A 344,174-nucleotide genomic window follows, 5' to 3' on the forward strand; every position below is an offset into this window, starting at 1 on the left:
CGCTCGCGCTCCGAGAGGCGAAGCCGGTGCCCGACCCGCGCCGGACCGATGGGGACAGCTTCTTCAACGCCCTTCTGAGCCCGGTTCGCAGCGGACTCGTCCTCACGCGCGCGGACCTCGCCAGGGCCGCGCGCGACCTCGGCCTCGGTCTCCGCGTGGGCGAACGCGCCTACATCCTCCGGTCCATGATGTCGCAGGGGCCGCGCGCGACCCTGGACTGGCTTGCGTGCGAGGCGCGGGACTGGGCGCATCTTCACGACCGCGGGGGGACCACGGCGCCGGAAGTCGCCGATTTCTGGACGCACCGCGTGACCGCGACAGGTCGCCTCCTCAGCGACCTCAGCGCCGACATCGACGTCGACCTCGACTCCGAGCTCAGCGCCGACATACAGAATGGCTGACGCCGGCGGGAGCCCGCCCCTTCATCCGGGGCGTTTCCGCGCCGTCTTCCTCCTCCTTCTCGTCGTCGGGATCAGCCTCCTCTTCCTCGAGATGATCCGGACGTTCCTCACGGCGCTCTTCCTGGGGGCCATCCTCAGCGGCCTCATGTACCCGGCCTACCGCACCCTCTGCCGCTGGTTCGGCGGAAGGGAGGGGCTGGCCTCCTTCGCGGCGGTCGGACTGTTCGTCATTCTCCTCATCGGACCCGTCACGGCGTTCCTCGGCATCGTCGCGAACCAGGCCGTGCAGGTCACCCAAACGGCCGGCCCGTGGATCGACAACATGCAGGCTCAACTGCGGCAACCCGGAGGACTCGACGAACTGCTCGACCGAATCCCCTGGCTGGATTCGCTACGTCCCTACCAGGAGCAGCTTCTCCAGAGGCTGGGCGAAGTCGCGGGGTCCGTCGGCGGTCTGGTGGTCGACTGGCTCGCCGACGTCACGACGGCCACCGTGAAGGTCGTCTTCCTCCTGTTGCTGATGTTGTACGCCATGTTCTTCTTCCTGAAGGACGGCCGCGGCGTGCTGCACAAGGTTCTCTACTACCTCCCTCTGTCCGACGAAGACGAGCGCCGCATGCTCGACCGCTTCGTCTCCGTGACGCGGGCGATGGTGAAGGGGACGTTTCTCATCGGCATCGTGCAGGGCGCGCTGGCCGGGCTCGCCTTCTGGGTGGTGGGGATTCCGTCCGCCGCCTTCTGGGGCACGGTCATGGCGGTCCTGTCGATCGTGCCGGGGATCGGGTCGGCGCTCGTGTGGCTGCCCGCCGCGATCTACCTCCTCGCGGCCGGCCAGGTCGCCGGCGGCATCGGGCTGATCCTGTGGTGCGGCCTCGTGGTGGGGACGCTGGACAACCTCATGCGCCCCTGGCTCGTCGGGCGCGACACCCGGATGCCGGACCTGATGATCCTGCTCGGCACCCTCGGCGGGCTCATCGCCTTCGGCATGGCCGGCGTGCTCATCGGCCCGATCGTCGCGGCGCTCTTCATCACCGTGTGGGAACTCTACGGCGAATCCTTCCGCGACATCCTGCCCGCCACGGCGTTCGGCGCGCGGGCACCCGCGGAGGCCGACGCCGCGGAGCTCGAGGCGGAAGCCGCGGCTGCCGAAGCCGCCGCACCGGAAGCCTCCCCGCCGGAAGCCCCGCCCGAGGCGTAGCCCGATCCGCCGAACGGCATGAGCGGGAGCCCGCTCGACCGGCTGCGCGAGAGCGGCGCGGCGCTCTCCCGCGTCACGGAGCGCTGGGTGCCGGACGCGTGGGTGATCCTCATGTTGCTCACCGTGGTCGCGCTCCTCCTCGCGGTCACGGGCGGCGGCGCTTCGATCCCGGAGGCGGGGCTGGCGTGGGGCGCCGGCGTCTGGACGCTGCTGGAACTGGCAATGCAGTTCTCGATCATCATGGTGGCGGCCCACGCGTGTGCCTCATCCCCCCCGATGTACCGGATGCTCGACCGCCTCGCGGGCCTCCCGAACCCCGAACGCCCCGTGCAGGCAGTGGCCCTCGCCGCCGGATTCTCGATGGCGGCCGGCTATCTCAACTGGGCGTTCGGGCTCGTAGGGTCGGCGCTCTTCGTCCCGTTCATCCTCAAGCGCAACCCACGGGCCGACGTGCGACTCGTCATCGCCGCGGCGTACATGGGCATCGGGACGGTGTGGCAGAGCGGCCTCTCCAGCTCCGCCCCGCTCATCATGGCCACGCCCGGCAACCCCCTGCTCGAGCCGGGCGCCGGCGCGCCCGTCGTGGACCGTCTCTATCCGGTCACCGAGACCCTCTTCCATCCCTTCAACCTCGGGTACGCCGCCGTCATGCTGCTCGTCGGTCTCGTGGCCGCGATGGCGCTCCACCCGCACCGCGACGCCGTCACCCTCACCGAGGCGGAGGTCGACGAGATCCTCCCCGCGCCACCGCCGCCGGCGCGCGCGGGCACGACGCCGGCCGAGCGCCTCGACCGCTTCCGCGGCTGGACGCTGCTCGCCGCCGTTCTGCTCGCGTATCCCCTCATCCACTCGATCGTCACCCGCGGCTTCGGCGCGAGCTGGACGATCAACGCGTACAACACCGTCTTCCTCGCCGTGGCGCTCGTCCTCCACGGCCGCCCGACGTCGTTTCTGAGGGCCTGCCGCCACGGAGTGGCCTCGGCGTGGGGGATCATCCTTCAGTTCCCCTTCTACGCCGGCATCTTCGGCGTCATCCAGAACACGAACCTGGGAAGCTGGCTCGGCGAGCAGTTCGCCGCGGTTGCCACGACCCGGCTCTACCCCCTCGTGGTCTACGTCTACTCGGGGATCATGAGCATGTTCATCCCGTCGGCGGGCTCGAAGTGGATGATCGAGGCGCCGTACGTGATCCCGGCCGGAGAGGCCCTCGACGTGTCCGTCATGACCGTGCTGCTCGCCTACGCGTACGGAGACTCCGCGTTCAACCTCATCCACCCGTTCTGGGCGCTCCCCATCCTCGCCGTGACGCGGCGGCGCTTCGGGGAAATCCTCGGGTATGCCTTCCTCCTCTGGCTGGCGACGATCCTCCTCGGCGTCGTGACCATGCTCGTGATCCCGATCCGGTGGTGACGCCCATGACGCCGGTGACCCCATGAGGACCCTGCTCATCCTCCGGCACGCGAAGTCCTCCTGGGAACACCCCGGGCTCCGCGACCACGACCGCCCCCTCAATCCCCGCGGCCGCCGCGACGCGCCCCGCATGGGGCGGTTCCTCGCGGGACAGAACCTCGTGCCCGACCGCATCGTGAGTTCGACCGCCGTCCGCGCGCGCACGACGGCAGAACTCGCGGCGGCGGAGTTCGACCGGGAGGTGGAGATCGAGACGACGTACGACCTCTACGGCGCTTCTCCCGACGGCTACATCGAGGTCGCGGAAGCGGCGGGGGGAACGGCGGAGCGCCTCATGCTCGTCGGCCACAACCCCGGCATCACCTCTCTCGTCTGGCACCTGACGGGCGCGGGCGAGTACATGCCGACCGCCGCCCTCGCCGCCGTGGAACTGGCCATCGAAGACTGGTCGGAACTGGGGTCGGCCCGCCGCGGCCGCCTGATCGGCCTCTGGCGCCCCAAGGCGCTCCCTCCCGGCTGACGCCCGTCAGCGTCCGCCGGGCTCCAGCGTGACCGAGAGCGTGTAGACGAGGTCGTCGAGCGGGGAGTCGTCCCCACCCCCCGAGTTCGCGGCGAGGTGGAGCACGACCGGCGTCTCCGCGTCGGGAGCACGCCACTCGAAGGTCCAGTCCACGACGCCGTCCGTCGGCGTAGCACCGGCGCCCGTGTGCTGGACGTATTCCGTGCCGTTCTCTCCCCGTACGACGGTGACCCGGTCGTCGAGGGGCCGGATCTCGCCGGCCCCGGCGCCGCGCCGGTCCCCGTCCGCGAAGCGGAACGAACCCTGGAAGCCGGCCGACAGCATGTCGAAGCTCTCGAACCGGATCGTCACGGGATGCCGTTGCCCCGGACGGTAGCCCCCGTGGAGTCCGAGCACCTCCAGGGTGGACCCCGGTTCGTTGAGCGGAGCCCCGAAGTGACAGGTGGCGCAGGTCGGCTCCCCGAAACCCCCCGTGTGGCCCGGAGGCGGTCCGTCGATGTGCGGTGGCATATGTGCCGATGGGCGCGACGCGACGCGCGGCCCGGCGCCGGGATCCTCCCCGGGGACCGCGGCGATCCCGGCCATCGCGAAGAGGCCCGCGGCGCAGAGCGCGGCCGCGGGCCCCGGGAGGGACATCAGCGCGAGCGCGGCGACACCACCGCCCGGCCGACCGTGTTCACGTCCGCCCCGAACCAGATCGAGTCCGTGGCCGGATCGTAGTACATGTGCCGGATCGTGCCGCCCCCGCTCGGCACGTCGAGCGTGCCCACGAACTCCTCCGTATCCGTGTCGAAGCCGACGAACCGGTTCGGCTGGATCCCCGTCTCTACGAGCCACACGACATCGTACTTGTCGATCGCCACGCCGTAGGGCCGGGACTCTTCGCCCGCCGGCAGGTCGTATTCCCGCTGGAATCCGCCGCCCTCCTCGACGAGGCCGATCTTCCCCCGGCTGTAGTCGACGTACCAGATCCGGTCCCTCGAGTCGATGACGAGACGGCGCGGCCGCGCCCCCTCGGGCAGGTCGTAGCCGATGAGTTCGAAGGAGGACGGGTCCACCATGCCGATGAGGTTCGTGTTGAAGTGCGCGATCCAGGGCCGGTTCTCCGAGTCCAGCTTGACCCCGTACGGCCGGCTCGAGCCCATGCCGCGGCGGGTCTCGACCTCGGGGGCCTCCACCAGCCGCACCTCCCTCGACTCCTTGTCGAGGAAGCCGATGAGGTTGCCGCCCTGCACGGAGAACCAGATGTCTCCGTTGTCGTCCCAGATCAGCGTGTGCGGATCACGCGCGCGCTCGTCCGGCATCATGATCTTGTCGATCTCGCCCGTGGCCGGATCGATGATCCCGATGTGGTTCGCGCGGTTCCCGGCGTAGTAGATCATCCCGTCATCGTCGACGATCAGGTTGTGGGGCCCCGTGCCGTCGTCCATGTCGTAGCGCGTGAACTCCCCCGTGGCCGGGTCCAGCACGGCGGCATAGTGCGCCGTCTGTCCCACGAACCAGACGCGGCCGTCCGGTCCCACGAACGGGTCGCGCGGACGGCTCTCGGGGTAGGGCACCGTCCATTCCTCGATGGCGAGAACGTCGGTGGCCGCGGTATGGTCCTGCGCCGCCACTCCGGCGGAGCCGACGACGGTCGACACCGCCGCGAACCCTGCCGCCGCCAGTGTCGCGACGCGAATTCGATGAATCATCTCCGTACCTCCTCGATCGCTGTTGCTGCTTCATGCCTCGCCGCCCGGACCTTGGGCGTCAGATAGATATTGGCGGTCAGACGGCCCAACAGAAAGCCGGTGAAGGCGGCGGTCGCGCCGACCCAGCCCAGCCCCCAGCCGACCGCGACGAACACGATGGCCACGGCCGTGATCTCTGCGGCGGTCCCGACGATGATGGGACCCGTCGTCCGGTGCCGGATCAGCGTGCCCCGCTGCAGCGAGAGGAGGACGCCGAGGAAGGGGACGGGGGTGAGCACCCGGGCGGCCGGAATCGCGAAGGAGGCGAGTTCGGGCGTGAGGCCGGACACGTGGACGAACCAGAGGTGGGAGAGCGGGGTGAACGCGAGGAGCGCGAGGACGCCGGAGAGCGTCGCGCCGAGCCCGATCGCGAAGCGGCGGATCGCCTCGTAGCCCTCGTTCCGCCGGCCCAGGAGCGCGATGACCGCGTCCTGGAAGCTGAGACCCACGGAGCGGAAGATGAACCCGAGCGAGTGCACGACCGGGAACACGGCGAGCGACTCGACCGGCGACGCGGCACGACCCATGAAGAAGGTGAGCATCGGCTGGATCGCGATCCCGATCAGCGACGTGAGCATCAGGGGCAGGTAGAAGCGTCCGATTTCACCGAAGCGCAGTTCGCCGCCTTCGGTCCCCGCGCCCGACGCCGGATCGGCGGTGGAGACACCCACGCGGCCGATCTCCGCGATGTCGTGCGGGTCCGACGAGACCGTGACGGGTTCGGTCGTATCCGCCGGCCGGCCCGCCGGGACGAGCAGGGCGCGGATGGCGTCCCGGGCCATCCAGCGCGCGACCGCCGCTTCCATCACCACGCCGAACGAAAGCGCGGAAGCCCCGACCGCGGCACCGGGGAGGTCCGTGGCGATGGCGAGCATGAGCGCGGCGACCGACATCGAGACGAGCCGCACGACCGTCCCGCCCGCCACGAGCCGCGTGCGCCCGGACCGGATGAGCACGCCCTGCCAGAAGCGCCGGTAGCCGATGGCGGCCGGCCAGGGCAGAAAGCACCACAGCGCTCCGTACGTCAGGCGCGCCAGGTCCTCCGGCAGCCCGAGCACCCCCAGCATGAGCCCGCGGTGCACCGGCGGCACGAGCACGACCAGGAGCATCAGCGTGGAGAAGGCGTTCAGCCCGTGCGCGAACGTCCGCAGCCGCCGGTAGGAGACGGCGTCCTCCACGAGCGCCGTCGAGGCGCTCAGCAGCATGATGACCGGCGCCTCCATCAGCACCGCCAGCGCGATCGCGACACCGTAGGCCGCCAGCCCCAGCGTGGGATCCGGCAGCCGCGCCACGACCGCCGCGAGATAGGGCCCCTCGACCGCCATCATCAACCATGTGGCGGCCAGCGGGGCCCAGAAGGCGAAGATCCGACGTGCGGAAAGGCCGGTGGAGTCGGTCAGCGGAAGAGACCTTCCAGGCGCTCCAGCGACCACGTCCACCCGAGGCGGTGTCCCTCCGCGGCCTCGGCGGCGGGGAAGCCCTCATGCGCGACGACGACCTCGGTCGACGCTCCGTCGGCGATGAACTCGACCGTGACGAGCGTTTCGCCGACCGCGGATTCCGGCTCCTCCCAGTCCCACGTATACACGAGCCGGTTCGGGGCATCGACCTCGCGGTACACTCCGAACGCCGTATGCTGCGTCCCCGCTTCCGCCTCGATGAGAAGGCGGTACGGTCCCCCGGGCACGAGGTCGACCTGCGAGTCGCGGATCGTCGCGCCCGGAGGGCAGGACCACTGCCGGATCAGCTCCGGTTCGGTCCAGGCGCGGAACACGGCCTCCAGAGGCGCGGGGATCACTCTCGTGACGCGGCACTCTCGATCGGCGGAAGCGGTCATCCGGATCTCCTTGGAATCTGGGGCAAAATCTGCGGCCGTTCGGCGTGGAATCTGGCGCGAGACGATTGGACGGGATCAGGTTGTCCCATTCGTAAATGATTAACGACTCACCGGGCAAGGAGTTCCGCCGTTCGTGAGACGTTCGTGAATTCGGCAAAGCTGATCGTTCCGGCGGTCGCCTTCGGGCTCCTGATGCCCGTGGCCGCCGCCGCCCAGGGATCGCCCTCGAACCGGGATCGGTTCGCCCTGTTTACGGCCTGTCGCCCCGTTCCGGTGGAGGTCTTCGTCACCAACATGGGCGGGCCGGCTGACATCACCACGCCATCCGTGGAGAGCATGGCCACGAGCCGGCTGCAGGCGGCCGGGATCGATGCCCCCGCCGGCCGGCCAGGCGGGTCCACGCTCCAGTTGTCCGTCTTCGTCAGTGCACAGAGACTCACCGCCAGCGCGGTAGTGACGGTCTACGTTATCCGCCTGCGCCTCCTGAAGCTCGTTTACGACCGCCAGAGCGATCCCGGAACGGGAGAGGCCGGGCGCGGCTCCGCGGACTCCCCCGGCACCGCGCCGGATTGGTTGAACTGGGCGCCGACGTGGGAAACGCCGCAGCAGGGAATCGGCTTCTATCTCGGGCGCGACGGGGATCCAGTCACGAGTCTGGTCGGCAGGATGCTGGACGAGTTCGTGAGCGAGTATGTGCGCGTCAACGCGGAGGCGTGCTAGCGGTCCGCGGCCCATCGCCGATTGCCGCCGGGCGAGGCCCGCACCTAGGTTGCTCGATTCCGCCGCGCGCCCGACCCTGGCTACGCGTGCACCCATTCCGAGAGGATCGCCGTTGCGCAAGCTCCGCGTAGGTATCGTGGACCTGGTCTCGAAGGGACCCACGAAGGCCCTGTACGCCAAGGTGATGCACGCGAACCTCGCGAGCATCATGCCGCAGGTTCTCGGCGCGTGGTGCGAGGAGGCCGGGCACGATGTGAGCCTCGTCTGCTACACCGGCTTCGAGGACCTCATCGAGGAACTCCCGCAGGACATCGACCTGCTCTTCGTGAGCGCGTTCTCACAGGGTGCCCAGCTCTCCTACGCGATCAGCGAGATGTTCCGCCGGCGGGGCGCCGTCACCTGTATCGGCGGTCCGCACGCGCGCTGCTATCCGCAGGACGCGCAGAAGTACTTCGACTACGTGTTCGGCTTCACCGACCAGGCGGTGCTGAACGAAGTCCTGGACGAGTGCCTCCCGCACCGTCCGCTCGGCCGCCACATGACGGCCGAGACGCAGCCGGTGTCCCTGCCCGGGGTGCGCGCGCGCTGGAAGTTCATCGAGCCGACGCTCCAGAAGGCGCCGCTGTTCAAGATCGTCCCGATGCTGGGCAGCCTCGGGTGCCCGTACACGTGCAGCTTCTGCATCGACTCGGTCATCCCCTACCAGCCGCTCGACTTCGACGAGATGCGGGACGACCTCCGCTTCCTCGCGAAGAAGATGAAGAGGCCGATCGTCGGCTGGCACGACCCCAACTTCGGAGTCCGGTTCGACGACGTGCTCGGGGCGATCGAGGAGGCCGTCCCCCCCGGCACGATCGAATTCATCGCGGAAAGCAGCCTCTCGCTCCTCGGGGAGCCGCGGCTCAAGCGACTCGCGAACGCCGGGTTCCGGGCCATCCTGCCCGGCGTCGAGTCGTGGTACATGCTGGGCAACAAGTCGAAGTCCCGGAACCGGCACGGGATCGAGAAGGTCCGCCAGGTGTCGGACCATTCCAACCTCATCACGAGCTACATCCCCTATCTCCAGACGAATTTCGTGATGGGTCTCGATTGCGACGAAGGTCCGGAGCCCTTCGAACTCACGAAACGGTTCCTCGATGCCTCGCCCGCCGCCTTCCCCGGCTATTCGTTGCTCACGTCGTTCGGCGAAGCGGCCCCGCTCAACCTCGAATACCAGCAGGAAGGGCGGGTGCTCGGCTTCCCGTTCCACTTCCTCAATAACAATCACGCGATGAACCTGAAGCCGAAGAACTACGAGTGGATCGAGTTCTACGACCACGTCATCGACCTCACGCAGTACAGCTTCTCGAAGCGGGCCGTCTGGCGTCGCCTGAGGGCCAACCGCGGGGGCATCCCGAGGCTCCTGAACGCCGTGCGCGCCCTCTCTTCGGAGGGGAACGGGAGGATCGCGTACTACACGACCGTGCGCGACAAGCTGCGGACGGACCGGAAGTTCCGGGACTACTTCGAGGGAGAGACGCAGGAGTTGCCGCAGTTCTACATCGACCGCGTGAAGCACGATCTCGGGCCGCTGTGGGAGTTCCTGCCGGAGGGAGCGATCGAGCACGACCCCTACGCCTACATCAAGAGCACGGGCGGCGCGGCCCCGGTGCAGGCGAGGGCCGGCGCGATCGTCCACTAGTCGAGGGACGGTCCGGCGGTCGGGGAGGCCGGTCCCGGGCAGGACCTTTGGAAGCCAGCCACGTCACGATGTCCCGAGCCTTCGTCAACGAGGACGCGACCCACGAACCCGAGCCGCGCTACGCCCTCCCGCCGCGCGAGTCGCCGCGCTTCGACGCTGCCGCGGCGCGGGCCCTCCTCGAAGGCGCCCACATCGGCAACACGCACAGCGCCGAGGCCGCGACCGGCTACGCCTGGGGCGACCCCGCGCTCGTCTCGCATATCGGGGACCTGATCCTCGAAGCGGAAGAACTCGGCGACGACCGCATGGCCCGCCTCGGCCGCCGCTACCTCCGCAAGGCAGGCCGCTGAGACCGCGACCGCGGGGGGAGGCGAACACTTGGATCGCATACCCGGGCTGATCGCCGGCATCACCGGAACCGCGGCCGCACTCTTCTATCGCGTCGACCGGCACGGGCCTCCGCTCCCCGAGGGCCCGTTGATCGTGGCGGCCAACCATCCCAACAGCCTTGTCGATGCGCTGCTGATCTTCCGCTGCAGCGGGCGGATCACGCGGCCGCTGGGTCGCGCACCGCTGTTCGACCGGCTCCTTCTGGGTCCGGTGCTGCGCGCGCTGGGCGGCATACCAGTCTACCGGAGGGAGGACGATCCCGAGGCGACCCACCGCAACGAGCGGATGTTCCGGTCCGCGGTCGACACGCTCCACGGCGGCGGCGCCATCCAGATCTATCCCGAGGGCCGGAGCCACTCCGAGCCGCACCTGGTGGAGTTCCGCACGGGCACCGCCCGGATCGCGCTGCAGGCGGAGGAGGCCGCCGACTGGGGGCTCGGGCTGTCCATCGTTCCCGTGGGGATCACCTATGCGGCCAAGGAGTTGGCCAGGACCGAGGTCGCCGTGCGCTTCGGCAAGGCGTTCGGGTGCGCGGACCTGAAACGGGCGTTCCGGGAGGATCCCGTCGCCGCCGGGCGCAGGCTTACCGAGCGGATCGAGAAGGGGATCCGCCGCCAGACGCTGAACTTCGACCGCCACCGCGACCGGATCCTGGTGGAGGTGGCGGAGCAGCTCTACGTGCGCGAGTCGCGGTGGGTCCCGTGGCGGGTCCGGGAACGGCTGGGTACGCGGTTCCCTCGCCTGCAGCGCTTTGCGAGGGGACTGGAATGGATCCGCACGGCGCACCCGGAGGAACATCGTCGCCTGATCGAAAAGGTGGAGCGATACGCGGCGCTCAGCGAAGAACTCCACGCCGGGGAAGGGGACGTGCCCCGCCGCTACAGCTTCCTCCCGGTCGCACAATACGTCCTCGTGCGCGGAACTCTCCTGGCGCTGGGACTTCCACTCGCGCTGGCCGGATCTCTGCTCTGGGTTCCCGTCGCCCGGCTTCCCGGCTTCGTCGTCCGACGCGTGAAGCCCCAGTTCGAGGTCACGGCGACCGTCAAGCTGGCGACGCTCCTCGGCGGAACGCTTGCGGCCTGGATGCTCTGGCTGGCGCTAGGCTACCTGGCGGGGGGCATCTCAGTCGCCGCGATAGCGGCCGTCGTGGCCCCCGTATCCGGCTTCGTGGCGGTGCGGTGGGTTGAACTCGCGCGCGAGGTCGGCGAGGACACCGCCCTCTTCCTCCGGTTGCGGGGCCGCCCCGACCTCCGCGAGCACTTCGCCGAGTTGCGCTCGGAACTCACGGAGACCTTCCGGCGACTGGAGAAGCAGTGGATGGAGGAACGGCAGGAGCGCCCACGGAAGGGATCATAGGTGGTTACCCGTTCGCTACCTGGTCACGCCGCGCGCTCGGATTCGAGGCGGATCGTCCGCCAGACGGCGGCGACGGCCGCGGCGCTGGCGAGGAGGTGGAGGGCGAGGCCGATCTGCTCGGCGGACTCCAGGGCGCCGGCGCGGTCCAGGAGAAGGCGCCAGTCGTTCGGGTGGTCGCCGAGCAGGGGGAGCGCGAGGCGGTTCGCGTCGCCCAGGTAAGCCGCCGTGTACATGAGGCTCTCCGCCGACCACAGGGCGCCGACCGCGGCGGGGATCGCCTCCCCCCGCCGCCACAGCCGGAACGTGATGTAGAGGGGCGCGGCGAGCTGAAGCGCGGGGCCGGCCAGCACGGCGAGCGTTTCGCCGCCGGCGGAGAGCCGGGCCAGCGGCGAGAAGATGAGGTGCCCGGCCTCGTGGATGAGGAGGTTGATCCCGTCCACCCAGTGGTAGTGATAGAAGAAGACGAGCCACGCCGCGTACACGCACATGACGACGAGCCCCACCCGCCGGGGCCCGATCGTCTTCCACAGGTACGAGAGGATCTTCACGCGGGGACGCCCGCCGGGTTACCGGGGCCGCCCCCGCGTGCGAAAGCCGGCACCTACCCGTTCGGCGGCCAGTCCGGGAGCGCGCGGCCCGTCGTCCACGGCACGCCGGCCGCCTCCAGCCGCTGCTCGAGGGCCGGCAGATCCGCCTCGATCAGTTGGCTCATGTCCGGATAGAGCGCGGTGAAGGCGTCGTTCGCGATCCGGTACTGCTCGCGGTGCGTCTGCGTGGGGCCGTGCAGGCCGTTCCAGTGGCCGCGCACGACCTGGTTCACGCGGGCCACGATCCCCGGCATCTCCGGCTCGGCGCGGGAGGCCCGCGTGCGGGAGCCGTTCAGCGTCTCCTGCAGGTCGAGGAGCCGCAGCTCCAGCGCGCGGGCCTCCTGCCGGAGGGCCGGGTCGGCCGACGGCCAGCGGTCCAGGGCCTGCTTCATGGCCGAGATGCGGGCCATCGCGGCCCCCGCCACACGCTGCGTCCCGGAGACGGCGCGGAGCAGCTCCCCGGTCTGTCGCTGGAAGGCGAGCACCGCCGCCCGGTCCTGGGGCGGGATCGCCGAGCCCCCCATGGGCGCGATCTCGAACGGCACCGGCCCGGCCAGCTCGGTCACCTCGCCGTCCACGCGCTGCGAGAGCGACACCGTGTAGCTCCCCGGCAGCGCCATGGGCCCGTTGCCGCCCCCGCCCCCGAACCCCCCGAAGCCGCCCCCGCCCCCACCGCCCGCCGCGACGGGATTGTAGCCGGGGTACCGGTAGTTCCACGTCGCCCGGCGCATGCCCTGCGACGTCGAACCGTTCACCGTGTTCACGACGTTCCCGTCCCCGTCCCGGATCGTGAGGAACACGCGCGGCGCCTCCTCCCGGTCCTCCGCCTCCAGCTCCTCCCACGTCGGGTACGGCGTGTCCTCCCCCCGCCGCTGCGCCCGCCGTTCCTCGGCCTGCCGCGCCGCCTCCCGCGTGCGCAGCGTCTCGCCCACGTAGTAGGTGAACGTGACCCCGAAAGCCGGGTTGTCCGCCGTGTAGAAGCTCGACCCGCTCGTCCCCCCGGGACTCCAGCGCAGGTACATCTCCCCGTCCTTCACGTCGAAGATGTGCCCGTCCGAGGCGAGGATCTCGTCCGACCGGGCCGCGAGTTCCCGGAGCGGCGTGTAGTCGTCGACCACGTAGAACGAGCGCCCGAACGTCGCCGCCACGAGGTCATCCTCCCTCTTCTGGATCTCCAGTTCCCGCACGGGAATCGTCGGCAGGCCGGTCCCCAGTTCCATCCACGACTCGCCCCCGTTCACCGACGCGAAGGCGGAGAACTCCGTCCCCAGGAACAGCAGGTCCGGCTCGACGTGGTCCTGCACGATGGAGAAGGCGGGTCCGTTCTCCGGCAGGTCCCCCGAGATCGAGGTCCACGTCACGCCGCGGTCCGTCGACTTCAGCACGTAGGGCCGGAAGTCGCCCCGCTTGAAGTTGTTGATGACGGCGAACACGGTGTTCGGATCGTGCAGCGACGCCTCCACGTCGTGCACGAAGCTCGTGTCCGGCACGCCCGGAAAGCTCTCCACCGCGCGCCAGTTCTCACCCCCGTCCTCCGTCACCTGCACGAGCCCGTCGTCCGTGCCCGCGTAGATGAGCCCCTCGACGAACGGCGACTCGGAGACCGACACGATGTGTCCGAACACCGATGTCGAGCGGTTCTTGCCCACCGCGTCCACGCTCCACACCCGCCCCATCACCTCCAGCTGGTTGCGGTCGAGGTTCCGCGTGAGGTCGCCCGAGATCGGCCGCCAGGTCGAGGCTTGGTCGTCCGACTGGAAGAGGATCTGCGCCCCGTAGTAGAGACGGTGGTTGTCGTGCGGCGACATGTGGAGCGCCGCGTCCCAGTACCAGCGCAGCGGCGGACCGTCCGCGTCTTCCTGCGGCTGGATGTCGAGCCGCTCCTTCGACACGCGGTCGAAGCGCGACAGCACGCCGTTCTGGAGCTGCGAGTAGATGATGTCCGGGTTCTCGGGATCGATGACGGGGTCAAACCCGTCGCCGCCCAACGTCACGTACCAGTCCGAGTTCCGGATCCCCGCGTTGTCAGCCGTCTGGGAGGGGCCGCCGAGCGTGTTGTTGTCCTGCGTCCCCCCGTACACGTAGTAGAACGGCTCGTCGTTCGAGGTCGCGACCTTGTAGAACTGGGTGAGCGGGAGGTTGGAGAAGAAGTGCCAGCTCTCCCCGAAGTCCCGCGTCTCGTACAGCCCGCCGTCGTTGCCGAGGATGATGTGCTCCGGGTCGTCCGGGTCGAAAACGATCGCGTGATGGTCCACGTGGACGCCCTGCGTGGGCAGCCGCCCCCACGTCTCCCCGCCGTCCTCCGACATCTGCACGAAGGTGTCGAGCGAGTAGATGCGGTCGAAGCGGTGCGGATCCGCGTACAGTTCGTGGTAGTACATGGCCGCGCCCGACTGGTAGCGCGACGTCCGCGACCAGTTCTCCCCCATGTTCTCGGAACGGAAGGTGCCGCCGGCGTCGCCGCCCGCCTCCACGATCGCGTACAGGACGTCCGGGTTCTGGGGCGAGATCGCGAACCCGATCCGTCCCTTGTCCCCCGAGGGGAGGCCGCGGTTGATCTCGCGCCAGGTGTTCCCGCCGTCCGTCGACTTGTGGATGCCCGAGCCCGGCCCGCCGTCGATCATCGTCCACTGGTGGCGCCGCCGCTGCCACGAGGTCGCGTACATCACGTCCGGGTTGCGCGGGTCGAAGTAGACCTCGTTCACGCCCGTGTGTTCGTCGATCTCGAGCACCCGCTCCCACGTCTCGCCACCGTCCGCCGTCCGGTACAGCCCGCGCTCGCCGCCCGCGTTCCACAGCGGACCCTGCGCCGCCACGAACACGACATCGGAATCGTCCGGATGGATCTGGATCTTCCCGATGTGCTCGGAGGTCTCGAGCCCCATGTTGCGGAACGAGCGTCCGCCGTCGATCGACTTGTAGACGCCGTCCCCGTACCCGACCGAGCGCTGCCCGTTGTTCTCCCCCGTCCCCACCCAGAGCGTGAGATGGTCGTTGGGGTCGAGCGCGATGGCCCCGATGGAGTAGGACCCGTAGTCGTCGAAGATCGGCGACCACGTCGTTCCCGCGTTCGTCGTCTTCCACACGTTCCCGGAGGAGGCCGCCACGTACCACACGCTCCGGTCCGTGGGATCCACCGCGATGTCCGCGATCCGCCCGGAGGCCAGCGCGGGTCCGATGCTCCGCCAGCGGATGCCGGAGATGAACCCGGCGTTCAGTTCGGGCGCGTCGTCCTCCTCGTCGTCTCCATCTTGGGCCGCAAGCGCCCCGGGAGTGCCGAGGACGGCGAGAGCGCCGAGACTCACAATCCCCGCGAGAAGAAGGGCGGGGAAGCGGGAGAGGACGCCGCGGCGGGCGTACGGGTTCGCGTGGAATCTCTCGAAATCAATCATGATCGCACCTTGTGAGTTCTGGCCGTGGCCTTGAAGCCTCGCCGCCGGGGGATTTCGCAGCTTGGGAAGGTCAGTCAGAGAGTGGGACAAGGGCAAGCCGTCAGCCGGAGTCGGCCTCGGAGTCGGGCCGGTGGACTCCGAACACGTGCCCTTCGACGCGGGCGACCCGGTCGGCCGTGTCCACTCGCGTCTCCACCAGTTCGGTACGGACGGCGTCGATGCGGTTGCCCAAACGCTCGTCGACCCCGCCGATTTCGGCGCGCAGTTCCTTGCGCTGATTGCGCGACAGGCCACAAAGGATGACGCAAACGCCGATCAGGGTTGCCGCCAGGATGAGGTCGGCGATCAAATCCGTTCCCATGGTGTCGCAAAGACTCCCGTAAAGGTTCGCGAGCGAGCGCTCCCGTGCCGAACCTGTGGTCGCCGGTCAACGTGCCATCATCTGGAGAGCGAATCGACCAGCAGGGAGACAGCGTTACGATCACGTCCTCGGGGACGAAGGGACACTCATGTTACAAGCGTTTGACGAGCGGAACCGCGATCTCATCGTCAACGTGAGCGGGACACTCGTTCACCGCGACGAGGCCGGCGTCAGCCCGTTCGACTCGGCGGTGCAGGGGGGCGACGCGGTCTGGGAGGGGCTGCGCCTGTACGACGGCCGCATCTTCAAGCTGAGGGAACACCTCGCCCGGCTCCGGTCCTCCGCCCTGGCGCTCGCCTTCGCCGAGATCCCTGCGGATGAGGAGATCATCGACGAGATCCGCCGGACGCTCGCCGCGAACGGCATGCGCGACGGGGTGCATATCCGGCTCACGCTGACCCGGGGGGTGAAGTTCACCAGCGGCATGGATCCGCGTCTGAACCGGTCGGGTCCCACGCTCATCGTGCTCGCCGAGCACAAGGCGCCGGTGTACGAGCGGTCGGGCCTCACGCTGATCACGAGTTCGCTGCGCCGCTTCGGGCCCGACACGCTGGATCCGAAGATCCACCACGCGAACCTCCTGCAGTCGATCCTGGCCAAGATCGAGGCGAACGCGGCCGGCGCAGATGACGCGCTGATGCTCGACGGCAACGGCTTCATCGCCGAGACGAACGCGACGCATCTCTTCTTCGTGCGCGACGGCGTCGCGTTGACCAGCCGGACCGTCGCCTGTCCCGAGGGGATCACCCGCGCCACGGTGCTCGAACTCTGCGCGGAGCACGGCATCCCGAGCCGGGTGACGGATCTCTCCCTCACCGAGGCCTACCGCGCGGACGAGGCGTTCTGCACCGGGACAATGGGGGAACTGGCGAGCGTGACGGAAATCGACGGGCGGGTGATCGGAGACGGATCGCCGGGGCCGCTCACGAAGCGGCTCAGCGGCCTCTACCGGGAGTTGACCGCGCGCGCAGGGGTCGTCGTGATCGCCCGCGAGACGTAGGTCCGGTTCGGTCCCGGCCCGCTTCCGCGACACTGATCGTGTGCCCTGCGCGCGGGAAAGTGTTGTCTCGCCATCCCCGGCGCGGAAGCATTATCATCCTCCGTGGAAAGGAGGAGTCCATGACGACTCCCGAATGGCGGGTTCCGGAGCCGCTCGACACCGTCGAAATCGAGGCGGCCGGCGGCGCCCTCATCATGCTCAGGCGGCACGGGGACGTGAAGGGCCCGCGGCTCGTCCTCAGCCACGACAACGGGCTCGCGATCGACCTCTACTACCCCTTCTGGTCGCGCCTCCAGTCCCGCTTCGAGTTGATCGTCTACGACCTCCGCAGCCACGGACGGAACCCGACGGCCGACCTCGCGCACCACAACGTCGCGACCTTCACGGCCGACGAGGAGCGCATCCGGGCCGGCATCGAAGAGCACTTCGGCGCGAAGCCCGCGGTCGGCGTGTTTCACTCGCTGTCGGCGATGGTCGCCCTCAACCACGATCCGCCGGGGCGCGGGTACGCGGGGCTCGTCCTCTTCGATCCGCCCATGTACCTGGCCGACGGCGACCACTACGGCATCGACACGCTCTGGCGGCGGCTGGGCATGCTCGCCCGGCATCGCCAGCCCCGCTTCGCCACGCGCGAGGAGTTCGCCGAGGAGTTCCGGCGTTCGTGGGTGTTCGAGTTCACGCGGCCGGGCGTGGAGCACCTCGCGGCCGAGACGTTGCTCCGCCCCGCGTCGGACGGGGACGGGTACGAACTCCGCTGTCCGCGGGAGTTCGAGGCGCAGGTGTTCGACTACGGCTTCGCGTACGCCTTCGAGCCGGACACGACCGACTTCGCCTGTCCCGTGACCGTGATCGGCGGCGACCCGGGCGTCGAGTTCTCCTCGCTGCCCAGCGTGGATCTGGAGGGACTCATCGGGTGGGACTACGACTTCGTCCCGCACACGACGCATTTCCTCCAACTGGAGAACCCCGAGGAGTGCGTCTCGACGATAATCGCGTTCCTCGAACGGGAGGGCCTCGCGTAGTTGGCCGGGCTGTTACGCCGCGTGGTCACGGGCGCGGAACCTCGCGGTCGCCACCCTCAGGTCGTCGAAGTCGTGCAGATATCGCTCGAGCGCCCGCTGAATGATCTCCTCGCGGCTCTGCTCCAGGGCCGCCGCCGTCGCATCGAGCGCCTCCAGCAGAGCGTCAGGTATGCTGATCTCGCCCATCCTAACCTCCTCCCGCTCACGTCCCGGTCGCGTCCGACGCGGGACAGATCCCCTCCCACATGACATTCATACCGCCTCAAGGCGCCACACGTTCCCGTCGTGACGACCTGCAAAGAGATCCTCCGGAGGTGACCTCGGTCGTCGTCTGGTTCCGGCGGGATCTGCGCCTTCACGACAACCCCGCTCTTGCCCGGGCCGCGGAGTCGGGAAGACCCGTCGTCCCTCTGTTTGTGCTGGATGAGGAGAGCCGCGACGTTCGGCCTCTCGGCGGCGCGTCCCGCTGGTGGCTGCACGAGAGCCTGCGCTCGCTGGCGGAAGGTCTCGCGCGGACGGGGCTCTCCCTCTGCCTGCGGCGGGGCCCGGCGTCCGATGTCCTCCCGGAGGTCGTGCGGGAGAGCGGCGCCGCCCGCGTGGTGTGGAACCGGTGCTACGAGCCGGCGTCCGCCGCGCGCGACGAGAAGATCGAGACGACGCTTCACGCCGCCGGCGTGGAGACGGAGAGTTACCCGGGGTCGCTCCTCATGGAGCCCTGGGAGATCGAGACCCGCCAGAAGGAGCCCTATCGTGTCTTCACCCCCTTCTGGCGGCGGCTCAGGGAGTCGTACCGGACGCCGAAACGTCACCCGGCACCCAGGGAGCCGACTCCCGGTCCCGCGACCGCCGGCGACCGTCTCGACGACTGGGGGTTACAGCCCACGGCGCCCGACTGGGCCGGGGGGCTCCGAGAGACCTGGGAGGTGGGGGAGGCCGCGGCCCGGCGCCGGCTGGCCGACTTCATCGAGGACGGCGTCGGACGATACGGAATCGACCGCGACCGGCCGGACCTGCGGGGAAGCTCACGACTCTCCCCGCACCTGCACTGGGGCGAGATCGGGCCGCACCAGGTGTGGCGCGCCGCGGCTCCCCTGATCGAGGCCGAAGCGCCCGGCGGAAGCGGCCCCGAAGCGCTCCTCCGCGAACTCGCGTGGCGCGATTTCAGCCATCATCTGCTGTTCTACTCTCCGCACATGGAAAAGGACAACTGGCGCCCCGCCTTCGACCGCTTCCCGTGGCGCGAGGATCCGAAGGCGCTCGCCAACTGGCAGGAGGGCCGCACCGGCTACCCGATCGTCGACGCGGGGATGCGCGAACTCTGGCACACCGGCTGGATGCACAACCGCGTGCGGATGATCGCCGCGTCCTTCCTGACGAAGGACCTGCTCGTCCACTGGCGGCACGGCGAGGCGTGGTTCTGGGACACCCTCGTCGACGCCGACCTCGCCAACAACGTCGCCAACTGGCAGTGGGTCTCGGGTTCGGGCGCGGACGCCCAGCCCTTCTTCCGCATCTTCAACCCGGTCAGGCAGGCCCAAAAGTTCGATCCGGCCGGCGCCTACGTGCGCCGCTGGGTCCCCGAGATCGCGCGCCTCCCCGACCGCTCGCTCCACCAGCCGTGGGAAGCTCCGCCGAACGCGCTCAGCGGAGCCGGCATCGAACTCGGCCGTGACTACCCGCTCCCCATGGTCGACCACACCGCAGCCCGCGAGCGGGCCCTGAGCGCCTACCAGCAGATGCGTCATCCGTAGTTACCGGAGTCGTGGCCGAATGGGAGGTGCGCGATGATCGAAGACATCAGGGCTGCCACAAGCGGCTTCGTCCTGCGCTGGACCGTTCTCTGCGGGCTCGGCTTGGCGGGCGGGCTGGCCGTCGGCCTGGGCCTGGCAGCACCGGTCGAGGCGGTCGTGGGCATGGTGTTGGTGACGCCCGTCACCTTGGCGGTGGCCGGTTCGATGTTCGGCGGCGCCCAGTGGCTGGCCCTGGGAAGGAGTCCGCGGTTCGGCGCGTCATGGGTCGGGACCTCGGGTCTCGGCCTCGGTGTCGGCATGACTCTCGGCATCGTGCTGGTCGAAACGCTCGGCCAGGCGTTGACCGGCGAGCCGGCGCGCCTGGCGGCGCTCGACATGCTCGGTCGAATCGGCGGCTTGACGTTCGTCGGGGCGTTTGCCGGCCTCGGGCTGGGCGCGGCGCAGTGGCTGGCGCTCCGCGCCGCGGCGCCCGTGGCCCGGCGGTGGGTCGTCAGGTGCGTCGTCGGATTCGGCGCCGGACTGCCCGCCGGCAGCCTGGTCGCGGAGTTCGTGGGGGGACTCCAGAGCCCGGTCGGGTTCGCCACCTTCCTGGGAGTCGCCGGATTGACACTGGGAGTGTTCACGGCCAGGGGCGGGGCGGCGATTGCCGCCGGACTCGCGCCTCGACGCGGGGACTGAGCCGGCGGCGCGGCTCGCGCCACGGCCGCGGCCTCTCCGCGTTCAGCCAGCCAGCGTCCGGCTGAGCCGGTCGAGCGCCTCGCGAGCGTCACGTAGCGCGCGCTCGGCATCGTGTCTCTCGCGGATGATCTCCACCACGGCTTCCTTGTGCCGTCGGCGGGGCAACGTGCCGGGTTCGGCGGCGTACGGCGCTTCGGGAGTATCCTCGTCGTACCGCGCCATGATGCGCCGAAAGACTTCGCCGGCCGACTCGCCCTTCCTGCCGCCCAGCCGGATGCCGTTCACGTACGTGTCGTAGGACCGGAGGCCCCGCTTCAACACCTCCGAGATCGAGTGGCCGGTCTTTTTCCGGAGATCCTCGAGGATCGCCTCTTCTTCTTCATTGAGTCGTACCGTCCGCAGGCCCACCGACCTTCCCCCGGCTGTCATGTAGTGTGACGGGTTGTAGTACACATGTAATACAACGTGTCGATGACCACAAATGTGACGAGCCCGGCCGATGGGCAACGATCGTCTGGCGGGCCTTGTTTCTAAGAGGGACACCTAACTGGTACGTTGAAGCCGCCGACAGAGACCGCGTTCGGAAGGGAAGGGTCAGCGACCGCGTGTTCGAGTTTCTCTTCAAATACAGACCCGTCGTGTTCGAACGCGGCGACCTCTCCCTCGCCGCCCCCTGGTGGGGGGTGATTCTCGTCCTCCTCGCGGTCGCCGCGGTCGTCTGGTTCGCGCTCGAATACCGCCGCGTCGGACCCACGGTGGAGGCGCGCGACCGGTGGGTGATGATGGGACTGCGGGCGACCGCGCTGGGCGTCCTCGCCTTCCTCCTGATGCGGCCCGTTCTCCTCGTCTCGACCGTCGTCCCGCGGCGGAACTTCGTGGCCGTCCTCCTCGACGATTCGCGCAGCATGCGCGTGGCGGACGAGAGCGGGGAAACGCGCGCGCAGCGGATGCTCGACCTCTTCGGTGGCGAGGAGGAGGATCCGGCGGGCGGAACGGGCGATCCGCCGGCCGATCCCCTGGCCGCCGACCCCGGCGTGTCGGGTTCCGCGGCCATGGAGCCCGCGACCGCGGACCCCGCCGACGGGCAGGCGTTCGCGACGCAGCGGGGCGAGGGCGCGCTCCGGCAGGCGCTCGAGGACCGTTTCCGCCTGAGGATGTACGGGTTCGACTCCGACGCCGATCGCATCGACGGGGCTGGCGAGCTGGCCTTCACGGGCCCCCGCACGAACCTCGCCGCAGGGCTCACGCGCGTGCAGCAGGAGATGGCCGGACTCCCGCTCTCCGGAATCGTCATCGTCACCGACGGCGCGAACAACGATGACGAAGCGACCCCGCCCCTGTCGGCGGCGCTGCTGTCGGCGCGCGCCGCGGGGATCCCCATCTACACGGTCGGGATGGGCTCGGAGCGCATCGCCCCCGACGTCGAGGTGCGTCGCGTGGAGGTGCCGCGGGCGGCGCTCGAGGGGACGACGATCGTGGCCGACGTCATCGTCTCGCACGCGGGCCTGGCCGGACGCACGGTGCGGCTCGACGTGGAGGACGAAGGGCGCATCGTGGGCACGCGCGATCTCACGCTCGGGCCGGACGGCGAGGAAGCCGTGCAACTCCAGTTCACCCTGGAGGAGTCGGGGCCCCGCGCGATCCGTTTCTTCGTGGACCCGCAGGAGGGGGAGGCGCTGACCGGCAACAACGAGCGCCAGGTCCTCGTCGAGGTCGGGGACACGCGCCGCAAGATCCTCTACTTCGAGGGCTCGCCGCGCCCGGAGAACAAGTTCGTGCGCCGCGCCGTGGCGGACGACGAGAACCTGCACGTCGTGACGCTCCTGCGGACGGCCGACGAGAAATACCTGCGGCTCGACGTGGAGGGCCCGGGCGAACTCGCCGGCGGGTTCCCGGACACGCGCGAGGAGTTGTACGAGTACGACGGGCTGATCCTGGGCAGCGTGGAGGCGAGCTTCTTCACGCACGACCAGTTGCAGATGATGGCGGATTTCGTGGGACAGCGCGGGGGCGGGCTTCTCGTGCTGGGCGGGCGGCGGTCGCTGGGAGAGGGCGGCTATACGGGGACGCCGCTGGCCGACGCCCTGCCCGTGGTGCTCGGGGGAGCCGGCGAGCCGGATGTGCTCGAGGTGTCGGCGGAACTCACCCCGGCGGGCCGCCGGCACGCGGCGATGAGGATCGCGGAGGCCGCCGAGTCTTCCGCCGAGCGCTGGACGGAGCTTCCGCCCCTCACCTCCGTGAACCGCGTGTTCGAGCTGAAACCGGGGGCCGTCGACCTCCTCCGGGGCGTACCGGCCGAGGGCGCTCCGCGCATGCTCCTCGCGCACCAGAGGTACGGACGCGGGACGTCCATCGTGTTCGCCGCCCAGGACTCGTGGCTGTGGCAGATGCACGCGGACATCCCGCTGGAGGACGAGACGCACGAGACGCTGTGGCGGCAGTTGCTCCGCTGGCTCGTGCACGATACGCCGGGGCGCGTCCGCCTCGACTCGGGCGAAGACGTCGTGCCGATGGGCGAGCCGCTGCGGATCCGGGCCGAGGTGGAGGACGAACGATACCTGCGCGTGAACGGAGCGGACGTCGTCGCCACGGTGACGGGACCGGGGGGCGTCGCGTCGGAGGTCCGGCTCGACTGGACGGTCGAGCGCGATGGTGAGTACGAAGGGCGTTTCGTGCCGGCGGAGCGGGGGCTGCACAGCGTGCAGGTCCGCGCGGCCGGAGCCCGGATCGGGGGCCCGGGGGCCGGGGCCGAGACGAGCCGCGATATCGCGGAAGGAGTGAGTTTCTTCCGGGCGGGGACGCCCCGGATCGAGGAGTTCGGAGCGGGCCGTCGCACGGAACTGTTGCGCCGGATCGCCGACGAGACGGGGGGCCGGTTCTACACGGCGGATGACGCGCAGGTGCTGGCCGACGAGATCCGCTACACGGAGAGCGGCGACACCGTGTACGAGGAGCGCTCGCTGTGGGACATGCCGATCCTCTTCCTGCTCCTGGCGGGTCTGCTGGGCGGGGAGTGGGCGTACCGGCGGCGGAAGGACCTCGCGTGATCCGCGGCGCGCGAGCCGCCTCGGTCTCCGCGGTCCTCGCCGCGGCGCTGCTCCTCGGCGCCGGCGCCGCGTCCGGCCACTCCGCCACGGCTCAGGCGGCTCCCGCCGCGCCGCGGACCCATGTGCTCGTCGTCACCGGCCTCGGGGGCGCCCCGGAGTACTCCGAGCAGTTCCGCACGGAAGCCGAAGCGCTGCTCGACGCGCTCGACAGCCGGCTCGGCGTGCGCGAAAACGTCGCGTGGCTCGCGGAGGACGAGGCCCTGTCCCCCCGAGTCGCGGGCCGGGCCAGCCTGGAAGCGGTCGAGCGGGAAGTGCTCGGCATGGCGAACCGGGCGGGGCCCTCGGACGTGGCGCTCATCCTTCTGCTCGGTCACGGGAGCGGCCGTGGCCAGGAGTCGCGCTTCAGCCTTCCCGGCCCGGACCTGTCGGGGGAGGCGCTCTCGATGTGGCTCCACGCGTTTCCGACGCAGACCGTGGCGGTGGTGAACGCGGCGAGCGCCAGCGGCGGGTTCGTGCCCGCGCTCGCCGGAGAGCGGCGCATCGTCGTGACGGCCACACGCTCCCCGCGCGAGCGCGAGCGGACCCACTTCGGCGGCTTCTTCATCAATGCTTTCGCGCTCGACGAGGCGGACGTGGACAAGGATGAACGGGTGTCGCTGCTCGAGGCGTTCCGCTACGCGACCGGCGAGGTCCGCCGCCGGTACGAGCGGGACAACGAGATGCTGACCGAACACGCCCTGCTGGACGACGACGGGGACGGCGAGGGGTCGCTCGAGCCGAGTCCGGACGGACCCGACGGGACGCTCGCGAGCCGGTTCTTCCTCGCCCAGGCGCCGGTGGCGATGGCGGGGGCCGCGGCCGACGACCCGGCCGTGGCCGCCCTCCTGGCGCGGAAGCGCGAGGTGGAGGACGGGATCGCCGCCCTCCGTGCGCGCCGCGACGAAATGGAGGAGGAGGACTACGACGCACAGCTCGAGACGCTCCTCGTCGAGCTCGCCCGCCTCAACCGCGCGATCCGCGATGGAGGGAGTGGCCCGTGCGCCTGACCCCGCGCCCGCCCCACCGGTCGAATGGGCGCGCGATGCGGGTCGCGTTACCGGCGCTGGCGCTCGTGCTCGCGGCGCCGCCGTCGGGGCGCGCGCAGGAGCGTACGGAGGCGGACGGGGGCGGCGGGCCGCTGGCCGCGGCGCTCGAGGCGCACCAGACCGGCGACTACGGGCAGGCGGTCGCGGCTTACCGGTCACTGGCCCGCTCCGGGCGCGAGTTCCCGGCCTCGGCGCGGGGGTGGGCGCGCTCGCTCGCCGCGACCGGCGAGTACGAGGCCGCGCTCGAAGCCCTCGACCGGGCCGCCGCGCGCGCCCCGGACGGAGCGGACGCGGACACCGAACTCGCCCGCGCGCGCGGGCGTCAGTTGTACGCGCTCGGACGCCTCGACGACGCCGAGGCGAACTTCCGCCGGGCCATCGAGGGCCGGGCCGGTGACGCCCAACTCGCACGGCTCGACCTGGGCCGCCTCCTCTTCGCCCGCGGCGCGCGCGAGGAAGCCGTCGCCCTGTTCGACGGGTTCATCGACTTCTACAACCGCGCGCGACGCCTCGAGCCTGCGGAGCTGCGCGCCGTCGGCGCCGCCCTGAGGTACCTCGGGGCCCGCGACCCCGACCTCTTCCACGACGCCGTACGCGCCTTCGAGGAGGCCATCGCGGCGGACCCGGGCGACCCCGAGCCGCGCATCGACCTCGGTTTACTCTTTCTCGACAAGTACGACAGCTTCGAGGCCGGGCCGCTGATCGAGGAGGCGCTGGCCCGGAACCCGGCCCACGCGCGCGCCCTCCTGGCGAAGGCGCGCCGCGCGAAGTTCGACGGCTCCTCCGAGGCGCTCGAACTCGCGCAGCAGGCGCTGGAAACGAACCCCCGCCTCACCGAAGCCCGCGCCTTCCTGGCGCGGCTCTATCTCGAGCTGGAGGACGTGGACGATGCCGAGGCGGAGGCCCGGCGCGCGTTGGAGACGAATCCCGTCTCCCTCTCCGCGTGGACGGAGATCGCGGCCGCCGCCCACCTCCGGGGGGACGCGGCCGCCTTCGCGGAGGCGCGCGACCGCGTGCTGCGGCTGGATCCCCGGCACGCCGACCTCTACGTCGCCCTCGCCCAGGTCGCCTACCGCACGCATCGGTACGGCGATGCGGTCGCGTTCGCGCGGCAGGCCGTGGCCCTCGATCCCCTGTCCTGGCCCGGCATGGCGGAACTCGGCCTCAACCAGCTCCGCGTCGGCGACCTGGAGGCGGGGCGCGCGACGCTCGCGGCCTCCTTCGAGGGCGATCCCTTCAACGTCTGGGTGTTCAACACTCTCGACCTGCTCGAGGAGCTGGCCGGGTTCGAGACGGTGGAGAGTCCACGCTTCGTGTTCTCCATGCACCCGGAGGAAGCCGGCGCCCTCTCCATCTACGCCACGGCGCTCGCCGAGGAAGCCTTCGACGCCATGCGCGCCCGCTACGGATTCGAGCCGCCGACGCCGATCTCGGTCGAGGTCTACGACCGGCACGCGGACTTCTCCGTGCGCACGGTCGGACTTGCCGGCATCGGCGCGCTCGGCGTGAGCTTCGGCTCCGTCCTCGCCATGGATTCCCCCGGCGCGCGCCCCGGAGGCGCCTTCAACTGGGGCTCGACGCTGTGGCACGAGATCTCGCACGCGTTCACGCTCGGCTACACTGAGCACCGCATCCCCCGCTGGTTCTCCGAGGGGCTCGCGGTCCTCGACGAGCGGCACGCGCGCGAAGGGTGGGGATCCGACGTGGACCCCGGCTTCCTCGCCGCCTTCAGGGACGAGCGGCTGCCCTCGCTCGAGCGCTTCAACTACGGCTTCGTGCGGCCCGCCTACCCGGGGCAGGTACAGCACGCCTACTACATGGCCTCCCTGCTGTGCGAGATGATCGAGACGACGCGCGGCTTCGACGCCGTGCTCGCCATGCTCGCCGGGTACCGCGACGGGCTGGAGACGCCGGAGGTCGTGGAACGGGCGCTGGGGACGACGCTGCCGGGCCTCGACCGGGAGTTGCGGGACTACATCGAGACCCGCTTCGGCCCGACGTTGCAGGCGCTGGGCGACCCCGAGGCCGGGGCGCCGCCCGGCCCCGACACCTTCGCCGGACTGCTCGCGGCGGCGGCGGAGGCTCACCGCGAGGGCCGCAGGGAGGAGGCGATGCGGTCGCTGGAAAGGGCGCACGAGATCTTCCCCGAGTACGCGGGGCTCGACGCTCCGATCCTCTTTATCGGGCACCTCCGCCGCGAAGCCGGCGACTTCGCGGGCGCCGCGGAGGCCTACCGGACGTACACCGCCCTCAACGAGAACCACTTCGAGGCGCACATGGCGCTCGCGGACCTCGAACAGGCGCTCGGCAACGATGCGGCCGCCCGCGAAACGCTGGAACGCGCGATCTGGATCGACCCCTTCCACCTCGACGTGCACGCGCGGCTCGCCGCCAGCCACGAGACGGCCGAAGCGTGGCCCGAGGCGGTCCGCGAGCGGCGGGCGCTGCTGGCGCTGGCGCCGGCGGATCCGGCGGAGGCCCACTATCGGCTCGCCCTCGCGCTCCACCGGGGCGGCGACGCGCGCGGCGCCCGGAGCGCGGTCCTCGACGCGCTGGAGATCGCCCCCAACTTCGAGGCCGCGCTCGATCTCCTGCTCGAAATCCGCGGCGACCCGGAGGGCGGGCGATGACCGCGCGGACCCGCCGCCTCGCGGCCCCGCCGCTCGTTGCCCGACCCCTCGCGACCGGCGGCCTGGCCGCCCTGCTCACGCTGCTCGCCGCCACCGACCTCGAGAGCCAGCGCCGGCGCGGACGCGGGGGCGGCGGGTTCGGGAACGACCTCGCCGCCTACCAGGAGTACAACACGCCCTACACCGGCGAATTTACCTTCGTCCGCCTCTACTACCACGGCGGGTGGGGCTGGAACCCGGGGTGGTCGCACGACTGGCCCGTAGCCGAGCGCAACTTCGCCGAGATCATGGACGCGCTCACGACGATCGGCCCGCGCAAGGGCGGCGGCAACGTGCTCGCCATGGACGATCCGGACCTGTTCAAGTTCCCCATCGCGTACCTGTCGGAACCCGGCGGCTGGACGATGAACCAGGTGGAGGCCGACAACCTGAGCAACTATCTGCGCAAGGGTGGGTTCCTCATCATCGACGACATGGGAGGCAGGCGGGACCTGGAGAGGACGAGGCAGGGGCTCGAAATCCTGCTACCGGGGCTCGAACTCGTGCAACTCGACGACAGCCACCCGATCTTCGACTCGTTCTTCCACCTGGAGCAGGAGAACATCGAGATGCCGCATCCCTACCGGGGCGGCGTGGCGAGCTACTGGGGGGTCTTCGAGGACAATGACCCCGACAACCGCCTTATGGTCATCGTGAATCACGACAACGACATTGGCGACTACATGGAGTGGTCGGACCGGGGGTTCGTCCCCATCGCCCTCTCCAACGAAGCGTACAAGCTGGGCGTCAACTATGTGGTATACGCCCTGACACACTGAACCCGTCACCGAACCCGGAAGGAGCCGGCATGGAAGCCGACCCCCGCTGGATCGACGCGCCGGACCGCACACCGGAGCAGGAGCCGGACGAGACTCTTGGCGCCGCGCCCGAAGCGACCCCGGACGATGCCGAATTCGCCGACCGCCTGCGCGAGAGCGCCGACGCCGTCCGCGCGGAGCTCAAGAAGGTCATCATCGGCCAGGACGATGTCGTCGAGCAGGTGCTGATCTCGCTCTTCGCCGGCGGCAACAGCCTCATCGTCGGCGTCCCCGGACTCGCGAAGACGCTCCTCATCCAGACGCTCTCCGACGTCCTGCACCTGAGCTTCAACCGGATCCAGTTCACGCCGGACCTCATGCCGTCCGACATCACCGGGACGGACATCATCCAGGAGGACCCGGAGACGGGACAGCGCAAGCTCGTCTTCATGAAGGGGCCGCTGTTCGCGCACGTCGTGCTCGCCGACGAGATCAACCGCACGCCGCCCAAGACGCAGGCCGCCCTTCTCGAGGCGATGGAGGAGAAGCAGGTGACGATCCAGGGCCGGACCTACGGCCTCCCGGAGCCCTTCTTCGTCCTCGCCACGCAGAACCCGATCGAGCTGGAGGGGACGTATCCGCTGCCCGAGGCGCAGCTCGACCGTTTCATGTTCCAGATCAACATCGGCTACCTGCCGGAGGACGAGGAGCTCGAGGTCATCCTCCAGACGACGACGACTGCCGGCGACCCTCCCGGGGCGGTGCTGTCGGCGGAGGCGATCGCGGGCTTCCAGCACCTGGTGCGGAAGGTGCCGATCTCCGAGCCGGTCGCGCGCTACGCCGTCCGGCTGGCCCGGCGCACCCGCCCCGGACGCGACGACGCGCCCGACTACGTGAAGCAGTACGTGGCCTACGGGGGGAGCGTGCGCGCGGCGCAGTACCTCGTGCTCGGCGGCAAGGCGCGGGCGTTGCTGCGGGGCGAGATCAACGTGTCGTTCGACGACGTGCGCGCCCTCTGCGCCCCCGTCTTCCGCCACCGCGTGCTGACGAACTTCCACGCGGAATCCGAGCGCGTCTCGACGGACGATCTCGTCGAACGGCTGCTTGACGACGTGAAACCGCCGAAGTCGGGGATGTAGGGGGCGGGCCGGATCATGCGGGCGCGAATCGCCTCCAGGACGGTGCCGGGAACGCAGTTCCTCGATCCGGCGGTGCTCACCCGGATCGGGAACCTCGAACTCGTGGCGCGTTCGGTGGTCGAGGGCTTCATCGCCGGGGCGCACGGGTCGCCCTTCGTCGGGCTGTCGCTCGACTTCGCCGCGCACCGCCAGTACCTGCCCGGCGACGACATCCGCAAGATCGACTGGAAGGTGTACGGCCGCACCGACCGCCACTACATCAAGGAATACGAGGCCGAGACCAACGCGAACATCTTCTTCGCCGTGGACGCTTCCCGTTCCATGGACTACGGCTCGCGCGGGATCACGAAGCTCGACTATGCCCGCTACCTGGCGGCGTGTCTCGCCTATCTTTCCGCGAGCCAGCGCGACCGCGTGGGCGCGGCGATCTTCGATGAGAAGTTGCTCGAGTACATCCCCCCCTCGGTCCGGCACCGCCGCCTGATCCTGGCGGCGCTCGACCGCGTCCGGGCCGAGACGGCGGGCGATCTGGCGCGGCCCCTCACGCAGGTGGCCGAAAGCCTGACCCGGAAGGGGATCGTCGTTCTCGTCTCCGATCTGTACACGGAGCCGAAGACGGTCCTCGACTCTGTGGGAGCGCTGCGCAGCAAGGGACAGGACGTGATCGTGTTCCAGATTCTGGACCCCGCCGAGGTCGACTTCCCGTTCGAGGCGGCGCGGTCGTTCGAGGATCTTGAGACGGGGGAACGGCTTCCGGTGACCCCCGACGTGATGCGCGAGGAGTATCTCTCCCTGGTGGAGGGGCACGTGGGCGAGATCTCGAAGCTGATGATCGAGCGCGCGATCGACCATGAACTCGTCGTCACCTCGACGCCGCTCGACGCCGTGCTCTTCCGTTACCTGTCGCACCGGTCGCGGCGCCTGAAGGGCAAGGACCGATGAGTTTCCTGACCCCGTGGTTTCTGGCCGGGCTCGGAGTGCTCTCCATCCCGGTCATCATCCACCTCACGCATCGCCAGCGCAGCCGGGTGACGGTGTTCCCGTCGCTGATGTTCCTCCGCAAGCTGCCCTTCAAGACGATGAACCGGCGCCGGATCCGGCATCCTCTGCTCTTCGCCCTGCGCTGCATCGCGGTCATCCTCCTCGCGCTCGCCTTCTCCCGGCCGTTCTTCGACTCGGTGGCGGAGGTGGAGGCGGGGTCGGCCCGCGACGTCGTCATCCTCCTCGACGTGTCGGCGAGCCTGGACTACGAGGGGCGCTGGGAGGCCGCGCTCGATTCCGCGCGCGCCGTGCTCGATGGTCTCGCCGAGGGGGATCGCGTCGCGGTGGCGACGTTCGATGAACGCGCGCGGGAGCGGGTGCCGCTGACGCTCGACCTCGTCGCGGCCCGTGACGCCCTCGCGGATCTGTCGACGACCGACCTCGGGACGCGGCTCGAAGCGGGGATCCAGCTTGCGGGGCGGATCCTCGCGGAGTCGGAGGACCGGACGCGGGAGGTGGCGCTCGTCTCGGACTTCCAGCGCACGGGATGGGAGGACGGCGGCCGCGTGCGGCTTCCCGACGGGGTCTCGTTGCGGGCCGCGAGCGTCGCGCCGGAGGAGGCCGCGAACGTCGCGCTGGCGGACGCGGCGGTGCGGGCCGCGGACGACGGGCGTGTCCGGCTCCTGGCCCGGCTCGCAAACATGGGCGACGCGCCGGTGGAGGGACTCCCGGTGTCGCTCGAGATCGCGGGGCGGACGGTTGCGACGGTCCCGGTGGACATGCCGCCGCGCGGCGTCGGCACGGCGGTGTTCGATGACCTCGCCCTCCCTGAGGGACGGAGCCGCGGGCGCCTCACGGTCCCGGGGGACGGGCTGGCCATCGACAACGAGTTCCGCTTCATGGCGGCGCCCGAAGCGGGTCTGCGCACGCTCATCCTGGAGAACAACCGCAGGGGATCGGAGGGGAGCCTCTTTCTCGAACGCGCCCTCGGCATCGGCGACGCGCCCCGCATCGAGACGTCGCGGACGCCGGCTGCGGATCTCGCCGCCGGCGCGCTCTCGTCGTCGGATTTCGCGATCCTCAACGATGCGGACCTCGCCGACGCGGGCCGGGCCGGCCGGCTGCGCGAGTGGGTGAGCGACGGCGGGGGCCTGCTCGTCGTCCTGGGGCGGGATGCGAGCATGAATCGGTGGTCCGACGCCGGACTGGCACTGCTCGGCGCCGGCCCCGGCTCCCTCGTGGATGCTGCGGACGGCCGTCGGCTGTCGTGGCTCGACTACGACCATCCCGTGTTCGAGTTGTTCTCCGGTCCTCGCAGCGGGGACTTCTCGGGCGCGCGCTTCGACCGATTCTGGAGCCTGGAGCCTGCCGAGGGCACGGCCGTGGTGGCCCGCTTCGACAGCGGGGAACCCGCCCTGTACGAACATCCGGTGGGCGAGGGCCGCGTGCTGGTCTGGACGTCGACTCTCGACCGCTTCTGGAACGACCTCGCGCTGCAGCCCGTCTTCCTGCCCTTCGTGCACCGGCTGGCGCTGCATGCCACCGGATACCGGGAGCCGGAACGCTGGATCGAAGCCGGGGGCGTGCTCGAACTCACGGCCCTCGTCGGATCAGGCGCGGCAGGTGTCGCGGGGCTCGCCGGGGACGAGGCCGAGTGGGTGCTGGTGGATCCGGACGGCGACCGGCAGCCGGTGGAAGTCGGCGAAGGGCCGACGTGGATCGAGTTTCCGCGCGCGGGCTTCTACCAGGTAGCGCTCCGGGACGACGCCGGCCGCGCGACAACCGTGGCGGTGAACCCCCGGATCACCGAATCTGATCTGACGCCGGTCGCGACGGAGCGCGTGACGGAGGCCGTGGCGGGCGTCGCGCCGACGGCGGCGGGAGCCGATGGCGACGGCTCGACGGCGGACGGGGAAACGGTGCCGCGGCGCGCCGAACTCTGGCGGGTGCTGCTGCTGCTCGCGGGGCTCGTGCTCGGAGTAGAAAGCGTGCTGGCGAACCGCTGGGCGCGCCAGCGTCCCGTGTCAGGGCTGGCGGGCGCCTGAAAGGGAGGATGACGATGCAGCGATGGGCGAAGAAGCGGAACACGGAGCAGCAGCTGCTGGAAGTCGTCCGCGATGTGAGGCGCCGCTGGCGCGTACGCCAACTCATCCAGGGCGTCGCCGTGACGCTGGGGATCGGTTTCGCCGTCTTCCTCATCGCGACCTTCGGGATCGACCGGCTGCGTTTCGACGACGGCGCCGTGCTCGCCTTCCGCATCCTGCTCTGGGCCGCCGCCGCGGGCCTCCTCGCCTGGTTCGTCGTGCGTCCGCTCCTGCGCCGGGTCTCGGACACGCAGGTCGCGCTCTACCTGGAGGAGCATGAGCCGTCGCTCAAGGCGGCGTTCCTCGCGGCCATCGAGCGCGCCGGGTCGCCGGGCGCCCGCTCCGGCCTCGATGCTCGTCTGCTGGAGGTCGCGGCACGGCGCGCCCGCCGCGTGGACCGGGGGCGCCGCGTCGAGCGCGACCGGCTGCGCCGCTCCACCGCCTGGTTCGCGGGCGTCGCCACGGCCGTGCTGCTCATCGCCCTCTTCGGTCCCGCCTTCCAGGGCACGGCGGGCTCGCTCCTCCTGAGCCCCTGGAAGACCGCCGACGCCGCCAATCCCTACGCGATCTCCGTGGACCCCGGCGATGCGCTCATCGCTCGTGGCTCGGATCAACTCGTGCGCGCGTTCCCGCAGGGGTTCGAGACCGACGAAGTGGAGATCGCCGTCCGGCGCGGCGAGTCGGAGGCGTGGGAACGCTACTTCATGACGCCGGCCGCGGAGGACGCCGCGTTCGAGATCCTCCTCTTCGACCTCGACGAGCCCACCGACTACACGGTGAGTTCCGAGGGCGTCCGGTCGCCCGTCTTCACGATTGAGGTTGCGGACCTTCCCTATGTGGACCGGATCGACCTCGAGTACCGCTTCCCCGCGTACACGGGGCTGAGCCCTCGGACCGTCGAGGACGGCGGCGACATCGCCGTGCTGCGGGGGACCGAGGTCCGTCTCCGGGTGACGCCGACGATGGCCACGGAGGCGGCGCGGCTCGCGTTCGACGGCGACGAGGAGGGCGCGGCGCTCGTACCCGTGGATGGTGCGTTCGAGACGAGCTTCACGGTGACCGGCGAGACCTTTTACCGCATCGAGTTCATGGGTCCGGGCAACCGCTTCGTCATCGGCTCGCCCGACTACCTCGTCGAGCCGCTCGACGATCAGTCGCCCGGAGTCCGGATCTCCGAACCCGGACGGGACACGCGCCTCACGCCGATCGAGGAACTGTACGTGGAGGTCGAGGCAGAGGACGACTTCGGGCTCGGGCAGGTGGAACTCCTCTACTCGGTGAACGGCGGGGAGGAATCGTCCCGCGTGCTCCACGGCACGACCCGTGGCGGGACCACGCAGCTCTCCGGCGGACACACCTTCTTCCTCGAGGAGTTCGGCCTCGCGCCGGGCGATGTTCTCTCCTACTACGCCCGCGCGACGGATCTGCGCTCCGGCGGGCCCGGCGGCGGGGTCGAGAGTTCGGACATCTACTTCGTCGAAATCCGTCCCTTCGACCGGAACTACCGCCAGGCCGAGCAGGGCGGGGGAGGGGGCGGAGGCGGCGGTGGGGCCGGCATGGGCGGCGAACTGTCCGAACAGCAGCGGCAGATCGTCGCGGCGACCTTCCGCCTGGACCGCGACGAAGACGAGTTCGACGAGGAGGAGATGTCGGAGAACCTGGCCACGCTGACGCTGTTGCAGGGGCGGCTGCGACAGCAGGTGGAAGAGCTGATCGCGCAGATGCGGCAGCGCGGCGTGGCGGGCGATCCGTCGCTCGAGACCGTGTTCCGCGAACTCCCGCAGGCGCCACCCGCCATGCTGGAAGCGGAGACGAGGCTCGGGGAGCGGCGGCTCAGCGAGGCGCTCGCGCCGGAACAGCGCGCGCTCCAGCACCTGCAGCGCGCCGAAGCCGCGTTCCGCGATGTGCAGGTGCAGCAGGGCGGCGGCGGAGGCGGCGGTACGCCCGGGAGCGTGGGGGCGGGGGCCGAGGAACTCGCGGACCTGTTCGAGCTGGAACTGGACCGCCTGCGGAACCAGTACGAGACCGTTCAGCGGGGCCAGCAGCAACAGCAGGATCAGGAGGTCGACGAGGCGCTGCAGAAGCTCGAGGAGCTGGCGAGGCGCCAGCAGCAGATGAACGAACGCGCGGCCGCGCAGCCGCGGGGCGCCGCGGGCGGCGGCCGGGGCCAGCAACAGCAGATGATCCAGGAGACGGAGGAGCTGGCCCGGGAACTGCAGCGCCTGGGTCGCGAGGGCGACCGGGCGGACGTCGAGGAATCGGCGCGCCGGCTGCAGCAGGCCGCGGACGAGATGCGGCGGGCGCAGGCGCAGGGTCGCCGCGGGCAGGGACAGGCGGAGGCCTCGAATGCCCTCGACCGGCTGCGCGAGGCACGCCGTCTGCTGGAGAACCGCCAGGTCGCGGCGGTGGAACGGGAGGTCGAGGACGCCGCGCGGCGGGCCGAGCGCATCGCGGAGCGTCAGCGGGAACTGCAGGGCGACGTGAACGAGGATCCGACGGGCAGCGACCGGGACCGCTTGACCGGGCTGCGCGAACGCAAGGCCGAACTCGCCCGCGAGGTGGACCGGCTGGAGACCGACCTCGACCGCCTGGCGCGCGAGGCGCGGCAGGATCAGCCGGACGCTGCCCGCCGCCTCGTGGAAGCCGCCGGCGAGATCCGCGAGAGCCGCTTGCGGGACAAACTGCTCTTCTCGCGAGGCGTCCTCGGCACCCAGACCGAGGACTATGTGCGGAACTTCGAGGAACAGATCACCCAGGACGCGGAGAACGTGCGGGCCCGCGTCCAAGCCGCGCGGGACGCACTCAGCGAGTCGGACCCCCGCCGCCTCGGTCGACAACTGGACGAGACGCGCGATCTGGTCCGCGGCCTCGAGTCGCTCCAGGAGCGCCTGCAACAGGGCGAGGATGGCCAGGGCCAGGAGGGGCAGGGTCAGCAGGAAGGCCAGGGTCAACAGCAGGGCCAGGAAGGGGAGGGTCAACAGCAGGGCGAGGGTCAGCAAGGCGGGCAGGGCGAGCAAGGCGGCGAGGGCCAGCAGGGCGGCCAGCAGCAGGGCGAGGGCCAGGGACAGGGAGGTCGTGGCGGGCAGCCGGGGCAGCCCGGCCAGGCCCCTCGTGGCGGCCAGGGGTTCGCGCCCGGCGGGGGCGGGGGAGGCGGCGGCGGACCGTGGCTGTCGCCCGAAGACGTCCGGCAGTTCCAGCGCGAATTCCGCGAGCGGGGACAGGACGCGCGTCGTCTGCGCGACGAACTTGGCCAGGAGGGCGTCGACGTCGGCGACCTCGACCGCGCCATCGCTGGGCTCGACCGCCTGCGGACCATGGGGGACTTCGACGATCCCGAGGAACTCGCGGCGCTCCAGGCCGATGTGCTGCGCGGCCTGAAGGACTTCGAGTTCGCCCTCCGCCGTGAACTCGGGTCGCAGATCGAACGCTTCTTCCTCTCCGGGTCGGACGACGTCCCCGAGGAATACCGCGAACTCGTCGAGGCGTACTACCGGGCGCTGTCCGAGGACCCACCGCCCTGAGCGATCCGCGCATCTACCTGTTCTCCGTCCTGGCCCTCTTCACGGCTGGGCTTCTCGTGGCGTGGGCGCGCGCCGCCACCGCGGCCACCAGGGCCGGACGGGCGCATGACGGCTGGCGGGGTCGGCCCAACGCGTTCGAACTGGCGGTAGGCTTCGGGACGAACTTCTTCGATACGCTCGGCATCGGCTCCTTCGCCCCGACGACCTCGCTGTTCAAGTTGAAGAAGGTCGTGCCCGACGAGGAGATCCCGGGCACGATGATGATCGGGCACACGCCCCCGGTCGTCATCCAGGCCTTCATCTTCATCGCGATCATCAGCGTGGAACCGACGACGCTCTTCGTCCTCATCGCGGCCGCCGTGCTCGGGGCGTGGCTGGGCGCGGGGATCGTGGCCCGGCTGCCCCGCTACCGGATCCAGGTCGGGATGGGGGTCGCGCTTCTCATCGCCGCCGCCACCTTCCTCATGGCGATCTTCGAGATCACGGCCGTGGGCGGGGAAGCGTCCGGCCTGTCGGGCGGGTCGCTCGCCCTGGCGGCGGGCTGCCTCTTCGTTCTCGGGGCGCTCATGACGATCGGGATCGGGATCTACGCCCCGACGATGATCGTCGTCAGCCTCATGGGCCTGAACCCGGCCGTCGCCTTCCCGATCATGATGGGCGCGTCCGCCTTCCTCATGCCGGTCGCGGGCCTGCGTTTCCTGAAGGCGGGACGCTACGGCCTCCGCGCGGCCCTCGGCCTCGCGATCGGAGGGATCCCGGCCGTGCTGATCGCGGCGTTCATCGTCCGCTCGCTCCCCCTCAACGCGATGCGCTGGCTCGTCGTCGTCGTCGTCCTCTACGCTGCGATCGCGATGCTCCGCTCCGCCGTCCACGAGCGCCGCTCCCGTGCCACGAGCAAGGGAGGCTGAGCGAGTGGTGATTCGCATTCTCTCGAGAAGCGACATCGAGCGGGCCGTGACGGCGAAGACGGCCGTGGATGCGATGCGGATCGCGTTCGGGGAGCTGTCCGGCGGGCAGGCGGTGGTCCCCGTGCGGGGGCACGTCGAGAGCCGGCACGGCATCACGCTCCTCATGCCCGCCTTCCTCGGCGGCTCCGGGGGGCTCGGGGCCAAGATCGTTTCGGTCTTCCCAGGGAACGTTTCCGCCGGTCAGCCGCCGATTCAGGGGGCGATCATCCTGCTCGACGCGGAGACGGGATGCACCCGCGCCCTCCTCGACGGCACCTCGCTGACGGAGATCCGGACGGCGGCGGGCAGCGGGCTGGCCACGGAGCTGCTGGCCGACCCCGCGGCGGATGTGCTCGCCGTATTCGGAGCCGGCGCCCAGGGCAGGGCCCATATCGAACTGCTGGCCGCGTGCCGGCCGCTGCGCGAGATCCGGATCGTCTCCGTCCCGCCCGAAGGCGCCGAAGAACTGGCCGTCGCACTCACGGAGAGGGCCGCCTCGCTCGTGCCGCCGGAAGGCGGGTCTCCACCCCGGATCCGAGCGGCCGCGACCCCGGCCGAGGCCCTCGACGGCGCGGATCTCGTCGTGACCGCGACCACGAGCGAGGCGCCCGTCTTCTCTCTCGAACACCTCGAACCCGGAGCCCACATCAACGCGATCGGCGCCTTTCAGCCTCACACGCGCGAGATCCCCGAGGAGATCGTTGCGCGCGCCCGCGTGATCGTGGACCAGCGCGAAGCGATCTGGGAGGAGGCCGGCGACCTCATCATCCCGGTGGAGAAGGGGGTCGTGGGACGCGACGTGATCGATGCCGAACTCGGCGAGATCGTCAACGGCCGGGTCCCCGGCGGCCGCGGCGACCACGACTGCACGCTCTTCAAGTCGGTGGGGAGCGCCGCGCAGGACGTCGCGATCGCGGAAGCGGCTCTGAGTCGGGCGGAGGACCTCGGCCTCGGCTCCGTCGTCCCCTTCTAGTCGGGCGCCGACGCGACCGCGCCCGCGATGGACGGCGCCACGCTCCACAGCGCCCTCGTGTGGGCTCTGCTTGCGGTCGCCCCGCTGGCGTTCGTCGGCCTGCTTCGCCTGAAGGTCCCCTACGGCCGCCACTACACCGGGCGCGGCTGGGGGCCGCACCTCCCGGATCGGGTCGGCTGGATTCTCATGGAGGTGCCCGCCCCGGTGTTCTTCGCCGTCGTCTATCTCGCCGGACGGTCGGCCGGCGACGCCGTACCGCTCGTCTTTCTGGGAATATGGCAGTGCCACTATCTGAACCGGACATTCATCTATCCCCTCCGCACGCGGACCAGGGGAAAGAGCATGCCGGCGGTCGTGGCGGCCTCCGGCTTCGTTTTCAATATGGTGAACGCGTATATAAACGCGCGCTGGATCTCGGAACTTGCACAGTACGGCCCAGAGTGGCTGGGCGATCCGAGATTTCTGGCCGGCCTGGGGGTTTTTGCGGCCGGGTTCGTCCTCAACCTCCACTCCGACCACACGCTGCTGAAGCTCCGGAAGCCCGGAGAGACCGGCTACTCCATCCCGCGCGGCGGGGGGTTCCGCTACGTCTCCTGTCCCAACTACCTGGGAGAGGTGATGGAATGGGCCGGCTGGGCGCTGGCGACATGGTCGCTGGCCGGACTCGCATTCCTCCTGTTCACGGCGGCGAACCTCGTGCCGCGGGCGCTCAGCCACCACCGCTGGTACCGGGAACGGTTCGAGGACTATCCCCCGGGGCGGAAGGCGATCATTCCGGGATGGATCTGATCCCGGAGAGCGCGAGCAGGCTGAGCGGGTCCACGCTCGTGCCGCCGTAGCGCACGACCCAGTGCAGGTGGGGGCCGGTAACCCGGCCGGTGGCCCCGACCCGTCCGACCGGCGTCCCCGCCGTGACCGTATCGCCCACGGACACCAGTTGCTCGCTGAGGTGGAAGTAGCCGGTGAGCAATCCTCCCCCGTGGTTGAGGTAGACGACGTTCCCTGCGAGCAGGAAGCCGTCGACGACGGCCACGACGCCGTCCGCCGCCGCCGTCACGGTCGCGCCGCGGGCGCCGGCCAGATCCAGTCCCATGTGGCGGCTCGTGATCTGCCCGTTGAACTCGCGGCCGGTGCCGAAGCCGCTCGTCACGCGGGATTCCCGCGGCAGCCGCACCGCGCTCCACATGCGCGGCGCGGCGTGCGCCTCGCGGGCGGCCCGCGCCGCCTTCTCGCGGTCGCTCCGCAGCCGCGCCTGGTCCTCCTCGTTCAGCGGCGATCCGAAGCGCGGCGCCACCGTAAGGCGCTCGTGCTCGTATTCGCCCGCCCGCACGGGAATGCGGAGCGAGTCGATCCGCGAGCGGCCGTCCGCGTAGTCCGCCCGCACCCAGGCGTCGAGCGTGTCCACCGTCGAAATCGGCACCGCCGCCAGGCTCTCGAGCACCGGACCGACGCGCCGGAAGTGCAGCGCCTCGCCACCCACCTCGCCGCCCGCCGAGATCACGCCGGACCCCGACGGCGCCGCCACGCCGATGACGAACAGGTGGCCCTGAACGGGCGCCGCCGGCGCCCACGCGACATCCAGCGGCGGAAGGGGAGACGGTGGGGAATCGCAGGAAGCGCCGAGCGAAAACGCCAGCACGAGCGCTGCGACGCCGACGCGGCTCACATCAGGGCCGGTCGGGGACGGGGATTCCGTAGCGCTCCAGGGTCTGCTTCACCGAGGGGCGGCCCAGGCGGACGCGGTCATCGTCGAGCAGGTAGGAGAACAGGTAGCCCGCGCCGAGCATGAGGATCCCGATCAGGAAGCAGTACATGACCGCGCGGTCGGGATAGCTGTCCTTCAGGTATCCGACGTAGAGCGGACCGCAGATTCCCGCCGCGGCCCAGGCGGTAAGGATCGCCCCGTACACCTTCGACATGTTCTTCGGGCCGTACACCTCGAGGATGAACGACGGCATGGTCGCGAACCCGCCGCCGAAGCAGAGCAGCACGTAGCACACGAGCGCGGAGAAGATCCACGGGTTCGACTCGGTCATGAGGACGCCGAACACGACCATCTGGCTCGCAAGCAGGATGCGGAACACGGCCACGCGCCCGATCCGGTCGGAGAGCCAGGCCCACAGGATGCGCCCCACTCCGTTACACACGGAACTCGCCGCGATGAGCGTCGCGCCGTACTCGGCGAGCACCGCCGGCTCGACCGTCGGATCGGCCAGTCCCCACACCTCCTGAAGGAGTTCGGACTGGAAGCTGATGACCGAGATCCCAGCGGCGATGTTGAAGAAGAAGACGATCCAGATGATGGCGAACTGGCTGGACTTCAGGTACGGGGCCACCTGCGCGGGCTGCTTCCACGGCGCCACCTGGGCGGCGGGCGGGTCGTCGATGACGAAGCTGCTGGGGATGAGGATGCAGGCGAAGACGATCCCGAGCCACAGGAAGACCTGCGGAAGATCCCCTTCCGTCTGCAGCACGAGCAGCGGTGCGAGCCCCTTGCTCAGGAGGAGCGCCCCGATCCCGAAGCCCATGACGACGATGCCGGTGACGAGCCCCTTCCGATCCGGGAACCACTTCGCGGCCGTGGTGACGGGCGTCACGTACCCGAGTCCGATGCCGATCCCCCCGATGAGCCCGTACCCGGCGTAGAAGAGCAGGATCGAGTCCATCCGCAGCGCGAAGCTCGCGATGATGTATCCGCCCGCGAATAGCGTGCTTCCGATGAGGGCGAGACGGCGCGGCCCGACCTTGGGCAGCAACTGGCCGGCCCAGGCCGCCGCCGTCCCGAGAGAGAAGATCGCGATGCAGAAGGCCAGCGATCCCTGAGTGAACGTCCAGCCGGCCTGCCGGACCAGCATCGTCTGGAAGAAGCTCCAGGCGTAGACGGTTCCGAAGCAGACCTGCAGGACCGTGCAGAAGAAGGCGATCGCGGTCCGAGGCGCCTTCCACCCCTCGGCGCTCACGTCAGTCCGTTCCCGAACCCGGGTTCGACGCCGCCCCCGACGCGTCACCCTTCACGGCGTGCAGCATGAGGCGCGCCATCTCCCCGATCTCGTCGTCGCGCGCCAGGACCTTGGCGTCGTTCAGCGCGTCCGCGTCGCGGCGCGCCAGCCCCACCACGTAGGAGAGCAGTTCCTCCAGCGGCGTGACCGCGAGCTTCACGAACCAGATCGAGCCCAGGACGCCGACGATGAGGATGATGCAAATGAGGTAGACCTGGTTGCCCGTGGCGCGCTGGATCTTGAGCCGCACGAGGTCGAGGTCCATCCCCACGTGAACGGTCCCGGCCTGGCCCGCCAGGATCGGACTCCCGACCTCGACGAAGTCCCCCATCCCGGGCAGACTGCGCTCGATCGGCTCGGTCGCGTGCGGGTCGCTCTCGCGGATCACGTCGGGGACGCCGGGGACGAAGGTGTGGGTCAGGATCTCGCCCGTGTCGCTCGTGATGTAGATGTACCGGATGCTCTGGATCTCGACGAACTGATCGATGAGCGACTGCAGCGTGGCGAGGTTGCGGTTGAGCAGGATGTCGACGCTCGAGTCGGCGATGTTCTTGGCGATGTTCGCGCTGTTGCTCTCGTACTCCTCCGACAGCTGGCTGGAGATCGTCAGGATGGAGAGCGTGGAGGTGGAGAACACGATGGCCCCGAAAAGCACGAAGATGCCGAAGCGTGTCTTGCGGAAGAGCCTCTTGATCCTGATCTCGTGCGTTTCCGGCTGGCTCACGAGGTCTCGTCACCCGTCGCGGCCAGGCCGAACTTGGCTTCCCAGTCGGCCAGCGTGACGAAGCGGCCATCCTCGACGACCGTGTAATAGACGCTCTGGAGCCCCTGCCGGCGGTCGGGCGCGAACGACACCATCTCGCCGATCCCCAGATCGTAGTTCCGCACCGAGAAGACCGCGTCGTTCAGCTTGCCGCGCTCGGGAGTGCCGTCGATCCGGCGCAGGATTTCCGCAAGCAGCTTCGCGTCCAGATAGCCCTCGAGGCTTGTGAAGCTGTACGGGAACGGGTCGTACGGCTCCACCACCAGCTCCTCCGGCACCTGGGGATCGTAGCGGTCCATCAGGTCCCGGTACTCGGGTACGGCCGGGATCGAGGTGTCTTCGTAGCTGGGCACGACCTGCGAGTTCACGAGCCACGGCGTGTAGTAGGCCGGGTCGTCCCGGCTCGCCCCCACGAGCAGCGAGAGCAGGTTCTCGCTCCCGACGAAGGAGAGGTTCGCGATGGGCACGTGCAGGCCCAGGTCCATTGCGTCGCGGGCGAAAGCCGCGCACGCGGCGTAGGCGCCCACGCAGATCACGGCATCGGGCGAGGCCTCCTGCAGAATCTCGACCTGCGGCCGCATCACGCTCGTGAACTGCGTGCCTCGCCGGTAGGTCGCCTCGCCGGCGATCGTCTCGCCGTGCCTCGCAAGCGCCGCCCTCACGCCGGCCCAGCCGCTGCGCCCGTACGCGTCGGCCTGGTAGAAGACCGCGATCCGCCGGCGCCCGATGCGCACGAAATTGTCGACCAGCCCGGCGGTCTCCTGCCCGTAGGAAGCGCGCAGGTTGAAGGCGAACTCCCCGTACGGCGGTTCCCGCTGCGGCTGGGCGCCGGTGAAGGGGAAGAAGATGTACATCTGCTGGTCCTGGAACTTCTTCAGGAGCGGCAGGACCCGCGTGACGGTTGGCGTGCCGACGTAGCCGAACAGCAGGAAAACCTCGTCCTCCAGCATCAGCTTGAGCGTGTTCTCCACGCACGGATCGGGCTGATAGCCGTCGTCGTAGAGCCTGGGGACGATCCGGCGGCCGTTGACGCCGCCCTGCTCGTTGACCTGTCCGAAACAGGACATCGCCCCGCGATACAGTTCGGTGCCCAGTCCCCGGGAAGGCCCGGAGAAGGCCGCGGACACGCCGAGGACGATCTCGTCGTCCGGCTGCGCGCCCTGCCTTCCGCTCCAGCGCAGGCCGGGAGCCAGCGGTCGTGCGGAGGTGGAGGCACCGAGCGATGTGGCGAACGGCGCGCCGAGCAGACCGGCCAGTCCAGCGCGGATCGCGGAGCGGCGCGTCAGGAGTCCGCCGGGTGGCGGCGGGACCTCCCGAGCCGGATCGCGGTTCGGAACCGGCGGTCCGTTGGGAGGCTGCGTCCCCTTTCGACTTCCGGACAATACCCTCTCCTTGCGTGCGGCGTGGCCATCCGCGTCGCCAAGGCCGGTCCATCGTATGGGGACCGCCCGGCATGGGAGTTTATTCGCAAGTACATTCATGTTCAACCTGACGCCCCGTTCTCCGGTCGATCCGGGGCCTCGGGTTCGATACGTTGCCACAGAGGAACAACTCTTCGCGGTCTCGATGAGGTCCACCATGTCCAACCTTCCCCATCTCGACTCCTTCGGCGCGCGCGCTTCGCTGGATGCTCCCGGCGGCCCCGTCGCGATCCGCAACCTGCGGGCAGTCGCCTCGGCCACCGGGGGCGACCTGTCGCGCCTTCCGTTCTCGATCAAGGTCGTGCTGGAGAACCTGGTTCGGCACGAGGACGGACAATCCGTGACGGCGGAGGACATCGCCGCCATCGCGGGCTGGGACGCGCAGACCACGCCGGGTCGCGAACTCTCGTTCCGCCCCGCGCGCGTGCTCCTGCAGGACTTCACCGGCGTGCCCGCCGTAGTGGATCTGGCCGCGATGCGCGACGCGATGGCGGAACTGGGCGGCGACCCCTCCTCGATCAACCCGCTCATGCCGTGCGAACTCGTCATCGATCACTCCGTGCAGGTCGACTCCTTCGGCACGGCGCGGTCGTTCCTCTTCAACGCCGAGCGCGAGTTCGAGCGGAACCACGAGCGCTACGCCTTCCTCCGGTGGGGCCAGACGGCGTTCGACAACTTCAAGGTCGTTCCGCCCGGCACGGGGATCGTCCACCAGGTGAACCTCGAGTATCTCGCCCGGGTCGTGTTCGACGACGCGACGGGGGGTGAGCGCGCCGCCTATCCCGACACCGTCGTCGGCACGGACAGCCACACCACGATGATCAACGGTCTCGGCGTCCTCGGGTGGGGAGTGGGCGGCATCGAGGCCGAGGCGGCGATGCTGGGGCAGGCGCTCTCCATGCTCGTCCCGCGCGTGCTCGGCTTCCGGCTCCACGGGCGGCTCCCCGACGGCGCCACGGCGACGGATCTCGTCCTCCGGGTCACGGAGGTCCTCCGCGGCGCGGGCGTCGTCGGCAAGTTCGTCGAGTTTTACGGGCCGGGCCTGGCCGGCCTCTCGCTCGCCGACCGGGCGACACTCGGCAACATGTCGCCCGAGTTCGGCTCCACCTGCGCGATCTTCCCGATCGACGCGGAGACGCTCGCGTACCTCCGCTTCACGGGCCGCTCGGAAGAACACGTGGCGCTCGTCGAGGCCTACGCCCGCGCCCAGAGCCTCTTCCACGACGCGGACACGCCCGCCGCGGAATACAGCGACCACGTGGAGCTGGACCTGTCGACCGTCGAGCCGGCGATCGCGGGCCCGAAGCTGCCGCAGCAGCGCGTGCCGCTGACGGAGAGCAAGCCGCGGTTCCTGGAGGCGCTCGACGGGCTGAAGGGGCCGGGCGCGGGGGGCGGCGGCCTCACGCAGATGACGGGCTGGTCGGGCGGGGCCGGCGATGGCGGCGTGGCGGTGGCGGAGGCCCCGGCCGGCGTCGCCGTGCGCCTGACGGACGAACAGGGCGACGCGCACGAGTTCTCACTTCACGACGGGTCCGTGGTCATCGCCGCGATCACGAGTTGCACGAACACCTCGAATCCGTCCGTCATGGTCGGAGCGGGCCTCCTCGCCCGGAAGGCCGTCGAGTCGGGCCTCAGGCAGCGTCCGTGGGTGAAGACGAGTCTCGCACCGGGCTCGATGGTCGTGACGGAGTACCTCGAGGAAGCCGGCCTCATGCCGTACTTCGAGCAGCTCGGCTTCCACGTCGTCGGCTACGGCTGCACGACCTGCATCGGAAACTCCGGACCGCTCCCGGCCGAGATCTCGAGCGCGATCCGCGAGAACGATCTCGTCGCCTGCTCCGTCCTCTCCGGGAACCGGAACTTCGAGGGCCGCATCAGCCCCGATTCGCGCGCCAACTACCTCGCGTCGCCTCCCCTCGTCGTCGCGTACGCGCTCGCGGGCCGGATGGACATCGATCTGTACAGCGAGCCGCTGGGGACGAACGACCGGGGCGAGGAGATCTTCCTGCGCGACATCTGGCCCGGGCAGGACGAGATCAACGAAGCGGTCCGCACCGCCGTGAAGACGGAGATGTTCCGCGCCAAGTACGCGGAGGTGTACGCGGGGGACGAGCGCTGGAACGCGCTGGAGATCCCGATGGGCGACCGCTTCGCGTGGGACGAGGCCTCGACCTACGTGCGGCAGCCGACCTTCTTCGCCGGCATGTCGAAGGAGGCCGCCGCACCCGGGGACATCGAGGGCGCACGCTGCCTCGCGCTCCTCGGCGACGCCGTGACGACGGACCACATCTCCCCGGCCGGCGGGATCGCGCCGACCTCGCCCGCGGCGGACTACCTCCGTTCACACGGCGTGGCCCTCCGGGACTTCAACTCGTACGGGGCGCGGCGCGGAAACCACGAAGTGATGATGCGGGGGACGTTCGCGAACGTCCGGCTCAGGAACCTGATGGTGCCGGGCGTGGAGGGTGGGTTCACGGTCCACGTCCCGAGCGGCGAGCAGTTGTCGATCTTCGACGCCGCCACGCGCTATCAGGAGGAGGGGACGCCCACGATCGTCATCGGCGGTGCGCTCTACGGTTCGGGATCGAGCCGCGACTGGGCAGCCAAGGGGCCCTTCCTCCTGGGCGTGAGGGCGGCGATCGCGGTGAGTTACGAGCGCATCCACCGCTCGAACCTCATCGGGATGGGGATCCTGCCCCTCCAGTTCCGCGAGGGGGAGACGGCCGCGACGCTGGGGCTCACGGGTAACGAGACCTTCCACATCACGGGCATCGCGGACGGCTTGAAGCTGAAGGACGCCATCCGGGTGACGGCGGTCTCGGACGACGGGTCGGAGACGCGTTTCGAGGCGATTGCGCGGCTGGACACGGAGGTCGAGGTGGACTACTACCGCAACGGCGGCATCCTCCAGACGGTCCTTCGGCAGCAACTGGAAGCCTGAGCCGGATCGTGGGTCGGGGGCGTCCGCGCAGGAACGTCCGCCGGCGCTCAGGACCCCCTGATCGCGGCCTCCAGCCACCTCCGGTCCGCCTTCCGCAAATGGTCCGGCGGCACGGGTTCGTCGCGCTCTTCCTCGTCGCGACGCCGGCCGCGCCGGATGCGGCGCGCAACGAGAAACCCGCCGAGGAGGAAGGCCAGGCCGGGACCGGCGTAGACGAGGAGGTTCATGCCTTCGGCCCGGGGCTTGAGGAGGATCCAGGGGCCGTAGGCCTCCACGAAATAGGCCTCGATCTCCTCGGCGGTGCGACCGTCCATGAGCATGTTGCGGATCACGTCCTGCATTTCGCGAGCGATGCGCGCGGACGACTCCGCGACGGACTGCTGGCGGCAGATGGGGCAGCGCAGGGTGGCGCCGATCTCCGCCGTCCGCTGGTCGATCTCGGCGCTGCGGACCGGCTCGCCCGGTGCGGCCGGCCGCTCGATGCCGTCGAGGGCTCCGTCTACCGTCTGCGCGGCGGCGGGCGCCGTCTGGAGGGCGACTCCGGTCAGGGCGAGGACGGCCCCGGCGAATGCGGCGCGCATCAGCTTCCCGCCGGACGGGCGGCGTCCCGGGCGACGAGCAGCGAGTCCACGTTCCGCTCGACGAGGTCCCAGGTCACCGCGAGGTCGTGCCGCAGCGCGACCACGCCGTCGGCGCCGATGAAATAGGTCTCGGGCACCCCGTACACGCCGTATTCGATCGCGGTCAGGCTGCCCGGATCCGTCACGAGCGGCCACTCCCCGCCCAGTTCCTCGATGAAGCGCATCCCGTTCTCCGGCGTGTCCTGGAAAAGGACGCCGATGAGCGCCACCTCCTCGGGATCGTACGTCTCGCGCAGGCGCACGAGCACCGGATGCTCGGCGATGCACGGGATGCACCACGACGCCCAGTAGTTGAGCACGACGACCTTTCCGTCGAAGTCGCTCAGGCTCACCGAATCGCTCGGGTCATATAGGTTCGCGAGCCGGAACGCGGGCGCCTCGCGCCCCTCGAGCGCGGACGGAAGCCGCCGCTGGTCCTGCCCCAGCCCCCAGTAGAGGAGCGCCAGTACGGGCAGCGCCGCCAGGGGCAGGGCCCACCGCCACCAGCCCTTCATGCCGCGGCCGCCGGATCGGCGAGCAGCTCGGCCCCCGCCGCCCGCACCCGGCTCCGGCCCCACGGCCAGATCGCGATCAGGGCGCCCACGCCCATGATCATCCCGCCGATCCAGAGCCAGACGATCCCCGGGTTCACAATCGCCCGCACCGTCGCGTGCGCCCCGCTCTCCGGGTCCACCGCCATCAGTGTGAGGTAGAGGTCGCTCGTGAGCGAACTCTTCACGGCAGGCGTCGCGATGTTCTGTCCCGTGGCGGTGTAGAAGTTGATCCGCGGCCGCTCCTCGCCGATCCCGCGCCCGTTACGGTAGGCCGCGAACGTCGCCCCGATGACGAACCGGTGCGGTTCCTCCCGTCCCCACACTTCAATGAGTTCCACCTCGTAGTCCTCGATCGCGAGCCGCTCGCCTGGCCGGAGCGTCATCTCCCGCTCCGTCTTCCATGTCCACGCGACGGAGATCGCGAGCGCGATGACGATCACGCCGACGTGCACGATGTAGCCTCCGTAGCGCTGTCCCGTGCGCGTGAACAGGTCCCGAAGCGCGCCGAGGAACGAGCGCTCCGCGATCCTCCGCCGCGCCGCGATCCCCTTGCGGAACTCGTCCGCGATCGTCGTCAGCACGAAGGCGGCGAAGGCGATCGTGAGGTTGGGGAGGAAGTCCCGCATGCCGAGCGCGAAAGTGAGGAGTCCGGCTGCGGCCCCGATGATGGCCGGCCACACGAACGACCGCTTCAACTGCTCCCGCCCCGCCCGCCGCCACGGCAGCGCCGGCCCGACCCCCATCAGGAAGATGAGCGCCAGTCCGATCGGACTGGCGACCTGGTCGAAATACGGCGGTCCCACGCTGATCCGGTCGCCTCGCAGCGCCTCCACGACGAGCGGCCACATCGTGCCCAGGAGGACCGTGAACGTGAAGCCGACGAAGAGGAGGTTGTTGAGGATGAAGGCGGACTCACGCGACGCGGGACTCTCCACCTGGCCCGGCGCGCGCAGCCGGTTGCTCCGCCAGCCGATGAGGGCCAGCGACGCGATCGCGACCACCGCGATGAAGGCGAGGAACACGGGCCCGATGACGCCCTCGGTGAAGGCGTGCACGGAGTCGATGACGCCCGACCGCGTGAGGAACGTCCCGAACAGGGTGAGGAGGAAGGTCGAGATCATCAGCGTGAGGTTCCACGTCTTCAGCATCCCCCGCCGCTCCTGGACCATCGCGGAGTGCAGGAAGGCGGTGGCCGTGAGCCACGGGAGGAAGGACGCGTTCTCCACCGGATCCCATGCCCAGGCGCCCCCCCAGCCCAGCACCTCGTACGACCACCAGCCGCCGCCGATGATCCCCATCGTGAGGAAGGCCCACGCCGCGACCATCCAGCGGCGGGCGTCCCGCAGCCAGCGCGCCTCGACGTTCCCCCGCAGGAGGGCCGCGATCGCGAAGGCGAAGGGCACCGTCATCCCCACGAACCCGAAGTAGAGCATGGGCGGGTGCAAGCCCATGAGCGGATGATTCTGGAGGAGGGGATTGGGTCCGGGGCCGTTGGCCGGCGCCGGGTCCACGATGCCGAACGGATTCGCCGCCCCCGCGAGGAGGCCGAAGAAGAAGAGCTGGACGACGGCGATGACGCCGATGACGAGGGGGGTCGTGCGGAGGCCGTGCGCGAGTCCGCCGCCGAGCGCGGTCAGCGGTTCGCCGGCGGCCCGCAGCGCCCCGAACTCGCGGCGCCGGGTGAAGGCGAAGAGCGCCCCGTAGCCGGCGAGGATCCAGCCCCAGAAGAGGATCGAGCCCTCGAGGCTGCTCCAGAGCGAGATCGCCGTGTAATAGGTCGGCGTCTCGCGGCTCCCCACGCGCGCCACGTACTCGACGCTGAAGTCGTGCGTGAGGAGGGCGATCTCCATCACGAGCATCCCGCCCGACATCGCGAAGAAGGCGAGGTAGGCGGCCCGCCGGGCCAGGGCCGTGGACACCTCCCCGCCGGAGCGTGACAGACCGGCCCAGCCGCCGGCCGCCGTGGCCACGATCGCGGCCAGTAACGCCGCGATGACGGAGGCGTAGCCGAGCGTGCTCAGCATTCTAGTTTTCGAGGAGGGACTTGTAGACCTGGCCCGCGTCGCCCGCGTGCTCCGGAGGGGCGTACTCGTTCGAGTGCTTCACCATCAGGTTCGTGGCGCGGAAGACGCCATCGTTCCCGTAGGCCCCTTCGACAACGACGCCCATCCCCGGCTGGAACATCGACGGGGGCGCGCCCGTGCTTACGACGGGGATCTCGATGTTCTCCTCGCCGATGACGAAACGCAGTTCGGCGGACTCGGGATTCCAGTCCACGCTCCCCGGCTTGACCTGGCCGCCGAGCCGGATCGGCTGGTCCACGACCTCGACTCCGCGGGCCTCGAGTTCGGCGGGCGTGAGGAAGAACACCATGTTCTCGTTCAACCCGCCCGCCGCGAGCACCGTGATCGCCACCGCGATCGCAGCGAGCCCCGCCAGCATCCAGAGTTTCCGTCTCAACGTCGCCTCGCCTTCAAAGACCATCGTGCGGCACGCCCCGCAAGATGCACGCTCCGCCGCGCGCTTGCCACAGGACCGCCGAGGCGCGAACCTCGCGGAGGTAGACCCGCGCTCGCCTCGAAGAAGGAGAAGCACTCCCCGTGATCCGCGTGACCCTCGCAGTGTGGTTCGTCTCGCTCGCCGCCTCCGGAGGGCTCGAGGGCCAGCAGGATGAGGCGGCCTGCCCCGAATACGGCGCGCGGCTCGGGACGCCGATGGAGACGGTGCGATACCTGGCGGACGACGCGCTCGGTGGCCGGTTCTCGGGGAGCGCGGGGGAGCGGTGCGCGGGCGACTACATCGCGGCGATGTTCGCCTCGCTCGACCTCGAGCCGGGCGGGGAGGACGGATTCTTCCAGGAACTTCCGCTCGCGAGCGCAGCGCAACCGCACGCGCCGCCGGGCCGGGGACGCAACGTCGTCGCGATCCTCCGGGGGAGCGATCCCGAGTTGCGGCAGAGCGCCGTCGTGATCGGGGCGCACTACGACCACCTCGGGCTGGGCGAGTTCGGGAGTACCGGGGAGGTGGGCGAGATCCACAACGGGGCGGACGACAACGCCTCGGGCGTGGCAGCCGTCCTCGCGGCGGCGCGCGCGCTGCGCGGCGGGCTCCGTCCGGCGCGGTCGATCGTGTTCATCGCCTTCACGGGAGAGGAGCTGGGGCTGATCGGCTCCGCATGGTACGCGAACCATCCGGCGATTCCGCTGGAGGAGACCGTGGCCATGATCAACCTCGACATGGTGGGGCGGCTCGAGGACGACGAGTTGATCGTGTACGGGACGGGAACGGCGCCCGAGTGGGAGGAGATCATCCCCGCGGCGAACGCGGATCTCGGGATTCCGCTCGCGTGGGAGGAGGCCGGGTTCGGACCCAGCGACCACACCTCGTTCTATGCGAACGACATCCCCGTCCTCCACTTCTTCACGAACGTCCACTCCGATTATCACCGGCACACCGATGACGCGGAGAAGGTCGATGCTTCGGGCCTGGAACGTGTGGCCCGCCTCACGGAGAACGTCGCGCGGGTGCTGGCGGAACGGCGCGACCGGCTGGCCGTCATCCCCGGCGTGGGCGAGCGTGAGCGGCGCGCCGGAGGCTACGGGGCCTGGCTCGGGACCGTGCCCGACTTCACGCCGGTGGACTTCGGCGTGCTCCTCGCCGGGGTCACGGAGGGGTCGCCGGCGGCGGGCGGCGGCCTCGCCAGAGGAGATGTCCTCATCGGTCTCGGCGATTACGAGGTCGGGGATCTGCAGGCGTTCACCGACGCCCTCGCGGCGTACCGGCCGGGCGACGAGGTCGTCCTCCGCTATCTGCGTGATGGCGACGAGCACGCGACGACCGTGCGGCTCGGCGACCGGGCCGACCGACCCCAATGAACGGCGCCGCGGCGTGCCCGCGCTGCGGGAGCCCCGCGTCGGGCAACTTCTGCGCGCAATGCGGAGCCCCGCTCGTGCAGCGCGCGGGATGTCCGGCCTGCCAGGCGCCGCTGCGGCAAGACGCCCTCTACTGCGCCGCGTGCGGTACGCCCGTGGGCGCTCCCCCGCGGAAACCGCGCTCGGCCCGGCTCCCGTGGGTCCTCTCGGGCCTCGGGCTCGTGGTCTTCTCGGTGATGATCGCGGTGCTCGTCCAGCGGGGAAGCGTGACGCGGATCGGAGACATGACGATGACGGGCGGCCTCCCCGGCGAGGCGGCGGGTGGCCCGGCGGCGGAGGGCCCTGCCGGGGGCGCCGGCATGCCGAGCATGGAGGAACTCGCCGCCATGGGCCCGCGCGGTGTCGCGGACCGGCTCTTCGAGCGCGTGATGCGGGAACATGAAGGCGGCGACTTCGAGCGCGCCGCCTTCTTCATCGACATGGCGCTGCAAGCGTACGACGCGGTCCCTCGGGAAGAGATCGATGCGGACGCGCGATTCCACGTCGGCCTCCTCCGTCTCCTCATGGGCGAGTCCGGCCTCGCCCGGGAGCAGGCGGATGAGATCCTGACCGCGCATCCGGAGCACCTGCTCGGGCTCCTGCTCGCCGCGCGCGCGGCCGACTTCGAGGGGGACGCGGACGCGGCGGAGGCGCTCAGATCCCGCATCCGGTCCCGAGTGGAGGAGGCCGGGGGGATTCCGGACCTCCCCGAGTACCAGGCCCACCGGACGCTGATCGAGGGAGTGATGCAAACGGATGGAGGAGAAGGAGGGGGCGGCGCGTGACCGGCTCCGGCGCGAACGGACACACGCCCGCGCAGGCCGTGAGCGGCCGAATGGCCGAACTGCGCGACGAGTTTGTCGATTTCATCTCCCAACTCGTGCTGGAGGAATCCCCTTCCACCGATCCGGAGGCCCAGCGCGGCATCGGCGCGATCCTCACGGAAACCTTGAACGACCTCGGTCTGGACGTAGAGCACATCCCGGGACAGGCGAGCGGCGGCCACCTGCTGGCGCGGAGCCCCGGGGCGGCCGACGGGCGGGCCGCGGCGGGCGGGGCACAACTTCTCGTGGGGCACATGGACACGGTGTGGCCCATCGGGACCCTGCGGGACATGCCGGTGCGGGTGTCGGACGGGCGCCTCTGGGGTCCCGGCGCCTTCGACATGAAGACGGGACTCGCGATCGGCGTGTTCGCGCTGCGGACGCTCCGGGACCTCGGGCTGGACGCGGGCGTCGCACCCGTCTTCTTCATCAACTCGGACGAGGAGATCGGGAGCCCGGAATCCGAGCCGTTGATTCGCGACCTGGCGCGTCGCGCGTCCCGGGCCTTCGTCCTCGAACCCGCGCTGGGTCCCGGCGGCCGGCTCAAGACGCGGCGCAAGGGGATCGGCCAGTACAACGTCGAGGTCGCAGGACGGAGTTCGCACGCGGGACTCGCCCCGGAAGAGGGGGCGTCGGCGATCCTCGAACTCGCCCACGCGATCCGGCAGATCGACCGCCTGGCGGACCCCGGGGCCGGGACGACGATGAACGTGGGGCTCATCGAGGGCGGCTCCCGCCCCAACGTGGTCGCGGCGAGCGCCAGCTGCGAGGTGGATGTGCGCGTGTGGACGGCCGCGGAGGCCGACCGGATCCGCGAGGGGATGTTCGGCTTGGAGCCCACCGTGCCCGGGACGCGGATCAGGGTCACGCAGGTGGCGGCCCGGGGGCCGCTGGAGCGTACGCCGCGCAACGTCGCTTTATGGGAGCGGGCGCTCCGGGTGGCGGACGAGATCGGCCTCGAACTCGAGGAGGGATCGGCGGGCGGCGGCTCGGACGGTAACTTGACGAGCCAGTACACGGCGACGCTCGACGGGCTGGGGGCGGTCGGCGACGGCGCCCACGCCCGGCACGAGTTCGTGTGGATCGACCGGGCCGTGGAGCGCGTCGCGTTGCTGGCGGGGCTGATCGCGGCGCCGTAGCGGCGGCCGGCCCGCCGGAGGGCTTCGAGAGGCGGCTTCGACGAGATGTTCTTTCGACAGGTTTTCGACGACACGCTCGCGCAGTACGCGTACCTCATCGGGTGCCAGCGTACCGGAGACGCGATCCTGTTCGATCCCCAGCGCGACATCGACCGCTACGTGGATCTGGCGGCGAGCGAGGGGCTGCGCATCGTCGCCGTGGCCGAGACGCACATTCACGCCGATTTCCTCTCCGGCGCGAGGGAGTTCGCCGAACGCTTCGGGACTCGGCTCTACCTGTCGGATGAAGGCGGCCCCGACTGGCGCTACGAGTGGGCCCGCGACGGGGGCTACGACCATGTGCCGCTCCGCGACGGCGCCCGCTTCGAAACCGGCGACGTCGACTTCCGGGCGCTGCATACGCCGGGGCACACGCCCGAGCACATGTCGTTTCTGGTCACGGACCGCGGTGCCGGGGCCGACGAGCCCATGGGCCTGCTCTCCGGGGACTTCGTCTTCGTGGGAGACCTCGGCCGGCCCGACCTGCTCGAGACGGCGGCGCGGGTCACGGGAGCGATGACGCCTGCCGCACGCCGGCTGTACGGCTCGGTGCGGAGCTTCCTCGACCTGCCCGACTACCTGCAGGTGTGGCCGGCCCACGGCGCCGGTTCCTCGTGCGGAAAGGCGCTCGGGGCGGTGCCGGAGACGACCGTGGGGTATGAAAGACGCTTCAGCCCGGCGATCGCGGCGGCGCTGAGAGGGGAGGACGCGTTCATCTCCCATATCCTCGAGGGTCAGCCCGAGCCGCCGATGTATTTCGCCCGCATGAAGCGTGACAACCGGGACGGCGCCCCCGTGCTGGGCGGCCTTCCGCGGCCGTCTCGGACCTCTCCGCGCGAGGCGGCGTCTCGCGCCCGGGCGGGTTCGCGCGCAGGCGAGGTCGTGATCGACACGCGGCCGGACCGGTCGGCCTTCATGGCGCGGCACCTCCCGGGGTCGGTCTACGTCCCACTAACGAAGTCGTTCTGCACCGCGGCGGGCTCGGTCCTGACGGAGGGCGCGGCGGTCACGCTCCTCATCGATGAGGCGGATCTCGAGTGGGCGGTGCGGCGCTTGGTGCGGATCGGGTTCGACGACGTGAGGGGCTTCGTGGAGCACGAAGCCGTCGAACGATACTTTCACGATGGCGGAGAGGCGGCCGCGATTCCCGAGATCGACCTCGAGGCGGCGAGCCGGCTCTCGGAAGATGGGCGGGGCGACGTCCTCGACGTGAGATACGCGTCGGAGTACGCGGCGTCGCACCTGCCCGGGGCGGTCAACGCCTCCTACACTCGGCTGCCCGACTACGCGGACCGGCTGCCGTCGAACGGTTCGCTGCTCGTACATTGCCTGAGCGGCGCGCGGGCCGCGGTGGCCGCGAGCTATCTGGCCCGCGAGGGGCGCGACGTGCACTACATCAACGACCTGTTCACCGCGTATGCGGGATCGCTGGAAACCGGAGGACCCTAAGCATGGTCACAGTCATGAAGATCCGATCGTTGGCCGCCACCCTGGCCGCCTTCACCGTCCTGGTCTCGATCGTCGGTCCCGCGGCGCTCGCCGCACAGGGATTCGGCACTTCGGTGCTCGTGGCCGGGGGCGGAGTTCTGGTGGGGGAGCCCACCTCCGAGCGTGAGCCCGGAAGCGTCCGCGTCTTCCGAGACGGCCGCTGGACGGAGGTCCAGGCGCTGTACGCGCCGGACTCGGCGGCACGAGATGGCTTCGGGGCAGCGCTGGCGGCCGGCGGTCCGCACCTGTTCGTGGGCGCACCGGGGGCGGGCGCCGTGCACGTGTTCGAGCGCGAGGGTGCCGAATGGCGGCACGCCGCGGAGATCTCCTCGCCCGGCCTGGAGGCGTTCGGGCGTTCGCTGGCCGCCGGGGACACGCACCTCCTCGTCGCGGCCGCGGACGGCGCGGGCGGGCAGGACGTCGTCGTTGCCTACCGGCGCGTGAACGGAGGCTGGGAGGAGGAAGCACGCCTGGCAGCGGATGGCGCGCCGGCGGGGTTCGGGGCTTCGATCGCGCTCGGCGGCGACCTCGCGCTGGTCGGCGCGCCGCTCGTCGCTGAGGGTCGCGGCGAGGCGTACCTCTTCGGCTTCGAGGCGGACGCGGGCTGGCAGCGCGTCGCGCGGCTCGGCGGCGAGGGCGGAGACGCGGGGCGCGCGTTCGGGTCGGCGGTCGCGTTCGCGGGCGAGGAGGCGCTGGTCGGCGCGGCCGGTCAGGATGCCGGGCTCGGCGCCATCCACCGGTTCGCGAGGGACGCCGCCGGGGAGTGGCAGCTCGCGGAGACCGTGGCGCCCGACAACGCGGCCCCCACCGCGTTCGGCGCCGCGCTCGCCGTGCACGGCGCCACCGCGTGGGTCGGCGCGCCCCTGGCCGGCGGAAGGGGTCTCGTGTACCGGATGGAACGCTCCGAGGACGGCTGGACCGTTGAAGCCGGGTTCGACATGCCGGGCCGGGAACCGGTCCAGGTGGGACGCGTGGTGGCCGCGGGGAGCGGCCGGGTGGTCGCGGGTCTGCCCGCCGACGACTTCGGGGCCGGGTCCGCCGTGCTCATGGACATCCGGTCCAGCAGGTTGGTCCGTCTCGCGAGCGAGCAGGTCGGGCTCTCCTCGATCTCGGGCGGCCAGATCGACTGCGAAGAGGGGCTCGCGGAGGGCTTCGACTGCGACCGCGTGGACCTCCTGTCCTTCATTCCGCGGGAAGAACTCGGCGCCCCCCGCGGCGTCCGCCTCAACGACGTGTGGGGCTGGACCGATCCGGCGACGCAACGGGAATACGCGCTCGTGGGCCGCATGGACGGCATCGCGTTCGTCGACGTCACGGATCCGTTCAACCCGCGGTATCTCGGCAACTTCGCCAAGACGCCCGGGAGCCGGTCGAACACGTGGCGCGACATGAAGGTGTTCGGGGATCACATGTTCGTCGTCGCCGACGGGGCGGGACAGCACGGGATGCAGGTCTTCGACCTCACCCAGTTGCGCGACGTCACGGAGCCCCGGGAATGGAAGCCCACGGCGCTGTACGAGGAGGTCGCCTCGGTCCACAACGTCGCGATCAACGAGGAGACGGGCTTCGCGTACCTGGTGGGCGCCTCCGGCGGAGGCGAGACGTGCGGCGGCGGTTCGCACATCGTCGACATCAACGACCCGCTCAATCCCGTGTTCGTCGGCTGCTTCGCCCACCCGAACACCGGACGCCGCAACACCGGGAACTCGCACGACACGCAGTGCGTGATCTACCACGGCCCCGACGAGGACTACGCGGGCCGGGAGATCTGCGTGAACGCGAACGAGACGGCGATTTCGATCGCCGACGTGACGGACAAGTCGAACCCCGTCGCCGTGGCGCGGGCCGAGTACGCGAACGTGGCCTACGCGCACCAGGGCTGGCTCACCGAAGACCACGCCTACTTCTACTCCAACGACGAACTCGATGAGGTGAGCGGGCAGGTGGACGCGACGCGGACCCTCGTGTGGGATCTGCAAGACCTCGACGATCCGCTCCTCGTCCGGGAGTACTACAGCCCGACGAAGGTCACGGACCACAACCTCTACGTGCGCGGCGACCGCCTCTACATGTCGAACAACCGCGCCGGGCTGCGCGTGCTCGACATCAGCGACCCCGAGAATCCGACCGAGGCGGGCAGCTTCGATACCACGCCCTGGGGCGAGGACGCGGCCGGCTTCGACGGCACGTGGAGCGTCTATCCGTACTTCGAGAGCGGGACGATCCTGCTCTCGAGCCGGCGCGAGGGGCTGTTTCTCGTGAAGGCGCGGGCAGAGCGGCTTGTCCCCTGACCCATGTGTTCCGTCCTCGGCATCTTCGAGATCGAACCCGGCGCGACGGGCCTCCGCCGCCGGGCGCTCGACCTTTCGCGGCGCCAGCGGCACCGCGGGCCGGACTGGAGCGGCATCTACGCGGGCGAGCGGGCTATCCTGGCCCACGAACGGCTCTCCATCGTCGACGTGGAGAGCGGGGCGCAGCCCCTGTTCGGCCCGGACCGCACGACGGTGCTCGCGGTCAACGGGGAGATCTACAACCACACGGAGCTGGAGCAGGGCGTGGCGCGCGGCTATCCGTTCCGCACCCGCTCGGACTGCGAGGTCATCCTCGCCCTGTACCAAGGGCGGCCCGACGCCGCCGCGGAGTGGCTCAACGAGCTGAGCGGGATCTTCGCCTTCGCGCTCTACGATGAGACGCGCGACCGCTACCTGATCGCGCGCGATCCGATCGGCGTCATGCCGCTCTACACGGGACGGGACGCCGACGGACGCTTCTACGTGGCCTCCGAGATGAAGGCGCTCATCGACACCTGTCCGGAGATCCACGACTTCCCGCCGGGCCACATGCTCGACAGCGGTGACGGTAACGGCCAGCCGGTGCCGTACTACCGGCCGGGGTGGCGCGAGTACGACCACGTGGCGGACGGGCCGACGGATCCCGCGCGGGTGCGCGACGCGCTGGAGGAGGCGGTGCACCGGCAGCTGATGTCGGACGTCCCGTACGGCGTCCTCCTCTCCGGCGGCCTCGACTCGTCCATCATCTCGGCCCTGGCCATGAAGTTCTCGCGCCGGCGCGTGGAGACGGGGGATGCGGAGGAGGCCTGGTGGCCGCGGCTGCATTCGTTCGCCGTCGGGCTCGAGGGGTCGCCGGACGTGGCGGCGGCGCGGGCGGCAGCGGACGCGATCGGCACGGTGCATCACGAGATCGTCTATACCCTTCAGGAGGGACTCGACGCGGTCTCCGAGGTCATCCGCCACCTGGAGACGTTCGATGTGACGACGGTGCGGGCGTCCACGCCGATGTACCTCATGGCGCGCCGCATCAAGGCGATGGGGATCAAGATGGTGCTCTCGGGCGAGGGCGCCGACGAGGTCTTCGGGGGCTACCTCTACTTCCACAAGGCCCCCGACGCGCGGGCGTTCCACGAGGAGACCGTCCGCAAGCTCGATCAGCTCCACAAGTACGACTGCCTGCGCGCGAACAAGTCGATGGCGGCCTGGGGCGTGGAGGCGCGCGTCCCCTTCCTCGACCGCGAGTTCCTCGATGTCGCCATGGCCCTCGATCCGGAGTCGAAGCGGCCGGCGGACGGACGCATGGAGAAACACATCCTGCGCGAGGCGTTCGAGGGACTCCTCCCCGACGAGATCCTGTGGCGGCAGAAGGAGCAGTTCTCCGACGGCGTGGGCTATTCCTGGATCGACAGCCTGAAGGAGATGGCCGAGGGCGAGATCGGCGACGGGCAGCTCGCGAGGGCGGCGGCGCGGTTCCCCACCAACACGCCGCTCACGAAGGAAGCGTACCTCTACCGCTCCATCTTCGCGTCGCACTTCCCGGGCGAGCCGGCCGTCCGCTGCGTCCCGGAGGGCCCGAGCATCGCGTGCAGCACGCCCGCTGCGATCGCCTGGGACCCCGCCTTCGCGGACATGGCGGATCCCTCGGGCCGCGCCGTGCAGGGCGTCCACGCCCACAGCTACTGACGGTCCATCGTTTGCGTGGCCCCTCGCGGGGCGGGCATCTTGAGGTCATCCCGGTGGATTCTCCCGACGACAAACTCCCGGATGACGAAGGTCGAACGATGAAGACCCCTGCCAGTCTTGCCGAACTCCGGTTGACCGCCCTTCTCGCACTCTGCGCCGGTGCGCTCGCGGTGAGTCCGCCCGCCGTGGCGCAGGAGGCGGTATCGGTCGAGATCGTGCCGGGTGCGGTGTCGCTCGACGTGGGGGAGGAGGTGACGCTCACGGCGCGCGTCCTAGATGCGGAGGGCAACACGGTCGATGCCCAGGTTCTGTTCTTCCCGTCGTTCGCGGACGGACGGAGCGGGAGCGCGCGGCAGAGCATCGACGTGGACCGGGCGACGGGCCGGATCAGAGCGGTCAAGGGCGGTGAGTTTCTGATCTCCGCCATCGTCGCGACGGCGCGTGGCCTGCGCGGGGAGGCCATGGTGAGCGTGGCCTTTCCGCCGCTCGACCGGATCGATGTGACGCCTTCCGGCGGGTCGACGTATGTCGGCGTCGCGACGCGTCACCGGGCCACGCTGCTCGACACCGCGGAGGACGAGCGTGACGGCGAGATCCGCTGGTCCACCTCCGACGAGGGCGTCGCGACCGTGGACCGCTTCGGCATCCTCACGGCGCACGCGCCCGGACAGGTCGTGCTGCAGGCGGAAGCGGAGGGGATCGCCGCGGAGGTCCGCTACGACGTCAGGGACAACCCCGCCGCTCGCCTGACGGTGTCCGGGAGCGCGGAGCGGGCGCGAACGGGCGACGTGGTGCGTTTCGAGGCGACGGTCGAGGATGCGATGGGCGGCGCGGTGGGCGACCTCCCGGTCACCTGGACCGTGATGTCGGATCCCTTCATCGAGGCGACGGCCGACATTCCTCCGGCGGAGATCGATGAGAAGGGCCGGTTCGTGGCCTACTTCCCCGGCGTGTACACGGTCGTCGCCAACGTGCCCGGCCGCGCCGCGCGCACCGCGCTGGAAGTCCATCCGCGGCACGCCTCGCAGGAAGTCACGTTCGTGGGGCAGGGACAAGTCAACAACGAGCGCACCTCGGACCTGTGGGTGTGGGAGGGAGTCGATCGTCGCGACTACGCGATCACCGGCACGCACGCCGCGGCGGGGGCCGTCTATTTCTGGGATGTGACGGATCCGGCGAGCCCCGTCCTCACGGACTCCGTCGTCGTCGATGCGCGCACGACGAACGATGTGAAGGTGAGCGAGGACGGGGAGATCTGCGTGATCTCGCGCGAGGGCGCCTCGAATCGGCGCAACGGGATCGTCATCCTCGACTGCCGGAACCCGCGGGACGTGACGACGATCTCCGTGTTCGACGACGAGCTCACGGGCGGCGTCCACAACCTCTTCATCCACGAGGGTCACGTGTACGCGGTGAACAACGGGCGCCGCTTCGACGTGATCAACATCGAGGACCCGGCCAGCCCGCACCGCGTGGGCCGGTTCGAACTCGACACGCCGGGGCACGCGATCCACGACATCTGGATCGTGGACGGGATTGCGTACACGTCGAACTGGGGCGACGGGGTCGTGCTCATTGACGTCGGGGGCGGCGACCGCGGTGGCTCGCCGTCCAACCCGGTGGAGATCGCGCGCTTCCGCGACATCGGCGGGCGGACGCACGCGGCCTTCCCGTACCGGAGTCCGACGGGACGCTTCTACGTGTTCATGGGGGACGAGGCGGGGCGCCCGGGCTTCGACGGACAGGACCCGGAACGCACGCCGCAGTTCATGTCGGGCTACATCCACGTCGTCGACTTCACGGATCCCGCGAACCCGGAGGAGGTCGCGCGCTACGAGATCCCCGAAGCGGGCTCGCACAACATGTGGATCGAGGACGACAAGCTCTACGCCGCGTTCTACAACGGCGGGCTGAGGGTGCTCGACATCTCCGGGGAACTGAAGGGGAACCTGGGCGAGCAGGGCCGGGAGGTCGCGCGCTACATGGCGTACGATCCGGACGGCGTGGTGGCGAACGCGCCCTTCACCTGGGGCCCCCAGATCCACAAGGGGAACCTCTTCTTCGCGGAGTACTTCAGCGGGCTGTGGGCGGTGAAGCTCCAGCCGCGCCAGGAACTCGTCCCGTAACGGGATTGAACTCCGTGAGAATATCCGCCCGGATCAACGGCATCGCGTGGTCCGGAGAGGTGGAGCCGCGGCTGCTCCTGTCGGACTTCCTGCGCGCCGAAGTCGGGCTTACGGGCACGCACGTCGGGTGCGAACACGGGGTGTGCGGGGCGTGCACCGTGCAGCTGGACGGGGAGCCCGTGCGGGCCTGCCTCATGTTCGCGGTGCAGGTCGACGGGCACGAAGTGACGACCGTCGAGGGGCTCGCCGCGACGGCGCCGGGGCAAGCGATCTCCGTCGAACAACTGCACCCGGTCCAGCAGGCCCTGCACGAGGCGCACGGTCTGCAGTGCGGCTTCTGCACGCCGGGGATCCTGATGACGGCGGAGGCCTTCCTGCGCGACAACCCGGCGCCTGCGCGGGAGGAGATCCGCGAGGCGGTGTCCGGCCACCTGTGCCGCTGCACGGGCTACCACAACATCGTGGAGGGGGTCGCGCTCGCGGCCGAGCGCCTCGCGGGGGACGGCCCCGGCGCCGACCGGGACGGTGGGGACCCTTGAGCCGGACGGACCGCGCATGAGCCGGGCGGGCGGGACGTGGGTCGGGGCGCGGGTGCCGCGCAACGAGGACGCGCGGTTGCTGACCGGCCGCGCGCAATTCGTGGAAGACGTGGAGCCGGCGGGGGCGCTGCACGCCGCCTTCGTACGCAGCGACCTGCCGGCCGGACGGCTGCGCGGACTCGACGTGGAGAGCGCGCGGGCGCACCCCGGCGTCCACGCCGTGTTCACGGCCGCCGATCTCGGTCCGCTCCTCCGGCCCGGCTCGGTACTCGTGCCGCCGCCGCCGCTCGAAGGATTGGTGTTCCACGCGCGCACCGCGCTCCCCCTCGTCCGCGAGCGGATCCGGCACCAGGGCGAGGCGCTGGCGATGATCGTCGCGGACAGCCGTTACGTGGCCGAGGACGCGGCCCAGCTCGTGGAGGCCGACATCGAACCGCTCGATCCCGTCGTGGATCTCGGGCGGGCGCTCGATGACGACGCACCGCGGATCCACGACGACCTTCCGTCGAACCTCGCGGCGCACGTCCGGCAGACGAAGGGGGACTACGCCGCCGCCCGCGCGCGGGCCGACCTCGTCCTGGAGCGCCGCTTCTCCTACGACCGGGGGATCGGGGGCGCGATCGAGAACCGGGCCGTCGTGGCGGAGTGGGATGCGCGGGCCGACCGGCTGCAGGTATGGGACACGACGCAGGCCCCCATTCCGGTGCGCAACGTCGTGGCCGCCGCCCTCGGCCTGTCGGAGTCGCAGGTGCGGTTCATCGCCCCCTTCGTGGGCGGCGGGTTCGGCCCGAAGATCATGTTCTATGCGGAGGAGATCCTCGTCCCCTGGGCCTCGATTCAACTGGGGCGACCGGTGAAGTGGGTCGAGGACCGCTACGAGAACTTCTTCGCCACCACCCAGGAGCGCGGACAGCTGCACGAGGCGGAGATCGCGGTGACGCGCGAGGGCCGGATCCTGGGCGTGCGGGACATTTTCATCCACGATTCGGGTGCGTACGACCCCTACGGTCTCACGATCCCGATCAACACCCAGTGCACGCTTCTCGGACCCTACCGGGTGCCGAGCTACGAGAGCGAGTTCCGGGTCGCCTTCACGAACAAGCCGATCGTCACGCCCGTACGGGGGGCCGGCCGGCAGCACGGCGTGTTCATCATGGAGCGGCTGCTCGACCTCGCGGCCCGCGGCCTCGGCCTCGATCCGGTCGAGATCCGCCGCCGCAACGTGATCGGCCCGGACGAGTTCCCCTACAACCACGAGATCATGTACCAGGACTTCGCCCCGCTCCGGTACGACAGCGGGAGTTACGAGGAGTCGCTGGAGGAGGCCGTCCGTCTCGTCGGCCACGAGACGTTCCCGCGGGAACGCGAGCGGTCGCAGGCGGACGGACGCGTGGTCGGCGTCGGCGTCGTCAACTACGTGGAGGGGACGGGCATCGGTCCCTACGAGGGGGCGCGGATCACGGTCGAGCCCGGCGGGACGGTCCGGCTCGCGACCGGTGTGGGCACCCAGGGCCAGGGCCACTTCACCGCCTTCGCGCAGATCGTGGCCGACGCGGTCGGAGTTACGCCGTCCGACGTGCGGGTCGTGACGGGCGACACGAGCGACTTCCACTGGGGAACGGGCACGTTCGCGAGCCGCGGGGCGGTCGTGGCCGGCAACGCGATCCACGCCGCGGCACAGTCCGTGCGGGAGAAGATCCTGCGCCACGCCGCGAAGGCGCTCGAGGTCGATCCCGATGACCTCGAACTCGCCAATGGCGCCGCCCGCGTGCGGGGCGCCCCGGACCTTTCCGTCGATCTCGGCGCGCTCGCGCTGAGCGCCAACCCGCTGCGCGGGGCCGTGGAGCCGGGCACCGAGCCGGGGCTGGAGGCGACCTCGTACTTCGGCCCGCCGTACGGGACGACCGCGAACGGAACGCACGCCGTCGTCGTGGCGGTCGACCCCGAGACGGCCATGGTCGAGATCCTGCGCTACCTCGTCGTGCACGACTGCGGGACGGTGATCAACCCGACGATCGTGGAAGGCCAGATCCACGGCGGCGTCGCGGCGGGAATCGGCAACGCCTTCTACGAGGAACTCGTGTTCGACGAGTTCGGGGGGACGAGCAACGCTTCGTTCATGGACTACCTGCTCCCGACATCGACGGACGTCCCCGCGATCGAGACGGCCCACCTCGAGACGCCTTCAACGCTGAATCCCCTGGGGACGAAGGGAGTGGGGGAGGGCGGCGCGATCCCGGTCGCGGCCGCCTTCGCGCAGGCCGTCGAGGATGCGCTGGCGGACGTCGCTCCGGGACTGGAGATCCTCGACATCCCGTTGAGCCCCGGCCGTCTGTTCGAACTTCTGCGGGCGCACCGCGAGCCACGGCCGGCGTCGCGTTCGGAGCCGGCGGGAGGGCCGTCGTGAAGCCGCCGGCTTTCGAGTACGTGGCGGCGGCCGACCTCGATGAGGCGCTGGAGACGCTCGCGGAACCGTCGCTCGAGACGCGGCCTCTCGCGGGCGGACAGAGCCTCGTGCCGATGCTCAACTTCCGTCTCGCGGCGCCGGAACGTCTCGTGGACCTGAACGGGATCGAAGAGTTGTCGCGAATCGAAGAGACGGGGGACGGAGGGCTGCGTCTCGGCGCCATGGTCCGGCATCGCCAACTGGAGTCCGATCCGCTCGTCGCGCGGCGGGTCCCGCTCCTGGCGGAGGCGGCGCCCTTCATCGCACACCCCCAGATCCGCTCGCGGGGCACCGTGGGCGGATCCGTGGCGCACGCCGATCCGGCCGCGGAACTGCCCGCCGTCCTCCTCACGCTCGGGGCGCGGGTCCGGATCGTGCGCCGCTCACGGGGCGGAGAGCCCGGCTCCAGGGTGGAGCGGACCCTCGATCTGGACGATTTTTTCCTCGGCCCGTTTTTCTCCGCGCTCGAGCCCGATGAACTCCTCACGGCCATCGACGTGCCTCCGTCCGCCCCGGGAGAAGGGACGGCCTTCGACGAGGTGGCCCGGCGCCGGGGCGACTACGCCCTCGCCGGCGTGGCGGCGCGCGTGCGGCTGAACTCCGGCGGGGTGTGCGAAGACGCCGCCATCTCGCTCGTGAACGGGGGATCCACCCCCTGTCTGATGAGAGAAGCCGCGCAGGCGCTCGTCGGCGCCGAGCCGACGCTCGAAGCGCTCGAAGCCGCCGCGGCCACGTGCGCGGAGACGTCCGAACCCGCCGCCGACATGCACGCGAGCGAGGCGTACCGCCGACACCTGATCCGCGTGCTGACGAAGCGCGTGCTGTCGCGCGCGGCGGATCGCGCCCGGACTTGACCGGCCCCGCGCTCTTCCACCCGTCTGCGGAGCGGTCGGATCGGGTCGCCGTGCTCTCGGGTGGCGCGGCCCGCACGTACGGCGAACTCGAAGCGCAATCGCGGCGGCAGGCCCGACATCTCCTTGCCGACGCCGATGCCGCCGATCTGGACGGGGCCCGGGTCGGTTTCCTCATGGAGCCGGGATTCGACTACGTCGTCACCCAGTGGGCCATCTGGCGCGCCGGCGGGATCGCCGTCCCCCTCTGCCCGGACCATCCCGCGCCCGAGATCGAATACGTGATCGACGACGCGGACTGCGCCGCGCTCATCGGGGCCGGAGGGACGGGACGTCGCATCGAGGGCCCCGCGCAGGCGCGCGGCATCCCGTTCCACGACGCAGCCGACTCGGACGCGGGCTTCTCCGCGTCCGACCCGCCCGACCCGCGTCCGCTGCCGCCGGTCGGGACGAATCGGCCGGCAATGATCCTCTATACCAGCGGCACGACCGGACGTCCCAAAGGGGTCGTGACGACGCACGGCCAGATCGAGGCGCACATCCGGTCGCTGCTCGACGCGTGGAGGTGGGGGCGCGACGACCGCGTCCTCCACGTCCTCCCCCTCCACCACACGCACGGGATCGTCAACGCGCTCTGCTGTCCGCTCTACGCGGGGGCCACGGTGGAGTTCGCCGGGCCGTTCAATCCGGCAGGCGTCTGGGAGCGGCTCGCCTCGGACGACATCACCGTGTTCATGGCCGTGCCGACGATCTACGCCAAGCTCCTGCGAGCCTGGGATGCCGCGGATGGCTCGACGCGCCGGCGATGGTCGCGGGGCGCGGGCGCGCTCCGGCTCATGGTGTCGGGGTCGGCGGCTCTCCCCGTGCGCGTGTTCGAGCGCTGGGAGGAGATCACGGGGCACCGTCTCCTCGAGCGCTACGGCATGACGGAGATCGGCATGGGGCTCTCGAATCCGTACGACGGCGAGCGGCGGCCGGGCACCGTGGGCCAGCCTCTTCCCGGCGTCGGCCTGCGTCTCGTGCGCCCGGCCACGGGGCGCGTGCTCGCGGAAGGCACGGAAGCCCTGGAACCGGGAGAATCGGGCGAGATCCGGATCCGCGGCGCCATGGTGTTCTCCGAATACTGGCGGCGTCCCGAAGAGACGGCGGCCGCCTTCGTCGACGGGTGGTTCCGGACCGGAGATGAGGCGGTCCTCGAGGACGGCTACTACCGTCTTCTGGGGCGCCGCTCCGTCGACATCCTCAAGAGCGGCGGCTACAAGATCTCGGCGGTCGAGATCGAGGAACTGCTGCGCACGCACCCGGCGGTGAGGGACTGCGCCGTCGTCGGAATCCCGGACGATGACTGGGGCGAGCGGATCGCCGCCGCGGTCGTCCCCGAGCCCGGCACGGCGTCGCAATCGGACTCGCTCCCCGAGCGGCTGGATCCGTGGGTCCGGGAGCGGCTCGCGCGCTACAAGGTGCCCCGCGCCTGGCTCTGCGTCGGAGACCTGCCGCGGAACGCGATGGGCAAGGTGCGGAAGCCCGCCGTGCAGGCCCTCTTCGACATCCCGTCCGCGCCGTCGTGACTCCTTGCCACGGGCCGCCGGCCCCCGGCATTGCGTTCCCCGACCGGATGGGGGAGCGTACGCCCGTTGGTCCTCGCCGCTTCAACCTCGAACCGAGTGGAGCCGATCGCCCATGAAACTCTACGATCTCTCGCAGCCCCTCAATCAGGACTGCTTCTTCTGGCCGTACTATCCCCCGTTCGAGGTCAAGTACATCAAGCGCAAGGTCGAACACGGCGTGAACGCGCAGTACATCCAGACCTCGAACCACATGGGCACGCACCTCGATGCGCCCCGCCACTTCGTGACGAACGGGATGACGATCGACGAGATCCCCTTGGAGTGGCTGTATGGCGACGGCGTCATCGTCGACCTGCGCGACGAGATGAGCGACCTCGCCGTGTACACGCCCGAGATGATCGAATCGAGGGTGGAGATCCGCGATGGAGACCTCCTGATCCTGCACACGGGCTGGGAGCGCTTCGCCCAGTTCGGCGCCGACGCGAACGAGGAGCGCTACGTCCATACCCACCCCGGCGCGCACCCGGACATGGTGCAGTGGCTCATCGACCGGAAGATCAAGGTCTGGGGCGTGGATGTGATCTCCACGGATCATCCCATGAACCTCCCCATCGGGAGATTCCTCGGAAAAGGCACGTTCGGACACTGCGACCGCGTGCGGGCAATGGCCGAAAAGGTGTTCGGCGGGGCCGAGGCCGTGGAGGAACTGTTTCCCGAGGAGCACTATCAGCTCACGCACAATGCGCTCTTCCCGCACAACTGCATGCACATAGAGAACCTCGGCGGCCGGATCGCCGCTCCGGAACTGCAGAACCGGCGGCTCACCATCGGGTGCTTCCCCTGGAAGTTCAAGGGAGGAGAAGCCGCCTTCTGCCGCGTGGTGGCGTTCCTCGAGGAATAGTTGGCAATGGACGGTCGGGCGGACACGAGTGCCCGAGGAAGTCTTAAGACGGAGAGGTGGAACATGACGATCGCCAACCGTGCGCGGACGAACGCATCGCCGCTGCTGTCGCTCCTTCTGTCGTTCGGTTTCCTGTCGCAGGCCGCGGCCCCGCTGGAGGCGCAGAGCCTCTCATGGGAGGGACTGCTCGACTACATGGAGCAGATCCGCAACGACAACGACCTTCCCGGGCTGTCCGTCGCGGTGGCGGTGGACGGGGAGATCGTCTTCTCCGAGGGCGTGGGCGTCGCCGAATTGGACAACCGCACGCCGGCAACAGGCCGGACCGTCCACAACGTGGGATCGGTGTCGAAAGTGCTGGCCGTGGTCGGTCTCATGCAGCTCGTCGAGCAGGGGAAGGTGGATCTCGACGCGACGCTCCAGACGTACATGCCCTGGTATCCGGAGCGGGCCTTCCCGATCACGGTGCGCCACATCCTCACGCACACCTCCGGCATCCGGCACTACAACGGCGTCGAGTTCGGCCCTCACGACCTGCTCAGTCTGCGGCACTACGACACCTTCGAGGAGGCGACGGAGCTGTGGCGCGACGACCCCCTTGCCTACGACACCGACTCCGGGTGGATGTACTCCTCGCACGCGCACAACCTCCAGCACGGGATCGTCGAGGCGGCCTCCGGAATGGACTACGAGGAATACCTCAAGCGCTACGTGTGGGAGCCGGCGGGGATGTTCGCCACCCAGTTCGACGTCCCGTCGCGGGTGGTGCAGAACCGCGGCCGCGGCTACGTCCGGGGCGAGTCCGGCCGCTTCATCAACGCCCCGCCGGAGGATCCGAGCTACAAGTACGCCGGCGGCGGCATCATCTCGAACGTGGAAGACCTCGTCCGCTTCGCGATCGCGATCAACGACGGGCGCCTGCTCGCGCCGGAGACCGTGGCCGAAATGCACCGGCCGCAACTCGAGCCGGGGATTCGGGAGATCGATCCGTCGTCGCCGGACGGACTGGGCGATCCGATCGCGCACGAACAGGCGCTCGCATGGTTCATCCGCACGGATCCGAAGGGACGCCGCTATCCGAGCCACACGGGAACGGTGAAGGGGACGCGGTCCTTCCTGGCGAACTTCGACGACTACGGCGTCGTCGTCGCGCTCCAGACGAACGCGCTCCCCTTCGACTCGGCGAGGTACGGGGAAGCGATCGCCCAGATGTTCCTGCCTTAGCAGCCCGTGGCAGGGAAAATTCGTCCGCCGTGACGGAACACCGCGATCCGGCGCTGCTGGCGGCCCGGGAACAGGCCCGGCGCATCCGCGCGGGCGCGCTCAGCGCGGCCGACCTGCTCCGCGCCTGCCTGACCCGCGTCGAACGGCACAACGGGGAACTCAACGCGGTCGTCACCCTGAACCCCGCCGCGGAGGCGGAGGCGGCCGCGGTCGACGCGGCCCTCGCGGACGGCACGGATCCGGGATCCCTCGCGGGGCTCGTCGTCGGCATCAAGGACGTGACCGAGACGGCGGACCTGCGCACGACGTACGGCTCGCCGCTCTTCGCGGAGCACGTGCCCAAGGAGGATGCGCTCGTGGTGCGCCGCCTGCGCGAGGCCGGCGCGGTGATCCTTGGCAAGACGAATACGCCGGAGTTCGCGGCGGGCGGAAACACCTGGAACGAAGTTTTCGGCGTGACTCGGAATCCGTGGAATCCCGCCCTCAGCGCGGGGGGGTCCACGGGAGGCGGAGCCGTCGCTCTCGCGACGGGAATGATCTCGCTCGCGCAGGGCACCGATCTCGGCGGCTCGCTGCGGATCCCGGCCTCGTTCTGTGGAATCGCGGGCCTTCGCCCCACGCCGGGGCTCGTCCCGACAGTGCCGGCGGCCTACCTGTGGGATGACCTGCAGTCGACCGGTCTGATGGCACGGGACCCCGAGGACGTCGCTTTCGGGCTCCGCGCGATCTCGGGATCCGATCCGGCCTCGCCGGTCTGCGCTCCCGAGCCGCCCTGGCCGGAACCCGGCACCGCCGATCTCGCCGGAGGCCGCTGGGCGTATTGCGGTGACATCGCGCGCATCGGAATCGACAGTGGCGTGGAGGCGGCATGCCGCGAGGCGCTGGCGTCGCTTCGCTCGGCGGGCGCGCAGGTCGAGGAGACGGATCTCGACCTCTCCTGGGCGTGGGATGCGTTTCTCGTCCTCCGCGGGCACTGGTTCGTGTCCCATTTCGAGGCGGAACTTCACCGGATCGACGCCTTCGGGCCCAACGTATCGGCGAATCTCCGCTCCGGACTTTCTCTGACCCCGGCCGAGATCGGGGCGGCCGAGAACGTGCGCCGCCGGGTGAGACAGGAGCTTCTCGCCCTCCTCGAACGCTACGACGCGCTCCTGACGCCGTGCATGGCGATCCCGCCCTTCCCGGCGGAGCAGAACTTTCCGGAGACGGTCGGAGAGCGGCCGATGAAGACGTACGTGGACTGGATCGCCCCGACCTTCCTGCTCTCGATGCCCGGTCTGCCCATCGCCTGCGTCCCGGCGGGTCTGGATTCGGCGGGGCTGCCGGTCGGGCTGCAGGTCGTCGGGCCTCCGCGCGGGGAGGGGCAGGTGCTTGCGATCGGATCCGCCATCGGCAGGGCACGCCCCATCGGCCTGCCGCCAGTGGTCGCCGACGACTGAAGCGGGCGGCGAGACGTTTCCGCGGGAACGTTCCGGGCTAGATTCCACGCTCGCGGCTGCCGCCGCCCATCACCCGAACCCCCGAGAATCGATCATGATGATGTCAAAAGACCGCGCCGTTTCGGAGTTGTCCGGCGAGGGACTCGACGCCTGCGTCCGTTTTCTTCAGCGGCTCATCCGCACGCAGTCGATGCCCGGCGAAGAAGGCGAACTGGCGATGCTCGTCGCCGCGGAGATGCGCGCGCTCGGCTACGACGAAGTCGAGCATGACGCGGCGGGCAACGTCATCGGTCTCCTCCGGGGAACCGGCGACGCCCCCTCGGTGATGTTCAACACCCACCTCGACCACGTGGACGCCGGGGATCCGGCGGACTGGCCCCATGATCCCTATGGCGGCGAGATACACGACGGCCTCCTGTGGGGGCGGGGCGCGATCGACATCAAGGGACCGCTCGCGGCGCAGGTGCACGGCATCGCCCGCCTCATCGCCGCCGGGCAGCGCCCTCCGGGCGACGTCTATGTGACGGGCACGGTTCAGGAAGAAGTCGGTGGTCTCGGCGCCCGCTACATGGCGGACACGCTGCGCCCCGACCTGGTCCTGATCGGCGAGCCCAGCCGGAACGAGGTCCGTCGCGGACACCGGGGCCGGATCGAACTCCGCGTCCGGGTGCGGGGGAAGATGGCTCACGCGTCGATGACCGACATCGGCCGCAACCCGCTGACGGTGCTCGGCCGGTTCCTCGCGGCGCTGGAAGACGTCGACCTCGCGTACGATCCCGATCTGGGCACCTGCTCGATCGCCCCGACGCTCATCGGGACCGACCAGACGAGCGGTAACGTCATCCCCGGCCTGGCGGAAGTCACGCTCGACTGCCGCACCGTGACCGGGCAGGACGCGGCCTCGCTGCGGGAACAACTCCTTCCGGTGCTGCGCGCGTGCGAGATCGAGGGGTCGAGCAGCGACATCCTGATCCCGCAGCACGAGCGCTCGAGCTATGCGGGATACGAGATGACGTATCCGGCCGACAACCCGGCCCTTTCGCTACCCGCCGACCACGACGCGGTCCGCACGGCGGTCGAGGTCCTGGCCGGCCCGCTCGGGGCCGAGCCGCCCGTCGACATATGGGACTTCGCGACCGACGGCGGACACTTCGGGCTCGCGGGCATGACCGTGGTCGGCTTCGGACCCGGAGACGATCGGCTGGCCCACACCGTCAACGAGCATATCGTGATCGACGAACTGGCGACGGGCATCCGCGGCAACGCGGCCCTCGCGTTCCGCTGGCCGGCCCAGTACGCAAGTGCGGCCTGATGCGCCGCCGAAGAATCCCGGCGCCAACGGTTTGTGACCCGCGGTCCGCCGGGGGCGTCTGGTATCCGGGTACACGCGAGTCAACCAGGAGGAGGTCTGGAATGAAGCGGCGGACAGTTGCGGGTGCGGCATTGGGGCGACGGGCTCTCGTGGCTTCGGCGGCGTTCCTGGCGCTTCACGGCGTGTCGGGCGCCGGGGCGTTGGCGGCTCAGGAGTCGCACACGTGTGAGGATCGCGCCGGGCTCCGCGTCGAAGTGCTGGACGCGACGGGAATGGTGCGGGTGAGCGGCGCCGACGTGCGGATTCGCTGGGTCGACGTGGTCCGCAGTCCCGTGCGCAAGGGTGCCGGCGATGACGGCCACGTGACGTTCTGCGCTCCGAGGGACGCCACGAAGGCGACGGTGTGGGCGGAGACCCGCGACGGGTCGAGCGAGCAGGCGTCCGTCGCGCTGATCCCCGGCGAGACGAGCGCGGTCGAACTCCGGATGCTGGGAGAGGACTATCCGGGGCGCCTCGAAGGGCGGGTGTTCGACGCCGTAACGAATGACCCGATCACGACCGCTGCCGTGACCGTGGCCGGTCGCCGGGCCGCCGTCGAGACGGACCGTTGGGGACGGTACATCCTCACGGGCATCCCCGCGGGAGCGAAGGAATTCCAGGTCCGCCGCATGGGGTACGAACCCCTCGACTACGTCGTCACGGTCAAACCGGGACTCACCACGCAGGTGGACATCGGCCTCGTTCCGGACCCCGTCGAGATGGAGCCTCTCGTGGCGACGACGGTCCGATCGGACAGGCTCGAGAGCAAGGGGTTCTACGAGCGGCAGTTTTGGGGCGAGATGCTCGGTGTCGGCGAATTCCTCACGCCGGAATACCTGGAGCGCTGGCGTCCGATTCGCATGAGCCAGCTGCTCGAGCAACACACGATGCTGCGTCCGCGACTCGTACGCGCGGGCAGGACGTCGGGCACCTTCGGCGAATGCCTTCAGGTGTATCTCGACAACATCAACGTGAGCAATCTCGACGACGGCAGCGTGAACAATTTTCCGCTCAACTCGGTCGTTCTACCCAGCGAGGTCGCCGGCGTCGAGGTGTACCGTGCCTCCACGTCACTCCCGGACGGCCTGATGCGATTCGGGGTCGGGCGGTGCGCCCTCGTCCTGATCTGGACGCGGTAGTCGACTGGCCGGGGCCCGCTAGCGGTCGATGAACTCGGCGACGTGCGCGGGGGCGAGGCGCGCGGTGTGGCGGGAGACCGCGATCATGACGATCACGTTTCCGACCATGCCGTAGATGCCGGGGTGGACGCCGGCGGTCGCGGCGGCTGAGACGAGGTCCAGCCGCAGGGCCAGATCGAGGCAGAACGCGATGCCGCCGCCCGTCACCAGACCCCACAGCGCCCCCGCGCGCGTGACTCCCCGCCACAGGAAGGTCACGACCGTCAGCGGGAAGAGCTGCGCGATGAACCCGTAGCTGAGGAGCAGCAGGTCCACGAGGCTGAGTCCGGGGATCAGCGCGAGCCCGTAGCTGGCGGCGCCCACGAGGATCACCATGAGGCGGATCCAGCGCCGTTGCGCCGCGTCGTCGAGCGCGCCCGGCCGAAGGTTGCCCCAGAAGTCGCGCACCGCCACGGACCCTGCCGCATGCAGGAGCGCGTCTCCCGTGGACATCGAGGCTGCGAGCGCACCGGCGCAGAAGAGTCCCACGATGAGCGGCGGCAGCCCGATCTGCGCCGACGTCACGATCGTGGGCAGGATGGCGTCCGACGGCTCGACGCCGGGGAAGGCGAGCACGCCCGAGAAACCGATGAAGAGGATGGGGACGAGGAAGAGCGCGAAGGTCGGATAGTAGACAACCGTCCGCTTGAGCGTGTCCACGTCGCGGGCCGTGTAGATCTTCATGAAATAGTGCGGCCACACGCTGAAGCCGAAGGCGGAGATGGCGACGGAACTCGAGTAGGCGCCCCAGCTCCACGGCTGTCCGTCCGCCCCGAGTCCCGGCCCCCGCAGCATGTCCGGAAGCCCGGCCGCGATCGCGTCGAACATGGGCCCCACACCCCCGTGCAGCTTCGCCGGCAGGTAGAGGCCGAGCCCCCACGCGAGCACCATCATGAACATCCCCTGGAAGGTGTTCGTCCAGCCGACCCCCAGGACGCCGCTCCGGAAGACGTAGACGAGGACGACCCCGTACGCGATCGCGGACCCGGCCCACTGGGGGACGCGCCCCTCGGTCACCACGTTGAAGACGTATCCCGCCCCCTTCATCTGGATCACCAGGTAGGGGACGAAGGCGAAGACGGAGAGGACCGCGAGGATGGCCGGGATCGCGCGGCTGTCGAAGCGGTGCGCGAAAAGTTCGGCCTGCGTGACGTAGCCGAAGCGCCGGCCGAGGGCGGCGACGCGCGGGCCGAAGAAATACCACGGGACGAGCCCGACCGAGGCATAAGCGAGGATGTAGAAGGCCGCCGCCCCGCGCGAATAGGCCCAGCCCGGCCCGCCGAGGAAGGCGAACGCGCTGAACACCGAGGCGCCCATGATGAAGTAGAGGACGAGGAAGTTCAGCGAGCGGTCGCCCGCGACGTAACCCTCCGTGCTGTCCGAGGCGTGGCGGCCGGAGGCGAGCCCGATGGCGAGCGAGGCGAGCAGGTATCCGATCGTGACGAGGAAGACGACCAGCCAGGCCGGCATCAGCGGCTCGCGCCGTTCGGATCACCGTCGGCGGTCTCCCGCTTCCGTTCCCACAGGTAGTACCCGAAGAGAACGAAGAAGGAGAAGAGGAGCCCGACGACGACGTAGAACAGCGAGAACGGCATCGCGAGCACGCGAGGCTCGATGGTGGCGAACCGCGGGTATATGGGCCACACGAGTGCCACGAAGAGCAGCACGTAGAACACCGCGACGGCGATGGCGACGGGGTTGCCGTCGGGAGGCGTGGAGCGGCGTGGTTCGTCCATCGCCGCAAAAGGCCGGCCGTGAAGGACCCGGTCAAGACTTGCGGCACGGTTGAGCGGCGGGCTCGATCGAACGATCTTACCGCATGTCCCGCACGAAGCGAAGCCGCATGCGTTCGGCCGTGACCTCCGGCCTGCTCGTTGTCTGTCTCGCGCTGGCGCTTACGGCGTGCGGCCCGGGGGAGGCTGCATCCGGCGCCGCCGAAACCCCCGGTGCTGGTGAAACGGTGCCGTCCGCCGCGGGCACCGCGGTTGGAGGCGCCGATCTCTCCACGGGGACGCACGTCGTGTTGCTGGGGACGGGGACGCCCAATCCGGAGCCGGAGGCATCGGGCCCCGCCACCGCGGTACTCGTCGACGGACGGGCCTACATCGTGGACGCCGGCGTGGGTCTCGTACGACGCGCGGCGGAGGCGGCCGACCGCTACGGAGCCGAGGGCCTCACGGCGGCGCGGCTGGACATCGCCTTCCTCACTCATCTGCACAGCGATCACACGATCGGGTTGCCGGACCTGATCCACACGCCGTGGGTGGCCGAGCGGGAGGCGCCGCTGAAGCTGTTCGGCCCCGACGGGACGGCGGCGATGGCCGCGCACCTGACGGCCGCGTGGGAGGCGGACATCGAGAACCGGCTCAGCGGCGCGCAGCCGGCGACGCCGGACGGGTGGCGCGTGGAGGCGGTCGAGATCGACCCGGGGGTGGTCTACGAGGACGAGCGCGTCCGCGTGACCGCCTTCGCCGTGCCACATACGGGGTGGCCGGAGGCGTACGGCTTTCGGTTCGACGGTGGGGGGCGCTCGGTCGTGATCTCCGGCGACACGGCTCCGACCGAGGCGATCGTCGAGATCTGCGCGGGGTGCGACGTGCTCGTGCACGAGGTGTACTCGGCGACGACGTTCCGTGACCGTCCGCCGGAATGGCAGTCGTATCACGCCCAGGCCCACACGTCGACCGTCGAACTGGCGGCACTCGCCGTGCGGGCGCGCCCGGGGATCCTCGTCCTGCATCATCAGTTGGGCTGGGGAGCGACACCTGAGGAGATGGTCGCGGAGATTCGCGCCGCCGGCTACGACGGACCGCTCGCCTACGGCCGGGACCTGGACGTGTACTGAGATGGGCCCGGGTTGGGGCATCCGGACCCACGCCTCCCGCGCGGCGCTTGCCTCGGCGCTCGCGGTCATCGTGCTCCCGGCGCCGGCGGTCCCCACGCCCGCGGCCCAATCCCGCGAGCCGCCCGTATCTCCCGATGCGACCTCGGCGATGCGGATGGCGCGCGACGCGCAGCGCGCATTCGAGCACGTCCGGCGCCGCAACTTCCCGCGCGGACCGCTCGTCAACCCGAAATGCGGCGAGGGGATCGGGCGCTTCTGTCTCGTCGAGGGATGGGACGACGACGATTGGGAGCCGGTCCCGGAGGAACCGGAGGTCATGGAGGAGCGGCACGCCCTGATTGCGGTCCTCGACAGCGCGGCCCGGGTCATCCCGGACGACGAGTGGCTCACGGGGCAGCGCGTCGCCTACCGGCTGGAGGCCGGCCGCGCGGAAGAGGCGCTCGCGCTGCTGGAAGCCTGCCGCATGGAGAGTGCGTGGTGCGCCGCGTTGGCCGGATTCGTCCTCCAGGAGCGCGGCCGCTATGCGGAGGCGGAGGCGGCCTTCGAGCGCGCGCTCGGCCGGATGAACGAGGCAGAGCGCTGTGGCTGGACCGAGCTCGGGCCGGTGCTCGACCGCCGGACGCGCGGCCGCTACGAACGCTTCGCCTGCGGAAGCTCGCCGCAACGCGCTGTGGAGCGCTCGTTCTGGCACCTCTCCGATCCCCTGTGGCTCGTGCCGGGAATGGAGCGGCGCTCGGAACACCTCGCCCGCCGCGTCCGCGCGGCGCTCCAGGCCGACGCCGCGAGCCCGTGGGGGATGCGGTGGGGCGACGATCTCACCGAGATCACGCTGCGCTTCGGCTGGCCCGCCGGTTGGGAGCGGGCGCGCCGCCGGTTCGTCGGCTCGCGCACCGACGAGATCGTGTGGTCGCACCGCCTTCCGGGGGCGCAGAAGTTCACCGTGTCCGGCCTCGGGCCTGCGGACGACGGGTCGCTCTGGGACTTGGATGAGCCGGAGGGACGTACAAGCTGGGCGCCGGTCTTCGGCGAAATCGCGAACCTTCCCCACCAGGTGGCCGGTTTTCGACGCGACGGCAGGCGGCAGGTGGTCGCGGCGTTCACTTGGCCCGACTCCCTGCCGTCCTGCGATCTGGAGAGCGGGCTCTTCCTCGCCGACGCCCACGGCGTGACGGCCTCGCGCACCGAGCGGGGCAGCGGGCCGCTCGCCGTCGCGGAGCCCCGGGGGTTCGCGCCCGCCACGCTGGTCGGCGTCGAAGCGCGCTGCGACGAGGGACCCGGCGCCGCACGCGCGCGGATGCCCCTCGCCGATGGCCATCCACTGCTGTCCGACATCCTGTTGCTCGACGCCGGCGGCCCCTCCCCCTCCACCCTCCCGGAGGCGCTCGCCCGCGCACGAGGCGCTCGCACCGCCCGGGCCGGCGAGACCCTGGCCGTCTACTGGGAGTGGTACGGCTCCCCCGCGACGGCGACCGCTCTCCAGGTGACGCTTTCGCTGGCGCGGGAAGGGAAGGGGTTCTGGCGCAGGGCGCTCGAATGGAGCGGTCTCGCCCGCGGCGACACGGAACAGGCGGGCATCCGCTGGCTCGAGTCGGCGACGAATCCCGCCGCCGAGGGCCGTACCGTCGAACTCCGCCTCCCCACCCTCGACGAGGGGCGGTATCGCCTTACGCTTCAAGTCGTTTCCCCGACACACGGGCCGGCCGAATCCAGCGTCGAAATCGAAATCAAGGAGTAGACCCGTGATGCACACCAGGATTTTCACAGCCGCCGTCCGCGGGGTCATTCCCGCCGTCGTTTCCGTCCTCACCGCCGCCGTGCTGGTCTCGGCGTGTGGCCAGGCCGGCGAACGTGCGGAACCGGATGCCGAGGTCACCACCGGGCGCACGCCCCAGTTCGAGAACGAGCACGTGCAGGTATGGAAGAGCGTCATCGCGCCGAACCAGCCGCTCGAGATGCACCGCCACGACAACCCCCGCGCCATCATCGCGCTCAAGGGGGGGACGCTCACCGTCGTCAGCGACGCCGGGGAACGGCGCGACATGACGTGGGAGACGGGCCGGGCCTATTGGCTCGACGCCGATCCTCCGGGCGAACTCCACGGCGACGTGAACCAGGGGTCCGAACCCGTAGAGGTCATCGTCGTACAGTTGAAGGGCGTCGGCGGAACGCCGGACACACCGTGACGGGCCCGCCCCCAGCGTGCATATTCCGCCCCCGCGCGACGACCGAATCGACTCGCAGCCGACACCGGAGGCCCCCATGAACCGCCGCCCGCAACTCTCGCGACGCCTCGGCCCCGTCCTGGCCCTTGCCCTCGCCACGGCCGCGGGCTGCGCACGGGACGACTCATCCCCCGCGGCCTCGACGGCCGCGCTCGAGCCCGATCAGGTGCTCGCAGATTCGCTCATCGGCACCTGGGTCGAGGCCGCGGGCGGGATGGAGGCCTGGCACGACATCGAGTCGGCCCGCTATACGATCACAACAGTGTGGTACGACTCCACCGGAGGAATCCGCCGCATGCGCCCGCGCCGTGTCGAGTACCGGAAGGTCGACGGCGTCGAGCAGACCCGCATCGAGCGCCCCGAGGCCGAAGGCCTCTACGTTCAGACCTTCACGGGCTCCGACATGTGGGCCACGCTCAACGAGCGCCTTCTCGAACCGGGAATCCGCGCCTGGGATGAGTCCGAATACGTTGGCCGGGACGTGGTCTACTGGTTCGGGCTCCCGTACAAGCTCTTCGACCCCGGCGTGAACCGGCGGGCCGGACCGCGGGAAGAGGGGGGATACGAGGTGCGCATCACCTTCGGCGACGGCGTCGGCCTCCAGTCCGGCGACCGCTACTTCTACTACTTCCTCGACGAGGATCCCTGGCCCGAGCAGGTCCACTACATCTCGCAGGGGAGGGGAGAGGAGAGCCGGGCGCGCATGTACTGGGACGGTTACCGGACGGCCGGTGACTTCACGTACGTCATCTCGCGGCTCTACCGGGATACGGAGATGAACCCGACCCGCGAACTCCGCCACGATGACGTGGAACTGAACCCCGTGCTGTCGGATTCCATCTTCCTGCGGCCGGGTTCGTGAAAGCCGGACCCGCGGACCCGAGCCGGGCGGTCGAAGACTACCTGAAGGCCGTCTACAAGCTCCAGCAGGCAGGCGACCCCGTGTCCACGACGGCGCTGGCCGAGGAACTCGATCGCTCCGCGGCGTCCGTCACGAACATGGTCAAGAGCCTGGCGACGCAGGGGCTTCTCCGGCACACGCCATACCGGGGGGTGCTCCTCACGGCCGCGGGCAGGGCGGCGGCGCTGCGGATCATCCGCAGACACCGGGTGATCGAACTGTACCTGATCGAGAGACTCGGCTTCTCCTGGGAGGACGTGCACGCCGAGGCCGAGCGTCTCGAGCACGCCGCCTCGGAAGCGCTCATCGACTGCATGGCGCAGGCGTTGGGGGAACCGTCGATCGACCCGCACGGAAGTCCGATCCCGACGCGCGACGGCGAACTCGAGCACACCGAGTGGATCCCCCTCGCCGAGTTGAAGAGAGGGCGCGGCGTCGTGCGCGAGGTCTCCGACCAGAGTCCGCGGACGCTGCGGGAACTCGCCGCGCTCGGGCTCTTCCCGGGTACGCGCATACGGTGTCTGGGCGAGCGGGCGGACGGCGTCGCCCGTCTCGAAGTGGACGACCGTTCCTTCGACGTCGAGCCCGTCCTCGCGCGCGCCGTCTTCGTCGAACGCGAGTCCTAGCGGGCTTTTACCGCGGGCTGCGGGTCCAGCAGGGCAGGGAGGATCGTTCCGGCCTCGCCACGCAGCGCGGCCGCGGCCACGTCCGTGAGTGCGGTTCGCCGCACGTTGACCTCCATGATGAGCCCGCCGGCCTCGCGCGTCGCGAGCGGAAGCGCGGCGGCCGGGTAGACGACGGCGCTCGTCCCGACGACGAGACACAGATCGGCCCGCTCCGCCAGCCGGCGCGCGCGGTCCAGCAGGCCGGCGTCGAGTGTCTCGCCGAAGAGAACGACATCGGGTCGCCGGAGACCCCCGCACGCGGAACACCGGGGGATCGCATCGCCGAGCGGCTCGGCGGGCCAGCGCGCCTCGCAGAACTCGCACCGGTCGCGACCCACGGCGCCGTGAAGTTCGAGCGGCAGCGCCGCCTCCGGGGGATCCTCTCCCGCTTCTTCGAGCGCGGCGCGCGTGTGGAGACCATCGACGTTCTGGGTCACGAGTCCGGCCTCTCCGCGCCGCAGGAAGAAGCGCGCGAGCGCCCGGTGCCCCTCGTTGGGACGGCACTCGGCGAGCGCCGAGCGCCGCCACGCGTACCACTCGAGCACGGTCCGCGGATCGCGCGCCAGCGCTTCGGGCGTGGCGAGTTCCTCGGGGCGATAGTTCCTCCACAGCCCGCCGGCGTCACGGAACGTCGGAACGCCCGATTCAGCCGAAATCCCCGCGCCCGTCAGCGCGATCACACGCCGGGCTTCGCGCACGAGTCGACGCGCCTTTCGCCATTGACCCTGTTCCATCGTCTCCCGATCTTGTGACCCCGACCTCAACCCGGGCCCGCATGCCGCGCCCGAGCCCGCAGCGCCGCCCCGAAGGACGACGAACCGGACAACGGACGATGAACGCGTGAGCATGAGAATCAAGGCCGAGGGAGACGTGTGGCGGGCGGAGCTCGCCGAGGAAGGAGGGGAGCGCGTCGTCGTGTTCTTCTGCCAGAGCACCGATCAGCGCCCCTACCGGGTGGTTCGCCTGGACCCGGACCGGCACGGCGGGAGCGAAGCTCTGGAGGAGATACCCGAGGAGGAACTCCAGGGGCTGTTCGAGTCCTCGCGTTCGATGGGAATCCCCCGCGACTATCCGACCTACAGCCGGTGACCGCACCCATCGCCGGACGGACCGTCCCGGGGCCCGGAACGGGTCCGTGCGTCGACTTGCACATGCACTCGACCGCCAGCGATGGAACGGTCGCGCCGGCCGACGTGGCCCGGGCCGCGGCGGACGCCGGCCTCGACGGGTTTTCCCTGACGGACCACGACACGACGCAGGGACTCGCCGAGGCGGAGACGGCGGCGCGAGCACTCCGTCTCCGCTTCCTGCCGGGGGCGGAGTTGTCGGCGAACGAACCCGGCCGGTCCGTGCACCTCCTGGCATACGGGTTCGATGTGGCCGATCCCGACCTGCAGGCCTTCCTCTCCCGCTATCGCGAGGATCGGCTGCGGCGCGCACGCGAGATCGTCGAACGGCTGCAGGCGGCGGGAGCCGCCGTGACCTGGGATGATGTCGAACGTCAGGCGGGCGCGGCGGCCCCCACCCGGGCCCACGTGGGCCGGGCGGTCGTGGCCTGTGGGGCGGCGTCCGATATCAACGACGCGTTCCGGCGCTACCTGTCGCGCGGGCGTCCCGCCTTCGTCGGCAAGGAACCGACGCCGCCGAGTGTCGTATTCGATTGCGTACACGCGGCGGGCGGCGTCGTCTGCCTCGCGCACCCGGGCACGATGCACGGCGAGGATGACGTCCGCCGCTGGGCGAGCGAGGGCCTGGATGGCGTCGAGGTCGTCCACCCCGCGAATTCCCCGGCCGTGCAGAGCCGCATGAACGCTCTCGCCGGCGAACTCGGTTTGCTTCGCTGCGGCGGTTCGGACTGGCACGGACCCGACGCGGGCCGGCGGGGTGTTCCCGGATGGGCGCACGTGCCCATGCGCTGGCTGGAAGAGATCGGGCGGCGGTCGTGCCGGAAGACCGATGCGGCAGCCCGCCTGAGGGCCTGAGGCCGGGTCGTGCCAGGTAGAGCCGTGCTAGGTAGAAGTGACGGAGTCGGTTATCTTGAAGAAGATGGACCGCGCCGGGAAACCGACGCGCCGAGTAGCGAAGCGATGCAGGCAAGGGCGGTATGAGCGAAATAGCAGAGGCCACGCGGTCGGCCGAACCCATCGTCACGCTGACGCCCGAGGCGGCCGCCAAGGTCAGGGAGTTCCAGGCCGGGACGGACGTCGAGACGGTCCTGAGGGTGAGCGTGATTCCGGGCGGATGCTCCGGCTTCGAATACGGGCTGGACATGGACACATCGGTGCGCGAGGACGATTTCACCTTCGAGTCCGAAGGGGTGCCCGTCGTCATCGATCCGTTCAGCGCGCAGTACCTGGCCGGCCTTTCCATCGGATACCACAGTTCGTTTCAGGGCACGGGGTTCACGTTCGAGAATCCGAACGCGACCGGGAGTTGCGGCTGCGGGACCTCCTTCGCCGTCTAGCAGACCGTGGCGGAAGCCCGGGTACGCGGGTGAATGGCACGATGCCGTTTCGCGTCGGACTGACCGGCACGGTGGCCGCCGGCAAGAGCGCCGTGGCCGGCCATCTGGCGGAACGCGGCGCCACCGTCATCGACTCCGACGAACTCGCGCGCGAGATCGTGCGTCCGGGATCCCCCGCATACGCCCGCATCCGCGAAGCCTTCGGGAGTGGGGTCATCAGCCCCGACGGGACCATCGATCGATCCTCGCTGCGGGAGGCGGCCTTCGCCGACAAGCAGGCCCGCGAACGCCTCGAAGAGATCTCTCACGCCGGAATCCGTGACCTCCGGGCCCGCCGAATCGCCGAAGCGGCCGCGGCCGGCGTACGCGTGATCGTCGAGGAAATCCCCCTGTTGTTCGAGGTCGGCCTGGAAGGCGACTACGACATGATCGTCGTCGTAGATGCCCCACGGGCGGTGCGCGAGGCGCGGGCGCTCGGGTCCCGAGGCTGGACCGCGGAGGAATTCGCCGCCATCGATGCCGCGCAACTTGCGGCGTCGGAGAAACGGCGTCGGGCCGACCGCGTGCTCGACAACCGGGGCGATCCCGCGGAACTGGATGACGCCGCGCGCGGACTCTGGCGGGAGATCCTCCGGGCAGCCGGCGAGGGCGGGCCTTGACCGTATCCTCGATGTCGCCGGCTCGTGCGAAGGCGCTCGAAGCGATCCGGCGCCGCCTGCGCGACGCCTCGTCCGTCGTGCTCACCACCCATGTGAACCCCGACGGCGACGGCATCGGCAGCATGGTAGCGCTGGCATCCCGACTGCTGCGGCACGGAGCCGAGGCCACGATCGTCACGCCGAGCCGGCCGCCCGCCTCGCTGCGATTCCTCCTCAGCGACATCCCGGCGCTCGTCGAAGAGGACCCGGCGGCGGCGGACCCGCTGAACGCAGCCGACACGATCGCCATCCTCGACACCGCCGAGCCGAAGCGTCTCGGCGGGCTGCCCGAGCACGCCGAGCGGACGGGAGGCGTCCTGATCGACCATCATCCGCCCGTGGGGTCTCCGCTCGTGAGACCGGAGATCCGCGATCCCTCCGCCTGTGCGACGGGTGAACTGGTCTACGATCTGCTCTCCCTCGACGACGAGGGACTGACGCGCACGGAAGCGGAGGCCATTTACGCGGCGATCTCGACGGATACGGGCTCATTCCGTTTCTCGAACACCTCCCCCCGCGCGCACGCGATCGCGAGCGTGCTGCTGGAGACGGGCGTGGACACCGGTGCGCTGTACCGTGAGCTGTACGGCGTGTACAGCCGGGGGCGGCTGGCCCTCATGCGGCTGGCCCTCGAGGGTCTGGAAGTCGATCCTCGCGCCCCCATCGCGTGGATCGCGCTGGACCGCAGGGCCCTGTCGAGGACGGGCGCGAGAAGCGAGGACATGGAGGGCCTTGTCGAGTTCCCGCGCCGGCTCGCGGGCATGGAGGTCGGACTCCTCTTCCGCGGCCTCGCGCGCAATCGAACGAAGGTGTCGCTGCGTTCGAACGGGGAGGTGGACGTGTCCGGTGTCGCGCAACTCCTCGGCGGCGGCGGACACGCGAAGGCTTCCGGCGTCCTCGTAGAACTCGACCTGGACGAGGCCGTGCGGGTTGTGCTGGATGCGTTGCGCCCGCTCGTGGAAGCGGCCGTCGCCTCGGAAAAGGACCGGTAGCGCCGGGCGCGTGCCGGGCTCTTCGAATTGCCTCCATCCGGGACAGCGGCGTATGTTGCGGAGGTGCCGTGCGTTCGGGGCTGCCGGTAGCGGGGCCCAGGGTGGGGATTCGGCGGGGAGGGTGAGATGGACGCGAAGGTCACGAAGGATATGCCGCGCGCAGCGAACGGGGTCGTGGATGATCCGGGTTCTCGCGCGGCACGGCTCGGCGACCTCGGCCGGCGCATCCCTCCGCCCCGCATTGCCGATGTCTGGCTGTTTCCGCCGCTCCCCCAGCTCGAGGATTCCTCCGAGTTCTTCCTCTTCACGAGCATCCTCGAGGACGGCGGGCGTGCCCTCTACAGCGCCCGCATGGTGCCGGCCAACGGCACGCCCGCCCACCAGGTGGTTGTGGAGCACGGACGGGCGCCGGCGAACCGCGTGCCCGGTCTGGTGGCCGGCCTGCAGCGGCGACTTGGACAGCCCTCGGCCGTCCGTCACGTACCGATCGAGGGTGACGGCGCGCGCTGGGAAGCGCTCCTGGAACAGTCGCGGGAGGCGGATGCCTGCGTTGATCCCGCCGCACAGGGTCGTTAGCTTCGGCGAATGCGAGGATCGGCCGCGAAGGCCGAGCGATGGCCCGTTCCCGACGGTGTGATGGTCAAGTGAGTCCTCCCGAAGCTCCACGCCGAGGCGTGTCCCGAGAAGAGTTGCGTCGCGCCCTGGAAGCCGGTGGACACCGGTTTACGACCCAGCGCGCGGCCGTGTATCGCGTGCTCTCCGGCACGTCCTCGCACCCGACCGCGGACGACGTCTTCACCTCGGTGCGCGAGCGGATTCCCGACATCAGTCTCGCCACGGTCTACAAGGCGCTCGAGGCGTTCGTGACCTGCGGGGTCGCGCGCAAACTCTCGCTCGGCGTAGGTCCGGCGCGCTACGACGGCCGAACCGATGATCACGAACATATCCGCTGTCTCTCCTGCGGCCGCGTGCAGGATATCGAAGGCCTGCGTCCGCGCGACTGGATGGAGGGTCTGGCCGAAATGACGCCGTTCAATGTCGTCGGCTACCGGCTCGAGCTGGAGGGCTACTGCCCCGACTGCCTGCACTGAACGAGGCTGATCTGCCCCGCACCCTCACGGGGCACGCCTGGACGGATCGCCACAACTTCCTCGATCTCCCGCCCGAACTGTGCCGTTGGGAAACGGCGGGCGCCGTCATCCTCCCCATCCCCTACGAGGCGACGACGAGCTGGGGGACGGGTACGCGCGACGGTCCGGCCGCGATCATCGAGGCGTCGCGCTACATCGAGTGGTATGACGAGGAACTCGACCGCGAGCCGTACGAGGTCGGCGTGTGCACGCTCCCGTCCATAGACCTCGGCACGGCCGGGCCCGAGCCCGCGATCACGAGGCTGCGGGCCCTGTACGACGATCTGCTCGAGGCCGCGGGGGACCGGTTCGTCATCGGACTGGGCGGAGAACATTCGATTTCCAGCGCTCCGGCCATCGCGTGGGCGGAGCGACTCGATGGCGACGTCACGATTCTTCAGTTCGACGCGCACACCGACCTCAGGGATCGCCACCACGACTCTCCGTGGAATCATGCCTGCGTCATGCGCCGGGTACTCGAGCACCGGTCGAGCGGCGCGAACCGGGGAAACGCGGCGGATATCGTGGCGGTCGGGATCCGCGCGCTCACGCGGGAGGAGCGGGACGTCATCCGCGAACACGGGATCGAAGTCGTGTTCGCGCATGAGATGCGCCGGCCGGGCTGGATCGAGCGGGCGGTGGAGGCGCTGGGGGAGAACGTCTACATCACGTTCGACGTGGACTTCTTCGATCCGTCGCTGATGCCGGCCACCGGCACGCCGGAACCCGGGGGTGGAAGCTGGTGGGACGCACTGGATCTGCTCTCCCGGGTCTTCGGCGAGCGCAACGTGGTGGGCGCGGACATCGTGGAACTCGCCCCCCGGCGGGGCGAGGAGGCCTCGGCCTTCACCGCGGCGAAGCTCGCCTACAAGATGATCGGGTTCTGGTCGGAGTACCGGTAACCGGGGGTCGCCGCCGCGGTCAGGCGCTCGCGACGCGCCGTTGCTCGATGCGCTCGAGTTCCTCGGCCACGAGCTGGCGGCGAAGCAGGCGCGCGTAGACGCCGTCGGCCGCGATCAGATCTTCATGGTTGCCGCGCTCGACGAGGCGTCCTTCGTCGAGGACCAGGATCACGTCGACAGTGCGCACCGCCGACACGCGGTGAGAGACGATGATGGAGGTGCGCCCGGACATGTATTCGCGCAGCGCCCCCAGGATCGCGGTTTCCGTCTCCGAATCCACGGCCGACAGGGCGTCGTCCAGGATGAGGACGGGCGCATCGCGGTGGACCGCCCGGGCCAGCGTGGCTCGCTGCTTCTGTCCGCCCGAGAGGTTGATGCCGCGCTCGCCCAGGCGCGTGTCGATCCCGTCGGGAAGGATGGCCAGCGTCTTCTCCAGTTGCGAGACGGCGAGCGCGCTGCGGAGTTCGTCCGAGACCGGCTCTCCCGCGTCCTTCCCTCCGCGCTGGAGTTCGATGTTCATCCTCAGCCGCATGCTGAACAGGAACGGCTCCTGTGGCACGAAGGCCATCGAATCGCGCAGCGAACCGAGGTCGAGTTCCCGGATATCCACGCCATCCAGACGAATCGTCCCCGCCGTCACGTCGTAGAGACGGGGGATGAGCGCGGCCAAGGTGGACTTGCCGCTCGCGGTTGCGCCGACAATGGCGACCGTCTGCCCGGGTTCGATTCGGAAGGAGATGTCCCGCAGCACATCGCGCTCAGTCCCCGGATAGCGGAAGGAAACGTCGTCGAACTCCAGCGCGCCCCGCACCGACGTGAGCGAGACCGGCGACTCCGGGTCCCGGACAGCGGGCACGATATCGAACAGTTCGTTGAGGCGGCCCATCGAGGCGGCGCCGCGCTGGAAGAGGTTCGTGACCCAGCCGAGCGCGATCATGGGCCACATCAGCATCGTGAGGTAGAAGGAGAAGGCGACGAAATCGCCGAGGGTGATGGTGCCGCGGACGACCTGTCCGCCCCCGAACCACAGTACGACGACCGCGCCGACGCCCGCGAAGAACATGAGTGACGGATGGAACAGCCCCCACACGCGGGCGAGGGAGAGATTGCGCGATTTGTAGTCCCGGTTGAGGGTCTCGAAACGTCGGGTCTGAGCCTCCTCCCGCACGTACGCCTTCACGATGCGGGTCCCCGCCAGATTCTCCTGGGCGAAGTTGGAGATCTCCGAGAACTGGGCCTGGATTCTCTCGAAGCGCTCATGAATCTGTCGGCCGAAGATGAACACGATGGGGGGGAGGACGACCATCGGGATCATCGCCCAGAGCGTGAGCATGGGATCGATCCAGATCATGAGCCCGAGCGCCAGCGTCGCGACGGTGGCCGTGTTCACCGCGTACATGATCGCAGGGCCGGCGACCATGCGGACCGCCTGGACGTCGTTCGTCGAGCGGCTCACGAGGTCGCCCGTGCGCCAGGCGTCGAAGAACTGCGGCGGGAGCCTGAGGAGGTGCGCGAAGAGGGCGCTCCGGATATCCGTCTCCATGCGGCGGCTCAGCCCGTTGAGGAGCTTGCGCATCCAGAATCTCGTCGCGCCGGCGACGACGGAAATCGCCGTGAGCACGAGAGCATAGCGCAGGATGAGGTCGGACCGGAGTTCCCTTTCCAGCGCGTCGACCGCCATCTTGAGCACCCATGGGCCCGCGACCGTGAACAGGTTGCTCACGATCACGAGCGTAAGCCCGGCCGCAATACCCAGGCGGTACGGGCGGAAGTAGGGTAGCAGCGCTCTGAGCGATCTCAAGATGTCTCCGCGGGAGTCGGCCGGGCGTTTATTTTGCGGGAGCGCACCGTTCGAACGTATGCGCGGGTTGAAGGCCGTACAACGACACACGGGAAGGAACAGGATGGAACGGACGACGTCAGCGATGCTCGTCGCGCTCGTTGCGATGACCCCGATGGTCTTGGGCTGCGCGCCGGAAATCGGCCCGGGAGCGGCGGGGAGCGGGGACGCGAACGAGGCGACGGCGGAGAGTGCGGTGCCCGCTTCGCCCGTGCGGCGAACGCCGGCTCCGCCCGTGGCCGGGAGGGCGGTGGCCGAGCCGGGCGGCGCGCCCGAAATGACGTATACGATGGTGACGGTTCAGACCGGCGCGGAGCTGGAGGTGGAACTCCTGGATCCGATCCGGCCGGCCGACCTTCGGCCTGGGGACGCCTTGAAGTTCGGCGTGACGCGGCCCTTGATCGAGAACCAGATGGTCATGGTGCCACTGAACTCGCTGATCAATGGTGAGATCACCGCGGTCGAGGCCGCGGCTGAGGGCGGGGACGACGATGAAGCCGCCGAGGCCGGCGAACGCGTGATGGTGAAAGTCCGCTTCGTCGATGTCTTCTTCAACGGCGAAGCCTGGCCCATATCGGCGTCCGTGGTGGAGATCCTGCGGGGGCCGGGAGGCGGCGCGGCGGCCGCAGGGGTGGCCCGCACGAATCTGGGCCGCGTCCTCGCCGGTGGCCGCCAGGGCGCGGTCACGGGCGCCGCGGCAGGAGCCGTGAGGGGTTCTGCCATCCTCCTCGCGGCCGACGAGGCGGAGCCGGCACTGCCGGTCGGGACGATCCTCCGGCTGCGGCTGGACGAGCCCCTGGTGTTTGGACTCCCGAACATCTGAGGACGGAAGCCCACGCCGGCGTGCGCGCCCTGTCAGACGCCGATTCTCGGACACTCGGATTCGAGAGGGCATTCCCCGCAGCGCGGGGCTCTGGCGAGGCAGAGCGAACGGCCGAACGTGATGAGCAGCATGTGCATGCGGAAGCGCTCGGAAGGAGCGACGATCCGCGAGAGGGCGGTGTAGGTCAGGTCGGCCGACGCTCGCGGCGGAACCCATGCGAGGCGCCGTGCGATCCGGAGGACATGCGTATCGACCGGGAGCACGGGCCGGCGGAGCGAGAAGCAGAGCACGCACGCGGCCGTTTTTACCCCGACTCCCCGGAAGGTCGTGAGATAGGCGATCGCCTCCTCATCGCTCATCTCCTCGAGGTGGTCGAGCGAGATCCGCCCCACCTCGGCCCGGAGCCGCTCGAGAGCGGCGTGGATGGCCGGCGCCTTCTGGTTTGCGAGGCCGGCGACGCGCACCGCGTCTTCCAGTTCGGCCGGCGGAGCTCCAAGCACGGCTTCCCACGAGATCGGCCCGGCCGGAGATGCTCGGTCCGCCGTCTCGCCGGCTTCCTCGGCCGGATACCGCGCCGCAAGAGTTCGCCAGGCGCGATCCCGATTCTCGTCGGTCGTCGACTGGCTGAGGATCGTGAGGACGAGTTCGTCCAGAGGGGCGAGGCGAGGCTTGTCGGGGACGGGAAAGCGGTCGGAAAGACGCCCGAGGACGAGGTCGGTCGCCGGACTCGGCGTCGTCTGAGGACCCGAACTCACGTGGCGCGTCTCTCCTTTTCGAACGGTGTGACTCCCGCCCCCCGGGCGAACCCTCTACGTTTGCGCCCGACAGTCCGTGGCAGAACACAATACGTACCCGGACGCCGCGAACTCCAGCAACGAGCCGCAGGGCTCCCGAGGACCTGACGCTTGGATCCCCGTCTAACCGAGGGGCGCAACCCTCGTACCCGCGCCATCGATCGCGCGGACAGCGCGACGATCGTCCATACGATACAGGCGGAAGATCGCGCGGTGCCGGAGGCCGTCGCCTCGCAGGCCGATGCGCTTGCACGCGTCATCGATGATGTCGTGGAGCGCTTCCGTCGCGGCGGACGTCTCGTCTACGTCGGCGCGGGGACGAGCGGCCGCCTCGGCGTGCTCGACGCGGCGGAGTGTCCGCCCACGTTCGGCGTCGACCCGGGCCTCGTGGAGGCGATCATTGCGGGCGGCTCCGGTGCGCTCGTGCGGAGCGCCGAGGGGGCGGAGGATTCCCGGCGGGGAGGAGCGGAGGCGGTGGGGGCGTTCGGCGTCTCGCCCGCGGACCTCGTGTTCGGGATCGCGACCTCGGGGACCACGCCGTACGTCCTCGGGGCGCTGGCGGAGGCGGCGTCGCGAGGAGCAGGGATCGGGTTTCTCGGCTGCACGGCACCGCCCGCGGAGGTCACGGAGGTGGCGGACCACCTCATCCTGCCGCTCGTGGGGCCCGAAGTCATCGCGGGTTCGACCCGCATGAAGGCGGGGACGGCGACGAAGCTCGTACTGAATACGATCACGACGGGGGCGATGATCCGCAGTGGCCGCGTGTTCGAGAATCTCATGGTCGACCTGCGGGCGCGATCCGCGAAGCTGGTCGACCGCGGGCTCCGCATTTTCGTCACGCTCACGGGCGCATCGCGCGAGGAGGCCCGCCGCGCTCTGATCCGCACGGGCGGCGCGGTGAAGACGGCGCTTGCAATGCACGCGTTGCGCGTCGACCGCGCCCTGGCCGAGCGATATCTCGACTGCGCGGACGGCTTTCTGGGCCTCGCGGTCGAGCGCTTCGGCGGCCGGGAGCGTCCCTGCTACGGCGGCTACCCGGCCGCGCCGGGCTGGCCGGACGGCGCGACGCTGCTCGCGCGGCTGAGCGCCGCGCCGGATCGTCTCGTCGCCGCGCGCGCGGCCGGCGCCGCGGCCGAAGCGCAGGGGCAGCGCATCGCGGCGCGTCGAACCGCGTGGACGCCGGGCCAGCACGCCGCGCACCTGGCGGACTTCGAGCGGAGCGCCGTGCGGCCGCGGGTCGAGCGGTGGCTCGAGGCCGCCGACCCGAGCCGATCCCTCCCGGCATTCGAAGACTGGACCGCGGACGCCCCTCCGCCCGAACGCGGCTTCGAGATCGAGACCGCCGGTTTTTCCGCGGAGCGGGCCCGCACGGTGGCGGCCGTAGCCGATGACCCGGAGCCGGTCGCCGCGGTCCTCTCTCGTCGCGCCCGCGTCGGCTCCGAGACGTTGACCCTGTATCAGTTTCTCCGAGGCGTCGCGCAGCACGACACCGCGCACGAAACGAGGCTGCGGGAGCGCGTGCACCCGGCATTGCTGGCGGAGGGGGGCGCGTGACCCTCTGGGTCGGTGTGATGTCCGGGACATCGCTGGACGGCATCGACGTCGCCGTCGTCGAGACGGCGGGTGACGGCGAGCAGCCGACGGACTGGCGCGTCGTCGCCTTCGAGACGGAGAGCTACGACAGCGCCGCGCGCGAACGGATCGCCATGGCCATCACCGCGGGGAGCGCCGCGGCGATCTGCGCGCTCGACTTCGAGCTGGGTGAGAGGATCGGCGCGGCCGTGAATCGGACGTTGGCTTCCGCCTCCCTCCTGCCGGCGGACATCGAAGCCATCGGCAGCCACGGCCAGACGGTATGGCATGAGCCTCCCGCGGGCGACCGGAGCGGGTCGACGCTGCAACTCGGCCAGGCGGCGGTCATCGCCGAGCGCACCTCGTGTGCAGTCGTCTCGGACTTCCGCGTGCGGGACGTGGCGGCGGGCGGGGAAGGCGCGCCCCTCACGGCCTATACCGACTGGCTCCTCTTCCGCGCACGGGAATCGCGCGCGATCCAGAACATCGGCGGAATCGGCAACGTGACGGCGCTCCCCGCCGAATCGAGTGAGGCGACGCCGCAGGCCTACGACACCGGCCCCGGGGTCGTGCTCATCGATGGCGCGGTCGAGTTCCTTACGGAGGGGCGATCCCGCTTCGACCTCGACGGAGGCATGGCGCGGCGCGGCGCGGTGAGCCAGGACGCCCTCTCCGATTGGCTGAGCGATCCCTTCTTCCGCCGGCCCCCGCCCCGGTCGACGGGACGCGAGCGCTTCTCGCAGGATCGCCTGCTCGAATGGCTGCGGAGACACGCCGCGCTTTCGCCCCGAGACACGATCGCCACCCTGACGGAACTCACCGCGCGCACGATCGCGGACGCCTACCGCTGGATCGAGGAGCCTCCGGCGGCGTGCTATCTCTGCGGCGGCGGAGCCCGGAACCCGGTTCTCGTATCGCGATTGGAGCGGCTGCTGGATCCCGTGCCCGTCCGCGATCTCTCCGCCCTCGGCCTCGACGCGGACGCCCGCGAGGCCGTGGCCTTCGCGCTCCTGGCGAGACAGCATGTCCTCGGGTATCCCGCCAACGCCCCGTGGGCCACCGGTGCGCGCGGTCCCCGCCTGCTCGGAGTGCGGACCGCCGCGTGATCCGGCCCGACGTGGACCCGGCCCGGGTCGTCATCGATGCGCTCCGGCTCGACCGCTGGTCGCCGGATGAGGTGGAGAGGCGCGCGGACCGGGCGCTCTCCCTCGGGGTGGGGGGCTTCATTCTGTTCGGCGGCGAAGCGGAACGCGTCGGTCGTCTGGTCGAACGGATCCGCGACGACGCGGCGCGGCCGCTCTGGATCGGGGCGGATCTCGAGCGGGGCGCGGGTCAGCAGATCCGGGGTCTGATCGAGCTGCCGCCGCCCGCCGCTCTGGCGGCGCCACCGGATCCCGGCGCAGCCGTCGCCGCGGCGGGTCGTGTGACGGCCCGGGAAGCACTGTCCGTCGGGATCAACTGGGTCATCGCACCGGTGCTCGATCTGGATGCGGAACCTGACAACCCGATCATCGCCACGCGCAGTTTCGGCGCGGACCCGCGGCGTGTCGGAGAGCTGGGCGTCCGCTGGATCGACGCCTGCCAATCCGCCGGAGCCGCGGCGTGTGCGAAACACTTCCCGGGCCACGGAAGGACGACCGAGGACTCGCATATCGGACTTCCCTCCATCGATGCCGCCGCCGAGCTTCTCGAGGAGGATCTCGCGCCTTTCTCCGCCGCCGCGGACCGGGTCGCAAGCGTGATGGTGGCGCACGTCGCCTATCCGGCACTCGGCGGCGAGCGGGCGGCGACGGTGGAGCCGAACATCGTCTCGGGACTTCTTCGCGGACGACTGGGCTTCGAAGGGGTCGTGACGACGGACGCCATGATCATGGGCGGCGCCGGCCCCGACGATGCGAGCGCCGCGGTCGAGGCGGTCGCCGCGGGCTGCGATCTCATCTGCTACCCGGCCGATGCCGGCGCGACCATCGCGTCGCTGGCGCGGGCCGCTCACGACGCGCGCTTTGCCGCCAGGCTCGAGGAGGCCGTGACCCGCTCGGCCCGTACGTGCCCGCCCTCCGCGCGGACGTCGCGGCCGGAGTTCGAGCCGGTCGCGTTCGCCCGGGACACGATCGTGGGGGATGCGGAGGTCCTGCGCGGCTGGACGCCGCGGACGCCGACGCGGGTCGTCGGAGTGTCGGACGACCCCGATGTCGGGCCGCCGGCCGGCCGGGCGGGAGCGTTGGGCACGATCGTCGCCGACGAGCTGCGCGCGACCGGCTGGCGGATCACGGACCGCTCAGATTGCGGGCAGTGCATCGTCGTGCTCGCCGCGACACCTCGCGGCTGGAAGGGCCGCGGCGCACCCGCGACGGAAGTCGTCGAGGAGACGCGCGCTCTCATCCGCTCCGCGCACCGCGGCCTCGTCGTGCTGCTCGGCCACCGCCGCTGGCTCGATGTGCTCGGCGTCCCCGGCATCTGCGCGTGGTCCACCGAGACGGTGATGGAACGAGCCGCCGCGGACTGGATACGCTCCGCGGTCGGCGCGGCTGCGGGGACGCGGCTCGGCGGGGCGGACCGTTGAGTCCGGCCGACTGGTGGATTGTCGCGATCTACCTCGCTCTCACGTTCGGCGTCGGACTGTGGCTCTCGCGCCGCGCACGCGGGAGCATCGTGGACTTCTTCGTCGGGGGACGCGCGCTGCCATGGTGGCTCGCCGGTACGTCGATGGCCGCGACCACCTTCTCGGTGGATACGCCGCTCTACGTCTCGGCCCTCATCGCGCGCCGGGGCATCGCCGGCAACTGGGAATGGTGGTCGTTCGGCCTCTCCCACCTCCTCCTCATCTACCTCTTCGCGCGCCTGTGGCGCCGCGCCGGGATCGTCACGGACGTGGAGCTGACGGAGCTTCGCTACGGCGGCCGCCCCGCCGCCGTCCTGCGGGCCACGCGCGCCTTCCTGTTCGCGGTGCCGATCAACTGCATCTCGATCGGCTTCGTGATGCTGGCCATGCGCAAGGTCGTCGAGGCTCTCGGGCTCCTCCCGGACCTGTCCGGCTGGATGCCGGGAGACGAGCGTCTATGGGCCGTCGTGGCGCTCTCGATCTTCGTGCTCGCCTACGCGGGCCTCGCCGGGCTGTGGGGGGTCGTCGCGACGGACTTCTTCCAGTTCTTTCTCGCCCTCTTCGGGGCCATTCTCGTGGCCGGCTTCGCCCTCGTGGAAATCGGGGGGATCGCGGAACTCAAGGCTCAGCTCGCGGCGGCGGGGCGAAGCGATGCACTACGGATGGTCCCCCGGCCGGGGTCCGATGCCCTCCCGTTCGGGACCTTCCTCGCCTACCTCGGCATACAGTGGTGGGCGTTCCGCCGCTCTGATGGCGGGGGCGAGTTCGTGCAGCGCCTCCTCGCCTGCCGCACGGAAGCGGACGCCGAGCGCGCCGCCTGGTGGTTCGTGTGGCTTCACTACGTGGTCCGCGCGTGGCCCTGGGTGCTCGTCGGACTCGTGGCCGTCGTCGTCTTTCCCGATCTGGCCGATCCCGATCTGGGATACCCGATGCTCATGCTGCGCTACCTTCCCGCCGGCCTCCTGGGGCTCGTCGTCGCGTCGTTCTTCGCCGCCTTCATGTCGACCGTCTCGACGCAGATCAACTGGGGCGCGAGCTATCTGGTGAACGACCTCTATGCCCGCTTCGTCGACCCGGACGCCTCGTCCGCGAGACTCGTGTTGCTGGGCCGGCTCGCCTCGGCCGGCATCGTCGCGGCCGCGACGGCGGCGGCGTTCTTCGCCAACGACATCGGGGCGCTCTTCCGCTTCATGATCGCCATCGGCACGGGGCCCGGGGCCGTGCTCATCCTGCGCTGGTTCTGGTGGCGGGTGAACGCCTGGGCCGAACTCGCCTCCATGCTCGCCGGTTTCGCCATCGCGCTCTGCTCCTATCTGCCGGCGTTCGGCGCGATGGAGTTCGGGACGCGGCTCGCAGTGACCGCTTTCGGATCGGCGGCGGTCTGGCTTCCCGTGATGTGGTTCACGCGCGCCGAGGACGAGGCGACCCTGCTGGAGTTCTATCGACGGGTGCGGCCCGCCGGGCCGGGCTGGCGCGCGATCCGCGAGCGCGCGGGCGTTTCTCCCGACCTTCCCCTCCGCGAGGCGCTGCTGCGGACCGCCGGGGCAACGCTGCTCCTGTTCGGGGCGATGTTCGCCCTCGGCGCCATGCTGCTGCTCGAGCCATGGACGGCCGCCCTTTCCGCCGGCGTGGCCGCTCTGGGCGGAGCCGGACTCTGGATCCTGCGCACCCGGCGGGCCGTCTAGCGCGGTGTCGCCACACCAGCCGCCCGGGAGGCCGTTTCCCGGCTTGACCACAACATATGGTGTAGTTATCATTTGAAGGCCACCACATATAGCGGTACGTGTGGAAAAAACACCGGTTTTGTGTGGAAAAGCTGTGGAGTCGTGGAAAACCGCCGACGGTCCACAGCGATCGCATACAAAGAACCAGAACGATGGGCGCGGAGTCATGTCGATCTCCGCGCCCGTCAGGCTTCCCGGCCTAGGCCGGCATTCGACTCGCGCGGTCGTCGGGTCCCGGCCGAAGCCGGTTTTTTCCGCGGATTGACCTGATTTGTGGACGGTCGAGAACAGGAAGGCGGGGGCGGCAATGAATCCACCGGATGTGGCGGTGCGGGAGGGCGCGTCGACGAGCGCCCCGGTGCGGGATGAAATGCGGGTGGGATCCAATGCCAGGCCGGCCGACCTCGCCGAGCCGGGACTTGCCGAGAACGCGCGGACGGTGCTGGCGCGCCGGTATCTGAAGAAGAACGACCGCGGCGAGCCCATCGAGGGGCCGCGCGACCTCTTCTGGCGCGTGGCCGATGTCGTCGCGTCGCAGGATGCCCGCTACGGGGCGACGGACGACGCGGTCCTCGAGCGCACGAAGCGCTTCTATCATCTGATGGCCGACGGCATCTTCGAGCCGAACAGCCCCACGCTCATGAACGCGGGGCGTCCGCTCGGGCAACTCTCCGCGTGCTTCGTGCTTCCCGTTCCGGACAGCCTCGACGGCATCTACGAGACGCTGCGCGACATGGCCCTCATCCATCAGAGCGGGGGCGGCACCGGGTTCGGCTTCAGCCGCCTTCGTCCTTCCGGTGACGTCGTCAAGTCGACGATGGGCGTGGCGAGCGGCCCGGTCAGCTTCATGGAGGTCTATGACGCCTCGACCGAGGCCGTGAAGCAGGGCGGGACGCGACGGGGCGCGAACATGGGCATCCTGCGCGTCGATCATCCGGACATCCGCCACTTCATCGAGTGCAAGGCGGACAAGACCCGGATCACGAACTTCAACATCTCGGTCGGGGTCACCGACGCCTTCATGGCGGCGGCCCGGACGGGCTCGGACTACGATCTCATCAGCCCGCGGACCGGCGATGTCGTGGATCAGCTGAACGCCGAGGAGGTGTTCTCGAGCATCATCTCCAGCGCGTGGCGGAACGGTGAGCCCGGGGTCTTCTTCATCGACGAGGCGAACCGCTACAATCCGGTCCCGCACCTCGGCGACTACGAAGCCACGAACCCCTGCGGCGAACAGCCGCTGCTCGCCTACGACGTGTGCAATCTCGGCTCGATCAACGTCGGCTACTTCGTCGACGATCAGGGCCGGATCGACTGGGACGGGCTCGGCGAGGCCGTCCACGAATCGACCCATTTCCTCGACAACGTCATCGATGCCAACCGCTATCCGCTCCCGAAAATCGAAGATCTGTCCCAGCGGATCCGCCGCGTCGGCCTCGGGGTCATGGGGTGGGCCGACATGCTCGTGAGGGTGGGCGAACCCTACGGTTCCGAGCGCGCCGTCGAACTCGCGCGCGAGTTGATGGAGTTCGTCGACGAGGAATGCAAGGTCGAGTCCGAACGGCTGGCCGCCGAGCGCGGCGTCTTCCCCGAGTGGGAACGATCGATCTGGGGGCCCGACGAGACGTGCGCGCGGGACGCCGACGGCAATCGGATCCGCCCCGAGCGCCGGCTCCGCAACTGCAACCTGACGACGGTCGCCCCCACGGGGACCATCTCGATCATTGCGGGGTGTTCAAGTGGGATCGAACCTCTGTTCGCGGTCGCATTCATGAGGAATCAGGCAGGCGTGCTGATGCCGGATGTGAATCCGGACTTCGTGCGCCGTGCGAAGGAAGGGGGTTGGTACTCCGAGGAGTTGATGCAGCGCATCGCCGACGAGGGCCACATCCACTTCGATGAAGTGCCGGGGGATGTCCAGGGGATCTTCGTCACGGCGCACGATGTTCCGCCCGAGCAGCACATTCGCATGCAGGCGGCATTCCAGGCGCACTGCGACTCCGCCATCTCGAAGACGTGCAATTTTGCGACGGCCGCCACGGAGGAGGACGTGCGCAAGATCTACGAGATGGCGTACGAGTTGCGGTGCAAGGGGGTCACCGTCTACCGCGATGGTTCGCGCGACGAGCAGGTTCTGTCGACCGGCAGCACGGCGAAGGATGTCCAGCGTCAGACGAGCGAGAGCGGCTCGGCCGTTGCGGCGGACGGCGTCCAGCTCGAAGCCGTCGATGTGGGGCCCGAGTTCGCCGGAGATCTCGCGGACACGCTGACCCGGCTCGCCGCCGCGGAGGCGCAGAACAGCGAACTGCAGGCGCACAACCGGAAGCTTGAGAATGCCGTCGAGGCGAAGCAGCGGCGGATCACCGAACTCGAGGGTTCCAGAATGCGCCGCGTCGAGAGGCGGCAACGGCCTGCCGTCCTGCGGGGCCACACCCGGCAGATCGAATCGCCGCTGGGTACGATGTACGTGACGATCAACGAGGACGATCAGGGTCGCCCGTTCGAGGTCTTCGTCGCCCTCGGCAAGACGGGAGGGGCGGCGATGGCGGATGCCGAAGCCATCGGACGGCTGTGTTCACTCGCCCTGCGCTCGGGGATCTCGCTGCGCGATGTGCACAAGCAGTTGCGCGGGATTTCTTCCGACCGGGCCGTCGGACTCGGGGCGAGCAAGGTGCTCTCCGGTCCCGACGCGATCGCCCAGGTCATCGAGCGCTACCTCGAGGAGAAGGAAGGGATTCAGCAGACGCTTCCCATCGAGGAGGTCGAGACCGCCCGGAGAAAGAACACGAACGGGGGCGCCCGGTCGGCGCAGCGCCCCGTGATCGAACGTTACCAGGAGTCGGCGGCCCGGCTCTTCCTCGGAGCGTGCTCGGAGTGCGGCAGCAGCCTCGCCTTTGAGGAAGGCTGCGCGAAGTGCTACGCTTGCGGCTACAGCGAGTGCGGCTGACGCCACAGGTTCATCCACGGCAGTAGATTGGGGGTGGGCCGGGGTTGGGTCGGCGCTCGGCCACCCGCGCACCGAACCGCCGGGGGACGCCCGTGAACACTCCCTCTTCTTCGCGTCGTTCGACGAGATCCGTCGATATCGGAGGCGTCCGGGTGGGCAGCGCCCATCCCATCGTCGTCCAGTCGATGACGAACACGGATACGGCGGATGTCGCGGCCACCGCGGATCAGGTCCGGGCGCTCTACGAGGCGGGCTCGGAAATCGTCCGCATCACGGTGAATACCCCGCGGGCCGCCAGGGCGGTGCCGCGGATCGCGGAACAGCTTTCCGGCCAGGGCATCGACGTACCACTCGTCGGCGACTTCCACTTCAACGGGCACATCCTCCTGCCCGGCCACCCCGACTGCGCCGCCGCCCTCTCCAAGTTCCGCATCAACCCGGGCAACGTCGGCCGAAAGCGGCGCGACGAGCAGTTCGCAACGATCGTCCGCTGCGCGATCGAGCACGACAAGCCGGTCCGCATCGGAGTCAACTGGGGCTCGCTGGATCAGATGCTCCTGACCCGGCTCATGGATGAGAACGCGCGCCGGGCGGAGCCGCTGGATGCGCACCGGGTGACCCTCGACGCGATCGTGGAGAGTGCCATGGCGTCCGCGGAAGCCGCGGAAGGCCTCGGTCTCGGGCCCGACCGGATCGTGCTCAGCGCGAAGGTGTCGCGCGTGCCGGATCTCGTGACCGTGTACCGCGAACTCGCGTCCCGCTGCGACTACCCGCTGCACCTCGGACTCACGGAAGCGGGGATGGGGCGCAAGGGCACCGTCGCGTCCTCGGCCGCCCTCGCGATCCTGCTCTCCGAGGGGATCGGCGATACGATCCGTGTGTCGTTGACGCCGGAACCCGGCGCCGACCGGACCGAGGAGGTCCGAATCGCGCAGCAGCTGCTACAGTCGCTCGAGTTGAGGAGCTTCAAGCCTCAGGTGACGGCGTGCCCCGGGTGCGGGCGGACGACGAGCACCTTCTTCCAGCAGTTGGCGCTCGATGTCGAAAGCCATATCGCGGACCGTCTTGCGGCCTGGCGGGAGCACTACCCCGGCGTGGAGGATCTCTCCGTAGCGGTGATGGGGTGCGTGGTCAACGGGCCCGGCGAGTCGAAGCATGCGGATCTCGGTATCTCGCTGCCGGGAGTGGCCGAGGCGCCGACCGCGCCGGTCTATGTCGACGGAAAGCACCACTCGACGCTGCGCGGCGATGGGATCGTGGAGGAATTCCTGCAGATTCTCGACGGGTACGTCGAACGCCGCTTTTCCTGAGACTGCGGGGAGAACTGCCGGTTGGCGGGGGGCCTCCGGCTAGCGGCGGGCCTCCGGGCTAGCGGCGGGCCTTCTGGCGACGCCGACGCCGACGCCGACGGCGTTCCGCCGCCTTCATCTTGCGACGCCGCGCCTCGCTCGGCTTCTCGTAGAACCGGTGCTTCTTGATATCCCGGAAGATCCCGGCTCGCTGGACCTTGCGGCGGAATTTCCGCAGCGCGCGGTCGAGTTCTTCGTTGTCGCGTAGCGTGTACTGCAAGTGTAAGCCTCCTGGCAGGGCAACTCTGACAGCCCGTAGACACAACGGGGCCGAAGTTTAGCGGCCCGCGCGGCGGTGCGTCAAATATCCCGCTCGCGCCCGTTCGGGGTCCGCTCCTCGTCCGGACGGTGTCCGGGGTCGGCACCCGGCACGGGATGGCGCGGACAGTTTGCATCGAGGGCACGTTCAAGCCTATAGTACGTTCTGGAAGCCCGAGGACCGTGCGGCTGGGATGAAGGGGAATCGTGGAGATTGTCCAACCTTCCGGCGGCACGGTCTTTTGCGTCTCTGGCTGCTACGTAAGGCGTAAGGAGGCTGAACATGGCAGGTCCCGTCGCCATCTCATCGGACGGCACCCTCGAACTCGAAGGTCACGCCTATCTGATCCCCGCCGAATTCTCCGCCCGCGAAGTCTACAGTTACCGCCGCCTCATGGAGCCGATCCCGGACATCCCCGGTGGAACGAGCCTCAACCCGGAACAGCGCCGCCGCCAGCGCGCTTACTTTCTCCGCCGCGCCGCCGCCTGTATCATCCCCGGCTTGCAGGTGAAATCCCTCGAGGGGCTCCCGCTCGGCCAGTTGCAACACATGCACGAGTGGATCGTAGCCCACCGACCCGATCTCTCGGAGGCTGGCCGGCTGCCTGGATAGGAACCGTGGCCTCCCACGCCATTTGGGCCACGGATGAGCGCAGGCTTCCGCAGAGCGAAGATCGTCAGCACGATCGGACCCGCCTCCTGGGACCGGGACGTGCTGCACGACCTGATTGAAGCCGGCACCGACGCAGTCCGCATCAACTTCACACATACGCCGACGGATCGCGCCGCCGGTCTGGTACGGAAGATCTCCGACGTGGCCCGCGATGTCGGCCGGCCGGTGGCGATCATCGGCGACTTGGGGGGACCGAAGATCCGGGTCGGGGACCTGCCCGGCGACCAACTCGATATCGAGCCTGAAGGCACGTACTGGTTCTTTCCCGAAGGGGAAGACGCTCCCGCGGGCAGTTCCCCGCGCCGACAGATTCCGACCACATATCCGGAGCTGGCCGAGGAGGTCGCGCCCGGAAACCGGATCCTGCTCGACGACGGTCACTTCGAATTCGCGGTGCGGGAAGTCTCCGACGACCCGCCGTGGGTTTCGGCCGTGGCCTTCAGTGCCGGCGTCCTGAAATCCCAGAAGGGCATCAACCTGCCGGGCGTGCGGGTCGGGGCGCCGGCCCTGACCGAGAAGGACATCGCGGACATCGAGTTCTCCGTCGAACAGGTCATCGACTACCTGGCGCTGAGCTTCGTACGGCAGCCGGCCGACCTCGAAACGACCCGCCAGAAAATGGACCGGGGGTGTCTGCTCATTGCGAAGATCGAAAAGTCGCAGGCGCTCGAGAACCTGGCGGAGATCCTGCCCCTGAGCGACGCCGTCATGGTCGCGCGCGGCGACCTCGGGGTGGAGTTGCCGTACGAGGAAGTGCCGATGATCCAGAAGCGGATCATTCGACTCGCGCAGGAACGGGCGCGGCCGGTGATCACGGCGACGCAGATGCTGGAGTCGATGATCGAGAGCCCGCAGCCGACGCGGGCGGAGGTGTCGGACGTCGCGAACGCGCTGCTCGACGGCACCGACGCGGTGATGCTCTCGGCGGAGACCGCCGCGGGCGGATATCCGGTACAGGCCGTCCTTACAATGGACCGGATCATCCGCCGTATCGAGCACGAGCGGCTGGGACGGACCGGGCGGGCCGGCAAGCAGGTGGAGGGCTTCTCGAAGATCCAGCAGACGACATCGGGCGCGATCGCGGCGTCGTCGCTCATCGCGGTTGAGCGCGTGGGTTCGCCGTTCATCGTGACGTTCACGCAGAGCGGCTATACGGCCCGCATCGTGTCGGCGCAGCGTCCCTCGGTCCCGATCCTGGCGATCACGGACCAGTGGAGGACGTACAACCAGCTGGCGCTCGTGTGGGGCGTGCAGCCGATCCTCTTCCACGGCGGCATCAGCTATTCGAGCATGCTCGACAAGGCCCGTGATGTGGCCCTCGAGCTGGGCATGGGCGAGGCGGGGCAGCGTTTCGTGGTGACGGCCGGAGTCCCCTTCCACGTCCCCGGCACGACCAACATGATGCGCGTCGAAGAGTTGTGATCCGCCTCTTCCGCCACTGACGCCCGGCCCGTGAGAGTCCGTTTTCTCGGTACCGGCACTTCCTTCGGGGTTCCGGTGATCGGCTGCGACTGCGCGACCTGTCGCTCGCCGGACCCCAGGGACCGACGCACGCGCCACGGACTCCTCATCGAAACCGGCCGGACCCGTCTCCTCGTGGACACGCCCCCGGAACTTCGGCTTCAACTGCTGCGGGCGGGCGTCGAGCGGCTGGACGCCGTCTTTCTTTCGCACGAGCACGCGGACCATACGCACGGGATCGACGATCTGCGAATCTTCTCGCTGCGTCAGCGCCGACCTGTCCCGCTCTACGTGGCGCGCGAGTTCGAGGCCGGAATCCGGAGCCGGTTCTCCTATATCTGGGGTGACGCCCGTCCCCAGCCCGGATCCGCCGTCCCCCGGCTCGATCTGCTGCTCTTCGAGGACCGCGACGTCATCGCGCCCGGCGGGCTCGAGATGCAAGTCGTTGCGCTGCCGCACGGCGTGTACCGCAGCTACGGGTTTCGCGCCGACGGTCTCGGAGTCCTGATCGACGCGAAGTCCTTACCCGAGGATGCCATGGAGGTGTTCGCGGGCGTCGACGTCCTCGTCACGAACGCGCTCTGGTTCGGCGACCCGCACCCGGGACACTTCTCAATGGAGGAGGCCGCGGCGACGGCGCGTCGACTCGGGGCCGGACGCACGTACATCACGCACATCGCGCACAGGACGAGGCACGAGGAGATCGAGCGCCGCCTCCCGGCCGGCGTGACGCCGGCGTACGACGGACTGGTGGTGGAGTTGTGACCGCGCCCCCGGCCACGGAGCGCATCCGGAATTTTTCCATCATCGCGCACATCGACCACGGGAAGTCAACGCTGGCCGACCGGCTCCTCGAGCGTACCGGCGCCGTGGATGCGCGCCGGATGCGGAAGCAGGTCCTCGACTCGATGGAACTCGAGCGGGAACGCGGGATCACGATCAAGCTCAACGCGATCCGCATGGCCTACGGGTACCGGGACGGGGTCGAGTATCAGCTCAACCTCATCGACACGCCGGGGCACGTCGACTTCGCCTACGAGGTGAGCCGGAGTCTCGCCGCGTGCGAAGGGGCCCTCCTCGTCGTCGACGCCACGCAGGGCATCGAGGCGCAGACGCTCGCGAACCTCTTCCTCGCGCTCGAAGCGGATCTCGAAGTTGTCCCGGTCATCAACAAGATCGATCTCCCGGCGGCCGACCCGGAACGCGTGGCGGCGGAGATTTCGGAACTGCTCGGCGTGGATCCCGCCTCGACGATCCACACCTCGGCGAAGGAAGGGGCGGGGATCGACGAGGTTCTCGACGCCATCGTCGAGCGCGTCCCGGCTCCGGACGGAGCCCCCGAGGCGCCGCTGCGGGCCCTGATCTTCGACTCGCAGTACGACCGCTATCGCGGAGCGATGCCCATGTTGCGCGTCGTGGATGGCGAACTGCGCGAGGGCATGCGCATCGGGTTCGGACGCCACGACGCCGTCTACGAGGTGGACGAGGTCGGCTTCATGCGTCTCGGGTTCGAGCGCACCGGCGCCCTCCGCTGCGGGGAGGTCGGGTATCTTACGGCCCAGATCAAGAACGTGGGCCATACCCGCGTCGGCGATACGGTGCTGGACGCCGGAGACCGCGCCGCGGAGGTCCTCCCCGGCTACCGCGAAGCGAAGCCGATGGTCTTCGCCGGCCTCTATCCGACGGATTCGGACCAGTTCGAGGAACTCCGAGAGGCGCTCGAAAAGCTCCAGTTGAACGACGCCAGCCTCCACTACGAGCCGGAGACATCGGGCGCGCTCGGCTTCGGCTTCCGGTGCGGCTTTCTGGGGCTCCTCCACCTGGAGATCGTGCAGGAGCGGCTCGACCGGGAATTCGGCGTCGACCTCATCACGACCCTGCCCAGCGTGGAGTACCAGGTGACGCTCACGAACGACGACGAGATCCAGCTCGAAAACCCATCGAAGATGCCGGACCGCGTCCACATCAGCGAAGTGCGGGAGCCCTTCGTCCGGGTTCGCGTCGTGTCGCCCGCCGACTACATCGGCGCGATCCAGAAGATCTGCCACGACCGGCGCGGGAGGTACGTCGACCTGCAATATCTGGATCCCACCCGGGTCGAGATCTCGTACTCGATGCCCCTCGGCGAGATCGTGCTCGACTTCTACGACAAGCTGAAGTCCGTGTCTCGCGGATACGCTTCGCTCGACTACGAAGTAACGGGCCACGAGCGCTCGGACCTGGTGAAGCTGGATATCCTCCTCAACGGGGCGCCCGTGGACGCGCTCAGCGTCATCGTGCACCGGAGCCGGGCCTACGACTTCGGGCAGAAGATGGCTCGCAAGCTCAAGGAACTCATCCCGCGGCAGCTCTTCGACGTGGCGATCCAGGCCGCGATCGGGCGGGACGTGATCGCGAGGACGACGGTGAAGGCGCTGCGCAAGAACGTGACCGCCAAGTGCTACGGAGGCGACATCACGCGCAAGCGAAAGCTCCTCGAGAAGCAGAGGGAAGGGAAGCGGCGCATGAAGCAGGTCGGGAGCGTCGAGATCCCCCAGGAGGCCTTTCTCGCCGTCTTGCAGGTCGAAAGCGACTAGTCCGGCGGCTGGAGCGGTTCGGCTTTTCCGCCTATGATTCTCCGAAGCGCGGTCGGCGGCGGATGATCCCACCAGCTCGAAGCGGGTAGGGGATGTGAGCGGAAGAAACCACATCATCGGTGTCGATCTCGGGGGAACCACGATCAACGTCGGCGCCGTCCCGGTGGACGGCGGCACCGTGCTCGGCATGCGTACGCTGCCCACGGACGCCCACATCGGCGCGAAATTCGTCGTGGACCGGATCGTGTCGCTGATCCGCGAGGTCAAGCGGGACGCCACGCGTGAGGGCGGATTCGGGGAGGATGCGATCGTCGGCGTCGGAATGGGGGCGCCCGGCCCGCTGGACCGTGACACGGGAACCGTGATCGAAACGCCGAATCTCGGGTGGCGGAACTTCCCGCTTCGCGACCTGATCGTAAAGGGAACGGGACTCGAGACCGAACTCGACAACGACGCAAACGCCGCAACGCTCGGGGAGTGGTGGCGCGGCGCGGGGCGCGGGGTCGACAACCTCGTGGGGATCACTCTGGGGACGGGGATCGGCGGCGGCATCGTACTCGACGGCGAACTCTACCACGGGGCGTCGGACGCGGCCGCCGAGATCGGACACATGACGATCGATTCCACGGGCCGGAAGTGCGCCTGCGGCAGCTACGGGTGCCTGGAAGCCTACGCCTCCGGGCCCGCGATTGCGGCCCGCGCGGTGGAAGGACTGCAGGCGGGCGCCGAAAGCATGCTCCTGGATCTCGTCGAGGGCGACCTGCGGGCGGTAACGGCCGAGGCCGTATCCGATGCCATCGTGGCGGGCGACGAGTATGCCGCCGACGTGATGCGGGAGACGGCGGGATACCTCGGGACCGGTCTGGCGAACCTCATCAACATCCTCAACCCCGGGATGATCGTCGTTTCCGGGGGAGTGACGCGCGCGGGCAAGCACCTCTTCGACCCCCTGCGCCGCGAGGTCAGGAAGCGGGCCTTCCGACCGGCGGCCGAGGCGTGCCGGATCGTGCGCACCGAACTCGGCGGTCTCGCGGGAGTCATCGGCGCCGCCGCCGTGTTCCGCGTCGCGCGGCTCGGACCCCTCTGAGTCGCCGATGCCGCGACTCGGAGTCGTGGGGACGATGGTGTGGGACACGATCCGCGCACGGGATGTCGGACGCGAGGAGCCGGTCGAGGAATGGGGAGGGATCGCCTATGCGCTGGCCGCCGCGGACGCCGCCGTGGCGGAGGCCGGGGATGGCTGGACCCTGTTTCCGATTCTCAAGATCGGAAAGGACATGCGCGAGGCGGCGGATCTCTTCCTCGGGGGACTCGAGCGGGTCGATTCCCTCGATGGGGTGTGGACCGTGACGGAACCGAACAACCGGGTCGAACTCATTTACCTCGACGACGCGCGGCGCTCCGAGAAGCTCACCGGCGGCGTACCGGGCTGGACCCGCGAGGAACTCGTGCCCCTCGCACGTTCGTGCGACGCGATCTACGTGAATTTCATCGCAGGCTGGGAGGTGGATCTCCCGGCCGCGGCGGCCCTCCGGACGGCGGCGGAGGGTCCGGTCTACGCGGATCTGCACTCGTTGATGCTCGGCGTGGGGACGGACGGAGGGCGCTCTCCGCGTCCGCTCGATGACTGGCGCGCGTGGCTTTCGTGTTTCGACGTCGTGCAGCTGAACGAGGAGGAACTCGGCACGCTGGCGGCCGGCTGGGAAGATCCCTGGGCGCTCGCCGCGGACGTCGTGGGTCCGGTGACGCGCGGCCTCCTCGTCACGCTCGGGGAGCGCGGCGCCGCCTGGGTTGCGACCCGCAGCTTCTGGACGGCGCCGACGGATCCTCGCCCGCCGCCGGGCGCCGTCGCGCCCGCGGAAGCGCTGGTGAGCGGGAGGGTCGAGCCCGAAGTCCCGGTATCGGGGGGCGACCCGACCGGCTGCGGTGACGTGTGGGGAGCGACCTGCTTCGTGACGATGCTGGGCGGTGAGGATCTCGAGTCATCCGTCATGGCGGCTACGCATGCGGCGCAACGGAACGCCGGTTTCCGCGGCGCGTCCGGACTCGGCGAATACCTGCGCTCCGAGACCGGCCTCCTGACCGGCAGGGCGGGGAGTCGGGCGCGGGGTTCCGCGTGAGCCGGGTCGTTCGGGTCCCCGGAAATCTGGATGAATCCTCCTTCGAGACGCTCGTCCGGCGGGTCCGCTCGGGGGGCAATCCGAAGGCGCGCCTCCTGCTCGACGCCCGGTCCGTCGGCTGGGTCTCGCCGTACGGGCTCATCGGCCTTCTGGCCGTCGGTCAGGAGGCGCGCCTGCGCACGGGGCTGCCTCCGCTGATCGAGCCTCCGCGAGATTCAGAGGTCCGCTCCTATATCAACCGCATGCGCTTCTGGCCCGCCGCAGCGCAGGTGTTCGACCTGAAGCAACTGCCGAAGCCGTCTCTCGAGATCTCCGACGCCCTCATCGAAGTCACGACGATCCGCTCCCACGACGACGTCCATTCGGTCGTCGAGGGTGTGCGGGACCGTGCCCAGCGCATCCTGCACGACCGTCTCGGCTACCCCCGGCCCGCCGTGATCCACTTCTCCATCATGCTGTCGGAGGTGTGCCAGAACATCCTCGAACACGCCGACTCGATCGGCTGGGTATGTGCGCAGCGATACCGGTGGCAGCGCCGCCTGGGCCGCGACGTCGTCGTGCTCGCCGTGATGGACGTGGGAGTGGGCTTCGAAGGCTCCCTGGGCGCCGAGCATGCACGCCGGTATGGAGAGCAGTGGTCGGCGGCAGCGGCCCTGGAGGCGGCCTTTCTGCGCGGCGAGTCGCGCTTCCCGGACCCCGGTCGCGGCCAGGGCCTGCAGGCGATCCGAAGCCAGATCATCAAGTGGAACGGCGCCATCCGTATCCGAAGCGGCGATGCGAGTATCGCCAGGGTGCCGGACTGGGATGAGGGCGAGCCGCTCAGCACGGATCTGCCCCGTTTTCCCGGCGCCCAGGTGCTGATCGTCCTGCCCGAACGGGTCGAAAGAGAAAGGACGTGATCGCGTGAGGCCGGAGGTCGCTCACACGACGCTGTTCAGCTACCTGGTCACGCGTCCCACCGGCCGAACGGTCCGGGCGACGGTCGAACGCCAGATCGCGGACGCGGGCCGCACGGTCCTGGCGGTACTCGACCTGCGCCATGTCCCCGTGATCGATTTTTCCTGTGCGGACGAGATCGTCGCGAAGCTCGTCCTCCTCGCGTCGGACGCCTCCACGCACCGGTCCTTCATCCTCTTTCGCGGGGTCGCGGAACACCACCTCGGACCGATCGACTCGGTCCTCCGGCGCCGGGGGCTCGCGGCCGCTGCCGAGAGCACCGAAGGGAAACCGCTGCTGCTGGGCGCGCTCGATCCCGGCGCCACCGCGGTGTGGCGCGAGATCTGGAGCCTCGGCCGCACCGGGGCATCTCCGCTCGCCGACCGGCTCGAACTTCCTCTCGACCGGGTGCGCGGGCTGCTTGATGACCTCGTCGCACGAGCGCTCGTGATTCGTGACGGCGAGCGCTACGTCTCGCTCCGCCGCGCCCTGCTCGACGCGGGACCGCCATCTCCCGCTCCCACCGACCGTCGGGACCCGTGAGCCTTCGGCGCCGCGCGGGAGTCGTACTGGTGGCCTGCTTTGTGGCCGGGGGGGCCCTCACCACAGTTGCGTGGTTCCATCTACAGCGGTCCATGCAGCCGCGATCCGGCCGGCACATCCTGCCGGGCCTGGTGGATCCCGTCACGGTAACGTTCGATGAGTGGGCCATTCCGTCCATCTCCGCGAGCACCGAACTCGACGCCATGCGCGTCCAGGGCTTCATGCACGCCTCCGACCGGTTGTGGCAGATGGAGCTCTTCCAGCGGGTCGCGCGCGGACGCCTGGCCGAACTCTTCGGTCCGGCTGCCATCGGCGCGGATCGCCTCGCGCGTACGCTGGACCTGTGGTCGGCAGCGGGCCGCGAACTCGACGACATGGCGGAGACGGAGCGGGCCCTCCTCGAGGCATTCACGGAGGGTGTCAACGGTCGCATCGCGAGTTGGCGGGGGCCGTGGCCCCCCGAATTCCTCATCCTCGGCATCGAGCCGCAGCCGTGGAGTCCGCAGGCGTCCCTTTCGATCGGCCGCATCATGTCGCTGGATCTCTCCGAGTGGCGGGAGGAACTGGACCGGATGACGGCGCTCGCGACGCTCGACGCGGATCATCGGCGGGCGCTGGGGGCCGGATACCCGGTCTGGGGGCCCACGATTCTCCAGGACACGCTCCCCTCCGGCACTCCGCCGGCGCGCATCGCCATCGCGGAGACTCCGGTTCCTGCGGATCCGCGCGCGGCGGCTTCGTCTCCCGACCCTCTGATCTATCTCTCCCGCTTCGGCTTTCACGCCTCGAACTCGTGGGCGCTGACGGGATCGCGCACCGCGGATGGCGTTCCACTGCTCGCGAACGACATGCACCTCGCCCTCCGGGCACCCTCCACCTGGTACCTCAACTCCATCGCGGCCGAGGATGCGGACCTGGCCGTCGCGGGCCTGTCGATCCCGGGAGCCCCCGGCGTCATCGTCGGACTCAACCGGGATGTCGCATGGTCCTTCACGAACGCGGAGGTGGACGACGCGGACTTCGTGGTCGAAGGCATCAACCTCGACGGGTCGATGTATCGCGACTCCGCCGACTGGCGGCCCTTCGAGACGCGGACGGAGGAGATCCGCGTGCGGGGGCGCGGCGAGCCGGAGACCTGGGTCGTGCGTTCGACGGTGCGCGGCCCGGTGATCACGGATGTCGTACCGGCCGGAGGACTCACGCTGTCGCTGTTGTGGACGGGGCTCGAACCCGGGGGTCCCTTCTCGGCTCTCCGCGAGATGAATCGGGCCTCCGACGTCGAGGCGTTCGTGGCGGCGGTCGCGCGCTTTCGTTCGCCTCACCAGAACGTGGTCTATGCGGCGTCGAGCGGGGAGATCGGCTACCGCATGGCGGGGTCCGTGCCCCTGCGCCCGGCCGGGGAGGGCGCCTCCCCGATCTCCTTCGAGCGCCTGCCCGCGGGCTGGCCGGGCTTCTGGCCACCGGAAGCGATGCCGGCGCTACGAGATCCGGAGCGGGGATATCTCGTCAGCGCGAACAACCTCCAGGCGCGGTCCCTGTTCGGACGGGTAGGCGCGTACTATCCGGCGCCGTTTCGGGCCCGGCGCATCGATGACCTCGTGTCTCGCGCGTCGGGCTGGACGGTGGAGGACATGCGCGAGACGCAACTGGACAGCCACAGCCTCTGGGCGGAGCGCTACCGGCCACGCGCCGTCCGGGCCGCCCGCCGCGCGGGCCTCGATTCGCTCGCGCTCCTGCTCGAGCGCTGGGATCTGCGCACCGAAACGGAATCTCGGGGCGCCGTACCCTTCTTCACCTGGCTCTACCGACTGCGCGAACTCATCGTTGCCGACGAGTTCGAGGGCGGAGACGGGTGGTTCCCCGATCTCGCGTTCATGGAGATCGTCGAGACCGGGGACAGCGCCTGGATCGACGATGCGCGCACGCCGGAAGTCGAGCGCCTCGAAGCGCTGGAAGAAGAGGCGGCTCGCACCGCGGCCGTCGCCCCCCGAAGCTCGTGGGGGGAGGTCCATCGCGAGCGATCGGCCCACCCGCTCGGAACCGTGGCGCTGCTCGACCGCCTGTTCGGGTTCCACGTCGGACCCTATCCGTCGCGCGGCGGGCCACACACCGTTCGCCCCGACGCCCCGTCGCTGAGATCGCGTCTCGACTCGACCGCGTGGAAGTTCCCGGTCGTGAGCGAGTACGGCCCCAGCGCGAGATTCGTCGCTCGCGCCGCGCCCTCGGACATGAGGGGCTACTTCCTGCTGCCCACGGGCCAGGCCGGAAACCCGCTCGATCCGCACTATCGAGACATGGGGGCCGTGTGGACCGAGAATCCGCTCATCGAACTCCGCCCGGGCCGGCCGCCCACGAGGGTGGAGAGGGCGCTCCTTTTTCTGCCCGGCTCGCGTTGACCGCCGGACGGCGGAATCCTACCTTTCTCAAGCCCTCCGGAACGTCGACTTCGAGGTTGCCGCGGGGCATGGAAACGCTCTCCCGACCCACGCCAGGATCCAGACGATTTGAGCACTGCCACCGTTGAGAGCACGCTCGACGAGATCGAGAGAGTCCTCGACGACATCCGTCCCGCGGTGCGCGCGGATGGAGGGGACATTCAGCTCGTTTCGTTCGATCCGGAGAGCGGGCGCGTCGCGGTTCGGCTCGTCGGCGCCTGCTACGACTGTCCCATGTCGACCGCTACGCTTCGGGCCGGGATCGAACAGCACCTTTGCCACGCGCTCCCAATCGTCCATTCCGTCGAGGCCGTGGCGTAGTCGAGCGTCAACCCGTGTCCGACACGCCGACCCGCGGCCCCCGGCCGCTTCCGATCATGGATCCCGCGCCCAAACGTCCCGGGCCGCCCCCGAAGGGGAACGACGGGGACGCCGCGCGACGCCATCCCTCGCAGGCGCCCCCCATGCCGGGCGTGGGGCGCGTCGTCGCCGTGAGTTCGGGCAAGGGTGGCGTCGGAAAATCCACCATCTCCACGAATCTCGCCGCAACCTGGACCCGGCGGGGCCATCGCGTCGGACTGCTCGACGCCGACATCTACGGCCCGGACATCCCGACGATGTTCGGCATCCAGGAGAAGCCCCGGATCGACCGGGAAGAAGTCGTGCCCCTGGAGGCGCACGGGGTAAAGCTCATGAGCATCGGATTCCTCATCGAGGAGGACGCTCCGGCGATCTGGCGCGGACCCATCATCATGGGGGTCATCCGCCAGTTCCTCCAGCAGGTCGCCTGGGGGGAACTCGACTACCTCGTGATCGACATGCCGCCGGGGACGGGTGACGCGCAGTTGTCGCTGTGTCAGCTCGTGCGCGTGGACGGAGCAGTCATGGTGACGACGCCGCAGGACGTGGCGGTCGGTGGCGTGCTGCGCGGTATCCGGATGTTCGAGAAGCTCGAGGTGCCGGTCCTCGGCATCGTCGAGAACATGCGCGGCTTCGCGTGTCCCGGGTGTGGCGAGACGCACGACATCTTCGGCGCCGGCGGCGGCGAGCGGCTCGCCGGCTCGATCGACGTGCCTTTCCTGGGTGCCGTGCCGCTCGGCGTGTCGGTCCGCGAGGAGAGCGATCGAGGGGTCCCGACGTCGATCGGAAGACCGGACGCACCGGAAGCTCGGGCTTTCGCAAGCATCGCGTCGGCGGCCGTCACTCGGCTGGAGGCGGTGGAAGCCGCGCGCGAGGAGGTGTAGCAGGCCCGGCAAGGCCTTGGCAAAACCCGGCGTCAGCGCCGAGAGGCTGCCTAGCCGTGCTCCACGATGACCGAGCCGAGCCCGGCGACCAGCGTGACTTCCAGCCGCACGCGTGCCGTCTCCCAGTTCGGACTCAACCAGTAATCTCCCACCTTCTCGAAGTTTGCCGCGCTCAGTGAGGCGAGTCCGCTGCGCCGAACGCGGACGCCGATATGCGCCGGGACCCGCATCAGGAGTTCGCCCAGCCCCATCCTGATCTCGGCTTCGGCGCTCGATCGCCAGGAGCCCGAGAAGTCCAGGACCACGTCGCCGACGACACCGTAGAACTCCAGCCGCCGGAAGCGGGCGTTGCCGAGGTTCTCGGCCATGAAGGCCGTCGCGCCCGACTTGATGGACAGCAACTCCATCGCCGCGCGGTTCTCGCGCGCGAAACCGACCTCCACATCACTGGCGCCGGTCATGAGTTCCAGCGCCGTAAGGTGGGCGCCGCCGAGGTCGAGGCGCGCTCGTCCGGCGCCGATCCCCAGCCGCAGATCCGTGGGTACCGAGGAGTTCAGCGACAGGTCCAACCTGCCGGCCGCGTCCGCGTCGCGAGGGAGGTCCTCGAGTTCGAGCTCCGGGTCGCCGAACCGCGTCGCATCGTCGGCATCGCGCCGGTCCTCGGGAGACGAAGACGTGGTCAGCCGAAGGTGTCCCGTGCCACCGGCACGACGCCATTCGCGATGGGGCAGGGAACGTTCGGCGTCGTAACGGAGGCGCGCGTCGTAAAGCAGATGTGTCTCCGAGGCGGATACGTCGAGCCGCCCGCCCGCGTACATCAGCTCGATTTCGAGCGCTTCCAGGTCGCCGGGTTGCCGCGCCGTCCGGAAGTCCCGCCAGTCCTGTGCCGCAACCGGCGTCACGCTCCCGCCGAGAGCGAGAGCCAGCGAAACGAGCAGACCCGGCAGCGTCCACTCCGCGGCGCGGGCTATTCGGGCATCAGGCATCGTCCACCGGGGCGGAGGGCGGATCGGTCCCGGCTCCCGGCATCGCACCGTCACCGGGAGCGTTGTCCGCCGACCAGTCGATCACGACGCTCCGTCCGCCGGCCCGCGTGAGCAGAACGCCCCCGAAACCGGCCGTGACGACGACCCAGGTGCCGACGCCGGCCACGAAGAGGATCAGGCCGCGCACGAAATCCGCCGCGCCGCCGAACACCCACAGGGCGGCGCCGGCGGCGAAGGGGAGCATCAGAAGCGCGAGTCCGCTGACGACGTAGTAATAGGAGTTCGAGCGGCGGAGTCTCTCCAGCCATTCGGAGCGGAAGCGGCGTCGCGCGAAGATCTCGCCACCGGCATGCGCCGCCGCGAGATATCCGAAGACCCCGGCGAGCCCCGCGGCGAGCAGGAAGAAGGGTATCACCAGCCACGTAATGACCAGCACGGTGAGGACGAGAAGCACGGGAAGGAACAGCACCTCCCCGGCGAGGCCCATCGCAAACGAGCGGGCGAACTCCAGCCGAACCGTATCCGAGACGGTTTCCAGCCGACGGCGCCCGACATACACGAACAGGAGGCCGAGTGCGGCGAGGACCATGAACGCGCAGCCCGCGGCGACCACCCCCTCGACGGCCCGCCCGAAGTTGCGCGCAAGACGGGTCCCGAGGCCCGGCTGTGAGGGCCGCATGTGCATGGGGGCGTCGAACGACTCGGCGCGCTGAACGGAAGGAGCGTCCGGCGCTGCCCGCGCGGAGGGTTCCGAAGGTGCCAGACGGATGTCGGACAGGATCTCCCCTTCGACCCTCGACGCATCTTCACCCAGGTCGATCTCGCCTCCCACCTGAAGCACGTCGCCTCGCACGCGCGCACCGCCGTCCAGCACGAGCGCACCGTCCAGCACGAGGATGTCGCCCTCGACGCTCCCGGCGAGTCTCAGGGTGCCGTCAAGGATCGCGATGTCGCCCGGAATCGTACTTTCGGCGAGCACCAGGTAGTCGCCGTGAACGATCATGGCCAGCCCATCTTCGATGAATTCACCGGAGTCGCCGAGCCGGCCGAGCGCGTCGCGCAGACGATCCAGTTCGCCGGTGACATCGAAACCAAGTCCGCCGGGGACGATCTGCATGGGTCCGCGCTGTCCCGATATCCCCGGCGCCGGTTCGCCCGACGGGAGGGCGGGCACCGCGTCGGCCGGCGACGGCGCGGCGAGCCCGAGAATCGCGTCGATCCGACCGGCAAGGGCCCGGGCCGCACCCCGGTCGGCGACCTCCTCCGATGAGCTCCACTCCTCCAGGAACCGTCGGAATTCGACCAGGCCTCCGCGCACCGCGGCAGCATCCTCTCCCGCGTGTTCACGAAGGAAATCGCGCCAGGCGCTCTCCAGACCGCCGCGCTCCGCGTAGGATCCGATTCCGATGCCGTCCACCTCGACGGTCTCGCCCTCGAAACGAAGTCGATGCTCGGTCCCGCCCTCCAGTTCGAACCACAATTCGGCCCGACCGCTGGCGGAGAGCGTGATCGCGGCGTCGGCGATGCCGACCTCCTGCGCGCCGACCGGAAGCGCGACCGCGAGACAGGCCAGGAACGCCAGCGCCCGGGTCATGCGGCCCTCTCGATGCGAACGCGTTGTGGGAGCGGCTGCCGGAACAGCCTGGCCATGAACCAGAGAGAGGCGAGTCCGACAAGACTCGACAGCGCCAGGCTGCCGAGCGCGGCGGCCGGGCTGACTCGGTCGACGATCGATCCGCCCGCGTCCACGAGTCCGAGACGGTACGCCAGGCGGCCCGCCGCGAGCATGGTGTCGACAAGAACGGTTCGCGCCCCGCCGAGGGCAACGGAAAAAAGCTGACCGGGCGCGAAGCCCTGGGCACCGAACAGCCAGGCCGCGGCGCCTCCTGAGACGGTGAGCATGGCCGCGCCCGCCGTGGCCAGCGCCGCACGGCGCCGCCGCGCGAAGCGCAGGAGGCGTTCGGGCCACGGGACCGGCAAGCGCACACGCGCCATCACGGCCGAAGCGAACGCCGGGGCGGGAGACCAGGTATGGAGCCTCGCGAGCGCGCGGTCGAGCGCGGGGTGAGGCAGGTCGACCTGCGCCAGGACGTCGCTGGCGAAGGAAGGTGCCGGGGACCACTCGGGCAACTGCGCCAACTGATGATCGAGCGCGGCACCGGCGACATCGACCCGCCGTGCGACGCCCTCCGCAAAACCGTCCGTCGGCCGATGCGGGGCCAGACCCTCGAGAAACGCGATGACGTCCCGGAGCGCCTCGACTTCCCTCCGGCAACGGGCGCACGCGGCCAGGTGGTCGGCCATCGTCCCGGGCGGCGGCGACGCCGAGCTCCGGCTGGCGAATCGCTCGATTTCCTCAGGTGTAAGATGCGGCAAGTTCACTCCTGTTCTCCCTGGAGGCGCCGGCAACACTCGGCAAAAGCAGCTGCGAGCTGCTACGGCTCCGTCAGATGTACGAGAGCGGCCTTCAATTCGTTTCTCGCCCGGTGGATATAGGTCTTCACGGTCCCGAGCGGGATCTCCATCACCTGGGCGATTTCGTCGTACGCGTAACCTTCGATGTGCCGCAGGAGGATCGCGGTTCGGTATTCGGGTCGCAGCTGCCCGATGGCCGCTTCGATCTCCGATCCGAGTTCCCGGGCCTCGAGGAGTTCATCGGGTCGTTCGTCACCCGAGACCAGCGTGATTTCCGTCGCGGCCTGGCGGTCCGGCGTCACGGCATCCGGCGCCCCGTGCATGGAAACGACGTCGAGTTCCTTCTTGCGCAGATGATCTATCGTCAGGTTGTAGCCGATCTTGAAGAGCCAGGAGGAAAATTTGTAGGAGGGATCGTACCGGCGAAGATTGTTCAACGTGCGGACGAACGTTTCCTGGGCCAGGTCCTCCGCCAGTTCACGGTCCCGCACCATCCGGAAGATGAGGGAGAAGACCGGACGTTCGAACCGGAGCACGATCTCGCGCGCGGCCCGTTCGTCGCCGCGGAGGCACATCTCCACCAGCGTCTGCTCGCTGTGATCCGAGTAGTTCACTCGATCCTGCCCCTCCGGGTCGCGGCGGCGCGCCGCCGGCGGCCGGGTCGCCGCGACCGACGCGGCACGCCGGGTTCCGGCCCACCCTACACGGCTCTGCGACCAATATGCGCACGGAAGGCCCTCACCGGCATGCGCTGATGCGGGGTTTGCCACGGGCCGCTAGCGCTGGCAGCCGGCGCAGAAGAACGAACTCCGTCCGGCCTGCACGATCCGACGGATCGGTCGGGCGCAAGCGGGGCACGCGGCTCCTTCGCGCTGGTAGACCTCCAGCCGCGTCTGAAAGGAGCCCGAGCGGCCGTTGACGGCGCGATAGTCCCGCAGCGTCGTCCCCGCGCTCTCGAGCGCCTCGCGCAGGACCGCCCGCACTGCGCGATGCAGTCGCCGCACCTCCTCCGCGTCGAGCGATCCCGCCGGTCGGCGCGGGTCGATCCTCGCGCGGTACAACGCCTCGCTGGCGTAGATGTTCCCGAGACCCGCGACGCGCCGCTGGTCCAGCAGCGTGTTCTTGATCGGCGCCCGCAGCGGCGCGACGATGGAAGCCAGCCGGGCGGCGGTGAACATCCGGCCGAGGGGCTCCGGTCCGAGCTCGGCCTCCCGGGCCCTCCACGCGTCGGGCGTCAGCAGGTCGAAGCCGCCGAGTCGGCGGACATCGTCGTAGAAGAGCGTCCGGCCATCGTCGAGTTCGAGGTCGAGGCCCGGGTGCCGGAACTCCGCGGAGTCCGGACGTTCCGGGGCGAGCGCGAAACGGCCGGTCATGCGGACCTGGACGCGCATCAACCGCTCGACCGGACCGTCGATGCCGTCCGCCGCATGAAGTGGGAAGAGCAGGTACTTGGCCCGGCGGTCCGCGTCTCCGAAGGTGCGCCCGAGCACGGCGCGCGAAAACGACCGCGCCGAAAGCCCTCCGAGGATCAGGTCGTCGTGATGGACCCGGGCGCGGCGGATCCGTCGGCCTCGGATGAGCGGGGCGAGATCCCGGCGCATCGTCTCGACCTCGGGAAGTTCCGGCACGATGACGCGCTAGCCGCCCGAGGCCGTCCCCGAGGGATGGATTCGCGCCGACTCTTCCGGCGCGAGCCGGCCGGGATCCAGTTCGTGCCAGCCGATGTCGGATCGCGAATGGGCGCCGTCGAATCGGATCCGGGCCGCGGCCGCGCGGCTGCGCCGCGCCGCTTCTTCGAGCGTCCCGCCGAACCCGGTGATCCCGAGCACACGCCCTCCGGCCGTGACCAGCCGCCCCTCCTTCATCGCGGTCCCGGCATGAAACACCCTCACCTCGCCGGGGTCGAAGGCCGGAATCTCGATCGGCCGCCCGGAATCCGCGCTTTCCGGATATCCGGCGCTCGCCAGCACGGTGACGAGCGCGTGCCCGGGAGCGGCTTCGGGGCGCCAGCCGGCGAGCGAATCGCCGTGCGCGACCCGGAGCATCGGCTCGAGCAGGTTCGAACTCGTGAGCGGGAGTACGACCTGCGTCTCCGGGTCTCCCATCCGACAGTTGAACTCGACGACGCGCGGACCCGTGGCGGTCAGCATGAGCCCGGCGTACAGGAAGCCCCGATAGGGAGAGCCCGACTCCGCCATCGCCTCGAGCACGGGTTGCGCGATCTCGCGCCGCACCTCGTCGACGAAATCGGGATTGGCGGGAGCCGCGGGGGAGTACGCCCCCATGCCGCCTGTGTTCGGGCCGCGGTCTCCCTCCCCGACCCGCTTGTAGTCCCGGGACGTGAGCAGCGGGACGGCGCGCTCCCCGTCCGCCACGAAGAACACGGACAGTTCCACGCCGCGCATGAACTCCTCGATCACGACCCGGCCGCCCGCGTCCCCGAACTTGCGGTCGACCATCATCTCCTCGATCGCCGTACGGGCTTCACCGCGCGTTTCGCAGACGATGGCGCCCTTGCCGGCCGCCAGGCCGGAAGCTTTCACCACGAGGGGTTCCTCGTGGCCCGCGACGTAATCCAGCGCCGCCGCGGCCTCGTCGAACGTCTCGTGATCCGCCGTCGGCACGCCGCAGTCGCGCATCAGTCGCTTGGCGAACGCCTTGGAAGCTTCGAGGCGGGCCCCCGCCCGGTCGGGACCGAACACGGGCAGACCGGCCTCGGCGAAACGGTCGGCGATGCCCGCCGCGAGAGGGGCTTCGGGGCCGACGACGGTGAGGTCGATGCGACGCGCCGCCGCGAAGTCGAGCAGGCCTCGGATATCTGCGGCCTGGATATCGACGAGTTCCGCCTTGCCGAGCATGCCCGGGTTGCCGGGGGCCGCGTAGATCGTGGCGTTCGGCGCGTCGCGGCGCAGGCAGTCCGCGAAGGCGTGCTCCCGGCCGCCGCTTCCGATGATGAGGAGGTTCACGACTAGTCTTCCGAGCGTCCCCTGAAGGCGCCGGTCAGCCGGTCCCGCAGTCGATCCACCGCGGCGTCGACCTCGTCGAAGAGGTCGCGCGCGCCCTCCTGATAGCCCTTCGCCGCCTCGCGAAGGTCCTCGCGATACGGGCGGTCGTCCTGCTCGTCCCGGTGCTGGTATTCGCCCGCCAGGATGCGGTCGTACGCGCCGCTCTCGATCCAGTCGCGCAGTTCGGCCACGCGGATGACGGCGAACGGATGGGTCTGGCCGAGCACGTTGAGCACCTTGTAGACGGCGTCGAGGAGATCGCCGCCGGCCCGGTACTCGTCGGACTGTGCAATGAACTCGTCGAGGTCGAGGGAGACGCCCCGCCCGCCGCCCGCAAGCTGCATCAGCGCGGACATCGCGACCTGCGGGTTCTGGACCGCGAGGAGCCCGGCGCGGTCCGATGAGAGTTCGCTCTTCCGGTACCACTCCATGAGGCCCATGTAGATCGGTAGAAGCGCAAGGCCGGCGAACGAATAGCGGAGAGCGACCAGGTTGAGCACCAGGATCAGCATGGTCCGGTAGAGCACATGCCCGGATACGATGTGTCCGACTTCGTGGCCGAGGACGGCCTCGACCTCGTCCTCGGACAGGATCTCGAGCATCGAGGAATTGAGGACGATGAACGGCTCGCCGAAGCCCACCGCTCCCGCGTTCACCAGGTGTGTCTGCGAGATGTAGCATTCCGGCGGGTTCTCTACGTCGAGTACTTCGCACACCCGCGCCAGGCGCGCGTGAACCCACGCGTACTGCCGCTCGGACGTGCGCACGGCGTTGGCCTTGAACGCTAGCCGGATCGCGCGCTCGCCGAACAGAGCGAAGATCTTGCGCAGGAGGAGATCGAACCCGGGGATCTTGCGCAGCGTATTCAGCGCCGCCCGGTCCGCCGGGTGCTCCCACGAGACCGCAGCGATCTGTGCGAGGATCCGCCTCTGGTGTTCGTCGCCTGCCGCCATCAATCACCCCCTGCGCGTCAAATCGCGCTCATGTGAGCCGGCCGATTCGCGGGGCCGGCTTCCGCGCTTCCGGCTCTACGTCCGGCCCCGATTCCCTGTTTCAACCGTCGGGACTTCCGAAGCCCCGCCGCTCAGAGACGGGCCAGGGCCTGCTCGATGTCCTCCGCCAGATCGTCACCGTCCTCCACGCCCACCGACAGTCGGACGAGTCCCGGCCCCAGTCCGATCTCCAGCTTCTTTTCCTCCGGCACCGAAGCGTGGGTCATCGAAGAGGGGACGCATACCAGGCTCTCGACCCCGCCGAGACTCTCGGCCAGTTGGAACACCTGCGTGAGGCCGGCGAAGCGGTTGGCCCGTTCCTCCGTCCCCAGGTCGAAGCTCACCATGGAGCCGAAGTCGCGCATCTGACGTCTGGCGAGGGCGTGCTGCGGATGGCTCTCGAGGCCCGGATAGCGGACGGATTCGACTTCGTCGTGCCCCTGGAGGACGTCGACGACCCGTCGGGCGTTCCGGCAGTGGGCCGGCATGCGCAGGTGCAGCGTCTTCGTGCCGCGGAGGACGAGCCAGCAGTCGAAGGGGCCCGGGACAGCCCCGCTCGTCTTCTGCTGAAAGTGAAACCCTTCGGCGAGCTCGCCGGAGTTCGTGAGCAGCGCGCCGCCGATCATGTCGCTGTGGCCGTTGAGGAACTTCGTCGTCGAGTGCATCACGACATCCGCGCCTTCGTCGAGCGGGCGCTGGAGAAAAGGCGTCGCAAACGTGTTGTCGACGGACAGTACGGCCTCCGCCTCGCGGGCGATCGCGGCGCACGCCGCGATATCCGTGATCGTCATCGTCGGGTTGCTCGGCGTTTCGACATGGATGAGGCGCGTCTCCGGGCGGATCGCGGCGCGAACCTGATCGAGATCTCCCGTGTTCACGAAATCGAAGTCGACCCCGAACCGCTCCCACACGTGGCGCAGCATGCGATCCACGCCCCCGTAGACGTCCGCGCCGCAGATGAGGTGGTCGCCCGCGTTGAGCACCGCCTTGACGATCGCCTCCGTCGCGGCGAGACCCGAGGAGAATGCCGCGCCGTACCGCCCGTTCTCGAGCGCGGCCAGATTTCCCTGAAGGGCTTCGCGCGTGGGGTTCCTGACCCTCGCGTAGTCATAGCCCTCGCGCGGCGCGCCAACGGCATCCTGGACGTATGTGGATGTCTGGAAGATCGGCGTCATGATCGCCCCGGTCGTGGGATCGGGGCGCTGCCCGGCGTGGATGGCCCGGGTTCCGAACCGTCGGGCGGCTGGGTCCACGTCTTCATCTCCGGCTCGGGTAGAGGCAGACGACGCGTGGTACGACGCATCGCGGGTCGAGTGCGCAAGGTATTCCCGCCGTGCGGGGAGGGCGACCGGAGCCGCCGCCGCAAGCCGCGCGGACGCCCAACCATTAACATCCCGCGTCCATCTCACGGTCTGTGGAGAACAGCGTGTCAAGGTCACTCATCGTTTCTGCTTCGGGCATTCGCGGAATCGTCGGACGCGGGCTCACGCCCGAGGTCGCGGTTCGCTACGGCGCCGCCTTTGCCACCCACATCGCCGCCGGGGCTCGCCGCCGGGGGCATGTCCTGATCGGCCGCGACAGCCGCGTCTCCGGGTCCGTGCTGCTCGATGCGGTGTCCGCGGGGGTCCGGGCCGTCGGGCTGGATGTATGCGACCTGGGGATCGTGGCGACGCCGACGGGCCTTCTCGCCGTCGAGGAGGATGAGGCCGCCGTGGGCGGACTTCTCGTTACGGCCTCCCACAACCCCGCCCCCTGGAACGGGTTCAAGCTGGTGGCGCGCGAGGGGCGGTTTCTCTCGCCGGCCGCCGGACGGGACGTCCAGCGAAGGTTCGAAGGGGAGATCGAATACGCGGGGTCTGCGCGCATGGGAGAAAGAAGCGCGCGGGAAGGCGCCGGCCGCGCCCATGTCGAGCGGATTCTGTCGCTGCCGATCATTGACCGCGAACTCATCGCGTCGAACGCGTTCCACGTCGCACTCGATTGTGTGCGCGGCGCCGGGGCGCCGATCATGCTCCCGCTGCTCGAGAGTCTCGGCTGCCGGGTGAGCGGTCTCGATCTGGAACCCGACGGCCGTTTCCCGCGCCCCCCCGAGCCTCTGGTGGAGAATCTCGGAAGGCTCTCCGAACGCGTGACGGAAGTCGGCGCGGATGTCGGCTTCGCCGTGGACCCCGATGTCGACCGCCTCGCCCTGGTGGACGAGAACGGGCGTCCCGTGGGCGAGGACTGGACCCTCGCGCTGGCCGTCGAACTCGTGGCGGCGCGGGAGCCCGCGCCGGTCGTGACCAACCTCTCCGCCAGCCGCCTGATTCAGGACGCGGCGGATCGCGTCGGCGTACCGCTGCTCCGCACGCCGGTCGCGGAAGCCAACGTCGTCGCCCGCATGCTCGAGGTGGGGAGTTCGATCGGCGGAGAGGGAAACGGCGGCGTGATCTACGGAGGACTGCACCTCACGCGGGACGCCCCGCTGGCCGCCGCCCTGATCCTCCAGTTTCTCGCGGAGAGCCGTTCCACGCTCGGCGCCGTCGTCGACGAGCGGGCTTCGTACCGGATCGTGAAGCGCACGATCTCCCGGGAGGGACTGGGCGTGGAGGAGGCGCTGGCCGCGATCGCGGCCGCGGCCCCGTCCGGAGCGGAGCTGGACCGGCAGGACGGGATCCGGCTCGAGTGGCCGGATGGATCGTGGATCCACGCCAGGCCGTCGGGGACCGAGCCGATCTTCCGCATTATGGCGGAGGCGCCCCGCGAAGCGCTGGCGGACGAACGCGCGGACTGGGTCGACGCCCTGGTGCGGCGCGCCGTCTGATCGCGGAATGTGCGGCATCGTCGGCTACGTCGGGACATCGGAGGCGATCCCCCTTCTTCTGAACGGGCTTCGCCGCCTCGAGTACCGCGGGTACGACTCGGCGGGCCTCGCCGTCCACACCGGTTCCGGGCTCGATCTCCACAAGTGCGCGGGCCGCATCGACGATCTGGCGGACCGGCTCATCGACGTCCCGCTGTCCGGAAAGGCCGGAATCGCTCACACCCGCTGGGCGACACACGGCGCGCCCACCCGCGCGAACGCCCATCCGTTGACGGACTGCCGGGGCGAGGTAGGGCTGGTCCACAACGGCGTGATCGAGAACTGCGACGCACTGCGGACGAAGCTCTCCGAACTTGGCCACCGCTTCACGTCGGAGACCGATACCGAGGTCGTCGCGCACCTGATCGAGGAAGCGTTCGAGGGGAACCTCGAGCGCGCCGTCGCCGCCTCGCTGACCCAGGTGGAAGGCACGCTCGGGCTGGCCGTCATGAGCGCGCACGACCCGGCGCGGATCGTCGTCGCGCGCCGCGGCGCCCCTCTGCTGCTCGGTCTCGGGGAGAAGGAGGAAGAAGGGACCTGGGTGGCTTCGGACGTGGCCGCGGTTCTCGAACACACCCGTAACATCGTGTATCTCGAGGACGACGAGATGGCCGTCCTCACCTCTTCCGGGCACCGGACCGTCGATCTCGGGAGAAAACGCGGCCACGTCGGCTGGGAGCCCGTTCCGAAGGAAGTCAGCCGCGTCGACTGGGACCTGGAGAAGATCGAAAAGGCGGGATACCCGCACTTCATGCTCCGCGAGATTCACGAACAGCCGCACACCGTGCGCGATGCGATGCGGGGCCGACTGCTGGCGGAGGAAGGCACGGCTCGGCTGGGCGGACTCGACGAGTTCCGCCCGGACATCGACGCGGCCGAGCGCATCGTCCTCACCGGGTGCGGGACGAGCTGGCATGCGGCGCTCGTCGGGGAGTACCTCATCGAGTCACTCGCGCGCCTTCCGGTCGAGGTCGAATACGCCTCCGAGTTCCGATACCGGAACCCGATCATCGCTCCGGGGACCCTGGTGGGCGGCATCTCCCAGTCGGGGGAGACCGCGGACACGCTCGCGGCCGTGCGCGAAGCCGGACGGCTCGGGGCCCCCACCTTTGGAATCGTCAACGTTGTGGGCTCGACGATCGCGCGGGAGACGCGCGCCGGAATCTACACGCACGCCGGTCCGGAGATCGGCGTCGCGTCCACGAAGGCCTTCCTGGCGCAAGTCGTTTCCCTCGCGCTCCTCGGCCTCATGATCGCGCGGCGCCGCGGGATGAGCCGCGAGGAAGGCCGCGGCTTCGTGCGCGCCCTGGACGGGCTTCCCGCCCTCATCGAAGAGGTTCTGGCAACGGAGGACCACATCCGGCAGGTGGCGGAGGAGTTCACGCCCGCGCGCAACTTCCTCTATCTGGGGCGGGGCCCGGACTTCCCGATCGCCCTCGAGGGGGCGCTCAAGTTGAAGGAGATCTCCTACATCCATGCCGAGGGTTACCCGGCAGCCGAGATGAAGCATGGGCCGATCGCGCTCATCGACGAGGACATGCCCGTCGTCTTCGTGGCTCCGCGCGGCGCCGTCTACTCGAAGGTGCTCGTGAACATCGAGGAAGTGAAAACGCGCGGCGGCCGCGTCATCGCGCTCGTGACCCGCCGGGACACCGATCTCGCCGGCAAGGTGGATCACCTGATCCCGGTGCCCGCGACGCTGCCTCTCTTGCAACCGATCGTCAACGTCGTTCCGCTGCAGCTTCTCGCCTACCATATCGCGGTCCTGCGGGGCTGCGACGTGGATCGTCCGCGGAACCTCGCGAAGACCGTGACGGTCGAGTAGCCCTGCGGACGCCGGAACCCCGCCACCGCGCGGAGTGAAGGGGTTACAGCGGGAAAGAGCCGGTGGTATGTTTGGGCGTCGCGTCCGCCGCCGGGCCGTGCCCACAAGGCTGGCCGCCCGGTTGCGCGTTCCACCGGGATCGGGATTGGAAGGGGATGCCAAGCGCCTACCTCCAGGGGATGAAGGATCAGGTCGCACGATACGCCGGCACGTTGCGTGACGTCGTCATCCTCGCGCCCGTCTACGGTTTGTTGATGTTCACCCTCATGAAGGACCCGCGCCTGACTCGGCAGCAGCGGATTCTGGTGGATGCGGCCATCGCCTACCTCGTGAGCCCGGATGATGTGATCCCGGAAGATGAGGTCGGGCCGTACGGTTTTCTGGATGATGTTTTCTGCTGTGCGTACGTGACGCACCGGATCGGAGAGGAGCTTGGCTGGGATGTGGTGGAGGAGCACTGGACCGGCGAGCGATCGGCGCTCGAGGTCTCGAACAACCTGCTCGCCCGCGAGCGGGAACTGCTCGGTGGGGCAGGCGATGACGTCCTCGAATTCGCGGGACTCCTCGACCGGCGGTCGGACGCTGAAGCGGAACGCCCCCAACTCGTCCTCACGGCGGCCGGCCGGTAGCGCGGGCGGTCGACCGCGGATCACTGCGGCGCTGGCCGTACTCGCCGGATTCCTCGGCGCGGAGTCGGTTGACGCCCAGTATCGCCTGACGGCCCCTTCGGGCAGCGTCGTGGAGTTCGAGGCCGACCTCCTCCTCCGCTTCCGGGATCATTCCGACTCCCTCATGACCGATCTCGTGGAGGATCCTCTCGTTCTCTACTTCCCGTCGTTCGGACGGGACCTCGACGAATCGGAGGCGCGGGACGCCTGGCCATGGAACGCGGTGGAAGTCGTGACGGATTCGAGCGCCGCGCTCGTGATGCCGGGGAATCTGAGGGAGGCCGGCCGGGCGTACGAGAGTTACGCGGTCCTGCGAATGCACGCCGTGCGTCAGGATCCCGACGTGGCCTGCGAGGTGCTCTTCTCACGGGAAGTCGAGGCCGTCGACGGGTTCATCGACGGATGGATCGCGGCGCGCCTCCTCTTCGGCGGGCCCGCGTACGAGCCGCTCGACGAACTCGCTTTCGCGCGGGAGGCCGGCGTCCTCGCGGGACTCATCCTCGACCGGTCGGACCGCCAACTGGGTGGTTGTCTGCAGGTCTCCCGCGAACGTCTCGCGGAGGAAATCGCCGCCTACCGTGCCTGGCGAACGGAACGCTACCTCTCTCCAGGTGGGCGATGAGTCTCCGGCTCTACGACTCCCTTACGCGGCGGCTCCGCGCGTTCAAGACCGTCGAAGCGGGCCGGGTGCGGATGTACAACTGCGGTCCCACGGTGTACGACCGCGCGCATATCGGGAACTTCCGCGCCTTCACGTGGGAAGACCTGCTTCGCCGCTACCTCCGCTTCAAGGGCTATGACGTCTGCCAGGTCATGAACCTGACGGATGTCGACGATCGGACGATCGCGGCGGCCTCCGCCCGGGGCGTGCCGCTGGCCGACGTCACCGATCCCGTGATCGAGATGTTCCTCGAGGACTGGGACACGCTGGGGCTCGAGGAACCGGAGCATCGGCCACGGGCGACCCGCTTCGTCGACGGGATGATCCGGCTCGTCGAAGCGCTCTCCGAGCGGGGACTCACCTACGAGAGCGAGGGTTCCGTGTACTTCGCGATCGGGCGTTCCCCCGAATACGGGCGGTTGGCGGGGATCGACGCCAAGGGACTCACGGCCGCCGGCAGGGCCGCGGGGGATGAGGAGTACGACAAGGATGACCCGAGAGATTTCGTCCTCTGGAAGGGCGGCGACCGAGATGCCGATGGAGCCGTGGCGGTGTGGGATTCTCCGTGGGGGCCGGGTCGGCCGGGCTGGCACCTCGAGTGCTCGGCGATGGCGATGCACCACCTGGGCGAAACGCTGGACATCCATACCGGAGGGGTCGACAACCTCTTCCCGCATCACACCAACGAGATCGCCCAGTCGGAAGGAGTGACGGGGAAGAAGTTCTCGGAGTTCTGGCTCCACGCCGAGCACCTGCTCGTGGAAGGCCGGAAGATGTCGAAGTCGCTCGGCAACTGCTTTACGATCCCGGAACTGGTCGACCGCGGACACGCGCCCTCCGCGATCCGGTATCTGCTGCTCAGCGGACATTACCGGGCCCAGCTGAACTTCACCTTCGACGGCCTGGAAGCCGCGGCGAAGGCCGTAACCCGCCTGTACGAGTTCAGGGACCGCGTACGCGCGGCCGGCGAGGCGGAGACCGATGCGTCGGCCGATCTCGAAGACGCCGCGACGCGAGCGCGCGCTGCGTTCGAGGCGGCGATGGACGACGATCTGAACGTGAGTGAAGCGCTTTCGGCGGTATTCGGGCTCGTTCGGGAGGCGAATCACCTGCTCGACCGCGTCCATCCTCGAGCCCCGGCGGGCGCGGAGACCGCCCTTGCCGTGATCGACGCGTTCGATCGCGTCTTCGGGGTGCTGGCCGTGCGGGGCCGCGAGTCATCCGGTGGCGATGACGAGCTCGTCGCGTGGGCCACGGCTCGCATCGGGGAACGTGAGCGCGCCCGTAAGAACCGGGACTTCGCGCGCGCCGACGCGATTCGCGCCGAACTCGAGGCCCGTGGCGTGATCGTGGAGGATCTGGCGGAGTTCACTCGCCTACGGATGGGGGGTCGCACGATCCAGGTGCCGCGCCCCCTCGGGGCGGCAAGATGAGGCGATGGCGCCCACGAACGGCAGCCGGATCGGGTGCCCGAAACCACCTTGACGGTCGGCCCCGCATGCCCCTATGTTAGAACGCTATTGTGCGGAAGGGTCGCTGGCGTAGCTCAACCGGTAGAGCGTCGGATTTGTAATCCGGAGGTTGTGGGTTCGAGCCCCACCGCCAGCTCGGTCGAGTCGGACGAACAGCCGCCCCGAAGCGGCGAACCCTGGAACTCATCGATCGGGCGTCGATCGGGCGCCAGGTACCGGCGGTGGGGTACCGAAGCGGCCAAACGGGGCAGACTGTAAATCTGCTGGCTTATGCCTTCGGAGGTTCGAATCCTCCCCCCACCACCTTCATGAGACCACTGACGAAACAAAGGGCGTAGCCCGCGCGCGAGCAAGAGGAGCGTCCGTCGCGGAGCCACTCCGCCGAACCCGTAGTCCGAGAGGAGAACGAGGGGCGATGGCGAAGGAAAAGTTCGAGCGAACGAAGCCGCATGTGAACGTGGGCACGATCGGTCACGTGGACCACGGGAAGACGACGCTGACGGCGGCGATCACGCAGGTGCAGGCTCAGAAGGGATACGGGGAGTACGTGGCGTTCGACCAGATCGACAAGGCTCCTGAGGAGCGTGAGCGCGGGATCACGATCGCGACGGCGCACGTGGAGTACGAGTCGGAGGGGCGTCATTACGCGCACGTGGACTGTCCGGGGCACGCGGACTACGTGAAGAACATGATCACGGGCGCGGCTCAGATGGACGGAGCGATCGTGGTGGTGTCGGCGGCGGACGGGCCGATGCCGCAGACGCGGGAGCACATTTTGTTGGCCCGCCAGGTGAACGTGCCGTACATCGTGGTGTTTTTGAACAAGGTGGACCAGGTCGACGACGAGGAGTTGCTGGACCTGGTGGAGCTGGAGGTTCGGGAGCTGTTGAGCGAGTACGAGTTTCCGGGCGATGACGTGCCGGTGGTACGGGGCTCTGCGCTCCATGCGTTGGAGAGCGGGGATCCGTCGGCTTCGGAGACGGCGTGCATCGGGGAGCTGATGGAGGCGCTGGACAGCTACATCCCGGTTCCGGAGCGTGCGACGGACAAGCCGTTCTTGATGCCTGTGGAGGACGTGTTCACGATCACGGGCCGGGGGACGGTGGTGACGGGTCGGATCGAGCGGGGGGTGGTGAAGACGGGCGAGGGCGTGGAGTTGGTGGGCCTGGGCTCGGAGAAGAAGACGGTGGTGACGGGTGTGGAGATGTTCCGGAAGATCCTGGACGAGGGCCAGGCGGGAGACAACGCGGGGCTTCTGCTGCGCGGGGTGGCGAAGACGGAGGTGGAGCGCGGGATGGTGGTCGCGCACCCTCAGTCGATCACGCCTCACCGGAAGTTTTCGGCGGAGGTGTACGTGCTGACGAAGAACGAGGGGGGACGGCATACGCCGTTCTTCAACGGATACCGTCCCCAGTTCTACTTCCGGACGACGGACGTGACGGGCTCGGCGGAGCTGCCCGAAGGGGTGGAGATGGTGATGCCGGGGGACAATGTGAATATGGCGGTGGAGCTGATCGCGCCGATCGCGATGGAGGAGAACCTCCGGTTCGCGATCCGCGAGGGAGGCCGGACGGTGGGCGCCGGGGTCGTCACCGCCATCCACGACTAGGAAACACAAATGAGGGTTCGGATTACGCTCGAATGTACGGAGTGCAAAGAGCGCAACTATTCGACGACGAAGAATCGGCGGACCCATCCGCAGCGGGCCGAACAGAAGAAGTACTGTCGCCGCTGTAACGGACACACAATGCACAAAGAAACACGATAAGGGGTTCGATTGGCCGGCATCGTCAGAAGAACCCAGGAGTTCGCGGAGCAGGTACAGGTCGAGATGCGTCGGGTCACGTGGCCCGACAAGGATCAGTTGCGCGGCGCAACGATCGGCATCCTGATCTTCGTCTTCATCATGGCCATCGTCATCGGGGCCATGGATTCGGTCTTCGCGGCGGCGGTGCGTTTCATCGTCCGGTCGTTCGGTGGTTGAGTCCGCGGGCGCGGGAGCCGCGCAGACCGGCCTTCCCGAGGACGCGCTGCGCTGGTACGCGCTGCAGACGTACTCGGGTCACGAGAAGAAGGTGAAGACGCTGCTGGAGCAGAAGATCCAGGAGTATGGGGATGAGCCTCCGATTCGCGAGGTCATCGTCCCCACGCAGGAGGTCGTCGAGATCAAGGGAGGGAAGCGCGTCAAGTCGACGAAGCGGCTCTACCCGGGCTACGTGCTGATTCAGATGCTGCTGGACCAGAACACGATGTACGTCGTGAACAACGTCCCCGGCGTCATCAAGTTCGTGGGGAGCGGGAAAGATCCCCAGCCGCTCAAGACCGAGGAGATGAACAAGATCCTCGGCATTGCGGATGAACTCGAGCAGGCGGGCCCGGAAACGGAGATCCCCTTCCGGCCGGGACAGGTCGTGGAAGTCATGGAAGGACCGTTCAGCGATTTCAGCGGAACGGTGGAAGAAGTGTTTGCGGAGAAGGGCAAGGTGCGCGTGCAGGTGAGCCTGTTCGGGCGCCCGACCTCGGTTGAACTGGACTACACGCAGCTGCAGGGGTTCTGATGCCGCCGACGAAACAGGTTACCGGATTCATCAAGCTGCAGATTCCGGGGGGGCAGGCGAATCCGGCCCCGCCCGTGGGTCCTGCCCTGGGCCAGCACGGCCTCAACATCATGGACTTCTGCAAGGCGTTCAACGCGCAGACGCAGCAGGAAGCCGGCACGATCATCCCCGTCGAGATCACGGTCTACAAGGACCGGACATTCAGCTTCATCACCAAGACGCCACCGGCGGTGGAGTTGCTCAAGAAGGAACTCGGTCTCGAGTCGGGCTCTCCGGTTCCGAACCGCGAGAAGGTCGGCAAGGTCACCGACGACCAGCTGCGCAGGATCGCCAGGATCAAGATGAAGGATCTCAACGCGGCCGATGAAGAGGCTGCGATGCGGATGATCGCGGGCACCGCACGATCCATGGGGATCGAGCGGGCCGACTGATCGGGAGAGATCGGGAAACATGCCGAAACGCGGCAAGAAATACCGCTCGGCCGTAGAGGCCGCTCCGTCGAACGGCGCCCTTGCGCCGCGCGAGGCGCTTGAGCGTGTGCGGAAAACGGCGTTCGCAAACTTCGACGAGACGGTCGAGGCCGCCGTGCGCCTCGGCGTGGACCCCCGCAAGGCGGACCAGATCGTGCGCGGCACGGTCATCCTGCCTGCAGGCACGGGACGCAAGGTGCGCGTGCTCGCCCTCGTGAAGGCGGACCGGGCGGCCGAGGCGACCGAGGCCGGCGCGGACTACGTGGGCACCGACTACATCGAGCAGATTCAGGAGGGTTGGCTCGATTTCGACGTGGCGATCGCGACGCCGGATCTTATGAAGGATGTTGCCAGGCTGGGCCGGATACTCGGCCCGCGTGGCCTCATGCCCACGCCGAAGGCCGGCACGGTCACCATGGACGTGAGTCGGGCCGTTCGCGAATCGAAGGCGGGCAAGATCGAATTCCGGGTGGACCGTACCGGCAACGTGCATGCGCCGATCGGAAAAGTGAGCTTCGAACTCGACCAGCTGAGCGAGAATCTCGATGCGCTCATGGACGAGATCGTGCGGTTGAAGCCCGCCGCGTCGAAGGGCCGGTATGTGAAGAGCGTGACCGTGACCAGCACGATGGGTCTCGGTGTTTCCGTCGACGAGGACCTGTACCGATAGATCCATGAGACTCGAAGAAAAGCAGCGCGTCACGCAGGAACTCACTGCGCAGATCGAAGAGAGCGGGACGATCTACCTGACCGACTTCACCGGTTTGAACGTGAAGGCGATCACGGATTTCCGAACGCGACTCCGAGACGAGGGCCTCAGCTATCGGGTCGTGAAGAACACCCTCATGAAGCGGGCGCTCGAGGATCTGGATCTCCCGGATCTGAGCGCTCACCTCGAGGGTCCGACGGGGCTCATCCTCAGCGACGCCGACCCGGTCGCGCCGGCCAGGGTGCTGAAGGAATTCGCGAAAGCGAACGAGGACCGGCCGGTGGTGAAGGTCGGCGTCATCAATCGGGTGGAAACGTCGCCGGAGGAAGTGAGGCGCATCGCCGATCTTCCCGCGCGCGAGGTTCTGCTCGGCAGCATCGCGGGCGGGCTCACGGCGAGCGTCGGCGGCATCGCCGGCGCGCTGAATGCGCTCTTCCGCGACATCGCAGACATGATCGAACAGGTCGGAAGGAAGAACGAGTCCGCCTGAGGTGGGGCGCATGCCCGTGACGTGCGGGCGTGCGGAATGCATACAGGATCCAGGGAACGGAAGAACATGTCCAAAATCGACGATCTTCTGCAGCAGATCGGCTCGCTGACGGTGCTCGAAGCCGCCGAGCTGAAAGACAAGATGGAGGAAACCTTCGGCGTGTCGGCCGCTGCGCCTGTCGCCGTCGCCGCCGCTCCCGGTGGCGGAGGGGACGCCGCCGAGGAGGAGCAGACGGAGTTCGATGTCGTCCTCACGGCGGTGGGCAGCAAGAAGATCCAGGTGATCAAAGTCGTGCGCGAAGTGACGAGCCTGGGTCTCAAGGAGGCGAAAGCCGTCGTCGACAACGCCCCCGGACCCGTCAAGGAAGGCGTGTCCAAGGAGGAGGCGGAGGAGATCAAGGCCAAGCTCGAAGAGCAGGGCGCCACGGCGGATCTCAAGTAGCCACGCTGAAGAGCGTGGCAGGCCCCGGCGTCGATCATCCGATCGGTCCCGGACTGCGGAGATGCCGCAGCCGAGCCGATGACGCGGGAGTCCGACCTCACACCGTGCACGGACCGGCGCGACCGCCCACGGGCGGTCCCCGGCATTTGCGCATCTCCCATGTACTCGCGGGGTTCCCCGCGGGAGGTACGATTTGACGGCCAACGGCAGACCTGCGGTCTCGTTCGACAAGCTCGCCCGCCCGATGCACATGCCGCATTTCCTGGATGTGCAGCGAGAGGCGTTCGAGCGTCTGCTGCAGTCGAAGGCGATCGAAGAGGAGCGCCGGGACCTCGGTCTCGAGCGTGTTTTTCGGGAGATCTTCCCGATTACGGACGTCAACGAGAACTTCTCGCTGGAGTTCGTCAGCTACTCTCTCGGAGAGCCGAAGTACGAGGTCGAGGAGTGCATCGAGCGCGACATGACCTACTCCGCGCCGCTGAAGGCGCGGCTCCGGCTGGTCATCTTCGAGACGGTCGGGAAGGACGACGAAAAGCGTCCGGGCGACATCCTGGAGAAGGAAGTCTATCTCGGGGATCTGCCGCTCCTGACGGAGCAGGGAACGTTCGTCGTGAACGGAGCGGAGCGGGTCATCGTGAGCCAGCTTCATCGTTCCCCCGGCGTCGTGTTCGAAGAGACGCTGCACCCCAACGGCACGCGGCTTTTTTCGTCCCGGATCATCCCGTTCCGCGGATCCTGGGTCGAATTCACCCTCGACATCCACGACGTGATCCACGTCCACATCGACAAGAAGAAGAAATTCCCCGCCACCGCACTGCTGAGGGCGTTCGGCTATGGGCGGGACGTGGACATCCTCGAATGTTTCTGCCGACGCCGGCTCGTGCGGATCGACGCGGAGAATGACGAGGAGTCGTCGACGCATCGCGAGGTCACGGGCACGCTGGTGGCTCGGAGCATCGCGAACCCCGACTTCGGGGAGGATCCAGAAGCGCTGGAACTGCGCGGCTACGAGCCCGCTCCGGACGCGCCGCACTGGCTGGCGGACGATCTTCCCGGCGCGGATGGCGGGGAGCCGGTTGCGGCCCTCGGCGATCGGCTCGACGCGGAGTTGATTCAGCGCATCCTCGACCAGGAGATCACAAGTGTCGAGGTGTTCGGAGAGGACGACGCCTTCATCGTGCGCCGCGGGGAGCTGTTGGGCGAGGAAGCCCTCGAACGCCTCGTGCGCGCGGGCGTGTCGGAGGTCGAGGTGTACTCGAGCGCGACGTTCGTACCGCTGCGCGGGACCTACGAGGATCTCGCGATGCGCCGCGACTGGAGTTCGAGTCCGCAACTCGCCGCCGACGTCGTGGCCGAGGACACCGGAGAAGTCCTGGCCGAGAAGGGCGCGCGCTTCGATTCGAGCCTGTTCGCCAAGCTCAAGGCGGAGAAGGCCCGCGAGGCTCTCGTGTTCACGGGTGGTCCGCGCGGGGAGTCCCCGCTGCTGCGCAATACGCTCGCGAAGGATCCGACGGCGAGCGAGGCGGCCGCGCTGCACTCCATCTATTCTCTCGTCCGGCCCGGCGAGGCGCCGAACCTGGCGACGGCCCGGGGCGCGCTCGATCGGCTCTTCTTCAACCCCAAGCGATACGACCTGGGTCGGGTGGGGCGACACAAGATCAACCACCGGCTCAAGGACGTGTACCGGCTGCTCGGCCTCGATATCCCCGCGGGCGATCTCGTGGTGCTGGACCCGTCCGACTTCGTGGCGATCGTCCGCTACCTGGTCGAACTGCACGAGGGCCGCGGATACACGGACGACATCGACCACCTGGGGAACCGCCGCGTACGGTCCATCGGCGAACTCATCGCGAACCAGTTTTCCGTCGGACTGTCGCGCATGGCCCGCCTGGTGCGGGAGCGGATGTCGATCAACAGCGACCCCGAGAAGATTTCCATCGACGACCTCGTGAACGCGCGCACGGTAAGCGCCGTCATCCAGGCCTTCTTCGGGAGTTCGCAGCTGAGCCAGTTCATGGACCAGACGAACCCGCTCTCGGAACTCACGCACAAGCGACGCCTGAGCGCGCTGGGTCCGGGTGGGCTGACGCGGGAGCGCGCGGGCTTCGAAGTGCGGGACGTGCACTACTCGCACTACGGTCGGATGTGTCCGATCGAGACCCCGGAGGGCCCGAACATCGGGCTCATCACCTCGGTGACCACATACTCCCGTCTGAACGAGCTGGGCTTCCTCGAAACCCCCTATCGCAGGGTGGTCAACGAGCGGGTCTCGCAGGACGAAATCGTCTGGCTCTCGGCGAGCGAGGAGGAGGAGTACTCGGTCGCGCAGGCGAACGCCGAACTCAACCCCGACGGGACGTTCGCCCGCTCGCTCGTCCTCTGTCGGCGGCGTGACGACTATCCGCTGCTGCCGCCGGACGAGATCGACTTCATGGATGTCGCGCCCGATCAGTTGGTGGCGGTGTCGCCGGCGCTCATTCCGTTCCTCGAGCACGATGACGCGAACCGGGCGCTGATGGGATCGAACATGCAGCGGCAGGCCGTGCCGCTTCTCTTCCCGGAGCGTCCGCTCGTGGGTACGGGTCTGGAGGGCAAGGTGGCCCGGGACTCCGGCGCAGTGGTGCTTGCTCGCCGCGCCGGGACGGTGACTCGGGTCACGGCGGACGAAGTCGAGGTCGACACCGGCAAGCCCCGCCGGGCGGCCGGCGAGATCCCTCTCGCCCGCCTTACGCAGTACGACTCCTATCGGCTCAGGAAGTTCTGGCGCACGAATCAGGACACGGCGATCAACCAGCGGCCGATCGTCCGGGTCGGGGACCGCGTGGAAGCGGGCGATGTGATCGCGGACGGCGCCGGCACCGACGGCGGTTCGCTCGCGCTCGGCCGCAACGCGCTCGTCGCTTTCATGCCATGGTTCGGACACAATTTCGAGGACGCCATCGTGATCAGCGAGAAGCTGGTCAAGGGAGACGTCTACACGTCGGTCCACATCCAGGAACTCGAACTCCACGTCCGGGACACGAAACGCGGGATGGAGGAGATCACGCGCGAGATCCCCAACGTGGCCGAGGAAGCGCTCGTCGACCTCGACGACCGGGGGATCGTCCGCATCGGCGCCGCGGTTCGCTCGGGAGACATCCTCGTCGGCAAGATCACGCCGAAGGGGGAGACCGAGCTTTCCCCGGAAGAAAAGCTGCTGACGGCGATCTTCGGGGAGAAGGCGAAGGATGTGAAGGACAGCTCGCTGCGCGTTCCCCCGGGCGTTGAAGGGACCGTGATCGACGTCAAGATCTTCTCGAGGCGAATCGACGATCCGCTGCTGGAACGGGAGCACGGCGAGCGAATCGCTGAACTGCGCGAAGGCGAGCGCGAAGAGATCGCACGGGTGATGGAGGCCCGGGACGAGGAGATCCTGGAACTGCTTCAGGGGGAGACGGTGGTGCTGTGCCTCGGCCGGGGCTCCCTCGAACCGTTGTTCGCCGAGGGCACGAAGCTGACGAAGACGAAGCTTCGGAGCATCGACCTGGGAGAGATTGACCTCTCGACGCTGAAGGTGAAGACGGAGAAGTCGAACGACCTGATCCGCCGCGTGGAGGCCGAGGCTCGCATGCGAGTGGAACGGATACGCGAGCGCACGGAAGAGGGAATCGACAAGATCTTCCAGCCCGACGAGTTGTCCCCGGGCGTCGTCCAGCTCGTGAAGGTCTACCTTGCGGAGAAGCGAAAGATCTCGGTGGGAGACAAGATGGCCGGCCGGCACGGGAACAAGGGCATCATCGCCCGCGTGGTTCCCGAAGAGGACATGCCGGTCCTGCCCGACGGACAGTCCATCGAGATCGTACTCAACCCGCTCGGCGTACCGAGCCGGATGAACGTGGGTCAGATTCTCGAGACCACGCTGGGTTGGGCGGCCCGGGCTCTCGGCTTCGAGGCGAATACGCCCGTCTTCCAGGGAGCGACCGAGCATGAGATCGGCGCTCTCCTGAAGATCGGGGGCGCCTACTGGGCGGCTCGCACGCTCGGATCGGACGTGGAACCGCCCGAACTCTCCTACGAGACGATTCAGACGCTCGTCAACGAGATTCAGGCCCGGGCCGGAGACGATCCGGTTTCGGATGACCCGGCCAGTCTCGGACGCACGCTCGACGCCTATCTCGAGGGAGGAGGCGAACTTGCCTCGTACCTGCGGAGCCTGGCCTCCTTCGTCCTGCGCGTCGTGCGCGATGTTTCGGGTGCGACTACGGCGGCGAAGCTGGAGTCCGAGGGCTGGCCGAAGACCGCCGCGCTCTCGGGGCGGCGCAGGATCACCTCGGGCGTGGACGCGGCCGTCGTCGAGCTCATGGAGCGCGCGGGGCTGCGTTCGAACGGCAAGATGAGGCTGCGCGACGGTCGCACGGGCGATGAGTTCGTGGCGGATATCGCGGTCGGCGAGATCTACATGATGAAGCTCTCACACCTCGTCGACGACAAGATCCACGCACGCTCCATCGGTCCGTACAGCCTTGTCACGCAGCAGCCGCTGGCCGGCAAGGCGCAGTTCGGAGGGCAGCGCTTCGGCGAGATGGAGGTGTGGGCGCTGGAAGCCTACGGCGCGGCCCACACGCTGCAGGAGATGCTGACCGTCAAGTCGGATGACGTGACGGGACGGAGCCGCGTGTACGAGGCGATCGTGAAGGGCGACAACCTGCCCAAGCCGGGGGTGCCCGAGAGCTTCAACGTGCTCGTCAAGGAACTACAGGCGCTGGGGCTGAGCGTGACGCTCGGCGGCGACGAGTCGGAGCCGCTGTTCTAGCGAACAAGAGGGTGACAGATGATCGATTTTCCGCGAAACCGCAGTGCCGGTTCGTCCGAGTTCGACTGGATTCAGATCAAGCTCGCCTCGCCCGAGGAAATCCGTTCCTGGAGCCACGGAGAGGTCACGAAGCCGGAGACGATCAACTATCGGTCGTTCAAGCCGGAGCGCGACGGCCTGTTCTGCGAGCGCATCTTCGGGCCGGTCAAGGACTGGGAGTGCCACTGCGGAAAATTCAAGCGGATCCGATACCGCGGCCACATATGTGACAAGTGCGGGGTCGAGGTCACGCTCTCCAAGGTTCGCCGCGAGCGGATGGGTCACATCGAACTCGCCGTGCCCGTGGCCCATATCTGGTTCTTCAAGACGCTTCCTTCCCAGATGGGCTACCTGCTCGGGATGAAGCTGCGGGATCTCGAGAAGGTCATCTACTACGCCGCGCATGTCGTCACCGAGCCCGGCCGGCAGGAGGTCGAGTTCAAACAGGTCCTGGAAGAGGATGAGTACTGGGAGCTGACGGACAAGGCGCGCGAGGAGGGAGATACCGAATTCCGTGCTGAAATCGGGGCGGAGGGGATCCGGACGCTGCTGGGACAGCTCGACGTCGACGAACTCGCCGAGCAGCTGCGCTACGAGGTCGTGCACGAGACCTCGAAGCACCGGAAGAAGAAGAAGCTCAAGCGGCTCAAGGTCATCGACGCGATCCGCAACAGCGACGACGAAGTCTCCAAGCGCAACAGCCCCGAGCACATGATCATGGATGTGATTCCGGTGATCCCGCCGGATCTGCGTCCCCTCGTTCCGCTCGATGGCGGACGGTTCGCGACGTCCGACCTCAACGACCTCTACCGTCGCGTGATCAATCGGAACAACCGGCTCAAGAAGCTGCTGGAAATGCGCGCGCCGGAAGTGATCCTGCGCAACGAGAAGCGCATGCTCCAGGAGGCGGTGGATGCGCTGTTCGACAACGGGCGCCGCGGCAAGGCGATTCGCGGAAGGGGCAAGCGGCCGCTCAAGTCCCTGTCGGACATGCTCAAGGGCAAGCAGGGCCGGTTCCGGCAGAATCTGCTCGGAAAGCGTGTCGACTATTCCGGCCGGTCGGTCATCGTCGTGGGTCCGGAACTCCGGCTGCACCAGTGCGGGCTGCCGAAGAAGATGGCCGTCGAGCTGTTCAAGCCGTTCATTATCCATGAACTCGAGCGGCGGATGCACGCCGAGACGGTGAAGCGGGCCAAGAAGCTCGTCGAACTCGACGACCCGACGGTCTACGAGGTCCTCGAGGACATCATCAAGGATCACCCGGTACTCCTGAACCGGGCCCCGACGCTTCACCGGCTGGGGATCCAGGCCTTCGAGCCGGTGCTCGTGGAGGGGAAGGCCATCCGCATTCACCCGCTCGTGTGCGCCGCGTTCAACGCGGACTTCGACGGCGACCAGATGGCGGTTCACGTGCCGCTGTCGTTCGAATCGCAGCTCGAGGCGCGAATCCTCATGCTGTCGAGCAACAACATCCTGAAGCCCGCAAACGGCCGGCCGATCGCGTCGCCGTCCCAGGACATGGTCCTCGGCTGCTACTACATGACGAAGGTCCGGCCGGACTTCGACGAATACGAGGCGGGAGGATCGGATCTCCCCCACTTCGCGAACGCGGCCCAGGTTGAAATGGCGCTCGAAGCGGGATACCTGCGCTCGCCGGCGGGGACGCCGGACTACCACCTGCCGATTCGGCTGCTCGTCGACGAAGAGGCCGACGACGGCCAGGTCGAGCGGAAGTGGGTCATGACGAGCGTCGGACGCGCCCTCTTCAACGCGATCCTGCCCTCCCGGGTGCCGTACGTGAACGAGACGCTGGGCAAGGGTGCGCTGGGAGACCTCGTCTTCCGGTCGTTCCGGCTCGCGGGACTCGAGGACACGACGGCGTTCCTCGATCAACTCAAGGACTTCGGGTTCCGCAACGCGACGAAGGCCGGCGTTTCCATCGGACTCGACGACATGGAAATCCCGGCCGAAAAGCAGGAGATCCTCGGAGAAGCCCAGGAGGACGTGAACCGGTTCACGAAGGCGTATCACCGCGGCGTGATCTCCTTCGGGGAACGGTACAACAAGGTGATCGATGCCTGGACCCACGCGAACAACGACGTCGCCGACGCGATGGTCCGCGGACTCCAGCAATCGAGACACGGCTTCAATCCGATCTTCATGATGTTCGATTCGGGGGCCCGGGGTTCCCGCGACCAGATCCGGCAGCTCGCGGGGATGCGGGGTCTGATGGCCAAGCCCCAGAAGAAGTTGACCGGCGGCATCGGCGAGATCATCGAGAGCCCGATCCGCTCCAACTTCCGGGAGGGCCTCAGCGTGCTCGAGTACTTCATCTCGACGCACGGCGCGCGGAAGGGGCTCGCAGACACCGCCCTCAAGACGGCGGACGCCGGCTATCTCACGCGCCGGCTCGTCGATGTGGCGCAGGATGTCACGATCATCGAGGAGGACTGCAACACGATCCTCGGGCTTGACGTCACGGCGCTCAAGGAGGGCGAGGACATCATCGAGCCGCTGTCGGATCGCGTCGCCGGCAACATCGCGGCGGAAGCCGTGATCGACCCCATCGACGACGAGGTCATCGTCGAGTCCGGGGATATGATCACGGAGGCTCGGGCACGGGCCATCGATGAGAGCGGTGTCCAGCAGGTTCGCATCCGCTCGGTCCTCACGTGCGAGTCCCGGCGGGGCATCTGTCAGCAGTGCTACGGGCGCAACCTCGCGACGATGGAACTCGTCGATCTCGGTGAGGCGGCGGGAATCCTCGCTGCGCAGTCGATCGGCGAGCCGGGAACGCAGCTCACGCTCAGAACCTTCCACATCGGAGGGACGGCGGCACGGATCGCGGCGCAGACCCAGCGGCGCTCAAAGCTCGAAGGCCGGATCGCATTCGAGCGCGTGACGACCGTCACGAGTCCGTCGGGCGATACGATCGTCACAAGCCGTGAGGGCGAACTCCTCATGAAGACGCCGGACGACCGCATCCTGTCGCGGCTCGCCATCCCCTACGGCGCGACGCTCTTCGTGGAGGACGACACCGACGTGGGGCACGGGGATCTGCTCTTCGGCTGGGACCCGTACTCCGAACCCATCGTGGCGGACAAGAAGGGGAAGATCCGGTTCACGGACATCGTGCCGGAAGAGACGGTTCGCGAGGAACTCGACGAAGCGACGGGGCGGCGTCAGCAGGTGATCATCGACGACCGGGAGAAGAAGCTCCACCCCGTCATCAACATCGTGACCGGCAAGGGCGCCAAGCTGCGCGAGTTCATCGTACCGGTGGGCACGCAACTGCTCGTGCAGGATGGACAGGCCGTCAACGCGGGGGAGACGCTCGCCAAGATCAGCCGCGAGGCCTACAAGACCCGCGACATCACGGGTGGATTGCCACGCGTTGCCGAGCTGTTCGAGGCGCGGAGGCCGAAGGATCCCGCGACGATTACGGAAGTCGATGGGCGCGTCTCGTTCGGCGGGATCAAGCGCGGGAAGCGCGAGATCATCGTGACCATGGATGACGGCGAGGAGATGGTCTACCAGATCCCCGTCGGCAAGCACCTTCGCGTGCACGAGGGAGATCTCGTGCGTGCGGGAGACCGGCTCTCCGAGGGTCCGGTGAATCCGCACGACATCCTGCGTGTCCGGGGACCCCGAGCGGTGCAGGAGTACCTGCTCAACGAAATCCAGGAGGTCTACCGCCTGCAAGGCGTACGGATCAACGACAAGCACATCGCGGTGATCGTGCGTCAGATGCTGCAGAAGGTCCGCATCACGGATCCGGGCGGCACGGAATTCCTCGAAGGTGAGCATGTTGATCGGATGGAGTTCCGCGACGCGACGCGCGAAGTTCTCGAGGGTGGAGGCAAGCCCCCGCGGGCCGAGCCGATCCTGCTTGGGATCACGAAGTCGAGCCTCACCACGGAGTCCTTCATCAGCGCGGCCTCCTTCCAGGAGACCACGCGTGTGCTTACCGATGCCGCTGTGCGTGGAGCGAAGGACCGCCTCAGAGGGCTCAAGGAGAACATCATTATCGGGCACCTGGTCCCGGCGGGTACGGGGACGCACCGATTCTCCGATATCGAATTCCTCGTGGACGACGCGCTAAAGGCGCAGATCGACTCCATGCGGCGCAGGGTCGTGCCCGAGGAGATGCCCCGGAGCCTCTTCTCGGACCTCCGGGACCAGGCCGAGGAAGACGAGGCCGCCGTGGCGGAGGAGGGCGCGGTCATGACGACCTGACGTCCGTCCGACCCCGAAGCGGGGGGTGCGTTTACGGGATCTCCGCACCCCCTCTCCGCGACGGAAGTTGCTTGACACCGAGGGGCCTCAAGACTACTCTCTCTCGTCTGTCGACCGACCGGTCGGCAGTCGCCGCGGGGGCGGTTCGGATCCGTCCCCGATTTTTTTACCCCCAACGGCCGGCCCCCGAGTTCGGTGATCGGCGCACCGGTGCGGCCGAAGGGAGCGATGGAGCGGGAATGCCGACCATCAATCAGCTGGTCCGCAAGGGCCGCAGGAAGGTCCAGAAGAAGAGCAAGGCGCCGGCGCTGGAGGGGAACCCCCAGAAGCGCGGCGTGTGCACGCGAGTGTACACCACGACGCCGAAGAAGCCGAATTCGGCGCTGCGGAAGGTCGCCCGCGTGCGACTCACGAACGGATACGAAGTCACCGCATATATCGGAGGCGAAGGCCATAACCTCCAGGAACACAGCATCGTGCTGATCCGGGGCGGACGAGTGAAGGATCTGCCGGGTGTGCGTTATCACATCATCCGCGGGACCCTCGACGCGTCGGGCGTGGACGACAGGAACCAGGGCCGGTCGAAGTACGGTTCGAAGAAGAGAAAATAGCTCGGGATCTTTCGGAAATTCGAGCGGGCCGAACACCGTTGGGCCCGGCCTCGGAGTCCGTGGCCGGGCTTTATTGCGAAGTCTCCGGATGAACCCGGAGCCGGATATGGCGAAACGAGATGCCACGACGAAACCGCGCCGAACAGCGTGAGGTGATTCCGGACTCCCGATACGGGAGCACGGAGGTCACGAAGTTCATCAACATGCTGATGCTGGACGGAAAGAAGTCCCTCGCCGAGAAGATCTTCTACGATGCGATGCAGAACATCGAAATGAAGACGGGACAGCCGGCGATGAACGTGTTCCGGCAGGCGCTTCAGAACGCGAAGCCGATCCTCGAGGTCCGCAGTCGGCGGGTAGGTGGCGCGACGTACCAGGTACCGATGGAAGTGTCGTACCGGCGGCGCGATTCGCTCGCGCGCCGATGGCTCGTGCAGCACTCGCGTGCCCGCTCCGGCAAGACAATGTCGCAGCGGCTCGCCGGTGAACTGCTCGACGCCGCCCGCGGCGACGGGGGCGCGGTGAGGAAGAAGGAGGACGTGCACCGGATGGCGGACGCGAACAAGGCGTTTGCGCACTACCGCTGGTAATGAGTCCGTCCGGCACCCGAGGTTCGACAGATAGAGACCAATAGATCGACTCATGGAGAGAAGAACGCCGCTCGAGCGGCTTCGGAATATCGGCATCATGGCGCACATCGATGCCGGAAAGACGACGACGACCGAACGGGTGCTGTTCTACACCGGCCGGACGCATCGCCTGGGCGAAGTGCATCATGGCGACGCGACGATGGACTGGATGGAGCAGGAGCAGGAACGCGGCATCACGATCACATCGGCCGCCACCACCTGTAACTGGACGCACGACGGCGAGCCCTACCGCATCAACATCATCGACACGCCGGGGCACGTCGACTTCACGGTGGAAGTGGAGCGCAGCCTTCGCGTGCTCGACGGCGCCGTGGCCCTCTTCTGCGCCGTCGGCGGCGTGGAGCCGCAGTCCGAGACGGTATGGCGGCAGGCCGACAAGTACGGTGTCCCGCGCATCGCGTTCGTCAACAAGATGGACCGCGTCGGCGCCGACTTCATGCACGTCGTCGGGATGATGCGCGACCGCCTGGGTGCGAACGCGCATCCGCTTCAGATCCCTCTCGGCGAGGGCGAACTCTATACGGGCATGGTCGACCTCATTCGCGAGGTCAAGGTCGTCTACGACGATGAATCCCTGGGCGCGCGCTGGACCGAAGGCCCCGTGCCGGACGCCCTGGTGGACCAGGTGGCGGAGTTGCGGAGCGCCCTCATCGAGGCGGCGGTCGAGTACGACGAACCCATGCTCGAGAAGTACCTCGAAGGGGAAGAGCTCACCGAGGAGGAAATCCGCGGTGCCGTGCGAAAGGCGACGCTGGCCAACGGGATCACGCCGATCCTGTGTGGCTCCGCCTTCAAGAACAAAGGCGTGCAGCGCCTGCTCGACGCCGTGATCGACTTCCTCCCCTCCCCCCTCGATGTTCCTCCCGTCACCGGCCACCTCCCGCAGCAGGATGAGACGGAGGTCGAGCGCACGGCCGACGAAGACGCGCCGTTTGCGGCCCTCGCGTTCAAGATCGCGACCGATCCGTACGTCGGACGTCTGACGTACTTCAGAGTGTACTCCGGCACGGCGAAAGCCGGCTCGAAGGCGCTAAATTCGTCCAGGGGGCGAAAGGAACGCTTCGGGCGGTTGCTCCAGATGCACGCGAACAAGCGCGAGGAGCGTGACGAAGTGTTCGCGGGCGACATCGCGGCCGCGATCGGACTCAAGCATACGCGGACGGGGGATACGCTCTCGTCGGCGACCGACCCGATCGTGCTCGAGTCGATGAGCTTCCCCGAGCCCGTGATCCGGGTGGCGATCGAGCCTCGGACGAAAGCGGATCAGGAGAAGTTGTCGGGGGCTCTCGCGAAGCTTGCCGAGGAAGACCCGACGTTCCGCGTCTACACCGACGAGGAGACGGGGCAGACGATCATCAGCGGGATGGGCGAACTCCATCTCGAGATCATCGTCGACCGGCTCCAGCGCGAGTTCAGGGTCAACGCGAACGTCGGCCGTCCGCAGGTGGCCTATCGCGAGACGATCCGCAAGGCCGTCCGCAAGGTGGAGGGCCGCTTCGTGCGGCAGTCCGGCGGCCGCGGGCAGTTCGGGCACGTGATCATCAACCTCGAGCCCACGGATCCCGGCGGCGGCTTCATCTTCGACTCCGAAATCCGGGGCGGAAACGTGCCCCGCGAGTACGTGCTCTCCGTGGAACAGGGGATTCGCGAGGCGCTGGATTCAGGGATCGTCGCCGGCTACCCGATCATCGACATCAAGGCCACGCTGATCGACGGTTCGTACCATGAGGTCGATTCCAGCGAGATGGCCTTCAAGATCGCGGGCTCGATCGCGCTCAAGGAAGGTGCGCGCAAGGCGCAGCCGGTACTGCTGGAGCCTGTCATGAACGTGGAAGTCGTTACACCCGACGACTATCTCGGGGACGTGATGGGCGACCTCTCGAGTCGGCGGGGCAAGATCGGCGGCATGACGCAGCGTTCGTCGGCCCAGGTCGTCGGGGCGTCCGTGCCGCTCTCGGAGATGTTCGGCTACGCGACTTCCCTGCGCTCGATCAGTCAGGGTCGCGCGGTCTACACCATGCAGTTTTCACACTACGAGGAAGTTCCGGGCTCCAAGACGGCGGAGATCGTCTCCGCCAACGGCTCGTAGCCGGCGAGGAGCCGGTCCGCGAGCAGGTCGCAGACGAGACACAGGAGAACGAGGGGCGATGGCGAAGGAAAAGTTCGAGCGAACGAAGCCGCATGTGAACGTGGGCACGATCGGTCACGTGGACCACGGGAAGACGACGCTGACGGCGGCGATCACGCAGGTGCAGGCTCAGAAGGGATACGGGGAGTACGTGGCGTTCGACCAGATCGACAAGGCTCCTGAGGAGCGTGAGCGCGGGATCACGATCGCGACGGCGCACGTGGAGTACGAGTCGGAGGGGCGTCATTACGCGCACGTGGACTGTCCGGGGCACGCGGACTACGTGAAGAACATGATCACGGGCGCGGCTCAGATGGACGGAGCGATCGTGGTGGTGTCGGCGGCGGACGGGCCGATGCCGCAGACGCGGGAGCACATTTTGTTGGCCCGCCAGGTGAACGTGCCGTACATCGTGGTGTTTTTGAACAAGGTGGACCAGGTCGACGACGAGGAGTTGCTGGACCTGGTGGAGCTGGAGGTTCGGGAGCTGTTGAGCGAGTACGAGTTTCCGGGCGATGACGTGCCGGTGGTACGGGGCTCTGCGCTCCATGCGTTGGAGAGCGGGGATCCGTCGGCTTCGGAGACGGCGTGCATCGGGGAGCTGATGGAGGCGCTGGACAGCTACATCCCGGTTCCGGAGCGTGCGACGGACAAGCCGTTCTTGATGCCTGTGGAGGACGTGTTCACGATCACGGGCCGGGGGACGGTGGTGACGGGTCGGATCGAGCGGGGGGTGGTGAAGACGGGCGAGGGCGTGGAGTTGGTGGGCCTGGGCTCGGAGAAGAAGACGGTGGTGACGGGTGTGGAGATGTTCCGGAAGATCCTGGACGAGGGCCAGGCGGGAGACAACGCGGGGCTTCTGCTGCGCGGGGTGGCGAAGACGGAGGTGGAGCGCGGGATGGTGGTCGCGCACCCTCAGTCGATCACGCCTCACCGGAAGTTTTCGGCGGAGGTGTACGTGCTGACGAAGAACGAGGGGGGACGGCATACGCCGTTCTTCAACGGATACCGTCCCCAGTTCTACTTCCGGACGACGGACGTGACGGGCTCGGCGGAGCTGCCCGAAGGGGTGGAGATGGTGATGCCGGGGGACAATGTGAATATGGCGGTGGAGCTGATCGCGCCGATCGCGATGGAGGAGAACCTCCGGTTCGCGATCCGCGAGGGAGGCCGGACGGTGGGCGCCGGGGTCGTCACCGCCATCCACGACTAGCGGACAGCCCCGGAAAACGAGACGGCGCACAGATATGGCGCAGAAGATTCGGATTCGGCTGAAGGCCTTCGATCCAGCCGTGATCGACCAGACGGCGGCGGACATCGTTCGGACCGCACAGAAGACAGGTGCGTCCGTCAGCGGGCCGATCCCGCTTCCGACGCGCCGCCAGTTGTTCACGGTCCTGCGGAGCCCGCACGTGGACAAGAAGTCGCGGGAACAGTTCGAACTGAAGACGCACAAGCGGCTCATCGATATCCATGACTCCCGTCCGCAGACGATCGACGCGCTGACGAAGCTGGATCTCGCGGCCGGCGTCGATGTGGAAATCAAAGTCGAGTAGCGAGATGCCCGGGTTGATCGGCCGCAAAATCGGCATGACGCAGATCTTCGACGACGACGGAAAGGCCGTCGGTGTCACCGTGCTGGAAGTCGGACCCTGTCCGGTGGTCCAGATCAAGACCGCCGAGCGCGACGGATACGATGCCGTGCAGCTGGGCTTCGGTCGCGTGAAGGAGGGTCGCGAGCGGAAGCCGGCCGCAGGCCACGCCGCGCGCGCCGGACTCGACTACGTACCGCGCGTCCTCGCGGAGTTCGACTTCGAAGGCGAGAAGCTCGAGCTGGGCCAGGAACTCACGGTCGGCATGTTCGATGTCGGATCGCGGGTGAACGTGACGGGAACGACCAAGGGTCGCGGGTTTCAGGGCGTGGTGAAGCGGCACGGCTTCGGCGGTGGTCGCGGTTCCCACGGCGGAACGTCCATTCTCAGGTCTCCCGGCTCGATCGGGGCCGGCACGGACCCGTCCCGTGTCATCAAGGGGCGGAAAATGGCGGGCCGCATGGGGGGGACGCAGCGCATGGCGATGAGCCGGAAGATCATTCGGGTCGACGCCGAAAAGAACCTCCTGATCGTTCAGGGTTCCGTCCCGGGCGGACGAAACAACCTCGTCATGGTGAGGCCGGGCCGATGAAGGTCGCGACGTACAGTTCCGACGGCACGGCAGGGGCCGAGCGGGTCCTGCCCGAGACGCCCTTCGACGGCGTGGTCAATGAAGACGTGCTCCATCAGGTCGTCACCGCCGTGCTGGCCAACCGTCGACAGGGGACCGCGTCGACGAAGACCCGCTCCACCGTTCGCGGAGGGTCGCGGAAGCCCTGGCGGCAGAAGGGGACGGGACGTGCCCGCGCCGGCTCGATCCGGTCGGCGCTGTGGCGCGGCGGCTCGGTCGTCTTCGGTCCGCAGCCGCGCTCCTATCGCGTCCGCGTGCCGCGGCGGATCCGCCGGCTGGCGATTCGTTCCGCACTCAACACGAGAGCCATGAACGGCGATCTCGCGCTCATCGAGCCTCTCGATTTCGATCCGCCGAAGACGCGGCGCGTCGCCGCTCTGCTGGCCAGCATCGGCCGCGGTTCGGGGAACATCCTTTTCCTGACGGCGGGCCACAAACCCGACGTCCACCTGTCGGCCAGAAACCTGCCCGGCGTGCGCGTGCTCCCATGGGGAGAGGCGTCGGCGTACGACATCCTCTGGTCCGACCTGGTGCTCGTCGAGTCGTCGGTCTTCGATGCGGTGGGGGACTCCGCCGGGGAAGGTGACGCATGACGCGCCCGCCGAACGAGATCATCCTGCGTCCGCTCTTCACGGAGAAGACATCCACGAGCCTCCAGTCCGAGGGGACGGACGGGGTGGGCCGGCGTCTTCAGGCACGGATCGACCTCGGCGAGGTGGAACCGCGTCCCAAATACACCTTCGAGGTGGCGCCGGACGCGAACAAGATCGAGATCCGCCGCGCCTTCGAGGCGATCTTCGAGGGAAGGCGGGTCACCTCCGTGCGCACGATGAACGTGCGGGGAAAGAAGAAGCGCATGGGGCGCACGATGGGCCGTCGGCCGCATTGGAAGAAGGCGATCATCGAAGTTGCGGATGGTCCCGTCGACGTGCTGGAGGGAGCCTGATCGATGCCGATTCGCAAATTCAAGCCGGTCACGGCGGCCTCTCGATACCGCAGCGTATCGACGTTCGAGGAGATCACCCGCAGCGAGCCGGAGAAGTCGCTGACGGAGGGTCTGCCGAAGAAGTCCGGCCGCAACCATCACGGACATATCACGAGCCGGAGGCGCGGGGGCGGCCACAAGCGGCGTTACCGGCGCATCGACTTCAAGCGCAGGAAGGACGGCGTGCCCGGCGTCATCGCGGAGATCGAATACGATCCGAATCGCTCGGCCCGCATCGCGCTCATCCACTACGCGGATGGGGAGAAGCGCTACATCCTCCACCCGCGTGGTCTCGGTGTCGGTGACACCATCCTCTCCGGGTCGGGGATCGATCCGAACGTGGGTAACTGCCTTCCGCTGCGGGAGGTCCCGCTCGGGACGGTCGTACACGGCGTGGAGCTCGTGCCCGGCAAGGGCGCGCAGCTCGCCCGCTCGGCCGGTGCGTCGGTCCAGGTCGTCGCGAAGGAGCGGGGGACGGTCACGTTGCGGCTCCCCAGCACCGAGATGCGCATGGTGCCGGAATCGTGCCGGGCCACGGTCGGGCAGGTGGGCAACGTCGACCACGAACTCATTCGAGCCGGGAAGGCGGGCCGCTCGAGGTGGAAGGGCCGGCGGCCCAAGGTGCGCGGCGTGGCGATGAATCCCGTGGACCATCCCCTCGGGGGTGGGGAGGGGCGCAGTTCCGGCGGCCGTCCACCCGTCTCGCCCTGGGGCAAGCCGGAGGGCCGCAAGACGAGGAAGAAGCACAAGCCGAGCGACAAGCAGATCGTGCGCGGCCGCAAGCGCGGCAGGGCCACGAAGTAGGAGCGAGAGATCCGATGCCGAGAAGCGTGAGGAAGGGACCGTACATCGATGAGAAGCTGCTGATGAAGGTGCAGCGGATGAACGATTCCGGAGACAAGTCGGTCATCAAGACGTGGGCCCGGGCTTCGACCATCAGCCCGGATTTCGTCGGACACACGCTAGCGGTGCACAACGGCAACAAGTTCATCCCGGTCTACGTGACGGAGAACATGGTGGGGCACAAGCTCGGAGAGTTCGCGACGACGCGAACATTCCGCGGGCACGCCGGTTCCGCGCGGGACCGGAGGGGCAGGGTCTGATGCAGGCGACAGCGAGGGCGAGGAACCTCGGCATGTCCGCCCGGAAGATGCGTCTGGTCATCGACCAGATTCGCGGGCGAGACGTCAACGAGGCCTACGCGATCCTGCAATTCTCCAAGAAGAAGGCGGCGCGCTCGATCGGAAAGGTGCTCCGTTCGGCCGTCGCCAATGCCGTCTACAGGGCGGACGAGGGCGGGGAAACGCTGGACGTGGACGAACTCTACGTGCGCGAAGCATACGTGGACGAAGGCAGGACGCTTCGGCGCTGGCGGGCACGCGCCTACGGAAGAGCGACCCCCCGGCTCAAGCGGAGCAGTCACGTGACAGTCGTCGTGGACACGAGAGACTAATGGGCCAGAAGACACACCCGTACGGATTCAGGCTCGGCGCGGTCAAGCCGTGGCGGTCGCGCTGGTACGCACAGGGCAAGGAGTTTCCGAAGCTCCTCGCGGAAGACGAGAAGCTGCGGAAGTACCTGAACGCGCGGCTCGGGCACGCGGCGATCGCCCAGGTGGAGATCGAGCGCAAGCCGTCCAAGATCGTCGTCACGATCCACACGGGTCGTCCCGGCGTCGTCATCGGCAAGCGCGGGGCCGAGGTCGACAAGCTGCGTGACGAACTCGCTCTGCTGACGGACGCGGAAGTTTCCGTCAACGTCGAGGAAATCCGTCGCCCGGAGACCCAGGCTCAACTCGTCGCGGACAACGTGGCTCATCAGTTGACGCAGCGGATCAGCTTCCGCCGCGCGATGAAGCGAGCCGTGCAGGCGGCGATGCGAGCGGGCGCCGGCGGCATCCGCATTCAGTGCGGCGGGCGGCTCGGCGGGGCCGAGATCGCGCGCTCGGAGGGCTACCACGAAGGGCGCGTGCCGTTGCACACGCTGCGCGCGGACATCGACTACGCGGAGCGACAGGCCCGGACGACGTTCGGCACGATCGGCGTGAAAGTGTGGATCTTCCACGGCGAGATCGTGGAGGACCGCCGTGGTCAGACGTATACCGCGGGCGGGCGCCGCCGTGCGGGTCGCGGGCGAGGATAGGGACACATGCTGCAACCGAAGCGGATCAAGTACCGGAAACAGCAGAAGGGGCGCATGCGCGGCGCAGCGCATCGCGGCAACAAGGTTTCGTTCGGCGACTACGCGCTTCAGGCCGTGGAGCCGGGCTGGATCACGAACCGTCAGATCGAAGCCGCTCGAGTCGCCATGACGCGGCACATCAAGCGTGGCGGAAAGGTCTGGATCCGCATCTTTCCGGACAAGCCGCTCACGCAGAAGCCCGCGGAGACCCGGATGGGGAAGGGTAAAGGGAACCCCGAGTACTGGGTCGCGCCGGTGAAGCCGGGTCGGGTGATGTTCGAGCTCGAGGGAGTCGACATCGAACTCGCGCGGCGGGCGATGCAGTTGGCGTCGGCGAAGCTTCCGGTCAAGACACGCTTTCTGGAGCGGGAGGACTAGGTGTCGCTTGACGCGATGGAGATTCGCGAATTCACCGACGAGGAACTCGCCGAGGAACTCGCCCGCACGAAGGACGAAATCGCTCGTCTGCGCTACCGGGCCGCGTTCGAGGAACTCGAGAACCCGTCGCTCCTGAAGACGTTGCGTCGCGAGATCGCGCGACTGAAGACCGTGCAGGTCGAGCGGGCGCGTAGCGAGGAGAATCAGGTTGGCTGATCAATCGGCGACGAAGGGCCGGCGCAAGGTTCGGCTCGGAACGGTCGTGAGCGACCGCATGGAAAAGACCGTCGTGGTGTCTGTCGAGCGACGGCTCGCGCACCCGCTGTACGGCAAGCAGGTGAGCCGCGGCAAACGGTACCAGGCACACGACGAAGAGAACGAATACCGGGTGGGTGACGTGGTCCGGATCGAGGAGACCCGTCCGCTCTCCAAGCTCAAGCGCTGGCGCGTGCTCGAGCTGGTCCAGCGTCCGGAGTAACGGGGGCACGACGAGATGATCCAGCAGGAATCGATGGTTCGCATCGCGGACAATTCCGGCGCCCGCCGGGCTCTCTGCATTCGGGTCCTCGGCGGGTCGCGCCGCCGGTACGCCCGCGTGGGCGATGTGATCGTCGCGACGATCAAGGACGCGACCCCGCACGGGAACGTGAAGAAGGGCGAGGTGGTCCGGGCGGTCGTCGTGCGGACGGCAAAGGAGAGCCGGCGGCGCGACGGCAGTTACATCCGCTTCGATGAGAACGCGGCGGTGATCATCAACGACGCAGGAGAGCCGACCGCGACACGTATCTTCGGGCCGGTGGCGCGTGAACTCCGCGAGAGGAAGTTCATGAAGATCGTATCGCTGGCCCCCGAAGTGATCTAGCGGCGACGGGCCGCCAGGTGTCGCACGAGGATCTGAACCGAAGATGACACGTAAGAAACTGAACATGAGAGCTGGAGACACGGTCCGGGTGATCGCGGGCAACTATGCCGGCGCCCAGGGCCAGGTGCTGCGCACGATCCCTTCGCGCGGACTCGTCGTGGTGCAGGACGTGAACATGCGCAAGCATCACAAGCGTCCCGTGGCCAACGCCAAGGGCGGGATCACCGAAGGCGGCATCGTCACCCACGAAGAGCCGATCAGCGCTTCGAACGTGATGCTCATGTGTCCGCAGTGCGACGAGCCGGCGCGGGTGCGCCGCCAGCGCGATGCGGACGGCACGATCGAGCGGATCTGCAAGCGCTGCGACAACCCCATCCCGACGGCGGGCTAGCGGCGTGGCTTCGCTACGGGCCGCCAGGGACGGCAGGGAAAGATGAGTTCGGAAAACGGAAAGCCGCGGCTGCGGACACACTACGAGGACACGGTCCGGGCGAAGCTCGCCGATACCTTCGGCTTCGAGAACCCGCACCAGATCCCCAGGCTCGAGAAGATCGTGATCAACGCAGGGCTCGGCGAAGGGAAGGACAATCCCCGGCTGATCGAGTCCGCTTCGAACGAGATTGCCGTGATCAGCGGCCAGCGACCCGTGGTGACGCGGGCGCGGAACTCGATCTCGAACTTCGGTCTGCGCGAAGGCATGCCGATCGGGACGATGGTGACGCTTCGCAATGCCCGCATGTACGAGTTCCTCGACCGGTTCATCAGTACGGCCGTGCCCCGTATCAGGGACTTCAGGGGGTTCCGGAGCCGGGCGTTCGATGGACGCGGCAACTATACGGTGGGAATCCGGGAGCAAATGGTCTTCGCAGAAGTCGATTACGACGAGATCGTCAAGATTCACGGTCTCAACATCACGTTCGTTACGACGACCAACCGGGACGATGAGGCGCTCGTCCTGCTTCGCGAGATGGGGATGCCGTTTCGCGATGAGGTCCCGGTCGTCATCTAGCGGGAAGGGCTGAATGGCAAAGACGGCACTAGTCGAGAAGGCGAACCGCAAGCCGAAGTTCAGTTCGCGCACGGTACGGCGCTGCAATCGCTGCGGCCGGCCCCGCGCCTACATGAGAAAGTTCGGTTTGTGCCGGATCTGCTTCCGGGAGCAGGCGCTCCGCGGAGAGATCCCGGGCGTTCGGAAAGCGAGCTGGTGAGATGAGCATGACCGATCCGATCGCGGACATGCTGACGCGCATCCGCAACGCCGGCCGGGCCGGACACAGGCGCGTCGACATCCCTCTCTCGAAGATCAAGATCGAGATCGCCAGGATTCTGGCGGAAAACCACTTCGTTCGCGGCTACAAGGTGCTGGACGACGATCGGCACGGCCGGCTGCGCGTGTATCTGAAGTACACGTCGGACGAGCGGCCGGTCATTCGGCTGCTCGAACGCGTGTCGAAACCAGGCCTCAGGAAGTATGTCGACGCGAACTCGATCCCCAAGGTTCGGGCCGGGATGGGGATCGCGATCATGTCGACGTCGAACGGATTGATGACGGATCGCGACGCCCGCCGGCAGCACGTCGGCGGGGAGATCATCGCGAGAATCTACTAGCGGGGCTGCCGGGCGTCGGTGCCGGCGGCCGCCCCCGCGAGGGAGCAGATAGCGTGTCGAGAATCGGAAAGCTGCCCATCCCCGTGCCGGACGGCGTCGAGGTGAGGATCGATGGCGCGCATGTGCAGGTGAAGGGCCCTCGGGGTGCGCTCGAGCGGTCGTTCGACCCCGATATGGAGATCACGCAGTCCGACGGTGCGGTGTCCGTGAAGCGTGCTTCCGATGAGGCGCGGCACCGGGCTCTGCATGGGCTCACGCGATCCCTGATCGCCAACATGGTCACGGGCGTGTCCCAGGGATACGAGAAACGCCTGGAGATCCACGGCGTCGGATACCGGGCGGAACAGAAGGGCGGCAGCGTTGTGTTCAGCGTCGGGTACAGCCATACGGTCACCGTCGAGCCGCCCGAGGGCATCACGGTGGGCGTAGAGTCGCCGACGCTCGTCAAGGTGTCGGGGAACGACAAGGAGAAGGTCGGGCAGATGGCGGCGGAGATCCGCGCGATCCGACCGCCCGAACCCTACAAGGGGAAGGGAATCCGCTACGTGGGCGAGTATGTGCGCCGCAAGGCCGGCAAGGCGACGGCCACAGCCTGATCGGCGACCAGACAGAGGGAAGACGATGGACATCAGGGGGCGGACGAAACAGAGGCACCGACTGCGGACGCGTCGACACGCCCGGATCAAGAAGAAGATCCGCGGAACGGCCGGCCGGCCGCGTCTCGTTGTGTTCCGAAGCCTGCGGCAGCTCGAGGGCCAACTGGTGGACGACGATCGCGGCGTTACGCTGCTGGGCGTCTCGACACTCGCCGGCGCGGACGGCGACGCCGGGGAACGCTCGGGCAAGGTCGCCGACGCTTATCTTGCGGGCAGGAAACTTGCGGAGAAGGCGGTCTCGGCCGACGTGGGCGAGATCGTGTTCGACCGCGGCGGGTATCCCTATCACGGCCGGGTTCGGGCGTTTGCCGAAGGCGCCCGCGACGGCGGTCTCCGCTTCTAACGAGAGGGCTCCATGGCAAGAGGGGGGAAACGGCGCGACGACGGTGACAACTTCAAGGAGAATGTCATCTTCATCAATCGCGTCTCGAAGGTCGTAAAAGGCGGCCGCCGCTTTTCGTTCACCGCGCTCGTGGCGGTCGGTGACGGGCAGGGCCGTGTCGGTATGGCTCTCGGCAAGGCGAACGAAGTCGCCGAGGCGATCCGCAAGGGATTCGAGCAGGCGCGTCAGGCCATGGTCGTCGTGCCGATCGTGAACGGGACCATCCCGCACGAAATCCTCGGGCGCCACGGCGCGGGCCGGGTGCTGCTCAAGCCCGCCGGTCCGGGAACCGGCGTCATCGCCGGCGGCCCCGTGCGGGCGGTACTCGAGTGCGCCGGCGTGCAGGACATCCTCACGAAGAGCCTCGGCACGAACAATCCTCTCAACATCGTTCGTGCGACGATGAGCGGACTGCAGGATCTGGTCACGCCGGAGCAGGTTGCGGCCGAACGCGGAGTGGATGTCGCCACGATCCGGGAGGCCATGCGTGGGTGAGCAGTTGAAGATTCGTCAGGTAAAGAGCGGTCTCGGAGCGCAGCGCAAGCAGCGCGACACGCTGCGCGCCCTCGGCCTCAAGCACCACCAGGACCAGGTGGTGCAGCCGGACAACCGCGCGATACGCGGGATGATCCACGCGGTGGCGCATCTCGTCGAAGTCGAGGAGGTCGGACAAGATGGCTGAACGCGAGCGGATCGGGCTCGACAATCTCTCTCCGCCCCGCGGTTCGAAGTCCTCCGCAAAACGTCGCGGCCGCGGTCACGGATCCGGCTCGGGCAAGACGTCGGGACGCGGCCACAAGGGCCAGAAGTCGCGGAGTGGCGCGTCGATTCCGGCGTGGTTCGAGGGCGGCCAGATGCCGCTCTACCGGCGTACGCCCAAGCGGGGGTTCAAGCCGCACCGGCGAACCGAGTGGCACATCGTCAATCTCTCGGAACTGGATCGCGTGGAGGGAAGCGGGATCGATCCTCGGACGCTTCGGGCGAGCGGTGTCATCCGCGGTACGGACCGTCCCGTGAAGATCCTCGGGCGCGGGGACGTCGGGCGGGCGGTCGATGTGCGCGCGCATGCCTTCAGTGCCTCGGCCCGTGAGAAGATCGAGGCGGCCGGCGGCACCGCCCAGGTGATCGAGTAAGGGATGGCGAACGGCCAGAACGCGGCGGCCGCCGCGGCGAACATCTTCAAGGTGCCGGAGCTGAAGGCGAAGATCCTCTTCACTCTGCTCTGTCTCGCTCTGTATCGGCTCGGCTCCCACATCACGACGCCGGGTGTGAACGTCGTGGCCCTGCAGGCCCTCGCCGGACAGTTCCAGGGCACGATCTTCGGCATTTACGACCTCTTCGTCGGGGGCGGTCTGCAGCGCGCGACCGTCTTCGCCCTGGGCATCATGCCCTACATCTCGGCGAGCATCCTCTTCCAGCTCCTCGCCGCCGTCATGCCGGCGATCGAGAAGCTGCAGAAGGAAGGGGAAGAGGGTCGCCGCAAGCTCACGCAGTGGACGCGGTATACCACCGTGGTGCTGTGCATTGGGCAGTCCTACACCTACGCGCTCTTCCTCGAGGCTCAGCCGGGTGCGGTCCTCGATCCCGGTCTCGGGTTTCGCCTCCTCACCGTGCTCATGCTTACGACAGGGGGCGTGTTCGTCATGTGGCTCGGCGAGCAGATCACCGAGCGCGGCGTCGGCAACGGCATGTCCCTGCTTATCTTTTTCTCGATTCTGCAGGGCTTCCCGGGAGCGGTGCTCAACACCTTCGAACTCTACCAGGCCGGTGGCATCTCGCTGATCAAGCTCGCCGCCCTCGCGGCGACTCTCGTGGCCATCATGGCCGCAGTCGTCGCTCTGACGATGGCCCAGCGCAAGATTCCCGTGCAGATCCCGCGGAAGGTCGTGGGCAGAGGCCGGATCCGGGAAGGGCAACGGTCGTTCATCCCCCTGCGGATCAACTCCGCCGGCGTGATGCCGATCATCTTCGCCCAGTCGATCATCATCATTCCGGGAACCCTGGCCGCGTTCATGGGCAACCCCGGACCGGGCAGCTCCGGCGCCCGGCGTTTCATCTACGAAATGAGCCAGGCGCTCCAGGTGGGGACGGCGTGGTACTACGTGCTGTACGTCGTTCTCATCGTCTACTTCACCTACTTCTACACGTCCATCATCTTCAACCCGACGGATCTGGCGGAAAATCTGAAGCGCCAGGGCGGGTTCATTCCGGGCGTCAAGCCCGGCGCGAAGACGGCGGACTACATCGATCACGTGCTTACGCGGATCACGCTGCCCGGCGCGGTCTACCTGGCACTGATCGCCGTTCTGCCCTACCTGATCTTCTCGATCTTCGATCTTCAGACCTTCTTCTTCGGCGGCACTTCGCTGCTCATCGTGGTGGGTGTCGCGCTCGATACGATGCAACAACTGCAACAGCATCTCCTGCTGCGTCAGTACGAGGGATTCATGAAGAAGGGTCGCGTCAAGTATCGCGGCAGACAGCGCTACATGTGATGCACGTTCGGCTGATCATCATGGGCCCTCCCGGTGTCGGGAAGGGTACTCAGGGCGAATTCCTGGCCGAACGCTTCGGCGTGCCACGCCTCTCGACCGGCGACATGATCCGCGCCGCGCTTCAGGCCGGAACCCCGCTCGGCGAAAGGGTTCGAGTCTACTACGAAGCGGGCGAACTCGTGCCGGATGAGGTCGTGCTGGGCCTCATCGCCGAGGCGTTCGACGGTTCGGAGGCGAGCGGAGGGTTCGTGCTCGACGGATTCCCGCGTACGGTGCCTCAGGCCGACGGGCTCGGCGAGCTGCTGGCCGACCGGGGCATCGAACTGGACGCGGTGCTCTCGCTCGAGGCGCCGGAAGAAGAACTCGTCGATCGCATCTCCGGGCGGCGGGTGTGCGAGGCGTGCGGCCTCGTGACTCATGTGCGCGCCGTCGGAGCGAACGCCGCCTGCCCGGACTGCGGAGCCGCCCTCGTGCAGCGCTCCGACGACCGCGCGGAGACCGTTCGCAATCGGCTCGCGGTCTACCGCGCCCAGACCGAGCCCCTGCTCGCCTACTACGCTCGGTCCGAGACGGGACTGACCGCGGTGGACGGCACGGGAACGCTGGAGGCGGTGCGGGATCGTCTCTTCGAGACGTTGCAGATGGCGGAGATGACCGGTTGATCCGGCTGAAGTCGTCCGCCCAGATCGACGCCATCGCGGCGGCGGGAGCGATTGTGGCGGAGGTCCTCGAGATGGCGGCGGAGCGGGCGATCCCGGGACGGAGCACCGGGGAGCTGGACGACATGGCGGAGGCGATGATCCGCGACAACCCGGGCGCGACGCCCGCCTTCAAGGGGCTGTACGGGTTTCCGGCCACGCTGTGCACGAGCATCAACGAAGAGGTCGTACATGGCATTCCGTCGTTCCGGCGGGAATTGACGTCGGGCGACATCGTGAGCGTCGACGTCGGGGTCAAGCTCGACGGTCTATTCGCGGACGCGGCCGTCACGATTCCCGTGGGAGAAGTGATGCCGGCGACCGAGCGTCTCCTGGGTGTGACCCGAACGGCGCTCGACGTGGGCATCGAGGCGGCGCGTCCCGGAGCGCAGCTCGGCGATCTGGGCTGGGCGATCCAGACGCACGTCGAAGCCGAGGGCTTCAGCGTGATCAGGGAGCTCGTGGGACATGGCGTGGGCGAGGCGCCCCACGAGGAACCGCAGGTTCCGAACTATGGGGTGCGCAACCGCGGGTTCCGGATGCAGGCGGGGCTCGTCATCGCCATCGAGCCGATGGTTAACGCGGGCGGGCCGGAGATCCGTACCCTCGACGATGAATGGACGGTGGTGACGGGGGACGGACGTCTCTCGGCGCATTTCGAACACACCGTGGCGGTGACGTCGGAGGGCCCGCGTGTGTTGACGCGGGTCGCGAGTCCGGCGCGAGCAGCAGGGGAGGCCTGAGTTGGCGAAGGAAGAACCGATCCAGATGACGGGGGAGGTCGCCGAGGCGCTTCCCAACGCGATGTTTCGCGTGGAGTTGGAGAACGGGCATCAGATCGTCTGCCACGTCTCCGGCAAGATTCGAATGAACTATATACGGATCCTGCCCGGAGACCGGGTTGCGGTCGAGTTGTCGCCCTACGATCTGACCCGAGGGCGGATCACGTACCGGTACAAGTGAAAGAATTTGTTCGGATCGGTTCGGGCTGGTATTTTGAAGGGTTGCCATCGAACCGCCACCAGAGGATGGAAGCATGAAGGTTCGTTCGAGTGTCAGACGAATTTGCGAGCATTGCAAGGTCATCCGCAGGCGCGGCGTCGTCCGGGTGATCTGCAGTCGAGATCCGAAGCACAAGCAGCGGCAGGGATAGGCAGAAAACCATGGCACGCATAGCAGGAGTCGATCTTCCGCGGAACAAGCGGATCGAGGTGGGCCTCACGTACATCTACGGAATCGGCCACTCGACGGCGCGCAACATCCTGGCCGAAACGGGCGTGGATGCGGACGTTCGCGTCTATCAGCTGTCCGACGACGACGTCAACAAGCTGCGGCGGGTCATCGAGAACCACTACAAGGTCGAAGGTTCGCTGCGTACGGAAACCTCGATGAACGTGAAGCGTCTGATGGATATCGGATGCTATCGCGGGATGCGGCACAGGCGGAATCTGCCCGTGCGCGGCCAGCGAACACACACCAACGCCCGGACCCGGAAGGGGCCGCGGCGTGCCGTGGCCGGTAAGAAGAAGGCGCCTCGGAAGTAGACGCGACAACCACGTTCGGTCCAAACGGAGGACGCGCAGGGAATGGCAAAGCGGGTAAGAAAGAAGAAGCGCCAGGTCGATGCCGAGGGCGTCGCCCACATCAAGGCGACCTTCAACAATACGATCATCACGATCACGACCCTGACCGGGGACACGGTCGCCTGGGCCAGTGCCGGAAAGGCGGGCTTCAAGGGCTCCAAGAAGTCCACGCCTTTTGCCGCCACCATCGCGGCCGAGACGGTGGGACGCGAGGCCGCCGGCATGGGGATGCGGCGGGTCCACGTGGAGGTGCAGGGCCCGGGGTCGGGACGTGAGTCGGCGATTCAGGCGCTGCAGGCGGCCGGTCTCGCGATCCGTTCGATCAAGGACGTGACGCCGATTCCGCATAACGGATGCCGTCCGCCGAAGAAGCGGAGGGTATAGATGGCTCGCTATACGGGACCCGTTTGCCGGCTGTGCCGGCGCGAGGGAGAGAAGCTCTTCCTCAAGGGGAAGCGCTGTTTCACCGAGAAATGCGCGATCGAGCGCCGCGCGTTCCCCCCGGGGCAGCATGGTGGCGGCCGCCGTCGCCGGCGCCAGTCGGAGTACGCCGTGCAGTTGCGGGAAAAGCAGAAGGTGAAGCGGATCTACGGACTCGCGGAGAAGCAGTTCCGTTCTCTCTTCAAGAAGGCTTCCCGCGTCCCGGGCGTCACAGGCGAGAACCTGCTCGTCGCGCTCGAGAGCCGACTCGACAATATCGTCTATCGTCTCGGCTTCGCGCCCTCCCGCAAGGCGGCACGGCAGCTCATTCGGCACCGCCACGTGCGGGTCGAGGGAGCGACGGTCGACGTGCCGAGCTATTCCGTCGGACCCGGTGCGGAAGTGTCGGTGGCGCCGAAGGCGCGGAAGTTGCCGGTGGTGATCGAGGCGATCGAGGATCGCCGGTCACGCGATCAGCTGTCGTGGCTGGGCGTCGACTATGATGCGGCGAGCGGGCGCATGCTCGAACGCCCGTCCCGATCCGATATTCCGCTCGCTGTCGAAGAACAGTTGATCGTCGAACTCTACAGCAAGTAGGCCCGTGCGGCCGGGGCGTTCCCCGCATCCGGTCCGCCGCAGTCGCTGAGCAAAAAACACGGAGTGAAGTGCATATGACGGTGTCGGTAGATCTGGCCGGTCTCGTGCTTCCGGAAGCGATGGAGGAACAGAAGCGATCCCCCAACGGGTCGCGTGCGTCGTTTCTTCTCCAGCCGCTGGAGCGCGGGTTTGGACACACGATCGGCAACTCGATCCGGCGGATCATGTTGTCCTCGCTTCCCGGCGTGGCGGTTTGGGCATTCCGGGCAGACGGCGTTCAGCATGAACACCAGACGGTCGACGGGGTCGCGGAGGATGTACATCAGATCATCCAGAACCTGAAGCGCCTGGTTCTGGTGATGGATGAAGACAAAGAGGAAGCGAAGCTCTCGCTGACGGCTCACAGGGCCGGTCCGGTAACCGCGAAGCAGATCGTGGAGCATGCGTCGGTTCAGGTCGTGAACCCCGACCTCGTGCTCTTCACGCTGCAGGAGGACTTGCCCGAGAACCGTCCTCTCACCTTCGACCTGTGGGTGAATCGCGGCCGTGGCTTCGTCATGGCGGAGCACCACGCGGCTCCCGAGGAGACCGAAGCCAAGCGTGACTTTCCGGTCGGGACGATCCGGATTGACGCCGTTTACAACCCCGTAACCCGCGCGAATTTCAACGTGAGGGAGACCCGCGTCGGCCAGCGCACGGACTTCGACCGGCTGGAGGTGGATGTCGAAACCAACGGTGCCCTGAATCCGGCGGAGGCGGTTTCGCAGGCGGCGGAGATCGTCCGGCTGCACCTGTCGTATTTCAGTCAGATGGGGACCGTGCCCACGCTGCCGGACGCCGTCGAGCCGGTGACCGAGGAGAGCGGAAGGGAGCCCGTCGATTCGGGACTTGTCGAGTTGCTCGAACGCTCGCTCGAGGAGTTCAGCGAGGTCTCGGCACGTTCAAGGAACACGCTCGAAAAGCAGGGCGTCACGACGCTGGGCGATGTCGTCACGCGGTCGCGGGACGATATCCTGCGGCTGGAGAATTTCGGAGAGAAATCTCTCGAGGAACTTGCGGAGGTCCTCGGCCGGCACGGACTCCGGTTCGGAATGTCGTTCCTGCGGGATGAAGACGGGAACCTCTACCTGCGGGACGATCTGGCGGGAAACGGAGCTCAGGGCGACGATGAGGCATAGAAAGAAGGGGCGCGAACTCAGTCGGACGCGCAGCCATCGGAAGGCGATGCTGCGAAACATGGCAACGAGCCTCATCCTGCACGAGCGGATCCGAACGACCGAGGCGAAGGCGAAGGAGTTGCGGCCGTTCGCCGAAAAGCTCATCACTTTGGCGAAGAGAGGCGATCTGCACAGCCGGCAGCTGGCTGGCCGGCAGATCGCGGACCGCGCCGCACTGCGGAAGCTCTTCGAGAAGATCGGCCCGCGTTTCGAGCATCGACCGGGCGGATACACGAGGATTCTGAAGTTGGGCGCGCGGAAGGGTGACGGAGCGGAGTTGGCGCTCATCGAATTCACCGATCGCGAGGCGTGAGGAACCGGGAGAAGAGACATGTCCAACAAAGGTGAAGGTGGGCTCGGCGTCATCCTCAGCATCGTCGCGCTGGCGGCCATCGGAGGGTTCATGTATTGGCTGAATCTCCAGTCGCGCGACATCGAGGAGGCACGCGCCGCAGCTGAAGCGGCCGAGATCGAAGCGGCCCGTGATCTGGACGCGTCCGACCTCCTGGCTGATCCACAGGGAGCCGTCAACCGCCGTGTGATGATCGAAGGAATCCGCGTCTCGACCGGTCTCGGGCAGGGCGCGTTTGCGATCCAGCTTGCCTCGGGCGTCGCCTATCCCGTGCTGATGGAACCCGATCCGATCCAGCTCCTCAGAATGGCCAACGTGACGATCTACGGCGGCGACAGCGTCGCCGTCTCGGGGCAGGTCTACACATTCAACGATTCGATCGCCGGCGTCTGGGTCGAGTCCGGAGCGGTACAGGAGGGCATGGGCGAGCTCATTCCATCGTCCCCGACCTTCCTGCTCGCCGACTCCGTACACGTGCACTGAGCGGATACTGAGCGGGTCATGGCGAATTTCTGTTACGTCTGCGGCAAGGGACCCGGCGTCGGGAACCACGTCAGCAACGCGAACAACAAGCGCAAGCGGCGCTTCATGCCGAACCTCCAGCGGGTGAAGATCGTGGAGGATTCGGGTCGTCGCCGTGTGCGCGTCTGCACGCGGTGCATCAAGGCGGGAAAAGTCGTCAAGGCGTCCTGACGACGCGTCTCGGCGACGTTTCGGACGTAGCGGGGGCTTTGCCGCGGACTGCTGACCGGCGACCGGCCACGGGGGTCCCCGCGGCCGGTCGTCTCGCATCGGCCGCCCGGTGATTCCCCTCCCGCTCGCGGGCCAGCGCGTGCTGGTCACGCGGCCCGCCGGGCAGGCCGAAGGCTTCCGCACCCTCCTGGAGGCCGTGGGTGCGACCGTCACGACGGCGCCGACCATCCGGCTGATCCCCCCATCCGATCCGGCGGCGCTCGGGCGGGCGGCCGCACGACTGGCCGAATACGACTGGATCGTGCTGACCAGCGTGAACGCCGTCCACCGCCTGGGAGAGGCCGCGCCGGAAGCGGACTCGATCGCGCACGCGGCGGGCCGGTTCGCAGCCGTGGGTCCGGCGACCGCGGACGCGCTTCGGGCCCTCGGAGTGGCGGAGTGCCTCGTGCCGCCGGTCTATCGCGGCGAAGCGCTCGCGGACGAGATCGTGGCGGCGACCGGTCCGGGGAGCCTCTCGGCCGCGCGGATCCTGCTCGTGCAGGCGGAGCGGGCACGCCCCGTGCTGCGGACACGACTCGTCGCCGCCGGAGCACGGGTCGATGTCGCCCCGGCCTACGCGGTGGAGGTCAACCGCGACGTGCGGGACGCTCTCCGGGAGTTCATCGAACTGGGTCGCGGGGACTGGCTGACGTTTACGGCCTCATCCGCCGCCCGTGCCTTCGTGCAACTCGTCGGTGCGCAGACCGGCGGTGCCCTCGTCGCCGCCATCAGTCCGGTGACCGCATCGACGCTCTCCGGGCTCGGTCTGCCGGTGCACGTCGTGGCGGCTACCCACTCGATGCCCGGCCTCGTGGACGCTCTGGTTGCATCCGCCGCGCGCCCCGGCCGCTTCGCGGCGACTCACGGCCATGCCTGAAGCGTCGTTTCCCGCCGCCCGGCCACGCCGTCTGCGTCGCACGGCCGCCCTGCGCGAACTGGTGCGGGAGACTCGGTTCGAGGCTTCCGATCTCATCTACCCCATGTTCGTCGATGACCGGGGTCCGGCCCGGCAGCCGATCCCTTCGATGCCCGGGATCGACCGCGTGAGCGTCGAGGCGGCCGTCGAAGAAGCCGGCGCGGCGTTCGACGAGGGGATCCGGGCCGTCCTCCTGTTCGGCCTGCCCGCAAGCAAGGATGCGCGGGGTTCGCGCGCGGACGAGCCCGACGGCGTGATCCAGCGTTCGCTGCGGGCGCTTCGCCGCGCGCTTCCCGACCTGGTCCTGATCACGGACGTCTGCCTATGCGAATACACGGATCACGGCCACTGCGGGATCCTCGACGGCGACCGCGTCGCGAACGACCCGACGCTCGAGCGGCTCGCCGCCCAGGCCGTAAGTCACGGGGCCGCAGGGGCGGACATCGTCGCGCCGTCGGACATGATGGACGGTCGAGTCGGAGTGATTCGCGCGGCGCTCGACGAAGCTCGCCTCGAGGACGTGGCCATTCTGTCCTATGCCGCGAAGTACGCGAGCGCCTTCTACGGCCCTTTCCGTGACGCGGCGGACTCCGCACCGGCCTTCGGGGATCGGCGCGGGTATCAGATGGACGTGCGGAACGCGGATGAGGCGATCCGCGAGGTCCGCTTCGACATCGCCGAGGGGGCGGATCTCGTCATGGTGAAGCCGGCGCTGCCGAATCTCGACATCCTCCGCCGGGTCAAGGATGAATTCCGGATGCCCACCGCCGCGTATCAGGTGAGCGGGGAATACGCGATGATCGAGGCCGCGGGTGCCCGTGGCTGGCTCGACGCGGAAGCGGCCAGCCTGGAGGCGGTCCGCGCCATCCGGCGTGCGGGGGCGGATCTGGTCGTGACCTATGCCGCGCGGCGCCTCGCGCGGGCGCTCTAGTGTCCGCCGTCACCCGTCGCTCGACCGGGTGCCTCCGGTGAGGGTCCTCGTGACGGGCGGCGACGGGTTCATCGGACAGCACCTGGTCGAGCATCTGCTGGACGGCGGATACGAGGTGACGGCGACGATGTTCGGGGAGGCCTCCTGCGGCGGGACCCTTTCAGCGGCCGCCCGCGCGGCGGCCGAATGGACACAGCTCGACGTGCGGGACGCCGACGCCGTCGCCTCGGTCGTGCACGCCGCCCGTCCGCGCCGAATCTTCCACCTTGCCGGGTTCTCGTCGAGCGCCGAGGCCAGCGTGCGGTCCCGCGCTGCCCTCGCGGTGAACGGCGCGGGCACCTTGAGCCTCATCGAAGCGGTCGCGCAGGCTCCCGCGGACGTGCAGGCCGTGGTCGTGGCGGGTTCCGCGGATTCGTACGGCGGGGGCCGTGGCGGACCGATGGGAGAGCGTACGCCGCTTCGGCCGACGAGCGTGTACGGCGCGACCAAGGCCGCCCAGGATGTTCTCGCCCGCGGAGCCGGCGCGGCTCTGGGCGTGCGTGTGGTCGTCGCACGGCTCTTTCCGCTCGTCGGTCCCGGACAGCGTCCCGTGTTCGTACTCCCAAGCTTCTGCCGTCGTGCCCTCGCGATTCGGCGGGGAACGGCGGAACCGCGGCTTGCCGTGGGCAATCTGGACGTGGTGCGCGACTTCACGGACGTGCGCGACGGCGTCCGGGCGCTCACAGGCATCTCCGACCTCGACGGGACGCCCCACATGGCGTACAACGTGTGCTCCGGGATCGCGACGAAGATCCGCCGCCTGCTCGAGTGGGTGCTCGAGAGAGCGGAGATCGAGCCCGAGATCGTGCGCGATCCGTCCCTTGTCAGGCGCGGAGAGCCCGAAGCCATCGTCGGTGACCCCACGCGGCTGCGGGCCGCGACCGGGTGGCGCGCGGAGCGCGACCTGCGGGCCTGCGTACACGCCACCGTGGACTGGGTCGCGAGCTCCGGCGCGGCCTGATGGGTCGAGCCCCGACACCGAGAGCCTCTGACGAAGAGTGACGGAGAACTCAATGGACATCACCGTGATCGGCACCGGATACGTTGGACTCGTCGCAGGGTCCTGTCTGGCCGGGTCGGGGAACCGCGTCACCTGTGCCGATGTTGACGAAGAGAAGATCCGGCGTTTGAACTCCGGAGACGTCCCGTTCTACGAGCCCGGCATCGAGCGCCTGATCTCGGAGGGCCTCGCCGCCGGACGGCTTCGATTCACAACGGACGCGGCGGAAGGCGTCCGGACGGCCGACGTCATCTTCGTCGCGGTAGGTACGCCGCCCGGTCAGGACGGACTGGCGGACCTCGACTTCGTGCTGGACGCGGCCCGGGTGATCGGAGACCATCTGCGCCCCGGCGCAGTCGTCGTCATGAAGAGCACCGTGCCCGTCGGGACGAACGACATCGTGCGGGACGAGATCGCCCGACGGACCGATCTGACCTTCCATATGTGCTCCAACCCCGAGTTCCTCAAGGAAGGAGACGCGGTGGGGGACTTCCTCTACCCCGACCGGGTCGTCTGCGGCGTGGACTCGGACCACGCCCGGCGGTGCATGGAGGAGCTGTACGAACCCTTCATCCGCTCGGGGAACCCACTGATCTTCATGGACATCGCCTCGGCGGAACTGACCAAGTACGCGGCAAACGCAATGCTCGCCGCCCGGATCGGCATGATGAACCAGTTCGCCGAACTGTGCGAACAGACCGGAGCCGACATCGAGCGCGTCCGCCGCGGCGTAGGCTCCGATCCTCGCATCGGATCGGCCTTTCTCTACGCCGGTACGGGGTATGGCGGCAGTTGCCTGCCCAAGGATGTGCGGGCGATCATCCGCTCCGCTGAAAGGCAGGGCGTCGACCTCGGCATCCTGAGGTCCGTGGCCGACGCGAACGATCGCCAGACCACCGTCCTCGTCCGGAAAATCCGGAAGCGGTTCGGCGACGACCTCACAGGGCTGCGCTTCGCGCTTTGGGGGCTTGCATTCAAGCCGCGCACGGATGACATGCGCGAGGCGCCCTCGCGCGCGATCGCCGAGGCGCTGCGTGAACGGGGGGCGTCCGTCGTGACGCACGATCCGGCCGCCATGGAGCAGTCGCGCGAGTTCTATCTGGGAGACGCCGTGGAATACGCGGCGAACGAGTACGAGGCGCTCGACGGCGCGGACGCGCTCGTGGTCGTGACGGAGTGGCTCCAGTACCGGCGTCCCGACTGGTCTCGTCTCGCGGAGCGCATGGCCCGCCCCATCGTGTTCGACGGGCGCAACGTGTTCGAACCGGACCGCATGGCTTCGCGGGGGTTCGAGCACTACCCGATCGGGCGCAGGCAGACCGGTCAGGCGGAGATCGCATGAGACTGGTCGTCACCGGCGCCGCCGGCTTCCTCGGCTCGCACCTCACGGACCGCCTCCTCGCCGAGGGGCACTCGGTCGTCGGGATCGACAGCCTGATCACCGGGACGCGGCGGAATCTCGCCCATCTGCGGGATGAACCGAGCTTCGCGTTTATCGAGCGGGACGTGTCGGAGCCCATCGAGATCGAGGGGGAGATCCACGGGATCTTCCACTTCGCTTCGCCGGCCAGCCCGGTCGACTACCTTCGTTTCCCGATCCACACGCTGAAAGCAGGCGCCCTCGGCACGCGCAACGCCCTGGGTCTGGCCAGAGCGAGCGGCTCCCGGCTGCTGCTCGCCTCCACCTCGGAAGTCTATGGAGATCCGCTCGTCCATCCTCAGCCAGAAACGTACTGGGGCAACGTGAACCCGGTCGGTCCGCGCTCCGTGTACGACGAGGCGAAGCGCTTCGCCGAGGCCATCACGATGGCCTACCACCGCGAGTACGGCGTGGATACGCGCATCGTGCGAATCTTCAACACCTACGGCCCGCGCATGCGTCCCGACGATGGCCGCGTAGTCTCGAATTTCGTCGTCCAGGCGCTGCGGGGGGAGCCGCTCACGGTCTACGGAGACGGCTCCCAGTCACGGAGTTTCTGTTACGTATCCGACCTTGTGGAGGGGATCTGGCGTCTCTTCAACGTCGATATCCACGAGCCGGTGAACCTGGGCAATCCCGGCGAGTATACGATCCGCGAGCTGGCCGATCTCGTGCTCGCGAGCACCGACTCCGCATCCACGACCGACGTGCGTCCGCTGCCCCAGGACGACCCGAGAAGGCGCTCTCCGGACATCTCTCTCGCCGCCGCGCGGCTGGACTGGACTCCCCGAGTCCCGCTCGAGGTCGGACTGAAGCGAACGGTCGAGTATTTTCGGGAAATGCGGCCGCCCGGGGCAGGACCCGAATGAACGCACAGGTCTCCGTGGTCATGCCCGTATACAACGAGGAAGCGACGCTCGAGGCGATCGTCCGGCGCGTGAAGGAGGTGGCCCCGGACGTGGAGCTCGTCGCGATCGACGACGGCTCGGCCGACGCATCCGCGTCGATCCTGAACCGGCTGGAAGCGGAAGGGCTGGTCGATCGGGTCATCGCGCACGAGCGGAACCAGGGGAAGGGCGCGGCGCTTTCAACGGGGTTCAGGGGTGTCAGCGGCGATATCATCATCATCCAGGACGCGGATCTCGAATACGACCCCGCCGAGTATCCGCGCCTCCTCGAGCCGATCCTCTCCGGCAGAGCGGATGTCGTCTACGGATCGCGATTCATGGGTGGCCAGCCGCACCGCGTCCTCTACTACTGGCACTACGTGGGGAACCGGTGGCTGACTCGGCTGTCAAACATGATGACGAACCTGAACCTCACGGACATGGAGACGTGCTACAAGTGCTTCCGCCGGGAAGTGATCGAGCAGCTCACGATCGAGGAGCGGGCCTTCGGCGTCGAACCGGAACTCACGGCGAAGATCGCCATGGGGGGCTGGCGCGTGTATGAGGTCGGGATCTCCTACGCGGGACGGACGTACGCGGAGGGCAAGAAGATCGGCTGGCGCGATGGCGTTTCCGCGCTGCGCTGTATCTTTCTGTACGGCCTCGTCCGCCGCTGGACGCGCAAGGGCGGGCCGAGCGCATCGCGCGAGGCAACGGGCGACATCCGTAGCGGCGTCGAAAGCGGGGAGAATTGAGACAATCGGGAGACGAAGGCCGGCAGGGGCGCCCATGGTGACCGTCCGTCAGTGGATCGTTCAGGGGACCGCCGGGGTCCTGGCGGCGCTTGCGCTGGCGGCGTGCGAGGACCCGGTGGACCGCTCCGTCGTGCGCGGGGATCGATACCTGGCCGTCGGGGATGCGGACAAGGCGATCGCCGAGTATCTCCTCGCCCGCCGCGTCAGCGGAGACACGGACGATCTCCTCCTCCGGCTCGGGCATGCCTACGCGGTGCGCGGCGACGTCGACGAGGCGCTCACCGTCTACGAGACGCTGGCGGAGCGCGACCCGCGGCTGCGGCATCAGGCGGCGGCCTCGCTCGCCGGACTCGCGTGGTCCGCGCGGGAGCGGGGCGCGGCGGAGAACATGTCCCGCGCACTCCAGCCCCTCGTCGGTTGGGGACTGGGCTATCTTCCCGCCGACCTCCAGCGCTCGCTGGCCGCCTATCATGCGGCGGAGGGTGACTACGCCCGCGCCCTTTCGCTGCGCCTCGCGCTCCTCGCCGGGGAGGGGGATCCGGAGCCGGCGGTCTTGTACGATGTCGGCCTCGCATATGAACAGCTCGGCGCCTGCACTCGCGCGCTGCCCTTCTATCGGGATTTCCTCGAGGCGATGGAGGAAAACCGCTCGAACCCGGGGGACGCCCGCTACCGCTACGGGAATTGCCTCTACGTTTCGGCCGATGAAGACCGGGCCGAGGGCCGCCCCGCCGCCGCCCTCGAGAAGCTGGCGGAAATGGTCGAACTCGGTGAGCCGCGGACGCACATGGTCGAAGCGCACTTCCTCATCGGCGAACTCCACCTGGCGCTCGGCCAGACCGACGAAGCTCTCGTCAACTACGCCCGCGTGCTGGAACTGAACCCGACACGCACGCACGCGCTCGTCCGGCGCGCGGAGGAGCGGATCCGACAGATCCGCTTCGGCTTCGAATGAGGCTCCCGGCCGCGACGGCGCCTCGCAATGCGCTTCACGGCGTGCTCGCCGCCACGGTCCTCGTGCTTGCGGGCTGCTCGAGTTCCGGGCCCCCGGGCGAACTCGAGCCACCGGATCTCTTCCAGTGGGCGCAGGACCGGTTCGACGCCGAGGAGTATCGCAGTGCGGCCGAGGGCTTCCTCGCCTTCATGATCCGCGATCCCCTGAATCCGCTCGTCGACAGCGCGCAGTACCTTGCAGCCGAGGGCCAGCTCCGGGCGGGCAACGAACTCGATGCCGTGGAAGAGTTCCGGCGCATGGCGACGAACCGGCCCAACAGTCCGCTGGCGGACGACGCGCAGTTCGGGCTGTGCCGCGCCTACCTCGCGGCGTCGCCCCGGGTGACGCTCTCGCAGGAGTTCACTCGGCGTGCCCTCGAGGAATGCGAGCGGTTGCTGCAGTTCTTCCCGACGACCCCCTTCCGCGAGCAGGCCGAAAGCCTGATGGCGGACGCGCGGGCGAAGCTGGCCGAGAAGAGCTACGAAATCGGGAAGTACTATCAGGATCGCTGGAGGCTGCCGGAATCCGCCATCGTCTACTTCGAAAAGTCGCTGGCCGAGGATCCGACCGAGGATTTCCTGCCGGATCTCCTGTTGCGACTGTATCGCAGTTACAGTGTCGTGGGATACGAGACCGAGGCCGGCGTCGTCCGGGAGCGGCTGCTGGCGGAGTTTCCCGAATCGGAGGAAACCCGGTTGCTGTTGGCGGAAGAAGACCCGGCGGCGGCGGACTCCGCGGGGGATGTCGGTTCCCCCCGCTGAAGTCCCGGCGGGAGGTCGGCGGACGGGCATCCTCGGCGGGAGCTTCGATCCGCCGCACCTGGGCCACGTCTCCGTGGCGCGCGACCTTGTCGAAGCGCTGCGCCTCGACCGGCTGCTCGTGATCCCCGCGGGGGATCCGCCGCACCGTGAAGTCACGCTCCCGGTGAAGGTCCGCCTCGACCTCACGCGCCGGGCCTTCGCGGACCTGCCCGGTATCGAGGTCAGCCCGCTGGAGATCGAGCGGGCGGGTCCCTCCTACACGGTGGACACGCTGGAAGCCCTCGCGCGGCGCTTTCCTTCCGACCGGCTCGTCCTCGCGATGGGCGCGGACCAGTTCGCGGCGATCCACCGCTGGGAACGCTGGCGCCGGCTTCCGGAGCTGGCTCGCATTGCGGTGATGCCGCGTGGCGGCCGGGAGCCCGCACCCTCCCCGGAATCGATGCCGATCGAGTATGTTGTCGCCGACGTCACGCGAGTGGATATCTCGGCGAGCCGGATCCGGCAGCGCCTCGAGGAGGGGCGTTCGGTCCACCTCCTCGTTCCGGAAACGATCCGACACCATGTCGAGCGCGCCTGGGCCGGACGCCGGGCACGCCATGTAACCCAGTGAGCCCCGGATGTTGAAGAACGTCGTAACGCAGGTCTTCGGAACGCGCTTCACGCGCGAGATGAAGCGCATGCGGCCGATCATCTCCCAGATCAAGGAACACGAGTCGCGGCTCGCGGATTCCCCGGAAGAGGCCCTCAAGGCGCAGACGGGCAAATTCCGGGCGATCATCGAGGAGCGGACCGCCGAGTTCGAGCAGGCCGTCGAGGCCCTGCGGGAAAAGCGTCGCTTCACCGAGAATCCGGCGCGGCGCGCCGACCTCACCGAACGCATCGCGGCGACGGAGGGTGACCTCAACGAAGCGCTGCAGGCCGTGCTCGATGAGATTCTTCCCGAGGCGTTCGCGACCGTGCGAGAGGCGTGCCGGCGACTCCTCGGGGCCGAGATCGAGGTCACGGGGAACGAGATGAGGTGGGACATGGTCCCCTACGATGTGCAGCTCATCGGAGGGATCGTTCTCCACGAAGGGAAGATCGCCGAGATGGCCACCGGCGAGGGGAAGACGCTCGTGGCCACGATGCCGCTGTACCTCAACGCCCTCCCCGGCCGAGGCGTCCACCTCGTCACCGTCAACGATTATCTCGCCAGGCGCGACGCCCAGTGGATGGGCACCGTCTTCGACTATCTCGGTCTCACCGTGGGCGTGCTGGAGGATACGCAGCCGGGAAGCGAGGAGCGGCGGGCGGCCTACCAGGCCGACATCACCTACGGGACGAACAACGAGTTCGGGTTCGACTACCTCCGCGACAACATGGTGATCGAACTCCGGCATCGCGTGCAGCGCGGACACGCGTACGCGATCATCGACGAGGTCGATTCGGTGCTCATCGACGAGGCCCGCACCCCGCTCATCATCTCCGGACCCGCCGGCCGCGATGAACGCGACGTGTATCAGAAGCATAACGCGCAGGTGGCCGCGATCGCCCGCAAGCAGACGCGGATCGTCAACCGCCTCGTGGCCGAGGGCACGAAGCTGCTCGACGAGACGGAGGCCGAGGAGGATACGGAGCAGCGCCGGGACGCGGGGCTGAAGCTGCTCGCCGCGCAGCGCGGCGCGCCGAAGAACAAGCGGCTGCTCAAGCTGAAGACCCGCTCCGGCGTGAAGCAGCTCATCCAGCGGACGGAAGCCGATCTGATGCGGGAGAAGCGGCTTCAGGAGATCGACGAGATGCTCCTTTTCTCGATGGACGAGAAGGGGCAGACGATCCAGCTCTCCGAGCAGGGACTCGACGTGCTCTCGCCCGACGACCCCGAGACGTTCGTCGTCCCGGACATCTCGGAAGACGTCCAGCATGTCGAGGACGACGAGTCGCTGACGACTGACGAGAAGCGTAGCGAGATCGAACGGCTCGAACGCGAATACGCGGAGAAGTCCGAGAAGATCCACGTCATCCACCAGCTCGTGAAGGCGTATTCGCTGTACGAGAAGGACGTGGAGTACGTGGTGGAAAACGGCGATGTACTGATCGTCGACGAACACACCGGCCGCAAGATGCACGGGCGGCGCTGGTCGGACGGGCTCCACCAGGCGGTCGAGGCGAAGGAGAAGGTCAAGGTGCGCGGCGAGACGCAGACGCTCGCCACGATCACGATCCAGAACTACTTCCGGATGTACGACAAGGCGGCCGGGATGACCGGTACCGCCGAGACGGAGGAGGGCGAGTTCCACGCGATCTACGGTCTCGAGGTCGTCGTCATCCCCACGAACCGGCCGGTGCGGCGACTGGATCACGACGACGTGATCTTCCAGACGAAGCAGGAAAAATACGCCGCGCTGATCGAGGAGATCGAACGGATCAACGGCGAGGGTCTTCCGATCCTCGTGGGGACGACGAGCGTGGAGGTGTCGGAGGTCATCGCCCGCATGCTGAAGCGGCGGGGCCTCGCGCACGAGGTGCTGAACGCCAAGCAGCACGCCCGCGAAGCGGAGATCGTGCGCAATGCGGGCCAGCCGGGCGCGATTACGATCGCGACGAACATGGCCGGGCGCGGCACCGACATCAAACTCGCCTCTCCGTGCGTGCAGTGCGAAGTGTGTGGGATCCGTTCCGACACGCCGGCGTTCGGCCGGACGGACGAGGAGCCGGACCTGTCACGAGCCGAGATCAAGGAGCGGGGGTGCGAGGATGAGCCGCCCTGCGGACTCCAGATCCTGGGCACGGAGCGCCATCAGTCCCGCCGCATCGACCGCCAGCTCCGCGGCCGCTCCGGACGCCAGGGGGATCCCGGGGCCAGCCTTTTCTTCCTGTCGCTCGAAGACGACCTCATGCGGCTCTTCATGCACGAGCGCGTGGCGAAGATCATGGATCGCCTGGGCGTGCAGGAGGGCGAGGTCATCAGCCACCCGTGGATCACGAAGTCCGTCGAGCGCGCGCAGAAGCGGGTCGAGACCCAGAATTTCGACGCCCGCAAGCGACTGCTGGACTACGACGACGTGATGAACCAGCAGCGGGAAGTCGTCTACGACCTGCGCCTCTATGCGCTCGAGGGCGGGGAAGACCTCAAGGGCGAGACGTGGGAGATGGTCGAGGAGGCGATCCGCGAGGAGATGGACGCCTACGTGCCCGAGGAGAGTTCCCACGACCAGTGGAACCTCCCGGGACTGCGGGAGCACCTCCTGATCGAGTACTTCCTGCACAACGAGTTCCTCCCCCGGGCCGGAGGGGGGGAGGCGTCCGAGACGGAGAAGGAGGCGAGCGCCGACAACTGGGCGGGAACCGGCGAGTTGTACGAAGCGGTGCTCGAGAGCGCCCACGAACAGTTTCGCGCCAAGCTCGAGAGTTTCGACGAACACTGGGAGCAGGTCCTGCGCTTCATCGTGCTGTCGGTGCTGGACGAGAAATGGAAGGACCACCTCTACGACCTCGATCATCTGCGCTCCTCGATCCAGTTCCGGTCGTGGGGGCAGAAGGACCCGCTCGTCGAATACAAGAAGGAGGCCTACGAGATGTTCGTGAGCCTGATCACGGACATCCGGAAGACGGTGGCGAATCGCTTCTTCCGCGTGCGCATCGAGGTCCGGCCGCCGGTCCGGCCGCGGGCGCCGCAGATTACGGGCATGAGCGGCCCGGTGGAGCCGGGCGCCGGCGCCGCGGGCGGGGTGGCCCCCGGGCGGAGAGAGGCGCCCGTGCAGGACGGCGCGTCCGGCGAGCCTCCCGCGGGCGAGCCGGCGTTCTCGGCCACCGGTGTCGCGGCCTCCGCCGCAGTGCAGGAACTGGCCCCCGATGACACCGCGGCCCGCGCGGCCCTGCGCGCCGGCCAGCGGCCCCGCCGGACGGGCGCTCCGGCGACGGCCACGAAGATCCCCGGGCGGAACGAGCCGTGTCACTGCGGCAGCGGCCGGAAGTACAAGAAGTGCCACGGCCGCCCCGGCTGAACGCGCCGACCGCGCGGCGGATCGCGCCGCCGGCCGCGTGTCGTCGCGGCATGCCCATCGCCGCCGCGATGCTTGCGTTGGCCTGCGGAGGAGAAGGGAGAGCCGCGAACGCGGCGGCCAACCCGGCCAGTGCGGCCGCCGCACTGGAAGCGGCCGCTTCCGCCCCGGAACCGGACCTGTCGGCCGTATACGCGGCCGACGCGGTCGATGTGGCCCTGCTCGAGTACGCGATCGGCATGCCGTCGCGGTTGCCGGCGGGCCCCACGGTGCTCCGCCTCAGCAACCAGGGTTTCGAGATGCATAACCTGAAGCTCGTGGACCCCGCGAGCGGGGAGGTGCTTTGGGAGACGGAGGCGGATGTGAACACCGGAGAGGTCCGTCTCGTCGAACTCGATCTCTCCCCCGGGAACTACACGGTCGTGTGCGACGTCGCCGGCCACGACAGCCGAGGGATGCTCATGACGCTCACCGTGGAGGCATCACCGGCCCCCTGACCAACCCCACACCGTCCGGCAACCCTGAGGCCTGCCTGACCGGAAGGAGCGACCGGCTTGTACCTGAGATACGTGCCCCCGATGGGGATCTACGAGACCCTTTATGCCTTCCTGGGAGCGTTCGGCACCTACATGGGCGAGCCGGGCACGAACCCGTGGAGCCAGGGGTTCCCGCGGACGGTCGCCCTGCCGGACGGCCCGGCGCTTCCGTCGACCGTGACGGTGACCTCCGAGCACCGCAAGTATCCCAAGGCGTGGGGGCTCCCGGCGCTGCGGGAGGCGATCGCCGCCTACTACCGGCGGTCGTACGGCGTCGAGATCACGGCGGAGAACGTGATGGTGTTTGCGGGCGGTCGTCCCGCGATCGTGGCGCTTCTTCTCTTCCTCGAACCCGATATCGAGGTCCGCCTCGCGTCCACCGAATACACCCCGTACTACGACGTCCTCGAGCGGCTGCGGCGCCCCTATCACCTCGTGCAAAGCGGTGTGGACAACGTGTTCCGGCCGCCGGTCTCGGCCTACACGGCTCCGCGCGAGGGGCGCACCCTGATGCTGCTGAGCAATCCGTGCAATCCGACCGGCGTGACACGGACCGGGGACGAACTCGCGGCGCTCGTCGCGGCCAGCGCGCAGGACGGCCTGGGTCTCCTCGTCGACGAGGCTTACGAGCTTCTCCACGACGAGCCGGTGAGCGCCCTCGCACACGTGGACGACATCGAGCGCGGCAACCTGTTCGTCGTCGGCGCCGCCACGAAAGGCCTGCAGGCGCCCGGCATCCGCATCGGATGGGCCGTGGCGGCGAAGCGGCACATCGACGTGCTCGCGAACTTCTCCTCGTTCGGGATGGGCGGCGTGTCCCACCCGTCACAGTGCTACGCGGTCGAACTCCTGGACCCCGAGCGCATGCGCCACGTCCGCGAAGCCGTCCCCGCCTTCTATGCCATGCAGCGCGAGCGCTACGGCCGGGCCTTCGAGGATCTGGGCCTCGACCTCTTCTCAGGCGATGGCGGCTTCTACCACTGGTGCCGGCTCCCGAACGGCTGGACCGCTCAGGAACTGAACGAACGCCTCTTCACGCGCGGGGCCGCGATCCTCAAGGGCACCGACTGCGATATGGAGCGCCTCGGTGACGACTCGCCGCTGTCGAGTTTCTTCCGCTTCTCCTTCGGCCCGCTCGCTCCGGAATCGTTCGAGGCGGACATCGCCCTCCTTGGCGAGACGCTAAGCGAGATGCGATCCTGACAGCACGCGGACAGGAAACAGGAGGACGTTCGATGACGATGACGCGACGTGAGTTCGCGGGGACCTCGCTCGCCGTCGCGGGGGCGGCGGCGCTCCCGGTTGCAGGAGCCGCGGCATGCGCGGGCGAACCCCCACCCTCGACCGATGCCGGGGGGACCGCGGCCGAAGGCGCGGCCCGGCCCGGGCGGCTGCTCATCCTGGGCGGCACCGGCTTCATCGGCCCGCACATGGTGCGGCACGCCGTCGCGCGGGGACACGAGGTCACGCTCTTCAACCGCGGACGCTCGAACCCCGGGCTCTTTCCCGGCGTCGAGACCCTCATCGGAGACCGCGACGGGGCGCTCGACGCGCTGCGGGGGAAGGAATGGGACTACGTCATCGACAACAGCGGCTACGTCCCGCGCCTGGTGCGCGACTCGGGCAACCTCCTGCGCGATGCCGTCGGCCGGTACCTGTTCACCTCCACCGGCTCCGTGTACGACTTTGATCAGGACGAACTGCCGGAAGAGGCCCGGCTGCTCGAGGTCACGGACCCCGAGAGCGAAGACGTGGGGCGGTACTACGGGGAGCTGAAGGTGATGTGCGAGGAGGCGGTGCAGGAGATCTACGGCGAGCGCGGCACCGTCACCCGCCTGCACGTCGTCGCGGGCCCGGGAGATCCCACCGACCGCTTCACGTACTGGCCCGTCCGGATCCATCGCGGAGGCGAGGTGATCGCGCCGGGCGACATGGACAATCCCGTGCAGTTCATCGACGTACGGGACCTGGCCGAGTTCTGCATGCACCTGCTGGAGGAGGACACCGGCGGGATCTTCAATGTCGCCGGGCCGACGCTCGACGAGACCCGCATGGACGAGTTCCTGTACGGGATCCGCGCGGTCACCACGTCGCGCGTGTCGTTCACGTGGGTGGACGAGGACTTCCTCCGGAACCGGGAGCCGCCCGCGCGCTTTCCCCTCTGGTACTCGCATCGCGGCCCTGCGCGGGGATTGGCGCAGGTCCGCTCGCACCGGGGCGTCGAGGCCGGGCTGCGCTTCCGCCCGCTCGCGGTCACCGCGCGCGAAACGCTCGACTGGTTCCTAAGCGAACCCGAGGAGCGCCGGACGCAACTCCAGTTGAACCTCGAGCGCGATGCCGACCTGCTCGCGGAATGGAAGAGCCTGTAGGGCCGTTCGAGGTCTCGGTCCGCCGATCACACGCTTGTTCCATATGATAGCAATTGCTATCATCGCGCGTCGGTTCCTGTCTCGATCGAACGAGAGGCAAGATGGAAAAGGTGCAGATCAACGTCCGGGTCGATGCCGCGGTGAAGAACGCGGTGGAGGGATACTGCAGACCGCGGGGCGTCGCCATGAATCACTTCGTGCAGGAAGCGCTGCTCGATCGCCTGGAAGAGCTCGAGGACATCGAGGATCTGAAGAAGATCAGGCACGAACCTACGCGTCCGTTGGCGGATGTCCTCCGAGAACTCGGTATCGATGGCTCGTTATGAGATCGAGATCTCGCGAACGGCGGAAAAACAGCTTCGCAGGCTTCCCCGCTCGGACCGGCAGCGGGTGGCGCGCAAGATGTCGAGCCTGGCGCACGACCCGTACCCGCAGGGAACCAGGAAGCTCGCGGGCTACGAGGATGTCTTTCGCGTGCGCGTGGGACCCTGGCGGATTCTCTACAGCGTCGGCACGAAGACCCTGATCATCATCATCTTGAAAGTCGGACACCGCGGCGACATCTACCGTTAGCGAAGGCTGTCGCCAGCGGGAGCTACTTCAGACACGAGGACGTTCGATGGCGATAACGGGAGCGGGACAGCCCGCGAGCGTGGACCAGTCGGACCGGATCGTTCCGATCAACCTGCGGCAGAGCGGGCGGACGCCGGTCGAGTTGCTCATCTCCACCCGGGTCCGGAAGTCGCCGTACTGGCACCTGTCGCATGCGGCGGGCTGCTGGCGGGCCACCACCTACAACCGCGTCTACCATCCCCGCGGCTACGTGAGGCCCGAGGACGGGGGCGCGGCCGTGGAGCACGAGGCGCTCACCCACCGCGTTACGCTCTGGAACGTCGCCGTGGAACGGCAGATCCGCGTCCGGGGCCCGGACGCGGAGGCGTTCACCGACTACGCGATCACGCGCGACGCGACCCGGATCGAGCCGATGCGCGCGCGGTACGTCATCCTCTGCAACGAGCGCGGCGGCATCCTCAACGACCCGGTGCTGCTCCGGCTCTCCGAGGACGAGTTCTGGTTCTCGCTCGCCGACTCCGATCTCCTCTACTGGCTCCAGGGAGTGAACGTGGGCCTCGGGATGCGGGTGGAGATCGACGAGATCGACGTCTGTCCGCTTCAGATCCAGGGGCCGAGGTCGCTCGATCTCATGGCCGATCTCGTGGGCGAGGCGGTCCGGGACATCCCCTACTACGGGCTCATGGAGGCGGAGGTCGCCGGCTGTTCCGTCGTCATCTCGCAGACCGGATTCTCGGGCGAGAAGGGCTACGAGATCTATCTCCGCGAAGCGACACTGAACGCGGAGACTCTTTGGCGGGCGGTACTGGAGGCGGGGGAAGCGCACGAGTTGATGGTCACGGCCCCGGGGCACCAGCGCCGCATCCAGGCCGGGATCCTGTCGTGGGGACAGGACATCGACCACGAGACAAGCCCGTTCCAGTGCCACCTCGCCTACCAGGTGCCGCGCGAGAAGCCGGGGGACTACATCGGGCGCGTCGCGCTGGAGCGCCAGCGTGCCGAGATCGAGGTCGGACGCTCTCCGTTCGCCCTCGTGATGGTGGGGATGAAGCTCGGCGGCCGGCCGATCGACGACTACGCGCCCGACTTCTGGCACGTGTCACGCGCGGAAGGCGGCGACCCGGTGGGATACCTCACGTCTCCATGGCATGCCCCTGAGCTGGGCAGCAACATCGCCCTCGGTTACGTCCCGCCCGCCGACTCCGCCATCGGCACGGAACTCGCGGTGTGGCTCCCGGATGAGTACGCGAGCGAGCCGGGCAAGCCCGATGTCGCCCGCGTGTGCGAGGTCCCGTTCAGGCCCTCCGCGAATCCGAGCACGCGCGAGGTGGCTCTCGCACAGGGCCGCGACGCCGCCATCTAGCCGGGGACTGCCAGTCACGATCTCATGCGGGCGCCGGTCGGGTCGAAGAGCGCGGTGCCGCCGGCCACGGTGACCGGGAAGACTTCGTTCATGTAGAGAACCTGGAGCCGCGTTCCGGGGGCGGCGAGTTTCGGCGGGAGGTACGCCATTAGGAGGTACTTCCCTACGGAGGGGCCCATCCCGGCCGACGTCACGCGGGACTCCCGCCCGTGAGCGTCGACGATGCGCTCCCCATCGAGCCCCAGAAGCGGCTCGTTGCCTCCAGTGGGGAAGCGGGCGAGGTCCGGGGCGTCGGCGTGGTCGTCCATGGTGAGCGTGCGGAGCATCGCCGCGGGACCCGCCTCCCGGGCCTTCAGGTAGGCGGCCCGGCCGATGAACTCTGCCGGCTTCACGCGCGGTCGTGCCAGGCCGGCCTCCACCGGGGAGTACTCCGAGGTGAGTTCGGCCCCCATGAGGGCATAGCCTTTCTCCATGCGGCCCGTCGTGCCGTAGACTCCGGCGCCCACCGGGCGCAGGCCGAACGCCCGGCCCGCCTCCCGCACGGCGTCCCACACCCGCGTCGCGAGAGCGGCCTCCACGTAGATCTCCCACCCGCTCTCGCCGACATACGAGATCCGGCACATGGTGGCCGGAATCCCGTCCAGCGCGACATCCCGCACGGAGGCGTACGGGAACGCGGTCTGCGACAGGGTCGTCCCGGAGATCTTCTCCAGGAGCGCCTCGGCTCCGGGGCCCCATACGCCCAGCGCGCAGATCGCCGCCGACCGATCTTCAAAGCGGACGGAGCCGTCCTCCTGCAGGTGCTTGCGGAACCAGGCCGCGTCCCGCGCCCCGTCGAAGGCGCCGGTCACGACGCGGAAACGGTCGGTGCCCAGCCGCTGGATCGTGAGGTCTGCCCTGAAGCCGCCGTCCGGCGTCAGCAGCGGGGTGTAGATGGACGTCCCGGGCGGGCGGTCGCACGCGTTGGCGGCCATTCCCTCCAGGTATGCGAGGGCGCCGGGGCCCGTCACATCGAAGATCTGAAACGCGCCCAGGTCGACGACGCCGACCTTCTCACGCAGGTGCAGGTGCTCCGCCTCGATGATGGGAGACCACCAGCGGCGATCCCATTCGTGCGGCCGCTCGGCGACGCCGTACCGTTCGACGAGTGCCGCGTTCGACTCGTACCACTGGGGGCGCTCCCAGCCGCGCGCCTCGTAGTACACGGCCTCCAGGGCCTCGGTGCGGGCGTGGAGCGCCGAGCGGTGCACGTCGCGGCAGGACTCCCACTGCTCGCGCGGGTGTACGATCCCGTACGTCTTGTTGAAGTGCTCCCGGGCGCGGGCCCGGACATGCCGGCGCGTGCGCTCGTGCGGCTGGAAGCGGGTGACGTCGGAATCGTGCGGGTCGCAGAGGCGGGGATGGCCGTGCGTGATCCACTCGGCGAGAATCCGCGCCGCCCCCGGACCCTCCTTGATCCAGACCGCCGCCGCGGACCACAGGTTGGCCACCTCGGCGGTCTCTCCCAGCACCGGGTGCGCGTCGGGCGTGAGGGAGAGAAGGCCGTTGATCGCGTATCCGATCTCGGCGTCCCGCAGCAGCTCTCCCATGATCTCCCGCGCCTGCGCGAGTTGGGGCGCGAAGTCGTCCCGCGTGAATGGCCTTTCCGTGGGAGAGCGTTCCGCCCCTTCGCCCGGGGGGATGTCCTCCGGGCGCACGAGGATGGGGCGGTGCGCGTACGAACCGACCTCCATCGCTTGGTATTTCTGACGCTCGTACATGAAGGCGTCCATGTCGCGCACGATGGGATAACCGATCTCGTTGCCGGTCGCGCGGAGGGGGTCGACCGGGCCGAGGTCCGCCATCTGATGGACCGCCGGCGTGAGCGGAATCGAGGCGCCGGCCAGCTCCGCGATGAGAGGGCTCCACACCCCGCACGCGATGACCGCGTGCTCGACCTCGATGCGGCCCCGCGCGGTGAGGACGGCCCGCAGGCGAGGGCGCCCGGAGGGCCAGGGTTCGACCTCCAGTCCCGTGACCTGGGTGTTGTCCAGGATCGTGAGCGCTCCCCGGGACAGGGCGCGCTCCCGCATCAGCGTTCCGGCCCGCACAGAGTCGACCACGGACACGGACGACATCCAGAAGCCGCCCAGGATGACGTCCGGATTCACGAACGGGATCCGTTCCGCCACCTCGCCCGGCGTAAGCAGCTCGGCGTCGATGCCCCACGCGCGCGCCGACGTCATGCGCCGCCGCAGTTCCTCCATCCGCGCCTCCGTGCGGGCGACCTCGACGCCGCCGCACGTCGTCTGCACCCCGAGCGCCTCGTACTGGCGCTGGCTCTCCAGCGTCAGCATCGCGACCTCGCGGTTGTGGTCGGTGGGGAAGATGAAGTTCGACGCGTGGCCGGTGGAGCCGCCGGGATCGGGCAGGGGGCCCTTGTCGAGGAGGACGAGGTCGTCCCAACCCAGCCTGGCGAGGTGCTCGACGAGGCAGCTGCCGACGATGCCGGCCCCGATAACGGCGATGCTGGCCGCCGCCGGCTGCGACGCGCGTTCGCTCACGGAGCGGAGGGCGTCCGTCCGCGAAGCCTCATGCGCGGCGCGGCGGCGGACCGATGCCCCGGGCCCGCCGCCCCGGCAGTCCGTGGCCGCAGCCCCGCTGCGTCCGAGCGGAGCTGACGCGGGGTCTTGCCACGGACTGCCAAGCGTCAGCGGCGCGGCGGGACGCGGATCGGGTCGCCAAGATCGGGCATCACGCCAATGTCGCCCAGCATTGCCTCCAGCGCCGGCATGCTCCCGCCCAGGAGCGCGTTGACGCGCTCCGCGACCTCCGGCAGCGCCTCCCAGGCCAGGCCGATCCTGTACATCTGGTCCGCCGTGGGCTCGCCGGACCACCCCTCCATCTGCCCGATCCCGGCGCCTCCGGCGACATCGCCGAGGTCGTCGCCGATCTCGTCGAGTTCGTCGGAGATCTCCTCCGCCATGGCCTCGATCCGCTCGCGGTCGCCATCGCCCACCTCGGCGTCCTCCACGAGCGCCCGGATCTGGGCCAGGCGATCGCTCATCGCACCGATCCTCTGGCGCGCGTCGCGCGCCGGGCCCGCCAGTGCATGGGCCTGCAGCATCGCGTCCTGCCGCGCCACGAGGGCTGCCCGACTCGCCTCGCGCCGCGGATCGAGCCGCACGCCGACCTCGGTTTCCTGACTCTCGTCCCCGACGCTGAGCCGGACCGTGTACGTGCCCGGCAGTACGCGCGGTCCCGCGCCCTGCGGCGGTCCACGCGAGAAGCCTCCCCCGCCCCCCTCGACGTCGAAGGCCGGATCCACCCGAAAATCCCACAGCACTTCGTTCACGCCCGCCTCGCCGCCCACTTCCATCGTGCGCAGCACGTCGTCTCCGTCGAGCACCTCGAGGCTCGCCCCGCTCGCGTCCACGCCGTCGCCGACGTAGTAACGGAGCGGGATCCCGGCCGGCGGGTTGGGCGCGATGAACGTCGCCGGCTGGAACGGCCAGTCCATCCCCATCGACCACATCGTGCCACGCCGCGCGCCGAACAGCCGGAAATCGGAAGCCAGCACGTCCGCGGACATCTCCTCCAGCGGGGTGATGTCGTCCAGGATCCAGATGCTGCGGCCGTGCGTCCCCACGACGAGGTCGTTCTCGCGCGGGTGGATGGCGATGTCGTCCACCGCGGCCACGGGGAGGTTGTTCACCATCCGCGCCCAAGACTCGCCGCGGTCTATCGACATATAGATGCCGATCTCGTTCCCGACGAAGAGGAGGTTCGGGTTCCGCGGGTGCTCCCGGATCACGTTGACGGACCAGCCGTCGGGGAGGCCCGCCGTGATCCGCCGCCAGCTCGCGCCGTGGTCCTCGCTCACGTAGGCGTACGGCGCGTAGTCGTCGTTCCGGTGGCCGTCGAACGTCACGTACACCCGTCCGTCCGCCGCGTACGACGTCTCGAGACGGCTCACATAGGTGCGGGGCGGGACGCCGGGCACCTGGTCGATGACGTTTGTCCACGTCGCGCCGCCATCGAGCGTCACCTGCAGGTTTCCGTCATCCGTCCCCACGTAGAGGGCGTCGGGCGAGTGTTTCGATTCGGCGAACGCCGTGATGTTCCCGTACGAGGCGATGCCGTCGTTGTCCGACAGCGTCTCGTCCGTCACCACCCGGCCCATGATCTCCAGCGTATCGCGGTCGATCTGCTTCGTGAGGTCGGGGCTCGCCTCCTCCCAGTTCAGCCCGCGATCCCTCGAACGGAACAGGTGGTTGCCGCCCAGGTAGATCGTCGCGCGGTCGTGGCGCGAGATCGCGAACGGCGAATCCCAGTTGAACCGGTAGCGGCGTGGCTCCGCGTCCTCCGCTTCATCTCCTGTCGGGCGCGGCACCGGCCGGATCGACTGCCCCTCCCGCGTGGCCACGTCGATGCGCGCCATGTTCCCGCCCTGCGACTCCGAGAACATGATGTTCGGGTCCTCGGGGTCGGAGTGGTTGTGGAACCCGTCGCCGAACCACATGTGCGTCCATTCGCGGTTGCGGACGCCCCAGGTCGACTGCGTCCGGTGCGGCGCACACCAGTTCCCGTTGTCCTGCAGCCCGCCGCACACGTTGTACGGATCGCTCATGTCGACGTCGATCTCGTAGAACTGGCCGATCGCCATGTTCCGGATCGAGCGCCAGGTGACCGACCCGTCGCGCGAGAAGGCGAGCCCGCCGTCGTTCCCGTTGATGAGATGGTTCGAGTTGTGGGGATTGATCCACAGCGCGTGGTGATCGGAGTGGATCTGGTCCGTCGCGTTCCCCGGCCACCAGGTGCGCCCGCCATCGTCCGAGGCCGATGACTGGACGCCGCCCAGGTAGATCCGCTCCGGGTTGTTGGGGTCGATCCGGATGAGGGAGAAATACATGGGACGCGGGTTGCGGTCGCTCATGAACTCCCACGTTTCGCCGCGGTCCGTGGAGCGGTACACGCCCTGGCCTTCGTGCGCCTCCACGATCGCGTACACGAGGTTCCCGTCGCGACGGTAGATGTCCAGCCCGATGCGGCCCAGTTCGCCCTCCGGCAGCCCCTCCTCGAGCCGCGTCCAGTTCTCCCCGCCGTCCGTCGTGCGCCAGAGGCCCGACCCGCCGCCGCCCGCCGCGAACCCGAATCCCGTGCGCTGCCGCTGATACATGGCCGCGAACAGCGTGTTCGGGTCGTTGTGGTCCATGACGAGGTCGATGATCCCGGTGTGCTCGTCGATGTAAAGGATGTTCTCCCACGTCGCGCCGCCATCGGTCGTCTTGTAGAGGCCGCGCTCCTCGTTCGGGCCCCACAGGTGGCCGACGGCCCCGACGTACACGACGTCGGGATCCCGCGGATCGATCTTGATCTTGCTGATGTGGCGCGTGTCCTCGAGCCCCACGTGCGTCCACGTGCCGCCCGCGTCCGTCGACTTGAACACGCCGACACCCCATGGCGAACTCTGCCGGTTCGCCGGCTCGCCCGTCCCCACCCACACGTGGTTGGGGTTCGAGGGCGCGACGCTCACGGCCCCGACGGAGGAGGTGGGCTGGTCGTCGAACACGGGGTCCCACGTCATCCCGTCATTCGTCGTCTTCCACACGCCGCCCGCGCCGAGGCCGACGTAGAAGATGCGCGGGTCGCTCTCCACGACCGCGAGGTCGGACACCCGCCCGCCCATGATGGCGGGTCCCAGTTCGCGGAACTCCAGCTTGGAGGCCGCGGCAGCCGCCCGCTCCGACGCCGTCTGGGCCGCGGCATCGGCGGGGAACAGCGCTCCGGGGGCGAGCGACAGGGGAAGAAGAAGCGTGAAGAGACCGACGACGGAGTGGCGCGAGAACCGCGCGAACCTCGACTGGGGCGCCATCTGAACCTCCGGAGTGACGGCGAAAACTGCGGAAAACGGAACATCCGAACAGTGATTCCCGCGAAGCCCGCCGCGCAAGGCGACGCCGTGATGCCGCGACGCCCCACTTGTCTCGCCATGAGGGGGCGGCTGACTTGGCCGGCATGCGCTTCGGGATCACACAAGAGCCGTCGGTGAGGCGCGGCTGGGAGCGGCTTCGCCGCGTCCTTGCCGTCGCCACCGTTGCCACCCTCCTCGCCGCGCCGGTCTTCGCGACGGCCCCGTCTGCCCCGACCGCCGATCCGGACTCCGTCCTGCGCATCACGTTCCTCGATGTCGGACAGGCGGATGCCGTCCTCATCCAGGCGCCGGGTGGCCGGACCGCGCTCATCGACGCGGGGCGAGACGACGTCGCCCCTCTACTGCGGCAGTTCGGCGTGAGCGAGATCGATCTGCTCGTCGCGACGCACCCCCACGCGGATCACATCGGCGGCATGGCCGGCGTCATCGCGGCGCTCCCGGTCCGCTTCTACATGGACAACGGGGAGCCGCACACGACGCAGACCTACCGGCGGCTCCTCGCCGCCCTCGACGCGCGTCCGGAAATCACCTATCTGGAGGCCTCGCCGCGGACGCTCACGCTCGGAGAAGTCGAGATCGATGTCCTGCCTCTGCTCCCGCGGGGGACGACGAATCACAACGACCGCTCCGTCAGCCTGCTCGTGCGGTTCGGAGAGTTCAGGGCCTTCCTCAGCGGTGATTCCGAAGTACGGCAGTTGACTCACCTGATGAACCAGGGGGCCGTCCGCGAGTTGGCGCTGCTCAAGGCGCCGCACCACGGTAGCGACAACGGCTTCACGCGGGAGTTTCTGAACGCCGCCCGACCTCGGGTCGTCGTGATCTCGGTGGGCCGCAACAGCTACGGCCATCCGCGGCCGGCCGCCCTCCGGGCCTACGAGGCGTCGGGGGCCACCGTGTTCCGCACGGATTGGCACGGCCACGTCTCCGTGCAGGGGCGCGAGAGCGGCGACTATGAGGTCTCGTTCGGCGGGGAGATCGCGTTGCGCGGCAGGGCGGGGGACCGCCCGACCCACCGTCCGCCCGTGGCGGCTCCCGGGCCGGCCAGTGTCCCCGCCGGCGCGGGTGATGCGCGACTCCGACTCTGGGTGCACGCCGATGCGCCGGGCAACGATCACAGGAACCCGAACGGGGAATATGCCGTGATCCGAAATCTGGAGTCCGGCGACCGACCGATCGGGGGCTGGTCCCTTTGCGACCGAGCCAACCATTGCTTCCGGTTTCCCGCGGGAGCGGTGCTGGAGGCCGGCGGACAACTCGTGGTCCACACCGGTGCTGGGCGTGCCGACGCCACACGCTACTACATGGGCCGACGGCAGGCCGTGTGGAACAACAACGGCGATACCGCGACCCTCTACGACGACACCGGGGCCGTCGTCGTCGTGTTCGACTATTGAGCCGGCAGGCGGAGCACCTCTGGGTCGTCGAGCGCGTGGAGGGGTCCATCGCCGTAATCATCCGCGATGGGGACGAGCGCACCGAGGACGTGCCCATCGAGACGCTTCCCGCCGGGAGCCGCGAAGGGGCCGTGCTGCGGGTACCGGAGGCCGACGGACGGCCCGACTGGGCGGCGGCCGCGCTCGACGAAGAGGCGCGCCGCGCCCGTCTCCGCGAGGCGGAAGACGTGCTCCGGCGCCTGAGACGGCGCGACCCCGGCGGCGACATCAAGCTGTAGGCGTCTTGAACGATGGCGCGGCTCGGATCTAGGATCGAAGTCTGCGATCCCCCTGCCAGGAGCCGTCCGATGAAACGCCGAGACTTTCTCGCCACCTCCGCCGCCGCGGCCGCCGGATCGGGCCTCGTCGCCTGCCGTCCCCCCGAGACATCCGCCGCCGCGCCCCTCACCTCCGGGCAGTGGGGCTCCGGCGACTACTCGCATGTGCCCGGCCTGGCCGGGCCCGCGCACGGCACCGTGTGGGGTCGCACGGGCGTGACGGCCTGCTCCGACTACTACGCGTCCCTCGCCGGCACGCAGACCATGATGCAAGGGGGGAACGCGATCGACGCGATGGTCGCCGCGTGCGCCACGCTGAACGTGTCGGATCCCTACATGTCCGGGATCGGGGGCTTCGGCGGCTACATGCTCATCTATCTTGCCGAAGAAAACCGGGTGGTGGGACTCGATGCGCTCGGCCGCTCGCCCGCCGCCTCGTCGCCGGAGACGATGACGCTCGACGACTTCGCGATGGGCTACAAGGCGCCGATCGTTCCCGGCGCCTTCAAGGGGTGGGCCGCCGCTCTCGAGCGATACGGTACGATGAGCCTCGGCGACCTGTTCGAGCCCGCGATCCAGCTCGCCGAAGATGGCTTCGTGTTCTCGAAGTTCGACGAGCGCTACACGCAGTCGAGCGCGGAGAAGCTGAGCCGCTTCCCGTCGACGACGCGCGTGTTCTTCCCCAACGGCCGCCCGCCGCGCATGGGCGAGATCATCCGGCAGCCGGAGCTCGCCGCGAGCATGCGGCACCTCGCCCGCACGGGAGCGGACGACCTCTACAGGGGCGAACTCGCCGACCGCATCGTCGCTTTCCTGGCCGAGAACGGCGGCCACCTCACGAAGGCGGACCTGGAATCGTACGAGGTCGAGTGGCGCGAGCCGATCCGGACGACGTTCCAGGGATACGATCTGCACGCGATGCCGCCGGGTTCGTGCGGGATGTCGATGTTCCAGGCGCTGAACATCATGGACGGGTTCGACCTCGCGAACATGGATCTGTACGGCTCCGAGTTCGTCCACCTGTGGCTCGAGGCGATGAAGCTCGCCCTCGCCGACGATGACCGGTACAACACCGGCAAGGAAGACGCGGACATCCCCGTGGACATGATCATCTCCCGGGAGTACGCCGACGAACAGCGCGCGAAGATCGATCCCGTGCGCGTCGCCTCCTTCTCCGGGGCCCCGCTTCCGTTCTACGGGACGACGAGTCTCTCCACCGTCGACCGCTGGGGGAACGCGGTCGCCTTCACGCAATCGCTCGTGAACGGGTACGGGAGCGGCGTGATCGCGGGGGACACCGGGATCTTCCTCAACAACGGCCACATGTTCGGCTTCGTGCTCGAGGAGGGTCACGTGAACCACCTCGAGGGCGGCAAGCGGGCGAAGGGCGTGATGACGCCGTGCATCATGATGAGGGACGGCGACCTCTTCGCGGCGGTCGGGGCGCAGGGCGGCTACACGATCCCGCAGACGGTTGGGCAGGTCGTCACGAAGCTCGCGGTGGCGGGCATGGACATGCAGCTCGCGATCGCCTCGCCGCGCATGTGCGTGAACCGGGGCGGGGGGCGGACGCCGATCCCGGAGGACTCCGTGACCTATCTCGAAGCGGGCTTCCCGCCCGCGGTGTATGAGGAACTGGCGGAGCGTGGCCACTACCTGGCGGAACCGGGCAATCTGGGCGGCGTGCAGGGCGTGCACCGGGATGCGGAGACCGGCGGACTGGCCGGCGGATCGGACCCGCGCCGGGACGGCCACGCCATCGCCTGGTAGTCGCGCCGGCGCTCCGCCGCGGGCTGCGGCCCGGCGGGCACGGATAGCGATGTCTTGAGCGGCGGCCTGTGGGGGGTCTAGGATCAAGGTCTGCGATCCCCCTGCCCAGGAGCCGCCCCATGAAGCGCCGAGACTTCCTCGCCACCTCCGCCGCCGCCGCCGCCGGATCCAGTCTCATCGGATGCCGGCCTCCCGAAACCGCGGGCGCGGCCACCGCCGCGAGCGGGCAATGGGGCCCGGCCGGAGACTCCAACGTCCCGGGCCTGCTCGGGCCCGCGCACCGGGCCGTCTGGGGAGCGCGCGGCGTGACGGCCGCCGCCGACTACTACGCCTCCCTCGCCGGCACGACGATCATGATGCAGGGCGGGAACGCGGTGGACGCCATCGTGGCCGCCTCCGCGATGCTCAACGTCTCCGAACCCTACATGTCCGGCATCGGGGGATTCGGCGGCTTCATGCTCATCTACCTGGCCGAGGAGAACCGGGTCGTCGGACTCGACGCGCTCGGAAAATCGCCGGCCGCCTCGTCCCCGGAAACGATGACGCTCGACGACTTCGCGGCGGGCTACAAGGCGCCCATCGTACCCGGCGCCTTCAAGGGCTGGGCCGCCGCCCTCGAACGCTACGGGACGATGAGCCTGGGCGACGTGTTCGAACCCGCGATTCGGCTCGCCGAGGACGGGTTCGTCGTCTCGCGCTTCGACGAGATCCACACGAACGGCGCCGCGGCCGAGAAGCTGGGACAGTTCCCGTCGACCACACGCGTCATGTTCCCGAACGGCCGTCCCCCGCGCATGGGCGAGATCATCCGGCAACCCGATCTCGCCGCGAGCATGCGGCGCCTCGCCCGCGAGGGCGCGGACGACTTCTACAAGGGGGAGATCGGGGAGCGCGTCGTCTCCTTCCTCGCCGACAACGGCGGCCACATGACGATGGGCGACCTCGAGTCGTACGACGTCACGTGGAAGGAACCGATCACGACGACGTACCAGGGGCACGACCTGTACGCGATGCCGCCGGGCTCGTGCGGGATGTCGATGTTCCAGGCGCTCAACATCATGGACGGATTCGACCTCGCGAACATGGACCTCTACAGCTCCGAGTTCGCGCACCTGTGGCTCGAGGCGTACCGGCTCGCCCTCATCGATGACGACCGCTACAACACGGGGAAGGAAGACGTCGATATCCCCGTCGACATGATCATCTCGAAGGAATACGCGGACGACCAGCGGGCGAAGATCGACCCCACCCGCATCGCCTCCTTCTCCGGGGCCCCGCTCCCCTTCTTCGGAACGACGAGCCTCTCGTCCGCCGACCGCTGGGGGAACGCGGTCGCCTTCACGCAGTCGCTCGTGAGCGGCTACGGGAGCGGCGTGATCGCCGGCGACACCGGCATCTTCCTGAACAACGGTCACACCTTCGGCTTCGTCCTCGAGGAAGGGCACGTCAATCACCTCGAGGGCGGCCAGAAGGCGAAGGGAGTGATGACGCCGTGCGTCGTGATGAAGGACGGAAACCTCGTCGCGGCCGTCGGCGCCGCGGGCGGCTACACGATCCCGCAGACCGTGGGCCAGGTGATCACGAAGCTGACGACGGGCGGCATGGACATACAGCTCGCGATCGCCTCTCCGCGCATGTGCCTCAACCGGGGCGGGGGGCGCACGCCGATCCCGGAGGATTCGGTCACGTACCTGGAGGCGGGCTTCCCGCCCGAGGTGTACGACGAACTCGAGGACCGCGGCCACAATCTGGCCGAGCCCGGCAACCCCGGCGGCGTGCAGGGCGTGTACCGGGATGCCGAGACCGGCGCCCTCGCCGGCGGATCCGACCCGCGCCGGGACGGCCACGCCATCGCCTGGTAGGACAAACCCTTTCTGCCCAGGAGTCGAGCCATGAAGCGCCGAGACTTCCTCGCCACGTCCGCCGCGGCCGCCGCCGGATCCGGTCTGATCGCCTGCCGTGCCCCCGAAACGGCCGCCGCGCCCCCCGACGGGATCGGACAATGGGGTCCGGCCGGAGATTCGAACGTTCCGGGCCTGCTCGGACCCGCGCACGGGACCGTGTGGGGCCGCCGCGGCGTGACCGCCGCCGCCGACTACTACGCCTCGCTCGCCGGCACGACGATCATGATGCGGGGCGGAAACGCGATCGACGCCATCGTCGCCGCCTCCGCCACGCTCAACGTCTCCGAGCCCTACATGTCCGGGCTCGGCGGCTTCGGCGGCTTCATGCTCATCTACCTGGCCGAGGAGAACCGGGTCGTCGGACTCGACGCGCTCGGCCGGGCGCCCGCGGCCTCCTCGGCGAGCACGATCACGCCGGATGATGTCGAGATGGGCTATCGCGCCCCGATCGTGCCCGGCGCCTTCAAGGGCTGGGCCGCCGTGCTCGAGCGCTACGGGACGATGAGCCTCGGCGACGTGTTCGAGCCCGCGATCCAGCTCGCCGAGGACGGCTTCGTGATCTCGAAGTTCGATGCGCTCCACACCAACGGGAGCGCGGATAAGCTCGGGAGGTTCCCGTCCAGCACCCGCGTCATGTTCCCGAACGGGCGCCCGCCGCGCATGGGCGAGATCATCAGGCAGCCCGAACTCGCCGCCAGCATGCGCCGACTCGCGCGCGAAGGCGCGGACGACTTCTACATGGGCGAGATCGGAGACCGCATCGTCGCCTTCCTCGCCGAGAACGGCGGCCACATGACGAAGGCCGATCTGGAGGGCTACGAGGTCGCGTGGAGAGAGCCCATCACGACGACCTTCCAGGGGCACGATCTGTACGCCATGCCGCCGGGGTCGTGCGGGATGACGATGTTCCAGGCGCTCAACATCATGGACGGCTTCGACCTCGCCAACATGGATCTCTACAGCTCCGAGTTCGCCCACCTGTGGCTCGAGGCGAACCGGCTCGCCCTGATCGACGACGAGCAGTACAACACCGGGAACGAAGACGCGGAGATCCCGGTCGACATGATCATCTCGAAGGAATACGCGGACGAACAGCGGGCGACGATCGATCCCGCCCGCATCGCCTCCTTCTCGGGCGCCCCCCTCCCGTTCTTCGGGACGACGAGCCTCTCTTCCGCCGACCGCTGGGGGAACGCCGTCGCCTTCACGCAGTCTCTCGTCGCCCTCTACGGGAGCGGCGTCATCGCGGGCGACACGGGGATCTTCCTCAACAACGGCCACATGTTCGGCTTCTCCCTCGAGGAGGGGCACGCCAACTACATCGCGGGAGGCCAGAAGGCGAAGGGCGTGATGACGCCGTGCGTCGTCATGAAGGACGGAAATCTCGTCGCGGCCGTCGGCGCCGCCGGCGGTTACACGATCCCGCAGACGGTTGGACAGGTGATCACGAAGCTGACGGCGGGCGGGATGGACATGCAGCTCGCGATCGCGTCGCCCCGCATGTGTCTCAACCGGGGCGGGGGCCTCACGCCGATTCCGGAGGATTCCGTCACGTACCTGGAGGCGGGCTTCCCGCCCGATGTGTACGGAGAATTGGCGGACCGCGGCCACAATCTCGTCGAGCCCGGCAACCTCGGCGGTGTACAGGGCGTGTACCGGGATGCGGAGACGGGCGCCCTCGCCGGCGGATCGGATCCGCGCCGCGACGGCCACGCGATCGCCTGGTGAGGCGGGGGCGGCCCGCCTGCTTGCCGGCGGGTCTGGCGGCACTGGCCGGGCTGGCCTGCGGGGACGGCGCTTCCACTTCCGGCGACCGCGCGGGTGACGCCCCCGTGAGCGCGCTCACGCGCAACCAGGCGCTTCACGTCCCCATGCGCGATGGCGTCCGCATCGCCGTCGACGTATGGCTGCCCGAGAACATCCGGTCCGGGGACCGGCTCCCGGCCATGATGCGGGCGACGCGTTACTGGCGCGCCCGGGGCGAGGTCGGCGTCCCCCTCGAGGAGACCTCGAACTTCGCCGAGGCGGAGCGCTGGAACCGGGCCGGGTACGCGCTTGTCCTCGTCGATGGGCGGGGAAGCGGGGCCTCGTTCGGGATCCGCCGCTTCGAACTCGCCGAAGACGAGGTCACGGACTACGGGGAGGTCGCGGACTGGATCGCGGACCAGCCGTGGTCGAACGGGCGGGTGGGGGCCTACGGGGTCTCCTACGCCGGGAACACGGCCGAGATGCTCGCGGTCAACCGGAACCCCGCCGTGAAGGCGGTCGCGCCCCTCTTCAACGACTTCGACAACTTCGGCCACCTCATCTTCCCCGGCGGGGTCCTCACGGTCGGCTTCCTCGAGGACTGGTCGAACCGCACCCGAATGCAGGACCTGAACGATATCTGCGGCCTCTCCGACGCGATGGGGGCCGCCTGCGACGAGGTGCAGAGCCGGGTCACCGGCGTGAAACCGGTGGACGCGGACGTTGACGGATCGCTGCTCGCCGCCGCGGTGGCGGAGCACCAGGCCAATACCGTGCCGTTCGAGGCGGCGCTGGAGTACGAGTTCCGGGACGACCCGTTCGGCCCCTACGGAGAGACGAACGTCGGGCACCGCCGCAGCCCCTCCGGCCACCTCCCGCAGATCGAGGAGTCCGGCGCGGCCATGTTCGTCCGGGTCGGCTGGCAGGACGCCGGCACGGTGAACGGCACGCTCGGCCGCTACAACACGATCTCGAACGCGCAGCAGGTGTTCATCGGTCCGTGGGACCACGGGGCGCGCAACGACACGGACCCCTTCAAGGCGGACGACACGCCTGTCGCCCCTGACGCCGATGCCCGGTTCGAGGAACTCGTCGCGTTCTTCGATGCCCACCTCAAGGAGGATGGATCCGGGGAGACGCCGACGGAGATCCACTACTACACGCTCGGAGCCGACCGCTGGACGCGGACGGAGACGTGGCCGCCGGAGGGCTTCGACGACGTGACGTGGTACTTGGGCGATGGCGGCAGGCTGTCGACGGATCCTCCCGTCCCGGGAGCGGGCGAGGACGCCTACACCGTCGATTTCACCGCCACGACCGGGACCCGCAACCGCTGGTACACGAACGGCGGGGGCGGCGATGTCGTGTACGGCGACCGCCGCGCGGAGGACGGGAAGCTGCTGACCTACACCAGCGCCCCGCTGGCGGTCGATACCGAAGTCACCGGCCACCCCGTCGTCACGCTGCACCTGGCGTCCACCGAGACGGACGGCGCCTTCGTCGTCTACCTGGAAGACGTCGCTCCCGACGGCACCGTGCGGTACATCACCGAGGGACAGCTCCGCGGCGTCATGCGCGCGGTCACGGACGACCCGCCGCTGTACCGGAAGTACGGGCCGCACCGCAGCGAGTCGCGCGCGGACGCCCTCCCGCTCGTGCCGGGGGAGGTCGCGGAACTGAGCTTCGACCTGTGGGCGACGTCGGTGCTGTTCCGGGCGGGCCACCGGATCCGGGTCGCCCTCGCGGGCGCGGACGCGGACACCTTCCTCCGCTATCCGCGCGACGGCAACGTCCCGGAGTGGACGGTCAAGCGAAACCCGACGTACCCCTCCGGGATCGTATTGCCCTCACGAAATCGATAGCGCGACTTGACGCCCGTGTCAGGAGATGATCCTGCGCGTGGTGGTCGTCTGCATCGAAATCGCCATGCCGCCCGCGTTGATGTCCACATTGAGCACACTGTCGTGGCTATCCAGGCGGCTTCGTCCCGTGTCGAAGATCGCGGTCCCGCTGACCGATCCGGTTCCGTCCATCGTCATGCCGCCGGCACTTCCGGACATCGTCACGGTTCCATCGAGCGATATTTCCGCCAGATCCCCGTCGAGGTTCGCGAGCGTGTAGGTTACGTCCGTTTCCATCGTCATCGTGCCGCCCATGCCGGCCGGTATCTCGGCCGTCACCTGTCCCGACCAGGAGTCACCCGGGCTCACTTCGCCCTCCGGCAACTCGAAGAAACTGCTACGCAGCAGCGCACTGATCGCCACCTCCGCGTCCGCCGTGAGCGTTCCGGCGTCCGTCAACCCCGTAACTCGCGCCCGCGGGTCCATGCCGAACGTGTAACTCATGCCCGACAGGTCGGGCCCGCTCGCTCCGGGCATGGCTTCCGTCACGGCGGACGAGTCAATCACGGCCTGGATCTCAATGACGTCACCGGTCACGCCGGCGATCGTCTCCGTCCGGTAGAGGGACTGCGTCGACATGACCGTACCTGACATGGACGTCTCCGCCTCGATGACGTATCGCGAGACCTGTCCTGCGGCCGGCGTCATGCGAAGCAGGGTCTGCCCGTAAAGGGGGGCCGCACAGCCCACTGCTAGAGCGGCCGCCGCCGCGCTTCGAATCAAGGCTCGCATTCTCGTTGCGTTCATCGGTTCTCCCTGGTTTTCCGTCACTCGCCGTTTGGCGTCCTTGGTGTCAGGAATCCGGCAGCAGTTCGAGCGCGGTCGTCGTATTCACCGTCATCGACGTCCCGGCCACGCTCATTTCCATGTTCTGCCGGCTCGTCTGGCTCACGTACCGGCCCTCGACGAGGTCGACGACCATCGTTCCCGACAGGGTCCCAGAGCCGTTCATCGCCATGCCCTGGACGTCCATGTCCATGTCCATCGGCCCCTCGAACGAAAGGGTGGCGAGGCCGTCAGCGAGACTCACGAACGTGTAGGTGAATTCCATGTCCAGCGACATCGTTCCGCCGGTCCCCATCGGCATCTCGAGCGGCGCCTCGACCATCCAGGCATCCCCGGGACTTACCTCCTCTTCAGGCAGCACGGAATGGCCGGCTCCCTGCAGCATGCTCTCGACGCTCACCCCGGCATCTTCCGGGACTCCCTCGCTCTCCACGACTTGCAGGACGCTGCCGCGCGGGTCCATGTCCACGGTGAAGGACAGCCCGGAGAAGTCGGGCAGCATGTCGTCCATCCCCGGCATCGGCCTCCCGAACGTGGTGCTGGCCGAATCGACCGCCCCGCGGACTCGAATGACCTCGCCGTCCACGCTCAGGACCGTCTGAATCTGCTGCCAGGCCATGGTCATGAGCGGGCCACCGGTCGAAGGCATCATGGGACTCTCCACGCTCGTTTCCATGGAGTAGGCGTAGCGCGATACCTGCCCCTCGGGCGGTGCCATCCGCAGCAGGAGCGGCGCTTCGAGCGGGATCGTTCGGACTGCGGGGGACGGGCCGCACGAGGTGAGGACGGCGGCGAAGCTGAGCGCCGTGGCGACCGCGGACGTGCGCCATCGTGAAGTCATGTGGTCCTCCTGACGGTAAGGAGACAGGGACTCGGGAGTTCGCGCGTTCGAATGCGCGATTCCCGCCCCGGCTCGGATGTTTCGTCCTCGGCCGCCAGGGTGCCCGCAACATGCGCGATCGGATCGGAGCATGCCACCGGTGCCGAGGACGATATACCTCCCGCTACCCCCGAGTTGAGACGGAATTCATGGCCGCGGGGATACATGACGCATGGCTCCGAAGATCCTCGAACTCCCGGCGAGCGAACGTCCGCGGGAGCGGCTGCGCCGCTTCAGCCCCGACGCGCTCTCGACGACGGAACTGCTCGCGGTCGTGCTCGGTGCGGGTGCGACGGGGCGCTCGGCCGTGGATGTGGCCGGGCGGCTACTCGCGGACTTCGACGGTTCGCTGCGGGAGATGGGGCGGGCGGAGCCGGCCGAACTCGAGCGGACCGGGGGAGTCGGCCCCGCCCGTTCGGCCGCCGTGGCGGCGGCGCTCGCGCTTGGACGGCGGCAGGCGGCCGAGCCCGCCCGCGCCAGCGCGCGCATCCGCAGTCCGGCCGACGTGTTCGGACGCCTCGGCCCCCTGCTGAGGGATCGTCGACAGGAAGAGTTCTGGGTCATCTACCTGGATACGCAGAGCCAGGTTCTGCTCGAGCGACGACTCACGGTGGGGCTTCTGAACAGCTCGCTCGTCCACCCGCGGGAAGTATTCGCGCCGGCGATCGCCACGGCCTCGGCCTCCGTCATCCTGGCCCACAATCATCCGAGCGGCGAGCCCGAACCGTCCCCCGAAGACATCGCCGTGACCTGCCAACTCGTCGAGAGCGGCCGGCTTCTCGGCATTCCCGTCCGCGACCACATCATCCTCGGCGACCGGGCCTACGTGAGCCTTCGCGAACGCGGCATCTGCTAGCTCCCTCGCCCGGCCCGCGCCGAACTCGCGCGCTACTGCTACCTTTACAGGTTGCCCGGGCCGCTGGATCGTGGCTGTTCGGGTGGTGACGTCTCGGGGACGGAGCGCGAAGCGTGGAGAGCAGCCTCAAGCGGGAAGTGGGCCGGGCCGCGCCGGGAGCGGGCCCGCGCTCGCTGCTGCCGAAGGACTTCATGAAGGCGATCGAGGGGTACGAGGCCCGCCTCGACCTCGACCTGCTCGCCCTTGCGTTCCAGTACAGCCTGGAAAAACACGAGGGCCAGAAGCGTCGCTCCGGCGAGGATTACATCCGCCACTGCGTGGAGGTCGCCAAGATCCTCATCGAGATCCGGCTGGACACGGTGAGCATCGCCGCGTCGCTCCTCCACGATGTGGTGGAGGACACGGACACGACCGTGGACGAGATCCGGACGGAGTTCGGCGAGGAGATCGCGATCATCGTGGACGGCCTCACGAAGATCTCGTTGTTCGCGTTCGGCTCCATGGCGGAACGTCAGGTCGAGACCTACCGCAAGCTCCTCCTCTCCATGGCCCGCGACGCGCGCGTGATCATGGTCAAGCTGGCGGACCGTCTCCACAACATGCGGACGCTGGAGCACATGCCGGCGGGCGCGCGGCAGCGGATCGCGCTCGAAACCCGGGAGATCTACGCGCCGCTCGCCCACCGTCTCGGAGTCGCACGCCTGAAATGGGAACTCGAAGACCTCGCCTTCAAGTTCCTCGAACCCGAGGGGTACAGGAAGCTCGTGAAGGAGGTCAACGCCACGCGGGGCGAACGCGAGGAACTGATCCGACGCATGGTGGAACCGCTCCGAACCGAACTCGACGCCGCCGGGATCGGTTGCGAGGTCACCGGGCGCCCCAAGCACCTCTGGTCCATCTACGGCAAGATGGTGAAGCGTGACAAGCCGTACGAAGAGGTCTACGACACGCTGGCGATGCGGCTCATCGTGGATTCGGTGCGCGACTGCTACCACGCTCTCGGCATCGTGCACAACAAGTGGACGCCGCTCACGGAGCGCTTCCACGACTTCATCGCCACGCCGAAGTCGAACATGTACCAGAGCCTGCACACGACGATCTTCGGCCCCGGCGGCGCGCTGTACGAGATCCAGATCCGCACGCACGAAATGCACCGCACCGCGGAGTACGGAATCGCGGCGCACTGGCGCTACAAGGAGGGCCGGTCGGGCGATGACGTCGACGACGAACTCGCGTGGTTCCGGCAGGTACTCGAGTGGCAGCAGGAAACGCGCGAGCCGGAAGAATTCATGGAGTTCCTCCGCATCGACCTCTTCCAGGACGAGATCTTCGTCTTCACTCCGGCGGGAGACGTCAAGCAGCTGCCGAAAGGGGCCACGCCCATCGACTTCGCCTTCGCCGTGCACACCGAGGTCGGGCTGCGCTGCAAGGGCGCGAAGGTGAACGAGCGGATCGCCCCGCTCAGCCGTCCGCTCCGGAACGGGGACACCGTACACATTCTCACCTCCGATTCCCAGACGCCGAGCCGGGACTGGCTGGGCTTCGTGCGGAGCAGCAAGGCCCGCCACGAGATCCGGCAGTGGATCCGCGACGAAGAGCAGGAATCCGCGGTCCAGTTGGGGAAGGACATCGTTCAGCGGGAGTGGAGGCGCCGCCGTCGGGGGAAGGTGGACGAAGCGGCCCTCACGGCCGCATGCACGACGCTGGGATACGACGGAGCGGATTCCCTCTACGCCGCCACCGGCCGCGGCGATGTGGGGCTCACGCGCGTGATGCGGGCCATCCTGCCGGAGGTCATCCCGGAAGTGCCGCAGAAGAGTCCCAGTCCGCTCCACAAGCTCGTGGACAAGGTCTGGGGCGGCGGTGGCCAGGGGATCCGGATCCAGGGGATGGAGAACCTCATGGTCCGGTACTCCCAGTGTTGCCAGCCGGTCCCCGGAGACCGCGTGATCGGCTATATCACCCGGGGCCGCGGCGTTTCGATCCACAGGCAGGACTGTCCGAACGTCCTGAACCTTTCGAACGCTCCCGAACGCCGGGTGGAAATCGAGTGGCAGACGCACGGGGAGCGCCGGTTCCTGATCCGCATCGTCATGGAGGGGACGGATCGCCACGGGCTGTTCGCGGACATCGCGCGCGCCGTCAGCGACACGGGCACGAACATTCAGTCGGCCGACATCAAGGGCGTCGAGGGGGGGATGCGCGGGCAGTTCGTCGTCGAAGTCGAGAACCTGACGCATCTGGAGAAAGTCATGCGCAAGGTTCAGGGCGTGAAGGGCGTGATCTCCGTCGAACGGAAGGAGTCCTTCGGGGAGAGCGGCCTCACCATCGAGTGACCGGCCGATCCGAGACCATGCCCCGCTTCGACCTTCAGCTTCCGTTCGAGCCGATGGGCGACCAGCCCACCGCGATCCGCGAATTGGCCGAGGGCGTGCGCCGCGGCGACAAGTGGCAGACGCTGCTCGGCGTGACCGGCAGCGGCAAGACCGTGACGCTGGCGGCGATGATCGCCGAAGTCAATCGCCCGACGCTCGTCATGAGCCACAACAAGACGCTAGCCGCCCAGTTGTATGGAGAACTGCGGCAGTTCTTTCCCCGCAACGCCGTCGAGTATTTCATCTCCTACTACGACTATTATCAGCCCGAGGCCTATGTCCCCGCGACAGATACTTTCATAGAGAAAGATGCATCTATCAATGAGGATATAGATCGGCTGCGGCTTCGCGCCACGTCCGCCCTCATGGAACGGCGAGATGTGATTGTCGTCGCTTCCGTGTCCGCGATCTACGGACTCGGAGATCCGGTCGGCTACCGCGAACTCATGCTCACGCTGCGCGAAGGGCAGGAGATCTCCCGCCGGGAGATCCTCGCCGGACTCGTGCAGATCCAGTATTCGCGGAACGATCTCGACTTCGTGCGCGGCACCTTCCGGGTGCGGGGCGATGTGATCGAGATCCTGCCCGCGTACGAGGAGCAGGGGGTCAGGGTCGAGATGTGGGGCGACGCGATCGAACGCATCTCGAAGATCGATCCGATGACCGGCGTCACGATCACGCGCCTGCCGGAGACCTCGATCTTTCCGGCCACGCACTACGCGACGCTCGGCCATCGGTTGGAGGAGGCGCGGCACGGCATCTACGTGGAACTGGAGGAGCGGCTGCTGAACCTCCGGCAGGATGGCCGGCTGCTCGAGGCGCAACGCCTCGAGCAGCGCACGCGGTTCGATCTCGAGATGCTGACGGAGGTGGGGTTCTGCCCCGGGATCGAGAACTACAGCCGACACCTGGACGGCCGGGCGCCCGGCAGCCGCCCGTACTGTCTCCTCGACTATTTCCCGGATGACTACGTGGTCGTCGTAGACGAGTCCCACGTGTCGATCCCGCAGATCGGCGGCATGTACGAGGGTGACCGCAGTCGAAAGACGACGCTGGTCGAGTTCGGTTTTCGGCTCCCGTCCGCGCTGGACAACCGGCCGCTGTCGTTCCGGGAATGGGAAAATCTCGTGCCGCGCGCGATCTTCGTCAGCGCGACGCCGGGCGAGTACGAGCTGCGGAAGAGCGGGGGCGTCGTCGTTGAACAGTTGATTCGGCCGACGGGGTTGCTGGATCCGGAAGTGGAGGTGCGGCCGGTCCGCGGACAGGTGGACGACCTGCTCGGCGAGATTCGCCGGCGGACGGAACGGCGCGAGCGCGTGCTCGTGACGACGCTGACGAAGCGGATGGCGGAAGACCTTTCGGAGTTCCTCGCGGTGCGGGGCGTGCGGGTACGCTACATGCACTCGGACATTGCGGCGATCGACCGTGTGAAGATCCTCCGCGATCTGCGGCTGGGGACGTTCGATGTCCTGGTCGGAATCAATCTGCTGCGCGAGGGCCTCGATCTGCCGGAGGTCTCCCTTGTCGCGATCCTGGACGCGGACAAGGAGGGCTTCCTCCGTTCGGATCGGTCTCTCGTGCAGACGATCGGGCGCGCGGCCCGAAACCTCGCCGGGAAGGCGATTCTGTACGCGGACAAAGTGACGGATTCGATGCGGCGGGCGATGGATGAGACGTCGAGGCGCCGCGAAGTGCAGGCGGAATACAACCGGGAGCACGGGATCGAGCCGCGCTCGATCGTGAAGTCGGTGCGGGAGATCCGGTTCTCGACCGCGGTGGCGGATGCGCGGGAGGCGCAGCCCGCCGTGCACGAACGGGAAGGTTCTTACGAGGAACTGTCGCCGGAGGCGTTGGCCGAGGTGATCGAGAAGGACATGCGCGCCGCGGCGGCTGCGCTCGACTTCGAGACGGCGGCCCGGCTGCGAGACGAACTGTTCGAGATCCGTGCACGGATCGGTGACGGGAAGGGAACGCGGCCGCCGGGGTTGCCGATCTCCGCGGGGGATCCGGCATGAGGAGCGCCGTGCTGGACGAGGCGGGGCTCGCGCGCTGGGGGCGGGAGGTCGGCGCGATCGCGGACCGCGAGGAGGTCTTTGTCGCGCTCACGGGACCGCTCGGCGCCGGCAAGACACGGTTCACGCAGGCGGCGTGTGCCGGAGCGGGCGTGGATGAAGCCGTGACGAGCCCGACCTACACGCTCGTCCACTGGTATGCCGGCGAACGGGGTCCGGTCGGGCACGCGGACCTGTACCGTCTCCGCGATCCGTCCGAACTCCTCGCCCTCGGTTGGGAGGAACTCGAAGCCCACTCCGGAGCGGTTTTCGTCGAGTGGGCGGAGCGGGCCGGGGAGGAGCTTCCGATGGACCGCTGGGAAGTTCGTCTCGAGTTTGCGGACGCGGCGGACGCGGCCGACGGGGCTGTCGCGGGTGTGCTGCGGCGGGTGACCGCGCGCGGGCTTGGCCGCGTCCCGCCGGTTCCCGATCCGGGCCCGTACGCCGACGGGGCGGGGGCGTCCGCGTGCTGAGCCTGGCGCTGGAGACGAGTACGCCACTCGGCAGCATCGCGGTGGGCCACGGCGACACCCTGATTTCCGAATGCGCGCTCGCTGTCCGCGCGACACACTCGGAGACCGTGCTCGACGAAGTGGGGCGCATGCTCGCGCGGGCCCGGATCGGCGTCGACGGTATCGAACGCGTGATCATCGGGGCGGGTCCCGGCTCCTTCACCGGCGTGCGGATCGCGGCTTCGCTCGCGAAAGGCTGGTGTCATGCGAGGGGCGTGCCGCTCTTCGCGTATTCGAGCCTTCGCTCCGTCGCCGCCTCCGCGGGGCGTGGCCGCGTTTGCGCGCTGTTCGACGCCCGCCGGGGCGAGGTGTATGGAGCCGCCTGGGCCGACGGACCGCTGGAGGCCCCGATCCGCGGGCCGACGGCGTGCGACATCGATCGCTGGATCGAGGGGTTGGAGGATCGCGGGCCATGGTTTTTTGCCGGAGAGGGCGCGATCCGGCACCGTGCCAGGATCGAAGCTCACGGCGGAAGGGTGCTCCCCCCGTTTCTCGGCGTACCGCGCGCGGGGGCGCTCCTGTGGCTGGCCGAGAGGCTCCCGGCGGGCCGTGTCGCGGACATCGACGCGTGGGAACCGCGATATGTCCGGAGTTCCGGAGCCGAACGCCAGGTCGGGCGCGGTGGCGGATCCCGGTAGGCAGACCCTTCGAATCCGGCCGCTCCTCGAGTCGGATCTCGGGCAGGTCACGGAGATCGAGGAGGCCTGCTTCGCGACTCCGTGGTCCGAACGGACGTTCAGGAACCTGCTGCGGCGCCCCGACGCGGTACTCCTCTCCGCCGTGTACGATGAGCGTCGCGTCGCGGGGTACGCCGCCGTGTGGTTCGTTGGGCGGGAGGCGGAACTGGGGGACCTCGCCGTGGCCCCGAACGACCGCCGGCGCGGAATCGGGGGCGAACTGGTGGACGCGGTGCTAGCGGAAGCGCGGACCCGGGGCGTCGTCCGCATCTTCCTCGAGGTGCGGGAAGGGAACCGAAGCGCGCAGGGGCTCTACCTCAGCCGCGGATTCGAGATCGTCGGACGGCGTCGCGGATACTATGCGGGTCCGAAGGAAGACGCTCTTGTCATGCGGCGCTTGCTGGTCCGTTGATCGTTTCCTGTTACCTTGATCCTCTTCATCATCACCACCACCATTGGACCTTCGAGTCGATCAGCGGGGAGGCGGGAATGGCGCGCAGTCTGAACAAGGCGACACTCATCGGAAACCTGGGCGCGGACCCGGAAGTGCGGTCGACGAACACGGGTACGCGGGTGGCGACGCTCTCCGTCGCGACCAGCCGCCGCTGGACGACTCGCGCCGGTGACCAACAGGAAAAGACGGAGTGGCATCGAGTGGTCTGCTGGGACCGTCTTGCCGAGATCTGTGAGCAATACCTGCGCAAGGGCGACCGCGTCTACGTGGAGGGCCGGATCGAGTACCGGCAGTGGGAGGGGCAGGACGGCCAGACGCGGTATACAACGGAGATCCGAGCGCTCGAGATGATCATGCTCGGGAGCAGCGGGGGCGGCGGAGAGAACTATTCGGCGACGGAACCGCGGCAGGAGCGTTCCGATTTCTCCGAGTTCTCCAACCGGTCCGTCGCGGGTGAGGACGATCTCCCCTTCTGAGGCGTCCGGCGTCGCGACCGCCGGACCTCGCCACGGCATGGATCCCTCGATGCCGGAGACGATATCGCGTTCTCCCGCCGACGCGCTCGTCGCGGTTGGACTCAGCCACCGGACGGCCCCCATCGACGTTCGGGAGCGTTTCGCGCTCGGTGAGCGGCGACGAGCCGAGTGGGTCGAGAATCTGACGGCCAGACCGGGCGTCTCGGAGTGCGTCGTGCTTTCCACGTGCAACCGGACGGAATGCTATCTGGCGGGGAGCGACGCAGAGACACTCGACCGGCTCGGTCGCGAGGCGCTGTGCAGGGTTTCGGGTCTGGGGGCCGCGGGAGATTCGTACCTGGCCACGCTCGAAGGAGCGAGCGCCGTCCGGCACCTGTTCCGCGTCACCGGCGGACTGGAATCGCTCATCGTCGGCGAACCGCAGATTCAGGGCCAGGTCCGCGGAGCCTATCGGGATGGGCGTCCCATGGTGGGGCCCGTGCTGCATCGGTTGTTCCAGTCGGCCCTCGAGGTCGGCGGGCGTGTGAGGGCCGATACGTCGATCGCGAGTGGCGTCACGTCGATCCCCGGCGCGGCCGTCGGTCTCGCCCGGAAAGTGTTCGGCTCACTCGATGACCGTAGCGTGCTCGTGCTCGGGACCGGCGACATGGGAAGACTCACGGTGCAGTGCCTGAAACGGGAAGGGGCAAGGCGGGTGTTCCTCGCGAGCCGCGACCCGGCCCGGGCGGAGCGTGTGAGCCGGCCGCTCGATGCGTTCCCGATGCGACGGAGCACGGCGCTCGAGGCGCTGGGTCGCGTGGACCTCGTCGTCACCTGCACGGAGTCGGAGGCGGCCTTCCTACGCGCGGGGCACGTCCGGGGCTCGAGGACGGGGCGCGCGCCGCTCGTGATCCTCGACATCGCCGTGCCCCGCAACGTCGATCCGCGAGTGGCCGAGATCCCCGATGTGTTCCTGTACAACATCGACGACCTGCGGCACGTCGTGGACCGGGCCCGGGCGGCGCGCGAGTACGAGCGCGAGCGCGCGGAGGCGATCATCGAGCGGCACGTCGCGAAATACCGGGCGTGGCGTCGAAGTCGTCGCGCGGACCCCGCCGTGCGGGCGCTCAGGAACACCGCTCGCCGGCTGGTAGCCGATGCCGTCGCCGCCCACGGCCCGGATCCCGACGACACCGACGAAGCTCTGCGGCTGGCGAGTCAGGCGGCGCTCAACAAGGTTCTGCACGGGCCGACCCGCGCCATCCGGTGGCTCGCCGAACGGTCTGACGGCGAGGCGTGTCTTCGTCGGATGGAGCCATGGTTGGTTGGGGAAGTGAGGAGGGAGCGGATGAGCCCGAAAAAGGTGGAGGGGAGGCGCACGTGATGGCGGGCATCGGGATCGGGGTCGGAGGGGGACTGGAGATCGTGCAGGATCTTTCCGCGCGCGTCATCGACTCCCCCATCGACATGATCCTGGGCGCGACCCTCCCCACGAAGATCATCCTCACCGTGCTCGCCGCCTTCTCGCTCGTGTCCTGGGTCCTCATCATCTGGAAGTTCCGCGAGTTGCGCGCCGTGAACGCGCGGGCGGATGACTTCGTGTTCGCGATGGCCGGGGCCAACGGCCTCGTGGACCTCAACGACGCGCTGGCGGAACTCGACGATTCCGCCTTCAGACGGGTGTTCCGGGAGGGGATCGCCTTCTTCTCCGAACTCCGTCCGGGCGCGCTCGAGACCACGCACGTCGGGGACGGGTTGAGCCCTACGCAGCTCGAAGCGCTGTGGCTGGTGCTCGAGAAGAGCCTTTCGGAGGAGAAGGATGAACTCGCGCACGGGCTGCCCTGGCTCGCGATCATCGGTTCCGTGAGCCCTCTCCTCGGCCTCATGGGGACCGTCGTGGGCGTGATGAACTCTTTCATCGGGATCACATCGCAGGGGTCCGCCAACATCGCGGCGGTCGCGCCCGGCATCGCGGAGGCGCTTACGACCACGGTCGCGGGGCTGGCCGTCGCGATTCCCGCGGTCATCGCGTACAACCACTATGCTTCCCGCCTGCGTCTCTTCGTGGGAGAACTGGAAGGATTCGCGAGCGAATTCGTGGGGACGCTGGCGCGCGAGGGTCGCCTGTGATCCGGGACCGCGGGGCCGGAGGATGAGGAACGCGGGATGAAGAGGCGCTTTACACAGCAGGCGGACGGGATCGGCGTCGTGGCGGAGATCAACGTCACGAGCCTCGTCGACGTCGCGTTCACCCTCCTCATCATCTTCATGATCACGGCGCCCATTCTTCAGGGTGGGATCGAAATCGACCTGCCGGAGGGCGTCTCCGCGCCTCTCAGCGCCTCCGATGCGCTCGTCGTCTCGATCGACGCAGACGGGCAGATCTACCTGGATGACGTACCGGTGACGTTCGAGGAGTTCGACGCTTCGCTCGCGCTGGCTCTCGAGCGCTTCGAGTCGGACATGGTATATCTGAAGGCGGATGGCGATCTCGCCCTTCGGGAGGCGACCCGCGTGATGGGTCCGATTCAGGACGCCGGAGGCGTGCTGAACATCGTCACCGATCCGGACCCGAGGCGTCGCCGCCCATGAATCTGCGCGGAGGGACGGAAGGCGGGCGTTGGCGCGCATGGCGACGCGGAGGGCCGCAGCGTCACGGGCGTCCACCCCGGCGGGCCGTGTATGGCTCGCTCTGCTTCCACGGCGGTCTCGCGGTCCTCGCCGTGTTCGGCGACGCGGTGATCCGCCCGGCCGAACTGCCCAGGACATACCGGGTGAACATGGTCGCGTTCGCTCCGGAGGATGCGCCGATCCGCCTCGATCCCTCGCCACCCGAGGTCGCGGAGGAGGAGAACCGGCCGCCTCCGCCCGAACCGACGCCCGATCCGGTGCCGCAGGTGGAGACGCCCACGGTGGAGGCCGAGGTACAGGTCGAACGCGAGGCGGAGCCGGAACCCGCGCGGACCGAGGAAGTCGGCGAGGAAGTTCTCAGTATCCGGATCGCCGGCGAAGCCTCGGCCTGGCCCGAATACGGGGAGAACATCATCCGGCAGATCCAGCGCCGTTGGCGGCCTCCCGTCGGCGCGCGCGAGCTTCGGGCCGAGGTCTACTTCATCATCCACCGGGACGGGCGGGTGACGGGGTTCGAGTGGGTGGCGAGATCCGGGAGCCTGGTCTTCGACACCCAGGCGATGGGGGCCGTGGAATCGGCGGGCCGTGACCGGGCCTTCGGCCCGCTTCCCGATGACTTCCCGGCCGACGCGCTCGCCGTCTCGTTCTTCTTCGATCCGAGTGTACGCTGAATGGGCGGATCCGGGGACTTTCGTCGCCGCCGTGCGGCCGGGCAGCGCCAACGGGTCAGCGCCGCGGGGTTGGTGCTGGCCGCCGCCGCGGCTGGAGCGCCGCTGGGGGGCCAGGAGGGCGGCGCGCTCCGTCTGGGCCTCACCTACGAAGCCGGCTACGTGCCGGGCATGGTCGTCGCACCCGTCTCCGCGAGCGCCGGATTCGACGACCTGGGCGCGGCGGTCGGCGAGATTCTTCGCACGGACCTCGACTATTCCGACCGGTTCGACATCCTCGCGGTGCCCGACACGCTCACCTTGAGCGGCCCTCCGAACTACGCGCTCTGGAACGAGCTCGGTGCCGTGTGGCTGGTCACCTCGGACATCTCCGTCGCGCCGGGGACGCAGACTCCGCTGCTCAGAGTCAGCCTGCACGACGTCGTGTACGGAAACCTCGAGAACGTCCAGGCCTTCAGTTTGCCCTCCATGGATGCGGCCGATTTTCGAATGTCGGTCCACCGGATCTCCGACCGGATCGTCTTCTGGGCGACGGGAGGCCAGCGCGGCATCGCCGCGACGCGGATCGCACTGCGCCGGAGGGATGGCGACGGGTCGTCCTACCTGCTGCTCATCGACAGTGATGGCCGGAACCCGCAGCGGATCGAGACCGGGGGGCGCAACGTCTTTTCGCCCGCCTTCTCGCCGGACGCCACCCGCATCGCGTACACGATCCAGGATGAGACGGGGTACTTCTCGCTCGTGGAGATGAACCTCATCACCGGCAGCCGCCGAACGGTGAGGTCCGGCAGACTCATTCAGACGCCGAGCTGGACGCCGGATGGACGACTGGCCTACGCGGAGGGCGTCGGCGGCACGGCGCGCATCGTGGTCGAGGGCGACGGGCCGCTGACCGAAGGCCGGGTCCAGTCTCTGAACCCCAGCTTCTCGCCGGATGGGGCGTCGTTCGCGTACGAGGCCGATCCGGCCAACGAGCAGCAGGTTTATGTCCGTCTCGTCTCGGGAGGCCCGGCCCGCCGCATCAGCATCTACCACCCGCGGGAGGATACCAACGCGGCCGGCCCGGACTGGTCGCCCAACGGCGACCGGATCGCGTATTCCGCCCTGAGCGACCGCCGCTGGCAGATCTTCACGGTGAACCCCGATGGCACCGACCGGCGCATGTTGACTCGGCGCGGCGAGAGCGAGGATCCCAGTTGGGCGCCCGACGGCCGTCATCTCGTCTTCTCGTCGCTCGACGCCCAGGGCTCGACCGTCTGGATCCTCGATACCTTCACGGGGAGGTCCCGGCCTCTGACAGCGGGACGGCTCGACGGTCTCCCGGACTGGTCGCCCCCCATTCCGCCAGGCTCATGACCGGAGTCGTCTCGCGGGTTGCGACTTGACGGGTCTTTGATAGGTTACGAATCCGTGTTGAAACCGGGATCGGGTCAGCGTTTTCAGCGCCGACGTTTGCCCTGTCCTCGCCGAATTTCGTCCCGCGACTGGTAAACAAGGAGACCTCGATGCGGCTGAGCCACCGATTCGCTCCAATTCTTCTCGTTGCGCTTCTGGCGACGGCGTGTAGCGGCAACCCGGAACCGGAGCCGGTGCCCCCGCCGCCCCCGCCCCCGCCGCCCCCGGCCGTGGATGACAGCGAGCAGCGCGAGGCCGCCGCGGCCCGGCTCTGCGATCAAGCGATGGCGGCCATGGAGGAGGGAGACTTCACGACCGCGCGCGAATTGCTCGAGCGGGCGGTAAGCGACTATCCCGGTACGACGTGCGCGGAGTCCGCGCCCGCGAACATCGAGCGCGCGATGGCGGGCGAGGCGATCGTTGCGCGGATTCACTTCGACTACAACGAATCCGCCATCACCGACGCCGCCGCCGCGATTCTGCAGAGCAAGGCCGACGCGCTGCGGGATCGGTCCGACATCCGCCTCCGGGTCGAGGGCCATTGCGACGAGAGGGGCTCCCTGGAGTACAACCAGGCGCTCGGTCTGAGGAGGGCTCAGGCCGCGGTCGACTATCTCTCCAGCCTGGGGCTGGACGCCGACCGCTTCGATGTCGTGACGTTCGGGGAGGAGATGCCGCTGGCGCGGGGGAGCAACGAGTCGGCGTGGCGGCAGAATCGTCGCGGTGAGTTCGTCATCACGGACGGAGATATCTAGAATGCGAAATGCGGCGGTCGCCGTGCTGTTGGGCGTTGCGGCCGCCGCCTGCGCGTCCAGGGGCGATGTCGAGACGATGGGCGACGCCCTGCGGGACGATATCGCAGGTCTCGCCGAGGGACAGCTCCGGCTGGCCGAGGCGGTGCAGGCGGACCTGGAATCGTTCGAAAGTTCGAGCGAGCGCCGGGAGACGACGGGTCGGGGTGAACTCGAACGGCTGCTCGGGCGGCTCGAGGGTCTCTTCGAGCAGCTCATCGAGATGTCCGCCCAGAACAACCAGTTGCTCAACGACATCTACGAGCATCAGCGCCGCGTGGGCTCCCCTTCGCCGATGGGCTTCCCCGGACCGGCTGGCGCGGGCCCACCCGCCGCCGGGCCGGTTGCCGCCGAATCGAACCCCGACGCCTCCGCCGGGTCCGGGTCCGACGAGGCATCGCAGTTCTACGCGTTGGCGCTCGATATGTACCAGCGCGGCAACCTCCAGACCGCGCGCGATGCGTTCCGCGATTTTATCGCCGTCTACGGCAGCCACGAGTTCGCGCCCGATGCCCAGTACTGGGTGGCGCGCACCTATGAGGATGCGGAGGATCCCGGCGGAGCGCTCGAGGAGTACCGTCGGCTGACGGAACTCTATCCGGATTCGAGCCGGGCTCCCGCGGCGCTCTTTCGCCGAGCGATGATCGAGGCGGGACGGGGCAACACGGCGGTGGCGAGGCGGTTGTTCGCCCAGATTGAGAGCGGCTATCCGAACAGCCCCGAGGCGCCGGAGGCCCGCCGGGAACGCGAGAAGCTGGGCGGCTAGTGACACCAGCCGTCGGGTGACCGCAGGCAACCGTGCAGTGTCCCGGCTGTAACCACCTGGAGGCTCGGGTCGTCGACTCCCGCACGAGTCGCGGCGGTCGGGCCACTCGCCGCCGGCGCGAGTGCCTCTCCTGCGGCGAACGCTTCACGACCTACGAGCAGGTCGAGGAAGAGCCTCTGCTCGTCATGAAGAAGGACGGCGGCTCGGAGACCTACGATCGCGGCAAGCTCCTCGCCTCCATCCGCGTCGCCTGCGCGAAGCGGCCCGTATCGAACCGCGACATCGAGTTCCTCGTCGATGAAGTCGAGGAACAACTGGCGGCTGCCGACCAGCGGGACGTCGCGAGCCTTCGGTTGGGAGAGCTCGTCATGGAGCGGCTCCGCGCCCTGGACCAGGTCGCGTACGTGCGCTTCGCCAGCGTGTATCGGAACTTCCAGGACACGACGGAGTTCATGGAGGAAGTGCGGGAACTGCTGCTGCGCGCGGGACACACCGCGGCCGGGCAGGTCGATCTGTTCTCATCAGGAGGTGACCAGGGCCGATGAGGCTGCGGCGACAGACCCAGGCGGAGACCGATCAGGCGGAGATGCCCTTCCTGGATCACCTGGATGAGCTTCGCACGCGACTGATCCGCGCGCTCCTCGCGCTCCTCGTCGGCATGATCATCGGGCTCGTGGCCGTGACGCAGTGGGACGTGCTCGGCATCGTCCAGCGACCCATCGCGGACCTCCTCCCGGGTGAGGCCCTCAACTACTCCAGTGTGACGACTCCGTTCGTCATCATCCTCAAGCTCGGCTTTATCGTGGGCCTCCTCGCGGCCTTCCCCTACCTCGCCTGGCAGGCCTGGGGGTTCCTCTCGCCAGCCCTGTACGAGAGCGAGCGCAAGTTCGCCATCCCGGCGATCGCCTCGGGAACCATCCTCTTCATCGCCGGCATCTCAATGGCGTATTTCCTGGTCCTGCCGCTCGGGCTCAGGATCCTGCTGAACTTCTTCAGCGGGGAACTCAACCCCGTCATCATGATCAACGAGTATCTGACTTTCGCCGTCCGGTTGATCCTGGCGTTCGGGCTCATCTTTGAGTTGCCGGTCGTGCTCGTCTTCCTGTCGCTGCTCGGAATCGTGACGCCGGAAGGGCTCGCGAAGTACCGACGGCACGCGATCGTCGTAATGGCCGTCGTCTCGGCGTTCCTCACGCCCGCCGACCCTTACACGATGCTCGCAATGATGCTGCCGATGATGTTTCTCTACGAGATTTCGGTGATCATGACCCGCGTGCTTCGCCGGCGTCGCCAGGAGACGGAGCGGGCCTCGGGGGAAGGAAGCTCCGCCTGAGGCTCCGTACACTTCTGGCGCTGGCGGCCCTGATCGGCGGCCTCGGCGCAACCGAAACCGCACGCGCCGCGCCCGCGGGCGCCCGACCCCTTCAGTTCACCGCCCGGGCGGATACCGACACGGTCGTGGTCGTGGGGCGGGACTCCGTGCGGCAGGACTCGACGGCCCGGGATACGCTGGACCTCCCGGAAGCCGACTCCGCTGCGGTCGAAGATTCCGCGGCGGCTGGCGACTCCGCCGCTGCGGCCGGCGACTCGGCCGCAGTCGGTGACTCGAGCGCCGCCGCGGTCCCGGCGCTTCCGGACTCGGCCGCCGCGGACACCCTCGATGCCGGTCCGACGGACCCGCCGTTCCCTCAACAGGACGACATCTTCGGGCAACTCCTCGGGGAGCCCGGCTATCAGGTCGTCCAATACCAGGGGCGTGGGGTCGAGCTGGAGGTCGACCGGCAGCGCGTGCAACTCAATCGAGAGGCACAGGTGATGTACGAGCAGTCCACGATCGATGCGGACACCATCACCTACGAGGCGGGTCTGCAGTTCGTGCGGGGCTGCGGCAACATCTCGCTCACCGGAGAAGGGGAGAACGTCATCTCGGACGAGTGTCTGAACTACGACGTCTCCGCCACCAAGGGCACCGTGGTCGATGCGCGAACCTCGTTTGCGCAGCAGGGCGCCGATTGGTTCATCAGGGGGCTCATGACCATGCGGGGCTCCGGCACCGCCTTCGTCGAGACCGGAAACTTCACGTCGTGCGATCTCGAGGAACCGCACTACTACTTCCGCGCCGGACAGATCAAGGTCGTCTCGGACGACATCGTCGTAGCGTGGCCCGTGACCCTCTACATCCAGAACGTGCCCGTCGCCTGGCTTCCCTTCTTCGCGCAGGACATTCGGGAGGAGCGCAGAAGCGGCTTTCTGCCGCCCCGCTTCGGATTCAACGATGTCGTCGCGTCCTCCAGCAATGCCCGCCGGAGCATCACCGACTTCGGGTATTACTTCGCGTTCAACGATTTCATGGACGCGCAGGCGACGGCCGACTGGTTCAGCGGGCGCTTCACCCGCCTCAACGGAGCCGTCCGATACCGCTCGATCAAGAAGTTCTTCCGCGGCAATGTCATCGCGAGCTACAGTTTCGGGAACGAGAAGACGCTGCAGTTCCAGATGCGCCACAATCACGAGTTGACCCCCGTCACGGACATACGGGTCAACGCCAACTTCATCTCGAACACCACCGTCTTCGAACGTCAGACCTTCGACCCGACGGTACAGACGCAACGAATCGCGTCGGATGTAGGAGTCCAGCACCGATTCCCCTTCGCATCCGTCAACCTGAGCGGAAGCCGGCGCCAGGACCTGGGGGCGCAGAAGGGGCGGACGGACCTCACGCTGCCCAAGCTTCAGATGACCTTCTCGCCCCTGACCCTCTTCCGCGCGCCCAGCAACCGCAGCGGGCCGTTCAACAATATCGTCGTCAACGGCGGCTTCTCCGCTTCGCGCCTCGACCGGACCCAGGAAGAGAGCGACGGCAAGAGAACCGAAGTTGCGTCCGCGAACAGTGCCGTCCGCATCGGCTCCTTCGGAGTCAGTGGGCGGACGAACTTCAACCGCAACACGGTACTTCCGTTCCAGCCGATGCCCGGCGCCGACACCACGGCGTCCGCGGCGTCCGGGAGCGTTTCGAAACTGGACTACGGAGCGCAGGCGGAATACCAGATCGACCTCATCGGGAGCACGACGCTTCGCCCGACGCTGAGCGTGGACGCGAGCCGGTTTCAGTCGGACGATACGAACGGCGAGTTCATCACCGCGCCGACGCGTCTCCGCTTCGGAGCCGCGGTGTCCACCGATCTCTACGGGTTTTTGCCCGGCGTCGGCCCGTTCGAGCGGATCCGCCACAAGGTCTCGCCGCGCTTTCACTACGACTATTCACCGGCTGTGGAAGCCTCCGATTCCCTGCTTTCGATCCCCGGCTTTCCGGTGTCGAATTCCAAGGAGGAGAACCGGCTTCGCGTCACCCTGAACCAGACGTTTGAAGCCAAGCTGCGGGAGGAAGTCGAGCTCGACCCCGAAGCGGAGGCGCTGCTGGAGGGCCGCTCGCTCGAGGCGGACTCGACCGGCCAGGAGCCCGGCGCGGCCACGGCCGAGGCGGATTCGCTCGCGGCGGCCGGCGATTCGGCCGGCGTTCAGGCGCCGGAGACCGAATCGGCCGAAGAGGATCCCGCCGAAGCGGGCCAGGGACCGGCGGACGCCGGGCAGGAGGCGGCGTCCGTCACCGGGCCGGACACGGGGGACCCCGATGCGCCGCGTCGCGCGCAGCCACGCCGGAACGTCGTCCTCCTGGGAATCAATTCGAGTCCGCTCACCTTCGACTGGTCGCGCGAGAACGAGTCGCCGTTGACGACGGACCGCTGGTCGCACCGCATCAACTCGGATCTGCTGAGGGGACTGTCGCTGAACATGTCTCTCGACCTGTTCGAGGGCACGGGGCAGGATCGGACCTTCGCCCCCATCCTGTCGAGCCTGACGGGCAGCTTCACGTTCAGTTCGGCCAGCGGTCTCGGCGGGTTGCTCGGACTGGGCGGCGGGGGTGGAGGGGGTGGAGCCGATCCCCAGAATCGTCTGCGCAACGCGGCGGATTCCCGATACCGGCTGCAGAGTTTCGACGAGAATCCGGATCCGGCGGATCCCGGCGTGCGAGGGGGCGGCCCGTGGACGCTCGCGTTGACCTATTCGCTTCAGCGCGGCCGGGAGGACCAGAGTTCGCAGGACCGACAGTCGCTCAACGCGGTCCTTTCGCTCAATCCGTCGCCGAGCTGGCGTCTCGCCTGGCGGACGACCTACAACCTCACCGAAAAGGAATTCGGAGAGCACCTCATCACGCTCGACCGCTCCCTGCACCGTTGGATCGCGACCTTCATGTTCGCCCGCTCGCCCAACGGGAACTTCATCTTCCAGATGAGCGTCAGCCTCCAGGATGCGCCCGATCTCAAGTTCGACTACGACCAGCAGACGCAGGACGGCCAGCGCGGTTTCGGTTCCGGCGGGCTGGGCCCCGGGCGCTTTTGACAATCTTCTCGGGGCTCCCGACATTCCCGTGCACTTCATGCGCGGCTCGCGCGCCGAGGAGGGTATGCTCCCGACCACCGCCATCGATCTGGAACAAGTCCGCCTGCCCGTAGCGGATCGGCTCCTTGCCGTCGAGCGCGAGCTCCGCGGGATGGCGCCATCGGGATTCGAAGCCCTCGACGAAGTGGGCGACTACCTGTTTGCGCGGTCCGGGAAGCTCCTTCGGCCGACCCTGCTCCTCCTCGCCAACGGCGTTGGAGGGCGTTCCTCCCCGGATGCCGTGAAACTGGGGGCCATCGTCGAACTGCTGCATGTGGCGACTCTCGTGCACGACGATGCGGTCGATCACTCCGCGAGGCGAAGAGGCCGGCCCACCGTCAACCATCGCTGGACGCACCAGGTCGCGATCATCGCGGGAGACTACCTCTATTCGCGCGCGGTCATCGAGGTCGTTGCGCTCGGAAGGCTCGAGCAGGTCGCCCTCCTCGCCCACACCGCGAACCGCATGACGATCGGGGAAATGCGGCAGCTCGTACTCCACGATGGCCTCGACTTCACGCGCGAGGACTACGAGAGGCTGTGCGAACACAAGACGGCGTCTCTGATGTCCGCGGCGTGCGAACTCGGGACGCTGTCGGGAGCGCCGCAATATCGGGACGCCCTGCGCGGGTATGGCCATCATCTGGGGATGGCGTTCCAGATCGTCGACGATCTCCTCGACTATTCATCGTCGACTCGCGTGATGGGCAAGCCGCGCGGGCAGGACCTGCAGGAACACAAGGTAACGTTGCCCCTGATCGCCGCTCTGCCCAAGATGGAGTGGGGGGAGCGACGCGCTGTCGAAGAGCTTTTTTCGGACCCGGAGCCCTCCCCGGAAGCCGTGCAGGAGATCGTGGATCTCGTCGAAGCGCATGGAGGCGTGGAGACGGCTCGCGAGGAAGCGCGGTCGCGGGCGGACCAGGCACGGGACCAGCTCCGGCACCTGCCGGCGAGCCCGTGCCTCGATGCACTGAGCCTGGCAGTGGACTACGTAGTCGAGAGAGTACGGTAGCAAGTGAACTTCGGAAGCAGACGCCATCGTTCCCCGATACGCCTGGTCCTCATCATCGCGGGGGGATTCGTGCTCGGGGGGCTGCTCACCGAACTCGCGACGGTTACGTTGCCCCCGTCAGCGGCGCGTCAGTTTTTTGTTACAACGGTCGCGGCTTCACTGCAGCCGCTTGCATTCGATCTCAAGGTGCTCGCATTCACGCTGGGGCCGATCGTCCTGCGCCTGAACGTGTTGAGCGTCGTCGGGGTCGTGCTCGTCGCCTGGTTCGCCCGGTCGCTTCTCTGACCGGGGGGACCGGAGATGAGCCACAACCAAGGAGTCTGAGATGTTCGGTCTGAGCCCATGGGAGTTGCTGCTCGTATTCCTCGCTATCCTGCTACTCTTCGGCGCGAAGCGGCTTCCCGAGATCGGGAGTTCTCTCGGCCGGGGGATCCGTGAGTTCAAGGGCTCGATCAAGGAGGTCGAGGGCGATGTGCGGGCCGAGATCACGGGGGACACCGCGCCTCCATCGACCGCCTCCACCACCCAGGAGCCCGCGCAGGCCCGCCCCGCCAATACGGAAAGCTAGGCGATAGCCGGGGGACCCGGCGGATCGGGGCCCCGCGGTTCCGCGCCGGTCGGCGGCCCGGCGGGTCGTCAACGGCTAGGGGTCAGAAGCCCGGAATCATCGGCTGGGCCTCCTGCTGCAGGAGGAGCCTCTCGCGGTGATCCTCGACGACCGTGTCTTCGCGAAGCGCAGCCAGCCACTTCTGCACGTACTGCTGGGAACGCTCGAAGCTCAATTGCCCCAGCACGGCATCCCTGACCTCCTCGAACCCGTTCCGCGTGGCCTCTTCACGCTCCAGGACCTCCACGACGACCACCGCGTCACCGGCGTCGAGCACGCCGCTGAACTCGCCGACGCCGGCCCCGAATCCGAAGCCGACCGCCTCCGTGCCCTGACCGAGTCCCGGGACGAAATCGCCTCGGCGGAATAGCTCGGTCTCCTCGACCGACCATCCGAGTTCCTCCGCCGCCTCGTCGAGAGAACTCCCGGCCGCGACCGCGTCGAGCAGACCGCCGGCCAGTTCCGCGGCCCGTTCCTTCTTCTTCTCCACGAGCAGTTCCGCGCGAATCCCGATTCCGGCTTCCTCGAACGGAATCGTGCTCTCGTCCCGTCGTCCGAGAAGCTCGATCAGGTGGAACCCCGACGGGTTCTCGAATGAATCGGACAGGTCCCCGATCTCGCTCTCGGGGCCGAGGGCCCACTCCCGCGCCACCCCCAGCTGGCCCGCGCCCGGAATGAAATCCACGCCGTCCAGGAGTTGAACGTCGGTGCGGATCGTCACTCCCAGGGAGTCGCCGGCGGTCGTGAGATCCGTACGCAGCGCAAGATCCTCCAAGTCGTCGAGGAGCGTGAAGACCGAATCCTCGGTGGCGCCGGAAATCTCGAACGGAACGTAGATCTGGCGCAGCGCCAGAGAGTCGGCCGTCCGCTCGTCGACCTGCAGGACGTGCAGCCCGAACGGCGTCTCGACCGGATCCGTGACCCGTCCCAGCGGGGCGTCCGCGGCGGCATCGATGAGTCGCGGGTCGAAGGCGCCCGTCGGACGTTTGCCCATGAAACCACCCTCGACGCCGGAGATGGAGTCCGCGGACTCGGCCATCGCCACCTCCGCGAAGTCCTCGCCTCCCCGCACGCGGTCCGCAAGGGCGGCGGCCCGTTCGCGGGCGGCGAGCGAGTCGGCGACGGAAGGTCGGAGTGAGATGCTGACCATGTTCACGCGGGCGCTGGCGGGCCGGATGAGCTCATCCACGCGTTCGTCATAGACCCGCCGGATCTCGTCCTCCGAAACGGAGACCTGGGAGTCGGCCACGGTCTGGGCCGGGTCGATCCGCACGAAGCGGACGCGGGCCTGCTCGTTCGTGTCCCGATAGAACCGCCACGCTTCTTCCTCGGACACGTAGATGCCGCTCTGGACGAGCGTCTGCAGCTTCGCGCGCGGAAGGATGGAGCGGTAGTAGCCCTCGATCTGCAGCAGTTGCGTCTCATCCGTCGCCGGGTCCGTGAAGAACCGGCGGTACTTGTCGATGTCGAACCGCCCGTCCGTCTGGAACCCGGGGTAGCTCAACATCTCCTGCGGTGGCTGCGTAAAAAATGCCTGCCGAACCTCCGCATCGGTCACGCTGACCCCGAGCCGATCCAGCTCCGCCTGGATCAGCGTCGCGCTGATCAGGCTCTCCCAGGCCCGTTCGGTCACGACGCGAACATCCTCGTCCGTCATGCCGCGATCGGCCGCGCGGCTCACCGCGAGCTGGTTCTGGAGGAAGATATTCCACTCGTTGTAGCGGATGTCCTGTCCTCCGACCTGCCCCACGACGGGGTTGATCTGCCCGCCGAGGTTCCCTCCCTGCATCGCGTTGATCCCGTCGAACACCAGCCAGCCCACGAAGGCCGCGGCCATGATGCCCATCACGAGGCTCGCGCTGCCGCGCATCTTCCGCATGAACATGAGACGCCGAACCCACCTTGTCGTCTTGAATCGAGTCGCCCGAACGCGGCCGCGCCGGGGCCGGAAACGCGAGCGGTTGCCCTCGACCGCCGGTCCCGTGATTGGCCGAAAACGTACGCCGGCCCGGCGTTCCGGGCAACGAAAGGCGTGCGCCCGGCCGCTTTCCCGCGGCGTTCGTTGACAACCAAAAAAAACCGTCGGTATGTTGCCGGGGACTGGGTCGGAAGGCCCGAACCTGCCGCTTTTCTCCCTGCGAAGCCTGTGGCCGCCGACGACCAGACCGTGGAGATCGAACAACTCCTGCGCCGCGGCGAATCGGAGCCGCGGACCCACACGTTCGCGCGCCTCGCCGATCTCTACCGGCAAGCGGGGGAGCGCTAACGCGCCCTGGGCGTGATCCGAGGTGGCTTGAGGCAACACCCGTACTATCTGGACGCGCGCCTGCTCCACGCCCGCGTGCTGCTCGAACTCGGTAGCGACGAGGCCGCGCGGATCGAATTCGAGCACATCCTGACGCTCGATCCGGAGAACCCTCTCGCCTGCATGGCGTTGGGCGTCGAGCGCGTCGAAACGACAGCGGGCGGTTCCGGCGACGCCGCTTCGGCGGACGACTGGCTGGAGACGCTCGACGAAGTGTGGCGGGACGATGAAGCCGACGCACGGACCGCTTCGCGGGGCGGCGAGACGGGCGCCGCACCCGTTCCCGCGAAAGGCATCGAAACCTCGACGCTGGCCGGGCTGTACGCGAGCCAGGGCCTCTTCGACCGTGCCATCGCCGTGTACGAGCAGATGCTCTCGAACCACCCGGACAACGCCGATCTCATCGCCGCGCTCGCCGATATGCGTCGCCGTGCGGAGGAGGCGAAGGAACAGCCCTCCCGTCGCCCTCAGGCTACGTCGACCGGAACGCCTCGGGAGGTCCTGTCCGCGCCGGAGGGGACGGAGGCGGCGGACCCGGCCTCCGTCCCCGAGTCGATCGGCGAGCAGCTTCGTCGAATCCTCGACGGCGAAGCTCCCGCGGGATCGGACTGAGCGGGTGCGCGGGCCCATCCGCATCGGCGTGCTGAACGGACCGAACCTCAACCTTCTGGGGCGCCGCGAACCCCACCATTACGGAACGCAGACACTGGCCGAGATCGAGTCGCTCCTGCGCGAGCGCGCGGGCGCGAGCGGCGTCTCGCTCATGTTCTTCCAGTCCAACGACGAGGGCGAGATCGTGGACTGGGTGCAGGCGAACAGCGGCAGTGTGGATGCGTGGCTCGTCAACGCCGCCGCCCTGACCCACACGAGCGTGGCGCTCCGCGACGCCCTCGCCGGCTCCGGCCGTCCCTTCGTCGAGGTCCACCTCTCCAACGTGTTTGCCCGCGAGCCGTTCCGGCACACGTCGCTTCTCTCCGACCTCGCGATCGGCGTCATCACCGGATTTCGGGTCTACAGCTACCTGTTCGGTCTCGAGGCGCTCATCCAGCATCTCCGCGGGAGCGCCGAGGCGGAAGCGGAGTGACACCGCCGGGAGCCCGGCGCCTTCGGCTCGAAGCGACGACGAAAGCCGCCGGGCACCGGTCGGTCCTCGTGACCGCCCGATCCAGCGTCCGCTACCTGAGCGGGTTCACGGGCTCCGCCGGGGCTCTGTGGATCCCCCTCGAGGGTCCGCCCGTGCTCGTCACGGACTTTCGCTACGAGGAGCAGGTGGACACCGAGGTGGCGGATTCGATCCGCACCCATGTCAGTCGCGAGGGGTGGATCCGTGGCGTCGCCGAGGTGGCGGCGGCCGCCGCGGCCCCCATCGCGTTCGAGGCCGAGGGCCTTACGGTCGCCGACTACGAGTCTCTCCGCGGCATGCTCCCCGATATCGCCTTCGTCCCGCTCCGCGACCTCATCCGAACGCTGCGGCAGGTGAAGACCCGCGATGAAGTGGACGCCATCGAAAGAGCGGTCGCGGTGGCCGAGAGTGCGTTCAACCGGTTGCTGTCGACCATGGACTGGTCCGCCGGTCCGAGCGAACGCGAGATCGCGACCGCGCTGGAGATGGAACTCCGCCGCGGGGGCTCCGATCCGCTCCCGTTCGACCCCATCGTCGCGACGGGAGAACGCTCCGCGCTTCCCCACGCGACACCCACGGACCGGCGCGTCGAGCCCGGCGATCTCCTCCTCATCGACTTCGGGGCGCGCGTGGACGGCTACTGTAGCGATCTCACGCGCACTTTCGTGCGGGGGACGCCCGAGCCCTGGCAGGTGACCCTTCACGGGCAGGTGCTCGAAGCTCAGACGAAGGCGCGCGAGGTGATCGGCAACGGGGTCGCGGGCCGGGACGTGGACCGGGCCGTGCGAGAGACGTTCGCGCGCCACGACATGGACGGCTTCTTCGGCCACAGCACCGGGCACGGGATCGGACTCGACGTGCACGAGGGCCCCAGCCTCTCGTTCCGCTCCGAAGATGTCCTGGAGGCGGGGAACGTGGTGACAGTGGAACCGGGCTTGTATCTTCCCGGGCGCGGCGGCGTGCGCATCGAAGACGATGTGCGGATCGGGGAGGCCGGTGCCCGCACGCTGACCCGCCTTCCACGCGCCCTCGTCCGGCTCTAGCTATCGGGTACCATGGCAGATACTTCGGATTTTCGTCGAGGGATGGTGATCGAACTCAGCGGCACCCTCTACTCGATCACCTACTTCCAGCACGTCAAGCCGGGGAAGGGCGGGGCCTTCGTCCGCACGAAGCTCAAGGACGTGATGGAGGGAGGAGTGATCGACAAGACCTTTCGCGCCGGCGAGAAGGTCAGGGAGGTACGCCTGGAGCGGAGACCCGTACAGTACACGTACACGGACGGCCACCTGTACTACTTCATGAACATGGAAACCTTCGAGCAGATTCCGATGTCGGAAGATCAGATCGGAGAGGACCAGCTCCAGTATCTGGAGGAGAACATGGAGTGTCAGAGCCTCAATCGTGACGGCGTCGTGCTCGCGATCGAACTGCCACAGTTCGTCGAGTTGGAGATCGTCGAGACGGACCCCGGAGTGCGGGGGGACACGGCCCAGGGCGGGACGAAGCCGGCCCGGCTGGCGGCCGGCGCCGTGATCCAGGTGCCGCTCTTCCTGGAGACCGGCGATGTCGTGCGCGTCGACAGGACGGAAAACAAGTACATCACGCGGGTGACCTGACCATGGACTTGGACTGGCTGAAGGGACTCATCGAGTTGGTCGAGGACTCCGGCGTGGACGGCCTCGACGTCGAGCTTGTCGGTTCCGACACCGGGGACCCGACCCGGGTCAGGATCCGAAAGTCCCCGCGCATCGCGGCCGCGGCGGCCGTACCCGCGGCGGCGGTCGGCAGCGTCGAGGTCGCGCAGGCCCCGGCCGCCGCGCCCGCCGCGCCACCGGCGGAGGCCGCGCCCGCGTCGGGGCTGTTCGAAGTGCTCTCGCCCATGGTCGGCACCTTCTACCGTGCGCCGGCGGCCGGCGCCGACCCCTTCGTATCCGTCGGGGACCGGGTCGAGGCCGGCCAGACGCTCTGCATCCTCGAAGCGATGAAGCTCATGAACGAGCTTCAGTCGGATGTCGCGGGCGTCGTGCGGGAGATCGCGGTCGAGAACGCCGAGCCCGTGGAGTACGGCGCGCTGCTCTTCCGCATCGAGCCCGACTGAAGCCGCGGCCGGGCCCATGTTCCGCAAGATCCTGATCGCCAACCGCGGCGAGATCGCGCTCCGCATCCTGCGCGCGTGCCGTGAACTCGATATCCGGACGGTCGCCGTGTATTCGGAGGCCGACCACGACTCGCTCCACGTCCGCTTTTCCGACGAGGACATCTGTATCGGACCGCCGGTCGGGCGCGAAAGCTATCTGAATATCCCGCAGATCCTCGCCGCGGCCGAGATCACGGGCGCCGATGCCATCCACCCCGGCTACGGCTTCCTGGCGGAGAACGCCGAGTTCGCGGAAATCTGCGGACGGAGCGGTCTCGTGTTCATCGGTCCCACGCCCGAACAGATCCGACGCATGGGAGACAAGGCGGAGGCGCGGAAGACGATGATCGCCGCGGGCGTCCCCGTCGTCCCGGGCTCGCCGGAGCCTCTCGACGACGAGAAGGAGGCGTTGGAGGAAGCCCGCCGTATCGGGTTCCCCGTCATGATCAAGGCGGCCGCCGGCGGCGGAGGGAAGGGCATGCGAGCCGCGTTCGAGGAAGCGGAGTTCCGGAACCTCTTCGCCATGGCGCGAAACGAGGCCGAGGCCAACTTCGGCGACCCGACCGTGTATCTCGAGAAGCTCATCGAGCGGCCTCGTCACGTGGAGATCCAGGTCGTCGGCGACCGTCACGGGCGCGTGATGCACCTTGGGGAACGCGATTGCTCAAGCCAACGGCGGCACCAGAAGCTCGTCGAGGAAGCGCCGAGTCCGGCCGTCACGCCCGAGCTTCGCGAGGCGATGGGAGCGGCCGCGATCCTGGGGGCGAAAGCCATCGGGTATCAGAGCACCGGGACGGTGGAGTTCCTGCTCGCGCCGGACGGCGAGTTCTATTTCATGGAGATGAACACGCGGATCCAGGTCGAGCACCCAGTGACCGAACTCGTGACTTCCGTCGACCTCATCAAGGAACAGATCCGGATCGCGGCGGGGGAAAAGCTGACCATCCCGCAGCCCATCGAGTTCCAGGGGCACGCGATCGAGTGCCGAATCAACGCGGAGGACCCGGAGCAGGGCTTCCGTCCCTCGCCCGGCACGGTCACGGCGTTTCACGCGCCGGGGGGGCCCGGCGTGCGCGTGGACACGCACATCTACGGCGGCTACGTCGTCCCTCCGTTCTACGATTCGCTGCTCGCCAAACTCATCGTTTGGGGCCGGACGCGCGACGAGGCCCGGATCCGCGCCTACCATGCGCTCGAGGAGTTCATCCTCGAAGGCGTTCACACGACGGTTCCCTTCCTCCGCAAGGTGCTTGCCCATCCCGATTTCGTTTCGGGGAGCATCGATACGGGGTTCGTCGAGCGGTTCCTGACCCGCTCGTGAACGGCGGTCGCCCGTGAGCGCGATCGATGTGCTGTGGCTTCCCGAAGAACTCGAGACCGACCTCGTGCGCGGACGCGCGACGATCGTCGTCGACGTGATCCGGGCGACGACGAGCATCGCAACCGCCTTTGCGGCCGGAGCCGAGCGCGTGGTTCCCGTGCGGACCGTCGAGGAGGCTCGGAAGGAAGCGGCGCGGGACGGAGAGGCGCTCCTGTGCGGGGAACGCCGAGGTCTCCCGCCGCGCGGCTTCGATCTCGGAAACGCGCCGGGCGAGTTCGGACGCGGGTCGGTGGCCGGTCGCGCCCTGGTGTTCACGACGACGAACGGGACGGCGGCGATCGAAGCCGCGCGCACTGCCGGCGTTGGCTCCCTCCGCCTGGGCTGCTTCCGGAACGCCGGGGCCGTGGCCCGAAGCGCAGCGGCGGATGCGGACGCCGCCGCGCGCGGAGTCGCGATTGTGTGCGCCGGGCGGCGGGGGCGTGTGAGCATGGACGACGCATGGTGCGCGGGCCATCTTGTAGAGCGGCTGGTCCAGACGGTCGCGGAGGCCGAACTGACCGATGGCGCACGGGCCGCGCAGGCCCTCTCCGCCCGACTGGGACCGCCCACGGTGACCGGTCTTGCCGGGACCGCGGCCGGCCGGGCGCTGCACGCGATCGGCCGGGCCGCGGATCTGGCGGTTTGCGCGGGGCTGGATGATCTCGAGGTCGTGCCGGTCTGGCGAGACGGCGCCCTCGTTGGCAGTTGGGGCGGGGAGGATGCGTGATGGTGGATGAACGGCAACGGCGCGAGGTGCTGGGCGTCGCGCTGATCGTGCTCGGCCTCCTGGTGGCGTTCGCGCTGCTCTCTCCCCTGTTCGCCGGCGGGTCCAACTGGATCGGGCCGGCGGGGGAACTGCTTCACGACAACCTCGAGAGGGCGGTCGGAGCCCTTTCACCGCTCCTTGCGATCCCCGCGTTCATGTGGGGCCTGCATTTCCTCGGATGGGGCGATCCGACCCGGGCCCTCCGCTGGTCCATCCTCTCGGTGGTCCTGCTTGCGGTCCTCCCGTCGCTGTACTGGCTCATCGCGGGGCCGGGACCCGGGAGCGTGGGCGATATCGGCTGGCTGGGTGCAACCGCCGGGGCCGGCCTCGCGCAGGTGTTCGGCCGCCTGGGCGGGGTGCTCCTCGCCGCGGGCGTCCTCCTGCTCACGCTGTTCGCCACCATGAGGTGGTCCCTGACAAGCGCCGTGACGGCAGGGGGCCGATCGCTCGTTCGCGGATTCGCCGCCGCCGGCGGTGCGGTCCTCGGGCTCGGTCGCTCCTTCGCCGGCCGCGCGCGGCCGTCTCGCCTCCCGCGGTCTCCCGCGAAGCCCGATCCGCCGGGCGAAGCGAAAGCGAGGACGGTGGCCAAACGGACCCGCGTGCCGACGAAACGGACGCCCACAGAACCGGCGAGCGCGTCGCACCAGCCGGACCCGGCGCCGGAGGACGAGACACCGCCCGTCCCGGAGCTCGAGGAAGCTGGCGATCCCGGTTCCTCCGCGGTTCCGCCCATTCAACTGTTCGACGCGCCGGTGGGGCAGGGCAGCGGCCTCGGCGTGCGCGATCTCGACCGGCTCGGCGAGATCCTGATCGAGAAGCTCGCCACCTTCCGCGTGGCGGGCGAGATCGGCGGCTGGACCACCGGCCCGGTCGTGACGCAGTTCGAGGTCGTCCCGGCGCCGGGCGTGAAGGTGGGACAGATTTCCGCCCGCGCTGATGACATCGCGCTCGCCCTAAAGGCGCCGTCCGTCCGGATCGTGGCGCCGATTCCCGGCAAGGGCGCCGTCGGCGTCGAGGTGCCGAACCCGGCTTCGGAGATGGTGCTCGTGCGCGAGATACTCGAGAGCCCGTCGTATCGCCGGGGACGCCACACGCTCCCGCTCGCGCTTGGCCGCGACCTCTCCGGCAAGCCGACGTGCGCGGACCTGACACGGATGCCGCACCTTCTCATCGCGGGCCAGACGGGGTCCGGAAAGTCGGTGTGCATCAACGCCCTCATCACGAGTCTCGTGTGCCGGTACACGCCCGCCGAACTCCGCCTCCTGATGGTGGATCCGAAGATGGTGGAGCTGTCCGTCTACGGAGACCTCCCGCACCTCCGCCACCCCGTCATCACGGACAACGAAGAGGCCGCGTCCGTCCTGAAGTGGGCGGTTTACGAGATGAAGCGCCGTTTCGGACTGCTCTCGGCGAACGGGTGCCGGAACGTCGCGGAGTTCAACGGCCGGATCGCCCGCGGTCGCGAAGTCTTCCTCCCGAAGCGCGGCGTCATGGATGAGCCGGCGCTCTACGACGAGGGTCCGCTCCCCTATATCGTCCTCATTATCGACGAACTGGCGGACCTCATGATGACGGTGCAGTCCGAGGTCGAGACGCCGCTCGCGATGCTGGCCCAGAAGGCCCGGGCGGTCGGACTCCACCTCGTGCTGGCGACGCAGCGCCCCTCGGTCAACGTCCTCACCGGCCTCATCAAGGCGAACATCCCGAGTCGAATCGCGTTCCGCGTCGCGTCGAAGATCGACAGCCGCACGATCCTCGACCAGAACGGCGCGGAGAGCCTGCTCGGGAACGGGGACATGCTCTTCCTGCCGCCGGGCGAGTCCGATCCCGTCCGCATCCAGGGCGCCTACATCTCCTCCGAGGAGACGGAACGCCTGCTCGACTGGTATCGGGAGCAGGCGGAGGCGCGGGCCGAGGCCGAGAGGGCCGAGGAGGAGGCCGCTTCCGAGCGCGACATCCTCGACCTGCTGAAGGAGCTGGAAGAGGAAGAGGGAGGATCGGGGGTTTCGGACGAGGGCGCCGAGGATCGCGACCCGCTGTTCCGGCAGGCCGCCGAGATCGTGATCTCGCATACCGCGGGTTCGACAAGCCTGCTTCAGCGTCGGCTCAAGGTCGGGTACGGACGCGCGGCGCGGATCATCGACCAGCTGCACGCGGCGGGGATCGTGGGACCCGCGGAAGGATCCAAGCCGCGGGAGGTGCTCGCGACGCTTGCCGATCTGGATCGCGGGGACATCGACGAACCATGAGGCCCTTCCGCCCGCAGCCGTCCCGTCCTGGGGTCGTCGGCCTTCTGGTGGCCGGATCCCTCGTGAGCGCGTTCGCGCTGGCGTGCTCGGATGCGGATTCCGCGGAGGTCGCGGAGGCGCGCGCCCGGATCGAGGCGGAGTTCGGCCCGCGCGACGCCCCGGCACGACCCGAGGCCGGGGGGGATGACGCGGCTGCGGGGGATGCCGCGGCCGGGCAGGGCGAGCCGCGGGTCGAAGAGGCGGGAGACGCCGGGGACGCGGTGCGGAGCGAAGATCCGCCGCCCGCGCCGGCTCCGGACCCGGATATCGCCGATCCGGACGAGCCCGGGACGATGGGCGACGGGCCCGGGCCGGTGGACGACGAGCCGGGGCAGGTGGACGTGGACTCGCTCCTCGCCCTTGCGAATTCGGCCTACGCTTCGCTCGACCGGCTCAAGGCGGCCTTCGCCCAGCGCATCGAGAACCCGCTTCTCGGCCGCACCCGCGAGGGCCGCGGAACCTGGTATCAGGCGGGACGGAACCGGTTCCGGATGGACTTCGACGAACCGGCCGGCGACATCTACGTGGCGGACGGCTCCTGTCTCTGGCTCTACGAGCCCTCGCTCCACGACCAGGTCGTGGTCTCCCGCCTCGAGGAGGGCGCCGAAATCGGCTCCGTCGACATCCTTGGCCGCCTGCTCTCGCAGGCGCGGACGACCTACGATGCGGTCGATGAAGGAACCGCGGGGATCGGTGGCGTGGAGACGCGCATCGTGTCGCTCACGCCGCGGGAACTCCCGGCGAGATACGTGGAGGTCCGCCTGTGGATCGGCGTGTCCGACCGCTACGTGCGTCGTTTTCGCATTCGCGAGGAGAACCAGACCCTCCGCACGGTGACGCTGGCCCCCCTCGAACCCGAGGCCCGGATCGACCCTGCCGTGTTCGAGTATGCGCCCCCGGAGGGGGTGCAGGTCTTTCCCGACGATGTGCGATGCGACTAGGGCTCATCAGCCTCGGTTGCGACAAGAACACCGTCGACTCCGAGCGCATGCTCGCCGAACTGATCGGCCACGGGGCCGAGCGCACGGATGTGGATGAAGCGGAGGTCATCCTCGTCAACACGTGCGGGTTCATCGACGCCGCGAAGGAAGAGTCGATCGAGACGATCCTCGAGGCGGAGCGGCTGAAGCGCGAAGGGGCGTGCCGGAGCGTCGTGGCGGTCGGGTGCATGGTGGAGCGGTATCGGGAGGAGATGGCGGAATCGCTGCCGGAGGTCGACCTCCTGCTCGGGCTGCGGGACCTTGACCGCCTCGTGCCGGAGTTGCTGGAGCGCGGACTCCTTCCGGGACCGACGCCGGCCGGGGGCGTACATCCGGGGGAGCGGATCCCGGTCGGGGCGCGCCATGTCCGCTACCTGAAGGTGAGCGAGGGATGCAACCACGGGTGCGCCTTCTGCGCGATCCCTCTCTGGAGGGGCAAGCACCGTTCCTTCGACCTGGAGCGTCTCGTCGCCGAGGCGCAGCGCCTTGAGGCGCAGGGTGCCGTGGAAGTGAACCTGGTCGCGCAGGATCTCGCGCACTGGGGTCGGGAGCAGCGGGATGGGACGGATATCGCGACGCTCGTGGAGGCGCTGCTGCGCGAGACGTCGATCCCGTGGTTCCGTCTCCTGTACATCTACTCTGCGGGCCTGCGCGAACCGCTCGTCGAATTGATGGCGTCCGAGACGCGGCTGCTCTCGTACATCGATATGCCGATTCAGCACGCGAGCGATACGGTGCTCCACCGCATGCGCCGGCCGGAGCGGGCCGCGACGCTGCGATCGAAGGTCGCCCGGCTGCGGGAGACGATCCCCGAACTCACGCTGAGGACGACGGTACTTGTGGGGTTCCCCGGCGAGACGGACGCGGAGTTCCGCGAACTCGTGGATTTCCTCGACGAAGTGCCGTTCGACCGGCTCGGCGCGTTCGCGTTCTCGCCGCAGGAGGGGACGCGCGCGGCCACCATGGAGGAGAACTTTGTGCCCCCGGATCTGGCGCGGGACCGTCTCGAGGAGGTGCTGGAGGTCCAGCGCGCCGTGAGCCGCGAGCGGCTTGCCGCCGAGATCGGCCGCGAACGCGTCGCCGTCGTGGATGCGCCGGCGGCCCCGGACGAGCCGACGCTCGAGCTCCTCTACGAGCATTCTCCGGGCGCGGCGCACCTCGGCCGCATCGAGAGCCAGGCGGACGATGTGGACGGAGTGACTGTGCTTGTGGGCGGAAACGGCCTCGCCCCCGGCTCGCTGGTGCGGGTCGAGATCCAGCGGGCCGCCGACTTCGACCTCGGGGGGCGCGTCCGCGGAGTCGTGCGCCCGGCGCCCGGGCGCGGAAAGGCGGTGCCATCTCCGGCCCCGCAGCCGGGGCGGGAACTCCCCGTCCTGGGACTCGACAGCGCTTGGGGTCGGTGAGCCGCGGGCCTCGCCAGCCGTCCGCCTCCTCCGACTGGATTCGGCGGGCGCGCGACGTGATGCCGGGCGGGGTGAGTTCGCCGGTGCGGGCGTTCGGCGCCGTCGGGATGGAGCCGCTGTTCGCCGCCCGCGGCGAGGGCGCGAGGATCTTCGACGAGGCCGGGCGCGGTTATCTCGACTACGTCCTCTCCTGGGGTCCCCTCATCCTCGGCCACGCCGCCCCGCCGGTCGTGGAGGCCGTGGCGCGCGCGGCCCGCGACGGGATGAGCTTCGGGGCCTGCCAGGCGCGCGAAGTCGAACTCGCGGAACGCGTCGCCGCCTGGGTGCCCGGCGTGGAGATGGTGCGCTTCGTGAACAGCGGCACCGAGGCCACGATGTCCGCCGTGCGGCTCGCCCGGGCCGCGACCGGCCGTGACCTGATCCTGAAGTTCGAGGGCTGCTATCACGGCCACGCGGACGCCTTTCTCGTCGTGGCGGGATCGGGCGTCGCCACGCTGTCGCTCCCCGACTCGCCGGGCGTGCCGGCGGCGACCTCCGGCCTGACGCTGACCGCGCCCTACAACGACCTCGAGGCGGTGGCGGCGGTGTTCGCGGAACACGGCGCCCGGCTCGCGGCTGTCATCGTCGAGCCGGTGGCGGGCAACGCGGGCCTCATCCCGCCCCGCGAGGGCTTCCTGGAGGGCCTCCGCGACCGCTGCGACCGCGCCGGAACGCTCCTCATCTTCGACGAGGTCATGACCGGGTTCCGGGTCGCGCGGGGCGGCGCACAGGAGCGCTACGGCGTCGCCGCGGATCTCGTCACGCTCGGAAAGGTCCTCGGCGCGGGGCTGCCGGTCGCGGCGTACGCGGGCTCCCGCGAGCTGATGCGGCGGATGGCTCCGGAAGGGGACGTGTACCAGGCAGGGACGCTGTCGGGGAACCCGCTCGGAATGGCCGCGGGCATCGCCCAACTCGACGAACTCGAGCGGACGGACCCCTTCACCGGGCTGGAGCGGCGCGCCGCGACCCTCGTGGACGGCATTCTCGCGGCGGCGAACGCCCGGAGCATCCCGGCCTGCGGGACCGTGCTGGGCTCGATGTGGGGCGTCTTCTTCACCGAGGGTCCCGTGCTCGATTTCGACGGGGCGCGGCGCGCGGACACGGACTTCTTCGCCCGCTACTACCGTGCGTGCTTCGAGCGCGGCGTCTTTTTCGCCCCTTCGGCCTTCGAGGCGGGTTTCGTCTCCACCGCGCACACCGACGCAGACGTGGCGGAAACGCTCAGCGTCGTGGGCGAAGCGCTGGACACGGCGCTGGACGCGGCACCGGAGGGCACGGGTTGAACTGGCGCGCGCGGATCGTCCCCGAACGGGCCGGTGCCCTCCTCCTCGGCGGAGTGTTGATGGGGCTCGCCCATCCCCCCTTCCATCTTCTCGTCACGTCGTTCGTCGCGCTCGTCCCCTTCATCGTCTGGCTCGAGGGACTCCCGGCGACGGCGGAGGGCCGAAAGCAGGCCCGCAAGGGGGGATTTCTCTTCGGGCTCGTCTACTACACGCTCGTCCTTTATTGGCTCTTCGTGGCGCTCGTGTTCTACACCTGGTGGGCGCTGTTTGCGTTCGTCGCTCCGATTCTGATCCTGTCGTTGTTCATGTCGTGGGTGGCCGGAGGGATACAACTTGTCCGGAGTCGGCTGGGGTGGCCCCTCCATCTGGTCTTTCCCGTTTTCTGGACCGCCGGGGAGGTGCTGCGCGCCCACCTGCTCGATGTCTCTTTCCCCTGGATGCAGTTCGGGGACACGCTGTCCAACTACCCGATCCTGATAGGCGCGGCGGATCTCGTGGGCTCGCGGGGCCTCTCCTTCTGGCTCGCGCTCGCGAACGCCCTCGCCGCGTCGGGGTTCCTGGCGTACCGCGCCGGCGGATGGCGCGCGCTGCGGCGACCGGCGGCCGGGCTCCTGCTCGTGCTCGCGCTCCCCATCACCTACTCGGTGGCGCGGTGGCAGACGATCGAGGTCCGCACCGCGGCCCGGGTGGGCGTCGTCCAGCCCAACGTGCCTCAGCACCTCAGGGATCTCGATCCCGTCGCTTCTACCGATAGCGCCCTGCGCTCGACCGAGACGCTGACGTCACCCTGGGCGGGCCGCGAGCGTATGGACCTCGTGATCTTTCCCGAGACGATGCTGACGTCCACCGTGCTGGACCCGCTGCCATCTTATCCCCATCGCGGCTGGCCGGAGGCCCATCAGTGGGCGGAGGGGCTCGGCGCCGTGCTGGAGGCGGAGGTGCTTGTAGGCGGTCGCGGCGGCGACGACGTCGGCCCCGAGGAGTACCAGCCGTTCAACTCGGCCTACCACTTCCGCCCCGGGGACGGTCTCGTCAACCGGTACGACAAACGGTTCGTCGTGCCGATGGTGGAGCGGGTTCCCTTCATCCCCCCGCAATGGCTGAGTCGCATTCCCTACACGGGTAGACTGGGCATCGGGGATTGGCAGTCGCCGATCGAGATCTCGACCGAACAGGGAACTGCGGCATACGGGACGATGATCTGCTACGAGTCCATCTTCTCGCCGCTCGCGCGGCACTACCGGCGGAATGGCGCGGATTTCCTCGTCAACATCACGAACGACTCATGGTACGGTCGCGACGCGTGGTGGAGCCGCTCGAGCGCGCTGTGGCAGCACCCGGCGCACCTCGTCATGCGTTCCATCGAGACGCGGATGGGGGCGGCGCGCTCCGGGAACACGGGGATCTCCAAGATCGTGGATCCGCTGGGGCGGGTGTCGCACCGCACGGATCTCTTCGAGCCCGCGTCCTTCGTGGCGGACGTATCGACGACGGATGAGTTGACCGTATACGTGCGTTTCGGCGATGTCGTGGGGACGCTGGCCGCGCTGGCAGCGCTTCTTGCTCTTGGCGCGTCTTTCCTGAAGGATCGCACCCTGCGCGGGCGGGCGCGGCGCGGAGCTTCGGGAGAGACGGTGGAGCCGGTAAGCGGGAGCGCATGATACGGAGGATGAAGCGGAGGACCGGAAGGCGAATCGCCCGGCGCGGCGCGTGGCGGCTTGTCGCCGCACTGGCATGTCTCGCGGCGGCGGAGGATCTCGCGGCGCAGGTGCCGGACACCGTGTCCCGGGATACGGTCTCCTTCCGGCTCCGCGAACTCCGCATCGAGGCGCTGCGGCCGGTCGCCAGCGTGTCGGGCGCGAGCGCGGTGCGCCTCAGTCTTCAGGCGCCGCGCGTGGCCGCCGTCCCCCTCCTCGAAGAGGCATTGCGCGAGATCCCGTTTCTGCAGGTGCGGGAGAACTCGCGCGGCGAGGCCCAGCCGACGCTCCGAGGGACCGAGTCGCGGCAGCTCTCCGTGCTTGTCGACGGAGTGCCGCTGACGCTCGGCTGGGACGCGCGCACGGATCTTTCGCTCATTCCGGTCGACGCGGCACGCGAGATCCAGCTCTTCCGGGGCATCTCCTCGGTTCTCCACGGTCCGAACGTTCTTGGCGGCGTAGTCTCGATCGAGATCGGACACGGGAGCGTGGACGCGGACCGGCGGCTCAACGGGATGCAGGGCGGCATGGACGCGACCGGCGCGGCGTTCGGCGGGGTGCGCCTCGGCCGCACGTGGAGTTCGGGGGACGGCGGCGTGTCCGTGCAGGCGGGCGGCGCCTACCGGACGCGCGACGGCGTACCTCTTCCCGGCGGCGTCGTACAGCCGGCCACGCCCGACCCGAACCGGCGTCTGAACAGCGATCTCGATCACGCGAGCGCGTTCTTCACGGGGCGGGTCGAATCCGAAGGGGGGGCGTGGGTCTCCATGTCCACGTTCGGGTATCGCGCGGAGAAAGGGATTCCGCCGGAACTCCACGTGATGAATCCGCGGCGGTGGAGGATGCCGGAGGCGAAACGGGCCGTAGGCACGGTCTCGGCCGGCACCGGGTGGGGTCGCACCCCCTTCGGTACGGGAGACTTCGAGGTCAGCATCGGAGTCGACGCGGGCGACGCGCAGATCGACGAATTCGAGACGCTGGCCTATGAGGACGTTACGGGGCAGGAGTTCGCGGACGACCGCACCCTCACCTTCCGCGGCCTGTCCGACCATGAACTCGGCGAGGGGGTCGTGCGGACGGCGCTTACGGTGGCCGAGACCCGCCACGTGGAGCGTATCGTGCCCGGCGGAGAGTCCACCTTTCGCCAGCGCCTGTTCAGTCTCGGCGGCGAGGTCGAGTTGCCGCTCGCGGGTCCCGGCGCGGGGTTCTGGTCGGGCGCCCGCGTCAGCCTGGGGGCGAGCTGGGACCGCGGCAGCACGCCGGAGACCGGCGGGCGCGAAGCGCGCGAAACGATCGACGACTGGGGCGCGCGCGTCGGGGGGTCCGCGCAGATCGGAAGGCGCGTTCGCTTCCACATGGGGGCGAGCCGCCGCGTCCGCTTCCCGTCGCTGCGGGAACTGTATTCCGGCGCGCTCGGCCGCTTCGTGCCCAACCACGAACTCGCGCCGGAGATCCTCCGCGCGGCGGAGGGCGGCGTCACCGGGACAGTGGACGCGTTCGGGGCGGAGGTCGAGGCGCAGGCCGTGCTCTTCGTCCAGAGTTTCTCGAATGCGATCGTGCGCACGGGGCTGGGGGACGGGAGGTTCCGCCGAGAGAACCGGCGCCGCGTGGACGCGGCGGGGATCGAACTTCTCGGCGACGCGCGGTGGGGTGGCGTCTCCGTGGGCGGCGACCTGACGTGGCAGAATGTGAACGTCACGGACAGACGGCTTCAGGGCCGCACGCTTCGTGCGGAGTACCAGCCCGGGATCGCCGTGGGAGCGCACGTCGAGGGCCCGCTGCCCGCGGGTTTCAGGGCGCGGGCCGCGGTGGAGGCGATCGGACGCCAGTACTGCGTCGATCCGGATCTCGACACCGACGTCGACCTCGACCCAACGGCCCGAGTCGACCTCGTTGTGAGTCGGGAGTTTGCGATCAGCGGACCCTTCCGGACCCTCCAGACCTCGCTGTCGCTGGACAACCTCGCGGACGCGACGGTATTCGATCAGTGCGGACTGCCGCAGCCCGGCCGTCTGCTGCGGCTCCAGTTCCGGCTCTTCTAGTGTCGACACCCGTGGCCGGGCCGAGACTCCGGGTCGCCTACAGCGCCGGGTACACGGTGCCGCTGCCGGAGGGCCACCGCTTCCCGATGGGGAAGTTCCTCGCGCTCCGACAGATCCTCGAACGCGACGGGATCATCGCGCCCGAGGACGTCGTCGAGCCGGAGGAGGCCGCGTGGGAGGACTTGGCGCTCGTGCATACGCCGGAGTACCTCGACAAGCTCCGGCACGGCACGCTCGGGCGCGCGGAGGAGCGACGCCTCGGGCTCCCGTGGTCGCCTGCGCTCGTCCGCCGCTCGCGACTCGCCGTCCGGGGCACGATCAATGCGGCGTGGATGGCGCTGGAAGATGGAGTGGCGGCGAACTTGGCCGGGGGGACGCACCATGCATTTCCGGATCACGGAGAAGGGTTCTGCGTCTTGAACGATGTGGGCGTCGCCGTCAGGGTGCTGCGCCGCGGCGGGTGGATTCGCCGCGCGCTCGTCGTGGATCTCGATGTCCACCAGGGGAACGGCACGGCCGCCGTGTTCGCCGACGACTCCGACACCTTCACCTTCTCCATGCACGGGGCGGGGAACTACCCTTTCCGGCCCACTCCGTCGGATCTCGATGTGGCCTTGCCCGACGGCACGGAAGATGAGGAATACGAGGAGGCGCTGCGCCGATGCCTTCCCGAGGCCGTGTCCCGATCGCGCCCCGACCTCGTCTTCTACCTCGGGGGCGTGGACGTTGTCGCCGGCGACCGTTTCGGGCGCCTCGCGCTCACGCGCGCCGGTCTGGAACGAAGGGATCGGTGGGTCATCGGCACGCTGCGCGGGGCGGGGCTGCCGCTCACGCTACTCCTGTCGGGCGGATATGCGGCCACGCCGCGACAGACGGCGAAACTGCACGCGATCGCGCACAGGACTGCCCGTGAAGTCGAAGGACGACGGCATGAGGATGACGGCATGAGGGCGACGGCATGAAGGCGGCGCGGCCCTCCCGCGGGACGCGGGCGGAGGAGGCGGTCGAGGCCGCAGGCGGGGCGGGGTACTTCGCCAGCGTGACCTTGCGTTTGCCGAGCATCGAGCCCGAAGCGGTGCTCGCTTCGCCGACGGTCGGCGTGCGCGGCTTCTGGCAGAGCGGCCCCCACTGGATTGCGCACGCGGGATCCGCCGCGGAGATCGACAGCCGGGAGGGGGTGCCGGGACCCCCTCGCCGAGGTCTCATCTCCTGGATGCGGGAGCGCGCGGAGAAACTGTTCTCGGAACCGTGGATCCTCGACCTGGATGGGGAGGCGCGGCGCCCCCGTATGCACGGCGGCTTCGCCTTCGACCCCGCGCGTCGTGCGGATCGGGAGCCCGGCTTCTGGGAGGCGTTTCCGAGTGCGCGTTTCGTGCTGCCCGCCTACGAAGTCGAGGCGGACGAACGTGGCGCGTGGTTGACGGTGACGCGCCGCTTCGCCACCGGCACCTCCGGAGATCAGGCCATCGATCGACTCCGCCGGCGCGCGACGCGTACGCGCGAACAACTGGCCAGGCTCGAGCGCCACGGGGCGACGCCGGGGCCCGTCCCGTCCGCGACCGCCATCGAGGAACTCGTGGACCGCCGGCAATGGCGGCACGCCGTCAACGAGATCCTCGACGAGATCCGGTCCAGTCGGGTTCGAAAGGTCGTGCTCGCGCGTTCCATCGACATCACGCTCGGACGACCGCCGGACTCCGCGGCCGTTCTCACCGCTCTGCGCACGGCGAATCCGCTCGCGCACCTCTACCTGATGCAGTTCGCGCGCGACCGCTTCCTCGTCGGCGCCGCCCCGGAGTTGATCGGTTCGCTACGCGGCCGGCGTTTTCGCACGATGGCTGTCGGGGGGTCGACGCCGCGCGGCGCGGATCCGGCATCGGACGCCTGGCTCGGCCGCCAGCTGATCGACAGCCACAAGAACCGGGAGGAACATCTCGTCGTGGTCGAGGACATCGTCGAGCGGCTGCGTCAGGAGGGTGTCCGGATCGGAGCGATCCCGGAGCCGGCCCTCCTGCGCCTGCCACGGATCCAGCACCTGCGCACGGATCTGGAGGCGGAGACCCGGCCCGGGACGCACATCCTGTCGCTCGTGGAAAAACTCCATCCCACCGCAGCCGTGTGCGGTGATCCACGCGACGACGCGCTCGAAATGATCCGCGCGCGCGAGACGGAGGGTCGCGGCTGGTACGCGGGTCCCGTCGGGTGGTTCGACGAAGAAGGGAACGGGGAGTTCGCCCCCGCGTTGCGCGGCGGGGTAGCCAGGGGCCCGCTGTTTCGCCTCTACGCCGCCGCGGGCCTCGTGCGCAGCTCCCGGGCTCAGGCGGAATGGGACGAGACCCGGGTGAAGCTGCAGACGATGCTCGCGGCGCTCGGTGTCGCGCGGATGCGGTGAGCCGGACGCCGGCCGCGCCCAATCGGAACGCACTGTGGGCGCGGGCGCTCGTCGACGGGCTCGCCCGCCGCGGCGCGTCGCACGCCTGCATCGGTTCCGGATCCCGCTCGGCCCCCCTCGTGGAAGCGCTGGCCGCGGACGACCGGTTCACCCTTCACCCGCATGTGGACGAACGCAGCGCCGCCTTCTTCGCCCTGGGCGTGGGCGCGGCGAGCGGACGGCCGGCTGCGGTCGTCACGACGTCCGGCACCGCGGCGGCCAATCTCTTTCCGGCGGCTGTGGAGGCGAGCCAGAGCGAAATCCCCTTTCTCGCGCTGACGGCGGACCGTCCGGCGGCGCTGAGGGGCACGGATGCGAACCAGACGATCGACCAGCGGAACCTGTTCGGCCGCTACGCCCGGCGATCCATCGACCTCGCGCTCCCGGAGCCGACCGTGGAGGGGCTCGCCCGCCTGGGCGCCGCGGTGGAAGCGGCGTGGCGCGCGGCGCTGGGGCCTCCCGCGGGACCGGCGCATCTGAACGTTCAGTTCGAGAAGCCGCTCGAGCCGGTTCACCTGCCGGGCGACGTGCCCCCGGGCCTGGAGCCGCGTCTCCCCGGCCCCGCGACGTCCGGCGACGCGCCCGGGGCCCTGCCGCCGGACGCCGGGGGCGAACTCGCCGCGCCGCTGCAGGGCGCGCGGCGCCCGCTCATCGTGTGCGGCCCCAACCAGCGGTCCGGGATTGGCCGCGCCGCGCTGGCGCTGGCGGCCCGGATGCGCGCTCCGCTCGTCGCCGACCCGCTCTCCGGCGCCCGTTTCGGCTCCGGCGCGGCGCGCTGGACGATGAGCAGCGCCGATCTCTCGCTCCGTGCCGACGAAGTTGTCACGGCGCTGCGCCCGGATCTGGTCGTTCGCGTCGGACGCGCGCCGACCTCCGCGGCGGTCTGCCGCTACCTGGAGCGGCACGCGGACGCGCACCAGTTCGTTCTCGACGCGGCGCACCGCTGGCGGGATCATCTGGCCACGAGCGCGCGCCCGCTGACCGGGGATCCCGTCGCGACCCTCGAGCGCGCGGCAGCGACCGGCTCCGGAGTGGCGGAAGAGGCCTGGGCCGAGCGCTGGCGGGCAATGGACCGCGCGGCGCGTCTCGCGGTCGAACCGTCGCTGGCGGAGACGTGGTTCGAGGGCGCCATCGCCGACGCGATGGCGCGAAGCCTCCCGGAAGGGACGCCCTGGTTTATCGGCAATTCGATGCCGATTCGCGACGTGGACGCCTTCGCGCGGGCGACGGATCGACCGTTGCGCCCCCTCGGCCTTCGGGGCGCGAGCGGGATCGATGGCAACGTGAGCGCGGCGCTCGGCGCAGCGGCCGCCTCGGGACGGCCCGCGGCCGCGCTCATCGGCGACCTCACGCTGCTCCACGATGTGGGCGCCCTGCTCGTGGACCGCCCGCCCGGCATCTCGCTCCATCTCGTCGTCATCCAGAACCGCGGCGGCGGCATCTTCCACATGCTGCCGATCCGGGAGCACGATCCGCCCTTCACCCCCTATGTCGTCATGCCCCAGTCCGTCGATCTGGGCGCAGTTGCCGCCGCCGCCGGAATCCCGCACCGTCTCGTCTCGTCGACCGCCGAACTGCGGGAGGCAATGGAGCCGCCGGGCCCGGAATCGGAGGGCCGGGGCGTCCGCCTCACGGAGGCGCGCGTCGAGCGTGAACACAACTGGCAGCAGCGCGCCGCCGCGATCGAAAGCGCGAAGGAGGCGGCGCGCCGCGAGATCTGAGGGAGAACCCGCGATGGCAGAGACCTTCTCGCCCCCGGAAAGCGGCGTCGACTGGGAGTCGGCCGGAGAATACGGGGACATCACCTATCACAAGAGCGACGGGATCGCCCGCATCGCCTTCAACCGGCCCGAGGTGCGCAACGCGTTCCGGCCCGACACGCTGTTCGAGATGTACGAGGCGTTTCAGGACGCGAGAGATGACGAGCGGATCGGCGTCGTCCTCCTCACCGGGAACGGTCCTTCGAGGGACGGGAAGTGGGCCTTCTGCTCCGGCGGCGACCAGCGGGTGCGCGGGACGGCCGGATACGTGGGGAAGGACGGGGTCGCGCGCCTCAACGTCCTCGAACTCCAGCGCCTCATCCGCTCGATGCCGAAGCCGGTCATCGCGCTCGTCGCCGGGTACGCGATCGGCGGCGGGCATGTGCTGCACGTCGTGTGCGACCTCACGATCGCGGCGGACAACGCGGTGTTCGGGCAGACGGGGCCGAAGGTGGGGAGCTTCGACGGCGGGTTCGGTTCCTCGTACCTGGCGCGGTCGGTGGGACAGAAGAAGGCGCGGGAGATCTGGTACCTGTGCCGGCAGTACGGAGCGGACGAGGCCGAGCGGATGGGGCTCGTGAACAAGGTCGTGCCGCTGGCGCAAATGGAGGCGGAGGGGGTCGACTGGGCGCGCGAGATCCTCGGGAAGAGTCCGCTCGCGATCCGGTGCCTGAAGGCGGCGATGAACGCGGACTGCGATGGACAGGCCGGGCTCCAGGAACTCGCGGGCCATGCGACGATGCTCTTCTACATGACGGAGGAGGGCCAGGAAGGGAAGAACGCTTTTCTCGAGAAGCGCCCGCCGAACTTCAGACAGTACCCTTGGCGTCCGTAACGCCCGGCAGCGCGGGCGCGTGGATCGCCGGCGCGCGCCTGCGCACGCTGCCGGCCGCGGCAGGGCCGGTGCTCGCGGGCGGCGGGTTGGCGTGGAAGGACGGCGGTTTCGCCGTCGCCCCATTTCTGGCGGCGCTCGGCGCCGCGCTGCTGATTCAGATCGGCACGAACTTCGCGAACGACTATTCCGATTTCGCGCGCGGGGCGGACACGGCCGACCGGCTCGGCACGCCGCGGGTGACGCAGGCCGGTCTCCTGACCGCGGCCGCCGTCCGGCGCGGGGCGGCGGTCTCGTTCGCGCTCGCCGTCGCGGTCGGCGTCTATCTGGCGATCGTGGGCGGATGGCCGATCGTGTGGATCGGCGTGGGCTCGATCCTGCTGGCGGTCTGCTACACGGGTGGGCCGTGGCCGTACGGCTATCACGGGCTGGGCGATCTCGCCGTGCTGATCCTGTTCGGTCCCATCGCGGTGGCCGGCACGCATTACGTGCAACTCTCCCGCTGGGCGCCCGAGGCGCTGCTCGCGGGACTCGGCGCGGGCGCGCTCGCCACGGCGATCCTGGTCGTGAACAACCTGCGCGACATCACGACCGACGCGGCGGCGGGAAAGCGCACTCTCGCGGTGCGGATCGGGCCGTCCGCGACGCGGGTCCAGTACTCTCTTCTCGTCGCGGTCGCAGCGGTCGTGCCGCCCGTCGGCGTCCTGGCGGGATGGTGGCCGGCGGGGACACTTCTGGCGTCGGGCGCAACGCTGTTCGCGGCCGCTCCGCTGCGGGTCGTGTGGACGTACGAGGACCCGCGGACGCTGAACGCCGCCCTCGCGGCCACGGCCCGCACGACCGGAGCCTGGGGGCTTCTGTTCGCGGTCGGCTGTCTGTGGTGAACGACCCCGCCACGCCCGCCTCCGCGTCGTCCTTCGCGCTCGTGTCGGGCGACCGCGCGTGGTCCGCGGCCGAGATCCGCGCCGCGGGCGACGCGGTGGCCGCGATCCTGGAGGAAGAGGGCGTGGGGGCGGGGGCCGTCGTCGCTCACCAATTCCCGCTGGATCCGGCGGGCGCGGCCGCCCTCGCCGCCGTGGCGCCGGAGGCCGCACCGGGGAGCGCCCCGGTGCTCGCGCCCGCCCACGCGGGATGGACGCCGCACGAGCGGGACGCTTTCGTCGCGGCCCTCCAGCCAGCCGCCGCCCTCACCGGGAGAGGAGCGGCGTGGCCGACGTCCGGGTGGAGGTCACGGGCGCTCACCGTCCCCGGGATCGGAGAGATCGCCCTGCACCTGCGGGATGCCGCGGGAGCGCATCCCGGCACTCCCGCGACGGCTCGGGCACGAGACGGCCTCCCTGGAATCGGCGCCATCCTTCCCACATCCGGAACCGAAGGCCTGCCCCGCTTCGTCGCGCACGAATGGCGGTCGCTGCGCGCGAACGCCGTCGCTTCGAACGAGCGCCTCGGGTTCGGCGCGGGCGACCGGTGGCTCGCGACGCTCGCCTGGGCGCACGTCGGGGGGCTCGCCGTGCCGCTGAGGGCCGCGGCCGCGGGCGCCACGGTCGCGCTGGCGGGGCCGCGGTTCGACGCCGCCTCCGTCGCCCGGGCGCTCGGCGAACTCGCCGTGACGCACGTTTCGCTCGTGCCGGCCATGCTGCACGGGCTGCTGGCCGTCGGCGCCCGGCCGCCGGGCTCTCTGCGCGCCGTCCTGCTGGGCGGCGCGGCGACCCCGCCGGACCTGGCGGAGCGGGCTCTTTCCGCCGGGTGGCCGATCGCGCTCACGTACGGATTGACCGAGGCGGGGTCGCAGGTCACCACGGCCACGCCGGCGGAGGTGCGCGCCGGCGACCGGTCGGCCGGCGTCCCGCTGACCGGCGTCGAAGTGCGGATCCGCCCGCCCGGCGATGCCGCCGCGGGGGGGGACGGCGCGCCGACCCCGGGGCACATCGAGGTGCGCGGCGACACGCTGTTCCGGGGATACGTCGGAGAGCCCGCGCGGCCCCCCGGCGCCTGGTTCGCGACCGGCGATCTCGGCCGTCTCGACGAGCGGGGTCGCCTCGAGGTGACCGGGCGCCTGCGCGACCGGATCGTGAGCGGCGGCGCGAATGTCGACCCCGCCCACGTGGAGGCGGTGCTCAACGCCCACCCGGAGGTCGGCGAAGCCGCGGTCATCGGCATGCCGGATGGCCGGTGGGGGCAGGTTGTGGTCGCCGTGATCGCCGGGGAGGATCCCGATCTCCCCGCCCGTCTCGATCCGTGGTGCCGCGAGCGGCTGTCGGGTCCGCGCGTGCCCCGCCGCTGGGAGATGCTGGACCGTCTCCCCCGGACGGCGACCGGCAAGGTGGACCGCGCTCGACTGAGGGCTAATTTGAGAGGCGGATGATGGGACGACAAAACACGGCACTCGCCTGCCAGAAGCGTCGGTTCGCACTCGACGAAGGCGCACATTTTCTCAACTGCGCATACCTCGGACCCCTCCCGCGCCCGGTCGCGGAGGCGGGGATGGAGGGAATTCGCCGCAAGTGCTCGCCCACGCCCTTCCCGAGCGAAGCTTTCTTCACGGACTGCGATCGTGCGAGAGAGCGCTTCGGGCGCCTCATCAACGCCCCGCCGGAGCGGATCGCGCTCGCGCCTTCCGCGTCCTACGGCATCGAAGTCGCGGCCCGGAATCTCCCGCTCAAACCGGGACAGAACATCGTCGTCCTCGGCGCACAGTTCCCGAGCAACGTCTACGCGTGGCGGCGCCGCGCGGCGGCCCGCGGCTGCGAAATCCGAACGGTGGACCGCCCCGGGCCGCCCCCGTCCGCCGCGCTGTGGAACGAGCGGCTGCTGGAGGCGATCGGGCCGGACACCGCCGTCGTCGCTCTCCCGCACTGCCACTGGACGGACGGCACGCGGATCGACATCGAGGCGGCGGGGGAGCGGGCGCGCGAAGTCGGCGCCGCGCTCGTCATCGACGGCTCGCAGTCCATCGGCGCCGTCCCGTTCGACGTGGAGCATTTTCAGCCCGACGCGTTGATCACCGTCGGGTACAAGTGGCTCCTAGGGCCCTATTCGACCGCCTTCGGGTACTACGGTCCCCGTTTCGACGACGGCACGCCGCTCGAGGAAACGTGGATCTCGCGCCGCGGCTCCGAGGATTTTCAGGGTCTCGTCGACTATACCGACGAATACAGGGAAGGGGCCGCCCGATACGACGTCGGCCAGACATCCAACTTCATCCTCGTGCCGATGCTCATCGAGGCGCTCGACCTGATCCTCGACTGGGACCCCGCCCGCATCCTCGACTATTGCCGCGCCCTGCTGTCCGGCCTCGCGGATGAACTGCGCGTCCGCGGCTGGGCGATCGAGGACGACGAGTGGCGCACGGGAAACATCCTCGGCGTCCGCCTGCCCGCAGGCTGCGATCTCGCCGAGGTGGACGCCCGCCTCGCCGAGGCCCGCGTCTACGCCTCCCTGCGCGGCGATGCCCTGCGCGTCTCGCCGAACGTCTACAACGAGCCGCGCGACATCGACGCCCTCCGACAGGTGCTTGCGATCTACGGCTAGTGTGGCAGCAGCCTCAGCCCGGGTGTCGCGGGAGGCCGCGCACGACTTCCAGCCTGTCGCCTTCCGATCGCAACGACGTCGGGAGCGTACCGGGCAGGTCGCGGGCGATGCTGCGGACGCGGCGGGCGAGGCGGTCGATGATCAACGCGGCGCGATCCCCGCGATCCCGGCCCACCGAGGTCGATCCCTCGGGGCCGCTCAGCGTAAGGAGATCCAGCTCCTCTCCCCAGGTGGGGTCGAAGGGGATCGCGAATGCGAACGCGCGGCTCTCGTCATCGATCCCGTGCGCGACCGGAGTCGGGGCAAAGCCGAGCGAGAACAGGATCCGCCCCGCCGCGTCGCGGCCCGACAGCCGATAGGGGCCCGGCCGCGACGGAAGCTGCGCGGATGTCGCGCGGACGAAGGCGGGTTCCAGCCGAAGTTCGCCATCGTCGACGCCGCCCCAAAGCAGGAGCATATCGGCCCGCCCGGTTCCGCGATCCGCCGCGTACGCGGACGCCGAAACCCCGGTACCGCCGGCGCCCGCGAGGCGGAACTCCAACATTTTCGTGAAACTGTAGTCGCTGATCCACTGCGGATAGCAATAGGACATCAGGTCCCGGTATCCCTCCGGACTGAACAGATGCCCGAGGCCCGTCCCGTCCCCGCCATCGTCTCCGAAATCGTGTCCCCACACGCCGATATGGCCGTCGGGCCAGGGATAGTCGGGATCCACCGTCCCGGGGTCGGTGACGGGCTCGTCACAGGGCGTATGCGGGCGCCCGAGGTTGTGCCCCAGCTCGTGCGCGAACACGAGGCGGAGACGGCCCGTCCTCTGCAACAGGCCGTCCGGTCCGTGTGAGCCCGTGAGGGAGCTCCGCCCACCCAGCATCCCGAGACCGTCGATCCAGTACGCGTCGGGGTGCCGCGAGAGAGGCTTCGGGACTCCGAAAATCCCGCTGTAATGCTCCTGGGGGTCCTCCGCTTCCATCGTCCGGAGCAGTTCGATCTCCCGGATGAGGCCGATGACCCCCGCTTCCGAGGTGTCCGCCCAGGTGTGGTAGGGTTCGCGAAGCGTCAGGTGCAGGTCGCCGATCGGCAGAACCGTGCGGGCGTAACGCAGCACGCTCCGGGAGGCGTCCGAGCCCGCCCCCGTGGCCGCCGCAGCGAGTTCGCCCGCGAACGCCGCCACGCGCGGATTCACGTCCCGGTTTTCCTCCGAATGGTACTGCACGGGAACGAGTGTCACGCGCAGCGGGGGCATCTGCCGAACGTCGACGTCGTGCCGACCCTCTTCGGGGAACCGGGACCGGCTCGACGAGGTCAGGGGGAGGGCGCCGTCCGGATCGAGTTCCACGACCATGCGCACGCCCGGCTGCAGTGCGTGGCCCGGTATGACGGCGTTGAAGGACCGTTCGAGCCGGCTCTCGTCCACCGTGAGCGGGATTCCTCCGCCGGGAGGGTCGAGCTCCGTCCGGTACGCCTCCACTCCGTCGTGGAAGAAGGTCGCGGTGGCTCCCGGCCGGAAGCCGTTGACTTCATCGGCGGTCGCGAAGACGCGCAGGAGGGCACGCCGGTTCGCCACCAGCGGTACGCGGCCCTCCCGGTCCTGGGCGGCCTGCGTGAGATATGCGGACGGCACGGACAGCGTAACCGACGCGGGGTTGGACACGACGAGCGGGTCGCCCGCGACGAGATCGAAACCATCGCAACGATTCTCGCAGGCCTCCGTGAGCGCCTCGTCCGTGCCGACGGTCACGGAGATCGGGGAATCGGCGGCGTTGCCGGGAGTCAGCGTCACGGCGGCGCTCGCCGTCGTGCCCGCCCGCACGAGGACCGAGTCGACAGAGAGCGTCCCCCCCTGGGCGAAGACGGGGAGCCGGACGTCGAAGGGCGCGCCCTCCAGTATCCGGGCCTCGATCCTGGCCGGGCCCGGAGCCGTCGGGTCCTCGTGGTCCGTTCGGACAAGCCGCACGGGGAAGGCGAAGGCGGTCTCGTTCCCGCCCAGCGTCAGCCGCTCCAGGCTCCGGAGGCCCGTCAGCGCGCCCGGGGGCAGGGCGCGCAGTTCGTTGTCCTGCAGAAACAGCTCCCGCAGGCCGGCGAGGTCGCCGAAGACGCCCGCCGGAAGCGCCTGCAGCCGATTGTCGACCAGGGAAAGCCACTCGAGCCTGCGGAGGCCCGCGAACACGCCCGGCGGCAGGTCAGTGATCAGGTTTCCCGCGAGATTAAGCACCTCCAGACTGGAGAGGTCGGAGAAGGCCCCGGGGGGAAGGGCTCCGAGCCGGTAGTCCTGGAGCGAGAGCCATTCCAGGCCGGAGAGGGCGCTCAGGTCCGCCGGGCGGAGTCCGCCGAGGACGGCTCCGGTTCCCGCCTCGAGGCCGGGCTCCCGCGGCCTGACCCGGAGAGAGCGGAGTTCGGCCAGTGCCTGGCCGTCGGGGGCGCTGCAGTCGTCCGCCCGAAGCCCGCGCACGATCGCGTCGCGCACGGCGGCCGTCCGGTCGCACACGCCCTCCCGAATGACCACCACGGCGCTGGATGGAGGGGCGAGCACGAAGCCGCTCCCGGTGGCGGGCCGCTCAAGGGAAAGAGTGAGGACTTCGCGGGGCGGCTCGATCTCAGCGTCGTCGGCGATGCGGATCTCGATGACGGCGCCGCTCGCTCCCGCGGGGACTTCGATCTCGCCCTCGCCCGCGTGCAGCACGTCCGCCGAATCCGCGTCATCCGTCAGCCGCGCATCATCCACGCCCAGCGAATAGCGCACGGTCAGCGGCGATCCCGCGGCCTCGTCGAGCACGACTTCGACCCGCGCGCTGCCGCCCTCCCGCGCCTGGGCGACGCCGAGGGAGAGCGCGACGCCGGCTCCGACCGTCGCCTCGAAGCGCTGCGCGGCCGAGAGCCCGCCGCCATCGCGGGCCGTCACCTCCACGGTCGCGGATCCCGGTCCGACCCCTTCCAGCGTGATCCGATCTCCGGCCACCGCCACGCGGGCCACACCGGCATCGAGTGATCTGGCGGCGAACGTCAGCGCATCGCCGTCCGGGTCCCGGAACCAGGCGGCCGCGTCGATGACCGCCGGATGCCCGAGCCGTACATCGAGGTCGGGAAGGGCATCCACGGCGACCGGACTCCGGTTCTCTCGGGGCTCAGGCGGCGTGACCTCCGTTCCGCACGCGCCCAGCCACACGGCGGCGCCCGCGAGTGCGACCGCGGCGGCGCGGGTTCCGAACCGGGGCCGGCGACGAGCCACGGGTCGCTAACCGCCCGTAGACGCAGACTCCGGCTGGCGGGCGGGCCCTTCCTGGCGCCGGACCATCACCGCCCCGCCGCTCTCGCCCCGGGCGGTGAACCCCATGAGATGGAGGAGCCCGATCACCCACCGGCTGCGGGCCCAGCGCGCCACGACGACGGCATCGCTCCGCTCGGGATGCGGCCGTACGCCCGGAAGCCAAGTGGCCGTGCGATCCGCACCGGCCGTTCGCAGAAGCCGGGACACCGTCAGCCACTCGGCAGCGCGCTGCCGCACGATGAAGAAACCGTCGTCGCCTTGTCGCTGGTAGAGCGGGAGGAAGACGCGGCCTGCAAACGCCGTCCGCACCGGTCCGGTCCGGTCCGCGCCGAGTTCCTGCCCCGCCTCGACCACGTCGAAGTTCCTGAACCCCGGATGCATCCGGAATTCGTCCTCCTCCGAGACAACGTGGCGATAGCGGACATCCAGCACTCTCGGCAAGCCTTCTGCGCGGCGAGCGAGGCGCGCCCTCAGGTCGCCCGGGCCCGGCGCGCTTCCTTCCTCGATCAGTCCGAGGGTCTCAAGCAGGATCCACACGGCCTCCTCGTGCACTTCGATGGACGACGCGGCCTCGTGCTGCCCCGCTTCGATGCCGATGTTGGCCCAGCCCAGGCGGTCGAAGTAGTGGAGCATGGCGCCATCGATCTGCTCTTCCAGTCCCAGAACCACCGGGACCGGAAGGCGAAGTGCGAGTGCCCGGTTCTGAAGCGTGTCTCCAAGCGTCGTGAAAGGCGCGCTTTCCGATGATGTGGTATGAAGGTCAAGGACGTGGATGGGCCCGCGCGCGCGCCGGTCTTCCGCGCGGAAGGCGGCCAGAAGATCCCGCTGCTCCGCCAACTCGGCGCTCCCCACGATCGGTCCCCCGTCGCCCTCCGGCGCCGACTCCCCGGACCGTAGCGACTCCAGTACCGCGTCCACGCGCTCGCGTTGCCACACGCGGTTGAGATCCTCGTCGATGAACCGCGTGCCTGCTCTGCGCGCCTGAAGGTTGCCACGGAGTCCGACCAGGTCCCCGCGCATCCGAAACCGGTTCGACGAAAGCACGTCCAATACCCGTTCCAGCGCTGCGATACCCGCCGGTTCGTTTCCGTGCAGCGAGGCGATACAGATGACGAGCGGACCAGGCTCGGCACCCCGGTACGCGCCGATCCGACGCTCGGGAGTTCGCCGCTCTCGCGACGCCCTCGAGGACATCGTGTGGTTCACGCCGGCGGTCGGTGCAGCGTTTCCGCCTTCGCCGCGAACACGAAATCACTCTCCGTGAGTCCGTCGATCTTGTGCGTCCAGATCCGGACGACGACCCGCCCCCAGGCGAGGAACAGGTCCGGGTGATGGTTCTGCTCCTCGGCCATCCCCCCCACGCGATTCACGAAGTCGAGCGCCGTCACGAAGTCCGGGAAGCGGTACTCCTTCTCGAGGTGATGGCCGTCCACGACCCGCCAGTCGGCCCCGAGTTCTTCCGCGAGCGCGTCGAGGGCCCCTCCCTCCAGGGGAGGAACCCCGCCTCGACAGGGGATGCACTGCTGCTGCGCGAGCGGTATCGACATCGGATCATCTCCGTGGCTGCCGTTCGTCTCTGTCCTCAGGGCGCGTCTGCAACCGCCTGCAGGAGTTCCTCGTAGTCCGGCTCCACGCCCGCGTCCTCCGACACCCACGCGTACGCCACCTTGCCGTCCGTTCCGATCACGAACGCCGACCGCTTCGCGACGCCCCGGAACCCGTGAAACTCCTCGTACAGCACGCCCCAGTCACGCGAAACCGTGCGGTTGAAATCGGAGAGGATGGGGAAGGGGATGCTCTCCTCGGCCCGAAAACGGGACGTGACGAACGGGCTGTCGACGGAGATCGCGAACACAGCGGCGTCGAGCGACGCGTAGGCGTTCCACTCATCCCGGAGCCGGCACATCTCGGCCGTGCAGACCGAGGTGAAGGCGAGGGGGAAGAAGAGGAGCACGATCCGGTCGCGGCCGAGGTGGTCCCCCAGATCGATCGTTCCTCCGGCTTCGTACGGCAGCGTGAACGGCTCCACGCGGTCGCCGACCGAGATCTTCGCGTTGGAAGTCATGTCAGAATGCGCCTCCTCCACCTCCGCCGAAGCCGCCGCCCGAGAATCCGCTGCCCCCCGAGATCCCGCCGCCCGAGAAGCTCGATCCCTGGGCGCTGCGCGGCGCGGACTGCATCACGCTGTGCGTCTCCGCGGACATGCTGTTCAGGTTCGAGACCAGGATGTGAGAGTTGAACGTCGAAAGAGCGTGCCCATGATACCAGTCCGGGGGTTCGCGATACAGGTCCCCGAAGGCTCGGGCCCACTGCGTCGCGACGCCCAGCGCCATGGCGTACGGAAGACACTTCTCGAACATCTCCGGACCCGTGATCTTCCGCTTGTAGCGGTCGGATTCGACACGCGTGAGGAATTCCTCGAACCCCTTCACCTGCCGCAGCAGTTCCGTCCCCCTCTTCGTGCGCGCCGGCATGAAGAGTCCGAAAACCACGATGACGAACGCGGATGCGATGGCCGCCCCGAGCACGGCCCCCATCGCCAGCGGGAGCACGGCCTGTGCGAGCAGCCCGCCGAAGAAGATCACGATGCCGACCAGAAACCCCAGACCCACGTATTTCCCGGCGACGATGGTCGGCGATTCCGTGTACACGCCGTGCTCGATGAGCGTCGCCAGCAACGTCGACTTCAGTTCCGGGAGGTCCTTGTAGAAACGGTCCTTGAGGTCCGAAAGCCGGCGCCTCCTCCGCCCCCCGAACACCGCCCGCAGGAGCGCGCTTTCGTGCGGGGCCAAGCGGTCGCCCGGGTTGTCGCGTCGCTCGAAGAGGTAGTCCGTTCCCGTCACGAGCCCCAGCAGGTGGTTCTCCTCGCGTTCCTCGATCGTCAGGTGCCCCCGGACGGCGAGGTCGATCAGCGTCGCCGTGATGTCGCGCAGGTCCGCCCGGTTGTCGACGATCACGCCGACCTCGGCGGGCGTCAGATCGCCAGGCGGCTCGTAGCGGGGCTCGATCGACCCGATCTCGGGGTCGCGCCCCCGCTCGTTCCAGCGCCGGTACATGAAGGCGAGCACGAAGAAGGGCAGGAAGAGCGGCCAGTTGTCGGACAGGTACATGCCGGCGCGGTCGATCGCCGTGGGCCGCCGCACGACGCCGGCATTCCATCCGACCCCGATCGTCAGGCCCTCCCGGAAGCCGAGCGGCCGGTCGGTTCGCACGTCGACCCGGCTGCCCGTGACGTCGACCGTCGCGTCCCGGCCCGTGGCGCCGTAGCCCCCGGTGAAGGCGTGGGCGCGCACGCCCCCGACGGCTTGCGGAAGCCTCACGGTCGCGCTCGCCGTCTCGATCGGGACCGGCCATTCGGTCCCCGTCACGTTCCAGTACAGTTCATCGTACGCATCGACGATGCCGTCTTCGCCCTCATCCACCTCGAAGAAGCGGAGCCCGTTCGTTACGCCGTAGGAGAGTCGGACCGTACGCACCGTGTCGACCGCGCCGGGCACCCAGATCTTCGTGTTCAGGTAGTCCCCATCGCGCTCCGTCTCGTAGCGCAGCGGATTCCCGTCCGCGTCCGTCACCGCTTCCACGGAAGGGCGCAGCTTGTAGCGGAACCCGTTGATACGGTACTCGACGGGAATCGTCCGCTGGATGCCGTTGTAGCTTCCGTTGAACCGGGGCCGGATCGTTTCGGTCACCTCGATGGCCCCGCTCTCCAGCACCCGGAGGTCGGCGTGGAAGTCCTCGATGCGCCAGGAGCGCTCCTGCGCCGCCGCCGCGGACGAGAGGGCGCCGACCAGGACGCCCGCCAGCATGGCGGCCACGAACGCCGCACCTGCGGCTCGTCGCGGACGCGGGGGATTCACGAGAACGCCACCCGCGGTCCCTCGCGCTGCCGCTCGTCGTCGAGCGAGAAGAACTCCCGGCGTGTGTGGCCGAAGAGCCCCGCGAGCAGATTTGTCGGAAAGACTTGCGTCTTCGTGTTGTAATCCCGCACGACGGCGTTGTAGTAGCGTCGTGCGTTCTGCACCGCCTCCTCGATCTCATCGAGGGAGCGCTGAAAGTCCGTGAACGCCTCGACCGCCCGCAGCTGGGGATAGGCCTCCGAGAGCGCGAAGAGCCTCCCGAGCGCCCTCGCGAGAGCGCCCTCCGCCGCACCCGCTTCGGCGGGCCCCATGGCGCCCATGGCCCGGTTCCTCGCTTCGACCACGGCCTCGAGCGTCTCGCGTTCGTGGCCCGCGGAGGCCTTCACCGTCTCCACGAGGTTGGGGATGAGGTCCCACCGGCGCTTGAGCTGGACGTCGATGTCCGCCCAGGCGCCGTTCACGCGTACGCGCAGCCGCACGAGACCGTTGTACATCCCGGCGATGATGAAAGCGGCCACCGCGAGCACGAGCAGGAACCACAACATGGCTGGCCTCTGTTTCCCCTATTCTCCACGCCCAAGTCGGAGGATGATCTCGAACTCCTCCTCCGTCACCGGCATGACCGAGAGTCGCATGCCGCGTTTCATGACGTTGATACCCTCGAGGCCGGCCGTTTCCTTCATCATCTGTCGGGTCACCGGCGTCCCGAAGGTCTCCAGGTAGCGAAAATCGGGGCACCACCAGCGGGGATCCTCACGGCTCGACTTCGGGTCGAAGTAATGGCCGTCGGGGTCGAACTGCGACGAGTCCGGGTGCGCCGGACCCGCGACTTCCGCCACCCCGTACACGCCGAGCACCGGGGTGTTGGAGTGGTAGATGAGGACCTTCTCTCCCGGATTCATCCGGTCGCGCATGAAGTTCCGGACCTGGTAGTTCCGCACGCCGTCCCATTCCGTCTCGCCGTCCCGGGCAAAGTCGTCGATGGAGTACACGTGAGGCTCGGTCTTGGCCAGCCAGTACCCGGTGATTTCAACCGGCATGTCACGCCTTTCACGCTTGTTTCGTCTCGCCTCCCGGCGGTGCGCGGACCTTCCGCGCGGATGGGCCGAATCTACCGCTGCGGCCGCGCATGGTGAACCCCGCGCCCCGGCGCTCCCGCTCGCAGCCCGTGACGAACCCCCGCCTCAGCGCCGAGGGCGGCGCGACGCTAGTTTGCCTCATCCGGCACGGGCGGGCTGCCGGACTGCCGGATGACGCCGCACGGAGAACGCATGAAGATCCCGCTGTATCAGCTCGACGCCTTCTCGGACCGGCCCTTCGAGGGCAATCCGGCCGCCGTCTGTCCACTCGAGGCGTGGCTCGATGACGACGTCATGCAGAAGATCGCGGCGGAGAACAACCTCTCGGAGACCGCGTTCTTCGTTCGCGACGGCGAGAGCGAGGGGGGCGGGTTCGGGCTCCGCTGGTTCACGCCCGTTTCCGAGGTCGACCTGTGCGGACATGCGACGCTGGCCTCCGCCTGGGTCATTCTCGAGAAGCTGGCGCCGGGCCGCGAACGTGTGCGCTTCGAGACGCGAAGCGGCGAGCTCATCGTGGAGCGGGGCGAGGGAGATCTCCTCGTGATGGACTTTCCGGCGCGTCCGGCGGTGCCGCGCGAAGCCCCCCGCGCCCTCGTGGAGGGACTGGGAGCGGAACCCGCGGATGTTCTGGCCTCGGACCGGGACTATCTCGTCCTCCTCGATGCCGAGGACGATGTCCGGAAGTTGAAGCCGGATTTCACCCGGCTGCGTGGACTGGATCGCCTCGGGATCATCGTGACCGCGCCGGGAGTGAGTGCGGACTTCGTGTCCCGCTTCTTTGCGCCCAGCGTCGGCGTGCCGGAAGATCCGGTCACGGGGTCCGCGCACTGCACGCTGGCGCCCTACTGGGCCGAGCGGCTGGGTCGGGGCGACGCGCCGCTCGAAGCGCGGCAGATCAGCGCCCGCGGCGGTACCCTTGTCTGTCGCCACCTCGGGGACCGCGTGACGATCGCCGGCCGCGCGGCGCTCTATCTTTCCGGCGAGATCACGCTGTGACGGATCACAGCGTGCGGCCGTCTACCGTACAGCGGATGACAGCGGGCGCCGGGCCGGGCGACCGGCCGGACGCCGCGGAGACGCGGGAGGGAACAGGACAGATGATGCGTACACGGATGCGGAGCCGGAACGTGCTCGGGGCCGGACTCGCCACGCTGGTGACGCTGGGGGCGCTCGCGCCCGTGGACGTCGCGGCGCAAGTCCCAGGCGGACACCTCCCCGGCCAACCGTCCCGGGAGCCGGCCTCAGGCGGGAACGGTGCGCAGTGGGATCTGGGCGCCACCTTCTCCGTGATGGCGCCGCAGGGACAGTTCAGTTCGTTCGTCGACGACGGGTTCGGCGCGGCGTTGACCGCTCTGCTCGGCTTCAAGGACTCCCCCGCCTTCCGGGTCCGGTTCGATGCCGGCTACGTGAATTACGGGTCGGAGACGGTGGGCTTCCCCCTATTCGCGGCGACGGATCGGATCCTGACCGATATCGTCACGCGCAACAACGTGGGCTATCTGGGACTCGGCCCCGAGATCCGGCTTCCGTACGGCCCCGTCCAGCCCTACGTGAACGGCTTCGCGGGGCTTGGCTATTTCTTCACGGTCAGCAGCGTCGAGCGCGGCTGGGAGCTCTACGAATCGCCCGACTACGGGACGACGGTGAACTTCGACGACGTGCGCGCCGCGTACGGCTTCGGCGGCGGGCTCGCGATCCCGATCAACCGGTCCGCCAAGCCGGGAGTGCTGAGGCTGGAAGCCCAATACCGGAGGCACGGTCGCACGGAGTATCTCGTGCCCGGAAGCATCGTAGAGGACGGCTTCGGCGGGAGTTCGTTCTCCCCCATCGCCTCCGATGTCGACTTCCTGCTCTTCCAGGTGGGGCTGACGTTCAGAGTCTGAGCCTGACGGGCACCGGCGGCTGACGCGACCTGGCCCGGGCCGCTACGGTTGGCGGCGCTCCAGGCGGGAGACGGAGCCGGTGAGGTTCACGACGTAGAGTTCCCCGGCGCCGTCGACGCCGAAGGAGGACACCGCCCCGAGGCTTCCCGCGTTCCAGCGTCTCTCGTCCGTCGCCCGGCCGCCGTCGAGGCGGAAGCTCCGCAGAAAGCCGGTGCAGAAATCCGAGTAGAAATAGTGCCCCGCAATCTCGGGGAGCTGTGAGCCGCGGTACACGTATCCTCCGGTCACCGAGCAGACGTTGCCATCGTGGACGTACTCGACGATGGGCAGCGTGAGACCCGACATGTCGCACTCGGAACTCTGGAAACAGGCGGATCCCTCCATCGTATTCCAACCGTAGTTGACGCCCGCTTCGCCCGCCGGCACCGTGTTGATCTCCTCGCGTTCGTTCTGGCCCACGTCCGCCACGTAAAGGACATCGCCCGGGAAGTCGAAGGTCGAGCGCCACGGATTCCGGACACCGATGGCCCAGATCTCGCCGCGCGCGCCCTCTTCTCCGGCGAAGGGGTTGTCGTCCGGGATCGCGTACGGGTCGCCCCCGTCCACGTCGATGCGAAGGATCGACCCGTGCAGCGTCTCCGGATTCTGCCCGTTGCCGAACGGATCGCCCGCCCCACCCTCGTCGCCCAGGAAGATGTACAGCATCCCGTCAGGCCCGAACTGCAGCATCCCGCCGTTGTGGTTCCGGCGACGCTGGGTGAGCGCGAGGATCCGCTTCGCGGAACCCGGATCCAGGCGGTCGGGGTCGCCCGAGACGGTGTAGCGCTCGACGACGGTGTCGTCTCCCGTATCGGTGTAGTAGACGAAGACCTGGCCGTTGTCCCCGTACCGGGGGTGGAAGGCCATCGTGAGGAGGCCGCCCTCGGGGGCCGTGCCCACGCGGCCCGAGAGGTCGAGGAAGGGATCCCCGAGGAGTTCGCCGTCCGCGTTCGCGATGCGGATGCGGCCCGTCTGCTCGACGACGAAGAGTCTCGAATCGCCCGGCGGGGCGGCGAGGAACACCGGCTGGGAGAGTCCGGTCAGCACTTCGTTCGCCGTCAGTTCGAAAGCGACGGGTTCCGGCGCCGGGGGAGGCGGCGGTGGCGGAGTCGGGGTGGGGCCCGTGCCATCCGAGCATCCCCAGCCCGCCACCCCCACCAGGAGCGCGAGCGCCGGCGCCGTCAGCGGCCCGGTGGCCACTGACGGCGGGCGGCCCGAGCGTCTCAGGGGACCAGTTCCGGCCGGCGGTACCTGAGGAAGAACACGCCCTCCTTGCCGCTCGACACGACGATCGTCCCGCTTGCGAAGAACGGGTAGTTCGACCACGAGCCGTCGAACGTGACGGACTCGTCCCACGGCACCGTGTCGAAGAATCCGACCTCGCGCGGGTTCTCGCGGTCGCTGATGTCGAGCACGCGCAGCCCGCTCACGTAGTTCGACTGGTACATGAGGTCGCCCACGATGTAGAGGTTGTGGTCGATCGTGAACGTCTCCCCGAAGTGTTCCTTCACGAGGATCGGATCGTCCAGGTCCGAGACATCCCAGATGAGCGTGCGGCTCGCCTCCATGTCGGGTTCCGTCCCGGTCTGCTGCGCCTGGCCCACCGAAGTCATCTCGTCGAGTTCGTCGTTCTGGTAGAAATAGCGGTGGTCCTCGGTGAGCCAACCCTGGTGCGTGTAGGCGACCGCCGGGTAATCGGCGGTCGAGAGCGTGACGGGGTTGTCCCGGTCCGTCACGTCCGCGATCACGACCGCCGTCTCGTTGGCCTTGAGGCAGATTTCCTTCCCCACGTGTTCGTCGTCCGGGCCGTGATAGTTCACGCACTGCGCGTCGTGCGTGTAGCCGCTTTGCCCTCGTCCGGTGCCCGCCTCCGCGTGGCAGCCCAGGAAGGTCGGCGCCTTCGGATCGCTGATGTCGATCATGTGGAGCCCACCGCCGCACGTCTCACCGCCGCCGCTCGAACCGACGGCGTACGCGGTCGCGGTCTCCTCGTTGATGACCACGTTGTGAGCGCTCGCGATTCCCTCGTACACCGTGTCGGGATCGAACTCGACCGGGCTCCCTCCGGCATCCCGAAGCCGCGTGAGGTCGAACACCTGCATCCCGTGCGCGCCTGCGTTGTCCGCCACCACGAAGGCGTGGTTGGCGTAGACCTTGATGTCGCGCCACGACTGGGTCAGCGAACCCGGCGTCTTCGGCAGGTTGCCGAGATAGACGGGGGCCGCGGGGTCGGAGATGTCGATGAACGCCGTGCCGTCCGTGCGGCCGACGATCGCGTACTCGCGGCCCGTCTGCGCGTCGGTCCACCCCCATACGTCGTTCGTCTCGATGCCGCGGTCCGTGCCCCCGATCGCGTCGAGCGGAAGGAACGAGAGCACGTCCACCTGATCGCAGGTGAACTGGTCGGCCATCCCGTCCTCGCCGCAGCCCACCTCGGAGAGCGCCGTCAGGGGGCGTCGTTCCTCGGGAATGAAGATCTTCGCCGTTTCGGCCCACGTGCCGCCCTGGTTCTCGAACACGACGGCGGAACCGAGCGCCGCATCATCCCACGGCTGCCCAACGACCGCCATGTCGCCGGAGGCGGAGACCGAGAGGCCGAAGCCGTCTCCCGCATCCGTGCCGGCGCCGGCTCCGATGCGGGTGGCCGTCCCGAAGCCGCCGGTCGCGGCATTCCACGAGAAGGCGTAGATGGCGCCGAACTGGCCCGCGCCCGGCGCCGCGATCCAGAGTTCGTCGTCGTGCGCGGTGATCGAGGCGCCGAAGCCATCGCCGGGTGCCCGGTGGAATGCCGCCAGCGATCCCCTCCGCACCCAGTCTCCGGATGGGCGGCGCTCGTAGTAGAGGACCGTGCCCGTCCCGTCGTAGGCGCCGGGAAGTCCGAGCAGCGCGTGCGAGCCGCTGACACCGACCGCGACGGACGGAGCCCGGTTCACCACGATGGCCGCGCCGAGCTGGATATCGTCGCCCTCATGGCCGAGCCGGGCCTCCTCCGCCCACGCCCCGCTCTCATCGCGGCCGAAGACGTAGGCGGCGCCGGGGTATTGCTGCCCGGCGATCGCCCCGACGATGATGCGCTCGCCATCGGTGTGGACCCCCCAGCCGAAGAACTCCAGTTCTGCGGCCGGATCCGAGGGCGTCAGGATACCGCTCTCGACCCACTCGCCATCGTCCGCGCGCTCGAACACCCAGGCCCCTCCCGTACCCTGGTAGCCGAGCGCCGTGACGACGAGCAGATCACCGCCGACCGATGCGAAACGGCCAAAGGAAACGCCGGGGGGTACGCTCTCCGGCCGCAGATAGCGCTCGAATTCCCAGCCGTCGCCGTTCCGCCGGAAGATCAGGACGCTGCCGTCGCTCTGGCCGTCCCCGTCCGGGTCGAGCGCCGTGGCGCCGACCAGCAGGCGGTCGCCGTCCGCCAGCACGAAGCGACCGAAGTAGTCCGCACCCCCGTGTTCCGGCGCGCGCAGCGTGCCCGTGCGCTCCCAGCCTTCGCCCGCCCGCTCGTACACGTAGAGGCTGCGGGGGGAGGCCGTCGACGGGTCCTGTGGATTCGCGGCAGGGTCGATCGCTTCGCTGACGATGATCGTTCCCTCGTGGAGCACCACCGTGCCACCGAATTCCTGGGCCTCCGCCGCCCCCGGCACGAGCAGGCCGCAGACGGCCGCGGCGAAGAGCGTGCGCGTTCTATTCATCAGGTACATCCTTTCCACGGGATTCAACGTCGTTCGAAGTAGTAGAGCCCGCCCCCGGCGGCGCCGACGACGAGATCGAGATCGCCGTCCCCGTCCAGGTCCCCGAACTCCGGCGTCGCGAACAGCGGCAGATCCTCCGCGGCGGGGAACCCGCCGTCGGCCTCGACGAAGTTCGGGGCCCGGGGACTCCCATCGTTCCGGAAGTAGCGGATCCCATCGGACTCGGTGCCGACGATGAGGTCGAGGTCGCCGTCCCCGTCGTGGTCGAGGAGCTTGGGGAAGCTACGCCGGCCGATGTCGATCTCCGCGTACTCGTCGCTCACGAATTCGAAGCTCGGCTCCGAGGCGGAGCCGACGTTCTCGTAGTAGTTCAGCGCCCCCGAGGATTCCCCGATCATGAGGTCGAGATCTCCATCGCCGTCGAGGTCGCCGAGCGCGGGCGTCGCGTTGCTCCCGCGCGTGATCTCGACGAACGCCGAGTCGACAAGCGTGAGGCGGGGCTCCGTGGCCGAGCCCTCGTTCCGCACGTAGCGGATCTCGTCGCGCCACGTGCCGAGCAGGAGGTCGAGGTCGCCGTCCGCGTCCAGATCGCCGAAGGCCGGTGCGTTGTGGTAGGCGCCCGGCAGCTCGAACTCGCCCGTCCGGCGGAAGACGGGCCGCGTCCCGCTCCCTTCGTTCTCGAACAGGAATACGCGCGAGTTCGACAGGTCTCCGGGGTCGATCTTGTTGCCGACCAGGAGGTCGAGGTCGCTGTCGCCGTCGAGGTCGACCAGTGAGGCCACGCTCTCGCTGCCCACATCGATCTGCGAGATGAAGCGGCGCGTGCGAAGCTCGAAGCTGCCGTCGGACTCCTGCGAGAAGAGCATGAGGTTGTCGGCGGTCGTCGTGTTCGCGTTGTACGCGCCGCCGAGTACGCCCATGAGCAGGTCGAGGTCGCCGTCGCCGTCGTAGTCGCCGAAGGTCGGGGCGTTGTAGCCGCTTGTCCGGATCGGGTCGTCGAGGGGGAAGGGACGCGGCTCCACACGGAGGTTCGGAGCCTCGCACGATCCGGCGTTCTCGATCAGGAGGAGCCCGGCCTCGAAGAAGTCTCCCCAGAACATGTCCGTGTCGCCGTCCGCGTCGTAGTCGGCCAGCGCCATCGTGTTCGCGCCATGGAGGGTGGGGAAGGGCCCGCCCGCGTCCGGGCCGTCGAAGGGCGGCACGCCGCCGGCCGCCGCCGGGTCGGCGACGATCTCGATGTCCTCGAAACGGTCCGTGATGTGCCGGAACGGCGAGGCGTTCGCGCCGATCGCACCGGTTGCCTCGTAGCGCGTGACCGTCCCCACGAGTCGGCCGATGAAGAGGTCGAGGCGGCCGTCGCAGTCGATGTCCGCCGCATTGGGAATGTTCTGGCGATCCGAGAAGATCGCCTCCCCGCGTGTGTCGCGAAGGGTGTCCGCGATGAGCTCGAAGACAGCCCCGCCGGCCGTGCCCGCGTTGCGATAGAGCTTCATGTAGCTGAAGGGGGACTCCGCGAGAAGGTCCCGGTCTCCGTCCGCGTCGACATCCACGAAGCGGAACCACTCTCCTACCTCGAGGTCCGAGTACGCAGCCGGACGCCAGGTATGGCGCCGTCCGTCCGGCGTGTCCTCGCGCTCGAAGAACAGCAGGCGGTCCGTCCTCTCCTGCACGAAGAGGTCGAGGTCGCCGTCTCCGTCGATGTCCACCCACTGCGGACGCGGGACGTTGAAGCCGCCGAGGAAGGGGATCTCATAGGCGTTTCCGGATTCATCGAATACCGGAAAGGGGGTCACGGAGCGCACGAAGCCGGTTTCGGTCGCCACCGTGGATTCCGGCGCCAACTCCCCCGGCCCTACGCCCCCCGAGGCGCATCCCGCCGCGAGGAGCGCGGCGGTCAGCGCTCCCGATGCGGCCCGCCGGCTCCGGGGCCCGGCCATGCGGCTCACGTTGCGGGGGCCCTCAGCGGGGGCTGGAGGCGAGACCGATGCCCGACGCGTAGGGCGGTGTCTCGATGACGTCGACGATCTCGCGGGTGGCGGTGTCGATGACCACGACCGTGCCGCCGGGCGCGTCGTACCCCATCCGGTCCGACGATTCGTAGGAGCCGGTCTCGTTCCGGTTCGCCACGTAAAGTCGGGATCCGTCCGGCGAGAGCACGCTGCCGTGCGGTTCGGCGAGGCCTTCGCCCCGGATCACGGCGGCCACGGACCAGTCGGACGTGTCGACGAGCGTGACCTCGTTCGCGCCCAGATTGCCGAACCAGATCCAGCGCCCGTCCGCCGACCAGCTCGGGTGCCACGGCCGCGCCCCCACGTCCAGTTCCCCCACGAGTTTCGGCGCCACCGGCTCGGTGACGTCGAATACGAGGAGCTTGGCCGTCATCTCGGCGGTCGCGACGAGCGTCCCGCCGTCCGGAGAGATCGCGTACTGCACGAGGACGTGGGGCATCGCCCCGGAGCCGGGAAGCCTGAGCAACTCGGCGTCGCCGCTCTCCGCTTCGACCGTGACGACGGAGTTCTCTCCCAGGCTGCCCGCGTAGACCCACCCGCCGTCGGGGCTGGCCAGCAGCGCGTGCGGACGCGGGATGAAGACGTCGTATTCCTCGACCTCCATCGACATCCGGTCGATGCGGCCGATGCGCTGGGGCGGGTTCACCGCCGCCATGGACCGCCCCACGAAGAGCCAGGGCTCCGTGGGGTGGAGCGCGAGGAGGCCCGGCCGCTCGAACTCGATGGAGGCGACGAGTTCGTTGTCACGGTCGAACTTGAGCACCCGGTTGGCCGCGATGAGCGACACGTACCAGAACGATCCGTCCGGCTCGACCGCGACATGGTGCGGCTTCGCGTTCGCCCCGTACCCCATGGCCTCGAGGTCGATGATCTCCACGACCTCGTGGGTCTCGAGGTCGATGACGGTCACCGCCGCCGCCTCCTGGTTCGCCACGTAGAGGAACGGACCGTCGGCGGAGGCGCCGGGCGAGCCCTCCGCCGCGGCGGCCCGAACCGCCACGAGTCCGGCCATCCCCAGGGCGAGGAGGCCGGACCGGACGACACTCGCGAGTCTCTCCATTACGGCACGAGTTCCGGCTTCTGGTACTTCACCATGAACAGGCCTTCGCTCCCGCTCGTCACGATGATCGTCCCGCTCGCGAAGTACGGATAGTTGCTCCACGAGCCGCCCATCGCCGGGCCCTCGGCATACGGCACGGTGTCGAGATAGCCGACCTCGGTCGGATTCTCCGGGTCGCTCACGTTCAGGATCCGCAGTCCGCTGTTGTAGTTCGACTGATAGAGCAGGTCGCCGAGCACGTACATGTTGTGGTCGCTCGCCGTGGACTCGCCGAAGTGCTCCTTGACGAGGACGGGATCGTCGAGGTCGGTGATGTCGAAGATCATCGTGCGCGTGCCCGAGAACTGCGTCCTCAGTTCGTCGAGTTCGTCGCCCAGGTAGAAGAAGCGGTGATCCTCCGTCACCCAGCCCTGGTGGGCGTAGGCGACGTTGGCGTACGTGGCCGTCGACAGCGGGATCGGGTTCTCCTTGTCGGTGACGTCCGCGATCGAGACGTCCGTCTCGTTGGACCCGAAGCAGATCTCCTTGCCGGCGTGCTCGCGGTCCGGGCCGTCATAGATCAGGCAGAGCGCGTCGTGCGAATATCCGGTGCCGCGGCGCCCCGTGCCCTCGTGACCGAAGCAGCCCGCGAAGCTCGGCTCCGTCGGCTCGTTGATGTCGATCATGTGAAGGCCGCCGCCGCACGTCTCGCCCCCTCCGCTCGAGCCCACGCTGTAGGCGAAGCCCGTCGCCTCGTTGATCACGATGTTGTGGGCGGAGGCGATCCCGTCGTAGTGGGCGTCCGCCTCGAAGGTGACCGGATCGCTCCCCACATCGCGGAGCCGGGAGAGGTCGAACACCTGCATCCCGTGGTCGCCCGCCCCATCGGAAACGATGAACGCGTGATCCCTGAACACCTTGATGTCGCGCCACACGCTGCCGCGCGCGCCCTCCGTCATCGGAAGGCGCCCGACATAGCGCGGGTTCTGCGAGTCCGTGATGTCGACGAAGGAAGCCTGGTCGGTGAGCCCCACGAGGGCGTACTCGCGCCCGGTCTGCGGATCGGTCCAGCCCCACACGTCGTTGACGCGGACGCCGCGGTTCGCCCCGAGCGACTGCACCGGCATGAAGGAGAGGATGTTCACCTCGCTGCAGTCGAAGTCGGCCGAGACGCCTTCCTCGCAACCCACCTCGTGGCCGTTGATCGCCGCGTAGTTCTTCGCGTCGCTCCACACCTCGGCGGCTTCGACCCACTCGTCGCCCCGCCGCTCGAAGATGTAGGCGGTCCCCATCCCGTAGTCCTTGCGGCTCGCGGCGACGACCGCGATGTCACCCTGCGCGGCGACCCCGCCGCCGAAGCCATCGCCCGCGTCCCGGTTCGAGGCGGAGAGGGCGCCGGCGAACTCGACCCCGCCTTCGGGGTCGGTCGAGTAGCGAAGCACGCGTCCCTCGCGGCCCGCGCCGGAGCCGGATCCGCCGATCCAGATCTCCCCGTCCACGGCCGCAAAGGCGTTGGCGAAGTTCCCGCCGAAGGACCGGCCGCCCCCGGCCACGACCGGCGGATAGAGCCGGCCTTCGGGCCTCCAGGCATCGCCCTCGGGCGTGAACGTGTAGGCGATGCCCACGCCGCCCGCGCCGGGGGCTCCGACCACGAGCCGGAATCCGTCACTGGTGTCCTCGCCGTACAGGACGCTTCCGAAGCCCGCGTTCTGGCCCGCTTCCGCGACCGTGAGCGGTTCCGTCGCCGCCGTCCAGGCGCCGTCCTCCGCCCGCGTGAAGAAGAACACGGCCCCGGCACCGTCGGCGGTCCCCGGAGCGCCGATCGCCGCCACCCGGCCATCCGTGAGCATCGCGGCGCCGAACCCGTCTCCAGCGGCTGCCTCGGGCGATTCGACAACCCCGGCTTCATTCCAGGCGGAGCCGTCCCACTCGAAGAAATAGACGCGGCCGGCGGCACGGGCCCCCTGCCGGGGCGCCCGACCCGGCGCCGACACCAGCGCGATGTCGCCCGCGATCGCCCCGCTGGTGCCGAAGAGGAAACCCTCCGGCAGATCGGCCGGCCTCAGCGTTGCGACCTCTTCCCAACCTCCGTCGCTCCGCTCGAACACGTGCGCCGCGCCGGGCGAGCCGACGAGCATGCGGTCACCCTCGACCGCGAGTGAAATCCCGAACCTGCCGCCCTCTTCCGCCGCGTAGGGCGCCAGTTCCGCGGAGACGGCCCAGCCATCCGGACCCCGCTCGTACACGTAGACGGCTCCCGTGGACGTCGGGCCGCCGCTTTCGGCGATGAGAACCTGGCCGGACGAGACGGCGACGGCGGCGCCGCGTCCGAACCCCTGTCCCGTGACGGGCGTGGCCAGGCAGGCGAAGGCGGCCGCGAGGGCTGCAACTCGAGTGAATCCGCGCATGAAATGACTCCCATCCTGAAGGCTGCGGAAAATAGTCGTACAAACCATTTAAAACACTCCGGAATCCCGATGCGTTGTCCGTTGGATCGCCCGCGAGATGTAGCGGGAAACCGTCTCCTCCAGCCAGCCGGTTCGCGCGCCGGCCCGCCCATTCCCGTGCCCCCGGTCCACGAAGCCGAGATGCCCTCCCCGCTCCGTCAGTTCCAGGGAGAGATTCGGACGACGCCGGATCGTTTCGACGGGTACCGAACTCCCCGGGGCGAGCGGGTCGTCCCGCGCGTGGACGAGGAGCATGGGAAGGTCCACGGGGCCCACGAAACGCTTCGCGCTGCAGCGCGCGTAGTAGTCGGCGGCGTCGCGAAAGCCGTGGACCGGCGCCGTGAGCCGGTCGTCGAACTCGCGAATCGTGCGCGCCCTCGCCGCCTCGGGCGCCACGACGTCCGGGAACCTCACCGCCTTCTCGCGGGCCTTCTCCCGCAGGCTGCGGAGGAAGCGCCGGCCGTACAGGCGCCCCATTCCGCGCTGCAGGGCGTCGGCGCTGGACTCGAGGTCGTAGGGGACCGACACGGCGGCCGCGGCGACGAGACCCCGGCCGCCGCCCTCCCGTCCGAGCAGGTTGAGGAGCGCGTTCCCGCCCAGCGAGAACCCGATCGCGGTCCGCGGGAGACCCGGGAAACGCCCCGCCAGCCAGTCCAGCGCACGCTCGATGTCGTCCGTCCGACCCGAGTGGTAGGCGCCCGGCAGACGGTTCGGCTCCCCGCTGCACGAACGGAAGTTGAGCGCGACGGCCTGGATGCCGGCGGCCGCCAGCGCCTCGCTCGTCGTCACCATGTAGCCGGAGCGCGCGCTGCCCTCGAGCCCGTGGAGGAGGAGGCACAGGCCCGCGGCGTCTTCCGGTCCCCGCCACAGATCGAGATCGATGAAGTCGCCGTCGTCCGTGTCGAGCCGAACCCGGTCGTACCGCGGCTCGAAGCGCCGGCGCACGACCCGTCCCACCACGGTCTGCACGTGAGGATTCCGGAGCCCCGGCGGCGGCTCGAACGCCGGCAGATTCTTCAAGATCCGTTACCTTTCGTCGCGTGTCTCGACCATTCCTGCACCAGTACACCGTCGCGGAGGCGGGTTCCCGGCGCTGGCTCCACGTGCTGCACGGCATCTACGGTACCGGCCGCAACTGGGCTTCGTTCGCCCGCCGGCTCATCGCGCGACGTCCCGAATGGGGGGTCGTGCTCGTGGATCTGCGGCTGCACGGGCACTCCCCGGGCTTCGAGCCGCCGCACACCCTTGCCGCGTGCGTGCACGACGTGCTCGAACTCTCGGAGTCGCTCGGACGGCCCGTGGACGCCATCCTCGGGCACTCCTTCGGCGGCAAGGTGGCGCTGATGGTGGCGGCGGCCGCGGCGCCCGGCCAGACGTGGGTGATCGACGCGACGCCTTCCCGCCGCTCGCCCGGCGGCGGAGCCGCCCGGCTGCTGGACGTGATTCGCCGGCACCCGGGGCCCTTCGCGAAGAGGGGTGACGCCGTATCCCTGGCGGAGGCCGAGGGGTTCGCCTCGCCCGTCGCGCACTGGCTGGCGACCAACCTCGTCCTCGCCGACGCGGGCTATCGGTGGCGCCTCGATCCCGACGCGGCCGAAGAGTTGCTCGCGGACTACTTCAGGCGCGACCTCTGGGACGTCATCGAGACACCCGTCCCCCCATCGGAAATCCACGTCGTGCGGGCCGCGCAGTCGGACATCCTCTCGGCGGACGATATCGGGCGATTCCGGGCGGCGGCCCTGAACGGCCGCGTGTATCTCCACGAACTCGCGGGCGGCCACTGGCTGCACGTGGACAACCCGGACGGACTCCCGGACCTCGTCTCCGCGCACCTCTGACGGGCCACGGCCCGTTGGGGCTACCAGGCTTCGTACCAGGTGCCGGGGATGGCCGCCGCCGGCGCCGTCAGCCCTTCCGCGGCCGCCGCGACGGCGCAAGCGCTGAAGCGGAGATCGATGCGGTGGCCGCCGAAGTCCGCCGCGATGCCCACCCCGCCCGCGAGCCCGCTCACCACGCTCCCCCGGACCGAGATGTCCCCGTTCAGGATCAGCGCCCCTCCCACGAGGATGAGCCCCGTCCAGGCGAACCCGTCGTCGAGGGCCAGGTCGCCCTCCACGACCAGGGCCCCCCGTCCGCTCGAACCGGCGCCGAGCGTTCCCGACCCGGGGATCCGGATGTAGGGCGAGCCCCCGCCGGACCCGGGCCACGGATCGGGCGGCACGGTCGCGTCGGGGATCGGCCCGAACGGAGCGAGCAACTCCGCCCAGCGGATGCCGGTCTCCGCCGCCACCGACACGCCGGCCGGCATCGAGCGCTCGGAAGGGGCCCCCGCGATCGTCAGCGTCGAGTCCGGCGCCGGCCCCGGCCCGCCCCAGTACGCGACGCCCGCGACCGGCGAGGGCTGTAGCGGACAGGCGCTCCCGAACGCGTCGAGCCCCGTGATCGTCCCCTCCGGCGGGACGGGGCCCACGCCGCCCACGAGGACGAGCGCGCCGGGGACGCGCGGCGGCCCGGCCACCCAGAAGAGCTGGCCCACCGACCGTTCGAACGTCGCGTCGCCCGAGATCATCTGTCCCAGGGACTCGACGCGGTACACGGCCTCGCCGGTCCGCAGTTCGAGGAGCGGCTCGAAGGAGACGGTCGCGGTCCCCGCGCCCAGCACGACGGGCGGCACGGAAGGGTTCGGCAGTTCGGCGACGGCGAGCGCCGCCGCGAGTCCGCTCTCGGCGACGTAGAAGGCCTCCGTGGAGCGGGCGAAGGCGCGCGCGGACTGTCCGTCGAGCCAGGTGATCAGGAACCCGCCCGCCGCCATGAGCGAAACGAGCAGCAGGGTGAGCATGGCCGCCGGCAGCGCGAAGCCGCGAGGCTCCGCCTCCGGACGGACGACGGCCCGAAGCCGCGGAATCCTGCCGAGAGAGCGCATGACGTGAACGTGCCGCGCCGGATCAACGCCCCCTCAACGCGGCGGCCGCGCGGCGGGCTTTCCGCCACGGGCTACTGGCTGGCGGTCTCCGCGAGCCAGCTCTCGATCGCGTCGCCGAGCGCGGGAAGACTGAGCGCGCCGTTCTCCAGCACCCGGTCGTGGAACTCCGCGATGGAGAAGGCCTCACCGAGCGTGGCTTCCGCCTTCGCGCGCAACCGCGAGATCTCGAGCTGCCCCAGCTTGTAGGTGAGCGCCTGGGCGGGCGAGGTGATGTAGCGGTCCACCTCGTTTTCGATGTTCACCTCGGCGAGCAGCGTGTTCTCGCGGACGAAGTCGATCGCCTCCTCCCGGGTCCAGCCGAAGGCGTGGATGCCGGTGTCGACGACGAGCCGGCTGGCCCGCCACGCATCGTAGGAGGCGAGGCCGATGCGACTCAGGTCGTCCGCGTAAAGGCCCATTTCATCGGCGAGCCGCTCCGCGTACAGCGCCCAGCCCTCGACGAAGGCCACCGAGCCGAGGTGCTTGCGGAACTCGGGCAGACCCGCGACCTCCTGGGCGATCGCCGTCTGGAGGTGATGCCCCGGAATCGCCTCGTGGAAGCTCAGTACGTCGGCCTGGTACCGGGGCCGGATCTCCGGCCGGTACGTGTTCACATAGTACGTGCCGGGGCGCGATCCATCCGGCGCCGGCTCCCGGTAGTAGGCGAGCACGCTCTGGGGTGCCTCGTACAGGGGGATCGGACGGATCACCATCTCCGTCACCGGTGGCGTGCCGAACCAGTCGGGCATGACGAGGGCCGCCCGCGCGTACGCCTCCTCGGCCATCTGCACGATCTCGCCGGGCCAGCGGAAGAACATCTCGGGATCCGACCGCAGCCGCTGCTGAATCTCCTTCAGATCGGAGGCGCCGAGGACTTCCTGCCCGAGCGTCCGCAACTCGTCGTGGATCCTCTCCAACTCCGCCAGGCCCTGCGCGTGGATCTCGGCCGGCGTCAGTTCGAGCGTCGTGAAGTTGCGGATCATCGCCTCGTAGCAGGCGCTGCCGCCCGGCAGGCTGGAGAGTCCGATCGCCGCACCCGTGCGCGAGTGCGGATAGAGTTCGTCGCGCAGAAAGTCGCGGAGTCTCGCGTAGGCCGGCCGGATGCGCTCGGAAGCGGCCTCGCGGATGCCGGCCCGGAAGTCGTGGCGCGTCCCTTCCGGCCACGCATCGAGTCGCGTCCCCGCCGGAGCGTAGATCGGCCATTCCTCCACGGGTCGTTCGAGGAGGGCGTCGAGCTGCACGATTGTCCGATTCACCGACGCGCGCGCCGCGACCCGCCCTGTCTCGAGGCCGGTGCGGAGGTTCGAGATGTAGTCGTCGATGTAGTCCGCGAACGCGTTCCAGCGCCGGATCATGCGCTCGCCGTCGACCGGCGTCTCGAGCGGCTGGGCGCCGACGATGTTGAGGAAGTCGAGCTGGAAACCTTCGCGGTGGTCCACCACCCAGACCTCGAGGTCGCACGTCTGCTCGGCGACCTCCGCCGAGAGCTGATGGTCGAGCGCGAGGGATGTCAGCCGATTCCCGGGCGGCAGCGACGCGAGGTCGATGGCCGCGAGCGCACCCATGAGGGCACCAACCTCGCGACGGCGATTGTTGCGCCCCGACGGCGAGATGTCGCGAACGCGATCGCTGAGGCGGTGCTCTCCGAGATAGGTCGCCTGCAGCGGGTTCCAGGACAGGTAGGCGTCCCAGAAGCGGTCGCTGAGCGCCGACAGGTCGCTGATCGGGGCCGCCTCCGCGGTCTCGGCCGATCCCCGCTCGCACGCCGTGATCCCGCCCGCGATGAGGATCAGAAGCGCGGCCCGTCCCGCCGCTCCACCCGGAAGGCAGTTCCTGTTGCGGGTTGACGTCATCCTGGCCGCTCTCGATCGTTTCGTTTGCGCGTCACGCCCGAATCTCGCCGCCCGAAAATGCGGCAGGGAAGGCGGGTGCGTAAAGGAGAGCCCACGAAAGGGAACACGAAGAACAGGGAGAACGCCGTGTCCGAACCGTTCTACACCGCCCGCGCGCGTCTCGAGAAGGTCGAGGGCGTCCATCGCCGGGCCCGCCTCGAAGAGGGGACCGAGATCGACTTCGGCGTCCACGGTCCCATCAAGTCCCACTACCGGATCGACGCGAAGGACCTGCCGCTACCGGTCGACTACCAGGTGGCCGCGACGGGCGGCTGAATGCTGGGCACGCTCAACGGCGCACTGGAAGTGCGCGGCATCCGCCTGGCCCCCGAGGACATCGCCGCCGAAGCGGAGGGCATCATGCGCCTCCGCGACCGCATGCCGCTGCTCGAGGAGATCGTCGTCCACTACCGGCTCCGCATCCCCGCCGAGGCCCGGGAGACGGTGGACCGCGCCCTCGCCGGCCACGGCGCGAAGTGCCCCACCGCCCGCTCGCTGGAGGGCGCGATCAAGGTGACGTGGACCGCCGACATCGAAGAGACCCCCGCTCCATCGTGATGCGGGGCGAGGCCATGGTCCCCGTATTCGAGGCGTGGGACGAGAGCGAATTCCTCGCGGCGAGGCTCGCCCTCGAAGCCGACGACATCCCCTTCCGGGTCGAGGGGGAGTTCGCGCCGGTTTCCTGGGGCCCGACGGCGGCCGCGAAAGTCCTCCGCGTACCCGCCAGCCGGCACGAAGAAGCGAAGCAGGCGATCCGCGACTCGATGGGGTGAGGCAAACGTGACGTTCCGGCCGCTCGATGTCGCGGCCTTCCTGGGCTTTCTATTGCTGGTCGTGGGGGTGTCGCTGTACGCCTCGCGCGGGCGGCGCGACGCGGCGGGGTACTTTCTCGCCGGGCGCAACCTGCCGTGGTGGCTGATCGGCTTCTCGCTCATCGCGTCGAACATCTCGACGGAACACTTCGTGGGGATGGCGGGGCGGGGCTACGACATCGGGCTCGCGATCGCGAGCTACGAGTGGATGGCGGCCGTCACCCTCGTCCTCGTCGGACTCTTCTTCCTGCCCCGGTTCCTCGCGGCCGGGATCTACACCATCCCGGAATACCTCGAGTTCCGGTACGACGTCCGCACGCGCACCCTGATGGCCGGCTTCCTCCTCGCGGCCTACGTGCTCGTGGCCCTCGCGACGGTGCTGTACTCGGGCGCGCTCGCCCTGGAGTCGATCTTCGGCCTCGACGTGTCGGCCGGGATCTGGCTCATCGGCGTGCTCGCGGGCGGGTACACGATCTACGGCGGACTCAAGGCCGTCGTGTGGTCCGACCTCCTGCAGGGCGTGGCGCTCCTCCTCGGCGGCGTGCTCGTGACCGTACTGGGGTTCCGGGCCATGGGCGGGATCGGTCCCTTCCTCGAGGCGGCGGACGGCAAGCTCCACACGGTTCTCCCCTTCAACCACCCGGAGATGCCGTGGCTGGCCGTGTTCATCGGCGGGCTGTGGATCCCCAACATCTTCTACTGGGGACTGAACCAGTTCATCACGCAGCGGACGCTGGCGGCGCGCAGCCTGGCGGACGGGCAGCGGGGGCTCTTCCTCGCGGGCTTCATCAAGCTCGGGATCCCGTTCATCATCATCTTCCCGGGCATCATGGCGGCGGAACTGTTCGCCGATCAGGTGACGAACCCGGACCAGGCCTATCCGGTGATGATGCGGGAACTCCTCCCGGCTGGGCTGACGGGCCTCATGTTCGCGGCGCTGTTCGGGGCCGTGATGAGTTCGCTCGACTCGATGCTGAACTCGGCGGCGACGATCTTCAGCGTCGACCTCTACAAGCGGCACCTGCGGCCCGCGGCCTCCTCGCGGCGCCTCATGGTCGTGGGACGGGTGACGACGGGCGTGCTCGCGGTGGTCGCGTGCCTGTGGGCGCCGGTCGTGGCGCGGGCGCCGAGCGTATTCGAATACATCCAGATGTTCTGGGGGTTCATCTCGCCGGGGATCGTGGCCGCGTTCCTGTTCGGCATCTTCGCGCCGCGCACGCCGCCGGCCGCCGCCTTCGGCGGGATGGTGCTCGGGATTCCGGTCTACGGCCTCCTCCTGTGGCTGCTGCCGGAAGTCGCGTTCCTCCACCACATGGCGATCACCTTCCTCGCGATCAGCGCGTACATCGTGGCGGTCACGGCGGCGAGCCCGCTCGACGCCCCGCGCCGGCTGCCGCGCGCCGCGGATGGCGTGGACCTGACCCCCGCCCCGCGCGCCCGATTCTGGGCGGGCTGCGTCATCACAGGGGCGGCCGTCCTCTACATCATCTTCTGGTGAGCGCGGCCGAGGTCCCGGGACGCCTAGGCTGTGGTCAGCCGCTGCTGCCGTTGTGGGCCAGGAAGCGCTCGGCGTCCAGGGCGGCCATGCAGCCGGTGCCGGCCGCCGAGACGGCCTGCCGGTAGTAGTCGTCCATGACGTCGCCCGCCGCGAACACGCCGGGCACGTTCGTCTCCGTGCGCCACGGCGTGGGCATGTCCACGTAGCCGTTCTCCTTGAGGTCGACCTGGCCCCGCAGGAACGCCGTGTTGGGGATGTGGCCGATGGCCACGAACATGCCGCCTACCTGGACCTCCGACGTCTCGCCCGTCACCGTGTCCCGCAGGCGCAGCCCCGAGATCGCGTCGTCTCCGAACACCTCCTCCACGGTCCGGTTCCACAGGAAGCGGATCTTGTCGCTGGCGAACGCCCGCTCCTGCATGATCTGCGACGCCCGCAGTTCGTCGCGCCGGTGGATGAGCAGCACCTCGCTCGCGAACTTCGTGAGGTAGAGCGCTTCCTCCATCGCGCTGTCACCGCCGCCCACGACGGCGAGGACCTGGTCCCGGAAGACGGGCAGGGCGCCGTCGCACACCGCGCACGCGGACACCCCGCCGCCGCTCTGCGCGAGCCGCTCCTCGCCCGGCACGCCGAGCCAGCGCGCGTTGGCGCCCGTGGCCACGATCACGGTCTCGGCGCGCACCTCCTGGCCCCCGGAGGAACGGAGCAGGAAGGGTCGATCGGAGAAGTCGACCTCCACGATGTCCTCGGTGAAGACACGCGTGTCGAAACGCAGCGCCTGCTTCTTGAAGTCCAACATCATGTCGATGCCGCTAACCCCTTCGGGGAAACCGGGATAATTCTCCACGTCCGTCGTGAACATGAGCTGCCCGCCGGGGATCATGGTGCGGCTCCCCGCGCCCTCGAACACGAGGGGATTCAGATTCGCCCGGGCCGCATAGATGGCCGCCGTCCACGCGGCGGGGCCCGAGCCGATGATGACGACGTTTTCTGTACTCATCGCTCCGTATCGGTTGTTCTGTGTTCGCTTGGCAAGGGATCGCCTCGAGGCGGCGCGACGATCTCGTTTACCCCGAGATTAGCGAGTTTAGCTCCAGAGGATAACATCGCTAAACTCGCTATAATTCTGCGCCGTCCGCCGAAGCCGTGCACGCCTCCCGAGCTCTTGATGGGGTGAGTGGTCGAGCAGCTGGCCGCCAAGTATCCGCGCGCGATCAACCTTCCGTGGCGGACGAGGTCTCCTCGGCCCGGGCAGCCTCTTCCTCCCGCCTGGCCGCTGCCTCGCGTTGCCGAACCGCCTCCGCGCGGGCCATCGCGTCTTCCTGCGCCCGCTGCAGGGCGATCATCACATTCTTGACCGAGGGCTCTCCCTCCGGGAACCGGTCAGGGGCGTTCTTCGCATCCTCCGTCACCGTATCTCTCCTCCTCGAATAGACTCGGTCGTGCTGCCGCACTCGTTCCGACGGCTGCCGACAATCTATCGGGTCCGCTATCGCCCGGTTCGTGACGCTCATCCCGGCCCGGTCTCGTGGCGGCCGGTCTTGGTTGCGCGGGCGCGGTGCTTGCGGTTTCGTTCGGGTCATGAACGAACGCGGACGGGAGACGGACGGAGGAGGGCCGAACGCGGACGGATCCGGTCCGGGGGACGACGCCGGGCGGGGGCGGCCGGTGCTGCGCTCCATCCTGGGGGCGGGGCAGCGTCGCTGGCTCCGCTTCGGGCTCGGCGTTGCCGTCTTCATGATGGCGAATACGCTCTACCTGCTCGCGAACCGGCTCGCGGACGGGCTGGGGCTCGAGTTTTTCGCGGTGGGAGAGAATTCGCTCCCCCAGCTCTTCCAGGCGATGGTGCTCACGCACACCGGCGTCGGGCTCCTGCTGGCCGCGGTCATGTTCGGGTTCCTCGCGGCGCACCTGCCGACGGTGTGGAAGCGGAAGCACCGCGCCTCGATTCTGACCGGAATCGGGATGGGGCTCGTGGGCGGCGTCCTCGTCCTCACGGGACTCTTCATCCTCACCGCGGCGGCGAGCCGGGAGAACAGCTGGGCCTGGTGGGCGCACGTGGGGAGCGCCGTCCTCATCGTCTCCGCCTACGCCGGGCACCGGCTCGTGAGCTACGCGCGTCCGCCGGGCGGGCGGGCGCGCCGCTTCGCGCTCGCCACCGGCGCCGTCCTCGTCGTCCTCATCGCCTGGCACAGCCTCACGCACCGCGGGTTGCAGCTCACGCCGGAGGCCGAGGCCGCGCTCGCCCAGGGCCTGAACGAGGGACCGGGGGGCCGCGACCGCGACGTGTCGCGCTTCGTCGACGCCGACTTCGTCCCGACGGGGCTCGTGCCGCCCGAAAGTCCGTTCTTCCCAGCCGCGACGACGACGAGCACGGGGACCTATCTGCCCTCCCGCATCATCACCCGCACGGAGGCGGGGGAACTCGCCGCGCAGGCGGCTCGCGAGCGCGCGGCACGTGTCCGCTCCGAGGTGGAACGGCGGGGGTTCGCGGCGGACGAACTCATCGGCGCGACCCAGTGCGTGCGCTGCCACCCCGACGTGACGGCCCAGTGGGCGACCTCCGCGCACCGCTTCGCCTCCTTCAACAACCCCTTCTATACGGCGACGATCGAGGACATGCGGGAGGGGTCGCTGGAGGCGGGGCCCGAGGTGATCGCGCACCTGCGGGAGTTCGGGCTCGAGCCGGACGCGGCGGGGCGCGTGAAGAGCAAGTGGTGCAGCGGCTGCCACGACCCGGCGCTCATGCTCGCCGGCGCCATGGACGCGCCCATCGACCCGGCCACGGTCGAGGCGCAGGCAGGACTCACCTGCCTCGCCTGCCACGCGATCGACCGCATCCACGACAACACCGGCAACGGCAACTACAACATCGCCGACGAGCAGGAGGACCCCTACCTGTTCGCGGACGCCGAGGCCGGCACGCTCGGGGCGTATCTGCACGACGCGGCGCTCAAGGCGAAGCCCTCCGTCCACATGGGACAGCTCCTCAAGCCCGTGCATTCGACGTCGGAGTTCTGCGCCACCTGCCACAAGGTGAGCCTCACGGAGCCCGTGAATAACTACCGCTGGCTGCGGGGACAGAACGAGTACGACGCATGGCACGACAGCGGGGTGGCCCGGAACGCCTCGCGCACCTTCTACCTCCCCGCGGCCGCGCGCGTGTGCCAGGACTGTCACATGCCGCCGGAGGAGGCGCCGCTCGGCGACGTGTCGGCCGAGAACGGGCGCGTGCGCTCGCACCGGTTCCTGGCGGTGAACACGGCGCTTCCGTTCCTGCGCGGGGACACGGCGACGATCCGCCGCATCGAGGCGTTCCTGCGGGACGAGAAGCTGCGGGTCGACATCTTCGCCATCCGGCGCGGCCCCGGCGACGATCCCGAGATGGGGCTCGATCTCTCGCCGCCGAGCGTATCCCCGGGGGAGACGGTGATGTTCGAGGTCGTGGTCCGGAACCAGGGCGTGGGCCACACCTTCCCCGGCGGGACGAACGACTCCAACGAGGGCTGGCTCGAGTTCGAACTGGTGGATGCCGAGGGACGGCGGATCGCGATCAGCGGCGAGGTCGGCGCGGATGGGCACCTCGATCCGATGGCGCATTTCTTCAAGTCGGTGATCCTCGACCGCGAGGGGCGCCCCATCCAGAAGCGGAACGCGCAGGACATCCATGTGACGGCGGCGGTGAACGTGATCGGCCCCGGGAGCGCGGACGTCGCCCACTACCGGATCACGCTCCCGCCCGACCTCCCCGAGGGCTCGCTGACGGCGCGGGCGCGCCTCCTGTGGCGGAAGTTCGACCGCGCCTACACGGAGTTCGCGTTCGGGGCCAACCCGGCGGGGTTCGCGGAATTCGATGACGTCCCGGACCTGCCGGTGACCGAGATCGCCCGCGACGAGGTCACGATCGGCGTGGGCGGCCGCGTGGATCCGGTGGCGATCGAGGAGCAGGACGAGGAGATCTGGGTCCGCTACAACGACTACGGGATCGCTCTCCTCATGGAGGGGAACGACCGGCTCGCCGAGCGCCCCTTCGAGCGCGTGGCGGAGTTCTTCCCGGACCGGGTGGACGGGCCGCTCAACCTGGCGCGCATGGCGCTCATCGCCGGCAACCTCGACGACGCGTTCGACAACCTCGAGCGGGCCGAAACCATCGAAGCGGGCAACCCGCGCGTGGCCTGGGTATGGGGTGGCGCGCATCAGGAGGACGGCGCGTACGAGGCCTCCGAGGCGGCGTACCTTGCGGTGCTCGACGCCTTCCCGGACGATCGCGAGGCTTGGTTCCAGTTGGGACGGACGCGATACCTTGACCGCCGGTACGAGGCGGCGGTCGAGGCGTTCGACCGGACGCTGGCCATCGATCCCGAGCACCGGCAGGCGCACTACAGCCGCATGCTCAGCCTGCGGGCGCTGGGACGCGACGGGGACGCGGCGCTGGGCGAGGCGGCGTTCGAGCGTTACCGGATCGACGAGGCGGCGCAGGCGATCACGAGGGCTTACAGGGCGGAGAACCCCGGCGTGAACCTGATGGCACAGGACATCCACACGCACGAACTGCGGCCGATCGCACCGGTGGGGACCGCGGCGTCCCCGGACCGGCCGGCGAGCGGCGGCGGAGGTCGATGAACGCTCGCCACGCCGGACCCCTCTCGATCTGCCTCCTCGCGGCGGCGACGGCCTGCGGTCCCGACGAACGGGAAGATGCGGAGGCGCCGTCCTATACCCAGACACGCCCGAGCTTCACGGCGCGCGAGGGCAGCGACGCGACGACCTCGATCCGATTCACGGACGTCACCGCGGCGGCGGGGATCGACTTCGTCCACGCCACGGGCGCCTTCGGCGAGAAGTGGATGCCCGAGACTATGGGCAGCGGCGTCGTGGTCCTCGATTACGACGGAGATCGGTGGCCGGATCTGTTCTTCGTGAACAGCACCGGCTGGGAGGGACGCGCGGAGGACCGGGGCGCCACCTCCACGCTCCTGCGGAACCTCGGAGACGGGACGTTCCGCGACGTGACGCGAGAGGCCGGCCTCGACCGGCCCATCTACGGCATGGGGGCGGCGGCGGCCGACTACGACGGGGACGGGGACACGGACCTCTATGTGACGGCGGTCGGGGACAACCGGCTGTACCGGAACGACGGGGGACGATTCACCGACGTGACCGCGGGGACGGGCACGGCGGGGAACGCGCCGGGCGCGGCGGATCCCGCCTGGTCCACGGCGGCGGCCTGGTTCGACGCGGACGGGGACGGCTGGCTCGACCTCCTCGTCTGCAACTACGTGGACTGGACGCCGGAGACCGACCTCTTCTTCACCCGCGACGGCGTGAATAAATCCTATGCGACCCCCGAGGAATACAACGGCGAGTCCTGCCGCCTGCTGCGGAACGAGCCGGCTTCCGGGGGCGGTGCGGGCGCCGGCGCTCCCTCCGCACGGCGCTTCCGGGACGTGACGGCCGATTCCGGTCTCGAGAATCCCGAGGGGAAGTCGCTCGGCATCGTCATCGACGACTTCACCGGGGACGGCCTGCCGGATGTCGCGATCGCGAACGACACCTACCAGAACTTCCTCTACCGGAACGAGGGGGACGGGACGTTCGTCGACGTGGCCCTCGATGCGGGGGTCGCCTTCGACGAGTTCGGCCGGGCGCGGGCGGGCATGGGGGTCGACGTCGGCGACATCCTCAACCGCGGGCAGCTCTCGATCGCGATCGGCAACTTCTCGAACGAGCCCGTGTCGCTGTTCACGCAGATCCAGGAGGGGTTGTTCCAGGATCTGGCCGGGTCGGCGCGGCTCACGCGGTCGACGCTGCTGCCGCTCACGTTCGGGCTCCGCTTCGCGGACTTCGACCTCGACCGCTACGTGGATCTCGTGCTGGGGAACGGCCACATCGAGCCGGAGATCGAGGCGATCCAGGGGGACGTGACCTTCGCGCAGCCGCCTCAGTTGTTCCGGAACGATGGGCGCGGGGGGTTCATCGACGCCGGCGCGATGGCGGGCGGGGGATTCGACGAGCCGATCGTGGCGCGGGGCGTGGCGACGCTCGACTTCGACCGGGACGGGGACCTCGACCTCGTGGTGTCGACGAACGGCGGGCCGGCGAAGCTGTTCCGCAACGACCTCGAGCCCGGCCCCGGGTGGGTGCGGTTGGGCCTGGAGGGGGCTGCGCCGAATCTCGGCGCCGTCGGGGCGACGGTCCGGGTGTTCGTGGGAGACGTGGCGCAGCGGTTCGTGGTTTCGACCGCCTCGTCCTATCTGTCGCAGTCCGAGGCGAACCCCGTGCTCGCGGGTCTGGGCGGGGCGCCGCGGGCTGACAGCGTCGTCGTGGTCTGGCCCGGAGGTGCCCGAACCGTCACCGGACCCGTTGAGGCGGGCGCGGCACTCACAATCCGCGAGTAGCCCTCCGCCGGCGCGGCGGCGGCCGTCGCGAGGGCGATGGCATCTGGCGCGAGTGCCGTCCGAAACCGATCATTCGTCCGCCAAGACCCGCCTCCAGGAGACCGTCCGCGATGACCCCTTCGAGCCCCGCGCGCCTCGCCGCCGCCCTCCGTCCCGCCACGCCGCAGCCCGCCCTGCTCTTCGTGATCGCGTGCGCCGCCGCCGTCTTCGCCGGCACTCCGGTCGCGGGCCAGTCGGGCTCGTTCGGCCACTCGGTGCTGATCCACGAAGGCGAGCTCCTCGTAGCCGAGCCGACCACCAACTTCCGCCCCGGCGCCGTGTATGTGTACACAAGAGGAGAGGAGGGGTGGATGGAGTCCGGCGTGATTCGCGGGCCGGACCCCGAGATCGCCGATGGTTTTGGCACGGTGCTGGCCGCCGCCGGCGACCATCTCTTCGTCGGCATGCGCGGGACCGGCATCCAGATCTTCGGGCGTGGCGAGGGCGGCGGATGGGTATGGCGGGACGCGATCACGGCCGAAGAGGTCAGCGGTCTTTCGCCGGACTGCCGCTTCGACGGCTATTGCGGGACCGACTTCGGATTGGCGCTGGCGGCGGAGGGCGAGTGGCTGATGGTGGGCACGCCCGACCCGGCCGATGGTCCGGGCGGAGGGGGGCTGGACGTCCGGGACGATGCCGGCGCGGCGGGCACGATCCACGCGTACCGGCGCGGCGCCGACGGCCGGTGGACGAAGCGGACGGAGTTGCGCCCTTCGGGCGGCGGCCCGGGCGACCGCTTCGGAGCGGTGGTGGCCTTTACGGAACGCGGCCTGCTCGTCGGTGCTCCGGGCTGGGGTCCGCGGATCGAGGGAGGCGGCGAGGCCCGGGGTGAGAGCCGCGAGGGGACGGGCCGCGTCTACCGCTTCGACCTGAGTGGGGACGGCTGGACGGAAACCGGATCGATAGGGTCGGCGGAAGGCGCGGGCTCCGGCTTCGGTGTCGCGCTCTCCGCGGAGGGCGACCGGCTTCTGATCGGCGCGCCGGGCGCGGACGCCGATCGCGGGGCGGTCCTCGTGTACGCCTGGGAGGTCGGCTCCGGTTCGTGGGTGGCCGAGGAGCGGATAGTGCTCGAAGGCGGCGCAGAGGGCGACCGCTTCGGCGCGGCGGTCGCCTTCTCCGGACCCGACGTGTGGGTGGGTGCGCCAACGGAGCGCGAGAACGAGACCGGTGCCGTCCTGGTCTACGAGGCCGAAGCGGACGGCACCCTTCCCGGGCGGCCGCGCCGCATCGCCCTCCCTCGCGAAGAGACGGTGGAGCGCGACCGTTTCGGCGGACTGGTGGTCGCGGACGGAGCGCTCGCGGCGGTTGGAGCGCCCGGCATGCACCATCAGTCGGGCTCCGTCCACCTCTTCGAGGACAGCGGCCCCGGCTGGGCGGCGGCGGGCATGCTCGCAAGCGCCCCCGATGCCCTCGAGCCCATGGTCGGCGAGGAGCGCCGCTGCGTGGAGGGCAGCGTCGGCCCCTTCGATTGCAGTGAAGTCGAGCTGCTCGCGTTCATTCCCAACTCCATTCTGCGGGCCGAGGGCAGCGCCCGGGGCGTCCGCGCCAACGACAACTGGGGGTGGACCGACCGAGAGACCGGGCGCGAGTATGCGCTGGTGGGACGCAACGACGGCACCTCGTTCATCGACCTGTCGGATCCCACCCGTCCGGTCTTGGTCGGCGATCTGCCCAAACCCGACGGCACGCCCCCGTCGCAGCTGTGGCGCGACATCAAGACGTACAAGGACCACGCCTTCATCGTGGCCGACGGAGCGGGCGACCACGGCATGCAGGTCTTCGACCTCACCCGCCTGCGCGACGTGGCGCCCGGCGACATGCCCGCGCTCTTCGAGCCCGACGTCCACTACCGTGGGGTGGCGAGCTCGCACAACATCGTGATCAACGAGGAAACCGGGTTCGCCTACGCGGTGGGCAGCGGCGCGGGGCGCGAATCCTGCGGCGGCGGTCTTCACATGATCGACATCAACGACCCCCGGAATCCCGAGTTCGTTGGGTGCTTTCAGGAGGACGGCGGCACCCACGACGCGCAGTGCGTGCTCTACCGGGGTCCCGACGAACGATACGAGGGGCGCGAGATCTGCCTCAACTCGAACGGACGGTACTTTCAGATCGCCGACGTGACCGACAAGGAGAACCCCTACGCGGTGTCTCGCGCGACGTCGCCCAATGCCGCCTACATCCACCAGGGGTGGCTCACTCCCGATCACCGCTACTTCTATCAGGACGACGAGTCCGACGTGATCTCCGGCGCGGTCGAAACCACGCGGACATTGATTTGGGACTTGAGCGACCTGGAGGATCCGGTGCTTGTCAACCAGTTCATGGGCTCGCTTCCCGCCAGCGCCCACAATCTCTACCTGAAGGACGGCTTCGCGTATCAGGCCAACTACCGCTACGGCCTCCACGTGCTCGACATCTCCGATCCCGTGAACCCGCACGAAGTGGGCTTCTTCGACACGGCCCCGTATCAGGAGGGTCCGGGCTTCGGCGGGGCGTGGAGCACGTATCCGTTCTTCGAGAGCGGCACCATTCTCGTCACGAGCATGCGCGAGGGGCTCTTCGTGCTCAAGAAGACGGTGCGGCCGGTAAGTTAGGGCGGTATCGGGCTTTCCGGCGGCCGTCGAGCGGCGGGGCGGTTCGCGTAATTCCATGGACGGGAGGAGTGTGCGTTGACGGAACCGAAGCGGTCTAGCCGGGGCGGCAGGAAGCCGAGCTTGGGCGGTGCCCCGATCCGAGTTCGCGGGTTGACCTTCCTCGCGCTGATCGTTGGCTGCGGGGAGGCGGGGGCGCCCGTGCCGGAGGCGTCTCTGGCGGAGATCCTCGCGACGCGCGGGACGGCGGACGCGGCGCTTCAGCAGGACCGCCTGGAGGACGCGCGGTCCGACTACCAGCGCCTCGTCGAGATGGCGCCGGCGGAGGCCGCGGGGTACGCGGGTCTCGGCCTCACGGCGCTCAAGGCGGCGGACTACGAGGCGGCCGAGGAGAACCTCCTCGAGGCGCGCGAGCGGGCGCCGGACGATCCGGAGCTGACGCTGGCGCTCGCCACGCTGCGGACCGAGACGGGCGATTTCGGGGAGGCGCGGGCGCTGCTGGACGAGACGCTGGCGGCGGACCCGGGCCACGCGCGCAGCCTGTGGGGGCTGGCGGAGGTGGAGGCCCGGGCGGCGGGAGTGGACTCCGATGCCCGCGTGGACGTTCTCGCGCGCCTGGCCGCGGCCGCGCCGGGCAACCTGGCCGGCCTCGCCGCCCTCGCCGAAGCGCAACTCGCGCGCGGCGAACTCGACGCCGCCCTCGGCACGATCGAGAGCCTGCGCCAGGTCGCCCCGGACTTCCGGCCCGGGCCGCGCGCGGCCTTCGAGGCCGCCGAAGATGCCCTCCTGGATGGCGACGCCCCGACGGCGATCAGCCAGTTCGCGGATTTCCGCGCCGCATTCGAGGTCACCTCGCCCTACCAGGCGAGCCTCGAAGAGCTTAGGCAGCCGGGCGGCCCCCTCGCGGGCGTCGCGCAACTCGACTTCAGCTTCCTCGTCACGCTCCGCGTCCAGGAGCCGGAGGCCGTGCTCGGCGCCCTCCGCTATACCGAGGCGTCCGATCTGGCCGGGCTCGCGGCGCTTGCCCCCTCATCCGAAACCGGGGCCGCGACGGAGGCTCCCGTGGCCGCCGCGACGGCGATCGGCGACTTGGACGGGGACGGCGACGAAGATCTGCTGTGGAGCCGGGACGGGGAAGGGCGCGCCCTGCGCGTGGACCTCGGCCGCTACGTGGACGCCTCCGACGAGGTCGGCGCCATTGACGCGGGCGACGCCGTGGCCGCGATCTGGGTCGACTTCGACGACGACCGCCGTCTGGACGCCTGGTTCGCCGGGAGCGCACCGCGCGCCTACCGCAACGACCCGGCCGGAGGCTTCGAGGAGATCGCGCTCCCGCCGGCAGCTGGTTCGGCCGGCGCGGCGACCTCCGCGGCCCATGGCGTGTTCGCGGCGGACCTGGATCAGGACGGAGACCTCGACGTGTTCGAGCCGCACACGGGCGCGAACCGCCTCTTCCGCAACAACGGCGACCTCACCTTCGCCGAGATGGCGGCGGACTTCGGACTCGCGGGCCCGGCGGACGCCGACACGCGTGGCGCGGCCTTCGGCGACCTCGACGACGACCGCGACCTCGACATCGTGCTCGCGGAAGGCGACGGCGGCCTTCGCCTCCTCGACAACGAGCGCGCCGCCACCTTCGCCGAGCGGACGGAGCGCCTCTCGGATGCGGCGTCCGAGCCCGCGCAGGCCGTGGCGGTCGGCGACGTGAACGGAGACGGCTGGCTCGACATCGCGGCCGCCGGCGCCGACCGCGTCCGCCTGCTGCACGGCTCCCCCTCCGACGCCTTCACGCTCGCCGCCACTGTGCCGCTGAACGGCCTCGCCCCGCGCGACCTGCTCTTCGTCGACTTCGACAACGACGGCCGGCTGGATCTCGCCGTGGCCGGCACGCCCCCGGCCTCCGGCGCCCCGTCCGGCTCCGGGCTCCGGCTGTTCCGCAACGAAGGGGAAGGGCGGCTGGCGGCGGCCGACGACTTCCTCCCGGATCTGCCGTTCGCGCTTCGCTCCGTTCGTTCGTTCGACTACAACGAGGACGGCGACGCCGACCTCCTCGTCCTCGGAGCGGACGGGAACCCGCGTCTCCTGCGCAACGACGGCGGCAACGCGAACCACTACTTCCGACTCGACCTCGCCGGGCTGGGCGAGGGCAGCCGCAAGAACAACCGCTTCGGGATCGGCGCGCGCGTCGAGGTCCGGGCCGGCGACCTCTTCCAGGTCCACACCGTCACGGACCCCACCACTCTCATCGGCCTCGACGGCCGCCTGAAGGCGGACGTCGTCCGCGTCTACTGGCCGAACGGCGTCCCGCAGGACCTCTACTTCCCGGGCACCGACCAGGACCTTGTCGAGGAGCAGACGCTCAAGGGTTCCTGCCCGATGCTCTACGTGTGGGACGGCGACGGGTTCGAGTTCGTCGGCGACATGATGTGGAAGAGCGCGCTCGGCATGCCCCTCGGCATCCTCGGCGGCGGCCAGCGCGCCTACGCCCCCGCCTTCCCCTCGCAGGAGTACCGGCGCCTCCCGGACGGCGTGTTCCAGCCGCTGGATGGCGAGTACGTGATGCAGATCACCGAGGAACTGTGGGAGACGATCTACGTGGACGGTGTGAACCTCGTCGCCGTCGACCATCCCTCCGAGATCGACGTGTACGTGAACGAGGCCTTCATCCCCCCGGCGCCCATCGACCTCGAACTGTGGCGGGTGGGCGAGCGGCATGCCCCGGTCTCGGCGACGGACGAAGACGGGCGCGATCACCGGGAGGCGCTTGCCGAGCGCGACTTCGACTACGTCTCGTCGTTCCGGCCCGGCCGCTTCCAGGGGATCGCCGAGCCGCACGAACTCATCCTCGACCTCGGCCCCGAGGCCGCGTCGGGCGACGTCACCCTCTTCCTCACCGGATGGATCTTCCCCACCGACGCGAGCATCAACGTCGCGATGGGCCAGTCGGACGCCCTCGCGCCGCACTTCCCGGAACTCGACGTGATGGGCCCCGGCGGCGAGTGGCAGCCCGCGATCCCCGGCCTGAGCTTTCCGTCGGGCAAGGACAAGACGGTCGTCGCCGACCTGCGCGGCCTCTTCCCGACCGACGACCGGCGGGTGCGGATCCGCACGAACCTCATGGTCTACTGGGACGAGGCCTTCTTCACGACCGGCGCGGCGCACCCGGCGGCAGATGAGCATCGGGTGACGTCGCTCGCGCCCCGCAACGCGGACATCCACTACCGCGGCTTCGCGCGCGAATACCGAAAGGGCGGTCGCTACGGCCCCCACTGGTTCGACTACGACTCCGTCACGGTCGAGCCGCGCTGGCACGATCTGTTCGGCCTCTACACCCGCTTCGGCGACGTGACCGACCTCGTGACCGAGGGCGACGACCGCTACGTGATCCAGAACGCCGGCGACGAGATCACGCTCCGCTTCGACGCCGAGGCATTCCCGCCGTTGCCCGACGGTTGGAAGCGGACGTTCCTCATCTACTCCGACGGCTGGGTGAAGGACGGCGACCTCAACACCGCCACCGGCGACCGCGTCGTGCCGCTCCCCGCGCGAACCCTGTCCGGCTATCCGCCTCCTCCAGAGGAAGGGGGCGCCGAAGCCCCCGACTCGGAACTCGCGGAATATCTCACGCGCGTCGTCCCGCCCCCGGAGGACCGATGAGCGTCGTGAACCTGGAGGAGAAGTTCGGCCTGCTGCGGGAGTACTGGCAGCCGCGCGTCGTCGCGGAGCTCAACGACTATCAGTTCAAGATCGCGCGCGTGAAGGGGGAGTTCGTGTGGCACGACCACGCGGACACCGACGAAGCGTTCTTCGTCCTCGAGGGCACGCTGCGGATCGACCTCCCCGATGGCGCCGTCGAGATCGGCCCGGGCGAACTCTACGTCGTCCCCCGCGGCGTGAAGCACCGTCCGGTCGCCGAGGAGGAAGTGAAGCTGTTGCTCGTCGAACCCCGCGGCGTCGTGAACACCGGCGACGAGCCCGGCGACCTCACCGCCGAATCCGACGTCTGGATCTGAAGATCAGAGGTCGGGCGCGAACACGGCTTCCAGGTCGATCGCACCTACCCATTCGGTTCCGAGCCTGACGGGGAGGGTCTCCGTGAAGCGCTCGTGCGCACGCTCCTCGCCGAACCGCCACACGTCGACAGCGCCCTCGGCAGGGTCAACGATCCAGTATTCCCTCACGCCCTGGCGCTCGTAGAGTCGCAGCTTGATGCTGCGGTCTCGGCTGGCCGTCGAAGGGGAGAGAATCTCGACGACGAGGTCGGGCGGCCCGACGATCCCGGCCTCCCCGATGATCCCGCGACGCTCGTCGGAAACGAACATGAGGTCCGGCTGCACGCCTTCTCCCGTCGCGGGGAACTCGACGCCGACGGGCGCCCAGAACAGCTCGCCGCATTCCGGCTTGTGGAGGAGGGGCTTGAGGGCTTCGTACAACGCTCTCGTGAGGCGGTGGTGCAGGATCGACGGGGCGGGGGTCATGTAGATGTCGCCCTCGATCGCCTCGTAGCGATTGCCGTCGTCCGGCATCTGCTGGACGTCCTGCCAGGTGATCGAGGGAAGCGGCATGGTCGGCACATCATAGCTCCGGGCGGGAGTCGTCTCCAAGTCCGCGCCTATGATCGCCGGCTTCATCATCCCGCTCTCAACGCCCATTGCCGCGCGAGGCCGACAGGTCTTGTCAGCCGGGCTTTCCCGGCGCACCGTGGGTTCCCGGCACATTTCCGGCGTCCGTCCAACTCAACCCGGCGAGGCATGACATGCGCGTCCGACCCTTCTTTGCGCTTCTCATCTTCCTGTTTCCGTCCGTCGCGCCGCTGGCCGCGCAGTCGGCTCCCGATCCGGCCGCCTACGAGACGCTCCGGTGGCGGAACATCGGTCCGGAGGGGAACCGCTTCAGCGCGGCGGCGGGGATTCCCGGCCAGCCGTACACCTACTACGTGGGCGCGGCCTCGGGCGGCATCTACAAGACGACGGACGGCGGGGTGAACTGGGACGAGATGTTCGACGACCAGCCGGTGCAGTCGATCGGCTCGCTCGCCGTCTCTCCCACGGATCCCAACATCGTCTGGACGGGGACGGGGGAAGGGAAGATCCGCAGCCACATCTCCGTCGGGCAGGGCGTCTACAAGTCGACGGACGCGGGGGAGACGTGGACCCTCATGGGACTCGAACCCACGGGACGGATCCCGCGCCTCGTCATCCATCCCACGAACCCGGATATCGTTTACGTTTGCGCGCTGGGCCACTCCTACGGGCCGCAGCCGGAGCGGGGCGTCTACCGCACCACCGACGGCGGGGAAAGCTGGGAGCATGTCCTCTTCATCGACGAAGACACGGGGTGCTCGGACATCGCGATGGATCCATCGAACCCGCGCGTCCTCTTCGCGGGCACGTGGCAGCTCGAGATCCACACCTGGGGCCGGACGAGCGGCGGTCCGGGAGGGGGCCTGCACGTGTCGCGCGACGGCGGGGACACGTGGGAGAAGCTGAACGGGCCGGACAACACGATCGGCCTGCCGAAGAAGCCGGTCGGCAAGGTGGCCGTGGCGGTCGCGCCCTCGAACACCCAGCGGGTGTACGCGATGCTGGAGACGGGGGACGGGATCCCGTGGGACGGCCAGCCCACCGAGGACGGACAGTTGTGGCGCTCGGAGGACGGCGGCCGGACGTGGACGCTCATCACGCGCAACCGCAACGCGATGGGGCGGCCGCACTACTACTCGCGCGTCGTCATCTCGCCAAGTGACGAGGACGAGGCCTACTTCCTCACCGCCTCGTTCACGGTGTCGACGGACGGTGGGCGCACGCTGGACGTGACGCCGCGCCCGCGGGCGCCCGGCGGCGACCACCACGACATGTGGATCGACCCCACGAACCCGGACCGCATGATCGTGGCGCACGACCAGGGGCTGTCGATTTCGATCAACCGCACGAAGACGTGGTTCCGGCAGCGGCTCACGAACGCGCAGATGTACCACGTGACGGTGGACAACGCGGTCCCCTACAACGTGCTCGGGAACAAGCAGGATGAGCCGACCTACCGCGGCCCGAGCAACAGCCGGATCCTCGGCACCCGGCGCATCAACCACATCCCGCGCGGCATGTGGCACCACGTCGGGGGCGGCGAGAGCGGTTTCGCCACGCCGGATCCGACCGATCCCAACATCGTGTGGTCCTCGGCTTCGGGGTCCGGGATGGTGGGCGGGATCGTCGTCCGCTACGAGGAGGAGCGCCGCCAGTACCGGCCCGTCGAGGTGTGGCCGGAGCAGAGCCGGGGGCCGGCCTCCGGCGTCCGCTACCGCTTCATTTGGGACGCGCCGGTCCACATCTCCCCGCACGACAACGAGACGGTCTACGTGGGGAGCCAGCACGTGCACCGCACGCGGAACCGCGGGCAGAGCTGGGAGGTGATCAGCCCGGACCTGACGCTGAACGACCGGAGCCGCATGGGGCTCTCGGGCGGGCTCACGGGCGACAACATCGGGGTCGAGTACGCGGGCACCGTGTTCGGGATCGCGGAGTCGCCCATCGAGGCGGGCCTCATCTGGGCGGGCACGAACGACGGCAAGCTCCACATCACGCGCGACGGCGGGGAGAACTGGACGGACGTCACGGGCAACGTCGGCGGCCTGCCGGAGTGGATCGCCGTGCGCAGCATCGCGCCCTCGCGCTACGACGCGGGCACGGCCTACATCGCGGCGGACGGCCACCAGGTGAACATCCGCGACCCGCATGTCTACCGGACGCGCGACTTCGGGGCCTCGTGGGAGAAGATCACCGACGGGATCCCGCCCAGCATGCTGAGCTACACGAAGATCATCATCGAAGACCCGGTGCGGCCGGGGCTCCTCTACGTGGGGACGGAGAACGCGATCTACGTCTCCTTCAACGACGGGGACGACTGGCAGCCGCTGCAGAACAACCTGCCGGCTGCGCCGGTGTCGGGGATCGTCGTGCAGGAGCACTTCAACGACCTCGTGGTGGGCACGTACGGGCGCGGGTTCTGGATCTTCGACGACCTGTCGCCGATCCAGCAGCTCACGCCGGAAGTGATGGCCTCGGCCTCGCACCTGTTCGCGCCGCGCGATGCCTACCGCTTCCGGCCCATCACGCCGCCCTCGATCCCCTACGACGACCCCACGATCGGAGAGGATCCGCAGTACGGGGCGTCGCTCAACTACTGGCTCGCGGCGGAGGCCTCGGAGGCGCCGACGATCGAGATCCTGGACGGCGCCGGGACGGTCGTGCGCACGCTGGAGGGGCCGAACCGCGCGGGCGTGAGCCGGATCCACTGGGATTTGCGGGACGAGCCCAACGAGCCGATCCGGATGCTCACGCCGCCCAGGTACGCCGAGCACATCGAGGTCGGGGACGAGGGGCGCCCGGCGCCGGGCGGACAGCAGATCTCGATTCTGATGCCGCCCGGACAGTACACGGTGCGGCTCACGGTGGACGGGGCGGCGCACGAGCAGTCGCTCACGGTCCTCAAGGACCCGCATTCGGCGGGGACGGAGGCGGACATCGCCGAGCAGCTCGCCTTTATCCGCGAGGTGCGGGAGAACGTGGTGCGGGCGGGCGAGGCCGTGCACCGCGTCGAAGCCATGCGGGTGCAGCTTCGGACGCTGTCGCGGTTCGCGGATGACGAGGATCTCGCGGCGTCGGTCGAGGAGCTGAGGCAGAAGCTCATCGACCTGCAGGAGACGATGGTCGACCTGCGCCTCACGGGGCAGGGCCAGGATGGCGTGCGCTTCGAGGCCCGGCTCCTGCAGAAGCTCGGCTACCTCGTCGGCGCGCTCTCCATCGCCGACTTCCGGCCCACGGACCAGGAGATGGAGGTGAAGGTCATCCTCCACGAGGCACTCGAGGCGCACCTGGCCGAGCTGGAAGAGCTGGTGCGTACGGATGTGGCGGCGCTCAACGAGACGCTGCGCGGCCTCGGCATGCTCATCATCACCGACGACGCGTCGTGAGCGCCGACAGAGCGGAGGAATCGAAATGATCGATCGACGAGGCTTCATCGGGGCGAGCGTCGCCGGGGGACTCGGCGCCGTGGCCGCGGCCTCGGGGTGCGCGCCGGAAGGTGGGTCCGACGGTCCCGGCGCCGGTGACACGGGCGGCGCGACGGCGGTGCCGCCGTTCGAGCTGGACGAAGTCACGGTCGACGAACTCCAGGCGAGCATGGCGTCGGGCGAGCGCACGGCCCGCTCGATCGCCGAGCTGTACCTCGAACGCATCGAGGCGCTGGACGGACAGGGCCCGGAGCTGCGCTCGATCATCGAGACGAACCCGGACGCGCTCGCCATCGCCGATGAACTGGACGCCGAGCGCGCGGCGGGGAACGTTCGCGGGCCGCTGCACGGCATTCCGGTTGCGCTCAAGGACAACATCGACACGCACGACCGGATGACGACGACGGCCGGGTCGCTGGCGCTGGAGGGGTCCATCCCTCCGCAGGACTCGTTCGTCGCCGCCCGGCTGCGCGAGGCGGGGACCGTCATCCTCGCCAAGGCGAACCTCAGCGAGTGGGCGTACTTCCGGGGCGTGCGCGCGACCTCCGGCTGGAGCGCGCGCGGCGGCCAGTGCCGGAACCCCTACGCGCTCGACCGGAACCCGTGCGGTTCGAGTTCCGGCTCCGGCGTCGCGGCGTCGGCGAATCTCTGCGCGCTCACCGTGGGGACGGAGACGGGCGGTTCCATCATGTGTCCCTCCTCGAGCAACGGGATCGTGGGGATCAAGCCCACGGTCGGGCTCTGGAGCCGGGCCGGGGTCATCCCCATCTCCCATTCGCAGGACACGGCGGGACCCATGTGCCGGACGGTCCGCGACGCCGCCATCCTGCTCGGCGCATGCATCGGCGTCGACCCGCGCGATGCCGCCACCACCGCGAGCGAAGGCCGGAGGCACGCCGACTACACGCAGTTTCTCGACGCGGCCGGCCTTCAGGGCGCGCGCATCGGCGTCGTGCGCAGCTTCCCCGGCTTCGACCCGCGCGTGCTCGCGCTGTTCGACGAGGCGATCGAGGCCATGCGGGCCGAGGGTGCGGTGATCATCGATCCCGCAAACATGGACGCCGCGGCCTGGAACGACCCGCTGTCGCTCGTGCTGTTGGAGTACGAGTTCAAGGCCGACCTCAACGCCTACCTTGCCGGACTGGGGCCGGACGCCCCGGTGAAGAGCCTGGCCGAGGTCATCGAGTTCAACGAGCGGAACGCGGACCGGGAGATGCCGCACTTCGGCCAGGAGCGCCTGATCGCCTCGCAGGCGAGGGGGCCGCTCACGGACCCCGAATACCTGAACGCGGTCGCCACGATTCAGCGCGCGAACCGGGAGGATGGGATCGACCGCCTCGCGCGGGAGAACGACCTGGATGCGATCGTCGCTCCGACGCGCGACCTCCCGTGGCCGACCGACCACATCAAGGGCGACAGGCTCGACGGGGGATCGTCCGCCGCGCCCGCCGCGATCGCCGGCTATCCGGACATCACCGTGCCGATGGGGTTCGTGCGCGGGCTGCCGGCGGGGGTTTCGTTCTTCGGCCCGGCCTGGACGGAGCCCACGCTGCTGCGGATCGCCTACGCGTACGAGCAGGCCACACAGCAGCGCAGGGCGCCGACGTTCGCCGCAACGCTCGGCTGAACGCGCGTTCAGCCGAACGCCTCAGCCTCCGCGCACGAGGGCGATGCTCCCGTTCACCGTGCTCACCTCGATTTCGGGCCCTCCCGCGCCGATCTCGCCGGAGGCGGACTTGGGTCCCCAACGCCCGCGGATCGTGAGCGGAAACTCCGTGTCGATGGCGCCGTTCACGGTCCGGATGTCGACGTCGGCATCGGTGCCGTTCGGGAGCACGAGCCGGATACCTCCGTTCACCGTCTTGAAGCGAAGGTCCTCGGAGATTTCGCCCCGGAGCCGCGCCTCGATCGCCCCGTTCACGGTCTCCGCGGACACCGGGCCGTTGCCTTCCACCGCGATCCCGCCGTTCACGGTCCGCGCCTCCACCTCGTCGGCGATCCCCCGCGCCTCGATCTCCCCGTTCACCGTTCGGGCCTCGAGTTCCACGCCGGCCGGAACCTCGACCGTGAAGTGCACCTTCACGTCGTTGTTGCGGACGCTCATCTCGTAGTCATCGCCCCGGCCGCACCGGTTCGGGTCGCGCCCGCGCCTCGATGGGTAGACGGCGCAGATCAAGACGCCCCGCGAGTCCTCGACGACCTCGATGCGCACCGAGTCCGGATCGTCGTCGTCCCACTGCTTCGTGGCCCGCACCCGGACCTGGCTGCCGCTCGCCGGGCTCGCCGTGACGGAGCCGTTCACGCCCCGGATCGTGACCGCGTCGCCGCGATCCACGGACCCTTGCCATTCGAAGTCCTGGGCCCGCGCTTCCGTCGCCCCCAGGCACACCAGCCATGCCGCCGTGGCGGCGAATCGTCGCGCTGTATTCCGCATCACGCTGCTCCCGGTTTCGTGGGTTCCTAGCTATCGAGGTCGGGGGTTCGCTCCCCCGGCCGGATGAGGAGGATGTCTCCGTCGAACGACTTCAGCGTCACGGCGGCCGATCCGTCGCCGACCGTGAACTCTCCGCCCCGCACGCTGCCTCCCCGGAACTGGACGGGGAACGAGGGGACGAGTTCTCCGTCGAAGGTGGACACGGAAACGTGGGCGCCCGCGTTCTCCGGGACGGCGAACGTCACATCGCCGTCGTGGGTGCTGAGCGAGTAGCTGCCGTCGCCGTGAAGGGCGCCATCGTACCAGACGTCGCCGTCCACCGTGGCGGCGGAGATGGCGCGCGTGTCGGCGTTCGTGACGACGATGTCTGCGTCGATGCCGCTGACGCTCATGCTTCCCGCGACCCGATCGAGCCACACGTCGCCGTCCGTCACACTGACCGTGGCGGATCCGGCGTTCGATACCGTCACGGAACCGTCCAGCGTGGCGACGCTGACGCCGGCGGCGCCGTCGATTTCCACGTCTCCGTCCGCCGTTCTCACGGCCACCGTGCCGCGGACGACGCCGGCGACCGTGACATCGCCTTCGTGTCCGACGACGCTCACGTCGACATCCTCCGGCAGGTAGATGAGGAAGTCCGCGCCGTCGCCGCTCGGGCCCGTGCCGAGCCGAATCGTGCCGCCCGAAGACTGCACGCGAATCCTGCCGTCATCGTCGTCGAGCACGACCCGCGCCTCGCGGCCGCTCGCGCCCATCACTCGGATGTCTCCCTCGCGGTGTTCGATCTCGATGCGCGCGCCCTCGGGTACAACGAACGTCGTATCGCGCGCAGCGGGACTCGTCGCCACGAAAGCCGCCAGGAAAACCGTCGCCGAAACCATCAGTCTGTCGCCGCCAGCTGCACGGCCTCAGCAAGGAACTCCGACTTGCGTCGCATCGTGTTCTCCATGTGTTGCTGGATGTAAGGGTCATCGGGCAGTTCGAGCAGCGCGGCCCGCGCGTCCTCGATGGCCCGGTCGATCGTCACGAGAGCGCGGCGGATGCGCGCCACCGTCTCCGGAGGCAGTGGCCGCTCCGAGTCGAACAGCACGCGCTCGAGTTCGGAGATCAGGCGGGCGTATTCCTCGGCGCTCGATCCTTCGTCCTCCAGCGTAGAGACGCTTCGCACGGCCGGGGGCAGGAGCGACGGAGCGCCGAGCCCCGGGGAGGTGCCCGCCGTACCCGGGCTCCCCGCGACATCGTCTCGCGCCACGGCCGTCCACACGAGCGCCGCGGAGAGCCACACCAGCGCGATGCCGGCAGCGAGTTGCGGCGCGAAACGCGCGATGCGGCGGGCGGGTGGCCTGCGCCGGGCCGATGCTTCCGAAGTTTCGGGCACCACGCCCGCACGGCCGGCGGTCCGAAAGCCGATCCGCGTCGCGATGCCGGGCCAGAGATCCTCGACCGGTTCGCGCGGACCCAGGCTCGCGGCCCGGTCCACCACGGCCTCGAGTTCGACGAGCGTCCGGGCGCAGTCCTCGCAACGATCCAGGTGCCGCTCGATCAGGACCTCCTCCTCGACGCCGAGGCTGCCGTCGAGGTACTCCGAAAGACGGTCCCGAAAGCGATCCTTTCGCTGGTCTCGATCTGTCATCGGTTCAACTACCTCTCCAGGTGCCGTCTCAGAATCATCCGCGCCCGGTGCAGCTGGGACTTGGATGGGGGCTTATATACGTGTCTTGACGGGACGGCATCCGTCACGGGCAATCTCCTGCCGGGAAGGGGGTTACCGTGACTGATTGTCGAAATGTAGGAACAGTAGGACACGCTGTGTTTTGTATTACATGTGATTGGCCTGCTTTTGTCCGTGGCGTAGCGTACGTGGTACGTCAGAGTATGCAAGTCGCACCGGGAGGGCATCAGCGTCACGGAGATGGCGTCGATGTTCGCTACGGAGGCCAAGGCGGTGGAGTGGTTCGAGACGTGGCTGTGGCCCACGGGCGAGATGTGCTGCCTGCTCTGCGGCAGCACGAGCGCATACAGGGTGAAGAGCGGCAAGCCGATGCCGTACCGGTGTCGGGATTGCAAACGGTACTTATCGATCAAGAGTGCGACGGCGCTGAAGGACAGCAAGCTGCCGCTCAAGAAGTGGGCATGGGCGATCTATCTGGAGATGACCAGCCTGAAGGGCGTCTCCAGCATGAAGCTGCACCGTGACCTTGGAGTGACTCAGAAGACGGCGTGGTTCATGCTGCACCGGATCAGGGAGGCGTTCGCCGAGATCGCGACGGAGTTTGAGGGTCCGGTCGAGGTGGACGAGACGAATGTTGGCGGTAAGCGGGGGAACAAGCCGCTGAGCGTCCGCAGGGAGCTTACCGGTCGTGGCCCGGTCGATATGACGAAGGTGATCGGCATGAAGGACAGGAAGACGAACCGCGTGGTTGTGCGGGTGATCGACGATGGGTCAGCGGCGAGCCTGCACGCGTTCGTGAACGCGCACCGGCAGAAGGGCGCGAAGGTCTACACCGATGACGCGAGGGGCTACATCGGGCTGGACAACCACGAGAGCGTGAACCATACGGTTGGCGAGTACGTGAGGGAGATGGCGCATACGAACGGCATCGAGTCGTTCTGGTCGATGCTGAAGCGCGGCTATACCGGCGTGTACCACCGGATGTCGGTGAAGCATCTGGAGCGCTATGCGGTCCAGTTCGCCGGAAGGCACAACGTCCGTGACATGGACACGGTGGACCAGATGCAGCACGTCATGGCCGGTTTGGTGGGTCGGCGGTTGATGTACAACGACTTGATTGAGAAGGAGGCAGCTTGAGTCTTGCGGTGTTGCTGGCTCGTGGCCGGAAGGCTAACGTGGCGGTGACATCGTTCCATGTGGAAGCCCGCTTGTCGGGTCTTCCGCTGAATGAAATAGACTCGTGAAGGCCCGAGGGTAGCTCCCGAAGGCCGAGGTAAATAGGCGGAACCTTTCTTGCCGGATTCTTCCGCATGGGATGGTGTCAAAGACCCGACACCATCCTAGCGGGACGCTAACGAAAGGCAAGAAAGGGGCAGGGCATGGCGGCAACGCACAATGAACAGAACGTAACAGTCACGATCAATGCTGCTTCACCAGCCGCGACGGTAGGGCCATCGCTCAAGACTGTAGGTGCCGCTGTGGCACTGGCCATTTTTCTTGGCGCTTTCGGTGCTCATCGGTTTTACCTGAACCGCCCGCTCGCTCCGGTGATGTTGGGAATAGGGCTGATCGGTGCTTTGACATGGCCTGTTACGGTATTCCCGCTTCATACAATATCAGTAGTATGGGCACTCGTGGATCTGGCGTCTATTCGCGCATGGGTGGGAGAAGCTAACGCGGAAACGCTAGGAAGCGGCGCATCTGTGCCTCCGTCTCAGTCGGAAGCCAAGCAGATAGGGGACGGACTAGCGTTGCGTCTACTTCGAGCGGCGGAGGAACGTGGCGGGAAGATAACGGTGACGCAGGGCGTGATGGATACCAGCGCAGGGTTCGACGAAGTACGCGAGTGTTTGCGGGAGATGGTGGAGCAAGGGTATGCGGACGTGGGCAATGCGTCCGATAGCGGAGTCGTGGTGTACACGTTTGACGAACTGTAGCAACGGAGGATACGATGCCACACAGAGAGCCAGAAGTTCGTGTTCCTAGCCTGACGTTGGCCGTGCTGGCCGCGTTCTCGCTGCTCGTGTTCGCTTCGTGGCTGGAATGTTTTCCACGTTGATTAAGGTTGGATGGAAATATGAACGAGAAGAAACAGAAGATGGCGGAGACGCTTGACGTGCAGGCGGCGAACCCGCGCTACAATGGTGCGAATATGAGCGATGTGGCTCGTGCGTTATTCATGCCGCGCAATCCCGAAGCTCGCGCAACGTTGAAGAAAATTTGGGCCGATGCAGAGCGCATCAAGACACGTATATAAGCCCCCTTGGATGTGCCGGCGGTGATGTCCAACTGCTCGGCGATCTCGCGGTGCTTGTATCCCTCGACGTCGTGCAGGACGAAGACCTCGCGCGCCCCGTCCGGGAGCTGTTCGAGAGCGACCTCGAAGTCGAGGCGGATCTCGATGCTGTCGTGCCGCGCCCGGGCCGCCGCCAGCGGGATTTCGTTTGCCATCTCCCGCTCCCTCTGCAGTTTCAGGGCTCGCAGGCGGCTGCACAGGAGGTTCACCGCCAGCCGGTACAGCCACGAACTGAAGGCCGATTCGCCGCGGAACGTCCCGAGCTTCTCCCACGCCCTCACGAACACATCCTGCGTGAGTTCGTCCGCCCGTTCGCTCCCGGCCATTCGGCACGCGAGCCCATAAACCCGCGGCACGTGGGCGCGGTAGAGGCGCTCGAACGCCTCGGCATCCCCGAACGTCGCCGCCCGCACGTCCGCCTCGACGCCGGCGGAAAGCTGCCCCTCCGCCTGCGCGTCCGGCCCGTGCTCCCGCGATTTTCCGTTCGGTTCGATCACGTCCTGGTCCGCGTTCCTGTTTCGATCTTGAGACGCGCCCTGTGTCCGAAAGGTTGGAGTGCCGCCACGCGTGTGCGCATCAGGGGTGGCCATCGGCGATGTCCGACCGAGGTTCCAGCCGAAGCGAGATGACGCCGGCGAGGATGAGCGCGGCGCCGAGCCACTGCCCGGCCGAGAGGCGGTCGCCGAGCACGGCGGCAGCGAGCACGAGGGTGACGGCGGGCTCCATGGTGGCGGCGGTCGCCGCCCGGCCCGGGCCGATCCACTGGATCCCGATGAGGAACGCCGTGATGGGGACGGCGGTCGAGAAGAGGCCGATCGCGCCCAGGAGGAGCAGCGGTGCAGGCGCGAGCGGCACGCCGATGCCCCCCGTGGCCAGCCCGGCTGCCGAGATCGCGATTGCGGTGGACGTCAGCGCCGTGGCCGTGGCGGAGATGGGCGGCAACTCGGCGAAGACCCCGTGGCTCCTCACGATCCACAGGGCCAGGAACACGACCGCGAGCACGATGAGTCCCACGCCCAGCGGATCGCCCCCTCCGAATCCGGTGCCGACGGTCAGCGCGCACCCGGCGGTCGTGAGCGCCAGCGCAGCGATGCGGCGCGGAGTCAGCCGTTCGCCGACCCAGAACCGCGCCAGGAGCACGGTCATCGCCGGATAGCTGAACAGGACGAGCGTCGCGACCGAGGCCGGCAGGCGGTCGAGCCCCAGCATGTAGCACACCGAGTTGAATGCGTAGAGCAGGCCGAGCAGGACGAGGCCGGTCCATCGCCCACGCGGCGGCCGGGGCCGCCCGGTGGAGACCACGAAGATCCACAGCAACCCGCTCCCGAGCAGGAAGCGCCAGGCCAGCAGCGGCAGCACCTCGATGCCCTCCGCGAGCGCGAGCTTGGCGAAGATCGGCAGAGCCCCGTACCCGAGGGAGGCAAGGAATACGACGAGGAGGCCCCGAGTGATCTTGCGCATGGCCGAATCTCGCTTCGCCAACCGCGAGTCGCCACTTTCAGAGCCCGGGCGACGCCCCGGACGGCCCACCGGACGACGCGCCGGACGGCTCAGGACGGAAGGGAGAAGAGTCATGGCGATTTCGGAGCTTTCGCGCGCGGCGGCCACCGCCCTCATCGGGTGCGCGGCGGCGGCCTGTTCGGTGTGGGTGGAGACGCCCGGCGACACGCCGGTCGCCTCGGAGGACGCGGGCGGCGAAGCTCCGGGACCGCTCGACCTCGAGGGCTACAGCCTCGTCGACCTCAGCCACGCCTTCAGCGGCGAGACGGTGTACTGGCCGACGGACACCGCGGGGTTCACGCTGGACGAGCTGGCGTTCGGCGTGACCGAGGCCGGCTACTTCTACTCCGCCTATTCCCTGGCGACGGCCGAGCACGGCGGCACGCACATCGATGCTCCCATCCATTTCCTCGAGGGAGGGCCCGATGTCGCGTTGATCCCGCTCAGGCGGCTCATTGGCCCGGCCGTCGTGATCGACATGACCGCGCAGGCGGCCGAGGATGCCGATTATCGACTGACCGTGGCCGATGTGGAGGCGCACGAGGCGGAGCACGGTCCGATCGAACCCGGGAGCCTCGTTCTCCTTCGAACCGGATGGAGCACGCGCTGGCCCGACCCCCTCTCCTACCTCGGCGACGACACGCCCGGGGATGCCTCGCAACTCCACTTCCCGAGCTACGGCGAGGCCGCCGCGCGCCTCCTCGTCGAGGAGCGCGGCGCCGCGGCTCTCGGAGCCGATGTGGCTTCCATCGACTACGGGGCCTCCACCGATTTCGTCGTACATCGAATCGTCGCTGCGGCGAACGCGCCCGGTCTCGAGAATCTCACGAACCTCGATCTCCTTCCGGCCCGCGGCGCGACCGTCATCGCCCTGCCGATGAAGATCGCGGGTGGATCGGGCGGCCCCCTTCGCGCGATCGCGCTCGTGCCGTCTTCGAATTGATCGCCCGCTCTTTCCGGCCGCGCGCAGTCACCCGACATTGCGCGCGACTACGCGACATTGCCCGCGAAACCCGTAGAGGAGGCCACTGATGCCCGGGAAGTACGCGTCTGCCGTCCGCACCCTCGTTCTGTGTGTGTCCAGCACCATGGTCGTCCTCGCGCCGCTCGCCGCCCAGTCCGGCCGCATGGCGGCACCGTCGCGGGGAGGCATGGTCGTCAGCAGCCACTACCTCGCCTCGGAGGCGGGCCGGGAGATCCTGAACAAGGGCGGCAACGCGGTCGACGCTGCGGTGGCCACCGCCTTTGCCCTGGCCGTGACGCTGCCCTCGGCCGGCAACGTGGGGGGCGGCGGGTTCCTCGTTTATCACGGGGCGGACGGGGAAGTGACGACGTTCAATTTCCGCGAGAAGGCGGCGCTCGCGGCGACGGAGCGCATGTACCTGGGACCGGACGGCGAAGTCCGGGACAACTCGAACCACATCGGCCTGCTCGCCATCGGCGTGCCCGGCACCGTGGCCGGGATGTGGAAGGCGCACCAGCGCCTGGGCCGACTGCCGTGGGCGGATCTCGTCGAGCCGGCGATCCGACTGGCCGAGGACGGCATGCCCTCGACGTGGGCGATGCAGAACTGGCTCCGCTCCCTGCCCGGCCGGGCAGGACCGCTCTATGACGCGACCCGCGAGGCCTTCCTCAAGGATGGCGTTCGCATGTACGAGCCGGGGGAGACCTTCCGGCAGCCGGACCTCGCCGAGACGCTGCGCCGCATCCAGAGCGACGGGCACGACGGCTTCTACCGCGGCAAGACCGCGCAGTTGCTCGCTGATTTCATGGCCGAGCACGGCGGCCTGATCACGGAGGAAGACCTGGCCCGCTACGAGGCGGACGAGTTGACCCCGATCCACGGCACGTACCGCGGCTACGACGTCTATTCGATGCCGCCGCCGAGTTCGGGCGGTACGGGGCTCGTGGAGATGCTCAATATCCTCGAGGGATACGACCTCGCGGAGCTCGGACACAACTCGGCGCTCTACCTGCATCTGCTCACCGAAGCGATGCGGCGCTCGTACGCGGACCGGGCGCTCCATCTCGGAGACCCGAAGTTCAATCCCGACATGCCGATCGACCGTCTGACCTCCAAGGAGTACGCCGGTCGCCTTAGGGCCAGCATCGACATGGAGAGGGCTTCCAGGAGCGATTCGGCGGCCTTCAACGGAGCCTTCCTCCAGGAGAGCGAGGAGACGACCCACTACTCCGTCGTCGACTCCGAGGGGAACGCGGTCGCGGTCACCTACACGCTGGAGTTCGGCTACGGGTCCAGCATCGTCGTCCCCGGCGCCGGTTTTCTGCTGAACAACGAACTTGGCGACTTCAACGCGGTCCCGGGCCGCACGAATTCACGCGGCACGATCGGGACGCCGCCCAATCTCGTGGCGCCCGAGAAGCAACCGCTGTCCAGCATGACGCCGACGATCGTCGCGCGAGACGGCCGGCCCGTGCTCGCGATCGGGAGCCCGGGGGGGCGGACGATCATCAACACCACGCTGCAGGTCGTGCTGAACGTCGTCGACCACGGGATGACCGGGTCGGAGTTCGGCCGGGCCATCGAGTCGCCTCGCATCCACCACCAGTGGCTGCCCGACGTGACCTCGCTCGAGGAGTGGGGCTTCTCGCCCGATACGAAGCGCCTCTACGAAGGCATGGGACACGTGACGCGGACCCGGGGCGGGCAGGGGCAGGCGATGGGCATCTACATCGACTGGGACACGGGACTCCGTTGGGGCGCCTCCGACAGCCGCGCCTTCGACGGCGGCGCGCGCGGAAACTAGCGCCGGGACACGACCTGGCCGGGAGCCGCGCGGCGTGCGGCGGACCTGAACTTCCGCCGGTAGCGTCGCGTCCAGATGACGATGGCCGGGACGCCGATCGCGGTTGGGAGCAGCCACGGCACGAGGGCGAACGGTCCCGCGATCGCGTAGTCCCACAGGCGTGGCGCGCCGAAGACGGCGAACGCGGTGTGAAACGCGATGCCGCCCGCCAGCATCGACGCCATGTGGCTGTAGAACCAGCCCATGGGCTCCTGGCCGGGCTTCCTCATGAGTCGCAGCATGCGCGACCCCGTGAGGAGGCCGATCGGACTCAACCCCAGCAGGATCGGCGAGATATTGGACCACAGCCCGAGCGCGAACGCGATGACGGTGACGCTCCCCGCGATGGATGCCCAGGCGAGGACTTCGTGGAACGGCGTCCGCAGCGTTTCCGGCACCCGTCGTGTGGCGACGGCCCTCATCGCCTGGCGCACCGCCGCGAACGTCGTCACGCCGAGGTAGCCGAGAAACAGGGGGAGGCCGTAGAGGTCGGGTCGTTCCGCCACGCCGATACCCTGACTCAGATGGGACGCGAACCGTCCCGCCGCCAGAACGACCGCCGACAGCGTCACGACGTAGGCGCACCAGGTGTAGACGAGCCCCGCCCGCACGTGCGCCCGGCCGCCCTTGCGGGCGAACACCGGAATCCAGAACGCGACGAGGCCGACGAAGCCGGCCGCCACGTGTATCCGGAGGAGGGCTTCGAGTAGCGGGATCACGGCGCGGGTTCCGGCGGGGAGGCGAGCCGCCGGTCGATGGCCGCCAGCGTCAGGTCGCACCAGGTCACCTTCGCACCGATGGAATCGATGCCCATGCGCAGCGTCGCGAAGCGGTGAAACCCGTCGTCACTGTACCTGTCCGGCTGGTCGCCGTGGGCAGCGAGGATCCTCCGTTCGATCGTCCGCAGTTCCGCGAGCCGGCCCGCCAGGTGGTCGCGCAGGTCCACCATGAAGGCACGCGTCTCGCGGAGGTCGTCGGCCGCGCTCATGAAGTAGAGCTGCGCGAGGTAGGCGAACCGTTCGACTCCGACCACCGGCCCGCTGCGCACCCAGCGGCGCAGTTCCGCCCGCCCCTCCCCGGTCAACGTGTAGACGCGGCGGTCCGGTCCCTTCGGGGAGGGTTCGAGCCGGCTTCGGAGCAGCCCCCGCTCTTCAAGACGCTTGAGGGTGGGGTAGATCTGGCTGAGTTCGGCTGACCAGAAGTGCGCGACGGTCTCGCTGAAGGCGTCCTTCAGGTCGTACCCGCTCGCCGGCTTCCGCAGCAGGCCGAGAAGGATGTGATCGAGGCTCATGGGGCCGTCCAGGGTACGCTATATCAGTATCGATATAGTATACTATATAAACTCTGCTATACCACGGTCAACACCACCCGGAGAGGTCAGCGGGAGGCGCCCTCCCAGCCGGGGCCCCGGACCACGCGCCCGGGCGTGGCGCCCGTCGGCTCCTCCGCCGACAGGACCTGTACGCCGTTCACGAACACGTCGCGCACGCCCGTTGCAAGCTGGTGCGGATCCTCGAACGTCGCGTGATCCGCGATCGTGGCGGGATCGAAGATCACGACGTCGGCGAAATACCCGGGCGCGAGACGGCCGCGTCCCTCCAGCCTGAGGTTGGCCGCCGGCAGCGATGTGAGTTTCCGGATGGCCTCCTCCAGCGGGATGATGCCTTCGTCGCGCACGTACCGGCCGAGGAGCCGGGAGAAGTTGCCGTACGCACGCGGGTGCGTGCTCGAGCGCACGAAGGGCTCCTCCGGGGCGAGCGATCCCGCGTCGGACCCGTAGCTCACCCACGGAATCGCGATCTGACGCCGCACGTTGTCCTCGGACATCATGAAGTAGACTGTCCCCACGCGGCTGTCGTCCTGCACGACGAGGTCCATCGCGGTCTCTTCGATGCCTGTGCCCCGCGACTCCGCCACGTCGGCGAGCGTCCGGCCCGTCAGATACTTGAGGGAATCCTGCCGGAAGCCGACGAGGAGGGCGCGGTCGGGCGAGCCGGCCGCGAGCAGCAGGTTCTCCCACTCGTCCGTGGGCGTCCGCATCTCCGCCGCGATCCGCTCGCGGGTCTCGGGATCGCGGAGCCGCTCGATCATCGCCGCGTGCCCGCCCTCGTGGATCCACGGCGGCATCGCCGCATCGAGCCCGGTCGAGCCCGCCGTGTAAGTGTACATGTCGGCCGTGATCTCGAGTCCCTCCTCGCGGGCCCGCTCCACGCGCTCGATGACCGCGTCCAGCTTCGCCCAGTTGTCGCTTCCGGCGGCCTTCAGATGGTAGATCTCCGCCCGCACGCCGGCTTCCCGGGCGATCGCGATCAGTTCGTCCACCGACTCGGTGAGCCGGTTCCCCTCGCTCCGCAGGTGGGAGATATAGCCGCCGCCGAACTCCCCGGCCGCGCTCGCGAGCGCAATGAGCTCATCGGTGTCCGCGTAGAAGGCCGGCGCGTAGATGAGCGACGATCCGACGCCGACGGCGCCCTCGCGCATCGCCTCCCGCACGAGGTCCTGCATCCGCCCGAGCTCCTCGGGCGTCGGGGGCCGGTCCTCGTGGCCGATCTCATGCACGCGCACGGTCGTGGCCCCGACGTAGGAGGCCACGTTGGTCGCGACGCCGCGTTCCACCAGGTGGTCCAGGTACTCGCCGAGCGAAGTCCACAGAACCTCGAAGCGCACATCGCCCTGGCGGGAGAGCATGTCCGCCTTCATCTCCGGACTCAGCGGTCCCATGGAGTTGCCCTCGCCGAACACCTCGAGCGTGACGCCCTGGCGGATGTCGCTCAGCGAACGACCGTCGACGATGAGCGATTCGGTCGCCCACGAGAGCATGTTGATGAACCCGGGAGTCGCCGCGAGCCCGACGGCGTCGATCGTCGTGCCGGCGGAGGCGGAGGCGAAGTCGCCGATGCCCGCGATCGTGTCGCCGGCGATCGCCACATCCGCCACACGTGGCGGGTCTCCGGACCCGTCGTAGACCGTCCCCCCGCGGATGAGGACATCGTAATCGGGGGCGGGGGCCGAGCAGCCCCACGCAACCGCCGGTGCCATCAGAGCCGCGCGAAACATCTGTCGAATCACGAATGATCCTCCCGCCAGGAGTGTAGTTGCGGACGTACGGTCCGGCCCGCGAGGTGGGACGGGCGCGACCGGGCGCTTATCTTGCTGCAAACCCACGTACGATACCGTCCGCGCGGCCTCGCCGCCCGCGGGCACTGTCTCGGTTTTTGGGAGGACGAGAATGGCTCAATCAGTGAAATCGCTTCGCATCGGCACGGTGGCCGCCGTCGCCGGGGTTCTCTTCGTACTCATCCTGTTCGTGTTCGGCTTCAACCGCGTCGACGAGTACGAAGTGGCGGTCAAGCGGAACCCGGTGACCGGCGCCGTGGCGTCCCGCCCGTACACGCAGGGGCTGTACCACAACGTCCTGCGCTCGTGGACGAACTATCCGCTGCGCGAGGTCCAGTATCCCGCGGGCGGACAGGCCGAGCGCCTCGACGCTCTCACCTCGGACCAGCTCCAGATCGCGGTCGACGCGGCCTACCGCTACCGCATCAACCCGGACAGCGCCGTCCATCTCTATCTCACGGTGGGCAACGAGAACGCGGTCGCTTCGTTCGTCTACAACACGTATCGCTCCGCAATCCGGGACGCGATCGCGGAGATCGAGGCGTCGGAAATCCTGTCCACCACCAGGGCGGGCATCTCCGGCCGCATCGAAGCGCTGATGACGGACCGCCTCAATCCGCGCGGCCTCGAGATCACCGATTTCTTCGTGCGCGAGGTCGTGCCGCCGGAGACGATCCGCCAGGCGATCGAGGCCAAGCTGTCGCGCGAGCAGCAGGTGCAGTCCGAGCAGTACCAGACCCAGGTCGTGGTCGAGCAGGCGAACCAGCAGCGCGCCGAGGCCGAGGGGATCCGGGATGCGCAGGACATCATCGCGGAGAGCCTCGCCGGCATCTCGGGCCAGCGCTACCTGTACTGGCGCTACCTGGAGATGCTCGGGCGGATCGGCGAGGGGAGCAACAACATGGTCATCGCGCCGACCGAGGGAGGCATCCCCCTCTTCTTCGCACCGGACCGCTGAGCCGGGCAACCGACCGCCCTCCCCGGGGTGTCGGACCCTTCAGGAAACGAAGGCCGACATGAAGGCCGTAGTTCACCACTTGGGGGAACGATCCCGAGGGAGGATACATGAAGAACTGGAAGGATTCGCTCGCCGCCGGGCTTGCGGTAACGCTGGTTGCCGGGTTGTGCGCGGGCTTGGCGCCGGCCGCGGCCCAGGAGGAGGACGAGGACGAGCGGCGCGAACAGGTCCGGATCGCCTTTTCCGGGGGTGGCGCGTACCTCGGAGTGCAGATCCTGGATGTCGACGGGGAGCGCGCTTCGGAACTCGGGATGTCTCGCCCGTACGGCGTCTACATCGACGGCGTCATCGACGGTGAACCGGCGGCGGAAGCCGGCATCGAGGAAGGGGACGTCGTCGTGGCCTGGTACGGCGAGCGCGTCGAGAGCGTGGCGGAACTGCGGCGGCTGGTGGGCGAGACGCCGCCCGGGCGCGTCGTGGATCTGACGGTGCTCCGCGACGGAGCGGAACGCGAAGTATCCGTTGAGCTCGGCGACCGCATGGGCATCCTCTCGGGGGCACGCGGCCTGACGTTCATATCTCCGCAGATCGACCTGTCGCGGGTCTACGCCCCGTCTGCGAGCGACGCGCGGGAACGCGCGCGCGGCCTGGAGGAACGGGCGCGCGAGTTGGCGGTGCGGGTCCGCGAGGCGCAGGAGGGGGTCGCGGAGGGGGCGGATCGCATCTTCTACCTGGCGGGGCGCCCGCGACTCGGCGCGAACACGCAGAGCCTGGGCGACCAGCTCGCGGAGTACTTCGGCGTGGAGGGCGGCGTGCTCGTCACCTCGGTGTACGAGGATACGCCGGCGGCGGAGGGCGGTCTGCGGGCGGGCGATGTGATCGTCGGACTCGGCGACGAGGACATCGACGACCCCAGCGACCTGCGCCGGGCGTTGGCCGATCTCGAGTCGGGGGAGGTGTCGGTCCGCATCGTCCGCGATGGCGCGGAGCAGACGCTTACGGTTGAACTGGAGGACCGGGAACGTCCCTTCAGGTGGCGGCGGGGCGTAGACGAACTCGGCCCGCCAGGGCCGTAACCGGGGAGCTAGTCGAACAGGCCCAGTTGGGGGCCGGCCCGCGGCGGCCGGAAGTGTTCCGCCGACAGGTCGTAGTCGCGCGGCTCGATCCCGTGCTTCGCACGCGCGAGTGAGAAGAGCCGCGCGACCTGTTCGGCAAACGGGCCGCGACCGCGCATCCGCTCCCCGTAGTTCGACGCATAGAGGCTCCCGCCTCTCAACTCCCGCATGCGGTTGAGCACCTTCTCCGCCCGGTCCGGACAGTTACGCCGCAGCCAGTCCTCGAACAGGGCGGCGACCCCGAATGGGAGGCGAAGCATGATGTAGATCGCCCGCCCCGCCCCCGCCTTCGCGGCCTCCTCCAGGATGGCCGGGATCTCATGGTCCGTGAGTCCGGGAATCACGGGCGCCACGTTCACGCCCACCGGGATGCCGGCATCCGCCAGCCGCGCGATCGCGTCGAGCCGCCGCTCGGGGGTCGAGGCCCGCGGCTCCAGTTTTCGCTGCAGCGAGCGGTCCAGCGTCGTGATGGAAAGTTGGACGTGCACCGCGTCGAAACGCGCGAGTTCGCGCAGAAGGTCGACGTCCCGCGTCACCCGGTGGTGCTTCGTCACGATCCCGACCGGGTTCCGGGCTTCGGCCAGTACCTCGAGGCAGCGGCGAGTGATCCCGAGGCGACGCTCCAGAGGCTGATACGGGTCCGTGACGCCGCTGAGTATGAGCACCTGGGGTTCCCACCGTGGTGAGGCCAGCTCCCGTGTGAGCAGCGCCGGGGCCTCCGGCTTCGCCAGAATCCGGCTCTCGAAGTCGAGTCCCGCGGAGAACCCGAAGTATTCGTGCGTGGGTCGCGCGTAGCAGTACGAACAGCCCGTCTCGCAGCCGCGGTACGGGTTCAGGCTGGCGTCGAATCCGAGGTCCGGGCTGTTGTTGTAGGAGATGATCGTGCGGGAGCGGTCCTCAAGAATCTCGGTTTGCGGATCCGGATCGGACGCGAGCGTCCAGGCCTCCCGCTCGACCGCGAGAGGGAGGAAGCGGTTCGCCGGGTTGTGCGCGCTTCCGCGTCCTCGAATCGAACGCCGTTTCTCCGTAACTTCGCGCATCGTCTCCCAACTGGCGTATTTCGGTATTTGTTCGGGTATTCGGGTTCAAAATGGCGAGCGGACGGTCGAAGGGTCAAGTCCCGCGAGCCTGTGGAGCGCCGCAGGCGCGTAGAAGTGGGACACGACGCCGGCCGGGTCCCGCCGCGACACTAGAAGCTGATGCCCAACCGGAGGGTCAGGGTGTCGTGGCGCGGCTCTCCATCTCCTTGGAGAACCCGGGACCCGACGGCGACATCGGATCCCATGAGCGAGCTGATTCCGAATCCGTAGCGGACTTCCGGCCACAGCCGGAAACCGAGGTCGAGTTCGACGCCGACGCCGAACTCCGCCCGAACCGGGCGCGCCGTGAGGAGGTCGTCCACGCCTGAAAAGGTGCTCGACGGGAAGGTCAGGACGGGCCCGCCCAGCACATAGGGCTGAACCGCCGGCAGGGGGAGCCGGACGCGAAAGTCCAGCGGGATTTCCACCATGTCGATGTCGAATTGGACCCGTTCGTCGCCGGCCATCGCGACGAGTTCCGGCATGCGGTGGTAGATGAGTGCCGGCCGGACGGAGAAGGTCGCGAGGTTGAGGTTCAGGAACACGCCGACGTGATATCCATCGGTGAGATCCGTGAGATCGAATCCGTTCTCCGGCAGGAACTCGGCGAGCGTGTCGCGGTTGTAGCCCGCGAGGATGCCGATCTGGGCCTCGGCCGCCGGCGGAAGGGCGCAGACGAGACCCAGCGCGAGGCCGGCTCCCCACCTTCCTGCGTTGCGCTTTATCCCCATTGCGTCGGTCCTCTCTCACCTCGTTTGCGGAAGATCCGAGGAGCGCCCGGGACCCCGCAGGCGTCGGCTGAACGTACCCGCGCGGGCTTGGACGGGATAGCCGAAAGGGCGGATCCCGCGCGAGTCCTGTGCGCCACGAATGACGGGCCGCTATGATCAGCCGAACCGCTCACAGCGAGGCCAGGTACGCCATGATTCGACATCGCGAAGCTCCGTCCGTTTTCGTCCGACCGTTTCTCCTTCTGGCCCTGGCGGCCTGCGTGACCGACGCCGGGGATTCGGCGGAAGCGGGTGGCGCGACGGCCGCGGATCCGCCCGCGGACGTGGCCGAACTCGTCCTCACCAACGGGAAGATCGCGACCCTGGCGGGCGAGGGCGGGGAAGTGGTCAGCGCGCTCGCGTCGCGGGAGGGGCGGATCGTCGCCCTCGGGGCGGACGACGACGTCTCCCGATGGATCGGGGAGGGCACTGAAGTGATCGACCTTGGGGGCCGGCTCGCGATCCCGGGGTTCATCGAAGGCCACGGTCATTTCATGGGCCTGGGGAACGCGCGCATGATCCTCGACCTGACGACCGCCGACACCTGGGCTGACATCGTCAGCCTGGTGGGCGAGGCGGCCTCGAGCGCGGAACCGGGCGCCTGGATCAGCGGCAGGGGATGGCACCAGGAGAAGTGGAGCGAGGCGCCGGATCCCATGGTCGAGGGGCAGCCGGTCCACGACGGCCTCAGCGCGGTGAGCCCCGCCAATCCGGTCATTCTCACGCACGCGAGCGGGCACGCTTCCTTCGTGAACGCGAGGGCGCTCGAACTGGCCGGGATCGACGCCGACACGCCCAACCCTCCGGGCGGCGAGATCGTGCACGACGAGACGGGGCGGCCTACCGGCGTCCTGAGGGAGACCGCGCAGCGCCTGGCGCGGGCGGTGTTCGCCGAGGAGGAGGCGAGCCGCTCCGAGGCCGAGCGCGAGGCGCGGGCGCGCGAACAGGTGCGGCTCGCGAACGAGGAGCTGCTGCGGAAGGGAGTCACGAGCTTCCAGGATGCGGGTTCCGGCTTCGGGACGGTGGACCTGCTCAGGACGCTCGCGGACGAGGGCGCGCTGCCCGTGCGGCTTTACGTGATGCTGCAGGGTGGGATGGCGACGCTCGAGGGGCGGCTGGACGAATACTACATGGTGGGATATGGGGGCGACCGGCTCACCGTGCGGTCGATCAAGCAGGTCGCGGATGGGGCGCTCGGGTCGCACGGCGCCTGGCTGCTCGAGCCCTACGCGGACATGCCAGCCTCCATCGGACTGCCGACGACGCCGCCGGAGGAGATCGAGCGCATTGCGCGGCTCGCGATCGAGCGGGGCTATCAGGTCAATACGCATGCGATCGGCGACCGCGCGAACCGCGAGGTGCTCGACCTGTACGAGCGCACCTTCAACGACCACGCGGACATGAGCGACCTGCGCTGGAGGATCGAGCACGCGCAGCATGTCAATCCGGCGGACATTCCGCGCTTCGCCGCACTCGGGGTCATCGCCTCAATGCAGGGCGTCCACGCCTGCTCCGACGGCCCCTGGGTCATCCTCCGGCTCGGGCCGGGCCGGGCGCGCTCGGGCGCCTACGTATGGCGGGACTTCATGCGGGCCGGCGTCATCGTGACGAACGGCACGGATGTCCCGGTCGAGGACGCGGACCCCCTGGCGAGCTTCCACTGCACCGTCACGCGCGTGATCGAGGGTGGCGAGACCTTCTTCGAGGGGCAGACGATGACGCGCGAAGAGGCGCTGCGTTCCTATACGTGGGCCAACGCGTATGCCGCGTTCGAGGAAGACCTCAAGGGGACGCTCGAAGTCGGGAAGCTGGCGGACATCACGGTCCTGTCCCGGGACATTCTCACGATTCCCGCGGACGAGATCCTCGAGACCGTCGTGGACTACACGATCGTCGGCGGTCGCACGGAGTACAGCCGGGACAACTGAGCAACTGAGCGGCCCGTCGCGACGGGCCGGCCGGGCGTCAGCGTCCGGCGGGTTTGCCGTGTCCTTCGTGCACGACCCCGTGTTCGACCTGGCTGCGGAGGACCCAGTCGTAGTCGGCGGCGAACAACGCCTCGCGGGGATCGGCGGCGGGCCAGTCCTCCAGCGGGATGAAGGCGCCGGCGATGGAACCCATGCCGCCGTCCTCGATCACCGCGTCGAACGGGTTCCGGTACTCGACGGTGATCCGGTAGCGATGCTCGGGGACGACGAGCGCGCCCACGCCGCGCCCCCGGTGCGTGAGCGCCGGGATGTCCACGACGTGCCCAGCCTCATCGAGCCTGGGCCGGATGTCGTACAGCACCTCGCCCGTCGACAGGTTCTCGAACCGGAGTCGGGAGGCGTGCGCGTGGAGATGACCGCCGAGGCCGATGATGAGCCCGCGGATCGCCGGACTCGCGTCCCACGTCTTGACGGAATGGCCGGGCGGAAGGTCCCAGGCCTTCGTCGCGGAGACCTCGGGGTACATCGCGTCGAGGTGAAACGGTGCCACGGGGTAGACGGGCAGGCGGGCGAGGCGCTCGTACTCCAGCGTCAGGTGGACTGTGACGCCCTCGTAGTCCGCTTCCGTCGGATTGTGCAGCATGGTGAGCGCGAGGAACCTCGAACCGCCCTTCATCGGAATGCCGAACAGCCATCCGGGAAAGCTCACGGGCCGGGTCTCATGGCTCGCGGCCAGGACCCGCAGCATGATCGGCAGGAACAGCTCCCGCCGCCCCGGATCGAGCAGATTCATGTGATGCAGGACGACACGCGGGACCGGCTCGCCGTCGCCGTCGATGATGTGCGTGCGATAGCCGCGGATCGTCAGGTCGAAGGGGATGACGCCTTCCTGCACGGGCAACTGGGCCATGTGATGGGATGAGCGGGCGGGGAGGTCGATCGGCCCCAGGATGACCGCGAGTTCCTTGTGGTCCGGGTCATCGACGACCCGGATGCTCGCCGTCGACGTGGTCGGCCGCCCCCCTTCCGGCGATCCGGCGTGGCCCGCGTGCGCCGCCTGCGCGCATGCGGGGGGGACGACACCTGTGAGCGAGACCGCGGCCAGCATCGCGGCCGCGCCGGCCCGCGTGCCCTGGCGCGTCATGGGGTTCCGGTGGCTTGTCCCGGAAACTCGCGGGCTACCGGCCGCCCTCGACGTTCTGAAGGTCTTCGAGCAGGTCGAGCAGCTTCTCGAGCCGCTCCTTGAGCTTGTCCCGGTCGAGGTTGGCATCGACGTCCAACTGGACCTCCGCCTCGTGCAGCGCGGACCCCGCCTCCGCGGCTTTCAGGGAGAACGTCTCCCCGTGTCGCGCGGCGCGCAGCCTGACATCCCCCTCGGACGACCCGGCCGGGGCCGTCACGGTCCGGTCGATCCAGAATCCCGCGTCTCGCGCCCGTACCGGATTTCGCGCGGCGATGCGCATCGCACCGAGTCCCTCCACCCGCGCGACCCGCGCGCCGGCCACATTGGATCTCGCGTCCATCCGGATCGTGATGCGGCCGTTGTCGAAGATGGCCACGTCGGCTTGGCCGTGGGCGGCGCGGTGCCCGAGGCGGTCCAGCCACGCCGCGATGGCGCGCTCGACGCCTCCGTTGATCCGCCCGGCGGTGTGTGCCGTCCGGCGCAATTGCTCCGCTGCAAACCGGGGCGCGCGGGTCGGACCCGGCGGATCCGCCCGTTCGATGAGGTTCGCGATCCCCTCCAGGGTCGCCGTACTCGCCTTCGCCGGCCCGGGCAGGCTCGTGAGGTGGGAAAGGGCGGCCCAGACGCAGATCGCGAGGGCCCAGAGGGTGAAGGCGGCGGCGACTCTTCGAATGAACATCACGGCGGCTCCAGGGAGGAGGTCGAGTGTCCTTCTGACATACGCTCGGGCGCGCGGTCAGGTTCCAACCCATACGACCGGATCCTGATCCGAAAGGTTGTCCGTCGCCGTCGCTGGCCGGCGGACCGCGGCAGACCCCTAGGGTGGGGGAGCCTCGCCGCTCGTGAGGAGCAGCGTACCGGTCACGCGGGTGAGCCGCAGCTCCCCGTCGCTGTCGCGGAGCCGCAGCAGCGTGACCTGGATGCGGGCCGTCACGTCCGTCCCGGTGATGTCGAGTCGAAGGGAGTCCGGCGGCAGTTGCACTCTTCCGGGCGCCGTCGTGGTCCCGAAGCGTCCGGCGCGCGCGATGAGTTCGGCGAACGAGACCGTGGCGAGTTCGTCTCCGCCGAGCCGGATTGTCGTCCCGAGGCTGTCCGCGGCGGCCTCGAAGGTGAGGGAGTCGCCCTCGAACGGGTAGCGTCCCCCCAGGAGGTTCCGCTCGAAGACGGCCCGGTCGAAGCCGGACACGTCGACGGCCGCGTTTCGGCCCCCGGGAGGCGAGATGTCGACGAACCCGAAGGGGTCCGCGAGCAGTCCCTCCGAGGGCACGAGCCCGAGGTGGTCGGCGATGAGCGTCGCCCGGCGTCCGGCCTCCGCGACCCTCAACGAGGCCGCCATTCCATCTCCGATCGTATCCACCGTCGCTACGCCGTCCTCGAACCACTCGTCGATGGCGGACGTCCCGTGCCACGAAATCAGGTAGAGCAGGACATCGTTGATCTGCTGCCAGTCCTCGGGCGGGATCTCGATGGAGGCCGGCGAGATGCGGCCATCCGCCAGGACTCCGTGCGTCGAGAGCAGATCCTCGATCCGGCCCACCTGGCTCCGCTCGGCCACGGCGTAGGCGGACCAGGGGCCGACGAAAGTGACCGCGCCGATGACGGCCAGCGTCAGCGGAATCCCCTTGATCTCGCGCGACCGCGTCACCGTGTAGAAAAGGGCGGCTCCCGCCAGCCAGACGCCGAGGAGGAGCAGGAGATACCGGCGCTCGGTGATCCCGTATTGCTCGATGCGCTGCCCGATGGCGAGCAGGAGCATGACGATGGACGGGATGATGAGAATCCAGAAGATGCGGGCGTATGTGTCGATCCACGCGTGGCCTTCCCGTCCGCGCCGGGGATGCACGAGGAGGAGCGACAGGATGCCGAAGGCGGCGAGGGCGGAGACGAGAAGTCCGATCCACCCGCTGGGCCACGTCGTCGTGATGACGACGCGCCCGAGGTAGGCGGTGAGGATGATCAGGTATACGGCGACGAGCGGGAGGAGCACGTACTGCGCGAAGACGCGCAGACCCGCGGGGTAGTCGTCGCGGCGTTCCAGTTGCTCGAAATCGTCCGGCACGCCCGCGAGCACGAACCACGTCTGGAAGACGAATCCGAGGAAGAAGAAGAGCCGGCCGTAGTTCTCATCGGCGATGTTGATGTTGAAGAGGTTCTCGATGCCGAACATGGCGATGGAGAGTCCGCCGAAGAGGACACCCGTGTAGATCGCCCCGAGGCCGAACCGGAAGAAAAGCGTGCGGTTGAAGTGCCAGAAGCCGTTCGGCTCGCGGACGCCGAGATAGGCGATGAAGGCGACGAGCAGATGCAGGGTCGCCGTCAGGTGAAAATGGCGGAGGCCGGCGATGTTCTCGCCCCAGTTCGGCCACTGCCAGTAGTAGAGGGCGAGCACCGCCACGCCGAGTCCGCGCAGCGCCCAGTGCCGCGGCCACGGGAGCTTCCACCGCTCCGCGAACAGGGTGAGTCCGGTCAGCAGCGGCAGGCCGAGACTGGCCGTGGCTACGAGGCGCAGCTCGAGCGCCGTTTCCGCGTTGATCGCCCGCATCGCGGCGATAGCGGCGACGACCGCGCAGGTCAGAACGACCGGGAACCGCCGCGCCGTGACCCACGCCGCCGCCGCGAGCCGCTCGACCGAAGGGAGCCTCAAACCCGGGCTCTGATCGTCACGAGCCGCTCGGCGGCCTGCTCGAGCAACGCCTCCGTCTTGCAGAACGCGAACCGCACGAGCTTGCGCCCATCCTCCGGGTTGTGGAAGAAACTGGATCCGGGGACGGGAGCCACGCCCACCGTGCGCGTGAGCCAGAACGCGAATTCGTCGTCCGGCAGATCCGAGAGATCCGAGAAGTCCGCGAGGACGTAGTACGCGCCTTCCGGCTCGAGGCATTGGAACCCGGCTTCGATGAGCGCGGGATAGAAGAGGTCCCGTTTCGCGCCGTACACATCGGCGAGCCCCTCATAGTAGGACGGCGGAAGCATCTCGAGGCCGGTGGCCACGCCTTCCTGAAGGGGCGCGGCGGCTCCCACGGTGAGGAAGTCGTGGACCTTGCGGATGGCGTCCGACAACTCCGGGTGCGCCACGATCGTCCCCATCCTCCAACCGGTGACCGCGAACGTCTTCGAGGCGGCGCTGATCGTGATCGTCCGGTCCCGCATGCCGGGAAGCGTTGCCATCGGAATGTGCCGCGCGCCGTCGTAGAGGATGTGCTCGTAGACCTCGTCCGTGATCGCGTACGCGTCGAACTCCTGGCACAGGATCGCGATCTTCTCGAGTTCGTCTCGCCTGAACACGCGGCCCGTGGGGTTGTTCGGGGTGTTCACGATGATCGCGCGCGTCCGGTCGCTGAACGCCGCCCGCAGGCGGTCGAAGTCGATCTGCCACTCCGCGGTCAGCGGCACGAACACGGGCGTCGCGTCGCAGAGCGTGGTGTCCGGGCCGTAGTTCTCGTAGAACGGCTCGAAGACGATGACTTCCTCCCCCGGGTCTACGACCGCGAGGAGCACCGCCATCATCGCCTCGGTCGCTCCGCACGTGATCGTGAGGTGCGCCTCCGGATCGACGTCGAGCCCGTACCAGTCGCGATAGCTCGCGGCGAGCGCGTCCCGGTACCGTTTCGCGCCCCATGTGATCGCGTACTGGTTCACATCGTCGTAGATCGCGCGCGCGGCGCCGATCTTCAACGTGTCGGGCGACTCGAAGTCGGGGAAACCCTGCGACAGGTTGATGGCCCCGTGTTCGTTCGAGAGCCGGGTCATCATCCGAATCACGGATTCCGTGAAGCCGTGCGTACGCCGGGCGGTGTGGATCTTCATCGACCCGAATCTGGCCCCTCGACGGGAGGTGTGCCACCGGTCCCGGGAGTGTCTTCCTCCGCCGTCTCCCCGCCGCCTTCCGCGCCCTCGACATCCGGGCGGCGGAATCCGGCCCGTGCGAGCCGCGGCTCCACGAGTTCCGCCTGCGCGCGCAGCCAGCCGAACCAGACGACGTCGCCGGGCTTCAGCGTCGTGCCGCTCGACACCGGCTGTTCCCGCTTGCCGCGGCGATGGACGAGAGCGAGGGCGGGGAACCGGCGGTCGGCGAGCACGTCGATCTGGGGGATGCGCAGCCCGGCGAGGCCCTCGAAGACCAGAGGTTCGATCTCCACGCGATCTCGCCGGAACTCGTGCGCCCAGCGCTCGTGGTCCAGCCCGAGCCCGAACAGCACCGACGCGCCGCTCTCGTCGACCTGCTCGGGTTCGACGCCCGGCGTGAGCGGATCGATGGCCACGAGGCGGCTCACGCCCGGGCAGCTCTCCTCGACCCGCTTGGCGATGAGCAGGTTCACGCCTTCGTTCGGCGTGAGAGCGACGAGGGCGCGGCGCGATTCGACCCCGGCCTTCAGGAGCGCGCGTGGATCGTTCGCGTTACCGAGCACGACGCGAAAACCGTCGCCCTCCGCCACCCCCGCCTCCGTCGGGTTCGTGTCGATGAGGACGATGGGTGCATCCCCGCTGCGGGCGGCGCGCAGGGTTCGGGCGAGCGCGCGTCCGATGGGATTCGCCCCGACGACCGCGAACCCGTAGTTGGACGGTTTCCGTACCCCCAGCAGGCGCGCCATGAGCCCGCCCGTCCCGCCGAGGACGACGACGGTGACCGCGATGACGAGGAAGACCATCGCTCGCAGCTCGTTGCCTTCCGCCTCCATCCCGCTGTGTGCGAGTTCCGCCGCGAACAGCGAGGAGACGGCGAAGGCGACAATCCCGCGCGGAGCCAGCCAGGCCAGGAACGCCTGCTCGTTGCGGCTCAGGCCGGCGCCCCAGGTACAGAGGAGAACGCAGAGGGGACGGACGACGGCGACGAGGACGATCACCGTCACGATCCCGCCCGCCCCCAGCGCGCGCACGTCGCCGAGGTCCACCGCCGCCGACAGGAGGACGAAGAGGAGTCCCACGAGCAGAAATGTGAGTTGCTCCTTGAACTCGACGAGTTCGCGCGCGTGCCGGGGCCCCATGTTGCCGACGACGAGGCCGGCGATGGCGACGGTCATGATGCCGCTCTCCGGCAGGATGGCGTGCGAACCCTGGTAGAGCGCGAGGACGCATGCGAGCGTGAAGATGTTCCGGAGATCGGAAGGAACCGCGCGCCGCATCCTCAGCAGTCCGCCGATGATGAACCCTCCCGCCACGCCGATGACGGAGCCGAGGCCCAGGCGCGTGATGAGGCCGAGGAAGCCGGCCCCCACGTCCCCCGCCGTAGACGCGAGCGCCAGTTCGAACGCGACGACCGCGAGGATCGCCCCGACCGGATCGATGAGCACGCCTTCCGCCTCGAGGATCGTCCGCAGGTTGTTTCGCAGGCGAATCCGCCGCGTGAGCGGGTTGATCACGGTCGGGCCCGTGACCGAGACGAGCGCCCCGAACAGCAGGGCGATGCGGAGGCTCCAGCCCAGCGCGAGCATCGCCGTGACGGTGGCCCCGGCGATCGTGACCAGCGCGCCGACCGTGATCAGTCGGCGGATCGTCAGCGCCTCGCGCCGCAGCCGGTCGAGGTTGAGTTGCAGCGCGCCCTCGAAAAGGATCACCGCGACCGCCAGACCGACGATGGGATTGAGGCCTTCGCCCAGCGTGCCGGGCCGCACGATGTTCGCGAACTCGGGCCCGAGGAGGATGCCGGCCGCGAGCAGGAAGAGGATACCGGGAATGCGCGCGTGCCGCGCCAGCGACTGCGCTACGACGCCCGCCGTGATGGCGAGGGCGAAGGTGAGCGCCGGATCCTGGAGGTTCACGCGGCGGCGGTGCGCTCGGTTGCGAGGAGGAAGTTCGTGAAGCCCTCGTCGTAGTCGGAGAGGCCGTTCTGCCCCGTGAGCTTCATGCGGGCGTTGTACGCATTCTTCATCATCGGACCCACGACGCCGCTGACCGGACCCTCCGCCGGGTGGCGCACGGCGAAGGCGTCCTTCAACTCCTCCCGGAGGCCGAGGTCGTCGAGGAGGCCGTTGTACGCGGCGGCGTCCCGCTCCGCCAGCACCCAGAGCTGGCGGTCCAGGCGCTCGCAGTGGGCCGACTGCTCGAGGACGGGCTCATCCGAGCCCACGAGGGCGAGATAGCCGAGGATCTGCGCCTCGACTTCCTTCATGTATCCCTTGCGGTGGCAGAACTCGTGCGCGATCACATGGGGTTCGAAGACGCCTGTGCTCCTGAAGATCGCGACGTCCCCCGTCAGGGGGTCCGCCGCCCCGAGCGCGAAGGGGAAGACGATCTGCGCGAGCATGAACTCCCGGACCTGCGCACTCGTCTCCAGACGCTGGCCGGTGAGTTCCGCGAGGTAATCGGTGAGGCACAGGTCGACCTGTTTCGCCAGTTCCTTCCGCGGCGTATTCATCGGCACGTAGTTCGCGTTCAGCCGCTCCACGAGACTTTCGACATCGCGTCGCCGTTCCTCCTCCGATGCCGGGGGCGGGGAGAGCGGGTCAAAGCTGAAGGCATCCTCGAAGTCCACGCGGCGGGCGTCCGCACGAACCGCCCAGTCGATGAGCGCGCTGCCCGCGTACACGCTGAGCGCCGCCGCCTGCACCGCCCGCCCGGCCGGGCTCAGCCCGAAGAGGATCCGGGCCGCCACCGGGGCGGCGAGGAGCAGATCGGAAGGCGCGACCGGGAGGTACGTCGCCAGGTTGGGGATGCGGAGTCTTTCCATAGGTCCTCGTACGGGGCTCGGTGGACGAAAGTTCGGGATCGACGGGCCGGGTGCAACCGTCCGCGCCCTGGCGGCGTCCCACTCCTGTCGAAGGACGGGAGGAGATCGAGACCCATGGCGGGAATGGGAGACGGAGGAGGGCACATGCGTCGAAGCGGGCCGGGATCGCTCGTTGTTCTGTTCGGGCTCGTCCTGTTCGGGACGCCACTCGCCGCGCAGGAAGTCAAGGTCGGGGGCCAGGTCACCTTCGGCGACGACGCGGACTTCGGCATCGGCCCGCGCGTGCAGATGTCGCTGCCCTGGATCGCTCCCGGGATCCGGGTTGCCGGTTCCTTCGACTACTTCTTCCCCGACTCGGGGCTCGGCGACCCCGGCGGCGACTACGACTACCGCGAACTCAACTTCAACGTCCTCGGGGACCTCTCGTTCCGCGATGTGACGAACCTCGTCCCCTATGTCGGCGGCGGGGTGAACGTGGCGTGGGAGTCGGTCCCGGCGGACGGGTTGGAGGGTCCCGAAGAGCGGCTCTTCGGGATGAACGTCGTTGCGGGTTTTCGGTTTCCGCTCGACGGGTTCACGCCCTTCGTCGAGGCGAGGTACGAACTCGAGGGGGGACAGCAACTCCTCGTGGCCGGCGGCATCCTTCTGCCCTAGCTGCGTCCTTCCACCCTGGAAGGTCTGTCAGAATCGTAAGCCGCCGCCGGCGCTGAAGGCCCACCTCGATCTTTCGCTGTCGCCGATCCCTCCGCCGAAGCGGTAACCGATATTGAGGTTCGTTACCTGCGCGAAGGAAGAGAGCGGGGACCCTCCGAATACGGTGACCCCGACGTTCCCGCCCAACCTCCGATCCTGGTCCGGATACCAGGCGCCTCCATAGTCGACGAACGCGCCTACGCCGAGCCCGAAAAGGTTGTAGAAGTTGTCCACCAGGTAGGAGCGATGTTCCAGCGTGGCGCGCAACGTGCGGGTGCCCACGAAAGCGTGGGGACCCCAGAGGCGCGGCAATACCTGGAAGCCGATGTCGTGCTCGGAGCCGGGACGGGGCGATTCCTGAATCCCCGCGGACGCTTGCAGGAACGTCGTATTCCGCTCCGTCTCCCGCACCGCCGCCGTTCCCGTGCCGAAGACGTAGCCGGAGTCGAGGCCCGCCGAGGTGAAAAGGCCGCCGCCGTCGAGCGCACCCTTGAGAATCGCCGGGCCCGCCCGCCTCCCGGACGACAGAAGAAGGCGCGTTCCGATGCCGGTCGATCGGTATCCCAGGCGTTCGTGCGCGAGCTTGACGGACACCCACACGCGGTCGCTGAGATCCTGGTCTTCCTCGGAGAATCCGTTGAAGCGTTCGACGCGCTCGAAACGGGCGCGCCGCCACTCGGCATATACGCCGATGAGTCCGTACACCGAGTCCGGCACGGTGGCGTCGAGGCTGTCCACGTTGATGCCGGGATGTTCGATCCGCAGGTGCTCTTCGTGCCGGACTTCAAGCGTTGCCCCGATGCGGAAGAACCCCCCTGGATTCGCGACCGGTGCGATCGCCCCCGTCAGGCGGTGGATCTGGGCTCGCCGCCGCCACTCGATCGTCTGGAGGTCGTCGGGGCTGTGCCGCACATACTGCGGGATCCGCCCGCGGAAGTCCCGCCCCTCGTAGTAGAACGCCGAGCGGTCCGAGAGCGCGCGGAAGGGGTTCGACAGGTACCACGCGACGACGTCGCGGTCCGACAGGTTGAGCCACGTCGCGTTGGCCGCGAGCCGGGTGGAGGCCAGTCGATTCGACGTCAGCCGGAGGTCCATCCCGTCGCGGTCGGTTTCGCGGACGTACCACACGCGCATGGCGTTTCCGCTGCCCGCGAGGTTGATCTCCGTGACCCCGAAGGTGCCGGTGAGCGTGCCGTCCGCCGCCAGCCGCCCCGTGAAGCGGGGCTGCAGGCTCCACGCGTCCCGCGTTCTCACGCTCAGCGCGAGTTTCCCGTCGACCCGCGTCGAATCCACCCGGACGCGGCGGAAGAGGCCGAGGCGGCGGAGGTTTCGTTCGCTCTCTGCAGCCAGGAGCGAGTCGTAGGGCGTCCCCGGCCCCAGGAGCAGTTCGCGGCGGATGACCCAGGGCTGCGTCGTCCCGTGCAATCCGTTGCCGAGCCGGTAGATGAAGTTTCTGGCGGCGGCGTCCTCCGGGAAGACGTCCTGCCGGCTGATGAGGATGGTGTCGATGGTGGCGCCCGCGCCGTCCGCCGTCCCGCGTGCGGATGAGGGTTCCTGAGCCCGCGCTGCGGATGTCTGAAGAAGCCCCAGCAGACACAGGAGCCGGACGACGTTCGCGCCCCGGAACGGAGCAGGGCGAGTCCCCCTTTCCGGGAGGGCCGCGGACGGAATCATGGGGCGGGAAGGTACGGTTGCACCGCGTTCACGGCCACCGGACATCGTCGCGTCTCGCGAGCCCCGGTTCGCCGCGGAAGCGGGCCGCGATCTCGCCCAGGGTGATTCCGAGGTCGGGATGCCGGAACTCCGGCGCCACATCCGCGAGGGGCACCGCCAGATGCGCCCTCGTCGGGATCTCCGGGTCGGGGAGGCGCAACTCCTCCTGGTCGACGACGAGACCCTGAACGGCGGCGATGTCGATGTCGATGGTCCGGGGAGCGTTGGGGTCCGCGGTCCGGACGCGTCCGAGGCGGCGCTCCAGTGGCCGGATGACGTCGAACTTCAGTTCTCCCGGGGAGAGGTGGGTCGTGATGCGCACGGCCGCGTTCAGGAAGCGGGGCATCCCGGGGTTCCCGACCGGGTCCGCTTCGTAGATCGGCGAGGCTCCCTCAATGCCCAGCAGTTCGTCGAGCGCCTCGAGGGCCGCCACGATATGCCGCTCCGGATCGATGTTCGAGCCCAGCGTGAGGAGAGTGGTCCGGGGGGAGCCGTTCACGCGTAGTCCGCCGCCGTCCGTTCGACTTCGATCCCCACCGAGCGCGCGTAGCGCAGCGCGCCGGGCTTCTCCACCCGGACCTTCGCCCGCGCCGCGCCGAAGTCGACGATCGCGATCCGTGCGATCTGGTGCGCGAGGGCTTCCACGAGATACGGCTCGGCGGTTTCGACGTGCGCGATGACGCGCTTCGTCAGCGTCCGGTAGTTCAGCGCATCCGCGATGTCGTCGGACTCGCCCGCCGCCCGCGCGTCCACCGAGAGGGAGACGTTGATCACGATGTCCTGTTTCTTCTCTCGTTCCCAGTCGTTGACTCCGATGATGCCGCGGACGAGGAGGTCGCGGATGATGACCGTATCGGACGCCATCAGGTTCGCCCTCCCGTCAGCAGATGTTCGCCGCCATCCACGTAGATCGTCGCTCCAGTCACATAGTCGTTCTCGGCCAGGAACCGCGCCGCGTGCGCCACGTACTCCGGGTCTCCGGTCCACCCGAGCGGGACCCGCCGGCCTTTCTCCCGCCAGGCCGCGTCCTCCGCCGTCTCGCCGGGAGGCGGAAGAATCGGACCGGGAACGATCGCGTTCGCGCGCACCTCCGCGCCCAGTTCGCGGGCCGTCAGCGCCGTCAGGTGCAGAAGTCCCGCCTTGCTGACCCCGTGCGGCGCAAATCCCTTCCAGGCGGCGACCGCCGACATGTCCGACATGTTGATTATGACGCCGGGCGCCCGAGGTTCCCCCCGGCTTCCGCGCCGCTCGGGCACGGCGCGCATTCGGGCGGCCGCCCGCTGCGTCATGAGGAAGGGGGCGCGCAGGTTGAGCGCCTGTGCGGCATCCCATTCCGCGACCGTCGCCTCGTCGAAGGGGGTGCGCTCGAAGCTCGCGGCGGAGTTCACGAGGATATCGAGGCGCCGGAACGCCGTGTCGAACGCCTCGAACAGGTCGTCGATCCGCTCCGGGAGCGAGAGGTCGGCCGCGGCCGTCGCCGCTCGGCGCCCCAGGGCCCGCACCTCGTTCGCCGTGCGGTCGGCCGCCGCGGCCGAACTCCGGTAGTGGATGAAGACGTCGCACCCCGCCTCGGCCAGCCCCAGCGACAGCGCGCGGCCCAGCCGGCGCGCGCCCCCCGTCACGAGTGCGACGGCGCCCTCGAGTTTCACGGCAGCTCTCCGTTCACGATCGTCTCCCGGCAATCCTGCAGCCCCACGGCGTGTGTTCCGGGCGTGCGTTTCCCCGGCGGTCCGGCGCCGGCGAAGCCGGAATGTACAAGGTTCGAGGATGGATGGGGCGTTGCACGCGGAGGCGGCGTACGCCCCATTGCGGCGCACCCGCGGCGGGCGCGGGAATGTAACCGGGAGACGGCGCGTGAAAGCGATCTGGTACGAGACGACCGGTCCCGCGCGGGACGTGCTCCGGTTCGGGCAGCAGGACGCGCCCGCGCCGGCGGCGGGAGAAGTCCGGGTGCGGCTGGCCGTCTCGGGCGTGAATCCGTCGGACACCAAGCGGCGGGCCGGCTGGATCGGCCTGTCGATGCCTCACCCGCGCATCGTACCGCACTCGGATGGGGCGGGGACGATCGATGCGGTGGGGGCGGGGGTGGACCGGGCCCGCATCGGCGAGCGCGTCTGGCTGTGGAACGCCCAGGGCGGCGCCCGTCCGTTCGGAACCGCGGCGGAGTACACGGCCGTGCCGGCGGCGCAGGCTGTGCCATTGCCGCACAACGCGTCCTTCGCGGACGGCGCGGGCCTCGGAGTGCCGGGTTGTACGGCGCACTACGCCGTGTACGGGGACGGGCCGGTGGGCGGAAGGCGGATCCTCGTGCAGGGAGGCGCCGGGGCCGTCGGCCACCTGGCAGTGCAGCTCGCCACGCTGGGCGGCGCCGAAGTCATCGCTACGGTGAGCAGCGCCGCCAAGGCGGAGGTCGCGCGGGGCGGCGGCGCGAGGCACGCGATCGACTACGGGCGGGAGGACGTCGCCCGCCGGGTCCTCGACCTCACCGATGGGGAGGGCGTGGACCGCGTCATCGAGGTGGATCTCGCCGCGAACCTCGAGACGGACGTCGCGGTCGTGCGGGAGAACGGGACGATCGCGTCGTACTCGTCAACCTCCGGCCCGGAACTGCCGCTCGCCTACTATCCGCTCGCCTTCAAGGACCTGCGCATCCATTTCGTGCAGGGATACCTGCTGCCGCCCGCCGCCCGCCGCGCGGCGGTCCGGGACCTCACCACCTGGCTCACCGCCGGACAACTGGACGTGCGGATCGCCGCCACCGTCCCCCTCGCGGAGACGGCGTCCGCGCACGAGGCCCTGGAGTCCGGCCGCGCGGACGGGAAGATCCTCGTCGAGATCTAGCCGCCCCTGTCAGAGCCTCGCTGTGTTCGAGCGGGTCTCGCTACTGCACTCGTTCGAAGCTCAGGTCCCAGACGCGTCCCTGGCTCAGGCTCGCCCGCGTGACCCGGCCGGTCTCGTCGCGGCGGAAGATGAACGTGCTGCCTCCCTGCCTGAACGCATCGGGATACACCGGCGTCAGCGATGGTCCGTCCCCGTACCGGTCCCTCAACACGAGGCCGCCGTCTTCGACCTCGACCCAGTAGGTGACTTCCGCCTCGTCGCTGTGGTAGGCCCCCACGTAGGCGGCCAACTCCGACGCGGTGGGATCGAAACCTTCCACGGGTTCGATCCTCACGTCGTCGGCGACCGGCGTGTCCATGGTCGCCCCGGGCCTCGCTCCGTCGCCGGCCGGCGCGTCAAAGGCGATGGAAACGCCCGCCGGAGAGGCGAACTCGGTCTCGCTCATGGCGGCGAGGGACATCCCGCCCGGTCCCATGCCCAGGCGGAGCGAGGCGCCGTCCGCCGTCAGCTCCATGAACTGACCCGTGCGGGTGTCGCGGTATCCGCCGGCGAACGCGGCGACGCGGGCCGGATCGACGTCTGCACCCGCCGGATCCTCGGACGCCTCTTCGCTGACCGCGTCGCCGAGGTAGAGTTCGGCCACCGCCCGGGCGAGCCCGCCCGGGTTGGCCTCGCCCACGTTGCACATCACCGACACCGCGAGCCCGTGGTCCGGGAAGCGCGTGAGGAACCCCCGGTACGCCGCGGTTCCTCCTGAATGCTGGACCTCGCGCACGCCCTTGTACTCGCCGACGAAGAGTCCGCCCGCGTAGCTGATCTGCCGGCCCGAGTCGAGCATCCCCTGCTCATGCATGAGCCGGATGAACTCGGGGCCGCCGACGTCGCCGGTGTCGAGGTTGCGGGTGAACTTGAGAAGGTCGCCGACGGTCGTGAGCAGACCGCCGTTTCCGTGCACGTTCTCGAACGGCATCAGCATGTGCCATTCGCCGTCGTCGCCGCGCCGGTATCCGATCGAGCGCTCCTCGACGATCTCCGTGAAATCGTCGCGCCACTGCGTCTTCGTCATGCCGAGGGGGCCGAAGATCCGCTCCTGCGAGAACTCGTCGAAGGTCTGTCCGCTCACCCGCTCCACGAGCATCGCCTGGAGGTTGTAGCCGGTGTTCGTGTACGAGTAGTAGCGGCCCGGCTCATAGTTGAGGGCACGCTGGCGGCTCGCGATGTCGAGCGCGTGCTTGTGCGTGTGGATCCGGGTCGTCCGCGCCCAGCCGTGGATGCCGGCGACGGACCCCCAGTCGCGGAGCCCGCTCGTGTGATGGATGAGCATCCGCACCGTGATGGGTTCGCCGTAGTCGGGCATCTCGGGGAAGTACTCCCGGATGTCGTCGTCGAGGTCGATGCTTCCGTCCAGCGCGAGCAGGATCGTCGCCGCCGCGGTGAACTGCTTCGAGACCGAGCCCGGCTCGAACACGGTCTCCGGCGTGTTCGGCAGGTCCCACTCGAGGTTCGCCATGCCGTAGGCGCGGGCCATGACCTGCTGCCCATCCCGCGAGACCGCGAAGGCGCACCCGGGGCCGTCCGAAGCGCTGTAGTCCGCGAATACGGCGTCGAGCGCCCCGAGTTCGACGGCCCCCGCGGACGAATCGTCGCCGCCTGTGTCCGCGCAGGCAATTCCCGCGGCGAGGGGAAGGATGAGGGTCCAGAGTCGTGTCTTCATCGTCTTCCTCCTGACTGAATGGCGGCACGCACCGTTTCGTCGCCGGCCGCAGCCGTCCGCGCAGCCGGAAGTGCAATGTCGGCACCCGCACCCGCCCCGTCGAGATCCGGCGTCGAGCCGCGCCCGCGCACGAGGCGGGCGCCGCCGGCCGCGCCCCCCCGTCCCGGTCTATTCCACTCGCTCGAAGCGGAGGTCCCAGACCCGTCCCTCGCTCAGACTTGCCTGCGAAACCCGGCCGGTCTCGTCGCGTCGGAAGATGAACGTGCGGGACTCCTGGCTGAACGCATCGGGATACAGCGGTTCAAGCGCGGCGCCGTCCCCGTACCGATCCCGAAACATGAGCCGCCCGTCCTCGACCTCGAACCAGTACGTCACTTCGGCTTCATCGCTGCGGTAGGCTCCCACGTATGCGGCCAGGTCGGTCGCCGTCGGCTCAAACGGGCCGACGGGCTCGATCCGCACTCCGTCCGCGGCGGGCATGTCCATGACGCCGGGAGGACGTTCGCCCGCGCTCGCGGGACCCTCGAACGCGATGGATACGCCCGTGGCCGAGGCGAACCCGGTTTCGCTGGTGGCCGCGAGCGGCGGCCCGCCGGGTCCTCCGCCCATGAGCAGAGATGAACCGTCCGCGGTCAGCTCCAGATACTGTCCCGTTCGCGTATCCCGATATCCGCCGGCGAAGGCGGCGACGTCCGCGGGATCGACATCCACCCCTGTCGCATCGGCCCGAGGCTCCTCGGCCATCGCGTCCGCGAGGTAGAGTTCCGCCACCTGGCGGACGAGTCCGCGCGAGTCGGCTTCGGCCACGTTGCACATCAGGGACACCGCCACACCGTGATCCGGATAGCGTGTGAGGAAAGCCCGGTACGCGGCCGTCGAACCGCCGTGCGACACCTCGCGCACGCCCTTGTATTCGCCCACGCGAAGCCCGCCCGCATAGCCGGTCTTCCACCCCGAGTCGAGCGTGCCCTCCTCGTGCATGAGACGGACGAATTCCGGCCCGCCGACCTCGCCGGTGTCGAGATTGCGCGTAAAGCGGAGAAGGTCCCCCACGGTCGTGAGCAGGCCGCCGTTGCCGTGGACGTTCTCGAACGGCATCAGCATGTGCCATTCGCCGTCCTCGCCGCGCCGGTAACCGATGGAGCGCTCGTCCACGATCTCGGTGAAATCGTCCCGCCACTGCGTCTTCGTCATCCCGAGGGGGCGAAAGATCCGCTCCTGCGAGAACTCGTCGAAGGTCTGGCCCGTCACCCGCTCGATGAGCATCGCCTGGAGGTTGTATCCGGTATTCGTGTACGAGTAGTAGCGGCCCGGCTCGTAGTTCAGGGCGCGCTGGCGGCTCGCGATGTCGAGCGCGTGCTTGTGCGAGTGGACCCGGCTCCAGCGCGGCCAGCCCTGGATGGCGGCGACCGAACCCCAGTCGCGAAGCCCGCTCGTATGGTGGATCAGCATCCGCACGGTGACGGCTTCGCCGTAGTCGGGCATCTCGGGGAAGTACTCCCGGATGTCGTCGTCGAGATCGATCCGTCCATCCAGGGCGAGCAGAATCGTGGCCGCGGCGGTGAACTGCTTCGAGACGGAGCCCGGCTCGAACACGGTTTCCGGAGTGTTCGGGATGTGCCACTCCAGATCCGCCATCCCGTAGGCGCGCGACATGACCTGCTGCCCGTCCCGTGAAACGGCGAATGCACACCCCGGCCCTTCGGAGCCGGCGAAGTCCGCGAAGATCGCGTCGAGGGCCGTCAGTTCGGGAGTGCCCTCCGGAGGGCCTCCGGGGTTCGCGCCCGCGCAGGCGAGCCCTGCGGCGGTCGGGAGGATCAGTGTCCAAAGCGGTGTCTTCATCGTTCTACTCCCCGACGGAGGTCCCGGAAACGGAGTGGCCGGATCTCAGCGCGAGACATCGATGACTCCGGCGTTTCCTTCGATGCGCAGTGTGGTCCCCAACCCCGCCGAGCGCGCGCGGATGTCCTCGAGCAGGGTGCGGGCGGCTTCGCCTTCGAGCGGATACGGCTGGGACAGGGCGTCTCCGCGCCCCGCGATGGGGAGCACGTCCAGCCGCGTGACGCCCTCCGCGCTCAGGTGCAGCCGGACCGCGATGTTGTCCATCCAGTAATCGTGCCCATGCCCGAAGATGAAGTTCCCCATCGAGTAGACGACCGGCTTGCCGTCGCGAACCTCGATCCCGCGCGGGACGTGGGGATGGTGTCCGAGGATGGCGTCCGCGCCCGCGTCGAGGACGTCGTGCGCAAAATCCCGCATGCCCGGGTGCACGTCCTGGCTGTTCTCGATCCCCCAGTGGAAGCTCACCGCGACGAAATCGACCCGGTCGCGTACGCGGGCGATGTCTTCCCGAATCAGGAGCGGGTCCATGGGGACGACCCCCGACTGGCTCGGCGTCGCGAATGAGGACCCTCCGTCGTTCACGAACTGCGCGTACGCGAGGAACGCGACACGGAGCCCGCCGCGCTCGATGATCCAGGGTCGGCGGGCGTCGGCGAGGTCGCGTCCCGTACCCGCGTGGCCCACTCCCGCCCGGCGCAGGTGATGGATGGTGTCGAGCAGTCCTTCGCCTTCGGCGTCGAGCGAATGATTGTTCGCCGTCGCCACCACGTCGATTCCCGCCCAGGCGAGGGCGTCGGCGAAGGCCGAGGGCGTGCGGAAGGCGCCGCTCCAGCGGGCGTCGTCCGAGAGCGGCGTCTCCAGGTTGGCGAAGGCGATGTCCGCGTCGCGCAGAAGGTCGGCCGCGCCGTGAAACGGATAGCGCGCCTCTTCCTGCCCATCCTCGAACGAGAGGCCGTAGTGATGGGCGCGAAGGTGGTGCGCGTCTTCCGTGATCAGGGTCGTGTCGAGCGCCGCTTCGAGAACGTCGCGGGAGTCCTGTGTCGCGGCGTAGGGCACGCGGATCCAGCCGTCGCCGCGGTGCCAGAGCACGTTGCTGCGGCCGGACGGGGCCGCGTCGTAGTACATGGCCGGGGGCTTCGTCGCCCGCGACCATTCGATGTCTCCGACCGCGACGATTGTAATCTGTTGACCGATAACAGGTTGTGGTACCACGGCCGCCACGGCCAAGCCCGCCGCCAGGAACGTGCGGACGACGTAGTCTCGAAATGCGGGCATAGGGCGTCTCCGGTTGCGGGACTACTCGGTCGGCGCCGCGGCCAGGATCTCGGCGGGATCCAGCGCGCGTCCGGCGCGCACGACGGTCCGGATGCGCCTCGTGTTGCGGATATCCTCGAGAGGGTCCGCTTCGAGCAGTACGAGATCGGCCTCCAGCCCCGCCTCGACCGCGCCGCGGTTCTCCTCCTCCTTCAGAATCCGCGCGTTCTCGAGCGTGGCGGCGGACAGGACGTCCCGCGCCGGCATGCCGGCTTCGACGAGGAACTCCATCTCGTGGTGCAGCGAGGCGCCCGGCGCGACCTGCGGCTCCGGGGCGTCGGTCCCGACGAGCAGCCGCACGCCGGCGTCATGCAGCATGCCGGTGAGCCGCAGGTATTTCTCCCACGTCCCCTCGCGCACCGAGACCGGGGCCGCGCCCCAGTCCAGGCTGCGCCGCTCCCGGTCCTTGTCCCAGAACGCCTTGAGGCGGGCCGGCATGGGATCGTGGTCGGGGTGTCCGTAGACCTCCGGGAGGTCCATGAAGAGGAGCGTGCCCCAGAAGACCATGAGCGTCGGGTCGACGCGCGCGCCGTGCTCGGCGATGACGTCGATGAGGCGGCGCGCCTCGTCCGAGTCGAGGTTGATCGAGTGGCGGTCGTCGGGGTCGTCGAGGAGGAAATTGGACACGGTGTAGATGTGCTCGATGCAGTCGAGTCCATCGCGAACGGCATCCGCCGTGTGATAGTCGAGGAGGTGCCCGCTCACGACGAGACCGTGTTCGTGGCCGGCCTCGATCACGCGGCGCCCGACGTCGCGCCCGGCGCCGACATAGAGCTTGAGCGTCTTCACGCCCCACGCCGCCATGTCCGCCACGAAGGGGTCCACGTCGGCCGGGGTCGCCAGATGCCAGCCGACGTCGGGATGCCACGGCGGGTTGCCGTCAATGAGGAAGCTGCAGCGGAAGACGTTCGGGGAGATCTCCGGGTGGTCGTCGGCGTAACGTTCGACGAGGCGCTGGGCCGGGACGTTGTCTCCCGTGCTCCGGATCGAGGTCACTCCGTGTCCGAGGTAGAAGGGCAGGACTTCGTCCCCGGTCATGTGCGACTGGTAAAGGATGTGAGTGACGTGGACGTGCGCGTCGATGAGTCCGGGGAGGACGAAGAGGCCGGCCCCGTCGATGCGCGTCGCGCCCGCCGCGGCGTCGGAATCGGCATTCAACTCGGCGCCGGGGGCGACGGCTTCGATGCGGCCGGCCCGGACGAGGACGCTCGTGTCCGGGCGCATGGCGCGGGCGCGGACGTCGAAGACGCTGGCCCGGTCGATGAGGAGCGGAGGAGCCGGCCCGGCCGCGTCGCCGGTCGCCGACGCCCGTGCCGCCGGCCGGTCGTCCGCGCCGCAGCCGAGGGCGAGCCCGGCGCCGGCCAGCGTGGCGCCCCGCACGAAGTCGCGGCGGTCGACGGCGGCCACGGACGGCTACGCGGAGACGAAGCGGTACAGGAGGGTCATTTCTGAGGATCGTCCGCGGCACTCGGCGGCGTCAAGCAGTGCACCGTTCAGGCGAAGTTGATAGCGCGTTGCGTTCGCGGCGATAGGTTGTGTCCATGCCCGCGCCTCGTGCCCGCTTCATCGTCTCCCCAACCGCCGCCGTGCGCTTCGACGCCGCGCGGAAATGGCTCGAACGGCAACCCTCCGCGGCGGGCGTGACGGTCATCGGCGAGACGCTGTCGGGGCCCCACGAACTGCTCCTCCGCGAAGCTCGCACGGCCGGCGCCGCGATGGGATGGCGCCGCACCACGCTGCGCCTCCTGGCCCGCGAGATCGCGCTCTCGCGGCTCGCTTCCGATGGCAGGGCGATCGGCGATGCGGTGGCCCGCGACGCCATCGCGGCGCGGGCGCTGGCGGGGCTCGATCGCCGGAAACTCGGGCGGCTGGCGGCGGTGTCGGACACGCCCGGCTTCGTTCGCGCCGTGGGGCGGGCGGTGGAGACGCTCCGCATGGCGGGCATCACGCCGTCCGAAATCGCCCCCGTCGACGCGGATCTCGCCACCTTCTCCGAAGCGGTCGAGGCGGTATGGACGACGGTGGGGCTGACGGATCGAGCCGGCGTGTTCGAGGCCGCGTTGTCGACGCTCGATGATCCGGACGCCCGGCCGCGCGTCGTGGGCGACCGTTGCCTGATTCTCGACGCCCGGATCTGGACGGAACTGGAGGGCCGGTTCGTCGCGGCCCTCATCGGGCGAGGTTGCGAGTTGCTTGCCACCGTGCCCGAAGGCGATGACCGCACGCGGAGGGCGCTGGAAGAGGCGGGCGCGCGCCTCGACGATCCGCCCAGTACCGATGGGGCCGCCATTGGGGCGATCGCGCGCCTTCACGCGCACCTCTTCGGCCCGGCGCCGTCCGAGTCCGCGGCGGACGATGCCGTCACCGTGTTCTCCGCTCCCGGCGAGGGCCGGGAAACGGTGGAAATCGCCCGGAGACTCACCTCGCTCGCCGAGGCCGGAACACTCTTCGATCGGTGCGCGATCCTGCTCCGGCAGCCCGAGGACTATCGGCCATATCTGGAAGAGGCTCTCAATCGCGCGGGGATCCGCCCCTGGTTCGCGGGCGGCGTGCGGCGCCCGGACCCGGCGGGCCGGGCCTTCCTGGCTCTTCTCCGTTGCCGGGCCGAAGACTACTCGGCGCTTCGCTTTTCGGAGTACGTGTCGATCGGCGAGGTGCCGGACGAGGGAGAGGACGCGGAACGGGTGCCGCGACGCTGGGAGCAACTGCTGGTCGACGCGGCCGTCGTCGGCAGCCTGGATCGGTGGGAGCGGCGACTCGCTGGTCATGCCGCGGAACTCGAGTTCAAGCGAGACGCGCTGGAGGCGGAGGACGGCGAAGACCCGCGTCTCGCAAGGATCGATGGGATGCGGGCCAATCTCACCTCCCTCCGGGAGTACGTGCTGCCGCTGCTGTCGGAACTATCCGAACTGCCCGCGGAGGCCCGCTGGGAGAGCTGGCTGGCCGTGCTGGCCCCGCTCGCCACCCGCTCGCTTCGGCGGCCCGGCAACGTACTCTCCGCGTTGTCCGACCTCGCGCCGATGGGGCCTCTGGGTCCCGTGCGGCTGGACGAGGTCCTGCGCGTTCTCACGCCCCGACTCCTGGAGGTTTCCGAGCCGCCGCCCGCGAATCGCTACGGCCGCGTGTTCGTCGGGCCCATCGATGCGGCACGGGGGCTCGCCTTCGACGTCGTGTTCGTCCCCGGCATGGCCGAACGCCTTTTTCCTCCCAAGATCGGGGAAGACCCGATCCTCCTCGACGAGATGCGACGCCGGCTGGCGCCCGGCCGCCTCCCGACGAATCGGGACCGCGTTCAGCAGGAGCGGCTCGCCTTCCGGCTCGCGGTCGGGGCGGCACGGAAGCAGATCGTCCTCTCCTATCCGCGGATCGACGCCATGAAGACCCGGCCCCGGGTCCCCTCCTTCTATGCGCTCGAGGCGATTCATGCGGCGGAGGGCCGGCTGCCCGGGTTCGAGCAACTTCAACAGCGGGCGGAGGAAGTCTCCGATGCGCGGATCGGATGGCCGGCGCCGAAATCCCGAACGCAGGCGATCGACGAGGCCGAGTACGACCTGGCGGTGCTCGACGAACTCGACAGGCACGATCTTCGCGGAGAACGCGCGGTGAAGGCGGCGGGCCATCTCCTCCACTCGAACCCCCACCTCGCGCGCGCCCTCCGCTTCCGTGCCTACCGCTGGGAGGTGCCGCGCTGGACGTGGGCGGACGGGCTCGTTCAACTCTCCGAGCGGGCGGCGGAAGCGCTGGCGGAACGGTCGCTCGGCGCGCGTCCCTATTCGGCGACGGCGCTGCAGCACTTCGCGGCGTGCCCCTACCGCTTCTATCTCCAGGCGATCCAGGGGCTGCGCCCGCGCGAGGAACCGGTCGGGATCGAGGCGCTCGACCCGCTGCAGCGGGGTTCCCTCGTGCACCAGGTCCAGTTCGAACTCCTGACCCGGCTCCAGGCCGAGAGCACGAAGGAGCGGCCCCTCCTGCCGGTGGGGCCGGAGAACGCCGTGCGGGTGTCCGAACTCCTGGAGGAGGTGCTCGAGAAGGTGGCGGGGGACTTTCGCGACGGTCTCGTCCCCGCGATCGATCGGGTGTGGGACGACGGCATCGAAGCGATCCGTCAGGACCTGCGGGAATGGCTGCAGCACGAGCGCGACAGTAAGTCGCCGTTCGAGCCGTGGCGCTTCGAGCTTTCCTTCGGGCTCCCGCGGGATCCCAACCGCGACGCGCACTCCGTGGGCGAGCCCGTCGACCTCGGCGTCGGATTGAAGCTCCGCGGCGCGATCGATCTGATCGAGCGGACCCCGGCCGGGGTCCTGCGGGTTACCGACCACAAGACCGGCCGTTACCGGGCAAAGGCGGGAGCGACGATCCAGGGAGGCGAACTCCTGCAGCCGGTCCTCTACGCGCTCGCCGCCCAAACGCTGTTCCCGGACCAGCGCGTGGAATCGGGCCGGCTCTACTACTGCACGGCGGATGGCGAATTCCGGGATCACGTCGTGCCGCTCGACGACCGGGCGCTCGAGGCGGCGGGGATCCTGAGCGAGATCGTGAGCGGGGCGTTCGCGGCCGGGAGTTTTCCGGCGCTTCCGCGGGAGGATGCCTGTCGCTGGTGCGACTACCGGCAGGTCTGTGGACCCGATGAGGAACTTCGCACCCGGAGCAAGCCCCCGCCGGTCGATCTGCGGCGGCTGAGGGAATACCCGTGACCCGGCCCGGCCGGCTCGCCGACCAGGACGCCCGCGACGCGATCCTGAACGATCTCGACGACACGCTCTTCGTCGAAGCGGCCGCGGGGACGGGGAAGACGACGGCGCTCACGGGCCGGATCGTCGAGGTGCTGAAACACGGCTTGGGCACACTGGAGGACATCGTCGCGGTCACCTTCACCGAGAAGGCGGCGGGCGAGATGAAGCTCCGGCTGCGGGCGGCGATCGAAGAGGCTCGCGTGGCCGAGGAGAACGGGGAAGCCCGCGAGCGTCTCTCGCGTGCGCTCGGCCACCTGGAACTCGCTCACATCGGCACGATCCACGGCTTCTGCGCCGACCTGTTGCGCGAGCGGCCGATCGAGGCCGGCGTCGATCCGGCGTTCCGGGTCGCCGCCGAGGACGAAGCCGGCCGCCTCCTCGACGGCGCCTTCGAGGGCTGGTTCGAGGGCGCGCTGGCGGACCCCGGCCCCGGCGTGAGGAGGGCGTTGCGCCGTCACTATCCGAGGAATTCGGGCGGCCCGCGCGCGGCCCTGCGGGCGGCGGCCGGCAGTCTCGTGGACCAGCGCGACTTCGACGCACCGTGGTCCAGGCCCGAGTGGGACCGGGAGGCCGAACTCGATCGCGCGCTCGACCTCCTGCGGGAACTTGCCGCCTTCGCCCCGCTGGCCTCCCGTCCGGACGACTATCTCACGCAGAACCTGCGCCACGTCGAACGCGGAGTGCGCGAAATCGAACTGAGAGAGAAGACGCGCGGACGGGACTACGACTATCTGGAAGCCTGGCTGCGGCCCTTCGTGCGCGCACGCTGGCGTGGCTGGTTCTGGCGCGGCTTCCGCTCGCGCGATTTCGGCCGTGGACTCGCGAAGGCGGACGTCGTCGCGCGCCGCGACGAGGTCCGGGCGGACGTCGAGGAGATCCTGCGGACGGCGGACGCGGATCTCGCGGCGCACCTCCGCGACGAACTCTGGCCCGTGACGGAGCGATACGAGACGGCCAAGCGGCGCGACGGATGCCTCGACTTCGTGGACCTCCTGATCCGGGCGCGCGGCCTCCTGCGCGACAACGCGGAGATCCGGCGGCACTACCGGAAACGCTTCACGCGGTTTTTCGTCGACGAGTTCCAGGACACCGATCCGCTGCAGGTCGAGATCCTCCTTCTCCTGTGCGGCGAGGACCCGGAAGAAACGCGGCCGGAGCGCATCGTGCCCTCCGGCGGCAAGCTCTTCGTGGTCGGCGATCCCAAGCAGTCGATCTACCGCTTTCGCCGGGCGGACGTGATGCTGTACGAGCGGACCAAACGCCGCCTGGCGGAAGCGGATGCCCGCGTGCTGCACCTGTCCACGAGCTTCCGGTCGCAGCCCCGCCTGCAGGCCGCCGTGAACGGCGCGTTCGCGACGCGCATGAAGGCAAGCGAGGACGGCAGCCAGGCGGCCTATGTGCCGCTCGCGCCCTTCCGCGAGGACGCCGGCAGCCAGCCCGCCACCATCGCCCTGCCCGTCCCGAAACCGTACGGACGCTTCGGAAAGGTCCGGGGGATCGAGATCGAGCAGTCCCTTCCCGTTGCGATCGGGGAGATGGTGCGCTGGCTGGTTGACGAGTCGGGATGGGTCGTGACGGAACGGGAGCGCCCGGAGGATCCGGTTCCGGTTCAGGCTCGCCACATCTGCCTCCTCTTCCGTCGCTTTCAGAAGTGGGGCGAGGACGTGACGCGCCCCTACGTGCGCGCGCTCGAGGCCCGCGCCATTCCGCATGTGCTGGTCGGCGGGCGCTCGTATCACGATCGCGAGGAGGTGCTTGCCGTCCGGAACGCGCTCACGGCCATCGAGTGGCCGGACGACCGACTCGCCGTCTATGCCGCCCTCCGGGGTCCGCTTTTCTCGCTCGGCGATCGCGCGCTGTTCGAGTTCGGTGTCGACGTGGGTCCGCTGCACCCGCTCGCCGGGTGGGAGCCGAACGGCGGAAGCGGCCGGAAGGAGGACGGAACGGCTCTGAAACCTGAACTGCGGGACGTGGCGACGGTCCTCGGGCTCCTCGGAGACCTCCACCGGCACCGGAACCGGCGCCCGATTCCGGAGACGGTCCGGCGCCTGCTCTCGACCGCGCGCGCCCACGCGGGCATCGCGATCTGGCCGACGGGCGAGCAGGCGCTCGCCAACGTCCTGCGGCTCGTCGACCGGGCGCGGGCGTTCGAGCGCGGGGGCAGCCCCTCCTTTCGGGCGTTTCTCGACCGCCTCGAAGACGAAGCCGAACGCGGGCAGTCCGAGGAGGCGCCGATCGTGGAGGAGGGGACCGAAGGCGTGAGGATGATGACGGTACACAAGGCCAAGGGCCTCGAGTTTCCGGTCGTCATCCTGGCGGACATGACGTGCGCCGCGGCGCACGAGCCGCCATCGCGCCACATGGACGCCGCCCGGCGCCTCTGGGCCCAGCGCCTCTGCGGCGCGACGCCTCGCGACATCCTGGACAACGCCGAGGTCGAGCGGCACCGGGAGATGGCCGAGGCGGACCGGCTCGCATACGTGGCGGCCACGCGGGCGCGCGACCTGCTCGTGGTGCCGGCCCTCGGAGACGGCCGCGATGGCGGCGGGGGATTCTCCGGGGAAGGCGGTGAATGGTGGCTCGAGTCATTGAATCCGGCCGTGTACCCACCACACGGCGCGCGCCGGCGGCCGTCCTCCGCCGAGGGCCTGGGAGCTCCGGCTTTCGGCGATGAGTCGGTACTCGATCGCCCGGACGGGAAGGGCGGTCAGCGCCCCACGCCGCGCGACTCGGTCGCGCCGGGGCTGCATACGGCTGAAGCGGGAACGGACATCGTGTGGTGGGATCCCGCGGCGCTCGATCTCGACGTGGGTCCGCGCGCGGGTGATCGCCAGCGCCGACTGCTCGAGGTCGAGAGCGAGGAACAACCCTCGCTGGATGTCGAGGCGGGACGCGGCGCGCACCGCGAGTGGCAGGCGGCTCGCGCGGCGAGACTGGAGGCGGGGGGACGCCGGACGATGTCGGTGACCACGGCCGGGGCGATCGCGCGCCGCGCCGCCGAAGCTTCGGATGCCGACGGCGAGTCCCGTTCCGATACGCGCGTCGCGTGGGTCGATGTACCACGTCCGGAAGCCGAGGGGCCCGACGGGGCGGGGCGCCCGGGAGGCGAGCGGTTCGGCGATCTCGTCCATCGCATACTCGCTGAGATCCCCCTCGACGCCGACTCCGGCACGGTCGAGGGATTCGCCGAAACGCTGGGCCGGACGCTGGGAAGTCCCGAGACCGAAATCGTCGCGGCGGCGGCTCTCGCCATGCGCGCGCTGGAACACGAGGTGTTCGACCGGGCGCGGGCCGCCCTAGCCGCCAACCCCGGCGCCGTCCATCGCGAGGTCCCGGTCTTCCACGTCGCGGACGCCGCGGCACCGGAAGCGGAGCAGGATCGGGAGCGGGGCGCCGCGATCGTCGAAGGCGTCGCGGACCTCGCCTTCCGCGAGGTCACCGGCTCCGGCCCGTGCTGGACGGTCGTCGACTACAAGACGGACCGGCGGCCCGCGGGGCGGCACACCGAATACGAGGTCCAGGTCGCCTGCTACGTCGAGGCCATCGGGCGGGCCAGAAGAGAACCGGCCCTGGGGATCGTGCTGGCGCTGTAGGGATTAGCAGCCCGTGGCCAAAATCCTGCTGCTAGGCGTCGTACTTCCGGCGGTGGAGTTCGGCCGCCCGGTCGGACCACTCCTTGAGCCGGATCCGTGCGCCGAGCCCCTTGCCGAGAGTGTCGAGGTCTTCCGACGTCCAGCGGGCCAGATCGAGGTACGTTCGATAGCCCATCTCGTTCAGCCGCGCCTCGAACGTGGGACCGATCCCCTTGATGCGCGTCAGGTCGTCGCTCTCGCCCGGCGCCCGCCCGCGCGCCCGTCCCGCAGCCACGGGGCGCGCATTGCGCTTGCGAACGTTTCGCGTCCGGGCGAGGCGGACGCGATGCGAGGGGTCCGTCATTCTGCTCCCCTCGGGATCCAGCTTCGAGAGGCGGGAGTACAGGCGATCCCGTTCGGCCTCGACCCTCCGGCGGGCCGCTTCGGATTCGAGCCGTGCACGCTCCAGCACCTGCCGTGCGTCCTGTTCGATGGCGGACAGGCGGTTGTCGAACCGACGCTTGAGCGTCAGCTCTCTTCCGGCGATCCGTCGGCCACGGATCCACCAGCCGACCGCAAAACCGATCAGCGCGGCCAGCGTCAGCCACGGAACGACCATCAGGGTCAGGGCGTCCATCATCTTCGAGCGGACTCCGGTCCGGCGTACTCCCGCCGCGAGGTGACGCGGAAGGGGAACCCAATGTAGGGTCACGGAGGACACCGCCCAAGCCCGCCGACCCGGAAACACGATCTCGGTCCGTCGGACGAAGGGAGAGTACGATCGATACGCCGCTGACAGGACGGTTCGACCAGATCATGGCGTCCGCGGACGTTCCTGCGGGTGCCGGGTATGTGCTCGGGTCGTCTCGCGAGGGACGACCGATCCCCGGTTTTCGCTTCGGACGAGGGCCCGAGGCCGTGAGCCTGCTCGGCGGCTGCCACGCCGACGAACCGGTGGGTCCGCGCCTCCTGCGTCGTCTCGCCGGCTACCTGGCGGGACTCGACCCGGACGATCCGATGCTTACCCGCCATGAGTGGTGGATCATCCCGCACATCAACCCCGATGGCGAGATCCGCAACGCGTCGTGGCAGGATCCGGATGCGGAGGCGTACGATCTCGGGCGATACCTGGCCGGCAGAGTGCGGGAACTGCCGGGCGACGACATCGAATTCGGCTTCCCGCGCGACGGCGCCGATCCCGGGGCGCGACCCGAGAATCGCGCGGCCTATGACTGGTGGCGCACCTGCGATCGACCGTTCGGGTTGCACGCCTCGCTTCACAGCATGGGCTTCGCCGCCGGTCCCTTTTTCCTCATCGACCGCGCCTGGGAAGATCGGTGCGAAACTCTGAAGGCTTCATGCCGCCAGCGCGCAGAGGCTCTCGGTTATTCGCTGCACGACGTCGAGCGGCACGGAGAGAAGGGCTTTTTCCGCTTCGAGCGGGGGTTCGCCTCGCGGCCCGACTCGAAGCTCATGGCTGCCCACTTCGAAGTCCTCGGCGACTCCGCGACGGCGTCCCGCTTCTGGCCGAGTTCGATGGAAACGCTGCGCTCCTTCGGCGGCGACACGCTCACCCTCGTCTCGGAGATGCCGCTCTTTATCCTGCCCGGCGTGGGCGCGAGGCCGGGCCCGCCGGATCCGGTTGCCGAACGCTGGAAGAGACGGCTCGACGGCTGGGGGAGCGAGCTGTCCGCGGGGGCCGCGCCGGCCGCCATCTCCGCCGATGCGAGGAAAGCGGGGCTCGTCCCCATGCCGGTGCGCGACCAGATGATGATGCAATGGACGTTCATCACCGCGGGACTACGTCAAACGCGCACTCCGGCGGCTTGACGCCGCGAGGCTCCGGATGTCCGGCTTGCCCCGCGTGCGGCCGCGGAACAACGTGATCAGCGTGAACAGGCGACTTCTACTCGCGACTCTCGCGGCTACGGGCTGCAGCGACCTGGCATCGCAACCCGAGCGGGTCCCGGGCACGCTCGAACTTCTTCCCGCCGACGCCATCGTCCTCGAAGGCGAAACGGTCCGTTATGAGTTTCGGATGTTGGACGAGAGCGGTGCGGCCTTCAGCCGGATTCCGGATTGGGCGCCGCCGCGCTGGTCCGTGTCCGATCCGTCCGTCGCCGCAGTCGGCGCCGACGGGGAGGTCATCGGACTCGAGGGGGGGTATGAGACGCGGGTTGCAGCGGAAGTGGCGAGCCTGCAAGCCGGAGCCTGGGTGAGGGTGAACCCCACGAGCGTCACGATCGAAGCGGCCGGCGTACATCTGACGCAGGCCGTTCAGACGCTCGGCGGAGATATTCCCTTGATTGCGGGCCGGTCAGCGCTCCTTCGAGTCTTTGTCACGGGTGACAAGACAAGCTTCTATCGTCCACGCCCGCTGGCGACCTTCTACGAAGACGGGGCCCCGTTCCACTCGATGCGACTGGATCCCGCGGCAGACCGGATCCCTGTGGAGCCCGACGAGGGGAGACTCGGCCGATCATTCAACGGGGTCGTTCCGGGGCGGGTCCTGCGACCCGGTGTCGAACTGGTCGTGGAGCTGGATCCGGATGGCCTGGTGCCGGCGGTCGAGGGAAGCGACCGGCGTGTACCGGCCGACGGACGCCTGAAGCTCGATGTGCTGACCGTTCCGCCAATGCGTCTGACGGTGGTGCCGGTGGTGCACTCCCGGGATGCGGAGGCGGCGCGGGCCTGGGTCGACGGAATGACGGAGACAAGCGCCGCGATCGCGTTCGTGCGCTCCATACTCCCGATCGGCGAACTGGAACTGACGGTACGCGAGCCCTACCACACGACAGCGGACCTCGGGACGGCGGGGGGCTGGTTGGGGCTCCTCCGCGAGATCAGCGTACTCCGGCTCACGGAGCGACGGCGGGACTACTACTATGCTGCCCTAGCGGCGCCTTCCGGATCGCCATTCAAGGGATTGGGCTACATCGGGAGGCCGATCGGCATAGGGATACTCGATATCGACACGTTCGCCCACGAGCTGGGGCACAACATGGGGCTCCGGCATGCTCCCTGCGGCCTGGCCCTGAACCCCGATCCGGATTTTCCGTACGAGGACGGCTCCATCGGAGTCTTCGGATACGAGACCCGGCGCGGGAACACGCGAATGGTCGATCCGGCCGAGTATCGGGACCTGATGACGTACTGCGATCCGAGCTGGATCAGCGACTATCACTTCGTCAAGGCGATGGAGTTCCGGCGGGAGCACGAATCGCTGATCCTGCGCAGCGTCGATCCCGAACCGACGCTGCTCCTTTGGGGGAATGCCGGTGCCGGGGACCTTCTGCTGGAGCCCGCCTTCGTCATCGACGCGCCCCCGACGCCGCCGACCGAGGAGGGGCCGTATCGCCTGGATGGGTTCGACGCGGCCGGCCGGTCCCTGTTTTCCTTCTCCTTCGCTCCGGACGAACTGGAGTACGGCGGAGGGCAGTTCGCCTTCGCGATTCCGTACGAGGGCCGCTGGGACAGTCCCGACGGACTGGATCGCGTCCGGCTGTCCGGTCCGGGCGGCGCCGTCGCGATCGAGCGTTCCGGGGGTCACGCGGTGGCCCTGGTTCTGGACCCCGGCACGCGCCGTCTCCGGGGCATCCTGCGTGACCCGGAGAAGGCGCCTCCGTGGGCGGACGGGTTGGAGCTCATGGTCAGCGACGGAATCCCGCGCGCCGGGGTCTCGGGGCCGCGGCAATGAATGGCCCGCGGCGCCCCGCCAGCTTCGTCCTCGCGCTGAGCGTGGCCGGCATGCTGATCGCGGGACGTACCGCCGCACAGACTTCGGTGGAGGCGCGGAGCGGCCTCACGGTGGGGAATCACACGTCCACCGCGGCGGGTCTCGAATGGACTCCCGCCCTGTCGTACGAAATCCGGGTTGCGAGGCGGCTACGCCCGCGGGTCGCCATCACGACGGGGTATGTTCGGACCGCCTTCGGCTGCAGGGAGGGATTCTGCCGAGGGAGAGAGCCGACGGTGGCCGGCAGCCACGCCGCCATCGGTGCGGAGTTGTCGCGAGGCTGGCTTTGGGGCCGGGTCGGCGTGCTCTACGGCACCATGCGCGTCGGGACGGAAGGAGAGACTCCGCAGGCGGGTCCGGGTGTCGAGGCCGGCGCCGGACTCCGCCTTCACATCGGCCGCCTGCGTATCGGGCCGGGCCTGTCGTGGCGTCGCATGTCCGCCGACACGCCGTCGAGTGCCGACCATGCGGTGGCGCTCGGCTTCGATCTGGGCGTCGCATTCGAATTCGATTAGTGTCGATAGAGCTTCGCCCGCCCCACAGATCCCGGAGGCTCGGATGTGCCGCCCACACCGCCGGTCCTGCGCCCCGCGCCGTGGCTTCCACGCGACGGCGGCCGTCTTGCTCCTGCTCGCCTGTGCCGTTCCCCAAAGCCACGCCCAGTCGCTCGACGACTGGTTGAGCGTCTCGCGGGTCGGCGAGTTCGCCTGGTCGGTGGACGGCGAGCACATCTTCTACACATCCAACGATGACGAGTCCGGCACGCGGGCCATCTTCCGCGTGCGGTCCGACGGCTCCGGAGCGGAGCGTCTGGGCTGGCCGCCCACCGACGTCCGCCCGGAGCCTGCCCGAAGCCTTCAGGTCTCCTCCTCAGGCGACGAACTCGTCTTCGTCTCCGCGAGGTACTATCAGGGTTTCGACAACCTCTGGCGGCTGCCCACCTCGCCGGCCGGAGCGGGACCGAGGCCGATCACGTTCAACGACGCCGTGATCGAGACCGCCCCGACCCTCGCGCCGGACGGTCGCACGGTGGCCTATCAGGTCCGAACGCCGGCCGGTCCCCGGATCTTCCTCCGCGATCTGACGGAGCCCCGCGCCTGGCCCCGCCTCTTCACGACGGACGGCGCGAACGAAACTTCTCCCCTCTTCTCGCCGGACGGCCGCTCCATCGCCTATTCCCGTGCCGGCGAAATCTGGATTCGCGCGCTCGATGGCGCCGAGGTCCGCCCGGTGGTCGATCCGGCGGTCGGGGGCGGAAACACCGGCTTCGCGTGGTCACCCGATGGGGCGCGCCTCGCTTTCCTCAATCGCCGGAGCGGCTGGGCCCAGGTCGCCGTCGTTCGGCTGGAGTCGGGGGAGGTCACGCCGATCACGTGGGATGAGCGCGAGCACGGGAGCATCTCCTGGTCTCCGGACGGACGGTGGCTTGCCTTCACCCGTTCGGACGAGAGCGGTTTCTCCAATCAGATCGTCTTCGCGCCGGCGGATGGAACGCAGCCGCCCCGCTCCGTGACGCGAGGGAAGGGGATGCGCGCCCAGCCCCGCTTCTCGCCGGCTGGCGACGAGCTCGCCTGGATCGAGCAGGCGGATACGCGCACGGCCGACATCTGGAAGACCTCCTGGCGGGATGGACCGCGGGGGGAGACCGCGGTCCAGGTCACGCATTCGATGGGACGGATCGACTCGGCACGACTGAGCGAGGCCGAGGAAGTCTACTATCCCGGCCCGGACAACCTGCCTGTTCCCACGCTCCTCTACCGCCCGCGGGAATTCGACGCGTCGCGCCGATATCCGGTGATCGTCCGGCTGCACGGGCACCCCGGCCAGTGGAACCACTCGTTCGAGATGATGCGCCAGTACTGGGTCCAGCGCGGCTTCGTCGTGGTGGCCCCCAACCCGCGCGGGAGCCGCGGCTTCGGGCAGGGGTTCCACGATCTCCACATCGCCGACTACGGCGGCGTGGAATTCCGGGACGTGATGAACGTTCTCCCCTTCCTCGAGGGACTCGGCTACGTGGACATGTCGCGCAAGGCGACCTGGGGCGGATCGGGCGGCGGGTACATGAGCCTGGTGATCGCGACGGAAGCACCCGATGTATTCGAGGCGCAGGTGATCCGGGCGCCGGTGTCCGACTGGCGGCTGCTGGCGAACGACCGCTTCGCCGCCTCCGGACGTCACTGGACGGCCGGCCGCACTCCACGTCGCGAGCGCTCGGAATTCGGCGGCCCCTACGACGAAATCCCGGAGGAGTACGACCGACGTTCCCCCGTCAACTTCGTCGAAGCGGTCGAGGTCCCCCAGCTCCTCCTGCAGGGTCTCCGGGACGCCGCCGTGCCTCCGCGGCAGTCGCAGGTCTGGGCGGAGCGCATGCGGAACGCGGGAAAGGGCGATCTCCTCACGTACGTGGAGTACCCTGACGAGGACCACAGCCTACGGCGCTACAAGGCGACCGTTCGCGACATTCTCGAGCGGATGGACGCCTTTCTCACCCGATACCTGCGGCTACGGGAGGACACTTCGCCATGAAGGCGCCCATTGGCACTTCGTCGATCGTCTCTCTGATCCTTGTCTCGGCGGCCTGCGGGGTGCCCGGAGATGCGGTCCCCGGCGGGGGAGCGCCGGCGGAACTCGACCTCACGCTCGACAACATCCACCGCAACAACACGGGCGTGCGCGGCGTCTCGATTTCGCCGGACGGTCGTCACCTTGCGGTCTCCGGCTCGGGTCCGGATGGCGTGGGGCTGTACCTGGCGGAGCGCGGTGAGGAAGGCGGCTTCGGGACGCCGCGCCTCTGGCTTCGGGGCTCGAACCCGGTCTGGGCGCCGGACGGCGAACGGATCGCCCTCGCGGCCGGCGGCCAGATCCGCGTCGCGGACATTGGCGATGTCGAAGCGCGCCCGCTGATGGACCGAATGGAGGGTGTCCGGGCGCCGGCCTTCTCCCCGGATGGGCGGACGATCGCGTTCTACTCGACGGCGAGCGGCCACCAGGACATCTGGCTCGTGCCGGCCGACGGGTCGACCCCGCCGCGCCAGCTGACCGAGGCCGCCATGGCCCTCGACGATCCGCGCTTCGCGCCCGCCTGGCGGCCGGACGGCCGCGAGATCCTCTACGTGTCGAACGCCTCCGACTACTGGCACGACGATCTCTGGCTCGTTGACGTCGAGACGGGCGGCCGCCGGCAGCTCACCCGCTCGCTGATGGCGATGTCCACGCCCGTTTGGTCGCCGGAGGACGACCGGATCGCCGTGTTCGGCACCGCCAAGGACGAATACTGGTACGAGGACCTCTCCTACATCTACGTCATCGAGGATCCGGAAGCGGGCGCCGGGGCGTCGGAGCGCATCGTGGACATGCAGGCCTACGCGACGGACGCGGCGATGCGGCACGCCCCGTCCTGGTCGGCGGACGGCGCGTTCATCTACTTCCCCTACCTCGAACGCGGCACCGTCAACGTGTGGGCGGTGCCCGCCGCCGGCGGCGTGGCCACACGCGTCACGCACATGGAAGGGACGATCTCGGGCGTCAGCCACACGGCGGGTGCCGGGGCCCTCGCCTTCGTCCACTCGTCGCCGACGCGGGGAGGGGAAGCGCACGTCCTCGACCTCGGCGGCGGCGTACCGGAGCGCCTCACCTCGTTCTCGCCGTCCTGGCGGTCCGTGGCGGCGCCCCGGGAGATCGCCTTCCCCAGCTTCGATGGACTCCGGATCCAGGGCTTCCTCTACCGCCCACCGCAACTGGCGCAAGGGGCCACCTGTCCGGCGCTCGTCCAGGTCCACGGCGGCGGGACGAATTCCTACCAGCAGGGTCTGAGCCTCACCGAACAGTACCTCGCCTCGAAGGGGTTCGTGGTGCTTGCGATCAACTACCGCGGGGGATCCGGCTTCGGGCGCGAGTTCCAGGACCTCTCCGTCGAGGACTGGCTGTGGGACCAGGCGCGGGATGCGGGCGCGGCGGCCGACTTCCTGCGCACGCTCCCGTACGTGAACGGGAAGGTGGGGATCTACGGCGGCAGCTACGGCGGAAGCATGTCGCTGTCCGCGATCAGTCTGACGCCGGACAAGTTCGACGCGGCCGTCCCCATGCGCGGCGCCTACTCGAAGCTGAACACGCTCGAGTACACGGACCGGCTGGGGAAGATCTTCTCGGTCACGGGCCACGGCGGCACGCCGGAGGAGCGCCCCGACACGTACGCCAAGAGCGACGTCGTGTCGCGCATCGCCGACATCACGGCTCCCGTTCTCCTCATGCACGGGGAACTCGACCGCCGCGTGCCGATCCAGAACTTCGAGAACGCGGTGGCCGAATTCGAGCGGCTCGGCAAGCGCGTCGAGGTGAAGACGTATCCGGACGAAGCGCACGGTTTCCGGAACCCGGACAATCGCGTCGACACCTGGTCGCGCCTGGAGGAGTTCTTCACCCGGCACCTCGGCGGCTGCGCCACGGGCTGAGTCCCGCCGCTCCGGAAACCGCCGCCGCCGGTCCCACGTAGGACCTTGCAGCGCGGGCGGTGCCCCGCTGACTGGAAATCCGGACGATGCATGGGAGGAGATACGTGAAGAACCCGCTGACAGCCGCCGTGCTGAGCTTTCTCGTACCGGGCGTCGGCCAGTGGTACAACGGCAAGTTCCTGCGCGGACTCTTCTGGTTGCTGGTAACCCCCGGCCTGTGGCTCGGAACCGGCGGCACGCTGGGCTGGATCTGCCATATCGTTTCCGCCGTCACGGCGTACAGCTACGCGAACCGCCTGTACGTCCGCTAGGGCACGCGTTCGAAGCGGCCGTAGTAGTCCATTTCGACGCCCGTCACGCGGGCGGTGGCGTCCAGCATGAACGAGACGCCGATCCTGACGTCGCCGAACCACATGTCGAAGCGGTCGACGTGCCAGTGCTCGAGCGGCATCCGCACCGGCCGCTCGCGCCCATCGAACTCGGCCACGAGCCGCAGTTCGCCGGCCGACTCGGCGGCCCCGTTCACCGACCCGTTGCGTTCGGCGCCTGCCGACGCGCTCGCGGCCGGACGTTCGTGCACTCCCGGCGTCCCGTCCCATCGGCCCAGCCGGCCCTCGGCCGGCATGAGCGGCGGGATCGCTTCGTCCGTCAGTCGGATGCGCAGCTCGCCGGCGTAGCCGTTGCGGTAGGTCCCGACGTAGGCCTCGAGCGGCACCGAGTGACCCTGGTCGAGCCGGGCCGCCTGCCGAGCCTCCTCCGCCTCGAAGGCCCGCCGGTTCCCCTCGGCGACGCTCCGCTCGAATTCCGCGTGCCAGTCGCGGCTCCGGAGCTCTTCTGTGCCCACGAAACGCGCCATCGCCCACTTCGTGAGCACCCACGGAAGCTCGGAGTTCCGGTTCGTCGTCGCCCACACGCCGAAGCCCTGTTCCGGCGCCAGCGCGATCGAGCAGTTGAACCCCAGCGCGTTCCCTCCGTGGCCCACGCCCGTGACGTCCCCGAATCTCCCTGTGGACCAGCCCATCGCGTACGCGCCCGGCCCCTCGAAGGGCATCCAACTGCTCGGGTTCCGAATCACGGTGTGCGGCGTATGCATGAGCTCGACGGATGAGCGGGAGAGCGGGGGGTTCGGGTGGGTGCCGACGTGGAACCGCATCCACTCGGTGATCTCGTCCGCCGATGTGATCACGCCGCCGGAGGGCACGGTGACGTCCTCGGCGTACTGCCAGGGCACCGGCTCCAGCGGCATTCCCGTGGTCGCCGCGTTCCCGATGAACCTCCGCTCGATGATCGCATGCGGCTCGGCGTGGTTCGGGCTCGCGTTGGCGGGCGCCATGCGCGCCGTCGTCGTCGTCATCCCCAGCGGATTCCAGAGTTTCTCCCGCGCATAGGAGTCCCAGTCCGTTCCGGAGACGGTCTCCACGAGGTGACCCGTGAGAACGAACATGTCGTTCGTGTACCCGTAGCGATCACGGAAAGCGTGGTCCGGGTCGGTGTGGGGGAGTCGCATGAGATAGTCGCGCCTGTCGGCGACGAGCGGGCGCAGCGGCTGATTGCTCCCGGTTCCGACACGGTGCGTCACGATGTCCCGCACGCGGATCTCTTGCGTCGTCCACGGGTCGTGGAGACGGAACCAGGGGATGTGGTCCGTGATGCGGTCGTCCCAGCGCAGTTTCCCCTCTTCGACCAGCGAGGCGATCGTCGCGGCCCCGAACGCCTTCGAGCAGGAACCGATGCTGAACAGCGTCCCTGCGTCCACCGGCGTGTCCCGACCCAGTTCGCGCACGCCGTAGCCGGTGGATAGATAGCTCTCGCCCTTGTACACGATGGCCAGCCCCAGTCCGGGTACCTCCCACCGCGCCATCGCGTCCTCGACCCACGCGTCGATCTCTTCGACCGCGGGGGGAGGCGGGGCGGGAGACTGCGCCTGCGCGGCCTGGGCTTGGGCCGCGAGCAGGAACGCTGCTCCGAGAAGCACCGTGGCCGGTACGCCGCGGCGCCGCGTTGGCTGCATGGAAAGACGGTTCCGGGATGTCATTACGGCCCTCCTGCTCAAGTCGCCGGGCTGTTCGACCGGCGTTGTCACTCAAACCGCTAGGGGAGTCCGAATACCCACAGGACGCCGCCCGCGGCGGTCGCGATCCGCTGTTCGCCGTCCACCTCGAACGACATGGGGCCGGTGCGGACGCCGGCGCCGGCCTGGAAGTCCCACAGCGCCTCTCCCGTCTCCGCGTCGAGAGCGAAGATGTTGCCCTCGTTGCTTCCGCCGAAGACGAGGCCGCCCCGCGTGGCCATCACGCCGGCCCACGGCGGAGAGAGCAGCGGGAACTCCCACCGCAATTCCCCCGTCAGCACGTCGAGCGCCTTCACGGCGCCGCTCGCGTCGTCGCCGGACAGCGCCTGCTCCCCGCCGCCGAGAAACGGCTGTCCGGGCTCGTACTCGACGGCGGCCTTGTAGTAGATGGCCCCCATGATCCGGGTCGCCTGGTAGAAGAGCCCGGTGTCGGGGCTGTACGAAGGGCTGAACCAGTTCGCCGCCCCCTGGAGGCTGGGCCACACGAGGTTCCCCTCCTCCGTGGGCTCGGTGCCGGGAATCACGATCGGGCGGCCGTTCGCGTCGAGGCCCTCGGCCCACGTCTGCTTCGAGTACTCCACGCCGTGCAGGAACTCGCCCGTTTCGCGGTCGAGCACGTAGTAGAAGGCGTTCCGGTTCGCGGTGACGACCAGCTTGCGGGGCTCTCCCTCCCATTCGGCGTCCACGAGCACCTGGATCTGATTCGCGTCCCAGTCGTGCGTGTCGTGCGGCGTGTACTGGAAGTACCACTGCATCTCGCCCGTGTCGGGATCGAGGGCGAGGATGGAGTTCGTGTACAGGTTGTCGCCGGGCCGCAGGTCCCCGTTCCAGTCGGGCGCCGGGTTCCCGGTGGGCCAGTAGAGAAGGTCCAGTTCGGGGTCGTACGAACCGGTGAGCCACGTCGAGCCGCCGCCGTGCTCCCAGCTGTCGCCGCCCCACGTCTCGCTCCCCGGTTCGCCCGGCCGGGGGATCGTGAACGTGCGCCAGAGGCGATCTCCGGTGTCGGGGTCGTAGGCGTCGACGAAGCCGTTCGCGCCGGCCTCCGCGCCGGACACGCCGACGATGACCTTGCCGTCGAGCGCGAGCGGCGCCGTCGTGATCGAGAAGCCGAGGAAGTTGTCCGCGACGTCCACCTCCCAGCGGACGGCGCCGGAGCCTGCGTCGAGCGCCACGAGGCGGGCGTCGAGCGTGCCCACGAACACCGTCTCGTCGAGGATGGCGACGCCCCGGTTTACGCGGGGGAAGCCGATGTTCTTCGTCGAGGTCGGGACTTCCGCGGACCAGTTCCAGAGGCGGCGCCCGGTACGGGCGTCGAGCGCGCTCACGTTGCTCGGCGGTTCCGTCACGTACATCACGCCGTCGACGACAACGGGCGTCGTCTCGATGAGCCCGCCGCTCATCTGGTAGGCCCAGATCACCTTGAGGTCCCCGACGTTTCCGCGGTGGATCTGGTCAAGCGCGGAGAAGCGGTGCGAGGCGTAATTGCCCGAGTACATGAACCAGTTGTGCGGCTCGTCGTCCGCGTTCACGAGGCGTTCGAACGATACCTGCGCGGCCACGCCCGCGAGAACTCCGCTGCACAGCAAGGTCGCCGCCGCGAGCGCGGAGGCCGCCATAGCCTTCATGATCCTCCTCCGAGGTCGGCCAGGAAGGCGACGAGGTCGTCGATGTCCGCTTCCGTCATCTCCTCCACGGCGGGCATCAGGGAGTGATCGAACTGTTTCTCGAGTTCCACGAGATCTTCCTTGCGAAGCGAGACCGTGCGGCCGGAGATCGACCGCAGCTGGATCGTGAAGGCGTCCTCGTTCACGCGCATGCCCGTGATGACGCGGCCCTCGCGCGTGACCGCGCGGATCGGCAGGTATCCCCTGAAACCCCGCAGGATGCCTCGCCGGGAGACCGGCAACTCCGAATCGGGCGTCCGGAGGGACGCGTAGAGGTACTCGACGCCGCGGCGCAGCCCGATGCCGGTGAGATCGGGGCCGATCCCCGTCCCGCGGCCGTCGACGACGTGGCAGGAGTAGCAGTCGCCGGCGGCGGCGAACACCTCTCGCCCGCGCGCGGCGTCTCCCGCGATCTCCACGACGGCGCCCTGCCCGAGCGTGCGGACGTAGGCGGCCATGAGGTCGACCTCCAGGTCCGACACCAGGTTCGCCCTCGTCCCCGGCATGCCGGTACCTGGGATCCCGCGCCGGATCACCCGGACGAGCGATTCGTGGTCCGGCGCGCGGGGCAGGGTGGGGCGCGCCAGGCTCGGCCCCTCGCCTCCGTGGCCGAGCATGCCGTGACACCGGCCGCAGTGGGCCTGGTAGAACATCTCGCCGCGCGCGAGACCGGCTTCGGTGACGTCGGGCTCATCCTGGGCCGCGGCCTGGCCGGTCGCCACGAGCGGGCTTGCCGCAAGCGCGAGACCCAACAGGCTCAGACGGGGACGTCGCATGATCCTCCTCCTCCTCGGCAGGCCTCCCTTTACGTCACTAATCAACGTAGCGGCCCGGCGGGGCGTCACGGAACCAGCGCCTCCGGTTCCAGGACCCAGCGCGTGAGCCACTCCACGTTTCGCGACATGAGATCGCGCTGGAGACGCGGAGATCTAACTCCATGTGGCTGATCCGGATAAAGGACAAGCGTCGTCGGCGCTTTACCGATGGCGCGCACCGCCTCGAAGAACTGGATGCTCTGTTCGGCGGGCACCCTCTCATCCCTTTCCCCCACCTGGATCAGGAGCGGTGTCGTCACGTTTTCAACATGGCGGTACGCGGAGCGCTCCTCGTAGAGATCCCAGTCCTCCCACGGTTTCGGGCCCAGGTAGGTGTGGTAGAACTCGGGGATGTCCGTCTGCGAGTACATGGAGATCAGGTCGTTCGCGCCGGCGCCCGCGCTCGCGGCCTTGAAGCGGTTGGTCTGCGTGATCCCCCAGTAGGTGTGGTGACCTCCGAAGCTCCATCCGCTCACGGCGAGCCGGTCCGGATCCGCGATCCCGCGCTCGACCATGGCGTCCACCCCGGAGTCGATGTCGACCCAGTCCCGGCCGGAGATGTCGCCGCGGTTGAGACCCCGAAAACGCTCGCCGTAACCGCTCGAACCCCGGTAGTTCGGCTGCAGGACGGCGAACCCCATGCCCGCGTACACCTGCACCGGATAGGCGCCCCGCGTCGCGTTGAAGCGGTCGGACGAGATACCGGACGGGCCCCCGTGGATCACGAGGACCATCGGGACGCGGTCCCCCTCCTCGTACCCGACGGGAAGAGTGAGCACGCCTTCGATTTCCTCGCCGCCGGCGTGCGAAGGCCACGACTCGACCCGCTGTTCGCCGAGCGCGAGGCCGGCCACCTGCGGGTTCACGTCGGTCAGTCGCTCGGGGCGGAACGTGTCAAGGGGAGTGACGAAGATGTCCGGGGGCGCCATGCCGTCCTCGGCGGTGAACGCGAGGAAGCTCCCATCCGCGGATGCGGAGGCGCCGGAGTAGTAGTGCCGACCATCGGTCAGATCGCTCGGCGGGCCCGCCGCCGCGCCGTCCGCGAGGGGGATGCGGTACACGGTGGCTCCGGTGCGCCGCGCGGCGGAGACGATGAGCCGCGAGCCGTCGATGTGGACGAGGTTCGCGTTCGCGTCCAGGCCGGCCGTGAGAGATACAGGGTCCAGCGCCTGGCCGTCCGCGCCGAACGGCACCCTCCACAGCTGTCGATTGAAGGTTCCGAGGAGTTGTCCCGTCCCGGACACGACGAGTCCCGACTCATCGTCCCACGCCACGGGGTTTTCCCCGCCCGGCATGGAGGTGACGCTCCGGGGCTCGGCTTCCGCGCCCTCCTGAACGTACGTCGCCCCGTAGTAAGTTGTCCTCAGCACGGGCGACGAGCGCGCGCCGAACGCGACGGCTCGCGAATCCGGGGACCACACGAAAGACACCACGTGAAGACCGTCCGGCGACCACCTCACGCCCTCGCCGGCCACATCGTCCTCGAGTTCGGCAACGTGGAGGCGCGACCACTGGTCCGTATACACTGAATCCCAGACCATCGGGCGGCCCCGCAGCGCCTCGAGTTCGCGGTCGGTGTCCGTCGACTGGGGGCTCGCCATGAAGCCGAGCCGCCGGCCGTTGGGCGCGAAGCGGAAGCTCCCGACCGACGTCTCATGGGACGTCACCTGCCATGCCTCGCCACCGTCGGGGCGGATGCCGTAGACCTGCCTTGTCCCTTCCCGGTCGGAGGAGAAAGCGAGCCATTCTCCCGATGGGTGCCAGACCGGTGCATCGTCGGAACCGGGACGGAACGTGAGTTGGCGGGCATCGGCGGGGCCTCCCGTCGCGGGGACGACCCACACATCGGTTTCCTGGCGGTCCTCCTCCATGTCGCGTTCCGTGACGACGTAGGCCACCCATTGCCCGTCCGGGCTCACGGAGACCTGCGAGAGGCTCCTGAGGGCGAGGACATCCTCGACCGTCATCGGCGGGCCCTCCTGCGCGAACAATCCGCTGGAGAGGGCGAGGGAAAGGACGGAACCCGCAGCGAAAACCCGGGAGCCGGGGAAGGTCACGGCACGCATGGCACACCCCTGACGTTGGAGAAGCATCGTTTACTCTTCGCCGCTCACGCCTTGATAGAGCAGGATGAACGCCGCCGCCTGCACGACGTGGTACAGCGCGTTATGGTCGAACCACACTGGGTGGATCGGGATCTGTAGCTGCTGGATGGCCGCCGCCGCGAAGGTGAGCCCGAAGCCGATCAGCGCCCGCTGTCGGCTCTTGGTGGGGCGGCGGCGATAGGCCCGCGCGAAGCGCACGGTGAGATAGATGACGGCGGGGAGATAGAACGCGACCGCGACGGCGAAGGCCTGCCATCCGGCCAGCACAACGGCGGCGTAGGCGATGTAGGCAAGTCCGGCGATTCGCGTGACCCACCGCGCGCCCGTCGGCCGGCCATCGACCCGTGCGCCCAGGCCCCAGGCCGCGAGCCCCGTCGCCCCGACCGAGAGGATCGTAGCCGGCCACAGGACGCGGTATCCGAGGGTCGCGGCGTCCCCGAAGAAGCCGTGCACCGTGCCGCCGAAGAGGGCCGCGGCGCCGGAGCCGGCGAAGAGTCCCATCGCCCACGGGCGGAGATCGGCCCTCACGTGTGAGCGCCCGCGCCAGACCAGAACGGCGCAGAGCAGGGTGAGCCCGTAGTCGGTCAGCGTGACGGCAGGTTCGGTCAAGGCGCTTCGGCCTCCGGTCGGGGAATGGGTTTTTCCTTCTCTGATCGGTATTGTCGGACCATCGCCCGGGGCAATACTCATAAGGAGGAGGAGCCGTGCCTCGATCCCCGCGAACGGTCCGAACGCGCTACCTGCTGCCCGCGCTCATGGGGCTCCTCGCCGCCGGCTGCTCGTCCCCCGGTGGCGGCGTCGACGAAGCGGGCCGCCTCCCGCTCACGCTGGAGAACGTCTTTACCGCCGGCGGGGGCGCGGGACGCGCGGTGCTCTCGCCCGACGGATCCACGCTCGCCGTGTCCGGACCCGCCGGCGGCGCGGGCGGACCCGGGGTCCACCTCGTGCCGGTTCCGGCGACGGCGGACGAGGTGGCCGCCGCGGGCGACGCCTCGACCTTCCGGGTCCCGGGCCGCGCGCCGACGTGGTCGCCGGATGGAGGACGGCTGGCCTTTATCGCCGGAGGGAACCTCCTCGTCGCCGGGACCGGAGAGCCGGGGCGGGTGGTGGTGGAGGGCGCGAGCGGCCTGCGGGCCCCGTCGTGGTCGCCGGACGGCGAGACGCTCGCCTACTACTCCACGGCGTCCGGCTCCCAGGACATTTGGCTCGTGGACGCCGCCGGGGCGGGGGGCGGCGCCCCCCCCGCCCCCGGCCGCCGGGGGGGGCCCCGCCCGCCCCCCCGGCCCCCCCGCGGGGCGGCCCCCCCCCCCCCCCCTTTTTCCCCCCGGGGGGGGGCCGGCCCCCCCGCCGACGCCGATCGCGAGCAACTGCTGATCCAGCGTCTCGGCCGAGA

General features: G+C 69.0%; 300 protein-coding genes, 2 tRNA genes and 1 pseudogene (1 of these 303 only partly in view). 219 read left to right on the forward strand and 84 right to left on the reverse strand.

Annotation, left to right across the window (positions count from 1 at the left end; translation table 11 throughout):
- The 4 genes in view from RN901_RS04330 to RN901_RS04345 are tightly spaced (at most 22 nt apart) and all read left to right on the forward strand, a layout consistent with a single transcriptional unit that may run on beyond the window.
- Positions 1-401: the final stretch of a molecular chaperone TorD family protein gene (locus RN901_RS04330; RefSeq protein WP_310756324.1), read on the forward strand. The gene continues 493 nt to the left of window position 1, outside the view; only the last 401 of its 894 coding nucleotides appear in the window; its start codon lies beyond the left edge, outside the window; the stop codon is at positions 399-401.
- A complete protein-coding gene (locus RN901_RS04335; protein WP_310756326.1) occupies positions 394-1,599 on the forward strand; it encodes an AI-2E family transporter in 1,206 nt (401 codons plus the stop codon). The genes RN901_RS04330 and RN901_RS04335 overlap by 8 nt, the downstream gene beginning before the upstream one ends.
- An 18-nt stretch (positions 1,600-1,617) precedes the next feature.
- The gene (locus RN901_RS04340) at positions 1,618-3,009 is read left to right on the forward strand and encodes a TIGR00366 family protein (protein ID WP_310756328.1); all 1,392 of its coding nucleotides are present in this window, start codon (positions 1,618-1,620) and stop codon (positions 3,007-3,009) included.
- A 22-nt stretch (positions 3,010-3,031) separates the two neighbouring features.
- Positions 3,032-3,529 (forward strand): histidine phosphatase family protein, encoded by a 498-nt coding sequence (locus tag RN901_RS04345; protein ID WP_310756330.1) that lies wholly within the window; start codon positions 3,032-3,034, stop codon positions 3,527-3,529.
- Between the two features lie 6 nt (positions 3,530-3,535).
- Here the strand turns inward: RN901_RS04345 and RN901_RS04350 are convergent, their stop codons facing one another.
- From RN901_RS04350 to RN901_RS04365, 4 genes are read right to left on the reverse strand one after another with little or no spacing between them, the layout of a single operon-like run.
- Positions 3,536-4,165 carry a choice-of-anchor V domain-containing protein gene (locus RN901_RS04350; protein WP_310756332.1) on the reverse strand — a complete coding sequence of 210 codons (630 nt, stop codon included), beginning with the start codon at positions 4,163-4,165 and terminating at the stop codon, positions 3,536-3,538.
- A complete protein-coding gene (locus RN901_RS04355) occupies positions 4,165-5,223 on the reverse strand; it encodes a hypothetical protein (protein ID WP_310756334.1) in 1,059 nt (352 codons plus the stop codon). Before RN901_RS04355 ends, RN901_RS04350 begins: the two co-directional genes overlap by 1 nt.
- Positions 5,220-6,701: a hypothetical protein gene (locus RN901_RS04360; RefSeq protein ID WP_310756336.1), complete on the reverse strand. Its 1,482-nt coding sequence runs from the start codon at positions 6,699-6,701 to the stop codon at positions 5,220-5,222. Before RN901_RS04360 ends, RN901_RS04355 begins: the two co-directional genes overlap by 4 nt.
- On the reverse strand, positions 6,659-7,099 hold the full coding sequence (locus RN901_RS04365) for an SRPBCC domain-containing protein (protein ID WP_310756337.1): 441 nt from the start codon (positions 7,097-7,099) through the stop codon (positions 6,659-6,661). The genes RN901_RS04360 and RN901_RS04365 overlap by 43 nt, the downstream gene beginning before the upstream one ends.
- 144 nt (positions 7,100-7,243) lie before the next feature.
- Here RN901_RS04365 and RN901_RS04370 point away from each other — a divergent pair, with 144 nt between their 5' ends.
- The 4 genes from RN901_RS04370 (at position 7,244) to RN901_RS04385 (ending at position 11,246) form a co-directional block, all read left to right on the forward strand.
- Complete coding sequence (locus tag RN901_RS04370; protein ID WP_310756339.1) at positions 7,244-7,819, forward strand: hypothetical protein; 576 nt, start codon at positions 7,244-7,246, stop codon at positions 7,817-7,819.
- Between the two features lie 112 nt (positions 7,820-7,931).
- Complete coding sequence (locus tag RN901_RS04375) at positions 7,932-9,500, forward strand: hypothetical protein (protein ID WP_310756342.1); 1,569 nt, start codon at positions 7,932-7,934, stop codon at positions 9,498-9,500.
- Between the two features lie 68 nt (positions 9,501-9,568).
- Positions 9,569-9,850: a hypothetical protein gene (locus RN901_RS04380; protein WP_310756344.1), complete on the forward strand. Its 282-nt coding sequence runs from the start codon at positions 9,569-9,571 to the stop codon at positions 9,848-9,850.
- Between the two features lie 28 nt (positions 9,851-9,878).
- Entirely contained in the window at positions 9,879-11,246 is a 1,368-nt protein-coding gene (locus RN901_RS04385; RefSeq protein WP_310756345.1) for a 1-acyl-sn-glycerol-3-phosphate acyltransferase, read from the forward strand.
- A 23-nt stretch (positions 11,247-11,269) separates the two neighbouring features.
- On the opposite strand, the gene RN901_RS04390 is transcribed toward RN901_RS04385, so the two are convergent.
- From RN901_RS04390 to RN901_RS04400, 3 genes are all read right to left on the reverse strand, one after another.
- The gene (locus RN901_RS04390; protein WP_310756347.1) at positions 11,270-11,794 is read right to left on the reverse strand and encodes a hypothetical protein; all 525 of its coding nucleotides are present in this window, start codon (positions 11,792-11,794) and stop codon (positions 11,270-11,272) included.
- A 53-nt stretch (positions 11,795-11,847) separates the two neighbouring features.
- On the reverse strand, positions 11,848-15,225 hold the full coding sequence (locus RN901_RS04395; RefSeq protein ID WP_310756349.1) for a hypothetical protein: 3,378 nt from the start codon (positions 15,223-15,225) through the stop codon (positions 11,848-11,850).
- Positions 15,226-15,325: 100 nt separating this feature from the next.
- A complete protein-coding gene (locus tag RN901_RS04400) occupies positions 15,326-15,574 on the reverse strand; it encodes a hypothetical protein (protein WP_310756351.1) in 249 nt (82 codons plus the stop codon).
- A gap of 160 nt (positions 15,575-15,734) precedes the next feature.
- Here RN901_RS04400 and RN901_RS04405 point away from each other — a divergent pair, with 160 nt between their 5' ends.
- The gene (locus RN901_RS04405) at positions 15,735-16,646 is read left to right on the forward strand and encodes an aminotransferase class IV (RefSeq protein WP_310756353.1); all 912 of its coding nucleotides are present in this window, start codon (positions 15,735-15,737) and stop codon (positions 16,644-16,646) included.
- Between the two features lie 119 nt (positions 16,647-16,765).
- Positions 16,766-17,668 (forward strand): alpha/beta hydrolase, encoded by a 903-nt coding sequence (locus RN901_RS04410; RefSeq protein WP_310756355.1) that lies wholly within the window; start codon positions 16,766-16,768, stop codon positions 17,666-17,668.
- A 12-nt stretch (positions 17,669-17,680) separates the two neighbouring features.
- Here the strand turns inward: RN901_RS04410 and RN901_RS04415 are convergent, their stop codons facing one another.
- Entirely contained in the window at positions 17,681-17,854 is a 174-nt protein-coding gene (locus RN901_RS04415; RefSeq protein WP_310756357.1) for a ribbon-helix-helix protein, CopG family, read from the reverse strand.
- 128 nt (positions 17,855-17,982) lie between these two features.
- Here RN901_RS04415 and RN901_RS04420 point away from each other — a divergent pair, with 128 nt between their 5' ends.
- Both RN901_RS04420 and RN901_RS04425 read left to right on the forward strand, forming a co-directional pair.
- A complete protein-coding gene (locus RN901_RS04420) occupies positions 17,983-19,419 on the forward strand; it encodes a deoxyribodipyrimidine photo-lyase (RefSeq protein WP_310756359.1) in 1,437 nt (478 codons plus the stop codon).
- Between the two features lie 33 nt (positions 19,420-19,452).
- The gene (locus RN901_RS04425) at positions 19,453-20,097 is read left to right on the forward strand and encodes a hypothetical protein (protein ID WP_310756360.1); all 645 of its coding nucleotides are present in this window, start codon (positions 19,453-19,455) and stop codon (positions 20,095-20,097) included.
- A gap of 42 nt (positions 20,098-20,139) precedes the next feature.
- Here the strand turns inward: RN901_RS04425 and RN901_RS04430 are convergent, their stop codons facing one another.
- Positions 20,140-20,505 (reverse strand): hypothetical protein, encoded by a 366-nt coding sequence (locus RN901_RS04430; RefSeq protein ID WP_310756362.1) that lies wholly within the window; start codon positions 20,503-20,505, stop codon positions 20,140-20,142.
- Between the two features lie 197 nt (positions 20,506-20,702).
- Here RN901_RS04430 and RN901_RS04435 point away from each other — a divergent pair, with 197 nt between their 5' ends.
- The 11 genes from RN901_RS04435 to RN901_RS04485 are packed head-to-tail and all read left to right on the forward strand — an operon-like array spanning position 20,703 to position 38,090.
- Positions 20,703-23,144: a glutamine amidotransferase gene (locus RN901_RS04435; protein WP_310756364.1), complete on the forward strand. Its 2,442-nt coding sequence runs from the start codon at positions 20,703-20,705 to the stop codon at positions 23,142-23,144.
- Positions 23,141-24,190, forward strand: a complete 1,050-nt coding sequence (locus tag RN901_RS04440) for a hypothetical protein (protein ID WP_310756366.1) — start codon at positions 23,141-23,143, stop codon at positions 24,188-24,190. The genes RN901_RS04435 and RN901_RS04440 overlap by 4 nt, the downstream gene beginning before the upstream one ends.
- Positions 24,181-26,859: a tetratricopeptide repeat protein gene (locus RN901_RS04445; RefSeq protein ID WP_310756368.1), complete on the forward strand. Its 2,679-nt coding sequence runs from the start codon at positions 24,181-24,183 to the stop codon at positions 26,857-26,859. Before RN901_RS04440 ends, RN901_RS04445 begins: the two co-directional genes overlap by 10 nt.
- Positions 26,856-27,677 carry a DUF4159 domain-containing protein gene (locus RN901_RS04450; RefSeq protein ID WP_310756370.1) on the forward strand — a complete coding sequence of 274 codons (822 nt, stop codon included), beginning with the start codon at positions 26,856-26,858 and terminating at the stop codon, positions 27,675-27,677. Before RN901_RS04445 ends, RN901_RS04450 begins: the two co-directional genes overlap by 4 nt.
- Positions 27,678-27,706: 29 nt before the next feature.
- A complete protein-coding gene (locus RN901_RS04455; protein WP_310756371.1) occupies positions 27,707-28,795 on the forward strand; it encodes a MoxR family ATPase in 1,089 nt (362 codons plus the stop codon).
- Between the two features lie 15 nt (positions 28,796-28,810).
- Entirely contained in the window at positions 28,811-29,737 is a 927-nt protein-coding gene (locus RN901_RS04460; protein ID WP_310756374.1) for a DUF58 domain-containing protein, read from the forward strand.
- Positions 29,734-31,821, forward strand: coding sequence for a BatA and WFA domain-containing protein (locus RN901_RS04465; protein ID WP_310756376.1), 2,088 nt, complete (start codon positions 29,734-29,736; stop codon positions 31,819-31,821). Before RN901_RS04460 ends, RN901_RS04465 begins: the two co-directional genes overlap by 4 nt.
- A 14-nt stretch (positions 31,822-31,835) precedes the next feature.
- Positions 31,836-35,381: a DUF4175 family protein gene (locus RN901_RS04470; protein WP_310756378.1), complete on the forward strand. Its 3,546-nt coding sequence runs from the start codon at positions 31,836-31,838 to the stop codon at positions 35,379-35,381.
- Between the two features lie 56 nt (positions 35,382-35,437).
- Positions 35,438-36,289: a sulfite exporter TauE/SafE family protein gene (locus RN901_RS04475; RefSeq protein WP_310756380.1), complete on the forward strand. Its 852-nt coding sequence runs from the start codon at positions 35,438-35,440 to the stop codon at positions 36,287-36,289.
- Positions 36,290-36,296: 7 nt separating this feature from the next.
- Positions 36,297-37,301 carry a hypothetical protein gene (locus RN901_RS04480; protein ID WP_310756382.1) on the forward strand — a complete coding sequence of 335 codons (1,005 nt, stop codon included), beginning with the start codon at positions 36,297-36,299 and terminating at the stop codon, positions 37,299-37,301.
- A 27-nt stretch (positions 37,302-37,328) separates the two neighbouring features.
- Positions 37,329-38,090: a DUF1295 domain-containing protein gene (locus RN901_RS04485; RefSeq protein WP_310756384.1), complete on the forward strand. Its 762-nt coding sequence runs from the start codon at positions 37,329-37,331 to the stop codon at positions 38,088-38,090.
- On the opposite strand, the gene RN901_RS04490 is transcribed toward RN901_RS04485, so the two are convergent.
- From RN901_RS04490 to RN901_RS04505, 4 genes are read right to left on the reverse strand one after another with little or no spacing between them, the layout of a single operon-like run.
- Positions 38,071-38,967 (reverse strand): M23 family metallopeptidase, encoded by an 897-nt coding sequence (locus tag RN901_RS04490; protein WP_310756386.1) that lies wholly within the window; start codon positions 38,965-38,967, stop codon positions 38,071-38,073. The genes RN901_RS04485 and RN901_RS04490 overlap by 20 nt on opposite strands.
- 1 nt (position 38,968) lies before the next feature.
- Positions 38,969-40,261, reverse strand: a complete 1,293-nt coding sequence (locus RN901_RS04495; protein WP_310756388.1) for an OFA family MFS transporter — start codon at positions 40,259-40,261, stop codon at positions 38,969-38,971.
- Between the two features lies 1 nt (position 40,262).
- Positions 40,263-41,024 (reverse strand): hypothetical protein, encoded by a 762-nt coding sequence (locus tag RN901_RS04500; RefSeq protein ID WP_310756391.1) that lies wholly within the window; start codon positions 41,022-41,024, stop codon positions 40,263-40,265.
- Positions 41,021-42,445, reverse strand: coding sequence for an ABC transporter substrate-binding protein (locus tag RN901_RS04505; RefSeq protein WP_310756393.1), 1,425 nt, complete (start codon positions 42,443-42,445; stop codon positions 41,021-41,023). The genes RN901_RS04500 and RN901_RS04505 overlap by 4 nt, the downstream gene beginning before the upstream one ends.
- Before the next feature lie 196 nt (positions 42,446-42,641).
- Here RN901_RS04505 and acnA point away from each other — a divergent pair, with 196 nt between their 5' ends.
- Positions 42,642-45,425, forward strand: coding sequence for an aconitate hydratase AcnA (gene acnA / locus RN901_RS04510; RefSeq protein ID WP_310756395.1), 2,784 nt, complete (start codon positions 42,642-42,644; stop codon positions 45,423-45,425).
- A gap of 47 nt (positions 45,426-45,472) precedes the next feature.
- On the opposite strand, the gene RN901_RS04515 is transcribed toward acnA, so the two are convergent.
- Genes RN901_RS04515 through RN901_RS04530 form a run of 4 tightly spaced genes read right to left on the reverse strand, consistent with a single transcriptional unit; the run spans position 45,473 to position 49,059 of the window.
- On the reverse strand, positions 45,473-46,006 hold the full coding sequence (locus tag RN901_RS04515) for a cytochrome c-type biogenesis protein (RefSeq protein WP_310756397.1): 534 nt from the start codon (positions 46,004-46,006) through the stop codon (positions 45,473-45,475).
- Positions 46,006-46,560 carry a redoxin domain-containing protein gene (locus tag RN901_RS04520; RefSeq protein WP_310756399.1) on the reverse strand — a complete coding sequence of 185 codons (555 nt, stop codon included), beginning with the start codon at positions 46,558-46,560 and terminating at the stop codon, positions 46,006-46,008. The genes RN901_RS04515 and RN901_RS04520 overlap by 1 nt, the downstream gene beginning before the upstream one ends.
- The gene (locus RN901_RS04525; protein ID WP_310756401.1) at positions 46,557-48,623 is read right to left on the reverse strand and encodes a heme lyase CcmF/NrfE family subunit; all 2,067 of its coding nucleotides are present in this window, start codon (positions 48,621-48,623) and stop codon (positions 46,557-46,559) included. Before RN901_RS04525 ends, RN901_RS04520 begins: the two co-directional genes overlap by 4 nt.
- 1 nt (position 48,624) lies before the next feature.
- On the reverse strand, positions 48,625-49,059 hold the full coding sequence (locus RN901_RS04530; protein WP_310756403.1) for a cytochrome c maturation protein CcmE: 435 nt from the start codon (positions 49,057-49,059) through the stop codon (positions 48,625-48,627).
- A gap of 140 nt (positions 49,060-49,199) precedes the next feature.
- On the opposite strand from RN901_RS04530, the gene RN901_RS04535 reads away from it, so the two are divergent.
- From RN901_RS04535 to RN901_RS04610, 16 genes are all read left to right on the forward strand, one after another.
- Positions 49,200-50,474: a M20/M25/M40 family metallo-hydrolase gene (locus RN901_RS04535; protein ID WP_310756405.1), complete on the forward strand. Its 1,275-nt coding sequence runs from the start codon at positions 49,200-49,202 to the stop codon at positions 50,472-50,474.
- Between the two features lie 74 nt (positions 50,475-50,548).
- On the forward strand, positions 50,549-51,295 hold the full coding sequence (locus tag RN901_RS04540) for a zinc ribbon domain-containing protein (RefSeq protein ID WP_310756408.1): 747 nt from the start codon (positions 50,549-50,551) through the stop codon (positions 51,293-51,295).
- Positions 51,292-52,473: a M20 family metallopeptidase gene (locus tag RN901_RS04545; protein ID WP_310756410.1), complete on the forward strand. Its 1,182-nt coding sequence runs from the start codon at positions 51,292-51,294 to the stop codon at positions 52,471-52,473. The genes RN901_RS04540 and RN901_RS04545 overlap by 4 nt, the downstream gene beginning before the upstream one ends.
- Positions 52,474-52,518: 45 nt before the next feature.
- Positions 52,519-53,961 carry an MBL fold metallo-hydrolase gene (locus RN901_RS04550; RefSeq protein ID WP_310756412.1) on the forward strand — a complete coding sequence of 481 codons (1,443 nt, stop codon included), beginning with the start codon at positions 52,519-52,521 and terminating at the stop codon, positions 53,959-53,961.
- A 14-nt stretch (positions 53,962-53,975) separates the two neighbouring features.
- Positions 53,976-56,291, forward strand: coding sequence for a choice-of-anchor B family protein (locus RN901_RS04555; protein WP_310756414.1), 2,316 nt, complete (start codon positions 53,976-53,978; stop codon positions 56,289-56,291).
- A gap of 3 nt (positions 56,292-56,294) precedes the next feature.
- A complete protein-coding gene (asnB, locus tag RN901_RS04560; RefSeq protein ID WP_310756416.1) occupies positions 56,295-57,974 on the forward strand; it encodes an asparagine synthase B in 1,680 nt (559 codons plus the stop codon).
- 98 nt (positions 57,975-58,072) lie between these two features.
- A complete protein-coding gene (locus RN901_RS04565; protein WP_310756418.1) occupies positions 58,073-60,100 on the forward strand; it encodes an Ig-like domain-containing protein in 2,028 nt (675 codons plus the stop codon).
- Positions 60,101-60,105: 5 nt separating this feature from the next.
- Complete coding sequence (locus RN901_RS04570; RefSeq protein ID WP_345782352.1) at positions 60,106-60,639, forward strand: (2Fe-2S)-binding protein; 534 nt, start codon at positions 60,106-60,108, stop codon at positions 60,637-60,639.
- A gap of 16 nt (positions 60,640-60,655) precedes the next feature.
- Positions 60,656-63,046: a xanthine dehydrogenase family protein molybdopterin-binding subunit gene (locus RN901_RS04575; RefSeq protein WP_310756422.1), complete on the forward strand. Its 2,391-nt coding sequence runs from the start codon at positions 60,656-60,658 to the stop codon at positions 63,044-63,046.
- The gene (locus tag RN901_RS04580) at positions 63,043-63,939 is read left to right on the forward strand and encodes a xanthine dehydrogenase family protein subunit M (protein WP_310756424.1); all 897 of its coding nucleotides are present in this window, start codon (positions 63,043-63,045) and stop codon (positions 63,937-63,939) included. Before RN901_RS04575 ends, RN901_RS04580 begins: the two co-directional genes overlap by 4 nt.
- A complete protein-coding gene (locus tag RN901_RS04585) occupies positions 63,936-65,504 on the forward strand; it encodes an acyl-CoA synthetase (protein WP_310756426.1) in 1,569 nt (522 codons plus the stop codon). The genes RN901_RS04580 and RN901_RS04585 overlap by 4 nt, the downstream gene beginning before the upstream one ends.
- 112 nt (positions 65,505-65,616) lie before the next feature.
- Positions 65,617-66,405, forward strand: a complete 789-nt coding sequence (locus tag RN901_RS04590; protein WP_310756428.1) for a cyclase family protein — start codon at positions 65,617-65,619, stop codon at positions 66,403-66,405.
- Positions 66,406-66,468: 63 nt separating this feature from the next.
- Positions 66,469-67,629: a serine hydrolase domain-containing protein gene (locus RN901_RS04595; protein WP_310756430.1), complete on the forward strand. Its 1,161-nt coding sequence runs from the start codon at positions 66,469-66,471 to the stop codon at positions 67,627-67,629.
- Between the two features lie 29 nt (positions 67,630-67,658).
- Positions 67,659-69,068 (forward strand): amidase family protein, encoded by a 1,410-nt coding sequence (locus RN901_RS04600; RefSeq protein ID WP_310756432.1) that lies wholly within the window; start codon positions 67,659-67,661, stop codon positions 69,066-69,068.
- A gap of 94 nt (positions 69,069-69,162) precedes the next feature.
- Positions 69,163-70,380: a M20/M25/M40 family metallo-hydrolase gene (locus tag RN901_RS04605; RefSeq protein WP_310756434.1), complete on the forward strand. Its 1,218-nt coding sequence runs from the start codon at positions 69,163-69,165 to the stop codon at positions 70,378-70,380.
- A gap of 101 nt (positions 70,381-70,481) precedes the next feature.
- Positions 70,482-71,558 carry a carboxypeptidase regulatory-like domain-containing protein gene (locus tag RN901_RS04610; protein ID WP_310756438.1) on the forward strand — a complete coding sequence of 359 codons (1,077 nt, stop codon included), beginning with the start codon at positions 70,482-70,484 and terminating at the stop codon, positions 71,556-71,558.
- Positions 71,559-71,576: 18 nt separating this feature from the next.
- On the opposite strand, the gene RN901_RS04615 is transcribed toward RN901_RS04610, so the two are convergent.
- Together RN901_RS04615 and RN901_RS04620 are read right to left on the reverse strand one after the other, a co-directional pair.
- Positions 71,577-73,067 (reverse strand): sodium:solute symporter family protein, encoded by a 1,491-nt coding sequence (locus RN901_RS04615; protein ID WP_310756440.1) that lies wholly within the window; start codon positions 73,065-73,067, stop codon positions 71,577-71,579.
- Positions 73,067-73,333 (reverse strand): hypothetical protein, encoded by a 267-nt coding sequence (locus tag RN901_RS04620; protein WP_310756442.1) that lies wholly within the window; start codon positions 73,331-73,333, stop codon positions 73,067-73,069. Before RN901_RS04620 ends, RN901_RS04615 begins: the two co-directional genes overlap by 1 nt.
- Before the next feature lie 83 nt (positions 73,334-73,416).
- Between RN901_RS04620 and RN901_RS04625 the strand changes: the two genes are divergently transcribed.
- From RN901_RS04625 to RN901_RS04645, 5 genes are all read left to right on the forward strand, one after another.
- The gene (locus RN901_RS04625) at positions 73,417-74,442 is read left to right on the forward strand and encodes an MBL fold metallo-hydrolase (RefSeq protein ID WP_310756444.1); all 1,026 of its coding nucleotides are present in this window, start codon (positions 73,417-73,419) and stop codon (positions 74,440-74,442) included.
- Position 74,443: 1 nt separating this feature from the next.
- The gene (locus RN901_RS04630) at positions 74,444-76,177 is read left to right on the forward strand and encodes a hypothetical protein (RefSeq protein WP_310756446.1); all 1,734 of its coding nucleotides are present in this window, start codon (positions 74,444-74,446) and stop codon (positions 76,175-76,177) included.
- Positions 76,178-76,184: 7 nt separating this feature from the next.
- Entirely contained in the window at positions 76,185-76,625 is a 441-nt protein-coding gene (locus RN901_RS04635; RefSeq protein WP_310756448.1) for a hypothetical protein, read from the forward strand.
- A 76-nt stretch (positions 76,626-76,701) separates the two neighbouring features.
- Positions 76,702-77,526: a hypothetical protein gene (locus tag RN901_RS04640; RefSeq protein WP_310756450.1), complete on the forward strand. Its 825-nt coding sequence runs from the start codon at positions 76,702-76,704 to the stop codon at positions 77,524-77,526.
- Positions 77,523-78,191 carry a metal-dependent transcriptional regulator gene (locus RN901_RS04645; RefSeq protein WP_310756452.1) on the forward strand — a complete coding sequence of 223 codons (669 nt, stop codon included), beginning with the start codon at positions 77,523-77,525 and terminating at the stop codon, positions 78,189-78,191. Before RN901_RS04640 ends, RN901_RS04645 begins: the two co-directional genes overlap by 4 nt.
- On the opposite strand, the gene RN901_RS04650 is transcribed toward RN901_RS04645, so the two are convergent.
- A complete protein-coding gene (locus RN901_RS04650; RefSeq protein ID WP_310756454.1) occupies positions 78,188-78,964 on the reverse strand; it encodes an NAD-dependent deacylase in 777 nt (258 codons plus the stop codon). The genes RN901_RS04645 and RN901_RS04650 overlap by 4 nt on opposite strands.
- Before the next feature lie 106 nt (positions 78,965-79,070).
- On the opposite strand from RN901_RS04650, the gene RN901_RS04655 reads away from it, so the two are divergent.
- The 8 genes from RN901_RS04655 (at position 79,071) to speB (ending at position 84,416) form a co-directional block, all read left to right on the forward strand.
- A complete protein-coding gene (locus RN901_RS04655; protein WP_310756456.1) occupies positions 79,071-79,319 on the forward strand; it encodes a hypothetical protein in 249 nt (82 codons plus the stop codon).
- Between the two features lie 62 nt (positions 79,320-79,381).
- Positions 79,382-80,212, forward strand: a complete 831-nt coding sequence (locus RN901_RS04660; RefSeq protein ID WP_310756458.1) for a PHP domain-containing protein — start codon at positions 79,382-79,384, stop codon at positions 80,210-80,212.
- Between the two features lie 122 nt (positions 80,213-80,334).
- Positions 80,335-80,694 (forward strand): iron-sulfur cluster assembly accessory protein, encoded by a 360-nt coding sequence (locus tag RN901_RS04665; RefSeq protein WP_310756460.1) that lies wholly within the window; start codon positions 80,335-80,337, stop codon positions 80,692-80,694.
- A gap of 41 nt (positions 80,695-80,735) precedes the next feature.
- On the forward strand, positions 80,736-81,353 hold the full coding sequence (gene coaE / locus RN901_RS04670) for a dephospho-CoA kinase (protein WP_310756462.1): 618 nt from the start codon (positions 80,736-80,738) through the stop codon (positions 81,351-81,353).
- Entirely contained in the window at positions 81,350-82,384 is a 1,035-nt protein-coding gene (locus RN901_RS04675) for a bifunctional oligoribonuclease/PAP phosphatase NrnA (protein WP_310756464.1), read from the forward strand. The genes coaE and RN901_RS04675 overlap by 4 nt, the downstream gene beginning before the upstream one ends.
- Positions 82,385-82,510: 126 nt before the next feature.
- A complete protein-coding gene (locus RN901_RS04680; protein WP_310756466.1) occupies positions 82,511-82,960 on the forward strand; it encodes a hypothetical protein in 450 nt (149 codons plus the stop codon).
- A 113-nt stretch (positions 82,961-83,073) separates the two neighbouring features.
- Positions 83,074-83,475 (forward strand): transcriptional repressor, encoded by a 402-nt coding sequence (locus tag RN901_RS04685; protein WP_310756468.1) that lies wholly within the window; start codon positions 83,074-83,076, stop codon positions 83,473-83,475.
- A gap of 77 nt (positions 83,476-83,552) precedes the next feature.
- On the forward strand, positions 83,553-84,416 hold the full coding sequence (speB, locus tag RN901_RS04690) for an agmatinase (protein WP_310756911.1): 864 nt from the start codon (positions 83,553-83,555) through the stop codon (positions 84,414-84,416).
- A gap of 19 nt (positions 84,417-84,435) precedes the next feature.
- Here the strand turns inward: speB and RN901_RS04695 are convergent, their stop codons facing one another.
- Positions 84,436-86,217 (reverse strand): ABC transporter ATP-binding protein, encoded by a 1,782-nt coding sequence (locus RN901_RS04695; protein WP_310756470.1) that lies wholly within the window; start codon positions 86,215-86,217, stop codon positions 84,436-84,438.
- Between the two features lie 103 nt (positions 86,218-86,320).
- On the opposite strand from RN901_RS04695, the gene RN901_RS04700 reads away from it, so the two are divergent.
- Positions 86,321-87,079 (forward strand): hypothetical protein, encoded by a 759-nt coding sequence (locus RN901_RS04700; RefSeq protein ID WP_310756471.1) that lies wholly within the window; start codon positions 86,321-86,323, stop codon positions 87,077-87,079.
- Between the two features lie 32 nt (positions 87,080-87,111).
- Here the strand turns inward: RN901_RS04700 and RN901_RS04705 are convergent, their stop codons facing one another.
- Complete coding sequence (locus tag RN901_RS04705; RefSeq protein ID WP_310756472.1) at positions 87,112-87,834, reverse strand: hypothetical protein; 723 nt, start codon at positions 87,832-87,834, stop codon at positions 87,112-87,114.
- 150 nt (positions 87,835-87,984) lie between these two features.
- On the opposite strand from RN901_RS04705, the gene murQ reads away from it, so the two are divergent.
- From murQ to ispG, 6 genes are all read left to right on the forward strand, one after another.
- Positions 87,985-89,427 carry an N-acetylmuramic acid 6-phosphate etherase gene (gene murQ, locus RN901_RS04710; RefSeq protein ID WP_310756474.1) on the forward strand — a complete coding sequence of 481 codons (1,443 nt, stop codon included), beginning with the start codon at positions 87,985-87,987 and terminating at the stop codon, positions 89,425-89,427.
- Positions 89,424-90,551: an anhydro-N-acetylmuramic acid kinase gene (locus RN901_RS04715; RefSeq protein ID WP_310756476.1), complete on the forward strand. Its 1,128-nt coding sequence runs from the start codon at positions 89,424-89,426 to the stop codon at positions 90,549-90,551. Before murQ ends, RN901_RS04715 begins: the two co-directional genes overlap by 4 nt.
- Complete coding sequence (locus RN901_RS04720; RefSeq protein ID WP_310756478.1) at positions 90,548-92,008, forward strand: glycoside hydrolase family 3 N-terminal domain-containing protein; 1,461 nt, start codon at positions 90,548-90,550, stop codon at positions 92,006-92,008. The genes RN901_RS04715 and RN901_RS04720 overlap by 4 nt, the downstream gene beginning before the upstream one ends.
- Positions 92,005-93,732: a sodium:solute symporter family protein gene (locus RN901_RS04725; RefSeq protein ID WP_310756480.1), complete on the forward strand. Its 1,728-nt coding sequence runs from the start codon at positions 92,005-92,007 to the stop codon at positions 93,730-93,732. Before RN901_RS04720 ends, RN901_RS04725 begins: the two co-directional genes overlap by 4 nt.
- A gap of 346 nt (positions 93,733-94,078) precedes the next feature.
- The gene (locus tag RN901_RS04730) at positions 94,079-96,718 is read left to right on the forward strand and encodes a vitamin B12-dependent ribonucleotide reductase (RefSeq protein WP_310756482.1); all 2,640 of its coding nucleotides are present in this window, start codon (positions 94,079-94,081) and stop codon (positions 96,716-96,718) included.
- A 152-nt stretch (positions 96,719-96,870) separates the two neighbouring features.
- Positions 96,871-98,028 carry a flavodoxin-dependent (E)-4-hydroxy-3-methylbut-2-enyl-diphosphate synthase gene (gene ispG, locus RN901_RS04735; protein ID WP_345782353.1) on the forward strand — a complete coding sequence of 386 codons (1,158 nt, stop codon included), beginning with the start codon at positions 96,871-96,873 and terminating at the stop codon, positions 98,026-98,028.
- Positions 98,029-98,086: 58 nt separating this feature from the next.
- Here ispG and rpsU read toward each other — a convergent pair whose 3' ends face one another.
- Complete coding sequence (gene rpsU, locus RN901_RS04740) at positions 98,087-98,287, reverse strand: 30S ribosomal protein S21 (protein WP_310756486.1); 201 nt, start codon at positions 98,285-98,287, stop codon at positions 98,087-98,089.
- 321 nt (positions 98,288-98,608) lie between these two features.
- Between rpsU and RN901_RS04745 the strand changes: the two genes are divergently transcribed.
- From RN901_RS04745 to RN901_RS04795, 11 genes are all read left to right on the forward strand, one after another.
- Positions 98,609-98,938 carry a hypothetical protein gene (locus RN901_RS04745; protein ID WP_310756488.1) on the forward strand — a complete coding sequence of 110 codons (330 nt, stop codon included), beginning with the start codon at positions 98,609-98,611 and terminating at the stop codon, positions 98,936-98,938.
- A gap of 33 nt (positions 98,939-98,971) precedes the next feature.
- Positions 98,972-100,420, forward strand: coding sequence for a pyruvate kinase (gene pyk / locus RN901_RS04750; RefSeq protein WP_310756490.1), 1,449 nt, complete (start codon positions 98,972-98,974; stop codon positions 100,418-100,420).
- Positions 100,421-100,450: 30 nt separating this feature from the next.
- The gene (locus RN901_RS04755) at positions 100,451-101,224 is read left to right on the forward strand and encodes an MBL fold metallo-hydrolase (RefSeq protein ID WP_310756491.1); all 774 of its coding nucleotides are present in this window, start codon (positions 100,451-100,453) and stop codon (positions 101,222-101,224) included.
- A complete protein-coding gene (gene lepA, locus RN901_RS04760; protein ID WP_310756493.1) occupies positions 101,221-103,035 on the forward strand; it encodes a translation elongation factor 4 in 1,815 nt (604 codons plus the stop codon). The genes RN901_RS04755 and lepA overlap by 4 nt, the downstream gene beginning before the upstream one ends.
- Positions 103,036-103,129: 94 nt before the next feature.
- On the forward strand, positions 103,130-104,122 hold the full coding sequence (locus RN901_RS04765; RefSeq protein WP_310756495.1) for an ROK family protein: 993 nt from the start codon (positions 103,130-103,132) through the stop codon (positions 104,120-104,122).
- A 7-nt stretch (positions 104,123-104,129) separates the two neighbouring features.
- On the forward strand, positions 104,130-105,155 hold the full coding sequence (locus RN901_RS04770) for a carbohydrate kinase family protein (protein ID WP_310756498.1): 1,026 nt from the start codon (positions 104,130-104,132) through the stop codon (positions 105,153-105,155).
- Positions 105,152-106,054: a hypothetical protein gene (locus tag RN901_RS04775; protein WP_310756499.1), complete on the forward strand. Its 903-nt coding sequence runs from the start codon at positions 105,152-105,154 to the stop codon at positions 106,052-106,054. Before RN901_RS04770 ends, RN901_RS04775 begins: the two co-directional genes overlap by 4 nt.
- Positions 106,055-106,058: 4 nt before the next feature.
- On the forward strand, positions 106,059-106,634 hold the full coding sequence (locus RN901_RS04780) for a hypothetical protein (protein ID WP_310756501.1): 576 nt from the start codon (positions 106,059-106,061) through the stop codon (positions 106,632-106,634).
- Positions 106,635-106,726: 92 nt separating this feature from the next.
- Positions 106,727-109,030 carry a penicillin acylase family protein gene (locus tag RN901_RS04785; RefSeq protein ID WP_310756503.1) on the forward strand — a complete coding sequence of 768 codons (2,304 nt, stop codon included), beginning with the start codon at positions 106,727-106,729 and terminating at the stop codon, positions 109,028-109,030.
- A 108-nt stretch (positions 109,031-109,138) separates the two neighbouring features.
- Positions 109,139-109,390, forward strand: a complete 252-nt coding sequence (locus tag RN901_RS04790; protein ID WP_310756505.1) for a NifU family protein — start codon at positions 109,139-109,141, stop codon at positions 109,388-109,390.
- Positions 109,391-109,404: 14 nt separating this feature from the next.
- A complete protein-coding gene (locus RN901_RS04795) occupies positions 109,405-110,313 on the forward strand; it encodes an Mrp/NBP35 family ATP-binding protein (protein ID WP_310756506.1) in 909 nt (302 codons plus the stop codon).
- Positions 110,314-110,363: 50 nt separating this feature from the next.
- On the opposite strand, the gene RN901_RS04800 is transcribed toward RN901_RS04795, so the two are convergent.
- From RN901_RS04800 to RN901_RS04835, 8 genes are all read right to left on the reverse strand, one after another.
- On the reverse strand, positions 110,364-111,299 hold the full coding sequence (locus RN901_RS04800) for a hypothetical protein (protein ID WP_310756508.1): 936 nt from the start codon (positions 111,297-111,299) through the stop codon (positions 110,364-110,366).
- Positions 111,292-112,893, reverse strand: coding sequence for a hypothetical protein (locus RN901_RS04805; protein ID WP_310756510.1), 1,602 nt, complete (start codon positions 112,891-112,893; stop codon positions 111,292-111,294). Before RN901_RS04805 ends, RN901_RS04800 begins: the two co-directional genes overlap by 8 nt.
- A complete protein-coding gene (locus tag RN901_RS04810; RefSeq protein ID WP_310756512.1) occupies positions 112,890-113,681 on the reverse strand; it encodes a hypothetical protein in 792 nt (263 codons plus the stop codon). Before RN901_RS04810 ends, RN901_RS04805 begins: the two co-directional genes overlap by 4 nt.
- 53 nt (positions 113,682-113,734) lie before the next feature.
- Entirely contained in the window at positions 113,735-114,328 is a 594-nt protein-coding gene (locus RN901_RS04815; RefSeq protein WP_310756514.1) for a sigma-70 family RNA polymerase sigma factor, read from the reverse strand.
- Positions 114,329-114,490: 162 nt separating this feature from the next.
- Positions 114,491-115,342: a bifunctional DNA-formamidopyrimidine glycosylase/DNA-(apurinic or apyrimidinic site) lyase gene (gene mutM / locus RN901_RS04820; protein ID WP_310756516.1), complete on the reverse strand. Its 852-nt coding sequence runs from the start codon at positions 115,340-115,342 to the stop codon at positions 114,491-114,493.
- Between the two features lie 9 nt (positions 115,343-115,351).
- Positions 115,352-116,680: a phosphoribosylamine--glycine ligase gene (gene purD / locus RN901_RS04825; protein WP_310756518.1), complete on the reverse strand. Its 1,329-nt coding sequence runs from the start codon at positions 116,678-116,680 to the stop codon at positions 115,352-115,354.
- A gap of 2 nt (positions 116,681-116,682) precedes the next feature.
- Entirely contained in the window at positions 116,683-117,672 is a 990-nt protein-coding gene (locus RN901_RS04830) for a M48 family metallopeptidase (protein ID WP_310756520.1), read from the reverse strand.
- 131 nt (positions 117,673-117,803) lie between these two features.
- Positions 117,804-118,964 carry a cystathionine gamma-synthase gene (locus RN901_RS04835; RefSeq protein ID WP_310756522.1) on the reverse strand — a complete coding sequence of 387 codons (1,161 nt, stop codon included), beginning with the start codon at positions 118,962-118,964 and terminating at the stop codon, positions 117,804-117,806.
- 173 nt (positions 118,965-119,137) lie between these two features.
- Between RN901_RS04835 and RN901_RS04840 the strand changes: the two genes are divergently transcribed.
- The 70 genes from RN901_RS04840 to RN901_RS05185 all read left to right on the forward strand — a co-directional run bounded on the left by RN901_RS04840 (position 119,138) and on the right by RN901_RS05185 (position 176,196).
- Entirely contained in the window at positions 119,138-120,514 is a 1,377-nt protein-coding gene (locus RN901_RS04840; protein WP_310756523.1) for a hypothetical protein, read from the forward strand.
- Positions 120,515-120,521: 7 nt separating this feature from the next.
- Entirely contained in the window at positions 120,522-122,378 is a 1,857-nt protein-coding gene (gene glmS / locus RN901_RS04845; protein WP_310756525.1) for a glutamine--fructose-6-phosphate transaminase (isomerizing), read from the forward strand.
- A 155-nt stretch (positions 122,379-122,533) separates the two neighbouring features.
- The gene (locus tag RN901_RS04850) at positions 122,534-123,007 is read left to right on the forward strand and encodes a DUF1232 domain-containing protein (RefSeq protein WP_310756527.1); all 474 of its coding nucleotides are present in this window, start codon (positions 122,534-122,536) and stop codon (positions 123,005-123,007) included.
- A 109-nt stretch (positions 123,008-123,116) separates the two neighbouring features.
- Positions 123,117-123,668 (forward strand): hypothetical protein, encoded by a 552-nt coding sequence (locus tag RN901_RS04855; protein WP_310756529.1) that lies wholly within the window; start codon positions 123,117-123,119, stop codon positions 123,666-123,668.
- The gene (cysS, locus tag RN901_RS04860) at positions 123,665-125,140 is read left to right on the forward strand and encodes a cysteine--tRNA ligase (protein ID WP_310756531.1); all 1,476 of its coding nucleotides are present in this window, start codon (positions 123,665-123,667) and stop codon (positions 125,138-125,140) included. The genes RN901_RS04855 and cysS overlap by 4 nt, the downstream gene beginning before the upstream one ends.
- Positions 125,141-125,242: 102 nt before the next feature.
- Positions 125,243-125,315 (forward strand) — tRNA-Thr (locus RN901_RS04865).
- Positions 125,316-125,399: 84 nt separating this feature from the next.
- Positions 125,400-125,482, forward strand: a tRNA-Tyr gene (locus tag RN901_RS04870).
- A 112-nt stretch (positions 125,483-125,594) separates the two neighbouring features.
- The gene (tuf, locus tag RN901_RS04875; RefSeq protein WP_310756533.1) at positions 125,595-126,788 is read left to right on the forward strand and encodes an elongation factor Tu; all 1,194 of its coding nucleotides are present in this window, start codon (positions 125,595-125,597) and stop codon (positions 126,786-126,788) included.
- A 9-nt stretch (positions 126,789-126,797) separates the two neighbouring features.
- Positions 126,798-126,947, forward strand: a complete 150-nt coding sequence (gene rpmG / locus RN901_RS04880) for a 50S ribosomal protein L33 (protein WP_310756534.1) — start codon at positions 126,798-126,800, stop codon at positions 126,945-126,947.
- Between the two features lie 9 nt (positions 126,948-126,956).
- Complete coding sequence (gene secE, locus RN901_RS04885) at positions 126,957-127,163, forward strand: preprotein translocase subunit SecE (RefSeq protein ID WP_310756536.1); 207 nt, start codon at positions 126,957-126,959, stop codon at positions 127,161-127,163.
- The gene (gene nusG / locus RN901_RS04890; RefSeq protein WP_310756538.1) at positions 127,156-127,737 is read left to right on the forward strand and encodes a transcription termination/antitermination protein NusG; all 582 of its coding nucleotides are present in this window, start codon (positions 127,156-127,158) and stop codon (positions 127,735-127,737) included. Before secE ends, nusG begins: the two co-directional genes overlap by 8 nt.
- Positions 127,737-128,168, forward strand: a complete 432-nt coding sequence (gene rplK, locus RN901_RS04895; protein WP_310756540.1) for a 50S ribosomal protein L11 — start codon at positions 127,737-127,739, stop codon at positions 128,166-128,168. The genes nusG and rplK overlap by 1 nt, the downstream gene beginning before the upstream one ends.
- Positions 128,169-128,187: 19 nt before the next feature.
- The gene (rplA, locus tag RN901_RS04900; RefSeq protein WP_310756542.1) at positions 128,188-128,877 is read left to right on the forward strand and encodes a 50S ribosomal protein L1; all 690 of its coding nucleotides are present in this window, start codon (positions 128,188-128,190) and stop codon (positions 128,875-128,877) included.
- Between the two features lie 4 nt (positions 128,878-128,881).
- Entirely contained in the window at positions 128,882-129,406 is a 525-nt protein-coding gene (gene rplJ / locus RN901_RS04905) for a 50S ribosomal protein L10 (protein ID WP_310756544.1), read from the forward strand.
- 66 nt (positions 129,407-129,472) lie between these two features.
- Positions 129,473-129,847 (forward strand): 50S ribosomal protein L7/L12, encoded by a 375-nt coding sequence (gene rplL, locus RN901_RS04910; RefSeq protein WP_310756546.1) that lies wholly within the window; start codon positions 129,473-129,475, stop codon positions 129,845-129,847.
- 193 nt (positions 129,848-130,040) lie between these two features.
- On the forward strand, positions 130,041-134,639 hold the full coding sequence (gene rpoB / locus RN901_RS04915) for a DNA-directed RNA polymerase subunit beta (RefSeq protein ID WP_310756548.1): 4,599 nt from the start codon (positions 130,041-130,043) through the stop codon (positions 134,637-134,639).
- Positions 134,640-134,657: 18 nt separating this feature from the next.
- Positions 134,658-138,914, forward strand: a complete 4,257-nt coding sequence (rpoC, locus tag RN901_RS04920) for a DNA-directed RNA polymerase subunit beta' (protein ID WP_310756550.1) — start codon at positions 134,658-134,660, stop codon at positions 138,912-138,914.
- Between the two features lie 239 nt (positions 138,915-139,153).
- Complete coding sequence (gene rpsL / locus RN901_RS04925) at positions 139,154-139,525, forward strand: 30S ribosomal protein S12 (protein WP_310756552.1); 372 nt, start codon at positions 139,154-139,156, stop codon at positions 139,523-139,525.
- Between the two features lie 119 nt (positions 139,526-139,644).
- Positions 139,645-140,115, forward strand: a complete 471-nt coding sequence (gene rpsG / locus RN901_RS04930) for a 30S ribosomal protein S7 (RefSeq protein WP_310756554.1) — start codon at positions 139,645-139,647, stop codon at positions 140,113-140,115.
- A gap of 52 nt (positions 140,116-140,167) precedes the next feature.
- Complete coding sequence (fusA, locus tag RN901_RS04935; RefSeq protein WP_310756556.1) at positions 140,168-142,264, forward strand: elongation factor G; 2,097 nt, start codon at positions 140,168-140,170, stop codon at positions 142,262-142,264.
- A gap of 58 nt (positions 142,265-142,322) precedes the next feature.
- Entirely contained in the window at positions 142,323-143,516 is a 1,194-nt protein-coding gene (gene tuf, locus RN901_RS04940; RefSeq protein ID WP_310756533.1) for an elongation factor Tu, read from the forward strand.
- Positions 143,517-143,550: 34 nt separating this feature from the next.
- Positions 143,551-143,859, forward strand: coding sequence for a 30S ribosomal protein S10 (gene rpsJ / locus RN901_RS04945; RefSeq protein WP_310756558.1), 309 nt, complete (start codon positions 143,551-143,553; stop codon positions 143,857-143,859).
- 4 nt (positions 143,860-143,863) lie between these two features.
- Entirely contained in the window at positions 143,864-144,487 is a 624-nt protein-coding gene (gene rplC / locus RN901_RS04950; protein ID WP_310756560.1) for a 50S ribosomal protein L3, read from the forward strand.
- Positions 144,484-145,119: a 50S ribosomal protein L4 gene (gene rplD / locus RN901_RS04955; protein WP_310756562.1), complete on the forward strand. Its 636-nt coding sequence runs from the start codon at positions 144,484-144,486 to the stop codon at positions 145,117-145,119. The genes rplC and rplD overlap by 4 nt, the downstream gene beginning before the upstream one ends.
- Entirely contained in the window at positions 145,116-145,472 is a 357-nt protein-coding gene (gene rplW, locus RN901_RS04960) for a 50S ribosomal protein L23 (RefSeq protein ID WP_310756564.1), read from the forward strand. Before rplD ends, rplW begins: the two co-directional genes overlap by 4 nt.
- 3 nt (positions 145,473-145,475) lie before the next feature.
- Positions 145,476-146,315, forward strand: a complete 840-nt coding sequence (gene rplB / locus RN901_RS04965; protein WP_310756566.1) for a 50S ribosomal protein L2 — start codon at positions 145,476-145,478, stop codon at positions 146,313-146,315.
- 14 nt (positions 146,316-146,329) lie between these two features.
- Positions 146,330-146,614, forward strand: coding sequence for a 30S ribosomal protein S19 (gene rpsS, locus RN901_RS04970; RefSeq protein ID WP_310756568.1), 285 nt, complete (start codon positions 146,330-146,332; stop codon positions 146,612-146,614).
- A complete protein-coding gene (gene rplV / locus RN901_RS04975) occupies positions 146,614-146,964 on the forward strand; it encodes a 50S ribosomal protein L22 (protein ID WP_310756569.1) in 351 nt (116 codons plus the stop codon). Before rpsS ends, rplV begins: the two co-directional genes overlap by 1 nt.
- Positions 146,964-147,653: a 30S ribosomal protein S3 gene (gene rpsC / locus RN901_RS04980; protein WP_310756571.1), complete on the forward strand. Its 690-nt coding sequence runs from the start codon at positions 146,964-146,966 to the stop codon at positions 147,651-147,653. The genes rplV and rpsC overlap by 1 nt, the downstream gene beginning before the upstream one ends.
- A 6-nt stretch (positions 147,654-147,659) precedes the next feature.
- Entirely contained in the window at positions 147,660-148,070 is a 411-nt protein-coding gene (gene rplP / locus RN901_RS04985) for a 50S ribosomal protein L16 (RefSeq protein WP_310756573.1), read from the forward strand.
- Positions 148,071-148,286, forward strand: coding sequence for a 50S ribosomal protein L29 (rpmC, locus tag RN901_RS04990; protein WP_310756575.1), 216 nt, complete (start codon positions 148,071-148,073; stop codon positions 148,284-148,286).
- Entirely contained in the window at positions 148,279-148,548 is a 270-nt protein-coding gene (rpsQ, locus tag RN901_RS04995; protein ID WP_310756577.1) for a 30S ribosomal protein S17, read from the forward strand. The genes rpmC and rpsQ overlap by 8 nt, the downstream gene beginning before the upstream one ends.
- A 15-nt stretch (positions 148,549-148,563) precedes the next feature.
- Positions 148,564-148,932, forward strand: coding sequence for a 50S ribosomal protein L14 (rplN, locus tag RN901_RS05000; RefSeq protein ID WP_310756579.1), 369 nt, complete (start codon positions 148,564-148,566; stop codon positions 148,930-148,932).
- 43 nt (positions 148,933-148,975) lie between these two features.
- The gene (gene rplX, locus RN901_RS05005) at positions 148,976-149,323 is read left to right on the forward strand and encodes a 50S ribosomal protein L24 (RefSeq protein ID WP_310756582.1); all 348 of its coding nucleotides are present in this window, start codon (positions 148,976-148,978) and stop codon (positions 149,321-149,323) included.
- A gap of 42 nt (positions 149,324-149,365) precedes the next feature.
- A complete protein-coding gene (rplE, locus tag RN901_RS05010) occupies positions 149,366-149,941 on the forward strand; it encodes a 50S ribosomal protein L5 (protein WP_310756584.1) in 576 nt (191 codons plus the stop codon).
- Positions 149,942-149,954: 13 nt separating this feature from the next.
- The gene (locus tag RN901_RS05015; RefSeq protein WP_310756586.1) at positions 149,955-150,140 is read left to right on the forward strand and encodes a type Z 30S ribosomal protein S14; all 186 of its coding nucleotides are present in this window, start codon (positions 149,955-149,957) and stop codon (positions 150,138-150,140) included.
- A gap of 1 nt (position 150,141) precedes the next feature.
- Positions 150,142-150,540: a 30S ribosomal protein S8 gene (rpsH, locus tag RN901_RS05020; RefSeq protein ID WP_343218935.1), complete on the forward strand. Its 399-nt coding sequence runs from the start codon at positions 150,142-150,144 to the stop codon at positions 150,538-150,540.
- Between the two features lie 53 nt (positions 150,541-150,593).
- A complete protein-coding gene (gene rplF, locus RN901_RS05025; protein ID WP_310756590.1) occupies positions 150,594-151,136 on the forward strand; it encodes a 50S ribosomal protein L6 in 543 nt (180 codons plus the stop codon).
- A gap of 25 nt (positions 151,137-151,161) precedes the next feature.
- Positions 151,162-151,539, forward strand: a complete 378-nt coding sequence (rplR, locus tag RN901_RS05030; RefSeq protein ID WP_310756592.1) for a 50S ribosomal protein L18 — start codon at positions 151,162-151,164, stop codon at positions 151,537-151,539.
- Between the two features lie 12 nt (positions 151,540-151,551).
- Complete coding sequence (gene rpsE / locus RN901_RS05035; RefSeq protein ID WP_310756594.1) at positions 151,552-152,073, forward strand: 30S ribosomal protein S5; 522 nt, start codon at positions 151,552-151,554, stop codon at positions 152,071-152,073.
- Positions 152,066-152,260, forward strand: coding sequence for a 50S ribosomal protein L30 (gene rpmD / locus RN901_RS05040; protein WP_310756596.1), 195 nt, complete (start codon positions 152,066-152,068; stop codon positions 152,258-152,260). The genes rpsE and rpmD overlap by 8 nt, the downstream gene beginning before the upstream one ends.
- Before the next feature lie 10 nt (positions 152,261-152,270).
- Positions 152,271-152,711, forward strand: a complete 441-nt coding sequence (gene rplO / locus RN901_RS05045) for a 50S ribosomal protein L15 (protein ID WP_310756913.1) — start codon at positions 152,271-152,273, stop codon at positions 152,709-152,711.
- Positions 152,712-152,714: 3 nt separating this feature from the next.
- Positions 152,715-154,073: a preprotein translocase subunit SecY gene (secY, locus tag RN901_RS05050; RefSeq protein WP_310756598.1), complete on the forward strand. Its 1,359-nt coding sequence runs from the start codon at positions 152,715-152,717 to the stop codon at positions 154,071-154,073.
- Positions 154,073-154,735, forward strand: a complete 663-nt coding sequence (locus tag RN901_RS05055) for an adenylate kinase (RefSeq protein ID WP_310756600.1) — start codon at positions 154,073-154,075, stop codon at positions 154,733-154,735. Before secY ends, RN901_RS05055 begins: the two co-directional genes overlap by 1 nt.
- Positions 154,732-155,514 carry a type I methionyl aminopeptidase gene (gene map / locus RN901_RS05060; protein WP_310756601.1) on the forward strand — a complete coding sequence of 261 codons (783 nt, stop codon included), beginning with the start codon at positions 154,732-154,734 and terminating at the stop codon, positions 155,512-155,514. Before RN901_RS05055 ends, map begins: the two co-directional genes overlap by 4 nt.
- A 1-nt stretch (position 155,515) precedes the next feature.
- Positions 155,516-155,734 (forward strand): translation initiation factor IF-1, encoded by a 219-nt coding sequence (gene infA / locus RN901_RS05065; RefSeq protein ID WP_310756603.1) that lies wholly within the window; start codon positions 155,516-155,518, stop codon positions 155,732-155,734.
- A 73-nt stretch (positions 155,735-155,807) separates the two neighbouring features.
- The gene (gene rpmJ / locus RN901_RS05070; protein WP_310756605.1) at positions 155,808-155,924 is read left to right on the forward strand and encodes a 50S ribosomal protein L36; all 117 of its coding nucleotides are present in this window, start codon (positions 155,808-155,810) and stop codon (positions 155,922-155,924) included.
- A 10-nt stretch (positions 155,925-155,934) separates the two neighbouring features.
- On the forward strand, positions 155,935-156,315 hold the full coding sequence (gene rpsM, locus RN901_RS05075) for a 30S ribosomal protein S13 (protein ID WP_310756607.1): 381 nt from the start codon (positions 155,935-155,937) through the stop codon (positions 156,313-156,315).
- A gap of 42 nt (positions 156,316-156,357) precedes the next feature.
- Positions 156,358-156,738, forward strand: a complete 381-nt coding sequence (gene rpsK, locus RN901_RS05080) for a 30S ribosomal protein S11 (protein WP_310756609.1) — start codon at positions 156,358-156,360, stop codon at positions 156,736-156,738.
- A complete protein-coding gene (gene rpsD, locus RN901_RS05085; RefSeq protein ID WP_310756611.1) occupies positions 156,739-157,371 on the forward strand; it encodes a 30S ribosomal protein S4 in 633 nt (210 codons plus the stop codon).
- Positions 157,372-157,445: 74 nt separating this feature from the next.
- Positions 157,446-158,549, forward strand: a complete 1,104-nt coding sequence (locus RN901_RS05090) for a DNA-directed RNA polymerase subunit alpha (RefSeq protein ID WP_310756613.1) — start codon at positions 157,446-157,448, stop codon at positions 158,547-158,549.
- The gene (gene rplQ, locus RN901_RS05095) at positions 158,539-158,901 is read left to right on the forward strand and encodes a 50S ribosomal protein L17 (RefSeq protein ID WP_310756615.1); all 363 of its coding nucleotides are present in this window, start codon (positions 158,539-158,541) and stop codon (positions 158,899-158,901) included. The genes RN901_RS05090 and rplQ overlap by 11 nt, the downstream gene beginning before the upstream one ends.
- 18 nt (positions 158,902-158,919) lie before the next feature.
- Entirely contained in the window at positions 158,920-159,423 is a 504-nt protein-coding gene (locus RN901_RS05100; RefSeq protein ID WP_310756618.1) for a hypothetical protein, read from the forward strand.
- Positions 159,424-159,441: 18 nt separating this feature from the next.
- Positions 159,442-159,633 carry a 50S ribosomal protein L28 gene (gene rpmB, locus RN901_RS05105; protein ID WP_310756620.1) on the forward strand — a complete coding sequence of 64 codons (192 nt, stop codon included), beginning with the start codon at positions 159,442-159,444 and terminating at the stop codon, positions 159,631-159,633.
- Positions 159,634-159,742: 109 nt separating this feature from the next.
- Positions 159,743-160,549, forward strand: coding sequence for a uroporphyrinogen-III synthase (locus tag RN901_RS05110; protein ID WP_310756622.1), 807 nt, complete (start codon positions 159,743-159,745; stop codon positions 160,547-160,549).
- The gene (gene hemB / locus RN901_RS05115) at positions 160,542-161,519 is read left to right on the forward strand and encodes a porphobilinogen synthase (protein WP_310756624.1); all 978 of its coding nucleotides are present in this window, start codon (positions 160,542-160,544) and stop codon (positions 161,517-161,519) included. The genes RN901_RS05110 and hemB overlap by 8 nt, the downstream gene beginning before the upstream one ends.
- 37 nt (positions 161,520-161,556) lie before the next feature.
- Complete coding sequence (locus tag RN901_RS05120) at positions 161,557-162,519, forward strand: GDP-mannose 4,6-dehydratase (RefSeq protein ID WP_310756626.1); 963 nt, start codon at positions 161,557-161,559, stop codon at positions 162,517-162,519.
- 52 nt (positions 162,520-162,571) lie between these two features.
- Complete coding sequence (locus RN901_RS05125) at positions 162,572-163,900, forward strand: UDP-glucose/GDP-mannose dehydrogenase family protein (RefSeq protein WP_310756628.1); 1,329 nt, start codon at positions 162,572-162,574, stop codon at positions 163,898-163,900.
- Positions 163,897-164,847, forward strand: a complete 951-nt coding sequence (locus tag RN901_RS05130; protein ID WP_310756630.1) for a UDP-glucuronic acid decarboxylase family protein — start codon at positions 163,897-163,899, stop codon at positions 164,845-164,847. The genes RN901_RS05125 and RN901_RS05130 overlap by 4 nt, the downstream gene beginning before the upstream one ends.
- Complete coding sequence (locus RN901_RS05135; RefSeq protein WP_310756632.1) at positions 164,844-165,620, forward strand: glycosyltransferase family 2 protein; 777 nt, start codon at positions 164,844-164,846, stop codon at positions 165,618-165,620. Before RN901_RS05130 ends, RN901_RS05135 begins: the two co-directional genes overlap by 4 nt.
- A gap of 34 nt (positions 165,621-165,654) precedes the next feature.
- Complete coding sequence (locus RN901_RS05140; protein ID WP_310756634.1) at positions 165,655-166,575, forward strand: tetratricopeptide repeat protein; 921 nt, start codon at positions 165,655-165,657, stop codon at positions 166,573-166,575.
- A complete protein-coding gene (gene bamD / locus RN901_RS05145) occupies positions 166,572-167,375 on the forward strand; it encodes an outer membrane protein assembly factor BamD (RefSeq protein ID WP_310756636.1) in 804 nt (267 codons plus the stop codon). The genes RN901_RS05140 and bamD overlap by 4 nt, the downstream gene beginning before the upstream one ends.
- Complete coding sequence (gene nadD, locus RN901_RS05150) at positions 167,356-167,985, forward strand: nicotinate (nicotinamide) nucleotide adenylyltransferase (RefSeq protein WP_310756638.1); 630 nt, start codon at positions 167,356-167,358, stop codon at positions 167,983-167,985. Before bamD ends, nadD begins: the two co-directional genes overlap by 20 nt.
- 7 nt (positions 167,986-167,992) lie before the next feature.
- Positions 167,993-171,358 carry a preprotein translocase subunit SecA gene (secA, locus tag RN901_RS05155; protein WP_310756639.1) on the forward strand — a complete coding sequence of 1,122 codons (3,366 nt, stop codon included), beginning with the start codon at positions 167,993-167,995 and terminating at the stop codon, positions 171,356-171,358.
- On the forward strand, positions 171,337-171,852 hold the full coding sequence (locus RN901_RS05160) for a hypothetical protein (protein ID WP_310756640.1): 516 nt from the start codon (positions 171,337-171,339) through the stop codon (positions 171,850-171,852). The genes secA and RN901_RS05160 overlap by 22 nt, the downstream gene beginning before the upstream one ends.
- A 57-nt stretch (positions 171,853-171,909) precedes the next feature.
- Entirely contained in the window at positions 171,910-173,094 is a 1,185-nt protein-coding gene (locus RN901_RS05165; protein ID WP_310756642.1) for a pyridoxal phosphate-dependent aminotransferase, read from the forward strand.
- A 32-nt stretch (positions 173,095-173,126) separates the two neighbouring features.
- Positions 173,127-174,260 carry an SDR family oxidoreductase gene (locus RN901_RS05170; RefSeq protein WP_310756644.1) on the forward strand — a complete coding sequence of 378 codons (1,134 nt, stop codon included), beginning with the start codon at positions 173,127-173,129 and terminating at the stop codon, positions 174,258-174,260.
- Between the two features lie 101 nt (positions 174,261-174,361).
- The gene (locus RN901_RS05175; RefSeq protein WP_310756646.1) at positions 174,362-174,586 is read left to right on the forward strand and encodes a hypothetical protein; all 225 of its coding nucleotides are present in this window, start codon (positions 174,362-174,364) and stop codon (positions 174,584-174,586) included.
- On the forward strand, positions 174,573-174,833 hold the full coding sequence (locus tag RN901_RS05180) for a type II toxin-antitoxin system RelE/ParE family toxin (protein WP_310756648.1): 261 nt from the start codon (positions 174,573-174,575) through the stop codon (positions 174,831-174,833). The genes RN901_RS05175 and RN901_RS05180 overlap by 14 nt, the downstream gene beginning before the upstream one ends.
- Before the next feature lie 46 nt (positions 174,834-174,879).
- Positions 174,880-176,196 (forward strand): glycine cleavage T C-terminal barrel domain-containing protein, encoded by a 1,317-nt coding sequence (locus tag RN901_RS05185; protein ID WP_310756650.1) that lies wholly within the window; start codon positions 174,880-174,882, stop codon positions 176,194-176,196.
- 14 nt (positions 176,197-176,210) lie between these two features.
- Here RN901_RS05185 and RN901_RS05190 read toward each other — a convergent pair whose 3' ends face one another.
- Together RN901_RS05190 and RN901_RS05195 are read right to left on the reverse strand one after the other, a co-directional pair.
- Positions 176,211-178,739 (reverse strand): FAD-dependent oxidoreductase, encoded by a 2,529-nt coding sequence (locus RN901_RS05190; protein WP_310756653.1) that lies wholly within the window; start codon positions 178,737-178,739, stop codon positions 176,211-176,213.
- Between the two features lie 146 nt (positions 178,740-178,885).
- On the reverse strand, positions 178,886-182,050 hold the full coding sequence (locus RN901_RS05195) for a hypothetical protein (protein WP_310756655.1): 3,165 nt from the start codon (positions 182,048-182,050) through the stop codon (positions 178,886-178,888).
- A gap of 173 nt (positions 182,051-182,223) precedes the next feature.
- On the opposite strand from RN901_RS05195, the gene RN901_RS05200 reads away from it, so the two are divergent.
- The 6 genes from RN901_RS05200 (at position 182,224) to RN901_RS05225 (ending at position 191,103) form a co-directional block, all read left to right on the forward strand.
- Positions 182,224-183,504, forward strand: coding sequence for a lamin tail domain-containing protein (locus RN901_RS05200; protein ID WP_310756657.1), 1,281 nt, complete (start codon positions 182,224-182,226; stop codon positions 183,502-183,504).
- Entirely contained in the window at positions 183,501-183,782 is a 282-nt protein-coding gene (locus RN901_RS05205; protein ID WP_310756659.1) for a DUF3006 domain-containing protein, read from the forward strand. The genes RN901_RS05200 and RN901_RS05205 overlap by 4 nt, the downstream gene beginning before the upstream one ends.
- Positions 183,783-183,851: 69 nt before the next feature.
- Positions 183,852-185,591: a gamma-glutamyltransferase gene (gene ggt, locus RN901_RS05210; RefSeq protein WP_310756661.1), complete on the forward strand. Its 1,740-nt coding sequence runs from the start codon at positions 183,852-183,854 to the stop codon at positions 185,589-185,591.
- 119 nt (positions 185,592-185,710) lie between these two features.
- Positions 185,711-187,453, forward strand: a complete 1,743-nt coding sequence (ggt, locus tag RN901_RS05215; protein ID WP_310756663.1) for a gamma-glutamyltransferase — start codon at positions 185,711-185,713, stop codon at positions 187,451-187,453.
- A gap of 30 nt (positions 187,454-187,483) precedes the next feature.
- Positions 187,484-189,223: a gamma-glutamyltransferase gene (ggt, locus tag RN901_RS05220; RefSeq protein WP_310756665.1), complete on the forward strand. Its 1,740-nt coding sequence runs from the start codon at positions 187,484-187,486 to the stop codon at positions 189,221-189,223.
- Positions 189,220-191,103 carry a CocE/NonD family hydrolase gene (locus RN901_RS05225; protein ID WP_310756667.1) on the forward strand — a complete coding sequence of 628 codons (1,884 nt, stop codon included), beginning with the start codon at positions 189,220-189,222 and terminating at the stop codon, positions 191,101-191,103. The genes ggt (RN901_RS05220) and RN901_RS05225 overlap by 4 nt, the downstream gene beginning before the upstream one ends.
- An 18-nt stretch (positions 191,104-191,121) precedes the next feature.
- Here the strand turns inward: RN901_RS05225 and RN901_RS05230 are convergent, their stop codons facing one another.
- Both RN901_RS05230 and RN901_RS05235 read right to left on the reverse strand, forming a co-directional pair.
- Positions 191,122-191,889 (reverse strand): DUF6263 family protein, encoded by a 768-nt coding sequence (locus tag RN901_RS05230; RefSeq protein WP_310756669.1) that lies wholly within the window; start codon positions 191,887-191,889, stop codon positions 191,122-191,124.
- A 46-nt stretch (positions 191,890-191,935) separates the two neighbouring features.
- Positions 191,936-192,769 (reverse strand): DUF6263 family protein, encoded by an 834-nt coding sequence (locus RN901_RS05235; RefSeq protein WP_310756671.1) that lies wholly within the window; start codon positions 192,767-192,769, stop codon positions 191,936-191,938.
- A 211-nt stretch (positions 192,770-192,980) separates the two neighbouring features.
- Between RN901_RS05235 and radC the strand changes: the two genes are divergently transcribed.
- The 20 genes from radC (at position 192,981) to RN901_RS14975 (ending at position 212,459) form a co-directional block, all read left to right on the forward strand.
- Positions 192,981-193,664 carry a DNA repair protein RadC gene (gene radC, locus RN901_RS05240; RefSeq protein WP_310756673.1) on the forward strand — a complete coding sequence of 228 codons (684 nt, stop codon included), beginning with the start codon at positions 192,981-192,983 and terminating at the stop codon, positions 193,662-193,664.
- A gap of 113 nt (positions 193,665-193,777) precedes the next feature.
- Entirely contained in the window at positions 193,778-196,000 is a 2,223-nt protein-coding gene (locus tag RN901_RS05245) for a bifunctional (p)ppGpp synthetase/guanosine-3',5'-bis(diphosphate) 3'-pyrophosphohydrolase (protein WP_310756675.1), read from the forward strand.
- Positions 196,001-196,017: 17 nt separating this feature from the next.
- The gene (gene uvrB, locus RN901_RS05250; protein WP_310756677.1) at positions 196,018-198,054 is read left to right on the forward strand and encodes an excinuclease ABC subunit UvrB; all 2,037 of its coding nucleotides are present in this window, start codon (positions 196,018-196,020) and stop codon (positions 198,052-198,054) included.
- A complete protein-coding gene (gene tsaE, locus RN901_RS05255) occupies positions 198,051-198,563 on the forward strand; it encodes a tRNA (adenosine(37)-N6)-threonylcarbamoyltransferase complex ATPase subunit type 1 TsaE (RefSeq protein ID WP_310756679.1) in 513 nt (170 codons plus the stop codon). The genes uvrB and tsaE overlap by 4 nt, the downstream gene beginning before the upstream one ends.
- Positions 198,557-199,240 (forward strand): tRNA (adenosine(37)-N6)-threonylcarbamoyltransferase complex dimerization subunit type 1 TsaB, encoded by a 684-nt coding sequence (gene tsaB / locus RN901_RS05260; RefSeq protein ID WP_310756681.1) that lies wholly within the window; start codon positions 198,557-198,559, stop codon positions 199,238-199,240. Before tsaE ends, tsaB begins: the two co-directional genes overlap by 7 nt.
- On the forward strand, positions 199,224-199,691 hold the full coding sequence (gene rimI / locus RN901_RS05265; RefSeq protein WP_310756683.1) for a ribosomal protein S18-alanine N-acetyltransferase: 468 nt from the start codon (positions 199,224-199,226) through the stop codon (positions 199,689-199,691). Before tsaB ends, rimI begins: the two co-directional genes overlap by 17 nt.
- 77 nt (positions 199,692-199,768) lie before the next feature.
- On the forward strand, positions 199,769-200,209 hold the full coding sequence (locus tag RN901_RS05270; protein ID WP_310756685.1) for a single-stranded DNA-binding protein: 441 nt from the start codon (positions 199,769-199,771) through the stop codon (positions 200,207-200,209).
- A gap of 49 nt (positions 200,210-200,258) precedes the next feature.
- Entirely contained in the window at positions 200,259-201,572 is a 1,314-nt protein-coding gene (gene hemA, locus RN901_RS05275; protein WP_310756686.1) for a glutamyl-tRNA reductase, read from the forward strand.
- Entirely contained in the window at positions 201,572-202,318 is a 747-nt protein-coding gene (locus RN901_RS05280) for a MotA/TolQ/ExbB proton channel family protein (protein ID WP_310756689.1), read from the forward strand. Before hemA ends, RN901_RS05280 begins: the two co-directional genes overlap by 1 nt.
- Positions 202,319-202,354: 36 nt before the next feature.
- Positions 202,355-202,780, forward strand: coding sequence for a biopolymer transporter ExbD (locus RN901_RS05285; protein ID WP_310756691.1), 426 nt, complete (start codon positions 202,355-202,357; stop codon positions 202,778-202,780).
- On the forward strand, positions 202,777-203,490 hold the full coding sequence (locus RN901_RS05290) for a TonB C-terminal domain-containing protein (protein ID WP_310756693.1): 714 nt from the start codon (positions 202,777-202,779) through the stop codon (positions 203,488-203,490). The genes RN901_RS05285 and RN901_RS05290 overlap by 4 nt, the downstream gene beginning before the upstream one ends.
- Entirely contained in the window at positions 203,491-204,843 is a 1,353-nt protein-coding gene (locus RN901_RS05295; protein WP_310756695.1) for a hypothetical protein, read from the forward strand. It begins immediately after the preceding gene.
- A gap of 149 nt (positions 204,844-204,992) precedes the next feature.
- On the forward strand, positions 204,993-205,637 hold the full coding sequence (locus tag RN901_RS05300; protein ID WP_310756697.1) for an OmpA family protein: 645 nt from the start codon (positions 204,993-204,995) through the stop codon (positions 205,635-205,637).
- Position 205,638: 1 nt separating this feature from the next.
- A complete protein-coding gene (locus RN901_RS05305) occupies positions 205,639-206,439 on the forward strand; it encodes a tetratricopeptide repeat protein (protein WP_310756700.1) in 801 nt (266 codons plus the stop codon).
- A gap of 32 nt (positions 206,440-206,471) precedes the next feature.
- Complete coding sequence (gene nrdR, locus RN901_RS05310; protein ID WP_310756701.1) at positions 206,472-206,984, forward strand: transcriptional regulator NrdR; 513 nt, start codon at positions 206,472-206,474, stop codon at positions 206,982-206,984.
- Positions 206,981-207,772, forward strand: coding sequence for a twin-arginine translocase subunit TatC (gene tatC / locus RN901_RS05315; RefSeq protein ID WP_310756703.1), 792 nt, complete (start codon positions 206,981-206,983; stop codon positions 207,770-207,772). The genes nrdR and tatC overlap by 4 nt, the downstream gene beginning before the upstream one ends.
- Before the next feature lie 125 nt (positions 207,773-207,897).
- Complete coding sequence (locus RN901_RS05320; protein ID WP_310756705.1) at positions 207,898-210,840, forward strand: putative LPS assembly protein LptD; 2,943 nt, start codon at positions 207,898-207,900, stop codon at positions 210,838-210,840.
- Between the two features lie 64 nt (positions 210,841-210,904).
- On the forward strand, positions 210,905-211,891 hold the full coding sequence (locus RN901_RS05325; protein WP_310756707.1) for a polyprenyl synthetase family protein: 987 nt from the start codon (positions 210,905-210,907) through the stop codon (positions 211,889-211,891).
- A gap of 3 nt (positions 211,892-211,894) precedes the next feature.
- Positions 211,895-212,176, forward strand: a complete 282-nt coding sequence (locus tag RN901_RS05330; protein ID WP_310756709.1) for a DUF4321 domain-containing protein — start codon at positions 211,895-211,897, stop codon at positions 212,174-212,176.
- Between the two features lie 40 nt (positions 212,177-212,216).
- Positions 212,217-212,459 carry a twin-arginine translocase TatA/TatE family subunit gene (locus tag RN901_RS14975; RefSeq protein WP_345782354.1) on the forward strand — a complete coding sequence of 81 codons (243 nt, stop codon included), beginning with the start codon at positions 212,217-212,219 and terminating at the stop codon, positions 212,457-212,459.
- A gap of 82 nt (positions 212,460-212,541) precedes the next feature.
- Here RN901_RS14975 and RN901_RS05340 read toward each other — a convergent pair whose 3' ends face one another.
- The gene (locus tag RN901_RS05340; RefSeq protein WP_310756710.1) at positions 212,542-214,377 is read right to left on the reverse strand and encodes a peptidyl-prolyl cis-trans isomerase; all 1,836 of its coding nucleotides are present in this window, start codon (positions 214,375-214,377) and stop codon (positions 212,542-212,544) included.
- A gap of 414 nt (positions 214,378-214,791) precedes the next feature.
- Between RN901_RS05340 and RN901_RS05345 the strand changes: the two genes are divergently transcribed.
- The 20 genes from RN901_RS05345 (at position 214,792) to RN901_RS05440 (ending at position 238,478) form a co-directional block, all read left to right on the forward strand.
- On the forward strand, positions 214,792-215,415 hold the full coding sequence (locus RN901_RS05345) for a tetratricopeptide repeat protein (RefSeq protein ID WP_310756712.1): 624 nt from the start codon (positions 214,792-214,794) through the stop codon (positions 215,413-215,415).
- A gap of 16 nt (positions 215,416-215,431) precedes the next feature.
- Complete coding sequence (aroQ, locus tag RN901_RS05350; protein ID WP_345782356.1) at positions 215,432-215,887, forward strand: type II 3-dehydroquinate dehydratase; 456 nt, start codon at positions 215,432-215,434, stop codon at positions 215,885-215,887.
- A complete protein-coding gene (locus RN901_RS05355; RefSeq protein WP_310756716.1) occupies positions 215,884-216,969 on the forward strand; it encodes a Xaa-Pro peptidase family protein in 1,086 nt (361 codons plus the stop codon). Before aroQ ends, RN901_RS05355 begins: the two co-directional genes overlap by 4 nt.
- A 12-nt stretch (positions 216,970-216,981) precedes the next feature.
- Positions 216,982-217,545 carry an elongation factor P gene (gene efp / locus RN901_RS05360; protein WP_310756718.1) on the forward strand — a complete coding sequence of 188 codons (564 nt, stop codon included), beginning with the start codon at positions 216,982-216,984 and terminating at the stop codon, positions 217,543-217,545.
- 2 nt (positions 217,546-217,547) lie between these two features.
- Positions 217,548-218,027 (forward strand): acetyl-CoA carboxylase biotin carboxyl carrier protein, encoded by a 480-nt coding sequence (gene accB, locus RN901_RS05365; RefSeq protein WP_310756720.1) that lies wholly within the window; start codon positions 217,548-217,550, stop codon positions 218,025-218,027.
- A 16-nt stretch (positions 218,028-218,043) separates the two neighbouring features.
- Positions 218,044-219,387 (forward strand): acetyl-CoA carboxylase biotin carboxylase subunit, encoded by a 1,344-nt coding sequence (gene accC / locus RN901_RS05370; RefSeq protein ID WP_310756722.1) that lies wholly within the window; start codon positions 218,044-218,046, stop codon positions 219,385-219,387.
- 13 nt (positions 219,388-219,400) lie between these two features.
- Positions 219,401-220,153 (forward strand): 2-phosphosulfolactate phosphatase, encoded by a 753-nt coding sequence (locus RN901_RS05375; RefSeq protein WP_310756724.1) that lies wholly within the window; start codon positions 219,401-219,403, stop codon positions 220,151-220,153.
- The gene (locus RN901_RS05380) at positions 220,153-222,441 is read left to right on the forward strand and encodes a DNA translocase FtsK (protein WP_310756726.1); all 2,289 of its coding nucleotides are present in this window, start codon (positions 220,153-220,155) and stop codon (positions 222,439-222,441) included. Before RN901_RS05375 ends, RN901_RS05380 begins: the two co-directional genes overlap by 1 nt.
- Positions 222,438-223,421, forward strand: coding sequence for an outer membrane lipoprotein carrier protein LolA (locus RN901_RS05385; protein WP_310756728.1), 984 nt, complete (start codon positions 222,438-222,440; stop codon positions 223,419-223,421). Before RN901_RS05380 ends, RN901_RS05385 begins: the two co-directional genes overlap by 4 nt.
- On the forward strand, positions 223,412-224,863 hold the full coding sequence (gene rimO / locus RN901_RS05390) for a 30S ribosomal protein S12 methylthiotransferase RimO (RefSeq protein WP_310756730.1): 1,452 nt from the start codon (positions 223,412-223,414) through the stop codon (positions 224,861-224,863). Before RN901_RS05385 ends, rimO begins: the two co-directional genes overlap by 10 nt.
- Complete coding sequence (hemL, locus tag RN901_RS05395) at positions 224,860-226,185, forward strand: glutamate-1-semialdehyde 2,1-aminomutase (RefSeq protein WP_310756732.1); 1,326 nt, start codon at positions 224,860-224,862, stop codon at positions 226,183-226,185. Before rimO ends, hemL begins: the two co-directional genes overlap by 4 nt.
- Positions 226,182-227,846, forward strand: coding sequence for an apolipoprotein N-acyltransferase (gene lnt, locus RN901_RS05400; RefSeq protein WP_310756734.1), 1,665 nt, complete (start codon positions 226,182-226,184; stop codon positions 227,844-227,846). Before hemL ends, lnt begins: the two co-directional genes overlap by 4 nt.
- Before the next feature lie 8 nt (positions 227,847-227,854).
- Positions 227,855-229,924 (forward strand): TonB-dependent receptor, encoded by a 2,070-nt coding sequence (locus RN901_RS05405; protein WP_310756736.1) that lies wholly within the window; start codon positions 227,855-227,857, stop codon positions 229,922-229,924.
- An 11-nt stretch (positions 229,925-229,935) separates the two neighbouring features.
- Positions 229,936-230,886 carry a histone deacetylase gene (locus tag RN901_RS05410; protein WP_310756738.1) on the forward strand — a complete coding sequence of 317 codons (951 nt, stop codon included), beginning with the start codon at positions 229,936-229,938 and terminating at the stop codon, positions 230,884-230,886.
- The gene (locus RN901_RS05415) at positions 230,883-232,316 is read left to right on the forward strand and encodes an isochorismate synthase (RefSeq protein WP_310756740.1); all 1,434 of its coding nucleotides are present in this window, start codon (positions 230,883-230,885) and stop codon (positions 232,314-232,316) included. The genes RN901_RS05410 and RN901_RS05415 overlap by 4 nt, the downstream gene beginning before the upstream one ends.
- Positions 232,313-234,076 carry a 2-succinyl-5-enolpyruvyl-6-hydroxy-3-cyclohexene-1-carboxylic-acid synthase gene (menD, locus tag RN901_RS05420; RefSeq protein WP_310756742.1) on the forward strand — a complete coding sequence of 588 codons (1,764 nt, stop codon included), beginning with the start codon at positions 232,313-232,315 and terminating at the stop codon, positions 234,074-234,076. The genes RN901_RS05415 and menD overlap by 4 nt, the downstream gene beginning before the upstream one ends.
- Positions 234,077-234,089: 13 nt before the next feature.
- Entirely contained in the window at positions 234,090-234,950 is an 861-nt protein-coding gene (gene menB, locus RN901_RS05425) for a 1,4-dihydroxy-2-naphthoyl-CoA synthase (protein ID WP_310756744.1), read from the forward strand.
- Positions 234,938-235,831, forward strand: a complete 894-nt coding sequence (locus RN901_RS05430; protein ID WP_310756746.1) for a 1,4-dihydroxy-2-naphthoate polyprenyltransferase — start codon at positions 234,938-234,940, stop codon at positions 235,829-235,831. The genes menB and RN901_RS05430 overlap by 13 nt, the downstream gene beginning before the upstream one ends.
- Positions 235,828-237,312, forward strand: a complete 1,485-nt coding sequence (locus tag RN901_RS05435; protein ID WP_310756748.1) for an AMP-binding protein — start codon at positions 235,828-235,830, stop codon at positions 237,310-237,312. The genes RN901_RS05430 and RN901_RS05435 overlap by 4 nt, the downstream gene beginning before the upstream one ends.
- Positions 237,313-237,431: 119 nt before the next feature.
- Complete coding sequence (locus RN901_RS05440; RefSeq protein ID WP_310756750.1) at positions 237,432-238,478, forward strand: aminotransferase class V-fold PLP-dependent enzyme; 1,047 nt, start codon at positions 237,432-237,434, stop codon at positions 238,476-238,478.
- Positions 238,479-238,491: 13 nt separating this feature from the next.
- Here the strand turns inward: RN901_RS05440 and RN901_RS05445 are convergent, their stop codons facing one another.
- From RN901_RS05445 to RN901_RS05475, 7 genes are read right to left on the reverse strand one after another with little or no spacing between them, the layout of a single operon-like run.
- Positions 238,492-241,704, reverse strand: coding sequence for a hypothetical protein (locus RN901_RS05445; RefSeq protein ID WP_310756752.1), 3,213 nt, complete (start codon positions 241,702-241,704; stop codon positions 238,492-238,494).
- Between the two features lie 6 nt (positions 241,705-241,710).
- Entirely contained in the window at positions 241,711-242,937 is a 1,227-nt protein-coding gene (locus RN901_RS05450) for a succinylglutamate desuccinylase/aspartoacylase family protein (protein ID WP_310756754.1), read from the reverse strand.
- A gap of 8 nt (positions 242,938-242,945) precedes the next feature.
- Positions 242,946-243,290, reverse strand: a complete 345-nt coding sequence (locus RN901_RS05455; RefSeq protein ID WP_310756756.1) for a 4a-hydroxytetrahydrobiopterin dehydratase — start codon at positions 243,288-243,290, stop codon at positions 242,946-242,948.
- A 35-nt stretch (positions 243,291-243,325) separates the two neighbouring features.
- Positions 243,326-243,808: a redoxin domain-containing protein gene (locus RN901_RS05460; RefSeq protein ID WP_310756758.1), complete on the reverse strand. Its 483-nt coding sequence runs from the start codon at positions 243,806-243,808 to the stop codon at positions 243,326-243,328.
- A gap of 1 nt (position 243,809) precedes the next feature.
- Positions 243,810-245,600 (reverse strand): DUF2207 domain-containing protein, encoded by a 1,791-nt coding sequence (locus RN901_RS05465; protein WP_310756760.1) that lies wholly within the window; start codon positions 245,598-245,600, stop codon positions 243,810-243,812.
- Positions 245,597-246,145, reverse strand: coding sequence for a LemA family protein (locus RN901_RS05470; RefSeq protein ID WP_310756762.1), 549 nt, complete (start codon positions 246,143-246,145; stop codon positions 245,597-245,599). The genes RN901_RS05465 and RN901_RS05470 overlap by 4 nt, the downstream gene beginning before the upstream one ends.
- Before the next feature lie 18 nt (positions 246,146-246,163).
- Positions 246,164-246,640, reverse strand: a complete 477-nt coding sequence (locus tag RN901_RS05475; protein WP_310756763.1) for an EVE domain-containing protein — start codon at positions 246,638-246,640, stop codon at positions 246,164-246,166.
- Between the two features lie 231 nt (positions 246,641-246,871).
- On the opposite strand from RN901_RS05475, the gene RN901_RS05480 reads away from it, so the two are divergent.
- A complete protein-coding gene (locus RN901_RS05480) occupies positions 246,872-247,675 on the forward strand; it encodes a PhzF family phenazine biosynthesis protein (protein WP_310756765.1) in 804 nt (267 codons plus the stop codon).
- 101 nt (positions 247,676-247,776) lie between these two features.
- Complete coding sequence (locus tag RN901_RS05485) at positions 247,777-248,562, forward strand: hypothetical protein (protein ID WP_310756767.1); 786 nt, start codon at positions 247,777-247,779, stop codon at positions 248,560-248,562.
- 42 nt (positions 248,563-248,604) lie between these two features.
- Here RN901_RS05485 and RN901_RS05490 read toward each other — a convergent pair whose 3' ends face one another.
- The 6 genes from RN901_RS05490 to RN901_RS05515 are packed head-to-tail and all read right to left on the reverse strand — an operon-like array spanning position 248,605 to position 258,808.
- Positions 248,605-249,801 carry a PQQ-dependent sugar dehydrogenase gene (locus RN901_RS05490; protein ID WP_310756769.1) on the reverse strand — a complete coding sequence of 399 codons (1,197 nt, stop codon included), beginning with the start codon at positions 249,799-249,801 and terminating at the stop codon, positions 248,605-248,607.
- 23 nt (positions 249,802-249,824) lie between these two features.
- Positions 249,825-252,293, reverse strand: coding sequence for a choice-of-anchor B family protein (locus RN901_RS05495; protein WP_310756771.1), 2,469 nt, complete (start codon positions 252,291-252,293; stop codon positions 249,825-249,827).
- 23 nt (positions 252,294-252,316) lie between these two features.
- The gene (locus tag RN901_RS05500; protein WP_310756915.1) at positions 252,317-254,230 is read right to left on the reverse strand and encodes a VCBS repeat-containing protein; all 1,914 of its coding nucleotides are present in this window, start codon (positions 254,228-254,230) and stop codon (positions 252,317-252,319) included.
- A gap of 22 nt (positions 254,231-254,252) precedes the next feature.
- Positions 254,253-255,362: a YncE family protein gene (locus tag RN901_RS05505; RefSeq protein ID WP_310756773.1), complete on the reverse strand. Its 1,110-nt coding sequence runs from the start codon at positions 255,360-255,362 to the stop codon at positions 254,253-254,255.
- Entirely contained in the window at positions 255,362-257,749 is a 2,388-nt protein-coding gene (locus tag RN901_RS05510) for a choice-of-anchor B family protein (RefSeq protein ID WP_310756775.1), read from the reverse strand. The genes RN901_RS05505 and RN901_RS05510 overlap by 1 nt, the downstream gene beginning before the upstream one ends.
- Before the next feature lie 48 nt (positions 257,750-257,797).
- A complete protein-coding gene (locus tag RN901_RS05515; protein ID WP_310756777.1) occupies positions 257,798-258,808 on the reverse strand; it encodes an alpha/beta fold hydrolase in 1,011 nt (336 codons plus the stop codon).
- 20 nt (positions 258,809-258,828) lie between these two features.
- Between RN901_RS05515 and RN901_RS05520 the strand changes: the two genes are divergently transcribed.
- A complete protein-coding gene (locus tag RN901_RS05520; RefSeq protein WP_310756779.1) occupies positions 258,829-259,626 on the forward strand; it encodes an alpha/beta hydrolase in 798 nt (265 codons plus the stop codon).
- 20 nt (positions 259,627-259,646) lie between these two features.
- Here RN901_RS05520 and RN901_RS05525 read toward each other — a convergent pair whose 3' ends face one another.
- Together RN901_RS05525 and RN901_RS05530 are read right to left on the reverse strand one after the other, a co-directional pair.
- A complete protein-coding gene (locus tag RN901_RS05525) occupies positions 259,647-260,711 on the reverse strand; it encodes a hypothetical protein (protein ID WP_310756781.1) in 1,065 nt (354 codons plus the stop codon).
- A gap of 71 nt (positions 260,712-260,782) precedes the next feature.
- Positions 260,783-262,603: a DUF885 domain-containing protein gene (locus tag RN901_RS05530; RefSeq protein WP_310756784.1), complete on the reverse strand. Its 1,821-nt coding sequence runs from the start codon at positions 262,601-262,603 to the stop codon at positions 260,783-260,785.
- 126 nt (positions 262,604-262,729) lie between these two features.
- On the opposite strand from RN901_RS05530, the gene RN901_RS05535 reads away from it, so the two are divergent.
- Genes RN901_RS05535 through RN901_RS05550 form a run of 4 tightly spaced genes read left to right on the forward strand, consistent with a single transcriptional unit; the run spans position 262,730 to position 264,952 of the window.
- Positions 262,730-262,918: a hypothetical protein gene (locus RN901_RS05535; protein ID WP_310756787.1), complete on the forward strand. Its 189-nt coding sequence runs from the start codon at positions 262,730-262,732 to the stop codon at positions 262,916-262,918.
- On the forward strand, positions 262,919-263,200 hold the full coding sequence (locus RN901_RS05540) for an OsmC family protein (protein ID WP_310756789.1): 282 nt from the start codon (positions 262,919-262,921) through the stop codon (positions 263,198-263,200).
- A 14-nt stretch (positions 263,201-263,214) separates the two neighbouring features.
- A complete protein-coding gene (locus tag RN901_RS05545; protein ID WP_310756791.1) occupies positions 263,215-263,415 on the forward strand; it encodes a hypothetical protein in 201 nt (66 codons plus the stop codon).
- Positions 263,416-263,422: 7 nt separating this feature from the next.
- On the forward strand, positions 263,423-264,952 hold the full coding sequence (locus RN901_RS05550) for a solute:sodium symporter family transporter (protein WP_310756793.1): 1,530 nt from the start codon (positions 263,423-263,425) through the stop codon (positions 264,950-264,952).
- Positions 264,953-264,986: 34 nt separating this feature from the next.
- Here RN901_RS05550 and trxB read toward each other — a convergent pair whose 3' ends face one another.
- Positions 264,987-265,952: a thioredoxin-disulfide reductase gene (gene trxB / locus RN901_RS05555; RefSeq protein WP_310756795.1), complete on the reverse strand. Its 966-nt coding sequence runs from the start codon at positions 265,950-265,952 to the stop codon at positions 264,987-264,989.
- A gap of 214 nt (positions 265,953-266,166) precedes the next feature.
- Entirely contained in the window at positions 266,167-266,364 is a 198-nt protein-coding gene (locus RN901_RS05560) for a hypothetical protein (protein WP_310756797.1), read from the reverse strand.
- Between the two features lie 169 nt (positions 266,365-266,533).
- Between RN901_RS05560 and RN901_RS05565 the strand changes: the two genes are divergently transcribed.
- The 5 genes from RN901_RS05565 (at position 266,534) to RN901_RS05585 (ending at position 277,996) form a co-directional block, all read left to right on the forward strand.
- On the forward strand, positions 266,534-269,575 hold the full coding sequence (locus RN901_RS05565) for a tetratricopeptide repeat protein (protein ID WP_310756799.1): 3,042 nt from the start codon (positions 266,534-266,536) through the stop codon (positions 269,573-269,575).
- Positions 269,572-271,350, forward strand: coding sequence for a CRTAC1 family protein (locus tag RN901_RS05570; protein WP_310756801.1), 1,779 nt, complete (start codon positions 269,572-269,574; stop codon positions 271,348-271,350). The genes RN901_RS05565 and RN901_RS05570 overlap by 4 nt, the downstream gene beginning before the upstream one ends.
- A gap of 110 nt (positions 271,351-271,460) precedes the next feature.
- The gene (locus RN901_RS05575) at positions 271,461-273,986 is read left to right on the forward strand and encodes a choice-of-anchor B family protein (protein WP_310756803.1); all 2,526 of its coding nucleotides are present in this window, start codon (positions 271,461-271,463) and stop codon (positions 273,984-273,986) included.
- A 150-nt stretch (positions 273,987-274,136) separates the two neighbouring features.
- Complete coding sequence (locus tag RN901_RS05580; RefSeq protein ID WP_310756805.1) at positions 274,137-277,640, forward strand: FG-GAP-like repeat-containing protein; 3,504 nt, start codon at positions 274,137-274,139, stop codon at positions 277,638-277,640.
- A complete protein-coding gene (locus tag RN901_RS05585; protein ID WP_310756807.1) occupies positions 277,637-277,996 on the forward strand; it encodes a cupin domain-containing protein in 360 nt (119 codons plus the stop codon). Before RN901_RS05580 ends, RN901_RS05585 begins: the two co-directional genes overlap by 4 nt.
- Before the next feature lie 3 nt (positions 277,997-277,999).
- Here RN901_RS05585 and RN901_RS05590 read toward each other — a convergent pair whose 3' ends face one another.
- Positions 278,000-278,617, reverse strand: a complete 618-nt coding sequence (locus RN901_RS05590) for a Uma2 family endonuclease (RefSeq protein ID WP_310756809.1) — start codon at positions 278,615-278,617, stop codon at positions 278,000-278,002.
- A 122-nt stretch (positions 278,618-278,739) separates the two neighbouring features.
- Between RN901_RS05590 and RN901_RS05595 the strand changes: the two genes are divergently transcribed.
- Positions 278,740-281,952: a hypothetical protein gene (locus RN901_RS05595; protein WP_310756811.1), complete on the forward strand. Its 3,213-nt coding sequence runs from the start codon at positions 278,740-278,742 to the stop codon at positions 281,950-281,952.
- A 25-nt stretch (positions 281,953-281,977) separates the two neighbouring features.
- Complete coding sequence (locus RN901_RS05600) at positions 281,978-283,618, forward strand: amidase (protein ID WP_310756812.1); 1,641 nt, start codon at positions 281,978-281,980, stop codon at positions 283,616-283,618.
- 21 nt (positions 283,619-283,639) lie between these two features.
- Here RN901_RS05600 and RN901_RS05605 read toward each other — a convergent pair whose 3' ends face one another.
- Genes RN901_RS05605 through RN901_RS05615 form a run of 3 tightly spaced genes read right to left on the reverse strand, consistent with a single transcriptional unit; the run spans position 283,640 to position 286,058 of the window.
- Entirely contained in the window at positions 283,640-284,425 is a 786-nt protein-coding gene (locus RN901_RS05605) for a hypothetical protein (RefSeq protein WP_310756814.1), read from the reverse strand.
- A 26-nt stretch (positions 284,426-284,451) separates the two neighbouring features.
- Entirely contained in the window at positions 284,452-285,306 is an 855-nt protein-coding gene (locus tag RN901_RS05610) for a DUF4097 family beta strand repeat-containing protein (RefSeq protein ID WP_310756816.1), read from the reverse strand.
- Entirely contained in the window at positions 285,306-286,058 is a 753-nt protein-coding gene (locus RN901_RS05615) for a zf-HC2 domain-containing protein (RefSeq protein WP_310756818.1), read from the reverse strand. The genes RN901_RS05610 and RN901_RS05615 overlap by 1 nt, the downstream gene beginning before the upstream one ends.
- A 288-nt stretch (positions 286,059-286,346) precedes the next feature.
- Between RN901_RS05615 and RN901_RS05620 the strand changes: the two genes are divergently transcribed.
- Both RN901_RS05620 and RN901_RS05625 read left to right on the forward strand, forming a co-directional pair.
- The gene (locus tag RN901_RS05620) at positions 286,347-287,234 is read left to right on the forward strand and encodes an IS1595 family transposase (RefSeq protein WP_310756820.1); all 888 of its coding nucleotides are present in this window, start codon (positions 286,347-286,349) and stop codon (positions 287,232-287,234) included.
- A 242-nt stretch (positions 287,235-287,476) separates the two neighbouring features.
- Positions 287,477-288,034 (forward strand): TM2 domain-containing protein, encoded by a 558-nt coding sequence (locus RN901_RS05625; RefSeq protein WP_310756823.1) that lies wholly within the window; start codon positions 287,477-287,479, stop codon positions 288,032-288,034.
- Between the two features lie 199 nt (positions 288,035-288,233).
- Here the strand turns inward: RN901_RS05625 and RN901_RS05630 are convergent, their stop codons facing one another.
- A complete protein-coding gene (locus tag RN901_RS05630; RefSeq protein ID WP_310756825.1) occupies positions 288,234-288,890 on the reverse strand; it encodes an RNA polymerase sigma factor in 657 nt (218 codons plus the stop codon).
- 79 nt (positions 288,891-288,969) lie between these two features.
- Positions 288,970-289,854 (reverse strand): DMT family transporter, encoded by an 885-nt coding sequence (locus RN901_RS05635; RefSeq protein WP_310756827.1) that lies wholly within the window; start codon positions 289,852-289,854, stop codon positions 288,970-288,972.
- A gap of 112 nt (positions 289,855-289,966) precedes the next feature.
- On the opposite strand from RN901_RS05635, the gene RN901_RS05640 reads away from it, so the two are divergent.
- Both RN901_RS05640 and ggt (RN901_RS05645) read left to right on the forward strand, forming a co-directional pair.
- The gene (locus tag RN901_RS05640; protein WP_310756829.1) at positions 289,967-290,836 is read left to right on the forward strand and encodes a cyclase family protein; all 870 of its coding nucleotides are present in this window, start codon (positions 289,967-289,969) and stop codon (positions 290,834-290,836) included.
- A gap of 88 nt (positions 290,837-290,924) precedes the next feature.
- Positions 290,925-292,661: a gamma-glutamyltransferase gene (gene ggt, locus RN901_RS05645; RefSeq protein ID WP_310756831.1), complete on the forward strand. Its 1,737-nt coding sequence runs from the start codon at positions 290,925-290,927 to the stop codon at positions 292,659-292,661.
- Here ggt (RN901_RS05645) and RN901_RS05650 read toward each other — a convergent pair.
- The 3 genes from RN901_RS05650 to RN901_RS05660 form a co-directional block, all read right to left on the reverse strand.
- A complete protein-coding gene (locus RN901_RS05650; protein ID WP_310756833.1) occupies positions 292,658-293,419 on the reverse strand; it encodes a hypothetical protein in 762 nt (253 codons plus the stop codon). The two genes, ggt (RN901_RS05645) and RN901_RS05650, sit on opposite strands and share 4 nt — an antisense overlap.
- Complete coding sequence (locus RN901_RS05655; protein WP_310756835.1) at positions 293,416-293,991, reverse strand: PadR family transcriptional regulator; 576 nt, start codon at positions 293,989-293,991, stop codon at positions 293,416-293,418. The genes RN901_RS05650 and RN901_RS05655 overlap by 4 nt, the downstream gene beginning before the upstream one ends.
- 86 nt (positions 293,992-294,077) lie before the next feature.
- The gene (locus RN901_RS05660) at positions 294,078-295,739 is read right to left on the reverse strand and encodes a D-aminoacylase (protein WP_345782357.1); all 1,662 of its coding nucleotides are present in this window, start codon (positions 295,737-295,739) and stop codon (positions 294,078-294,080) included.
- A gap of 190 nt (positions 295,740-295,929) precedes the next feature.
- Here RN901_RS05660 and RN901_RS05665 point away from each other — a divergent pair, with 190 nt between their 5' ends.
- Positions 295,930-296,775 carry a prohibitin family protein gene (locus tag RN901_RS05665; protein ID WP_310756839.1) on the forward strand — a complete coding sequence of 282 codons (846 nt, stop codon included), beginning with the start codon at positions 295,930-295,932 and terminating at the stop codon, positions 296,773-296,775.
- A 107-nt stretch (positions 296,776-296,882) separates the two neighbouring features.
- Positions 296,883-297,851: a PDZ domain-containing protein gene (locus RN901_RS05670; RefSeq protein ID WP_310756841.1), complete on the forward strand. Its 969-nt coding sequence runs from the start codon at positions 296,883-296,885 to the stop codon at positions 297,849-297,851.
- Positions 297,852-297,859: 8 nt separating this feature from the next.
- Here the strand turns inward: RN901_RS05670 and RN901_RS05675 are convergent, their stop codons facing one another.
- Together RN901_RS05675 and RN901_RS05680 are read right to left on the reverse strand one after the other, a co-directional pair.
- Positions 297,860-298,930, reverse strand: coding sequence for a PA0069 family radical SAM protein (locus RN901_RS05675; RefSeq protein ID WP_310756843.1), 1,071 nt, complete (start codon positions 298,928-298,930; stop codon positions 297,860-297,862).
- Positions 298,931-299,079: 149 nt separating this feature from the next.
- Entirely contained in the window at positions 299,080-299,700 is a 621-nt protein-coding gene (locus RN901_RS05680) for an outer membrane beta-barrel protein (protein ID WP_310756845.1), read from the reverse strand.
- Positions 299,701-299,891: 191 nt separating this feature from the next.
- On the opposite strand from RN901_RS05680, the gene RN901_RS05685 reads away from it, so the two are divergent.
- On the forward strand, positions 299,892-301,667 hold the full coding sequence (locus RN901_RS05685) for an amidohydrolase (protein ID WP_310756847.1): 1,776 nt from the start codon (positions 299,892-299,894) through the stop codon (positions 301,665-301,667).
- Positions 301,668-301,704: 37 nt separating this feature from the next.
- On the opposite strand, the gene RN901_RS05690 is transcribed toward RN901_RS05685, so the two are convergent.
- The 6 genes from RN901_RS05690 to RN901_RS05715 all read right to left on the reverse strand — a co-directional run bounded on the left by RN901_RS05690 (position 301,705) and on the right by RN901_RS05715 (position 309,517).
- On the reverse strand, positions 301,705-302,811 hold the full coding sequence (locus RN901_RS05690) for a hypothetical protein (protein ID WP_310756849.1): 1,107 nt from the start codon (positions 302,809-302,811) through the stop codon (positions 301,705-301,707).
- Between the two features lie 34 nt (positions 302,812-302,845).
- Positions 302,846-303,529 carry a hypothetical protein gene (locus RN901_RS05695; protein ID WP_310756851.1) on the reverse strand — a complete coding sequence of 228 codons (684 nt, stop codon included), beginning with the start codon at positions 303,527-303,529 and terminating at the stop codon, positions 302,846-302,848.
- A gap of 138 nt (positions 303,530-303,667) precedes the next feature.
- A complete protein-coding gene (locus tag RN901_RS05700) occupies positions 303,668-305,494 on the reverse strand; it encodes a DUF4153 domain-containing protein (protein WP_310756854.1) in 1,827 nt (608 codons plus the stop codon).
- Positions 305,491-306,657, reverse strand: coding sequence for an aminotransferase class I/II-fold pyridoxal phosphate-dependent enzyme (locus tag RN901_RS05705; RefSeq protein ID WP_310756857.1), 1,167 nt, complete (start codon positions 306,655-306,657; stop codon positions 305,491-305,493). Before RN901_RS05705 ends, RN901_RS05700 begins: the two co-directional genes overlap by 4 nt.
- Complete coding sequence (locus tag RN901_RS05710) at positions 306,654-308,609, reverse strand: cation:proton antiporter (protein ID WP_310756859.1); 1,956 nt, start codon at positions 308,607-308,609, stop codon at positions 306,654-306,656. Before RN901_RS05710 ends, RN901_RS05705 begins: the two co-directional genes overlap by 4 nt.
- Positions 308,606-309,517, reverse strand: coding sequence for a DUF3810 family protein (locus RN901_RS05715; protein WP_310756861.1), 912 nt, complete (start codon positions 309,515-309,517; stop codon positions 308,606-308,608). Before RN901_RS05715 ends, RN901_RS05710 begins: the two co-directional genes overlap by 4 nt.
- Positions 309,518-309,631: 114 nt before the next feature.
- Here RN901_RS05715 and RN901_RS05720 point away from each other — a divergent pair, with 114 nt between their 5' ends.
- Positions 309,632-310,171, forward strand: a complete 540-nt coding sequence (locus tag RN901_RS05720; protein WP_310756862.1) for a hypothetical protein — start codon at positions 309,632-309,634, stop codon at positions 310,169-310,171.
- Positions 310,172-310,198: 27 nt separating this feature from the next.
- On the opposite strand, the gene RN901_RS05725 is transcribed toward RN901_RS05720, so the two are convergent.
- Genes RN901_RS05725 through RN901_RS05740 form a run of 4 tightly spaced genes read right to left on the reverse strand, consistent with a single transcriptional unit; the run spans position 310,199 to position 313,572 of the window.
- On the reverse strand, positions 310,199-311,884 hold the full coding sequence (locus RN901_RS05725; RefSeq protein WP_310756864.1) for a hypothetical protein: 1,686 nt from the start codon (positions 311,882-311,884) through the stop codon (positions 310,199-310,201).
- 28 nt (positions 311,885-311,912) lie between these two features.
- Entirely contained in the window at positions 311,913-312,422 is a 510-nt protein-coding gene (gene folK / locus RN901_RS05730) for a 2-amino-4-hydroxy-6-hydroxymethyldihydropteridine diphosphokinase (protein ID WP_310756866.1), read from the reverse strand.
- Positions 312,419-312,787 (reverse strand): dihydroneopterin aldolase, encoded by a 369-nt coding sequence (gene folB, locus RN901_RS05735; RefSeq protein ID WP_310756868.1) that lies wholly within the window; start codon positions 312,785-312,787, stop codon positions 312,419-312,421. The genes folK and folB overlap by 4 nt, the downstream gene beginning before the upstream one ends.
- The gene (locus RN901_RS05740) at positions 312,787-313,572 is read right to left on the reverse strand and encodes an SDR family oxidoreductase (RefSeq protein ID WP_310756870.1); all 786 of its coding nucleotides are present in this window, start codon (positions 313,570-313,572) and stop codon (positions 312,787-312,789) included. Before RN901_RS05740 ends, folB begins: the two co-directional genes overlap by 1 nt.
- A 205-nt stretch (positions 313,573-313,777) precedes the next feature.
- Between RN901_RS05740 and RN901_RS05745 the strand changes: the two genes are divergently transcribed.
- On the forward strand, positions 313,778-314,764 hold the full coding sequence (locus RN901_RS05745; RefSeq protein ID WP_310756872.1) for an NADPH:quinone reductase: 987 nt from the start codon (positions 313,778-313,780) through the stop codon (positions 314,762-314,764).
- Between the two features lie 40 nt (positions 314,765-314,804).
- On the opposite strand, the gene RN901_RS05750 is transcribed toward RN901_RS05745, so the two are convergent.
- From RN901_RS05750 to RN901_RS05765, 4 genes are all read right to left on the reverse strand, one after another.
- Positions 314,805-316,478 carry a serine hydrolase domain-containing protein gene (locus RN901_RS05750; RefSeq protein WP_310756874.1) on the reverse strand — a complete coding sequence of 558 codons (1,674 nt, stop codon included), beginning with the start codon at positions 316,476-316,478 and terminating at the stop codon, positions 314,805-314,807.
- A gap of 168 nt (positions 316,479-316,646) precedes the next feature.
- Positions 316,647-318,320, reverse strand: coding sequence for a serine hydrolase domain-containing protein (locus RN901_RS05755; protein ID WP_310756875.1), 1,674 nt, complete (start codon positions 318,318-318,320; stop codon positions 316,647-316,649).
- Between the two features lie 45 nt (positions 318,321-318,365).
- Positions 318,366-319,595 (reverse strand): CapA family protein, encoded by a 1,230-nt coding sequence (locus RN901_RS05760; RefSeq protein ID WP_310756877.1) that lies wholly within the window; start codon positions 319,593-319,595, stop codon positions 318,366-318,368.
- Positions 319,596-319,616: 21 nt separating this feature from the next.
- Complete coding sequence (locus RN901_RS05765; protein ID WP_310756879.1) at positions 319,617-321,041, reverse strand: amidohydrolase family protein; 1,425 nt, start codon at positions 321,039-321,041, stop codon at positions 319,617-319,619.
- Positions 321,042-321,175: 134 nt separating this feature from the next.
- Between RN901_RS05765 and RN901_RS05770 the strand changes: the two genes are divergently transcribed.
- Both RN901_RS05770 and RN901_RS05775 read left to right on the forward strand, forming a co-directional pair.
- On the forward strand, positions 321,176-324,328 hold the full coding sequence (locus RN901_RS05770; protein WP_310756881.1) for a PD-(D/E)XK nuclease family protein: 3,153 nt from the start codon (positions 321,176-321,178) through the stop codon (positions 324,326-324,328).
- Complete coding sequence (locus RN901_RS05775; protein WP_310756883.1) at positions 324,325-327,960, forward strand: UvrD-helicase domain-containing protein; 3,636 nt, start codon at positions 324,325-324,327, stop codon at positions 327,958-327,960. The genes RN901_RS05770 and RN901_RS05775 overlap by 4 nt, the downstream gene beginning before the upstream one ends.
- A 31-nt stretch (positions 327,961-327,991) precedes the next feature.
- Here RN901_RS05775 and RN901_RS05780 read toward each other — a convergent pair whose 3' ends face one another.
- Complete coding sequence (locus tag RN901_RS05780) at positions 327,992-328,579, reverse strand: hypothetical protein (protein ID WP_310756885.1); 588 nt, start codon at positions 328,577-328,579, stop codon at positions 327,992-327,994.
- A gap of 176 nt (positions 328,580-328,755) precedes the next feature.
- On the opposite strand from RN901_RS05780, the gene RN901_RS05785 reads away from it, so the two are divergent.
- The 6 genes from RN901_RS05785 (at position 328,756) to RN901_RS05810 (ending at position 336,437) form a co-directional block, all read left to right on the forward strand.
- The gene (locus RN901_RS05785) at positions 328,756-329,769 is read left to right on the forward strand and encodes a M14 family zinc carboxypeptidase (RefSeq protein WP_310756887.1); all 1,014 of its coding nucleotides are present in this window, start codon (positions 328,756-328,758) and stop codon (positions 329,767-329,769) included.
- 16 nt (positions 329,770-329,785) lie between these two features.
- The gene (locus RN901_RS05790) at positions 329,786-331,636 is read left to right on the forward strand and encodes a M66 family metalloprotease (protein ID WP_310756889.1); all 1,851 of its coding nucleotides are present in this window, start codon (positions 329,786-329,788) and stop codon (positions 331,634-331,636) included.
- On the forward strand, positions 331,633-332,190 hold the full coding sequence (locus RN901_RS05795; RefSeq protein ID WP_310756891.1) for a hypothetical protein: 558 nt from the start codon (positions 331,633-331,635) through the stop codon (positions 332,188-332,190). Before RN901_RS05790 ends, RN901_RS05795 begins: the two co-directional genes overlap by 4 nt.
- 43 nt (positions 332,191-332,233) lie before the next feature.
- Entirely contained in the window at positions 332,234-334,201 is a 1,968-nt protein-coding gene (locus RN901_RS05800; protein ID WP_310756893.1) for a prolyl oligopeptidase family serine peptidase, read from the forward strand.
- Positions 334,198-336,126 carry a prolyl oligopeptidase family serine peptidase gene (locus RN901_RS05805; RefSeq protein ID WP_310756895.1) on the forward strand — a complete coding sequence of 643 codons (1,929 nt, stop codon included), beginning with the start codon at positions 334,198-334,200 and terminating at the stop codon, positions 336,124-336,126. The genes RN901_RS05800 and RN901_RS05805 overlap by 4 nt, the downstream gene beginning before the upstream one ends.
- 104 nt (positions 336,127-336,230) lie before the next feature.
- Complete coding sequence (locus RN901_RS05810; protein WP_310756897.1) at positions 336,231-336,437, forward strand: hypothetical protein; 207 nt, start codon at positions 336,231-336,233, stop codon at positions 336,435-336,437.
- Here RN901_RS05810 and RN901_RS05815 read toward each other — a convergent pair.
- From RN901_RS05815 to RN901_RS05835, 5 genes are all read right to left on the reverse strand, one after another.
- Complete coding sequence (locus RN901_RS05815) at positions 336,434-338,137, reverse strand: serine hydrolase (RefSeq protein ID WP_310756899.1); 1,704 nt, start codon at positions 338,135-338,137, stop codon at positions 336,434-336,436. The two genes, RN901_RS05810 and RN901_RS05815, sit on opposite strands and share 4 nt — an antisense overlap.
- 80 nt (positions 338,138-338,217) lie before the next feature.
- The gene (locus tag RN901_RS05820; protein ID WP_310756901.1) at positions 338,218-339,822 is read right to left on the reverse strand and encodes a PQQ-dependent dehydrogenase, methanol/ethanol family; all 1,605 of its coding nucleotides are present in this window, start codon (positions 339,820-339,822) and stop codon (positions 338,218-338,220) included.
- The gene (locus RN901_RS05825; protein ID WP_310756903.1) at positions 339,819-340,637 is read right to left on the reverse strand and encodes a c-type cytochrome; all 819 of its coding nucleotides are present in this window, start codon (positions 340,635-340,637) and stop codon (positions 339,819-339,821) included. The genes RN901_RS05820 and RN901_RS05825 overlap by 4 nt, the downstream gene beginning before the upstream one ends.
- A 65-nt stretch (positions 340,638-340,702) precedes the next feature.
- Positions 340,703-342,643 (reverse strand): S9 family peptidase, encoded by a 1,941-nt coding sequence (locus tag RN901_RS05830; protein ID WP_310756905.1) that lies wholly within the window; start codon positions 342,641-342,643, stop codon positions 340,703-340,705.
- Between the two features lie 129 nt (positions 342,644-342,772).
- Positions 342,773-343,390: a hypothetical protein gene (locus RN901_RS05835; RefSeq protein WP_310756907.1), complete on the reverse strand. Its 618-nt coding sequence runs from the start codon at positions 343,388-343,390 to the stop codon at positions 342,773-342,775.
- 95 nt (positions 343,391-343,485) lie between these two features.
- Here RN901_RS05835 and RN901_RS05840 point away from each other — a divergent pair.
- Positions 343,486-344,174: pseudogene (locus tag RN901_RS05840) on the forward strand (hypothetical protein); the annotation flags it as partial.

Source organism: Candidatus Palauibacter soopunensis (assembly GCF_947581735.1).
In the GTDB taxonomy this organism is placed as follows: domain Bacteria; phylum Gemmatimonadota; class Gemmatimonadetes; order Palauibacterales; family Palauibacteraceae; genus Palauibacter; species Palauibacter soopunensis.

Excerpts from the sequence above, each read along its gene's own strand:
- RN901_RS04335 (WP_310756326.1), top strand. The coding sequence starts at position 394 with ATGGCTGACGCCGGCGGGAGCCCGCCCCTTCATCCGGGGCGTTTCCGC.
- pyk (WP_310756490.1), top strand. The coding sequence starts at position 98,972 with ATGAGCGCAGGCTTCCGCAGAGCGAAGATCGTCAGCACGATCGGACCC.
- RN901_RS05295 (WP_310756695.1), top strand. The coding sequence starts at position 203,491 with ATGGGCGGATCCGGGGACTTTCGTCGCCGCCGTGCGGCCGGGCAGCGC.
- RN901_RS05230 (WP_310756669.1), bottom strand. The coding sequence starts at position 191,889 with ATGAACGCAACGAGAATGCGAGCCTTGATTCGAAGCGCGGCGGCGGCC.
- RN901_RS05545 (WP_310756791.1), top strand. The coding sequence starts at position 263,215 with ATGGTCCCCGTATTCGAGGCGTGGGACGAGAGCGAATTCCTCGCGGCG.
- RN901_RS05300 (WP_310756697.1), top strand. The coding sequence starts at position 204,993 with ATGCGGCTGAGCCACCGATTCGCTCCAATTCTTCTCGTTGCGCTTCTG.
- rplN (WP_310756579.1), top strand. The coding sequence starts at position 148,564 with ATGATCCAGCAGGAATCGATGGTTCGCATCGCGGACAATTCCGGCGCC.
- RN901_RS05800 (WP_310756893.1), top strand. The coding sequence starts at position 332,234 with ATGTGCCGCCCACACCGCCGGTCCTGCGCCCCGCGCCGTGGCTTCCAC.
- RN901_RS05665 (WP_310756839.1), top strand. The coding sequence starts at position 295,930 with ATGGCTCAATCAGTGAAATCGCTTCGCATCGGCACGGTGGCCGCCGTC.
- rpoC (WP_310756550.1), top strand. The coding sequence starts at position 134,658 with ATGATCGATTTTCCGCGAAACCGCAGTGCCGGTTCGTCCGAGTTCGAC.
- tuf (WP_310756533.1), top strand. The coding sequence starts at position 125,595 with ATGGCGAAGGAAAAGTTCGAGCGAACGAAGCCGCATGTGAACGTGGGC.
- RN901_RS05815 (WP_310756899.1), bottom strand. The coding sequence starts at position 338,137 with ATGCAGCCAACGCGGCGCCGCGGCGTACCGGCCACGGTGCTTCTCGGA.
- RN901_RS05385 (WP_310756728.1), top strand. The coding sequence starts at position 222,438 with ATGAGGCCCTTCCGCCCGCAGCCGTCCCGTCCTGGGGTCGTCGGCCTT.
- RN901_RS05185 (WP_310756650.1), top strand. The coding sequence starts at position 174,880 with ATGGCGATAACGGGAGCGGGACAGCCCGCGAGCGTGGACCAGTCGGAC.
- menB (WP_310756744.1), top strand. The coding sequence starts at position 234,090 with ATGGCAGAGACCTTCTCGCCCCCGGAAAGCGGCGTCGACTGGGAGTCG.
- RN901_RS05415 (WP_310756740.1), top strand. The coding sequence starts at position 230,883 with ATGAAGGCGGCGCGGCCCTCCCGCGGGACGCGGGCGGAGGAGGCGGTC.
- RN901_RS05590 (WP_310756809.1), bottom strand. The coding sequence starts at position 278,617 with ATGATGAAGCCGGCGATCATAGGCGCGGACTTGGAGACGACTCCCGCC.
- coaE (WP_310756462.1), top strand. The coding sequence starts at position 80,736 with ATGCCGTTTCGCGTCGGACTGACCGGCACGGTGGCCGCCGGCAAGAGC.
- RN901_RS05495 (WP_310756771.1), bottom strand. The coding sequence starts at position 252,293 with ATGAATAGAACGCGCACGCTCTTCGCCGCGGCCGTCTGCGGCCTGCTC.
- RN901_RS05720 (WP_310756862.1), top strand. The coding sequence starts at position 309,632 with ATGGCGGGAATGGGAGACGGAGGAGGGCACATGCGTCGAAGCGGGCCG.
- RN901_RS05135 (WP_310756632.1), top strand. The coding sequence starts at position 164,844 with ATGAACGCACAGGTCTCCGTGGTCATGCCCGTATACAACGAGGAAGCG.
- radC (WP_310756673.1), top strand. The coding sequence starts at position 192,981 with ATGGCTCCGAAGATCCTCGAACTCCCGGCGAGCGAACGTCCGCGGGAG.
- RN901_RS04350 (WP_310756332.1), bottom strand. The coding sequence starts at position 4,165 with ATGTCCCTCCCGGGGCCCGCGGCCGCGCTCTGCGCCGCGGGCCTCTTC.
- RN901_RS04650 (WP_310756454.1), bottom strand. The coding sequence starts at position 78,964 with ATGGAACAGGGTCAATGGCGAAAGGCGCGTCGACTCGTGCGCGAAGCC.
- RN901_RS04680 (WP_310756466.1), top strand. The coding sequence starts at position 82,511 with ATGGACGCGAAGGTCACGAAGGATATGCCGCGCGCAGCGAACGGGGTC.
- RN901_RS05830 (WP_310756905.1), bottom strand. The coding sequence starts at position 342,643 with ATGACGGTCGAGGATGTCCTCGCCCTCAGGAGCCTCTCGCAGGTCTCC.
- RN901_RS05570 (WP_310756801.1), top strand. The coding sequence starts at position 269,572 with ATGAACGCTCGCCACGCCGGACCCCTCTCGATCTGCCTCCTCGCGGCG.
- RN901_RS05790 (WP_310756889.1), top strand. The coding sequence starts at position 329,786 with ATGTCCGGCTTGCCCCGCGTGCGGCCGCGGAACAACGTGATCAGCGTG.
- RN901_RS04450 (WP_310756370.1), top strand. The coding sequence starts at position 26,856 with ATGACCGCGCGGACCCGCCGCCTCGCGGCCCCGCCGCTCGTTGCCCGA.
- RN901_RS05755 (WP_310756875.1), bottom strand. The coding sequence starts at position 318,320 with ATGAAGACACCGCTTTGGACACTGATCCTCCCGACCGCCGCAGGGCTC.
- RN901_RS05725 (WP_310756864.1), bottom strand. The coding sequence starts at position 311,884 with ATGATTCCGTCCGCGGCCCTCCCGGAAAGGGGGACTCGCCCTGCTCCG.
- RN901_RS04610 (WP_310756438.1), top strand. The coding sequence starts at position 70,482 with ATGAAGCGGCGGACAGTTGCGGGTGCGGCATTGGGGCGACGGGCTCTC.
- cysS (WP_310756531.1), top strand. The coding sequence starts at position 123,665 with ATGAGTCTCCGGCTCTACGACTCCCTTACGCGGCGGCTCCGCGCGTTC.
- RN901_RS04410 (WP_310756355.1), top strand. The coding sequence starts at position 16,766 with ATGACGACTCCCGAATGGCGGGTTCCGGAGCCGCTCGACACCGTCGAA.
- RN901_RS05510 (WP_310756775.1), bottom strand. The coding sequence starts at position 257,749 with ATGCGCGGATTCACTCGAGTTGCAGCCCTCGCGGCCGCCTTCGCCTGC.
- accC (WP_310756722.1), top strand. The coding sequence starts at position 218,044 with ATGTTCCGCAAGATCCTGATCGCCAACCGCGGCGAGATCGCGCTCCGC.
- RN901_RS05290 (WP_310756693.1), top strand. The coding sequence starts at position 202,777 with ATGAATCTGCGCGGAGGGACGGAAGGCGGGCGTTGGCGCGCATGGCGA.
- rpsS (WP_310756568.1), top strand. The coding sequence starts at position 146,330 with ATGCCGAGAAGCGTGAGGAAGGGACCGTACATCGATGAGAAGCTGCTG.
- fusA (WP_310756556.1), top strand. The coding sequence starts at position 140,168 with ATGGAGAGAAGAACGCCGCTCGAGCGGCTTCGGAATATCGGCATCATG.
- RN901_RS04425 (WP_310756360.1), top strand. The coding sequence starts at position 19,453 with ATGATCGAAGACATCAGGGCTGCCACAAGCGGCTTCGTCCTGCGCTGG.
- rpsD (WP_310756611.1), top strand. The coding sequence starts at position 156,739 with ATGGCTCGCTATACGGGACCCGTTTGCCGGCTGTGCCGGCGCGAGGGA.
- asnB (WP_310756416.1), top strand. The coding sequence starts at position 56,295 with ATGTGTTCCGTCCTCGGCATCTTCGAGATCGAACCCGGCGCGACGGGC.
- RN901_RS05825 (WP_310756903.1), bottom strand. The coding sequence starts at position 340,637 with ATGCGACGTCCCCGTCTGAGCCTGTTGGGTCTCGCGCTTGCGGCAAGC.
- RN901_RS05460 (WP_310756758.1), bottom strand. The coding sequence starts at position 243,808 with ATGACTTCCAACGCGAAGATCTCGGTCGGCGACCGCGTGGAGCCGTTC.
- rimO (WP_310756730.1), top strand. The coding sequence starts at position 223,412 with ATGCGACTAGGGCTCATCAGCCTCGGTTGCGACAAGAACACCGTCGAC.
- RN901_RS05340 (WP_310756710.1), bottom strand. The coding sequence starts at position 214,377 with ATGCGGAAGATGCGCGGCAGCGCGAGCCTCGTGATGGGCATCATGGCC.
- RN901_RS05625 (WP_310756823.1), top strand. The coding sequence starts at position 287,477 with ATGGCGGCAACGCACAATGAACAGAACGTAACAGTCACGATCAATGCT.
- RN901_RS04470 (WP_310756378.1), top strand. The coding sequence starts at position 31,836 with ATGCAGCGATGGGCGAAGAAGCGGAACACGGAGCAGCAGCTGCTGGAA.
- RN901_RS05505 (WP_310756773.1), bottom strand. The coding sequence starts at position 255,362 with ATGGAGAGACTCGCGAGTGTCGTCCGGTCCGGCCTCCTCGCCCTGGGG.
- RN901_RS04555 (WP_310756414.1), top strand. The coding sequence starts at position 53,976 with ATGAAGATCCGATCGTTGGCCGCCACCCTGGCCGCCTTCACCGTCCTG.
- RN901_RS04830 (WP_310756520.1), bottom strand. The coding sequence starts at position 117,672 with ATGGCGGCAGGCGACGAACACCAGAGGCGGATCCTCGCACAGATCGCT.
- RN901_RS04635 (WP_310756448.1), top strand. The coding sequence starts at position 76,185 with ATGCACACCAGGATTTTCACAGCCGCCGTCCGCGGGGTCATTCCCGCC.
- RN901_RS04620 (WP_310756442.1), bottom strand. The coding sequence starts at position 73,333 with ATGGACGAACCACGCCGCTCCACGCCTCCCGACGGCAACCCCGTCGCC.
- RN901_RS05195 (WP_310756655.1), bottom strand. The coding sequence starts at position 182,050 with ATGGCGCCCCAGTCGAGGTTCGCGCGGTTCTCGCGCCACTCCGTCGTC.
- RN901_RS04355 (WP_310756334.1), bottom strand. The coding sequence starts at position 5,223 with ATGATTCATCGAATTCGCGTCGCGACACTGGCGGCGGCAGGGTTCGCG.
- RN901_RS05615 (WP_310756818.1), bottom strand. The coding sequence starts at position 286,058 with ATGACAGATCGAGACCAGCGAAAGGATCGCTTTCGGGACCGTCTTTCG.
- RN901_RS05055 (WP_310756600.1), top strand. The coding sequence starts at position 154,073 with ATGCACGTTCGGCTGATCATCATGGGCCCTCCCGGTGTCGGGAAGGGT.
- rpsC (WP_310756571.1), top strand. The coding sequence starts at position 146,964 with ATGGGCCAGAAGACACACCCGTACGGATTCAGGCTCGGCGCGGTCAAG.
- RN901_RS04395 (WP_310756349.1), bottom strand. The coding sequence starts at position 15,225 with ATGATTGATTTCGAGAGATTCCACGCGAACCCGTACGCCCGCCGCGGC.
- rpsH (WP_343218935.1), top strand. The coding sequence starts at position 150,142 with ATGAGCATGACCGATCCGATCGCGGACATGCTGACGCGCATCCGCAAC.
- RN901_RS05475 (WP_310756763.1), bottom strand. The coding sequence starts at position 246,640 with ATGCCGGTTGAAATCACCGGGTACTGGCTGGCCAAGACCGAGCCTCAC.
- RN901_RS05140 (WP_310756634.1), top strand. The coding sequence starts at position 165,655 with ATGGTGACCGTCCGTCAGTGGATCGTTCAGGGGACCGCCGGGGTCCTG.
- RN901_RS04525 (WP_310756401.1), bottom strand. The coding sequence starts at position 48,623 with ATGCTGAGCACGCTCGGCTACGCCTCCGTCATCGCGGCGTTACTGGCC.
- RN901_RS05680 (WP_310756845.1), bottom strand. The coding sequence starts at position 299,700 with ATGGGGATAAAGCGCAACGCAGGAAGGTGGGGAGCCGGCCTCGCGCTG.
- RN901_RS04615 (WP_310756440.1), bottom strand. The coding sequence starts at position 73,067 with ATGCCGGCCTGGCTGGTCGTCTTCCTCGTCACGATCGGATACCTGCTC.
- RN901_RS05270 (WP_310756685.1), top strand. The coding sequence starts at position 199,769 with ATGGCGCGCAGTCTGAACAAGGCGACACTCATCGGAAACCTGGGCGCG.
- RN901_RS04595 (WP_310756430.1), top strand. The coding sequence starts at position 66,469 with ATGACGATCGCCAACCGTGCGCGGACGAACGCATCGCCGCTGCTGTCG.
- rplC (WP_310756560.1), top strand. The coding sequence starts at position 143,864 with ATGCCCGGGTTGATCGGCCGCAAAATCGGCATGACGCAGATCTTCGAC.
- folB (WP_310756868.1), bottom strand. The coding sequence starts at position 312,787 with ATGGCGTCCGATACGGTCATCATCCGCGACCTCCTCGTCCGCGGCATC.
- RN901_RS05670 (WP_310756841.1), top strand. The coding sequence starts at position 296,883 with ATGAAGAACTGGAAGGATTCGCTCGCCGCCGGGCTTGCGGTAACGCTG.
- RN901_RS05540 (WP_310756789.1), top strand. The coding sequence starts at position 262,919 with ATGCTGGGCACGCTCAACGGCGCACTGGAAGTGCGCGGCATCCGCCTG.
- RN901_RS05530 (WP_310756784.1), bottom strand. The coding sequence starts at position 262,603 with ATGACGTCAACCCGCAACAGGAACTGCCTTCCGGGTGGAGCGGCGGGA.
- RN901_RS05455 (WP_310756756.1), bottom strand. The coding sequence starts at position 243,290 with ATGTCGATACCGCTCGCGCAGCAGCAGTGCATCCCCTGTCGAGGCGGG.
- RN901_RS05585 (WP_310756807.1), top strand. The coding sequence starts at position 277,637 with ATGAGCGTCGTGAACCTGGAGGAGAAGTTCGGCCTGCTGCGGGAGTAC.
- RN901_RS05100 (WP_310756618.1), top strand. The coding sequence starts at position 158,920 with ATGTCCAACAAAGGTGAAGGTGGGCTCGGCGTCATCCTCAGCATCGTC.
- RN901_RS04365 (WP_310756337.1), bottom strand. The coding sequence starts at position 7,099 with ATGACCGCTTCCGCCGATCGAGAGTGCCGCGTCACGAGAGTGATCCCC.
- rplW (WP_310756564.1), top strand. The coding sequence starts at position 145,116 with ATGACGCGCCCGCCGAACGAGATCATCCTGCGTCCGCTCTTCACGGAG.
- RN901_RS05525 (WP_310756781.1), bottom strand. The coding sequence starts at position 260,711 with ATGCGCTCTCTCGGCAGGATTCCGCGGCTTCGGGCCGTCGTCCGTCCG.
- rplD (WP_310756562.1), top strand. The coding sequence starts at position 144,484 with ATGAAGGTCGCGACGTACAGTTCCGACGGCACGGCAGGGGCCGAGCGG.
- RN901_RS04405 (WP_310756353.1), top strand. The coding sequence starts at position 15,735 with ATGTTACAAGCGTTTGACGAGCGGAACCGCGATCTCATCGTCAACGTG.
- RN901_RS05795 (WP_310756891.1), top strand. The coding sequence starts at position 331,633 with ATGAATGGCCCGCGGCGCCCCGCCAGCTTCGTCCTCGCGCTGAGCGTG.
- RN901_RS05780 (WP_310756885.1), bottom strand. The coding sequence starts at position 328,579 with ATGATGGACGCCCTGACCCTGATGGTCGTTCCGTGGCTGACGCTGGCC.
- RN901_RS04380 (WP_310756344.1), top strand. The coding sequence starts at position 9,569 with ATGTCCCGAGCCTTCGTCAACGAGGACGCGACCCACGAACCCGAGCCG.
- rpmB (WP_310756620.1), top strand. The coding sequence starts at position 159,442 with ATGGCGAATTTCTGTTACGTCTGCGGCAAGGGACCCGGCGTCGGGAAC.
- RN901_RS05380 (WP_310756726.1), top strand. The coding sequence starts at position 220,153 with ATGGTGGATGAACGGCAACGGCGCGAGGTGCTGGGCGTCGCGCTGATC.
- RN901_RS05785 (WP_310756887.1), top strand. The coding sequence starts at position 328,756 with ATGGCGTCCGCGGACGTTCCTGCGGGTGCCGGGTATGTGCTCGGGTCG.
- secY (WP_310756598.1), top strand. The coding sequence starts at position 152,715 with ATGGCGAACGGCCAGAACGCGGCGGCCGCCGCGGCGAACATCTTCAAG.
- RN901_RS05620 (WP_310756820.1), top strand. The coding sequence starts at position 286,347 with ATGTTCGCTACGGAGGCCAAGGCGGTGGAGTGGTTCGAGACGTGGCTG.
- RN901_RS05480 (WP_310756765.1), top strand. The coding sequence starts at position 246,872 with ATGAAGATCCCGCTGTATCAGCTCGACGCCTTCTCGGACCGGCCCTTC.
- rplB (WP_310756566.1), top strand. The coding sequence starts at position 145,476 with ATGCCGATTCGCAAATTCAAGCCGGTCACGGCGGCCTCTCGATACCGC.
- RN901_RS04700 (WP_310756471.1), top strand. The coding sequence starts at position 86,321 with ATGGAACGGACGACGTCAGCGATGCTCGTCGCGCTCGTTGCGATGACC.
- nadD (WP_310756638.1), top strand. The coding sequence starts at position 167,356 with ATGTCGGTTCCCCCCGCTGAAGTCCCGGCGGGAGGTCGGCGGACGGGC.
- RN901_RS04665 (WP_310756460.1), top strand. The coding sequence starts at position 80,335 with ATGAGCGAAATAGCAGAGGCCACGCGGTCGGCCGAACCCATCGTCACG.
- RN901_RS04550 (WP_310756412.1), top strand. The coding sequence starts at position 52,519 with ATGTTCTTTCGACAGGTTTTCGACGACACGCTCGCGCAGTACGCGTAC.
- trxB (WP_310756795.1), bottom strand. The coding sequence starts at position 265,952 with ATGAGTACAGAAAACGTCGTCATCATCGGCTCGGGCCCCGCCGCGTGG.
- RN901_RS05690 (WP_310756849.1), bottom strand. The coding sequence starts at position 302,811 with ATGACGCGCCAGGGCACGCGGGCCGGCGCGGCCGCGATGCTGGCCGCG.
- RN901_RS05015 (WP_310756586.1), top strand. The coding sequence starts at position 149,955 with ATGGCAAAGACGGCACTAGTCGAGAAGGCGAACCGCAAGCCGAAGTTC.
- RN901_RS05170 (WP_310756644.1), top strand. The coding sequence starts at position 173,127 with ATGACGATGACGCGACGTGAGTTCGCGGGGACCTCGCTCGCCGTCGCG.
- RN901_RS05405 (WP_310756736.1), top strand. The coding sequence starts at position 227,855 with ATGAAGCGGAGGACCGGAAGGCGAATCGCCCGGCGCGGCGCGTGGCGG.
- efp (WP_310756718.1), top strand. The coding sequence starts at position 216,982 with ATGGCAGATACTTCGGATTTTCGTCGAGGGATGGTGATCGAACTCAGC.
- rplL (WP_310756546.1), top strand. The coding sequence starts at position 129,473 with ATGTCCAAAATCGACGATCTTCTGCAGCAGATCGGCTCGCTGACGGTG.
- RN901_RS05180 (WP_310756648.1), top strand. The coding sequence starts at position 174,573 with ATGGCTCGTTATGAGATCGAGATCTCGCGAACGGCGGAAAAACAGCTT.
- RN901_RS04515 (WP_310756397.1), bottom strand. The coding sequence starts at position 46,006 with ATGCGCGCCGCATTCGCCGGGGCCGTCCTCGCCCTGACCGGAGTCGCC.
- RN901_RS04590 (WP_310756428.1), top strand. The coding sequence starts at position 65,617 with ATGAAACTCTACGATCTCTCGCAGCCCCTCAATCAGGACTGCTTCTTC.
- uvrB (WP_310756677.1), top strand. The coding sequence starts at position 196,018 with ATGCCCCGCTTCGACCTTCAGCTTCCGTTCGAGCCGATGGGCGACCAG.
- RN901_RS05500 (WP_310756915.1), bottom strand. The coding sequence starts at position 254,230 with ATGGCCGGGCCCCGGAGCCGGCGGGCCGCATCGGGAGCGCTGACCGCC.
- secA (WP_310756639.1), top strand. The coding sequence starts at position 167,993 with ATGTTGAAGAACGTCGTAACGCAGGTCTTCGGAACGCGCTTCACGCGC.
- tuf (WP_310756533.1), top strand. The coding sequence starts at position 142,323 with ATGGCGAAGGAAAAGTTCGAGCGAACGAAGCCGCATGTGAACGTGGGC.
- RN901_RS05090 (WP_310756613.1), top strand. The coding sequence starts at position 157,446 with ATGACGGTGTCGGTAGATCTGGCCGGTCTCGTGCTTCCGGAAGCGATG.
- RN901_RS05660 (WP_345782357.1), bottom strand. The coding sequence starts at position 295,739 with ATGGCACCGGCGGTTGCGTGGGGCTGCTCGGCCCCCGCCCCCGATTAC.
- RN901_RS04660 (WP_310756458.1), top strand. The coding sequence starts at position 79,382 with ATGCACTCGACCGCCAGCGATGGAACGGTCGCGCCGGCCGACGTGGCC.
- RN901_RS04805 (WP_310756510.1), bottom strand. The coding sequence starts at position 112,893 with ATGACCCGGGCGCTGGCGTTCCTGGCCTGTCTCGCGGTCGCGCTTCCG.
- RN901_RS05820 (WP_310756901.1), bottom strand. The coding sequence starts at position 339,822 with ATGAAGGCTATGGCGGCCTCCGCGCTCGCGGCGGCGACCTTGCTGTGC.
- RN901_RS05715 (WP_310756861.1), bottom strand. The coding sequence starts at position 309,517 with ATGGAAAGACTCCGCATCCCCAACCTGGCGACGTACCTCCCGGTCGCG.
- ggt (WP_310756661.1), top strand. The coding sequence starts at position 183,852 with ATGAAACGCCGAGACTTTCTCGCCACCTCCGCCGCCGCGGCCGCCGGA.
- rplE (WP_310756584.1), top strand. The coding sequence starts at position 149,366 with ATGAGTTCGGAAAACGGAAAGCCGCGGCTGCGGACACACTACGAGGAC.
- rpmG (WP_310756534.1), top strand. The coding sequence starts at position 126,798 with ATGAGGGTTCGGATTACGCTCGAATGTACGGAGTGCAAAGAGCGCAAC.
- rpsL (WP_310756552.1), top strand. The coding sequence starts at position 139,154 with ATGCCGACCATCAATCAGCTGGTCCGCAAGGGCCGCAGGAAGGTCCAG.
- RN901_RS04485 (WP_310756384.1), top strand. The coding sequence starts at position 37,329 with ATGGACGGCGCCACGCTCCACAGCGCCCTCGTGTGGGCTCTGCTTGCG.
- ggt (WP_310756663.1), top strand. The coding sequence starts at position 185,711 with ATGAAGCGCCGAGACTTCCTCGCCACCTCCGCCGCCGCCGCCGCCGGA.
- hemA (WP_310756686.1), top strand. The coding sequence starts at position 200,259 with ATGCCGGAGACGATATCGCGTTCTCCCGCCGACGCGCTCGTCGCGGTT.
- RN901_RS04785 (WP_310756503.1), top strand. The coding sequence starts at position 106,727 with ATGCAGCCGCGATCCGGCCGGCACATCCTGCCGGGCCTGGTGGATCCC.
- rpsE (WP_310756594.1), top strand. The coding sequence starts at position 151,552 with ATGGCAAGAGGGGGGAAACGGCGCGACGACGGTGACAACTTCAAGGAG.
- RN901_RS05805 (WP_310756895.1), top strand. The coding sequence starts at position 334,198 with ATGAAGGCGCCCATTGGCACTTCGTCGATCGTCTCTCTGATCCTTGTC.
- glmS (WP_310756525.1), top strand. The coding sequence starts at position 120,522 with ATGTGCGGCATCGTCGGCTACGTCGGGACATCGGAGGCGATCCCCCTT.
- RN901_RS05325 (WP_310756707.1), top strand. The coding sequence starts at position 210,905 with ATGCTCCCGACCACCGCCATCGATCTGGAACAAGTCCGCCTGCCCGTA.
- rpsK (WP_310756609.1), top strand. The coding sequence starts at position 156,358 with ATGGCAAAGCGGGTAAGAAAGAAGAAGCGCCAGGTCGATGCCGAGGGC.
- RN901_RS05130 (WP_310756630.1), top strand. The coding sequence starts at position 163,897 with ATGAGACTGGTCGTCACCGGCGCCGCCGGCTTCCTCGGCTCGCACCTC.
- rplV (WP_310756569.1), top strand. The coding sequence starts at position 146,614 with ATGCAGGCGACAGCGAGGGCGAGGAACCTCGGCATGTCCGCCCGGAAG.
- ggt (WP_310756665.1), top strand. The coding sequence starts at position 187,484 with ATGAAGCGCCGAGACTTCCTCGCCACGTCCGCCGCGGCCGCCGCCGGA.
- RN901_RS04575 (WP_310756422.1), top strand. The coding sequence starts at position 60,656 with ATGAGCCGGGCGGGCGGGACGTGGGTCGGGGCGCGGGTGCCGCGCAAC.
- RN901_RS04465 (WP_310756376.1), top strand. The coding sequence starts at position 29,734 with ATGAGTTTCCTGACCCCGTGGTTTCTGGCCGGGCTCGGAGTGCTCTCC.
- RN901_RS05600 (WP_310756812.1), top strand. The coding sequence starts at position 281,978 with ATGATCGATCGACGAGGCTTCATCGGGGCGAGCGTCGCCGGGGGACTC.
- rplP (WP_310756573.1), top strand. The coding sequence starts at position 147,660 with ATGCTGCAACCGAAGCGGATCAAGTACCGGAAACAGCAGAAGGGGCGC.
- rplA (WP_310756542.1), top strand. The coding sequence starts at position 128,188 with ATGCCGAAACGCGGCAAGAAATACCGCTCGGCCGTAGAGGCCGCTCCG.
- RN901_RS05305 (WP_310756700.1), top strand. The coding sequence starts at position 205,639 with ATGCGAAATGCGGCGGTCGCCGTGCTGTTGGGCGTTGCGGCCGCCGCC.
- rpsG (WP_310756554.1), top strand. The coding sequence starts at position 139,645 with ATGCCACGACGAAACCGCGCCGAACAGCGTGAGGTGATTCCGGACTCC.
- RN901_RS05770 (WP_310756881.1), top strand. The coding sequence starts at position 321,176 with ATGCCCGCGCCTCGTGCCCGCTTCATCGTCTCCCCAACCGCCGCCGTG.
- tsaE (WP_310756679.1), top strand. The coding sequence starts at position 198,051 with ATGAGGAGCGCCGTGCTGGACGAGGCGGGGCTCGCGCGCTGGGGGCGG.
- RN901_RS05655 (WP_310756835.1), bottom strand. The coding sequence starts at position 293,991 with ATGAGCCTCGATCACATCCTTCTCGGCCTGCTGCGGAAGCCGGCGAGC.
- RN901_RS05750 (WP_310756874.1), bottom strand. The coding sequence starts at position 316,478 with ATGAAGACACGACTCTGGACCCTCATCCTTCCCCTCGCCGCGGGAATT.
- RN901_RS05235 (WP_310756671.1), bottom strand. The coding sequence starts at position 192,769 with ATGACTTCACGATGGCGCACGTCCGCGGTCGCCACGGCGCTCAGCTTC.
- RN901_RS05125 (WP_310756628.1), top strand. The coding sequence starts at position 162,572 with ATGGACATCACCGTGATCGGCACCGGATACGTTGGACTCGTCGCAGGG.
- RN901_RS04455 (WP_310756371.1), top strand. The coding sequence starts at position 27,707 with ATGGAAGCCGACCCCCGCTGGATCGACGCGCCGGACCGCACACCGGAG.
- RN901_RS05705 (WP_310756857.1), bottom strand. The coding sequence starts at position 306,657 with ATGAAGATCCACACCGCCCGGCGTACGCACGGCTTCACGGAATCCGTG.
- rplJ (WP_310756544.1), top strand. The coding sequence starts at position 128,882 with ATGAGACTCGAAGAAAAGCAGCGCGTCACGCAGGAACTCACTGCGCAG.
- RN901_RS04565 (WP_310756418.1), top strand. The coding sequence starts at position 58,073 with ATGAAGACCCCTGCCAGTCTTGCCGAACTCCGGTTGACCGCCCTTCTC.
- bamD (WP_310756636.1), top strand. The coding sequence starts at position 166,572 with ATGAGGCTCCCGGCCGCGACGGCGCCTCGCAATGCGCTTCACGGCGTG.
- RN901_RS04625 (WP_310756444.1), top strand. The coding sequence starts at position 73,417 with ATGTCCCGCACGAAGCGAAGCCGCATGCGTTCGGCCGTGACCTCCGGC.
- RN901_RS05280 (WP_310756689.1), top strand. The coding sequence starts at position 201,572 with ATGGCGGGCATCGGGATCGGGGTCGGAGGGGGACTGGAGATCGTGCAG.
- RN901_RS05760 (WP_310756877.1), bottom strand. The coding sequence starts at position 319,595 with ATGCCCGCATTTCGAGACTACGTCGTCCGCACGTTCCTGGCGGCGGGC.
- hemB (WP_310756624.1), top strand. The coding sequence starts at position 160,542 with ATGCCTGAAGCGTCGTTTCCCGCCGCCCGGCCACGCCGTCTGCGTCGC.
- RN901_RS04640 (WP_310756450.1), top strand. The coding sequence starts at position 76,702 with ATGAACCGCCGCCCGCAACTCTCGCGACGCCTCGGCCCCGTCCTGGCC.
- rpsM (WP_310756607.1), top strand. The coding sequence starts at position 155,935 with ATGGCACGCATAGCAGGAGTCGATCTTCCGCGGAACAAGCGGATCGAG.
- RN901_RS05450 (WP_310756754.1), bottom strand. The coding sequence starts at position 242,937 with ATGTCCTCGAGGGCGTCGCGAGAGCGGCGAACTCCCGAGCGTCGGATC.
- RN901_RS05605 (WP_310756814.1), bottom strand. The coding sequence starts at position 284,425 with ATGCGGAATACAGCGCGACGATTCGCCGCCACGGCGGCATGGCTGGTG.
- accB (WP_310756720.1), top strand. The coding sequence starts at position 217,548 with ATGGACTTGGACTGGCTGAAGGGACTCATCGAGTTGGTCGAGGACTCC.
- RN901_RS04520 (WP_310756399.1), bottom strand. The coding sequence starts at position 46,560 with ATGAAGGGCTGGTGGCGGTGGGCCCTGCCCCTGGCGGCGCTGCCCGTA.
- RN901_RS05635 (WP_310756827.1), bottom strand. The coding sequence starts at position 289,854 with ATGCGCAAGATCACTCGGGGCCTCCTCGTCGTATTCCTTGCCTCCCTC.
- RN901_RS04770 (WP_310756498.1), top strand. The coding sequence starts at position 104,130 with ATGCCGCGACTCGGAGTCGTGGGGACGATGGTGTGGGACACGATCCGC.
- RN901_RS14975 (WP_345782354.1), top strand. The coding sequence starts at position 212,217 with ATGTTCGGTCTGAGCCCATGGGAGTTGCTGCTCGTATTCCTCGCTATC.
- tatC (WP_310756703.1), top strand. The coding sequence starts at position 206,981 with ATGAGGCTGCGGCGACAGACCCAGGCGGAGACCGATCAGGCGGAGATG.
- RN901_RS04605 (WP_310756434.1), top strand. The coding sequence starts at position 69,163 with ATGATGATGTCAAAAGACCGCGCCGTTTCGGAGTTGTCCGGCGAGGGA.
- acnA (WP_310756395.1), top strand. The coding sequence starts at position 42,642 with ATGTCCAACCTTCCCCATCTCGACTCCTTCGGCGCGCGCGCTTCGCTG.
- rplK (WP_310756540.1), top strand. The coding sequence starts at position 127,737 with ATGCCGCCGACGAAACAGGTTACCGGATTCATCAAGCTGCAGATTCCG.
- RN901_RS05565 (WP_310756799.1), top strand. The coding sequence starts at position 266,534 with ATGAACGAACGCGGACGGGAGACGGACGGAGGAGGGCCGAACGCGGAC.
- RN901_RS05440 (WP_310756750.1), top strand. The coding sequence starts at position 237,432 with ATGGAGGGAATTCGCCGCAAGTGCTCGCCCACGCCCTTCCCGAGCGAA.
- RN901_RS05610 (WP_310756816.1), bottom strand. The coding sequence starts at position 285,306 with ATGGTTTCGGCGACGGTTTTCCTGGCGGCTTTCGTGGCGACGAGTCCC.
- RN901_RS04730 (WP_310756482.1), top strand. The coding sequence starts at position 94,079 with ATGAATCCACCGGATGTGGCGGTGCGGGAGGGCGCGTCGACGAGCGCC.
- RN901_RS05685 (WP_310756847.1), top strand. The coding sequence starts at position 299,892 with ATGATTCGACATCGCGAAGCTCCGTCCGTTTTCGTCCGACCGTTTCTC.
- RN901_RS04745 (WP_310756488.1), top strand. The coding sequence starts at position 98,609 with ATGGCAGGTCCCGTCGCCATCTCATCGGACGGCACCCTCGAACTCGAA.
- RN901_RS05470 (WP_310756762.1), bottom strand. The coding sequence starts at position 246,145 with ATGTTGTGGTTCCTGCTCGTGCTCGCGGTGGCCGCTTTCATCATCGCC.
- RN901_RS04415 (WP_310756357.1), bottom strand. The coding sequence starts at position 17,854 with ATGGGCGAGATCAGCATACCTGACGCTCTGCTGGAGGCGCTCGATGCG.
- RN901_RS05675 (WP_310756843.1), bottom strand. The coding sequence starts at position 298,930 with ATGCGCGAAGTTACGGAGAAACGGCGTTCGATTCGAGGACGCGGAAGC.
- rpmJ (WP_310756605.1), top strand. The coding sequence starts at position 155,808 with ATGAAGGTTCGTTCGAGTGTCAGACGAATTTGCGAGCATTGCAAGGTC.
- RN901_RS04850 (WP_310756527.1), top strand. The coding sequence starts at position 122,534 with ATGCCAAGCGCCTACCTCCAGGGGATGAAGGATCAGGTCGCACGATAC.
- RN901_RS05575 (WP_310756803.1), top strand. The coding sequence starts at position 271,461 with ATGACCCCTTCGAGCCCCGCGCGCCTCGCCGCCGCCCTCCGTCCCGCC.
- RN901_RS05595 (WP_310756811.1), top strand. The coding sequence starts at position 278,740 with ATGCGCGTCCGACCCTTCTTTGCGCTTCTCATCTTCCTGTTTCCGTCC.
- RN901_RS05175 (WP_310756646.1), top strand. The coding sequence starts at position 174,362 with ATGGAAAAGGTGCAGATCAACGTCCGGGTCGATGCCGCGGTGAAGAAC.
- RN901_RS04460 (WP_310756374.1), top strand. The coding sequence starts at position 28,811 with ATGCGGGCGCGAATCGCCTCCAGGACGGTGCCGGGAACGCAGTTCCTC.
- RN901_RS05485 (WP_310756767.1), top strand. The coding sequence starts at position 247,777 with ATGATGCGTACACGGATGCGGAGCCGGAACGTGCTCGGGGCCGGACTC.
- RN901_RS04340 (WP_310756328.1), top strand. The coding sequence starts at position 1,618 with ATGAGCGGGAGCCCGCTCGACCGGCTGCGCGAGAGCGGCGCGGCGCTC.
- RN901_RS05695 (WP_310756851.1), bottom strand. The coding sequence starts at position 303,529 with ATGTTCATTCGAAGAGTCGCCGCCGCCTTCACCCTCTGGGCCCTCGCG.
- RN901_RS04800 (WP_310756508.1), bottom strand. The coding sequence starts at position 111,299 with ATGCCTGATGCCCGAATAGCCCGCGCCGCGGAGTGGACGCTGCCGGGT.
- ggt (WP_310756831.1), top strand. The coding sequence starts at position 290,925 with ATGCCCGGGAAGTACGCGTCTGCCGTCCGCACCCTCGTTCTGTGTGTG.
- rplX (WP_310756582.1), top strand. The coding sequence starts at position 148,976 with ATGACACGTAAGAAACTGAACATGAGAGCTGGAGACACGGTCCGGGTG.
- rplQ (WP_310756615.1), top strand. The coding sequence starts at position 158,539 with ATGAGGCATAGAAAGAAGGGGCGCGAACTCAGTCGGACGCGCAGCCAT.
- rpsJ (WP_310756558.1), top strand. The coding sequence starts at position 143,551 with ATGGCGCAGAAGATTCGGATTCGGCTGAAGGCCTTCGATCCAGCCGTG.
- RN901_RS05285 (WP_310756691.1), top strand. The coding sequence starts at position 202,355 with ATGAAGAGGCGCTTTACACAGCAGGCGGACGGGATCGGCGTCGTGGCG.
- rplR (WP_310756592.1), top strand. The coding sequence starts at position 151,162 with ATGGACATCAGGGGGCGGACGAAACAGAGGCACCGACTGCGGACGCGT.
- RN901_RS04345 (WP_310756330.1), top strand. The coding sequence starts at position 3,032 with ATGAGGACCCTGCTCATCCTCCGGCACGCGAAGTCCTCCTGGGAACAC.
- RN901_RS04630 (WP_310756446.1), top strand. The coding sequence starts at position 74,444 with ATGGGCCCGGGTTGGGGCATCCGGACCCACGCCTCCCGCGCGGCGCTT.
- RN901_RS05640 (WP_310756829.1), top strand. The coding sequence starts at position 289,967 with ATGGCGATTTCGGAGCTTTCGCGCGCGGCGGCCACCGCCCTCATCGGG.